The sequence below is a fragment of the Sphingobacterium puteale genome, assembly GCF_003627955.1.
Taxonomy (GTDB): domain Bacteria; phylum Bacteroidota; class Bacteroidia; order Sphingobacteriales; family Sphingobacteriaceae; genus Sphingobacterium; species Sphingobacterium puteale.
Genome location: NZ_RBWS01000007.1, coordinates 1 through 412,048 on the forward strand (window position 1 = coordinate 1; position 412,048 = coordinate 412,048).

Consider the following 412,048-nt stretch of genomic DNA (forward strand, 5'->3'; position numbering starts at 1 on the left):
TCCTACACTACTTCGACAACAGAAGTACCAATGCTTCAGCAGAGTCTTTCAATGCAAAGCTCAAAGCTTTCAGGAGTGTCTTTCGTGGCGTAAGGGACACCACATTCTTCCTATATAGAGTAATGAAATTGTATGCTTAAAAAATTGTACCCCCCAAACTTTCGGTATGATCCGGAATGATCCCATAAAATTCCCTACCATCAATTTAAACAACCATTTTATTTTTTGAACCCAACACTATTAATTTTATTGGATTCTACTAAACTTTTAAATAACTCTGATGCCACTATTTTATTATCATAAATTGATCGGGCAATATTATATTCATAACCATACTCTTCTAAAGGAGTTTTATTTAAAACGGATTTAATAAATTTAAAAGAACCATCAACTGGATGTTTTGTGTAAACTGATTTGTCCAGGTCATAGCATTCTACCTTATTAAAAATATTTAAAGCGAAATAATTTTCATTTTTTACACCTTTATAAACGAATGTCGTATTAAATATTTGCACATCGCTTTTAAAATGTTCTTCAATTAGATCTTTGAATCGTTCACTAATTAATAAACCTCCGCCTACAGTTTCCAATACATCCAATTCTATCAAATTTTCATAGGGAATTGTACTATTCTCTGCATCCTCATAGATCAAAGGTGATACTATATCTTCATTAATAAACTTTCCAATTCCAATGTAGGATCCGTTTATTGAGTTTGAAAGACTAAATTGAAGTGGGTAATTAGCCTTACTTTTAATTAAAATAAAAAAATTCATATGTCTTAGCTTTAATGGTGTTTATCCAATTGACATGCAGTAAAACCGGGTCTGTCATATCTAACATTATCACAAATTAGGGCATCATTATTCTTTTGAAAGAACAAGTCTTCTCCTCTTCCCAGTATTTTAATTTTATAGGAAGTTGCATCTTCTTCTTGCCTTTTCATTCCTGTATTCCTTCGGCTTGCACTTTGCTGAACTTGCCGTTGCTTTCTACCTTGTATGTTTCTTTTTCAAGAACAGGCTCCTCGCTCATCCAATTTGAGTTTGTTATCACAATTTTGTCTTTCTCAATTTTACTGTTTTTACTAAACGCAGATTCAGCCACTTCATCGTAAGCAATAACCAGCTTGTCAATTATCTTGTCTTGCTTATCAAAGGTTATCAATGTGGTGAACAGTTCATTTTCGCCAGCTCTGTAAGTAATCACCACTGAACTGAAACTGTCAGAGAAAGGGATTCTGTAGTTGAGCCTGAAGTTTGTAGCATCTTTACGTCTGGGATCGAAATTGATCTTTTTCAGCAAACCATAGTCGGGCATCCCAGATTTCTCAAAATTTTCGAATCTGGTACTATCAATGATAGGAAAATGTCGAACCTTGAGCCCAGTAAGCATATCGGCTGCGGCAGACTTCAACCTAACAACGGTGGTATCATTTTCAATAAAATAGTATCTTATCCGTTCTCCGGCTTGCCTCCTGACAGATGGTATAGTGTCAGGTTTAAATCCTTCTTTTATAAATATCAGGTTACCTAGCCACTCCGGGCTTCTGGCCAGCCTAAAATATCCGGTACTGTCGGTCGTTGCTACCGAACTGTTTTTCCTTTCTTCCTCAAATATGGTTACACCTTGAATCGGCTTTTCGTTTTCATCCAATACTTTTCCCTGATAAAAATTATTGGCCGAATTGCAGGAAATAAGTGTCAGTATCAGAATAGAAAATATGGGGTTCCTTAGGATCATATCAATTTGGTTATTTCCGTGATTAACATATCAAAGTCTTTGCCAAAATTTTAAGATTAAAAGTACTAACTTTAACAATTAAAAATTTTCAGGTTTGCTTGGTTACTACTAATGAGCTGTTATCTTTGTAACATAGTTAACGACTTAACTAAAATAGTTCATTTAGAATCATTTTGTATGATGTCCATCTCTTTAAATAAGAATACAAAATACTGAATATAAGATCACTGCAAAAATATTAATAATCCCAGCGGGATCACATAGGGAAAGTTAATTTACCAACTGGAACTTTACCGCCCCATCAGATAGCGTTGTCAAAAATTAGAAAACAGGTTGATCATGTTATCCGTGACTGGATTGCCGATTTTGGAATATCTGTAATTGAAGTAAGCGGCATTTTATCCAATCGAAGAGATCAGGTAATCGCTAGAATCTCAACATAGTATACGAACTGTTGCTGATCAGCGATTCAATTTTTGCGTGGCTGTTATAAAAGTTTAAGCGCAATTCTTTAAGGCTCACGACTGCAGAGTTATTCCAAAAGATCGTTTTTTTGTTTAGAAAACATCAGTCATCAATTGCCTTTACTCAACAAATTTAGCCCCTTAAAAAATGTAGGGAACTGTGTATCCATATGGTCGAGATTTGAATAGCTATCAAAAATCAGAGTTTCACGACCAATATTTTTATACAAGGTATCAGCGATCTCATCGAGCTTTAAGCCGTTTGGGTCAGCTGAGTTTTCAAGCCCCCCATAAGTGATATAAACTTTTATGGGATTCGAAAAGTTTTTTTTGTACTGCCTGGTTAGGGAGAGTAAGTAATAATCGTTATAATGAAGAGAGGGACTGGCAGCAATAAATTTATTTATTTTGCTAGCTGGAGCGCTTGATCGCTTTAAAAATGAATAGAGGGTAAAATATCCCCCAAGAGAATGTCCGTAAAGTATGACATCTGTGCTATCTACTCGATAAGATCTGGAAATCCGGCCATAAAGTTCCTTCTCAATAAAACTCAAAAAATGCTCAGCACCGCCACTTATACTCATTTCGTATTCCGCTTTTGCAATTGGATACGTGTAGTCGCGTTGCCGCAAAGAATCCATTACGGGGATATCTTTATAGCCAATTCCGACAAGTATTACCTGAGGAGATAAACCTACATTTCCATAATCCCGCAGTGCTTGAGCAAATATGTCAAAATACAGATTTGCATCCAGAAGGAATATGATGGGATATTTGTTTTCCGAAGTATGGTATTCCACGGGCAAACTAACCTTGATTTCGAAATCATCTTTGACATAAACTGAAGTTATCTTAAAGGAATCTATTGTCAATCCTGTAGCGATGGAATCAGTCTTTCGGGATTGGCAACCAATCAATACCAAAAGAAGCGAAATAATTAAGTAAGCGAAACGGGATCTCATATTATGTTTATATTGATTAGTTTAAAATACCTGATCCGTCTGTATATTATAGTATATTTAACATTACTTAACCAAATAACAATCAACAATTTAACAACTTCCATATCTTAAGTTCATTAAATAAAAAATTCAACGGAAGTTCATATAAATCAATCTCCTCATTTAGAAGCATTATTCTCCTGTCGGATCTAGATAATTGCTTTTTAAGGTACATTTTTTTAAGACATCAGCAGTGTATATTTTTTAGGGATTATTACAATAAAATCATGCCCTGCATACAGTACAAAGTAATACTTAGTCAATACGGTACTTATTATGTATTTAAGCCTGCTTTTCCCATGCTTCACCACTGATAAAAAACCCCTGATTTCATGGATACTAAATCCGCATAGGTTATCGTATTTTTGATATACCAGACAAAACATAAACAGATGCACACTTCTTTCACTCTTGTTTTCACATTAATATGTGCTTTCACTTATGCACAAACTAAGCCTATAACCAATAATTTGCCTTACCCCGATTTAATTCCTGTCTTGGTAAACGATAGTCTATATGGCTACTGTGACAGTATTCTTGACATAAAACTGTCCCCTATTTACGAAAGCGCAGAACTATTTGAAGAAGATTTTAATTTCCAGATCTTCCACGTCAACAGACCCGAAATTATCAAGTATGGATCAGCTGAATATGCATGGGTTCGGCGCAACGGCGAGCGGTACCGTATCAACAAGAAGGGCGATCCGGTTTATAAATACGATGCCGCAGACTTCAAAAATGGAGAAACAATTGTGCAGCTTTTTAAAAACTCCGCGGTACATACAATAGATAAGGTAGACGATAAAACGCTATTGCAACAAATAAAAAATGATCAGACCGGTCAGATCGCGTTCCCTGATAATCAGTCCATCGCCGATTTTAAAGAAAAAAATAAGGCATTTATCGACGATGGAATCCGACTAATTTATTATCCTAAATTCACTGAAATACCGTACACTTATTTTTCCAATGAGCAAACGCAACTCCAGGGAATAAAAAATAAGGAAACCGGAGAAATTACGATCAAAGCAAGTTATGCCTCTATTGAAGAATACTACAATAACCGCTTACGCATTCATCAATACCCCTTGTTTGTCGCCTATCGTGGGGATCTCAATAAATACATATATGTGGGACTCAACGGAACCGAATTTGTACTGTATTCAGCTCAAATAGAATAAGCACTAGATTTATAGTTTTCAAAGTTGAATCAGACACGAATTTTTTAGAAAATGCATAAAAAAAAGGCAAAAACAACAGGTTGCTATAATATCTGGCCATGTTGCTATAAAAGAATTTTTTTGCGGTTTACGGACCATTATTTTCGTAAAAAATTCACAATATGCTTAGATCATTATCCTTTTTTTTACTTTCAATTTCACTCGGCAGCAACGCCCTCGCACAAAAGCGCTATACATTATCAGGAACAATTACAGATGTGTCAACTGGTGAAACCCTGATCGGCGCTACGGTCAAACTACGCGAGCTCCCACAGTCCGGAAGCTCAAGCAATTCTTATGGCTTCTATTCCATCGCCGCGCCGGAGGGTAGATATATACTTTCCAGTTCCTATGTCGGATACAATACCCGCATCGACACAATTGAATTAAACAGGGATCAAGCTCTCAATCTTACCTTGCGGTCGCAAACCTTATTGGATGAGGTTGTGATTTCATCCGACAGACCTACCAATAAAAATGTTTCCTCGCCACAAATGGGCGTCGAAAAACTCAATATGAACCAGATCAATCAGCTTCCCGTCGTGTTGGGGGAACGCGATATTCTAAAAAGCATCACACTCATGCCTGGAATTAAAACTTCTGGTGAAGGAAATACAGGTTTTTATGTCCGTGGTGGCGGTGCTGACCAAAATTTAATTTTACTGGATGAAGCAACGGTCTATAATGCCACTCACCTACTCGGTTTTTTCTCCACATTCAATTCAGATGCCATCAAGGATGTCAGCATCTATAAGGGGGGTATGCCAGCCGAATACGGCGGCCGGTTATCTTCGGTGCTCGATGTCAAAATGAATGAGGGTAATAACAAAAAAACTACGGTTCAGGGTGGCATCGGACTAATTGCTTCCCGCATTAAGGTTGAAGGTCCGCTCGTGAAAGGCAAAGGCTCATTTATGTTATCTGCCCGTCGCACCTACATGGATCTTTTTATGAAAGCTTCTTCAGATACCACAATCAGTAAAAGTATCCTATATTTTTATGATATCAACGCAAAAGCGAACTATAGATTCAACGATAAGAATGCCATCTATCTCTCCGGATATTTCGGTAAAGATGTATTGGGACTAGAGGATATTTTCGGAACCAATTGGGGAAATGCGACCGGAACACTTCGGTTCAACCATATCTTCAACAACAAGCTGTTTTCAAATACTTCACTCGTCTATAGTAATTTTAACTATGTTGTCGAAGGCTTGGACCGTAATGATGGATTTAAAGCCACCTCAAAGATTGCTGACATCAATTTTAAGCAGGATTTCCAATATTATGCAAGCGTAGATCATAGCCTAAAATTTGGTTTACATGCAACACGTCATGATATTGCACCGGGAGATATTACGACAACGGCAAGTTCAAGTTTCAACAATAAGCATGTAGAACATCGCTTTGGTTACGAAATGGCAACATATGCCAGTGATGACTGGAAGGTAAATGACAAGTTAAATATGGCATATGGCCTCCGTTTGAGCTCGATATTACTGGTTGGCCCGGGTACATTTAGCAGTTATGACGCCACAGGTAACATCATCGCTTCTCAGCGATATAAATCAGGAGAGGTGGTACAGCATTATCTCAATTTGGAACCGCGTTTTAGCTTAAGTTATCTTCTAAATGAGCAGCAATCCATCAAGGCCTCCTACAATAGGAATACACAAAATATTCATCTCCTGACAAACTCCACTAGCTCTAGTCCGACGGATCTCTACGTCATGAGCAGCAAGAATATCAAACCTGAAATTGCTGATCAGATTTCCACAGGTTATTTCCGAAACTTCAAAGATAATGTATATGAGTTTTCTGCAGAGATCTATTACAAAAATTTACAAAACCAGATCGATTACAAAGACGCGGCACAATTACTCGTCAATCAAGACGTAGAATCCCAGCTGGTGTATGGTGTAGGCAGAGCCTATGGTGTCGAATTATTTTTGAAGAAAAAATATGGCCGTTTCAACGGTTGGGTAGGCTATACCTGGTCCAAAACCGAACGTAAATTTGATGAGATCAACGCAGGAAAATATTTTCCCGCAACGCAGGATCGTACACATGACCTTTCTCTTGTCGGGATCTATAAGCTCAATGAACAGTGGAGCTTCTCCAGTAATTTTGTCTATGGCACCGGTCGGGCTGTTACGTATCCAACAGGAAAATATAATGTCGGCGGTAATACCACCTTCTCCTATTCGGAACGCAATGCATATCGTATGCCCGCATCACATCGTTTGGATATTGCGGCTACCTTTGAAGGAAAACCGGGAAAACATTATCAATCAAGCTGGACCTTTGGAATTTACAATGTTTACGCACACAAGGACCCCTACAGAATCGCATTTAGAGATAGTAAAACAGTCGCTAATGCGACGGAAGCAGTACAAACAAGCATTTTTGGCATACCTATCCCCTCTTTTACCTGGAATTTTAAATTTTAATAAGTATTGCTACAAAGGATGAAATACTCCTATTCAGCACACAACAACACTGATAGACATAAACAGGGTAACTCCCTTATAATTTCTTAAACACAAACCGAGCATAACGAGCTCATAAAATATTTATTACAAATGAAACATACCGTTGTTATCGTCAGTATATTTTTTCTTACAGTCCTAATGTCGTCTTGTGAGAAAGTCATTGATATCCATACCAACGACGAAATAGGTCGATTGGTTATTGAAGGCTTCATCAATAACACCACATCACAGCAAGAAATAAAACTGAGCCGCAATGCTGCCTTCTCCGGCGGCAACAACTATCCCCCTGTGAGCGGTGCAACTGTCATCGTCAGGGATCAGAAACAACAGGAATATACGTTTATGGAAACTGAGTCCGGAACATATAAAGCACAGCAATTTTCAGGAATCCCCGGAGAAACATATACCATGGAAGTACGCATCGATCAGGAAAAATATCAGGCTACTTCGCGAATGCCACAAATCGTTACATTGGATTCTGTCTCGGTCGAAAATCCAAAATTCGGTGATAAGGAGAAGCGTAATATTAAAGTATTTTACAAAGATCCGGCGGATCAACTCAATCAATATAGATTTGTTGTTTTTCTAAACGACAAGCAATTGAAAGATATTTATGCCGTAAACGACGATTTCAACAATGGCAATGCAATCAGTATAACTTTGCGACCGGATGATGTGGACATTTTTCCGGGGGATCGTATCCGGGTGGAAATGCTCTGCATCGATAAAACCATATACAACTACTGGTATAGTCTAATGCAACAATCTGGTAATTCTGGTGTGACACCAAGTAATCCGCCTACAAATATCAGCCCTGTAGCACTGGGCTATTTTAGTGCGCAGACCTTTTCCGCCAGAAGTGTTCAAGTTGATTAATTTTGATGCTAATTCACAGTAAGAGTTTCGTCTTTATAGAGACATCTCTTACTGTGAAACAGTATATGGTTCTTCCCTAGCCGGCTTTTTATCTGTTGATAGTCTGCTTTTTTATACGTTCCAACAGCTCATCTTTAAAACTTGCACCTAATGGCATCTCAAAGCCTGCAATCGTCACCCAGTGATTGTCTACACTCTCTACTTTATTGAGATTGACCACAAAGGATTTATTGATCCGCACAAAATCTGTATTGGGTAGCTGGTTGAAAATGGTTTTTATATTCATCGCCACCATTAGTTTTTTATCTTTTGTGTGAATCATGACATAATCTTTCATAGCTTCAATATATTGGATTTCATTGAGCTCCAAACGAAAAAGCTTACGGTCGGCCTTGACAAAGATATGATCATTGGTTGTAGCAGGGCCTTTATCCGGCACCTTTTGTTGAAAATGGCTTGCCGCTTTATCCAATGCTTTCTTTAAGCGATCCTCAGCAATAGGTTTTAACAAATAATCCAGAGCATTTAGCTCATAGCTTTCCAAAGCATAATTGGGATATGCTGTTGTAAATATAATCTGGATATGAGGTGGAATAAATTGGGCAAAATCCCAGCCGCTTTCTTCCGGCAGATTAATATCCAAAAAAATCAAATCAAGTTGTTGTTCCTCCATCACCATTCGGGCATCCTCGGTATTACCATACATGCCCAGGCATTCCAAAAAATCATAGCCTTTCAGTAATTTTACCAGCCCCCGCCTTGCTAAAGGTTCGTCTTCAATCACAATGTATTTAATACTTAACTTGTCCATCATCTTATTATGCTCCTATTGGAATACTTAAAAACACCTTATATCTATCACCGAAATCTTCAATCTTCAAATTATATTTAGCTGGGTATAGGATTTCTAACCGCTTTTGGATATTACTCAAGCCAAGACCACCATAAGTCGCAGCCTGTATCTTTTTTTTCTTAGCGTTAACACAGCTAAAACAAATATGCTTTTCCTTAAGCGAAAAACCTATCTGAACATGTTGCCCGCCTTCCATCGCCTGATGCGCGCCATGTTTGACGACATTTTCAACAAAAGGAATAAACAAAAAAGGTGGTACCTGCAGTTGCTCCATCTGTTCGTCAATGCTAAAGTCTACTACAAATTTATCCCTACGAATGTCCTCCATAAAAAGGATATTTTTTAAAACAGCGATTTCTTTTCCAAGTTCGATCGAGTCGCCCTTTGATAGATAAAGTTGGTTTCTGAGCACATCACTAAGCTTGAGTAACACTTTGGAAGCCAACTTTGGATTCTCATCAATCAGAAAATTGATATTATTGAGCGTATTAAATAAAAAATGAGGATTAATCTGACTTTTAAGCTGCTCCAACTGAATCGTCAATGTATTGTTCTCAAACTCCTTGAATCGAATTAAGTTGACAATCCACACCTTAAACAGCTTCAAGCTACTGACCGCAGCGATAAAAACCGTCAATAAAATAACAATGATCAAATAATCTTCCCAGTCCAGATAAGACCGGTCCGGCTTTTGGATAAACCGCAGTTCCTGTCGCTCCAAATACATCAACGCTAAAAAAATAAATGTATAAGCGACCAGAAGGCTTCCAGCATAAGCCAAAAAACGACTTCTTAGCACAAAGACAGGGATTAGAATATAATGATTAATGTAAAAAAGACTCAGCAAAATCGTAATGGAAAGCAAAGTTTCGAAAAGACGCCACAGGCTGCTTGTGGGATCTGCTTCTGCTTTTTTACTCGGCAAGAAATGAATGCCCACAATTGCCAGGATCAATAAACAATGTCGAATCCAACGATATTTTTTATCGACAACAAAATCTATAAAAAGACTGTTTTCGTAACCGATGATTACCTGTGAATTTTTCATGTCAACGATCCATCAAAAGATATTTATTCCATGCAATCCGTCGTCCACCTAAACGAATATCACCTCCCATATGCTTTTTTCTATTTTATCCTATTTTCTTTTAGCCAAAGCAACATAAAATCTTTATATCAAAAACAAAGATAAAAAACTGTAAATCTATCGATTACAACGCAAAAAAAAACTTCACAACACACAAAAAGGAGCAACTGATATGACAAGGCTACAACTGCATGCAAGTTTTAAAAATAGCCATAACTCCCAACATTTCAAAATGCGTTTTTCTATGATACCTGACTTAGGTCTCGCCTCCTACACTATTCCATACCTGGGCTGCACAGATAAAAATTTTCTCTTCAGGGCTGTCGTGCAGCAGTACAGCATTTATTTTGTTAACTTTAGCCATTATGGTTGGAAATCAACCAGTCAACACAGACGACATTCAGAGAAATTAAGATGGAAAAGCTGCTATCCGAAATGAACAGATACTTCCCGCTCAGCGAGCAGACGATGGCGGCATTGAGAAAGATCTGTCAGCCTAAAAGCTTTAAGAAAAATGAGCTGATCTTACGCGCTGGCGATTATGCAAAATATTATTACTTCGTAAACACAGGGTTATTAGGCTATTATAAATTAGACACAGCAGGTAATATTATTTACAAATTATTTTTTGAAGAAAATAGCTTTTGTGCATCTACAGTAGCTATCATTGAAGAAAAACCAAGTAATTTCAATATTGTTGCCCTTGAAGATGTGCTGTTGATGCAATATTCAGCAAGAATTTTCCGTGGACTGGTGGTACAACACCATGATTTAGCACTCTTCCAAATCGCCTATCTGGAAAAAAACTGGGTAGTAAAAAAAGAGCCACTTGAAATCACTCTGAAATGGGAATCTGCTAAAGAACGTTACCTTGAGCTCTACAACAATCAATCTCTCTTTAAACGCCTCAAACAACACCATATCGCTTCATACCTTGGTGTGACCCCTACCCAGCTAAGTCGTATTCGTAAAGAATTAAAACAATAATTCCATCAACATTTGTACATGTTTTTAAACAATATCCTTGAGAATTTTGCAGTATAAATAAATTCTTAAGCAATGAAAATAGGAATCACCTTTCTCTTGTTGGCACTCTACTGCTCCGTTAGTGCCCAACACAACATCCATCGGAAAGTCTACAGTACCAAAATGCATAAAAATGTAGATGTGATCATCGTAACGCCTGATATCCAAAAAGATGTACGTTATAAAACCGTGTATATCTTACATGGTTACAGTGGCAATCCCATGAGAACAATTGAACAGGATATTCCTGATTTATCTCAAAAAGCAATTGAATTCCAAACGATTTATATTATCCCGGATGGAAATTATAACTCATGGTATGTAGATAGTCCCTTGAATGCACAGCTGCAGTACAGTACCTTTATCGGAGATGAGCTAATCCGTTATATCGATCTGCACTTTCCCACACAGGAAAATAGAAATGCAAGAGGCTTACTCGGTTGGAGCATGGGGGGATTTGGTGCTTTACATATCGGTGTTGCTTATCCTAAAGTCTTTTCCATCATCGGTAGCTCCTGTGGCGCCATTGATTTTAACCACTTTGGCAAAGGATATCAAGATTACCAAGTTGACAAGGTACTCGGCGAGTTAGAAGAGCTATCCCCAAGTTTCCGAATCTATAACAATGTGGATAAAATGATCCATAATGAGCAGCGATATATACTGGATTGCGGCACTGAAGATATCCAAATGCTGGAAATGAACCGATCCTTGCACCAACAGCTAACAGACAAAAATATAGAGCATCTGTACATAGAGTCTCCCGGGGCACACGATTCCGCTTATTGGCACAAATCGCTAGTCAATCAATTGGTCCTGTTTCAAAATTATTTTGGCCATGAAGGATTATAAATCTATTCTTTACGTCGCCGCGGGGGCCTGCAGCTACGGTTTGCTCGCTACACTCGTCAAATATGCCAATAAGCTAGGGATTCATACTAGCGTATTGACTTTTTTGCAATTCTTGATAGGATTCCTGTTTTTGCTGGGATTCAATTATTTTTCAAAATCAAAAATACAGGAACAGGCAAACCTGACCGTAAAATTAAAACTAACTGCCTGGGGAATGTCTCTCGGATTGACATCAACACTGTATTACCTTGCCATACAATATATACCTGTATCTGTGGGAATTATCCTACTCATGCAATCCATTTGGATAAGCTTAATAGTTGAAGCGCTAATCAGAAAAAAAATGCCTTCAAAAGCAAAAATAATAGGTGTTATCACCGTCTTATTGGGAACCGCTCTTTCAACCGATATCTTCTCAGAAACAAAGGCCTTGGACACAAGAGGCCTCTTACTCGGCTTTGGGGCCGGCGTCAGTTATGCCGTTGCCATTTTTTCATCCAGCAATATCGCCAATCAGCTACCAAGTCCTGTCCGAAGCCTGTTTTTGGTACTCGGTGGGCTCCTCCTGATCATTATTTTCTGGAATATACAAATTGTTCAGCAGATGACGCTGAAAGCCTTACCTTGGGGACTGATCATCGCCTTGTTTGGTACAGTTCTTCCCCCCCTATTCTTTACGCGGGGTATTCCCAGGACCGGTATCGCTTTGGGAAATATCATTTCCAGCCTGGAGATTCCCATATCTACCATCTCCGCGGTCTTATTACTGCACGAAACCGTCTCAGGGATTCAGTGGGTCGGCATAGTGCTTATCCTACTTGCTGTCACTGTTATCAATCTCCGAAAATAATGGCAAAGGATGCTCCATGTTGTTTTTCAAGATAAGCACATGGAGGATCTTTTTCAGTGCTGAAGCACGTTTTATTCGCGCCTGTCAGTACTTCTACCTATCACAGTACTGCGGGGACGTCCCTCTGGTGATCAAAACATTGACACCTGACGAAGCCGATCTTGTCTCAAAAAGTAAAAAACAGGATTTGGTCGAATGTGAACTGCAAGATACTGTAAATGATTTCTTAAATGGTGATTTCTACGGCTCACCATATCCTGTGGCCAAAAATATCCGCGTAAAGTCCGGCGGAATCAGAGACAGCTTTAGCCGCAGGTATGTAACAAGAAAATCCTTTAGAGCCGGTCAGGACAGCCATTGGCCGATTCCGCAAAATGAAATTGATATCAATCCAAATTTAAAATAGTATATTGGGATCTGTCGTTTTAATGATGGATTCTTATCAACGTATTTGTACAATATGAAAAAGACCTTATTTCTTACCATTCTTCTTTCCTCAAGTCTGGCGATAACCCTGCCCACGACCTCACTGGCCCAAAAAATAAGTAAACCGAACGTCATCTATATTTACGCCGATGATCTTGGTTTCGGTGATTTGAGCAGCTATGGCGCCAAACAGATTGAAACACCTCACTTGGATAAATTGGCGCAAAACGGCACACGCTTTACCAATGCACATAGTACCTCTGCAACCTGTACTCCCTCCCGTTTTGCGTTGATGACAGGGACCTATCCCTGGCGCCAGGATGGAACCGGGATTCTGCCCGGTGACGCCAAACTGATTGTCCCGACAGACAAAATTACACTGCCCAAAGTCTTTAAAAATGCAGGTTATGCTACAGCAATTGTCGGTAAATGGCATATGGGACTTGGTAACGAAGTCAAAAAAGATTGGAATGCAGCCATCAAACCTGGCCCTAACGATGTCGGGTTTGATTATTCTTTTATCTTTCCCGCAACAGCAGATCGAGTTCCGACCGTATTCTTAGAAAATGATCAGGTTGTTGCGACCGAAGCAAACGACCCTATCCTGGTCGATTATGAGAGAAAAATAGGCAATGATCCAACGGGAAAAGAACATCCAGAATTACTCAAAATGCAATCTTCCCCCGGTCAAGGCCACAACCAGACAATTGTCAATGGCATCGGACGAATTGGTTACATGAGCGGCGGTACGCGTGCTCGCTGGGTAGACGAAGAAGTTTCCACAACCTTTCTACATAAAGCACAGGACTTTATTGCACAACATCAGAATAAACCTTTTTTTCTTTACTTCTGTTTGACAGAGCCCCATGTACCCCGTATGCCAGCCACACAGTTTAGAGGCAAAAGCAAGCTCGGTTACCGCGGTGATGCCATTCTCCAATTGGATTGGACGGTCGGACAGATCCACCAGCAGTTACAGCTACTGGGAATGGACAAAAACACCATTATTATCTTCAGCAGCGACAATGGTCCTGTACTAGATGATGGCTATGTGGACGGTGCAGTGGCTCAACTCAATGGACATCAGCCCGCAGGACCGCTCAGAGGTGGTAAATATAGCATCTTTGAAGGCGGAACACGCGTACCGTTTATCGTCAGTGGGCAAGGGATTGCCAAAGGCAAAGTGTCCAATGCACTGATCAGTCAGATGGATCTGTTGGCAACAAGTGCACAACTTGTAGGCGTAAGATTAAAAGCCGACGAAGCAAAAGACAGCAAGGCTTTATTAAAAACCTTAACCGGTGAAAACCCCAAAGGGCGCAGCACCATGGTTCAGCATGCCCAAACCCTTGCCATTGTCAAGGACGACTGGAAATATATCGCGCCAAGTAAAGGTATCCCCTATATGAAATTGACGGATACCGAAACCGGAAATCTCCCCGAAGATCAATTGTATGACCTTAAAAATGATATTGGAGAGAAAAACAATGTTGCAGCTAAATATCCCGAAAAAGTGACCGAGTTAAAACAGTTATTGGAAGAAGAGCAAAAAAAATGAAAAGCAGATAGGTTTTGCTATTTTCCTATTACCCAAGAGCCACCTATGCTGGTATGATTACTTACTTGGATGATCAGGTAGGCCTGATCATGAAACGTATCCAATCGTTGGGTCTAGTTGATACCATTATCCTATTCTCCAGTGACAATGGCCCAGGTTTCAATGGCGGTAGCATTTTGGAAGGCCCGGAAACCGAAGAAATCTGCAAAGCACTGGATACTACGCCTTCAAAAATCTACTATGCCCGTTCTAAGGCACTACAGGCCTTATAAGAACGTTTCAAATCTAAGAATTTTGAATATCTGCTCCTGATTTCAATGTCTATTTTATATACCCTCAATAACTAAGCAGATCGCTTATCTATTGAATCCACTACCATTAAGATAAAAATACACTAAAAGAAGACAAGCACTTGTAAAACAATGATTTACTTTAAAATAAAAAAGCTTAGCATCCGGTCGGGCGACCTGCTAAGCTTTTATAAATACCTCTTTGTAAGAGGCAATCAACCTAAACCTATCACAAAGATAGTGCTTCCAATGATATAAACAAAAATTTTGTAATATTTTTTTTCAACTCCCATAAATTTGTTTTGGCATAGCTATGACAAAAGGAATAGTAAGTGTACATTATACACACAATCTTTTTACTATTTCTAATAAGCCCTTATTTATCATACCCTATTAATGCCGTTTCTATTACAGTATTTATCTTGGTCATGAATTATGTTTACAATAGATTATTCTGTCATTCATGCGTCTATTTTGTTCACAAAAACAATGTTTCCTTTGATTATTTAGTAACTTTGATTCAATCAAAATTTTATTACATGTTTACCGGAATCATAGAAACCTTAGGAAAAATCGAACATATTGAACATGAAAAAAGCAACATCCACTTTTATGTCAGCTCCTCGATCTCCAATGAACTTAAAATTGATCAGAGTGTAAGCCATAACGGTGTATGTCTAACGGTTGTCGGATTGGATGATCAGGTACACAAGGTAACAGCGATAGATGAAACCTTACAAAAAACCAATCTGGCACAGTTGAAAATCGGAGATCTGGTTAACATTGAACGATGTACTTTAGCTGGCGGAAGATTTGACGGACATATCGTCCAGGGGCACGTCGATCAGACCGCCACCTGTATCAAGAAGACAGATGAAAACGGTAGTTTTATTTTTACTTTTCAATACGATCCCAACAAGCTGAATATCACGGTAGAGAAAGGATCCATCACCGTTAATGGTATCAGTTTGACTGTGGTCGATTCCCATGATGACCGATTTTCCGTGGCGATCATTCCGTACACCCTCGAACACACCAATCTTCAACGAGTCGAAGTAGGCTCGACAGTAAATATCGAATTTGATATTATTGGAAAATACGTCACAAAAATTATGGCGATGCGCGGCTAATTCAGCCCGAGCAATACTTACATGGATTAATATCAAATAATGCATATGTCCATGTAATTGTCTGATAAGTGTCAAGATAATTGAGAAGAACAGTAAAAAATTTGCTAGCGCCCTTATTTATGAGCAGTCCAAATAGGGTTTTACTCCAGATAATGTCCCTGACGGATAAGAAGTGCACGATATTTATTAAAGACGCTGGATTTGGATACAAAGCCCATATATTTGTTTTCATCCCCAAGCACAGGTAATATCCATGTGTCGTCCTTGTTCATCTTAGCCATGACTATTTCCATATTCTCATTGATCCCAACGGTATCATTTGGCTTCTGTGCCAATTTTTCAAATGGGGTATCCCCCCCTTCTACCTCTCCTAGCAGAACCGAAAAAAGAAACTCACTATAGAGAAGCCCAATAAATTTACCTTCATGGCTCACCACGGGGAAAATATTGCGTTTGCTATGGATGATATCTGTCTGTCGGCTTTTGGGTGTTTCATCGGGTCGCAAAATGACAAAATTAGTTTCCAGAACATATTTAATCCGCATCATACTCAGTACAGAGCGGTCCTTGTCTTCGTACGAAATTAAGTCACCCGACTCAGCCAATACTTTCGTATAGATCGAATGTTTCAATACAGCGCGGTTAATCAGATAGGAAATTGAACAGACCAGCATCAAGGGTACCATCAGCGTATAGCCGCCGGTCACTTCTGCGATCAGGAAGATACCCGTTAACGGTGCATGCATAATACCGCTCAGCGCACCCGCCATACCAGCAACCACAAAATTCGGCACATTTAATTCCGCTATTCCGGTCAGATTTATACCGTAGGAAAAGGCAAATCCCAATAGCCCGCCCATCACCAGACTCGGCCCGAACACTCCCCCGTTCCCACCTCCATTCAACGTAAACAATGCAGCAAAAGATTTTCCAAATAAAGTCAGAACTGTATAGCCCAGCACCACCATGCCCATGTCTTTATAATCAGAAAACAAACTGTTTTTTACAATCGAGTTAAATTGTCCATTGAGAATCTGCTGGATTGTAATATAGCCTTCACCATAAAGAGCCGGAAAGACAAAAATCATAAGTCCCAGGGATATACCGCTTACCCAAACTTTGTTGTATGGGTTTTTTATTCTTGAAAACCATTTTCCTACCGTACTGGAGACACGGGCAAAATAGATTGTATACAAGCCAATCAATACCGCCAATAACAAATAAAATAGCAACGCTGAGATCTGCCAGTCCGAATTGAATGTACTGAATAAAGGTTCACTGTACAGAAGCCGCGATACGACCGAAGCAAGCGCCGAAGAAATCAAAAGTGGAATAAAAACTGGAATGGAGAATTCGGGAAGCAATATTTCTATCGCAAAGATCATTCCCGCCAAGGGACTGTTAAATGCGCCCGAAATTCCCGCCGCCGCCCCACAGGCCAAAAGCATGGTAACCTCCTTGTATTGCAGGCCAAAAAAGCGGGCAATATTGGAACCAATTGACGAACCGCCTAAAGCAACCGGAGCTTCCAATCCACAAGATCCTCCAAAACCTACCGTAATTGCTGAAGTGACAACCTGTGAATAGATATTGCTTGGATCCAATCGGCTACCCTTGCGGCTGATGGCATAGATAATGGGTGTAATTCCATGTTCCATCTTCTTACCCTTCAAAAATTTCCGGACAAAAAACACGCTCAGTAATATCCCAATTAATGGGAAAATCAAATAAACGGAATACTTAACCTTCCAGTCAATATCATCCTGAATTGTCGCCGCAATAAAATGCGTTAGTCTTTTTAAAACAGACGCCATCAGCCCACCAACAATACCAACTAAAAAGGCTAAGAGAATAATAAAGTTTCTGTTCGAAACTTTTCTCATCCGCCATTGATTGATCTGATCTATCTTCTTAAAAAAACGTACACTGAGATTTGCCATGTCTTCTTATTGAAAGCTCAACACTTCCTTTTTCTTTTTTGTTTTGAATTTATCGGGTACCACTGCTAATATTTCTTTTTCCAATGCCTGGATTGCATGTCGTTTAACATAATTCTGAGTCGTAACCAAAGATATTTCCCGCACAGGCTCCGGTGATTTGAAATACCGGATCTTATCCAGCTGCTCGTCCACGTAATCCGAGATTGATAGCTCAGGCAATATTGTTATACCATCATTGATATCCACCATTCTTTTGAGGGTTTCAACGCTGCCGGTATTATATTCAAAACGTCCGGAGAGATCCTGATTATGTTTATGATGACAGATATTCAGCACCTGCCCACGCATACAATGTCCTTCATTGAGCAACCAGAGCTTGTCATCAGCAATATCATCACCACTTAACACTTTTTTTGAAAACAAGGGACTATTTTCAGAGATATAAGCGACAAAATTTTCATAAAATAAAGGTGATTCCAATATGCCCGGATCATTTAACGGTGTCGAAAGTACACCACAATCCAAAAGACCAACTTTCAGTTCATGAACTATACGTTCGGTCGTATATTCCCAGATCTGCAATTGTAGCTTAGGATACTTTTCCATAAAAGTTGTCAGTACTTTGGGCAGCAGATATGGCGCAATTGTCGGAATAACCCCAACTTTTAACGTTCCCTCGATCTCGCCCTTTTTATCTTGTACAATCTCATTGATCTTCCGGCTCTCGGTCAAGACCAATCTAGCCTGGAGAATAATTTTCTCTCCAATTTCAGTAGGCACGACAGGCTGGCGGCTCCGGTCAAAGATTTTGGCTCCCAACGATTCCTCCAGTTTCTGGATCTGCATACTTAATGTCGGTTGTGTCACAAAACACTTTTCAGCTGCAGCGACAAAACTACGATAAGTATCAACAGCAATGATATATTCCAATTGGATTAAGGTCATGTTAAAATCTTTAAAGCGCAAAATTACGAATACTCCTGTAAAACGATGGCAAATACACAATTATTTAAGGCTTGACCATTGCCCGCGCTATCATATAATACAATAAATACCTTGCCAAAAAGCTGTAATTGTTCTGCAATTATGACAATAGTTGACAGAAAAGTCGAATCATCAAAAAGCTTTTCTTAATTTTGGAGATTTACAACAGTTGACATTTAAGAATCCTATGAAGTTTAAACATCATACTACAATTGCATTGGCACTATTGTTATCCGCTACAAATGTCCCACTTGGTAAAGCAAATCCAGACGAAGGGATGTATCCGTTGAGTGACCTGAATAGAGCCGGATTAAAAAAAGCCGGACTAAAGATCAATGAAAAGGACATTTACAATCCCGGTCAAGTTGGACTGGTGGACGCTTTGGTTCAGGTCAGCGGATGTACTGGATCTTTCGTTTCCAATCGCGGCTTGATCATTACCAATCATCACTGTGCGTTTTCAGCCGTTCAATTGGCCAGTACTGCCATCAACAATTATCTTAAAAATGGTTTTGTGGCACAAAATCAGGAACAGGAGATTGAAGCAAAAGGATTAAAAATAAGAATTACAGATTCGTACGAAGATGTATCGGCTAAAATATTAAATGCTGTAGCTAATATCAGTGATCCGGTCGAACGCATTAATACGATCAAAAGAAAACAAGAAGAACTTGTTAGACAGGCCGAAAAAGAAGATCCAACGATCAAAGCCGAAGTCTCCGAAATGTTCATCGGCAAGAGTTACGTACTGTTTCGCTACAAAACGATCGAAGATGTTCGTTTGGTGTATATTCCACGTCAAAATATTGGTGAGTTTGGAGGTGAAACCGACAATTGGGTATGGCCACGCCATACAGGCGACTATTCATTCCTTCGAGCCTACGTTGGTAAAGATGGAAAATCGGCGTCCTTTTCGAAAGATAATGTGCCTTACCAGCCAAAAAAACACCTGAAAGTCAATCCAAATGGCGTGAAAGAAAATGATTTCACCTTTATCTTGGGTTATCCGGGGAAAACATTCCGACACCGTCCCGCACAATATATTAAGTACCAACAAGAATATTTGCTGCCTTATGTTTCCGATCTTTACGATTTCCAGAATAAGCAGATGGAAGAAGCGGGTAAAGATAATACAGATATCGCGCTCTCTTTAGCAACGCGCATCAAACGCAACGCCAATGTACTCAAAAATTACCGCGGGAAGCTCAAAGGATTGCGCGGCATTGATCTTCTTTCAACAAAAAAACAAGAAGATGAAGCACTTGCCGCCTTTATTTTAAGCAAACCCGAACTTAAAGATAAGTATGGCAATCTGTTAAACGATATCGCTGCCTACTACAGGCTCAGTGATCAAGATGCCCTAAAAGAGCTTTGGATCAACAATATTTATAACAGTACCAGCTTACTGAAAGTTGCCCGCGATCTCAATACCTTAAAAGTAGCAATGGGTAAAGAGCGCTCTTCACATGCCGCAAAACAGTTATTCGACTATAATGTCGAACAGCTTAAAAAAAGTATTCGAGAAACTTACGAAAGCTACAACAAACAGGCTGACCAACGTATTTTTGGGAAAATGCTCGCCGACGCTGCTGCTTTCCGGGATAAAAATCAGATTATGGCAGTTCAAAAGCTTCAATTGGACACCGAATCGGCCAATAACTATGCGACGCAAATCATCAATGGTAGTAAATTAACTGATCAAAACTATATTTTAAATACAGTTTTGGCCAATGCAAGCGCCTTACAACAATTTGATGACAAGCTATTGAATTTTCAAAACGAACTGGACAGTGATATTGTCATCTTCGCTGCCGAACAGAAAAGACGTGAAGGGGTTTTGAATAAACTGATGGGTGACTATGTCGCTGTAAAGGAAATCTTTCAGGCCAAAAACTTCGTTCCGGATGCCAATTCCACCCTGCGTTTGACCTATGGGCACATCAAGGGATATGCTCCTGCAGATGCCACCTATATGAAGCCTTTCACGACCATTGAAGGAATTATTCAAAAAGGAAACCTCGGTCTGCCCGAATTTGACTATCCGCAGGAAATCAAGACTGCTTATCTCAATAAAAACTTCGGTCCATACCTCAAGAAAGACTTGGGATCGGTTCCTGTCAATATACTGTATGATATGGATACAACGGGCGGTAACTCCGGCTCCCCCATCATGAACGCAAATGGTGAGTTGATAGGTGTAAACTTTGACCGTGCTTACGATGCCACAATAAACGATTTTGCTTGGAATGAACGCTATAGCCGATCTATTGGTGTGGATATCCGTTATGTGCTCTGGGTCGCTGACAAAATTGATAATGCAAATTTTATCTTAAAGGAAATGGGTATATAACCATAACCACACACTGCGAAGGCCCCCCTGCAATAAAAAAGCATCTGAATCAAATTGTTCAGGTGCTTTTTTACAATCAGGATATACCAAATTAAGTTCAATGGCACGTTATTCTCCTGCCAGATTCAGCAGTACCCGTTTCAATCTGTTTAATCCTTCCAGTAAAATGGGTCTGGCACAGGCAATATTCAGACGGATAAAAAAATCACTGCCTTTACCGTACATGGCACCAACATTTACCTGTAAGTGAGCATCCTCCAGTAACATCTGTCCCAGCTTTCGGCTAGGGATTTTCAAAGCCGAACAGTCTATCCAGACCAAATAAGTACCCTCCAACGGAACAACTTTCAACGCCGGCAGATGCTCAGCCACAAAATTTTTCAAATAACGATAGTTATGATGGATATAGACCAGCGCTTGCTGCAACCAGTCCTCGCCATGTTGATAAGCAGCAATTAGCCCCGTGATCGCGAACGGACTTATGCTCGCAATCTCATTGACCAGAAAGGCATGCTGCACCTTCTTGTTCAGCAGCGGATCTGCTACAATGACAGTGGCAACTTGTAACCCTGCCAGATTAAAGGTTTTACTTGGCGCAATGCAGGTTATTGTATTCGCAAGAAAGTCCGAATTGATCGTTCCGAAAGGAATATGCTGATTTCCTTCAAAAACCAGGTCGCAATGGATTTCATCCGAGACAACAAGAACATCATGCTTTAGGCAGATTTCACCAAGGCGTTCAAGCTCCCCCTTGGTCCACACCCTACCCGCCGGATTGTGTGGACTGCAGAGGATAAAAAGTTTTACCTTTGGATCGCTCGCTTTAACTTCGAAGTCTTCGAAGTCTATCGTATATTGTCCATCTAGGTACCGGAGGTCATTAGAAACTACCTCACAGCCATTGCGTTCGATGGATGAAAAAAAACAGTGATACACGGGTTCCTGGATGAGCACTTTGTCTCCAGTTTCGGTCAATGCGGCAACAATTGCCGACAGGGCCGGCACAACACCCAAAACCGGAAGTATCCATTCGCGCTGCAATGGAAAACCATGTTTACGTTTAGACCAGTCTGATACCGCTTCATAAAAAGCATCCGGAACTTTCGCATAGCCATAAACGCCATGTTGGACACGTTCCGTCAGCGCCTCTATAACCTGCCTTGAAACAGAAAAATCCATATCAGCAACCCAAAGCGGGATTAAATCAACATAGTCCAGCTGGTTCCATTTTACGGAATCGGTGCCCCTACGGTCGATTATTTCATCAAAATTGTAGATCATAAGGCAATTTACTCAAAAATAAAACGTATTGCTAATAAAATCATTGGGAAAAATTGCTTACCAAAATGATTCAAATCCAGCTCAAAACACAATGGATATCCCTCGGCAAAACAATTACAGATCGGTAAAGTGAGCTATTAGCAAAAGTTACGCAAATTAGACCAACTTCAGCAGCAAACATAAATTAAGACAGTGCAAAACAAAGGGAAAGATTATATTTACATAAAATTTAAGAACGATATGGCCAGGGGCAATTTTTCATGGAAAGATAGAATCCGAAGTTTTAGTCACGCCCTCAACGGATTAAAAATTGTTGGGCAAGAAGAACATAATTTCAGGATACACCTCGTTGTAGCAATTTTAGTAATTATACTTTCCTGTCTGCTCCGAATCAGCCGTTATGAATGGCTGGCCATTATTCTTTCCATCGGTTTTGTTCTCGTTTGTGAATTGCTTAATACCACCATCGAACACCTCGCTGATTTTATCTGCCGGGAAAAAAATCCCAGCATCAAAAAAATCAAGGACATTGCCGCGGCAGCAGTTCTGCTAAGCAGTCTAATGGCCTTGCTGATCGGACTGATCATATTCACCCCAAAGCTCCTGTCAATGAACTCATTGTCCCAGCTTTTCTAAAACAAATTTCTGATCATATACCAATTTGTCCGGAGCAACAAATGACATCTTACCGCCTTTATCTTCCATTGCACCATATCCTTCAACGACGCGGTTTTTACCAAATTTGAAAGCTACCTGACGGATGGATTGCTGTCCCTCGGAGGAAAAGGTATAGTCCGCCAATAAAATGCTGTCTTTAAGAACACCATCTATATGCCCTATATTTCGATCTTTCTCTTTCCAGATATAATTGAGATCGCCATGTACCTTATCGCCATCAATAGCGATTGTTAACGAAATTGTATCTCCGTTTTTGAGGTATTGATAAGTCCCATTTTCAGCAACTACTGCTGTAGCACTTGTGATATCTGACCCCATTTGTACAGGGTCACTTTGCTTTTTTCCGGTTTGCTGACAGGCAGCGGCAAAAACCAGTAATGACAATCCAAAATTGATTATTTTCATGTGAATAATTTCTTTTAAAATATGCAGCTAAAGCTGATGAATACGCGTTGGGGAAAGTCTGTTCACACCCTGATCGATACTGCCGAACAGCTTATATCCTCTACCTTCGTTTATTGATATAAATAGCAATCAAAACAGTATATTGTTTTAAATAACTAACATTTAATATTTTGGAATTAAGAAAACAAAAATCACACCAATATTGTTTATAAGTTATAATGCGATAAAAGATTAAAAATAAACAATTTAGTAACAATAAAATTATCCCTAGCGTATTGTAAAGCTAATTTTTATTAGTAAATTGTACACTATAAAATTCAGGAATTCTTAACCAATATTAGTATGAAAGATGTAAGCTTTAAGAAATTTGATAGTGGGTGTACATCCCTCGCTAAATTATCCATTGAAACAGATTTGGCTATTATTGTTAAAGAGAACGTTTCTATTTCTTCGGAATCGAAAATAGAAAAGCTTCGACGCTGTAAAGAAGAGTTATTGAAAAGCCTTTGGTTCGTTCAGCGCCAGTGTTGATATTTAATTCATTAAATTAATAGTCCGAACATTTTTTCTTGAAAAAGAAAGCCTCCCCAACTATATTTTATATTGGAGAGGCTTTTTTATGATGGATTAAGCGTGTTGTTCAGCATTATCAGAGCGATTTCAAGTGCTTATAGTTTGATTTGATGGTATCCCAGACTTCTTCAAAGTTGCCTGACAGCATCAATTTCGCCATACTTTCGGTCATTCCCTTCATTTGGCTAAAGGAAATTTTAGGAGGCATGGCCAAGGCATTTGGACTGGTATAGATATCAATAAGCACAGGTTCATCCATTATGCGAAACGCTTCACTGAGTACACCATCGACCGCTTCTGGTTGAGTCACGGTAAATGCGCGGATTCCCATCGCCTGTGCGACCATGGCGAAATCCGGATTGACCATATTCGTTTCCTGATCCTTCAAACCGGCCACCTGCATCTCTAGCTTGACCATCCCAAGCGAACGGTTATTAAATACGATCAGTTTTATTGGCAGATTATACTGTTTTATTGTAGCCAAGTCCCCGAGCAGCATCGAAAGACCTCCATCACCGCAGAAAGCTATAATCTGTCTTTCAGGATGTGTCAATGCTGCACCAATTGCCATCGGCATGGCATTCGCCATGGATCCGTGATTAAATGATCCAAGCATCTTACGATCCCGCCGCTGATTGATATAGCGTGCTCCCCATACACAGGACATGCCTGTATCCACCAAAAAAATAGCGTCGTCGCTCGCCTTTTGGTCAATCGTATGGGCCACAAACTCCGGTTGAATAGCACATTCACTACCCGAATCATCCACATAGATCATTAAATCCTCTTTTACTTTCTCGTAAGCTGCCAATTGTTTTTCAAGAAAACCTGAATCGCTTCTTGCCTCCACAAATGGTAGGACAGCTTTCAGCGTATGCTCAATATCACCGACCAGGCCATAATCCACGATCGACCGTCGGCCGAGTTTCTCCCCTTCGATATCTATCTGAACAATCGTTTTATTAGTAGGTATAAAATCCTTATAGGGAAAATCTGTTCCCAATAACAGGATTAGATCGGAATGGTGCATACTCTGAAAGGCCGAGGCAGTTCCCAAAAGTCCTGTCATACCGATTTCATTGGGATTGTCCCGTTGAATATCCAATTTAGCCTTAAACGAATAGCCTACCGGTGCATGAATTTTCTGGGAGAGCTGAACAATCTGTTGCCGCGCATTCTTAGCACCAACACCACAGAATAAGGTCACTTTTTCTGCCTGATTGATATATTGTGCCAAACGACCAATTTCCAGATCAGAGGGTCTCACCTGTGGCTGTGTAAAAAACACTTTTGAAGAAGTATTCATATGAACGGCTTCCATTTCAGAAACATCCCCCGGTAAGCCGATGACAGCAACATCGCGTTTGGAAATCGCTTGCTGTAATGCGTTTTGAACCATACGCTGTACCTGTTCCGGACGGGTAATCATCTGATTATAACAAGAACAGTCGTCAAACAATTTAATCGGATTGGTTTCTTGGAAATAGTCTGTACCAAACTCATAGGTGGCACAGGTCGAAGCAATTACCAACATCGGAACACGTGTCTTATGCGCCTCGTAAACACCATTGATCAGGTGAACATGGCCTGGCCCACTACTTCCAGCACAGCAGGCAATCCCGTGCAGATCCGCTTCGGCGGTCGCAGCAAATGCACCGACCTCCTCATGCCTAACATGTATCCATTGCATGGTTCCATCCTCATGAACAGCCTCATTAAAAAAATTCAAACTATCTCCCGTCACGGCATAAATACGTTTGATTCCCGCATCTTTTAAAATACCAACGATCTGGTGTGCTACATTTTTCATACCCATATGATGATTTAAGATTTTGATATCACGACGATGTGTTGATTACGCTATCGCTTCTTTATAACAACAATATTGCGAAACAATGGTTTTGGGTATTCTATTATTGAAGAAAGTACATACCGATCGATCCGTAGTTTTCAGAACAGAGATGACGATTGCAGGCCACGTTTTGCAAGAAAGACGCTGCCTAAAAAAAACAGGCTGCTCCCATCGTATCGAGGAGCAGCCTGTTTATTCAACGCTATGAAAGTTTGATTACTTGATCTTATTGGATAATTCGGTTACAAATGCTTTAGCATCATTGAGGTCATCATTCCAGGCAGCATAACGTCTAGATTTTTTTAGTTTGGCAATTTTTGCATTCAGTTTTGCCAAATTCGTTTGATCGTTAGATTTTTCCAACTTTTCTTTCAGTATATTCACTTTGGTAAAATCCTGAATACCTTCCAACATACGCTCATAACGAATCGAGCTACGACCTTGCGGATAAACAATATAAGTATCCCCCGCCGGCCATGTACGGAATCGTGAATCCTGCAGCGGATTGGCTACCCAGGAATTAAAGGCCCAACGTAACGCGCCATCAAATCCCGCAGCGAGTGCGTACCACCCCATATAGGTCGATTCTGCCGGATCAGAAAATGTAAATTGATTTGGAAACTCATCTGAACAGCAAACATAGAATGTAGTGATATACCCTTTTTTACGTCTTTCAATTAAATCATTTTGATCGAAAGGATCGCCTACAGCAACACTGATATCGGTACTTTTTTGATAACGCTTATAACTTTTATGATTGTCTGCAAAAGCAATTCCAAATTCAGGTACAACACGTTCCAAAAGTTCTACTGCTGGATCCATCTGCTCCTGTGCCCGCTCATCCATCGCGATATTGGTAATTTTCAACCAACCTTTGGCGCTGACATGTTTACTAAAATCCTTTAAGAAAGGTGTCCATAGCTCCTCAAATACTGGCGTTCCGGGTTTTGCGACAACATTGACCAGTTCATTTTTTGCTTCATCAAAATAATGTACTTCATTATTCCATGGCAATAATGAATAGCAATTGATCTGTTTGTTAATTCCCAGGTCCATCATAAATTGCACCCACCTGTCAAATACCGCATAGTTATAACTCCAGGATCCGTCTTTTGCTTTCTTCCAGGTAATCATATCCGCATAGGGATCATAAGTCTGTACATTCCAGGCATCCTTATTTAACGTCGCCGTAATGACCTTCTGCCCTGCAGCAGCCAGCTGCTTCATTGTTGGCTTTAAGGCTTCAAAATGCTCATCACTCCACATCTTAACATTGTTGACACGTGCTACGGATGATGGATGTTGCCACTGATCCAAATGGAATGACCATTGTGAAGCTGGTGGTAATACCTGATCTTGAACATTAACAGTCAGATCCAAATTTTGTATCACCTTACCTTTTTGTTTAACAGCAATGACTGTCTTATATTGACCTGCCGCTGCTCCAGCAGGTACTTTTACAGTAATCCATACCGGACGGACGCGCTTTGCTTCGAGATTATAGCTTTTGAGATCATCCAACATATCTGCAGAAAGTGCGGCCTTAAAGTCCTCAGGTTTACGATAACCACATCCCTCCGCAAATTCATCTGTCATCACATAGCGAACAAATCGTGCTTGTACGGCTTCAGCCGAAATAGATTTGCCAGTAGTTGATTTTAAATCACCTGTCGAAACAACAACATCAGAGGCTGCTGAACTAGTCCACAGGAGTATCTGCGCAGATACCTGCTCCCCTTTCCAGGCATCCACCCTGTTATTGGGCTGGATAGCGATGTTGGGATTTAAAGATTTTGGAAAACGTTTATCGATCGACACAAACGATGCGTGCACACCAGGTTTAACATTTGACCAATCAGAAAGCGTATCCCTTGACGGGTCCGCCATTTCAGTAAAGGTCGTCCCCACAGCATAACGCCCCTGAGAAAAACCTTGATTATTGCCGCAAAATAATAGACATGCGAATGCAATAGTAGAATAAATAGTAGTTTTAGGCATAACAGTTGTAATTAACAAAAAAAGCAAACATTTTCTGTTTGCTTTAAAAATACTAAAATTTTATTTATCTCCACTTAACTTTGCTCAAAAATTCTAGAAAGTGCAGTATAGAGTTCTGGATGTTTTTTTTGAAATTTCGTTGGATTTTCAAAAAAGTATTCGGATGCGACAGCAAAAAACTCTCCGGGATTAGTCATGCCGTAAGTGTCAATATCGGATGTATGTTCTTTGATCTTGTTAATTTCTTCCCGTATTAAATTCATAAAAGGAATTATGGCAGCCTTATCCAATAAATAAGTCGGAACGCCGTCTACTGTACCATCTGTTTTGTCAATGAGATGCACAAATTCGTGGATCGCGGTATTCTGTCCGTCATTTGGATTTTCAAAACCATATTCCAATGCCGATTTGGATAAAATCATCTGTCCATTCATAGCACCCTCACCTACCATTCCCATAATATTCCGGTTTGCATGTCCTTCGAATTGGTAATCTGCATTAAAGTGTGATGGGTAAACCATAATATTGGTCAGGTTTGGATAAGTCCATTTCTTAAAGGCAAATATCGGAATAACGGCGCTCGCAGCAATGAGCATATAATCTTTCAGTTCCAGGGTTACTCCCACACCTTCAATCTTGACCGTATCCAAAAATGCCAGACAGCGCGTTTCAAACTCCTGTTTATCGACAACTGAAAGATGACGATAGTAGGCAACCTCCTGTTCCAGTATATTTTTCCCCTCATCACTCAAAACACGTTTAATTGCCTTATTATTTTTAGAAGTACGGTTCAACAGGTAATAGACAACATAAATCACTACTGGTATGAGCAGTATAATAAAAATCTTTTCCAACATATTATTTTATCTTTATCCAACGTGGGTCTCTGGCTTGCAAATTACGCAAAAAGCCTTTAAAATGAGATGTACCAAATAAGATTAAAATTTTCTGCTGAGGGGCATCAGCCACCAGGGAGGCCAGATTTTCTTCTCTTTGCTGCATAACAAATTCTTTGTCAAACTTATTTTTGAGCGCTGTTTTTATCGGTTTGCAGCTATAAGGTGCATTTAGTGGGGTATTGTAGTCGCAGGCATCCAGCTGTATGGTACCATAACGGTATTCAAAATCATCCAGTAATTTATTTTTAGGAATGTCAGCATTGACAGCAGTTTCATAGTTGACCAGAAAAAAAGAATAATCCGGCTGGCTGATAATACGCTGTCCCAGTTTGCGGTACAATGGAGCTCTCAATACGCGGGAAGTATCTCCGGGAGTTTCAATACATTGCTGCAGTCCGAGGCGATTACCGGTCAATTTTCTAAACTTGCGGTCATAAAGGTCGCGTTGAGCTGCGCTATCCACCTGATAAGCGATACTTTCATAAAAAACGACATATCCTGATTTTTGAAGAGAATCTACAGCAGTCTGTATCTGATCATAATATACGCGAGTCCCTAAATGCCGCATCGGAATATAAATGATACGGCGATCGCCGTTATGGAGTTCAAATTTCCGCGATGCATCCCGCAAAACGCCTGTACTCTGCACCATTAGGGAAGTATCACAGGCGGCCAGTACGATCAACACAAAAAGAAGGGAGATAATCTGTTTTAACTGCATTTTTTTATTACAATAACACGCAATTATAACAATATATTATCTCCCTTGTTTAAATAAATTTATACTGTTGTCAGCCCGATAGTGGTACCACTCGGGATAACGGCATTTTTCTTGATGACCACGATGCCATCACAAACCGTGTAAGTCTGGTGGTTAGCATCCAATAAATGAGGACCGCCATTGATGCGAACATCATTTCCAATGCGACAGTTCTTATCCAGAATCGCATTTTCGATATAGCAACGTTCTCCCACTCCTACAATAGGCATATTTTTTCTTTTGGCTTCGTCCATATCTGAAAAGTCCTCGTAATAGTCTGATCCCATCATATAGGTCCCGCGTACCACCGAACCGATACCGATACGCGAACGCACACCGATCACAGAACGGTCGATCTTATCGGCATGAATAATACATCCATCGGAAATAACGGAGTTGATCAAGGTTGTCCCCGAAATCTTAGATGGTGGCAACATGCGTGGTCGCGTAAAAACCGTATTTTTATCAAACAGGTTAAAGGCCGGAATATTATCGGTCAGCCCGATATTGGCTTCATAAAATGAGCCGATCGTTCCGATATCTGTCCAATAGCCCTCATATTGATAACTGAGCACTTTTATATTTTCAATCGCATCCGGGATAATCTCTTTTCCAAAATCCATCCCACTGTTTTCTTCCAGCAGACGTTTTAGTACACCTTTACTAAACACATATATACCCATAGATGCGAGGTACTCCCTTCCCTCCGACTTCAAATGATCGCTCACTTCTGAACTCCAGTCCGCCAGCTGTTCCCGATTGGGTTTCTCTATAAACGAGGTAATGTGGTTGTGCTCATCCGATTTAAGAATTCCAAATCCTGTTGCGTCTTTGCCGTTGACAGGAATGGTCGCAATTGTCAAATCGCCTTCATTCTGTACGTGGAAATCCACAAGTGCATCAAAATCCATCTGATAAAGCTGATCCCCTGACAAAATTAAGACGTAATCGTAATCTATGCTTGCCAGCTTCTTGAAAGATCTGCGCACGGCATCTGCTGTACCTTCAAACCATTTGTCACCATCATTAGTTTGTTCAGCCGCTAAAATGTCGACAAAACCCTTACTAAAAATACTAAAGTTGTACGTATTCTTAATATGCGAATTCAATGAGGACGAATTGAATTGTGTCAACACAAAAATCTTATTGAATCCCGAATTGAGACAATTCGAGATGGGGATATCAACCAAGCGATATTTTCCTGCAATAGGAACAGCTGGTTTAGACCGTTGATCGGTCAAAGGATATAGACGCGAGCCCCTTCCCCCGCCCAGAACGATAGCTACTACATTGTGATGTGACATATCAAATTAAATTAATTGGTTATATAGACTTATGTATTTTGCTGCGGATTTATCCCAGGAAAAATCCAAACTCATTATTTTGTGCTGGTTGTCCTCAAATTCAATCCTATTTTCATAGTATTCGACCGCCCGGATAACCGCCTTTCTGATTTCAGCCACCTCAAGCGACTCAAAACCAACGCCGTACCCATTGTTTTCCAAATCAATGACCGTATCTTTCAGACCACCCACACGGTGTACAATCGGCAAAGTACCATACTTCATGGCATAAAGCTGATTGAGCCCACAGGGTTCAACCCGTGAAGGCATCAAAAGAAAGTCTGCGCTTGCATAAAGCCAGTGCGCAAGATTTTCATCATAACCAAAGAACACATCCAAATTTTCTATCTTTTCATCCACGAGCATTTTTACCCGTGACTGAATTGCCGGATCCCCGGCACCCAATATAAATATACTCAATCTGCCCGAAAAATTTTCCGTCAAATCCAAAATTATATCCGGCAACAGATCAGCGCCTTTTTCGGTCGCAAAACGCCCTATAAACACGAGCAAAGGGAGCTTCGGATCAATTTTATATTGTTGCGCAAGTGCCTGCTTATTTTTAAGTTTACCTGCAAAGACTGAAGCAAGATCGTAATTTTCAATCAAGGTATAGTCTTTATCCGGACTCCAGATATCCCAATCAATTCCATTGACGATACCGACGGACTTGTGACGCTCGTCATAAAACAGATGCTGGAGACCATTTGCCTCCACGTAGAGTTCTTCAAGATACCCCTCCGAAACGGTCGTATAGGCGTCACAGCACTTAATCAATGCGGCAAGTGGATTGATCAGACCATCCCAATCCAAAAGCCCCCATTTCCAGCTGTCGAATCCGGGTAATAGAATTGCCTTGCTCCAATGTGTCCAGCCCTGGTATTGACCGTTGTGTACTGTCGCAACAGTCATCACTCCGGAAAGGAAATTATATTCATTGCTATACTTCATCAGAAAAGGCATCAAGCCAACATGATGATCATGGCAATGCACAATATCCGGTATTATTGCCTTCGCTTTAAACCAGTTTAATACCGCATGCTGAAAAGCTATAAACTGCTCTCCTTCATCCGGATAACAGTAGACCTCCTGACGATCCAGTTTACCCGGTATTTTTATTAAATAGAGTTCAAAACCAAGTGTGTTTTCTTTTTCTTTAAAAACAGAATAGTTCAATAATTCAGACCCTTGATAAAAAGCTCCCTCTTGAATTACATCAAAGGAATGCTCCCTAACAAATGGGCGATCATACCAAGGCATGATCACCGCCGCTTCCACGCCAAGTTTAGTTTGATACTTGGGCAGTGCACCAACGACATCCGCAAGACCACCAACCTTGGCAATTGGGTAACATTCGACACTTAAATGAAATACTTTCATCTGTACATATTTTTCCTCCATCGCGCAGATGGAACTTATCCTATTAAAATTTACTTTCACCGCCCCTCTCCGGTCATGGACACATCACCCTAAACAGGAACGCGTTCCGCAGACTTCACGGGAGCGGTTTCTTCTCGATCCTTCTTACGTTTGAGGATATAACCACCAAGCGGTGGAAGATCTACCTGAGCAGACTGCGCCCGGTTCATCCAATGCAGTTGTTCACTTGCAACATGTTGACTACAGATTCCTGAACCGAAATAATGAAGATCGTCCGAACTTAATACCACTTCCCATTCACCAGCATAAGGCAGACCTATTCGAAAATCTTCACGGACAACAGGCGTCAGGTTGATTACGATCACCGTATCATTCCAGGAGTCAAAAGCTTTACGCCAATAGACCAAAACCGAATTTTCCCGGTCGCCGGCATCTATCCATTCAAATCCAGATGAATCAAAAGCTCTTTGAAAGAGACTGGGCTGCTGCCGATACGTCGCATTTAAGTCTGCCACAAATTTTTTCATTCCCTGATGCGGCATAAATTCCAGCAGATGCCAATCGAGCGATTGATTCACGTTCCATTCAGACGTTTGGCCGAACTCGCCCCCCATAAACAGCAGTTTAGTTCCCGAAAAAGTGTACATAAACAGGTATAAAGCCCTCAAATTGGCAAATTTTTGCCACTCATCACCGGGCATTTTATAAATAAGAGGCTGTTTTCCGTAGACAACTTCATCGTGAGACAAAGGAAGCATGAAATTCTCATGAAATGCATATACTGTAGCAAAAGTGATGCGATCATGATGGTACTTTCTATTGATCGGGTCTTCCTTAAAATAATCCAGGGTATCGTGCATCCACCCCATCATCCATTTCATCCCAAAACCCAAGCCTCCGGCATAGGTCGGCCTACTCACTCCCGGCCAGGATGTAGATTCTTCAGCGATCGTCTGCACATCTGGAAAATGAGCATACACAGCCTCGTTAAATTCTTTCAGAAATTGTACAGCTTCGAGGTTTTCATTACCACCAAACTCATTCGGAATCCATTCACCCGCATTTCGGCTATAGTCTAGGTATAACATCGAAGCCACAGCATCGACACGAAGCCCATCGATGTGAAAGCGATCCAGCCAATAGAAAGCATTGCTGATCAGGAATGAACGCACTTCATTGCGTCCATAATTAAAAATATAGGACTGCCAGTCTGGATGAAAACCTTTCCGCGGGTCTTCATGCTCATAGAGACTCGTACCATCAAAACGAAAAAGTCCGTGGGCATCCCCCGGAAAATGTGAAGGCACCCAATCCAGTAGCACGCCAATACCCGCAGCATGTAATTCATCAATCAAGAACATCAGATCCTGAGCGGAGCCATACCGCGAACTTGCTGCAAAATAACCAGTAATCTGATAACCCCAGGAAGGATAATAGGGGTGCTCCATCAGCGGCATAAATTCTACATGTGTAAAATTCATTTCCTTAACATAAGTCACCAATTGCACGGCGATCTCGCGGTAATTTAATAGTGTATCCGAGCTCTCCGGATCCCTTGCCCATGACCCCAAATGCAGCTCGTAGACCGACCAAGGTTGATCCAGTCTATTCTTTACGATACGCTCCTTCATCCAGTTGCCATCATTCCATTCATACCAAGTCGAATGAACAATGGAAGCCGTCTTAGGGGCTACCTCCCACCTGAATGCAAATGGATCACCTTTTTCCAGTTCCTCTCCCGATGAAGTCTGAACACAATATTTATAGGTTTCACCATTGGCTATTCCGGGAATGAATCCTTCCCAGATGCCACTGGTATCCCAACGGACATTTAACGGATGACTCCCCTTGTCCCAAAAATTGAAGTTTCCCGTTACGGAAACGGATTTTGCATTTGGGGCCCAAACCGCAAAATAAACGCCTCTTTCACCCTCTACTTCCAGTTCATGCGAACCAAATTTTTCATACAGTTTGAAATGCCTGCCCGCCTGGAACAGTGCGACATCAAATTCCGAAAAAAGACTATGCGGTATTACTTGATTGGCCATGTTTAACCCTCGATCAATATGTTATCAAATTCACGTGCGACATTAATCCAATATCGCCCCTGTTCATCTTGTTGTACTTTTGTGTCTATTCCATCTGTTTTTACTTTTTTTACCCTAAACGGCAACCCGATCAATTGCAATTTATATTCTTCGTACCGCTCCGTAAATAATCCATCGCGGGTCTGTTTGATTGACAGGGAATCTTTTAATCCGGACACCGTAAAGCATTTCTCCAGATAAATATCCTGCTCATACGCGAAGGTATCACCATGATCGGAATACACGTAAGAACGATGCACCCCCTCCGAAAAATAGATATTCAATTGCAGTTCCTCCACTTTCTTTTCTCCGGTATACTGCATGACGGGATATTCCGGAATAACTGATCCACCACGAATAAATAGTGGCATTTCATCCAAAGGTGTTGCAATGGTATGTTCCTTGCCGCCCACATATACCGCGTTACTAAAATAATAGAACCAATCTCCCGCAGGAAGGTAGACAATCTTGCTTTTCTGGCCGGGCTGCAACACTGGCGACACCAATATTTTATCGCCAAAACAGAACTCCTCTTCCCGCTGCCAATTGGTCGGAATATGTTGCTCAACCATTGAAATAGGACGTAAGATCGGATAGCCATATTTGGTCTGTTCCCAAAAACAGGTGTAGATATACGGCAAAAGCTGATAGCGCAGCTCAATAAATTTTTTATTTATTTTTTCCCAATCTTCACCAAAGCTCCAGGGCTCGCGGTCACGGGTATCACCTGCGGAATGCACACGCATAAATGGTGAAAAAACGCCAAATTGCATCCATCGCGTAAAAAGCTCACCATCCGGTTCCCCTGTAAATCCGCCAATGTCGGTTCCACAGAAAGACATTCCTGAGGTCGACAAGCGTTGCAACTGTAAAGTCCCCAGTTTGAGATGCTCCCAGCTGGCTAAGTTATCTCCTGTCCATACCGAGGAATAACGTTGTGTGCCTGCATAAGCCGCTCGTGTAATGGTAAATGGCCTTTTATTCTTATACAGTTTCTTCAGGCCGTCGTAGGTCGCACGCACCATCTGCATGCCGTAGACATTATGTGCTTTTCGATGTGACCCGCGATGGCCATCATATTGATGTCTGACATCATCCGGAAATGTCCCTCGACCAAAAACTGCTGGTTCATTCATATCGTTCCAAAAGCCCGCAACTCCGTCCTCCACTAGTCCCTGGTATAAAGTTCCCCACCATTGACGAACTTCAGGATTCGTAAAGTCAGGAAATTGACAGCGTCCGGGCCAAACAAATCCCTCCATAAAATAATCATCGCCCCTTCGACAGAAATATCTATTCTCCTTTCCTTCTCTAAATACCCAGTAATTTTCGTCAACCTTAATTCCCGGATCAATCATAACCACCGTCTTAAAGCCCTCATTGGCAAGATCGGCAATCATTTTCTTCGGATTTGGGAAATATTGCTTATTCCAGGTAAAACAGCGGTACCCATCCATATAGTCAATGTCCAGGTATATGGCGTCACATGGGATCTGTCTTTTACGGAATTCTTCGGCCACCTTGCGTACATTCGCTTCCGGGTAATAACTCCATCGGCACTGGTGGTACCCAATAGCCCATAATGGTGGCAAATAATGTGTACCGGTTAAGGTATGATACCTTCGGATTACATCAATAATATGGGGGCCATGAATATAATAATATTGCAATTCACCACCCTCAGACCAGAAACTGGTCTTACCCTGATCTTCAGCGGCAAAGTCAAAATAGGTTTTAAAGGTATTATCAAAGAAAATGCCGTAGGCTTCCCCATCTTTCAACCCGATGTAAAAAGGGATCGTTTTGTACAAAGGATCCTGATCGTAAGCAAATGCATAAGTATCCGAATTCCAGTTTTTTAATCGCTTTCCGCGAAGGTTAAGTTTGGTTGCCTTGTCGCCTAGCCCATAAAATGCTTCGTTTTCAAAAGCTACCTTTGTACTATAGACGTAATATCCGCCGAAATCCGGATTTTCCTCCCAATGCATAGGTGCCTGATCCGCATTAAACAATTTTCCGGCCCGATCCGAGAAAGAAATCAAAAAATCTTCTTTATTGATCCGGCAGGAAATCGTGTTCGTATGCACACTATAGTGATCTTCTTCCTCTTTACACTGATGGATGCTGACGCGATGATCTTTCTTTGCCAGCGCATAGGAAAAGTCTTCTAAAAACGTTCCTTGTGGCGCCAATCGAACACGAACAATCTCATCAGTTACGATCTTAATCTCCACTTTTGCCTTACCATCGGAAAAATAGTATGATTTATCGTTTTGGTTGTGGGATACAACATTTTCGAGGTATTTCTTTTCAATTTTGGGCAGATCCAATACCGGATTGTTCACATGATGCATACTCTCCAAAGTACCATCATTTTCTTCCTCGTTTAGTGTGGTTTGATTTAGGTTGTCGTCTTCAAGCATAGCTGTATTATATTAAATGTTTCTGAAGGCTTAATTCCTCTTTAAGATAGAAAAATTATCCCGCGCCGACAACAAATCATACAAAAAAAATCCTGCCAACTCAAATGGGCAGGATTGTTTGTATGAAATGAGTCTGTCTTTACTATTTTATAAAATGGGCACGGAGCATCCAGGCCATTTTTTCATGTTTTTCCAATAAGCCGACCAAAAAATCCTCCGTACCATTATCCGCCGTACCTTCGACAACTGCAATATCAGCACGAATCGACATCGCAATAGACTCATGATCTGTTAACAACTCTTTGTAATAAGACTGGCTATCGGTCTTTTCCGATGTGGATTCTGTCAAACGTGTTAATTTCAGATATTTATCAAATGAACCCACGGCATAATGGCCCAAGGTACGAATACGTTCCGCAACTTCATCAATAACTTCGGCCAGCTCATCGTATTGGGATTCCAAAAATAAATGAGCAGCATGAAAATCAGCTCCCTCGACATTCCAATGCGCATTGCGTGTTTTCATGTAGATAATATGCTCATCAGCCAATAAGACATTGAGCAATTTCGCAACTTTTTTTAAGTCTGCATCTTTAATTCCAATTGAAGTTTTCATATCGTGTTTATTTGTTAACTATAGCTTTTAATCGCTTAGTTAAATTTACCAAAAAAAGCAGGGAAAACAAAAAAAAGCGGTGTTAAAATGTCATTTCAATCGCATAATAACCGTATTTTTGCGAGCAAACTATCATTAAAGGAAGACTGTGAGTACTTTAGACAACAACGCTTATTTTCATGCATTCAAGGAAGATATTTCGGGTATCGAACTCCCGTTGCGATTCACTTTTCCATTTTGCTATGAGCCGCATCCGCTAGCCATTATTGCTGCGCAAGAACTCCAGGCCTACCTTGAGATACAAAACGAGTGGACACATAACTTTGGTCTTGAAGAAAATAATGACGGTCATGCCATCGGCAAGATGTTCGGTATATTGGTTGTCCGCGATCAGCAGCATCGCCTCGGATATCTTGCTGCTGTATCAGGCAAGCTTGCCGGCAGCAACAAACACAGACACTTTGTCCCCCCTATATTTGACATGCTTGAAAGGGATGGCTTCTTTTTAAATGAAGAAGTACACTTAAATGCGCTTAACAGAAAAATTGAACTTCTTGAAAACAGCGAGGAACTGGCACAAACAAAAAGCAATCTCAATAGACTAAAAGACCAATGGGACACAACGCTTGACCTGCTCAAAACAAAACTCAGAAATCAGAAAAAAGAACGTAAGGAAACCCGAACTAGATTGCGCCCTATCCTGTCAGACGAAGCGTATGAAACGCTGATGGAAGATATGCGCAGCCAAAGCTTAAAGGATAAACAAGAACTTCAGCGCTATCAATATAACATGCATCTGGCCCTGGAATCGGAGAACCTTAAGCTCCAACAATTGCTTTCCGATATTTTGACAATGAAAGAGGAGCGCAAGATCCGATCAGGCAATCTGCAAAGACAACTTTTTGAACAATATAATTTTTTGAATGCTGAAGGTCAGCCAAAGAATGTGATTGCCATTTTTCAGGATTTTGACCAAAGTACCCCCCCTGCAGGCGCCGGAGAATGTGCTGCGCCGAAATTGTTGCAATATGCCTACAGCCACAACCTTACCCCCATAGCATTGGCCGAGTTTTGGTGGGGCTGTTCGCCTGCTTCCGAAATCCGCAGACATAAAAATTATTATCCGGCCTGCCGTAAAAAATGTGAACCTATTCTGGGATACATGCTTCAGGGACTTACAGTCGACCCGAATCCCATGCAACAGGAAACAACATTGCAAACGGAACTCCCCCAGATCTATGAGGATGAAGATATTATTGTCTTCAACAAGCCCGCAGAGTTTTTATCCGTTCCCGGTATATATGTGAAAGATTCCGTCTATAATCGTGTTCTCAAACGCTATCCAAATGCCGGCCCGATTATTATCCACCGTCTGGACATGTCCACGTCGGGACTTTTGGTTGTAGCCAAAAACAAGATGGCGCATCAATTCATACAGGATCAATTTATACAACATACCATAACGAAGGAGTACATTGCTTTACTCGACGGTGTTATTGAACAGGAATGTGGGCTGATTGATCTGCCCCTTCGTGTGGATTTGGATGACAGACCCCGGCAAATGGTGTGTTATACCCATGGAAAGCCAGCTCAGACCAAATGGGAAAGAATTGCTGTCGAAAATGGTAAAACACGAGTTCGATTCTACCCATTAACAGGCCGGACACATCAACTCCGTATGCACGCTGTTCACCCAGAGGGACTGAATACTCCTATCTTCGGTGATGATCTATATGGCAGAAAAGCCAATAGATTACATCTGCATGCTGCTTTTATTAAATTTATTCACCCAGGCTCCAGACAGGAAATCTCTTTTCAAATCCCATCCGATTTTTAGCAATATTGACTATATCGTTACAAAAGTCAATAAATAGTGGACTGGAAAATCATCGTGAAGTCAAAATGTGGAGGTTAAATAATTGATCTAAATCAATTATTTAATACAAACCACTAAAAAACAACTATTTAAACCTTAAAAGAAGGAACTAGGTTTCTTTTATTACATTACAATAAGATTTTAATTATTCTTAATTTTTTGTTTCCTTTGTTCACTGATTTTTTGATTTTAATACTTATAAAGTCAGAAATAAAGTAAAAACAAGAAAACAATTTTGAATTTTCAAGATTATAGCAATATAATGGAAGCTAAAATAAACGCACAGACCTTCATAAATAAACTCTTTCTCTCGATAACATTCTTGCTATCAGCATCTCTTGTATTCGCACAGACCAAAACGGTTACGGGTACGGTCAAAGATGCAAAGACAAAGACCCCCATTGCTTACGCCACCGTTGCGGTCGTTGGCGCTCCTGCTGCTGCAGGAACCTCAACATCGACCAATGCAAATGGTGAGTTTAAGCTGGTTTTCCCGACATCTTATGTCAAAATCAGAGCCAGCTATGTTGGCTATGACAATAAGGATGCTTTCGTTACCAACGATGCTATACAGACTAAGGAAATCCTGATGGATGCACAGGACAATATGCTGGAGGAAGTTGTTGTCAAAGCCAAAAAGAAAAAATACAGCAACAAAGACAATCCTGCCGTTGCCCTAATACGTAAGGTCATTGAAAATAAAGATAAAAACCGACTGTCGGGACAACAATATGCTGAATTTGATCAATACGAAAAGATGTCTTTGGGATTGAGCAATCTTTCAGAAAAATTCGTCAACAAAAAAATCTTTAAGAACTATCAGTTTCTTTTCGAAACCGATGATTCGGCTAAAACCGCCAATAAATATGTTTTGCCGGCTTTTATCGAAGAGAAAATGTCCAAAGTGTACTACCGTAAAGATCCGAGCAAAACCAAACAATATATTTTGGGGGATCAACGCGCGCAGTTTGACCCTAAATTTATAGATAATGATGGTCTGGCAGCCTATTTTAATAAACTCTACGAACAAGTTGATATTTATGACAACAACATTTCATTGGTAACCAACCAGTTTTTGAGTCCGATTGCGAATTCTGCACCTACATTTTATAAGTTTTTCATTACCGATACCATCAAAACTTCTCAGCCTTGGCTGGTCGAATTGAGCTTCGTTCCCCGCAATAAAGCAGATATGTTGTTTAAAGGGCAACTATATGTTACACTGGATGGCAATTACGCCGTTCAAGGGGCGAACATGACTGTTGCGGATGATATCAACCTAAATTTTGTACGCGACCTTCAGGTTCAGCTCAAATTCGAAAAAGACAATAAGAGCAGATTCTACCTAAAGACAAGTACATTGGGAATTGATTTTTCATTAACTGAAAAAGGAATGGGTATCCGCGGAAGCCGAACGGTCAATTACAACAACTATAAAGTCGGTGTGCAACAACCCGACAGCATTTACGATGGCCCATCAACGGTAATAGCTTACAATGTCGAGAATAAAAAAGCGACAAAGTCCTTATTTGAAACACAACGCCCTTTGGCTTTGGCACAGAATGAACTGAATATCTACCACAATATAGATACGCTACAGAAAATTCCTTCTTTCAGAACCTTCATGGATATTGCGGCCCTGCTTCTTTCGGGGTACAAACAAGCCGGTCCGGTGGAAATTGGTCCAGTAAATACATTTTACAGTTTCAACCCTGTTGAAGGCTTTCGCTTGCGTGTGGGTGGTCGTACAACCGAATCACTGAGCAAACGTTTCTATGCAGAGAGCTATGCGGCTTATGGGTTCAAGGATCAGAAATGGAAGTACTTTTTCAGTGGGACTTATGCCTTTAACAACAAGTCGGTATACTCCTTCCCTATGCACTATATCAGAGCCTCCTATAAAAAGGATACCAAAATTCCCGGACAAAAGCTCGAGTTTATTCAGGAAGACAACTTTTTATTATCCTTCAAACGCGGTGATAATGACCGTTATATCTACGAAACCAACTACGGGCTGGAATATAAAAAAGAATTCTTGAACCACCTGGCTATTGGTGCTGGATTTAATATTAACAAACAAACTCCGGCGGGTAGCCTAACCTATCAAATGTTGGGTGAAAACGGACAAAACAAATTATTCAACGAATTAAATACAACAGAATTGTCGGTCAACTTTAGATACGCTCCGCATGAAGAATTTTACCAAGGTAAAATCTATCGTACGCCGATCTTCAATCAATACCCCATATTCACATTCAATTATACAGCAGGAATTAAAGGTCTGGCAAAAGGGGAATATAATTACCATAGTTTCAACGTGGGCGCATTCAAGCGTTTTTACCTAAGTCAATTTGGTTTTGCTGATGTAACCGCGGAAGGAAACTATATCGCTGGAAAAGAGATACCATTTCCTTTCCTGACAATCCACCGTGCAAACCAGACTTATGCGTACCAGTTAAACTCGTACAACTTAATGAATTTTCTGGAATTTGTCAGTGACCACAACGCTTCCATCAATGTGCAGTATTACATGAATGGGTTCCTGTTGAATAAAATCCCATTGATCAAAAAGCTTAAGTTACGCGAGGTATTTAGTTTCAAAGGTGTCTATGGTGGTCTTCGTAAAGAAAATGATCCAGACGACCCAAATTATGGTTCTAAAGTGTTTGCATGGCAACGCAATGCTGAAGATATCCAAAGTTCATATACCTTCGGTTCTGAACCTTATATGGAGGCCAGTATCGGTTTGTCCAACATCTTTAAAATTTTGCGTGTGGACTACGTCAAACGTCTGAATTACCTTGACCATGTGGATGCTCCAGCCTGGGGGATCCGTGCACGGGTCAGATTTGACTTCTAATAGTTTCCGTAAATTTATATTATAATTTGAGGCCCTGTCAATTGAGAGAATGATAGGGCCTTTTTTCTTATTTACAACGTCTGCCATTTGATCCTTATCCCATGATATTTGCCCATCTTTCTTTGTCAGTTTATCCGATTGCGGTTCGGCTTGGCGAAAAACTTCGAAATCTTTAACCCTAGCTGACTCCAAGTTAGGGGAGTAATTCGGGGCATATTTGTATCTGATTCGGAACAGGTTCGCTCCCGCTAGCAGGTATGAGTGTGGTAATTACGTCATAAGTACCCGATAAATGCGTCAGAGACTCGGACTCAACACGGACTCATCATAGACTCAATACGGACTCACCCCGGCTTTAGGGCGAAGTAGATACGGCACTGTGCCGAAGCGTTGGCGGAGCTAATTCGATGGTAAACGAATGACTCCCTAAAAAAGTACGATATGAAGAAGCATTGCATGATCGAAAAACTAGGTTTTACGCAAAAAAAAATCCCCATTGCAAACAGCAAAGGGGATAAAATTAGAATATGACGATGGTTAGTTTTTCTTTTTGAATGCATCTACACCGCTCTGTAGAAATGCTTTGTATTCTTCAACATTGTAATTTGCCCCACTTTGAGGAACCAGCACCTGACCGTTCGGATCAACAATCACATACAATGGCTGCGAATTACTATTGAATGCGGAAGCTTGAAAATCGCTGTTTTTGTTTCCGATAGTCTTTATTTTTTTATTGCTGTATGCAGAAACTATCTGCTCATTGACCGGCAATTCAGTTTTATCATCCACAAACAACTCGGCCATGATAAACTCTTCTTTCAACAACTTGGCTACCGCAGGATCTGTCCATACGTTTGCCTCCATTTTACGGCAGTTAACACAATTCCAGCCTGTAAAATCAATCAAAACAGGTTTATTAAGCTCTTTCGCCGTTGCTAAAGCCTGATCGTAATCATAATAGGGATCAAAGCCTTTTGGTGTACCACGCTCGTGAAAAATTTCAGCATATTTTTTGACTTTTCCATCTGTATGCGCAGCAGTGCCACTGCCAACTCCAGTGGATAAATCAAAATCCTGGGTTGCCGATGGCGGCAAAAAGGCTGAAATAGACTTTAAGGGAGCGCCCCATAAACCGGGAATCATATACACCACGAAGGAAAAAACAACAATAGCGAGTATTGTTCTCGGAACAGACAGAAATTTGAGATCGCTATCGTGGGAAAATTTAATTTTACCGATCAGATAAAGCCCCATCAAACCAAATACGGCGATCCATAAAGAGAGGAATACTTCTCTGTCCAACCAGTTCCAATGGTAAGCCAAATCTACATTTGACAAAAATTTCAATGCCAAAGCCAGCTCCAAAAAACCAAGTACCACTTTTACACTGTTCAACCAGCCACCTGATTTGGGCAGCGATTTAAGCATTGATGGGAACATAGCGAATAAACCAAATGGAATAGCCAAGGCAATAGAGAATCCCAACATACCTATGGCAGGCCCCAATCGTTCACCTTTTGACGCTGCTTCCACCAGAAGCGTTCCGATAATCGGCCCGGTACAGGAAAACGACACTAACGATAAACTAAATGCCATAAAAAACAAACCTACAAGCCCACCTTTATCCGACTTGGCGTCCATTTTATTCACAAAAGAGCTTGGCAAAGTAATTTCAAATGCACCGAAGAATGAGGCCGCAAATACCACCAACAGCAAAAAGAAAATAAAATTAAAAATGCCATTGGTCGAAAGGGCATTCAGCGCATCAGAACCGAATGCAATGGTAATGATCATGCCCAAAGCGACATAGATCACAATGATGAATAATCCGTACAATAAAGCCTTGCTAATGCCACTGGCGCGGCTACCGGACTGCTTGGTGAAGAAGCTTACGGTTAAAGGAAGCATCGGAAATATACAAGGCATCAATAAAGCTGCGAAGCCTCCGACCAAGCCTGCGATAAAAATGCTCCAAAGTGACTTTTTTCCACCTTCTGCCGAACCACCTGCTTCAGCTGTAGCAGCCACCGTTGTCTTATTGGAGTCAATTTGAGCTGTAACCGTGTCAGGTGACTCTTCAAAAGATAAAGAATCCGGACTGATTGTACCATCCGTGAATTCGATACCATCCGGGCTAACCGTACTGTCCTGCTGCGCAAACATTGCAAGAGGAAAGATGAGCAGGAATAAAAGGGTTAATAGTTTAAAATTAGTTTTCATCAGAATATCATGTGTTTTTCATAATTTATTTTGCTTTGAGATTTGTTCTTGTGTAAATAAAACCCGAGGAGCAATACACTCCCCGAGTTCACTATAAACATATGAAACTAAATCTTACTATGCTCCAAATACAGGATTTGGCAGCCTACAAATCGGTTGAAAACCCAGAAAATCAACATCGCTGGATAAATAGCCCGGTTTAACAGGTTCATCTTTCACCAAATCCGTACTTAAATATTTTTTATTGTCATCACATAGTAGCGTGACGACAACTGCTCCGTCCCCCAACTCCTGTTGTAGCTTAATTGCTCCGATAACATTGGCTCCCGAGGAAATTCCAACGGCAAGCCCCAATTGCCTTGACAGCTTCTGAGCCATAATGATCGAATCGCCATCGTTGGCACAAACAACACGATCCAGTTCATCCAAATTCACAATCGCCGGAATAAATTCATCGGATATACCCTGAATACGGTGTGAACCGACTTTATGTCCTGTCGTTAATGTTGGACTTTCCGCCGGCTCCAAGGGATGTACGCGCACAGCTGGGTTCACCTTCCGCAAGCTGCGCCCTACGCCCATGACGGTTCCACCTGTTCCCACTCCTGCCACAAAGGCGTCAGCGATCAAACCCTGTTCTTCCAATTGTTTCACAATTTCATAACCGGTCGTTTTCTCATGTGCTTCAGCGTTATATTGATTTTCAAACTGTCGTGGAAGAAAAACACCACCAGCGGCAGCAAGCTCTTCGCTCAAACGAATGCTACCTAAAAAACCACCTTCTTCTTTGCTGATCAGCTGAATATCGGCCCCCATGCTTCTGATAATATCGGTACGCTCTTTACTCAACCAATTTGGCATGATGATCTTTACCTGATGTCCCAAAGCTTTACCAATTGCCGAAAAAGCAATTCCTGTATTTCCACTTGTAGCTTCAATCACAACATCCGTTGGTCTAATTTGGCAATTCATATATGCTTTGTACAAGATATATAAAGCCATTCTATCTTTGATACTACCTGTTAAATTATAATTCTCACATTTTACGAATACCCGGCCTGGCTTACCTTTGTAGGTATACTGCAATTCCAACATTGGCGTGTTACCGACCAATCTCCACAAATGCTTAAATCTTTTGTCCAATGCAGGTGATAAACATGCACTTAGTAATTCTTGTTCAGCCATTTTTATATAAATGATTATTCTGTTGCAAAATTGGGCAATAACAAGATATTATTCAATACAGAACTATAACTTCAATAAAAATTCAATAAAAATAAACCGATAACAATAAATTATTCATTATAACATTGTAATTTTGCAACAACACCGAAAATATTCATATTATGGAATTGGATGATACCGATCTAAAATTATTGCGCTTATTACAGCACGATGCTTCATTAAGTAATAAGGAACTCTCCTTCGAATTGAATAAGTCAATCGCCGCAGTGCACGAAAGGGTAAAAAAGTTAAAAAGGCTGAGTTATATCAAAAAAACAGTAGCGATCCTGGATCGGCACAAAATCGGAATTGGACTGATTTCGTTTTCACAGGTATTCCTGAAAGCGCATACATTTGAGGTTTTGAACGAATTTGAAAAAGAAGTGGCGAAGTTTCCCGAAGTTATGGAATGCTATCAGATGGCTGGATCTTATGATTTCATGTTACGCATTGCTACCAAAGACATGGATGCTTATCACATCTTTTTAAGACACCGTCTGGCGGTGCTCCCGCAGGTCAATACCGTACAGACTTATTTTGTATTATCGGAAACAAAGAGTGAAACTGCTTATCCACTATAATACGTAGGGACAGGCCAAATACTCCGCTCCAAAAAAAAGTATGAGGTATTGATTTCAATACGATCAATACCTCACCTATATCATTCCATTTAATCGAACAGTAAGGTTCCCGTTACGTTCCAGCTGCTGAAACTTGTTCCTTCCGGAGCGCCTTGTGGGATCTGAACCTGCAATTTGTAATCACCAGCTTTTAAATCGCCCAGATCGATATAAATCGGAGGTGTAACCGTTCCCGGACACCAATTGGAGCGACTTAAATCGGACGAAGATAGTCCAGTTGCAAAATTACCCGAAGCGGGATTGGATAAACGGTAAGAACCGCAGTCGTTACGCCAGGGTGTATATTTAAACAGTAAGGCATCGTTTAGAAAAATACGGTTTTCTTTGGGTACAAATTCATCGCCATTTCCCCAACCACCATGACCGGTTGTGATGTAGCGTAATTGTACATTTTTAGCGTCCTGATCCAAATGAAACGAGAGCGTCAGCCCTTTATCCTGATCAAACATGGATCCATACTCCTGCCCCCCCATTTCCATCACATTGGTCGTCGTAAATAAGGACATGGTCTTTTTTAATTCCCCTTCCGATCCAGCTTCAAAACCAGGGTGAATTGTGAGCTCAACGCTAACTTCATGACCATTCTTATCATAATTGCCAATGAAAGCGCCTACGTATACCTCCTGCTCACTCAACATCCCAGCGAGTTCGGACACATCTTGCCTGTAAAGTACCGAATCCTGCCAAACCTTATCCTTTAACTGAAGATAGTTAAACTGCTTAACACCAAATGGAGTAAAAAACCGCATCAATTCAACGATAGGTTCGAAAGTGGTAGTCCTCACCACACCTTGGTAACTTTTCCCATTACCATTTTCATACTTCGGCAAGGTCGACATGCCGTTTTTCATCCCATCCAAAAAGCTCTGTGCTTTATTGGCTGGGATAATAAAAACAGATCCGGTACGGTCATACGCATCACCTTTTGATTGCTCCACAAGTTGAACAAACACTTTATCGCTAAGTTTTATTTTCGGTATTTTGACCTTCTTGACAATGACTGTGCCATTGGCAAAACGTAGAATTGAATCAGATTTGACATCATCCGAAAAACGAATGCGCTCTTTTTGAAAGACTGGAAGCTGAATAAAACGATTTTTCCAAATAAGGTCTTTATAGGAAAGTTCATCATAGCGCTTTTCGGTTCCTTTTAACTTCAATTGATCAGGGATTGTATGGACTTTCTCCACTTTCGTAGCGAAAGTCCTTGTATTGCCGTTTCTAATTACTTCCAGCACTAAACCAAGGTCCTGCCCCAACTCAGTCGGAGCTCCTTTTACCCCTAGTTTATCCGTATACCATAGCTCAATCTTATTGGAATTGATACTGGTTTCCACTTTCTTACAGGGATACCCCAAGATGGTCTTAGTTTCCTTAGTCGGGTTGAATTTCTGTTTAGAGAGTGCCAAAGAGTCTCTTGTCAGGATAAGGGAACCATCTTTGAGTTTCGCAAGCTTAAGCAAGGTATTTCCAGACGATCGCTCCACCAGCACGTGTTCGTAAGGCGGCAACAATTGTCCCTGTATATCTTTTTCCGAACTCACATAAGTTTCATTTGCATTGGCATAGACCAGTACCCCATTCTGATTGGCGGGTGTATTACCATTAAAACTTTGATTATACTGGATGACATAGCTTGTTAGCTTCTGGGCATAGGAGGACAATGACAGACATAAAATTGAAACAAAAAGGATATTTTTCTTCATAGTACGCAATTGGATTAGACACAAAAATAAGAAAGGCTTTAGGAATTCCTAAAGCCTTTCTTATTTTATGCTAAAACGTTTATTTTATCAACCAGATATCCAAAAGATAAAAGATGGCAAAGATGACCGAAGCGTAACCATTGGTAGTCATGAAATCGCGGTTTACCCGACTTAGATCTGTCGGCGAAAACAGTGTGTGTTGATAGATCAGCAATGCACCATAAAACGCAACTCCTAAATAATAAATCCAACCGACGGGCATTAAAAAGGCAGGTATTAAAACAAATATGAAAGACAGCACATGTAAACATTCAGATACCCGCATCGCTCCTTTTGTTCCCAACCACACCGGAATGGAGTTCAACTTATTGGCCCGGTCAAAGGCCTCATCCTGCAATGCGTAGATTATATCAAAGCCACTCACCCAGGTCAATACAGCAAAGCCATACAAAACAGGGACAGTTGCAAATTGTCCCGTGATCACCATATATGCCCCAATTGGTGCTAAACCCAATCCTGCCCCGAGTACCAAATGGCACAACGGTGTAATGCGCTTGGTATAAGAATAAAAAAGCACAACAAAGAGTGCAATGGGTGACAGCATAAAGCACAGGGAATTTATAAAATAAGTCGCTGTGACAAAAAGTAAGCAATTGATAACGGTAAAAATCAATGCACTCCGGGCTGAAATCTTCCCTGCCGGAATATCACGCATTGCCGTCCGCGGATTGATGGCATCAATATCCCGATCCAAATACCGATTGAAGGCCATGGCTGCATTCCGAGCCGTTACCATACACAGCAGCATCAATAGTAATAGTTTCCAGGAAAAGGCATATTCAGTGGTATGCAGGGCTAAAAAGAAGCCTATAAGGGCAAATGGCAACGCAAATACACTGTGTGCAAATAAAACTAAAGAAAGATACTTCTTCATGAGGTGATCTTAATGGATTTTAAAACGTTCGACACCCTATCCTCGGCAATGATCAGGTTGACCAAGCGATGATGTCAACGAATTTTATTTTTTTGAAATACTTAAAACGGCATTCTTTCTTCCGGCTCAGGCCCCACAAATCGGCGATTGACTTCATCAATGGTTTCCAGAATCGGTTCATGACCTATTTTCTTCTCAGCCGAGGTCAAAAAGACCGGCGGTACCTCCTCAAACCATTGCAACAGCTCTTTTTTAAATTTTGCAATATTCGCATCAGATTTCACTGCTGATTGCTTGTCTGCTTTGGTAAAGACTAACATAAAGGGCAAACCGCATTCACCCAACCAATAACAGAAATCAAGATCGATCTTCTGTGGCTCGAGACGACTGTCTACCAAAACAAATACACATTGTAAATTGTCTCTATGCGTAAGGTATCTGCGAATGAATTTTTCCCATTCATTACGACTTGTTTTGGATGCTTTCGCGAATCCATAACCAGGTAAATCGACCAGATACCAGGTATCATCTATAATAAAATGATTGATCAACTGAGTCTTACCAGGTTTTTGAGAGGTTTTGGCAAGTCCCTTCTTATTTGTCATGGCATTGATCAAAGAAGATTTACCTACATTAGAACGGCCTATAAAGGCGTACTCAGGCAAATTTGGCGCAGGTAATTTGTCAACTCTCGTGTTGCTACACACGAATTCGGCTTTTTTTACTTCCATGGAACAAAGGTACATTAAATGAATCCGTTTGACAAGGTTTACACCCTTCTATGCAATAAAAAACTGAACGGCTAATCTGTAACATTTAACGCTGTTCAGATACTAATAGTCAAAATAAACAAGTGTATATTTGATAGCAAACGATATATGCTATATTTTTTCGCCATACTGAATTTAATTAAACCCTAAAAAGATGTTACTCGAAATCAATCATGTTACCAAGGATTACGCCAATCATCGTGCATTGGACGATGTGTCTATTCAGATTCCAAAAGGAAAGATCTTTGGCCTGCTTGGGCCAAATGGAGCCGGAAAAACATCCCTGATCCGTATCATTAACCAGATCACTGCTCCGGATTCAGGTGAAATCCGGTTCAATGGCGAATTATTGGGGGCGCAGCATATCGCCCAGATAGGTTACCTCCCGGAAGAACGAGGGCTCTACAAAAAAATGAAAATCGGTGATCAGATGCTTTATCTGGCGCAGTTGAAAGGGCTTTCTAAAAAAGAAGCTTTACATCGGATACACGACTGGTGCGAACGTCTCGATATTTCCTCATGGTTGGACAAGAAGATCGAAGACCTCAGCAAGGGAATGCAGCAAAAAGTCCAATTTGTCGCTACCGTCATCCACCAGCCGCAATTGATTATCCTCGATGAACCTTTCTCCGGCTTTGATCCGGTCAACGCCAATATCATCAAAGAACAGATTTTACGATTGAATAAGGAAGGGGCCACCATTATCTTTTCGACACACCGCATGGAAACGGTCGAGGAACTTTGCGATAATATCGCGCTCATCAACCGATCAAAGAAAATACTGGATGGCGCTGTTCATGCGATAAAAAAAGAATATCGGAATCAGACTTACAAATTGGAATATACAGCAACCGAAGATAATTTTCTTCTGTCCAACGACGCGCTCTTCGAGGTCATAACCTCAACAAAGATCGAAAAAACATACATCACTATAATTCAGCTAAATAGAAATATTCATATAAATGATGTATTAATACATTTTTTACCACAAATACAGCTAAATCAATTGATAGAAATCGTACCTTCCATAGGGGATATTTTCATCCAAAAAGTTACTCAAGTCTCACCAACAGCCAACGAACATGCATAAAATATTACTTATTATTCAACGGGAATATCTGTCCCGCGTCAAGAAAAAATCTTTTATTGTGATGACCTTTGCCGTGCCCCTATTCTTTTTTGCATTATATGCAGGCATGTTCTACCTGACTAAAAAAAGCTTCAAAGATGCGCACACTGAGGTTTTTGTAATTGATGGGCAGGGTGACTTTGCGGGGAAACTCCAAAGCAATAAAAACGTAAGCTATACGGTCAGCAAGTTAGATCTAAAGGCCCAAAAAGCACAGCTCACGCAAAGCGAAGGAAAACAATCGATCTTATACATTCCCAAGGATATTCTTAGCAGCCAAAAGGCCGAACTTATTACCAGCGGCAAAACAAGTTTTGTCACGCAAGAGATCATAGGCGGACAACTGGAAGAAATCATTCGCGAAAAAGAGTATAAAGCTAAGGGAATAGACTTGCAGATCATCCAGTCTATCAAACCCAAAGTCGCCATAGATGCCAAAGAGATCACGGCTGACGGTGAGGAGAAAAACAGCAATACTGCTATCGCCATGGGACTTGGTGTCGCCCTGGCCATCCTGGTTTATCTCTCCCTGTTTCTGTATGGCGCGCAGGTGATGCGTGGTATCATCGAAGAGAAGAGCAACCGCATCATCGAAGTCATTATTTCTTCCGTCAAGCCTTTTCAGCTTATGATGGGTAAAATTGTTGGGATTGGGATGGTCGGTCTCACTCAATTTGTGATGTGGCTGCTGCTTACAGGGGGGCTTTTTATAACGGCAACACTGTTATTTGTCAATCCGCAGGATATGCAGGAGGTCGCTGCCAGTCAGCCCGGAACTGGCAGTATGGGAACGGTATCCAAAGCAATCGGACAAAGCGGATCCGCCTCCATTCTCGCCTCCCTCCAAAGTTTTAATTTTACCGAAGTCATCATCTTTTTCTTTCTGTTTTTTATTGCCGGATACCTGCTGTATAGCGCTATTTTTGCTGCTGCTGGTTCCGCTGTAGACAATGAAACAGAAGCCAATCAGTTTTCCATGCCCATTACCATGCCCCTATTGTTAACGTATATCCTGTCATTTGGTGTCATTATCAACGATCCCAATGGGCCCATTGCCACTTGGTTGAGCTTTATTCCGTTTACTTCACCTATTGCCATGTTGGTACGGATACCTTTTGGCGTGCCGATGTGGCAGATATTAACCTCATTGGCCTTATTGATTTCAACATTCTTATTAATCACTTGGGCTGCTGCCCGAATCTATCGTGTTGGCATCCTCATCTATGGTAAAAAAGCAAGCCTTAAGGAAATCATCAAATGGTTCAATTATAAAAATTGATGAGTTTGATCACAATAACGAGTCGAAAAAATTAACAGAAAAGGCCAGATCGCATGGTGCAATCTGGCCTTTCTTATATTATATCATATACCAGATAAGATCGTCTCTTATTTTGCTACAAAAGCATGCTTTCCTGCTAAGAAAACTATCTTATAGATTGTTTAATACCTAATATTGAACTTCTGAAATACAAAATGCCATAACCATATCGGGCCAATGAGCAGGAATTGTAGAAACTGTTTTCCGCTGATTGCTTTTTTCTCTTTTCCTTTACCAACATACAACGCCGCCAGTGCGAGCAAAGCAATCGCAAGGCACACCCATATCACTGCAGGGCCACCATTTTTTTGCACATATTCCAATTGCACAATAAAGTAGCTCATTGCCCCGATCGAGAATAAAATTGCATAAGACAGGGTCGCGGATAGCTTAAGGTAAAAATAGATAACAACCGCAATGAAGAAAGAACCCCAATTCAAAAAAGTATGCCAATTGAGCTTCACTAAAAATTCAAACTGTGGGAAAGGAATCATCCAGATACAGCCCATCACGCCGAAGAATAGCAGCGGCAAAAAGATAATCTGAATCATGCGATTGGTCGGGTCTTGAAAATTAGTGTCCAACTCCTCAAAATAGGTATCTACCGGACGCTTCGGCTCTACTTCCTGAACTTTCTTCTTTTGTTTCATTCGGCAAATTTAATAAATATTGGTCTGCCGAGACGGTTACGCAACATAATAAATATCATTTTTTTGGTCTGAGGCTTGTCATTAAATGCATTCTTCTGGCTTTAGCTGGCAATCTCCTATCCAATTCCGTATTATTGCAGCATGAAGTCTTATAAACACATCCTATTTGATCTTGATGGAACCTTGACCGACCCTGCTGAGGGCATCACCAAATGCATCGCTTATGCACTCGAAGCCAAGGGAATTATTACGTCCGATCTGGATAGTCTTAAACCGCTGATCGGGCCGCCATTGAAAGATACATTCATGCACAGCTACGGATTTGAGGAACAGGAAGCTTTGGCCTGTGTGGAAAAATACCGCGAACGCTTTGCCACCAAGGGTTTGTATGAGAATATACTTTTTAATGGTATTCCCGAGCTACTGGAAGGCCTCAAATCGAAAGATTATAAGGTTTACTTGGCAACATCCAAACCCGAAATCTTTGCGCACAGGATATTGCAGCACTTTGCTATAGACCAGTATTTCGATTTCGCCGGAGGAAGTGCCCTGGACGATTCCAGGCCTACAAAAACCAGCGTCATTCAATATGTGATGGAAAATGCTCATCTAACGAACCCACATGACTGTATCATGATCGGCGACCGCAAACATGATCTTATCGGTGCCCGAGAGACAAACATGGATGCCGTTGCTGTGCTTTATGGTTATGGCAGCAAAGCGGAACTCGAACAAGAATCGCCAGCCTTTCTCCTGCACAGTGTTGCAGATCTAATTGAATTTTTTGAATAATAAAAAAACTCCAACCTATAATAGATTGGAGCTTTTTCAAGATTGATCCCTCAGGATCTATTTCGCGTAAGACACGGATCTCGTCTCACGGATAACAGTTACTTTAATCTGTCCTGGGTAAGTCATTTCCGTTTGGATACGATTGGAGATATCGGCAGCCAGTATCTCTGACTGTGCGTCAGATACCTTCTCGCTTTCCACAATAACACGCAATTCACGTCCCGCTTGGATGGCGAAGGTTTTTTCCACACCTGGATACGATAATGCCAGATCCTCCAGTTCTTTCAGACGTTTGATATAGCTTTCAACGACTTCACGGCGTGCTCCCGGGCGTGCTCCAGAAATGGCATCACATGCCTGTACAACAGGCGAAATCAACGCTGTCATTTCGATCTCATCGTGGTGCGCACCGATTGCATTACACACATCAGGATGTTCTTTGTATTTCTCAGCTAACTGCATACCTAAAATTGCGTGTGGCAATTCCGGGTTATCGTCAGGCACTTTACCAATATCGTGGAGCAATCCGGCACGTTTTGCGTGTTTGACGTTCAGGCCAAGCTCTGCAGCCATTGTTGCTGCGAAATTGGCAACCTCACGGGAGTGCTGTAAAAGGTTCTGACCATAAGAAGAACGGTAACGCATACGTCCCACCATACGGATCAGTTCAGGATGCAATCCATGAATACCCAGATCAATGGCAGTACGTTCACCAATCTCAACAATCTCATCTTCAATCTGTGTACGTGTTTTTGCTACGACCTCCTCAATACGAGCTGGGTGGATACGGCCATCCGTTACAAGACGGTGTAAAGCCAAACGGGCAATCTCACGACGTACGGGATCGAAACCAGAAAGGATAATTGCTTCCGGTGTATCATCCACGATGATCTCTACACCTGTTGCAGCTTCCAATGCACGGATATTACGGCCCTCACGACCTATAATACGACCCTTGATCTCATCATTTTCGATATTGAAAATAGACACTGTGTTTTCGATTGCGGATTCGGTAGCAGTACGTTGAATTGTTTGGATAACGACTTTTTTCGCTTCTTTCGTCGCGGTCAATTTCGCTTCGTCCACAATATCTTTGATCTGAATCATGGCTTGGGAACGGGCTTCCTCTCGCAATGAATCCACCAACTGGTTTTTAGCCTCGTCCGCCGTAACACCGGCGATACTCTCCAATTGTTTGATCTGCTGTAATTTTAAAGCCTCAACTTCTTCGGATTTCTTTTCATTGAGTTCAACCAATTTATCCAATTGCTTCTTTTTGGTGTCCACCTCCTGCTTATCGCGATTGATGCTTTCCAGCTTTTGATTAATGGATTGTTCTTTCTGTCTCAACGTATTCTCCTTCTGGTTAATGGTATTGTTACGTTGATTCACCTCCTTTTCGTGTTCGGATTTCAATTGAAGGAATTTTTCTTTCGCCTCTAATAGGCGTTTCTTCTTAATGTGTTCTCCTTCTTGCTCTGCATCTTTTAGTATGCTATTTACCTTATCTTTGGCTTCCTGTTCTTGTTTTTTGAATAACAGAACCAATAGATAACGACCTATAACTACACCAACAATCAGAGAAATTATGATATAAATTGCGACGTCCATGTATGTATAATTGTATTATATATGTTTGTTTTTATTAATTACTAAATTTTTTAGATAAAACTCTCCATTCTCCCTCTACCATCGCATAAGCTGACTTATTGACATCGGGTATTCTATTTACAGTCGCTATTAGAAATGCAGGGGAATTGAATCCAATCTGATTCAGTCCGCTTGCAAGCCGGACAATTGCCCGCTGATTTCCAAACAAAAAAAAACCGCAATTAAATTTAAACAGGTCTCATGTATTATTAAACTTCGTGATTACATAATTAGGCTTAGATTATGACCCAGATGGCTTTCGCAAAATGGCCTATATCTTTTTGCGCCTGTAATATTGAAGCGTTAAGTTTAAAATAGTGACAACCCGAATTTAATTGCGGCAAATTCGTCGTTTTAAGCTCTAAATATAAAGAACGTAAATTTATTTTTTAAAGAAATCCGTCAACAACTGGTCAAGCTCCTGTACTGAATTCTCCAGACCCACTTCGTGGTTCTGGGATTGTCGCTCCGCATTTAACATCCGCGTAGCAAACTGCAATACACACATGGATAGCAGATCCTGCTTATCTCTCACAGTATAGTTTTCCTGCAATTCCTTTATTTTTTCATTTATCAATTTCGCAGCATGTCGAATCACTTCTTCCTCCGCGCTTTCCACCCTAAGGGGATAAACACGGTCTGCGATATTTATTTTTATGGAAATCTCTCCCATTTCTTTGAGCTTTTTAACGTTGTATTAGTTTAAATTCCGATGATCGCTAAATTCCAACTACTTCAACAAACTAATACACTTGTCTATTTCTCGCACAAAATCGTTAATTTTTTGTTTTGTGTCAAGTATTTTTTCATTAATTGCTTCCTTATCCGTTTCTGAATCCAAGGTTCGCGCTACTGCCAATGCCTTGACCTTCTCTTCCAGCTGCTTGCTTTTATCGTTGCTCGCATCGAAAGCCACTTTTAAGGATTGTACCTCTAATTTAAGCAAATCATTTTCTTCTTGCAAGACTTCGCACATTTGAATTAAGTTTTTCGTTTTCTCAACGATCAGATTCATTTGTGAAGACAATGTTGCCATAGCGTAAATCGAATATTACCAATTAATGTTATATCACTGTTTAACCGCGCACTTCTGCGCTTAGTTCCTTCTCAAAATTAACAATTAATTTTTGAACTATCGCATCAATTTGTTTATCGGTCAATGTTTTTTCTTCATCTTGCAAGATAAAGCTCAGAGCATAAGACTTTTTCCCTTCCGGAATTTTATCACCTTTATACACATCAAACACATTTACTTCCTTTAAAAGCTTGCGTTCGGTCTTTTGAGCGACAAATTGAAGTTTATCAAAGCTGACATTTTCGTCAATTAATAACGATAAATCACGGCGTACCGCGGGGAATTTCGACACTTCTTTGTATTGAATGTTATTTTTACGAATGATTTTCATCAAGACATCCCAGTCAAAATCCGCGAAGAAAACTTGCCCCTCAACGTCTGCTTTTTTCAAGTTGGCATGAGCTACCGCACCGAAAGAAACCAGACATTTCTGGCCTTTCAGATAACTCAATCCGTAGGCAAAGTGATGGCTCGGCGCATCTTGTATTTGTATACCCTCAATCTTCAGACGTTTAACAATTGTATCAACTGCAGCTTTAAGGGTATAGAAATTAACGTTTCCCTTTTTACTATTCCACTGTTCGGCTTCTTCTCTACCGCTTATTGCAAAAGTCAAATGTTGCGTTTCTTTATATCCATCCCCATCCAACGCGTATGTTTTACCAAATTCGAAGAATTTCAGATCAAAATTTCTGCGTTTCTGATTATATTCAATGGCATTTAACACCGAGAACAACATGTTTTGACGCATGGTATCCAAATCCGAACTCAATGGATTGAACAATTTTACCGCGGTCTCGCTGTCATCCGCATAATCAAGCTTTGTCAACGAATTCGCTAATATTTCACGGAATCCGTTACCGATCAACAAATCAGCCAGCTGATTTAAGACGACTTCCTTATCTGGCTTTTCAACGGTATTTAAGGAAGCCTTAATTTGGGATTTTAGCTCAATATTATTGTAACCATAAATCCGTAATACCTCTTCGACCACATCTACTTCACGCGTTACATCGACACGATAAGCAGGCACCAAAACATCTAGCCCCTCGGCGGTCTCTGAAGCAACCTCTATACCTAATGCCACAATAATGGCTTTAATTTCTTCATTGGGAATGGCCTGTCCGATCAAACGCACCACATTCGCATAACTAACATGGAATGAAAATGGTTTGATTTCTACCGGATACTCATCTTTAATCGTAGAGGAAATCGTACCGCCTGCAATTTCCTGAATCAAGAGTGCAGCACGTTTTAACGCGTCAACAGTACTATTCGGATCTGTACCGCGCTCGAATCGGAATGAAGCGTCTGTTTTCAAGCCATGCCGTTTAGAAGTCTTACGGACCGAAACCGCATTGAAGTAAGCCGATTCAAGAAACACATTTGTCGTCTCCATGGAGACACCTGAATGTGCACCACCAAAAACACCCGCGATACACATTGGTTTTTCAGCATCTGCAATCACCAGATCTTCAGTAGAAAGTATCCGCTCAACAGCATCCAATGTGACAAATTTTTCATCTTCTTTTGCCGTACGGACAATTACTTTATTACCTGCAATCTTATCCGCATCAAACGCATGCAATGGTTGCCCAAGATCATGCAATATATAATTGGTGATATCAACAATGTTATTGATCGGGCGTACGCCGATTACATTTAGTTTTTCCTTCAGCCAGTCTGGCGATTCACCTACCTGAACGCCAGAAATATTGATTCCACTATATCGTGGGCATGAAATAGTATCCGCAACAACAACCGCAGTTCCCACTTCTTCACCGGGCTGAAATGCAGAAAGATCTGTTTTTTTGATATTCGTACGGAAGTAAGCAGCGATATCGCGTGCCACACCTAAGTGGGAAGCCGCATCCGCTCGATTCGGTGTAAGACCAATTTCGTAGCGGTAATCATCCTGAATATTGAAATGATCTTTTACCAATGTGCCTACCGCAACATCAGCAGGTAATTCAACGATACCAGCATGGGATGTACCCAAACCGATCTCATCCTCACCACATAACATTCCTTCGGATACCTCTCCGCGTATTTTAGATTTGGTTATCTTAAATGGTTCTCCGGTCAAAGGGTGACATGTCGTACCTACTGTTGCCACAATTACCTTCAATCCGGTACGGCAATTTGGTGCGCCACATACGATATTCAATAATTCGGAAGCGCCCACATCAACTGTGGTGACGCGTAATTTATCCGCATTGGGGTGTTGCTCACAAGTTTTAACCTCGCCGACAACCAAACCATCCAATCCTCCCGGGATACTCTGTACGACATCCAGCGCTTCTACTTCCAATCCTGTATTTGTCAAGATCAAAGATAATTCCTCCGGAGTCGAATCTATATTAACGTGTTGTTTTAACCAATTATATGAAATGTTCATCTCGAATTTGATTTGATGCACAAACTTAGATAAATTTGAGGTTATATACAACGTCAATTTGGTGATCCACCCCATGGTCCCTGCATTCCATCCGCTAAGTTTTAATCCAGAGACGGGCCAGCAGGCAGGCGGGAAAATATACGTTTATCCGACACAAAAATAGATATGCGATAAAGTCTAATACGATAAATGCACATCAAATGAAGAATGTTTAACTCGAATCATCTAGAAAATTTATTGATTATGAGCGGCTTTGAGACTCCCATCCTAATACTGGCTAGACTCATCACATTTATTGACAGGAATTAACACAACTTACATTTAATTAGAAAAGAACAGCTATTTTACTCTTTTTTCAAACGAACGACCACCTTGATTTTTTAATCAAAATTCAATCATTTCCATAAAAATAATATGTAACTTTGTGCTTTAATTTGAAGAACGTTCAAAACAAACATTTATAATGATTCATTTCTTTGAGAACCCATCGAACACCGTATATGGTGTTCAAAGCGTAAACTCTTTATCACAAGAAGACATTACTAAACTCAACTGGCTATTCGGCAACGCCAAAAAACTCGACGACCAAACCCTTAACCATTACTTTGTAGGCCCCCGCGCAGCGATGGTCACTCCTTGGAGTACCAATGCAGTAGAAATCACACAGAACATGGGTATTGAAGGAATTGTTCGTATCGAAGAATTTCAACCGGTACCAGCAGATTTCAATGATTTCGATCCAATGATTTCGCAAAAATTCAGTATGTTGACGCAAAACATTTATACAGTCAACATTAGTCCTGAAGCTATTTTGGAAATTGAAGACATTGATGCCTATAACAAATCCGAAGGATTGGCATTAAATCCGGAGGAAGTAACTTACCTCAATAACCTCGCCGTTAAATTAGGCCGTCTTTTGACAGACTCTGAAGTTTTTGCTTTTTCACAAGCCAATTCCGAACACTGTAGACATAAGATCTTCAATGGTACTTTTATCATTGACGGTGAAGAGCAACCTACTTCTCTATTTAAATTAATCAAGAAAACTTCCGAAACAAATCCCAATGAGATCGTTTCAGCCTATAAAGACAACGTAGCCTTTATTAAAGGTCCACGTGTCACTCAGTTTGCCCCTAAATCGGCCGACAAACCAGACTTTTATGAGGAAAAATCCTTTGATTCGGTCTTATCCGTAAAAGCGGAAACACACAATTTTCCAACGACTGTAGAGCCGTTTTCCGGAGCTGCTACAGGTTCCGGTGGTGAAATTCGTGACCGTATGGCCGGTGGTCAAGGTGCTATTCCTTTGGCTGGTACAGCTGTCTATATGACAGCCTACTCCCGTTTATTACAAGATCGTCCTTGGGAGAAAGCCATGCAAGAGCGCCAATGGCTTTACCAAACTCCCGTGGATATCCTAATCAAAGCTTCCAATGGAGCTTCCGACTTCGGCAATAAATTCGGGCAACCCCTAATTACAGGATCTGTACTGACCTTCGAACACGAAGAGGATGGCCGCAAACTTGGCTACGATAAGGTAATCATGCAAGCTGGCGGTGTGGGATACGGAAAATTAGATCAAGCAAAAAAACATACCCCAAAAACAGGTGATAAAATCGTCATCTTAGGTGGTGAAAATTACCGCATAGGCATGGGCGGTGCTGCTGTATCCTCTGCGGATACGGGCGCTTTCGGTTCGGGAATTGAACTGAATGCGATCCAACGCTCAAATCCGGAAATGCAAAAACGTGCAGCCAATGCCGTTAGAGGCTTGGTGGAATCAGACCATAATCCTATTGTTTCTATCCATGACCACGGCGCTGGCGGACACCTAAACTGCCTATCCGAACTGGTCGAGGAGACAGGCGGTTTAATCGACCTTGATGCGCTTCCTGTGGGTGATCCTACACTTTCAGCGAAAGAAATCATTGGTAATGAATCGCAGGAAAGAATGGGCTTGGTGATTGCTGAAGATGACATTGCAACTCTTAAACGTGTTGCTGACCGCGAGCGTGCACCAATGTACACGGTAGGTGATGTCACAGGTGACCATCGTTTTACGTTTGCATCCAAGAGCAATGGTGCAAAGCCAATGGATTATGCTTTAGAGGATTTCTTTGGTTCATCACCAAAAACTTTTATGCGTGATAAAACCATCACCCGTAACTATGCAGATCTTAGCTATGACTCTGCCAATATCCCCAATTATTTAAATCAGGTTTTGCAATTGGAGGCAGTGGCTTCTAAAGATTGGTTGACCAATAAAGTGGACCGTTGCGTCGGTGGCCGTGTTGCCAAACAGCAATGTGCAGGCCCGTTGCAGTTGCCTTTAAATAACGTTGGCGTCATGGCTCTTGACTACAAAGGAAAAGAAGGTATCGCCACTACGATAGGGCACTCTCCTGTGGCGGCATTGATTGATCCAGCAGCTGCCAGTAAAACTGCTATTGCAGAATCATTATCAAATATCGTATTTGCACCGATCATAAACGGTCTTGCAGGTATTTCACTATCAGCAAACTGGATGTGGGCAGCAAATAATGAAGGTGAAGACGCTAGACTTTACCAAGCCGTGAAAGCATGTTCGGATTTTGCCATCGCATTAGGAATCAATATTCCTACCGGAAAAGATTCATTGTCGATGAAGCAAAAATATCCAAATGGCGAAAATGTAATCGCTCCCGGCACATTGATTATATCTGCGGCTGGAAATTGTACGGATATTACCAAAGTAGTAGAACCTGTCTTAAACAAAAATGCAGGCTCCATCTATTACATCAACCTATCAAAAGACAACTTCAAATTAGGTGGTTCTTCTTTCGCGCAGGTTGTCAATAAACTGGGCACGGAAGTTCCTACAATCCAAGATGCTAACTATTTCAAAACAGCATTTGATACCGTTCAGCAATTAATCAACGATAACCAGATCGAAGCCGGTCATGATATCGGATCCGGTGGTCTGATCACAACATTGTTGGAAATGACATTTGCCGATGTTAACCTAGCTGCGAACTATGATCTTTCAGGTTTAAATGAATCTGACTCAGTGAAAGTGCTGTTCAGTGAAAATATCGGTCTTGTACTACAGGCGAAGGATGATGCTGTTTTCGAGCAAGCTGTCACAGAAGCTGGCGTTGATGCCATAAAAATCGGTCATGCGATCGCAGGAACTACAGTGACCATCAAAAACGGAGAAGAGAACTTCAGCTTTGATGTTGCCGCAACACGTGATGTTTGGTCAACCACTTCATTTCTATTGGATTCTAGACAATCGAAAAACGGAATGGCTCAACAGCGTTTCGATAACTATAAAAATCAACCGTTAACATTTACCTTTCCAAGTCAGTTCAATGGCAAAAAACCGGTGATTGACGGAAGTAAAGCTCGTCCAAAAGCGGCCATTCTTCGTGAGAAAGGTTCCAATTCGGAGCGCGAAATGGCAAATGCGATGTTCTTGGCAGGTTTTGATGTAAAGGATGTCCATATGACAGATTTGATTTCAGGCCGTGAGACATTGGAAGATATCCAATTTATCGGTGCCGTTGGCGGATTCTCCAATTCGGATGTACTGGGTTCGGCAAAAGGATGGGCCGGAGCATTCCTATACAATGAGAAAGCAAAAAAGGCATTGACCGATTTCTTTGCGCGCCCAGACACCCTTTCAGTTGGTATCTGTAATGGGTGCCAGTTATTTATGGAATTGGAAATGATCAATCCTGAACACGAGGTTCATGGTAAAATGTTGCACAACACCTCGGGCAAACACGAATCAAATTTTGTTTCGGTGAAAGTTCAGGAAAACAACTCCGTTATGCTTTCTACATTAGCTGGAAGTACATTGGGTGTTTGGATTTCACATGGTGAAGGAAAATTCAATCTACCACTTGCAGAAGAACAATACAATATTGTTGCCAAATACGGTTATGAGCAATATCCACATAATCCAAATGGTTCGGATTACAATACAGCGATGATCTGTGATAAAACTGGACGTCACTTAGCAACGATGCCTCATATCGAGCGTTCGATTTTCCAATGGCATTGGGCAAACTATCCAAAAGGACGCCAAGATGAGGTTTCTCCTTGGTTAGAAGCATTCATCAATGCACGCAATTGGATTGACAACCAAAGCAAATAACAAACGAAAAGATAAAAGCTCCTTCATAGATGAAGGAGCTTTTTTTAGATATCCCTTTTGTATCCAGGTTTGTTCATCATATTGTCAAGGGAGTATTTTCCAGATCCCATGACCATAAAAAAGATCAACAAAAAGAATACGACTATCGAAAGCCACAATTCGGAATTCAAATAACTAAAGCCGTTAGTGATGTTGACAAAAAAGACAGCTCCCACCAGGACAGGAAACAGCAATAAGGCCGCTAAACGGGTTTGAAAACCCAAAATAAGAAACAGGCCACCGACCAGATGCGTAAAGACGACATAGTGAACAGCTCCCCATATGGACAGGTGGAAACTGCTCTGCTCAATCATGTGCTCAACCACTTGCCTATCGTTTACGAAACTTACCCCCTTCGCAAAAATCATAATACCCAGGGCAATTCTTAGGTAATCAATCCATTGGGGGTGGTGGACGTTTCCCCAATGTTCAATTTTATGTATCAGGTTCATAATATACCTCCTTTTATAGATGGTTATAATAGCTATAACAGCTGAAACACAAAAAAGTTGTTCCTAGTATCATTTTAATACAAAAGCTATTGCGGTCACGCGGTCTGGAGAGGATCAGAAGGTCGTAAGACAGATCAGGTAATCACAAACTGAATCACTAGATCCCATAATGCAGTCGTTATTAGTCCCGCTACAATACTAAAACCGATCACTAAGTTCACCAATTTTGTATTGAGGTGATATTGTTCGGCAATAATACCCGAAGTGACCAACGTAGGCATAGCAGCTTCAAAAATGCTGATCCGTGCCACAGGACCTTTTACACCCAACAGCAATGCAAATGACAAGACCAACAGTGGAGCCAAAATCAATTTATAGATCATGGCTGTACTGATCTGTGCGGCTTGTTGACGCCAGCCATCAAACTTCAATTGTAAACCGATAGAGAATAGTGCCAATGGTCCTACCGTCGCCACAAGCTTTTCAAAAAAAGGCTCGGCCATACTGAAGTCAACAAATTGGGATAACGTCAACGCGAGGAGACATCCGATCAAAGGTGGAAAAGTAATCAGCTTCCATAGCATGAATTTTGCGTCGATGGACTGCCCTTCATGCAGATTTGCTTTTAGGGCATTGATAATCCCCACAGTGGACAATAAGATAAACGTTGTCTGGTCACAAATAATAGCTATCGGCAACTGTGCCTCTCCGAAATAGGCCATAATCAACGGAAACCCAATAAAAGAGGTATTGCTGTAGCCTGCTGCCAACTCCAGACTGCTTCTGGAACGTTGTTTATAGGATTTTCGCTTACAGTACCATTCCATAAATAACCAGCTTCCAGCCCACACCAAAATCGCTGAAAAAATCGGAAACAGCATCGCTGAAGACCAGACAATCTTTGGGATATACTTGAAGGAAACTGCCGGAAGTGCAAAATAAAGGATCCAAGTATTGATTCCTTTATGCGCCTCAGCATGGATCAACTTTGCTTTTCTTAATAGCATACCAGCGCCAATACAAAACGCAATCATTATAAAATTAACCATGTTTTTCCTACCATTTAAGACAACACAAAAGTGCAATAGTAGCCCTAGGAAAAACATGTATAAATACATTATTTTTATGTACATTTATAACTATCTATCAAAAGAACATGCGAAAAAAACAATTTGAACCATTATTGATCAGCGAATTTGTGGAAGATACCTTTCACCTGCCCATGCATGAGCAGAATTACTATGAATTAGTTTACATTCGTTCCGGACGTGGGAAGCAGGTCATCAATAAATTTGAATTGGATTACGAACGTGGTGATATTTTTCTTGTTAGTCCTGCGGATAGGCACTACTTCAACATACAGGAAAAAACACACTTTCTGTTTATTCTTTTTACGGACAGCTATTTTTTGCAAAATCGACGCCAGCAAAAATTATACGCATGGATTATGGAGTTAATGAATGACAGAGGGCTAAGAGAAAATAAACTCGTCCTCACCGAACACCACCGTTTGATCTTTTCTCATCTTATGGAGGCAGTCAGGTTATACAGCCTTGCAGGAGTCAGTCAGACGGCACAGTGGCTATTTGATCAACTACTTGCCATCTTTGGACTTTATAAAGAAATATCCGAGATAAAACGCTTGCCGCAAACATATTCTCTCAGGCTGGACAGCTCGATTTCGGCTTATATCCATCAGCATATTTTTACGCCTGAGCATCTTCAGGTAAAAACAATCGCACAGAAATTTAATATCGCTCCGACTTATTTTGGCATCTATTTTAAGAAAAACTTTGGCAATAGCCTAAGAGACTACATCAACATGTACCGCATCGAATTAATCGAACATAGACTTAAATCCACCGCATATACACTAAAACAGATTGCTCAGGAATTAGGATTTGTTGATGAAAGCCATTTGTCCCATTTCTATAAGCGTACAAAGGGATACAGTCCAAAAGCCTATAGACAACAACTGCAGAAGAAATAATCCGCCACATTACAAGGGCTAACAAACGCTTTTAATTATTTTTAGGAGATAGAATACTATAGAATTTCAATCCATTTTCTTCAAACTGCTTATAAAGGATAATCAGCACATCATTTTTAAAAGATGAGACGTTCGCGGCGAAATTCACCCAGCAGGAAACGCTTAAATAGATCATTTCTTCGCTGATATCTTGCACACTGATACCGCTATCCCGTTCTTTGACGAAATATGGACTCGCCGTCATTGCATCATTAATCCATTGCTTCGCCTGATCAAGGTCTGCCTTCCGATCAATATGAAGCACAAAACTTGCTTTGCTATACTCCTGAGATAAGGTCCAGTTGACAACCCTACCCGAAAGTAAATCACCGTTGGGAATAATCACATCGGCGCCGTCTGCGGTTTTCAATACACTGGCACGGATACCGATCTCTTTGACACGCCCTTTTTTGTCGGCCAGTTCGATCTGATCGCCCACCCGAAAAGGCTTATCAAAAACAAGAATGATCCCCGACACAAAATTATTAATGATATTTTGCATCCCTAAACCGATCCCAACACTCAATGCTCCAATGACAACGGTAAGTTTATCAAGGCTCATACCCAAAGCCGAGATAGCCATGAAAAAGCCGATCAGAATAATCGCCAAACGAAATAACGGAAAGAGCGTCATTTTCTGATTATAGGCCTGATTTAGCTGACCATCTTCACCACCGAGCACAATGAGACTGATATTCTTTTGAAACCAATTGGCTACAAGCAACAGCAGTACAGCAACAACGAGATTGCCTAAGGTAAAGGAGATGCTGCCGATGCTGCGCACCTTGCCAAAAAACGTCTCACTGAGTCCCAATAAGGTGTCAATAAACTGAAGATTATTTGCTAGGACAATAATTGCCAACAGGACGCAAATAATACGAAGAATCTCTGTTATAATTGCCAAGGTGCGCTGCTCATTAAAGCGCATCCAGAACCCCGACACCAAACGATCCTTTTTAAATTGGTTACGGACATCTGCTTTGATCATATCAGCAAAATACTGTAAGGTAAATGACTGCACCAAACCAACCGCACATGCAATGCTGAAGCTGCGTGAATGCTCCACATGTCCAATAACGTTCAACGTAATCGCCGTAATATTTAAAATGGCAAATACAACATAGATAAAATTGCTGATATACCCCGGACTTTCGGGATTCTTAATTCGCCGCTTGGTATAACTGACCAATCCCAAGGCAATCAGATTAAAGCCTATACAAATAATACGCAAAAACAGATCGTCACTTACAATCATATTGACAAAAACATCCAACAGATAAAAGATGATCAGAATCAATGCGATATTACGTTGCTGCCCAGTGATTTTATAACGCAAGAGAAACATGAAGATTGACATGATCACCAGCTGGGAAGCCTGTAAAATGAAGGACGGTGTAAAAAAATTGACAAAAGGCAATAAGGTCAGCAGAAAAATAATAGTTTTCCCAACAATGGCATCGATGGAAAGCTTATGTTCCGGATCGTGTTGCTTCAGAATGTAAGCCACCCGGACAATCCAGTACGCATAGGCCAGCCCCAGAACAATCAACAAAATCCGGCTCGCCCAATCCGTCCGGTTGACATATTTGTCTATGGATTTATTATTACTATAATTACTACGGATATTGTCCAGGAGTACGTCTTTCGAAATACTTTTCGTATTGGCTTTCCATATTGAGTTCTTGCCCGGTGCAACATCCGATTTCTTTGCAGCAGCTTTTGTTTCCGGAATCAGGTCTAATCTATTGAGATGCCGCTGATCCTTGATGATAAGCTCATCAATTGTACGATTGATCGATTCCAGGGAATCCATCTTTGCAGCCAGCCGAAGTTGGGCAGTATTAAGATATTGATGCGCGCGCGCGTGATTGCTGGCACTGATATCATATCGCTTGATGATACCCCGGATCTGATCTTGTGTGCTACTTAAACTGCCGGAATAATTTGCAATACTTCCTTTAATAGATCTCAGCTGTTTAATTTCTTCGGAAATTGCGTTTTTTATAGTCGCGACGGAGTCTTTTGCTGAATTGCCACTAACCGCCGCATACGAATTGGATCTTTCATTTAGCTGAGCCACAAATTCCGCCATTGATGCCGTACGAATATTGGACAGGAACGTCAGATTGATTTTTCGCAGGTCATTACGCAGCGAATCATTCCCCATTCGCGTCGAATCGGTACTGAATCTTCTATTTAAACCCGTATGTGATACCGACCCGTCGGTATTGGCCATTCCTCTTCTTACCTGCACCGAATCTTGTCCGACGGCATAGAGCTGTAATGCCAATAAACTGATAACCGTAATGAAATGCTTAACGCTGCTCAATTTCATATTCCCAAATTATTAATCTCCTTCAATAATAGCCATTTCGATCTTCCAGAAGAACTACAAAACGAGGTTTCAGGAAATAAACCTTTCCTATTATTTTCCAGCAAAAATAGTTTATACAAGTCTAAAATCGAATAGCATCCGATAATTTAAGTTCCTCCAGACGTTTGATCTTATCATCACGGTAAAAGAGATTCATTGTCTCAAAAGGGATTAGTTTCAGATCTTTATTGACAATATGTACGCATGATTTTTTGACCGCGCGGACATCGAAATCATAGGCATCCATAAAATTCATGATAATGATGCGGAAAAGATTATCGTAATCGAGTTCAGGAGCACAGACCTCAGGCAGACAGCATAACAGCTGATTCACCTTGGGTTTTACTTTATCCACCGAAATACCAGTACTAAAAATATCCAACAACTGCATCTGAACACCGGTATCCTGCTCATATACAATGGTATTACGGGATTGATTATTTAACAGTACGGCGGGATCAATATGTCGTGTCAATGGAATCTTTTCCTCACCGATCTTTAGCACATAGCCCATCGCCAGAGCGTCCGGGTTACACGGAACCGGAATGATATCATGCGGATTCAAAAAGGGATACTGATCCAGGATTTCCTGCCTGACCTCAGTCAGTGTCATTTTATGCTGTGGAGCATCCTGTGCGTTTCGTCCGGCGATCTCCACCGGCTGGAAGGTTACCCCACGGACACAACGCTGATTCAAAGCATACTCCAGTATCGCTCCGATCTCATCGTCATTGGTCCCCTTCTCCAGAACCACAACGAGCGTCGTACTCAGGTTTAATGCATTGAGCTTTTCAATCGCTTTTTTGCGCACATCAGTCAGATCCTTTCCCCTAAATTTTTCCAGCACTTCCGGACGGAAAGAATCAAATTGCAGGTAAATTTCAAATTCTGGAGCGTAGGTTGCAAGTTGTTCGGCAAATCCGGGGTCATTTGCAATTCGGATACCATTGGTATTCAGCATCAAATGTTTTATCGGTTTTGTTTTTGCGATATCCAGAATCTTAAAAAATTCGGGATGGATCGTGGGCTCTCCCCCGCTGATCTGAACAACATCCGGCTCACCTTCGCTTTCAACGATCTTGTCTAGCATACGTTCGATTTCCTCCAGCGAACGATGCCGCCCATAATGGGGTGAAGACATGGCATAGCAGGTCGGACAGGTCAGATTGCAACGATCGGTCACTTCGACGATCGAAAGGCAGCTGTGCTGCTCGTGATCAACACATAAACCACAATCGTAAGGGCAGCCATAGTGAACATCTTTGTCAAATTTCAAAGGCGTCTCAGATGCTTTATTATAGTTCCGGATATTTTTATAGTATTCCACATCAGTCGCGATCAACGTTTTGAAAAAACCGTGATCGGGGCAACTTTTGGTCATAAAGACTTTTTCATCTTCGATGATAATCTTTGCACCTACACGCGAAAGACAAGTCGGACACAAACTAATGGTGTAATCGTAATAGGTGTAATTTCTAACTGGCATATATCTATCGCTATTAATTTAGTGCTATTCCACAGGCAATCCCGCCAGCGATCATTGCTCCGATACCCCCCAATAATACTTTCAGCCAAGGGTTAACATTAAATGTAGATTCCTTATTATTGGATTTTATAATCGAACCGATAATGATGACCAAAAGTGCTATTCCAATGACTACAGCACCGCCAAACAGTAAAAACAAGCCCAACATAGCTGTGTTTTCCGAACCAAATGATCCTTCGAGTAAATACATAATTTAGACCCTCCTTTCTAGGTGCGTATTCTTCAATAAATAAATATAATAAATTATCACAATAAGACAGGTAATCTGTATGGTACTGATCCCAAAAAGAATGATTGCTCTTGGCTTAATAAAATCCAATAGAAAACGAAAGCTAAAATAACTGAGCATAAAAAGTTGAAAGAGTAAACCATTCTGGAATATAAATCTTCGCTTAAACCACTGCAATGAAACAAATAACAGCATCAGAAATGCAATTTCGTACAAGGCCACCGGATGTCTTCGATGAGCATCCCCAAGGTACATCCCCAAGGGGCAGTCTGTAGGCAAGCCGTAAGTCTGCTCGAATACCCCCGTGTAAAAACAACCTATCCTTCCGATCATAATCGCAACTATCAGGGGAAATACCATGAGATCGCCGGTGCTCTCTTTCTTGCCCATGATTTTTTTCATCAGTTCCACCCCGAGCAACCCACCCGCCAAGCCGCCTACAATGGTATTATTTAACCAGATGTAACGCAATTTGCTCACCGCATTCAACAGTTCCTCCGGACGTTCCAGCGAACCAATGATATGGGATCCGATCAAGGCGCCTAAGGCCGCCGCAATAACAATCAAAAGTGAATTGGTATGCCCTAAACTCTCCTTATCTTTCCATTTCAGCAGCTGATAATAACGCATCCCCATAAACATCCCCAATCCTTCCATAAACGGATGTAAGAGGAAGGTTTTTCCAAATAGAGCAATGGTAACCGGAAATTCAATCGCTGTAAGCATAAACAAGTATACAAAAGACAATTCAGATATCTCTCACAAAAAAACAAAAGCCGGTCCATAAAATGAACCGGCTCTTTAAATCTGTTTTCGTCTAAAATCGCTTCTTACAGTTGATCGCTGTAGACAAATCTGATTTCTTCTCTCAAATTATAATGGGAGGCCATGACCTCACCATAGGCTCCCGCTGAGCGGATAGCGATCAAATCCCCCCGTTTTGATACAGGCAAAGACACTTCCTTCCCAAAGCAGTCCGAGGATTCACAAATTGGCCCCACAACATCATAGTTTAGCGCTTCCGCCCCCGTGCCTTCACTGATATTTTCCATTTTATGGTAGGCCTGGTACAAAGCCGGACGCATCAATTCGGTCATTCCCGCGTCCAGTACCAAAAAGTTTTTCTTGACGCCATTCTTGACATATAATACACGGCTCACTAAGCTTCCACATTGAGCAACCAAAGCTCTGCCCAGTTCAAAATGAACTTCCTGATGTGGCTTGCGCTCCAAGAACCGGTCAAAAATGTCAAAATAAGACTCAAAATCCGGAATCGGATTGCCATCCGGGTCTTTATAGTCTATCCCAAGCCCCCCACCAACGTTCAGCACACGAATCTGTGTTCCGCGTTCCTCAAACCAGTTCTTCCACTCGTTGACCTTGACACACAAACTTTTGAATACCGTCATATCGGTAATCTGAGAGCCCACGTGAAAGTGTAACCCCACCAATTCGATAAAATCACATTTCTTGAGAACAGCTGCGCATTTCTCCAGATCCGCATTTGGAATACCAAATTTGTTCTCGTCGAGTCCTGTTGTAATATAATGGTGAGTATGCGCATCAACATTGGGATTTATTCGCAAAGCAACATTGGCTTTTACACCTTGTTTTGAAGCTAGTTCATTAATCACTTCAAGCTCCTGAATAGACTCCACATTGAACGCAAAGATATTTTGCTGTAGGGCATAATTGATCTCCTTATCCGATTTTCCAACCCCCGCAAAAGTAATATTTTGCGGTGCAAAACCACATTCGATAGCCTTTTTTACTTCGTTTCCGCTCACACAGTCCGCACCGAAGCCGATCTGTTGCACCGCTTTTAATAACACATCGTTAAAATTAGCTTTCAATGCATAATGAACATGAAATCCCCTTTTGTGGGAAGCAACATAAGCTGCTTCCAAGGTTTTGTTTAACACGGCCAAGTCATAGTAATAAAACGGGGTTTCTTTCTCTGCAAATTTTGCCGCAATAGCTGTATTTATCATATAAAACCTACTTTCTTAAAATAAACGATTATGCAATGAACGTAAAGCCTCGGTTTTATGATCCGAATTCAATAAAATGGATACATTAAAGTCCGAACCGCCATAGGAAATCATACGAACCGGAAGATGTTTTACAGCATCAAGTACACGTGCAGCATAACCATGGCTATTCAGACCAAAGTCACCGACCACACAAACAATGGTCTGGTCGCCATCTACTGTAACAGAACCAAAGTCTTCAACTTCCTTAATAATATCAGCTAAATTTGTTGTATCATCTATGGTCAACGAAACTGCTACTTCTGACGTAGTAATCATATCGATCGGTGTTTTATAGCGTTCGAAAATCTCGAAAACACGGCGCAAGAAACCGTAAGCAAGCAACATCCTTGAGGAATGAATATGAATGGCGGTGATACCATCTTTTGCGGCTATCGCACGGATACAACCTTTTTGTGCACCATCTTTGCTAATTAATGTGCCTTTGGCATTCGGTTCCATCGTATTTAACAGACGGACCGGCACGTTGTATTTTTGTGCAGGAAATACAGACTGTGGATGCAATATTTTTGCCCCAAAATACGCTAATTCGGCAGCCTCGTCAAAGCTAAGGTGTGCAATTGGCGTGGTACCTTTTACGACACGCGGATCATTGTTGTGCATACCGTCAATGTCTGTCCAGATCTGAACTTCGTCGGCACGGATAGCTGCTCCGATCAATGAAGCTGTATAATCCGATCCACCGCGGCGTAAGTTATCAATTTCACCAAATGAATTTCTACAGATAAATCCTTGTGTGATAAACAAAGTATTCTCCGGGTGCTGGGCCAAAATTGTACTCAATTTTTCGCCGATATATTCCACCATTGGCTCATTGTCCTCATCGATTTTCATAAAATCCAATGCCGGCAACAAGACGGATGAGATGCCGATTTCATTGAGGTAAAAATGCCATAATGCGGTAGACATCAATTCCCCTTGTGCCAAAATAATTTTCTCTTCAATTGGCGTAAACAGCTCATTTGCCAAGCTGGAAATTAGGTTAAAATGATAGTCGATGAGCTCCTTGCCATTTTTATAGCCAGCTTCAGTATTAAAAAGTTCCTTAATAAGGTCTTCGTACTTATCCTTGTGCTTCTTGATCAAATCCTTAGCCTCGTCCTTCTTACCTACGGTGTAAGCCTGGCCAATTTCCACTAAAGCATTTGTCGTTCCAGCTACCGCGGACAACACAACGATCTGACGTTCCGAAGGGTTTACAATATCCAACAACCCTTTGATACGTACTGCACTTCCTACTGAAGTACCACCAAATTTTAAAACTTTCATACTAAAGTTACAATTATTAAATTTCTGTGCGCCAATATAGGCAATTCATGAATTTATATTAAAAAAAATGCGGCACAAAATCATGAAAGTTTTGTGCCGCATATATGGTTCTATGCGGAAGAATTACTTCTTCAAGTTTTCGATCAGTAGACCGGCCAATTCTTCGCCGATTCTTTCTTGTGCTTCATTTGTCGCTGCACCAATATGTGGTGTCAACGAAATCTTTGGATGTTTTAAAATTTCCTCACGTGGAGTGGGCTCGTTGTCGAATACATCTAAACCCGCGAATGCAACTTTGCCAGCATCCAATGCCTTCACCAACTCCAGTTCATCAATAACACCCCCTCTGGAAGCGTTCACCAAGCCAACACCATCTTTCAATAATGGGAATTCCGCAGCACCGATCGCTGGTTTATCCAAAAATGGTACATGCAAGGAGATAAAGTCAGAAACTTTCAACAAGTCGGTCATTTCAACCTGTTTGATCGGAACCTCAACCTGAATACCCCCAGAAAGCTCAATGGTAAGTCCTTTTGGGCCTTCAAACAGATCTGTATAAACGACATCCATTCCCAAACCAATGGCGATCTTAGCGACCTCACGACCGATACGGCCAAAGCCTACGATACCGATTGTTTTACCGCGAAGTTCAGTTCCCGCACCGTACGCCTTTTTCAAAGCACCGAATTTGGTATTTCCTTCAACAGGCATTTTCCGGTTGGCGTCATATAAAAAACGTACGCCATTCAATAGGTGTGCAAAAACTAATTCAGCAACGGATAAAGACGATGCAGCCGGTGTATTCACAACAGCGATGCCTTTTGAACGCGCATACTCCACGTCAATATTATCCATTCCCACGCCACCACGACCGATTACTTTCAAATTTGGACAGCCGTCGATCAACTCCTGACGTACCTTAGTTGCACTACGTACAGTAATAGCGTCATAAGCAAGCAACTTTTCCGTTAATTCCTCCTGAGGTATATGGTTTGTATCTACAGTATGACCGGCATCTTCCAACATTTTCTTTCCCAGTGGATCGATACCGTCATTTGCTAATATTTTCATCCTTATAATTATTTATGTGGGCCGATTTTCATTGTATCAATGACTTTGTAAACCCTGTTTGCTTTATGAGATGAGGTAAACAAACCTTTTGAAGATCAACGATGATCTCCATGAAGCCGGTTTATTTCATCAGTATACTTTTAATCAATTTTATAATTTGTGCGTATCTTCAAATTCTTTCATCGCATCGATTAACGCATTCACGCTGCTCAATGGCAATGCGTTGTAGATCGAAGCTCTAAATCCACCTACCGAACGGTGTCCTTTAATGCCAATCAGATTACGTTCTTTCGCCAGAGTCAAAAATTCCGCTTCCAGTTCAGGCGTATCCATGACAAAAGTCACATTCATACGTGAACGATCTTCAACAGCCGCAGTTCCTTTAAATAAAGGATTGCGGTCGATTTCATCATACAGCGCACGTGCTTTAATGATATTCTCCTGCTCCAAAACAGCAACGCCACCTTTTGCTTTTAACCAGCGCAAATTCAACATCGAAACAAAGATCGAATAAACCGGAGGCGTATTATACATGGAACCGCCATCGATATGCAATTTATAATCTAACATCGAAGGCAATACACGTCCTGATTTACCCAAAATATCATCCTTAACAACAACTAAAGTCACACCGGCAGGGCCCATATTTTTTTGTGCACCGGCATAGATCAAATCGTAATCTGCGACATTGATCTCGCGGGAAAAAATATCTGAAGACATATCCACAACTACTGGCAATTCCGTAGCTGGTTTTTCAAACACCTCGGTACCATAAATTGTATTATTTGCGGTATAGTGAAAATAAGCAGCATCCGAAGGGATTGAATATCCTTTAGGAATATAAGAATAGTTCTTATCTATCGAGGAGGCTACAACATCTACTGTTCCGAATTTCTTTGCTTCTTTTAAGGCCTTTGTCGCCCATACACCTGTATCTAAATAAGCAGCTTTACCGCCTTCAGGTAAAAGGTTTAAGGGTGCCATCGCAAATTGCAGACTTGCTCCACCTTGCAAGAAAAGAATCGAATATCCTTGTGGTACGGCTAATAATTCGCGTACTAACTGAGTCGCCTCATCTATCACTGCTTCAAACTCTTTGGAACGGTGAGAGATCTCTAAAATTGATAAACCTGTGTTGTTAAAATCAATTACAGCTTCTGAGGCTTGTTGAAATACTTCCTTTGGCAGAATACATGGACCTGCTCCAAAATTATGTTTCATTGATGTTATAGTTTGTTTGATTGCCCTTTCTGAACCCTAGTAAAGCAATCTGTTGTTTTAAAAACCAAAGGTAAAATAAAATTATATATTTTTCAACTATTCTGTTTTTTTATTGATAATTTACAAAATTATGATTGATTTCAATAAAAATATCACACAACAACATACTGATTGGTTGTTAAAATAATCACAGAAGAAGGACCTTCCAGGCCATATCTAATTGATTATCTTGCAAATACTCTTTCGCTTTAAGCTGAAGATGGACATTGCGTGAGGATTGATCACCGATAAAGGCATTTAATAATTCATAGATTTCAGGCAGGGATGTAATTTCATCCACTTCTTGTGGTGTAGGCAAACGGTCTATCTGAGCCAGTTTAATTTTATCTTCCGCACTAAATACGGTGGATTCTTTTACAAAAAGGGGAAGTTGATCATGATGCATAAAAAAGCAGAAATTTTAATCAAATTTCTGCTTAATATCTTAAAAAAGAAAATTCTTATAATTTTTCAATGATCCGATCTGCGAACTCACTGGTTTTGACCAATATTGCATCATCCATTAGATTGTAAAAATCCACGGTCACCGTTTTTGCGATAATGGTTTCCCCAAGTGCCTTTACGATAGCTGCAGAAGCCTCTGTCCAGCCTAAATATTCGAGCATCATCACTCCACTGAGAATAACAGATGACGGATTCATGGTATTTGTATTTGCAAATCGTGGTGCCGTACCATGAGTAGCTTCAAAAACGGCATGCCCGGTCTTAAAGTTTATGTTCGCTCCAGGCGCTATTCCTATCCCGCCAACCATAGCTGCAAGGGCATCGGAGATATAATCGCCGTTTAAATTCAACGTAGCCACTACCGAAAAATCACGTGGATTAAGCAAGATCTGTTGCAAGAAATTATCCGCAATGATATCCTTGATCAGGATTTTGCCCGAAGCTAAAGCTTCTTTCTGTTCCTGGTTGGCAGCTGACTCACCTTTCTCTGCTTTGGTTCGCTCCCATTGCCCCCAGGTATAGGTTTTATCCGCAAATTCTGTTTCTGCAACCTCGAAACCCCAGATTTTAAAAGCCCCTTCGGTATATTTCATGATATTTCCCTTGTGGACGATGGTCACCGAAGGTAATCCATATTGAATGGCATGTTCGATCGCCGCGCGAACCAGACGTTTGGATCCTTCTTCAGAAACCAATTTGACGCCAACCCCTGTCGTACTCGAAAAGTTATAATCAATATCAAGTTCGTCATGAAGGAAATCCTGCAATTTATTGGATTCAGCACTGCCAGCCTGAAACTCTATCCCCGCATAAATGTCTTCGGTATTTTCCCGAAAAATTACCATATCCACATACTCGGGATGTCTGACCGGAGAGGGCACACCTTCAAACCATTTTGTAGGTCTTTGACAGACGTAGAGATCCAGATCCTTCCGCAAGGCTACATTCAAAGAGCGGATACCACCGCCTACAGGTGTGGTCAAAGGTCCTTTTATACCCACCAGATATTCGCGTAATACAGTTAAAGTTTCCTTCGGCAACCACTCTCCTGTTTCATGAAATGCTTTTTCCCCTGCCAAAACTTCTTTCCAGCTGATTTTCCGCCGTCCATTGTATACCTTCTCTACAGCCCGATCAAAAACACGCACTGCCGCATGCCATAGGTCAGGGCCTATGCCATCACCGATGATAAAAGGAATCGTTGGGAAATCTGGAACTTGTAATGTTCCTTCATTGGACATTGTAATTTTATTCGACATAAATCTGCATTTTTAGCGGATAGCAACTATCCTTTATTAAACATATTTCCAATCTCTTTACTAATCTTCCGGAATATCGGTGCAGCCTCAACATCCTCATATTCGTCGATATGTGCATTCTCTATTCTACTAGGAAACACCAAAACAAGGTTTTCGTTTGCGTAGATACGATCTAATTTTTTTGCAACACCATCCAGCGAATCCCGATAGGATACTTCTCCATTCCGTGCAGAAACAAAGATAAACATGGAATCATCTTCCTTAAACGCTTTTAGTCCCTGCAAATTATCCCAGTCATCGTAATGCCTGAACGTCACGGGAACAGAGTTTTTAATATCGATGAGATGCGCATTGACCGCCGCAGCAGACCGCGTATCAACGACGAAAGAAATAGGAACAGAGAGCTCCTGAGCAAGTTTGATCACCTTTTCCAACCAGTATTCAAAACCAAACTCAGCCTCACACATCGGCGGAGCAAATACAACAATGGATTTATTGGAAATAAATGGCTTTTTAAAATGACAGAGCATTACATTGGCCGACGTTCTGTTGAGAATACTTTCTGTTTTTTCGCCGACAAATTTATCCATAAAATTGGCTGCGCTTGGCCAGCCCAGCACAATACAATTTGCCGACACCTCTTTTGCTGACCGGGCCACACCGCTGGCAATATTTAAATCTATCGTTGCACTGATATTGACATTTGTCTCTGAACCCGAAGCATAACGCACCATGTTGTCCAAATTTTTACGTGCGCGGGCCATATTCAGTTGTGCCTGCTCATTATCCTTTACTACAGATACAATACTCACTGGATAGGTACACTTTTTACTCTTGATGTAAGTTGAAAAATCAAGGATCGGCTCCATATTATCCATATTAGCAATAGAGATCAGGATATTTTCATCTTTCTCTTTTACCACATCGGTATGCTCCTCATCCTGTTCGCCATCCATAACCACTTTTTTAGAAGCATTTCCCGTGACGATGGTCGCAACTATACAGGTTACCAAAATGAGCAAAATTGTTCCGTTCAGCACATTTTCATCTATAATTCCGTTTTTGTGACCGACCATTATAACCGCCAATGTAGCAGCAGCATGCGCGCTACTCAGACCGAAAATCAGGTTGCGCTGCCCACGGCTATACTTAAATATTTTCTGTGTCAGCCAAGCCGCCACATATTTCCCCGCAATAGCCACAATCGTGAGCGTACCGGCTATAATTAATGCCTGAGGTCCTTTCAAAATAACACTTACATCCACAATCATACCTACAGATATAAGAAAAAAAGGAATGAAAATAGCATTACCAATGAATTCGATTCGATTCATCAGTGCTGAAGAATGTGGTATCAATTTATTCAAAGCCAATCCCGCCACAAACGCTCCGATAATGGGTTCCAAACCCGCTATTTCTGCCAGAAAGGCAGCAAAAAATACAACGGAAAGCACAAAAATATAGTTTGCTGTCTTTTCACTGCCCAGCCGCTCAAAAAACCATTTCGCAATCCTTGGAATAATACCAAACATTATAAAGAGGAAAATCGCAAAGGAAATACCGAGTGTAACCCAAAATTCATTTCCTATATTCCCTTGTGACACACCTGTAATGACAGCCAGGATAATGAGCACCGCCGTATCAGTCAGAATCGTTCCACCAATGGTAATCGCCACCGCTTCCATCTTAGAGATCCCATAACTATTCACGATGGGATAAGACACCAAAGTATGCGTCGCAAACATACTTGATATCAACAGACTCGCCAGCACATCATAGCCCAACAGGAAATGACAAACGGGATAACCGATGCTTATGGGAACGATAAATGTAAAAAAACCAAACAGTAAGCTTTTATTTTTAGTTTTTTTGAATTCATTCATATCCAGTTCCAGCCCGGCAATAAACATGATATATAAAAGCCCTATGGTCGAAAATAGGTTAATAGCTGAATTTTTCTCCAGCCAATTTAATCCGTGGGGGCCAATAATGACACCGGAGATTATCAGTCCGATAATACCCGGTACTTTAATTGGCCGAAGGATGATTGGGGAAAGAAGAATAATAAAGAGTACCAGTGAAAAAATAAGTACAGGATTTTGTAAAGGCGCTTCAAAAGCTTGGGAAATATGCTCGAAAGTTTTATTCATATGTGCTCGTATGCTATCGGTAAAATATATCTATTATTTCCTTACTAGCCGAAAATAGCTAACAGCCCTAAAAATACGATTTTTCCTGCAAAACGAGCCCTAAAAAAAGGCCTACTTAAAAGAAATTGCTTTTATCGGACTAATCTTGGTAATTAACATCGAAGGAATAAACAGGGAAACCATACCAATGAAGACTACAGCAAGATTGACCAATACAACGTCTGACCAATAAAGCTTTACAGCCACATAAGAAATATAGTAGGTTTGCTCATCCAACTTAAAAAAATGGGTATAATCCTGCAGAAAATAAAAGCCTAAACCGATGAGATTACCGATCAGCAGACCAAGACCGATCAGGTATAATGCGCTATACATAAACACCCGCCGAATACCCGCATTATGGTAGCCCAGAGCCTTTAAAATACCGATCATGGAGGTACGCTCAAGGATAGTAATCAATAAGGCCGAAATCATATTGATAATAGCTACCACAGTCATGAGTATAAAGATAATCTTGGTATTCATATCCAGTAGATCCAACCACTGGAAAATATCCGGCACCTGATCTTTAATATTGATTGCCTGCATATCAATCGGCAGCATATCCTCTATTTTAGCTGTCGTCGGTCCCAGCTGACTGAAATCTTTAATCCGAATTTCATACCCCCCTACCTCATTGTCATCAAGATTGCTCAGTTTTCTAATGAGGTTAAGCGACCCGATCACGTACACCTTGTCCAGTTCTTCCGAGCCTGTATTAAATATTCCTTTAATGACAAACTTTCTTTTACGGATAGGCTCCTGAACAAAATACATAATAAAATCATCACCTACCTTTAGGAGAAGCCGGTCGGCCAGATATTTAGAGATTAAAATCTGATTATCCACAGTCTCGGACTTAAAGTCTATCGTATCTCCTTCGAGCAGCATATTTTTTATCGGCTGCTGATCATATAGTGAATCTATTCCTTTTAAAACAACACCTTCCACCTCATCATTCACATTGATGATGCCAGCCTTCGTCGCAAATGCGTTGATGGAATACACTTGCGGATTCGCCAATATGGTTTTATGAAGTTTGGGAGTAAGTGAAATTGGTGAATTTTCGTAGGATTTATTTAGATCGTAACGCAAGACCAGTATATCCGCAAAAAAGCCGCGTTGCTTGCTAATAATTTCCCCTTTAAATCCCCGCAAAACAGCAATAGAGATAATAATGGCAGCAATGGCTAGCGCAATTGCACCAATTGTAACCCGAACAATCAATTTGGAGAAAGTCCGTTTACCGGAAAATGCTATTCGATTTGCTAAAAAATAAGGAAAATTCAAGCTTTCAATATATTTATGTAACTTCGCAAAGTTATAAAAATTTGTTATTTACAAAACTGTAATAACAAATAATTGGCGCTTTCGCGGCGGATTGATCATCCGCCAAGTTATTGATTAATTTTAAGAATTTTATAAAAAACACCTCTACTATGCGTATCATCTTCATGGGGACCCCTGACTTTGCTGTTGCTTCACTTAAAGCACTCATTCAATCTGGCGAACAAGTCGTTGCTGTAGTGACGGTACCGGACAAGCCTGCAGGTCGCGGACAAAAAATTCATGAATCAGCTGTTAAGGTATACGCTAAACAACATAATATCCCCGTACTTCAACCCTTCAAACTTCGCGATGAGGCTTTTTTGACTGAACTAAAGAGCTATCAGGCCGACCTTCAGGTCGTAGTTGCATTCCGCATGTTACCCGAAATGGTCTGGAATATGCCGAAATACGGCACGATAAACGTCCACGCTTCTTTACTTCCACAGTACAGGGGGGCTGCACCGATCAATCATGCCATTATGAACGGTGAAAAAGAATCTGGCGTGACCACATTCCTATTGCAGCATGAAATTGACACGGGAAATATACTGTTGGCCGAAAAAGTTGCTATCCTAGAAATGGATACTGCCGGAGATCTTCACGACAAGCTGATGCATGCAGGAGCCCGAACATTGCTCCAAACAATCCAGGCGTTAAAAGCAGGAACTTTGCAACCTAAAAGCCAAGACAACATAGTTCCAACAACCTCATTGAAACATGCACCAAAAATCTTCAAAGATGATTGTAAAATCAACTGGAATCAATCTACCGACGTTGTTTACAACTTTATACGCGGACTTAGTCCTTACCCAACAGCATTCACAACCCTGAAAGACAAAGTCTTAAAAATATATCAAACGGAAAAAGAGCAAACAGCTATTGCTGTCGCTCCCGGAACAATAGAGACAGATCAAAAAAGCTATTTAAAGTTTGCAACGCAAGATGGCTATATCAGCGTATCAGAACTGCAGCTGGAAGGCAAAAAGAAAATGAATGTCGTAGACTTTTTAAAAGGCTACAGATTCTAGATTTTCTAATCACCACCGTCATAATATTGTAACAAATCACCAGGCTGGCAGTCTAGCGCTTTACATATTGCTTCAAGTGTATCTAACCGCAGGGCCTTGGCCTTTTGGTTTTTTATGATTGAAAGATTAGAAAGCGTAATCCCTACACTATCACTCAATTGGTTAAGTGACATTTTTTTCTCTTTCATTATTTTATCCAAATGAATTAAGATTGGCATATTATAATTTTTATTCCTTTAAATTTATTTAATGTCTCTAGTAAAACAAAACATATATCTTTTTGTTTTATCATAAAATTATCATTTTAAAATAAATTGAAAGAATGCAGCCCACGTAACATATCTGATATCATTAGGTAAATTACTTGAGAATAGAAAAAAAATAAAAATAGTTAGGGCTTTAAATATCAATCAGTTGAATATTAAAGCTACAATTGAGGAAGAAAAACATTATTAAATGGAATAGTTTTTGATGGTGTAAAATGAAGGTCTACCAAATTATAACTCATTATAGATGAGCGGATAGATAATCCATTTTCCATTAATAATTCAAAAATTTTTCGTATTTTCGCAAACATTTCTTAGAGAGGAGAATTAATAAAAATTAATGAGACAGCTCAAAATTACACAATCTATCACCAATCGTGAGTCCCAGTCTTTGGACAAATACTTACATGAAATTGGTAAAGTAGACTTAATTACAGCAGAAGAAGAAGTAGAATTAGCACAGCGCATCCGCGAAGGCGATCAAGTTGCCTTGGAAAAATTGACTAAAACCAACCTTCGTTTCGTAGTATCAGTAGCAAAACAATATCAAAATCAAGGATTGACCTTAGGTGATTTAATCAATGAAGGCAACCTGGGCTTAATTAAAGCAGCTAAACGTTTTGACGAAACAAAGGGTTTTAAATTTATTTCTTATGCCGTTTGGTGGATTCGCCAATCTATTCTTCAAGCAATTGCTGAACAATCACGTATCGTACGTCTGCCATTGAACCAAGTCGGTTCTCTAAGCAAAATCAGTAAGGCTTTCTCAAAACTAGAACAGGAATACGAGCGGGAGCCATCTCCTGAAGAACTGGCAGATATCCTTGAAACCACCGTTGACAAGGTTTCGGACACCTTAAGTAATTCTGGCCGTCACGTATCCATGGATGCCCCCTTTGTTCAAGGTGAAGAAAACACACTCTTGGACGTATTGGAAAACCATGATCCAGATACGGATAGCTCTTTAATTGATGAATCTCTTTCAGAAGAAATCAAGCGATCATTGGCAACTTTAACAGAAAGAGAACGTGAAATCATTGTTCTATTCTTTGGATTAGGTTCCAACCACCAACTGTCGCTTGAAGAAATCGGCGAGAAATTCAATTTGACACGGGAACGCGTACGTCAAATTAAAGACAAGGCTCTTCAACGTTTGAGACACACTTCAAGAAGCAAAATCTTAAAATCTTATTTAGGTTAAAAAAGATATTTATTGAAATTTTTGGCAATCCCAATCAGAAATGATTGGGATTTTTTTATACAATAAAAAGGGTCGTTTACTTGATGCAGTAAACGACCCTTTTTATTGTATGTGCAATGGATTCTACCCTATTTAGAGTCTGGCATCAAAATAAATTCAAAAAGTCGATCTTTTTTCAAATATTTTCCCGCGACATCCTGTACAGATTTCGGCGTGACTTTATTCAGGTTCTCTGTGCGACGTGTATATCTACTGATATCCAGATCATTTTGGTAAGAACTGGAGATATAATTCAGCCAATAGCCGTTCTCCCGCAGGTTTAATTCGTTCTGCCTTCTTTGTTCCGCCACAAATTTTTCGATATCCACCTTTTCTGGACCTTGATCCTGAATCTTTTTCACCTCGTCCAATGCCGAAGCGATCAATGCATCCGCTTTATCTACCGCCGAACCGAAACCAATTGAAAAGGCATAACGTGCTTTAGGAAGTTTATTGAAACCGGCACGGGCACCGACGCCATACACACCGCCTTCTTTCTCACGCAATCGTTCAAGTAATTTGATCGTCAACACACTCTCCAAAGCTTCCATATTAACATTTTCAGCTTCACTATAGTCATAGTCTCCATAATAAGCCAATTGCGTACTTGCCTTCTGCTCCTTGCCTTTGTGCACGACAACACGCTCCCCTTTAGCCGGCTCCAGAATATTTAAGTCTTTATAGTTCTCTCCCCTTTTGACTGCAGGTAGAGAGGCAAGATAAGTCTCAATATAGGGTTTAATCTGGTTTTCATCAAATGATCCTACAATAGTAAAAACGAAATCCGAAGCATCTGCAAATCGTTCTTTATAAATTGCCAATGCACGATTCGGATCAATCTTTGTAAGCGTTTCGACTGTCGGGTTTTGTCTCCGAACATTATTACCATAGAGCACCTCTTTTACTTTATCTGAAAAGACATTATTGGGATCGCTCAGCCTGTTCTCCAATGATCCTTTTGCTCTGGTCATAGTACTCTGAAAGATATCGCTATCCAGCCGTGGTTCCGTAAAATAACCATAAATTAACTCAAAGGCATTTTTCAGGCCTTCTTTATCTGTGCGACCAGAGATACCCTCATAGCGCTCGGAAATATACGGTGAAATCGAAACCTCCTTCCCGGCAAGATATTTCGTTAATTCGACATTACTCATTTGTCCAACACCACTTGCGTCCACCAATGAGGATGCATTTGAGGCCGAGAAATAATCCGCATCAGGGTATAACGATGTTCCCCCCGGGCTATAAGCCACAATCTGAATTTCGTCATTCTTAAAATCTGTTGGTTTTAAGATCACCTTCACGCCATTGCTCAATTGCAATTCCTTCGCTTGAACCGCGCCAATGTCTTTTGAAGACAGAATAGTACCCTTGACAGGCTCTTTGGATAGCAAAGGCAGATTAGAGACCTTATCTTCGTAAGCAGAGACCGGAGTATCTTCGACAGCCTTTACCCAGCCTAGAACAGCTTGTTCGGTAGGCAGGTTAGCTTTTTCCTTTTCGGGGCCCATAATCAATATATCACGATTTAAATCGGTATAATATTTTTTGACCAAGGCATTTACCTCTTCCAGTTTTAAGGTGGGCAATAATTGTTTCGTTAAGTTATAAGAAGCCTCATTACTCAAGGCAGGTTCGTGGTCAATAAAGTAGTTCAGATAACGGTTGACATAGCTATCGGATTTTTTCTTATCCCGCTCGATATAGGCCATTTCATTGCCCTTCTTCATATCAGCGAGCGCCCGATCAAGCTCAGTCTGTGTAAAGCCGTATTTTTGGATACGCTCAAATTCGGTCAACATCGCTTTAAACCCTGATTCCAGTTCTCCCGGTTTGGGTACCACCACTAGGGAGAATGTATTTAAGTTAGCCACGAAATCGCCGATACTACCCCCTGCTTGCATAAAAGGTGGATTGGGTTGCTGCATCAGCTCAGAAAAACGGCCAGCAATCATCTGATTGAAAATGCTTTTGAGCAATTCGTTACGGTAATCTCCAACGGTAACCACCTTTTCCTTTTCGTTCTTGATCAGGATCTGGGCTACGGTATAAGGAAGTTCTGGATCCGAGATCGTCAAAAATTGATTTTTATTCAACAGATCGACCCGAAACTCTTTACGTGGAAGAACCTTCTTCGGCATCGTCATATCCGAAAATAACGCCTTCACTTTTTCTTCGATTGCTTTAGGATCAATATCACCTACAATAATGAGCGCCTGCAGATCTGGGCGGTACCAGTCCTGGTGAAACTTACGTATTTCGCTATATGGAAAGGTCTTTAAAATTTCTTCCGTACCAATCGGTAAACGTTTTGAATAAAGAGATCCGTTGAGTACCATCGGAAAATACTGATCTTGCAGACGTTGTTGCACGCCCCTTCCCCCACGTTTCTCTTCCAAAATTACCCCACGTTCTTTATCAATTTCCTCTCCATCCAATAAAGCATCTTGTGCCCAGTCGCGCATGACCTGCAATCCATTTTTCAACAATTCTGGATCATCCGACGGTATAGGTAATTGATAGACTGTTTGATCAAAACTGGTATAGGCATTCAGATCCGAGCCAAACCGGACACCAGCTTTCTGGAGGTAATTGACAAGTTCATTTTTTGGAAAATGCTTCAGACCATTAAAGTTCATGTGTTCCAAAAAATGCGCCAACCCGAGCTGCTTTTCATTTTCTAGGATCGAACCAGCTTTCATGCCCAAATACATCGTAACGCGGCCCTTGGGCTCTGTATTTTTACGGATAAAATATGTAAATCCATTTTTTAGTTTACCGGTGACAACTTCATTGTCGAAAGGCAATTTTTGATTTAAGGCCAAACTATCCTGTGACAGAATAGCTCTGGCTTCCGCCCTCAAGCTGGTTGGCATTTTTGCTTCTACTCCATAGAAAGTCGCGGGTAGTAAAAAGACTAATGCAAGTGGTTTAATGAATTTCATACAAAAAAACTCTTTTTTTTAATTTTTTGCTATTTGTTTATATTAGGGTAAACGGGACTGGAGACCAATTGTCCCGATAGATAGTGAATACGGATAAAATATTTTTAATATCCCTTACGGGATGGAGCTTCTCATTCCTATTGCTCATGTTTTGTAAAAAATACGCTTAAAAATACAGAATATCTTTCGAAAAGAACAATAGTTAATTGTAATTTTGTTGCAAATGGATTTCAGCAACTGGCAGGTCATAAAAAAAGAATTCGAGCAATTTCTAAAGTTCGAACGGGGTTTAAGCATCAACTCAATAGACGCCTATCTGAACGATGTTTCTAAATTCCAGGTCTATTGTGAGGATAACAACCTCGTTTTAAATCAGATTGCCCGCAAAGATATTCAGCATTTTCTACAGTGGTTGCAGGAATTTAATATCTCGCCGTTCACACAATCGCGTTTGATATCCGGACTGAAAACATTTTTTAGTTTTTTGATCATCGAACATGAACTGGACAACAATCCGACAGAACTGCTGCAGGCACCACGGCTGAGCAGAAAACTGCCGAGTGTATTGAGCATTCATGAAATTGACCAATTGATTGCAGCCATAGATCTTTCCAGCATGGAGGGCGAACGCAATAAAACAATTATTGAAGTATTATATGGTTGTGGACTGCGGGTATCCGAACTCGTCAACCTCAAAATATCCAATTTGTTTCTCGATGTAGAATTTATCAAAGTGGAAGGCAAAGGCAGTAAAGAACGGCTGATTCCCATCGGTCAGCAGGCGATCAAACACTTGAGGCTCTATTTGGATTCCGTTAGACCACATATTAAAATCAAAGATGGGAATGAGGACATTGTATTTCTGAACAGAAGAGGTTCGGCTTTATCTAGGGTGATGATCTTTCTGATCATTAAGGAACTTGCTCAAAAAATTGGATTGCAAAAGACGATTAGCCCCCATACATTTAGACATAGCTTTGCCTCTCACCTCGTTGAAGGCGGTGCTGATCTAAGGGCTGTACAAGATATGTTGGGGCATGAAAGCATTACAACGACTGAAATATATACACATATCGATCGGGATTACCTCCATTCCATCATCACGCAATACCATCCCAGATCTTAATCTGTTATCGGTTGGGTAAATCAATACATAAGTTTAAAACGGTTGTTGTGCCAAATGCAATGATATTTTTTGCCACCCTAAACCCAATGGAATTTGCAGTCCGAATAAAGCACCCGAGCAAACAGTGCAGCACAACTTAAACGCAACCATGAATACATGTTACTAATAGACAAAAAGTTAGGTCAGAAAACCGGAATGGCATAAATTATAAAAGCTGGGCGGCTAAAACAAGGATGGCCATGCTGCTGAAATTCCCGGTTCAAAAGTTTAAATTTTATCGCAAAGATTATTTGTAAGATCTGGAAAATAGTATATCTTTGCGACACGTTCCCGTAGTTCAATGGATAGAATTTCAGATTCCGGTTCTGACGATGTGGGTTCGACCCCCGCCGGGAACACATCCTATTTAACAATAAAAAAGACGACCAATTGATCGTCTTTTTTATTTAACAACTATAACTCCAAGTTCTTCAAGTATCTCCAGCTAAAATTCTATTGCAGCATGCTTGTCTAGCCCCAAGTTTAGGACAAATTCTTTTGCAGCAATTTATGCTGAGATGCCGTAAATATATTCCGAAATAAAATATTGATTTCATTGTCAGTGGCTGCGCCCGAAATCCCCGTATGGGGATAGAGTTTAATGACATTAGATAGAATAATCTCCACAAAGTCTCTACTTTCCATTGCTATACGCTCATATAATGTGGTATTATCAGCTTCATTCTCAAGATTATCCCAAGATCGAACAGCAAGCTCCATGATACTATTTTCCCTAGCTGTATAGTCCTGCTGCATTTCATCCAACATCCGAAAAGCAGCTTTACTTTCCGCGCTTTCCCATCTCCCACCATTAGACTTCAATACAAATAACTTCTCGATCAAATCCAAAAACCGATGATACATCCCCATAAAGTTTACCAGTAAGGTCAACTCTGCAAACGGCATAAAAGGGTATTTGTAGAGCAGCTCCGTCCGTGTACTTTTTGAGGCATCGATAAAAAATGACTGATGCTCATCCACCCGTATATTGTCCAGCGAAAAGGAATGCGATGCTGTCGCCTCCAGGCCAAATGTATCCCAATCATAATGAATCAATACAAATTCACGCGCCACAAAGAACGATTTTACAAGTGGGTCTCCACCCTCATCCAATAGCGGCTTTCCATCCTCCTGAATATAGGCGTTCAAGGTAAAGTGTGTCAAGTGGGGAGCTCCGGTAGCATATTTCCAAAGCCCTTTCAGGCGATAAGATTTACCCTCACGTTCAGCCACACCAGCAACCTGACCACTGCCGCCAAAACATACCGTTTTTGAGTTGAAAATATCCTGTCCGACCGCTGGATCAATAAAGCCAGTAAAAAGATTCGCACCGGCACATAAAGTTACTGTCCACGCCAATCCCCCATCATGATAAGCCAGCTCCTTCAACAAAGAAAGCCCACTGACCAAATCCAGCCCCAGGCCATTCAAAGATTGTGGTACCCAGATTTTAAACCACTTGTTCCGGTATATTAGCTCAAGCTGCTCATTAGACAAACTCTTTTGCTGAATTCCTTTGCGTTGCTGGTCCTTAAGAACAGCGATATCCCCATCAATCAGTTGCATATTTCTTTTCATCACTTAATATTCTCCGCCAATTAAAATACCCACTAAAAGCCATCACAAATAAAAATAAGGTTAAAGCAGCATACAGGAATAAACCCTTGTGCATCAGCAAAGGAATCGCCATCAGATTGCTGATGTTAAGCAAAATCCAATTTTCAAGTTTACGTTTCGCCAGCAGCCACATCCCCGCCCAGGCTGTGCAGGAAACAAAGGAGTCCCATAGCGGAACATCTGAATCAGTTAAATGCACCAGACCAAAATAGAATGACAGAAAACCTGCCACACAGATAAAACCAACAATCTGCCAATCGCGGACTGTACTACGACTGATCGGCACTATATTATCACTGCTATATTTCCAGTAGATCCAGCCATAAACACTCATGACAAGATAATACAGATGCAACAATATTTCGGCGTATAATTTTGCATGGAATAAAACATATACCGAGATAATGATACCTATAATCCCAAAGAGGTAATTGACAGATTTATTCTGTCGCGAAAACCAAACCTGCAGGATACCAAAACAGACCCCCAGCCATTCGGCTATTGTGGCCTGTTGTATTTGTTTAATAAAAGCTTCGAAAATTGTCTCAGAAGTCATTCAAATGTTTATTATTTTGTGTAATTACATAATAAACTTACGAGCGGAAAAACGGATGTTTTTATTGAAATTAAAATCCCTACGCCAGCATTACCCGGATCAGGTATATAAAAGCGATTGTACAAGGCCGTACAATCGCCTTTATTGGGTATAATCTCAGCCCGGATGACATAGTCATTTCCAAGCACCCCATAAGTATATTGTTTATTGAAATTAATCTATATCTATTAATTTCAATGTTTTATGCGTACGGATACGCGTTTCACGGCAAAGCTCAGCATCATCATTTAATGACTTACCATGTGAAGGAATCATCTCGCGCAGTTTTTTGCGGTATTCATCTGATTTAGCACGCTCAGGGAAACATTTCTTTAAGAGACTGATCATGATCGCCACCGAAGTAGATGCACCTGGCGACGCGCCCAATAAGGCTGCGATAGAACCATCTGCACTCGATACCACTTCGGTACCAAACTCTAAAATCCCCCCTTTTTTCTCATCTTTTTTAATCACCTGTACACGTTGGCCAGCTTTTTCAATAACCCAATCTTCTAATTTAGCGGTTGGCATAAATTGTTTCAGCGATTCCAATTTATCTTTAGGAGATTTCATAACCTCTGTAATGAGATATTTGGTCAATGGCAAATTATCAAGTCCCGCGGATAACATCGGACGGATATTGGATAATTTGATTGAAGCCGGCAAATCAAAATAAGAACCCTGTTTCAAAAATTTGGTCGAGAAACCAGCATATGGACCGAAAAGTAAAGCTTGCTTACCATCGATGTAACGTGTATCCAAATGTGGTACAGACATCGGTGGAGCACCAACAGATGCTTTACCATAGACTTTAGCATGATGCGTATTGATAATATCTTCGTTTACGCATCTCAACCATTGTCCCCCCACAGGAAATCCACCATAACCTTTCGCTTCTGGGATACCCGATTTCTCCAACAACAACAAGGAGTGCCCGCCAGCGCCTATAAAAACAAACTTCGCTTTTAGCTCTCTCTTTTTCCCTGTTTTCAGATCCTTCACTTCGATTTCCCAACGGCCATCATCCTCACGGTCGATATCAACAACTTCATGGTTTAAGGAAATTGAAATATTTTCTTTGTTTGCCAGATTGTTAATCAAATCACGTGTCAATGAACCGAAATTCACGTCAGTACCTAAATCCATCTTGGTCGCAGCAATTTTCTCACTTGCATCCCGTCCTTCCATCATCAAAGGAATCCATGATTTCAAGAGTTCTGCATCTTCGGTATATTCCATGCCCTTAAACAAAGTCTGGGTATTCATCGTCTCCCATCTTGTCTTCAGGAATTTAACATCTTTTTCACCAAAAACCGCACTCATGTGTGGAATGCTGCGGATAAAATTCTCCGGTTGGGCAATAATTCCTTTATCAACCAAGTACGACCAAAACTGCTTCGATACTTCGAATTGCTCTGCAATTTTAACAGCTTTATCAACTTTTACAGAACCATCTTTTTGTTCCGGTGTATAATTCAATTCGCACAAGGCCGAGTGGCCTGTGCCAGCATTATTCCAAGCGTCAGAGCTCTCAGCCGCCACAACATCCAAACGCTCAAGAATTTCAATATTAACGTCTGGGCTTAATTCATTGATTAGTGTACCCAAAGTAGCACTCATAATACCGGCGCCGATTAGAACAACGTCAACTTCTTTATTTGATTTTTTGCTCATGTTTTTGTGATTGATGCAAATTTAATATAGTTTTTGGTAAACGCCCAAGTCTTTTGTCAAAAAACTGTACTTTTTAGGAACACTTATTCAAAAATACCATTGATTTATTAAAATAATCCTAAGTGTTGGCAAAATTTCACTTTTCTCATCTCCAAACACCATACACATGATATCGCCTATTCTGCCGGCCATGAATAGCCGCAAATCACATCACCACTTGGCGCGTTTTGAATCCTTATTTATCGAAAGATTTTGTGTTATAATATAGTTTTAACATTTTTGCAAAAACATCAACGAATAACATTACACTCTTATATGAAACTACTTGAAGGAAAAATTGCTTTGGTAACTGGAGCATCAAAAGGAATTGGAAGAAAAATTGCCGAAGTGTTTGCACAACACGGTGCCAATGTCGCTTTCACTTACCTTTCGTCTGTAGAAAAGGGACAAGCGCTGGAAAAAGAGCTTCAAGCCTACGGAACAAAAGTAATCGGCTATCGTTCTGATGCTTCAAAATTTGAAGAAGCAGAACAACTGGTCAACGCAATCGTTGCAGATTTCGGAAGCCTGGATATTGTAGTCAATAATGCCGGCATCACAAAGGATGGTCTGCTTATGCGTATGACAGAAGAAAACTGGGATGATGTATTGAACGTTAACTTGAAATCCGTATTTAATGTAACAAAAGCGGCCTCAAAAATAATGATGAAAAACCGTAAAGGCTCTTTCATCAATATGTCTTCCGTTGTTGGCGTTCAGGGAAATGCTGGTCAATCAAATTATGCTGCTTCCAAAGCAGGTATTATAGGATTCACAAAATCCATTGCGAAAGAATTAGGTTCTCGCAATATTCGCGCAAACGTGGTTGCTCCAGGATTTATCCGTACGGAAATGACAGATATATTAGACCCTAAAGTGATAGCAACATGGGAAGCAGGAATTCCATTGAAACGCGCCGGATCTCCAGAAGATGTTGCCAATGCATGCCTATACCTTGCATCTGATTTATCCGCATACGTAACTGGACAGGTTCTTCCTGTTGACGGTGGTATGCTGTAGCATACAGCTTTCAACATAAACGCGCCTGCTGCTGGAATTCAGCAGCAGGCGCGTTTATATTATTACGACTGCCGGCTCCGGCTTTTCTACTCAATATTTCTAAATTTTAGCTAATTTTGTCCAACAAATTTAAATGCTATGACGAATTGGACGGATTTTCTTGAAATTCAAACGGAAGACGATTTTAACCAACGTTGTTTAGATACTTATCACTTCCAGCTGCAGCATTGTCAGGTCTACCGCGACTATGTTTCGCTAATAGGCAAAGAAAAAAATCAAGTCCAGCATTATACGGACATCCCCTTCCTCCCAATCGAATTTTTTAAAACACAAAAAGTACTGGCTACCGGAATGACCCCTCAAATTGTATTTTCAAGTTCAGGAACAACGGGCATGGTCACTTCTAAGCACCTTATTGCTGATGTATCCATCTACGAGCGTACTTTTCGCCGTATATTTGAAGATTTTTACGGACCAATTACAGATATCGCTATTTTAGCCCTACTGCCGTCCTATCTGGAAAGAAGTGGTTCCTCTTTGATCTATATGATCGATGACTTGATGAGACAAAGTAAGCAAGTAGAGACCAATTATTTCCTCTACAATCATCAGGAATTATATAATACACTTGTCCAATTAAAAAATAACGGAACCAAAACCATCCTTTTCGGCGTCACCTATGCCTTGCTTGATTTTATTGAGCAATATGCTTTTGACTTTCCGGAACTCATTATTATGGAAACGGGCGGAATGAAAGGTAAACGTAAAGAAATGGTCAAACAGGAGATCCACCGGCTGCTTGAAGATGCCTTCAAGATCAGTGGGATCCACTCAGAATATGGCATGACCGAATTGCTGTCACAGGGTTACTCTTCGGGGCAGGGAATTTTCCATTTACCAAAATGGATGAAAGTGCTAATACGTGATACAAATGATCCGCTGAGTTTAATCTCCTCCGACAGCACAGGCGGCATTAATGTCATCGACCTGGCCAATCGGTATTCCTGCTCATTTATTGCAACACAGGATTTAGGAAAGGTATATCAAGATGGCTCATTTGAGATATTGGGGCGCTTTGACCAAAGCGATATTCGGGGCTGCAATTTATTAGTTCAATAAAAACACCCTAAAAGTTTTGTCCAACTTGTAGGGTGCAGTTCAATATAATGCTTCTCTTATTTATAGATAAAATTATCCAGCAACCTGTTCTTTATTATCTCAGACTTGGATCTTCAAATGTATTTCCTGCACGCATATCGCCAGAGTCATATCCTTTCTTAAACCAGGCCATACGTTGTGCTGAGGTTCCATGAGTAAAAGACTCTGGGACGGCATACCCCTGTGCGGCGGTCTGTAACTTATCGTCACCTACTGCTTCTGCTGCTTTCATTCCATCCATAATATCGTTATAATCTATTTTTATATCCGTATATTCATTGAGATAATGTGCCCACACTCCAGCATAGAAATCGGCCTGAAGTTCTGTCATAACCGATATCTTGTTATTTTCGCTCTCACTTAGTTTACTCCGGGCTTGATTCGTTTTAGGTAACAATCCCACCAGTTGCTGAATATGGTGTCCTACCTCATGCGCAATCACATAGGCCATGGCAAATTCGCCCTTCGCTCCGAACTTATCTGAAAGTTCACGGTTAAAAGTCAGGTCCAGATAGATTTTCTGATCTCCGGGGCAATAAAACGGGCCATATGAAGCCTGTCCCATTCCACAACCATCTGTTTGTGTACCACCATCGTAAAAAACCAAGGTAGCGGGCGTATAATTTTGCTGCATTTGTTCCTTAAATAATTTGGCCCAGACATCTTCTGTACTCTGAAGTACGGTCAGGGAAAACTCTGTCAGCCTCTTTTCTTCAGGATTTAGGTCGCGCGGCTGTCCGGACTGCTCCGTCTGTGTACCCATATTTTGCGCCTGCTGCAACAACTGCATGGGATCTCCCCCCATCAGAAAACCAATGACCAATACGATGATCCCACCAATACCGCCCAATGCAATCTTTCCACCACCAGACATCCCCCTACGATCCTCAAAATTGCCACTTCGTTTACCTCCTTGCCATTTCATATGCTATATTCTAATTTCAGTTAATAATCTTTTCCAATCTCGTTAGTGTACAAATTCAATACCAATATGGCGGTAAGTCCCATTTTTTTTCCAAAAAACAAGCTTTATTTCAAGTGTTAAGACTTACTACAATTTATATTCTTATTTTTGGGCTTTTATAGAAACAGATATGAAATTAGAAGAACAATTACTCGCGCGGGCTGGAGGAAAATGTGAGCTGACAGGCGCTGAAACGGATGTAGTAGCCTATATTTTACCACCAGAAACCAGTTCTACTTTGGATAACACCCTACTGATTTCAGCAACCTTGGCCAACCAGCTCAACAAAACGGAGCAATTAAATCCGGAAGATTGGAAATTCTTGCCTAACGCCATGTGGTCAGAAATACCTGCCATACAAATTGTCTGCTGGCGTATGTTAAGCCGTCTGAAAAATGAAGGCTGGGCTTCCGAAGCACTCGATATCCTCTATCTTGATGATGAAACGTTAGCGGAGGCAAAGAAAACCGGTGATCATGAAAATGATGGCTATGTTTCCTTTCATGAAGATAGCATTGGTCAAAGACTATTGGAGGGTGATACCGTTGTATTGACAAAAACACTGGATGTAAAAGGTTCTTCAATGAAAGCGACCTTAGGTACCGTGGTCAAAAATATCCGTTTAGTAGCTGATAATATTGAGCAGATTGAAGGAAAAATAGAAGGCCAGACCATCGTCATATTGACAAAATACCTACGCAAACAAAATTAAGAAAAAATAGCCTTCCACTTATAAATTTAGCCCCAAACTAGTTTCGAAAGACGATTAGTTTGGGGCTAAATAATAATAAATAGCACAAATGCTCTACTTTGGATAATTACGCATAAACTCAAAACGATAGTTTGGATGCTGTTTTAAGCTGTCAATCAAATCTGACAATAATTTTTGCCCCTTTTTTGTTTGGTACATATTATCGTGTGTCAAAAGTACCACATTATTTTTTGTATAAGACGTACCTTTCCGAAGTAAGTTTTTCATCTGCGTATACAGCTGATTGACCGTTAAATCTGGTTTACCGGTCACCCCATTAATTTTCCATTCACAGTCCCAGCCCATAACTTTATAACCATTTTGATGTAAAAGCTCGGCCGTAGAAGCACCGCTTTTCAGGTCAACCTTTTTACGGTCACCTACATACCAGATATTTCGCCCCGGAAGTCTAACAATTTTATGCTGCAAGCCCAGAGACTGTTCTGCCAATTCGAAATCTTCAAATGCCGTCTGTGGATTTGAGTAAAATGTAGTATACTTATCATGTGCATGCCAGTAACTATGATTATAGCAATCAACCAACGGATTATTTTTATAACGCTCCGTAAAACCATGCAGTTTTTTACTCATCTTGTCATGAGCGCCAATCAAAAACGCATTGATTTTAATGCCTTTGGCCGTAGCGATAGAATCTAAATATTGGCTACCATTAAGCGGGCCATCATCAAAAGTAAGGTAAATATATCGCGGTGAAACAGAATCTGTCAATAAAACTGTGGTATCTTTAGCACCAGTATAAGAAACATCCGCCTCTATTTTGGTAATGGAATCCTTACGTAGCGAATCCACTTTTGTAATAGAATCCTGCACAACAATTAGACTATCTTTCCTGTGCTGTACAGAATCGACAGTAACATTTTTCTCTTCTTTTTTGCCGCTATTTTGATTACAAGACCCTAGTCCCAACGCGGTCATTCCCAAACTCATCCATATCAGGCTTGATTTAATTACTTTTCCCATTACAAAAATTAACTTACAGGTCACATTCTATCTCAAACATGCAAAATCCGCCCTTTTAAAAGTTGTTTAGCATGTTCATGTCGCAAAATTAAGATTATTTTCACGAATCAGCGTGTTATATCTTTCGATTTATTCGCCCCACTATATTTTATTGAACATCATGTTATAAAATTATAGCATAGGCAAAGGCACACGGAGCGGAGCGAATACTATGTTTTATCAAAATAATAACATAAAAAAAGAACCTACCACAAGGTAGGCCCTTTCTTATTAAACGATTAAGATACTCAAAATGGACACTTTCTTCATCCAACTAATCTCTGTGCCTTCCTCCATGCCCATGATCGTGTCCACGTCCATGCCCTCTACCTCTATCATAATCTCTTCTACTTTCTTTCCAGGAGTGACTCCGCCTTACACTACGCTCACTTGCGAAAGAGTAACCGCTGCGCCGGTGATGACTATCACGGATAGACACCTGTCTACCACGTGAGTGACCGTATCTACTTCTATAACGGTCATGATGATGCCAAGGATTACGATCATTGATCACAACTTTATGTGCTCGATAAAAATCATAATGTCGATATCTTCTCGGCAAGCTTGCTCTTCGTATCCAGCCACCATTATCGTAATAAACATAACATCTTGCAGGCACATCATAATACATATTATATTCAGGAATATAATAATAACGGGCATAATCATAACCTACTGGTCCCCAGCTTGGCTGACTTCCGATATTTACGCTAATGCTGACCTGTGCATCTGCCTTCCCTGTCACGAAAAGTCCTGCAACAATAGCAGCGGTGTACAACAATTTTTTCATAAGTAGCTCCTCCCTTAGTTTTGTAATTTCTTCTTTACATTACGACACAAACTGTATGCAAAAGATTAAAAGATAAATGTTAATTTTTGTTAACAAAAACTTAACTTATTCAGTACAAATAGCTTAGTTTTAACTTCATCTTATTTTACAGGGAAACTTTTTGGGATACGAATTGTTCAACCAATAGTACTTTTCATACATTAACTGGAATTTGGAATGAATACTTACAACATTGGAATCATCGTCGGCAGCTTAAGGAAACAATCCTATAATAAAAAAATAGCAGCGTTTATCTGCGAACAACCGGCTAACAAGTTTAACTATCGCGTGATCGAAATTGGTGATCTTCCCTTATATAATCAAGATTTTGATGATGAAGGCAACCCACCTGAAAGTTATGTACGCTTTCGAAAAGAAATCGCTGCACTTGATGCAGTTCTTTTTATAACACCTGAATATAATCGCTCCGTCCCCGCCGTCTTAAAAAACGCTATAGATGTGGGATCCCGACCTTATGGTAAAAATAAATGGGATGGCAAACCTGGCGCTATTATCTCCTCTTCAACGGGAGCTTACGGGGCGTTCGGAGCAAATCATCACATACGGCAGTCACTGGTATTTGTTAATATTTATCCTATGCAGCAGCCGGAAGCATATCTCGGAAATATAAAAGACTGTATCGGTGAAAATGGAAAAATCGAACTCCAGAAAACAAAAGATTTTCTACTCAGCTTCAAAAGAGCTTTTGAACATTGGATCATCCGAATCGTACACACAAAAGGCCAAGATTAATCGCTTGGCCTTTTGTCTTTGTTATTTATTTGTGCAAGCTTAATTTTGCTCCTCGTTGGAATCGTAATTCCAACTTAACAGTTTGTCCTGCAATATACGTGATATCTTATTGAAATAGCGTTTTTGCTTATACCCCATAACCCATTGTACCCCCTGCACCGCATTTGTACAGAAAATTTCATCTGCCCTTTTCATGATCTCGGGGCTAATCTGCGCCTCCACTACTTCAATCCCTTCCGCCCTGGCCATATCCATCACAACTCGACGCATGACTCCTTCAATACAACCTTCAGAAAGCGCAGGCGTATAAAGTATTTTCTCATAATACACAAAGATATTGGAAGTCAGAGATTCACAAAGGTAGCCCTCCTGATTTAAAATCAACACATCATCAAAGGCCATTTTTTTCTTGTATATACCCGCCAGCACATAAATTTGTGAATTGAGTGATTTTAATCTTGACAAGTCACTATAAGGTTTTTTAAACTCACTATATAAGCCCACAATCAGACCGACTTTCTTATCCCTCAGATTGGGTTCTATACGCTGTACCTGCAAGACAAATCCCGGTTTGTTTGTCGTTGGGCTGTATAGCCCCCCACCCATTCGGAATATAATCAGTCGAATGCGAACCTGCTGTCCCAACATATTATTCTTACGAATCAGTTCCTCTGATCTTGAACGAATAAAAAATTCATCGAAAAGATTTGCATCATCAAGATGTATCAATTCCATTCCCTGCTGTAAGCGCACTACGTGAAAATTCAGAAAACGGATATCACCATCCTTATACAACATGGTTTCAAACAAACCATCACCATAGCGAAAGCCTCTATTTTCTATGCTAAATATTTCCTGTTCTTCCGGCACTACATTGCCATTAAAATTGATATAGTTTGTCGGCATCTTTGTTTATTTTCTAAATTTTAATCATTTTCTACAGCCATGGAATTTGCGGCGTAACCGCGCCACTTTTCTAAAGCTAAACGAAAATCTTCGGGATATGGTACCTCAAAATACATATTTTCTTTTGTAGTTGGATGAATAAATCCCAATACCTGTGCATGGAGCGCCTGACGTGGAAGCAGGGCGAAGCAATTGTCCACAAATTGCTTATACTTTGAAAATACAGTCCCTTTTAATATCTTATCGCCACCATACATTGCGTCATTAAACAATGGATGGCCAATAGACTGCATGTGGGTCCGGATTTGATGCGTACGGCCCGTCTCCAGCTGACATTCGATCATGGTCACGTAGCCTAATCGTTCCAGCACTTTGTAGTGCGTCACAGACCACCTCCCTTTATCTTCGCTATCGTACATGGCCATGATACGCCTATCTTTCAAATGACGACCAATATATCCCGTAATCGTTCCGTCTTCCTTCAGATCTCCCCATACCAGCGCAATGTATTTGCGGGTGATACTATGGTCAAAAAACTGTTTAGCCAAAAATGCCATCGATTTTTCATTCTTGGCAATCACCAATAATCCTGAAGTATCTTTGTCTATCCGGTGTACTAGCCCCGGACGGTCTGAATTTCCAGGCAGCTGCGGCAGCTGCTGTATATGGTAAGTCAATGCATTGACCAAAGTACCCGTATAATTATTATAGCCCGGATGCACGACCATCCCCGCTTCTTTATTGACAATTAATACATCGTCATCTTCATATTTTATGTCCAGGGGAATATCTTCTGGATAAACTTCATTGTCACGTGGTGGATCGGGCAATACCAAAGTAATGACATCATCCGGTCTGACTTTATAACTCGCCTTGATCTCTTTTCCATTGACCATGACAGAACCTGCTTCAATGGCATGCTGAATTTTACTTCTTGTCGCATTTTCCACCCTATTCATCAGATATTTATCAATACGGAGTAAAGCTTGCCCCTTATCCACTTCAATTCGTAGATGTTCAAATAACTCTTGTTCTTCTTGATCTTGCGATCCCATTTGTTCGGTCATGCTACAAAAATAAACCAAATGAAACAATTTTCGTTAACTTTGTTTTCATTTAATGTTATGTTGTCATTCAAAATCCATAGCCCCGAAACAGAAATCACGTTACCTCTATGGGAAAAAAAGCATATCAAGGTGACGCTGAAGCGGGATGACCTGATCCACCCCTTCATTTCAGGTAATAAATGGAGAAAATTGAAATACAATCTTCAGGAGGCTTTACAGCTTCAGAAAAATCATATCGTTACTTTTGGAGGTGCATGGAGCAACCATCTATTGGCGACTGCTTGCGCAGGAGCTACTTTCCGGTTCAAAACAACAGCTTTTGTCAGAGGTGATGAACAGGCTAACAACCCTGTTCTGACCATGTGTCAATTATTTGGCATGCAACTTATTTATGTGGACCGCGATTCCTATCGGGACAAGGAGCAACTCTATCGTATGTATTTCGATCAGGACCCAACAACTTTCTATATCCACGAAGGCGGTTACGGCCTCCTAGGCGCCAAAGGATGTGCCGAACTTGTCGATGAACTCCAACAGGATTACCAACATATCTTTACGGCCTGTGGTACCGGAACCACCCTTGCCGGAATTGCTAACGCAATTGATAAAAAAGATCTTTTCACACAGGTACATGGCGTACCTGTACTAAAGAATGGCGGTTTTATCAATGACGAGGTCGCCCAGCTTTACCCCCACCTTCCGCCCCCTATTTTGCATCTGGAGTATCATTTTGGCGGCTATGCCAAAACAACACCGGATCTCCTCGCATTCACCCAGCATTTTATTGCCAGCACAGGCATCATGATCGAACCCACCTATACCGGAAAATTGCTCTATGCCGTGGATGATCTGATCAGAAAGGATTATTTCACACCCGCTGATCAACTGCTGGTAGTGCACACAGGCGGACTCACAGGGCTGCTGGGGATGTACCAACGGTTTGTTTTTAATTGACCTAGATCAATAAATGTGATATTATGCCCTCAGCAGACATTCGACTGACATTTTTTTTATGATTATGTTGTAAGTTTGACCGATTTAAAAATTAAAAACTTATACACAGATGAAAATACTAGCATTTGCAGGAACAAGTAATAAAAACTCTATCAACAAAATCTTTGTAACGAGTACCTCGAAATATTATAAAGAAGCAGATGACAGCATAGAGCTCCTTGATCTCAATCATTTCGAAATGCCTATTTATTCTTATGATAAGGAAGTAGAATTGGGTATTCCACAGTTGGCTCATGATTTTGCCGCGAAGATGGATGCGGCAGATTTCCTGCTCATTTCATTGGCAGAACACAACGGATCCTACACTTCAGCCTACAAAAATATTGTAGACTGGGTTTCGCGCATCCCAAATCGCAAAACGTTCAATGGCAAACCAGTTTTCTTACTGGCAACTGCTCCCGGACCGATGGGTGGATCCACTGTATTAAATGCAGCAGTCAATAGAATCACGTGGGACGGTGCTGAAATCCTGGATTCATTCTCCCTTCCTGAATTCCATAAAAACTTTGAAGAAGGAAAAGGTATTATCAATCCAACTTTAAGAAGCCAGCTCGAAGCGAAAGTACGTAAGACTAAACGTCTCCTTGCAGAGAAATTGGCTGTCCAAGGTTAACAAAAGATTAACAAATAATCATTGTGAAAACCTCTTTTAATACGTAAATTCAAAACCTATTAAAAGAGGTTTTTGATATGGCAAAAAAAATATTATTACTGGTTGGAGATTTTGTAGAAGACTACGAAGCAATGGTTCCATTTCAAGCAATGGGATCAATAGGAATAACAGTTGATGCCATCGCCCCCGATCGAAAAAAGGGTGATGTCGTACCTACTGCTGTACATGATTTTACTGGCGACCAAACGTATAAGGAACTACGGGGACATAATTTTGCGATCAATAAGGATTTTGATCAGGTTAATCCCGAAGAATACGATGGACTCTATATCGCGGGTGGTCGTTCGGCGGAATATATCCGCCTTAATCAACGCGTATTGGAGATTACAAAACATTTCTTTGAAAAGAATAAACCTGTCGCAGCAATCTGTCATGGAATTCAGGTATTGACAGCGGCAAAAGTTTTGACAGGACGTACATTGACTGCCTATGTAGCGGTGGGACCAGATATTGAACTGGCAGGCGGAACTTGGAAAAATATTCCAGCTGACCAAGCTATTGTGGATGGAAATCTGGTGACCTCTCCTGCTTGGCCGGGACATCAGGCTATCCTCAAAGAATTTTATAAATTATTGGAGATAAACATTACTATTTAAGCGTATTTTAATGAAGAAGAATAAAAAGGTGTGGCTTTTGGTCATCCCGATTTTAGTGCTGTTGGGTTTTATTTTAAAAGATACTTTCAATCAGAAAAGTATAGAAGATCTTCCCGGCGGGTTTAAAGAAGTTGCTTTTGTCAGGAATGAACAAAATAAAGGTGGAATTATCCGCATCTATGCCGTTACAGTAGGTGATGTGTTGAATGCAGATTACACGGGCTGTCTGGAGCTACTTCCGGTCAATGATTACGGTAGTACAACAACTGTATATTTTTTCGATCGTACGGCTCCTTATCCAACAAGCCTGACAATTGATGCCCCACATTTTGACAGTAGCAAATATAAAGCGATTCAGATCTCCAAAAAATACGGGAAAAAGAAATAGTCAGGTATAAGATTGCTATTTACCCCAAAAAGTTTCGCACTTTTTGGGGTATTTTTTTTGGCAAGATGAAGAAAAAATAAATTAATAATTCTTTAACACGAAAAAGTTCGTTTATCGCATCCATAGCTCTAGTTTTGCATCTGAAATTTATGTATATTTAGCTATGGCGAAAAAATTTATTCCTAGAGATATCAGTTGGTTAAGCTTTAATGGCAGGGTATTGCAAGAAGCTGCAGATGAGTCTGTTCCTTTACCCTTAAGGATCAAATTTTTAGGTATATTTTCCAATAACCTGGATGAATTTTTCCGTGTTCGGGTTGCCGGGCTCAAACGTGCTATTGACCTCAAAGACAAAAGTGCCAATCAATCTTTTTATGAAGATCCGCAGTTGATTTTGGAAGAGCTCAATGTCCGCGTAATCAAACAGCAAAAGAAATTTGACAATACCTGGAACCGAATCCAAAAGGAGATGGCCAAGCAAAATGTCTTTATCAAAACGAGTGAAGAACTAAGTCCGGAACAACAAAAATTTGTCAGCGAGTATTATCAGGATGATGTGGAATCAAATGTCATCCCTCTGATCCTCGATGATGTCCGTCCAATGCCTTATATCCGTGATAAGAGCCTCTATCTGGGTATTGCCATGGGGAAAAGTGAATGGCAATATGAAACTAAGTTTGCTTTAATTGAAATCCCTACGAGCCAAAATGGACGCTTCGTCCAGTTGCCTGCACCAAAGGATGAAAAACATATTATCCTTCTCGAAGATGTCATCAAGTTCAATCTTCCGTTGATATTCTCCTATTTTGGCTTTGATGTTTTCCATGCACATGTGTTTAAAGTCACAAAAGATGCTGAATTTGATATCGACAACGACATCAATACAACGTTGGTCGAAAAAATAAGTAAGGGGGTCAAGAATAGGCGTAAAGGTAAACCGACACGTTTTATTTTTGATCAGGAGATGAATCCAAAACTCGTGGAGTTTCTGATCAAAAAGCTCAACCTATCAAAAAAAGACAGTATCATACCCGGACAGAAGATCCATAATTTTAAACATTTTATGGACTTTCCGAACGTATTTAAGTCTTATTATCAGCCGCAGGAACGAACTTCATTCCCACATCCCTATTTTCAAAACTATGAGCGAGTCACCGATACTGTATTAAAAAAGGATGTGCTCCTGTCTTTTCCTTACCATGAGTTTCGGCCGATCATCGATTTATTACGCGAAGCAGCAATGGATCCGGATGTAAAAACAATACAAATTACCGCCTACCGCTTGGCTTCGAATTCTAAGGTCGCCAATGCGTTGATCAATGCTGCACGAAATGGAAAGGAAGTAACGGTCATGCTTGAACTGCGCGCACGATTTGATGAAGAGAATAACCTGGACTGGAAAGAGAAGCTAGAACTTGAAGGAATTAAAGTACTTACAGGTATTCCCAATAAAAAAGTACACGCCAAATTATGTGTCATTAAAAAACGGACAGGTGCAAAAACCATTCAGTATGGTTTTGTCAGTACAGGAAATATCAATGAAAAAACAGCTAAATTATATGGAGATTATTGTCTCTTGACCAGCAATAGGGATGTCATCGCTGACATCAATAAAGTGTTCAACTATCTCAGACGGCCCAAATCCAACCCAGCTGACATAATCAAAAACTGTAAAAGTTTATTGATCTGTCCTATCGATATGCGCAGGGAACTGCTGCATTTTATCGATCTGGAAATAGCTGAAGCCAAAGCTGGCCGAAAAGCATCCATCATTATCAAAGTAAACTCACTGAGCGACAAAGACATGATTAAAAAGCTCTATGATGCAGCAAACGCCGGGGTTAAAATAGATCTGATTATTCGGGGAATTTATTGTGCGACGAACCAAAAAACATTTAAATTACCCATGAATGCGATTTCAATCGTGGATGAATATCTCGAGCATGCAAGGGTCATGTATTTTTATAATGCCGGTAAAGAGCTGATGTATATCTCCTCAGCAGATTGGATGACCCGAAATCTAGATCACCGTATTGAAGCCGCTGTAAAAATCACGAGTAAGAAGATCAAGGAAGACCTCAAGGAAATGCTTTACATACAGCTCAATGACAACGTCAAGGCTCGTATGCTGAACAATTCCTTGAGCAATCATTATGTTGAAAATAAAAAGGATCCCTGTCGCTCACAGATTGAGATCTACAAATACTTAAAAAAGAAAATAACGGATCATTAAGATAAGTCCCGACACCCCTCAGGTCTTCATTGCCTGAGGGTTTGCGCATTTACCATCCTTATTACTGGCTATAAGGGCTATGTAGCTGACATCTCGATGCTGGAATTGAGCATCTAAAGTTGTATCTTCAACCCATGAAACTCAATTTTTGTCTGTCCATTAGTCTTGTATTTTTTGCCTTCCAATTGAAAGCCCAGCAAAAAATGCCGCAAAACTTCGCCTATGTAAAAGAATTTATTCCAACAATTAGCCTGGATATGCGTTACTTTGGAAGCCATAACTTTACGGGCCGCCCTGTTCACGGCTATGAAAAACCAGTCGCCATCCTGACCAAGCGTGCCGCATTGGCCCTACAACAAGTCGAAAAATATCTGAACAAACAAGGTCTGGCATTAAAAATATTCGACGCCTATCGTCCGCAACGGGCTGTTGATCATTTCAAATCTTGGTCACTGGTTATCAACGATACCATCGCTAAGCGCGAGTTCTATCCACAGTTAGATAAAAAAAACTTATTTAAACTGGGCTTTATTGCCAGCAAGTCTGGTCATAGTAGAGGTAGTACTGTCGACTTAACTTTGATCGATCTCACTAATAAAAAAGAACTCGATATGGGAGCACCCTTTGATTTCTTTGGTGATATCTCCCACCACAACTATTCAAATCTAACAACAAAACAAAAAGAAAATCGCAAAATACTTCGTGAAGCCATGGCTAAATTTGGCTTTAAAGCCTACGATAAAGAATGGTGGCATTACACCCTAAAGGATGAACCTTATCGTAAAACGTATTTTGATTTCATTGTGAAATAATATGCCCATCATAGATCAACACCTCGACAACAAAGATTTTTTTGCTTTTCACATCAAAGGAAACAGATCCAAGCCAGTATTCAGTCCGCAGCAGCAGCTTATATTGGCGAACAAGAATCTTTATTCACTCTGTTTAATAAAAAAAGGGGAAACATCTTTTATGATTAATGATGAGCGGGTACAGGTCGGGCAGCATCACCTGCTCTTGACCAGTCCATCCTCGAAAGTTAACGGTGCATCTGTTTCCAAATCTTGGGACTGCGAAGTTTATCTGATTTTCTTCAGCATAGATTTTATCTTCAAATTGGACTTTCGAAAAGATTTTTTTGAGCTCACAAAAAAATCACTCGCCTTGGATAATAGTCATGTCTTCGCTCTTTCGATGCAGGATGCCACAAACTTGTCCAATCTGTTTAAACAGTTTATCCATTACGAGAAACAGGGGCATGATTATATTTTCAAACCAAAGATTATCAAATCTCTGGCTGAAGTGCTGTTCTGTGAAATTGCGCGCCTGGCAAGTCAAAATTTTAAAAATATACCTTTCGTACCCTCACGAAAAAGAGAAATATTGGCCAATTTCTACCTACTGCTAAAACAGTCTTTTCGTCAGGACCATACCGTGCAGTTTTATGCTTCAGAACTTGGTATCACCCCAAAACATCTCTCGGTGATCACAAAAGAACTTACAGGAAAGTCAGCGATAGAATTAATACAGAATGTACTGGTGGAAGAGGCTAAATACTTGCTCCGCCAAGGGCTTTCGATCGGAGAAATCGCGAAGCAACTGCATTTTTCAGACCAGTCCTTTTTTGGGAAATTCTTTAAGCGAAATGTAGGCATATCGCCTAAAGAATTTCGTCAAAAAGCATGATTAAACAAAATCACGGAGATCAAAAATAGTCTTAAATTGCCTATCCGCGGCAGAAATATCCTGCAACTTATCTTCTCCCCAGGTCTGTCCTTTCAACCATAGTGTCTGACAACCTACAGCCTTAGCTGGAGCCATATCTTTACTATAGGAATCACCGACGACCAAGATCTCTGCAGCAGGTAATCCCATTGCTTCTACACCGAGCGCATAAATCGCAGGGTCTGGTTTACGTACGCCCACGACGGCTGACTCAACAACCGCTTTAAAATAAGATAAAATACCAAAATCAGCCAGTACAGCCTTTAGATTGCCATAGAAATTAGAAACCATTACAATAGGATACTGCTCGCCTAGCGCAACCAATAACGGCTTTACCCGGGCAACCGTATCTTTGGCTAGAGAATAACCATCAAACGCAATTTTATCGGCCAGTTCCTTCTCCAGATCATAGCCAGCAGCAATAAGGTACTCAAACTGCACCTTCAATTTTGCTTTAAGCACCTCCAAGAAGTTAAACTCCGGTTTGATGATCGGTTGAATCGCCATCTGCCTTTCGGCATAAGCATATGCTTCTTGAAATGAACTTAGGTTGACCGGAACTTGATACTTTTCGTAGCCGGACCATATTACCGCTCCCCAGTGCCCCCCATTTGTATCCAACGTTCCACCGTAATCAAAAATAATTCCCTTAATTATAAACTTATCCATTGTTATTTCTTTTTAACTAAACTCATCCAGCCCAAACCGATAATGATCCAAACGATTTCCCTGATCCTCGTCACAATGCCCATAAAAATACCGACAGAAGCCGGTAGGCCGATGCTCATCACTGCCATTGCCAACCCACCTTCACGTGTCCCCAATTGCATCGGGAAGAAAAACACGAGATTGGCAAATAGTGAGGAACCCGAACTGATAATCATGGCATCGATAAAATCTATATTGATATCCAAGGCCAGACCGATAAAATAAATTTCAAAACACCCAATTACTCGTGCGACAAACTCCCAGAAGAGAGCCGTATAAAATCGGCCCCTCCGGTTTTGAAATAAATTTTTCACCTGTTGATCAACATCGTTCAGTGTCTCGAACTTCGCTTCCAGCAGGTTATTGATTTTTTTTCCAACCAAAGGCAAACCTGACAAAGCCCTCAATAAAGAAACCGTAATTCCCTTTTTATAGAATTTTGTAAATAACCAAGTACAGACAATAGCCATCACAAAAATCACAGCACAGGCGACATTGACCAATGTACTGGCCGGTACAAACCAGAGGATCAGAAAAACGGACACTACCCAAAATAAAATATGGGATAGAATATGCATAACTCCATATAACAGAACGGATGAACCTGCTTTTGAACCACCAACATAATTTTTAAGCTCAATAATTCGGTAAGGCTCCCCCCCTAGTGCGACAAATGGTGTAATGTAATTAATTGCATACCCCGACACAGTCAATTGCAATACTTTCCAAAAAGGAACATCGGTCTGCGGCAATTGCGGTTCCTGAATAATCGCTTTAAAAGCGATGGCGTTCATCCAGTAAAGGACAGCCCAGCTGCCCAGTACCGGCAAAAACCACCAACCGATTTTCTCCAGATTAATCCAAATCTCCTCAACTCCCATCGCACGAATCATATAAGCCAAAGTGCCTATACCGATCAGCATAAAGAGTACTTTATAGATTTTACTCCCCATAGGTTGGATCGTTTGTTAACTTATCTACGAAATAACCACTTACCCTTTCCTGTCTGTTGCACATATAGATTAAGATCGGATTTAATACAAACATGTCAAAGAAAAAGTAAATCCATGGTTGCCCGATAAACAACCAAACAAAGAGAAAGATTACCCGGGTATTGAACTGTACAATATTCGTGTATTTCATCAATGGTTTATTTTTCATTCTGAAATCAACCATCAGTTGTTTTGGTAAATCATCTTTATATCGAGATTTGACGATATGCAGCAGTTTCTGCAATTTTGGCGATAACTTTTCCTGATTTCGGGTATACCCCATGTAACCGTTCAACACAAATTTGCTGAAAAAGTTTTTCTTCCAGGAAAGCGCATCATAATCAACTTTCAAATCGCGTGTATTATCCAACTCACTACCAGCTTTACCCTTAATAAAAAATAGGTGGACATTACGATAATAGTCGGCCATTGCAGATTGTATCATATGGGATACTCCGGCAAGGATACAGAACACCCAAAGCCAATCTGTCCAGCCTTCGTTGATACTCCGCAAACAAATAGCGATATGAATGGACGCAAACCAAAAATCACCTGCAAAACCATCCAAAATACGACCAAAACGACTCTTATTATCTGTCATTCGTGCCAATTGTCCATCTGCGCTATCCAGGGAGTTCGCGAAGATCAGTAGCAACATCCCGATCACATTTATCCATAAATCGCCATAATAAAATAAAATACCCGCAGCAACACCAAAGAAAATACTTATAATAGTCACTGCATTGGGTGTAATCCCGATTTTAGCGCATACTTGTGCAATACGAAATCCAATAGGTCTATAAAACCAGATATCTATTTTCTCTTCGGTATCGTTGGATTTTAAAGATTGTTCGAATGCACTCAAATTCTCTTCTTCGACTACATTAACTTGTTCTCTCTGCATTTTGGTTCTTTTCAGTAAATTTATGGTAAACCATTTGCGCAATGGCTTCAGCGGCCTCAGCTCGACAAGGGGCAAAGCTTGGCCAATCATTCAGATCAATAATATGAAATTCTCCATTTGAATCGATTATTACATCACCGCCATAGATGTGGACATCCAATACTTCTGCTGCGCGGTTGGCTACTTGCTTTAAATCAGCCAAATCAAACGGAAAATGGACAACTTCATCATTAATTTGCTCATACAAATCATATTTATGATGATTATGCTCGTAGGGATAAAAATAGAAAAAGAAATCGGTGTCCCTCACCGCATAGAACTTTAGTAAATCCCCAGCCAAATGTTCGGATATTACAGCTTCTTTAATTCCCCGAAGGGCGTATTCGTTCAAGATATGCTGTGCTTCTTTGAGGCTGGCAGCAAAGGTAACGTCCTCTTTATGGATGGCATGGAAATCGCCGCGTTTGATCCAGACGCCTTTCCCTTTCAACTTTTCAAAAATCGACTGCATATCTGCGACGGTAGAGATGACAATACTTTTAGGGTATGGAATCCCACCTTCCAACAATTTGAGTGTCATGTTTTTTCGAAAGCAGTTTTCAATACCAAAACCTGAATTCAATACATGAACGCCATTATTTTGAAGTGATTGCAGCTTCTTAACCAAGGTTTTTGTTCTTCCCATCGTCAGGATATTTCCCTGTTTTACGGAATCAGAAGCTAAAAATTCATCCTCATTGCAAATTTCAACGGCTGCACCTTTTTCGGTTAATTTTAGCACAACTTCGTTAAATATTGCAGCATCATTCCCCACGTGATTGGGTGAAAAGCGATTTTTACGCGTCACGCCTAAAATAGAAATCATTTCGCTCATTTTATTAACTAACTTCCTCACTCAAAAACCGTTCCGCTACAATGCGATCCTTTAAGTGATCGATATCCACCACCTTCTCGAATACAAAAGCTTCAACGTTCAAATCGTTTTCTAAAAGCGCACGTTGAAAATTACGCATTCTGGAATTTCCAGCAGCGACAGAGCGGAGTGCACAGTCCATCGCAGCCTTGCGAAAGCAATAAATCCCTCCCGAAACAAATTTTGTCCCGGCCGTAGCCTTGTCCAAAAATGCTTCTACATTTAATTCATCGTCTGTATTCACATAAAGTGGGCTCTCGTCATCCACAAATGGTGTCACAGCCATAAAGGCGTCTGCATCTGACTGACGGAAAGCAGTAAGGTATTCATGAAATTCGTGGGGTTTAAAAACAGTATCTGTAGTCGTCAGACAGCAGGAAGTCCAAGCAGGATTGCTTTTGACCAACAAAGCAAAACTATGCAAAGAACTTGGGGTGTCCTCCTCGATCAGGATGATAGGTAGTTCAAATGCTGTATGTGTTAAAAACGTCTTCAATTCAGGTGATTGTCTATTGATAATAACATGCACTTGCTGTGCACCTTCTTTAGCAAAAACGCGAATCAATCGTTCAATCAATGGAACTCCATGTAAGGGTAGCAAGGGCTTAGGTAAATTGAACCCTTCTTTTCGCAATCGAGATCCTTCTCCCGCCGCAATAATAGCAAATTCCATTCCTTCTAATTGCAAAATAAAATCATTCATTAAAAAAGTAAAACCCCTGTCACCATACTAGCGTTTGCAAACGCAAAAGTTTACAGCGGGTTATTGACGGGTAATTATTTGATAGCCTCCCTATCCTATTTTTTAATAGTGCAAATCTGCAGGCCACGATATAATTATCCCGAAGAAAAAGGGGAAGAATCACCCGAAGTAATTGTTCCCCTTTTTATAAAGGTAATCTATTGAATACTATCTACCAACTCTTGGTAATAATCCAATCCCAAGTGAGTAATCAAGTCCTCGCCCATAATATGACGCAAGGTATTTTGTAATTTCATCAATTGTTTGAAGATATCATGCTCAGGAGGTAAACCCGGTGCCGTTTGTGGTGATTTCAAATAGAAAGACAACCATTCCTGGATACCTGACATACCAGCACGTTGTGCCAAATCAATAAACAATGCCAAATCCAAAGCAACTGGAGCAGCCAAAATTGAATCTCGGCACAAGAAGTTGATCTTGATTTGCATTTTGTAACCCAACCAGCCAAAGATATCGATGTTGTCCCAAGACTCTTTGTTGTCTCCGTGAGGAGGATAATAATTGATCCGTACCTTGTGGTATAAATCACCGTATAATTCGGGGTTCTTTTTCGCATCTAGAATTTCTTCCAATACGGATAATTTAGAAACTTCTTTTGTTTTGAAGTTTTCTGGATCATCCAATACCAAGCCATCGCGGTTACCCAAGATATTTGTAGAGAACCATCCTTCTACCCCAAGTGCTCTTGCCTGAAGACCCGGAGCAACAATTGTTTTCATCAATGTTTGACCTGTTTTGAAGTCTTTTCCAGCAATTGCAACGCCATGTTCATGAGCTAATTCTACAATAGCAGGAACATCACACGTTAAGTTAGGGGCACCGTTAACATAAGGAGCGCCTTCTTTTATAGCTGCATAACAATAGATCATACTCGGTGGAATACGTTGATCATCATTATCCAAAGCTTCTTCTAATTTTGCAATTGTTGAGAAGGCTTCATTTGTCTCAATATAGCGTTCAGTAGAACCACACCATACCAATACGACACGGTCTAAGCCGTTTTTTTCTTTAAATTCACGGATATCACGTTGCACAGCATCAGCCAGCTCACGACGTGTCTTTTCCGTTTTAATGTGCGTACCGTCTAAATTCTTCACAAAATTGCGATCAAAGACAGCTTTCATCGGTTGAATTGCTTCCAATTCAGCTTTTACGGCATCAAGTTGACCTTGTTCCAATACCTGTGCTTTTGAAGCTGCCTCATAGACGTTATCCTCATAAACATCCCAACCACCAAAAACTACATCTTCCAACTTTGCCAAAGGGACGAAATCCTTTATTAATGGATTTCTATTCTCCGTGCGCTTACCTAAACGGATTCTGCTCAATTGCGAAACAGATCCTATCGGTTTTGAAAAACCCTTGTTTATAGATGCCACACCAGCGATCAATGTTGTAGCCACAGCACCCAATCCCGGAATAAGAATACCCAATTTGCCATTGGCATCTTTCACTTGTTGTCCCATATTAATTCTATATACTTAATTTGTTATTTAATTGATGTTTTATGATAAAATAATTCTTAAAATTAGCTTAAAAAAACATATTTCATACCCATTGTCACTTTATTTATAAAATCGTGACAATTGCTTTTTCAAGGCCTATCCGAATACAAAAGAACGAAGATAAAATACAATTCCGACCGAAGTCGGGATCACTCATCTCATTGAAATTTAAGCCATTTGAACATACCTTGAAAAATAAAATATAATCATAACTAATTTTACTCAATATATTAACATTAAAAAACTAATCCAAATACAATTCAAAAAAAGTTATTCTTTCTAAAAAATTGGTCAATTTTTCTTTTTCCAATCCGCATAAATATGACAATAAAATTGGAAAATGATTTCGGGAGCGTTACCTTTAGACTTAAATTGATGAAACCATCGTGAGCTCAAATCAGCTAACAAAACCGAAAATATTCGCTCATGATAGCTACATTCTCATTAAGAAAACAAACCGAGTGTAAAGAATCCATGTAAAACATGATAAATCGACATTCCTAAATCATTATTTAAATGAAAACTACAATTTCGTTTCTGGCTTTAACACTTGTTACGGTAAGCCAGCTACATGCGCAGACGACCACAGATTCCGCTTATGTCAGAGATCATTATGAAAAAACCGAAGTAAAGGTTCCGATGAGAGATGGTAAGAAATTGTTTACTGTGATCTACAGCCCCAAAGACAAATCCAAAAAATACCCTGTTTTATTGAATCGAACACCCTACACGGTAGGCCCTTATGGCCAAAACGAATACAAAAAAAATTTAGGCAACTTCCCTGCAATGATGCGGGACGGTTATATCTTCGTCTATCAGGATGTGCGTGGAAAATGGATGAGTGAAGGCGATTTTGAAGACATTCGCCCCACAAACCTCAGTAAGGATAAAAAAGCGATTGATGAAAGCACGGACACTTATGACGCTTTGGAATGGTTACAGAAAAATCTGAAGAATTACAGTGGCAAAGCGGGGCTTTATGGTATCTCTTATCCGGGATTTTATTCTACGGTCGGACTGATCAAAACGCATCCGAGCCTCAAAGCTGTTTCACCACAGGCTCCGGTAACCGATTGGTTTATCGGTGATGATTTCCATCACAATGGTGTTCTATTCTTGCAGGATGCTTTCACATTTATGTCGACCTTTGGCGTTCCCCGCCCTAAACCAATTACACCAGATCAATTTAACAGTAAGATTCAGATCAATGAATTAGATAAATACAATTTTTTCCTTGAAGCCGGAACCGCCAGAGAACTCAAAGAAAAATATTTTGGTGATTCTGTCCAATTCTGGAATAACCTCTTTAAGCATCCGAATTACGATGACTTCTGGAAAACCCGTGTCGTCACCAATTATCTACAGGACGTGAAACCGGCGGTTATGGTTGTTGGCGGCTTTTTCGATGCCGAAGATGCTTACGGAACATTTAAAACCTATCAATCCATTGAAGAAAAGAGCAAAAAAAACAATTCAATTCTGGTTGCAGGCCCCTGGTATCATGGTGGCTGGGTACGCGCAACAGGAGATTACTTAGGTGACATCCAATTTGAGAAAAAAACAAGCGTCACCTACCAGGAAAAATTTGAACAACCATTTTTCAGCCATCATTTAAAACAAGAAGGCAGCTTCTCTCCAGCCGAGGCCAATATCTTTATTTCCGGAAGCAATGAATGGAAGCAATTTGAACAATGGCCACCTAAGAATGTCGAAACAAAAAAGCTTTATTTTCAACCACAGGGTAAACTTGATTTTGAGAAAGTCCAACGCACAGATTCATGGGATGAATATGTAACAGATCCCAACAAACCAGTTCCACACCAAGGCGGATTAATCCAGAACCGTACCCGCGAGTATATGGTCGATGATCAGCGTTTTGCAGCCAGTCGTCCAGATGTCATGGTCTATCAGACAGCACCATTGACGGAAGACATCACGATTGTTGGACCGATCAAGAATTTTCTAAAAGTAGCATCAACAGGTACTGATGCAGATTATGTTGTTAAACTCATCGATGTATATCCCAACGATGCGCCGAGTTTTGATGGAAAACCAATGGCGGGATACCAGATGATGGTCAGAGGAGAGATCATGGCGGGGAAATATCGAAATGGCTTCGACAAACCGCAACCATTGACACCGGGCATGGTGGAAAAAGTAGACTTCGTTATGCCTGATGTTGCCCATACCTTTAAAAAAGGACATCGTATCATGGTTCAAGTGCAAAACTCATGGTTCCCATTGGCTGAACGAAATCCACAAGTATTTATGGAGCCCTATACAGCGACCAAAGCCGATTTCCGTAAAGCGACACAACGCATTTTTCATGATGTCAACAATGCGACCTATATCGAATTTGATATCCTAAAAGATTAAGAGTAACTGATCACTGGATACCTGATAACGAAAATCAACCAGTAGCAAAACACATGCGACCCGGTATTCTTAAATATCGGGTCGCATGTGTTTTGTGAGGCACTGTTTTTACTGTTTTAAGATTCTTCGACGAATTTGTTTTCCGCTGCTTTTATCCCTGTAATCAACAGGAGGATAATGCTGCCGGCAAGACAATAAAAAGAGTAATTCCAGGAGGGGTCAACCTCGTGCAATTTTCCAAAAATTGGTGGACCAAATGCTGCTATCAGATAACCGACCGACTGTGCCATTCCCGAAATTTTAATTGCATTTGCCTTGGTTTTTGCCCTTAAACTAAAAAAGAGAATAGAAAGGCTAAAAGACATACCATTGGAAAGTCCGAGCAATACGGCCGCAACATAAATACCCTCAAGCTTAAATAGAAAAAAGATCAGTATACTGCCCAACATGCCAGCCGCAACAGCAACAGCCATTAACCGCTGATCTTTCATCCTGTGTGCAATAATAGGTCCGAAAAACATAATGGGAATCATCGCAATCTGAATCAGAAATAATAACCAGCCAGTATCTTTAGCCGCCATTCCATAGTCGACCAATACCTTAGGTAACCAAGAAATCAGGCTATAATAAACCAATGATTGAATACCCATAAATATACTGATATACCAAGCCAATCTGGATCTAAAAATATGCCCAATACCGCTCTTCGATTGTTGCTTCTGGCCTGGAGCGGCATCTTTCGGTCCAGCGAATTGATCAAAAAAGACAGCGATAATTGTGAGTATCGCCAATACGCCCCACAGCCCTAAAGAACCCTGCCATCCCAATCCTGTCCATTCCCCAATACGTAGACTAAAGCCCGATGCAAACGCCGCGGTCAAATTCATTGCTACAGCAAAAATTCCCGTCATCAGTCCGATATGATGGGGAAAATTGGTTTTAATATAACCCGGTGCCACCACATTACCCACACATATTCCTAATCCGATCATAACATTCGGAAAGCATCAAATTGATGATCCTTTTTTTCGATATCGAACAAGACGAACCATTTTTCGAAAACGTTCAGATATTTGCAGCTCCGAAAGTACTACAGGAAATGATCCGCTATGCTGAAAAGTGGTCAAAATTAACGGAAGAAAATGAAAACGAAAAAATCTTCCTGCGCGCGCTTCTCAACGAGCTTCCTGCATTCGGAGCGCGATTATTACATTTGGAAATTACGCTGCCCAACGAAAATAGACTGCAGACAGTTTTAAGTCACTTGCATGACCACTATACCCATCCCATCAAAATGGAAGATATTGCCTTGTTATCCAATCTCTCCTTACGGACCATAGAGCGCCTCTTTAAAAAAGAGACCGGAATGACACTAGTCAAGTACCAACAATTGCTTCGGATCATTAAAAGCCTTGAACTTTTAAGTATGGGCGAACTGACAATCTCTCAAATCGCATATAAAGTGGGGTATCAAAGCATACAAGCATTCACCAATAGCTTTTATACCGTTATGGGCTATCGCCCATCTGCATTTATTCAGCGTTGATCACCGGTTTCACTATCTCAGCAGTGCGTCTTGTACCATTTTAATTTCATCTTCTCTTTTTTCAAACTTCAGAGACCATGATCTGCTCCATTGCAGAACCGTCCTTACCATATCTGGTAAAGAATAATACCTGATGGATATCAACTTGTATAATAACAGTGTAATTACAGAGTATTTACAGGGGGTTTACAGGGGTATAACAGGGGTAAATCCCTTTTATAGCCTTGTTAATATGGTCTAAATATAATGTTATTTCGTTTTTAAATACGATTTTGGTTTTATCTTGATATAAAGTTGGACACAAATCATCAACAACCATTATCAAATTTATAAATAGTGATTTCAGATTAAAAAGCGGAAACGATGGTCAATTTTGCCTTAAGATCATATACCGGAATAGCGGATATAGCGAATCTCACATGATCATTATCTTTGAAATAAGTTTAGCAAACGGAGTTTGTAGTTTTTTAGCCACAAAAATAATCGCTCAGAAAAAATAATTTAAACAATACTTGCATAAGTGTGAAAAACACACTATCTTTGTATCATCATAATTTAGGTTTATAATTGGTTATTTAAGGTTTTCATTCTCCCCGTTTGAAAACCTTTTTTTTGTGCCTACGCTTCATATTAAGCGCTATTTTATCTTCCACTTCCGATGCCCCTGTTATAATATTATTCATAAAACAAGGTAGGAAATATTCCAAAATAATGTCCCTCAGCAAATCATCCCTCAAATTAAATTTTCAAAAAATTCAATAATTCTTCAACAATAACGTATTTTTAACCGTATGTTCAAAAAATAGGAAAATCCTATTGGTGGCGTACACCTAATATTACATCGAAATATAATTAAACATATATGGCAGAACATGGGGATTTACAAATCGCAATATTAATCGATGCGGATAATGTTTCTTATCGAAAGATCGAAGAAATTCTGAACGAAGTCAAACGCTACGGTATACCTACGATCAAACGGATCTATGGTGACTGGACAAATCCCTATGTTGAAAAATGGAAGGATAAGCTCCTCACCCATGCAATCACGCCTATCCAACAATACAGTTACACTCAGGGCAAAAACTCCACGGACTCGGCACTCATTATTGATGCAATGGACATCCTGCATTCCGATAGGGTTGATGGATTCTGTATTGTATCAAGTGATAGTGACTTTACTAGGCTGGCGACACGGTTAAGAGAATCCGGCAAATTGGTGATCGGTATCGGAGAGAAAAAAACGCCGAAACCTTTCATCGCTTCTTGCGACAAATTTATTTATGTTGAAATCTTTGAAAAGAATCCAAAGAAGGAACCCAACACAAAGAAAAAACAGCAAAATCAACCCAAACCTGTACCTGCAGACAATCCAACCAGTATAGCTGTGCTTGATGAAGAGACGCTGGAATTATTAAAAGACACTGTTGATGACACCGCAGATGAAAATGGCTGGGCATTTTTAGGGGAAATTGGCAGTCTTTTCAATAAAAGAAAACCAGATTTTGATGCGCGAAACTATGGTTACGATAAAATGTCCCACCTTTTTAAAGCGTACAAAGAAGATTTTGAAATCGAAGAACGCAATACGGACAAATCGCGTATAAAACATTATTATATTCGAAATATTATCAAGCGACCTCTATCAGCCGTCAACACTTCGTCAGTAACAGAAGATAAAAAAGAGGCTTCGGCTAACGATGTAAATACATCCGAGGTTTCCAAAAAGCCAACGAATCAAAACACACAGAAAAAAGGCCGACAAGATAAAAAACGTTCGGATCAATCCCCTGAAAATCGGCCAAAAGAAGTAGTACCTGCGCCCGCTCAACAAGCGAATGAGCAAAAAACAGCGGAAACGATCTTCCAGAGCGACTCTATGAATACCATGTTGTTTCCAGCAAAAGGAAATAAGATTACTGCCGATGATGCAAAAAAGGCGCAAATCCGAATTACAAAAGATTTTAAACCCTTATTTCCTACAAAATCACAGAAGCTCCGGATCGTTATCGATTCCAACGAGTATGAATGTAACTTCACTTTCCGTGGACGCGGATTCCATGTCCTTAAACTAGGAAAAGAAGCAGCAACACAACTTGGACTCGCAGAAGGAATTCAACTGGAAATAACGAAACTCAACGAGCATACCTATGCGCTCCAAAATCAACCTAGCTAGGATCACTTTTTATTGAGCAAAAAAGACATGATTGCTGATCGAAGAAAAGATAATTGTTCGGTCAGCGATCAATATAGATTCTCCTCCCCCTCTCGCTCGCTGTTAAAATTCACTGAAAACAGCTAGAATATCCTTTCTATTTCCAGTTATATTTGTAACTATCCGAGGGCTCCAATTTTGTTTGGGAGATAATCTTCGGTCTAAAAAGAATCCTTTACGAACTAGATGGTTGGTCTGATTGCCGACATGTAAATCTTCGATGATGAAAATGAGTCTATATCTTGTAATAACAATGTTTTTATCTATTCTCCTGTTGCTAGCCTGTGATCCTGTACGGACGATCCAGATTGAAGCAAAGAAAAAGGATACACATATTTTATTATACCTGAAATCAACTGGCAGCAAGCACATCGGAATTTCTTCGAAAACAAATCCCATTGAGATATCCCTCTATACGAATCCGCAATTCAGGCAGCATTTTTCAATTGGAAGATGGAATGAAACCTCGATTAAATACTTATTGATCAATCAAATTGATTCGATAATCGTTCTAAACAGACAGCAAAAACAAGCTTATACAACACCGATGTGTATTCAGCAATATTTAATATCTAAACGAAAGACGTTTTCAAAACATGTAATCCAGATAAAGTAATCTGTTTATCTTCAATAAAATTGTCCATCTTGCGCATGGGTAAGCTGGATCGCTAATAAATTTCCAACTAAACCAGCGTTTCGAAAACGGTGACCATCGAACCTCCTAACTGCTGAAAAGCTATCTTCCGCCAGCAAATTCCATTGTAAAATGGTAGTTTTCATCGATCGGAACAACTTTTCTATCAACTTTCCGGAAATCGCGGGCCTGTTCCGTCCACAAAAAAGGATAAAATGAAAATACTTGATTGCCATTCAATTTTTGCACATCATCGGCCCAATTCTTCCATTTAAATGTTTCATAAAATTGACGGATGTCCCCCCTCAGTGTCCAATAAATAAAATCAGAATAGCCACACTCTAAGCTTTCCCATTGCAAACTGTCCTGCGCAAAATAATAGACCTGTCCTATCCCTTCGCCCAAAGCGCCGGCATTAATCGCAAAATAGCCCCCCAAAACATCATCGGCAATTAGCAAAAAACCACCTTTCTCCCCTTCTTTGTCAAAACTCTTTCCTTTGTTCCACTCCATGATACCTCGGTTCAATTTAACTGAACCCGAGCCCAATATCCGTAGCCACCCACCGTCAATGAGTATTCCTCCGGTTTGATGAATAATGGCGCCCATAGGTGATTTTGTAGTAATCTGAGCTCTCAGCAGCTCCTCATCTGCACGTTTTGGATTCCTGGGCAGTACCTCATAAGGATTGCTAGCTCCCTTCATCCATTCTTCGACCAGACTCCATCCTGAATCTGTCGGATTAATCAACTCATTTAAACTCTTCATTCCTTGCACTCTATGTCCAAAAAAAACGTACCTTCCCTATTTCCCTAACGCATCGATTATAGAAAAAAATAAAGTGATGCATCTCGAATTGCCGAAATTACCATAATTCTTCCTGTCATCCAAATCACATAAGTACGTTTGTTAGAGCCAAAAAAATGATCTTACCGTTACTTAACACATAAAACATATGAACCTTCAAGCAATTTTCGTTAAATTTAAACCATGCAACATGAATTAGAAAAACTTCGATATCCCATAGGCCGCTTTGCCGTACCAGATCAGATTAACAAACAATTATTGAGCGATTGGATAAAAACAATTGCAGACTTCCCGACCCGCCTAAAATCCGAAGTCAGTGACCTACCGGATAGTGCACTGGAAAAACGATATCGCCCAGATGGCTGGACGATCAGACAAGTGGTGCATCATTGCGCGGATAGTCATATGAATAGTTTTGTCCGTTTTAAGTTAGCCCTGACAGAAGATGACCCGACCATAAAACTATACGAAGAAAACCTGTGGGCAGAACTTCCAGATGCAAAATACAATCCAATTGAAAGCTCTCTTAGATTGCTAGAAGGCTTACACCAACGTTGGGAAATCCTGCTCAAGAGTCTGAGTGACGAGCAACTTGAACGAGCCTTTATTCATCCGGTTACCAAACGCTATATTTCCCTTAAAGTAAATATAGGTCTCTATGCCTGGCATTGTAATCACCATTTGATGCATATCGTCAACGCAAAAAATAGATCGGTCTAACGATAAAGTCTTATTTTCAGGTAGCTGCCAAAAAAGTCAATGCGCCCCCTTGTGAATTGCGTATTCTTAGGCCATCAGCGACAGCGCGATAATAAATGCACCAAAGGCTCCCAAAGCAAGGCCTACGATACCTGCGATCAAAAATGTCCGCAGGTAATAGCCAGACGTTTTGGTCTTTTTCTGGATGATATGGATAATCCCCACTATCATGGAATAACCTAAACCTAAGCCGAAAAACAGCATAAAGGCTAGGTCGATCAGCATGCCTGTGAAATCTAAATTCGCAGAAGATAACATCGTACAGGTTATTTTTTCTTTTTAAACAGTTTACTGAAAAAGGATGAACTACAATTTCCTGTAGGTTCGTCCTTTGCTTCTACTCCCCCACTTTTCTCGCCCGCCCAAATCAACAATTCGGGTTCAATATCCAACTTGTGTTGTCGGGCAAAGTTCGACCAGTAGGCATGTTTTTCCTGATCCATAAAGTTGGGATCATTTTTATAATAACCCAATAAGCTTTCTGTAGCAGACTCATAGACACTATAACGATTTGCCCGCTCAAAATAATGAATGGCTTTTTTACTGTCCTTTTTAAATTTTAACCCCGCGTCATACATCAAACCATAATAAATATTGGAATAGCTATCTGCTTTATCTCTCTTCAGATAAACGAGTAGGCGGTCATAGTCATTTAAACTATAATAAATCGAAGCAATATTGCGATTATTTTCAACCAGTTTCAACTCCGCTTTTTTATAGTAATCCAATGCTTTTTCGAGATCTTCCTCTACATAGGTCCCACTAAAATAGAAATAACCTAAGTTGGATAACGCATAGCCATTCCCAAGGTCAGCCCCTTTGTTATAGGCCTCAAAAGCTTTTTTTAGATCCGATGTATAGCCTATTCCATGCTGGTATAGATAACCGATGCTATTCCAAGAAGACGCATACCCCTTTTTGGCGGACCGCTCATAGTATGCAATTCCTTTTTTCAGGTCCAGAAAACGTGTGTCTTCATTATCGGTATCCGTATAGATATTACCGAGCTCATACATACTGCTTTCATTGTCCTGATCAGCTGAAAATGTAAAGTAACGGATGGCATTTTCGATGTCTCCATTTCTCCAGCAATCCATGGCCATGTGAAACAATGTATAGCTATCATAAGCGGATTCAAAATCTACACCCCGATCCGATTTCCACTGGGTGAAAAAATGGTCAAAAACCTCAAGTTCCTTTCCTTCCAGCTTGTCCAGTGCCTGGATATAATATCCATACTGATCTTGGGGCACCTCTTCCAATCCCTCATATCCTTTATTGAACAGTTTGCCGTCGCGCAACATCATTAGATCTTGATAATGCCGTACACTACCACAGATGAAATCGAAGGATTCACTCAGTTCTTTGCTATCAGTATCGTAGTAATAATACCCGCCCACCTGATCTTGCAGGATAAAATAGTCCATCAGCGCATAGCTGATTGTGGCATAATGTGCTGACAATGGAATCAGCCAGCTTCTAGTCTCCGTGTGATAGATTCCTCTTTCCGATTCGGTTTCGATGATATAACAATTATAGGCACCATTACCAAAATCTGCACCTCCCCGTATAGATTTAATCGTCAGATCTTGCAGCAGAAAACCTTTGCTAGCGAGGTCATACAGAAAATATTTACCTTCCGAAAGATAATATAATGCACTGAGCCCGTTCAAGGCATTTAGCACAGCCACATCTTTTACCAAAAGGGAGCCGTCTGCTGCATGGACTGATTTCTTTTTTTTATTATTTAAATTGACTGCGTAAAAATCAAACAACAATTCGTTCAAAACCCCTTCTGGATACTCGCCCAATAGAACACCATGATTGGAATAATATTTACGTAGTTTGCTATTCGCTATCGGTTGATAAATAAAGCCCTCGTAGTCTATTTCAAAAGGCTCATCAGAACCTGTCTTATGCAAGCCCTTACCTTCGGCATCGATAATGTCATATTTTCCGTCCCGCTGACCCTGGTAGAATCCATAAGCAAAATCGTCCAAAACCTCATAGTTCAAGGGAATAATTGTAGCGCCCGTTTCCACGTCCACTAAGCCATGCTTGCCCGCTAAACTCACTTTTCCTACAATCCTGCCACGGCCACTCTGTACAGGCGCTGCAGCGTCGTAAATACAGGGAATAGCCTCTTCGCCCTTTCTATTTAAATAGCCAAACAAACCTTCTTTCTCAACAACGGCAAAGCCATTGTAATCAAAGTCTCCGATCTCGTCATAACGGGGTTCAACTTTCACCTCACCCTTTGCATTCCGGATTCCCCAACATCCCTTTTCTTCAAAAAACTGATTATCAAGACTATCAATCGCTTCCGTATTCCACCAGCCCAGTCCATAGTTGCTCCACTCAGCTTCTAGCATCGCTAAAAAAGAATCATAGCCTGAGCGGCTCAAAATAGGATAAAGCGCTGATAACGACTGCTTCTCTATTGCTTTTTCGTAATACAGGTTCTTCTCATGAATTTCAAATGCAAAATCCTTTGCTTGTTGGCTATGTTTAACCTCAGACATATTAAAAACATCACGCGCATTGATCTGGAAGCATTCAAATGGAAGTCCATGCAGAAAATCGAACATTTTTTCGATGGTCAACAGGACTGCGGCATTGGATATCAAGTTGTATTCCTGAATAAGCAGATCGTAGAATTTCCGTAATTTTAAAACACCCGACTCTTTTTCAGCATATACCAAGGTACCTTTCGCTTTTGGATTTGCGGCAAACAAGGGCAGCAACAGATCTGGAATGACATAGTTCCATTCACCCAAATAAGCATGGAAATACTCCTGATCTTTTTTATCTGTGTTATAAATATAAATTCGATGTGCCATATTCTTTTTTTATTCTTCAATATCAACGTCATTGTTTTTAGCAAAATCCAACCAAAAACTGTATTTAGCGGCATCTGCAAACGTTCCATTTTTATAGTAATACAAGAGACGATTGACGGCATAAGCATAGGTAGCGTTTTCGTTTGCCTGTTCGTAGTAACGCAGCGCCTTTACCATACTCTGTTTCACACCCCAGCCTTCTTCATACAAAATCCCATAATAAATTGCAGCATACTGCCCCGCTTTATCCTTTTTCAGATAACGTAAAAGATTAGCGTAATCTTTCTGTTGATAATAAATTTCAGCTATCTGTGCATCGTTGTCGATGCCTTCTTTTTCAGCCTGCTTAAAATAATGCAAGGCTTGCCCATAGTCCTGTTCAAGATGCTCTCCTTCATAATACCAGTTACCAAGATTACTCATGGCCTGCCCTTCCCCAAGTGCTGCTGCTTTTTGGTATGCTGCTAAGGCTTGGGGAATATCAGGCGGCAGGCCGAGTCCTGTAGCGTAGATAAAGCCTAAATTAGTCCAAGCTTGCGCATGGTCCTGCGCCACAGCCTTTTCGTAGAATCCAATTGCCTTGGGAATATCGAGAAAGTCTGGCTGATCTGTATCACTATGGATATTTCCAAGTAGGTATTGACAGTCGGCGCTACCTCGGGAAGCTCCGATTGTCAACAAAGGTATAGCTTCGGCTATCTTACCGGCCCAATTTAATTTCCGCGCTTTTTCATATAGCGTCTCGTTATCGAGATAAGATTCGTAGCCCGCTCCCTTCCGTTTTGTCCATGCGTGATAAAATTGTACAAAATAATTCTGGTCGGTTCCTTGCAAATTATATTTTTCGGAATACAAACGGCCAAATGCTGTTTCAGGAAATTCAGCTATATTTCTTTTTTGATCTACATAAAACAGCCTTTCTCCTTTAAATAAGAGCAAGAATTCACCTTCGCTTCGTTCCGGATGTGGATCATGTATCGGCGCACTGACATAATCGTAAAGTTCGCTACAGAAATTCACTTTTGTATCAAAATACCGCATGCCTTCGGGCTGCTGAATGCGCATAAAGTCCATATAGCAGTATTCGATTTTTAGATAAGCCGGATTCGGTTCGAGCAGCCATTGATCCAGGTAAGCTTCATATATCCCCTGCCCTTTGGCACAGGCAACAACGAAGACATCATTTCGGAAGTTTTTGATGCTATCTACCAAGACCTTATGAATGGACCGATCGACTAGGCGGAATAGGTCATGCGCGAGTGAATAAATCTGCCATTGTTTATTTTTAAGGTAAGCGATACTCCTATAATCATCCAGAACGATGATCCGATCAATCTCTTCATCCAGCACAGTACCATCGGGCTTGATAACTGAAATCTTCCGCTGCAACTTATTGGGTTTGATCCAAAAGTAAGCACTGGGAAGAGCCTGTAGGCTATCTTCCAGAAAACTGCCTAAATAGTGGCCATCCATACGAAAGTATTTCCGCTTCAGGCTACCTTTTTGCCGCTTATAAAAAAGCTTACTGTAATCGTATCCAAAAGGTTCATCCGCCGATTCAGCAATAACCTGTGTTCCATCAGCAGCAAAAAGAAAATAGTCATCGCCTTGCTTTGCGTTCAAAAAACCGCGGGCTAACCAGTCCAATTTATCATAAGCAGCGGGTAAGGAAAGTTGTTTACTTTCAATATGCAATACACCACGCTTACCGTCGATTTCAACTTCGGCATAGTTAACGCCATCAATGACCTGTGCATCAAAAGCATCAACATAGTGACAGGGAATAATTTCTTCTCCCCGCTCGTTGATATAACCAAATAGATGATCCAGTTCAACCACAGCAATCCCGGCTTCGTTAAACTCAAATATTTCATCATATTTTGCAACAGCCAGGATATTCCCAAGTCTGTCTTTCAAACCCTGTTTTCCATTTTCTTCAAAGACTTCGCCCCCCTCTTTCTGAAAAGCATGTTCTTCCCAAAGGCCCAAGCCATAGTTGATCCAATCTGTCTCGAGCATTTCCAGGAAAGTATCGTAGCCAGACAATCGCAAGATCTTCTGTAAAGGATCCAAACTTTGTTGCTCAAACGCCTGTGTATATGCTGCTCCCGTCGTCCTGATCTCATCGACCCAGTCACTCGCCTGTTCCGTAGGTTTTTCCACATTCATGGTGAAGACATCCCGTGCATCGATCTGAAAAGCATCGAACGGTAAACTTTCCAAAAACTCAAACATCTTATTGACAGGTTCCGTATATTTCCTTTTGTAATGCAATTGATAAACATCGGCAAGCAGCGTATAAAAATAGCGCAGCCTTGCAATACCATCTTCCCTATTGGCATAAAGCTGTGTACCCCTGGCATGGATACCCGAAGAAAATAGCGGGAGCATCAGGGCTGGTATTTCATAATTCCATTCGGCCAGATGTGCTTCAAATGTTTCTTTTGTTTTAGAGTTTACATTATATATATAAATACGATGCGCCATAATCTGATTGCTCGATAGTCTTAAAATAGATTGTGCTTACCGCAATATGATGAAAACGGTAAGCCCTGTACCTAAAGCAGTAAAAATACAGCTATGATTAAATATTCTGCTTAGCGGAAAATAGGGATTTTTCAAATAATTACGGAAGGTGATTCTACAGAAGCCCGGGCGATTGATCGACATCACGATGATGTTTTCAATCTTCGGAAATAATATCTAGCCTATAAAAGCCAGCTCGCTTGTCATGTGGTGCTCCATAGAAAAAATTCCGAAAGTACACCTGCTGATCGCCTTTCCAAAAGATCTCTTTTAAGGTACATAGCTCAAAGTTGTCGTTCCAGTCCAGAGGAATCTGCGCATAAGTCAGATAGCCTCCGTTTTCCTTCTTTTGCAAAAAGTAACTGGAACATTCCTGTCCGTTAAACATGCCGTTCAACCTATATTTCTTATGTTTTGAGAAATAGACATAGTCCAAATTACCGATCTCTTCGACATCCCATTTCCCCTGACGAAGATCCAGTGCCTGATCTGTCGTATGCCCTCCTTCCAACAACAAAATCTCTTCGGACGGAAAATATTTTACAAACATGCTCTCGAGCAGATCAATCGTACTTTCTGTTTTTCCGGCCTCCAGCAATCGACCATCATTAAATCGTACCAGAGCAATTAAATCTCCCTCCACCAGGGTGTCGACTTCCATGTCCTTACCCCGAGTATAACCTCCAAATTTGACACGTCCCTGCAACATCTTCTTTACAAGGTTTATGTCACTGACCGAAGCAATGGTATCTCTCCTATAATCGGACTGTTGCTGCTCCTTAAAAAAGCTGATGGAATCTATCTTATAAATTCTGATCATTTTATCTTGAAAGACAAGCGAATCCACAGCTGGCTTTTTCATTGGCGTAAGCTTTCCGGCGGAAATGTTCGTGGAAATGTCCGCCGCATTTTTCACCTGATTTCTTTGGCATGCCATACATAACGTTAAAATAATGGCAGCGCAATAAAGTGCTTTCTTCATAACTAAGTTATTCATAAGATATTTTGTCTAATATCGTATTTTAGTCACACATTACTAAAGATAACTCAATTTACGGGCCGTGACAATCAATATTCGATTTTTAAAGATTATAAAAAACGAACGTTCCGAGCTTATTCTGAGGAAAATTGAAAAAGAGCCAATTTTTGAATTAAAGATTATTGGCGAGCCATTTTTTCTGAAAAACAAGAGAATCGCCAAATTCTACACACAGGATGCGTTAATTGGTCATTTTGAAGTATATGACTGTGGAGACTTTCAAGGATAACTGTGCCTTTCAATGAATATATCCACCAAGCATCATCGGACACATATGAGCATGGTGGATAGTTAACTGCGATCAGATTTCAAAGTAAAATCCGCCTTCCTTCAGTTGCTCGTATTTTACTTTGTCGAAACTATAGATTTTTGCTGCTCTGGCATGCCTATCCTTCTGCATGTCGCTATGGTCCATTAGCAAGCCCATGCTCAGCATCTTTTTACGAAAATTGCCCCGATCTATTGAACGCTGGAGTACAGTTTCATACAAGTTGTGCAGCTCAGGTAACGTAAATTGTGTTGGCAGCAGTTCAAATCCGATCGGTTGGTAACGGATTTTACCTTTCAGCCGTTCGACCGCAACAGACAAGATCTGCTGATGATCAAATGCCAAATCAGCCACCTCTTTTAAATTAAACCATTGCACCGCATCGATGTCTAGTCCGGCCTCCAGGGTATATTCGGTCGGCTTGACCAGCGCAAAATAGGCTACACTGATGACCCGTCCCCGTGGATCGCGGTTCAGCTCTGAGAAAGTATAAAGTTGCTCAAGAAAGATATTGCTGAGCCCAGCTTCTTCGGACAATTTACGTAGCGCACATTCATCCGCAGTTTCATCCTCCTGAATAAAGCCACCAGGAAATGCCCATTTCCCTAAGTAAGGTTCTATCGCCCGTTTGGTTAATAACAGTTTAAGTTGATTTTTTTCAAAACCAAAGATCACACAATCGACTGTAACGGCGGGTCTGGGATATTCGTAGGTGTATTTTTTTTGAGCGGAAGCCATCATCTTATAAAATTATGTCAGTGGACTTTTTGATCTGTATACCATACCTTTCATGTAGTGACCCAAAGGCTTGCCGTGTAGATTCTTCGAAACCAGCAATAGGTGACATACAGTCGATCAGTAAGGTAATGCGGGAGGTAATCGCTTTGTCCTCCGCAAAATATTCCAATATCTGCGTTGCAGAAGCCAATACACAGTGACTTGATGCCTGCCCGGCAATATAAATGGCATCGTAGGCCCGAATAGCTTCAAGTACAGCATGATTGACAAATTTATTGTTATCATATTCAGCCTTGATGATGCCGTACATTTCAGTATAGGGATCCTGTCCTTTATAGACTAAGAAAGGTTTGGACTGGCGCAGAGCGCTGTGAAAATAGACCATATTGGCAAATTGACTTTCCAATTGCGCCCCCGAGCTGCCCTCCAGGCAATGATATGGCCAGATGCACAGCTCTTTTTTCCCTTCGGTTTCTAAATTTTTAAGATAAACCAATGATTGTTCAAGTGTATCCGCATGGGAAACAGTCCAGGTTCCATCCATAACATCCCGATAACGGATGACTGTAAATGGTTTAGGCTGATTTCCCTTCCTGTCCACCCACCAGTCTGCATGAAAGATCTGCAGTAGCGAATGACAGTCGAGGCTGCACATAACCTGCGTCAAAGAAGCCATATTGTTGTACATCCATTGGGTCAGCCGGTGTACATCAGCACGCGAACCAGCTACTGGTAGACTGCCAATGGATTCCATAAAATCGTTTTGTATGTCAATAGCCAAAAGCAGTGTCCGTTTTTTATCGGCAGAAGCGGGCGGGATTTGCTCCTGCCCCGCCAATGACAATATGGACGGAATATGATCCCTTTTTTCGGATGCTATATGACTTACCTCAACGATCTGTTCATATCTTGTTTTCATCTGTCAGTAATTCAATATTTATGTATTTTATGTATTCAATTTCACATTCCTTTAGGTGATAAAATTTTAAACCTAACTGATTTCTAGTTTTAGTTTTTTATCAGCCCTTAAATGTTGGAATTGCAGCAAACTTATGGGCAGACTGTTGTTGACGTCTATGGATCAGTTCATCTGTCGCTGGTTCTCCGGATGTTCCGGTCAGGATAAATGCGTCAATCTGTGCATAGCTCATTCCAAGCTCCTCTTCATCCGTCTGCCCTTCCCATAACCCTGCTGAAGGACTCTTATCTTGAATGGATTCGGGGACACCCAGATATTTTGCCAGCGTATATACTTCTTGTTTGGTAACCATGGCCAGGGGATTAAGATCATAAGCGCCATCTCCCCATTTGGTAAAATAACCCACAGTCGCTTCGGCCATATTGCCGGTACCGATCACAAAACGGCTCCCCAATTGTGCAAATTGATAGAGATAAGTCATGCGGACCCGCGGCCGGATATTGGCCAAACTCAACACACGGTTGGATTCACTGGAAGCTGCAATATAAGCTTCATTATTGATGGTCAGCGCATCGACCGCAGGTTTGATATCAAAGATATGGTAAGGGAAATTAAATTTTTCGATAAGCTCCATACCATGTGCATGGCTCTTGCTATTGTTCATGTCACTGCCATAGGGCATCATGATCAAATGGACATCCACTTTGGCCAAATGACATAGGCAAGCAACCACACTACAGTCAATACCGCCACTCATGCCAAGTACCAAACCTTGACGGTTTGCCGCATTCACCTGACCCGCAATCCATGAAGCCATTTGTTGGGCGTACTGTGCAACGTTTTCATCATTGATGAAAAACGGTTTTCTTAGGTTATTCTCCATATACTCTTATTGATTCTGTTTGTAATCTGTTTCTTATTTCCTTAAAACTAACGGCGCTGACAAACGCTCCGTCCAAAAAACACTCTTTAAGCAAGTTGCTATCATTCAATTGTTCGATGGTGGTTGGATTGAGATCGTCTATCAAGCGAAAATCATTGTTTTCAAATACAACGGCAACCATACCTTTTTGGGATTTCTTAAAATTTCCGGTATCTGTGGCCGGTCTTTTTTGAATAGCTTTAAACTGACCGTCAACAATTTCGGCCGTCCCCTTTAAAGCGAAACCAAAGGTATCTCTTGTGACATACTGATAGGTATAGGATCCTATTCCAAGTATGGTGTTGGTCGAGGCAAAACCTTTCGCCATCAAACCTTCGCAGATCTTAGTTGCCCGTTCCACGGTAATGGAATCGCCATACACAACCCCAATATGCGGATCAAGTTCTTTGAAACCTTTCGCATTGACTGTCCCACCAAAGAGTTCAAATAAACGTTCAACAATCCCTTTTTGAACTGTTTCGTGGTCAGCTTCCGGATCACCACAGATAATCTTAACAGGGTCGCCACTGTCTGGCCGAATGACAACCTTGCCTTCCCGCCCCATGATCAGATCTTTCAATTGTGGCAATACATGATCCACAACATGCCATAGGTCATAGGTATCGGACACAATAGAAATGTTTCCGCTGGGGTAAACCTCCGTAATCAAATGTCGAAAGGCTTCTACCTCCTGTTCACCGTAAGAACACATCACACTATGCTCTGTTGAAGGCGTGTACATCATGACATCACTTGTGGCACCGTAATAGGTTTTGAGGTATTCCCGAACAGAGAGTGTTGCGGAAACGCCAAAGCTTAGTAAATGTCCCCCTGCAGTGCGATAAGCCGTTTCGGGCGATCCCATACCGCGCATAGAGAAGTCTCCAGCTTGGGTGAATACTTTATTGACATCGCCTGTTTTTTCAGCAAAACCTGTCAACAATCGCTTGTATTGATCGGCAATAGTCGCTGCGGTCATTGGTGACCAGATATAGGCAGAGAGTTGTGTTTCGAGGTAACCCGGCAACCAGAAGAAATCCGGGTGGGTGTTCTCGATCGTAAACATCGGCACCCCTATCGGCACGAGACTCCCTTCCTGCAAAGCTTTCACTTTGATCGGAAGATAACCCAAACGATGTAAATCGCGTATATGTTGTGACTGATGTGTGCGCGCAAAATTGCTATTGGTCATCGCGAACACTTCACGAATGGCTTCTTCATACTGCGCGACAACAGCATCCTCAGGTTGAGCGAAAAAATATTCATCGAAAGAATTGCTGATCTCGGCAAGGGCACCCTGCAAGCCGAAGAAAACAACATGGCTTATGCCTGGGATCCGTGACATCCGGGGAGTCCAGGTTTCGTATACCCATTCTGTATGTGCTGGATATTGATCCTTGTGACACAATTTGTAACCGTCCGTCCAGAGAATCGGATTTTTGCTCATCGTTCTAAACATAGCTTTCAGTGGTTAAGTTGATATAATTTAATTTAGGATGCGTGGTGTTCATCATAGAATCTGTCGTGAAAACAAGGTCGATCGGTGAATCTTCTTCCAGTAAAGCCCCCTTGAAAACCCTTGGCTCACAGTGTGTCACTAACAGATAGATTTCACTTGCTCCCATCTCCTTTAGAATTTTTCCCGCCCAGAGAAATGTTCCACCTGCAGAACATAAATCATCGACAATAATGCATTTAGCACCTTTTACAATATTACCTGTTTTTAATTTCATCGCTTCGATACGCCCCGTCTGTGGGTTGCGTTGCTTTTCAAAGACACAGGCATCTTCGTAGCCACTATTTAAATAGCGTGCTGCTGCCCCTTTATCCGGAAATACAATGCGGTCATTGTCCGAGAATTTCAGTTTTTCCATCAGTTTCGGCAGCCAGTCCAAAGCTGGATAAATCGCTACACTATTTTCCAACAATGTGAGGGTTGTTTCAGAATGTGGCTCTATAACATAAACTTTATCAAACTGCAAACTATTGATAAATGCAGCGACATATTTTAGGGTAAACAGGTCGCCCTCAATTTTGCGGTCCATACGACTGTAGGGCATATAACGAATCCATAATTTACAACTTGCGCCTGCTTCTTCAAGTCGTTTCTTGACAAAAAACAAACGGATCAAATCGCCATCTTCCTGATAGGTAAATTCAAGCAGATTATCCGCTTTGATCCACTGATCGAAATCCTTCACTTTCGTTTCTCCATTCGGAAACCGTTCGGTGATGAGCTGATGTTTATTTAATATAATCATTTTTCTTTTTTTACAGCCACTCAAGTTGAGTACTTTTTACTCAACAAATATGCATATTATTTTCACCTTGACAAAATTTATTGAGTACTTTTTACTCAATGAATCAAAATAAAGATACAATCAGCTAAATATCAGTGAAATAACTTTTATTAAAACCATCTCATTTATTAATGACGCTTAGTAAAAAATCACAGTTTTACCTTCTGTGCATCTCAACATACGCAAACAAACTCAAAAATTCGCTTGAAAATGAGAAACACAGACCGGCCAAGAGGCCGTATAAAATTGGCTGAATACCGGGATAGTATCTTTCGCTGAAAACCGGATCTTTGTCTTTAAGACAAACAAGTCAAGCGAATCGATCGCAATCATTGACTGCCGAAGAAGATAAAATATGCGCATGAACACATCAGATTTAATCAATAAGGATATCGAAGCTATTTTACAAATTGAATATCAGGACATCACGCAGGTCGTCAAAGATTATCAGGACGTTCCGATCAGTGAGGAAGATCAGGAAGCCTTATATGCCTATAATCTGCTTTACATGAATATACATTCCTTATCGGAACAGGAATATCTTGATGCGTTTAATCAATTGGGTGAAAAATATCCCAATTATGGTCTCGCCGGGGAAAATGACCACAGAAGAACGATTGCCGAACTGGAGCGGTTAAAACAGGCGTTCAGCCAACTATGCTTACAAACCGAGCAAGGGCAGTATTTACTTCAACTCAAACTCAGGAGTATTGATCTGGATATTCAAGTATATCGAAAACTGATGCAGTTGCCGATTACTCCGGCCATTCAAGCAGAAATAGATCTACTGGAATCAGACTCCTATAAACTTATAGATGAGATCGAAGCAATTTTAATACAATATGTTGATGAATAAGATGTATTTCATTCGAGCATTGCTTCTGCGAACATCAACGTATATATGCTGTTTATTCGTTAGCCTAAGCACAGTCTTATTGCCGCAGGAGACTTGGGCGGCTTCGCCTGATCAACTCCAACGGCAGTCGCTCAGCGCCTATTCGATCAGTGACGATGGCTATTTACACTACAATCTACAGGTAAATGATAGCAGCTATCTTGCTATAGTATTGAATCTGAATACCCTATTCCCAGGCACAAACGTCGAAAATCTTAGGCTGAAACAATATGAATTAACTGACTCAGAACTTAAAATCACTAGTTATCAGGGACCTCCCATTTCTGTTAATTATCAGGTTACTGATAACGAACTCAAAATATTAAGAACCAGCAATCTCCCATCCGAACCTGGATTGGACAACCATTTATTTTCTTTGAACTTTATTAGGGAAATAGAAACCTTATTTACAGTAAATGATTTAGAGCAATTAAAGCGACTCAACTGGGGGACCGTCCCCAAAGAAAACATACTCTTGTTTTTAAGCCATTTGAATGATTTCTCAAACACAGCAGAATTTGGTTACAATGCGATCCACAATATGTTAGCCAATAAAAACTACGCTGTGGCAAAGTTCTTTTACAACTCATTTCTGACAAAGAATAAGAATTTCAATGACTTTGAATTGCTTAAAATGGCGATCGAACAGGACGACTTGGATTTTATCAAAAAAACATCCTTAAACAGTTTAAACATCTGGGGTATAGATGAGGTCAAATTCGACTACAGTTTTACACAATGCACCTTGCTCGGTAAAGCAATACAACAAAAAAACAAGGTTATCGCACGCTATCTTTTGGATCATGGTGCTTCAACAGAAAAGGCATACAAAGATGAAACAGAAGTACTTAATGCAATTCAATTCGCAGAGCAGGTGAAAGCAAGAAAGCTATCTGATCTTTTTAAATAAAACAACACTTATCACACATCAAATTATCTATCAATCTAATAACTCTAAACTTAAAAACAATTCATAGCCATAAGATAAGGATAACAACTTATGCCATGCACTACTTCTGGTCGTATAGGGATTGAATAACAGCATAGCTATTTAAGGGAATAACAAGATTGAAAAAGCAATTCATAATCAGCGCATACTAACAACAGCTAAAATAACGTTACCAAAATAAGGTCATACAGATAAATCTATAAATTATGCCAATACGTTTCGTATCTTGCTGAAATAAAAGATGATAGCAGATTATATGATCCTATTAAAAAATTTACACATATGAAAAAAATAGCTGTATTTGTCCTGTTGATCATTTGCACGCTGCTGATCGGGCGATCTTATTTCCATATTAACGCAACGAAAGCTCAAAATGGATCTTTAGACAAAAAAGTTAAAAGTAGCGCGATGCTTCCCCTGTTAAAAGATGGAGATATGATCTTTCAGTCATCCATCTCCCCTCAATGTAAAGCTGTACAACTGGCGACACACTCACCCTATTCCCACTGTGGATTAATTTTTCATGAACAGGGAAAACCTTATGTACTTGAGGCTGTTCAGCCCGTAACAGTTACCAGCTTGACAGATTGGATCGCTCGAGGAAAGAACAAACATTATGTTATCAAACGGCTTAAAGAAGCAGACAAAGTACTATCGGCGGAGGTTTTCGCTAAAATGAAAGGGATCGGTGAGGGATTTTTGGGTAAAAATTATGATGCTACATTCGAATGGTCGGACAGCAGAATTTATTGTTCGGAACTGATCTGGAAAATCTACAAACGGGGGGCTGGAATTGAAGTAGGCAAACTGGAAAAACTCAAAGATTTTGATCTCAGTAGCGCCGAGGTCAAAAGCAAGCTCAAAGAACGTTATGGCAATCATATCCCTTTGGAGGAAACAGTAATTTCGCCGGCATCGATTTTCAATAGCGATCTTTTGATAACGGTAGCGAGCAACTAAACAAGCCTTACACGATATCAGCCCCCAAGCTTGTCTAGCTTCTGCAATTTAACGGGGGCGCCACCATTCAATTTACTCTCTTCCGCAGCGTCAATAAAAGCACAAATTGCTAAGGTTTCCCGCTCATCCACTGGGCTTTGCCCAGTTTGAAAAAAAGGAAGTATACGATCCAGCAAGGGGCCATAACCCATAAATTGCCCCAGATGAACAATCTGGTCTTTCAGAAAGACCGTTCCACCAAAATCATCCTTCCCTTCCCGGATACCACGAACCGAGGCAATCCGGCCATCATCCCATTGACCAATATACATGGAAGTTCCCCTTTCTTCTACTGTTCGCACCGTGATACAGCCCGGCCCCATTAAGGCAAACAACATTTCCACCGCATGGATTCCATACCAATATAGATCCTTGTGCGACGGATCCGTCACAGCCGGACTATAAACATCAGCTCCAACGACTTTACTTTTATCAAGCTCCTGCAGACCGACAATGTAACGTAAAGAACTGGAGGAAAACACAGGACAGCCGTACTTGCGGGCAGCTTCAAATATTTGTAGCGCATCGGTATACGAATTGGCTATAGGCTTATCAATAAACAATGGTTTTCGAGCTTTGAGAACTTCAAGAGCCTGTTGTAAATGCAGGTTTCCATCATTCGTTTCCAAAAACACATAATCCACTTGTTTGAGTAGCTGAGCGATACTGGAAACAACCGTGACGCCATATTGCTGAATTTCGGCCATGATCTTGGGGATACGCTCCACGCTAAGCGCGATCGTTTTACTACCATAAGGATAAGCCGAAACAACCGAAAATTGCCCATATAAACTATCGGCACTGGCCATATTGATCGCTTTTGTGAAAGCGATGGAATGCGTACTGTCCAAACCGATAATACCAATCTTTTTCTTCTTCAGCTTTGGTAATATCAGGCTGAACCCTTCTTTAGAAAAATCGGCTTTTGTTTGAAAAGAAAGCCCCAATGGCAATAAAGAAAGTAAGAAATGTTTTCTATCCATTGGACTCATTCAATAAGGAAACAGCACTATTCACCAAAGCCGAAATCGCCGTCTCAAACGCTTTTTCATCAAGATTGAACTGTGGATTATGAAGCCCAAATTGGGTATTAACGCTGTCATTATTCGTGCCCACCAACATAAATAAAGCTGGGTACCGATAGGAGTAATAAGCAAAATCTTCTGCTGCCATCCAGATTTCCAAATCTTGCACGACTTCATTTCCCATGCTTCTTTGTAGGATATTTTTTACTTTCCCGGTCAATTTGGGATCATTATTCAATGCAGGATACCCATGGCGCACTTCCACCTCCGCTGTCGCACCCAAAGCCTCGGGCAATGTCCGTGCAATTGTCGCTACAGTCTCCAACGCCTCCTTGCGCCAGGTTTCATCCATGGTACGGAAGGTACCGGCCAACTTGACCTCCTCGGGAATGACATTCGCTGCACCATCGCCAATAAAACGGCCAAAAGTCAATACGGATGGAATACCGGGGTTTGCCTTACGGCTGACCAGCTGCTGTAACGTGTTCAGAAGCTGGGCGGCAATCATAATTGGGTCAACGGCACGATGTGGCTCGGCCGCATGGCCGCCACGTCCTTTAATGGTAAAATAAAACTCATCGCTTGAGGCCATAAAGCGTCCGGGGCGTAAACCTATTTTTCCTAAAGGTACACGTGGACTGACATGCATACCCAAAACCGCTTTAATCTTTCCACCGAAAGACTCCAAGATACCGGACTCCAAGATCTGGATCGCACCGCCGGGAATCTTTTCTTCTGCGGGCTGGAACAAGAGCACAATTTTTCCTGAAAACTCGGTTTTATATCCCTTTAAGATTGTAGCAACCCCTAATAGATTTGCCGTATGAAAATCGTGACCACAAGCGTGCATAATACCCTCATTTGTGGACTTGTATAGCACATCATTCTGTTCGTGAATAGGTAATGCATCAATATCAGCCCGCAAAACCACGACATCGTCACTTAAGGATTTTTGGCCCTCAAGCACGGCAACCACACCTGTATTGGCAACAACTTTAAACGGAATATCGAGCCGGGTCAACTTCTCTTGGATATACGCACTCGTCTCATATTCCTGAAAAGAAAGTTCAGGGTGCTGATGAATATGCCGACGGATGGCAACAATCTCTGGGAAAATAGCTTCAATTTCAGCGTCTAATTCTTTCAACATAGCATTCTTCATCGATGTATTGGTAAAAAAATATTTCAGTTACGATACTTTCATAAAAAATCGTTCAACAAGTTAAGTTAAAAATAGCGTACATAAAAATACAGCACCATCCCTGTGATAATTATCCACCAGAGGGTTGGATTCTGAAAGCCACGGTAAGAAGCTTGATCCCCTTCGGGCATCTGAAACGAATCGCGTGTCAATACCAGGTTTTTCAAACGCGCTTCCGGAACGGCCGGTGTACATAAACTGACCAGTACACAGGCGATCATGCAAGTCCAGAACACCATGCCAGTTCTGTTAAAAAATGGCATGTCAGGAAGTACATATTCCAAAAGCAACGAAAGTGGAATGGTCAATAAGCCAGCCGTTAATGCGCCTTGTGCCGTAGTCCGCTTCCAAAAGACCCCCATCAGAAACATGGTAGCTATACCCGGTGTAAATAAACCATACAGATTCATCAGGTAGAGGAATACAGGTTTGTCGGAATAACTAATCAATACGACAGCACTCATAATACCAAGTACAATAATGGCGACTCCTGAACGTTTACCAAAACGGATCGCTTGATCATCAGTAGCGTTCTTATTGATGTATTGACTGTAAATATCTACTGTGAGTATGGTTGTACAGGAATTTATAGCGCCTGAAATATGAGACATAATCGCAGAGATGAGACCGGCCATAACCAGCCCGATTAGCCCTTTAGGCAGCAGTGTTTCTACGAGCGTCGCAAATAACAGATCCGGCTGATCTAAATGTGGTAAAAATTTGGGTGCTACCAAAGCGGGAATGGTTATGATCAGCGGTACCAGAAATTTAAGGTAATCACCGAAAATAACCCCCATACGGCCATGCCATTCATTTTTTGCTGCCAATACGCGCTGAACAATAAATTGATTGGTCGCACAGTAGAATACACTGATACAAAGCAAACCGCCTAGATACATCGTCCAGGGAAAGTCGGGATCAGACGCCGGATAGAACATCTTCCAGTCTTTGGATGATTCCACGACGGACTGAAATCCGCCTGCCGCATTAATGGTAGCGAAGGTCAGGACGATACCGCCGAGCACCAGGATAACCAGTTGCACCATTTCGGTCCAGATAACGGCTTTCAGCCCACCTAAAACCGTATACAAGCCCGTCAAAATCGCCATGCCGAAAATACTATACAGAATGGGAATACCAAATAAAGCATGTAAAGAGAGTCCGCCCAGATAGAGCACCGCACCGATCTCCACAAATACGTAGGTAAATAAAATCAAGATTGCATAGAGTACCCGTGTGGCATTTCCATATCTTTTTTCAAGATATTCTGGAATTGTATAAAAACCATTGCGTATGTAGAAAGGCAGAAATATCCAAAGCAGCGCATTAAAACCGATCAATATGGCGCCCCATTCCAAGGTGATGGCGACAAACCCACGGCTATAGGCCGCTCCCATGGCACCAACAAGATGATGACTACTGATATTTGCGGCAATAATACTCCCTCCGATCATCCACCAAGGCAACTTATCACCTGCCAAAAAATAGTCCCGTTTGGACGAAGAACTTTTTTTCGAAGCATATAATCCCAAGACGACGATACCGACTATGTATACCGCAAAAATAATGACATCAATCCAATCTAGTTTCATCGGTCAGTAATGTTTGAATTCCTAATTTAGTTTGTTCAATAAGTATCTCGAGGCTACCTCGTTCGTATGGACTCTGCCATACGGCATAGATATCATTATCATAGAGCTGTGCCGGCGCGAGGTAGCCCACATAACCGTTGGCGATATTGATAAAGGCAATGGTATGGTTGGGAAATTCGGCCCGTATAATTGACTGGTAACAAGAGTATGCTTCATTGGCCTGAGCCACCAAAATTGCGTCCCCCATTTTCCAGAGCCATACCGGAATGCTTGCTTCCCGCTGATCAGCAATGGTTTTGCGGGTATTGTATTTTCGCCAAAGGCGGTCTTTTATAACCCGATCCGAACAGCTTTCGTATTCCTCAAAAATAGATTCAAGGCTCGGTAAGTTTTTGTAGGGCACTTGTACTGTATGCACAAGTTGCTTGAATTCAGTCGATAATACCTGTTTTTGAAAACTCCAACAAGCCAACGGTGCTCCCGAAATTAACGCTTTGTCAAACACCCAACACTGAGCTGCATGATCTTCCTGAGCCAATGTTGCAAGCACCGCATAGCCCAACTGTCGACCATTTGCTTCGACCAAAGCAGGATCTTTGACATACTGACGTTTGGGAGCCAGATCACCTGATGCACCTTGCAGGAACAAACAGGGAACTTTCACGACCGCTTCCACCGTATGCCGCATTTCACCAACAAAATCAGGAGAAAGCAGTTCATTTTCATGGGCAAAGCTCGTCGGATGACAGGCATAATTGCAAATCAATGCCTTCAATTTTTCGGTGTTATCGTACACACGTCCGAGCAATAAGGTATGGTCAGCTTCTTTTGCAGGATTAAACCCGATGAGGTATTCGCCGTCAAGTTCCAGATCCCGATTACAGGCCAGATCACAGACCCCATAACTCCAATGTAAACTCCCTTCGAACAATCCATCCTTTGCCTGTTGGATACAGCTGATCGCCTGCACTTTTAAGAATTCCAGATACGGCGGAATCAACTCACCTCCGGGTTGATGTATATCCGTAGAACAGATACTGGGACCAGCATGCGTATGTGAAAGTGTAAAAACCAGCTGTGATGCAGTCAGATCGAAATGATCAAGCAATGCAAAACGCAATGCCCGTTCGTCTTCCGCATTTTTCCACCAGCCCAGATCTGCTGTCAATATGATGGCAGGGGGAGAATCAACAGGCGCCATATACAGACAATGCATCAACAAGGGTTGGTGCACACCAACAGCCTGATCAGCTGTGGCAGCCCCCCAATTGCGTGAATAGATTCCTAAAGCGGGCGTAATATCACATTGGCCAAGTCCAATTTTGGCTCGTAAACTACCTGTTGTTTCTTTTCTTGGATCCTTTTGTTCCATGATCTAAGGTCTAATTAATGAGAGGCCTCCATCTAGTATGATACTTATCCCCGTCATCTGTCTGCAGTTGTCAGAACATATCCAAAGCACCTGTTTGGCTATTTCTTCCGCTTCGAGAATACCCCCCAGCGGCACCACCGCAGCTGCCTTTTTTTGAAGCGCGGCATCCTTGGACCAAACCACTTTACTCAATCCCGCATTGACATAACCGGGTGCAATTTCGTTAACACGGATTCCATCAACAGCATATTCAAGTGCCATGGCTTGACAAAGCATCCGTAAGCCAGCTTTGGAAACGCTATATGCCGGCAGATTCTGGTGCACGGCATGCCCTGCCCAACTCCCCAAAAAGACAATATTCCCCTGAACACCAGTAGCAACAAATGCTTTAGCACAGGCGTTGGCCAGAAAAAAAGCACCGTCCAGATTGACCGCCATTTCATTTTTCCATGCGGTATTGCTGAGCTCCCGAAAATTTTGAATCGTGACGCAGGCCGCATTGGCAATACAGATCGCTATTGTTCCAAGTTCCCTCTGTATACGATCAACCCAAGCCTCCACCTGATCAGCATCTGAGACATCAACCTGATCGTAAAATAAGCTGGCCTGAGATTCTTCGAGCAAAGGCCAGCGCTCTTTGGCGAGCGCTGGCACAAAACGATCCGCAATACAGACAATTGCCTCCGTCGCCAGAAAAGCCTCGGCTATTGCCCTGCCAATATCACCAAGTCCGCCACTGATCAAAACTACTTTGTTCTTATATTCTGCTCTCATATCTACTTAAAATCTACCAGTCACCAACACTGCCATCTTTGTAAAATGTACGCTGTAAAATTTCCTGCTGGAACGGGTGCTTTTTCACCTCTTCTTCATTGATTTCAATACCCAGGCCCGCACGTATATTGGGGAGGACAATACGGCCTTTTTCTTGCACCGTAAATCCTTCACTGACGACATCTTGCCGCCATTCAACATCTTTGTGAACACTTTCACAGATGATGTACGAAGGTGTTGCGAAGCCCAACTCGATAGAAGCAGCTGTGCTTACAGGTCCCTGTGGATTATGCGGCGCCATGGACACGCGATAAGCATCCGCCAAAGCAGCTATTTTACGGGCTTCGGATAATCCACCGCAATGTGTAATATCAGGTTGAATAACACTTACCGCACGTTTTTCAAGCATATCCCGAAAAGCATGCACACCGATCAGGCGCTCTCCAGAAGCGATAGGTGTCGCCACTGCCCGTTGGATCAGGGCAATATCCTCCATGGTTTCGGGCCAGCATGGCTCCTCAAAAAAGTACAGACCGTAAGGTTCCAGCGCTTTGGCAAACTGCATGCCCATGCGTGGACTAGGACGCGCATGGCAATCTACCATGATATCAATATCATCACCTACGGCATCGCGCATTGCCTTTACGCAGGCCTCCGCATATTTAATCGGGCGAAGCCCTTCCAGGGACATCGTTTCCGGAACAGCCATCGATTTAAAAGCTGTAAAACCTTCATCAACGGCCTTTAAGGCAAGATCACCAAAACGTTTGGCGTCGTCCGGTGCTGTTTCGTAAAAATCTTCCATTCGGCCACCCCCCAAATGACAATAGAGACGGATATAATCCCGTACACGACCACCCCACAATTCATGGCAGGGTACGTTATGAATTTTACCTAAAATATCCCATAGGGCGATATCGATACCACTGATTGCCGTTCCGCGGACAATTCCGTTCCCATGCCAAAAATGCTGGCGATACATCATCTGCCACAGATATTCAATGCGGCGTGGATCCTCGCCGACCAACAGCTGAGAAATATCTTTAATTGCACCAACGACACTTTGTGTATGCCACTCCAACGTCGCCTCACCCCAGCCCCAAAGTCCGGGCTGATCGGTTATAATTTTAACAAAAATCCAGTTTCGCATGCGCGCATGGCATACAAAGGTTTCGATAGCGGTTATTTTCATAGTCAGGGTTACAAAGTTTTTATTACACGTGCTGTCGCTTCTAAGGTCCGGTCAATATCATCTTCCGTATGTGCAAAGGAAATGCTTCCCTGCTTAATTGCAGCCGGGAAATTAAAGATCCCTTCTTTTATGAGATTTTTGCGGTAGCGGATATCCAGTTCGAAATCATGATTATCCAAAATATCGTGAAAATTAAGCGGCGCATGATCCATAAAGTAAGTACAGAAGGCTGAGCCTTGACGAGCGACAAAAAATGGTATGCCTAATTTAGGAAATATTTCCTGATATCCCTGTTCCAAACGTGCGCCCAAATGTTCAACATGCTTATAGACTTGGTGCTCAGGACTAGAAAGTTTCTTCAATGTTGCAATTGCTGCAGCCGTAGTCAACGGAAAAGCATTGAATGTTCCCGCAATCATGACCCGCCGGGCTTTATCTGGATCAACAAAATAATCCATGTACTTTTTCTTTCCAGCTATTACTCCCAAAGGATAACCATTCGCTACCGCCTTCCCAAAGGTGGAAAGATCTGGCTGAACACCACAAATGGATTGATAACCACCTAAAGCATGTCTAAATCCGGTCTTTACCTCATCAAAGATCAACAAGAAACCCTGCTCATCCGCGAGCTTACGAAGTCCTTCCAAGTATCCCGGTTGCGGCTTAACAATACCGATATTCTGTAAAATAGGTTCCAATAAAATACAGGCTACCGAATACTTCTGCAACACATAGCGAACACTATCCAGATCATTGTAATTGATGACATGTACCAAATCAGAGTGGTTTTTGGGAACCCCGGCACTCAGTGAGTCAAAGGGGTATTCACCGGGACTTTGATAAGATCCGATATCAGCTTTTTGGCTGATTACATTGCAGGCCACATCATTATGCCAACCATTGTATCCACCCTGCATGACGATGATATGATCGCGTCCCGTTACCGCACGGGCGATCCGAATCGCATGATAAGTAGCCTCGGATCCCGTTGTCGTGATCTGCACGCTCTCAGCATTGGGCACCGATGCACAAAACAGTTCCGCAAACTCCCCTTCCAATAAAGTGGGCCCTGCTCCCATCAGCACCTGCTGTTCCTGAAGCGTCTTCAATACCGCAGCATTGACATCCGGATCATTATGACCAAGAAAGGAAGCGGCAAATCCAGCCTGATAATCGATATAACTATTTCCGTCGATATCCTCCACGTGGCTACCATTTCCCTTAACGAAGCAGATATTGGGATCCGACTTTCTGTTCAACGATACCACACCTCCTGGTATCCATTTTGCATTCTCGCGCAATATTGCGGCTGATCTTTCGTTTTCTTGCATGCTTATTAAAAGTTTTGCTTTTATTGTTTTTATAATTGGAGCGACTGCTTCGTATCTAATCCGTGATACAGCAATCTTTTAAATATACGCTATTTTATGTATACCAAATTACAATATTTTTGTATACATTTAAAATAAATTTTAAAATAATTCAGATGAACATACTTATTGACGGCCTACACTTTCCGGAAGGCCCCGCCTTTGATCAGCAAGGCACGATATGGCTGGTAGAAAAAGAAGCCGGCAACCTAATCCGTTACCGGGACAACAAGTACGATCGCATACAGGTTGACGGGCATCCCAACGGAATTGCCATTGCGCCAGATGGAACGGTCTGGTTCTGCGACGCTTTACAAAACAGCATCCGTAGGTATAATCCTGCCGACAGCAGTTGCGACACACTCTTGAATAAACTCGACGGCAAAGCATTAAAAATGCCCAACGATTTATGTTTTGACAGCAACGGAAATCTGTTATTTACCTGTCCGGGGAGCGAATCGACAGATGGAACAGGCTATATCTGCTGCCTAAGGACCAATGGCATGGCGCATGTCGTCCATCAGAATATGTACTATCCGAACGGACTAGCCTTTGCCCCCAACAGCAGCCAATTATATATTGCCGAAACAGGCAGTAAATGGATCTGGAAAATGAACTGGAATGCCTTATCATGTCAAATGGATTCCATTGAAAAATTTGCACTTGCAGGTGGACAGATCGGACCCGATGGGCTCGCATTTGATGAGGAAGGCAATTTATTTGTTGCCATATATGGCTCAGGGCATATCCTCGCACTGGATCAAAGCGGCATAGCCACTGAAAAAATTCAAACAGCAGGACAAAACCCTACCAACTGCGCTTTAGACCCATACGGAACGATGGGACTGATTATTACAGAAGCAGAAAAGGGTCAATTACTCCAACTGAATCATACAAAAAAGGGGATATTATAATATATATCCCCTTGTCTTTCGTATATTCCAGCGAGACTTTACACAAGCTCCAAAGCTTCCTGCTCACCTCGATCGAGGTGATGCACCAACGTCTCATAAGCCTTGTTCCAATCATTCGCTTTTAATGCATCCACAATTGCACGATGCTCTTGTTCGGTATCCAGATAATCCTCCATCTGCCCCAGAATGGCACCTAATTTCATGTGAAATAAAGGAATATTGCTATTTTTATAAATAGCAATTAATCTGGAATTGCAAGTCCCTTCGATAATACGTTCATGAAAGCGCACATCAGCCTCACAGGCTCCACCATAATACCCTTTGCTCACCATATCCGAAAAGTCATTGCAGATCAATTCCAAATCATCAATCAGTTCCTTATTCTTTTTTGAAAACAAAATCTTTAAAGCACCGACTTCAAGCAATTCACGCAGCTCACGGATATCCCGCACATCCTCGACGGTCATCTTTTTCACAAAACAACCTCCTTTTTCACCGAACTCCACCAGACTCTCTCCCGCCAAACGCATAAAGGCTTCACGAACAGCTACCCTGCTTACAGCCAACTTATCAGCCCAGGCACTTTCAACCAACCGCGCCCCACCGGCGAGCTGACTTGATAAAATCTTCTTGCGGACTTCCAAATAAACTTTGTTGGCAAGCGAATCCTCTTTCATATTGTATACAATTTTCTACAAAAATAAGAATACAAAATCATTTAAAAAATTTAAACAATATATTCCTTTACTAAAACACCCCCTCGCGGGCACCATACTGTCTCCCCGGTGACAAATAGAATAGCTCTGCCTTAGATTTCCAACTGGTCGTATGATTCCCTTTGAGGATATTTATATTAAAGCTACTATTTTTCGATGGATTTTTCACATTCCAGAAACCATCTTTCAGACCCACGACAATCACTTCGTACTCCTGATCTGCAGGAACAGCGATTTCAACTGTCTTATCGATATATCGATCGGGTTTGGCGATAACAAGCACGCGGTCTGCAATCCGAATCAGGTAATAATCCTCCTTTTCCTCGTAATTCACCTGTAATTTTGCTTCGGCACTTTCCACCATTTGAAAAACCGTCGCATAGCTCACCTGCGTACTTTTAGCTTTTGGGCTAACCAAAACCCGCGCACCCCGCGCCTCAGGCCAAGGCGATTTCACCTGATACAGGTCCCCAAATACAAAAGCCGTGGAATCACCGGCATAAACGTTCACCTCCCGATCGACCACCGCAGGCTTAAACATATCGACATAGGTCGTCCCGCCCACATTCTTAAACTGACTATTCAAAACAAACCCTGCTCCATTAACGACCGGTTTATTCAGCGTATTAATCTGCCAGTAGGGCTGAAATTCGCTATTATTGGTTTTCAATTCATCCAATAACACAATAGCAGCAGGCACATCTTTTCGTTTCAGATTCAAAAACAGAAAACTCTTTGCATACGACTTTACTTTGGAGGAATAGGCCGCGGTAAGGTCTGCATTAAAGTAACTGTAAGCAGGCTGGATAGGATCCGTACCAAATGCCGAAGCCCTGATTTCCCCGGTATGGTACCAAGAATCGCCGAGCACTTCCGCTACGGTACGCGGAAAGCGCTGACTAAAGCGCGTCCCACCATCATTAGTTTTGGTCCGGAATAAAAGCGGTTCAGCAGGATCGCGAACCAATAGCATACTGTGCGCCGCGGAGCGCTTATTAAAATTAAAGTCATAAGGTGATCCATAAGAAAGATATAACCCCAGATCACCCACCTGAATACCATGATGATAAATCTGTAAGGCACCGGCATCCGCATGTTGATGATTTCCAAAATGATAACCACCACCTTTTATCTCCGCAACGACATCCTTACTTGTCTTCTCCTCACTCCATCCTGTCCGGGCAACCATAGCCCCCAAAATAGGCCCAAAATCTTTGGTCAGCGGCAGCTTTGAGCGATCGAAATCCGCTTTGAGCTTCGGATCATTTAACAACAGAAACAGCACTGGATTATCAGGCAAACCACCCTGTTTCAAAAATTCGGCCTTGATCATTGCATTTCCCGAATAAGCGTAACAAAGAAGCATTGTCTGAGGGTTCTTCCAATAAAAATCATCACTGGAATTATATTTCACATTAAACATATCGCCATCACGCAGCATTTTCCCGTCGGGTGTACGCATGTACAACCAATAATAGGGCATATTCTTGATGTTATCATCAAATACGGGATAACCCAGCATACGATAATACAACCAGGCAGCATGCATCTCCCAGCCAAAACGATAACCACCATAGTCAACCCCCTGGTTGTGCCGTGGAGACTGATATTCAAACTTACGCATCGGCACAAGCTGCTCCAGCACGCTATAAGCAACATATTTATAGGGCTCAGGATCTTCATCATATACAGCCAAACTCCAAGACAGCATATCCCGGCAGATCTGTGCTTCATTACCATGGCCGTTTATAATACTTTCCAGTCCGTAAAATGGCGGCCAGCCCACCTCCATATCCATGACCAATCGCTTAAAGTCCTTCCGCATTTGATTCTTAACAGCAGCATTCATCAGTGGATAACACCAATCGTAGACCAGTGCCCCCGTATAGATTGCCCGTCCCAATTCACGGGTAATATCACCATGTGTCACATTCCCAAATTCCAGAACTGACAAATAACGCGAAGCAAGATCCACAGCTTCTCGCCCAATCCGTTCATTCTGTGTCATGAGGTAGTAAAATGCTTTCTGCTCAATAACATGCTCCAGCCTTTCATTATAAAACATTTCCTGATGCTCATTGGTCGGAAAAGTATAAGGCGCTAAAGCCGCAACTTCCACTTTAGCCCATGCCGAACCATGCTCTTCAGACAAGAGCCGTTCTCGGACAATAGGTAAACTTTCTTTATTTACCCACAACCTTGGCCTTTCTTGCGGGGGCGTAATTTTAGGCTGATAATGCACAGCTGCTAAAGGTGCCGCAGGCGGAACATAAGGTCTGACGCGCAACCCCAGCAGCATTAAATTTGCAGGTAGCCAGATTTTCAATTTTTCCGATGCGTTCAGCAACTCAAATTTTCCAAGCTCCTGATGCCCCCCTTTCAGATTATCATACACAATACGTTTTGTCACCCGCTGTCCACCCAGTTGAAAATAGGCAACTTTTGTCATTAAACCTGTTTCATCTTCTTGTTTTAGCCGCTCCAGATCCTGAGGTCGAGCATCCGACTCCAGCACATACCAGCCCGCCTGTGGCACCTTAACCGCTACTTCAATATCTGCCAAACGATCAGGGTAACCAGCAACGGGAACGGTTTTCAATACCAGCCCCCGCTCGCTTCCTCCCTTTGATCTTTCATAAAAGGCGGTCTTTTTATTTAAGTCACCCCGACTCAAGTCAACCAGAATTTCTTTTTGCTGCGCGGACGAAACTGACGTCAACACCAACACCAAAAACAACGAAAAATATATCTTCATCAAACTTATCACCAATGATACAATACAACTATTTAGCCAAACCGGCGGAAGTATTTTACTCCCAGCCCGGATTTTGTGTCAAATTTGGATTCACATCCCTTTCTGCCTGCGGAATAGGCCACAGATAATAATGGTCCGGAAACCCCCGCTGTCTGATCTGAGTCCCGTTAAAATCTGTCATCCAAACTTTATCCACAACATCTTTTGCGATCTTCCATCGCCGGATATCCGAATACCGTTGTCCCTCACCAGCTAGCTCCACCATGCGTTCGTGACGTATTTTTTCACGCATAATTTCCTTACTCAAGCCAGCAGGCAGATCAGGCATTTTAACTCGTTTACGAACCGCATTCACCGCATCATAAACCGTTTGATCAGGCGCACCCAAAGCCTCATTCTTTGCTTCGGCATACATCAGCAGCACGTCTGCCAGGCGAATCAAAGGAAAATTTTGCGGCATATTATCCTGAAGCGTATAAACAGAACCTGTCTCCACAAATTTGCGCCATGCATAACTGCCATTTGTCCACACAGGCACATAGGCATTCGGATCGGTGTTTGCTACCGGAAACTTATACAGATAAGTCACACCACCACGCCCCACGAAAGTCGACCACGGCACAACGACAGACTGTTGTAGACGCGGATCACGTTTCTCAAAAAGCTTACGCACCGAAACCTCATCTTTCCAGTCCTCCACACTATTGGGGTTAAAAGGCTCCCCTTTTGCATTGGTATAATTCGCAAAATCAAAAGCCGTCCCATCTTCCATATCAAAAGCATTGACAAGCTGAGGCGTGGGCCTTGTCCTTTGGGACCCTGTCGTCGCACCCCGCGCATTTCCGTAATTACGATCGGTCGCTATACCATGTCCCTGCTCAGCAATATATTGCACATCAAAGATCACTTCACTATTGTTATTGCCAGCAACCCGAAACAAAGTATGGAAATCAGCAAGCAACTTGCGGTCACTTTTATCCATCAGCTCCTTAAAATCAGCAGCAGCTTTTGCATATTCCTTCGCCCAAAGATGTGCTTTGCCCCGCATGGCAAGGGCAGCCCATTTGGTCACGCGCCCCTTATTTGAGGCATCATAAGTATCCGGCAATGCCTCATAAGCTTCGGTCATGTCTTTGACTATAAACTCATACACTTCTTTCTCTGTATTTCGGGGCTCATAAGATTCATCCACATTAATAGGACTGTCATACAAAGGAACTCCACCGAAATAATCCCATAATTTAAAATAAAAATACCCCCGGAAAAACTTCGCCTCACCCATACTCCGTCTTTTTATAGCTTCACTCATTGTGATGGCAGGAATATTCTTCAGGGCCGTATTTGCACGATATACTCCTTTAAAAAATATTCCCCAGGAGGTCAGGTAAAAACCTGCATTGGCGGGAAAAACACCCGTTGTCAATCCCGTTGCAAAAGACTGATAGGATATGTCGGTAAAATCATCCATCATCCCATAAATTACGATACTATTGGTAAATTCCCTATTGGCATGGTAAAGGGTATTCACCCCCATGACAGCATCTTGCTCAGACTTCCAAAAACTCTCCTCCGAGAGACCGACCAATGAATTCCGGTCCAAAAAATCACTACAAGAACTCAGTAGTGCCAATGCAAGTGATGATGCAATTATTATTTTGTTAAATTTCTTAATCATGGCTTTTCGTCTTAAAATGTTACATTTAAACCAACTACCCATTGTTTCATTAAGGGATAAGAGACACTGGCGTTTTCTGGATTATAACCTTTAAACTTTGTGAATGTAAAGTAATTCTCCAGATTAGCGAATACGCGCAATCTATCCACTTTAAATTTCGCCGAAGCCTCTTTTGGCAGCGCATAACCCAGCTGTAGCGATTTTATTCTCAAAAACGAGGTATTCTGCAGCCAGTAGTCACTGTATACGGTATTTAAAGCACTGCCTGAAGTACGCAATCGCGGATATTCGGTAGAATGGTTTTCAGGTGTCCAGCGATTTAATATTTCCGCATTCTGCAAGAAACCTTCATTGATGTTGAAGGTATTAAAACCATCATTACCCCAATATTGCTTCACACCACCAACACCCTGGGCAACGACGTTCAGATCAAAACCTTTGTAACCCGCATTCACACTCAGTCCGTAGGTAACTTTAGGCAATCCTGAGTAATTCTTGACAACCCTATCCTCCTCGTTGAAGACTTTATCACCGTTCACATCTTTGTACAACATATCCCCCGGCTTAGGCTCCCCACCCACATACGTCCCAAAAGTATAACCATCTGCCTTCAATTGATCAATTTCACTTTGATCCTGTATAATCCGATCAAATTCAAGCATATAAAAACTATTGAAAGGCTTTCCTTCCATCGTAATATAACTTTCATTGATTGATCTATTGCCGTTGAACTTAATCACTTTATTATTCAGGAAGGACAGGTTACCATTCAGACCATAAGACCAATCTGCACCTATTTTCCCAAAATACCCAAGCTGAAGATCAACTCCTCTATTACGCATCTCGGCAATATTCTGCCAAGGCGGCGAGAAGTTACCCATAACCATCGGAATAGGAATCTTCGTCAGGATATCTGAGGTGTTACGATCAAAATATTCTGCGCTAAAATTCAACCTGTTATTTAATAAGGCAAGATCCAAACCGATATTAGCGATCGTTGTCGTTTCCCACTTAATTTTGCTGTTCGCAATTTCCTTTGGCGCCACCCCTTGCTTCAACTGACCACCGAATGGATACAGATAGGAACCGTATACGACTTGATAAGTATAATCGCCGATTCTATTATTCCCCAATCTGCCCCATGAACCACGAATTTTAATTTCATCAAATACAGCTTTCAAAGGCTGGGCAAACTCTTCCTCCGTTACACGCCAGCCCGCTGAAAAGGATGGAAAGAAACCCCATCTATTCTCCTTTGCAAATCGGGAAGAACCGTCATAGCGTGCATTTGCTTCAAATAAATATTTCCCTTTAAAATCATAATTCAAACGGCCAAAATAAGACTGGAGAGCATCATCTGTTCCGGAACCATTAATCGCTTCAAGGTTTGCCCCCGCATCCAGAATATAGATCGCATCATCCCCCAATATATCATTCTTTTTTGCATCAAATTTGTCCATACGGTTATACTGCTGATCAAAACCCAGCAATACCGCCAAATGATGATTTTCCGCAATTGTTTCACGGTACCGCAACAAGGTATTCAGCACTGTTGTATAATTACGGATGCTACCATTGAACAAACTACTTACGCTTGGCTTTTTTTGATATTCCAATCCAGTCTGTAAGTTCCACAAGGCGTAAGGCCGCACATATTCCCAATTCCGGTTATTATTGTAATTAAAACCAAAACTACTTTCCCACTCCAGATTTTCCATAAAATTCACGACACTAAAAAACTTAAGCCCAAGCTTTTGCCTTTCGTAGTCACCCCGAATATTATCTACATAAGCTCTTGGATTAGCCCCCTGAGGCAGCCCGGGGAACATCTCCCCTCCATAACGGCCGTCCTCATACCGTGGCACGACCCCCGGCGTCGTATTACGTATCGCTCCAAAAAAGCTATTCACATCCAGAGGCTGCCGGTTTGACCAGGTACCAAAAACATTTCCGCCCAACGTCAAGATATTCTTGATCTTCGTATCGGCATTGATCCGAAAATCATATTTTTTGTAACCAGAATTATCCACTACTCCTTTATTATCCAGAAAACCCAAAGACATGGCAAAGTTTCCTTTTTTTCCGCCGCCACGAACAGCCAGCGTATGCTCAGTTAACGGCGAGGTATTCAGCATTTCCTTGTACCAATCTGTATTTGGATATAACGGATTACCCGCTGCCGACTCCTTTCTCCAGGTATCAATTAACTCAGCACTATATTTTTCGCGCCCTTCCGACTCATTAACAAGCTCCATATGAGTTGCCATATCGGTTATAAAATCAATATTTTTAGCCACTTGCTGGCGCCCGAAGTACCCATTATAGGTCACTGTAAAGTCTTCTCCCTTTCCGCGCTTGGTAGTGACCAATATAACACCATTCGCAGCCCGGGAACCATATATTGCAGCCGATGACGCATCCTTCAAAACAGATATGCTTTCCACATCATTGGGATTGACATCATTCAACGCACCGGGCACCCCGTCAATGACAACCAAAGGAGACGCATCATTCATTGTCCCCTTACCACGAATCAACAGATCAAATCCTTCCGCACCGGGACTACCGGAGGTCTGCGCAATATTAAGTCCGGAAGCCTTACCTACCAATGCGGAAGCCAAATTCATATTTGGCCGGCTCACCGTTGACTCATCAAACCTAACACTGGAAACAGACCCCGTAAGGGTCTCTTTCTTCTGCTTACCATAACCGACGACAACGACTTCATCAAGGGTACTTTCATTCGTTTCAAGCACCACAGCCTGCACATCCCTTGCCGAGGCGACCTTTGTACTAAAACCGATCAGACGAAACTGAATCTGATCCGAAGAAGATCCGTTCACTTTGAACCGCCCCTCCTGATCTGTCACTGTAACAGAGGAATTTTTAAGGTTGCGCACCTCCACCCCGGCCAATGGCTGACCTTTTGCATCGAGCACTTGCCCAACGATCTGCTGTTGAAAATTTGCTGCGCCCCCGGCCGAATTAAGAACGCGTTGAACGGGAATCTTTTCCACGTGAGGAAAAGACGGAACAGTGGCAAATGCACCCATTGAAATAAAAGGCAGTCCAACCAAAAGACATTTCCTGTTTATCACATCCCGGATTTTAATCTGTTTTAGTATCATGAATACTCAGGTTAAAGTGGTTAAATAAATGATTTATAAGCTCTTCAGTTTATTGGTATTTTAAAGAAGCAGCATTTCGTTTTATAATTTTACAATGACTTCGCTTCTATATTTCATCATAGTGAATACAATAATATATAATTTTTGTATACAATTCAATATTTTTTTTACTTTTTTACAAAACAGCCGTCTTAATAAATACAGATAAACCTAATAAAATCATCTATAGAATTAACTAACAACAACACTAAATCGAATTTAGCAATGCACATCCAATAATTTTGTATACAAATTACATTATTTTTTGTATATTTATTTTTAATAAACTAATTTTGACATAACCAGATAAATCAAAAAAGTAACCATTGACCGACAATGAAACAACAAATAAACTGTGTTTGGCCATTGCTATTGATGTTCTTTCTATCTTCCTGTTCTACACGGAACGAAAAGGAGACAACGATAGTCAATAGCATCCAACTTGAAAACAGCATACTTTCTTTATCCAAGGAAGCCGTTGGCCTGCAGGTTCCATGGGATTTACAATACGACCATGTAAATCAGGCTATCTTATTTTCGGAAATCGGCGGAAGTATCCGAAGGTTGGATATACAAACAAAAAAAATCACTTTAGTTGATAGCCTAAAAGACGTCTACCATCAGCGTACGCTCGGGCTATTAGGCATGTCTTTGTATCAGCCTGAAAACGAACAGGCTTATCTCTATCTTTCCTATACCAGTAAAAGAGACAGTCTTATTTTTTCAAATTTATACCGCTACGATTACAGTGCCGATGGCAGACTGTCCAACCCAAAACTCCTGTTACAGATACCTGGCAATACCGGACATAACGGTTCGCGCGTCATTGTATCTTCTGACAAGAAAGTTTATTGGGCGACAGGCGATGCAGCAAGCGATACCTTTGCACAGGATAGCACTTCGTTAAATGGAAAGATCTTGCGGTTAAACCTGGATGGTACGGTCCCTTCGGATAATCCGATGGCAAACAGCTATGTATATGCCTGGGGTTTTCGTAATATGCAGGGACTTACCCATAACAATAAAGGTACGATCTACAGCTCCGAACATGGGGATGCCATTGAAGATGAGATTAATCTTATCCAGCCCCTTAAAAATTATGGCTGGCCGCAAATTGAAGGTATGATTGATACCGAAAAGGAGAAAGCCATAGCCAAGCTAAGCCCTCGAACTGAACCCATAAAATCGTGGACCCCAGTCGTTGCCCCATCCGGAATGGCTTATTATGGTGCCGCAACCATCCCTGAATGGCAGAACAGCTTGATTTTAGCAACGCTAAAAAACCAGTCCTTACGGATTCTGAAATTATCAGCCGATGGCAAAAAGATAACCGATGAAAAAGTCTTATTTAAAGATCAGCTTGGCCGCTTGCGTTCAGTATTGGTTTTACCCAATGGCGATATCTATTTCTGTTCGAGCAACCGTGACTGGAATCCGCAAAAAGGATTTCCGAAGCCAGATGACGATGTTATTTATCGGCTTCGCCTTTCAGACAAGGCGGTCGCTCCCATCCTTAAGCCACAAACTGCCAACGCTATCGCGCCGACCGTAAAAAACGGGCAAACATTATACGATTCCTATTGTGCTTCCTGTCACAAATCTGACGGTAAGGGACTGACAAATACATTTCCGCCATTAACACAGTCAGCCACGGTCATTGGTGAGCCCAAAACACTATTAAAGCTGCTTTTACATGGACTGAATGGTCAGTCGATCAATGGGGTCAACTATGAGGGTGCAATGCCAGCATTTTCGTTTCTCAAAGACGAGGAGGTCATCGCGGTTGCAAATTATATTCGAACTCATTTTGGGAATAATGCCTCTAAAATCAACCAACAGAACTTAACCTCATTACGCTAAATTTATGGAACAGCAACAAGCTCCCAAACGCTCCTTATTCAAGAACTGGTTATCCATCCTGGGACCGGGGGTCATTACTGCGGCACTGGTTTTCGGCCCGAGTAAAATGACCATTACATCAAAAATGGGTGCCGATTACGGTTTTTCCCTCCTTTGGGTCGTCGTTGTCGCCATCTGTTTTATGACAGTTTTCACCAATATGGCGGCACGCATCGGCATCGCCCGTGACGAATCCCTCCTCACTTTAATCCGAAATAAATTCGGGAAAACTATATCCATTGTTATTGGCATCGGCATTTTTCTCGTCGCCACCTGCTTCCAATCGGGCAACGCCACCGGGGTGTCTATTTCCATTTCGGAGGCAACAGGGACAAATCCGCAATTTTGGATTATTGTGTTCAATGTGATCGGTATTCTGCTACTCTTCTTTAAATCATTCTACGCACTACTGGAAAAATTAATGCTGGCATTGATTATTCTTATGCTCTTTGCCTTTCTTTCAACAGCAATCATGATTGAGACACCTTTAGGCGACTTTCTTAAAGGATTTGTACCGGGTATTCCCCCTGGCTCAGTCGGCCTGATCATTGCTTTTACGGCTTCCTGTTTTTCAATTGTGGGCGCTTTCTATCAGAGCTATCTCGTACAATCCCGGCGCAAATTATCCGGCGATCAGCAGACAACCCAAAGGCAGCTCATGGGAAGCCGGATCGGTATCATTATCCTTGGCATTATGAGTGCCGCCGTGATGGTATGTGCCGCGAACACACTCCATCCTCAGGGCATCAAACTGAGTTCGGCTGCTGAAATGGGTCGAGCGCTGGAGCCGCTTTTAGGAACTTATGCTTCGCACCTCTTTTTCGTCGGACTGTTTGGAGCCTCTTTTTCGTCCTTAATCGGAAACGCCGTCCTCGGCGGATCATTACTCGGTGATACCTTTGGTTATGGCAATAACCTGAACCATCCGAAAGTCAAGCTGTTCATTTCCATGGTTATGATTTTTGGTTCTGTCATTGCCCTTATCTTCGGAAACCTACCCTTGGAACTAATTGTTTTTGCGCAAAGTATCACCATTTTCCTTGTCCCTTTTATTGGTATTATCCTATTTCTTATCGCCAACGATAAGGAGATCATGGGCGATCTCCGAAACAAACCATTGACGAAATTGTGGGCCATCCTGGGACTTGTATTGCTCGTCGCCCTAGCTATCAGTAATTTTTACAATTTAATCAAATAAATCAGCTATGAACAACAACACTTTAGCAGCATTAGAGCAACAGATACTCGCGCCATCGGCGGAGCTCATTGAAGACATAAAAAAAATCCAGGGGGATATTCTATTCTTAGGAATCGGCGGAAAAATGGGACCAAGTATGGCTAAATTGGCTATCCGGGCGATTGAGGCTGCTGGCATTGAAAAAAAAGTTATTGGCGTATCGCGCTTTTCAACAAAAGAGTTACAGCAGGAATTAGAAGATATCGGTATCTCGACCATTGCCTGCGACCTATTGGATCCTAATCAGCTCAAACAGCTACCGCAGGTCCCCAATGTTATTTACCTGGCTGGGCATAAATTCGGTACAACCGGAAATGAGGACTTCACCTGGGCGATGAACACCTACCTCCCCGGAATGGTAGCCTCCCATTTCGAAAAATCCAATATTGTCGCCTTTTCATCGGGCAATGTACTTCCTTTTGTGCCCATCAATCGTGCCGGAGTTTCTGAAGAGACTACACCGGAACCTGTGGGTGAATACGCACAATCCTGCTTGGGCCGAGAGCGCATTTTCGAATATTTTGCCAAGAAAAACCATACGCCGACCCTTATCTATAGACTAAACTACGCTGTCGATTTTCGCTATGGCGTATTGGTTGAAATAGCAAAAGCTGTCAAGGAGCAATTGCCCATAGACCTGACAACCGAAAACGTGAATGTAATCTGGCAAGGGGATGCGAATGAAATTGCTTTAAGATCCTTATTGCACTGCCAGACTCCTGCCAAAATATTAAATGTCACCGGTCCCGAAATCCTATCTATACGTTGGATTGCTGAGCGATTTGGCGAACATTTCAACAGCACACCAGTATTTATAAACCAAGCCGCAGGAACTGCCTTGCTCAACAATGCCTCTGAATGCCATCGTCTATTTGGCTATCCAAAAACGACCATTCGGGAAGCTATTGCTATTACGGCACACTGGTTAATGAACGGCGGTGAGCTCTGGAACAAAGACACCCATTTTCAAGAAAGAAAAGGGAAATTCTAAAGAAAAACAATTATTCCAATGAAAAAATTAGACGCTAATTTACAACAACATCTCCAGGCCGGCACGGTCATCCCCGCCCATCCCCTGGCTCTTCATGAGGATCGTAGTATAGATGAGGAGTCTCAACGTCTTTTGACAAAATATTATATCGCGAGCGGAGCTGGAGGAATCGCCGTCGCCGTACATTCTACCCAGTTCGAAATTCGTGATCCAAAAATCAACTTATTCGAAACTGTTTTAAAATGGGCCAGCGAAGAGGTGGACAAGGCACAGCTTCAACGCCCCTTCCTTAAGATTGCAGGCATCTGCGGGCCTACTGAGCAAGCGATACAGGAAGCAAACACGGCGCTTAAATATGGTTATGATATTGGCTTATTAAGTATGGGCGGGCTCAATGGATGGACAGAAAAGGCTATACTTGATCGGGTACGCGCAATTGCCGCTGTCATTCCGGTATTTGGATTCTATCTTCAACCCTCGGTGGGCGGGCGTATTTTTTCCTATTCTTTTTGGCAGGAGTTTGTCGAAATAGAAAATGTTGTTGCCATCAAATGTGCTTCTTTTAATCGTTACCAAACACTGGATGTCATGCGTGCGCTCGCAAATTCAAATCGTAGTGATCAAATCGCCATGTATACAGGCAATGATGACAATATCGTCAATGACTTAATGACCACCTATCAATTTCCAGTGAACGGAAAGATCGTTGAGATTGATTTTAAAGGAGGATTACTGGGGCATTGGGCCGTGTGGACGCAAAAAGCAGTAACGCTTCTGGATGAAATTAAAGCCTACAAATGTAATCCTGATAATCAGACAGCAAGTCACCTTTTAAGCAAAGCCATTGCAATAACAGACAGTAATGCTGCATTTTTTGATCCGGCAAATGCTTTTCACGGTTGTATACCGGGGCTCCATGAAGTCCTTACGCGCCAAGGCTTGATGAAAGGTACCTGGTGTATCAATCCAAAGGAGCAACTATCGCCGGGGCAAAAAGAGGAAATTGACCGTGTGTACAGCGATTATCCAGAACTAAACGACGATGCATTCGTGCAAAATTTCTTAGGTCGAAGATAACAGTTACTACGTACTACTTTACAAACTAAATTATGGCAAAATTAACCAATATCTCCTGCCTTTTGCTCTGCGCAACATGTGGCGCTAGCCCACTCTTTTCAGTAGCCCAACAAGCAATGACCTATAATGGTTTGGTCAAGGATAAGCAGCTTAATGTAGGCCTAGCTGGAGCTACCATAAGAACCTCCAGCGGAAAGTACACTTCAACAGATAACGAAGGAAAATTTCAGCTCCTGACATCACCGGGGGATTCTCTGACCATCACCTCTGTGGGGTATGATAGCTACCGGGTAGCCCTGACCAGTACTCCAACGCTTATTATCCCCCTAGTCAAGTCGGCAACCCAGTTGGAAGAAACCGTTGTCATTGGCTATGGTTCGATCAAAAAAAGTTCTCTAACCGCCTCGGTATCAAAAATTGAAAATAAAAATTTGGACCAGGTTCCAAGCGCAAGGCCGGAGACCGCACTTCAGGGTAGATTACCTGGATTAAATATCTCGCAGACCCGAAGTACCCCGGGTGCCGCTCCCGTCATACGTATTCGCGGTATAGGCTCAATTTCTGCTGGAAATGATCCGCTTCTGGTCGTTGACGGATTCCCTGGGGCGAGCTGGTCCAATATCAATGCAAATGACATTGAATCCATCGAAGTACTGAAAGATGCATCAGCGGCATCAATATATGGGTCGCGTGCTTCTGGCGGGGTCATCATCATTACCACAAGAACAGGGAAAGCGGGCAAGCCCGTGGTACGTGCAAATGTCCTGGCGGGATGGTCACAACCTATCCTGCATGACGATTTTATGAACAGCCAAGAGTATTATGAAACCATTATCAAATATCAGAATCGCGAATACTTTTATGTAGGTGGTGATACCAGCCTCCCACTGTGGGGGGACTCACGACGCCCTGCAGGCTACCAGGTGAATCCGGATATACTGAATGGTAACGACGTCAACTGGCAAAATGCAGTGACCAAAAATGCGCCTTTTCAAAGTTATGATCTTTCCGTAACCGGGGGTACTGAACAGAGTAAATATTACCTCTCTGCAGTTTATAAAGACCAACAGGGAACTCTATTAAACACCTTTTTCAAGAGTTATGGCATGCGAGCTTCCGTAGACACGAAGATCAACGAACGGTTCCAGATCGGTGCAATGCTCAACCCAACCTATCAGTCAGCTCGCACCTCCCCATTGACAATGGACTCCTACAATAAATACCCACCATTTGTTGCGATCCAAAATCCGGATGGAAGCTACCCTAAAGCACGGGACTATTGGGGCTTCAACGTATCCTCACAAGCCAACCCAATGGGAATCTTGATGGGAACCAATAATCAGGGACAGACACTCAGTGCATTGGGCAATATCTATGCCGTCTACAAAATCCTCGATGGCCTGACATTGAAAACGACCCTGAATGCAAATATGTTTTACAACAATACGGACAAGTTTCAAGCTTCTTGGGCATCCAATACCGGACTTTCCTCGGGCAGTGCCGCAGATTCCCGCATCATCACGCTGCTCAATGAAAACACGTTAAATTATAACAGAACGTTTGCCCAACATCATGATGTTTCTTTAATGGCAGGCGCTTCTTACCAAAAAGCTACAAGCCGAAATATCAATTTACTGGCCGTCAACGGAACATTCAACAACAATATAATTGAAACATTAAATAATGCTTTGATCAATCCCAACGGAAGCAATACCTTAAAATCCGTCTGGGGAATGATTTCTTATTTTGGACGTGCAAATTACGCGTATAAAGAAAAATACTTACTCTCTGCCTCCATCCGTACAGACGGTTCGTCGCGGTTCGGACCCGATAACAAATGGGGGCTATTTCCCTCAGCATCCGCAGCCTGGCGGATTAGCAAAGAAAATTTTATGCTGGACCAAGAGCTGATCTCCGATTTTAAATTGCGTGCAAGTCTGGGAAATTCAGGCAATATGAACATTGGCGATTTCGCTTATTTAGGCTTGGTCACTGGGGGATTATATACAGTAAATGATCAAACACAGAACTGGTTAGCACAAAGCAGTTTCGGCAATAACAAACTAAGCTGGGAAAAAACCAATGAGTTTGACCTTGGTATTGACCTGTCGTTTTGGACAAATCGACTTTCAATCACCGCCGACTACTACCGTAAACGTACAAAAAACCTGCTCTACCAAGTCTCCATACCCAGTACAACCGGCTTCACCAGCTCACTATCCAATATTGGCGAAATCGAAAACAAAGGCTTCGAATTTGATCTGAACAGCAAAAATCTCATTGGCAAATTGAAATGGAACACAAATTTCAACTTCTCATTCAACCGTAACAAAGTGATTAATCTGGGCGGTGTCAATGAAAGGATGACGTCCATTTCCTATGGTATGAACTGGCTACTTCGCGTGGGCGAGCCGATGTTTTCCTACTACGGATATAAACATATTGGCGTTTTCCAGCGTGAGGAACAACTAAACAGTTTACCGAAACTGACAGGTGAAAAGCTTGGTAATCCCATTTATGAAGATATCAATAAAGATGGCAAAATAACAGCTGACGACCGTAGCATCCTTGGTAACTTTATGCCCAAAAGTTACTGGGGGATGACCAATGCATTTTCTTACCGCAACTTCGATCTTTCTTTCACCCTGCAGGCCGTAATCGGATCAAAAATGTACAATTTCGAGAATCAGTTTTATCAGGGTTCTGTATTGGGGAATATGAGAAAGTCGCTGGTTGCCGGCTCTTGGTGGTCGCCACAAGAACCCGGCGATGGCCATACTCCAGCCTTGTCTCTGAGCCAACTAAGTTTTAATGCCAATTCGGACCTTTACATCGAAGATGCCTCTTTTTTGGCTTTGCGTAATATCAATTTTGGGTACACTTTCCCGACAGATTTATCTTCAAAAATGGGCATAAAGAGCCTTCGGCTATTTACCTCGGTAAACAATGCTTTCTTATTGACAAAAAAAGGTTTTCACGCCTACAACCCCGAAGGTTATACGGGTGGTGAAGTCGGCGGTATCAGCAGTACGCCCGGTTATAATGTGGGCTCTGAACCCATAAGCCGTGTGTACACCTTTGGATTAAATCTCAGTTTTTAATTATTAATGTGTGCCTATCATGAAATTAAACATAACAATCCTGCTACTGGCTTCAAGTTTGCTGTTCGGCAGCTGTACGGATGAATTATTGAACACAATTCCGCCATCATCACTTACAGACATCAATTATTACAATGATGCCAACGATATGGAAAAAGCCGTCCTCGGTATTTATGCTAAAATGCAAAGCCGAAAGCCAAATGATTATCAGTTGCTGGAGCTTTCTTCCGATAATTTATATGGATCAACCAATACCGGTTTTGCGGGCATTCCTGAAATAGATGCATTGGCCATCTCTCCGAACAATCCTATCCTGACCGCTTTCTGGCAGGAAAGCTATGCGGGAATTTTTAGGGCCAATGCCGTAATTTCGAATATAGACAAACCTAAAGATTATACTGAGAGCAAAAAAAATCAGCATCTGGGCGAAGCTAAGTTTATGCGGGCTTTATTTTATTTTGATCTGGTCCGAACTTTTGGTGCTGTTCCTAAAGTACTTACAGCATTGTCGATTGACGAAGCCAGACAGTATAAAAGAAGTGCTACGGAAGCGATTTACGATCAAATCATTCAGGACCTGAACGATGCAATTGAAAAACTTCCATTAAAATCAGCTTTATCCAGAAATCGGGCAAGCAAGGAAGCAGCTCTTGCACTGCTTGGTAAAGTATATGTGGCAAAAAAAGACTGGACGAACGCCGAGACCGTGTTGCGACAATTTTTCACCAGTTATGGAGATAATTATATGCTGGTCGCTGACTATAATCAGTTGTGGTCACTGGAAAACGAGAACAATAGTGAGGTTCTTTTCAGCATTGGCTATACCGACGGTACCAACGGTCAAGACCTGTCCACAGCATTTGTTCCCAATGGCGGAATTTATAATCTGGTGTCCCGTGGTTCTGAGGTTGCTCTCCCCTCCTGGAGTCTACATAAGAAGATTCAGGCTGATGATACACGTCTTCGCAAGACGGTTGAATCAAATTATTTTTCCGCAGTATCAGGCGGACAAAATGCTATCTATTTTCCATATGCCTCCAAATTTATTGTCAAACACACGGCATTGGCAGCGGGATTGGATCTTCCCGTTCTTCGATTGGCCGATGTCATTTTATTGTATGCAGAAGCGCTGAATGAAAACGGCAAACTTGGCGATGCAATAACACAGCTCAATAAAATACGTCAAAGGGCATTCGGAAGTCAAAATCATAACTACAGCATCGATCAGCTGACACAAAAAGACCAATTTGTTACCGCACTGCTCGATGAACGACAGATCGAGCTAGCCTTTGAATGCGAACGGTGGTACGATCTGGTCCGTCAAGGAAAAATGACGGCAGTGATGAAGGTCGAAGAACGTAATTACAATCCTTCCTCGCAGATCGCTCAGAAAGTCACGTTATCCCCCAAAGATTATATGCATCTTTTCCCGATTCCACAAACAGAAATCGATCTGGTCGGAAAGACCATCCTTGAGCAGAATCCAGGCTATTAAAACGCATATATAGCAATGTTGGTCATCACCAGCATTGCTATATTATAAGTTTGCCGCACAGGCTGTTTGATTTTCACAATAATTTGTTTGAATTCTATATATTTTGTTTCCATTAATGGAATTATTTTTGTCGACAAATTATCAAGATGGAAAAAAACACTAAACCCAGACAATCTTTTATTCCGACGATACTGGCTTTTGCACTTGTTCCAATAACAGGGCTTGCTACCGACATCTATCTCCCTTCAATGCCACAAATGGCTCTGGAACTCGGTCTCAGCGAAGGTCATATCCAGTTAACGCTTTCATTGTTCCTAATCAGTTATGGTGTCGCACAATTCTTCACTGGCGCGCTTGTAGATGCGTGGGGACGATATAAAACTAATCTGATTTCATTGTTTCTATTTATCCTTAGTTTTTGGATAACCGCAACCACACATAATATCTGGGTCATTTACGGCATGCGTATTTTGCAGGGTATTCTTTCTGCATTCGTCGTCATTTCCAAACGGGCTTACTTTGTCGATGTGTACGAGGGCGAGCAGCGCAAACATTACCTCAGTATTATGACCATCGTCTGGTCAATCGGGCCTATTATTGCTCCCTTTATTGGCGGATACCTGCAAACACAGTTTGGATGGCGGTCTAATTTTATGGTTCTTGCCGTTTATAGTGCTATCCTTTTTGTGCTGGAATTGATCTTCTCTGGAGAGACGATCAAACAAAGAAAACCATTGCACATCAGCTATCTTATCGGCGAATTTAAAATGATGTTAAAGACAAATGACTTCACCTTCGGCGTATTGATGTGCGGGATATCTTATGGACTTGTTATGTTTTATAACCTTAGTGGTCCATTTTTCATCGAACACCAACTGGGTTACGGGGCAATCACGACAGGGTATACATCACTTATCATGGGATTGGCCTGGATGTGCGGAGGCTTTATTGGAAAAGCGTTGATCAAAAGAGCCCTCCTCCCCAAATTGCGAATTGCTAATTTCATTCAGATCATCTTGGTGTTAGTCATGATTGTGGTCTCTCCTTATATAGCAAATTTATATACGTTGACATTCTTCGCGTTTGCCATCCATTGCACGGCCGGATTTATATTTAATAACTATTTCAGTTATTGTCTGGGCAGATTTCCATTGTCTGCCGGGATTGCGGGCGGATTAGTCGGGGGAATTACCTACCTGGTCACATCCTCCCTAAGTTATGGCACCGTCAGCCTGGTCAACCCTTCGTCTCAGCTTGAAATCGGACTGGGCTATGCCTTATTTGCGGTACTGGGCTTGTTCACTCTTCTTTTCATTAGTAAGCTAGCTAAAACGAATAGGCTGTAATATAAACAGATAAAACTACACTGTAGATTTTAAGCCACACATTCCGATAACGAGGTTATTTTATTTTGGAATAAGTTTAAAAACAGTTATCTTTGTATCATCATAATTTAGGTTTATAATTGGTTATTGAAGGTTTTCATTCTCCCCGTTTGAAAACCTTTTTTTGTGCGATACAATTTCCTTTAATTTTCTTTCACACTAAATTTCTCGATGTAGGTACGCGGACTTTCTTTATAGAATTTCTTAAAGGTTTTACTAAAATATTTTGGATCATTGAAACCTACTTGATAGGCAACTTCACTGATACTCAGTTCACTGTTGTTTACTAATATTTGTGCTGCTTTTTTTAGTCGGACCATATTGATAAATTCGACCAGATTGAGGCCAGTTTGCTGTTTTATTTTACGGTATAAAACGGATCGGCTCACCCCTATTGCCTTCGTCAATTCCTGTACCCCGAAGTTTTCACAGCCCAAGTTTTCCTCCATCACCCCCAGTACCTGATCCAAAAAACGCGTTCTTTCGGTTGTCGCTGTTTCTTGGCCGCCTAGCAGATAATTCTGTACAAACTTTTCTTCCAAACGTTTTCTTGTCTGTATAATGTTTGTTATTTTCTGAATCAGATGCGGCATACTGAATGGCTTGGTAATATAATCGTCGGTACCAATTTCAAAAGCTTCAGTAATATAAGGGTCCGCCGTTCGGGCAGTCAATAAAATAACAGGAATGTGGTTTGTGCTATTATCATTTTTTATTTGCTGTAATAATGTTATCCCATCACAATTGGGCATCGTTACATCAGAAATAATAATGTCAGGCTGCATCGTATGAACTAATGCCAGCGCCTCATTTCCGTCATTGGCCTCTAACACCAAATATTTCTTGCGTAAATTTTCAGAAAGGAAACATCTGAGCTCCACATTATCTTCAGCCACAAGTATAATCGGTTTTTCATCTGCTATGCGTTCCGCTTCCACTTCGTTTTTTTCGGGATTATCCAGCTGTTGATCCGTGTGCTCGGCCACATCGGATTCAGCCATATTCGTTAAAAGATCCGTGGTACTTGTGGCATCCATACCCAAATTCTGCTGTGGCAGACTAATCCTGAAAACAGTGTTGTACGCCAGAGCTTCTTTCGCCATATTACTTTCGACAGTTAACAAGCCGCCATGTAAATGGATAATGGATCGTGACAATGCAAGTCCAATGCCACTGCTGGTAGCGACAATTCCGTCGGTATTTGCCTGGTAAAATTGTTCAAATACATGAGGAATATCTTTTGCCGGAATCCCTCTACCGGAATCCCATACGGAAATAAGTAGTCTGGTATCAACTCCATCATCCTGCAATTCGCTTTGTACTTTTATCCGTCCCCCCTTATCTGTAAATTTAAAGGCATTGTAGATCAGATTGACAAGTACTTTTTCAAACTGTTCAGGATCCAGCATTGTCCTGTAATCAACGGGGATATTATTTTCGAGAAAAAACTGGATGTTGTTCTTTTCTGCTATAAAATGGAAGTTTAATAAAACATTTTTAAGGTATTCGGCGACCAGGACTTTCTGATAGTTAAGTTTCATTTTTCCACCCTCCTGTTTTCGAAAATCAAGCAGCTGGTTAACCAGATTCATTAAACGGTCAGCATTCCGTGTGGCATATCCCAAATGTTCTTTTGCGTACTCCGATAGCGAATGATCCGTTTTCAACTGGTTCAAGGGACCTATAATCAACGACAAAGGTGTACGGAACTCATGTGAGATATTTGTAAAGAAATTCAGTTTAGCATCGTGCAATTCCTCTTGTTTTTCGGAAGCGAGCTTCCGAATCAAAAGGTCGCGTTTTAGTTTATTTCGACCATAAAAAAAACGAATAATTAAAAATACAACAAAGCCTAAAATCAAAAAATAACCGGTATAGGCCCACCATGTTTTCCATGGCGCAGGCAGAATCCTTATTTTTAACACCCGTGGCTTTTCATTCCAGATACCATCGTTATTAGATCCTTTTATCCAGAGTTCATAATTGCCCGGATCTAAATTCGTGTAGGTCGCTACCGGATTTGTTACGTAATTCCAATCCTGATCAAAACCTTTTAAATAATAGGCATATTGGTTTTTTTCGGGATGAACATAATTCAACACACTGAATTCTAAGCTAAATACATTCTGATTATGATCCAGCACCAATTCATCGATCATGGAAATATCCTTGGCGATTACGCCATCCACGTCAGGTCTGACAGTACGGTTAAACAGTTTGAGATCGGTAAACTGTATCGGCGGCACATAACTATTCACACTCAGACTATCGGGATTGAACAGGGTAAAGCCAGAAAAACTACCGAAAGCGAATTTTCCGTCGCGCAGTATTGTGGCTGCATTTTGAATATACTCATTCCCAGGTAAGCCATCCACTTTTGTATAACTTCTAACGCTTCCTGTCTGCGGATCGAAACAGGTAATCCCAGTGTTGGTACTCAACCATAATTTGTTTTTAAGATCGCTCAAAATACCAAAAACATTGTTTATCGGTAGACCATTCTGTTTATTGAAACGCTTAAAAGCTTTCTTTTCGGGTAGATACCGATTTAGCCCCCCCATATATGTTCCGATCCAGATCTGTCCTTTTCTATCTTCATGAATGCTGATAATATCGTTGCCGCTAATCGAAAGGGTGTCATTTTTGTGGTTGAAAAAAGAGACGAATTTATCTGTCCCTGCTATTTTGAGATTTAGCCCATTGGAAGTCCCTATCCATAAGTTACCTTTGGAATCCTCCATGAGTGCTCTAACCATATTAGATCTCAACTGTTTACCGGCAACGTTGAAGGTCTGAAAATAACCGGTTTTTTGATTTTTCCGCTGTACCTGCAAACCGCCACCAAATGTTCCGATCCAAATATCCCCCTGACGATCTTCCAACAGCGCATAGACATTATTGTTAGCTAGCCCATTTGTCGCATTTGGATCAAAACGAAAATGTTCGTATGCCTGCTGCCCCTTACGCCTCAAATTTAATCCACCATCATAAGTACCAACCCATAAATTTCCCTCCCGATCGCGACAGATAGATTTCACATTGTTATGGCTTAAGCTTCCAGCATTATTTTTATCGTGCCTTTCATTAAAAAATGAATTGGTATATCGGTTAAAATAATTCAATCCACCACCTTCTGTACCTATGACTAGTTCTCCATTCGGATTCTCCAAAAAAGCGCTGACTACATTATAGCTCAAGCTATTCCTTCGGGACTGATGCGTAAAGTTTTGAAAATTAGGTATATCCTTATCATAGATATTAATTCCGCCAAAATAGGTTCCGATCCAAATAGAACCTCTTTTATCCTGAAAAATTGGTCGAATAGAGTTGTTACTTAAACTATTGGGATTATTATCGTCAGCCTGTACAAATAATAGCTTTCCATTTCGGTACAGATAGAGACCATTGAATGTTCCAATCCAGATGCTCCCATCATCAGCCTTCTTTAGTGAACGAACATCTTGGTTTGCTAAATTTGCAGTCTGGCTGTCATGACCAATCAGGGAAGATACTTCGCCCGTATTTTCATTGATTATTTTTATGCCGTTGTATTTCGTTCCTACCCAAAAAACTCCTGGGGAAAATTCCAGTACAGCCTGAAATCGTTGATTTACTTTATTAACCAGTCCTTTCTGATTGAAATAGGTCCGTAACACTTTCAATCTATTGCCATCCTTAGAAGCTGACTGCATCAGTACGATTGCATCATCTGTACAAAACCATAATCTTTTCTTCCCGTCCTCGTATATCGTTCTAAAATTTCTGAAATGCGAGCGGCCATTGCTCCCTTCTACCGTAATCTCATTAAAAACAAGCTCTGCCTCCAAATGAGGGCCTTCTTTTATCCGGTATAATCCAACATTTGTTGCGACCCAAATTAGGTCTTTAGAATCCTGGAAAATCTGATGCACATTTACTTCTATCTTCCCACTTGTACTCTCCACGACTGGCAATGGAATACGCGTAAAATTATCTGCATCACGATTGTATAGGTTAAGGCCACCTGTTGTGCCTACCCAAAGTCGTTTTTTCCTGTCTTCAGTAATCGCCTGTATAAAATTATGTTCTAAAGAAACACTATCCTGAGGATTGCTTCTGTAAATTGTAAACTTGCGGCCATCATATTTATTCAGTCCGTCGCGGGTGCCGATCCACATAAATCCCAAGTGGTCCTGTTCAATAGCAAAAACACTACCTTGCGATAAACCTTCGTTTACATCCAGATGTAAAAAACGATAGTTCTTTTCCTGTGCATGAGAAATAGAAAAGGTAATCAGTGAACTAAAAAACCAGAATATACAAATACGCAATGGCATCATAAGGAATATAATTGAAATGGATAGGCTAAAAATAATCATTCCATTCTATAAAATACCAATAGTTATTTATTTAACCTATCATTTAGTTGTTGCTCATAAAGCGACTCAATCCGCATTTTTTTGTTTTGATTTTCCCAAAATCCCATGGGCCTATCTTTAAATCTTCCGGGGATTTTTTCGCCCCTTACTCCTATCGCAAAATTTTGTCCTGATGCCCAGGGCCGCTGTACTGTCGCTCCCCGGACTTTACAATTCCATAATACCTGTGTGACTCCGGCCCAGCCATGCCCGCTTCCCCAGTTACCCCGATCCTGAACATTGATTTCGCCATCGGTCGTAATCTGATCGTACAGGGTGCCTACTGCCCAACGATGATGTGGGCCAATATCCGCATGGGTATTCGTTGCAGTGGACAAGCTAAAAACGTTTGGCCCCAAAGTTCTTGCTCCCGTGACATAGTCATGCCTTCCTTCTGTGGTATATAATTGAGTAAACAGATTGAGCTGTCCATTGTTATTGAATGAATACCTACGTCCCCCTGTAATTTGAGATTTGGGATCCAGGCATTTCGAGTTGATGACGGATGTTTGTTTTGCGAAGGCTCCCAAGCTTACCGCCGCATAACCAAAATAGCGTGCTGTAATGTTGCGTACCCAGGCATTTTCAACTTTATCGAGCTCAACGGCTATCCAGCCATGGTTTTCGTCCGTTTCATTGGCAAATTCGGATTCAAAACGTAAATTTTCAACCCCTACTTCCTGAATACGTCCCGGAAACTTAAACGGGACGACCGATACTTTACCGAACTGAGGATCTATGGCCATAACGACCGGATTATCCAAAAACAGCGTATCTCCGCTAATAGCTGCGATAACACGTTCAAATTTCAATTTATATTCTTTGGTTGTCCATTGTTTTGTTCCTTCCCTTGCTATAATTTGGTCCATTTTAACTGCTTTAATCCACGCCGCATTGAGTTCATAAGAAAGAAGTACTGATGCCCCTTTCTGAAAATCGCGACCGTCATCCACAACGACATACTTACTTCCGACGGGGATATATATTGACTGAACCACATGTCCTTTACCCTGATCTTCGACATAGTTACCATCACCTGAAATTTTCAATAGGCTACGCTGTTGCTTTCCTGTCGCACGCAATAGCGTTTCACCTTCTGCATCCCCTTCTCCTCTCAATACGATACCACTCGATTTGATGAGTAAACTGCCGGGGATATTGTAAGTTCCTTTTTTCAGCATTATCGTCCCTCTATATCCATCTTTATCGAGGGGTTTTCTTGCTATTTCATCGATAGCCCCCTGTATCATCTGCTGATCAGTTCCATCTGCTGTAGAGCGCAATGTGATAATGCTGGCGACAGTGGGAAGCGGTCGATCCCCTTGGTGATAGCCAACCCGACTGAAATCAGGGACCATATTTCCCTTATCATCCGGAAAATAGATGAGTTTACCCTCGGGGTCTTTTCGAACCAGGCTAGACTGTGTCCGTCCTGAGCGTAAGTTTTCCTCCCGAAGCAAAGCTTCTAAAAAATAGTAATCAGCATAACTTAATGGTTTATCCACTTCGGAATTGGAGGGTTTTGATCCCGTACTATGCAGTAATATAAATCCCTTATTTTTATTTTTGGGGGACATATATCCATCAATTAGATTTGATAATATCGTACGTGCCCTGTCTAGATGCTCCTTTCCCTGATTACTGAACGTACTCAATTCCAATAATCCGGATGCGATCACTGTCGCGGCTGAGACATCCCTCGGTTCATTCGGAATATGAGGTGCATCAAAATCCCAATAAGGGATTAAATCCTTAGGCATTCGAGGATGGGCAAAAAGCCAGTGTGCGACCTTCTCGGCTTGCTCTAGGTATTTCGGATCACCTGTTTCGCGATAGCACATGGTATAACCATACAGGGCCCATGCCTCGCCCCTAGCCCAGGTAGACTCATCACTAAAACCCTGGTGTGTATTTCTGTGCTGTATTTGACCGGTGACAGGATTATAGTCAATGACATGATAAGTGCTGTAATCCGACCTAAAATGGTTTTTCATTGTTGTGTTTGCATGGCTAACAGCAATATGGTAATAAGTAGAATCCCCCGTCAGTTTTGTTGCTTCAAAAAGCAACTCCAGATTGAGCATGTTATCAATAATGACCGGAAAATCCCAACGATGGCTATTATGATCCCAAGAACGGATGCATCCGACCTTGGGGTTAAAGCGTGTTGCCAAAGTTTTAGCGGATTGGATAATGACATCCCGATAATGTGCATTGGCCGTAAGACGATAACCGTTACCAACACTACAGAAAATCTTAAAGCCCATGTCATGGGTTTTCCCATTATACTGTTCGCCCTCTATACCTCCGGTCAATTCACCCGCCAGCTCTTTCCATTTACGTTTGCCGGATTTCTCATACAAATACCATAAAACCCCGGGGTAAAATCCACTTGTCCAATCGCCACGCTTTACTGCCACTAACTCGTTGTTTTCAGATAGTGTACGTGGAGAAGCCAATGTAGAATCCGCTTTTTTTAGCACCTGTAGCTCTTCATAGAGCAATTGCGACTGCCGATCAGCAAGGGCCCAGGCTTTTTTCAATTGACTGGTGCTCTGTGCTTTCATTTCCTCAGCACCACAAAGGATATACGTTATGCACAACATCCAAATGACAAACCGTTTTCTGCGGTTAAAACGACTCGAAACATCTACGTATTTTGATAGCAGCCTATTTATATTGAAAATCATATTACATTTAGGTTTATTTAAGTAAAAGGTTAATGGTCAGATTTATCGTTGGAATAGCATTATTACACGGTGATTATAGCCAGATTAAAGGATTGCGGATAGGCAAGTTACGAATGACCTCTTCCTCCTTGGGATTATGATCCAGCCTAGCCCAAAGTTTCAAATAGGTACTGTCTTGGTAAGCATTTGCGGCAAAGACAAGAGCAGGCTGAGCAATAGGCCACTGCTCCCAGTACATTACGTCTTTTTGATAAGGCCATTTGGCTTTATCTTCGATATAAGGGATCATGAAATCGATCCCTTTTTTTATTGTACGCCCATCGGACAGCGTGTGTTGCCATAGCGGTTCATCTGCTGTTGATAGGATATGACAAATCATGGCCATTGCATCTAGGTTAAAAAGTGAATATCCAAAAGGTTTCGTGCGTTGAAGTTCCCGTGGAAAACTACCGTCTTTTTCCATCTGATTGGGCAGTAAAATTTGTTGATAGCGTTCACTGCACATCTTGAGCAAAGCTGTATCCTTTACTAAGCTGGCAAAGGAGGCCACCTGCATCACCCAACAGGTGCCATGATTATTTGCTGCATTCATTTCATCTTTACCGTATTGATGCTCCGTCAACCAGCGTAAATAGGCAGCAAACCAACGATGTATGGCCTCTTTGGTTGACTGTGGAAAGTTTGGATCATTTTCGAGCACTTTTACGCCCTGCGCCACTTCCATTAAATGAATGGTATCAATAATCCCGATACCACGCCCTGTAAATCGTCCTTGCACAGCTTGCGCATACAGCAAATTTGGACTCATCATGGTCGTCGAATCAACAAACCAGGCATTCAAGTGGAGCAGCGCCTGTTGCACGTATTTTTTATCCGGCTGCAAACGATAAGCAGAGGCTAATCCGCCTATGATTCTGCTAAAGCGGATCATGGCTTTTCGATGGGCGACAAAATTGGTAGGATTACTCATGCCGTCCCGTTGAATATAAGGTGCATGGGCATCCTTTGGATCGGGCCACCAATAGTCACCCTCCGAGTAAAAATCATGAATCCCCCCGCTGCTTCGAACCGCAGGATAGGCCGCGACGGTTATAGGCATCTGCTTCATAGCCCATTTTGACTGCTTCTTTATAATAGGACGCAAAACGGCCGCGATCTCTCTGTTAAAATATGTATTGGGTTGTTTCGCCCCTGTCAATAGTGGGAGCAGCACAATCCCAATAAATGTGTAAACTAGTCTGGAGATTGATTTTAAATTCATTTCCTTAGATTTTTATGAGCTATATCGGGATTATACGGTACTCCTTGCCCCTGACAGTTTGAAATTCAATTTCAAAGGTTTCTTTGGTTGACAAGGAAGATAACTTTTCGCGATCAAGGATATGGTATTCTAATGAACCTGGCTTGTATAGCAATTCATTTTCTACTCGGGAGCCGCTGTCGTCGTGCAGTCCAATGACTTTCACAGGAATAGCGGTGCGCAACTTGCATATACCACCTATATTGGAAACGATGCGTGCCTCTTGCAATTTATTATCCTTCCAATCCATGTACACCGTAAAGTTTCCTCGCGCTTTAATTCCCCTGATATGTCCTGCCGGCCACTCATCTGGCAAAGCTGGCAATAGATGAACTGCACCATCATGACTTTGCAAAAGCATTTCAGTCATTCCGGCGGTTGCGCCAAAATTGCCGTCGATCTGAAAAGGAGGATGTGCATCGAATAAGTTCGGATAAGCACCACCACCGCTCATCTGCGCGCGATCCAGTTTGGGATCAATAAAGTTAAGCGCGTCCTTAAGAATTTTATAAGCGTGGTTTCCATCCTGTAATCTTGCCCACCAATTTGTTTTCCATGCCATCGACCAACCTGTACTTACATCACCGCGCAAAAGCAACGATTTTTTTGCCGCAGCGGCCAATTCACTATTTGCTGTAACGCTAATCTGATTACCGGGAAAGAGTCCAAAAAGATGTGAAATATGCCTATGCTGATCTTTGGGATCATCCCAATCTTTAAACCATTCTTGCAATTGACCATACTGCCCGACCCGATAAGGATATAGCTTTGCTCTTGCCTGTTCCAATGTCGACTTAAATTCAGGATCAACCTGTAGCACATCGCACGAACGAATTACCGCGGTAAATAACTCGCGGATAATGGCCATATCCATTGTGGAAGCCAAGGTCAATTGATATTCCTTCCCTGCTATTTTAATTGTATTTTCAGGTGATGTAGAAGGGTTTGTGATCAGGTATTTATTTTCAGGATCAGCAATTAACCAGTGTAACATAAACTGGGCAGCCCCTTTCATCAGTGGATAGGCTTTATTTTGAAGAAAAGATTTATCTCCAGTAAAGCGATAATGCTCCCACAGGTGCGTACTGAACCAAGCCGCAGCCATTGGCCATGCAGACCATCTCGGCATGCCTTTAGGATCCCAGTCATACCCTCCTGGAGGAGAGGTCTTAGCCCACAAGTCCGAATTATGGTGAACTACCCAGCCTTCCTTTATGTTGTAATTTACAGCTGCAGTTTTTGCTCCATTGACGGCCAGTTCCTCCATAAAATCAAATAGCGGCTGATGGCATTCGGACAAGTTGGTATTTTCCGCCAGCCAATAATTCATTTCGGTATTGATATTCGTGGTGTAATTACTTCCCCAAGGCGGCTGTACCTGATCATTCCAGATCCCCTGTAAATTAGCAGGCCTTCCACCTTGTCTCGAACTTGCGATCAGCAGGTAACGGCCAAAATGATAATACAAAGTCAGTAAATCCAGATCCGTAGGACCTTTTGAAAATTGCATAATCCGCTGATCCGTCGGTAAACTTGCCTGTGTTGAAATTCCAGCCAGTTCAAAATCTACCCTGTTAAACAGCGACCTATAATCTTTCTGATGATCAGCAAGCAGTGTTGTAAAGTTTTTTACCGCCACCTGTTTCATTAAACGGTTAACTGTCGCCTTTACATCTTTTCCTGCCTGGCTCGGCGATTTGTCGAAACCATTAAAGCTGGTCGCTTCTGTCAATAATAATAGCACCTCGTCGGCTCCCGTAATACGAAGCTTATCTTTTTCCTGTTGTACTTTCCCTCCTTTTACCTCTACTTTGACACGCATTTCGAAAGTCATCCCCTTTCCCTCAAGGCTATCGTAAACCACCTGTTTAGGTTCGTAATCCCGGTTGGCCACAAAACTGGGGGCTTTGCCCACAAGGCTTAATACATCGTCGCCGAGTGCTGAAACGGTACTTTTCAGTTTACTGGTCATGGACAGATCCAAAGTGATCGATTTCGCTTTATTTGCTATTAAGCGAATGACCAAAGCTTTGTCGGGATAGCTGACAAAGCTTTCTCTTTGATATTGCACACCTTTATACGTATAACTTACCGTACTTACGGCCCCTTCTAAATTCAAATCTCTCCGGTAAGCTTTTACCGCTTTCTCGTCATGGTGAAAATCTAACCATAGATCGCCCATAGGTAAATAACGTGCCGAATAAGGGCCTTGCATTTTCTTCCAGAGCACAGCAGCCTCTTCATATTTACCCGCCAAAATAGCTTCACGTACCAATGGCAAAATTTGAGGTCCATTGGGGTTATTTCCAGCCTCAGGTTCGCCAGACCATAGGGTATTATCGTTAATCTGAAAACGATCCCTGCTCACCCCGCCAAAGACCATGGCTCCTGTCGTACCGTTACCCAGAGGTAGTGCCTCCTCCCAATATGCAGCGGGTTTATCGTACCACAGTTCGCGCTTCTTTTGCTTATGCTGTGCATGGCTATAAGTCGCAGTTATCACTATCCCGAGCAAAAGAAAAAAGCGCAAATTAGCGTTCAATTTTATCATCTCATTATTTTTCAATTGTCAACAAAGTACTTTTTGATTCGTCCATCCGTCCGGACACAACTGCTTTTCCTGTCGATAAGCGAAGCCGTACCAAAGCTCTTCCATTATATGCCTGTACTTTTCGCGCCCCTATGGATGTTCCCTGATCAATGATCAGCTCACCATCTCCTGTAGCATCAAAATAAATCCAGTTTTTGGCATCCAGACAAAGAATACCATCTTTATCCAATACCTTGGCCTGCACTGTTATGACATCATCTTCCCGTTCAATTTCTTCAACCTGTAATTTTGTGGGTTTTCCCCAGGCTTGAGTCTGATACACTTGTTCTATTTCATCTGTCAGTAGTTCCTTGCCATTTTTGCTAACCGCTTTTATCTGATTTTTTCCCTCACGTAATTTCACCATCCAACGCAAGCCGGCAGCAGGGAAATCTTGGCTATTTCTTTTCTTTATCCCCTGACTTTCGCCATTGACAAATAGTTCGACTTCTTTCGCGTTAGAATATACTTTAATCATCTTCGCTTCATCAGTCTGTCCCCAACGAACAGGCCAGGTATGTCCATAGATATGCAACATAGGTTTTGAAGTCCAGTATGATTGAAATACATAATAGGACTCTTTTTTTGTAAAATCACGTTCGACGACACCTTTCTGATTGACGTAGGGAACAGGATTATCAGGCCGAACAGGTGTAGAAAAGTCCTTAAAAGGCCAATATGCGGTACCGGTAAGCCATGGCATAGTTTCCTGTTCTTTGAGGTGCCAATCAATCAAATTACAGATATAACTTTCACTCCAGTCGCCGTCCTTAGAAACTCTGGCAGCGCCACCGACGAGCGATGCATCTCCCGCCCGTTCATCGGTCGTACCATCACCTTCTATTTTGGCTAATGCCCGGTCCGGATCTTCGGCATGTCGACGAGCGTGACTATCTCCGCCCCATTCTACGTGGAGAAAATGTTTGACCTTTTTCATTTCTTCTGTTGAGGCCGTTTTATAATCAGTATACATGCCACGATACCAACCGGCCCAGATTGAGGGTGAATACACATCAACAATATCTTTACAAAAGTCACAACGTCGTATGGCTGTTTTTCGACTGGGATCCAATTGGTGGGAAAGTTCATGCAGTTCGCGCATAAATGTCCTGATTTTCTCTTTGTCGAATTCAGGGAAATCGCCAGGCCAATCATTTTCATTACCTAGGCCCCAGATAATGATAGAAGGGTGATTATAGTGCTGCTCAATCATATTTGTCAACATCCGTTTTCCCTGTTGCTGATAGATTTCACCGCCCAAGCCACCACGGCACCAAGGGATTTCCTCCCAGACCAAAATTCCGAGGCTGTCACAGGCTTCGAGCACCCTGCGGCTTTGCTGATAATGCCCCAACCGAATGAAATTGACGCCCATCTCTTTCATCATCGTCATTTCTTGTAAAATCTGTGCATCTGTCATCGCCGCCCCTACAGCAGCATGATCTTCATGACGATGCGTGCCCTGAAGCAAAAGTCTTTTCCCATTTAATAAAAAGGGACCATTATTTTTAAATTCCACATGCCGGAAACCAAAAAGACTCTCTTCTTTAAATGTCTGTCCATTGCTTTTGACGATAGTTACCAAACGATACAAAGCGGGATGATCCGGGCTCCACAATTCAGGTTTTTTAACCGTTAATTTTCCAAAGTCAAGTGATCCTCCCACTGAACGAGCAAGCGGTGTTTGAGTCAATAGCAATTTACCGGAAGGGTCATAAAGCTGTGTTTCGACATCAAAACTTGAGCTGTTGGATTGTGTTAATAGGCGACCACGGATTTGCAATACGCCCTGTTTTCCATCAACATCGACTGTGGGGCTAACAAAGACTTTTTCTAAGGCCGTCTGTGGTACATATTTCAAATTCAGGTGGCGATAGATACCTCCATAAAGATTAAAATCGGAAAGATCTGAGGGAATCATTTCGAGGTCACGTGAGTTATCTACCCGAATTGAAACAGGTATCTTTCCTTTAAACCGTGTTTTATAGGCATCTGTTTTTTTAAACTGTTCGACAGCCTCAGTAATATCTACTGTCCATTCATCATAGCCGCCGACATGTTCCCCAACCTTTTGCGTATGGATATAAACCGTAGACTTTTGTCCCGCACCTTCAAAATGAAGCAATGTACGACCATTCGGATAGGGGTTTTCTATGGTTAAGGTCTTTCTATACCAACCTGGGCCTTGATAATAATTGACAGCTGGATCAACGGCATCTAAGGCATTGTAACAATGAGGCAAACTAACTGTTTGCCATAGGGGAACGGATTCCGGGTTACCTGCTCCGACCGGCCTTACAGCTTCCCAAATCCCTCCGAGATCACTCTTCAGAAAGTCCCATTCTTGATCAATGCGTCTTGATTCCTGTGCTTGGAGCTGTAACGTGCCAACCCCCAATAGCAATGTAAGTATTTTATAAAGTTTATTTTCTTTTATCATTAATGTGCTTATCTTTTCTTAATCTTTAGATTTGGGTTATTCATCCAAGGCTCCGGTTTTCATTTTTTTTGCGGTATTGGTCTTATCTCTTTCAAGCTTTCCGGCCAACTCAATTTTGATCACAGTTGCCACGGGATCAATCGCCTGTTTGGGAATTTCAATTTTGATCGTTTCAGGCTGTGATTTCACCTTAAGCATCTTACCATTCGCTAGAAAACTGGTTTTTAAAACTTTATTTTTTATTGGAAGAACGACCGTGCCATCTTGAGGCCAGTCAAATATGGTCAGATAAAGCAGGGTCTTGTTTCCCTGTTCCTTCATTGTACATCTTCCCCACTCAAATGGCTGCAGAGGACTGCTTTTGGTTGCGTAAATTGCTTCACTGTTTATTTTCATCCATTTGCCTATGGTCGCCAACCTATCTATGCTTTCCTGCGGGAAGGTGCCATTGGGTTTTGGGCCGACATTGAGCAAATAATTCCCTCCCTTTGATGCGATATCAACCAAATTACGGATCAATGTTTCTGCCGACTTCCATTTATGATCAGACGTACGAAACCCCCAGGTTCCGTTCATGGTCATACAAGTTTCCCAATGCTTTCCTTCCAATTCGCTCCAATCTGGAATTTTCTGTTCTGGCGTCTTTGTATCACCCGGAAAATTTGGTCTTTTCAAGCGATCATTGGTAATAATATTGGGTTGCAGATGCAGTTGTTCCTGTAACATGCTCGCAGCTTCGTCAGTCATATTTGTTGGTGTATCCCACCATAAGACAGAAATATCACCATAGTTACTCAAAAGCTCTTTCACCTGCGGCACAGATACGTTTTTGATATAGTCATCAAAACTCACGGTTTCTTGCTTTGGATCCCAATGGCCTTTATGCGCTAAGGTATAGGCATCTATTTTGGCTGAGTCCGGATTGGGCCAGCCTTCGCGCATGAGTTTTCGCGCTGCCGAGCCTCCGGGATTATTCCAGTCTTGCGCCTGTGAATAATAGAAGCCCAATTTGATTCCATACTTCTTACAGGCGGCGGCTAAAGGCTTCAACAGATCCTTACCATAAGGAGTCGCATCAACCATATTCCATTTGCTGGTTTTGGTTTCGAACAACGCAAAACCGTCGTGATGTTTGGCTGTAATAATGAGGTATTTCATACCGGCATCTTTCGCCATCCGCACCCATTCGTCGGGATTATATTGTATAGGATTAAAATGGCCTGCCATTGCCTGATATTCGTTAACAGGGATTTTTGACCGATTCATAATCCATTCCGCTCCACCCCGAGCTTGTTCATGACCACGATAGACACCGCCAAATTGTGCGTATACACCCCAATGGATAAACATACCAAACCGGGCTTCTTCCCACCATTTCATCCGTAGGCTATCCGGTAATTTATTTTCTTGCGCCATTGATGCGCCACTTGACATTCCGGAGACCAAAAGCACCAGGAATAGTATTTTATACATGTTGAGTTTAGTTTTCATGCCTATAATGGTTACATTTTAAAAGCCTTTTTTTATTAAACAATTTGACTCCTTCAATACGAGATTGATATGATCCTTTTTATTGACCGCTATTTCGGTTTTCTCTCTACCAACGAAAAAGAAAATCAACATATCAGTATCCTTGGCAATAATCTGATAATTGCCGGAAGCATCTGTGACAGTCCCATTCTGTGCGCCTTTAATCCGTGCTGCCCCACCCGCGAGTGGTTCGCCCGCCAATGAGGTTATTCCTGATATTTTCAACTGTGACCGTCCAAACACTTGTACCGCGACCAAACTCATCAGCGAAAACAAAAGCCTCCTTTTTCCCTACCGCTTTAGCTATCGGTGTTATCATAGTTGTCTTGGTTTATCTGGTTAGCTAACTCAATAAATGAAACCAAAGATCAAGAATAGCTCTCGCCCAAGAGGGGTATTTTTCGTTCAAATAGGTGGAAAAAATGTCTTTTTTCTTGATTTGTGGTGGAATTAAATGGATTTTGAATAAAATTAAATTTTCAATCACTGTTTCTTTGCTGACAATGGCATAAAAATGCGCTGTCTATACTCAAAAAGAAAATATCAACCTATTTATAAGTTGATATTTCCTCTCATTTAGCGTCACATTAGCCTGGTACTGCTGTTCTAATACCCTGGATTTTGAGGCAGTAAATTTGTATTACGTGCGATTTCATCCTGAGGAATAGGCATCAGTGCATGAAAATCTTTTACTTTTGGTTGGCTTTCATAGGCTCCCTGCCTAGTAAATGCATCCACTACTTGTCCCCAACGTTTGATATCATACCATCTTTTCCATTCAAAAGCCAACTCAACACGACGTTCCTCCTGCACTGCTTTTCGAAAATCTGTCTGTGACATACCCGTTGCCAGGTCGGCAGGATAATGCTGTACGCCCTGTGGCGTATACCTTGCTCTAGCCCGAACAGCATTTATATAGCTATATGCCTTTTCTGTCGGTCCGCCTTTACTTTCATTTAATGCCTCAGCTGCCATTAATAGAACTTCAGCATAGCGAAAGATCACGTGTTTGATATCAGAGTCCGAACCATCCGCTCCAGCATTAGAGCCCGGGTGCAAACACCATTTTGCGGTATGTATACGTGGCCATTTCCATTTCTGATAAGGTGTCATCACTCCCTTTACCGGTGTTTCGGTCAGAAAACTAATTTTCTTTCTGTAATCTTGGTCAGAAAAGCTATCATATACACCGGTTGATGGTACAAGAACGCTCCATCCCAACATATCAGCATCTCGTACACCGGTCATCGGCGCCGTATAATCTTGGTTGGATGCATTTTCTCCGGTAATTCCCCCCAGAAAATCAACTACCCAGACATGCTCAGTCTGAAAACCGAGATCGGCATCCCATAGGCTATTATAATCTTTGACCAGAGCATACTGGTATTTGTTTGCATCATTGATCACAGCCTCAGCCACCTTAGCGGCATCATCCCATTTTTTCAAGACCATATAGACCGAAGCCAACAACGTCTGAGCGGCACCTTTGGATGGTCTTGCTTTGTTGTTATTGGCATAGGTATCTGGCAAATTCGCTATCGCATATTCACAATCTGCGATGATATTGTCATACACCTTTGCTGTTGGAGTTTTACTGATAGCAATTACCTTGCTTGGATCACTGACAAATTCACCAATATAAGGGATATCCCCAAATAGTTGAACCAAGTGATAGTAATATAGCGCCCGAAGTAACCTCGCTTCGGCAATGAGGGCGGATTTTTTAGCCTCATTCATTGTGACGGCTGGAATACCATCTATTGCGGCATTTGCAGCGCCAATGCCCAGATAAGCGGTTTTCCATACCGCGAGTAGATCCTGATTGCTCGCGTCGTGTGTAAAACTATTCAACTGAATCCGACTAGATTGCGTACCAATATCCGCAATATCAATGTCATCACCCAGCAATTGCAGTACCATGGTCAATCGCCGTCCATAAAAATCTGCATTGGCTAGCAATCCGTAAATCCCCATCACGGAAGCTTCTGCATCCGCTTCCGTCTTAAAATATTGTTTAGGATCCAAAATACTTACCGGTTCCTCGTTGAGTTTGGTACAGGAAAACAAGCTGGTGAAACACAGCGTTGTAAGTAGGATACGATATATAGTTATCTTTTTCATTAGCATGAATTATTAACAGGTGTCTATTTCGAGCATTTAGCTGAAAATTGCCACACCCGGATTATTTATTTTTATTTAACTACCATTAATGTTACTTAGATGGTTCTTAGTCATGTCAAAACCTTAGATTTAAGCCAAGGGTATATGATTTAATGTTGGGGTAACCCATGTAATCCAATCCGACATTCCGGTTGGAGTCCTGATAGCTTACCTCAGGATCAAAACCCGTGTAATTGGTCCATGTCCATATATTTTGTGCACTGACATATATTCTTAAATATTTAAGATGAATTTTCTCGAGTGACTTTTCTGAAAAATTATAGCCAAGAGCAAGATTCTTTAAGCGGAGGTAAGAGCCATCTTCTACCCAGCGCGAGGAAACTTCGGGATTGTTGGTTGAGCTTGCCCTTGGTACGTCAGTATTGGTATTTTCTGGTGTCCAGCGTCGCAGTGCATCCTTTGTAGCATTTCCTTTTCCGGCCATCCAATCCAGTTCCATTCGTGTGATATTCAACATATCATTGCCATAACTTCCTTGCATAAAAATATTCAGATCAAAATTCTTATACTTAAAATCATTGTTAAAACCGAAGGTGAAATCAGGATTTGGATTGCCTATAATCGTACGGTCGTCAGCATTGACAACACCATTTGCACCGGCGGTCAATTGGTTATTTTTATCGCGCCCAAATAAATCCTTATAGCGAATATCTCCAGGTTTCTTATTTGGTTGTGCGCTAAAATCATCGCCCTGCTGATAAATTCCATCTGTCACCCATCCAAAAAATGCCCCGAGTACTTCACCTTCACGTAGCAGCTGTGAATCGGTTGAAAGCATGTGGCCCGGGATCGTATTATATCGAATCTCGCCGCCTGGAAGCTGCAAAATTTTGTTGCGATTGAAACTGATGTTAAAATCTGTTTTCCATCCAAAGGCACCGTTGAGATTGGTTGTCTGCAAACCAAATTCCCAACCTTTGTTTTGTACACTTCCCACATTCTGAAGTGCCGTAGTAAAACCTGAATAGAGGGGCAGTGGCACCTGATACAAGAGATTGATCGTTTTTTTGTAATAATAGTCTACTGATAGGTTGATTCGGCTCTTTAGCATACCGATATCCAATCCGGCGTCTGTCTGTTTGGTCGTTTCCCAAGTCAGATTCGGGTTGGCAACATTGGTCGGCCGCACTGCATTAACTGGACTTCCGCCCATTGTTGTCAAGGTAGGTGAAAATCTAGCCAAGGATTGGTACGAACCAATTTCAGAGTTTCCGGTTTCGCCATAACTTGTTCGCAATTTTAAATTGCTCAGCCAATCGATCGATTTCATAAATGGTTCCTGACTCAGGTTCCAGGCAAGCGCCCCAGAAGGAAAGAAAGCCCATTTATTGTTGTCACCAAACTTCGAGGAACCATCATACCTACCTGTAGCAGTAATAAAGTAACGATTTTTGTAATTGTAGTTTAAACGTCCATAAAATGAAGACATTACCCAATCTTCAAGATTCGAAGATGCATTTTGATAATTGGAACCAGCACCTAGATTCCAATAACTAAAGCTGTCTGAAATGAAATTTCGATTATTGGCCTGCCAGGTTTCATTTCTAGAACTCTGATAGGAATAACCAGCCATCGCATTCAGATTATGGTCTTCGCGAATGGTTTGCGTATAGGTCAGAAAGTTTTCATTAATCAAATTGGTGTTTTTATGTGCCGCGATCGATCCAACTCCACCGAAATTTCTGCCTTCGACAAGTTCTTTTGAGACATAATTACCTGTACGTTGATTGCTGACCTGTACACCAAAGGTGCTGCGAAAGATCAGATTTTTGAGAATCCCCAACTCCACAAATCCATTCCCCTGAAACAGATCTGTAATCACTTCGTTTTTCCTTTCCATGGCAGCAGCCACCGGATTATCATGCGGGTCACCGAACTGCTTCAAGGTGTATTTTCCTTCGTCATCGTAAACTCCCTGTGTAGGTTCAAAACGCAGGGCTGCGGAGATCACCCCCGCACCTGTCGTTCCGCTACTTCCTTCCTGTGTTCTTACACCGTTTAATTTATTGCGGTTAAACAGCAGTCTTGTTCCGATTTTGATGCGATCAGAAACCTTCATCTCTAAATTTGAAGTCCCTGAAAGTCTTCTAAAATCCGAGTTTATCACAGTTCCCTTTTGTCCAAAATGACTGACGGAAGTATAATATCTGATATTGTCACTGCCTCCCGACACGGAGACCTGATTATTCAACTGGTTTCCATTTCTAAAAATCAGGTCCTGCCAGTCGGTTCCTTCACCCAGGGCCCCTGGATCTTTAAATGGTAGATTATTATTCCCAGCATTCTTATAGGTATCGTTAATATAGGAGGCAAATTCCGACGCATTTAATAGCGAAAGGCGCTTCCCTACTTTCTGTGAAGCAAAGGAATTATTTAATTCAATAATAGGTTTACCCGAACGTCCTTTTTTCGTTGTTATCATGATCACCCCATTGGCACCTCGGGAGCCATAAATAGCTGTTGCAGAAGCGTCTTTTAACACCTCGATAGATTCGACATCTTCGGGAGCGGGTGCCGAACTACCGGGAAAACCATCAACCACATACAATGGATCACTACTCGCATTGATGGAACTACCGCCCCTAATCCGTACGCGAGGAGCTTTGCCGGGCTCTCCATTCGTGCTGGTCACTGAGACCCCAGGGGCTCTTCCCTGTAAAGCTTGTGCAGTACCTGCCAAGGGGAATGCACTAATTTGATTCGCATTAATGGAAGACACGGAACCTGTTAAATCACTTTTTCGCTGTGTTCCATAGCCCACGACGACAACCTCATCCATCAGTGACTCATTCGGCTGTAAGGTGAGCTGTACTGTCTTTTGATTTGCGGCGAGTTTAATTTCTTGTCCGGCGTAGCCGATGGAAGAAAAAGTTAAAGTTGCATGCGCAGGTACCTTAATTATAAATTCCCCTTTATCGTTGGTCTGGGTACTTCGATCGGGGATTCCTTTTACACTTATGGATACCCCCTGCAAAGGAGAATTATCCTTGTTGACAACCTTACCTCTGATTTCTGATTCTTCCTGATTAATTTGAAGATGGGTACTTCTGTCTGGGCTTTTAGTTATTCCCAGTGATAGTCCCGGTGACAAAAATATTGCCATGGAAGCATAGGGAATAAGCGCACAGGGCCCTCTTCCGAAAAGCTTTGATTTCATAATTCTACTGTTTAGTGTTTTTTGGGTTTACATTTTGATTGATGGATTCACTCCTTGAGCAATTCGTTTGAATCCAAATCTAATTTTTAAAGATTTGTTCAAGTCATAGTTGTCTTTTGTTTGGTTATTTGTTTCCAAGGTAATTAAAAAACAAGTAGACTTCACTGAATTATACTATTAAAAATGCGAAAACGATTTCGACTATTTTATCAAAAAAACAGCTTAGAATGTCTATAATGACATTCATCTGCGGCCCGGATTCTCCCATTTGCAATAAAATCTATATATTGCTTTTCAAATCAATTTAAAGTGAGGGATTCAATGATATCAAAAAAATATAGCGTTAACTATATCTTTTGGTTTTGTGCTTTTTTTATTCTTAATATGAATACTGGTTATGGCCAGACAATCATACCCACAGGCACGCCGTTTGTAAAGCAATACAAAAAAAGTCAATACAAGGCAGGCAACCAGAATTGGTCTTTGGCTATTGATCAAGAAGGACGGATCTTTAGCGCCAATACGGAAGGATTACTACGATTTGACGGACAATACTGGCGGATGTACCCACTTCCTAACCATTCAATGGTCCGCAGTGTTGCTGTTGATAAAGCCGGAAGAGTATTTACAGGCGGGCGGGGTGAATTTGGTTACTGGACGTCAGGACCCTTTGGTGAGATGACTTATCATAGCCTATCCAAATTGGTCGCGGATAAGACTTATTTTCCAAATGAAGAAATCTGGAAAATTATTGTGGAGGATAATCGTGTATTCTTCCATACCTTTTCCAAGTCCTATATCTGGGAGAATAATAAAATCAGACCACTGACGGCTAAAGGCGAGCCGTTCTTATTTCCCCATCAGCTCAACGGTCAACTTTTCTTTGAACAGTTACCTAGTGGTCTACATGAATTCAAAGCTGGGAAACTGGTACCTGTACAAGGTAAGGAGACCCTCCGGGACAAAAATGTTTTAGCGATATTACCCTATGATAAGGATAACTCAATAATAGCAACCGCGCGACATGGACTTTATCTGATGTCGTCCAACGGGATAATTAAACAATGGTCAATTTCGGCCAATACCATCCTCAGTCAATCTCAGATAAATAACGGCATTTATCTATACGATGGGCAATATGCTTTTGGCACCATTCAAAATGGTGTGATTATTATCAACAAAGCTGGAGAAGTTGTCCAACATATCAATAAAAATAATGGTTTACAGAACAATACGGTACTTAGTATTGTAAAGGATAAACAACAAAATATCTGGGTAGGGCTAGATAATGGAATTGACCGTATTGAAATCAACTCTTCTTTATCTTTCTACACCGACTTTGTAGGCAAAATAGGTACGGTGTATACTTCAATTATTTACCGGGGGAAAATTTACCTAGGGACAAATAAGGGCTTATTCGTCAGTGAATGGAAGGGTCTAAACAACTATAATTCATTAGATTTCACACAAGTCCCCAATTCAAATGGTCAAGTCTGGACATTGGCTATTTTTGGCGATGACCTCATTTGTGGTCATAACGAAGGAACTTTTAAATTGGTCAGCGGTAAACTGGAAAAGATCTCCCAAATTACGGGGGGGTGGATATTCAAACCTATTTTTGGAACGAAGAATATTCTCCAGGGGAATTATACTGGATTATCAAAATTTGTTTTTGATGGCACACAGATTCTATTTGTCCAGCAATTTTCTTCGATCAAGGAACCTGTTCGATTTTTAGCACAAAAAGACAACCATTCATTTTGGATCGGGGATTGGGGACAGGTACAGTTAATTGATTTTGATCCGAGCTTCCAAAAAGCACACATTCAGTTTACATCAATGCAAGACAGCCTTGCTGCTAAACGAAGATTTACTGGAATTTATACCCTGGAAAATAATCTCGTTTTCGCTACGGACAGTGGATTCATGCAATTTGACAACATTGTGAAGCGCTTTACTTATTCCGATGAATTAAACAATGCCTTAGGGAGTTATAAAAATTCAAATAAGATTATCCCTATCAATACCAACAGCTATTGGTTTATTCAGAAAACAAAAATCGCCAAGGTCGATTTTGATAGCAAAGGAAAACTGAAGATAGATTCCAATCTGCTCAGCCCTTTGCAAGATCGCATGATGAATAATTATGAAAATATCCTTCCTATTGAAAATCACTACTATCTGATTGGGTTGGATGATGGTTTTGCTATCTATCGGAATTCAGGTCAAGATCGTAAATATATATTGCCTCCTCCTCAGATCGCTCAATTGACCAATCTTACAACCGGAGAAACGATTATACCGAATGGAGACCTTAAGCTGGCATCATCCGAGAATAACCTCAGGGTGAGTTTCTCAAGCCCCTATTACTCCTCTTCACCATTACAATATCAGTATTACTTAGAAGGTTATTCGGATAAATGGTCGGATTGGAGTGAAACAGCTTATCAAGATTTTACAAACTTGCCGTATGGGGATTTCGAAATTAAGATACGGGCCAGAACCAACACCGGCTTGACTTCGGAGGTACGGACAATATCGTTTACAATTCAATATCCCTGGTACCTATCATGGTGGGCAAAAATCTGCTATATTTTGATGGTTACAGGATTGATTTATCTTATTTATAATTTCAATCTTCAACGAGAAAGAAAAAGACAGTTTCAAGCGAAGCGAAAATGGTTAGAAGAAAAGAAAATTGCTCTGGAAAGAGATGCCGAACAACAGGAGAAAGAATGGATTAAATTAAAGAACCAACAATTGGAAGCTCAGCTCAGCCTAAAGAACAAGGAACTGGCCAATGCAGCGCTCAATATCGTCTATAAAAATGAAATGTTGAACAATCTACATGATGAACTCAAACAGCTCAAAGATGCAGAAGGAAACAGACTCAGTTCCGACGAATTGAAAAAAATAAATAAGCTAATCGAAGACGCCCATAACGACGATCGTGACTGGCATATTTTTGAAAAAAGTTTTAATGAATCACATGAGAATTTCTTTAAAAAATTAAAGCAGGAGTTTCCGGATCTTGTTCCTAATGATTTAAAACTATGTGCTTATTTACGGCTCAATATGTCCAGTAAAGAGATTGCTTCTCTGCTCAACATCAGTACGCGAGGTGTCGAGATCAGACGCTACCGATTGCGCAAAAAATTAGGCCTACCAACTGACAAAAACTTGTCCGAATTTCTGTTGGAACGTTAAAATTTCGCTACAAAGACTACATCATTACCACACAAGCGCTTTAGTGTAAAAACAACACTAAAGCGCTCTTTTTTTTACGCGAAATAAAATATTAAACATTTCAAAACCAGAGTTTTAAAATAAATTCAAAACAATATTGAGAAAGCATAAATACAGTGTAGTAGTGATGTGAAAATGTTAAATTTTGGCGAAGTTGTACTACATCAACATATTTGCTCCAGGGAAATAACCAACTGTATTTTAAACAAACACCAAAAATTTACGATATGAGGAATCTATCCGCATTATTTTTGACATCCATGGTCGTCTCGGTTGCCTATGGACAAACTTCTATACAAGGGGTAGTCAAAGATGGCTCAAGCATGGTATCCATGCCCGGGGTCACCATTAGTATTAAAGGGAAAACAGTATCTACAAAAACCGACGCAACGGGGAAATTTCAGATCAATGCCTCTCCTACCGATTCATTGGTATTTAACTTTCTAGGTTACCGTACACAAACGGTATACATCGGAAACCAAACGCAACTCAGCGTTTTTCTAGAGAATGAAAATAAAGCATTAGAAGAGGTTGTTGTCATCGGTTACGGTACGCAAAAAAAGGCTGACCTGACGGGATCAATTAGCTCCTTAAAATCATCCGACATCACTAAACAGCCCGCGATGTCAGCCATGCAATCCATTCAGGGTAAAGCCGCGGGGCTAAATATTGTTGCCAATGAAGCACCGGGATCTTCACCAAATGTCATTATTCGTGGATTAGGAACTGCTTTAGGAGGAAGAAATCCATTATATATTGTTGACGGTATTGCGCAAACGGACATCAACAATATTAACCCTTCGGATATTGAATCCATGGATGTATTAAAAGATGCTTCTTCGGCTTCTATCTATGGTTTAAGGGCTGCAAATGGTGTCATTATTGTTACCACCAAGAAGGGTAAAACGGGCACCGTTAATATCAATTATGAAAGCTATGCAGGAATGAAGAAAATTCTTAACCGAGTTAAGATGGCCAATTCATCGCAATTCATTACCTATGCGAACGAGTTCTTGGAGTCGGTTAAAGGAGATTATTTATTGGACTCTGCTCAAACAACCAATACAGATTGGTTTGATGAAATGCTCAGAACCGGTAGCGTCTATAATAACGCAATCAACATTTCTGGAGGTACTGACAAAGTCGATTATTTTGTATCAGCCAACAACTTCACTGAAAACGGAATCCTCGATGGATCGAAATATATCCGGAATACCCTACGTAATAATAATGTATACAAGCTATTCAACAACCGTCTTAAGTTTAGTCAAAACCTTAATTTGACTTTAACTAAAGCTACCCCTAAACCCTACAGTGCCTTTACAACGGCTTACAGGCAGTCTCCTTTGGTTCCCGTGATGTATAGCAATGGCCGATATGGGACAAATAGCGTCAATACAACAACGGGGATAGTTGGTTTAGAAACCGCTCCCGGCGAAAGCTTAGGTAACCTAAACTCTGAAGGTAATCCGATATATGAAGTTCTCCGTCAAAATCAATTGACAAATACATTGCGTTTACAAGGAAGCTTTGAAGGAGAGTTTAAAATAACGGACTATTTAAAAATCAATTCACGTATCGGCGGTAATAAGTTCTATTCAAAGGACAGACAATTTGTAAATATCAAAGAAAATTATCTCAATGCTAACCCATTAAAGACAGAGACCGACTTCTATAATGAGAAAGCAAAAGGTGGGGTAGGAAACATTGCTTTTGCAGATAATAGTCTTAAGTACGAGAATCTAGAACAATTCAGGTGGTCGTGGGAGAACTTCTTGACTTTTAACAAAAGTTTTGACAAACATAATGTAGAAGCTGTATTGGGTATGTCTCGCGAAAAATATGACATCAATAGTATGAATAGCCAAATGGGATATACTGTCCCCGGACAAGAACAGTACTGGAATATTGATTTAGCCTCAGATGAATACAAGATAGTCAATCGCCAGACCTATTATACGCCAAGGGCTCTAGCTTCTTATTTTGGTCGTATCGCTTACAATTATGACAGCCGTTATTATTTTACGGGTACATTGAGGCGAGATGGTTCCAGCGTCTTTAAAAATACCGGAAAATACTGGGGAACTTTCCCTTCAATCGGTCTGGGATGGAATATCTCCAATGAAGAATTTATGAAAGATGCCTCTTGGATCAATTTGTTGAAATTAAGAGGAAACTGGGGTAAGTTAGGTAATCAGGACATCCCACTAAACGTGTCAACCATCATGAGCAGCCCTGAAGCTTCGACGTATAACTATGTTTTTGGACCTGAACAAAATCTCGTATACGGCAGTTCTTATGGAACACCTGCTGTGAATCTTTCATGGGAGGTAACTCGTGAAACAGGTGCGGGTATTGATTTTGCATTCCTCAATAACAATTTATCCGGATCTATTGATTATTATCATAAATTAAACACTAATACGATCTTAAATGTAACACCGACTTTAAATTCTCCTTCAGAACAAAATTTCTATGCGCATGGTGCTAAGGTGTTAAACCAAGGTGTCGAGGTTGTGCTAAATTGGAATAAAAATATAAGTCCGGATTTCAGCTATACTGTTGGTGTCAATTACGCTTATAACAAAAATGAGGTTACCGAAGTGGTATCAGCCTTTGACGGCGACACCGGCGGAAGTCTTAATAATGGAGAAATTACCAAGCAGCTTCGCGTAGGACAACCTATTTACGGATGGTGGATGTTTGAATCCATTGGTGTATTTCAGGATGCGAATGATATCGCTAATAATCCTTCTTTCGGACCAGCTAAGCCTGGTTACTTAAAATATAAAGATCAAAATGGCGATGGTGTAATTGATACCCGAGATAAAAAATTCTTTGGTTCATTCTTACCATCTTCGACTTACGGGATCAATATAGGTATCAATTATAAAGCAATTGACTTTAATCTGTCAGGTTACGGAGTTGCAGGTAATAAAGTCTATAACGGGCTGAAAAGTATAAGGCAAAATGCAGGTGAAAACGTTACGTTGGAAACGTTTGAAAACCGCTGGAAAGGAGCAGGTTCAACCAATGTACATCCAGGTGCTGAACATGCTTATTGGGCTTCTAGTTATTATCTAGAATCAGGCAGCTATTTCCGCATCAATAATATTACTCTCGGATACACCTTCAACAACTTATATAGTTCCAAATCCAAATTACGTCTCTACGTAACAGCTCAAAATCCATTTATGTTTACCAACTACAGTGGTTTCTCTCCTGAATTAGCTGGCGATGGTAGTCCAAAACTGACCTCTGGTATTGAGTTATCGGCCTATCCGACAACACGTAATTTCCTTTTTGGGCTTAACATGCAATTTTAATCACTTAAGTTTTGAAAACAATGAAAATTAACAAACTCTATATATCCCTTTTTCTTAGTGCTGGTATTGCACTTCAGGGTTGCAAAGACAATAATTTTTTGGATGTTCCTTCTCGTGAAAGAGTTGAGGCTGAAGATAGTGAGGTGATATATACACCCGAACAATTTATCAACGGTGTGTATGGTATGTTTACATCTTGGGACTACTCCTTCTCCTACATCGGTATAACCGATATGCTGTCCGACAATGGGGATAAAGGCTCTGCTGTAACAGATGCCGGCGGAGATAAGTTAAGTTTAGACGAATTAACATATACCTCTACAACAGGCTCCTTTAAATCGATGTGGGTACGCTGGTATAAATCAATAGGACGGGCAACACAAGCTATTGAATATACCGAAAAATATGGGCTGACTGATGAAGCATATAAAAATAGACTGGTTGCCGAAGCCCGCTTTTTGCGTGCGCTCAACTATTTTTATTTAGTACGTGGATGGGGAGATGTACCGATCCAAGATCGTGATTTAATAAAAAGGGAATCCGCATCCGAAGTCTACAGCTATATAGAAGCTGATCTACAATTCGCTATCGACAATCTGCCTGTAAAATCTGCTTATGCGGCAAAAGATCTCGGACGCGCCACCAAAGGGGCAGCACAGGGATTGTTATCGAAAGTATATCTTTATCAAAATAAGTGGCAACAGGCAGCTGATATGGCCAAAACTGTCATCAACTCAGGGGGATATAGCCTTGAAAAAGACTACGCAACAATTTGGCGCTTGGCGGGAGAAAATGGCCCCGAATCCTTATTTGAATGGCAAGCGCGGGGGACATCAATTGCCCTTGGGGTTAAACAATATAGCCAGGTACAAGCTCCGCGTGGTGGTCTGGTAAAACTCGGTTGGGGGTTTAATACGCCCAGCGAAAATCTACTCAATGCTTTTAATGCTGAGCATGACAATATCCGTCGTGATGCGACCATTATTTTCAGAAATTCGACCTTATATGATGGTCGCGTAATCGACGCTGGCGTAGAAAATGCCATGTACAATATGAAAGCATACTCATCTGCTAACGGTGGTGCTGATTATACCGATAAAAACGTACGTTATCTCCGTTTAGGTGAAATTTACCTTATCCTTGCTGAAGCTGCAAATGAGCTTGGCAATAGCAGCGAAGCGCTGAATGCCTTGAACGCTGTACGGACACGCGTAAAATTAGCCAACGTAACGACGACTGACCAGGCACAGCTCCGTCAATTGATCTGGAAAGAAAGACGTCTTGAATTGGCATTCGAACATGACCGCTGGTTTGATTTGATTCGTACAAAACAGGCAAAAACTGCGATGGCTGCGAATGGAAAGACATTTCAGGATAAAATGTTGCTTTTTCCGATTCCGGAAGATCAACGTATTCAGACTCCAGAAATGCCGCAAAACCCAGGCTGGTAATACACAAAAAAATAACTCCGTTCAAACGGCCAAAGGCCGTTTGAACATTTTTTAAGACTTTAAACAATACTATCCATGAGAAATCGAATAGCATATACTTACTTAACTGGTATTGCTTTGGCCCTTCTTCTCAGCAGTTCATGCCGAAACACTTCCTCCGTCAGTACTGAGAATGCGTCCAACGGTGATTCTATAAGCCACCCTATTATCAATGAAGATTCTTTGTTAACAAATATCCAGCAACAGACCTTTCAATATTTCTGGGAAGGTGCCGAACCAACATCGGGATTGGCACGTGAACGTATTCATATGGACGGTGTCTACCCTGAGAATGATCGTAATGTTGTGACGATCGGTGGTAGCGGTTTCGGTCTTATGAGCATGATTGTCGCCATGGAACGTGGATTTATCAGCCAAGAACAAGGGGTTCAAAAGTTGGATCACATCATGAATTATTTGGGCAAAATCGAACGATTCAAAGGCGCATGGGCACATTGGTATGATGGCGAACTGGGTACAGCCAAGCCTTTTAGTGAAAAAGACAATGGCGGAGATATTGTTGAAACTGCGTTTCTAGCACAAGGCTTACTGACGGTTCGCGAGTACCTGAAGGACAAAAGCGATGCGGCCAAAGCCGTTGCACAAAAAGCAGATAAACTCTGGAAAGAAATCGATTGGAATCACTATACAAATGGACAGAATGTGCTTTATTGGCACTGGAGCCCTAAATTTAACTTTCAGCAAAACCATCCAGTCAGAGGGTATGATGAATGTTTGATTACCTATATTTTGGCAGCTTCTTCTCCCTCCCACCCTATTGCTCCCAGTGTATACCATGAAGGATGGGCAAGATCTGGCGGGATTAAAAGCACGGCTAAAAAATATGATATTCCGCTAGCAATTAAACAGAATGCTAAAGAAGGCGAAGTAGGCCCTCTTTTTTGGGAACACTATTCTTACTTGGGATTAAGCCCAAAAGGCCTAAAAGATCAATATGCTGATTATTGGGAGGTAACCAGCAATCATGTCAAAATAAATTTAGCTTATGCCAAGCTCAACCCTAAAGGTTATAAAGGCTATGGGGCCGACAAAGGCTGGGGCTGGACAGCCAGTTATTCCATCAAAGGCTACGATGCACACCATCCGGACAACGATCCCGGCGTAATCTCGCCAACAGCAGCCTTGTCTTCCATGCCCTACACTCCGCACGAAAGTATCCAATTTGCGCAATACCTAAATAATCAATTGGGCGATAAAGTTTGGGGCAAATATGGCTACTATGATGCCTATAGCGAAACTGCCAACTGGTTTCCGCAACGTTATCTCGCGATCGATCAGGGACCTATTGTTGTCATGATCGAAAACTACAGAACAGGAAAAATCTGGGACTTATTCATGCAAGCACCGGAGATTCAGCAGGGATTGAAAAAACTTGGTTTTACGAGTCCCTATCTAAAGTAGTGGTTAATTTGGAATCATTTTTAATCTGTCACACGTTGAAAATGGTTCCACCCACGAAAATATAAAAATTATCAACAACGGGCTCGATAATCTACCTCAAGCTTATTTTATAAATAAATATTACAATCAGCAACCAAATCAGGTGTTATGCGCTCAATTAAAATATTTAGTTCATAACGTATAAAAAAATAATACAATGAAAAAAGTAGTAGGAACATTCCTTCTTGCATTTCTAGGCTGGCATGTAAGTCCCGCACAGTCAACTCAAAAAATGGATGAGTTCATTAACCAGCTTATGGCCAAGATGACAGTCGAAGAAAAGATCGGGCAGCTAAATCTTGTTACTGGCGGCGAGGCGACAACTGGAACAACGGTTTCCACAGACGTGGAAGCTAAAATTCGAAATGGCCAGATTGGAGGTATCTTTAGTATGAGTACACCATCCAAAATTCGTAAGACCCAAGAAATTGCAATCAAGCAGTCCAGACTCAATATCCCGATTATCTTTGGGATGGATGTCATACACGGCTACCGCACTGTTTTTCCTATTCCATTGGGACTTGCAGCTACATGGGATATGGGCTTAATTCAACAATCTGCCCGCATAGCGGCAGAAGAAGCGACAGCAGATGGCATTAATTGGGCATTTTCGCCGATGGTGGATATTTCCAGAGACCCGAGATGGGGACGTATTTCCGAAGGCGCAGGTGAAGATACTTACCTAAGTTCAAAAGTTGCTGAGGCTATTGTCCATGGCTTCCAAGGGGATAATTTAGCAGCACACAACACGATGATGGCCTGTGTCAAACATTTTGCACTCTACGGCGCAGCAGAAGCCGGACGGGACTATAATAGCACGGACATGAGCCTCCATCGCATGTACAATGAATATCTACCGCCTTACAAAGCAGCTATAGATGCCGGAGCCGGCAGTATAATGACCTCCTTCAACGATATTAATGGCGTACCCGCATCAGCCAACAAATGGTTGATGACCGATGTGCTACGCAAGCAGTGGGGTTTTAAGGGCTTAGTTGTAACAGATTATACGGCGGTCAATGAACTCACAGCGCACGGCCTCGGCGATTTACAACAAGTCTCAGCATTAAGCCTGAACGCAGGTATTGACATGGATATGGTGGGCGAAGGTTTTCTCACAACACTGAAAAAATCGCTTGACGAAGGCAAGGTTAAACTCGCTGATATCGACAGAGCTTGTCGTTTTGTGTTGGAAGCAAAATATAAATTAGGACTATTCGAAGATCCATACCGTTATTGTAATGATCAGCGTGCGAAAAGTGTGATAGGTTCGGCTGCCAATCATGCTAAAGCAAGAGAAATTGCCGCTAAATCATTCGTTTTGTTGAAAAATGAAAATCAGATTCTTCCGTTAAAAAAAACGGGCACAGTTGCCGTCATTGGCCCTTTAGCCAATTCAGGAGCGAATATGCCGGGTACCTGGAGCGTGAGTGCAGAATTAGAGAAAACAGCATCATTAGTAGAAGGGATGAAGGCGGTGCTGGGTAATAAAGTAAATATCCTCACACATCTTGGAACTAATCTGCTGGAAGATTCTACCTACCAAAAGCACGCGACAATGTTTGGGCGTACAATAGTAAGAGATCCTCGGAAAGAAGAAGAAATTATCGCAGATGCCGTAAAAATTGCTCAACAATCAGATGTTGTTGTTGCTGCGCTTGGAGAATCTTCAGAAATGTCCGGAGAAAGCTCAAGCCGCTCCGAGCTGGACATACCTAAAAATCAACAAAATCTTTTGAAAGCATTATTGGCGACCGGAAAGCCAGTCGTTCTTGTCTTATTTACCGGTAGACCGCTTACGCTTACTTGGGAGGATGCTCATGTACCTGCAATATTAAATGTTTGGTTTGGTGGATCGGAAACAGGAAAAGCAGTTGCTGACGTACTATTTGGTGATGTTGTTCCTTCAGGTAAAATTACAGCGACCTTTCCTAGAAATGTGGGGCAAATTCCGATTTATTATGCACATAAAAATACAGGAAGACCCTATGGCAACTCCGGGGATTTTGAAAAGTTTAAATCGAATTATTTAGATGTTAGCAATTCCCCACTCTACCCTTTCGGTTATGGATTGAGTTATACGAGCTTTGCTTATGGAGAGATTCAGCTAGATAAAAACACATTGGATAACGACGGTACCATTCAAGCACGCATTGATATTAGCAATACAGGTCATTACGACGCAGAGGAGACCGTTCAATTATATATCCAGGACCTAGTTGGTTCTGTCACCCGCCCGGTTAAAGAATTAAAAGGTTTTCAAAAGATATTTCTGAAGAAAGGCGAAGTCAGATCCGTGAAATTTGATATTCAACTTAAAGATCTCAAGTTCTTCAATAATGATCTTAATTATGTTGCTGAACCGGGGGATTTTAAAATTTACATTGGCCCCAATAGTCGAGATGTTAAGGAAGTTTCCTTCAAACTGCTTTAAGCTAAAACAGTTAAAAAAAAGCGATACCTTCAGAGGTGTCGCTTTTTTTAAAAATTTGATTCATCTTTTACTTCATATTCCCATCAAATCCCTCGAATAATGTTCGAAGTTCTTGCGCTATCTCCGGATAATCCATTATGATATTTGTTCTTTCGCTTGGATCCCATGCAATATTATGTAATTCTTCTACCGCATCATAAGGTTTTCCAGATATCTGATTGACGCCAGCTGGTATACGCCTATATTTCCAATCTCCCGACCGGACAGCTTCAACATGACCGTAGTTTACCAAAAATATCGGGCGATGTGCTGTTTTTAGATCTTCCGCTTTACCATTTAGTAAGGCATCTATCGACTGACCGTCGATATTTTTTTCTGGAAGAGGGGCCCCTGTCCATTTTGCTATCGTTGGCAACAGATCCAGATTACTTATTGCTTGTCTAAGCACCTTACCTTCCTGTGCATATCCTTTTCCGTATACGATGAATGGAACACGAACCCCACCTTCAGTAGTTTCAGCTTTCGACCCTTTAAATACACCGGCTGTGCCTACATGCCAGTTTTTGGTGGCATGGTCGTCCGACATCCGTGAAGGATAGGCAATCCAGGGACCGTTATCACTTGAGAAAATCAAAATCGTATTCTCCGCCAATCCTTTTTTCTCTACGGTCTTCCAAAGCTCGGCAAAATTATGGTCTAACTCACGCATGACTGCTCCTAACGGGCCTGCATTCTGCTGATCGGCAGACTTATTGTTTTTGTTGGCAAAAGCCAATGGAAGATGTGGGTAATTGTGCGCGTAATATAAAAAGAATGGATGATCTTTATCCTGATTTTCTATAAAATCGACTGTTTCTTTATGGTATAAGGCACTTAAATCCGAATCATCGGGCGATATGACCTCTGGCTTCCTATTTCTAAAAATTTTTATGACTGAATCTGTTTTTACATAAGGGTCACGATAATCATGGCTATATAACATACCATAAAAAAAATCGAATCCTTGCTTATTGGGATGATGATAAGCTTGTTTATCGCCAAGATGCCACTTACCGATCAGACCTGTCCGATAACCTACCTTTTTTAGCAGCTCGGCAATGGTTTCTTCTTCATCAGGTAGTCCGAGATTTGATCCCGGGCCAATTGGCGCCGGTAGATTATAACGAGAAGCATATCGTCCGGTTAGCAACGATGCCCGAGAAGGGGTACAAGAGGGGGTTGACACCATAAAGTTTGTTGCCCGCACACCTTTGCTGGCAATAGAATCCAAAAAAGGGGTTGAAATATTCGGGCTCCCATAGCAGCCGAGGTCACTATACCCTAAATCATCTGTAAGAATCAGAATTATATTGGGCCTCTTAGTTTGTGCATTAACAGATGTAGCTAAGAGAAGAAACATGGTCATTGCCATGAAAAGTTTGGTATACCGGATCATGATAGCATTATTTAATTGGAAACATTGTCGCAATATAAGAAAATACGAACAAGTGCCAGCGCCAATCGAAAACTTGTTTCTATTTTGAAGACATTGAGGGAGGCGAGCGCCCCCCCCTAATGCCAATTTGAGAAAAGATAAGGGAAATTATCTCTCACAAATATAAAAGATATTTCAATATAATCTACCAATTCAATAGACATTATTAAAAACACGGAAAAAATTAGATATCCTATGAACAAAAAAACTCCCGCCACGCTAATTATCAGCAATTTAAAAGTTTCTTAGATATTTATTTGAGGGACTGAAGATAGCGTTTAATTAGGATTATACCTTCCTCATGAAGTACAGTGGTTCCCTTTTGAGGCATGTGCATCTCACCCAATACCGACATTCGTCCAATAATTTTTGCCTGTTTAAGCCAGATTCCAGTTTCGTTAATCGGGCTTTCGAATCTAAGATCCAGCATAGTCATATAGGCTGTTCCCATAGGGTTATGGCAATGTGCGCAATTCACCTCCAGATAGGCTCTCGCCCTGTGCGCAGTAGATTGGCTAAGGTCATCGTAGCTAGGTAGCGAACTTAGTTTTCCCAATAGTTGAATATCTAGTATATCTTTACGTTTCAAATATTCCAACTGCTGGATTGTATCACGGTACCGAAAGACTACCCGATTTAAATTTCTGATCTTTGGACCTATAGGTAGTATGCGATCTCCCTGGCGATGACAGGCAATACAATCTTTGCGGGAAGGAATAATATAATTTGTCTGCCTTTTTACGCTTTTACCATCCAAAAATAAAACGGGGACCGCTGCGCTGTCGGTTAATAAGAAAGCTTCATCTTGAGTCGAATTCCATTGATAGGTCGCGGCATTCCATTGCCCATTTTCGTTGATCAGAAGACGTGTTTCCAACAATAACAATTTTGATTTCTGCGGATTGGCGCTTTGCGGGTAGAAAAAAGTTTTGGCGATAATGGTACCATTCGGAAAATTTGGTAATCCATCGTCCGATGCAACTATCTTCTTTCCTTTCGGAAGAAAAATAACACGTCTTTTGTCGGCGTAGTCCGTAAACAATGCAGAAGCTAATTCGTAAGAAGTACCTTGGTCGTTGGGAACAAGATCAGCTATTTTTCCTTTAAACAATCCATATTCGGATAATTTATCCCGAAATGTGACATTATCCTTCGCAACTTTTCCCCTGTCCTTATTGTTGAGTACAATAAAAAGTATAGGTATCAGCAAAACACCCATTAAAATTAACGCTTTTTTCATGTCTCCGATATTCCTCGTCCTTTTCGCTATTTTCCATTACGTGGACGAAGATAAGACAAAAAAACAGACTTATTAAACGGCTATTTTATCCGGTCGATCGCTGATCTATTTTCTTGTTTAAATGACAAGGGAACCACGGTTTATTTTATTGATAATATTACATTTTGTCAAAAAAATAAAGCGCATTAAGGGGGCGGCACGACAAAAAAATGGTTATATTTAAATGTCATTAACCAAAACTTCGGATCCATGGAGGACATGATTCTTTATAATCGGCTTCAATTTGCCTTTACAATCACATTCCACTATCTATTTCCCCAATTGACCATGGGATTATCATTGATGATTGTATATTTCAAATGGAAATTTCTACAGACTCACAATGAAGATTACAACAATGCTTCAAAATTCTGGATGAAGATCTTTGCGCTCAATTTTACAATGGGTGTGGTGACGGGGATTCCAATGGAGTTTCAGTTCGGAACAAATTGGGCAAAATTCTCTGAACTTACCGGTGGAATTATTGGACAGACTTTGGCAATGGAAGGAATGTTTTCATTTTTTCTAGAATCCTCTTTTTTGGGTATGTTTCTCTTTGGAGAAAAATTACTCGGTCACAAATTTCACTTTCTCGCAGGATTGATGGTATTCATTGGCTCCTGGGCCAGTGGCTTTCTGATCATTGCCACGCATTCCTGGATGCAGCACCCTGTGGGTTATGAAATTCTTGAAAACGGGAAGTTCGTACTGAACAACTTTAGTTCATTGTTTACCAACCCGTGGTTATGGCCGTCTTATCTCCATAATCAAGCGGCATCCTTAGTAACAAGTTCTTTTTTTGTTGCCTCCATCGGAGCTTTCTATCTCCTAAGCGACAGACATAGCAAATTTGGAAAGATATTCGTTAAAAGTGGCGTTGTCTTTGGCGCCATTTCATCCATTATGCTTGCATTCCCAACAGGCGATCTTGCCGCCAAAAATGTGGTTAAATACCAACCTGCTGCATTTGCAGCCATGGAAGGTATCTTTAAAACAGAGAAGGGCGGATCCGAAATTATCCTGATCGGCCAACCTGATATGGAAAACAAAAAACTTGATAATAAAATTGCTGTTCCAAATGTCTTAAGTTTCCTGACCTACCAACGCTGGGATGCTGAAATAAAAGGACTAAACGAGTTCGACGACTCATTACATCCCACGAATGTTCCCGGACTTTATTATAGCTATCATATCATGGTAGGTCTAGGTACAATATTTATCGGAATAATGGTATTGGGCAGTTTCCTGCTTTGGCGAAATAAATTGTATCAAAGCAAATGGTTGCTGTGGATTATTATGTTTATGATTCCTTTTCCTTATATCGCCAATACGGCAGGCTGGTATACATCCGAACTAGGACGACAACCTTGGTTGGTATACAATCTAATGCGTATGGTAGATGGCGTATCGCCCACGGTATCTTCTGGTAATACGTTATTTACCTTATTGGGATTTGTCGGACTTTATATTCTTTTGGGATTGTTGTTCCTTATGTTAGTATTGAAAATTATTCGAAAAGGCCCCGAGCCTCATACTCATATCGCTTTAAACTAATTGTCATGGAAATATTCTGGTTTGTTGTATTAACTTTCATGTTGGGTATCTATGTCGTCCTCGACGGTTATGATTTTGGAGCAGGAATTGTACATTTATTTTTTGCAAAGACCGAACAGGAGAAGAAGGCTGTAACAAATGCAATCGGTCCATTTTGGGATGCCAATGAAGTTTGGCTGATCGCATCTGGTGGAGTTTTATTTTTTGCTTTTCCCACACTTTATGCGTCATCTTTCAGCGGATTCTACCTCCCGCTTATGCTGGTATTATGGTTACTGATCTTTAGGGCAATAAGCCTTGAACTGAGAGGCCAAGTGCACCATAGGCTTTGGGAAGCCTTATGGGACAAAGCTTTTGGTCTGGCGAGCCTACTTCTTGCACTTTTTTTTGGAGCCGCTTTAGGCAATGTGGTCCGCGGTGTTAACCTCGGTATGGTCGAAAATGGCGTATCTACTCAGGAACCGCATTATTTCTTCTTAGCACTCTGGAATCCCACTTTTGATCCTCTGGCCGAGCATCAAGGCATTATTGACTGGTTTACAGTGATATTAGGTTTAGTGGCAGTCGTCACCCTGACTATCCATGGTGCGGGATGGGTCATATTAAAAACATCCAGTACTTTAAATAATCGGCTTAAAAATATCATATTTAAACTGAATTTCGTATTACTTGTATTGGTCATACTATCTGCTTATGTCTGGCATTATGTAAAACCAATCTCCTTAAATAATCTACAAAATCATTATTGGCTATGGATATTCCCGTTGATTGCAACGGTTGGCCTGCTGGGACAATTTTGGATCAGGACGTTCAAAAAAGATGGTACAGGTTTTATGTTCTCTTCCCTATTTATACTGGGAAGCTTTGCGACAACAGTGGCTTCTATGTTTCCGACCTTATTACCGTCAACCAATGAGGTAAACCCCTCGCTTACCATCCAAAATGCCGCAGCACATGAATATGGCCTATCCGTAGGTTTGGGATGGTTTATTTTTGCAGCAATTTTGGTCGTCGCTTATTTTATTATTCAATTTAGGGTCTTTAAAGGAAAACTGGATGATGTTGGCTATGGTGAACATTAAAACAATTATATGACATCTTAAAGACCTAATAATTTGTGCTTTAAGGCAAGTTGTACCAATTCGACCATATTTTTCACCTTAAACTTTGTCAAGAGATTACGTCGATGTGTTTCTACCGTAACAGGACTTAAAAACAGCTTCTCCGCAATCTGATTACTGGTATGACCATTGGATATCATAATTAAAATCTCTTTTTCCCTTCGTGTTAAATGTGGAAGATCTTCCATGGAAGTGACAGCTCCAGCATAAAGATCCTTTGCTTTATCACAGAGCGCTTCTTTTCCATTTAATCCAAGCTTTACACAACGAAGGAACTCTCCGTTGGACACATCTTTTAATATGTAACCATTTCCCCCATTTTGCATGAACTGAAAAATAAGATTACGATCTGCCAGATTACTCAGTGCAATAACCGGAATCATAGGAAACAACTTTTTAACCTGCAAACAGACGTCCAATCCGCTGGTATTCACAAGCTGCATATCCATAAGCACCAAATCTACTCTTGTACAATCCAAAAATTCGATCAATGATACTTCCTCCAGAAATGAATATACTTTATACCCGTTTTGGTTATTGAGAAAAGACGTTACGCCTTCCAATAATAAAGGATGGTCATCTAATATGGCAATAATTTTCATACATTAGTTTTTAACTAAACACTTACTCCTATTTCAATCTGCGTACCCGATCCAAGTTTGCTCTGCATATCAATAGATCCATTGATCCACTTGATTCTGTTGACCATATTATTTAATCCCATTCCATAATTTGCCGCGGAAGAATCAAACCCTTTTCCATTGTCTTCTATCAAAACCTGCAATATTCCCTGTGATTTACTTACCTGAACAATAATAAGATCTGCATCCGCATATTTCAATGCGTTTGAGATCGCTTCCTGGACAATCCGATAGATTGCCAACCCTTTTTGAAAGTCCAGACGTACTTCGTCCTCATAATTTTCAAATTGGATCTGAACCTTATTATTTCTCATCGAAAGACATAATTGCTCCAATGCTGCTATCAGACCAAATTGCCGTAATGACTCGGGCATCAGATTATGCGATATCCGTCGAACTTCACCCAAAATATCGTTCAGTTTGTGCGGTAATTCCTTCGTCAAATCGAATTCGCCTGCCTGCTCTCCAGCGATCTTAAACTTTAATCCTGTCAACATTCCGCCAATACTATCGTGCAGATCCTGTGCGATACGCTGCCGTTCCTGCTCTTCAGCTTTGAGCATGGACTCGGAAATTTGTAACTGCTTTTCCTTTGCCAATTTCTCTAAAGCAATCTCATGATTCATCTGGATCTGTCCATTCAGTTTCCGTTGTTTTCTATAGGAAAAGGTGACAAATAAAACAATGATTAAAAGTAAAATAGCAATACCTAAAACAAGAAAGATCTTTAATTGATTGCGATCTTTTTCTGCACGTAGGTTTAAAATCAATTTTTCTTTTTCTATACTTTTGTATTTAGTCTCCATTTCGTTCATCTTCTCCAAAAGCTGGACCTTCTGAATACTATCGGCGAGCTTACCCGCCACATTGGACATCTTTAGTGCCTCTTTGTAATCCCCCATCAATTCATTCACAGCAGCCAATTGGCTATAAACAATTTTACTGTTGGAAAGATCGCGTGTCAGCAAACCATTTTTTATGATCTCCTCCAGTGGTAATTTGGCTTCAGCATATTTTTTTTGCATCAAGTAGACATTAAACTTTCTAAACAGCATCATCTGGTAGAATTTCCAATTGTTCATTTTCTTCGACCAGCCCAAACCCATATCCAGCATACGTAACGCTTCATCTGTCAGTTGTTTTGTTGTAAAATAGAGCGCTTCATTATAATAATAATTGGGTAGCTGAGAAGAATTTGGATTTTTAGCTAAAAGGAATTTAGCTTTGTCCAATAGTAGTCTAGCCTCTTTTGATTTTACCTGATAACAATAGGTACTGACAGCATTTAGATAAGCTACCAATAGCGCAGTGCTTGCTGGTTGTTGTTCAAGCTGTTTAATCGCCAGCTGATGATATTCATCGGCTTTTGCCAATTGATTGGATGACATAAAGGTCATACCGATCATGGTATTTATTGCACCTTCCATGAGCGGGTCCTGTGCTTTGGCATAGGGCATACATTTACTATTGAGTATATCCAAAAAATCAGCAAATCCTTTTTTTGGAAATCGAATTAGGCCCAGATTATACCAGGCTTTAGCTAAGAGTTCCTGCTGAAAAGGCTGCTTAGCATTTGCCAGGATATCCACACATTTTTGAGCTTCGCCCCCCGCACGCTTACTATCTAAAAATTGGCCGTAGAAGAAGCTTTTGTAAAGTGCCGCCATGGCCTGAAGGCTTCTAAATGGTTTGGCCATTCGCTCCCCCTGCCGCATATTTTCCCAGAATTTCAATGTATCACGAAACCTGTAGTAATCTGCCAAATAGAAGTACTGTAGCGTTTTTACGCTGTCATCTGAAGTTGATTTCAATAACATTTCCGCATCGGTTCGATATTTCTCTTCATTTAAAGGCAGAAAACCTTGTGCATTCGTCGTCTGTACAGCAAAATGCATTGCACAACATACAATTAACTTTAACAAAACCCGACATTGTAATCCCATCTAATCAGATACCTTATAGAATATGAAACGATAAAAACAGTTTATTGCATTTTTTTGAGATGCGCCTCGTTAAATGTGTGATTCCCGAAAATTCGGCGGACACGAACTCTTCGGCACATGGTTCTTCAAAACTAAGCAATTTTAAAAACATATAAAGCACCTCAATGGAGATCGAGGTGCTTTATTATTACTGATGCAGCAATAATTTTTAAACTGCTTTTAGGAAAATACTATTTTCAGGAACGTCCCAACAGTGTTTCAAATACTGCTGCTCGTGTGGTTGCGATATTGATCAACAGGTCCAATTTACGTTTATAATCCGACGAGATCTCCTTAGAGCCTGTGTTTTCAAATAGTTCCCTTTTAACAATAGGTACACTAAAAGGTAAAGTCCATGCCCGTAATGATTTTGCTATTGCATCCATAGCGTTGATCCCTTGTAAAGCCTGTACACCATCCGCCCAACAAACCAGTCCTATATTTTTATCGGTGAGATATGCCGGACTGTTCTTTGCGCTTATCTCCAGCCAATCCAAACAGTTTTTCATTACCCCCGGCACACTTCCGTGATATAAAGGAGATAACCAAAAATGCACGTCTGCCTCCAGAAAGAGATTGTTCATGATCTTTACACTATTGGGTATCCTGCTGAGGCTTGTATCAAATAGTGGTATCCCACTATCCGCAAGGTTAAAAACACTATGCTCAACACCAAGCTGATTCAATCGTTCAGCGAAATAATTAGACAAGACTCCGGAAGTAGATTCTTGTCTCCGCTCCAAGGCGCCATTAAATATTAATGCTTTCATTGTTTCTTATGCTCTTTTAAAAATAACTTTTGGCATCCCGACCTCTCCGTACATCAATGTTGTAACAATCGGAATTAAGCGTGCAGCAGCTAACATATAAAGTGATTCTGGCATATTTGGCCTTGCCCTCACAACCACTTTTTGATCCTGATAATGAGACAAATCTGCCCGCTTCAAATTCTGGGTCCATAATTCCAGTTCCAATGCGCCCACACTTTTAAAATCGTAATAAGCCACATCAGTATGGAATTTATCGGCTAAAGCCATATAGATCCAGGGGGGGATGATGGCATCAACAGAACAAGTAAAAGCAACGGCTTTGCCTATAAAGGGTGTCAATTCCAATGCAGCAAGAGCCGCTTTAAACTCCTTTTCTTTGACGATTATTTCTTGGAAAAACAGTGTCTTGATGTCAAATTCTATAATTTCAAGTGTGGTTTTGAAATCAATGAGATCGAGCGCCATTATACCCGAATTTTCAACCTTATTTACAAACATATCTTTATGTAATTATCATCCCGGTTTGATGGAAATTTAAACCGATTAAATTAATTTACCGATGGTCTCTTCGTATTTTTTTTCGACTACAGACCAATCCAGGATAGACCAAAAAGCATCTAAATAATCCGCTCTTTTATTCTGATATTTCAAATAATAAGCATGTTCCCACACGTCAACACCTAAAATAGGTACTCCTCTACTCATCAATTGGGTGTCCATTAAGGGATTGTCTTGATTAGGTGTGGCAACGACGTCCAATGCACCATTGTACTTCACATAGAGCCAGGACCATCCAGAGCCAAATTGTCCAAGCCCTGCATTTTTTATCTTTATTTTCAACTCATCCAAAGAACCAAAAGTCGCTTCTATTTCTTTGGCCAGTCTTCCAGTGGGTACGATTTTTGGGACTGGAGATAAGATTTCCCAGAACAAAGAATGATTGTAATGACCGCCAGCGTTGTTCCGAATCGCAGGACCATACTGGCTTACCTGTGCCAAAAGGCCTTCTAATTCAACATTTTCCGTCGTTGTATCCAGTGCTTTATTTAGGTTATCAACATAAGCTTGATGGTGTCTCTGGTGATGGATAGTCATTGTTTCCTGATCAAAATAAGGTTCAAGCGCTCCATAAGGATAAGGTAAATCTGGTAATTGAAATTTGTTCATGATATTTTGAATTTTATTGTTTTTATAATAAGTCAAAGCTAAAGAATAGACTTTAATAAAACAACCAAAAAGTTGTTTTATTAAAGTCATAAAATTAATTATATCCTACAGATAGCTTAAAAAAAGGTCATTGTAACTACATGTAGAAAAAGTAGTATCTTTGTTCAGAAATATTAAAACAACTTTTTTATTGTCAAATGCAAAAAACACCTGCGGATAGAATATTGATGTTATTAAAAATGCGAGGTGAAGTTACCGCCGCCCAGGTTGCCACGGAGCTGTTGATCACAAAAGAAGGTGCCCGCAAACACCTCCTCAACCTTGCCAATCAGGGACTTATTGAATCCTATGCAAGAAGCGAGGGGATCGGTCGACCGTCTACCTACTATTGTCTTTCAGCCCTGGGACTATCAAAATTTCCGGATAGTCACGCTGATATTACTGTCCAGCTGCTTCAATCCATTAAACAATTGCTCGGCGAAAATGCACTGGATCTATTGATCACTGATCGTGAAACAAAAGTATACCAGCGGTATAAAAATGCATTATCTGGTATGGAGACGCTGGAGAAAAAACTTGATATGATGGCAACCAAGCGAACAGAAGAAGGATATATGGCAGAATGGAAAAAAGAGGCAGAATCCTACCTTTTCATTGAGAATCACTGCCCCATATGTGCTGCAGCAACAGAATGCCAAGGTTTTTGTCGTTCTGAACTTCACAATTTTCAACAACTAATCGGACCATCCTACACAATCAACCGGATAGAGTATATCATCGAAGATGGTACTCGTTGCACCTATCGTATTACCGAAAAAAAATAGTGTAACTTTTTCAGTTACTTCTTATATAACCAATAATATACCAATAAGTATTTTTTATATTTGCAGTCAGAAAACAGCGATATCATGTCAAAAGCAGAACAGACCCGACAATTTATCATTGAAAAAACGGCCCCTATTTTTAACAAAAAGGGCTATTTTGCGACTTCCCTTTCCGACATCACTACTGCTACAGGCTTAACAAAAGGCAGTATATACGGTAATTTTAAGGACAAAGATGACTTGGCTCTTCATGTTTATAGTTATCAAAGCAAAAAAATAGCGGATGGAGTAGATCAACACATTACCCAACAAAGGACAGCTCTAAAGAAACTCTTTGCTGTTTTTGATTTCTACAAAGAAAATTTTAAAAATATCGCTGCTTCGGGCGGGTGCCCACTAATGAATACCGCTATCGAAGCTGATGACTCCTTGCCTTTTTTGCTTCCTAAAGTCAGACGATCATTTACACTTTGGAAGCAACGATTGATTTCGATACTAGAAGAAGGAGTTAACAATGGAGAGTTTAAAGAGCATATTTCTACAGAACATTTTGCCCTTACCTTCATGGCTATGATCGAAGGCGGTATTTTACTTTCAAAAATTTCAGGACGTGGCAAAGATTTAGCTATTGTATTGGATAATATGAAAGAAATGGTAGACCGGGAGATCAAAATCTAATTTTTTTTAAACATACACATACCAATCGGTATATTGATAAATTAATTTTAATATCATAAAAATGAAAAGAGTTGTAATTACCGGAATGGGGACAATCAACCCATTAGGAGATAACATTGATACATTCTGGGATAATATTTTACTTGGTGAAAACCGTACAGCTATCATCAGCCGCTTTGACGCGTCTTTATTTCGGACACAAATCGCGAGCGAAATCAAAAACTTTCAACCGGAAAAATACCTCGAGCGAAATGAGATCAAGAGAAGTGATCTATTTACTCAATACGCCCTATATAGTGCGTCGCAAGCCTTAGAAGATTCCGGCTTAGATCCGAATACAATGGATCCATTTGATATTGGTGTTATCTGGGGTGTTGGACAGGGGGGAATGGAAACATTCGAAAATGAAGTTGAAAACTATGTGACAGGTAATTATATCCCTCGCTTCAGCCCGTTTTTCGTCCCAAGGCTTATTGTGAATATGGCTTCGGGAATGATATCGATGAAATTTGGTCTGCAGGGGATCAATTATACAACTGTATCTGCTTGTGCAACCTCCAATACGGCGTTCATGGATGCTTTCAATTACATTCGGTTAGGAAAGGCAAAAGTCTTTATCAGCGGCGGCTCAGAAGCACCTATTACCCCTGCCTCAGTAGGAGGTTTCTCTGCAATGAAAGCAATGTCGGGCAGGCATGATGATCCCAAAACAGCAAGCAGGCCATTTGATCGAGATCGAGATGGATTTGTCATGGGAGAAGGCGCCGGGGCCCTGATACTGGAAGAATATGAGCATGCCAAGAAAAGAGGGGCAAAAATCTATGCCGAGCTTGTTGGCGCATCCATGACAGCTGATGCCTATCACATGACTTCGCCTCACCCAGAAGGCATAGGTGCGGCCAAGGCAATGTCGCTTGCTCTGGAAGAAGCCCAAATAAACAGTGATCAGTTGGATTACTTAAATCTTCATGCCACCTCTACTCCTGTTGGTGATATTGCTGAACTGAAAGCAATGCAACTGGCATTTGGCAAATCCAGCAACCTTTGGGTCAGTTCGACCAAGTCAATGACCGGCCATCTGCTCGGTGCTGCCGGAGCAATTGAAGCGATTATTGCCATAAAGTCCATAAACAATAATGTAATTCCTGCGACTATAAACATCGAAAATATCGATCCTGCAATCCCTGAGGGAATCAACATTGTTGTAAACCAACCTTTGGAAAAAACGGTGCATACAGCGATGAGCAATGCCTTCGGTTTTGGCGGACACAATTCAAGTATCCTTTTTAAAAAGATTTAACATTTTTTTTAAAAAAAGACTTGACAAAGTGTAATATAGACACTACCTTTGTAGTATCATAATTTAGGTTTATAATTGGTTATTTAAGGTTTTCATTCTCCCCGTTTGAAAACCTTTTTTTATGTTCAGTGGGTAACCGGAGGTTTTCAATCGCAACGTTACGTTTTTTAGCAAACTAGATTTTTTTATTTTTAACCGAATACGACAAAACTATTTGGCCCATTTCTCCATTTACCAGATATAAATCTGTTGGGTACCTTCAATAGTATGTCACTGATGTTATTTTTCAGAACGGAGTCCGTGTCTTATCGACTATTTACCCCTTCTTCGAAGATGATTCGAGGCATCTTCGGGCCTTATTCGTACTTGGGGGCAGATAAGAGCGTTTTCTGACAGCCATGCTAGCGTCTTATCTCCGAGTATAACTCGGACTCACCACGGACTCATGTCGCTCTCACCACGGATACACCCCGACCCTGATACGGAGATGTACCGGAGGAGACACGAAACGATAGCGAAGCAGAGGTCTTGCGTCCATGCCATAATCAGAACATTCAAAATCCCGCCCCTGTCATGGATGACTAAATGAAACCTGAAACCATAGAAGCAGCCCATTGTAGATTTTCCAACTTCGGCTATTCCTTTACCCCCCCTCTGTTCGCCTTAATCCGCTTATTCTTGCAAACCCTAACCGGTGTCGAATCAATAAAAGAAATCATAAAAAAACAGCGGGATAACCGAAGTTACCCCGCTGCGTAAAAATAAACATATGAAACTATTCTTTACCATTATCTTTAGCCCACCATAGTCGCTTACCCCAATTGTAATCCACCGTTCCAGCTGCAGCTGCGTTAACATTCTCTGTATTATACAAATACTCATTATTCGGATACGGCAAACGCCACGGTTGATCGGTGTGTACTTTTTTGAATTTTTGAATTTTCGAAGGATAGTTTGTAGTTGGTATACCAGTTCTCCTATATAAGCTCCATGCTTCAAAATTTTCTTTAAACAACGCTACCCACATATCCCAATAAATACGGTTTTTAGTATTATCAAATTTACCTGTATCAGCGAGATAAGCCGCTATTTCATCTGCTGCAATATTATTATCTTGCATGGACAATGTAACCGCTGTTTCATAAGCCGTTTTTGCTGAAATACCAACATTGTATCCGGATAAAGCTGCTTCAGCTAACAAGTAATAGGTTTCACAAGCCCTATAGAAAGGTACCGCCCCAGCGGGATCATTAATATAATGATCGCCAATCCAAGAAATCGAGGTTGAAGGAGACGGATTTGTCAATGAACCATTTACAAATCCAACATACTTACCTTCATTATTTTTCCGAGCGATCGAAGCAATCCTTGGATCTTTGGTCTCAACTAAATGATCAATAAAAATATCAAACATTCCCCAATTATTGATTCGATTACCGTTGATACCTGATTCATACCAAGGTTCCATATAGGGTAAAGTACCAGGGAAAAACATCTGGCAGTTTTCTGCGTTTGTCTCAATAATAGGATATTTCTCTTTATTGCCCGCAATTTCCTCAATAGTAGATTTTGCCAATGCCGGCGCAACAGAAGAAATTCGCATTGCCATCCGTAAGCGCAGCGCATTACAGAATTTTTGCCACCTTAACATTTGCTCTTTTATATCTGCACTTCCACTATTGGTTTTTCCATAGATAACATCATAATCCCCCATTTCATCTGTACCTATACCCGCCGCCATTTCATCGGCAATTGATTTAAGGTCGGCCAATACAGCAGGGAAAATGTCTTCCTGTTTATCATATTTCGCTTTCAAGATGGATCCGTCCTCTGGACGTCCTTTAAACGCCTCTGAATAAGGAATATCGCCCCAGCCATCCAATAAATAGGACCACATATAATTATTCCATATCCTGGCAACAAGCCGAATATTTTTGTAACTCTCTGCTGTAGCCTCTGTTTTTTTCAATAAATCCTTCATTTGGGTGATATTGTAGTAACAAGCAGCCCATCGATTACCATAGGTATTATTCGAAGGAATTAATCCGCCCAAATTATCTGGATATTGAATTTTAACAATATAACCTGCAAATGTTCCATATCCGTCAACATCGCCACCGAATTGGTCTCCGGCATACCGCATGACATTTACCAACATGTTTTGGGGCGGAACATCTGACAATGCATCTGGATCGGTATTAATTTTTTCAAAATTTTTAGTACATCCCGATACTAAAAGTGCAGCTAGAACTGGTGTATATTTAAGTTTTTTAATAAAAGTATTCATAATTATAAAATTATTTTTATTACGTTTTAACCTAATAAAGAAATTAAAATGTAAAACCAAGTTTAAGACCTATACTTCTTGAATTAGGGACGGTCGCCTGTTCAAATCCTACTCCTCTTGAATCACTCGAAACACCACCTGCTTCTGGATCTAAACGCATCGTATTAGACTTATGCACCCACAACATAGCTAAGTTCGTTCCCGTAACAGAAATATTGGCACGCTTAATTCCTTTTATTTTACTATAGAGATGTTTAGGTAAGTTATATGATATATAAGCTTCTCTCAATTTCAAAAAAGAACCATCAAAAACATACATTTCAGCGATTCCACCGTTTTCGTACCAATCTTGAGCACTAGTTTCAATCGTATTTTCAACCCAGCCATCTTTTCCGTCCGACATCGCGAATCTTTCATTCGTCATTACATCTCTACCTGCCACAATTGCGCGTTCACGGATGCCATTCGCGGCTGTAATTTCAGCAATACCTGTCGTGTAACCATGGGACATTGTTTGCGACCACACATCGCCACCTTTTCGAAAGTCGAGCATAAATCCAAATCTGAAATCCTTGATGGTAAAGTCGTTGCGCATAGAGGCTAAGAAATCAGGGACAGCTTGACCAATATCCTGACCGTCCAATGGGGTAGAAACCAATCCATTATTACCTACTTTTATTGCCCCCTTCATTGGACCTTTTTCTACACGATCAAAACCAGAGCCAACTAAAGTTCCCCAAGGTTTACCCACAGATGCCATATTGGAAATACCCCAAGTCCAGCCAAGCCTGTAATCTTTTAAATCCAATTGTGGATAAAGTTCAACAACTTTATTTTTATCCCTCGAGAAGTTAACTGTTGTTGTCCAATTTAGTCCATCTTCTCTTTTTAGGATATCCCCTCTTAACTGCAATTCAACCCCTTTGCTTTTGATCTCACCGGCGTTCAGGAAGATAGAACTAAAACCAACCACATTAGATGTTGCCACCTGAAGCAATTGTTTTTTGTTAGTTTTGTTATAGTAGGTAAAATCCACATGTAAACGATCTTTGAATAAACCTAACTCAGTTCCGACTTCGTATGAAGTAATTGCTTCGGGTTCTAAGCCTTCAATCGCATAAGTCATACTCTTATACATCTGAGCTAAATTATTATAGGAATCTGTCTGTGCATAGTAATAATTTCCGTTTTGATATGGACGCGTTGCATTACCTACCTTCACAATGTTGAACCTCAATTTCCAAAAATTCAGGTAATCACTTTTTAATCCTTCAAAACTAGCCGTAGGCAACCAACTTAAACTTGCTGAAGGATAGAAAAATGATTTTTTCAGTGTTGAAGACCAATCATTCCGTGCGGTTAAATCTAAATATAACTGGTCTCGCCAACCTAAATTGGCTTGTGCATAGACAGAGTTTGATCGACCTTTAGAATGATCCATTAAAGTATAAGCATCCCCAATTTTATTACTGATCGTATAGACTCCTAGTACGTTCAACCCTCTCGCTCCCAACGTGTTTGTTTCAAACTGGTAATCCCGATAATTAGCACCCAAAATCCCTGTCAAGCTCAGGTCTCCAAATTGCTTATTGAAGTTTGCGATAAAATCTGCATTGAATTCAGAATTACTATTCTTCATTTCATCGAATTTTCCATTTTTGTTGTCGAAATTAAAATAGGTTGTCTCGAAAGTATGTGTATTATAATAATCCAATCCCACCCGACCTTCAAATCTCAAGAAATCAAAAGGTTGATAATGCAATGAAGTTTTCCCAAATATACGATTCATTTTAAGAGCATTTTGAGACTCATGCATGGTATAGAATGGATTCATATGATAGGCGGAATTCCAGTTGTAATAGGTATAATTTCCGACCTCATCACGTTGATCCCAATTATTTTTCAGATCTTGCATATCTACCTGACGACCGAACCAGATCAATCCATTCATCGGATTAGCACTATCGTAACCTTGCATTACGAGATTATTACTTTCAGTACGTGTGAAATTACTCATAATGTCATAAGAAACTTTATCGCTTAACTTATATTCATTATTTAACTGGGCTGTATATTTCTTTTGATCCGTATTGGGTACCGTTCCGCGCTGATCTCTAAAGGAAATGGAGGCCCGGGTAGAAGATTTATCTGTTTTAGAAAGTAAAGAAATATTATGATTTTGAGAAAAGCCTGTCTGAAAAAATTGCTTCACATTATTTTTATGGGAATTCCATGGAGTCGCCTGGCGTACACCGTTCACTACAGGGCTATTAAATTGTGGAATCATTAACCCAATATCCATTCTTGGCCCCCAAGATTCATCAATATTATCATTGACACCAAATTCTCCTGTTCCGTCGACATAACTAAAAGAATTTTTAACAACATAATCCTGATACGACTCTCCTCCGCCTAAGGTATTATAACTATACTCATCTCCTCTGGACCCTTGACCGTATAAATTTTGATACTTTGGTAAATTGGCAGCTCTATCAATAGAAAAATTACCATCATAGGAAATTTGTACCCCATTGGCAGCCCGTTTGCCGGATTTTGTGGTAATCATAATAACACCGGCCCCTGCTCGCATACCGTATAGAGCCGCAGCTCCACCTTTCAAGATATTAAAACTTTCAATGTCATCCGGGTTAATGTCATTCAAGCCCGACCCATAATCAACCCCTGTGTAGGTATTATCACCCGAACGTTGTGCATCATTTGTAATTGGGATACCATCTACAACAATCAATGGTTGCTGATCTTTTTGTAATGAGGAATTGCCTCGAATTGAAATACGAGCCGAAGAACCTATTGCACCACCAAATTGATTGACCTGCACTCCCGCTGCTTTACCTGCCAAAGCCCCCGTTAAACTATGCTGTCCCGCATCAGTTAACGCACTCGCTTTAATTTCTTGAGTAGCATAACCTAAAGATTTTTTTTCTCTAGTAATGCCCATGGCAGTTACAACTACCTCATCCAAATTTCTTTCATCGGACAATAGAGTAACTTCTAGCGTGGTCTGATTGGTCAGATTAACTTCCTTACGACCATAACCAATAGCCGAAACACTTAGTTGTCCTGCCTGTTTGTAGTTTATCGTAAATTCTCCATTTTGCCCGGTCTGTGTACCGGTTCCATCTCTAAGAGTGATTGTAACTCCAGGGATAGGTTTCCCGTCTTGGTCGACCACCTTCCCTTTCAAAACTGTTTGCGCATATACTGCCGAGCTTACTAAGACCGTAGCGGCTAGCATAGCAATGCTTTTTCTGTTCATAAGTTTAGTTTCAGATGTTTAGTTTATAGTGCTTTTTTATTATGAACTAAGTTATCAACCTCTCATCCTCTTTACTAACCGAATCTTGATAAGTATTACCCGATTATTAACCACAAATGTTAAATAAAATCAATAAATATCAAGACGCAACACCGAAACAGCACAAATAAAAACATACGCATGCTTAATTTCACATCATATCTTAAGAAACAACAAGAAAAACTAAAATAAAAAACGAAAATTTAAAACAAAAACAAGATCAAGCAAAAAATCATCTCATATTTGACATCCGAAGAAGAAATATTAGAAAAAAATCCACATTGAAAGGTTCTTATATTTATATAACGGAGTAAAGTGTCTGTTTATAGTTTTGAACATATTCTTTGGGGTTGCAACCTATAATCTGTTTAAATACGCGGTTAAAATTGGTAATACTATTGAATCCGCAATTGTACGCGATTAACGAAACACTGTCTAGATGATCTTCATTCAATTGACTACAAACCTCTTTAACTCGTATTCGATTTAAATATGCGACAAAAGTAACACCACAATGTTTTTTAAAATACCGACAAAATGCCTGAGGCGTAAGATTGGCGTAATCGGCAACATCTTCTAGGCTAAGGTCATGTTTATGGTTTTCTTTGATATAATTACAGATTAGATTAATTCGATTTGAGCTATGAACTGTATCAGATACCGCCTCTCCTCTTTCTGAACAAAGCGGATCCGTTTCCCTTGATATAGTCGCCAAAGATCGCAAAAGATAGAAAAAATGCATCAGTTTATCCATCTGATCTGAAGATTTCAATTGTAAAATTCTTTCTGAAATTTGCGTAAAATATTCATCTGGAATTTTAAAACCACATGAATTATTGTAAATAAAATGATTTAGCGATTCAAATTCCTCCAAAGAAAACATTAACTTGAGCTTGCCATTTGGATCAAAAAAAATAGATATAGAGCGAGATTCATTTGAAAAACCATCCTGAGAAGACGACTTAAATACATGTGGTTGATTTGCCCCCAAGAAGAAAATATCATTTTCCTTAAAAGGGTGCAACGTATCTTCAACAATCAATATTCCCTTTCCTTTTACTATCCACATAAGCTGTGCTTCTTGGTGCCTGTGAAGATGCGGATAAAAAGTTTCTAAAATATCTTCTTGTACAGTTAGGCTTTGGCCCTGCATACTGGGCACATTAAATTGGAGCGTTTTCATAGGATTTCATAAGTTTATGTTCAAAACTACTGTTTAGTTAACATAAATATAACAACTACGAAACAAGTAAAGATATCGTTCGCAACAGATGTAAAAACAAAAACAAAATATGTATATAAAGGGATAATATTTAGCATATTTACTGATTATGCAATCGGTAAGGCATAAAATCACATAAAATACCCTAATATTTTAAAAAACATGGTTAAAATACAATTAGACTTTGATAAATTGTGATAATTAATATTCAATATAAACTTCGAACTTTATTTAATACCAATATTATTTTGTTTTGATGCATAAATCACTTGTAGTAAGCAATTGTAACAGCATAAAAGTATCAAGCGTATAAACAATTTATTGACGACGCTTATTTCGCGAATCAAGAGATAAATTTTTAACGATATTAGCCAGCATATTATAATATGAATGACACCATTTAATCTCAACTAAACGCTAACACACAACAGAATAAAAATTAGTTTTGATATTTTCATCAGATAACGGCTCTATTGCCGCTCTTAATTTTCAAAAATTTATGTTTAACACAAATATCTATACTACCCGCAGGAACGAACTCACGACAAAATTTACTTCAGGTAAAGTTTTGTTGTTGGGAAACATTGAAAATCCGATCAATTTTGAACACAATACTTACCCTTTTCGTCAAGATAGCAGTTTTTTATATTATATCGGTATAAAAAGTCCTCAATTGGCCGCTGTGATCGATATTGACCAAGGAGAGACAATACTATTTGGTAACGAAATGACCATCGATGAAATTGTCTGGATGGGACAACAGCAGACTCTGGCGGAAAAAGCTACACTTTCAGGTATCCATAAGGTACTTCCTTTTGAGCAACTCTTTGACTATCTAAAAAAAGGGGAGAAAAATTTGATCCATTACCTCCCCCCCTATCAGTCACACAACAAATTATTGCTTGGAAAATTGCTTAATTGTCCGGTTGAACAGCTTCAACCATCTATCGTTTTAATTCAGACCGTAGCCGCACAACGCAGTATTAAATCAGCGGAGGAAATTGTTGAATTAGAGAAAGCTGTGGACGTCGCTGTGGATATGCACCGTCTTGCCATTCAGATGACCAGACCAGGCCGCTATGAGTATCAGATCAGCAATGCCATGCAGCATTTCGCACAAGATCAGGGCATGTCTTTTTCCTATCCTCCGATAGTTACCAAACGAGGTGAAATATTGCATAACCACATGCAATTTCATCAAGTTCACGAGGGAGACCTTTTGTTAAACGACTCGGGTGTTGAAACATCACTCGGATATGCCTCCGACCTAACGCGTACCTTTCCCGTAGGCAAACGCTTTACCTCTTTACAGGAGGAAATTTATCAGATTGTTTTACATGCTTTTAAATCTGCTGAACGCTTATTAACTGTTGGAGCTCGCTTTAAAGATATCCACTTAAAAGCCTGTGAAGCACTTGTCGAGGGCCTGATACAAGTTGGATTTATGAAAGGTAACGTGCAGGATGCAGTAGTTAACCATGCACATGCTTTATTCTTTCAATGTGGACTCGGCCACCTCATCGGTTTGGATGTACATGATATGGAAGATCTCGGCGAACAATATGTAGGTTATACCGAAGCCGAACCTAAAGACACCAAGACTTTTGGTCTTAAATCCCTGCGACTAGGCAAGCAGTTAGAAGTGGGCAACGCACTTACCGTTGAACCGGGCATCTATCTCATCCCCGAGCTCACACAACTTTGGGAGCAGCAAAATCTACACAAGGATTTTGTTAATTATGATTTTCTGAAAAAACACCTCAAATTTGGCGGTATCCGTATCGAAGATAATTATATCATGCAGGAAAATGGGGCAAGGCGTTTGGGAAAATACCTTGAACGGGAGGTAAATGAAATCTATCAGCTTAAAGACAGTGCTCCGAATTAGGGATACCGGGAGCCAAAATGGCAAACCCCTGTGCGTTGAATATTTGACTTACAAAACATCATAAACAAATGAATCGAATTAGACATTTTATTTTAGTCAATCTGTTATTAGTTCTCTACGTATCCAATCCACTCTTTGCTCAGAGACTCTGGATGGAAAATGGTGATCAATATTATGAATTTTCGGATAAAGGAATAGAAACCGTCAATCCTAAAAACGGTTCCAGAACAATCTTTTTATCTCATGAATTACTTGTTCCTCAGGGAATGAAAACAGCATTAAAAGTCGAGAATTTTTCGATATCCAAGAATAGGGAACTAATTTTAATCTATACCAATAGCAAAAAGGTTTGGCGAGAAAATACAAGAGGCGATTATTGGGTGTACAACAAGAAATCCAATCAATTGACACAAATAGGCCGTCAATTTCCATCATCCCAACTGATGTTTGCCAAATTTAATCCTCAAGCCAATAAAGTGGCTTATGTTAACAAAACAGACCATAATATTTATGTGGAGGATTTAACGAATGGAAATATAAACGCCGTAACGGAGGATGGGACAGACCGTATGATCAATGGAACTTTCGATTGGGTTTATGAGGAAGAGTTTGGTTGCAAAGATGGTTTTAGATGGTCGCCTGATGGTCTCTCTATCGCCTACTGGAAACTTGACGCAAACAGTATCCGTAATTTTCTAATGATTAATAATACGGATAGTCTCTACTCTTTTACCATTCCTGTAGAATATCCGAAAGTAGGACAGTCTCCAAGCGCTTGTTCCATATGGACTTATGAACTTGCTAGCGGAAAGAATAGCCGCATAAACATTCCCGGAGATCCTGAACAGCATTATATTCCACGTATGGAATGGTGTATGGACAGCAAACAGCTTATTTTTCAGCAACTCAATAGGAAACAAAACGAAAGTAAGATCTACACAGCTTCCATTGCTACTCATGAAGCTCAAGCAATACATCGCGAAACGAGCGATTCCTGGATTGACATCAAGGCAAGATGGAATAATAATGATCCTTCGGGCTGGGACTGGATACAGGATGGAAAAGCATTTATATGGGTATCGGAAAAAGAGGGCTGGCGAAAAATCTATCAAATTGACTTAAAAGGAAATGAAAAGCTCATTACGAAAGCGGATTATGACATTATCAATCTTGATTTTCTAGATCCTAAAGGAGAAATAATCTATTTCACTGCTTCTCCCAGCAATGCGACTCAAAAATATCTGTATAGTGTCTCTACTAAAGGTGGCTCTCCAAAAAGGCTCACACCAGCATCTTTCGAGGGAACTTGCGATTATGATATTTCGAAAGATGGCAAGATTGCTATCTTCAGCTTTAGCAACCGTGCCGAGCTCAAGCAAGATGCTATTATCGAGCTCCCTACACACCGGACAGTAGTGGATTTTGAGGTTAAACGTGAAAAGAAAGTCAGTGATGGCATAGCCGAATTTTTCAAAGTTAAGACTACTGAAGGTGTCGAACTAGATGGCTGGATGGTCAAACCGCTGGATTTCGATCCGAATAAAAAGTATCCAGTAGTCTTTATGGTATATGGTGAACCTGCTTCACAAACTGTAATCGACAACTTTAGCGCAGGTTATAACAGCTTGTATAAAGGAAATATGGCCCAGGACGGATACATTTATATTTCTTTGGATAACCGGGGCACACCTGCTCCTAAAGGTAGCCTATGGCGCAAAAGTATCTACCGTAAAATCGGTCAGCTCAATATTCGTGATCAAGCATTAGCCACACAGGAAATATTAAAATGGTCTTTTGTAGATAATTCGCGCATCGCAGTCTGGGGATGGAGCGGAGGTGGTTCGAGTACACTCAATTTGCTTGGACAATACCCACAAATCTATAAAACAGGTATTGCAATAGCCGCTGTTGCCAATCAACTACTTTATGATAATGTTTATCAAGAACGTTATATGGGACTTCCACAAGAAAATCTAGCAGATTTTGAAAATGGGTCGCCATTAAAGTATGCCAAAAATATTAAAGGAAATCTACTGTATATACACGGCACTGGAGACGATAATGTTCATTATCAGAATGCGGAAGTTCTTATAGACGAATTCATAAAAAATAATGTACAATTTCAGTTAATGTCCTATCCTAACCGTAGTCATTCCATTAGTGAAGGAGAAGGGACTCACGAACACCTAAGAACGTTATTTACGAATTATTTAAAACTACATTGCCCTCCAGGCGGAAGATAAGCGAATGAAAAGAACACTATTATATGCGCTAGGTACCTATGGTATTTTGGTCGCAGGCTACCAGCAATCCAACGCGCAACTGATGAAAGAAAAAAATGAATTCACGCGAGCGGATTCATTGCGGGGATATCTCACACCATTGCGCACTTGCTACGATATCCAATATTATCATTTGGACGTGAAAGTAGATGTAGACAATAAATTCATTTCAGGTTCAAACTTATTCCGCTTTAAGGCCACGGAAGATTTTGAACGTTTACAATTCGATCTGTTTGCCAATCTTAAAATTAATAAGGTTATCTATCAAGGGAAAGAGCTCTCATTTACAAGAGAATACAACGCTGTTTTTTTGAACTTTCCTACTAAAATCACCAAAGGTGCGCAAAGTGAATTCACAGTGTATTATGAAGGTCATCCCACAGAGGCAGCACGCGCTCCCTGGGACGGTGGCTTTGACTGGAAAAAAGACAGCAATGGTAAACCTTGGGTGGCTACAGCCTGCCAAGGTATGGGCGCTAGCGTCTGGTGGCCTAATAAAGACCATCAATACGATGAAGTCGACAGTATGATGATTTCGATCGCTGTCCCAAAAGAAGTAATGAACGTATCTAATGGGCGATTGGTAAAAGTGGAAAAAATGAAAGACGGATACAACAAATACCATTGGAAAGTTGCCAATCCGATCAACAACTACAATGTAGCCATCAATATTGGAGACTATATTCATTTTCAAGAAAAATACAAAGGTGAAAAAGGTCCTTTGGATGTCGACTACTATGTCTTGCGAGAGAATGATAAAACAGAAAAAAAGGCTCATCTTCAAAAAAATGCCAGACAGACGTTAGAAGCATTTGAGTATTGGTTTGGTCCATATCCTTTTTATGCAGATGGTTACAAACTGGTCGAAACGTATCATACGGGTATGGAACATCAAAGTGCTATTGCCTATGGCAATCATTATCAGAATGGATATCGTGGAAACGATGCTTCGGGAACAGGTTGGGGGAAAAAATGGGATTTCATTGTCGTACACGAATCGGGCCACGAATGGTTCGGCAACAACATCACCGCTGCTGATCTCGCTGATATGTGGATCCACGAAAGCTTCACCAACTATTCTGAAGCCTTGTTCATTGATTACTTTTATGGTAAAGAAGCTAGTCAAGCTTATGTCCACGGCATTCGACGTGGCATTCAAAATGACATTCCCATACAGGGACCATATCACGTAAACAAAGAAGGTTCCGGTGATATGTATCCCAAGGGCGGTGTTATGCTCAACATGATCCGTACGATGATAGCTAATGATGATAAGTGGCGCACGTTATTACGAGGCTTGAACAGCAAATTTTACCATCAACAGGTTGATTACAATGATATTGTCCGTTATTTAAGTCGGCAAACTGGTTTGGATCTATCAAAAGTATTTGAACAGTATGTTCAGCATGCATCTATCCCGACATTAGAGATCCAACAGGATGCTTCCGGCGCAGTACTGGGAAGATGGATTAGCGAAGTCAAAGGGTTTCATATGCCAATACATATTGGAATAAAGGGTAAAAACAGACAATTGGTCCATTTAGATCAGCATTTTAGAGCAATTAAAATTCCGGGATTAAATAAAGAAAATATTGATATAGACACGTTTAATTATTATGTCGGGGTTTTATCAGAGTAATGTTTCTTCAAGGATCTGACACTGTGCTCTAACAAAAGTATATAGCTATTTTTGGAGCACAGTGTTTATACGTTAATTTTCTTAACACCAATCTATATACAATAAGTCTCTTGGTCTTCTTATGAATTAATCAACTCTGAACTAATACTCTCCCTTTTTGCTTTGTCTTAGATCAGAGAGACAGAAGAAAATAAAAATTAAAAAAACTTGCAAGTGTGTATAAAATACACTATCTTTGAACTATCATAATTTAGGTTTATAATTGGTTATTTAAGGTTTTCATTCTCCCCGTTTGAAAACCTTTTTTTTTGTCCTTACCTCTTACCAGGATAAATAAAATTTAGCGCGATTAAGATTGATTGAAAATGATAAATTCTCTTCAGATCATTCTTCATTAAGCGATTATAATCTAATAGCCATCGAATTTTCGTACTTTAAGTTTCTGGATCATCATTTCCAAATTAGCGAATGGTATAGCGGTCGAAATACCAGACGCGCCTACAGCTGTTCTAAAAAATCAAGATACAGCGGAACACTCCGTTCGACCCATTCTTCCGAAGTATTTTGTTCAATACCATAATATGCAAAAAGTGGTCTATAATTCGCGTGAATATAATTAAAGGTAATTTCAAATGGACTAGTCAATTGATCCAAGTTATATTTGTACTTGCCTGTAGTGGAATACTCTTTTTCATCAACCCCAACAGACAATGCCAATGCAATTCTCTTGCCCGCTAACTTATAACCACTTGACTTTCCATAGGCCCAACCGTATGTTAACACCTCATCCAGCCACTTTTTAAAAAACGGGGGGCAATTAAACCAATAAAAAGGAAACTGAAATACAATTTTATCATACTTTTCAATCAATTGTTGTTCCTCCTTTACATCTATTTTTTCATCAGGGTACTTCTCATGCAATTGATGAATTTCATAGTTTTCTGGGTATTTTTTCAATTCTTCAATCCACCTTTTATTAACGATTGATTCATTTATATTTGGGTGAATTATCATTACTAACGTTTTCATTATATCTAGTTATTCAAAAGTTTTATATACTATTTACCACGCGCCATCTGATAACTGTAATAGTTTCATTGGCGTTGCTAGCTGGGATTAAAAATAGATAGATATTTCTTATTTTGGTACAGTGGTAACCCAATGTTCGGTACTATAAAAAATGTAGGTGATGACAAAAATCAAAGAAAGTTCCAGTAATTTCGCCAACAGGCAAATGTTAGCAAATGAGTGTCCTGAAGTATTTGCTGCTCATATTATTGGTGGTCAATGGTCTTTAGCTATCTGTTGCTATCTAATCAACGGAAGTCTTCGATACAATGAAATTAAAAAGTGTCTTCCAAATATTACCGAACGCATGTTGACGTTGCAATTGCGAAAATTAGAGAAAAGCGGAGTTGTAAAACGTACGATATATCCAGAAGTACCGCCACGAGTAACATATGAATTGACCCCAATCGGTCATGAATTATCCCCTATTATTAGCGAACTTGGAAAATGGGGAGAAAAATTAAAAGGACTCTCTCCTTAATCTTTATTGACATTTCTGAAAAAGGTAAGCGAAAATATTGAATTTCAGCTTGCCCCAAACACCTTGTTGTTAATTTATTATAGCATCAAAAAGTCTGATCCCAACCTCTTTTGATACAGCCATTATCATATTGATATTTTTATTTTAAAAAAAATTTGCATAGTGTATAAAATACACTTATATTTGTACTATCATAATTTAGGTTTATAATTGGTTATTGAAGGTTTTCATTCTCCCCGTTTGAAAACCTTTTTTGTTTGTATCTATATCCATTTTTTTAACTCCCTTCCCCTCCCATTAGTCAGGCCAGATGCCAGTTCTCATCATCACTATCCTAAGGCATAGGAACAAAATTATTTACATTGACTCTTATATTTCCATCAAGATAGATCAAAATACATTCGATTTGTCTCCTCCAATACAATAAATTGGAGCATATTTTAGGTTGAATGATAGTAAACCAGTTGGCTTCTCGATAAAAGCCCAATAAACAAAAAGCGAGGTATAAATTAAATATCCCTCGCTCTTTTATAGTTCAAAAATGATCAGATTACATTTTATAATATTGCTCCCAGCCTCTTGCGGGAGGAGGTCCGGCCAAGAGTGCATTGGCAAATTTATCGTTACTGATTTCCCTTTTTATGGGATCAAAGACCAATTTGGCATTTAAACGCTGGGCAATTACTCCCAGACAGAATACTTGACTCAGAGGTCCGGCGATCTCAAAAGCAGACCTTGTTTTTTCTTCTCCCTTACATGCTTTTAAGAAGTTAGTAAAATGATTAGAGGGAGATTTTGGAATTTCCGGAAGACGGGATTCCATTTCCTTGGCTTTCGTCTCAGGAATGATCTGTAGAATACTAGCATGAGAACCACCTTTGAACGTCAGATCCTTTCCATAAATAATTTTTCCGGGGTTTAATTTTGCTGGTTCCAATTTACCTGTACTAGGAGCTGGAATATTCGGATCCAATCCCGAAACTCCATAACCATCTGGTATCGGTGGTAAATTATTTAACCCATCATACCAATTAATGTCAACCGCAGGCATTCTTTTCCGTTTGGGAAAATGAAATTTCAGTGTCGAAGACATGGGAAAAAAATACGAATTATGTCCCTCAAGTTTAACGGCACTGACTTCGGTTGGCAGCCCAAGGTCCAAGAATTCATGCGCAGTGTCTAATATATGTGCTCCCCAATCACCAAGAGCTCCCATCCCAAAATCATACCAACAACGCCATTGCCCATTCACAAAATCTTTATTATAGTTGTGGCCTAGTGTTTGCATTTGCCATAGTTCCCAATCCAACGTTTCCGGGATTATTTCAGCGGCAGGAAATCCTTTCATATTCACATCCCATCCATGCCATCTCCGCGGCATGTTCATATGTGCGTCTATCCGAGTGACATCTTTAATTATTCCAGCTTCCTTCCAAGCCTTAAATTGAAAGTAATTTGCTTCGGAATGTCCCTGATTTCCCATTTGTGTTACAAGCTTTGAGTTCCTCCTGGCTTTATTGGTCATTAATTCAACTTCGAGGAATGTTCGCGCCATTGGCTTTTCCACATAGACATGTTTTCCAAGATCGAGGGCTAACATAGTTATCGCAAAATGGGAAAAATCAGGTGTCCCAATACTAACCGCATCGATCTGATTTCCCATTTTATCAAACATAACTCTAAAGTCTTTAAACTTTGGTGCATCAGGAAACATTGCCAGAATTTCCTGCGTTTGCTTCGCCCCCAGATCAACATCGCATAATGCAACAATATTACAAAGTCCGGTTTTATAAAGCTCCTTTATAATCTCTGCAGCCCGATTCCCTAAACCTACACAGGCTAAATTGACGCGTTCATTTGGTGTTGCCAGATTGACTTTACCCAGGACACTATTCGATAACATTACAGCACCAGCTGCAATAACAGATTGTTTAACAAAGCTTCTGCGTGATAAATAATGGTTCATAAACTCTAAGCTTAGTTTGGTGTATTAATCTTTATACTGCGAAATGAAACCCTATCCCCGTGATCTTGCAATAGGATAAATCCTTCTTTTGCCTCACCAAAGTTATCCCAGTCCTTATATTTACTGATAGCAACAAGGTCCTTGAACTCCTTCGATCCTCTTTCGTAACTCAGCATCTTAATTCCATTCAGATAGTGTTCAACTTTATTGTCGGCTGTCACCACTACTCTTCCCCTATTCCATTCGCCTATCGGTCTCCGGGAACGTGCATCCTTATTTGATGTGATGAGGTCATAAAGAGAGGCTAAAGTACGATTACCATCTCTTCCTAACTTCGCATCGGGATGCAAGTCATCGTCAAGCACTTGGTATTCAAGACCAATAGCCGATCCTTTGGACTTTTCTTTTAATGTTACAAAATACTTGACACCACTATTGGCCCCGGGGCTAAGCTTAAATTCAAAAGATAGATCAAATACGGCGTACTTATCCTTTGTTACAATATCACCGCCATTAGTAGACTCACCGCCATCAGATTTCAGAACTGTCAATTGCCCATCCTTAATCTCCCAGCCGCGATCAGGAAATTTATTCCCATGGATACTGCGCCATCCATTATTTGTTTTTCCGTCAAATAAAAGCTTAACTCCTTTTTTCTTTTCGGCGTCAATGACTTCATTTGGTTTTAAATTTACAATGTAGACCTCCTTCGGAAAAGCTTTTGACTTTAGATCGCTTGTTTTGATTTTAACATTTTTGAAATAGACCTTCTTTCCATCTAATTCTGAGGGGATACTATGTACTTGTAGCCCGATGAAGCCTGTCCTGTCAATTGTGTCCACTACATAAGAAACGGGTACATCGTTGATCCAAGTACGCAGCTCATCGCCAATTGCCTCGATTCTAATGTGGTTATATTCCTCAGCTTTATATGCCTTTTTAGCGTTTTCATTGAGATCTAGTGGATAGATCCAACCACGGCGTGCCTCATCATAGATGCCACCTGTCCAAGCCCTGGATGAGGGGTCTATCTCCACTTGTCTTCCGTACACTCTACCACGCCCATCATTAGCTTTAGGATCTAGATGACTTCGGGTCTGGATTCCTGAATTTGTTTGACTCCCTTCGAGCTTAACATCCAGTTCCAATATGAAATCACCATATTCTTTCTCGGTAATCAAAAATGAATTGGGAGTGCCTTTCGTCATTCGCCCCACGATTGCATCTCCCTCAATAGAATAAGGAGCTTTTCCGCCTACAGATTTCCAGCCATTCAGCGTTTTTCCATCAAAAAGGTCTGTCCACCCTTTTTCCGTATCCTTATTTATCTGCGCATGCGATAAAATTGAATTCCCAACCATCGCTGCCATCAAGACAGACTTAAATATTGTGTTTCTCTTCATTGTGATAGTTACTTCTTGAGCTCATATGCTCGGTTTATTTATTGAATATTGGTTTGTTACTCATATCATGTGCACCTATTTTTCCATATTGGAATACTAAAGTTATTATGTAATCTAATCCCTTTCGATCCAGGAGATCGGTGCGCTGCCTTTACCTAATGGTTATTTATCCAATTGCTTTAATAAAACAATATATTAATTAATATAGGTCAAATGAACCATGTTGTGCGATTTATTTACGAAAACGTTTGAAACATCAAAAAATCTAATGGGGTTCAAAAAACGGTTTTGCATCTAAGCAATGCACATGAACAAAAAGCAAATTTAGTTTTATGGTCTACAAAACCGAATTAACCCGTAACATAGCTTCATCCCTATGGATACCATTTAACCAATCCTGTACCAACTGGTGTTCCGATTCGTAAGGTATCAATAGCGGACGACACCCATCTAATTGGGTAACAACCTGCATATAAAGTCCTATTGTAGAGCTTTCATAATCCTCTATTTCATTACTGAGCATACCAAAGTAATTTTTTTCCTCGGCTTCTTTATTTGCAAACATCAGGCGATATTCGTCCATCGTTTCTTTACTCACCGAAACCCAGACACCGTAATCCAAAGTTTCATCGTGGTTCAAAATCGGAACCTGCAAAACAGTTCGGATAAAATAATCTATTTGGTCTTCGTGGTGAATGACGCAAAAATCATCATCTTTATCCGTAAATTTTTCTTTATCCACCGAGTTTAATATATCATAGTGAAAGGGAGCATTAAACGCTAAGGATGGCAATTCAGTATGTTCTACTCCACAATTTTGACAAATAAAATTATTCATATATCTTCATTCAAAAAAAGAATTTTCTCTTACAAACTTAATCAAACTTTTAAATCTCCATAAAAATTAATTCTATTGTTAGAAATCATCTTCTACGTTCACCCATCAGAATTTCGGCCTAATCTTCAATTACCCGATAACTCTAATCTTTTCGGTGTCCCCAATTTCGATTGGGATTAGCGCATTTTTCACCAAAATTTAAAGTAATTCGATTAAAAACCTGACCAGCCATTTTTAGCGTATGCTTCCCGGTGCAATCGGATATATCCACTGGTAGCTAATACATACCAGCCAGACATCTGTCCTACATCCTCATTCGTTACCAGACCTTCGAACGTATGTTGATATTCTTGTTTCCAAATTTCACGAGACTACTTTTATGTAAGCCAAGGTGTTGTAACTCCGGAAGAAATCTTCCCTAAACCATAATAGGTTCCTGCTTGCTCCACACTGGTATTTGCACCGATAAATGAGTTTATACGCTAATTCAAAGTCAACTACCCATGCACTGTACAATTTGAAAAAATAAAGTATAGCTAAACTCCGAAAGAAATCTATCTGAACCACAATCTTGTGTCGACTGCGTCTGATGCCCCATAAACGTAATAATACTTTATGTTTTGATCAGATCATCTGTGTAATTTTTTTTCGATTTTACCTTTTCAAAGTTATGGAGGGAGCCTGGCAATACTGAGATGTTCTTCTATTTTAAAAAATAAATTAAAAACAATCATTAAAAAATTTGGAGAAAAAGAAAATTATACACAACTTCAAAGCACAAACATATATTCCAAATCGGCTACAAAGTAGACAAAGGAAATTTTTTTATTTTAAAAAGACGATTTCATCCTTGAACATTTCAATGATAGAATTTCAGATTAGTTTTTTTGCAGAAAAACTTTACTTACATGTATAGACAGTAGCATTATAAAATATGACAACCACCCCCATTAAGGTATATACGGTAATTTCAAAAGAGATTAAAGAAGATCCAGATGTATTCACCAATCTAGAGGGTGTTTTTTCTACTTACGAAAAAGCACAGGAATATATCGACCATTTTTTTGGCAATGCGAAATACGGCTATCGTTCCATCGTAACGACACTTTTGGATCCCTTCCAAGAGGAAATCCAAAATAACGATTCTTATTACAGTATTTCTTCCCAGTTGATTGACAACAAATTAGAAATAGAGATCTGTAAAACTTCATTTGCAGTGGTTCTTTCCGAAGTTGGAAAACTGCGTATAGAAGAAGCGACTTCCGAAAGACCTTTGGAAATCAACCTGCATTGCTTTGCTAGATCTGAAGAGAAAGCTATTGAAAAATTCAAAAATTTAGTCAAGAATTATTCAAAAGAACAGAATCTATACTTTCAAATGCTACCTTACCGAATAACAGATTCGAATCAATGCTATTAGTTTGCAAATTGTTTTTTAAGCCGATTCTATATTTTAGAACCAATTTTTTTTCGAATTTCACTCAGATATTCGGGGGTAAAACCTAGAAAAGATGCAATAAGATATTGTGGTACACGTTGCACGAAATCTGGATACTTACGTAGCATATCGCGATAAAACTCTTCTTTAGGTAATGAAAAAAGATATTTAACACGCATTTGCGCAGCCGCATAAGCCCTCTGATACACAAAACGAAAATAGCGTTCCATTATAGGAAATTCTAGCATCAATTTTTCTTGGTTTTCTTGACTGATATATAAAATCTCTGATTTTTCGACAGCTTGAATGTAGAAGGAACTAACAAGCTTATGTTCATAGGCCATATTATCTGTAAGCCACCAGTTTTCAATCGCAAATTCTGTTGTTTGCTCTACTCCTTTTTCATTGACAAAAAACTTACGCAATATTCCTTTCAATACAAAGTAGTGATATCGACAGACTCTCCCCTCTTCTAGCAAGTTCTCTTTTTTAGCTATTGAAATAATATCAAAGTACTTTGATATTATTTCAAATGTATAATCATCGATTTGGATAAATTTCTCTAAATGTGTTCTAAATGTTTCCAATACATTTTAATTTATTTTTATAATCAAAATTTCACCTCCACGCGCAGGGTACTTTAAAGCTAACACCCGTCCAAACATTCTGGTCATCAGCAATACGATCAGCATCTGTACTGGATTTCCAAAAGCACCTTGAGAAAAACCAATGATAAATACCAAAAGTGGTCGCTGAGAGTAAGCAGCTTCATCTGGAGCCCAGTTTTTTTATTGCGATATAAAGTAAAGCCCCCCTAAAAATTAACTCTTCAAAGAAAACCGCTTTTATGGCCCACCATGTACTATGGAACAAATTATGAGCAGATAATGGTGTGTTATAGAGCCAAAAATTGTGTGCAGCTGTGAATTTTATAAAATGACAAACTGCACATGGAGATATGATTTTTGTAACTAATCTCACAAGTTTATTTTTGCATCAGACTTTTTTTATTTCCTCATTATTAAACCCAATAAAGTACCTCGTGTGCCTCTGTCAGCTGCGGGACATCCAAATTATGAAGCATTTTATCTAATACTACGTCAGGAAGAGGGTAGGCTCTGTTCCGATTTTGCAAACGCCATTGGCTGTACGGTTTTTCAATATAGACCAATTTAACATAGGCCTGATAGCTTATAAACAAATCGATCAACTGTTGACGCATTAATGTTGTAATGTTTGTTGCATTCCAGATAAAATCCTGTCCCCTGCGCAAATAAATCTTTGCCTGTTCTTTTGCTTGCTGCACTACCCAGCCGTTCCGTTTTCTATCTGTTGGATCTATCCGGTTTCTACGACGAATATCGTCCAGACTAATGACAGGGATATCCTCATTATGATTAGTTACATAATGGTCTTTGCCCATTCCTGGTAATCCAGCTAGCATAGTAACCTTAGATCTGAACCTATCAAAAGGAACATAATCCACATAACCGTCCGCTTGGTTGAAGTAAGTAAATTGTGCATTCAGTGTGGCAAAAGACCGTGGCGAATACCAGCAACCGATTTCTCTTGTATACAGTTCAAAAAGCTCTAATACATCAAGTAATGCGGTTTGATCCCGACAGATTCTCCCTTTGGCGTCGGCTTCAGCCAACAGTTTCAACTCGGGCATATTTACCCGCAATGATGCTTCCAAGGCGCTACGCATTGGGTCAACTTTATCCATCAGCCACAACGGCAGTCCATGATACCGGACTAACCCTACGATTTCTTCCCGAAGGGCAAAAGGTGTCTCCACATCACGGAACAAAATCTCACGTGCTGTCTGTGCCCCCTTCCGCGCATGACCAGGCGAACTGACCCTTCCCTTTCCGTCTACCGATGAGGTAGATCGTTTTTCGACATCATGCAGCAATGCCGCTGCCCAAAGTAGCTCCTGCCGTTGTCTATTAAGCTCCCTGTAGTCACTTGATTGTTGTAACTGCTCAAGTACTAGCTGTGTATGGATAGCAACATTCCCCTCTGCATGATGAACGGGATCCTGCGGAACATTCCGCATGTCCGCTACCCAGGAAAACTGTTTTTCCAATTTCAACCAGTCTTTATCTGCTGTTAGTTTCCATTCCATCTAACTAATTCTCCTTTCCCAAATAAGCTTTGTTCTTTTCCATGATTTTGTCCAATGTTCATCCGTCTGTACATGTCCTTTTCGCACATACTTAAAGACATTATGTTGAAACATGGAAACTGGATAAGCATCCGCATTCCGACAGACTAGACCTTCTGAGGTACATTCGGTCCCTTGTATTGGATCCATAGAGCCTAACACCGAAGGCTGGGAAGCTAGATTTTGAACAGTTTCTTCCAATTGTATTAGCTGTTGTATGTCTGCTACCTTTTCAGACCTCAACACCGGTACCAAAGGCAAATCAAACAAAGCTGCATAGAAGCTTACTTCCTCCCATGAAAGCCATGTATCTTTAACCCGAACGGCAAACACATAATAATAATGTTCCAATTGCGTATACTCGATTGAATGTACGGCATAAAGGTTTTCGCCAAAAAACTCCAGATTACCTAAATCATTCTTTAAGCGTCCCCAATGTTCACGCAACTGCGCGGTCCATGGAGAAGTTGTGGGTGCCGCATGCGACCGGGCAAATACCCCCCGCCTAGATAGACAGTTGTTTTCGCCATCCAATTTTTCGGTATAAAGTAATTCTGAAAAAGATTGAATATCCTTCCAGTATCCATAATTAAAACGATCGTCGCTACTTGTTCCGGGTGAAAAAGGGAAATGATAGGTTCGACCATATTTTGTTGATTCCATTTTTTTAAACTAAAGTGAATAATGTTGATTTAAGCACATAGGAATAGAAGCAATCAGGTTGGGTATTTCTCCCATCTGATTACGTATCCCTATATATTTGATACCGCATTACATGACTCTGTGTTTAAAAAGATATAACATTAATGATCTGTTGCGACAAAAATAGATAATTTTCTTAAAATAAAAAACTGTTGTACCAGCAGGCACAACAGAATAACCAAAACTTATAAATAAAAGCTCTTATATTAATGAGGTCTGATGTTATCTAGATGTTAATAGGCGCATCCCAGCCAATACGGGAGTAATCCCCCTGATTGTTTAAGAAAAGTTTTACTTGATGCCCCCTAAGCCCTTTTCCTGTCCGCAATATTTCATTAAGCTGCTCCTGTCGAATATTTTGAAGCAACATCTTCTCAATAAAGGGCTGCAGCTTCAGGTCATCTGCCACACGTTTGATCGGATATTGCACAAAGAACATATTTATTGCATAATTTTTTGATATTTTGACAAACCAGTTTTCCATGCCAGCCTTCTTTAGTTGATCGAAAATTGTCGGACAGTCCAATATTGTTCCGTTACGCAAGATAATGCATTTGGTCTCTGCTGTAGTGTAGATCGCAACAAGATCAACAAATCGCAGCTGGTGCAGGTTGATCTGTTGGACAAGCTCTCCCCTTTTAGCCAGCAGATCAGCCAAGAGATAGACGTCGATATTGTCGATGTCCATTCCATAGAATTGCTCTTTCTTCTTTAAACTATTTTCTTTTATTTTCCAGGGTTCATTTCGCGAAACGATCGGTGCAGTTTGTTCAAATTGTCCAAAAGTCTCTCTTTTTTTTATCAAAGGTCTTCCCTGTGTTACCATTTGTCCAGAAACAGCCAATTCTTTCTCTGAACTCACATTGCTTACAACATGCATAAGTGGCCTGTTATAGAAAACAGCCAAATTCTGCCTTTGGCCAATGGAATGATAGAGTAGTGACCAATTTTCACACATATACACCATCAGGCTGTAGGATACAAAAATAGTAGCATAGCGTATTCCATAGATTTGCATATGTAGCTCAAAAAGAAGCGAACGTTCAACAGAAGACTGGCTATAAACAAAGATAATCGCAACATACAATAATAAAAATGGAAAAACAGACACTAAAAGGAGCGAAAAAAAAGCGATAAAATGTAGGATAATATCAAGACCAGGAATATTCTTTGCCTGCTCCCCTATTCGTTCACGCATATAAGGTACGCTCCAATATGTTGGCAGATTAAGCACAAGTGATACCATTGTCGCCCCAATCCAAAAAACACAGATCATTATGACAACCAAAATCCAATATTTAAACTGATCTGATCGTTCCAAAAAACCTTGAAACGATATTGTTTTCAGATTAAAAACAATAGACAGCATCAGCGAGCAAAAAAAATAAACGATAGATTTCATGACGTTTCTCCGAAATAATCTTTTTAGGATAACAAAATTGAATAAATTACTCACAAAACTATACCAATATAATAAATAATATCGAAATTATAAAACAAAAGAACATACAAACGATAATATTTATTAAATAATTAATAAAACCATAACATTCTTCCGAGCCAAGATTTAGGAATAAACCGTTAATAATTGTTATTTTAGATCAGCATTCGTTGCTTGTGAAGGTTCAAACAACCAATAACCTACATTTCATTGCCGTGTTATCATATTTTTAGGTAAAAAAAAGATAATTTATAATAAAATTTTGAGATATTGTAATATAATGAATTCAAATAATGAAACAACAATTCAACAACCATGGCGTAGCCAAAGTACAATTTCGAATCTTGGCGCTGCCAGAAAGTTTATTAGCAATTGAAACAAATGCTATTCGTCGAAATTTTCTATCTTGGATGGAAGCAAATTTCGCACTGACTACAAGTCAAAAATTTCAATTGATGACCATGCCCGATGATCTACAGAACACCTTAAGTCAAGCTATTGCCAATAGCTATGAACTCGGAAAGGCCGTTCAATTTTTCAAAGAGACGACTTCTAAAGACGATCAGCCCGATTTGAAGGACATCGTGATCAATGGTGCCGAAACAATGGCGGACCTAAACAGCACTAGTAGAACAGCAGCTTTCGTGGGCCAACTGGCGATCAATATTCGCTATAAAGTAAACATGTAATTTATCCAAGATAATATTATACCACAATGGACTAGCCTTACAAGTACCTTTAACATCTATATCCCGTTTACGTTCAATCCCTTAACAGAAAATAAACGGGATATTGTATCCAAAGTTTTCCAGATAATAATTCCTGTCGATATAAAAAGGCTATGCAACATAATCAGCAAAAAATTCTAATACGCTATTTTTTCTGTCCACAGCAATTAGACGTCTCGTGTCTTGTAAGTGAACCATTGCATATGAACTACCCAATATCATATGCACTGCACTAATATTGCCCGAAGCCTTGTCCGTTTGTCAAAGGAGCCAATTATCGCAGATCCAACAGCATACCCCATCCACAATAAACTATATTAGATCTGCAATTGCAGGCGGATCCAGTTTAAGACGAAAAGTAAAATAAATGCAGTTAGCATATACACTTCTATTTTATTTACTTTGGCCGGTCCAAATTTCCAGACGCAGATACGATCGATAATAAGCAACAGCAGGATTGGAATCAATCCGAATATCCCAATGTATATCGCCATTAATTTATCGGGAGCAGAGTGTCCAGTAGCCAAAATTGTAACCGTGACGGCAACACCGATAAACCCCAATATCCCAAGGATCAAGAAAAGAGTACCTTTTGTTTTTAAGAATTTTATCATTACCTGTTGTTTATCACCAGCTATTTCTAACACATCATGCGGAGACAATTGGCTTCTCCCCCCTGTTTTCCAAATTTACACATCCCGATGTGCTAAAAAATCAAAAACAAGCCCCCGAAAGCCGGGGGCGAGTGGCTCAAAGCCGGTTCATTTTTCTAGTTCGCTAGGGAATGTTCCGAGCCTCGCAGCCAAAGATAGTAGCTAAGGTAGTTAATTTAAATCATAGTATTATGCTCAGACTTCAATTTAGGCTCAGATCCTATAGATCCTATACATATAGATCAGTTCTTGAAAAAATATCTATATTTAAAGACCGGACATATGGCAGTTCGGCTAATCTATTTTAAACAAAAGATGAAATTTAAAATTTTAATATTATTTATATTTATCCAATATCGATGCCCTGCTCAACAAAAACAAGTAGTCAACAATGAAGTAACAGCTTATAGCCTACAAACGAAAAGGGATACGATTGATTTTATTGTTGTTGACAAAGCGCCACGTGAAAAGAAACCAATATTTCTATGGTGTCAAGGTTCGTTGCCGGTCCCGCTTTATATGAATTTTGAAAATTATGGTCTATGGCTGCATGGAGGGGGCATCGCAAACTTTGACTACGAAAAAATTAAGAAACATTACCATCTCGTCGTAATATCAATGCCCGAAACCCCTTTGATTGTTGACGAGGCTAACCTGAATAACGAAAAATGGTATTATGGCGACTCACCTAATAAAAACATTCCCAGTGTCGCTTTCCAAAAGGCCAATTATTATCAAAACTATATAACTAGGGCAATCAAAGTCATCAAATTTTTGAGGAAGCAAAAATGGGTAGATAACGCTAAGCTTGTCGTTGCTGGTCATTCCCAAGGGTCAAAAATAGCGACCGGTATTGCTGTAAATTATAAACATGTAACCAAGTTAGGTCTCTTTGCTGCAAACCCGCTCGGCAGAATAGACCAAAGCATAAGGAAACTGAGAAAAGAAGCAGAGCAAGGAAAAATATCTTGGGAATTAGCAGATAAACAAATTGAGGAACAGTATGAATATTTTAAGGCTGCCAATGATCCCGAAAAAATAGCAAAGGATCCAAGCCTGTTGGCCTGGAACACATTATCAGATCCGATAATAACAGACTGGCTGTCCTTTAACAAACCTATCTACCTCGCATATGGTACAAATGACATAACAAGTGATTTTTGTGACCTGATACCATTATACTTTATAAGGCAAAAAAAGAATAACCTCACTTACAAAAGATACTTTAATCTTGAACATAATTTTTTTGAAGTTAACGGTCAAAACGAACCCGATCATACCAAACCACATTGGACAGAAGTCATGGACAATTTTCTCCAATGGACATTAGTACCTTAAAACATGATAAGTTGAACACACCACGCGAAAAATAAGAAAGTAGAGAAACCAAAAGCTATAGGCGCAATTTTCCACTTCTATTTTGAAAGGTCTGCAAATAAATAAGATCAAGATAAAAACTCCCAAAAAAAGCAACTCTTGGAGGCGCTGGTCTTCGTTAAAAGAAATCCCGACAAAGTCCATATGCCTCATTAATTAATTTGTTCAGTTTATTTTCCAGATCGGATTTATCCAAGGTTTCCGTATTATTCAGTTGTTTAACAAGGGCCACTACAGCTTGAAAGTTTGCACTGGAGAATCTAGGAAGAGGGTAGTTTTCAATATATTGAGAAAAATAACGCTTTCTTCCCGCATAAAGTTTATTGTTATACATCAGTGAATGATAATAATTCATTAATCTGGAGTTACAGACGCCCTGAATGAATAAAAGGATATCAAGATCTTTCTCGTTTGTCGCTGCCATCCAATAGCAGTTTCCGTTCACCAACTTACCACTGGAGTCAAAACAAAATCGGGGCTCTATACTAATATCCGGAAATACAACTTTGGGGAGTTTCCAGAGAGCCGGGTTTTGGGGAACCCAGATTTCATACCAGCCGCGGCCAGATTTTAGCACATAGTGCCTGTTATTTAGTACTTCAAAATTACTGAGCAAATATTCTTTTGTCCTCGGATAATCCTCCAGATTTATTCGATTACATTTGCCCTTGTTATCAAAATGAGGATATAGTATTCTTAAATCCGTTTCAGGCGTCCCCCACGCTTTAATGTTCTCCTGTGATATCAAATCATACATTAATTCTGCCTCGGGCTCAATGATATCATAAGCACCCCAATCTTTACGAATAAAGACCTTATCGGCGGTTGTCTTGACGCCTATTTTTACTTTAAAATGATCTCTTACTCTGGAAAAACAAGCCGCCTCGATTTTGCGCACAAATTCCTCTTCCCTCAAATCGAGCAAAATCCAGTTGCTTTTATTGGATGAATCAAATTTTACAGCACCGGATGTACATACATAGGAATTCTCATTATGTTTAAAATTGCCAACATAGTTATTTTTCAATGCCTCATAAATCGACATTTTTTTACCTTCTAGCCTTGTTTTTTTATTAAAGTCTTGATAAATTTTAAAGAACTGACAGCTTTCCGTGCTATCGGTACGTGTTTTTCTTCCTATAAATATAGCCGGCAATACTGCAGCATCGAATAATTTTGTATCGCCCAGATCTATGATTTCCAATATCTCATAATTCTCCCTCAGAAACTCCCGGATACTTTCCCCACTTTTTGTATTCAAATATTTGTTTGATGTAATAACACCCAAAATCCCACCCTCCTTTAAAGCAAATGTCATTGCCTTAACAAAAGGAAAGTACAAATCCACTTTCCCTTTAAGTCCATACTTTTTGGATATCCGCTGAGCATAGGCTGCGCCTAATAGCTGGGTTCTAACGTAAGGCGGATTGGCAATAATGATATCAGCACATTGATTCATATCCATGGAAATACCATTAGACGTTCCAAAACGGGTATCATCAAAGGAAATACTTTCCAGGAAGTCAGCATACTGAACCAGGTATCTCGATTCGCCAAAGTGGCTTTCAAGCCTTGTCTCTGCCTTACGCAAGTAATTATAATTGATATCAACGCCCCTCAACTCAAAGGTTATTTTTTTCGAGACCAATTCCTTTCCAATGCTAAGTAATAAGGCTCCATCCCCACAAGAAGGATCTAATACCCTGACCGAATCTTTAGTATTGTATTTTAGTATTTTTTCCGCCAAAAAATCAGCAAGCAATACAGGGGTAAATGTTGCTCCATTTTTCTTGATATTTAGATTATCTTTTATAGTATTCATAAATATGCTCAAAGTTATCAAATTACACTCTACTCGCCCCATCATCTGAGAAAATTCGTTCAGATGATTTTTGTTATCTTCGACCATTAAATACTATAAATGGACAATCACATCATTGATAAGGTCGCATCAATTCACATTGCCAATAAGAAGATCTTAAGTAGGCAGTCAAAGATCAAGACAAACTTTATTTCCCATGTGGAAAAAGAGAACATGGTAAAACTGATTTAATATGTCCAGGAGAAAAATCCGTGAGGAGTTAAATGTAGATATCATCGCGCATAGTATAGCTAAACTAAAACACGACCTCAATTGTTCTTTTATTTAATTTGTAATGTTGTGAGTAACCAGAAAATACCATTTAATTCTTTTTCAAATACAAAATCTTCTTAATCTATTATTTACAACCGTTTTATAATATCAAAAGGATGAACAACTTTCCAAGAATAGAAACTGAAAGACTTATTCTCGACAAAATAACAATGGAAGATATTCCACAGATTGTATTATATCTCCAGGATAAAGTATTTTCCGATTATACGTCGAATATCCCATACCCGTACCGGAAGGAAGATGCTGAGTTTTGGCTGAAACTATCAGCCGAAAGCTTTCAAAACCGTAAAGGAATCACCTTTGCAATTCGAGAAAAAAAAGGAAAATTGCTCGGTGCCATAGGGCTTCACGATGAAGGCTCGGATAAAGCCGAATTAGGTTACTGGATAGGCATTCCAAACTGGAATAAAGGCTATGTCACTGAAGCTGCGAAAGCTGTAATTGACTACGGGTTCAGCGAACTGAATTTCAACAAAATATTTGCGACTTATTTCCCTCATAACCCAGCTTCAGGAAAAGTTCTAGGCAAGATAGGAATGAAAAAAGAGGCGGTATTAAAACAACACTTAAAAAAAGATGGTAAATATTATGATATCCCAATGTATTCAATTTTTAAAGAAGACAGATAAGATTAACGTGCCAGAAAAACAACATTCTAATTTCCATACGCTATCAGCAATAATCATAATTTGCTTCATTCCCGCTGTAGAATAAGCTATTCAAGAGGATAAAATAGACCTATGACGCTAGTCCATTTTTTAAAGGGGACATCGACCTTTTGTTGGATTGTCGAATACACTATGAGCGAGTAATGAAATAACGAATTATCTTATTGAAAAATTCGGTAAATTTAGACTATAGACAACCATAATAAAATATAACATGAAAATATTTGCCTTTGCTGGAAGCAATTCCTCTACGTCGATCAATAAACAATTGGTCAAGTTTGTTCTGAAAAGTTTTGTTAACCATGAAATCAACCTAATTGATCTAAACGATTATAACATGCCTGTTTTTTCTGTCGATTTGGAAAAAAATGGTTTTCCGGAAGAAGCACATCATTTTTTGGATAATATCACCAAAAGCGATATTATTATCTGTTCGTTGGCGGAAAACAACCGTTCCTATAGCGCTGCTTTTAAGAATGTTTTTGACTGGGCTTCCCGAATAAATGTCAAGGTGTTTCAAGACAAACCCATGTTACTAATGACCACTTCCCCTGGTGGTTATGGCGGTGGAAATGTGATGTCCGAGGCACAAAAATTCTTTCCACAATTTGGTGCTATCATCAAAGAAACCTTTTCCCTGCCAAAATTCTATGAGAATTTTGATCCGAACAATGGTGTCATTAACCCAGAACTCTTAACGGCACTTAACCTAAAAATAGAAAATTTTAAGAAACAACTCGTGTAGCAAAATTTCTATTATATGTTAAGATTGCCCCATAGGATTTGTCTCCTTGCCTTATCTATAGCACCATTTTTTCTAAATGCACAAACCAAGGAAGCTGGTCTTCTTCTTCCTACTGTAGACACTTTACGTTATACGAGCAATTATTGTTGCATTCTATCCCCCAAAAACGGATTTAAACTATACGATACGCCAAATGGAAAAGTAATCGGAAAATTAAAGATGGAAATCAGGGAAGATGACAATCAATCACCATATTTCATTTATTTCGTAACAGCCGATGACAAAAAGAAGCTTACGACGGAAAATTTCAAATTAATCGGCAATGAAGTTTACGCTATTCCATTTTATGAAAAGCTGGACGGTTTCATTCGTGTTCTAACAAAAATGGGAAATTATTGGATTTCGGTTAAAGAGCTAGACAATATGAGCTTTTCAGCGAAGCCATGGATTAATTTTCTATTGGAAGAAAATGAAAAAGTACTTGGTTATTATGCCAAAGCCCCCGGACTTCGAATCAGAAAAGAACCCAATACCTCAAGCGATATTATTGAAGCCATTCGAGGGGATCTATTTGAAATCAAACTATCCAATCAAATAAAGGGGCAATGGTGTAAGGTCAGGGTGACAAAATATAGAGAACATCCTTGTGAAACCGACCTTGATGACAAAGACAATATTGAACGCATCATCCAAGGTTGGCTAAAAATTATCGATGATGAAGGTAATTCAAACCTCTGGTATTATGCTAAAGGATGTTGATGGCTAAACAAAGCGATTTGATGAGAAATCAAATTGATTTGCTATCACATGGAAATTCCGTCTGCATAATATTCCTCATTCCATTTCGCCAACTGGCACATGATTGGAATAAGTGCCTTCCCTTTTTGAGTCAGCGTGTATTCTACCCGAGGAGGTAACTCTTTAAATTCTTCTCTCAAAATAATGCCATCTTCCTCCAATTCTTTTAACGAGGATGTCAGCACTTTTCGAGAAATATTTTCGATCAATGCATCGAGTTGTCCAAATCGGGCTTTCCGATCTCTTAGCGTGTATATAATAATGGGCTTCCATCTTGTTCCCAAAATTCCCATGGAGCGTTGCATTGCGCATGGACAATTTTTAAAATCAGTTCTTTTCATTGTCAAAACATTTGATAGTTACACAAAGGTAACTACTTTACACTATTAATAGTTACAAAAATACACTATTTAAAATATCTTTGTAAAGAAATTCGTATATGATATAAAAAAATGAGCATACAAACACTTTTCAGTTCATTCCAATACAAAAATCTTGTATTAAAAAACCGTTTCGTCATGGCCCCCATGACACGAGCATTTTCTGTTGATGGAATCCCTGGAGATGCCGTTACAGGTTACTATGAACGACGGGCAGCCGGAGACGTTGGTTTGATTCTAACCGAGGGAACCGTCATCGAGCGGCCCGCATCAAAAAACTTAAAGGACATTCCAAATTTCCATGGCGACCAAGCATTAAAGGGCTGGAAAAACATTGTCGAGGCTGTCCACGCAAAAGGAGGTAAAATAGCTCCTCAACTATGGCATGTAGGGTATACACCGATGCAGTGGACGCCGCCGGCAGCTTTTGAAAGTCCCGACACAATGACTTTGGCCGATATAGAAAATACTATTCAAGCGTATGCTGATGCAGCAAAATCTGCGAAAGAGCTAGGTTTCGATGCTTTTGAAATACATGCTGCTCATGGTTACTTGATTGATCAATTCTTTTGGGAGGAGATGAACCACAGATCAGATGAATTCGGTGGGAAAACGATAAAAGAGCGTTCCAGATTTGCTGTCGAAGTAGTAAAAGCAATGCGAAAAGCTGTTGGACCCGATTTTGTAATTATCATCAGACTATCACAATGGAAACAGCAAGATTACGCTGCGAAATTAGCCCCTACCCCAAAGCTGATGGAAGACTGGATCTTACCATTAGTCGACGCGGGCATAGATATTTTTCATGGAAGTCAACGACGCTATTGGGAGCCAGAATTTGAGGGTAGTGATTTAAATTTCGCCGGATGGCTAAAAAAAGTCTCCGGTCAACCGACAATAACGGTGGGTTCAGTAGGACTTGATAAAGATTTTGGCGAGGTATTTACAAATTCAGAATTTAAGTCATCTCCAGCTTCACTGGATGAATTAGTACGTCGATATGAAAGAGGGGACTTTGATTTGGTTGCAGTAGGTCGTGCGATCTTACAAGATCCAAATTGGGTAAAGAAAGTTCAAGCAGAACAATTCGAAGACTTATCTGTCTTTGAGGCCAAAAGCTTAGCAACTTTGTCTTAGCCAGATCAATGATCTAAGTACGCTAGTAATTCTTATTAACGGTTATATGATAAAAATCCGTAAAAGAAGAGCCTTCACTTTTATGGATAAAACAAGATATCCATTCCTGTTTGGGTATCTTGTTTTTTTAAAATAAATCATGTGAACTTCCCCTTGCCCAATATTTTTCTGATTTTGGATATCGACACATTATTAATAAATTGTAGTCAAAATACATTTAAGCCTTTCATCATGTCCGATACCCATATTTATATACTTAGTGGATTAGGTGTTGACCGAAGAGTATTCTATAAAATAAATTTTAAGGGCCTAAATGTGACATACCTCGATTGGATCGCCCCGATTCCAACAGAATCAATTTCATGCTATGCACGACGATTATCCGCTAAAATTACGACAGAAAGCCCCGTTCTTATTGGATTATCTTTCGGAGGAATGGTTGCTATGGAAATCGCTACAATTATTGATGTAAAACAAGTTATTTTACTCGCATCTGCAAAAGAAGATAACGAACTACCTAAACTTTATAAGCTTATTGGAACACTTAGACTCCATAAATTTATTCCTACTTCAGTTCTAAAATCACATCATATTTTATCAAATTATTTCTTTGGTATAAGCTTAAAAGAAGATAAAATGATGCTTAAACAAATACTACAAGAGACCGATGCTAAATTTCTGTCTTGGGCGATCAGCCAAATCGTAAATTGGAAAAACAAGACTATCCCCAACAACTTGATCCATATCCATGGCAGCAAAGACCGCATTATCCCCATTAGAAATGTACTCCCCACTTTTATCATTCAAAGAGCTGGTCATTTTATGACAATCACTCATGCAAAAGAAATTGAAACACTCATACAGAACATATTACTAAAATATCTAAAGCACTAATAGCTATATCTAATCAGTGAAGATCTATCAGCTGAACAACTGCGATAAGGAAGTTTAATGACTAACTTTGGATAAATATTAGAAACAAAAACAGGTTAATTTTCCTCCATTTGATGGTAGCTTATATTTTCAGGTTATCTTTCAACGAATGAAAATTATCAGCACCAATTATTTTAATATCAGGGGAAAAAATTATATATCCCCTTCTATCATCCAAAATCTTTTCTTATCCTTTCATTTATGTCCAAAATTCATTTAATTTGTTTTACCAGCACATGGAAGACATATCAGACGAATCCAAATTATTCTCAGCTTTTCTAAGAAAAGATGAAAAAGCTTTTGAATTCCTATTTCATAGGTTTTATTCGCCCTTATGCCTATATGCGATCAAGTTCGATATAGAAAAAGAAAGTGCGGAGGAGCTTGTCCAGGATGTTCTTTTAAAAATTTGGTCAACAGACTTTCATTTTGATTCTTACGACAAGCTAAAGTCATTTCTTTATCTGAGCACAAAAAATGCAGCTATCAATTACCTGGACAAGCGAAAAAGACGCTTGACTAATTATGATAATTATGCCAATCAAATAAACAACATTGTTGAAGACGATAGCAGGTGGATCATTTATGCAGAAACATTACAGCTCATCAAAAATGCTTTGGAAAAACTGCCTACTCAATGTGCTGCCGTTATGAAATTGAATATTTTGGATGGGCTTGACACTAAAGAAATTGCACAAAAATTAAATATAACAAGCAGCACTGTTTACTCGCAGAAAACAAAAGGTTTGGCTTTGCTAAAACAGCTGTTAGACAATGGCGATTATCTTCTGGTACTATTATTAATAGATACTTTTAAAAAATAAAAACACTAACAATCAATCAATTATAAATAAAACAAAAAAACAAATAGCAATTCTAGCTTCGAATTCTGTTATAATCATAAATACTAACCAAAGAATTTATGGAGCTGAGCCCCTTCGAAGTAAGTGAATTGATATCTGCAAAAAAGCTTGGAATCTTATCTGATGAAGGTGAGACAAAACTGGATCATTGGCGGTCCTCCTCAGCACAGCATGAAGAATTATTTCAAAGCTTGGTTTCAAATAATACCTACGAACAAGATGTCGATTGGGCTTTTTCTTTACCAGTTCATGAGGTTATTGAAAAAGCAAAAAATAAGATCACATTTGAAAGACCTAACCGCTTTCATCTTATTATTAAAAAATATGGGGTCGCAATTGCTGCCTGTGCAATTGGCACGCTCTTTATCTTCCTTTGGTATCTTCAATTCAATCATACCTCGCTGCGTATTGTTCCGGGCAGTTTTCGCGCTTCCATTCAACTTGAAGACGGTAAATCAATACAACTACCCGTCGAAAAAAAATATTTCAATATTTCCGAAGACTTAAAAAAAATCACGTCAAATAATCCTTTAAAACAGGAAAAAAAACTAATTATAAGTACTCCAAAAGGAGGTCAATATCAGATATTGCTTCCTGATGGCAGTGCAGTTAGGTTAAACGCGGCTTCTACGTTGATATTTCCGGAGGAATTTGATCCTAAACAAAGGACGGTAAAACTTACTGGTGAGGCTTTTTTTGAAATCAGCAAAATTAAAAATAGAGATGGTACTGCTGTTCCATTTTTCGTACAATGTAATGAGCAGGAAATCCAGGTGCTGGGCACGAAATTTAATGTGAGCAGCTATAGTGAAGACAAATCCACGGTCACAACGCTAATGGAGGGATCCGTAAAAATCAATTATAATAGTACGGTCAAAAAAGAAGCTATCATTTTAAAACCAAATGAACAGGCTATATCGACACTTGGTCAAAATACTTACAAACGCGAAGTAGATAATCAATCCGATATTGCCTGGACCAAAGACCAGTTTGAGTTTGTCGCGGAGCCCTTGGAAAGCGTCATGGTTAAACTTGCACGGTGGTATGATTTCGATTTTGAATTTATAGATCAAAAACTAAAGAAAGTAAAAATTGAAGGAATTATTCCACGTTATGCCAGTGCTGAAGATTTATTTAAGTTATTATCAAAAGCCAGTAATGCCAATTTTATTGTAGAAAAATCAAAAGTTAAAATAAACTAACACTATTAATCTAATATTACTAAAGAAAGGAGAACACACCCGTAAATTTATGTCAAATCGATTAAGGAGACGCGCCAACGCCCCCTTAATTAAAGTTAAAGGATCGTAAACTACCATTATTTAAAATCAATTAACCGTAACAAATGTATCATTTTTTTACCAAAAAAGATGTTGGAGGCTTCTTTTGTCTAGTCCCAACAGATGAACAAAGTACAGGTGAAAAATCTGTATCGCGTATATTTACCAATGCGCTTATGAAAATATCTTTATCATCACTATTACTTTTAGGGATGATGGGGGTCCAGGCCAGTACCATGGCACAACGAGTCAATATCAATAAAAAAAATGTTAGTCTGCGAAAGATACTGCAAGAAATTAACATTCAGACGGGTTACCATTATCTATGGGCAGCACCAAATATTGATCCATTGACCTGTACCTCTGTCTCATTTAACAATCTCCCTTTACAAGAGGCCTTAAAAATCCTTGAAAAGAATACGCCTATCTTTTTTGAACTGGAGAAAGATATGATCATGGTGAAACCCCGTCAGCCTGAAATTGGCAGTATTCAATTAAAAGAAACGATTCTACTACTTAACCTTAAAAACCAGTCCAAAATAAGGGGAAAAGTTGTTGACGAAAATGGCAATGTACTTGTTGGGGCCAACGTCATGGTACAAGGAAGAAAAAAAGGTACCGTCACCGACGGTAATGGAGAATTCACTTTAGATAATTCTTCCATAGGAACAAATATCATCATATCTTATATAGGATATGAAAGCATTACCATCCCAGTCACAAACAATCTCGGAGTTATCACATTGGCATTAAAAACAGGGACCTTAAATGAGGCGACAGTAGAAGTCAATACGGGATATCAAAAACTCCCCAAAGATCGTGTCACTGGATCTTTCAGTTATGTTAGTGGTGAAAAACTGGAAAAAAAACTAGCTACGGATCTCAAAAGTGCTCTTGAAGGGCAGACAACGGGATTAACTATAGATAAGGCCGGCAAAATAGAAATTAGAGGCGTCTCGACCTTTAATGCACAAAAAACACCTTTGATTGTCATTGACGGTTATCCCGTCGAAACAACAATAGATGATATCAATCCAATGAATATAGCGAGCATAACCGTACTAAAAGATGGTGTGGCCGCATCAATCTATGGCTCTAGGGCAGCTAATGGGGTCATTGTTGTTACTACAAAGTCCGGACAAAACAGTGAACCTAAAATAAGCTACTCAGGCTTTGTAAATATTATTCAGAAACCACAGTTAAAGTATCTGAATAAAGCGACAACATCAGACTATATTGACGCAGAGATAGATCTTTTCAACCTTAATCCAAATGGCCCCTCAACGATGGATCCATATAATATGAGTCGGGTAACCTATCTATTGATGCAAGAGCGTGAAGGAAAGATTAGCCACCAAGATGCAATGGCCGAGATCGATGGACTTCGTAGTATCAATGCTTTAAATCAAATTCAAGATCTGTTTTTCAGAAATAAAGTAACCCATCAGCATAACATCAATATCGCCGGCGGATCGCCTAAAAGCAGTTATAATTTTTCCGTCAACTATCAACAGACCAAGGATAATCTCATTAACAATGATTCAAAACGATTAATTACCGATTTTAAAAACGAATGGCAGCTTTTCCCATTCCTAACCGCTGGAGCAGCCGCCAATTTCACGTATAATAAAGGCAATAGTACTTCATTTACATATTCTACCATTTACGGTCCGGAATTGGTAGGTGACAATTATCAGTCTTTAGCTGGTTTTTCAGGAGGATCAATGATTATGCCGTATACCAATCTATTGGATGACAATGGCAATCCAGCAGCAATATGGGGTATCAGTCAATATAAGGTAAATACCTACAAAAACACCCCCGGCATGAAGTCCTGGGATTATGTTCCTTTAGAAGACATGGGGAAAATGCCCAGTTACAGCAATAGCTATAATTTTAGGATGAGCGGATTTCTAAGAGCCAATATCGTTGAAGGACTTACAGCAGAAGTCGGAGGTAACTGGGTCAAAGGAACGGCTAATGTTAAAAATATCCAACGAGCAGACTCCTATAATGCTCGTATCGCCTATAACGATGGCACCTCCAAATCAAATCCCGCTAATCACTATATTCCTGACGGAAGCATCTTGGACGAATTCAAAAATATCAATGAAACCTGGACGCTTCGAACACAGCTCAATTATAGCAAAAACTTCTCCGATAACAAACATCTGTTACACGCCTTGGTCGGAAACGAAATCAGAAAAATCACCTCCGACAATAATAGATTGGCTACCCGAGCTGGCTATAATGAAAATGCAGGTTCATTTATCCCTGTCAACATCAAAGATTTTACTGCTGGCATTTACAACGCAGATATGCTCTTCCCTAACGGAAGTGTATCGCTGACCGATGGTTTACTAACTTATGGAGACAATCGTTTTGTATCCTGGTATGCCAATGGATCATACGAATATGACAATAGATTTATCCTAAGCGGAAGTATGCGGCTGGACCTCACCAATTTCTTTGGTACAGATAAGAAATACCGCTACAAACCAATGTGGTCGCTCGGAGGAACTTATAAATTAAGTAATGAGAAATGGTGGGATAAAGCTGTTTTCAGTAAACTTAATATCAGAGGTTCTTATGGTATCAATGGAAATATTTCCCTGAGAAATGGTCCGTTTTTGATTTTGAGCGTAGGCAACTACAGTCCTACAACGGGTGGAGTTTCCTATGGAATCTCCTCGCCTCCCAATAAGCAATTGCGTTGGGAAAAAACGAAGATTGCCAATGTAGGAATAGACTTCGGTTTATTAAACAATGCGATAGAAGGTAGCTTTGATTATTACAACAAGAACAGTTCTGATCTCTTGGCTGCAGACGCCGCGGATCCGACACTAGGTTTTAGCTCGCTAACAAAAAATGTAGGGAAAATGACCAATCACGGATTTGAGCTTGGACTCAATGTCCACGCCATCAAAAACAGTAAATTTAGCTGGGATATTTTGCCCAATATCTCCTTTAACGCAAACAAAGTAAAACACTACAATGTAAACCGTCCGTACACAGGAAGTTACACTACTGCCGGAGGAATCATGGTAGCGGGCTATCCTTCAGACGGTTTGTGGGGGTATCGTTTTGCAGGTCTTAATGAACTTGGTCAAACACAAGTTTATACCAGAGACAATCAGGTTGTATTGGCAAGCAATGCTGAAGTTACCGACTTGGTCTATCAGGGAACTTTTAGGCCGAAATGGGATCTTGCTTTAACAAATCGCTTCAGCTATCAAAATTGGGACCTATCTTTTATGTTTATAGCAAAGCTAGGGCATAAATATAGAAAGGATACGTTTAGTGGATCCAATTATCAAAACCGACACGTAGCCGAAAGATGGCGAAAACCTGGAGACGAAAAAAACACAATATATCCCGTTCTGGAAGAATGGAATATGGATATGTTCTCCTTCCCTTTTGCGGATGTGAATGTAGGTAATGCCAGTTATGCCAAATTAAGGGACATCACGCTTTCCTATAATCTCGAGAAACTAAGCAAAAGAATTGGTCTTACCAACGCAAGGATATTTGTACAGGGCAGAAACCTATTTCGTATCACAGCTAAAGGTGTGGACGTAGATCCCGAAACTACAGAATTCAATGTAAGTGGTGGTACGGGAGCAGGAACAGATCAAGGATTTACTTCACTGCCTCTACCACGCGAGATATTTATTGGTTTACGATTCGGACTCTAACTTAAAAATTAATTGAGATGAAAAAAATAATATACCTATTGCTGGGCTTAGTCTCCATAACGACCTTCTCCTGCAACAAATACCTGGATGTAAAACCCATCGGACAGTTGATTCCTTCAAAAGTTGAAGATCTGGAGAATTTATTGAATAATACAAATACCATTAGCTCATTTTATGCGGACAACAACAGAGGTTGTTTCTATGCTTTTATGGGTGACAACTTAACAATCAGTGAAAATCAGGCTATATATCTATACAAAAGTACACACCCGAATGTAGATCGTTGGGCTGCATTTAAATTTTATTACCCCTATACGAATCCGATAGATCCCCAATACACTTGGGACTGGGCCATCTATCGTGCTGCGGCCATATTCAATATCGCCGTTGATGAAGTTTCAAATCTTAAGGGAGAAAATTCAGATCTGGGCAAAATAATTGTTGCACAGGCAAAAGCTGGAAGGGCTTGGTCCTATCTGGTCGGAGGACTGGGGTATGGCCCAATGTACGATCCTGAAGGTAAAAATGATCAAAAGGTACTTCCCTACCGGACAACAGGTTCACCGAACACTCCCAATCCCGATCTCGCCAGCACAAATGAAATTATGGATCTTGCAGAAAAAGATCTGCTTGATGCATTGACCGGCGCTCCAAACACCGTTGGAAACCCAACCCGTGCAAGCAAACCAGCAGTTAATGCCTTGTTAGCACAGCTATACATGTTCAAAAGAGATTGGGCCAAAATGTCCAAATATGCAAATGATGCATGGGCGCAAGCCCTTGCGGCCAAAGGTAATACTGATAATCTTATCTATAATCTAAATAAATTCAGTTATAGACAAGATCCAAATGCATCTCCACCCGCTGGTACCGATGCCGAAGTTGGTCTTGAGCTACTAGGTGAAGATAATTTATTGAAACAGACTTACAACAGGGAACAACTATTTTATCGCCCTACTCCCTACAGTTATGCTCCCTATCCTTCGGAAGAATTTATCAATTTATTTGATAAAAACGCAGATCGGAGATACAAGCTATTTATGCTCAAAACGCTGGGCTACTCGGTGGTTGAAGGTGGTGTAAAACATGATGATGGTGTACGCCTTAAGTATTATCGGGACAACAAAATGATTGCTTCACAGGGAATGACTTATCCCGAGCTGCTATTGATAAAAGCGGAAGCAAATGCAAGGTTAAACCAATTGGGACAAGCGTTGAGCGATCTCAATATGCTGCGCAAATACCGCTATTCAGGTGCAAATACAGATCTTCAAAATGGCGGAGCTTTCAGTCAAGATCAATTACTCGAAGAAATTCTGAAAGAACGTAGACGGGAAATGCAGCTTGGCACCTATCAACGGACATTCGACATCAAGAGATTGGCACTAGATAAAGGAAAACCTTGGTCGAAAACGCAGGTCATCCATACCATAGGTAACAAATCCTACAAAGCGGATGTCATCAGTAAATTTTTCACTTTACAGATCAATAATCCGACCATACTTGCCAATCCAAGCTGGAATTTACAGCCTAATAGCGACCCGTACCTACCTGCTGGATTAAATTAATAACCTATCAAACGTACATTAAAATTTAAACTTTATTGCAATTTATCATGAAATCTAAAAATATTATAATAACAGTGCTTGTGGCATTATTTTTCTTCTCATTTAATCCCCTCTTTGCCCAGATCAATCTGAAAATAAAAGGTAAAGTGACTGGCGACACAAAAGGATTTGATAAGATATACATTTTCAAGGGTCAGTTTCAAGATTCCACAGCGATCAGTCCAAATGGCGAATATCAAATAAACATTACATCTGAAGCTCCGGATGTAATGTATTTCTATCTTCAATATGAGAGTAAGGTAAAAGGCTATATCTCTCCGTTTTCGTTATTTATTGAAAAATCAGGAACGTTACAACTTGATTTTGACATTGAGAAAGGCATCTCCTCAGGTCAAATAAATGGACCTACCCGTTCAGTTGCATATTTCGATTATTCCAGCGCCAAAAAGTCTATTCATGAAAGGATCAACAAGGAAGTCACAAGTAAATTCGGTGAAGAAGCACTTAAAGAAGGGACCACTAATTTTGATAAGGCAATGGATTATTTCGAGAAACGTGAGACACAATTAAATGACTCACTATTTGCAAAATATTTTAACCCCAATGGAGCAGATGCACCGTTTATGTTATTAGGAAGGGTCAGCAGTTTATCTCTCGCTCAATTAGAGCATAATTATTCGAAATTATCCGCACCACTCAAAGAAACCAAAGCAGGGAAGCAGTTATATGAAAAAATAACTAGCAAAAAAAGATCCAGTATAGGATCTACGGTAGCTAACTTCGTCCTCCCCGATACCACCGGAAACGATTTTTCGTTCAATAAGCTCAAAGGAAAATATGTACTGATTGACTTCTGGGCTTCTTGGTGCGGTCCATGTCGAATCTCATTTCCTAGGCTCAGATCGGTTTACCAACAGCTAAAGGGTCAGAACTTCGAAATTATCAATATCTCCATTGACGCAAAGCTTGACGACTGGAAGAAAGCGGTCAAAGAAGAAAACAATCCCTGGCCACAACTACACGACAAAACTAATTTATCGAAATCTGCTTTTTTTGTCAGCGGAATTCCTACTGCATATCTAATTGATCCAGACGGAAAAATTGTGTTTAGTAGTGTAGGATCCGACGAAAATGGCGGCGGACCGATGGAGGAAAAACTTGAATCCATATTTGATATCAAATTAACCAAATAATAGAAAAATGTCATGCCCCACTGTCCAAAATAACGGGGCATGACATTTTCACCAAAAGCTGTCCCCGCTATAGCATTTACGACTTTGCCTATCCCTCGCACCAAACCGATAAGCTCGTCTTCGAAACCTAACGGCTAACGCCTGATCAGGATGAAAAATCCGAATCACTTTCTCACAGCTCTTGCACCACGAATCCATTCTCTCTGAACTAACCGGACTATCCTCCCCTTATATAATAATCTTATAAAACAATAACAGTAAAAAAGAAGTTATAAAATAGAAGATTGGTTTTCACAATTCATTTAGTACGGTCAGATCTCAAATAAATACCAAGTATGTTCAAAAGACTTTTATTTTATTTCCTATTCGCTCATCTATTATGCTCTACAATGCAAGCCCAAGAAAAACTCGCGCTAGATCCGAAACTAGAAGTCGCGGCATCTTTTGGACCCTACCGTCCCATAGGCGTCAGCGCAACTTCAACAAACAGACTATTCGTATCATTTCCTAAGCAGAACAAAGACTATCAATATGCACTCACAGAAATCATTGATGGTAAGCGCATTCCCTATCCGAACGAAACATGGAACAAACAAGGGGATGAAGATTCCCATTTTGTAAATGTTCAGGATATCTTTGTCGACGCACAGGACAACTTATGGGTATTAGACTCTAAACCATCAACCTCCGGGTCTATTTTTGGTCCAGATGGTGCAGCTCCTACCGGACAATTCAAACTCCTTAAAATCGACACAAAAAATAATCAAATAGCACGCATCTATACATTTGATGATCTTGACAAAGCGAAATCAGGTTTGAACGATGTACGCATTGACCTCGAAAAAAATCTAGCTTATCTTTCCGATCCTGGTCAGGCCGCAATAATTGTTCTTGATCTTCAATCAGGAAATAGTAGAAAAGTACTGGAAAAAAGCTCCTTCACATTAGCTGATCCACAAGTTGTCATTTCCTATTCCGGCATAGACATGCGCTATAAAGATGGTAAACCCTTCCTCTCTCACGTTAACGGGATAGCGCTAAGTCATGACTTTAATTATTTCTATTTTAAACCAATTAATAAAAAGCACTTATACCGCATCGCTACAAAGTACCTTGCGGATGATAAACTATCCCAATCAGCCCTGCAAGGCAAAGTAGAAGACATGGGAAATGTAGGTGTCACACATGGCTTACTTGCCGATCGGAACGGTAATATTTATCTGACGACCTCAATGGATTACAGTATCAAATACCTGAGTCCAGATGGACAAATTCATTTATTGATACAGGACCCCAGATTGTTATGGCCGGATTCTTTGGGTATAGATGGTAATGGTTATCTTTACTTTTCATGTGCACAGCTATCCAGAGATCCGCAATGGAATAATGGCATAGACCGAGTTGAATTACCCTATCAGGTTTATAAAATAAAGTTACCAAAGTGATGATGTATACTAAAAAAACACATAAATGAAATCATTGATAAAACAGCTCGCTCTTGTACTGCTCAGTCTCGTCTATTCGTTATCAAATGCGCAGACAGATCGCCCTGTACTGGATATTATGCTCAATAATTATCAATACCCTTATGAAGTACATTACTTAAATTTAAAGAGTCAGGGTGAAGAAATAAAAATGGCCTATATGGATGTCAGCTCGCAACAACCTAATGGTCATACCGTGTTGCTACTCCACGGCAAAAATTTCAACGGAGCATACTGGAAAACAACCATTCAGGCGCTAAATTCGGCTGGGTATCGCGTTATAATACCTGATCAGATTGGATTTGGTAAATCTTCAAAACCCACAGCTTATCAGTTTACTTTTCAGCAGCTAGCGCAAAACACAAAATTGCTATTAGACAAGCTGGGGCTTGACAAGGTCGCCTTACTTGGTCACTCCATGGGCGGAATGCTTGCCACGAGGTTTACATTAATGTATCCCGAAACTGTGGAAAAACTTGTTTTAGAAAATCCCATTGGGCTGGAAGACTGGAAACTTGTCGCTCCCTACACTTCCATCGACCAAAATTTTCAAACGGAATTAAAAGCTGGATATGAATCTGCAAAAAAGTACCAAAGCGCATTCTATTACGACAACAAATGGAAGCCGGAATATGATGAATGGGTGTACCTACTTACAGGCTGGACAAAAGCTAAGGATTATTCCATCGTTGCCATGGTAAATGCCAAAACATCAGACATGATCTTTACCCAACCTGTTGTTTATGAATTTCAGCATATAAAAACACCTACTCTGCTCATCATCGGTACGCGAGATAGAACTGCGATCGGTAAAGCCAACGTAAAGGATCCTAAAGTAGCCGCAAAAATGGGACTGTATAAATATTTAGGAAAGGAAACACGACAAAAAATCAAAGGATCAAAACTCGTCGAACTCGACAACGTTGGACACCTGCCCCATATTGAAGCTTTCGACCGATTTTTCACACCCCTTGTTTCATTTCTGAAAAACTGATACCATTATTTCTTCCGTTTAAGTGCTCCTCAAAAGACCCCTTGTATATTATTGTTGAATAATAACAATTATTCCAGCCTCACATTACTTTCCATCCACTTATGCTGGGGAATGTCTACGTTCTACGAAGAATAAGCAGTTGTAAAAACTGCGTTTAGCTCAAAAAAAGAAATTACCCACCAAACCGATAAGCAAAATCCCTTTTATCGTTCATTTTTCATCGATAGAAAAGAAGCCAAAGCGTCCTGGTTTCGACCATCAATATATTTAGCAAAAAAAATAAATAAAATTTTACAAAACTAATATTTTTAGTATATTTGAATATCAATTTTAGACAAGGTCTTTATGGAACAGGCAAAAGAATTTGACAATAAGGAATTACATGTTGGCGATATTGTTCGCTTCCACACCCCCTATCCGGATGAGGATCCCCATACAATCTTTATTGTACTTTGGTCATATTACGATCCTGAAGGTAAATCATCTAGGGCTGAAGTCGTAAAATTTGATCCCGTTCTTAAGCATTATCCTGTGATTCAAAAATGGTTTATTCGAGACTTGGAAAGAGTCCCCGAAGTTAGCCCTGAACTCCTCCAACAGATTGCGTTATTTATGAAAAGTAAACTTGGAAACTCGATTATAAGCAAGCTGGTAATTTAAATAAAGTTGATATTCTAAATAAAGTCCGACAAAAAAGGTATAAAAACACGATGGAAAATAAATTCAGAGCAAACAGAGAATTCACATCACGATCGATATGGTCCGATTGGCGTGAGCAACTTAAAGAAAGTGAAATAAATGGTTTACTTCAACGACTTGAAGTGATGGATCGGGAGGTACTCGTTGATTGGTTACAATGGCATAACCCAAAAGGCAACTACACTGACCGTAAATGTATGGATAACGGTGTAAAACCTCTTTGCAAATCAAAGGCTGTAGAATATACCTATAGAGAGATCTTGCGCAATCATACAAAAAAGCAGTTTAATAGCATTTCCAATGGTCCAATACAACTTATGTTTAACAATTAATTGCTCAAATTATGGAATCTTTCATCAAACAGATTATCGGTTATCAATTACCAAAAATCATCGCAATGGAGTCGCAACGGAAGGATTGGCGCTATCAGCTGCTTGATTTAAAAGATAAAACACTTTTTGATCGGCTCTCACTTATGAAACGACAAGAGTTGCTCCAATGGCTTCAATGGAATGATTGCAATGGAATTTATACAGACTATGACTGTATCCGAAAAGGCATTCCTTTATTCACTAAGATGCAGGCTCTAGCCACAGTCTATCACCACATTATGCGTGACCATGAAAATTGGGATGGTTATATGGGGAAAGAATATATTCGTGGGAGTATCTTTTGAACAATCCATATATTATAATCTTTTAATATATTCTTCTAATGTTCTGAGATTGGCAATAGCAGCGCCGATGGTATTGTTAAAATAAACATAGACTTCTCTTCCTTCAGCCAACCATCCTTTGATATAACCACTATATACATATAATACGGCATCTTCATAACTTCCCTTATAATCACCTTTTGGTCCATGAAAACGTATATAAATCATATCATTACCGATATATTGTCTGTTTATTCCGCTGCCATCTTTATCGTGTAATACCAAATTCATACCATAAGAATTTAACAGTGCCATTGTCTCCATGCGATACCAGGACTGATGACGAAACTCAATGCATACTTGCCAATCCAAACTCCGTTTATCAGTTGCAATACATCTTAAAAGCTTATCTAAATTGGTCAGCGAGGAAAATTTGGTTGATGGGGGTAATTGTATCAACAAACATCCCTTCTTTTTATCCACAGCACTAATGACATCCAAAAATTTAACAACATCACTATGGTCAAACATTAAATCCTTTTGATGCGTAATTCCCTTCCAAAGCTTAAAAGTAAAACGAAAGTTATCACTCGTTTCCTGAGACCATCGTCCAATAGTTTCCCTGCGGGGTATCTTGTAAAACGTGCTGTTTACCTCCAAAGAATTGAACAACAGACTATATACAGCGAGCCTGCTCCTATCCTTGAAATCTTTAGGGTAATAGCTTTTGTTCCTGTAGGGCAACAGAATTCCGCTTGTGCCTGAAAAATATAGAGCCTTCATAACGTTATAACAATTGAAACTAGGGCAATAGTTCAACCTCCAAATAATATTTTAACATGGTGAGAAATATAAAAATGTTACACTGCAGATTTCTTTAGAAACAAGTCTCATCACACTAACGTTTTGGCCATTAGAAAAACGCTGTCCAAATTTATATTAAATGATTTAGTTTAGCTATATTAGAGATTCCAAGTCTACACTATGGGAATCAATTATTCGCTAAATATCCAAACATTGGAAGGATACTATGATCAATGGAGTCCCAAAGTATACCAATATGCGTTCAATAAAACCAGATCCTCTTATTTAGCCGAAGAGACTGTACAGCGTGTTTTTATTAAGCTTTGGAAAAACTTAAATGAAAAAAATATTGACGCTACTGTAGAATCCCAGATCTTTTGTATTGCAAGAACAACAATTTTGGATCTGATCAAAGAAGAATATAACAGAAAGAAACTTCTTCAGGCAGAAAATGAGCTCATTCAGCGCTATTCCCCACAAGATGATTACTATGCCAAACAGCTTGAAACCACATTACAACATATAATTAATCAATTGCCCGAAAAGCGAAAACAGATCTTTATGTTGAGCCGCTATTCCAATCTATCCCATAAGCAAATCGCAGATAAACTCTCCATTTCATCCAAGACGGTAGAAAACCAAATTGCTCTTGCGCTAAAAGCGATCAGAAAAGCATTATTGCTCTCCATACTGATGCTAAATCTTTTTTAATTTTCTTTTGGGGGATACCCTATTTTCAATCGTAATCAATATGTATGAAGATTACGAAAGAACTCGTCGAAAAATATCTCCGCGGAGAATCAAATACCGAAGAAGTTAAAGCGGTTCAAACTGCATTGGATAATAACCAACTAAATTTGGATGATTGGCTTCCAGTAAGCGAATGGCATAATATAGAAGAAGATATAGCTTTTGAACAGCATGACTCAATCAAACAATCCCTGATCAAAAAAATTACGATCAGGGATACAAAACAACGGATCTATACCCTACTGAAGTATGCTGCGATACTTTTACTTGTCGGAACACTAGGCTGGGAATCTTTTCAATATTGGAAGACAACAACAAATACGCCTACGATTACTTCTGTCCAAAAAAAACAAACTCCGAAATTGGAGTCCCCAAGCAACTTCTATTATATTAATTCTGGCAATTCGCCGATGCAGATAGATGTTCCTGACGGATCAAAAATTGAACTTTATCCTAATTCGGAAGTTAAATTTGCAGATAACTTTTCTTCGCTGTCTACCCGTGATATTCATTTAAAAGGAAAGGCAAAGTTTGTTGTTGCCAAAGACAAGTCAAGGCCGTTTAATGTACATACTGCTGGGTTAACAACAACCGCATTAGGTACAATATTCAGCGTCGATGAGCTAAAATCTTCACAAACAAAAGTCAGATTATTTGAAGGGCGTATCCAATTAAAGAGTCTAAAAAATAAAACAGGTTCCCCTCCTCTGCTCCTTGAATTTATACCAAATGAAGAAATAACCATCGATCATGGACAACTTCAAATTATTGCCGAAGAACGGATGAATTCTTCCAAATTCAACAGAAGAGGTTTTTATTCCGAAAAACAAAATACACTAATATTCAAAAATCTAGCCCTTAAAGATCTACTACATATTATAAGTCAAAACTATAATATCAAGCTTGAATTTGATTCCGAAGCTATCAAAGACAAATATTACAGTGGCACCTATGAAAATGAGCCGTCCGTGTTCCGAAAAATACTATCAGATATACAAGAACTCCACCACATTATTATAACCATACAGAATAAAATATAATTTACTTATTTAATCCATAAATTATGCACAATTATTTACCTTCCAAACATGGCCTACTAACCATGTTTATGCTAAGAACCAATATCCGTGCTGATGTAAACTGGGGTTTACGTCTTGGACTAATGGGCCTTTTGGCAACCAGTTATCAAATCGTTCATGCACAACAGCAGGCAGCGATCAACGGCGTCATCCGCGACGAAGCGGGTAAGCCCATATACTCCGCAACGGTCACTATCCAAAATGTGACTAACAAATTCAAAAGGGCTACGACCAGCGCTGCAGATGGAACCTTTTCTTTTGATCAGATCCCAGCTGGTCAAGGATACCAAATCACCATTTCCTCCATCGGATTTAAAACCAAGGAACTAACAGATTACAACATCTCTGAAAGAGATAAGCTAGCCATCAATGTTAGTCTGGAATCGGTATCGGAAAATCTACAAGAAGTAGTTGTCACTGCACTAGGTATTAAAAAGGAGAAAAAGGCCCTGGGCTATACGGTTGCGGAGCTAAAAGGAGATGAATTGACACAGGGTAAAGAAACAAATGTCGCCAATGCACTTTCGGGAAAGGTCGCCGGTGTGCAAGTAAGCCGTGCCGCTTCCGGTGCTGGAGGATCTTCAAAAGTCGTTATTCGTGGCAACAACTCACTTGTTGGCAATAGTCAACCGCTTTACGTAGTCGATGGTGTACCGATTGATAATCAAAACATTTCAGCACCAAACCAATCCGGTGGTACAGATTATGGCGACGGTATTGGAAATATTAACCCCGAAGATATAGAGACCATGTCCGTCCTAAAAGGGCCCAATGCCGCAGCGCTATATGGTCAAAGAGGAAGTAACGGTGTCATCCTGATTACAACAAAATCAGGAAAAGCCGGCAAAACACGTTTCAGCTATGGTACCGACTATTCCTTTGGAAACGGTTTGGTACTCCCTGATTTTCAAAATGAATATGGTCAAGGACTTAACGGCACATTTACGCACTTCCGAAAAGACGACGGAACCATCGTTTCCATGAGTGATGCCATAAAAAACGGTTACAGTGGTATCCCAAAAATGAGTGCAGGCCGGGACCGTACAACACGTGCCAGCTGGGGAGTCAAAATGGAGGGGCAAACTTATGAAGATGCCTATGGAAATGTGCTACAGCTAACACCTAAACCTGATACCTATGCCTCATTTTTCCAAACCGAAAAGCAATTTGTCAATAACTTAAGCGTAGACGGCGGTAATGAAAAAATAAATTACCGTTTTTCTTTTGCCAACACAGATGTGAAGGGATATATCCCGACCAATACTTTAAAAAGGAATAATTTTGGTTTACGCACACAGGCAAAAATTACGGACAAACTTCATATTGATGTAAAAGCAAATTACATCGCTCAGAAAGGAAACAATAGACCAACATTGGCTGATGCAGCCGATAATCCAGCCTATTTATTTATCAGTCAACCACGAAGCCTTGGGAATGATATCATGTCCCAATATAAGTGGACTGCACAGGAGATAAGCAGGCAGCTTGGTTTTTCCGGTTTAACGGAGGGTTTGGAAAAAACTTACGCAACGAATAGTTCCACGGCTAATCCTTTCTGGACAATCCATGAAAATCACAACGAAGATCGCCGCGATCGCATCATTGGATTACTCCGCCTAAGCTATGACTTCGCTCCCTGGCTCAAAGTAGCAGCAACAGGAGGAACCGATTTCTATACCGATCAGCGATTCCGATATAGACCGATCAATACCTATCAGAGCTTAAACAGAAAAGGCGATATCAGAGAAGAAGTTATCCGATCCCGCGAAGATAATTTTGATATCCTTGCCAGCTCTAATTTCACTTTATCGGATAACATTAAGCTCAGCGCTAATATGGGGGCAAGTCATCAAAGTCGATATCTGCGCATGACAGGAAACGCTGGTAATCAGTTTATCGTACCTAATCTTTTTGTCATCAATAATACCACTACGAATACCTATATATTCGATCTTATCGAGTCAAAAATCAATTCGGTATACCTCTCAGGCCAATTTAGCTATAAAGATTATTGGTTTGTCGACTTTTCGGCGCGCAATGACTGGTCTTCTACATTATCCAAAAATAACAATTCATTTTTCTACCCTTCGATAAGTTCCAGTTTTGTGCTATCTGATGCATTCCAATGGCAGTCAGATGCGCTGTCTTTCGCCAAGATCCGAGCTTCTTGGGCACAGGCCGGTAGCTCCGGAAACCCCTACCAATTAACGGGCGCGTATAGTCTGAATCAATATACACACGGTGGTGTACCGATGGCTTCATATACCGAAATTATCCCTGATCCCGACTTAAAGAATGAATTGACCACGTCTATCGAGGCTGGTGCAGATCTCAGGTTTTTAAAAAATAGACTTTCGCTATCCTTTACTTACTATCAGGCAAAAACAAAAAATCAGATTCTAGATGTACCGATAGCACCATCAAGTCTTTACGTAAAAAATCGCATCAATGCCGGAGAAATCAGTAACAGAGGGATCGAATTTGTACTGGGGGCCACTCCCTTCAAAACCGAATCAGGATTTGAATGGAATACAACGTTTAACTTTAATAGAAACCGCAACAAGGTTGAATCGCTTTATCCTGGTGTAGAAAGTTTCCTTTTAGCAACAGATAGAGGAATCAACGTTGTCGCCGAAGTAGGAAAGCCATTTGGTCAGCTTATTGGGACCCAATTTGCATGGATTAAGGATGAAAATGGAAACCGATTAATTGATCCAACGACTGGGCTCCCTTTACGTACTGCCGGAAGAGTGGAAACAGATCTTGGAAATGCGCAGCCAAATTGGATAGGGGGTTTCGGCAACACATTAAAATACAAAGGCTTCAACTTATACGCACTTGTTGATATTCGTCAAGGGGGGGTGATCTTCTCACAGTCCAATCGAGAACAAATAATTTATGGTACGAGCAAAAAAACGTTAGAAGGACGTGAGGGTACCTATGTCGCTGATGGAATGGTTGCACAACAAGATGGCGCAGGCAATTGGACAAGCACCGGAACAAAAAACAGCAAACAGGTGAATGCTCAGGATTATTGGAATATGGTAGCTAGTGACAAAGAAGTCATGGTATCTGAGGAAATGATTAATGATATGAGTTATATTGCAATGCGCGAAATCAGTCTCTCTTATTCATTCCCGAAAAATCTGATGCCACATCGCTTGATCAATTCATTGAAACTGGGCCTATATGGTAGAAACTTATTCTATTTCCAACGAAAAACAGATGGTTTTTCTCCAGAAGCTTCTGCTTTCAATGTAAACAATAGCTCCATAGGTATTGAATCTACTTCCTTACCTATGATGAGAACCTTTGGCATTAACCTTACTGTTGGTCTTTAAAACACTGAATTATGAAAACGAAAATGATAAAAAACAGATTTGTTATCGCTCTTGTCTCCGTAGCAACATTTGGTGCCTGCACGAAAGACTTTGAAAAAATAAATATGCCACCAACATCAGTGACAACAATAGATCCCGCATTGCTTATGGCTAGAATCCTTCGTGATGGTACGTTTCAGGAGTCGGGAGAACTTCCAAACAATAAGTTTGGCTCTTGGATCCAGCATTGGGCGGGTGGGCCTGTAGTACCAGTATCGCGTTATTTTGAAGGACCAGAAAACCTGATATGGTCGCAGCATTTTACCTTGCTCAGAAACATCATTCAGATAAAAAAAGAGCTCAGTGGCAAAGAAGAAAGTCCCGAAGGTAGAAGTAAACTGGCCATAACCGAACTTTATGAAGTTTATCTATACCAACGATTGACTGATCTATTTGGAGACATCCCCTATTCGGAAATTACAAAAGATAGCAAAGAGATTAATCGAACCCCTAAGTTTGACAAACAAGAGGATATCTATCCCGCGCTAGTTATAAAGGTCGATGCCGCTTTAGCACGTCTCACCGTTGGCGATCAATCTTATGGCTCCTCTGATTTTTTCTATGGCGGTAATATTGATAAATGGAAAAAATTCGGAAACTCCTTAAAACTGAAATTGGGCATGAGAATGCGTTATGCCAACCTCTCATTAGCGCAAAAAACCGTTACTGAAGCAATGACTTCTCCACTTGGGTTAATCTCAAGTAACAGCGATAATGCTGCTGTTCCTACATTCAATAACGCACAAGCCGAGAATCAAAATCCTATATTACGGCAGATGACTACCGGGAGCGCCGACTTACGGTACTTAGCCAACACATTGGTAAACAAATTGAAGGAGTATAATGATCCCCGTTTAGGTCTACTTGCAGAACCCGTTACCATAGGCGGTGTTACTACTTATCAAGGAATTGGAGTAGCACTAACCGATAATGAACTTTCTCAACTGATCAGAGCAAATTACTCTACGGCCAACAAGTCAACATGGTTTAGCTTGAGTTTTGCTCCAATACCGAGTTATGCAATGACCTACTCAGACATATGTTTTTACAAAGCCGAGGCTGCATTATTAGGTTGGGGCGCGACAAGTACAAATGCACAATCATTTTTTACAGATGGCGTCAAAGCAGCCTTTGCCCTTCCACCATACAATTTAACTTCCATTCCCTCATCCTATGAGCAAAATGTCATCAACTTAAATGGATTGACAGACGAACAAAAGATGGAGAAAATCGCTACTCAAAAATGGATAAGTTTATTTGGCAGAGATATGGAAGCATTTGCCGAATGGCGACGTACAGGTTATCCAAAATTGACACCTGGTCCAAATCCGGGATCCACCAATAGACAGATACCGCGTCGAGCTATTTACTCCAGTGAGGAGGCTGAATTAAATCAAACAAATCTCAAAGACGCTGTTTCCAGAATGCAGAACGGAGATTCCTTTTTGTCCAAAGTATGGTGGGATAAAAAACAATAGAAACAACAATAAAGGTTTGAGCCCACGAAATTATTTCGTGTCGCTCAAACCTACTTACCAAAATGCTGCTGCTCCAGATTCTATCCTCTCACATATTCTGTATAGCTATGCCCGCAACAAGGTCTTCAGGACTACTTTAGTGCAAAACACCTTTCATTGTTTTCGCAATGAATCTTTTTCAGCAATGATTTAGGTTTCTTTTGAAATTATATTTATCTTTCTTTAAGTATAAACAAATCCCACGCTCTTCAAGCTTTACAAAAATGAAAACAAGCACTTCACTATTTTTGCTAACAGTAGCATCTCTTTTTATAGGGTGCGGAGAAAACGGTAAAAAATCCACATCACCGTCTCCAGATAACTTACCAAAAAATACCCCAAGCTTTAGCTTCGAGGGGATTAAACAAGATTATACAACAAATGAAGAATTATCGTTTCAGATTACAAATACTTCTAATTTAAAAATTGATTCCATCCTTTATTATATCAATGATAACCCGATTGCTAAAGTCACAGAAAACAATAAAGTAACATATAGATTATCAGGAGAGAAATTTGGCAAGCAAATTATTAAAGCGGTTGTATTTGATGCTGGAAAATCCGAAGAAAATACAGTCAACATAGACTATCTGCCATCAGACCCACCTCGAATTTTAAAGTACCGAATAGTTAATTCCTACCCACATGATATCAAAGCTTTCACACAAGGACTGGAGTTCTTTGGAGACAACTTGATGGAAAGTACAGGCAATGGCGTTGGGTTAAGTGGAAATAAAGGTAAGTCAAGTATCCGCATCGTCAATCCCACCACCGGACAACCAATCAAAAAGATCGAATTAGCAGATTCAATATTTGGTGAGGGTGCGACCATATTAAATGGGAAATTATATCAATTGACGTACAAAAGCAATCTTGCCTATGTCTATGATATGGCAACCCTAAAGACAATAAAAACACTGCCATATTTCAAAAACATGGAAGGATGGGGACTGACCTCGGATGGCAAAAATTTGTATATGTCCGACGGTTCAGAAAATATCTATCTACTCAATCCCAATGACTTTTCTAAAATTGATTATATCCGTGTTGCCACAAATGAGAAAATCGTTAACCAAATAAACGAAATGGAGTGGGTAAAAGGAAAGATTTATGCTAATTTCTTTATGGAAGATGTCATGGGTATCATCGACCCGAAAACAGGGGCTATCGAAGGTTTAGTCGATCTTTCCAAATTACGGGAAAACGTGACACAACATGTTGATCTGGATGTATTAAACGGAATTGCGTACAATAAAAAATCAAATACCTTTTTTCTTACAGGAAAAAATTGGGACAAAATATTTGAAATACAGCTACTGGATTAACTAATCACTCGTTAGTCTATAATGTACACAATCATAAAGACAATCTATTCATTAAAGTGCTATTCCCGCTCTGGAAATAGCACTTTCTTATTTCAGGCAACAATTATTTCTTAACGATTTTCCCGTCTTCATAGAGTGTATACTCTTCGCCATCGGCCTGTTGCAACACCATTTTTCCGTCGACAAAAATATTGCTAAATGTAAAAACAGGATCGGTCATTATTTTGCTATTGTAATCCATCAATCCCCAATGCTGTGGTGATTCCATATACATGATTCTATTTTTACCCGCAACATCCAAAACCTGATATTTAAAAGGAACCACAATAGCACCGTTATAATCAATAAATCCTTGTTTGCCATCTTTCGCAACTTTGATAACTGTACTATCAATCGCCATAAGACTGGCATCCAAAAAGATAGACTCATACTGAGGCGAAACAACCTCCACGCCTTTCTCATTGATCAACCCTACACGTTGTTTGCTATCTTGTACTTCAAAAAAGCCAAAATGTGGTTTTGTCGTAGTACTGAAATAGTTAGGCTGTACAATAACCTTTCCTGTTTTATCAACTATGCCAACAGTTCCTAAATCGCCATTGGCATCCGTTCGATGGAAAGTCGCTAGACTTTCGCCATCAAATCGTATAAATTGTTCGTAAGCAGTATCTGGATTTTCCCAGATATCTTCTATCGCATTATACTTTCCCTTTAATTGACCGATAGGTAAAACAGTGTCTTCAACACCTCCTTTAGCAGCTTTGGTTGCCTCCTGTCCCCGACAGGAGCTGCCTATAAGTACAATTGTTGCCACTATGCCTACAATTTTATATGGATTGTTTATTCTCATACTATTTCAAAATTATGCTTATTTATCAACTGTTATATAACCCCTATACTTTGAACAGGTACATTTTAAAAACGGAAATCTCCAACTCAACATTATTTTCTTATCTGCTACGGCATTTCTTCAAGCTTGTTAAAACCTGTTGTTATCATCTCCTGCAATTGAGGTGTAAACAAGTTGGTTGAAAGTGGTATTTTCTTGGCTTCGCTATTTAATCTCCATTGTGCACGCTTCTCAAGCAAAAATTGCAATCGCTGTGCTGTTGTCAATCCCGGCAATGTATAATATATACTATTTTCACCTTCTTTTCCTTGCATTTGAATATATCGGCCTGTAGTTACCCTGAATTTATTTCTTTCCTCAAAACTTCGGATAAAAGAGCTATCCTGATCAGCGATATCCCACATGGGATCACGAGGGCAGCAGACAGAACCATAGCTTTCCTTCCAATATACTGTTAATAGGTTTTCGGGCACCGTAGGTTTAGCAAAATCAATCACTGGATTTTCCAATCCCCCAAGCCGAACGCTATCAACTTTTACAATGTCCTCTTCCCGTCTGATATAATAATAAAAATTTGTCGTTTCTGGTTCCACGCACCTTCCACTTTTTGAAGCCGTTTTACTGACTTCACTGTAAAACTTCCAATCAGGAACAATCAGAATAAATTTTTGTAATTCAGGATAAAATGCAGATGATTTCTTAAAAAGTTCTATTGGGATCTTTGCGCTCAAATAAAATACTTCTATTGAATCTGCATTAAACTGCAATGGCAAATCCAATAAATAATTGCCCTCTAATCGTGCTACCTGACGATCTTCAATATTCATTACTCGATCATACTTTTGAGCTAGCCAATCCGGTCGTACAGTTTCCAGTTGATCGGGAGGCCTGATAGCTTGTTTTATGGCTTTACTTTTACAGGAGATAACAAGTAGAAATAAAACCAGCATTAAATAAACTTTATCAATTATTAAGCACGTTCTCATTGGCTAAAAATAATGTTTCATTAATTATCTTATTGCGCATCAGCAACTTTTATCCCCATCTTATTTAAAAACTCAACCTGTTTCTCCAAACAAGTATCTGCCAAGACTTCTATTTTAGCTTTTTCATCAGTAATATCTCTTAACAAGGCCTGTCTGGCACCTTTTTTCTGCTCATCCACATATTTGACCAATAACGTACCATAACCATCTGTAATTCTCGTCATGTAAGCTATTGTCGTCAAATGGAAGCTCTTCGCAGCCTCACTAGGCTTTAATGCATTAACTTCACTCTTTATTCCTTTGATATAGCTGCTCAGCGCCTGTACCTCTTTAAGCTTCATTTCGTAGGATAATTCATCCGTTCTATCCGCATCATATTCTCCTTCCAGCAATTTATTGTAGCTTTCATCCAACTTTTCTTTACAACTATAAAAAAGGCGGGCAATCTTCTCATTATATCCGAAGTCCAAATTACCACCACAGGATGTCAATGCGAATGTACTGATGATTAATGTCAAAATAATAATTCTCATAGCTCAATTTTTCAACAAATAACGCATTTTCAAAACAAGCTCTGTAAGGCAGTTAATATTCGTTACCTGTTTTTTAAGATTCGCTATCATTTGGGTACAATTTTACCCAAACGATACCACCAATAATTACCCGATTAGCAAATACTGTAAAACAAGTCAAGCGCAACAGCTTGTTTCTTAAGGAAGAATTACGGAACTTAGAAAAAGAATATAGACCAAATCAGAAGACCGATGATTTTGGACGAATCAAGAAAATCGATGACGAATCAAAAAACGAAAAGAACTGAATAAAATACGATGAAACCATCATGATTTATTCAAACCGAGTGAAACGAGCTCATTTATACCGATGAGACCAACACTTATGAAGAATTTATACAGATGAAACAATTAGCTTTATTGATCATGTTCATCGGAATGTCGAGCATGGTTTTCGGACAAGAAATTAGCCGTTCAACGACCCAAACAATTACGCAATCTGGAATTGGACTTGGTTCTGTCATTGCCGTCGTCACTTCGTGGGACCGCAACAAATCTATTCTCTGGGCACTGATCCATGCTATCTTGGGGTGGTTTTATGTTATTTATTTTGCATTTACACGGAGCAATAATTAATATTTCTGCAGATCATATTTTCAATACAACCAACAGTGTTACATCCTTCTGTAAGCCAGAAAACAAAAAGCAGTCAACCAAAATCGAAAGATCATGAGCATGGTACAAAATTTCCTTCGTGTCAATTTGGAAACATTGAATAGTTTTCTCACTGATAGTCGTTCATTAAGAAAAATGGTATATAGCAAAGAAGCTATACATTTGGACAATTTAATAGATATTGATAAAGCTTGGGAAGGTATTTTCTTTTTATTGACAGGAGAATCAATCGGTACATACGATCAGGCTGCTCCACCGTTATCCTGGCTATTAGTTGGCCCCAATGACGTCGATCGCAATCAGGACATGGGCTATGGCCCAGCAACCTATACAGATATAGAACAAACTAAACAGATAGATTTAGCGTTACAGGAAATTTCTATAGATGAACTAACGCAACGTTTTGACTCGGCTACCATGCTTGAAAAAGATATATACCCAGATATCTGGGATGATGAAAATGCATTAGAATATCTGCTTCAATACTTCGAAGACCTAAAAACATTTTATCAGATGGCCGCCCTGCATCATGAAGCAGTCATCCTATTTCTCAATTAAAAAGCAATTATTTCACGTTAATAAAAATGATAAAATAACTATGCATATTTCTGAAAAGAGAAGTATCCACATTGAAGAACTAAAGGAAGTAAATAACAGCGTCGTTTCCGACCTGGTGGCTTTAACATTGGATATTGTCCAAGGAGGGGCCTCTGTAGGCTTTATGCAGGACATAAGCGAAGAAAAAGCAAGTGAATTCTGGAACAATGTCCTGGCAAAGGTCCAGCAAGAAAAAACAGTGCTACTTGTTGCAAAAGACAGCTCTTCGGACCAGATCGTTGGGACCGTGCAATTACAAATTGACCTTCCCCAAAATCAGCCGCATCGGGCGGACGTGGCAAAAATGTTGGTGCATTCCGCTTTTCGACGTCTTGGTATAGCGGAAAATCTATTGCAACATCTTGAATTAATTGCGAAAAAAAATGGAAAATCACTACTGGTACTAGATACTGTAACAGATAGCCCGGCTCATGCTTTGTACTTAAAATGTGGCTGGAAAGTCGTGGGAAACATTCCCAATTATGCACTTTTCCCTAATGGTACCCCCTGTAGTACAACCTACTTTTATAAAAATCTTGAATAGTATCGTTATTCGCAAAAAAACCTCCAATAACTGTTAACTTATTGGAGGTTCTGACGGCAAAAACAATGATATTGCTTCCGGCTATTTTCTGTACCACACCGGACCAGGCTTGCTTCCCATTTGGAAAACAAGGGTGGCTCCGGACATGATCTGCTCATGTGTGATATAACTTGTTTCAAGAGGTTTTCCATCCAAAGTAACCGACTGGATGTAAATATTGGTTTTATTTACATGATCTGCTTTAATAGTAAACTTTTTCCCATTCGCAAGTTTAAATTCGCTATGTTCAAACAATGGCGTACCGATTTCATACCTTCCACTCACTGGATCTACTGGATAAAAACCCAGCGCACTGAATACATACCAAGCAGACATCTGTCCGCAATCATCATTCCCGCTTAACCCTGACGGATTATTTAGATAGAGTTTTTCCATCACTTCAGCAGCATATTGCTGTGTTTTCCATGGTTGCCCAATTGCATTAAACAAATATATGGCGTGATGACTTGGTTCATTTCCATGTGCATATTGTCCGATCATGCCCGTACTGAAGATAGGCAGTTTACTGGTATCTGATGGATGGAAGGTAAACATGCTATCCAATTTTTGCCCAAAGCGCTCATTTCCGCCGACGAGATCGATCAATCCCGGGATATCGTGTTGAACAGACCAGAAGTATTGCCAAGCATTGCTTTCACAGATATGTGCACTGTATTCTTCCGGATCAAATGGCGTTACAAAAGCTCCATGACTGTCCCGGGGTTGCATAAATGACGTAGCAGGATTATAGACATTTTTATAATTTTTTGCTCTTGCAAAAAAGGTATTTGCCACCGCCTTGTTTCCCATTTTATCCGCCATAACCGCAATACAATGATCATCAAATGCATATTCAAGTGTGCGTGACAAAGACCAGTTCTCCGCATTGTATTTATCCAAAACATCATAAGGTACATAGCCCAGCTTTTTATACAACCCAATACCTCTGTAGCTATCTATGTTTGCTGTTGCCACACAAGCTTCCAGTGCTTTATTGACATCAAAATCACCTATTCCTTTCAGATAAGCATCCACAATAACTGGGATTGCATGATTGCCAATCATCATATCGGTTTCACTGCCATAGATATTCCATACCGGCAAGCGACCATGCTGTTCGTAAAACGCAATAAATGATTTCACCATATCATTTACCCGATTTGGATCAAGATAAGTAAATAGAGGATGTGAAGCACGGTAGGTATCCCAAAGCGAAAAAGTACTGTAATTGGTCCAACCTTCGGCCTGATGTACTTTTCTATCCGCGCCAAAATAAGCGCCATCTACATCTCCAAATATGGTAGGGGCCAGCATTGAATGGTACAATGCTGTATAGAACTTTACTCTAGTTTCTTTGTCCGCGGTCTGAATAGCAATCTTACCAAGCTCATTGTTCCAGCTATTTTCAGCTTGGTTTAAATAGTGATCAAAATCATCTGTTGGCACCTCGGCTTTCAGATTTCTGGAAGCACCGTCCATACTTACCCCTGAGAGGGCTGTACTGAGCGTTACTTGTTCACCAGTAGATGTTTTAAAATCAAAACGTGCCTTGAAAGCCGTACCAATACGTTTGGTCATTTTTGTTATGCTGTCAGCACTTGATTGTATTGCCGAGCTGTCTATATGAACTGCTTGGAAAGGCTTTGAAAATCGGGTTTCAAAATAGACACGTTGCCCTCTGGCCCAGCCTTCAGAAAATCGGTAGCCACGTACAGTGACCGAATCGACCACCTCTATATAGGAATCCGTGGTAGCGTCCCAATTCATCGCTTTTTTCAGATCCAAAAAAATAGCTGACTGGGCTTCAGGAAATGTGTAACGCTGGATACCGCATCGTGGGGTTGCCGTTAGCTCCACATCAATATTGTAATCTGTCAGCTTTACTTTATAGTATCCCGCATGTGCTTGTTCATTTTGATGTGAAAACTTGGAATAAATACCCAAAGGCGCCTCAGCCTCATGGTAAGGCAATGTAACTGGCATAAACGATATATCATATAGATCCCCAGCTCCCGTCCCACTTAAATGGGTATGACTAAAGCCTGAAATTGTGCTATCGGGATAAAAATATCCCGAAATACGATCCCAACCGGGCAATCCATTATCCGGACTCAATTGCACCATACCAAAGGGCGATTGTGCTCCAGGATAGGTGTTACCCGTAAAATCTGTTCCAATAAATGGATTAACAGCTTTTACATACGAACCTTCTGCGGAGTCCTTCTGTGACGCACAAGCCAAGATTCCCAATAAACCTGTGCATGCCAGGTATTTCATATATTTCATCGTGTAGATAGCTTCTTTAATTTGCATTGTGGTTTATCTGTCTCCGGTAACAATCAGTATATTTTTGCTACTGACCAAAACTTGATGGCTTATCTTAAAACCTCCTAGTGGCTTTCCATCGACGATAATTTTTTTGATGAATTCTCCATTGCCCTCTTTTTGGCGTCTAATGGTCACACGATCAGACTTAGGGTAATACTTTTTATCAAGCTGAATAGTTACTTTATCAAATACCGGAGTAACGATCGTATAATCTGGTCTGCCGGGACAAAAAGGGTAAATCCCTATCATATTCATTAATGCCCAAGTCGACATTGTTCCTGTATCATCATTGCCTGGTATCCCGCTCGGGCTATTCGTAAAATGCTTATCCAAAATCTGCTTAACCAATTTTTGTGTACGCCATTCTTCGCCTTTTATCTCCGAAAAAACATGTGGATAAAGCATGTCAGGTTCGTTGGTCACATCAAAATACCCCTTATCAAAGGTGGCCTGCAATCTGTTCACAAATTTCTTCTTACCGCCCATCAATTGGACTAAACCAGGAATGTCAAATGGTATCGCAAAGCTATAATTCCAGGCATTCCCTTCATGAAAACCATGGTTAGGCTCAAAATTAGCCCCCATCAATGGATTGAAAGGCGTCAAAAACGATCCATTGGGAAGAATAGGTCTAAAGGTTCCATATTCTGGAGAATAGTAATGTTTGTACCCCTGTGCTCTCTTACTAAAAGTTTGTGCATCTTTAGTTTTTCCCAACGAGTTGGCCAACTGCGCTAAATTCCAATCAGCAACATAGTACTCAATCGCATGAGAAACTGAATTATCAAAAGAATCGCGAAGAGGAACATAACCGTACTTGACATAATCGGCATTGTCCGGACGGATTCGATTCGTCGAATCCGTTGTTGTCGCCGACTTCAAAAAAGCCTCATAAGCCGTATTTATATCATAGTCCCGAATGCCTTTCATCCAGGCATCTACGATCACAGGTACTGCTGGATCACCGTCCATGGTATAGCTTTCACGGCTATAAAGTTCCCACTTAGGCATCCATCCATTTTCTTTATAAATGTCAATCATGGAACGAATCATTCCTACCTGTTTATCTGGATAGACCAGCGACATGAGCGGCTGTACATTTCTGTACGTATCCCATAAAGAGAATACGGTGTAACGATTATGATTTGCGACAAGGGTCTTTCTATTTTCCATAGCCGGATATTCGCCATTCACATCCTGTAAAATATTTGGATGAATCATGGCATGATACATAGCCGTATAAAATACCGTTTTTTGATCTTCAGTACCTCCTTCAACCTGAATTCTTGATAATTCATTATTCCACAGAGATGAAGCTTGTGTCCTGACCCGCTCAAATCCAAAACTAGGTTGCTCGGCTTCCAGATTCTTTCGGGCATTTTCAACACTCACGAAAGACACGGCCAACTGAACCTCCACACTTTCATTTTCCTGGACATCGAAGCTTAAGAACGCGCCAAGGTCATCTCCAGATAATTGGTTCGTATAGTCGGTAAAAATTTTGTATTTACCAGCATCCTTGTTCCAGTCGTTTTCCCATTTTTCGCCCGCACGCTGAAATTTCCAGTACCCTTTCTTTGTAGGCTTTTTATTCACGCGCATCACGAAGAAAATAGGATATACAGCCTGATTATTGGTATAACAGAATGAACCCAATAATTTCGAACCTTCAAGTTCCGTATCACTGACATAACGAACTGTGGCACCGGTTTCATTCGTCAGTCCCTCACCTAAATTAAGCAGAATATTAGCCTGCCCTTTAGGGAAAGTAAATTTAGATAATCCCACACGAGCAGTTGCGGATGTTTCGGTTTTGATACCGTATTTTTTTAACACATTGCTATAATAACCCGGATGGGCCTCTTCCTGTGTATAAGTACTTCCATACTGATGGTAGTCAACTTCTAGTTTTCCGGCAGTTGGCATCAGTAACAAACTTCCCATATCAGGACAACCTACACCACTTAGATTGACATGTGAAAAACCGGTGAAATAGCTATTGCTATGTTCGTAAGGTGTAGACCACCAACGTGCATCCTTATCGAAGGCATTAAGTGATGATCCCATCACATTAAAGGGAGACACATTCATTAAACCATGGGGTACCTGAGCACCGGGATTGGTCGTGCCGTAGTTACTGGTACCAATAAAAGGATTCACATAGTCTGTTGGCAGTTTTTGCGCAGACGCTTGCTCCCAAACAAATAATCCCAAAAGAAAATAACGGATAAACTTGATCATATCATCTTGATAAAGACAATCTACTTTTTTCTGATACAATAAACAGCAGATTGCACATTTTTTAGTGTGGTCACAATACTACAGATAATACCAAAGATTTACAAATATCCGCTAAACTTATATCTATCATTTTACAAATGTTAATAGGATTTAGCAAGAGTAAAAATAGACTCGAATTCATCAAGCTCCTAGTTAGCTTAAAGGATAGTAATATGATCAAAACACAGACGCTAATGCGGATTAGATTCAAGGAGAAAGATCATGCAACAAAAAAATCCTGAAGCGGGGAACTTCAGGATTTTTACTAACTAACCAATTATTAACCTAAATTATGAAAACTACATTGATAACGCCATTCCCCGAGCTTTGTTATCCAGTTCTTCTATGTTTAACCAAACTTTAACAATCGGTGCCGTTGGTTGCAGAAAGCTACAATCTGAAGATATAATCTCCCATTAAAGCCCATCTCAGTGATACATGATTAATGTGACAAGCCCCATTGCATATTCGGCTTATCCCCCATTTCCAAAACTAGTTCACCTCCTTTTAGCAATTCCGCAGCGTCAAAATAGAATGTCTGCAGCGGTTTACCGTTTAGAGTTGCGCGCTGCACATACATATTCTTTTTGCTTGCATTTTTAGCTTTAATAGTGAATTGATCTCCGCGCCCATATTGCCGTCCCAGCTTAATTCTAATTTCTTCAAAAGACGGGCTACCAATTTCGTAAATTGGTTTTGTTCGTGTCCCTCCGTCCAGCTGAAATAGTCCTATGGCATTCATGATATACCAAGCGCTCATCTGCCCTTGATCCTCATCTCCCAGGTATGCGTTAGAAATACCCTGTCCGTAATAGCGTTCACCGATAGACCGGCTCCATTTTTGTGTAAGCCATGGTTTGTTCAACCAGTTAAAAATATAAGCAAAATGCATAGACTGTTGATTCCCCTGCACAACCGGATAATCCCAGTATTGATCATTTGGTCCATTATACCGCCATTTTTCACTTTCTCCGAACCCCCATTCCAAACGCTTTAGAAACACATCCTCACCAATCATTTTAGCCAATGCTGGGATATCCTGAGGTACAAAGAATGTCAACTGCCATGCATTTCCTTCAACATAATGATGATTGGCTCCAGATTTAAATGGATCAAAGTCCTGATACCATTCACCCTTGGCATCTTTCATCCGCGCATAGCCACTTCTAACATCTATCGCATTCTTCCACCAGCTACCTCTATCATTAAAATAATTGTATTCCTTTTCCTTTCCCAAGGATTTTGCAAATTGTCCTACAGTCCAATCGTCAAAACTATACTCCAGGGAATTTGAGAAACGACCCAGGTCATAAGGCACATACTTATACTTCAGATAAACATCCAGATCCCGGTTACCAGCAAAGCCACCTTCAAATTTCAGCGGACTCGTTGTCTGCATTTTCTGTACCGCTTCAAATGCCTTTGTGACATCGTAATCGCGTATTCCCATCTGGTATGCCCCCACGATCAAAGGAATCTCATGTTCAGCAACCATCACTGGAATATATTCCATCCCAGCCGGTCCTTTTGCCAGCCAACCATTGGCATCATACATAGCTAACTGTGATCGCACCCATTTATTTGACCATTCTGGGGTAACCAAGTTCCAAAACTGATTTAAGTTCCAGAATGTATTCCAAAAAGCATCACAGCCCAAGGCCAGATCTTCCGGATGTTTCATCGTTCTGATCTCTTCATCCGAAGACCGCCATTGCCCATTGACGTCGCTAAATGTATTACGACTGGCCAAGGTTCGATACATATTTGTGTAAAACTTCTCTTTTTCCAAATAGTCATCACTTTTTATCTCCAGGCGCCCCAATAATTCATTCCAAACCTGACGTTGGTTGGCGACCACACGTTCAAAAGACCATCCAAATGGATCTGAAAGTTCTGTTTTCAGATTTTCTGCAGCATTGGCGATACTGACATAGGAAATCCCGGTCCGCAATTGTACCTCGTTATCTTTGCGGACATCAAATTCAACATACATACCGGCAAATTGAGCACTGTCAGCAACCAGATCAGACTTAGTTGTTATTTTACCGTCATGCCAAGTTCCGAAATTGATAATCGGTTTATCAAACTCCATGACGAAATAGACAATATAATCTTGTTTCGCATCGGTAGACCAGACATTTTCGGACAACTGGCTACTGTAGCCAATAACCTTATAATCAGAGACCTTTTTAAGGGAAAGATCTTTGATCTTATAATCATATTCCCCGTTTACTTTAAGATCAATCATCACACGTCCGGTATCCGATTTATGATAAGTATATTGCTGAAAACTGGATCGTGTACCCGCAGTTAGCTTTGCGTCAATATCCTGGTCAAGTAAATGAACGGAATAGTACCCCAATGGAGCCTGTTCACTTGCCTTATCTATTGCCGAACGGTAACCTGAATGCGTACTATATTGGTCTCCGACACTAGTTTTCAATTGGCCTGCTGTCGGAAATGTCCCTAGTCCAGCCATTGTCCATTCGTGTATATGGCTAAATGTTCCAATAGATTCTATTGAAGGTTCATAACCAGCCTGCCAACCAATATTCTGGTTATCCGGACTGATCTTCACCATTCCAAATGGCATCCATGGACCAGGTGCCAGCATCCATCTAGAATGCGCAGCCCCTATCATGGTGTTGACATAATCCGAAACCCCACCCAATCTTTTGGGAGATCGTTTTATAGAAGATGTTTGAATTAGTTTATCGTTGATATATATCGCATATTTACTTCGTACCTCTTTCGATACATAAGGCATTGGAATCTCAAGCCGAGATAAGCCCTTCTCATGAGTTTTATCATAGATTTTCTTTCCATCCAACAACACTTTTATACGCTCATCATCTTTCAATTTCAAGAGATCAACGAGCATATACTGTATGCGCTCGTTTCCTTTTTTCAGTTCAAAATCCGATTGCCATACCTTTTTGATTATGGAAGTGTAATCTCTTAGCAATTTCACCTGTTGAGGCCCCAATAATTTAAAGGAGTCAAACTCAACCCATCCTCCCTTTATTACAGTAAGCGTAACCTGGTTAAATCCCTCCGAAATTAGATGCTCGGGTAACGCGATCCGTATCGTAGAAGCGCTGGACTTCGAACCTGTACCTACCGGATCGACAGGCCCGTCCCCATTCTTCAGTTCGTAATTATAAGATTTACCATTGACTGCGATCTGTAGGGTTGGTTTATTTTTGGGATCGTTATTTGCTAATTTTACCTCCAGGGCCCATTTCCCATTTTCAACGTTTCCACTTAAGACACTGTATAAATTCAAAAAGTGGGTTCTCAGACCAGAAGTTCCGCCTGTTCCACCCCATTCATTAGCAGGTCCGGGCAACACATAGGGAAGATCCCGGGATAAACAAGACTGCCCGACAATAAAGTATTTATCCTCATAACCAAAATCATGTCCGAGAAATTCCTTATAATCATGCGGAGCCAAGGCGAATTCCTTACTGGAGCCATCTGGGTTCCCCAGTTGCCAAACAGTATTCTCCTGCCCCAAAACAAATCGCCCTGAGATCAACAACAAGCCCATGAGAATGATAATGGGAAAATACTTTTTCATAATTGATGGATTTTAGAATAAAAAATATGCGAGTCTTTTTGTTCAGCCAGTTACTCGTTTCTACTTATTGCTTGTATTAGAATGAAGATGAAAAAAATAAAAACCATCTATCAATAAAGCAGATCATCCTAGAAACAACATTGTATACACATAAAAAACAACTAAAAAAATACCTAGAAACAGAATAAACACCTAAAATATTAGATAAAGTATACAATATTACCATAAATAACAATAATATCAAACAAGAAAAAAACAAAATGTATATACATGAAATAATTAATTAAAAGAGATCAATCAAGGAGTTATCATACTTTTTAATGCCCACAGCATAAAATATAGCATGATCATTTAGCATCAGAAGAAGAGGATTGAAACAATTAGAGTTATTTTGTTACGATTTGGTATCGCATTAAAAATTTCCATTAAAAGCAAAGCCAACCATTGGGTATTTGAATCCAATAGAGTATATTTATATCATATTAATTGCTTTGACAAAATTAAAGATACAAAGTAAAATACAACATTTTATCATGTTGACTAATATTCTACCCATTTGTGTAGAATATTAGTCAACTATTTTACAAGAGTTTAACAAGAAAAATCAGATACTCTTTTACCCAAAGTCCCAAACAGACTTAAGGTAAGAAAAACCTGTTTTTGTTAATTACCTTAGACTGAAAGCTTATTATTGTAATTTACGCGCAAAAATAATATTAGTCTAATGGGAAATTTCGAAGCGACAATAGATCATCTTTGTGATTTACACTATGAAAATAAAAATTGAAGATTTTTTTAAGCCGATACATGTTAAAGACAACTTTAGCAAAGATGATTATGAGATCGTAAACGCATTTATTAATTTCGCAAGATCATTAAGTCGACTAACTTATCAAAGCATCTATTTGATAGATTACTCAAAAAAGAGTTTTTTATTTGTTTCTGACAATCCCATTTTTTTATGCGGAAGTTCCCCCAAGGAAGTCATGAAAGAGGGCTATCGTCATTATGTAAGTAATGTTCCAGAAAATGATCTTCATTTATTAAAGAAAATAAATGATGTTGGCTTTGATTTCTATGATAAATTAGCCGCCGAAGAGCGTTTAAAGTATTCCATCTCATACGATTTTCATCTGAAGCAACCCGGCAGCAAACCATTATTGGTAAACCACAAATTGAAACCTTTACTTTTAGACAACAACGCAAATCCATGGATTGCACTTTGCTTAGTTTCTATATCATCACATCCAAATGCCGGAAACATCAGGTTTAAATCAGATGAAGATGGAAGACAATTTGAATATGATCTGGGTAAAGATATCTGGGTGGAAACACCGCGTGTAAAATTAAAACCGCGAGAAAAGGATATCTTGATTTTTTCGGCACAAGGGCTTACAATGGATCAGATTGCAGACAGGCTCTATGTGTCTATTGACACCGTTAAATTTCATAAAAAACAGATATTTTCAAAGTTAAAGGTAAAGAGCATCACCGAAGCTACCGCTTTAGCAATCGAATTGTCTCTCTTTTAAACGGATTTTTCACAACAAACTATTTTTAGAATCCAATAGCATATCTTTTGACATCGCCATAAATTTCCGAATGTCGATATCATTTCCATTGCTAAATTGTGAAAGCGTATTTTTTTGAATGAAGGCTTCCAGCCACTGTGACCTAATGTATATCGGCAGCGTTTCAGAATAAAAGTAAATGATCGGATCTCCCAGTTGATAAGATTCAATTTCCAACTTACGTAGTGTGTTCACTACTTTTCGGTCACATTCAGCAATTATTAAACCGCTACCCAAGCTATAAGGACCATAAAAAGCATCAAAAAGCATTTTTTTTAGAATATTAATCCGATTTCCAATAATTTTGCCAGAGATAACAAAACGTCCAATGTGCCAAAAATTATCAATACCCGATATCAACAGATCTTCGGTTTTAATATCGAATAATTTTTGAATTGGCAAACAGGTTTCTTTATCCCAATAGGTAATCCGAATTGAAGCATGGATCCCATTATCTTTCCGACTGCGAAGAACATAATAAATAGATTGATCAAAAAAGACCCTATCCTCCCCGATCAAAGACTCATAGTCCATTTGATAATCTTGTTCGGAATATTCATCTAATTTATAGTGTTCCTGCGTTGTAACTAAATAAAAATGAATAAGTTCAGGCAGTTCGTCACTATTAAGTTTGGTAAAGTAATAATTTTCGGGCGTCCAGTTCATGTAGTTGAAATTCAAAAATACTTTATTATAGATTTGTTGATTAGATCCTTCCAGAGACGTTGATATTATACAAAAATAGGATAATTATTGCTATTATTAAACGCTATTTTACTCATATATAGACAGGTAATATGATTCGGGAAACACCCTAATCTCTTTATCCGTTGCGATATTAAACACAACCTGGCAAACCATTCCGGCTAATAAATATAAACCCAATGATAACTGTGGCGGTGGAGATTCCACTGCGATTTTGCCATATTCCGAAAGAAAATCCTCCAGCCACTTTGTATCAATATTTTTTTCCTGTAGCCTATCGACAATATATTTCCCTACATTTATCTCAAATGCATTGTGCTCTTTATCCAAAGACCGCAAATTACGGCTTTCGGGTGTAATAACAGTTAAAAAACCCGCCCAGCCCAAATTGTAGGGATGAACAACAGCGATATTTTTTTGTGCCATATATTCATCAAATAAAAAAGGAATATCTGAAGAGAAATCCAGGGCGTTAATAGCCACGTCACAGTTCAAATCGAGGCTATACAAATTGCTGGGATCAAGAAATTCGGGATAAGCCCTGATCTTTGCATCTGGATGAATGGCCATCAATCGGTCTTTTAAAGCAATAGCCTTATTTACCCCGATATCAGCCTCCACATAGTTCTGGCGATTAAGATTTGTCAGTTCGACAATATCGCCGTCAATGATGATCATATTTTCAAATCCCATGCGCAACAAACACTCAGCGATATAACTACCAATACCGCAGCCCCCAATAAGCACCCGAAAATCCTGAATGCGTCGCTGCTCCTCTTCTTTTATATGAATGCTATTACGTTTGTACCTCAAACTCATTTTTTATGACAATTTTGTATCCTATAAAGATAGGACTATAATTTAAAAATTATTACATCATCTTTATCAATTAATATCAAAGATTCTTTTCGATAGACATCTAACGGTAAAGAACTATATTACGCCAACGTTCACTATATTTACTGTTATAATAGAATCAAGCATAAGAGCGATATGAACGAAATCTACACAAGAAGACCTGTTTTAAACGACAAATCACTATAATGAAAAGAAATATACAGCTACTATATATTATTATTACGTTATTACTGAGTATAGATATGCTCGCTTACTACCTGGAAAAGATAAGTTTAATCGGTTATTATAGTGACGTCCTACTTTTCTGGACATGGCTAGGACTGAGTATACTTGTGATTGTCATCTTCTGGAAAAAGATACTGGCAAAGATTATGTTGTCTGGATTAATATTGGGGTTAATTTGTAGCATCCTGCCGATGATGCTACCCTTTTATACCCTGATATTGTCCATGTCTCCTTTCGGCCTGCGGATGACAAAAGATTTAGACGAAAATTATCGAGCCCAAATCGTTGGGTATAGTGTTTTATCCGCCCCTTGGTTAGAAATAATTGAAAAAAAGGGAATATTTGAAAAAAAAGTTTTTAGCTGTGCCGACAATGCATTAAATCATAACGGGACAGCGATAAGAATAGGAAACACAAAAGACATCATTTTCAATTCAGAAACGGATACAACACTTCGCATTACACTTTTTTATGGAAGCCCCAACAAAACTATTACTTTTGATAAAAGAATAGGAAAAATTATATTTTAAAGAAACTCTATGCTCAAAAAAACGGTGAATTAGCAAAAACCATCAACGATCATTAAAAGAAAAATGGACAATACTAGAATATATCGCATGTCATTTGCCAGTGTGTATCCACATTATATACAAAAGGCAGAAAAAAAAGGCCGCACAAAGGAAGAAGTTGATGAAATTATATTTTGGCTAACGGGTTATGATATGCCGGCTTTACAACAGCTCATCGCCGACAAAACAGACTTTGAACATTTTTTCAACCGGGCGCCCCGTTTCAATATCAATGCAACAAAGATTACCGGCGTTATTTGCGGCTATCGTATCGAAAATATTGAAGATCCTCTTGTCCAAAAAGTTCGTTATTTAGATAAACTGGTTGATGAACTGGCGAAGGGTAAATCAATGGAAAAAATTTTAAGAAAATAAATCAACGTCAAAATACGATCACACGGCGATTATTCGATGGCATAAACAGCACCGTCTGCAGCTCCAAAATAAAGTGTCCTCTGCTCTATCCAGATTGTGGAAAAAATACTGCCCATTTGTAAATAGTCGGTAAATAACCTATTGATATCATCTGCATATTTCCGTTGCAAATCAGCCCTTAATTTTCCTTTTCCATCCACAAATAGATGGCGATTTCTTTTACTGGATTCTGTCTGAAAAATGGGCATAGTAGTGCCTTTCGCAACATCAAACTTATAAACGATCCCATCCAATGAGCCAAAAAAGGCATTCGAACCGGCAACGGCGGCGCTGCTAAAAGTATTTAGGGTCACCGCCGGTTCAGCCAGTTTTGTACCATGTATTTTTTCCAAAGCCAAAATACTGTAGGAGTCTGACATCGTTACGATCACTTTTTCTCCTGATAAGCTGGGCACGCCCGTCCAGCTCCCCGGTTGGTGGTATATCCAATATCCCGTTCCATCGTTGACATTCAATGCATATACATTAAAATCCCTCGCGCCAAAATAGACCGAGCTATCAGCGGTAATGGCATGAAATTGAATTTCTCCTTTTGGAAAATAACGTTCACCAACGGTTTTAAACTTCCAACGCAGCTTACCGTTTTTCTCCAAACAATAAAAGTAACCATCAAAACTTCCGATCATTACCCGATCTTTGGTCAGTGTCGGTGAAGCATGGACAATGCCGCCAGTAGGAAACTTCCAGCTAAGCTCACCCGTCTTACCGTTAATGGCATAAATATGGTTATCTCCAGATCCAAAATAAACAATCCCTTCACTAATCGTCGGTGAGGAATGAAAATAATCCCAGGCATCCTTTTTTCTTTCGCCATTGGTGGCAAAAGTCCAGCGTTTTTGCCCTGTCTCGGTGCTTAAAGCATATAGCAAACCATCTGAGCATACAAAATACAAAAGGCCTGAATCAATGGCTACTGTCGAACGGATTTCCCCACCTGTTTTATATTTCCATATTATTTTACCATTTATTTTATCCAGTGCATAGAGGTTACTATCACAGGAACCCACAATCACTTTATCTTTAAAAACTACAGGGGAAGCATATAGTTGACCTTGAGTCTGAAATTTCCATTTTTCCGTTGGCTGTGAACGAATTTCAGCAGCAGCAATATAATTAAGCCGGTCCGCACTTCGCCCTAGCTGCTGCCCGGAGGCCACGCTCATGTTTGCGATAAGACCAGATAATAACGCAACAAAACAAAAGCAATATCTTCGATCAAACATCATTTATTTTTCAGGGTTAAACAGTAATTTCCAATAAGCGCGCGGTAGGCATGTATCACATTTGAGAGGTAAATATACAACTCCAAGCAAAAGCTTCCGGCATGGATAAATAGGTTAGGGATAAATAAGATACTTCTTTCTCATTTCCTTATAACGCGTTAATCCAGGCTCCCAGCTTTTTCGAATTTCTTCCTCCGAAACACCTTCTGCTATCTGTCGCCGAAAGGAATCAACACCAACCAATTTTTCTATACTGCCAATCTGCTTGGAAAATGACTGATCAAAGAATTTATCTTTTTCAGGAGAATTCCGATAGAGCTCCTGCATCCATGAAAGATTTATTTTCTTACTGTCCACCAGCTTCTGCAAATCATATTCACGCAGATCTAAGCCGTAGCATTCTTCATCCATAAAAACTGGAGTTTCACTCATTCCTTTTTTACTCACTGGTGTAAACGAAAAGCGATATATACCTTTATAAACCGGACTTCCAAAAACTGTAAAGGGATAATCCGTCCCCCTTCCATGATTGATCTTTATACCTTCAAAAAGGCAGGTGCTCGGATAGAGGAGAATACTCTGTTCGGTGTTTAAATTTGGAGAAGGATTAACCGGAAGCTTGTATAACATTTGATGATTATATCCTGCTACGGGTATGATCCTTAGCTTACATTTTTTTGTCGTTGCCATCCAGCCCTCGCCGTTAATCATCTGGGCAAACTCAGCGATTGTCATTCCGTGAGCAATCGGAACCGGAAACTGACCAATACCCGATTTATATTTCGTATCCAAGATAGGACCATCGACCAAATACGCATTTGGATTCGGACGATCTAAAATCAAAAGTTCCTTCTCATTTTCGGCACAGGCTTCCATAATGTCGCGAAGTGTGTTAATATTCGTATAAAATCTTACCCCCATATCCTGTACATCAAAGATGAACACATCAATATCTTTTAGATCATTTTTCGAAGGCTTCTTTTTATTTCCGTAGAGCGAGATCACCGGAATTTTGGTTGCTGGGTCTATTTCATCCCCGACTTTCGTTCCGTTGCTGGAATTCCCGCGAAACCCATGTTCGGGTCCAAATATTTTTACGATTTTAATTCCCCTATTGAGCAGACTGTCTACAAGGTGCCTGTTTTGGATGACTGTAGATGGATTGCCCAAAATTGCAACTCGTTTATCTTTGAGGTAGGGTATATAGCACTCAGTTTGTTCTGCTCCGGTACGGATGCGATCATTACAATAATCCAGTTGGTTTTGGGCGCGAATCGCCCTAAACGAAAAAAACAGTAAGATAAAAACAAATACAATTTTCATAATTCTTTGGGTTACAATAAAAATAGTCATTGAGACACAGACTTTTTTAGCTTTTACTAAAGATTAAAGCTAATGATAAACCACCATTTTTTCAAATCCCATTTAATCAGGCATACCCAGATACAGGATTTTGCACTTACAAATGCTCTATTGTATTTTTCATTGTTCACAAGGAGTTCTGGAATAATCTCTTGGTTGCTTTTATAGCGATATCTAGCCAATTCCGAAGATAGTCAACCCTTTCATATTGATAATCCTATTTTATCCCGCTAACTTTGGGATATTCTTCTGATATTAGTCAATATCCGTTTACAACAATTCGTAATAACGGAAGAAGATGAAAAGCTTATAGATTTTGACAGCAAAGGTAATGGACAATGGAAAAGCAGGTAAACGCAGGTGAGTTTGTAAATAGATTTATGACTGGTAGTCTGGAACACCTGAGGTACCAGCAGTCCCCAGTTAAAATATTCCAGCTCAGTGAAATTGCCCCTTATATCAAATTCCCCACCCCTCCTATTTTTTTGGGATATAACCTTTTGGTACATATAACAGAAGGCTATTTTAAACACAAGATCGGAGCTAAAGAATATGTCGTAAAAGCACCGGCGATTCTCATTAGCAATTACGGCAATATTTCGACGATCAAATCTGTTGACAAATCGGCAAAGGGACATTGCGTACTGATCAATGACAATGCCATGACTTCCATATTTAGGGAACAGGAGATTCTGAATATTTTTAATATTTCGCCTCTGCTTAACCTATCTACAGAAGATAGTACAGATCTTAACGAACTCTTCAAATTACTTTACAACGAATTACTTTCTGAGTCGCCTTATAAAGAATTGTTTGAAAGTTTGCTAAAATCCCTTTTATTAAAGATTATTAAGCTATCTTCTTCAAATCAGGCGCTCAACCGAAGACAGGAAATTGCAATGATGTTTAAACAGCTTGTGCACAAAAACTTCAAAAAACAAAAGCATATTGCTTTTTATGCGGATAAGCTCGCAGTGTCGACCAATTACCTGAATCGCTGTGTATTTTCAGTGTTCAAAAAATCCTCTAAAGAACTGATCTTAGAAGTACTTATCATGCATAGTCAATTTCTTCTGTTTGAATCAAATAAAAGCATTGCCGACATCTGTTATGAGCTAGATTTTTCTGATCCCTCTTATTTCTCCCGTTTATTCAAAAAAATCGTAGGAATTTCCCCCACTTCTTATCGAAACAAAGCAACTTAATATTTTTTGAATATGCACGATTTGTCCTATCTTTTATACAGAAGTGGACAGACCAATCACAACGATATGGTTTATTTTTGTGTAGCGATTGGGATGTAGGAGAATTCATAGCTGTCTTTTGAGGCTTTATCGTATACATCTACTATTGCAAATGTTTCATCATTTAACTAATATAGCGATGTCTAACGTTTTAGAACACACGAACAAGGCCCAAGATTTCGATTTATTTATCGGAAACTTCAAAGAAAGATTATCAAACTTATTCCATACAGAATACGACTACAACAACCTGAGTTTAACCCGCGGTTTACCGCCGCAGTTCTTAAGTGAAATTATGGCGATGAGACCATTGTCTGTTGCTATTCCCGAGCATCACGGAGGCCGTGGCCTACATGTAAAAGAATGTTTAGGAGTGCTTGCGGCGGCGTCTTATGAATCACTTTCACTGTCTTTGATCTTCGGTATCAATATCGCTTTATTCCTGGAGCCTTTTGCTAAATACGGTAATACCTTACTTCAGGAAAAAGTATTCCATCAATTTTTAGAAAATAATGCCATGGGCGGATTGATGATCACAGAGCAAGCTTACGGAAGCGATGCCCTCAATATGCGTACCTCCTACCAACAAGCAGGAGATAAATATCATATCAAGGGAGAAAAACATTGGCAAGGCTTGACAGGTGCTGCAGACTTTTGGCTGGTTACTGCCCGAAAGAAAAATGAAAATGGTGAGCTTGTACGGGATATAGATTTTTTTGTGACCGACAATTCCATCGAAGAGCAGAAAATTGAAGTACTGAAAAAGTATAATAGCCTTGGCCTATATGCCATTCCTTACGGCATCAATAAGATAGACATCAAAGTACCGGTAGATTACCGTTTAACACCGGAGAGCACTGGTATAAAACTCATGTTGGACACCTTGCATCGAAGCAGGCTTCAATTTCCGGGCATGGGTATGGGCTTCATAAAGCGCATGTTGGATGAGGCTATGAAACATTGTACCGAAAGACGTGTCAGTGGAATTCCTTTAAATGAATTGGATGCTGTGAAGTTTCAATTGTCCCGTTTACAGGCAGCTTTTACGATATGTTCGGCGATGTGTGCATACAGTAGTTCGATCAGTTCAATTCAGAATGATCTCTCAGGCCACAGTGTAGACGCCAACAGCGTCAAGGCGCTGGTAACAGATCTTATGCACGAATCTGCACAGATCTGCGTACAGTTGTCCGGCGCAAATGGCTATAGACTGGATCATGTTGCCGGACGCGGTTTAGTCGATAGCAGACCTTTCCAGATTTTTGAAGGTTCAAACGAGATGCTCTATTCGCAGGTTGCGGAGGCGATTGCTAAACTGATGCGCAAAAGCAAGGAGAACAATCTACTTTCATTCCTGAAAATAAATCCTGCAACCGAACTTGCGGCTCCGTTTTTCTCCTCCATTTTAAATTTCGACTTCCCGCTTCAACCTAAACAGCGCGAGATGGTCACCTTAGGAAAAATAATTGCCCGTGTCGTTTGCTTCCAATATGTCTTACAAATCAATAATGCTGGTTTTAATGATAAAATGACAGAAATTGCCCGTCAGCATGTTAGTATGGATCTGTACATGTTGGTCGGTCAGCTCTCCAATAACAATAATGCCGAGCCGCTCATGAACTATGACGAAAAGGCTGACTGGATGAATTTCACCTCTTTATAAAAATTGAGAGGGACTGCGAAAAGAATTTTTCTACAGTCCCTCTTTTCTATTACATCTCCGCAATATCCCATTCCCAAACGCTATGGTAGTGGCCGAGACTTTCTACATAAGCAATAAAGTGCTGGTAAAACGAGTGAATCCCTATCGTTGCGCTATCACCAATGACAACCAACTTTTTCTTAGCCCTTGTCATGGCAACATTCATCCGGCGCACATCGGATAAAAACCCAATCTGTTGTTCGGTATTGCTTCGCGTCAAACTGATATAAATAATATCTTTCTCCTGTCCCTGAAAACTATCAATGGTTTGCACTTTAATAAAAGCAGCGTACGGCTGTAATTCTTCATCTTGCTCCAACATTTCCCGTAATATGGACACTTGCTTGCGATAAGGTGCTATAATCCCAACACTAGGCCATTGTTCGATGGAAGAAGACTGTCGCCAACTTGCGATAGCTGTCTTTAAATGAGATTTCAGAAAACGGGCCTCCCCGAGATTACAGATCGCTCCATCATTTTCGGTTTCTTCAAACCCCGCCCCAGCAGTATCGATATATACGATCGGTTCCGAATCGTTTGCTATTGTCCAATGCGCCACCGAACGATCAGCCTTCAACAGACCTCCATATAGAGCTGAGGAAGGATAATTCATGATCTGTTCATTCATCCGATATTGGGTATCGAGCAACGAAACTGCTTGGGGATAAAGATTGACAAGCTTCTCAAAAAGTGTATGGCTAAGCTTATTGTCCATACCATTATTTGATTTCACTGTTGGCGAAAGCTGACAATGATCTCCGGCCAACACCAATTTATCGGCCTTTAATATCGGAATCCAACAAGCAGGCTCCAGCGCCTGACCTGCCTCATCAATAACAACCGTCTCATATGAACGACTTCGGATGACATCTTGATTCGCCCCTACCAGCGTCGCCGTTATTACCTGAGAGCGATCGAGAATATCCGTCACGATAAAATCCTGAATCTTATCGACATCTTTACGAATTCTATAAGCCTCGTCAAACAATGCTTTCCTTTGCTCCCGTTCGGCCTTGCCAAAATTACGTTTATATTTTTGAGCCATATCCGTATACGTTCGAACTTGTTTTTGCAAAGACTTTATATCCTTATTTGCGCCGTGGCGATCTATTTTGCTATCAAGCGTCAACTCCTGTAGATGTTCAGATACTTTAACGGGATTACCGATTCGTGTGACGACTATGCCCGCAGCATCCAAACGCTCGGTCAATAGATCAACCGCAGTATTGCTCGGTGCTACGACGAGTATCTGCCTGTTATTGCTCTTTAATAACGTCGCTATCGCCTTTATCAATGTTGTCGTTTTCCCCGTCCCTGGAGGGCCATGTAAAAGTGCTATGTCTGTCGTATCCAAGACCAGCTGAACAGCCTTATTCTGGCAGACATTGAGGTCCGGATGCTCAAAAAATGATTCTTTTTCTTCTTTGTATAACGCTTCTCCGCCGATAAGCTTTCTAATCAATTTACCACGTCCTGGATCAGCAGCGAGTTCCTTTGCCTGTCGCAATGCATTGGCCATTTCGCGGTATGAATGTTCGTCAAACAATAAGTCAACACCAAGTTTTCCCCTTCTGCTCCAATCCGGAAGTTCATCTATACGAAATGAAATCCGCATAATTTCCTTATTAACGGAAGATATAATACCATCTATTCTGTCCGCCTTTGGGTCATGGTTTGAAAATAGAGAAACAGGCATCCCAAAACGGAACCGATGATCAACATCGAGGTGATTTGTTTTTTTTAAACTAACGGACAGATAATCACCTCGTCCCAGTTCACTGTCGGTGATCTGAATAGGAAACCAGGTCACCCCCTGCATTCTTCTTTCATTTAAACTGCTTTGCAACAATAATGCTTCATGCTGCATCTTATCATATTGCTGTTCTTCGTTTAATAGGGAAATAAGTTCGTCGAAATAATTCATATCAGTACACTCGCTTTGATCAGAAACAAAGTAACAGTTTTTTCAAATACTTTACCGATCAGTTTTTAGATGTCATCCGCTTTTTCTCGGATAAATCAGGTTATTTTCTCTTTAACGACAGATGCCGCTCAACAACTTTTCAAGCTGAGCTACAAAAGTCATATTTATTTCCTATCATTGGCAATAGAGATTTGTTGATTAATTTTTTTAAATAAAAGTGATTAAAATGAGTGAGATATTCCTACACGATAAAGCGCAGAGCTGGACCGATCTAGGCGATGGTGTACAACGTAAAATATTAGTCTATAACGATGAATTGATGTTAATGAAAGTACGTTTTCAAAAAGGTGCGATCGGTGCCTTACACCGACACCCCCATACACAAATATCTTATGTCAGCGCCGGAAAGTTCAGGTACCACATTGATGGCACAGATGAGATCTTAGGCGTAGGTGATTCCTGCATTATCTCCCCGGATTTAATCCATGGCTGCGAATGCCTTGAAGAAGGCGAATTGATAGATTCTTTCACGCCACATCGAGAAGATTTCGTTAGATCATTGTAGCTAGAAAAAAAGGAATTTTACTGGTCCAACACAACAATATTCGTTCAGAACAATCGTTTATTTACTTATGTTCAAAAATACTATTTCGCTCTTCTCCGCCAAAGTAGCCACGCTACTTCTCGGTCTTTCTTACTGTGTATTGCCATCTTTGCGCGCACAGGAAAAACCATTATCCATTGAAAAGATCAATTCACAACTTTATCTTTATACCACTTACAATACTTTTGAAGGTAACAAATATGCCGCTAATGCGGTCTATCTAATTACCAAGAAAGGTGTTATTCTATTTGATACGCCTTGGGACTCGACACAATATCAACCGCTTTTGGACAGTATCAAACAAAGGCATCGGCTGCCTGTCATTGCCGTATATGCTACACATTGGCACGAGGACCGTGCGGGAGGATTTGCATATTATAATCGTATCGGAATTCCAACTTATGCAACAAAAATGACCAACGATCTGCTTAAGGCAAATCATAAAGCGCAGGCTACACATCTCGTTAAAATCAATAAAACCTATAGGATCGGTGGTCAGTCCTTCGTTCTGAACTTTTTTGGGGCGGGACATTCGTTGGACAATGTCGTTGTCTGGTTTCCGGACTATCAAATTCTTGATGGGGGTTGCTTCATCAAAAGTTCAGAAGCCAAAAATTTAGGCTTTATCGGTGATGGTGATGTGAAAGCCTGGAAGCCGGCATTGGCAAGATTGTTAGCGAAATATCCACAGATAAAAATGGTTATCCCGGGACATGATGCATGGAGAGATAATCAACAGATAAAACGTACCGAAGAATTGCTTAATGAGAAGCAATAAATAATAATGCTTAAAAAAATAAAAAAAGCAATTTTGTTTTTACAAAAAAGGTATTATCTTAGCGGCAGAATAAACAGAAGGGGCATTAGCTCATTTGGCTAGAGCGCTTCGCTGGCAGCGAAGAGGTGATCAGTTCGAATCTGATATGCTCCACAAACAAAAGAGGCTACTTTAAAAGTAGCCTCTTTTGTTATTTTATGTCCGATTCATTTCCCCCGGAATGATTTAAATTTGCGACAATGATTTCCTATTTGTAAGAATTGACCGATTTAGAAATTTTCCAAGCGCCGTTTTCCTTCACAAGCGTAATCAAATCAGTCTTGGAGAAACCATCAAATTCCATAGTCACTTTTGCAATGGCATAATCTGGCAATTCCTCAACGATCTGCGTTGTCGTTTTGCAATTCATTTTTATTCCTTTTTGTTTTTTCAAGAACTCAATCATCTCTGAACGGCTATGATTTAAATCCTGTTTACCGCATATTTTTTGACTAAAATCAACGGTAAATAATTTGTCTAAGTTCGCAACTTGACCTTCTGTCATTGCACCTACGTATTCATCAATAGCCAAATCAGCTGTGATTAAATTACGTTCTTCCGGTTTTATCGAAGCCATTGAGCAAGTGGAGATTGCTATCATTGCTGCTGCCACAAATGTTTTTACTAAAGTTTTCATATCTTTTCTATTTATAATGTATTAGTATATTTTCTTATTCTATAGTCGCACGCAACCTAAATTTGTTGCGCTTTTTTTTCATTTATTTTCTGATTCAAATTTAAGACAACTCATGTGTTGATTCCATTACATTTAGATTAACATTACATTAAAATCGGTAAATGCTGTGTTTTTGTAGGTGAATAAAAATTCGCCTTTGCCGACATATCGGTAAAACTCCACAGAAAGAATAATTTATTGCACAGAATATTGCAATTCTGTCCAATTCCTCTTAGATTGCGTGCTTTCATGGCACACTACGACAGACGACATACTTCTTATACTATTTTTACCCTTTTGATGGTTTCGTTGGTGATACACCAATCTAAATTATACGCACAACGACCGGTCAATGAAATAGAGATTACCAAACATGTTGCAGATACAAGTAAACAGCGCGACCTAATCGATATTGGAAAAGCAGTCCTTAAAATAAAGCCACCGCAGTCGGTCGATAGCACGGGAAAAAAGTTTTACTTTTCTTTTTTGCCGTTTTCAACAAACGTTCCGGGAGGTGGGCATGCGCTGATCACAAGTACCACAGCCGGATTCTACCTAGGTGAACGTAAGAGTACCTATATGTCGAAAGTCACTTTCACGCCCTATACAAATTTTGGAAAGCGATTTGGACTCCCCATCCGCTCCTATGTCTGGCTAAAAGATAATACCTGGGTGATTGATGGTGATATCAGACTATTAAAATACCCGCATGAAACCTGGGGAATCGGAAAAGAATATCATGGTGAACAGCAGATCAATTTGGACTATAGCTATTTTAGGTTATATCAACACGCCCTGAAAAGAATACATGGGGGACTGTTTATGGGAATTGGTTATGACCTGGATTACCGGATGAATATCAAATCTACCGGTGATATTCCGCTTGCAGACTACACCTCCTATCCCTATGGCACGGATTTAAAAGATCATACTGTTTCTTCGGGGCTGAGTCTCAACCTCATTTATGATACGCGCGCGAATTCTATTAATACCTGGTCCGGCAATTATGCCAATTTACAATTTCGCGTAAATCCGGTTTTTATGGGAAGTGATCAGAATTGGAAGTCTCTATTCGTCGAAATCAGGAGATATCATCGCTTGACCCAGGATCCGAATAAGCAAAATATGATTGCTGTGCGTAGCTTTTTCTGGACTGTTTTCAATAGTAAAGCGCCCTATCTTGATTTACCCAATTTGGGTTGGGATCCCTACAACAGTTCTGGAAGAGGTTTTCCCGTAAGTCGGTTCCGTGGTAAATCGTTGTATTATCTGGAAACAGAATATCGTCGTGACATCAGCAGAAATGGGCTGTTTGGTTTTGTTGCTTTTATGAATTTCACGACTGTGAACGGCCCCAAAAACAGCATGTTTGCAGACTGGAACATCGGTACAGGTGCAGGTGCCCGAATTAAATTCAACAAAAATTCAGGCACCAACATCGGCATAGATTATGGTGTTAGCACCAATCACCGTGGGGTAAGACTGACTTTGGGTGAAGTATTTTAATGCTTAACTCAAGTGATAACTTTGGTTTTTAAACTCCATGGAGGCGTAATATCTATACTTTTCTTTGTTTAATGGATAATCCCAACACCCCATACGATGATAGATTTCACCTCCAAATCCAGTTTTAAATCTATAAAGTCCGTATAGGGGATGTGATGGGTCAGCTTGGGGAGATACACCAAAGAAATCATATTCGGTACATCCCTTTTCCTTTGCAACCTGCATCGCACGCCATTGCAAAGCATAAGTCGCCATATAATTGCGATTTTCGGAAGCGGAGGCACCATAAAGATAGGTTCCCCGATTTGCTGCAATTACTAGAAACATTGCAGCCAAAGGTTGATTGTCCACCTCGGCAACCAATAAATAAACATCTGCTGGCGACAACGTATCATTTGCCTTGGCAGATAGTACAATCTTGAAATAGTTGATATCGTGCAAGAAAAAATTATTGCGAAGCGCAGTCTGCCGATATAACTCATACCAGATCTCCAGACTCTCTAAACCAAGAGAACGAACCTTTACGCCTTTCCTTTCAGCCAAATGAATATTGTAACGCGTCTTTGATTTCATATTGGCCAACAAGAGATTTTCCTCTTTTCTAAGGTTCATAAAAATGGTATTAGAAGGAAGAATATCCGTATTTGCCTTATGAAAATTCCAATGTTCCGTATTAAAATTAAAACGCATTTCCTGAATCCGTTTTTCCGGAACACCCAACCAATTTCCATAAAGGTCATAACAATCATCATCCTTCGCCCAATGTGATTCCCAGGACAGATCATAACGTATCATAATACAGTTTTGAGGTAGATACCCACGTAAACTCTCGGAAAGTTGCTCTAAAAAATGGCCTTGATTTTCTTCTGATGGTTCAATTTCAGGTCCATACGGTACATAAGCTATGCTATGCTCGTGATCTATCGTCTGGATTATAATCAACAGATCCCCCACGAAGTAAGTATCTTCTTCAACTCCTATATAAAGATCCGAACGTTTGGATTTAAAATTAAACGCTTTAGACGCTATCCCCTGCATCTTTTTCACAGCGGACCAATAGGCTGTCTGCTGAATAATACCTGTTTTGTAAAGGCCGCTGACCTCTTTGTCACTTATATCTGCTATCATACACACTAAATTGTTATCGGATACTTCAAAAAAACAATATTCTCTATCGATTTCAATACCCAAAAACAGCAAACTTAGCCAAAATGCCCGGTTATATAAGTATTCATTTGTCACTTTGTTGTTAATTTAATAAAACAGGTTACTATTCCAATAAAAAATAGCTTTTTCACATTATTTAACGGGATTATATTGCCAACTTCGTTGGTATTTTGGCTCAAAATTTAGGATATTTGTAGCCTAACAACTCACCACGATGATGGACAATAAAGCGATCTCTAAAATTTTTAAATTGTGCAGTCAATTAATGGAGCTTCACAACGAAAATCCATTCCGAACAAAGGCTATGGCTAGTGCATCTTTTAAATTGGATAAATTGCCCTTTCGCATTGATGACGCCTCGCTTGAAGAATTGAGCGCACAGCCGGGCATAGGAAAAAGTACCGCCGAAAAAGCGAAAGAGGTCACACAAACCGGAACGTTTAGGGAACTCCAAGACCTATTAGCGAATACGCCATCAGGAGTTGTTGAAATGTTAACCATAAAGGGCCTGGGGCCAAAAAAGGTTCAGATTATCTGGCAAGACCTTGGGATTGAAAGTGTAGGTGAACTACTGTATGCCTGCAATGAAAACCGTCTGGTTGAAGCCAAAGGATTTGGCTTAAAAACGCAGGAAGAAATAAAGAAGTCCATCGAATTCTCAATATCCAATCAGGGATGGTTCCTATACGCCAAAGTACTGTCACAAGCTGATACATTTTACGCTATTTTAAAAACACATTTCCCCGCATCTCTTCTATCCTTTACCGGAGATTTTAGAAGAAAATGCGAGGTGTTAAGCACAGTGGACCTACTCATTTCCGAAAGTATAGAAGCGGTGGAGAAATTCCTCGCTGATTATACATTGGTGGAGAAAACAGAGAATTCACTGGAAATCACCGATGAATTAGGTTTTACTTTCAAGGTTTTCAGTACGAATATCAATGATTTTTATCGGGACCTTATTCTCAGTACAGGATCGACCGCACATTTGGATCTTTTATTCAATATTCTTCCTGACTTACCTTCACTTTCCAGTGAAGAAGCTATCTATCGTAACTTAAGGCTTGATTATATTGAACCTGAATTGCGCGAGGGTCTCGACGAAATTGAACGCGCACAGAACCATACTTTACCTCAATTAATCCAATTTAAGGATCTCAAAGGGACACTGCACAACCACTCAACTTATAGTGATGGCGTTCATACCTTGGAGCAAATGGCTCTTCATTGTAAAGATGCTTTAGGTCTCGCATATCTCGGAATATGTGATCACTCCAGAACGGCAGTTTATGCAAATGGTCTTTCCATCGAAAGATTGGAAGATCAATGGAAAGAAATTGCCAGCTTAAATGAAAAACTAGCCCCTTTTAAAATCTTTAAAGGAATAGAATCCGATATCCTAAGCGACGGATCACTGGACTACCCCGATGAGGTACTAGCACAATTTGACTTTGTTGTCGCCTCTGTCCACTCCAACTTAAAGATGGACGAGGAAAAAGCAACTGCTAGATTGATTAAAGCAATTGAAAACCCATATACAACAATTTTGGGGCATCCAACAGGCCGCCTTTTATTAAGTCGATCGGGCTATCCACTCGACTTTAAAAAAATAATTGATGCCTGCGCCGCGAATAAGGTCGTCATCGAAATTAATGCAAATCCTTTAAGGCTAGATTTAGATTGGAGATGGCATCGCTATGCTGTGGAAAAGGGCGTATTGTTGTCCATTAACCCTGATGCGCATCGCACGGAAGGGCTGTTGGACATGCAATATGGTATTTTTGTCGCACAGAAAGGTGGTCTGGAAGCAAAAAATTGTCTGAATACATATTCCTTGACAGAGATTACAAACTATTTTTCGAATCGTAGATCTTAAAAAAGCTTATTATGTCGCATAAAACCAATGCAGTCCGCTTGTTGGATACGGCAAAAGTAAACTATGAATTAAGAGAGTATGAGGTAGATGATCATGACGTCAGCGCGGAGCATGTTGCCTTGTCCTTGGGTCTATTACCTGAAACACTTTATAAAACTTTAGTATTGAAAGGAAATATAGATCCTTACATTGTTGCTGTAATTCCCGGAAATGCGCAACTTGACTTAAAAAAGATCGCTAAAGCATCAGGTAATAAAAATTGTGAAATGCTCCCCATGAAGGATCTGTTAGCTGTAACTGGCTATATCCGTGGGGGCTGCTCACCTATTGGCATGAAAAAACTATTTCCAACATTTATTGAGGAAGCAGCTCAATTGGAAACAGAAATTTCTGTGAGCGCAGGAAAACGAGGCCTTCAAATGATATTAAATCCCAACGATTTAGCTACGCTGACCAAAGCGATCTGGTCCGATTTGATCAGCATTTAACACGAACATCCTCGCCCGATTTCAGCTCTTTCGCCCATACAACAAAATACGTTTAAATGGATATATCGCAGGGAATCTGGAAAAATGCTGTTTAATACGTGTCTTAAAAGCCTCAATAAAAACAGGTCGTTTATCTTCGTCCAGTCGCTCAATATAAGGGATCAATGCCGATCCGGAAATAAAGTCATAAAGTACTTCCGCTTCGGCGGCAATAATTGGGTAGATACGAAGTGAGAGGTCCAATTCCTCCAAGCCCGAATGAAACAAAATCTGCGCATAGTCATCTATACTTAGCACCGATGAAGCCCTATTCCAACCATCCAAATAGCTTCGGTAAGGTTCTTCAGCAGCTAGCTCAGATAGCAGTTTATTTAAGACATTTTCAGGCTGGTAAGGCATCTGAACGGCCAATTGCCCACCGCTACTCAATTTGGAAATGAGATGCGGAAAAAGCAGTTGGTGACCATCCAGCCATTGCAATGCAGCATTACTGAATATCAAATCCAAGGAACCCGTTGTCTCCAGAAATTTTTCGACACTACTATTTTCAAATTTTAGGTGTTCATGTTCAAGTTTACGGCTCATCGATAACATTTCTGGAGATGCATCTATCCCAAGGAATGTAGCCTGTGGAAATTTATCGCTTAAAATAGCTGTTTGCTCTCCGGTTCCACATCCAAGATCCACCGCTTTCATCGTTGCTTCCGAAGCTATTAGTTCGGATAGATCAAAAAAAGGTTTGAAACGGATGTCTTTAAACTTATTATAGATATCTGGATTCCAAGGCATAATATTTTTTATTTAAGTCCCAATGGGATAATACAATAGCTATTATTTAAATAGCTCCAAAATTTCAGCTACATCAACTTTTCCAAAATACGAAGTTAGATCTATGGCTTCCAACAGCGCTCTGATTTCTTCCAATTGATGTTTTTTTCCAATCAATAGCTGCTCCAGTTCATGAATAGATTCAGAAGCAAAAAAATCCCCAAAAATCTTAGCATGCTCAATAGAACCTTTATGTACATCTAAATGTATTTCTATAAAACCGGCGGGGATCTTGATTGCTTTTTTAAAATTATAATTCGGAGAGAAACCGAAATTCCAGTCCCAGGTTTCATATTTTTCCTTCACAAGATGTTGGATATGCTGGATATCAGTTGCAGAGAAATGAATGATCTCCGCATCAGGATTTTCACGTTGCATTTCTGCGATCAATAGTTCCTTAAATTTTACCGTTGTAAAACCCTGAGGTAAATAACCGATCAGATTTGTCACCCTCGCACGGTTGGACTTGACAGCTTTATCGACAAATTTAAGCGGGTTTACCTTCAATGCATCGCTCAATATCTGCATCTGTGAATCAATTAAAATAGTCCCATGCTGAACCATTTTACCATTTTTTGCGAGCTTAGCATTTCCACTAAACTTCTTTCCATCCACCAGCAGGTCATTCCTTCCTTCCAGTTTTGCCGGAATATTCAATTTGTTCAAAACAGAAACAATGGGTTGTGTGAAAGTCGAAAAATCCATAAAATCAAGATTTCCCAATAAGGTGTGAAAGGAAAAATTGAGATTTCCTAAATCATGATATACGGCACCACCGCCAGACATTCTCCTAACGACCTTAATCTTATGATCATTCACATAATCAAGGTTGATTTCCGCCAAAGTATTCTGAAATTTACCGATAATAATTGACGGATCATTCATGTACAATAAGAAAATGGGTTCTTTCGGATATTTCGTGAGCAGGTATTCCTCAGAAGCAATATTGAAATAAGCATCGTGGGAAGGCGAATCAATAATAAACATCGTATTTTTATATTTTCTTAAAATTAACAAGAATTTAAATGCCTTGATTCATCTCAAACTCATAATTTCCATCAATCCCGCGTTTTGTCAGCTTCTCACTACAACAATCCTAATTACCGCTAAAAGAATTAAAATGACGCCAAAAAACAACTTATTTCTCAAGATCAGGTATGCTTTTAGACAGCCCAGTCAATTATTGATCTTTGCCCCCTTATTATAAAACCAATTACATATAATCGCCTTATTAAACGCCCGATGAACTTCTAGCAGACCCTATTTTTTCTTCAAGATTTTTGATAATCAATGCGGAAAAATCTTCTTTTACAATCTCTTCTGTTTGGCATAAAGCTCCCGGACTAAAAACATTTATCTCCATAATACGATCGCCCACAATATCCAAACCGACAAAATACATTCCATCCTGTATCAATTTGTCTTTGATTTTATCAACCATAAGTAGCAGCTCCGGCGAGATTATCGCGGCTTGGGTTTTTGCCCCTTGGTGCACATTGCTCCGGATCTCATTCCCCTGTTGCACACGATGAACAGCAGCATATTTTCCATTGATAGAGACGGGTTCACCGTTCAACAGAAAAAAACGGATATCACCGGCAGCTGCTTCGGGCAGATACTCCTGTCCAATCACATAGCCATCCCTGGCAATAGCCTCTACTGTTTGTTTTAGATTCTGTTGATTATCTTTATTGATCAAAAACACATTTTTTCCACCAGACCCCTTTAAAGGTTTTAAAATAATCAGTTTATTTTGCTGCTCAAAAAACTCGACAACATCAGCATAATTTCTGGTTACAATTGTTTTGGGTCGGATAGACTCGTCAAAACCCTCGAGATACAATTTGTTACTTGCCCGGCCCAAACTATCGGGATCGTTAATGACCTGTACACCTTTTTCTTTTAATAAGGAAGCGAACTGCAGCGCAGATGAAGCTGCCCAGGGTCGATTCACCATATCCAAAACAGGATCGAATCTAAGCCAGATCACATCCATCTTCTCCAATTCCATTTTTGTCTTTGCTGTAGCTCTCAACACCTCCATCAACTGTTTTGCAGAGCTAATCTGCTGTGTAGGAAGCACCTCCCGTACATGGGCGGCAATAAGGGCAGATTCATAATAAAAATCGGCCAGTCCGATGTAATAAATCGCATGCCCTAGCTGATGTGCTTTCAATGCGAGCAGGGTTGTTGTGAAACGCTCGGTTTCTTTATGGGTCTGATTAATAACAAATGCTATCTTCATATATTGTCGCTGATTATTGTATCATCTGAAATATTCCTTTACTTTTCTTGAGATTGGTTAATGCATCTTTATAGGGTGATGTCAAGTATTTGGGTGTCAAAACCGGAGCATTTAGAATCCCCTTAAGCATTAATTCTTCGACTATCGGGATATAATCTTCCCTGATCTTGCCCATAGTCAGCAAGGTGAGATCCCGACCGCTTTTTATATAATTTATCAATTCGATCAAACCACTGAGATACAACGCATCTTTTGTGAGCCCTCCGCTTCTAAAAACACGCATGGTCATCTGAAAAGCCGTCTCTGGCAGAAACTGATATTTATCCACCAACAGCGCGAATGTATCTAAAAAAGTGTTTCCCTGCTGCATGTGATATACCGCTACCACCCTACCGGCTAATATGCGTAATCGATTATTCGTCAAGCCGCCAACCAAATATTCGGCGAGTACGGCCAATCCCTCCTGAAGCTTCTCATATCCCGGAACTCCCAATCTAAAAAGACTGAAGGGCTGTTGTTTACCATTATAGTAGGTGACGATATGAGTCCCAACTTCGTGTTGGATCAATGCCTGTACCCGATGTCGGGGCAGACTATATTGTTTACTGATATTTAAGACCCCTTGATTCACCATCACCCCATAGATATCATCCCGAAGCCGTACAGTCGTACCAAAATTAGGATCCTGGCTTTTTAAATAATCCAGTTCTTCCTGTGCTAGTTTCGCAAACTCTTCTGCATAGACGATATCCTCTTCCTTTGTCCGATGCTCCCTGTCAGTCGCTGTAATTGTTAATATGGCTTGCGCTTTCTCCAACAGCTTTTCGTTTACGGTACCAAACACTTGCATGCTGCCCAGTAAAAAGCCCTCTTTCCCCCTTTCGCTCAGCATGCTCATCATCTGATCGAGCTCTTTGCGCTTATCCCGAAACAAGTAAGCTATGGAAGGGTCATAAAGATCTTCAATATGCAGATTATAGAGGTTACGTTTAATAATATCGGGATCAATGGGCATGGGTCTATAATGAAAAACAGGGACTCTACGATAGTTTCCATTTTTGAACTGCAGCCAGGCGTCATAGGAATTTGTCGGCGTCACCAACAATAGAAAATCAAACCGCTGGCTTTCGCGGGCCAATTTTTGATCGATTTCCCAAGCCAAGGGAAGCATCTTTTTGGGATGACTAATTTTAAATGATGTTGGTTTTGACAGGGTATGTATGCGAATAAATTCAAAAAATGTTTTGGATAAACTTCGGGATATAGCCTCACGAAAATGGCGAAGATCAATGGGAAGTATCTGTTGGTTGGCCCCCAGCAGATACTTCGGTTTGATTTCTAATCCCATATACAAGATATTACTATTTAGTTTATCCAATTGTATACTCGCCGGAGAGAGACTCTGTGTCGCATTGGTTTTCGTGTCGGTCACAATTTCGACTTTTGCAATAGATTCCTCCGTTTCCAATTGCTTTCCAAGATATTGTGCAATGGATTGTACGTTTTTCCGGGCAATATGGATCTGAATATCTTCTTCCTGCCCCGGGCTTGCGGTCCAAGCTTCTATAATTAGACATGCACCAAATTCTTCGACGAACTGGTTAAGTATCGGTGCGATCCAGTCCGATACATTCATTTCCGGATCCTTAACTCTAAAATACGCGGGTTCGGATTTTACCAGTTCCGCCAGCATCGGATCCGGACTAAAAAACTGTCGATACAAAAATAAATAAGGCACAACCTGATTGAATACCATTTTATTTTTTGGTGGTATCTGCGTATGAAAAACCTCCTTATTTTTGATTTTTTTTAGGATACCCGCTAACTGTTTTGCATTATCTTTCATAGGCAAAATAGGATTCGAGGGTGTCAGTGGTTTGCATTAAAAGTTGCTTATATTCCTGTAACTTTTGAGGGTAAACCTCTCCTGTCCATTCATTCATAAAATCCTTGCGAAACTCAATAGAAAACACACAACCCTTATCGCCAAATTGCTCATTTAAATAAGATGACAAAAAGCCGCCCTTAAATTTAACATTCTCACGCACGTCGTAGACCTGCCCATCTTTACCCGTACGAAGCACATCCATCAATGCGCTGGTCAATTCCTGCCATTTGCTGTGATTGTTTGCTGTTCCAATATTAATCTGTGGATTGTTTACTTTGTCGATCATAGCCGTCGGCCCATCCCGGAGCGCGTTATAACTATGAATATCATAAACAACAAAATAACCATAGCGGTCAATCGTCTTTTGAATCTGCTGCGTTATCTTCCGGTACAACATGTCATATGATATGTAAAGTTGATCTTTTATTTGTTGCGGCAACGCTGACCGCCAGACCTGAATTCCCCAGGACTGTTCGGGAGTCAGATAAATCGCGCCATCCTTACTCCGATTTAAATCCAGTTGGAACCTCGATGTGCCACAAACCAGGCGGTTAAAGGGCAATTCTGCCAAAATTGCTGTATACGGATCCTCCTCACGTAAACGATCTTCGGGAGCAATATGCAAATACGGTTCTAAATCCGCATCGATATGATGACCATCGTGGATAGCAAAAGCCCAAAAAGGGCTTCTATAATTTTCGAATTGATAAAGATAGGATAAGGACATGTACTTTATATTAAACAGTTTTAATGATTATTTGCTCACTCTGCTTAAGTAAACATTTACAAGCGATAAAAGGTTTGAAAAATAAAATACGACAGCCTTGGTACAATGGGGCACAGGCCTGTTGGACATAGAAAGCGTTAAAAATCGTTAAACCGACCGGGGAATTTATGCCCTGGCATTCTTATTGAAAGTTGTTTACTAGTTTCATAAATTTAGGTTAATAATTAGTTAGTTTATAAAAAACCTGTTAGTCCCCGCTAACAGGTTTTTTATTTTCTAATACGAAAAGAATGTAAATACTAGAATATTTTACCGAAAATCAATATAGAAATACTAAAAAATGTTAAAAAATGTAAAAAAGTAAAAATAGTTGAAACATTTTATGTTCGGATCACGTTATACCTGTACTTTTCATAAATTTAGGTTAATAATTGGTTAGGAAAACTCCTGTTGCTCCCCGCTTCAGGAGTTTCTGTTTATCAAGATCTTATACAATAAAAAGCAGTAATAACTCTCAATAACCCGACAAACCTTAATCCAGTGTAACCGATCGCGATTCAACCAAGAATTAACTTTTAGAGAATCCACGGTTCGGGTGTTTATCCAAAATGGAAGCGAAATTATAAGTTAACAAAAAAATGACAATTTATTCATCTTAGGTAAATAAGTTTTGGCACAGGTATTGCACTGTTTTAAGCATTCATAAATTTAGGTTAATAATTGGTTAGTTAAAACACTTGAAGTTCCCCGCTTCAAGTGTTTTTCGTTTAACGACTCCTGTAAAAGAATCAGACCAATTGTTTCAATGCGATTTCATACGCTCTCGAAGAGATCTGTGTACGGTCTGCCGAAGAATCTCTTATTTTTTTCAAAGCTTCAAAAATCACCTTTGAAACGTCAGAGAAGATCGCATCATCACTCATTTCTATATTTCGCTGCATTAAATAAGCAAATACCCTCGCCATACCACAATTAGCGATAAAATCAGGGATCACCGCAACATGCTGATCAGCAAACTCCATCACTGGACCATAGAATATTTCCTGATCAGCAAAAGGGACATTTGCGCCAGAAGCAATGACTTCAAGTCCATTTTCAAGGAGCTGCTGGATCTGATCTTTTGAAACCAAACGTGATGCTGCTGCTGGAACAAAGATATCGGTCTTCAATCCCCATATTTCTTTCTGAATCTGTTCAAATGACATCAAATCCGGTGAATTAAGCTCGTTTCCCTTGCGATCCAGGAATAATTGCGTAATCTCCGCTTCGCTGAAGCCTTCCCGATTGATTAAACCACCAGCCCGATCTATAATTCCGACAATTTTCACGCCTAGCTTAGCGAGGTAGAAAGCTGCGGCAGCGGCAACATTTCCCCAGCCTTGGATGACTGCACGTTTTCCTATACAGTCACTTCCAAAAAGTTGATAATAATGGCGGATAGATTCAGAAACTCCATAGCCTGTTATCATGTCTGCAACCTTATATTTACGTTTTAAATCCGGACTGTAGGTATTATCTTCCAACACTTTGGACACTCCATAGCGCAACTGTCCTATTTGGTGGATACGGTTGCTCTCATTTACCTTAAAATGTCCATTCAAGATACCTTCCTGCGGATGCCATAGGCCATATTCTTCAGTCAATGGAATGACATCATGGATTTCATCGATATTAAGATCCCCGCCTGTACCATAGTAATTTTTTAATAACGGCGTCACCACTTTAAACCAACGGTCTAAAACCTCATTTTTGCGGGGATCATGTGGGTCAAAGTCGATACCGGATTTGGCACCACCGATAGCAGGGCCTGAAACCGTGAACTTTACTTCCATTGTTTTGGCAAGGGACTCCACTTCATGCCGATCCAGGCCTGCACGCATCCGTGTGCCTCCGCCCGCTGCACCGCCCCGCAACGAATTGATAACAATCCATCCTTTGGCATCAGTTTCACTATCTTTCCACTCAAATACGATTTCCGGACTCCGGTGCTCAAATGCACGCAATAATTCTTTCATACCCAACATATCCTTATAGATTACCTCTGCGTTCCTGTTCACGTTCGATTGCTTCAAAAAGTGCCTTAAAATTGCCGGCGCCAAAACTCTGTGCGCCTTTTCGCTGAATAATCTCATAGAATAAAGTTGGCCTGTCCTCTACAGGTTTGGTAAAAATCTGAAGGAGATACCCCTCTTCGTCACGATCCACCAAAATACCCAGTTCTTGGATAATCCGGATTTCCTCATCTATTGCTCCAACCCTTTCTGGTAGCATGTCATAATATGCTTCTGGAGGAGCTCCTAGAAATTCAACCCCTCTGGATTTAAGTTCCCGCACCGTACGTACAATATCCTTCGTTGCCAATGCCGCATGCTGCACACCTTCACCCTCATAAAATTCAAGATATTCCTCAATTTGAGATTTCTTTTTTCCCTCGGCAGGTTCATTAATCGGAAATTTTACATAGCCATTGCCATTACTCATCACCTTACTCATCAGTGCCGAATATTCGGTATTAATCTGCTTATCATCAAAGGACAGAATGTTGACAAAACCCATCACATCCTGATACCATTGAACTGTTTCATTCATTTTGTTCCAGCCTACATTACCTACGCAATGATCGACATAGAGCAAACCGGTCTCTGCTGGGTTATAGTCGCTTTCCCATTTTTCATATCCGGGCATAAATAAACCATTGTAGTTCTTTCGCTCCACAAAAAGGTGCACCGTTTCTCCATAAGTGTATATCCCTGCCGTCCAGACCTCCCCTTGTTCATCTTTGAGCAATTGCGGTTCCTGATAGACTTTTGCTCCCCTTTTGGTCGTTTCCTCAAATGACTTGCGGGCATCATCAACCCATAAAGCCAATATTTTGACGCCATCGCCATGCTTTTTGACATGCTCAGCGATGGGGTGGTCTGATTTAAGGGCTGTGGTCAGCACCAGCCGTATTTTATCTTGCTTTAAGACATAAGATGCGCGGTCTCTAATACCGGTCTCTGGCCCTGCATAAGCCTCCGACTGAAAACCAAAGGCAGTTTTGTAATAATGTGCGGCCTGCTTCGCATTCCCCACATAAAATTCAATGTAATCGGTTCCATTAATAGGTAGAAAATCTTGCGCTTGGGCAATCTTCTCTGCAAATGTATTTGCCATAATTTATATAAAGGTTATTCGTATTTAACTTAACTCATCCAGGATTTAAAGTAATCGGGATCTTCAATTTTTAACGCCTCTTCGGTCAACATCAGGGGACGGAAAGGGTCGATCATGACCGCTAGTTCCTCGGTTTTAACTTGTCCAATACTTTTTTCGACCGTACCGGGATGTGGTCCATGCGGAATACCGCCCGGGTGTAATGTAATCTGTCCTTTTTCAACCGATTTCCGGCTCATAAAATCACCATCCACATAATATAGCACTTCATCCGAGTCTACATTGCTGTGGTTATAAGGTGCGGGTACAGATTGCGGATGATAGTCATACAGACGTGGACAAAAACTACACAACACAAAGGTATCAGTTTCAAAAGTCTGATGAACAGGTGGTGGCTGATGCAATTTTCCGGTAATTGGCATAAAATCATGAATGGAAAATGCCCAAGGGAAATGATAGCCATCCCAACCAATAAAATCAAAAGGGTGACTTCCATATATGTAAGGATAAATCAATCCCTGTTTCTTGATTCTCACCTCAAAATCACCAAGCTGGTCAAAAGTTTCCAGATCCTGTGGTACACGGATATCCCGCTCAAAAAAGGGAGCATGCTCCATCAGCTGGCCAAATTCATTGCGATACCGCTTTGGCGTACGTACTGGCGAAAACGATTCAACAATAAATAATCGGTTGCCTGTCTGATCAAATTCCATCTGGTAAATTGTACCCCTAGGGACGACCAGATAATCTCCATACTGAAAAGGAATACTTCCGTAGCCCGTCTTGAGTTTCCCTGTTCCCTGGTGCACGAAAATAATTTCATCGGCCTGGCTATTTTTATAAAAATAATCCGTCATGGACTGACGAGGAGCGGCCAGTGAAATGTGTAGGTCCTGGTTGACCAGAACAGGTGTACGGCTTTCTAGGTAATCATCTTTGGCCTGAACCTGAAATCCTTTTAAACTGGTATGTTTAAGATGTTTTTCACGGGCAATCTTTGGAGTGACATCATAGGGTTCACGGATCTGTTTGACCAACGTAGGCGGGTGGCAATGATACACGAGCGAATAAAGACTGGAAAAGCCATGAGTAGAAACCAATTCTTCAGCATAGAGCGTATGATCGGGCTTTCTAAAAACAGTATGTCGCTGTGCTGGAATTTGCCCTTGTTTAACATAAAATGGCATAATTCTACGATTTAAAACGGTTATAAAAAATAAATGAATATCAACGTTGCCAATAGCATCGATTGGCAAAAAATTCGAGGGGATTAGTATTGGGCAAAAACGATATCAGCTATAATTGCTCTATTAAAAGCAATATAGGGCATGGATGACGCAAAGCGATGTATTCCACGATTGATCATTTTTACTAGTTTATAATGTTATAATAAAGGTAAGAATATTTTTCTGTTTTCAAGTGAAGAAATATTTTTTTCAAAACTTATACGATATATTTGTGTCGCATTCAAAGATTGAATAACCAATAGAATATTCCGATATGAGAATTGTTACGTGCACGAAAAATGGCCAACATGAATTAGGTATTATAATCAATGACCGGGTATACACCTGCTCGGAGATAGCCCCTTCCCTTCCGACCGATATGGCTGATTTTTTGATCCGTGGAGATGAAGCCATAAATGATTTAGAGTATTATCATATTGCGTTGACGGAAGGTCGGATATCGAGACCTTACCAGTTATTACAAGATAGTCAGCTTGTTGCACCGATACCGCACCCGACATCAGTGCGTGATGCCTATGCTTTTCGGCAGCACGTAGCGACCTCAAGAAGAAACCGCGGACTGGATATGATTCCGGAATTCGATGAATTTCCTGTTTTTTACTTTTCCAATCATCAGGCCATACAAGGCCCTGGCCCGGTACAATGTATGCCACTCCATCTTGAGCAACTGGATTTTGAACTTGAAGTGGCCATCGTAATCAATAAAACAGGTATAAATATCCCTGCCTCAGAGGCTGATAAATATATTGCCGGATACATGATCATGAATGATTTTAGCGCGCGAAAACTCCAGATGGACGAGATGAAATTAAGTCTTGGGCCTGCCAAAGGAAAGGATTTTGCTACGGCAATTGGTCCATGGCTAGTCACCAAGGACGAATTGGAACCTTATAAAATTAATTCTTCAGGAGATCATATCGGTGACAGATACAATCTCGACATGTCATGCCGCGTGAATGGTCAACAGGTTTCTTCCGGTAATTTTGCTACGATGCACTGGACATTTGCCGAAATTATCGAACGCGTCTCCTATGGTGTGCGTCTCTTTCCGGGAGATGTGATCGGTTCCGGAACAGTTGGAACAGGATGTTTTTTAGAACTCAACGGCACTGGACGCATGGAGAATCCTGCTCATCAGGATCAATGGTTGCAGGTAGGCGACCAGATCGAGCTGGAAGTAACAGGTCTGGGCAAGCTTTCCAATTCCGTTGTATTATACCACCAATAATCTATACAAAAAATGAATTCTTCTTCTTTCGATACAGTTACTTTTGAGTCCTCGGCTGATAAAACCATCATTGATAATTTAATCAAATATGCCATTGCGCCTCGTCCCATCTGTTTTGCGAGTACAATCGATGCAGCGGGCAATGTCAACCTGAGTCCTTTCAGCTACTTCAATCTGATGTCACACCAACCACCAATATGCGTGTTCTCACCCTTGCGTCGCATGCGTGATGGCAGTACCAAGCATACACTGGACAATATTCAGGAAGTCAATGAGGTCGTCATCAATATCGTCAACTATGCGATGGTACAGCAACAGTCACTGGCCAGTACTGAGTACAACAAGGAGGTAAATGAATTTGACAAATCTGGATTTACACCGATCCCATCATTACACGTTCGTCCACCGCGGGTAGCGGAATCTCCGGTTCAACTGGAATGTCGTGTGAGAGAAGTGATCGCCCTGAGCGACGAACCCGGCGCAGGAAATCTCGTTATTGCAGAGGTACTCTATATGCATGTGCACAAAGAACTCTTGCACAAAAACAATACGATAAAACAAGAGGAACTAGATCTGGTCGCCCGTCTCGGCGGCGATTGGTACTGCCGTGTAACCAATGAAAACCTCTTTATTGTTCCTAAACCACTCCGCAATCTGGGTATTGGCGTAGATCAGCTGCCCGAAAGTATTCGCCTTTCCAAAGTACTTACCGGAAACCATCTCGGGTTACTGGCCAATGTAGAATCTTTGCCAGTTTTAGAGCAGGCCTCCCAGGAGGATAAATATTTAAACTACCTCCGGCTGAACTTTAAGCAAGACTCACCACGATTGACACAAAAAGTACATGAATACGCGGCGCAATTGTTGGATACGGAGCAATTAGACAAAGCATGGCAGGTACTATTGAGCCTATAAAAACTTCGATGCACAATACTACAAATAGGCAAACATATAAAAATATCGGGAACACAATACCTATTACACATCTACAGAAATCCGGAAGCATAGACCGACAGCTATGCTTCCTTTTGACCAAGGTCAGCTAGAACCTGATCGGTTATGGTGATTCCCTGATAAAAGGCTTCCTCAAAGATAGATATACCACTTAAATCAGAATGTGCAAAATAGACTTTATCAGCAATAGGTTTTGTCAGTTCGGTACGCGCTTCGTCTGATAGAAAACCACTGACAGGGCTGACCATGCCATGTCCGTGTCGAAAAATTTCAATACTGATGACTTCATTTTCTATTCCATAATGTGCCTTCTCCAGATCTTCCATAATAAACTCTTTCCATTGCTGGTCTGTCCACTGATATAGCTGCTTCCGGTTTCCGTTGAGGTCCCCATCTCCCAGGCTATGATAGTAGGTAATCACAAAAGGGCTTTGCAGCTGATTTAGGCTTTGGTGCTGATCATAGACATAGCCCAATCCTTTTCCGTCATAAATAATATTTTCCCAGGAAAGTGTCGCACCATCTGTAAAAGGGAAACGATGCAAGACAATAGTCGCTACGATCCAGGGTGCATAATGAAATTTTTTCGTCAATGCCGTACGGTTTGGCAATAGATACTGATTGACAAACTGTGGGCAGCAATTGATCACCTTCTGGGCTCTGATAGTCTTTGACAATTTCGCTTTATCGTCGAAGACCGACACTTCCACAGCATCTTGCCCAACATGTATCTGATAAGCCAGATGTTGATTCAATACCCTGCCATCCGCATATTTTTTTAAATGGCTGACCAATCGCCCATTCCCTTCCTGCCAGGTGAGCACCAGATCCTGGTAGGCAGACCAATCGTGCTTTCGGCTCGCAAAGTAATGTATAGCAGCAAAAGCAGAAGTGGCTGCGATACCGGTACCATAATCGTCACGACAACAGTAGTTCACATAACTAAAAACAGGTTCCGTCTTATACCCCTCTGATTCCATCCATGAACGCATCGTCAGTACATCCAATCTTTTGAGATAAGCCGACTGCGAAGCATTACGCATCGGGATATCAAAAACGTACTTTCCATCGCTATCTTTCAATTGCTTAAACTGACCCATCTGTGTCATAAAACGATCTATTTCAGCCGCCTCCTGCTGGGACAATCCATAGCTGGGAACAATGCCTTCCTGCCAGATATTATGAATAAAAAGTCGTTCCTGCGGGGCAAAGGACAATTGTTCAGCATCAAATAATGGAACACCTTCATTCGTCCAGCCGACGATAATTTTCGATTCTTCCAAAAACCGCAGCAACTCCTTATTGGAAGCATTCGGAATAGGAAGATAATGTGCTCCTAACGGATAACGACTATGAGCATTCTCGCCATGACGCGCATTGCCCCCTACTTCAGACTCCATATCCAAAAGCAGAAAATTGCTCATTCCCTTTTGTTGCAAACGATAAGCAGCCGATAGTCCGGTTACACCAGCACCGAGAATCAGAATAGGTATTTCAACCACTGCTGTAGGTTTGGGAAAATCTTGAAATCGCAGACGGTGGCCCAAAATATGATCTGTCCCCGTCAGGCGCAAAAAAATACGGTTCACCTTTTTCTTACAGGCCCGAGCAAACTGCAGGCCGATTGTCCCCAAGAATGCAAGCTTGAGAAAATCACGCCGCGAGGGATTAAATCTTACTCCATTCTTCATCAAAATACCGCACTAAAATCTGATTGTCCAAACGGTTTATTTCTACATGATCCGCACGCATGTCGGCTGGAAACTCAGTCAGTTCTCTAAAATGATAATTGTAATACCGCAGCTTATCCACCCGTCGGGCAATATGCTTAAACTGTTGTGTCATATTCGCTGAAAATAGACAAAACCCCCATTCGCCGAAGGATGGTACATAGGTGTGATAGGCGACAGTATTTGGAAAAACCGTGCTGATTGTCTCATGGATACACCAGTAAGATTTGGGTGCAAAATAAGGCGAAGTTGTCTGTACGGACACCATCGTATGGGGTGTCATAAGCGGTAGTAGACTTTGATAAAAACTTGTCGTATATAATTTTCCAAGACTATAATTTGAAGGATCCGGAAAATCTATAATCATGACATCGAATTTTTCCTTTGCAGACTTTGCCCAGATAAATGCATCCTGATTGATCACCTTTACTCTTGGGTCGTTTAGCGAGCCTTTGTTGTGACCGACCAGTAGTTCATTTGTTTGAAACAATTTGGTCATCCCCTCGTCCAGATCCACCAATGTAACCTTTTTTACACCTGGATATTTCAGGACCTCCCGGACAGCGAGCCCGTCTCCACCACCAAATACCAAGACATGCGATACATCTTTGGCCATAGACATCGCCGGATGCACTAAAACCTCGTGATACCGATATTCATCCTTGGTGTTGAACTGCAAATTATTGTTTAGAAACAAATGATATTCTCCCTTGCTCTCCGTCAGAACAATACGTTGATAGGGTGTAGAATGTTTATAGACAATATTATTCCCATATAATTGACTTTCGGAATATTTAAGCAAATCATCGGAATAAAAAAACACAGCCGAAAGCAATGCCAGACAAACTAGTGACTTGGCTTTAATCCAGTTGGGATTTTTAAGTCTTTTAGCGAGATAGAATGATAGAAAGACGCCTACCAAAATATTAATGATCCCAAAAAACAGTGATGTTCCCATCACGCCCAACCGGGGAATCAGCAGGATAGGAAACAGCACAGAAGCGATTAATGCGCCGATATAATCAAAGGCAAATACATTGGAAACCAAATCTCTAAACTGAACCCTATCTTTTAGAATATTCATCAATAAGGGTATCTCCATACCACAGAGACAGCCTGTCAGAAAAACAAAGAAATAGAGTACAAATTGAAAGTGCTCGACCTGCTGAAACAGTAAAAATAAAACGACGGAACTGCAACCGCCAATGACCCCGATCAACAGTTCAATATCAATAAACCGGTCAAAAAGGTTTTTGGTGATGTATTTCGCTAAAAAAGATCCCACCCCCATCGAGAACAGGTAGGTACCGATTATAAATGAAAACTGCTTGACTGAATCTCCCAATAAATAGCTCGCCAATGCACCCGCAACCAGCTCGTAGATGAGCCCGCAAGTAGCAATGACAAATACCGCAAATAAGAGAAAAATGGGCAGATTGCTCTTTTTACCCATGTATTGCCGCAGCTATTATAATCGATATGCCTAATATAAAAGCCGCAAAAACAATCGCCAAAGCCATATTCTTGTTCTTTACGATCTCTTGCCAAGATTGTTCCGGTGTCAACCGCTCGATAAGCCAATAGGCCAGTAGCAATACAGCAATTCCAATAAGCGAATAAATCAATGATGCTGCAATTCCTTTATAAAACAATTCGTAATTCATTTTTATATTAATTTTTATTTATGACCTGAACCATATCCACTATAACTACCACCGCTACCGTAAAAGGATCGACGATAATGCGATCTTGATCCTGTATAGGTATGGTCTTCCAAGGTGCTTGTCCGCATTGTAGTCCTGCAATCTCTGGAGGAATTTACAAATAGGTTAACAGCAACAAAAAAGGCGAAAAAAGCAACTAATGCTATCCCCAGCCGATCAAATTTTAAGATATCAAAATAACCCAAGCCTTCTGCCCTAGCCACAAAGTTTTTATTTTTAATCGACAGAATTTGATATCTAAAAATTCCCAAAAGAACAACAACTCCAACTAGACAAAGAATAAAAAAAGTATAACCGGTACCGCCGTATGTTAATTTATAATCCTCCGTGAGTTCAAAATTAACAGCCATATCGGCGGTACCATTGGCTGCAGAGGTCGCAAAAACAAGGTGGTAAATCCCCGGTTGGATACGACAAAAATCGACGGTCAATCCACTCGCATAATTAACGTCATTATTCTCGTGTACGGCAGTACCTGCCTCTATAATTTCATTTGTCTTTTCATTGACCAGTTTGACCAACAGCTGAATGGGGTGGCTTTTAGATTCCGATATCCCATTCAGGACCAGTTTCTTGGGTTTATCACCTTTTAATTCAAAAGATGCGCCGACAAATTCCGAGTTTGTCTTTTTTCCGGAGAATTTTTCATCAAATTTATACTCATCCTTACTGATCTGTCCCCAATTTAAAAACCAGAATAGAGCAGCCAAAAGCAAAATAGCAAAGACACCAATATTTCTCAGCTTACCCCCCACAACTTCCTTTTGGGCAGTGTAGTTATTATAACTATCAAAAATCTTATAATAAACCTCGTCATCCAGATAAATTCCCTGATAGTACTGTACGTCATTATCAATAAATTCCTGAGAAATAAACCGATCCTCATTAACGGTCTGAATGTAAGTATTGGTCGTCGAGGTTGATTGCAGGTCTTCAAATACAAAACCCTCGGCATAGACGACAGTTTGCTCTTCCGTATACTCCAGGTCATAGTGTCTATTATTAAATTTACAGGTGTTGCCTTTCGGCAAAAGCATCACCTTTTCCCGTTCTACGGTATGTAAAGCACTAGCATAATCTACACCATCGCTGAAGTAGATATCTTCTTTGTTCGCATTTAATCCCACAAACTCATTCCCATATTCGCCATTTTTTGAATAGCGCTGTATCTTAGTGATAATCCAGTAGCTATTTTTCTTGAAGCGAACAAGTTCTCCCAAAGTAGCCCATTGCATGACCAAGGGAGCTGAAAATTCCTTTACATAGGTTAAGGTTTCAAGTGTCGACCCTTTAAAATAACTGTGGCAGTTGGCACAAACGAAGCCCGAAAAATCAGTTACCTCAATTTTGAACTGGTGTAAATGTCCACATTTTTTGCAAATTACATCCATAAGCTACCGATTAACCACAGTTTCATTCATAACTATTGCATTAAAATAAGTTTTAAAGAGCTTACCCAAATACAAAACTTTTTCACTGTTATCTTTCAGATAATTACAGAGATAGACATCTAATGTCAATTGTCCATACTCAGGCCAGGTATGGATACAGATATGCGATTCCATTAAACAAATTGCAGCGGTAAATCCACCGCCCTCAAAAGAATGGGTGGAAATACCTACAATTTGCAAATTATGGATACTCATCTGCTTTTTGGTAAATTCCAAAAAAGCATCCATGGTTGTCAACAACGATATCTCCTCTACCTGCAATGTCATCAACAGGTGTTTTCCGGGAGTATACTTTTCGTTCATCAGAAATAACTGGATAAATTAAACATTTCAAATATAGAAAGTTTTACCAAATTTTTCTATTACCAAGGTCAATCATTTCACTCAATGGTTATTTAAGGGTTCTTCTTTCGCCACCCGTATACCATCATCTATCAGTTTTTTCAGGCTAGGCCGAATTGTAATAATAGCTTTAAGCTTACCTTGGGCACTTTCAGCTAAGTCGTAGGCATGATTCGCCCAGGCGATCTCATAAAGTTCTACCAGCGCGAGCCAGTTATCTGTAATTTCAGCAGACAACTGATCAAAGATATCCGTCCAACGCTCCGTATCAAATGATCCCGACCGAAGCGCTCCGATCAGCGCATGCAAGGAAAGCAATTTTGAATCTTCATTCTGTGTATACAATACCGCCGATGGCTCTGCGATCTCTTCGCCAACGGTCTCATAAGCATCTTTATCAGCTGCACCTGCAAAGACTGAAATAATCTCCGTACCAACAGCCATGTCGTAAGTCCCCCATTCCGGTTTAAAATAAATTTCCATCCGGTCATTTCGATAGACTTCGCAATCTTCAAACGAAATCAACACAGCTTTGCCCCCTTGACGCACAACCTTCAAAACAATACCCTCAACCACGATCCCTGAAGAATAACGCAAAGAACATCGCTTTCCTTGATTAATGCCATAAGCGCTCAATTCTTCTTCTGAGAAGTCGGCCAGGTCTTTGTTGCTGTCTACCAAGTAACCAACCGGAGAACCAAATCCCTCCCGATGATAACTGATACCGTGTCCTTCTAATTGCTTCCCAGTGCACGCCAATGCCGTGGGCCCTGTTGTCTGTATATAGGAAATAGACTGGTCTGCATTTGCCGCTTTAAAAACACCTGACACCTGCAATCCAGAACTATAAACTGCAGTACATACAGCCTGACAGTCAATCGCTTTTTCCAAACTCTGCTTACCTCCAAGCCGGAAAGCCATGGTATCGGCAAACTGATTCAGGACATCCATTAAATGTTCGAAATCTGGTGTAACAAACAATTGCGGCTGTGGCTTAGTAATGTCATAGGTATATGCGATAGTATTTAAATCATAAGGTAGCTTTGGTACCGATTTTTGCATACAACTGGCACTTTCGCCGATGGAAGACAGTAAGCCTGCACCATAAATCTTAGGATCATCAAGACTACCGATCAGACCATACTCCACAGTCCACCAATGCAACCTACTCAACAAAGCCATTTCCGAAGGTTCGCCCATATTGTCCTGTACAGTCTTCAATTTATTTTCAGCTTCCGCCAATTCGGTTTCAGTTGTACCCGCTTGCTCTTTTAAAATTGATAAATGGCGAATAGCCTCATACAATTCAAAATCCTTCCGGGACGACAATGCTTTTGTCCCGATTTCACCAAAGTACTGCAAATAAACGGCATAATCGGGCTCACCTATGATCGGTGCATGGCCAGATGATTCATGAATGATATCCGGTGCGGGCGTATATTCAATATGTTCTAATTGTCGGATATCTGCAGCTATAACCAATACCCGATGTGCCTGAAATTCCATAAAAGCTGCAGGTGGTATAAATCCATCAACCGTTACAGCTCCCCAACCGATTAATTTCAAACTATCGTTCATTTGTTGCAGATCCGGTATATGCGCAATGGAGAGCCCCGCTTTCTTCAATCCCGGTATGTATGGGTAATAAGCAACATCTTTTAAAAAGGAATAATTCTGACGCATGACATAGCGCCACAAGGCTTGGTCCAAAGCGGTATAACGTTCGTATTGCTGGGCGACTACATAGCGCTTTAAGTGTTTGGGCAGCTGCTCCAAAACAATATTATTATATGTTTCCATTTATAATCGGTATCAAAATAAAGTGCGAGACTTTGTATGAAGGTAGGAAATATTTATGGTTCCCAAAAGACCAACCTTACATTCCCTCACTTTTTTACAAAATATATTAAAGGTATGACTCATAAAACCTTCCTAAACAAATCTAAAAAAACTTCTTTTTCCTAATTTAATTCTAAAACCAGTTTCCAAGTCAACGGGCATATCAGGATCCAGACATTTGTTCGAATCAATCTGTACTGCCCCCTCAGCAATTAGTCTGCGCAGAGCGGACTTGCTCAGATCTTTCTTTAAAAAGTGACAAAGGTCGACGAGTTTTGCAACAGAACCCAATTGCGCATGAACATGTTGCAACGATACCTCTTCAAAACTTTTATTATCGAATGATTTTTGCTGGAACTGTTTAGCAAAAAAATCCAATGCATTTGCAGCTGCCCGCGGATCATGATATTGAGCCACAAGATTATATGCAATAAGCTTTTTGACTTCCATCGGGTTTTCGCCTATTTCCATCCGTGATTTTAGTTCCTTCTTTTCCGCCGGGGTAAAGTCTGTCGTTAGGTCAATATAATCTGGGATTAAGCCATCGGGAATAGACATCGCTTTGCCAAACATTTCATTCGGTTCATCCAACAGCCCAATGGTATTGTGCAGCGATTTGCTCATTTTCTCTTTGCCGTCCAATCCTCTGAGCAGCGGCATACATAAGACAAGCTGAGGATCGAGATTAAAAGATTCCTGAAGCTGGCGCCCCATTGTACAATTAAACAATTGATCTGTTCCCCCCATTTCAATATCGCTTTTGATATGTACGGAATCAAACCCCTGCAATATTGGATAGATAAGTTCATGCATGGCGATCGGCTGATTGTCTGTAAAGCGCTTATGAAAATCATGCCGCTGCATAAGCTGCGCGACCGTCACTTTTGAAACAAGCTGAATAACCTCCGCAAAATCCAATTGATCCAACCAATCACCATTAAAGACAACTTTTGTCTTCGACATATCGATAATTTTGGCTAACTGTGCGATATAAGTAGCGGCATTGTCAGCTATTTTTTCCTGACTCAAGGGTTGGCGCGCTTTATTTTTGCCTGTTGGATCCCCTATACGCGCGGTAAAACTCCCAACCAAAACGACGATTTGATGGCCCAGTTCCTGAAATTGCTTAAGCTTTTTCAACACCACAGCATGCCCCAAATGAAGGTCTGGAGCCGTAGGATCAAACCCCAGTTTAATAATCAGCGGACGCCGAGTTTCTTTGGATCGTTGCAACTTGGACCTCAGCCCATCCTTTGGCAACATAATTTCAATGTTTTCTTCTAAATCTGTTAACATAATGCTATAAAAACAAAAAAGCCCGAACGTTATGTTCGGGCTTAGCTATATAAATAATTAAATTTTCTAAATTTTAATAGGCATAAGGTTCCCGAACTACTATCGGGAGATAATAATTAAAGAAAAATGGAAGACGTAATATGTTGTTCATTTTCTTCATTGCCAAGGCAAATGTAATGTTATAATTTCAATATTCAAAAAAGCCACGATAATTTAGTAATACCATCCCCTCTTATTCAATACCACATAATATCTGACTCCAATCAGCTCTTATCAGCCGCCCAATTACACCCTATCCTCTCCTATTAAAAACTCAACTACACGTTATTCTCATCTCCTTTTTTCGATCCACTGCCATTGCTTTTCTCCAGTAATTTACCCTCGGCATTATATACATATCTCTCAACTCGGCCATTTCGTTTTTTCTCAACAATTTTCTTCAATAATAATTGGTTCTTAAAATATTCCCTATAGCTCGAACCATTGGATTTGTACAGACGCTCGACAAGATTATTATGCTGATATAAGTCGGTATAATTGACGTTATCTTTTTTATAGGTATGTTTAAGCAGTTGGCCGTTCCTATTGAAAGACTTCGATTCGACGACCTGACCGACACAATCCAACTTCGCTTTATAAAGTAACTTGTTATCCAGGCCATACTCCGATTTACTGTGGTCAAACTCATTTTCAATGGTATAGTAGCTGTCAAAAAAAGTCTTTAATACTTTCTTCTTCCCGATATTAGGTTGATAAATCACGATCTTTTCCTGACTGATTTTACCGTTTCGGAAATCACGCTGTACACTTGAAGTATCCGTAATTGTATACTGAAAATCCAATGTCGCATCAGTCTGCACATCCATTTGCTGCATTACACCATGCCTGACCTGAACCACAGCACGCTTTCCCTCCTTTTCAATCTTAAAATTTCCATCCACTAAACCATCTTTGTTGACCGCAATAAAGGCATTAGAGGGGCCCATAAATTGATTTTGCTGCACAATATATTTTCCCTGCTTCAATTTAGTGACTTGTCCTTTTTCAACGATGTTAATAGTGTCTTTTGGAGATTCTGATAAATGTAACTGATACCTGTCTTTATCCAATCGGACATACTCCTGAGCTACGGCTATTTGTCCCAACAAAGCAATACATGGGAACAAGAAAAATTTCAATTTCGACATATTGTAATAAATTTGTTGCAAAACATATATTACAATTATTACACCAAAAAACCACAAGTCCACATGAAACTAGATTCAAACAGGGAATATAAAGCACTAACACGACAGCATAAAGACAAAAAAAGGAGAAATATCCTTAGATAGATCTCCTCATGTTTTATTCAGGGACTGATTGTATTAGACAGACTCAAGGTATTGCGCATAGCAATACCCTTCTTCATTATCGTTGGTGCGCACTAACCACCATTGCTCATTAGCTTTGCTGATCAATGTGATAATTTCACCCTTCGCTGCTTTTCCTACAATAGGCTGGTCAGTTCCGGGGCCTTTTCGAATATTTAAGTTGCTATTCTCGGTGATTACCTTTACCTGGCTTCCGGGCACTTCTGTAGCCACATCAACATTTAAGACAACATCACCGGTCTGGAAGTTGGGATCTATATTTCCATAAATTTCCCACAATTTATTTTTCACATCAGCGGTCGGTGCAGTACCCCTAATCTGAAGCACACCATCCATTTCAGCGTAATTCAGATCATTAACTCCTGAAGATTGCGCAGTATCCAAAAGAACTTTATATTTTTCTTGTAATGACATAATTTTTGCTATTTTATTTTTTTACAACAATACCACTCAAATCCACTTTTTTTGGATTTAGATTATCCAAACCTTGTTTCAACGTAACAATCTTTGCCTGTTCCAACGTTCCTGTTACCGAAATAATTCCATCTTTAACACTCGCCTGAACGGATGGAAAATCTTTCATAAACGTATTTACAGCTGCACCAAGTGTAGCATCATTATTTGATACTGTAATGGGTGCCGGTGTTGTTGCAACAGGAGCACTCACAACAATATCATTTTGAATAGATTTGACATCCTTATCTCCCGCCGTTTTTGCGATCGATTCAATTTGTTGCTTTTCTTCCTCTGACGCTACAGTCCCGCTAAGGATTACTTTTCCTTTTTCCACCTCAACATCAATAGTCTTACGTCCCGTAAGTGCATTTTCGATCTTTTCCTCTAATTTATCATCCGATAACCCCGATTTACATGCAGAAAAAGAAAGTACTGCAGATGTTGCCAAAAGGCAAAATGTTAATTTGTTAAATTTCATATGCTCAAGATTAATTTATAATTTCCAACAATATCCTTAACAAACTGCTCGATCAATTGTTTGTCAGATAATTTTTAAACAGCAAATCCCTTGTTGGATCCTAATTATATCATTAATTTTAAAAAGCAAAGATGTAATAGTTTTTACATACGATATAAGGATTCAATCGAATAAATAGGAATTATGGGATTTTTGAACAATATTTTTGGTAAGAAAGAAAATAAAAAAGATGGTATACAGGAGTTCTGGATTTGGTTTACAAAAAACGAGCAGGCTTTTTTCCAAACAGTAAAAAATAGTGATAATATTGATCAGAATTTTTTCAGCAAACTTTCTCCAAGAATTGACGCCCTCCGAAAAGAGCTCTATTTTTTAACAGGAATGTATAACGATAATACAGCTGAACTTGTCATTACTCCTGATGGCGTTGTAAAAAATATCGCATTTGTTGAGGCCTTAATAGATGCAGCGCCTCCCCTTCCAAACTGGAAATTCACGGCTTTAAAACCGGCAATCGAAGATATGGAGAAATTCAAAATAAAAATGTATGGATTTTCCTTTGATATTAACACCATGTATTTTTACCCCATCGAACATAGATACCGTCCCGATGATGTCGATATTATTATTGTCCATCCCGATTATACGGAGGAAAACAAAGCTAACATCGCTCATGGCGTTGAAATCTTCTTGGATAATTATATCGGCGAGCTAAATTCAATCATCACCATTGACAACTTAAATGTCACGTCAAGCCAACAAGCAACTGGAGAGCTCATCCCGCTGATCAAATTAAAAGACTATTTAATATGGCGGGAAAAAGAATTTATTGAAAAATATACAGATATAAGACACGAAACCGAAAATGATTCCTACGCTGCTTTTGAGGGTGTCTTGGAAAATGACCGGCCTATTTTAGCCATAATAAACACGACACTATTGGACTGGGACGGAAAGGCCTCACATCCTTGGATCGCAACATTACGGATCAATTATGACGGAACTGCCACAAACGGCATGCCTGACCAGAAAACATACGACTTAATGGATAAATTTGAGGATGAACTCATGGTTAGTCTTCCACATGATATTGGCTACCTTAATATTGGCCGGGAAACAGCGGACAATTTAAGGGAAGTTTATCTCGCTTGCACGGAATTTAGAAAATCCTCCCAAACGATAGATCAGCTAATAACACAATATCAAAATCAGCTCCAGATAGACTATACAATCTATAAAGATAAATATTGGAAATCATTTGAGCGATTTAACAGAACAGTGGAATAACGATATAAACTGCCAAAAATGGATAAACATCCCTTTATGAACAGGTTGCTTCCATATGTTTGATCCAGGGCTGTACGATGGTGAATGTAAAATTCTACGAAAGATTGCAAGCCGTTATTGACCTTTCTCCAAAAGAGATCATCTTGACTATTTATTATTGATCTTTTTTCAATTTCAATGTTCCGGTCAGATGCAATAAAGCTTGATAAGGACTTTCCGATGTGATCAGTGATTTTAACCAGGCAATAAATCCCAGCACAAATAAATCTTGATTTTCGACATCTTGGGCCATGCTGTCAATGGCGGCGATAAAAGCTTTATTTTTCACCATCGCCGGGTTTTTAAGATACTTTTCAACCAGTCTTAAAAAATGAACAACGCGACCCTCCCGCACGGTTTCGAGGTATTTTTTGTACCGACGTCTAAAGCTTTTCACGCGTGAAATTGCTAGATCAATATCCCCAAATTGAATATGGATCAATATCTCCAGCAAGCTCTTTCGGATCGTCCAGAGCATACCCATTTTCTTCTCATACCAAGCATCCGTTCGAATCATTTTCCTTAATTCCGTCAATGCTAGTTTATCTTGAAATTGCGTCAAAAACATAACCAGACATAATTGTAAGTCGGCCAGATCAGCCTCATTTGACTTCAATGTTGATTGTTGGATCCCAAGTCTTAAAATAGCAAGGGCCTGTGACCCTTCGCCCATATAATGGTAGTTTAAGGCCTTTAGTAAATAATAACGCAAATGAAATTGAGCACGAAGCACTGTCCCCGGACGACAGCCTGCAATCAACTGTTCTAAATACGCTAGACTTTCATCAAATAGCTTATTCCGTAAGTTGAAATTAGCGAGGTAATAAAGGATATGCAGGTAGTAAAACGAGTGATGCACTGAATTTGCCTTTTGCCTTGTTATAAATTCATCACTTGTTTTCAAAAATGACCGAACCAAGGCATAATTCTGATGTATCGTAGCATATTCATTGGCGATAAACAATAGCTGATAAAGCGACTTAAAAGACAATAATTCGTGTAATGAAATATCATATTTACCGATTGTATCAAGCACCAATTTATTCAGATCTACAATCTTCCCCTTTAAATGAATGTCCTGCAATTCGACCCTGAGAAATGCATAAGCAATTTGAAATTTTGCTTCCTGCTGCATTTTATGCTGGTTTACCCTAAAACGATCCACCAATAGTTCTAATTCAGGATGAGATTCCAGATAGGCATATTGCAACCTAACTTGTAGGATTTCATTGAGCAGACTAAACTGCTCCAGAAGTAAAGCCTTTTGTTCGGCCCGTTGAAGGCATTTAAACCCAGGTTTTATCAAATCATTCTCCAACAAAAAACGTCCAACAATAAGCAGTCTCAGGGCTTCATGCGCCTCACTGTTATCTCGTTCAAAGGTTTTATTTGAAATAAACAATAGTAGACTATCATGTAATCTTTTCCTTAATGCATGATAAGCGTCTTTATTTTTTGAAGATCCATAGAGTTTTTTTAATCTATTTATATCATCAGTTTCTAAAATTTCTAGCAATCTGATATTCTTGACATCATTCCGCTTATTTTTCTTTTTCAGGAAGCTTTTAAAGTCCTTAATATCATCATTATCTAATACACTAATAAGCTCTACAATTGAATCCATATCGTCAAATTTAGCAGAAAATCAAATTTAATAAATAAAAATATATCATCAGTATTTTCAACAAATTGATTTTATATCCTATTGAATACTCCTGATATTTGAATCAACAAATAACAAAAACAACAATAAAAAATAAAAATTATGGAACCGCTAAAAAACATGATTGAAGAAAAAATTTCGAAAAAGGATTCAAACACAAGAAATCCGTTCAAACCGACAGGAGCGTTCATTGGCGCATCGTGGACCGCTTTGCTGGTTGGAACTATTGGTTACTGCATCGGGCTATGGAATGCCTCAATGGCATTAAATGAAAAGGGATATTATTTTACCATCCTATTGTTTGCCTTATTTGCAGTTATCTCTGTTCAGAAAAGTGTTAGAGATAAAGCCGAAGGACTTGCCGTAACTGAACTTTATTACGGCTTAAGTTGGTTTGCAACCATTGCCGCCGTAGTCTTACTTGTGGTGGGATTATGGAACGCTGATTTGCTGCTAAGCGAAAAAGGGTTTTACGCCATGTCTTTTTCATTAAGTATATTCTCGGCGATTGCCGTTCAGAAAAACACACGGGATGCCAAGCTTTTTGACGATAATGAAATAAAACTTTAGCGGTTGCCTGTCCTGCGGCCGCTGCTTGACATGCCGCAGGATTTATTGTAGATCACTAAAGAAAGCAGAAAAGGTCATATCAAAAAAGCGATTTTTTAATAAAAAAGCAATGAGATATGGCCTTTTTCTTTGCTTATTCTCTGCTTATTTATTGGAGATCCTTTGGTTATTATAGACCGTTTCTTCGCACTTTCTAGGGACCTGGCTGGCCTCTGCTTTACTTCTAATTCGCAATTTCTTTGCTATTTCTCTGATATTTGGTTGTCGTTTCCTTGCTGTATTGACCATAAAAAAGTAATGAAAGAGTAAGTAAACGGCAATGAATGCTCTATGTTGCTCCAAGCTTGGTCGTAAAAATGACCAACCAAAAGGCCTCATAATGGAAAAAAACGCACTATTTTGAAAACAGATTTAAAGATTGATAAGGTTACGCTATTTAGGCTAAAGGGAAAAAAAATGAAAATGTGCTTCCAACGCCATACTCGCTTTCCACGTTCATACTCCCGCCCATACTTTCAATAAATTCTTTGCTAATACTCAACCCTAAACCTGTACCTTCTTTGTTTGTCCCTGGAATACGGAAATATCGTTCAAAAATTTTAGCAAGGTATTGTGGCGCGATTCCTTGCCCTGTATCCTGTACACTTATAAACACTCCCGACTCGCGCTTGCTGACTAGAATAGAAACTGAAGCCCGTTCATTGGAATACCGGATTGCATTAGACAGCAAATTTGTCAATACCCAGGCCGCTTTTTCACTATCTGCCATGATTAGCGGCAAATCTTCCGCTACTTGAACATCAACATGAATTCCTAGCTGCTCAGCCATCGACTTATTGGCCAATACAGCATATTCTACTATTGGTGCTACAGGAACTGGAATCAGCTTCATCTGAATTGCACCACTTTCTACCTGAGCCGTATTCAACAGCTCACCAGTGATACGTAACAAACGGTCTGTGTCGTCGGCAATGCTAACAAGCAATTCTTTCTGTTCGTCATTCAACGCACCGATCTGCTCATTTTCTAACAACTGGACTCCCATTCGTATTGAAGCAATCGGTGTTTTCAGCTCATGAGAAACTGTTCCGATAAAATTTGTTTTGGCGACATCACGTTCCTTGAATGTGGTTATATTCTTTAATAAGATAAACTGCCCTACAAATTTAAAATCGCTTTCTCCCGTTGGAATGATGTTAATAGGGATAATCTCTTCCTCAAAATAACTCTCCCTGCCATTGACAAACACCTTAATCGGGTCAGCATTCGTTTTCGCTCGGTGCCCGTGGGACAGCTTACCCGTTAAACAATCCACTAAATTGTTAGACAAAGCAATTTCCTGCAATTTTCTTCCCTCAAAATCAATCAGTTTCACCCCGGTAATCAGGCAGGCTTGTTGATTCGCAAAAAGTACTTTCCCCTCTTCGTCAACCCCGATAACCGCATCATGCATATTAGCTATTAATGCTTCAATCCGTTTTTTGTGAGCCAATATTTTTCCCAACTTACTTTCGGAATATTCTTCAAGCTTTTGAGCCATGGTGTTAAAGGACTGGGATACGAGACCAAATTCATCGTTTCGCTCAAAATGCAAGCGGCGGCGATAATTTCCATTGGCGATCTGCTGTATGCTCTCGGTTAATTGGGCAATTGGATTTGCGATTGTCGCAGGAAGATTAATAAGCAGCACAAAAGCAATCATAAAACAAATCGCTCCTGCCACCGATATGGCTAGAATTGCTTTTTCTGCCGTCTCATCTGCTATTTTACTTTTGTGCTCAATAGCCTCCATATTCAGATACATCAATTGAGATATATCTTTCCTTAAATCAGCAATTAAAACAAGGTTTGATGGCTGCCGTTGGAGTGCTGAAAAATGTAAACTCACACGTGCGGTAGCTTCCTTTTCGCCATTTTCGGTCATATTTTGCTGTTGCAATTTTAAGTTCTGCGCAAAAAGTTCCAAGCCGCTCAAGTCGGCATGAAGTTGCTCCAGGGCAAGCAGCATATTCCTTGAATAATGCAGTGTATTGTAGTTTGCAACTAAAATATTATTGGTATCCTGTTTTAAACGATTGATTTTCCAACCACTTAAAACGGCCAAAAACAGGATCATGAAAAATAAAAAGCCTACACCGAAAGTCAGCTTTGCCTTAAGTTTCATTATATTTTATATTCCTCAATTTTTCGATACAAGGTGGCTACACCGATCTCCAGCAAGCGTGCTGCCTCTGCTTTATTTCCATTTGTGTGCTGCAATACACGCTGAATGTGCTGACGTTCTACTGTTGTCATGGAAAAACTGGGGGATAACACATCGTTGGCTTTCGAACTATTCAATCCGAAAGGAAGACTACCGACATCAAGCTGTCCATCTTCGCTTAATATAACACTGCGCTCAATCACATTTTTTAGTTCACGGATATTTCCCCGCCATACATTTCGTTCGAGAGCAGCGACAAATTCGGCTGTCATTTGTAAAGGTTTGATATTTGATTTTAGTGCGAAAATATCGGCATAATATTGGGCTAATAACCGAATATCCTGAACACGTTCACGCAAAGGCGGTAGCTGTATCGTAAAGACCGATAATCTATAAAATAAATCGCTTCTAAAATGCTCGGCATCAATTTCAGCTTCAAGATCCCTATTGGTTGCTGCAATAATACGGACATCCACTTTTGTTGGTCTGGAATCACCTACTTTTAAAAATTCTCCTGTCTCTAGTACACGTAGAATTTTGGCCTGAAGTTCGATCGCCATCTCCCCGATCTCATCCAAAAAAATCGTCCCCAAATGCGCTTCTTCAAAGAGACCTCGCTGGTCTTTTGTTGCCCCAGTAAATGCGCCTGATTTATGTCCAAACAATTCATTTTCCAACAGATCCTTTGTGAAAGCCGCACAATTGATTGCGACAAAACTACGTTCCTTTCGCGGACTAGCTTGATGGATCGCTTGTGCGAACACCTCTTTACCTGTCCCAGTTTCCCCGGTTAAAAGCACAGTCGTATTGGTAACAGAAACTTTTTGGGCCAAAGCGATTGCAGACTTTATGGCAGCAGAGCTTCCTATAATTTTATCAAATGAGAGTCTAGCACCCAACTGCTTTTCCAACTGTCTTACCCTTCGGGCGAGCGCAACCTTCTCACAGGCCTTATAGAGCAAAGGAATAATCCTGTTGTTGTCATCACCTTTGGTAATATATTCAAATGCACCATTTTTTATTGCCTTAACTCCATCTGGAATATTACCATAGGCAGTCAATAGTATAATTTCAACAATAGGATAACGTTCCTTGATCAGTTTTGCGGTTTCCACCCCATTGCCATCGGGCAACTTAACATCACACAATACAACATCGATATCGAAAACATCAAGCTTTTTCAAGCCAGATTTAATATCAGCGGCCTCGATTACCTCGAACCCCTCCAAAGTGATAATCTTAGCGAGCAGTTTACGAAGTTTCTCCTCGTCATCTATAAGAAGTATTTTATTTACCATGTTTTTTTTCAAAATTACGATTTGTTCCACGCAAACAGCAATAATATACACTCAAAATTCAACCTATTACGCCATATTTTTGTAGCCAGGTATTAAGGAATTTGACTATAGATCAAAAACAAACTTTTGAGATCAAAAATAAAGCTGTATATTTGCAGTACCACAACTAAATAAAACTGTATGTAAGATTAAAATTCTTTAGAACGTCATCAATACCAGCGATAAATGGCTTATCGAAATGGTCAGTTTTAACATTTAAAGAATTTTAATATGATTTCATTACAACAGGTATCCTATATACATCCTAATAGAGATTTATTATTTGAAAACATAAATCTATCAATCGATTCTCAAGAGAAAATAGCATTAATTGGCAACAACGGTGTTGGTAAATCCACATTACTGCGTATGATGGCCGGAGATCTATCTCCCAGTACAGGAATCATACACAGTGATACCCGCCCCTTGTACATTCCGCAAGTTACCGGAGAGTATGACGAGTTTACTGTCGCGCAGACTTTGGGCATTGACAAAAAGCTGGAAGCATTATATGCTATCCTAAATGGCGATGCTTCGGAACAAAATTTCAATGATCTTCAAGAGGACTGGACGCTGGAAGAACGCTGTCAGGAGGCTTTCAGGTATTGGAATCTACCAGAAATTCATCTGAAAAAGAAAATGTCCGATCTCAGCGGCGGACAAAAAACTAAAATACTGTTGGCCGGTATCCAGATTCACGCTTGTGAACTTATTCTTTTGGACGAACCCAGCAATCATTTGGACTTTGACAGCAAAAAACTACTTTATCGCTGGATAGAATCTTCAAAGCAAACCATCGTTGTCGTCAGCCATGATCGAATGCTCCTCAACCTCTTGGAAGATACTTTAGAAATGACCGTGAAGGGCATCAAACGGTATGGTGGAAACTACACATTTTATGAGTCGCAAAAAGAAATAGAACGCAATGCTTTACAACAGGACATTCAGCATCAGGAAAAAGCAGTCAAAATTGCAAAAGAAAAAGAAAGAGAAACCATTGAAAGGCAAAACAGATTAAACAACCGCGGTCAAAAAAAACAGGAGAAAGCAGGCGTTGCCCGTATTATGATGAACACATTGAGGAACAATGCGGAAAAAAGCACGGCTAAAATCAAAAGTGTTCACCAAGACAAAATTGGTGACATCCAATCCAGTCTCCAAGAGCTTAGGAGTACAAAAGCTGCATTGGATGAAATCAAAATTGATTTGGGAAACAGTATTTTCCCACTCGGAAAAAGCATTATCAAAGCCACAGATATCAATTTTCAATACAATTCAACTGCGTTATGGAAGGAAAATATTGACTTACAGCTGTTCAGTGGAGACCGCGTTATTTTAAAGGGCAACAATGGTTCCGGCAAAACGACATTAGTTAGATTGCTCTTAGGCCGACTGACTCCTACGCAAGGTCAAATTGAACGACATACCTTTACCGCCATCTACCTCGACCAAGAGTATTCACTTATCGATCCGCAGCTGAGCGTTTATGAACAAGCTCAAAATTACAATACGGAATCCTTACCGGAACACGAAATCAAAATTAGACTCAACCGTTTTCTATTCGGGAAAGATGACTGGGACAAATCTTGTAAATTTCTAAGTGGCGGCGAGAAAATGCGTCTGATCCTGTGCTGCCTAACAATTAAACAGCAGGCCCCGGATCTGATCGTATTGGATGAACCTACCAATAATTTAGATATCCAAAATATTCGTGTACTTACACATGCAATCCAAGGTTACAAGGGTACACTGCTTGTTATTTCACATGATGAAATATTTCAGCAAGAGATTGGAATAGATAGCACAATCAACTTAAAAAATTAAGTCAAATCAAGCGGTAACCGATATTTCTTATGCAAGTAATGTCGGTACCATTTTACTCTGGGCACCCACATCATGCTCGTTTCATTCAAATAATCAACTCGACATTTGTAACAATCTTCTATTCTTTATTTGGAAACTTGCTAAAACGATAAATTAAATTTAAAAAAAATAAAATTTTATCAATATATTCACGATGATTTTAAACATGAAACAATAACCATCAATTAATTGAACCGTCCCATAGATAACTAAATCGCTCAAGAAATGTATCTCATCGGGTATTCAATTAATTACTCAATTTAATTATGTCAAATTATCAAATTAAAGAAAATCCCGAATTGTTTGACGCGATCGTAGTCGGCTCCGGTGCCGGAGGAGGTATGGCCGGATATATCCTGGCGCATGCGGGTCTCAAAGTATTGATGCTGGAGGCCGGTCCCTTTTATGATCCAGCAAAAGATTCGTTACAGTTACGTTGGCCATGGGAGTCCCCACGTAGAGGAGCCGGTACCACACGGCCTTTTGGCGATTTCGACGCTGCCTTTGGCGGTTGGCAACTTGAGGGCGAGCCTTACAGTAAAGTAAATGGAACCGAGTTTGAATGGTTCAGAGCAAGAATGCTAGGCGGCCGAACAAATCACTGGGGACGTATATCTTTGCGGATGGGACCTGACGATTTTAAACCGAAAGATGGGGTCACGGATGAATGGCCGATCACTTATGATGAAGTGAAACCATTTTATGATCGCGTAGATCGTATGATCGGTATTTATGGAACAGCGGAGGGCATACATAACGAACCTGACGGTATTTTTATGAAACCTCCAAAACCTCGACTCAACGAATTATATATTGCAAAAGGCGCCAAGAAAGCCGGTGTACCTGTCATTCCGGGGCGCGGTGCGGTACTGACCGAAGTCTCCAAAGACATTAAAGACAGAGGTACTTGTTTCTATTGCGGGCAATGCGGTCGCGCATGTAAAGTATATGGAGATTTTTCATCATCATCTTGCCTAGTGATTCCGGCAATGAAAACCGGGAATCTAAAAGTCATCGATAATGCAATGGTTAGGGAAGTATTGACCAACGATGAGGGCTTGGCTACTGGAGTTTCCTATGTTGACACAAAAGATTTACAAGAATATACCGTAAAAGGAAAAACGGTTATTCTGGGCGCGAGTGCCTGCGAAAGCGCCCGGATCATGCTAAATTCAAAATCGAAATCGCACCCGGGCGGTGTGGGCAATAGCAGTGGCTTAGTCGGCCGATATCTTCATGATTCGACAGGAGCCAGCCTGTCTGGATATTTACCCCAACTTCTCGATCGTAAGAGATATAACGAAGACGGGGTGGGCAGTGTCCATATCTATTCACCATGGTGGGAAGACAACGCAAAACTGAACTTCCCAAGAGGTTATCATATCGAATATGGCGGTGGTTTGCATATGCCATCCTATGGCTTTTTAAACTGGGTACCAAACGTAAATGATGCCGGAAAAGGTGCCAATGGAAAAACAAAAGCGAAAGGCGGATATGGCACAGCACTGAAAGAAGATTTCCGCAGCTACTATGGTGCAAATGTTGGCATGGCAGGTCGCGGTACAGCATTGGCAAGAAAAGATAATTACTGTGAAATTGATCCTAACCAAGTTGATAAATTTGGCATCCCGGTACTCCGCTTTAATTACAAATGGGCAAATGAAGAAATAGCGCAGGCCAAACACATGCAAGAAACATTTCAATCCATTATGCATGAAATGGGTGCTGTCATTACGTCAAAAATTCCGGGTGCAGATACCTTATACGGTTTGGAAGCCCCAGGAAAAATTATTCACGAAGGGGGCACAACCCGAATGGGCAACGATCCTAAAACGTCAGTATTAAACAAATGGGGACAAGCCCATGACTGTAAAAATCTCTATGTAGTGGACGCCGGTCCATTTGTACAACAAGGTGATAAAAATCTCACATGGACAATTCTGGCTCTATCAATGCGCACGGCAGAGTACATATTACAGGAAAAGAAAAAATTAAATGGTTAAAGCATGAATAGAAGAGAATCTCTAAAAGCATTAGGCTTTATTGCAGCTGGATCTGGTCTTTTAACCGCAGCTTGTAATTCCAAAGACGCTAAAAACGCAACACCGGCAAATAATACGGATAAATTACCCGGTGTTCAGGATTTTGAATATGAAAGGACAGCGCAGTTAAAAGCAGAAAAGTTTTTTGATGAACATGAAATGGCAACAATTACTGTTTTAGCCGATATCATTATTCCAAAGGATAGCACATCAGGAAGCGCTTCGGAGGCAGGAGTTCCCGATTTTATCGAGTTTATCGTCAAAGATTTACCCGACAATAAAATCCCGATGCGCGGCGGTCTACGTTGGCTGGATCTTCAGTCTAAAAGACGGTATGGTAATGTATTTATAAAATGTGCCAGCAAAGATCAACTTGCACTCGTTGATGAAATTGCTTATCCTGAACTGGCAAAACCAGAAATGCAACAGGGCGCCGCGTTCTTTTCATTGATGCGCAACCTCACTTCTTCCGGATTTTATACCAGTGAAATGGGCATCAAAGATATAGGATATGCAGGCAATAAACCGGGGGTCTGGAACGGCGTTCCAGACGATGTACTGAAAGAACATGGTTTTGATCCAAGTAAATTTTTCGGATAAATAAAAAATCCTTTCCGATCTTTGGAAAGGATTTTTTATTTAAACAGTATCCCCTATGCTTCACGGAGTAATATGGGATTAACTTATTGTTCCGGTGTTACCTCAGTTGGCTCCGGAGCTTTATCAATCAATTCCATAAATTGATCCAGCTTCGGTGTAATAATAATCTGTGTCCTACGGTTGCGTTGTTTTCCAAGAGCGGTTGAATTATCTGCAATAGGATTATACTCTCCTCTACCGCCTGCTGTCAATCGCTTGGGATCCACTCCGTACTTAGTCTGTAAGGCCTGAACAACAGAAGAAGCTCTTAATGTACTTAAATCCCAGTTGTTCCGGATATTTGGTTTTGAAATGGGATCGGTATCTGTGTTACCCTCGATCAAGACTTCGTAATCTCTGTAATCCTGAATAATCTTCGCTATTTTGCTAAGCGTCATGTCAGCACGATCACTGATTTCATAACTACCAGACTTGTACAGCATATTATCTGCAAGTGATATATATACTACACCTTTTAAAACCTGAACATCAACCTCCTGTAGCTCCTCACGGCTCAGTGATCGAGTCAGGTTATTTGTCAACACCAAATTCAACGAGTCAGATTTGTTTTTTGTTTCAACAAGATGTTTGATATACTTATTGGAAGCATTGATTTCATCAACAAGTTTGGAAATATTGACATTTCCCTGTGAGTTTTGATTGATACTCTTATCCAGAGAATTTTGTAACGCAGCATAAGCCGCCTTAAGATCAGCATTATTTTGCCGTTCTGAAGCCAATTGATCTTCCAAACTCTTAATCCGTGACCGACTTTCGGCCAATTGAAGTTGGCTATCCTGATATTGTGTCTGCAAGGTTTTATACTCTGTCTGCAAACCAACATATGTTTTTTTACTGACACCACATGCCGTAAAAAGTAAACTTGCGGTCAGTATGGACATCGGAAAAACTATATTCTTCATAGCATTCTAATTTTGTAGATGTTGAATTAATTCGTCGAACTAAGATAAAGCAATATTGCAGCCAAAAAAATAGCATCCTATTGAATTAACATCCTTTAACGTCTATTGTCCAAGTTCCTTTAAATCAACGGTAGTGAATATCTGCTCCCCTTTCAGATAGGAATTGGCTCCTTTCAGGTAATTGTAAATGATTGATTTTGCTTCTTCATTTGGCAACTTATGGAGATTTTTGATAAGGAAGTTCTTATCTTCAATAATATTACCTTTATATCCCAAAAATGAAGGCGCGTGGACCTGTACACTCCATCGAATAAACCTGGCTTCAATATGAGTGGGATTATCTTTAATCAATTCTTCCAAACGCTTCTTACCCTCTTTAAACTGACCCACTTTTTTAAAGGGGTTACCCATGTGTTTAGCCATTAATATCTCATAAGCCGCCCGGTAAACTTTTTCTGTCGTGGATTTAGCACCTTCATCGAGTATCTCAAAATTCCGCTCACATAAATCCTCGTCCTTAACAGCCTCAGCATAATCTTTCCGGATCTTATCAATATTCAACTGCTGCCCCAGCCCCATCTTTGCCATTGTAAACAGAAATACGGTCAATACTATTCTTGTCATCATATTTATAAATCAGGCTATTTCAAAAAATCATTTTCCGACTTAAATTACTAAAAAAATCGAATTCAGATATTAATTTTCAATTATCATACCACAAAGCCCATAGTTTCATGTCATGAAATGACTACAATAGGCTTTTTCTCCACCAAAATTCTTTCTTAACGGATATTTTTAATGCATTTTTACAACATGAAATTAGCGTTAACAACAAGCCCGGTCTGGTTAAAAGTAAGTCTATCCGTTATTTCCGGCACCTTATTGGGATGTTTATTAGGTGAAATGATTTTCAACCTCTTAATATCGTAATTTGCGTTTGGATAGGAAAAAAAATAGCACACACACCACTTCCAAAGAAATCTTGCTTCCACCTTTGCCCAAAATAAAATTATTTTTAGTATATTGCTTATACCAATATAAATTTAAAGTGAGCTATGGAGACAAAAGCGGAGTATCAGATTTGGGACACTATAGTCAATAGTGCAAAAACTAAATTCGATTATAAGCATATTCGTGCTATGTTCAAAAAGGAGGATGACGAAATAACCGATAAATTTCTATTCCATATTATTGCAGGATTTGCCTGTGGAGAAAATCATCAAACAATCTCAACCAACTTGTTCAACGAGTTGCAAAGTATAAATTTCGAATGCAATGAGCAGCAGATCGACAAGTTTATTTCAGACAAACATGTTAAATTTAGTCCTGAGATCTATGCTACATATCTCGCGTTTTCGATGCTGGAGGATGGTGAAGATATCGATAATATCACCGAAGTCATTAACAATCTGCTACAAATAGACAAATAATATTTTTAAAGCTATCGTTTAATTTTGGACAAAAACTTATATTCGTAAACAAATTACGACTTAAGTTATGCGCCATTTTTTAACGATATTTTTAATATTTTATTTTTGTCCAAATATTCTCGGTCAAAATTTCGATTTTGGCAGAATCTCAATTTCGGATTTTTCGTCTACGCCACTCGACAGTAATGCCAATGCTATTGTCTTAAAGGAATTTGGACAAAGCGCAGTCTTCGTCGACGACTATGACCACCGGGTAAAATTAATGCATGAGTACCATGTGCTTATTCGTATAAATAACAAAGAGGGATTTAAAAAAGCCAATTTCGAAATACCATCCTACAAAAGAGGCAGTTATATACGTGACCATCTGGACGAATTAAAGGCTGTTACCTACAATTTGGAAAATGGGCAGATCAATCGGACAGAACTTGAGAATAAAAAGGTTTTTAAAGAAAATTACTCGACTTACCTTGATCTGAATAAATTTACGCTTCCCAATATTAAAGAAGGATCCATCATAGAAGTTTCTTATCGAACACTCGAACAGGATCTATTTAATTTTAAGACATGGGTATTCCAGGATGATATCCCAAAATTACACAGCCAATATATCGCTATTATACCAGCATCTTTTACTTATAATGTCGTATTGCGTGGTCCATATAAACTGGATGACCAAAAAAAAGGAGAAGTTTTGAAAGAATATCTCTTTTTGGATGGAATAAGAATGGATTGTTCAAAGCTCACCTATACGATGTCCAATATTCCAGCTTTTATTGAAGAAGACTTTATGACTTCCCCCAAAAATTTTAAATCTGCCATATATTATGAACTCGAATCTATATTCTATCCCAGTACCGGTGTTAAAAAAACCTTTAGTAAGACATGGAAAGATGTTGACACAGAGTTAATGAATGAGAAAACCTTTGGTGGACAATTAAAGAAAGCCGATCTCTTCAAAACTACGTTGTCAACACTTTTATCTCCAAATGATTCAAAATTGGTAAAGGCCAACAAAATCTACGACTATATCAAGAAACAGATAAAATGGAATAACTATCTCGGAAAATATGCTGAAAGCGGAATCGAAAAAGCTTTGGAAAAAAGAACCGGCAATATTGGTGATATCAATTTAGCGCTGGTCGCTGCCTTACAAGCTGCGGATTTAGACGCTTATCCAATTATTCTATCGACTAGACGAAATGGCACCCCCAATTCGCTATTCCCTGTATTATCAGATTTTGACTATGTTATCGCCTGCGTTGACATCGACGGGACAAAATATAAACTGGATGCATCGAACACTTATCTTCCCTTTGGTTCATTGCCACTACAATGTCTCAATGAACGCGGCAGAATCATATACTCCAAAAAGAGTTCAGACTGGTTTCCATTAGCTTCCGAAGAGATATCCGAACAATACTATACCTTGATAGGCGTACTAAACGACCAAGGCCAGATTAAAGGAACACTTACCATAAGCAGTCAAGGCAATAAAGCGCTTTTGAAAAGACAACATATCGCCAAATTCAACTCCCTCGAAGAATATTGGGAGAAACTGGATGAAGAGATGCCCAACGTCAGTCTCACGAATGCTAAAATCGAACATCTCAACGAGGTTGATCAGGTATTAAACGAGACATTTGATATTACACTAGAAGTCAATAAGCAAGAAGGAAGTACGATCTTATCGCTTGCTCCTAACGTCATCGATCGCATATCCTATAATCCTTTCAAAATTCAGGACCGTACTTATCCGGTAGATATGGGATTTAAGTCTAAGCTTCAATATACTATCCAACTGGAAATCCCGGAACAATATGACGTAACTGATAAACCACAAAACGTATCTTTGGCCCTTCCTGAAGCCGCTGCGCGATATAAATATATGACACAGCGAAATGAAAATAAACTGGAAGTTCTGGGAAGTCTGAGTTTTAACAAGCCCATATTCACGGTAGATGAGTATTTTTCCTTAAAAGAGCTTTATTCACGTGTTATACAACAGCAAAAATTAGATATTAGATTAACCACAAAAAAATGAAAACGCTAATTGCCAATTTAGTCTATTTCCTCCTTCCAATTGCCGCTATTGGACAAGATAACTATGATATCGCCAACATTCCAAGTGCATTAAAAAGCCGGGCCGTAGCCACAATTAGAAATGACAAAACCGTGGTGGACGTAAAGTCCCCGGAGCAAGTTATTGAAACGGTCACGCGCGCCATTACCGTTTATAATAAAAATGGGGATTACTATGCTGCCCTGCCAATACATTATAACAAATCAAATGAGATCAAGAACATCAAAGGAGCGATTTATAATGAGATGGGGATATTACAGAAAAAAATAGCAAGTAAGGATTTTAAAGATCTTAGTGCTGTCGACAACAGTACGATGTTTGCGGATTCAAGGATGAAGCTCTATGTTCCTGATTACCACAGTTACCCTTATACAATTGAATACCAATACGAAGTAAAACATAAACAAAACTTGATTATTCCTTCATGGACTCCTGAAGTTTCGAACAATGTTTCCATTGAAAAAAGCAGTTATCAATTTATAACGCCAATTGGAACTGAATTCCGCATCGAATCAAAAAACTATAAAGGTGCTATTAAAGAGGAGAAAACCGACAAAACAGTCAGCAAAATCTGGAGTGCAGAACAAATTCCCGCTAAAAAAGAGGAGTCTTATAGTCCCAATCCCAATCTGAAAAGAACAAGTGTGTTGATCGTTCCTAAAAACTTTGTCTACTATGGAAAAGAAGGCAGCTTTAGCGACTGGAAAGAATACGGAGACTGGTTTACAACAAAATTATTGAGCAAAAAGGAAGATCTTACCGAAGCCTCAAAACAGAAATTCATATCACTTACAAAGAATGCTTCATCGGATCGGGAAAAAGCAAAAATTCTATATGATTATCTGCAAAAAAACACGAGATACATCAGCATTCAGATCGGAATAGGTGGACTTGAACCTTTTCCTGCGTCTGAGGTTGACCGTTTAGGATATGGTGACTGCAAAGCCCTGGTGAACTATATGAGAAGTATGTTATCGGCGGTAGATATACCTTCTTACTATTGTATGGTTGAGGCGGGTAAACGCAAAGAGAATTTCCACAAAACATTTGCAAACGTACAGGATGGCAATCATGCAATCCTGTGCGTCCCTTTCAAAAATGATACGACATGGCTGGAATGTACCAGTCAGAACCTTCCTTTTGGATTCCTCAGCAATTTTACGGATGACAGGGACGTCATTGCCTGTACGGAGAATGGCGGGGTGATTATGCATACGCCAAAATATAGTAATTCAACCAATCTCCAGCTTCGCAATGCCGACCTGATACTCACTGATGACGGCAGTATAAAAGGTGCTTTAAACACGAAGTTTTATGGCACGCAATATGAAAATCATATGGAGATACTTTTAGCGAACAACAATGAGAAAACCAAATTATTGGCTGAATATTATAACATCGACAATATCAATTTCGACCAAGTAAAATACGCCGAGCACAAACAGGATAAACCATTTATTGAAGAAAACCTAACGATTTTCATTAAAAATTATGCTGTGAAAAATGGTAATAAAATGCTGATCCAGCCCAATATCTTCAATACACAATCCAGCATTTCCGAGAATAAAAATCGTACAGAGGATATTTTTATAGAACGTGGGTTTATTGACATTGACAGCATTAGTATCACCCTCCCGGACAACATCGTAAAAAATATAACACCTGAACAGAAGATCATCGAAAAACCATTTGGTAAATATGAATTTAAATCGGAAATAAAAGGAAATAAACTATTAACCTATCGAAAATTGGAGCTCTTCGAAGGGAATTATCCAGCAAGTAACTACGAAGATTTCTTCCAGTTTCATAGAGAAGTAAGCAGTTCGGATAAAGGTCGTTATAATCTAGGCATATTGTAAAAGTATCCTAAAATATTTACTGGAATATGAAAGTAGTCAAACAATCAAATAAAGCAATTATTGTATATTAGCCAAATGACAGAATACGCGGCAATTTTTGACATGGATGGGGTTATAAGTCACACAAATCCCTTTCATGCAGAAGCTTTCAGAGCTTTTTTTAAAAATCATAATGTACAGCAGGCTACTGAAGAAGAATTTGAACAGCATATGTATGGCAAACACAACAGCTATATCATGCAGCATTTTTTTAAAAGACCAATATCTCCTGAAGAATTGCGTACGCTTGAATTTGAAAAAGAACAGCTCTTTAGAGTGATCTACAAAGAACATGTGGCTCCTATTAAAGGTTTAATAGAATTTTTAAGAGAGTTAAAAGACAGAGGATTTAAACTTGCAGTAGCAACATCTGCACCGAAGGAAAATATGGATCTGATCTTGGATGAGTTAAAGATCCGGGATCTTTTCTCATCCACATTAAGCAGCGAAGATGTGAAACTTCATAAACCACATCCCGAAGTTTACTTGAAATCAGCTGAAAATCTTGGTATGCCGGTTGAAAAATGTATTGTATTTGAAGATTCCTTTTCAGGTATTACAGCGGCTAAGAATGCAGGGATGAAGGTTGTTGCTGTGTTATCAACGCATAAACAAGAAGAGCTTCCTGTAAGCGATACTTATGTCAGAAACTATACTGAAATTTCAGTAGCAAATGTGAAAGCATTACTCCAATAGAAAAATCTTGATTAGACAGCTTATTAAATCATGTTAAGATTATTTGAGCAATACAGCTACTTAACCATGATTTTTAAAGTAAGTTACATCGCTAAATTAATATAAAATCAGGGCTGTCAGAAGCCCTGATTTTATATTAATCTCTTTTGAGACCAAATTTCTCAATTTTACTATAGAGATGGCTACGCTGTATATCGAGGTCATCCGCAGTCTTGGACACATTCCAATTATTCTTTTCCAATTTATATTTTATAAATTCTTTTTCGGCATGATCCTTATAATCCTGGAACGAATCAAACGAATCCATATCCAATCCATAATTTACTGTCCCTTTTTCATAGGCTACTCCACCTACTGGCTCACGTGTAGGATTAGCGAATGCTACAACATCTTTATCAGTAATTGATTTATCACTCAAAATAATTAGACGCTCGATCATATTACGCAATTCACGAATATTTCCTGTCCAGGGGAGATGGCTCAATTCTTTCATTGCAGCATTCGTTATTTCCTTCACAGGAATACCGTACTCCATACATATTTCTTCACAAAAGTTGGTGGAAAGCAAAGGAATATCATCAACGCGATCAATTAATGACGGCACATGGATTAAAATTACCGAAAGACGGTGATACAAGTCCATTCTAAAATTACCTTCTTCAATTTCTTTTAGCAAATCTTTGTTGGTTGCAGCTACAACTCGTACGTTAACATCAATTTCCTTATCTCCCCCCACTCTGGTAATTTTATGTTCCTGTAAAGCCCGCAATACCTTAGCTTGGGCAGAGAGGCTCATATCCCCTATCTCGTCTAAAAACAATGTTCCACCACTGGCCTGTTCGAACTTACCTATCCGTTGCTTAATCGCCGAAGTAAAGGAACCTTTTTCATGCCCGAACAATTCGGATTCAATCAGTTCCGAAGGAATCGCAGCACAGTTTACCTCAATCAATGGTGCCTGTGAACGATTTGATTTTTCATGAAGCCAACGGGCTACAAGCTCCTTACCCGAGCCATTTGCCCCTGTAATCAATACTCTTGCCTCCGTTGGAGCAACACGATCTATTGTTTCTTTGATCCGTTTAATTGCTCCGGATTCACCCAATATATCTTTTGTCTTTGAACTGCTGACTTTACGTTTTAATACCTTGGTTTCGGTGACAAGTGAACTTTTATCCAATGCATTTCGAACTGTAATAAGCAATCGGTTTAGATCCAATGGTTTTTCAAGAAAATCAAAAGCACCCTTTTTTGCCGCCTCAACTGCTGTTTCAATCGTTCCATGACCGGAAATCATAATAAAAGGGATGTCTGGGCTGGTCTGATGGGCTTCGGACAGCACTTCCATTCCGTCCATATTATTCATTTTGATGTCACACAGCACCAAGTTGATCTTTTCTTTTTTTAAAATATCTAATCCATCCCGACCATTGTCAACGTCTAAAATCGTATAATCTTCATATTCCAAGATATCACGCAGAGAACTTCTGATGGCGCGCTCATCGTCAATGATTAAAATTGTACTCATAAATTCAGCATTATGCTATTTTCAATTACAGAAATCAATATAAGGTTTTTTTAGCAATTAGCGAAAAAGAAGCAAACCTTGTAAGCCGGGTTCTGTAGACCACCGAAGTGGAATTTCTATCATTTATCTAGATTTGCCATCGCTGACAAACTCAATCAACCTACCCATTACGAATTCCAATAAATTGAAAGAAGACGAGCAGCCTTCAGATTTCGTAACCTATTTGGTCTTTCAACACACGAGGTTTACCGTAATATATGTTACCATATAAGACCGTAAGCTCTTACCTTACGTTTTCACCCTTACTCCGAAAAGCGGTATATTTTCTGTGGCACTTTCTGTCTGCTATTTTGATAGCATCCTTCCCGTTAGGAAGCGTGTCGCTCTATGTTGCCCGGACTTTCCTCTCCTCCCGAAAGAGCAGCGATAGAACCAGTTTGCTTCTGCGCAAAAGTAGCTATTTTACTTGGATAAACAGCGAATTTCCTTAAAAATTCAATATGCGCCTTTAACGCGTTGAAGACAGTTAAAATTTACGCAGTCCCTTTGCGTAGATAATATAAAGTTTGTATTTTCATCTAAACTTCCATCAGTAAACATATGGCATTAAATAAACTCGCACTTATCCGTTACAAAACAATAGACAACTGTCTGCGTCTAAGACACCGTAAATGGACTTTAGAAGACTTAATGGAAAAGGTTTCTGATGCACTTTATGAATTTGAAGGAATCAAAAACGGTATAAGCAAACGAACTATTCAGGGCGATATACAGTTGATGAGAAGCAATAAATTGGGATATAATGCCCCAATTATTGTCACACATCGCAAATTTTACACTTACGAAGACCCAAAATACAGTATCAGCAACTCTCCTATTTCTGTTGGAGATATGCAAAAGATGAAGGAAGCTGTAGAGGTTTTAAAACATGTAAGCGGTTTTTCAAGCTTCGACGAAATGAGTGATATAGTCGCGCGCCTTGAGGATAGTATACACACTAAAAAAGACAATCAACCCGCCATTATCCAAATGGAGAGTAACAATCTTTTGAAAGGACTATCATTTATTAGTCCTCTCCATCAGGCCATTCGTGAAAAAACACCACTTCTCATCAATTACCAGTCTTTCAAAGCAACGCAACGGCAGGACCTGGTTTTCTCACCCTATCTCTTAAAAGAGTACCGCAACCGATGGTTTCTGATTGGTCATCATAAAAAAAGCGAGGGTTTGATGACACTTGCGTTGGACCGAATTAATACGATTGAGGAAATGGGCAAAAATTCATACATCGCCTATACAGGAATAGATTTTGAACGATACTTTTCCGATACCATAGGAGTTACTAAAACACAAAAAGATCGTGGCCAACGTGTGATACTAGAGATCAACGCCAAAAATGCGCCTTATGTAGAAACCAAACCTATACACTCCTCTCAGCAGATTTTAGACAAAAAGGAGGACGGATCAGTCTTAATCCGTATAGATGTTGTCCTGAATTTTGAATTGGAGCGGGAAATTTTAGGATTTGGCGAAGCGATCAAAGTATTGACTCCGCGCAATTTACAAAACCGGATAAGACAACGTCTAACTGCGGCAGCTCAATTATATCTAGATCGGTCGGAAAAGCCAACTGATAACGCACAGAGTCAGCACACTTCTAATCGTCTTTCCTAAAAATCTGGATTTAGCGGTATTGAGCGATGATCGCTCCTTAGTTCAACTTCAAGACATTTTCCCGGTAAGCCAGCTATTTATCTTGGACGCTAAATAGCTTTCGCAATCACATAACCACTTGCCCAGGCCCATTGAAAATTATAGCCACCAAGCCAGCCTGTAACATCAACAGTCTCACCTCCAAAATAAAGACCGGGTATTTTCTTGGATTCTAATGTCTTGCCGCGCAATTCCTCGGTGGAAACGCCACCACGCATCACCTCGGCCTTATCATATCCCTTATCACCTGCAGGTTTGACCTTAAAACGATGAACCGTATCGACAATCAACTTAGCGTCAGCTTTGCTCAGGGATGCTATTTTGATATCCAATGCAAGGAATTTGCCGAGCGCATCCACCAACTTCCGACTAAAATAGTCATTCAGCAGTTGTGAAACAAGCCTCTTTCCACCGACTTGGCGCTCTTGTTTGATAAGATTATCTAAATTAAAATTAGGCAGCAGATCAAGAATAATTTCTTGCCCCGGCCGCCAATAACTTGATATCTGAAGAATTGCCGGACCACTTAATCCCCAGTGCGTAAACAGAATATTCTCTTCAAAAGACATTCCGGCAGCAGATACTTTGGAGAACACTGAGTTCCCGGACAACGAGCTATACCAAGCTGCATCTTTTCCCGTGATTGTCAAAGGCACCAATGCAGGAGCCGTAGCGGCAAGCTCCAAGCCAAACTGTTTTGCAACACGTAATCCAAAATCAGATGCGCCCAGCTTCTGAACCGGAAGCCCCCCTGAAGCAATCACCAGCTTTTTAGCTTTATACTGATGCTCTCCTTTCGGACTTTCTACATGAACCGTAAATCCGTCAGCATTCTTTTCCACCGATTTCACGAGCGTACTGAGCGCTATATCCTGTTCAGTTTCATAAAGAATTTTCGAAAATACCGCAACGATATCTCTCGCTTTATTCGTTGCTGGAAACAATTGCCCTAAAGTCTTTTCTTGCCCTTTAATACCATATGCTTCAAAAAAATCAATGGTATCTTCGACGGTCCATTGCTTAAATATGCCGTGCAAAAAATCCGGGTTTTCAGAGATAAAATTGGCAATTGTAGCTCCGGTATTTGTGTAATTACATCTTCCGCCGCCTGAAATCAGGATCTTGGCTCCCACTTTATCATTGCGTTCCAACAGCAATGTTTTCTTTCCCAACAGTCCAGCTTGTGCAGCACACATTAAACCACAGGCACCACCGCCAATGATAATCGCATCGTATGTATTCACAGTCTTATATTAATAAGCAATCAATTGATCTTCCGTTGAAATGACCCGTCTTTCCGATTGACTCCGGTAACCAAGTTCGATGATACGAATCACATCCCGAGCCTGCTCCGGCGAAGCTATTAAGGTGGCTTGACCTAAAATAGTATTCGCAACATTTTGATAAAAATCAGGATAAGAACCTTTTTCTGACACAATAATTTCTTCCACATCTTTACCTTCTTCAATAATGTTCAGTTTACCATAGATACTGGGCTGTTCTTCTCCCCAATTGGGGTCTTCATCAGGAAACTTACCGTCCCGCAATAATGCTTCTTGGGGATCAACACCAATTTTTACAAAATTTCCGTTCATACCAAAGAGGCGATATCGTGGAGTGGGTTCTTTCGCAAGCATTGATCCTTTGAGCGAAACTCTCAAATTATCGTAGTACAAAATACAGTCAAAATTATCAATGGTCTTTGCGTGATCCCGTTGTATCGCAAGGTCTGCAAATACGGCATTCGGCTTCCCAAATAATTGCAAAGCCTGGTCGATAAGATGCGGACCTAAATCGTAAAATATACCTGATCCGGGCAGATTCTCTTCACGCCATGCATTGGGTCTCAAATAATTCCGAAAACGGTCAAATCTTGATTCCAGATTTACGATCCGTCCCAATCGGCCACCTTTTATAATTTTCTCTACCGTTCGATAATCCGAAGTAAATCTCAGATTATGGTAGGGAGCAAGCACCAAATTCTTTTCTCTGGCGAGCGCCATCAACTCATCTGCCTGTTCTACGGTATTTGTAAACGGTTTTTCAACAACGACATGTTTCCCAGCCTCCAAAGCACGTTTTGCCATTGGATAATGCATATCGTTAGATGTAGCAACCACGACCAGTTCAATGGTTTCATCGGCAAAAATTTCATCAGCGGACAGTGCAATTTCCACTTGCGGAAAGCGCTCTTTCAATAGCGCCTGTTGCTCAGCCTTGCGCGCGGTAACCTTTACAAGTTCCAGTGCCGCGACAGAACGCATAACAGGAGCATGAAAAACCTGCCCTGAAATACCAAAGCCTATAAGGCCAACACGAATCTTCCTCATATCGTTACATTCTTTCCGGCACACATATACCCAACAAGCCCATTCCTTTGGCGATAACTTTCGCTGCTGCCGCTGATAGATGTAATCTAAAATTCTTTACATCGTTGGCTTCGGCCTTTAATATACTCTCTTCGTGATAAAATTTATTATATAACTTGGCGACCTCGTAAACGTAATTGGCCAATTGCGCTGGACTAAATTCCTGTGCGGATGCCTCAATGGTTTCGGGGAAGGCACCCAACTGCTGAATCAAATCACGCTCATAAGATGAAATAGATGGAAGTACTGATACCGGACTATTTGCATCAAATTCAGCCTTACTCAAAACAGACTTGATGCGCGCATGTGTATATTGGATAAAAGGCCCGGTATGCCCCTGAAAATCTACCGATTCGTTTGGATCAAACAATAGACGTTTCTTTGGGTCTACTTTTAACAAGAAGTATTTCAACGCCCCCATCCCAATGGTGTTATAAAGTGTAGCCTTGGCATCTTCAGCCAGACCTTCGGTTTTCCCAAGTTCTTCCGTACGTTCCTGTGCTGTTTTAAGCATTTCGGCCATTAAGTCGTCGGCATCCACAACCGTTCCCTCACGCGACTTCATTTTACCGGAAGGTAAATCAACCATGCCATAAGATAAATGGAACAAACCGTCGGCCCATGATTTCCCCAGTTTTTTGAGGATCAAAAACAAGACCTTGAAATGGTAATCCTGCTCATTACCGACAACGTAAATGGATTCACTCATTTTGAACTCATCATATTTAAGCTGAGCAGTACCCAAATCCTGTGTAATATAGACTGAAGTACCATCTCCACGGAGAACCAATTTTTGGTCTAATCCTTCCTCTGTCAGATCTATCCAGACCGAATTGTCTTCTTTCTTAAAGAAAACGCCTTTGTCCAGCCCCTCCTGAATAATATCTTTCCCCAAAAGATAGGTGTCGGATTCGTAATAATATTTATCAAAGTCTACACCCAGCTGTTTATAAGTTTTTTCAAAACCGGCATAGACCCAACTATTCATGGTTTTCCAAAGCCTGATTACCTCTTCGTCTCCTGCCTCCCATTTTTGAAGCATAGCCTGAGCCTCTTTCATCAAGGGCGCATTCTTTTTCGCCTCATCTTCTGATTGCCCCTCGGCTTTCAGTGCTTCAATTTCTTTCTTATACTCCTTATCGAAGATGACATAATATTTCCCAACAAGGTGATCGCCCTTCATTCCTGTAGATTCAGGCGTCTCTCCCGCACCGAATTTCTGCCAGGCCAACATGGATTTACAAATATGTATACCGCGATCATTCACTAAATTTGCTTTAATGACTTCGTAACCGTAAGCTTTCAGAATTTCAGCAACAGAATACCCTAATAAATTATTTCGTATATGCCCCAAATGCAATGGCTTATTTGTATTTGGTGAAGAATATTCGACCATCAATTTCTTTCCGTTCGCAGGAAAGGTTCCAAAATCTTTGGCCACAATCGTTTCGTTCAACAAGGAAACCCAGTAGTCATCAGAAAGCACGATATTCAAAAAGCCTTTTATTACGTTGAAGCCTGAGATTTCAGGAATATGCTGCTGTAAATAGGCGCCGATTACTGCTCCAGTCTGTTCCGGAGAAGATTTTGAGAAGCGCGTTACGGGAAAAGTTACGATCGTAATCTGCCCTTCAAACTCCTTTCGAGTCGCTTGTAAAGCTATCTGATGTTCTAAAATATCTGCATTGTAAATCGCTTTAACAGCCTGTACTGTGACTTCAACAAGTCGCCTTTGAATAGAATTTGCCATTTAATGATTTTGTAAATTTTACAACTTCCTGATAGTGAACTGGAAATAAATAACATTCCTTATTTAGGTATTCACCATTAAAGTATATCTTTGCAAAAATAATAAAAAATGCAGAGCTATCAGGAATTTCTTGACTTAAGTGTTGGTTTTCCGCAGGACGGATTCGAAATCATCGACGACGAATTGTATTTCCACGATTTGAATTTAATGGAAATGATAGAAACGTACGGTACGCCGTTACGTTTTACCTATTTGCCTATCGTCAGCAAAAAAATTCAACAAGCGAAAATCCTTTTTCAGACCGCCATTCTGAAACACAACTATCGCGGATCTTACAAATACTGTTATTGTACTAAATCTTCCCATTTCAAGCATATTGTAGAAGAAGCTTTGAAAAATGATATCCACCTTGAAACTTCATCTGCGTTTGACATGCCGATGATCGATTCATTGGAAAGACAAGGTACCGTAACAAAAGACATTACAGTCATCTGTAATGGATTTAAAACCTATCAGTACAAACAGTATATTGTTGATATGATCCATGATGGTTATACAAACATTATTCCTGTCTTGGACAATAAGGAAGAATTCAATCTCTATGATGATGAGATTGAATTAGACGAACCATGTGCTTTGGGAATCCGGGTCGCTTCAGAGGAGCAGCCAGATTCTCAATTTTACACCTCCAGATTGGGCATTCGCCAAGAAGATGTCATCGATTTTTACAATAATAAGATTGTTGACAATCCAAATTTTAAGGTGAAGCTACTTCATTTTTTTATTAATTCGGGGATATCAGACACACCGTATTACTGGAATGAGTTGGAGAAATACGTCACTCTCTATTGTAAATTCAAAAAAGTAAATCCTGATTTAGACACTTTGGATATTGGTGGCGGCATGCCTTTTAAGGATTCATTGGTGCATGATTTCGATTATGAATATATGGTCAATGAAATTGTCAACAGGATCAAACAGATCTGCGCGCACCATGAAGTCATGGAACCGGATATCATTACTGAATTTGGCAAATATACAGTCGCTGAAGCGTCAGGAATTCTTTATAAAGTTTTGGGCCGTAAGCAACAAAATGATCGCGAACGTTGGTTTATGATTGACGGGTCTTTCATTACCAACTTACCGGACGTTTGGGCTTTAAACCAAAAATACATTTTATTACCAATCAACAATTGGGATTCGGAATATGAACGCGTGAACTTAGGTGGGATCACCTGTGATGGCCAGGATTATTATAATCAGGAAGCACACATGAACTCTGTATTTATGCCTAAAACACGTAAAGTACAATACCTAGGATTCTTCCACACCGGAGCCTATCAAGATGTATTGAGTGGATACGGTGGAATTCATCATTGTCTGCTTCCTTCACCTAAACATGTATTGGTACGAAGAAATAGAGATGAAACTTTCAATTACGAAGTCTTTGGGGAGGAACAAAATTCCAAACAGGTCATGAAGCTATTAGGCTATCAATAAGATATTCCGTTTGAAAAAAATGATGCTATAAATTTTAACGTATCTTTTTAGTAAGGAGATATGCAAATCAACGATAGTGGGAAAGGTCTCGATCTTAGGGTTGAGACTTTTTCTTTTAAGTAGCTCCCTACTTTTTCCGATCTTTTGCAATCTAATAACCTCCCCTATCAATCTACGAAACCGACAGCATGTAATCTCATAACAAGTCGATACTTAATAAGGACTTTATCCGGACTTAATGGGGACCTTATTCGGTCCTCGTCCGGATAAAACCGTATAAAGTACGTTTTAACTCGGTATAGTACCATGATCAAACCAGTATCAATAATTAAGTTCTTCTCTTAATGCATCTGATCTAATACACCGCTATGCAGCAAATCTAATACAGTACCATTCTTATACACCTTTGCCACATAACAAAGCAGCCCCATTATCCAGGAGCTTGCTTGTGGTGGATTTTTCGATATTTTTTAACGGATTTTCTTTTAAGAAATGTAGCAGTAGTTCGTTTTTATTTCGCTACCCAAGTATTAAAAAATTTCAATACTTTTTCTTCGTCATAGCTTTTGTCTTTTTCCATACTACCACTTTCCTGTATATGAAGTGTCTTTCCGTTTATATCCAATACGATAAAAAATGGATACCCTAACTTTCCACCCTCAGGTGCATACTTCTGGAAAACCGCCTCATTCTTGTTTTCTTTCGAATAATTTAGGTGATAATAGAGAAAACGACTTTTTAATAATTTGTCTATGCTGGCCGTTTTATGGATATAATCATTAAATCGCAGACACCATACACACCAATTCCCACCGGCCTGTATAATGACATTCTTCTTTTCCTTTTTGGCCAATTTCAATAAGCTATCAATATCTTTCTGTGCATCAGCCTCAGGATGATATGGCCTGGAAAATTCTGACTGAATCTTCGGGGCTTCCTGCGCAAAGGCAATTGAATGTGGCAATTGAATACCCATAACGACCCCCATTCCTAAAAACAACAATTTAATTCTTCTCATTATTCAACAAATTATTGATGATTTAAAATTACAAAATCATTTTTCCAAACCAAAACATAAGCCTATTATAATGGTTAAACATTATATCGCTCTTTTTTTTAAAAAAAGACAAGGGACATCCATAGGGCCATCGTGACAATGTTACCTTAATTATTTTAAAAATTTCCACAAAAAAAACGGCAGTAACGAACTATTTAAAACAATAAAAACATATATATCAAAACAAAACAAAAGAAAATAAAACATAAAATATTCTAAAATAATTTTAACAAATTCCTTTAGAATCTCGCAAATATACTATAACTTAGCACTAATCGACTAAAGCGATTCATACTAAGAGATATAAACTCAGACCAAAAACGAAACAAAATGAAACTAAAAGAATTCAAAAGGTCAAGATTAATAGAAAGAATAAAAGACACAAGTGAGTGGGATGTTATCGTGATAGGAGGTGGAGCTAGTGGCTTAGGTGTTGCACTGGACGCACTTAGTAGAGGATTCAAAACGATATTATTGGAACAAGTCGATTTTGCCAAAGGCACATCCAGCAAAGCAACAAAGCTTGTTCATGGCGGTGTACGTTACCTCGCCCAAGGAGATATCTCCCTGGTCAGAGAAGCACTTCATGAAAGGGGCTTACTACAGCAAAACGCACCTCATCTGGTTAAAAATCAATCTTTTATAATCCCAAACTACAGTTGGTTTGACGGCCCTTTCTACACCATTGGCATGAAAATATACGATTTCCTAGCGGGTAAACTAAGCCTAGGAAAATCCATACATATTAACAAGGAGGAAACACAACGAAGAATCAGCACAGTGCGGGCAAAGGGGCTCTATGGCGGCGTTGTCTATCAGGATGGTCAATTTGACGACTCAAGACTCGCGGTCAATGTTGCACAAACCTGCATTCAAATGGGTGGTGTAGCACTGAACTATATACGCGTAACCAATCTTACCAAAAATAATGCTGGCCAAGTAAATGGTGTTATTGCACAAGATACTGACACAGGAGAAGTTTTCACGATCCAAGGCAAAGCTGTCATCAATGCTACGGGAATTTTTGTCGATGATGTTCTAAAAATGGATAAACCCGAAGCAAAACAAATGGTGAGACCAAGTCAAGGTGTACATCTTGTTTTTGATAAATCCTTCCTCCCCGGTGACGATGCGATCATGATCCCTAAAACTGACGATGGCCGGGTGCTCTTTCTTGTTCCATGGCACAATCGGGTTATTGCAGGAACCACAGATACACCTATTGACGAACATAGTCTTGAACCTGTAGCGCTGGAACAAGAAATCGACTTCATCTTAACAACTGCCGGACGCTATCTCACCAAACAACCCACCCGTCAAGATGCACTTGCTGTATTTGCCGGTCTTCGGCCCCTCGCAGCTCCAACCGCGAATTCCAACAAAACCAAAGAAATTTCCCGAAGCCACAAAGTTATTGTCAGCGATTCAAAATTACTGACGCTAACTGGAGGAAAATGGACGACCTTTCGGAGAATGGGACAAGATACAGTCGATAAAGCAATTAAAATTGGCTGTTTACCCAAGAAGGAAAGCAACTCTGCGACACAAAAGATTTATAGCGCCATCCCTACAACCGACAGAAGCAACCACATGTATATTTATGGTGCTGACCAGGAAGCGATACATGCGCTCGCCCAAGAAAATCCCGTCTGGGGTGAAAAAATAGTGGATCATCTAGAATTTAAAAAAGCTGAAGTGGTGTGGGCTGTCCGCAATGAATTGGCACAAACAGTAGAAGACGTACTTTCACGTCGTGTGCGCATTCTATTTCTCGATGCCAAGGCAGCGATTGCCGCAGCTCCTGAAGTCGCTAAAATAATCGCTCAAGAATTAGGTAAAGACGAGAACTGGCAAAAAAATCAAATAGAAAATTTCGAGAAAGTTGCAAAAAATTATATCTTAAGCTAATACAAAAATAACCAGCAGTAATCAATTATGGAACAACAATACATATTGGCCATGGATCAGGGAACAACGAGCTCCAGAGCCATCATTTTTGATAAAGAAAGAAATATCGTTTCAATTGCTCAAAAAGAATTTACACAAATATTCCCAAAACCGGGATGGGTAGAACATGACCCACATGAAATCTGGTCGACGCAAGCCGGTGTCACTGCCGAAGCAACAACAAAGGCCGGACTGAATGGCAAAAACATCGCCGCCATCGGAATAACCAATCAACGGGAAACTATTGTTGTATGGGAAAAGGAAAGCGGCAAACCGGTCTACAATGCCATTGTATGGCAAGATAAACGTACTGCGGATTATTGTGATGAACTCCGTCAATCGGGCAAACATGAAATGATCCAGAAAAAAACGGGACTTATCCTAGATCCCTATTTTTCGGCAACGAAAATAAAATGGATTCTTGACCATGTCGATGGCGCAAGAGAAAAAGCCCAGAATGGTGAGCTGATCTGCGGCACAATTGATACTTGGCTGGTATGGAATCTTACACGTGGAGATGTTCACATTACCGATGTGACCAATGCTTCACGTACACTTCTATTCAATATCCATACCATGAACTGGGATGCCGAACTTCTTGAATTATTTGATATCCCCGCCTCCATGCTGCCTCAGGTGAAGGAAAGTAGCGAAATATATGGTGAGTCCAGAACAACAATCTTTGCACATAAAGTCAAAATCGCCGGAATTGCCGGAGATCAGCAAGCAGCACTTTTTGGTCAACAATGCATTGAAAAAGGCATGGTAAAAAACACCTATGGCACGGGATGCTTCATGTTAATGAATATTGGCAATAAACCAATTATGTCCAAAAACAACCTACTGACAACCGTAGCCTGGAAGATTAACGGAAAAACCGAATACGCCTTAGAAGGAAGTATATTTATAGGCGGCGCACTGGTTCAATGGCTACGGGATAATCTTAATATTATTTACAAATCCGCAGATATTGAACAGTTGGCACTCTCCGAAAAAGATAACGGTGGTGTAACCTTTATTCCCACTTTCGCGGGGCTGGGCGCCCCCTACTGGAACGCCAGGGCGCAAGGCACGATATTCGGACTAACACGGGCAACGACAAACGGGCATATTGCCAGAGCTTCGCTGGAAGCTATCTCACTCCAAACCAGTGATGTTTTAAAGGCCATGGAAGCTGACAGTGGAATACCGATCAAGGAACTTCGTGTGGATGGCGGAGCAACGGCAAATAATCTTCTGATGCAGATTCAGGCCAACGTACTGAACAGCAATGTCATTAGACCTAAAATCACCGAAACAACAGCTCTGGGAGCAGCTTATCTGGCAGGATTGGCGGTCGGCTTTTGGAAGGATGAACAAGAACTTTCAAAATTCTGGGCGCAAGACCGTCTTTTTGAACCCGAAAAAGAACAAGAAGAACAAACCCAGCAGATTATTAAGCAATGGACCAAAGGTGTGAAAGCATTGCAATTCTGGACAGAAAACTAACCAATACTTATGAACCATTATTTAGCAGAATTTATCGGTACCACACTCCTTCTACTTCTTGGTAATGGTGTTGTTGCGAATGTGATCTTAAAAGGAACAAAAGGAGAAAACAGCGGCTGGATCGTCATCACTACCGGATGGGCTTTAGCCGTATATATCGGAGTCGTATTCGCAGGCCCTTACACAGGTGCTCACTTAAACCCGGCAGTAACAATCGCCATGGCACTTCATAAAGCGCTTCCCTGGACAGAAGTGCCTGGCTATATTCTTGCCCAAATTGCGGGCGGTTTTTGTGGAGCATTGCTAACTTACATTATACACAAAGATCATTTTGATGCCACAGCCGACCCTACCACAAAACTAGGTGTTTTCGCTACGATCCCAAACATCCGAAATACCACGACGAATCTAGCGAGCGAAATCATCGGGACTTTCGTCTTAATTTTTGTCATCTTTTTTATCACCGGACAAGATGTGAGCATCAATGGAAAGACTGAACCTATTGGAATGGGATCTTTAGGTGCCATACCCGTTGCTTTTTTAGTTTGGGCTATTGGATTATCATTAGGCGGAACAACAGGCTACGCAATTAATCCTGCGAGGGATTTGGGCCCCCGTCTATTTCACGCAATCTGGCCAATTAAAGAAAAAAGAGACTCGGATTGGTCGTATGCATGGATTCCTATTATAGGACCTATCACCGGAGCGGTGTTAGCGTTTGTTGTTTATATTTTAATAAAATAAATAGAGTATAAAATAACAAAGGGATTCAATATTGAATCCCTTTGTTATTTTATACTCGTTTGGGTTTTCGGCGACCATATTCACGGTCCCGCTCAAAAGTATTCATGTGTCGTTCCTTTTTTACTGGATACACATCTTCAATAACAATCAATATCCCCTTCTCTTCTACTGTACCGAACTCATCATTTCGGGCAGTCCCAAAAGACTTCATCGTCGGAGATAAGTTCATGTAAGTATTGATTAAGGGTGGAATATTTTCACCTAATGCCCTGACATGACTATTTAATATTTTATACCCTTCCTTATAATCTAATCCGTCAAAAACACCCACAAAACGATCATAGTCATTTTTAATTTCAAGGTCAGGAAGCGGAACAACCAATTTATCGTGATCTGGAAAATAATAATCCATAAAGTAAAGCAGCATATCTCTCGCATCCTTATTATAATGCGGATACATCGTTACTTTTCCAAAAAGGTATTTAATTTCAGGGTTCAGCATAACCAAAGCGCCCAAACCGTCCCATAAATTGTCTAGCGAAAAAATCCCTTTTCTATTATCAATTGCCGGCTGATACCTAGGTTGCACGAACGATCGGCCCAGTTCAATTGTATACGGTAAATAATCTTTTGTAAACTGATCAGAAAACTGAAAATAATGAGCTGTAGATAAATTGGGAATACCATTTGACTTTCCTGCTTCGGCACATTTAATTACGCGATATCCCGCAACAACTTCTTCATCTTCAGGATTCCAAGCGATCAATTGATCATAACAGTCTTCGCATGTATCGTTTTCATCAATATCAATGGAAAGCCCTGTACCTCCTCCTGCGCCACGGAACGTCAACTCTCGTAACCGACCGATCTCACGCATCACATTTGGTGAGTTATGATAGTTGATTAAGTATATTTCGTTATTTCCATTGTTGGTATAGCGTAAGAAAACCTCCTTATTCAATTCGGCTTTCAATAATTCTCTATCAACTGGAGGTATAATTTCTTGCATAAATTCTATTTTTCTTGAGCTAATCCATAAACCCTTCTTTTCACTTCTTCAGCCCAAGTCTTTTCGTTTTTTGATTGATCAAACGCTGTATAAGGGATTCTCTTTCCTACTATAATGTTAACGGTATGCCCGCGCTGGGCAAACATTTCATCAGGTAAATATAACATTTCAATGTTTACCTTAAGACCTATTTTTTGTCTAAGTCTTGCAAAATTATAAAAAAACTTAGAGTTTTTGCCGTCAATCAGTACCGGAATGACATCTTTTTTATATTTTTTTGCTTTACTAATAAAACTTTTTTTCCATTCCAGGTCTTCAATACGCCCATCTTTCTGCTTTCTAGAAACTAGCCCGGCGGGAAACACAAGTAAGGCATCATCCGCACCGTAAGCTTCCTCAATTGCTGAAATGGCTTGTTTACCCTGACTCCCTAATTTATTCACCCCCACAAATAAAGGCCTCAAATTACCTATATTTAACAAGATATCATTGACCAAAAATTTCACGTCCCGGCGATGCTTTCCGATCGCATGCATAAACGCAATACCATCCAATCCACCCAGGGGATGGTTAGATGCAAAAATTACCGAATCAGACACCGGAATATTTTCTGCGCCATATAAGTTCACTTTTACCCCCAGATCATTGATTAACGCATCGACAAAGTCCAGTCCTTGCAAATCGGCAAAGCGAGTCATGATATCATTGATTTCATCCTCATGGATCGTTTTCTTCAGATAGTTCAGCAGGAAAGATGGAATCCATTTTGCTAGTCCAGCATTTTTTTTGTGAATAACTTTGCGTATATCAATAAATTTTTTATTCTCACTCGTAATCATCAATCTTATTTTTCTGACTAAAAATACCTACTTGCCCTATTTAAGCATATATCAAATTGCTGACAAAAATACTAACAGAATGCTAATAAAAGTACAATTTTAAACATTAAAATTGCACTTATTTGCAATAATGTGATTACTTACTTTTATTTTATCCGTTAAACTCAAAAAAGCCACCGTTTCCTGAAGGAATCTGATCTGTAAAAATTTCCCTTTCACATCATTTTTTTTTATTAAGTTTGGGTATGTTAATAGGACAATTTCTTTCAAACGCGGATTTCAGCATTCAAAAGGCTGATTCAATACAGCAGGCATTAGAAAAACTTCAGGACATGCTTTGTAAAGAATTGGTTGTTTTAAATGGAGATGAATATATTGGATTCGTCAACGAGTCGATTTTATTGGATGCCGACAATGAAGAAGCTCCTATTTCCGCCATTAAAATTAATACGGCGCCGATACAGCTTAAATTTAACCAACATCCTTATGATGGCCTGGTCATGATGACTGTATATAATAGTTCCTTGGTTCCTATTTTGGATCAGGATAACAAATATGTCGGTGTTTCTACACAATTAGATATTTTAAAAGCAATTTCATTGATCCAATCTCAAAATGAATCCGGAGCTATTATTGTACTATCAATTGGATTACATGACTTTTCATTATCTCAAATTGCACACCTGGTAGAGAGTGACAACTGTAGAATCCTCAATTGCGCTACAAAAATAAATCTCGAAAGCGACTCGATTGAAGTGACGTTAAAAGTAGATAAATCTAATATCAATGCATTGCTTAATTCATTCTTAAGACATAATTATATAATTATGGAGACACACAATACCGTTGCCGCATTCGATGACACAGCCGAACGGTATCAGCAGCTTATGAATTACATCAACATTTAATTATTTAAGATTAGTTTTTTTCTCATCTTTGCCCCATAAATTCAAAAAATATGAGAATTGCGATATATGGACGAGAGTTTCAACCCTCCGTTATAGCACATGTGAAGCACTTATTTAAATACCTCGTTATTAAAAACGTTGATATTTGGGTTTATGCCCCCTTTTATAAGTTCTTGACAACGCAGTTTGAATGTGATTTTAAATTCCCTACTTATCATACATACGAGGAAATTAAAAACAGTGCAGATCTTATGCTCAGTTTAGGCGGCGATGGAACGATGCTGTCCGCCGTATCACTCATTAGAGACGCTGGAATTCCCATTGCGGGAATTAATTTTGGACGTTTGGGCTTTTTGGCCTCCATTAATAAAAATGATTTCGAACATGCAATAGATGATATATTAAACAATCGTTACGATATCCAAAAACGTGTTCTTCTTTCCGTAGAGTCTGAACAGATCAATTTGTTTCAGGGCAATCATTATGCGCTTAATGATATTACGGTATTTCGTTATGATAGCTCTGCCATGATCACGGTCAACGCACGAATTAACGGTGAACTGCTCAATTCCTATTGGGCGGATGGCTTGATTATCGCCACCCCTACTGGTTCCACAGCCTATTCACTGAGCTGTGGAGGTCCGATCATTATGCCTGAAAGTGGAAATTTTGTCATTACACCGATTTCACCACATAACCTTAATGTCAGACCGATCGTTATTTCAAATCAATTCACGCTAGAACTTGAAATCGAGAGCCGAAGCAATCAATACATACTCAGCTGTGACTCAAAAAACGAGTCTATTGACACGTCGGTCAAACTGACGATCAAACAAGCCCCATTTACGATTAATCTAATTCGTCTTCCACACGAAAGCTTTTTTAGCACATTAAGAGAAAAGCTGCTCTGGGGTATCGATGTCAGAAACTATTAATCTTTATCATATTGTACTTCTGAATTTCCAATTAAAAATCGATATTTGGAACAAATAAGCACAGATAAGGTACATAAAACATCGATAATGAGGATTCAACAATAATGATCAAACGAATTCATTCTGCGAGGTCAAAATTCGTTTAAAGATAATACACAGACAACCAGGATCTGGTTTTTAACACGCAAATAAGCTATGATTAAGCTAAAAGTGTTAATTTATTGAAAATAGCAACAATGAGCTTTTTAGATCAAATTGATAAAATTAAATTACCCCAGCATATTGCCATTATCATGGATGGTAATGGCCGTTGGGCAAAACAAAAAGGCAAACTCCGCGTATTCGGACACCAAAATGGTGTGAAAGCAGTGAGAGAGGCCTTAGAAGGATGTGTTCAGGCCAACATTAAATTTTTAACACTCTACGCATTCTCCGCGGAAAACTGGAATCGGCCAAAATTAGAAGTGATCGCACTGATGGAACTTTTGGTCTCCTCTTTAAAAAAAGAAATCAAGACATTTCAGGAAAATGGTGTTAGATTAAATGCCATTGGAGATATCAGCAAGCTCCCAACAAACGCACAAAAAAAACTACAGGAAACAATTGACGCCACCAAAGACAATACACATTGTACTTTAACGCTCGCTCTGAGCTATAGTTCACGTCAGGAAATTGTGGAAGCCACCCGAAATTTGGTTAAAAAAGTAAATGCAGGTGAAATAGCCATTGAAGATATCAACGACGATATCTTTTCTGCTAATCTCTATACCCGAAATCTTCCGGATCCGGATTTATTGATCCGAACCAGTGGAGAACTTCGCATTAGCAATTTTCTTCTTTGGCAAATTGCCTATTCCGAACTATGCTTTATAGAGAAGATGTGGCCAGAGTTTACGAAAGAAGATTTATTTAAATCAATTGTAGAATATCAACAAAGAGAAAGAAGGTTTGGAAAAACAAGTGAGCAGTTATAAATGATTTTATTAAATTTGTCAACTGATTTGAAAAAAAACAAGCTGGTTAAATTTTCTTAATTAACAAAAATTAACAACTGATTGGTGTACTTTAGCGCCAATAATTCAAGATAAATGAAGCGTATACTACCCGTAATACTATTTTTTGGTCTCTCATCAATGCAACTTGTCTACGGACAGGAAAAAGGTGCGTTCAACTTAAATGACCCCGAAAAAATCAGTTATCTCAACCCTAAAAACTATGTAATTAGTGCTGTTGATGTAACCGGAACACAATTTTTGGATAAAAACGTATTAATTACCATATCTAAATTGTCGGTAGGTCAATATTTGGAAGTGCCAAGTGAAGCGACTGCAAAAGTAGTAAAAGATATGATGGCTCAAGGCCTCTTCGATGATGTCGAATTATGGGCAGACAAAATTGAAGGCGAAAACATATTTTTGACCATCCGCGTAGTAGAACGCCCTCGTTTGACCCGTATTGATATTAATGGACTGAGCAAAAGCCAAACTGAAGAAGTCCGTAAACGTTTAAATAGCAATACAGGCAAAATCGTCAATGAAAATTTGATGAACACCACACGGGCAACAATCCAACGCTTTTTAAAAGAAAAAGCATACTTATATCCGGAGATTAAACTAAGAACAGTTAAGGATTCGGCACAGGCCAACAATGAAATCCTGATTGCGGATGTGGATAAAAAACACAAGGTGAGGGTTAAAAAAATGACCTTTACGGGCAACGAGCATTTTTCACAGAAAGAACTGCGAAAAATGGCCAAACCAATCAAACAGAAAATGTGGTACCGCATTTTTGGCCCTGGTAAATTCAAGGAAGAGAAGTATAAGGAAGGTAAAGAGAATCTGATCAAAAAACTGGCGGCCAAAGGGTATCGTGATGCCGAAATCTTAAAGGATACGGTCATTCGGGATGGAGAAAAAAATGTATTGGTAAATTTTGACATTTACGAAGGACCTAAATATTACGTTGGTAATATTGTATGGACAGGAAATGCAAAATATTCCGACACCTTATTAAATAAGATTTTAGGGATAAAACGCGGTGATGTATTCTCTGAAGAAAAACTGAATACCAAATTGCTGGGCGGTGGTCGAAATTCCGATGATATTTCATCGATCTATATGAATGATGGATATTTGACTTTCTCCGTAGATCCTGAACAGACACGTGTTTATAATGATACCATTGATTTGAATTTACGCGTCTATGAAGGTGCTCAATATACCATTAACAACGTTATTGTAAAAGGTAACGATGTAACGAATGACCGTGTGGTTTTACGTTCCATTTATACGAAACCGGGGCAAAAATTCTCAAAAGAGCAAATTATGCGAAGTGTCCGTGAAATTGCCCAATTAGGAAATTTTGATGAACAAAAAACAAATCCGGTTCCGACCAATTTGAACTATGCAGAAGGAACGGTTGATATTGTTTACAATGTGACAGAGAAACCCTCTGATCAAGTAGAGCTTTCGGGAGGTTATGGAGCTGGACAGATCATCGGTACACTGGGATTAACCTTTAATAACTTCTCCACAAGTAATTTCTTTGATAAAAGTTCATGGAAGCCTCTTCCTCGTGGTGACGGGCAAAAATTAAGTGTACGTGGTCAGACTTCTGGTAAACGTTACCAATCATACAGCTTCTCATTCTCAGAACCTTGGTTAGGTGGAAAAAAACCTATTTATTTTGGTTTGAGTGCTTATACCTCTAGTTCATCTTATGGTGGATTCAATTATTATACTGGTGAGCAAATTGTCAAAGATTCGGAGTTGAACCGGATTTGGATGACAGGTATCACGGCAACTTTAGGTAAGCGTTTACAATGGCCAGATAACTGGTTCCAAGCCAATACTTCATTGTCGTTCCAACGTTACAAACTTCAAAATTATGGTAATTATTTTTTGTTTGACAATGGTACGGCATACAATATTAACTTGACACAGGAATTTAGCCGCAACTCGATAGATGCACCGATTTACCCTACTTCGGGTTCGAACATCAAATTCTCCGTGCAACTAACGCCTCCTTATTCATTGTTCAATAATATTGACTATAAAAACGGTACTCCTCAAGATCGTTACCGTTGGACTGAATACCACAAATGGAAATTCGACTCACAATGGTATGCAAAAATTGTAGGAAAGTTAGTTTTCAAAGCTCAGGCGCAGTTTGGTTTCTTAGGTAAGTATTCTAACAAAACAGAAATTTCCACTTTCGAACGATTCAAGCTGGGTGGTGATGGTATGCAGGGATTTGATTACCTTCAGGGTTCAGAAATTATCGCTATGCGTGGTTATGCAAACGGTGTGATTATTCCAGAAGGTACTCAAAATGTAAACGTAGCAAGAAACTCGGGTAGCCCGATCTATACGAAATATCAAATGGAATTGCGTCATCCTGTGATGTTAAATGATCAAGCAACGGTATACGTACTGGCATTTGCCGAAGCGGGTAACACCTGGAACAAATTCACTGAATACAATCCATTTAAAGTACGTCGTTCGGCGGGCGTAGGTGCCCGTATCTTCCTACCTATCTTTGGTATGCTGGGAATTGACTACGGTCACGCATTCGATCCGATCCCAGGATTACCGAGCAGTACCTGGAAACAAAACTTTACATTTAGCATTATGCAAAATATGGGTGGATTCTAATAGAGGGTGATTCCCCCCTTTTAGGTCAATCTGAATTAAAGAAGCTATCGTACAAACTACGGTAGCTTTTTTTTATCAAATTAATTTTCAAATTTGATGCGAGATATATTTAAATCTTCCTATATTGAAGCAAACTTATTTTCAGCAACAAAGGTTAGACATACTGCCCTTTATACAAAGGCATCGTGAGAATCGGCCAACAAGTTAAATAGTGTTAAACCCGAGAAATATCTGTTAGATTGCATCTTTTTTGTTATTTTTGAGCCGTAAATTTACTTAAGGCAATTTGTCAGATTAAACTTTTGAGTTTATATGTTGTCATAAAGTAAATTAATGTTAAATAATAAATTTATAGTCTATAAAACTTACAGGAAATATGAAAAAAATATTGTTAGTTATAGCTTTTGTAGTCGTGAGTGCTACAGCGACATTTGCTCAACAGCTTGCGTATGTAGATTCAGAATATATCCTAAAACATGTCCCCGAATATACCGCCGCACAAAAACAATTGGATGATCTTTCTAAGCAATGGCAGGAAGAGGTGGATCAAAAATATGCTGAAATAGAAAAATTATATCAGGCTTATCAAAAAGATCAAGTTTTATTAAACGAAGATATGCGTCGCCGTCGTGAGGACGAAATCGTTACCAGAGAAAAAGAAGTTAAAGATTATCAAAAACAAAAATTCGGATTCGAGGGTGAACTTTTTAAAAGACGCATGCAACTGGTAAAGCCTATTCAGGACCGTGTCTCAAAAGCAATTCAAGAAGTAGCTTCCGCACATAATTTCGATTTCATTATGGATAAAGGAAAAGAGTCTACATTCCTATATGCGAACCAAAAATTGAACAAAAGTAATGAAGTCATTACAAAATTAGGTTATAAACCTAATCCTAGTCTTGCAAACTAAGCTGGAGTTTATTATCATTGTGGACACAAGTAATACAAATAGTAATTAATTAGAAAACTAAAAAGATTGCCATAGAGATGGCTTATTAGATTAAAATGAAAAGCATGAAAAATTTATTAAAAGGTGCGGTTGCTATAGTGGCAGTATTTTTCTCAACTCAATTCGCAAATGCTCAGCAAAAACTTGGTCATATCAATTTCGCTGAAATCATTCAATCCACTTCAGATTATAAAACAGCTGAAGGCCAATTGAAAACATTGAGCGATGGTAAAACAAAAGAAATTCAAGATATGGTTACCATTTATCAAACCAAACAAAAAGAGGCCAATGATAAATTACGTAACAGAAGTGAAGCGAATAAAGAGACAGTTGATCCTGAAATCAATAAATTAGGACAAGAGTTACAAGATATTCAATCCCGTATTCAAACTGCACAACAAGCTGCGCAAGAGGAGTTGGGTAAAAAAGAAGATGAGTTAATTACTCCAATTCAAAGAAAAGTGGCTGAGGCGGTAAACGCAGTATCCAAAGAAAAAGGTATGGCTTATGTATTTGATATCTCAAGCACAAATATTCCTTATTTCCAAGGTGGCGAAGATTTGACTGCTGCCGTTAAAACAAAATTGGGTATTTCTGCTACAGCAGCACCTGCAGCACCAGCGAAAAAATAATAACATATTTTACAGCAAAAAAAAGGGATTATTCATCTGAATAATCCCTTTTTTTTATTCCCTCATTTCTTACCTACTCTCTGAAATCAGCAGCTAATAACGCTTCAGAAATAGCTGCCAAAATCAACTCATAAAAAAGAATAAAAATCTGGCATACGATTTTCTTGCATTTACCAGGTAAAATTTAGATATTGTAAAAAAATACATATCTACCCTAATGAAAACATCATGAGCTCAAATTTGTTTATTAACGAACAAAGAGGGCAGCTTATGGAAGCTTCATTGCTAAAAATGGTTTTAATCGCATGAAATTATCATGGGCTTAAATCAGCTCAGAGGCTTATATAACTCAGTCTATGATAGCTTCTGTGCTATTAAACCGACGAAGGCAGCATGAATGCCTTTGAAAACAAATTGGTAATGAATAAACAAATTATTCTAATGAAAAAGAAAGTAACTGAGGATCATCCAAAGAAAGAAAGAAAAGTAACATCTGGTCCCATCCGGGACAAAGAACGTACCAAAGCACGGATGATTGCTGCGGTAGGAAAAGTCATCCAAAAGAAAGGTTACCATGCCTTGAACGGGCCGAATATCGCGCTTGAATGTGGTTTAAATAAAGCACTTATCTGGAACTATTTTGGTGGTCTCGACCAATTGGTTGAAGCTTACTTAACACAAAAGGACTTTTGGCAAATCGGAGATAAAGGAATTTTGGAACAGATGGTATCAAATCCACAGGATATTGATGTTGACTTAGTAAATGAATTACTGAAATCCCAGTTGAATACATTTTTAAAAGATAAAACCAAACAAAAAATCATCCATTGGGGGCTGGGTGAAAAAACAAAAGCACTAAAAAATATAGCTGATCGCCGTGAAGCTCTTGGAGAAGAATTATTTAAATACTTTGATCCAAAATTTGAAAATTCTGAAAATGATGTAAGAGCGACATTAGCTTTATTGATTAGTGGAATTTACTACCTAAGCTTACAGGCCAAATCGACGGGCAGCACCTTCTGTGGTATAGATATCAATACAGAAGAAGGAAAAACACGTATCGAAAAAACGATTGGAAGAATTCTCAAACAGACATTTTCCGACGTAGAATAACTCGATGAATAAAATAACCTCAGCTTCCAGGAAATCGCGATAATTTCTTGGAAGTTTCTTTTCCCATTTCCTCTATCTCTTCCTTAAAAATTTTCAGAAAATGATGTGAACAATCTGGTTTTCTGATTTATTTTTACTATGTTAGCATAACAAAATAATATGGTATATTTGTTATGTAACCAATATTCGAGCATATGATAGGTCAACTAATATTTGCAGTTTGTTTTCTGGGCGCGCTATTTTTTTTTAGTAAAAATGCACGGCGGATCTATAGTAATATCAAATTAGGTCGCGAGTTAGATCGTTCTGATAGGCCTTCTGAGCGTTGGAGAACAATGCTTTTGGTTGCCTTTGGGCAAAAAAAGATGTTTAAGCGCATTATTCCTGCCATTCTGCACTTATTTGTCTATTTAGGCTTTGTCATCATCAATATTGAAATGTTGGAGATCATTATTGATGGTTTATTCGGAACTCATCGGGTATTTTCGTTTTTGGGAAGTTTTTATAATTTCTTGATCGGCTCATTTGAATGGCTGGCACTTGGGGTATGGGTATCCTGCTTAGTCTTCCTGATTCGAAGAAATGTCATTCGAGTAAATCGCCTAAACGGTAAAGAGCTTAATAATTGGCCCAAAACCGACGCTAATATGATCTTGGTCACAGAAATTCTGCTGATGTCGGCTTTTCTGCTGATGAATGCAACCGATCTTAAATTACAGCTTTATGGATTCGAACACTTTAAGTCTGTTGGTTCGTTTCCGGTAAGCCACTATCTCTTGCCCTATTTGCCAACCTCAACTGCGACTTTATATATCATCGAAAGATCTTGTTGGTGGTTTCATATATTAGGTGTATTGGCTTTTTTAAACTATCTCCCCTATTCAAAACACTTGCATATCATACTCGCTTTTCCCAACACCTATTTTTCAAATCTGTATGCCAAAGGAAAATTATCCAATATGGCTGCTGTGACAAATGAAGTAAAAGCAATGCTTGATCCAAGCTTTACGCCCCCCTCTTCGGATGGGATAGCTCGTTTTGGAGCTAAAGATGTTCAGGATTTAACATGGAAAAGCCTTTTGGATGCCTATACTTGCACCGAATGTGGCCGTTGCACATCCTCCTGTCCTGCCAATATCACAGGAAAACTTCTGTCACCCCGAAAAATAATGATGGACACAAGAGATAGGCTAACTGAAGTAGGTAATAACATTAAGGTAAACGGCAGTTTCGTGGAGGATGGCAAGTCTCTTATCGATACCTATATCAGTCGGGAAGAATTATGGGCTTGCACAAGCTGCAATGCCTGTGTAGAGCAATGTCCTGTCAATATTAACCCATTGGACATTATTGTAGAACTTCGTCGGTTTGCGGTTATGGAGGAATCTCAGGCGCCCGCAAGTATTAATAATATGTTTGGAAACATTGAGAATAATGGTGCTCCATGGAAGTATGCACAAATGGATCGCGCAAATTGGACTCAACAACAATAGTTTAATGATGGAAAATGAATTGAAAGTTCCAACAGTCGCTGAACTGTTAGCTAAGGGAAAAACTCCCGATATATTATTTTGGGTGGGTTGTGCCGGTAGCTTTGATGAACGCGCGCAAAAAATAACACGTGATATCTGTAGAATTCTCCAACACGTTGGTATTAACTATGCTATTCTTGGAACGGAGGAAAGTTGTACGGGTGATCCTGCTAAGAGAAGTGGAAATGAGTTTTTATTTCAGATGCAAGCCATGATGAATATAGAGGTTCTGAATGGATACGAAATCAAAAAAATCGTAACCGCTTGTCCCCACTGTTTTAACACGCTTAAAAATGAATATCCTGCTTTGGGTGGTCATTATGAAGTCATTCATCATACGCAATTGATCCAGAGTCTCATTGACGAGGGCAAGTTGAAACCAGCTGACAATAACATCTTTAAGGGAAAAAAAATAACCTATCATGATCCTTGCTACCTAGGGCGCGCAAACGAAGTCTATGAAGCACCTCGAAAAGTTCTTGAAAGTCTAGATGCACAACTTGTTGAATTAAAACGCTGCAAAAGCAACGGTCTATGCTGCGGCGCCGGCGGGGGCCAAATGTTTAAAGAACCCGAACCAGGCAAAAAAGATATCAACATTGAGCGCATTGAAGAGGTAATAGGAATACAGCCACAGGTTGTTGCTGCAGCATGTCCTTTCTGTATGACGATGTTAAAGGACGGTGTAAAAATAAAAGAGAAGGAGTCCGAAATAGAAGTACTCGATATTGCAGAAATAACAGCCCGGGCAAATAAACTTTAACTATTTCAGTTTAGAAATCATGATATAAAATAAGAAGGCTCGATCCGAAGATCAAGCCTTTTTTGTTAAAAGGATATTCCCCTTTAACGTTGCTAAAAGCTAGCTGTCATAGGCACCCCGCCGGTTAAAATATGGGTACCTATGATCGAGCTAACGATGGGTAAATTTCTCCTATTCCCCATCAATCAAACCAAGTTGATAGCCATTTCAAAGATAGAGCGCATTACCCAACTATCTATTGACCATTTTCTAGAAAAAATTGATCAAATCGTAAATTTCAAAAAAATCAATGGTTTCCTCAGGGACGACAGCAAAATCCAAAAATTGTAGTCTCTATATTCTGATTTAATAAAATCTGGTGTAGGAAAATCAATAAATGGCTGTCAGCGCGTCAATGGAGCAGCCGACACATCCATCTATCTTTTGCCCAACGGAATAAAATTACCGCATTGGCCTTATGGCGCTCAACATAAATAACCCCTCCTGTGTGGCCGCTTTTGAATCAATACGTCAATGAATCCTTTTGTCGGTATCCAAACGGACAAAACCTACCTTATCCGATAGATATAAATCTCTTTCTGCTCGACCGTATCAACTTATATGGGATATCTTTCATGACCATCCTGAAAAAAACGGTTGCGCCAAAATTTCCATCAAAAATTTAATAATGTTTCCAATGGGCCTTAATACCCGAATATTTCAACATAACATTTAAGAGAATCGTCCAGGCTATCAGACGTGTAAAAACAAAATCAAATTTATCTGCTTCAAATGTAAATCCCGGGCAACAATAACAGGATAATCTATAGACAAATTGAATGCATTGGAAACTTGCTTTACTTCATGGATCATATTTGGAGAGAGTAACAGTCACATGAAACGCTGTGCATCAAGACAAAAAGGAGCAGTAATTAATAGAAGTATAACAAGGTTTTTGAATTATAACCTAATTAGATAAAGACTTTTTGTTATAAAACCTCGAAACAATATTAAAATGCAATAAGAATGGTCTTCACAAAGAATAAGAGCCATATGAAGACCATATTAGAAAGCAAAAACCGTTAAAACAACAACGTTTTTTTAAATCTCATTTTTTTCGATCCATTTCGTTACTGCCTGTGGGGCATAGTTTTCCATCTGATCTAAAAGTTCTTCAATTGTCTGGCCGACCAAGAGCATCTCGCGGTTCTCCGGTCTTAAAAGCCCTTCATGAACCATATGGTCCATAAACTTGATTAGGTGGTCATAAAACCCGTTAATATTCAATAATCCCACAGGTTTTCCATGTAGCCCCAATTGCGCCCAGGTCGTCATTTCAAAAAGCTCCTCCAGTGTTCCAAATCCACCGGGCAGTGCAATTACTCCTTCAGCATATTCATTCATGATTCTTTTACGATCATGCATACTGTCTACTATGATTAACTTCGTTACGCCTCGATGTTCCCGCTCTTTTGAGTTTAAAAAATGGGGAATAACGCCAATGACTGAACCACCTTTTTCCAGAACGGCATTTGCAACCACGCCCATTAATCCAGCGCGTCCACCGCCATATACCAATTGAACATTCCGTTGCGCAAAAGTGTAACCTACGTATTTAGCCTGATCTTCATATATGGTAGAATTGCCCAAACTGGAAGCGCAAAATACAACAATGCTTTTGATTTTATTCATACACAAGTATAAAAAATAAGCAGCCTAAATCCATTTTTTTAGCAATTTAAATATTCCATTTTTATAAGGCGGATAAATCCATTTCGAAAGATCATATTTAGATTGACGCATTACAGCACGCTCATGTGAAAATGCCTTGAAGCCAAAAAAACCATGGCAGCTTCCTTGGCCACTACCGTTTATGCCTCCGAACGGTAAATGGGGATTAGAGACATGGATGAGCACATCATTGACACAGACACCTCCGGAAGCTATCTGTTGGATGATAAGCTGGGTATGGTGCTTGCTTTCGCTAAAAATATACAATGCCAATGGTTTTTCGTCTTGATTTACGATAGAAATTGCGTCTTCCAATTTGTCATAAGTTATAATAGGAAGGATGGGGCCGAATATTTCTTCGCTCATGATCGCATTATCCAAAGAAACGCCTGTCAACAAGGTCGGATTTAAAGTTAAATCTTCCGACAGCAAGCCTCCTTCAACCAGCGTTGCCCCACCTTCAACAGATCTTGCGATCAAAGTACTGAGGCGATCAGCATGCTTCTGATTGATAATCTTAGCATAACGCGTTGGGTCTATTTCACCACTCCCTGTAAAAAACATTTTTTTTACAGCATTTAAGTAATGTTTTACAAATTCATCCCGCAATCCATTTGGAAGAAGAACATAGTCTGGAGCAATACAAGTTTGCCCTGCATTGATCAATTTTCCCCAGGCTACTTTATTTGCCGCCTTTTCAAGATGAGCTGTTTCATCCAGTATAACCGGTGATTTCCCGCCGAGCTCCAAGGTTACGGAACTTAAATGATCAGAAGCAGCTCTCATAATCTGTTTGCCCACCACTGAACTACCGGTAAAAAAAATATGATCAAAAGGAAGTTTCAGAAGAGTCTCCGCTGTAGACTTTTCACCTTCGATACAAACGATTTCTTTGCAATCAAATGCTTCGGAAATCATCATCCGAATTACGGATGAAGTATATGGACTATGTTCAGACGGCTTCAAAACAATACAGTTACCTGCAGCAATAGCTGACACCAAAGGGCTCATGGTAAGCTGAAAGGGATAATTCCAGGGAGATATAATCAGAACAGTCCCTTTCGGTTGATATACAATCGAACTTTTTGCCAGTAGGTTCGTCAATGACCTTCCCACGCGTTTTGGCCGCATCCATGTTCGCAAATGACGAATAGCAAATTTGATTTCACCATAAATAAATAATACCTCGCTTATTGCAGCTTCATTTTTTGATTTGCGTAAATCTTTTGCCAGTGCTTCATAAATTAAATCTTCTTTGCTTTCAATTACACGACGTAATTTGCGTAACTTTTCTATCCGTTCATTGACATCACTAAGTCGCAATTCAACTTTAAAAATTTGCTGTTTCTGAAATATGGAATCTATTTGATCGATCATGTTATTCGAAGTTACTTTTTCTTTGGCATATTATCTATCCATTGTCGAATCAAATCCACCTTCCTTATGGATTATACTTCGGGCCAATTCAGGCATTGCTGTCCCGGGTTCTGTACTATTCATTCGATATAATAAGATAGAATGCGCTGAATCTCCGGGTATAATATCATAGTTTAGCCCACCTGCTCCCCCTCCTACTGATACAGGGGCCTTATCCACACCCAGACGTGCAGGAGTATCCTCTTCGTAGTTGAGAAATAATCCTGTGTTAAACGCATCCCCGCCTTTTGTATGACAATGGGCGCAATTGACATCTAAATAAGCCCGGGAACGATCTTCAAGACTAAATTTAGTCTTATCTGCCCATATCGGCAATTGCGCGACATACTTTAAGTCGGGCATATTTTTCAACAATCCCCTGGCAGTCCAGTGAGCCAATTGATTGACAGAATCGCCTGAATGGACAAAATTCAGATTACGGGCGTTAGGACCTATTGGCATTAATTGCGATGAACTATTATGACAACGCTTACAGTCATTGGTATTTGGCACCATATAATTTGTCCTATGCCTATTCCCCTTGTTATCCACCAAAGTGATCGCCAACTTCGCCCCACGAATATGCTTAATGGCATCTGTTTGCTCCACATTCCAAAGGTAGTTCATGACTTTCCAGTTATGATCCGCGGGGTCTTTGACCAATAAACGTGTTTCAATAATAATCTTCTGCCCCTGAACATTAATATAGGAGAAATTTTTAACGATTATTGTTGAATCCGAAAAATCTAAAGGTCCTTGTGACGTGTACGCAATTGATTTTCCAGAAGAAACAAAAATAAAACGATCTTTAACAGTATAATCTGAAAACAAAGGTGTACTTAATTCATATGGGAGAATACCTTCTTTCGGCAATAGATCACTCAACTTTCCCTTGAAAAATCCATAATCAGAAAGCTTCTCTTTAAACACGAATGAACTACTGACCTGTTCCGATTTATTGTTCCCCTGTCGGCAGCTTTAAATTTACCATTTCATAAGTATTTTTAGATTTACTATCGTAAAAAACGTAGTTTTTAAATGCCTACTTCCGGTTATTTATTTTCTTGCCTTATGAAAAGATTAAAAAAACAAAAATGAATTATAATTGTAAAGAGAAAGTGACATTCAACAATTTAAAAAAATATCAACATGTACAAGATTATGAATATGATAGCGATTGCAGGCTTTAGCGCAGTACTCCTTTCATCAACCCCAGCTTCAAAGCAAACAGCAAATCATCGCTATGCGATTGAAGCAATTGAACAAAGTCAGCTCACAAAAGACCAAGAGGGCACAGATTCCCTATTGCAATACTTTAATGAGACAACGAACGAACTTGAAAAACAAGTTGCCGGACTCAGTCAGGCTCAGTTACAATTTAAATCTGCTCCGGAAAAATGGTCAATCAGCCAATGCCTGGAACACATTGTACTATCTGAACGAATGATATTTGACATGGCAAAAGCAGCATTGACAAAGGCGCCACAACCCGAAAGAAAGAGCGAAGTGCAAATGACCGACGACAATCTAAAAACGACAATTACTGATCGAAGCCATAAATTTCAGGCTCCGAAAGAACTTCAGCCGACCGGTATCTACAAAGATTCCAAAACGGCTTTGGCTGATTTTCGTGCTGCGCGACAACCAGTAATCGATTACATTACGAAAGCAGATGTGAAAGACCTTCGCAATCATATCAACGATTACCCAACAGGCGTCGTCGACGGTTACCAAGGTTTGATGTTTATTGCCGCACATTGTGCCCGGCACACCAAACAGATTGCAGAGATAAAAGCGGATCCTAACTTTCCAAAACAATAAGATTATGAAGAAAATGAATTATCAGATCATCATCGACGCGACGATTGATCATGTGTTTGAGACAATGCTCAATAAAGAAACCTATAAAAAGTGGACGGCTGCCTTCAATCCAACTTCTGATTTTGAAGGTAGCTGGGAAAAGGGTTCCAAGATTTATTTCACAGGCATTAATAAAGATGGTGAAAAAGAAGGCATGGTTGCGGAGATAGCCGAAAATATTCCAAATAAATACATCTCCATTCGTCATTACGGTATATTAGACAAAGGCAAAGAGATCACCGAAGGACCGGCTGTCGAAGATTGGGCCGGCTCATTGGAGAATTATAGTTTTACCGAGCTTGATGGTAAAACATTATTAAAAGTTGATGTAGACACCAATGAAGAGTATATTGAATATTTTGATGAATCGTGGCCAAAAGCTTTACAAATACTTAAAGAAATCAGTGAAAAATAATAATCGACAGGATAGATCTCCATAAAAAGATGCTATCGTTGGAATAGAAAAAAGGCCAAATCTTATTTAAAGATTTGGCCTTTTTTAAGTGCCCAGGAGCAGATTCGAACTGCCACGCCCATACGAGCGCCACCCCCTCAAGATGGTGCGTCTACCAATTTCGCCACCTGGGCTCATATTCGCCTTTGGTATCACAAAAATAAATATTTTTCCTTCTTTTGCAAGGCGAAAAATGCTTTTTCATGCTTTATTTCACTAAATTCCTATTGATCAAGGTTCTAATTACACCATCAACCAAACCAACACGGGGTACAATGATCTGCTTTAGCCTTCCATGCTTCATAATCGTCAGAAAAATCTCACTTGCAGGAATGATGACGTCAGCTCTATCTTCATTGAGTCCCAATAAAATAATACGTTCTTTTAAAGAAAATGATGCCAAATGTTCATAAACAGCTTTTAATTTGGCGTATGATAATGGCTTATCAACTTTTTCATCAGACAATCGCGCTAATTTATTGATGTTGCCTCCTGTTCCGATCCCAATGACTTGTTTATACATATGCGTATTGCTTCGAACCCACTCTTTAAGCTCGTCCCAGGTTTCTGTTTTATCCTGATTATCCAAGATACGTATCGTACCTAAATTAAAGGACCTGGAATTTACCAGAACACCATTCGCAAATAAAGATAATTCAGTACTACCGCCACCTACATCAATATAAAGATACACCTTATCTTTTTCCATCTTATTATCCCAATGGCTATTGTAGATAATCTCAGCTTCCTTAGCCCCCTCTATAATATCTATATTGATCCCGTTTTTCTTAATTTCCGCAACAATATCGGCACCATTTTTGGCATCACGCATCGCAGAGGTTGCACAAGCCATATAGTCTTCCACATGATAAACATCCATCAGTTCACGAAATGCTTTCATTGTTTTTATCAAGCTCTCTGCCTTTCTAGGAGAAATTTCCTGTTGAATAAATGCATCATCGCCCAGACGTAAAGGAACACGTAAAAGCGTATTTTTTTTAAAATTGTATTGATCCTTTTGGCCAATGATATCAGCGATCAAAAGACGGACCGCATTGGAGCCTATGTCTATAGCAGCGTATCTCACGTTATATTGTTTCTTATATATTATTTGATTAAATCATGCTAAAATAAACACAGTTATTAACAACTGCATTATAGCAATGTTAAGTTATTATTAATTTAACAACTCAACAAATCATTTCTTTTCTGATTCTCCTGTATTATTAATGGGAAACCGTATCTATTCCCTTCCCGAAAAATCCCGCCAAAACTGATTACAGCGTTATAGACCTATCATTTATCTACAAGGAAGGAATGACAAGGAAACGATCGCATAAAAAAAGGAATATTCACCGGAGTAAATATTCCTTTTTCTTATTATATAGTCTCTACTTAATGATGACCGTGCCCTTCCACTTTACCACCAGCTAATTTATAGATTTCTTCCACTTTCTTCAAAGATTCTTCCGAAATATGAATAACCTCTTTATTGGTGTTATGTTCTTCGTGGGACAATCTGCTATTGATCTCACCTTGTTTTTCCATTACCAATGCTAAAAACGCTTTATCATTGAATGCCGCAGTGCTGTCTGATCCGATTGACGTCGGAGTCTGAAACGCTGGTACACCACGCTGCGTATCGCCTACATGCAGCTCCTTTGACAAACCGTCCAATTCAGGCAATACAGTCGCATAAGCTTCTTTAATTTTAGCCGCTACATTCTTCACTTCTGCTGAAGTAGATTGTTTTGCCGCTACGTCTGCAAGATTCACTAGATAGTTTCCGTTCTCACCAACGAATTTAATCATTGCAAAAGCATCGCCATCTGCTAAAGATGCATTGGCATATTGACGCTGTCTATTTGCAGCTGTTTCACCACAAGACGCAAATAAAGTACTTGCACAAGCAGCTGCAATAAATAACTTATTAATCTTCATATCAATTTTGTTAATTATACAAAAGTAGATAAAATATACATTCTTCGAAACCTAATCAGCGAAAAGAAGCAAAAATTAAGCAACATTTCTTCCCGCATTAATCACACCGAAGATTGTGCGTGCGATCAGCTTTGAATAATCCTCCCTTTGTGCCTCATCCAGCTTATCTGAATTGAGTGCACGAATCGCATAATGCTGAATAACCAATAGCGGCAAAACAATGCCTTCCCGGGCCAAAATTGACTCACGGTCTACCGGGTAATTCTCCATCAATTTGGACGTACCGCTAAGTTTTAATAGATATTCTTTGGTAATCTGATATTCTGCATACAGATTTTTCCAAAATTCACCATATACTTTATCTTCCTTCATATATGCCGTGATATCAAAATTCGATTTGGTCATGGACATCATACAGTTGTCAATCAAGGTTTGGAAGAAGCCGGAAGAAACATACAGCTGTTGCACGTCTTTCCATAGATTATTTTTCTCGGCCCATTGCAACGCAGTCCCTACCCCATAAAATCCCGGGATGTTTTGTTTCAGCTGGCTCCACGAGGTTACAAAACTGATCGCCCGTAAATCCTCAAGACGCAGCTCACGTCCCGAATTCCTTTTTACTGGACGACTTGAGATATTGATTGACGACAGTGCTTTCAAAGGAGACATCGTTTCCAAATAAGGCAGGAATAACTTATTGGTACGAAGATCCATAAATTTATGATGGCTCAATTCGGCCAGTTTATCAATAATCTCCTGTTGATGCTTGGTCAGGGTATCGCCTACACGTTGTTTCAAGTCAGAAATAATACCGGCGTGTAGGAGCTGCTCGATATTGAATCGCGCTGTATCCAACGAGCCATACTGGCTACTTATCGTCTGACCTTGGATCGTTAATTGAATATGATCATTGGCAATTTCCTTGCCCATAGAAGCATAAAACCGTTGTGTTTTACCGCCACCACGCGCCGGAGGTCCACCACGGCCGTCAAAAAAGACAAGATCAACATCATACTCACGCGATATTGCCGTCAACTCTATTTTTGCTCTATAGATTGACCAATTCGCCATGAGATATCCCCCGTCTTTTGTACTATCCGAATAGCCTAGCATAATGGTCTGCTTGTTTCCTCTTAGCTTCAAATGTGCTTTATATTCTTTATTGCTGTATAAAGTCTTCATCACATCCGCTGCTCTGGTCAGATCATCCACTGTTTCAAATAGAGGAACGAAATCAATTGTTAATGCTTCTTTCTTCCAGCCCGACCACAAAAACAACTGACGCAATCCAAGGATATCACTTGCTTGCTGGCAATTACTAATAATAAAACGTTGTGCGGCGCGCTCAGACCCCGAACGTTGGATCTCCTTGAGCAATTTGATCACACCTGAAGTGTCTTTCGTCAATGGATCTGCATCCTCTGGGACAGTAAGATCCAGTTCTTTAAACTTCAACACTTTTTGTTTATCGACCTCACTCAGTTCCAGGTAATTTAATGGAACCCCAGTAGCCTCCTGATTCTGTTGAATCAGATATGCTGTTGCTTCACGAAGGATACGGCTATCCTGTCTGATATCTAAGGTTGTGAAAAAACAACCGAATGTCATTACTTTACGAAGCAAGTCATCAACAATCTCAACAAAAAGACCATTGTGATATTCTTCCAGGACGTTTTTAATAGCTTTTAAATTCGTAATAATGTTATCCGTTTCATCTTTTGGATTTTCAACAGGATTAAAGCTATTGTCGTAAAACAAAGTCTGCAAGTTCTCCATATACTCTTCGACTCCTCTGAATGTAATACGGCGTCGTACAATACGGAAATCGCGGTAATAACATCTAAACAAAATAGTGCGCAATAAAGCTGCCACCTTTTTGGTACTCTCAACGCTGACATTCGGATTTCCGTCACGGTCTCCTCCTGGCCAAAAGCCCAATTCGATGAGCTGTTTTACTTCCTCAGTATCGACATCCAATTCATCGTCAATAAAAGACTGGATTTCTGAAGCGACTTTATAAAACACATTTTCCAGGAACCAGGCTAAACTGGCAGCTTCATCTACTGGCGTTGGCTTATTTTTATTGATGAATGGCGTTTTGCCGAGTTGTTGCAGTAACAAATGTATACTATGGATATCGTTGGTCTTTATTGCATCAATCAAATCATTGATAATCCCCAATACAGGCCCCGGATAAAATTGGGTAGGGTGTGCCGTCAGTACCAGACGAACTGAAAAATCTTTTAATTTGGAAACGATTTTTCGTCGCATGTCACCATTGCCTTCCGCATTTTTGATCAATGCCCCCAAGACATTTTCATCGTCGCCGCGCCCCACCATTTGAAATGATGAATCCTCTATCGCGTCAAACAATACCACCTGGCGTTCTATATACTGGACAAAACGAAACAATAAATCAATACGCTGTTCTTCCGAAGAAAACTCTTCATGCTGATCAAAAAAACTCTTTATGATCTCATCTGGAGTTAAATGTTGATCAACCCCCTTCTCACATTGCTTTGCAAAAAATGGCAATAAAGTACCTGTATCCTTAACACGTTGGAATGGCAATGTTAAAAACAAACTTTTAAAAAGCTCAAAGCGTGTCAATACCTCGTCCTGAAAGACGGCTTCATTTTTACTTTGCTTCATATTTAAATCTTTGAAAAATGGTCAAGAGAGTTTAGGCGACTCTTGAGTTTCTGTAATATATCTGAAATTACCCTACGCACCAAATATAGCAATATTATATTTAAACAAATAAAAAAATATAAATTAATCAAAAAAAACATCAAAATATTATAAAGATATTAATGAAAATTCGTAATTTTTCGTTTTTAGTATATTATCGCAACAAGCAGGGAACCCTCAGGCTAATATAGCCTTATCTCGTATATTTGTGCTATACATTATGAAACAGACACAAGAAATAAAAAGTTTTTTCTATAGTCAATATTTTGCGGATGGACTGCGAATTACCATCGGATGCATTGTACCTGTCCTCATTTTTGCCACCATAGGCCAGTTTACCAATGGAACCATTGTATCCCTGGGCGCCCTTTTGGTTGGGCTATCCGATACTCCCGGAGCGCCAAGCCATAGACGAAAAGGTATGTTTGCCGGGGCCATACTGACCACCCTAACATTTATCCTGACCAATATTGTCAATCAAAATGTATATCTTCTTGCCGTTTTCATCGGAATCGCCTGCTTTATCTTTGCGATGTTTGCCGTATTCAACGGCCGGGCCGCGAATGTGGGTTTGATGTGTATATTAATGATGCTGATCCACGTGCAGATACACTATCCCCTCGATCAGGCAATTAATTACCTCGGATTCTACACCCTTGGCGGACTTTGGTATATAGCAATCAGCCTCTCTATCACCCAGGTACGCCCCTATAGGCTGGCTGAGCAGGAACTTGCAGAAACCATTCGTTATGTAGCTGATTATATTCGGCTGAAAGCAAATTTTTACGATGCCAAAATCGACAATGATAAAAACTACCTAAAACTGATTGACAAACAGGTTGAAGTAAATCAACATCAGGAAAACGTCAGAGACCTGCTGTTTCAGAGCAAAAGATCCATTAAAGACACCACAAAAGTAGGGCGGTATCTCACCTTAATTTTTAACGATATTGTAGATCTATTTGAGCAGAGTATGGCTGCGCACTATGATTACAATACCATTAGCGAACGTTTCGGCCCCACGGGTATCTTGGATGACTTCAAGAACGTTATTCTAAAATACACGAATGAACTCGACAATTTGGCCTACCAGCTCAACACGAATATTCAGCCCAAACCCCTCTATGATTTCGATGCGGACCTCACACGTCTCCACGTTAAAATTGACCAGCTCGATAAAGAAAATCAATACAGCACCTTTGCACTGCGTAAAGTACTGATCAATTTACGTGACTTGGTCCGTCGTATAAAAAATATCTACGGCTATTCCCACCTGCAACCTGACGACGTCAAAAAGAAAGAAATTGATGACGCCAAACGTTTCGTCCAAAGTTCAGCCATCGACCTGAAAAAATTCCGTGAAAATCTGACCTTAAAATCGACAATTTTTAGACATGCCTGCCGCATGGCAATCGTGATGTCGGTCACCTACTACGTTTTTGAGACAACCAATATCACCAACAATGTCTACTGGATCCTGCTGACGATCATGGTGATCCTAAAACCGGGTTTTGGCCTTACGAAAGAGCGTAATATACAACGCCTTATCGGAACGACCGTCGGTGGGTTGATCGGAGCCGTCATCCTATTGACGATACATGATCCAACCATACTATTTGTGCTGCTGGTATTTTTCTTCCTGACCGCATACAGCTTATTTAGAGTCAATTATGTGGTCGCAGTGCTATTTATGACCCCCTATGTGCTGATCATGCTCAGTTTCGTCAGTTCCAACACCCTTGAGGTCACCAAAGAACGTATTTTAGACACCTTTATTGGAGGGATGATCGCCTTCCTATCCAGTTATATTATCTTTCCAAATTGGGAGAGCATGCAAGTGAAAGAATCCATGCGCAAACTTTTGATCGCCAATTACAATTACATCTTTCAGGCGTTAAAGGAAATTGCAGGCCAGGCCCCATCGATTACAGATTACAAGTTAGCAAGAAAAGCCGTTTATGTCGAAACCGCAAATATGGGATCCACTTTTCAACGTATGCTGACTGAACCCAAAAAAAGGCAAAAATACAGCAAAGAGGTCAATAAGTTTGTCATATTCAACCATATTCTGGCCTCGTTTTCTGTTACACTGATGAACCATCTGGATGAAATGGACAATAACTACCTAAACAAAGACCATGTTCGGACCATTCGAAAAATATTAAATAGCTTGGACCAATCTATTCAATTGCTTTATTCATCAGATTCCAGTACCGTATTTTCGCCCTTGGAAATCGAAATCTCAAACCATCGCTTCGACAATAGCGACATCAATTCTGCTGACGGAAAACTATTGGAAGAGCAATTGGAGTTCCTGTACAAGATTGCCCAGGACCTAAACAAGATTGTTCAGGATCTCCATGATAAAAGTGCAGCCGAACAAGCAGCGGAATTATCTAAACTGGCAGGCTAATTTATCCCAGAAATTCACGAAATTTACATTATGAGTGAACATATAACAGCGTCTTATGACATTATTATCGTTGGAGGAGGCCCCATCGGTCTCGCCTGTGCCCTGGAAGCAAAACAGGCCAACCTCAACTATCTTATTCTAGAAAAAGGATGTTTAGTCAATTCGCTCTATAACTATCCGCAAAATATGACCTTTTTTTCTTCTTCTGAGCGACTGGAGATTGGGGACATTCCCTTTGTGACCACCAATCCAAAACCCCGAAGAACCGAAGCCCTGGAATATTACAGACGTATCCAGCAAAAATTTGAACTGGATACCCACCTGTTTGAGGAAGTATTGAATATTACAAAGAAAGATTCTACTTATTTTAACGTCAAAACCAATAAATGCAATTACACGACAAAAAAAGTCATTATTGCTACGGGTTTCTATGACATCCCTATGCTACTCAACATCCCCGGAGAAGAACTTAGCAAAGTACGGCATTATTACAATGATCCGCATTACTACAGCGGTCAGAAAGTAATTGTTGTAGGAGCAAGCAATTCATCCATAGACGCTGCCCTGGAAACATTTCGAAAAGGTGCTCAGGTAACATTGGTCATCCGCGGCAATGAAATCAGCCCAAGAGTCAAGTATTGGGTAAAGCCTGATATTGAAAATAGAATTGCCGCTGGAGAAATCGATGTACTTTACAATAGTCAATTAACAACTGTTACGGAGACAAGCGCCTCCATTCAAACACCAACAGGCATTGTTGAGATTGAAAATGATTTTGTACTTGCACTGACCGGATATCGGCCAAACTTTGACTTTCTATGCAAGATAGGAGTTGACATACCAAAACAGGCCCCCTGTATCCCCTGTCATAATGAGCAGACAATGGAAACAAACATAAAAGGCCTATACTTAGCAGGGGTTGTCTGCGGTGGATTAAATACCCATCTTTGGTTTATTGAGAATTCACGTATCCACGCCAAGCAGATCATCGAACATATACAAACAACGGCGATTTAACGCTGTTGATACCGCAAACCATTTAAGAAGATTTTCATCATTTTCTTCTGTAAACTGAGGATATGATCAAATTCTTCTTTCGTGGGGAAGAGCATATTTTTCATGTCTTTCAAGATCCCCATACGCATACCAAACAATGAATACAATAAAATACGGGCTGTCTCGTTGAGATCATCTACCTGAATCTCCCTGGCGTCTATTCCAATCTTCAGAATTTTTTCAATAATTTCAACTTCCCGTAGATAAGATTCTTTGAATACTTGTTCCAATTCATCAGGAAGTTCTTTGACCATCTTCATGGTGTATTCAAACAAATTGTAATATTGATTGATTGCCTTGACACGCATATCAATGGAGTACATCATGATTTCTTCAAAGTTTCCCCCTTTATCGATAACTGTTTCCATTTCCTCAATCATCTTATCTATAACATACTCAAAAACAGCGGAATATAAACTATTCTTGTCGGGAAAATAATAATAAAGCAGTGCCTTTGAAAAATTAAGATCCTTAGCAATCTCCGACATTGTCGTTTTAGCCATTCCAAAGTGTGCAAAGCGCCTTGTTGCAGCTTCTAGAATTTTGATCCTTTTTACATCTGCGTTACCCATTAAACTTATATTTTTTATCGTTAAATAAACGGTTTATACTATCTTTACCGATTATCATGCTAAAGATAGCGGATTTTTTTGAATTTTTGAAAACTAAAGTCAATATGGAATTAAACATTCAATCGAATATCTCTTTGAAACCTTTCAATACATTTGGAATAGAAGAAAAGACAAATTTCTTGATCGAAGTGAATGATAACGAGACATTGACCGAAATTTTTAAACGAGGAATTTTCAGCAAAAACTTTTTTGTTCTTGGCGCGGGAAGCAATGTTTTATTCACCAAACCGTTTGATGGCTATATTATCCGAATGGCCAGTAAAGGTATACAGTCAAAAATTGAATCGGATCATGTATATGTCACCGCAAAAGCCGGGGAGATTTGGAATGACTTTGTTTGGCATTGCATCAGGAAAAATTATGCAGGAATAGAGAACATGGCTCTTATTCCCGGAACTGTAGGTGCGTCACCCGTACAAAATATCGGTGCTTATGGGACCGAATTAATGTATGTTTTTCATTCCTGCGAAGCTTTTGACACCAGACTGGGCACATTTAAAACATTCAAAAAGGAAGACTGTAATTTTTCCTACCGCGACAGTATTTTTAAAACGGAGCACAAGGGCCGTTTTATTATTACGGAGGTAACCTATAAATTAAGCCTTACACCTAAAATAAATACAAGCTACGGTGCCATTGAAGCTGAACTCGTAAAAGAAAATATAACACAACCATCCATCACTGATATCGCAACCATAGTATCAAAAATTCGTGTGGAGAAACTACCGGACCCAAGTACAGTTGGCAATGCCGGAAGCTTTTTTAAAAACCCTGTGATCTCTGCGGATAACTTTGAAAGGTTATTGACACTTTATCCAGCAATCCCACATTATCCGATGCCTGATCAACAAACAAAATTGGCCGCCGGATGGTTAATAGAACAATGTGGCTGGAAGGGAAAACAATATGGACAAGCCGGTGTCTGGAAAAATCAGGCGCTTGTACTAATAAATAGACAAAATGCTAGCGGTCAGGAAATTTACAATCTTTCTGTCCAAATTATTAGAGACGTACAAGACAAATTTGGCATTACGCTCGAGCGCGAAGTTAATTTATTGTAAAGAATCAAAAAAAATATTTGTATCTCTTAGAAACTTAAAAGAACAATAATATAGTCCCTATTTCATCTCAACATCAACTAAAGCCCATCTTATTTACTTAGGGTTAATATACGCACACGATTGCATGCCTTAAAATAATCTTAAAATTACATTAAGAAATTCATTTTTTAAGGAGTTTGGCGCATTATTTGCCTCATACTTAACGAACCGCATTTATAAACTTACTGTTTCCTAAAAAGAACAGTTATAATTCATTAAGCTATGACAAAGAATGAATTTGACAGCATGGTTATTGAGCAATCGGACTCATTAAAACTCTACGCCAGAAATTTTACCAGCGACTATGAAGATGCAAATGATCTTGTACAGGACACCATCCTCAAAGCTGTAACCTATTTCAAAAATTTTAAAGAGGGCACTAACCTAAAAGGATGGCTCTATACCATCATGAAAAATACGTTTATAAATAACTATAGACGGATTGTAAAAACCAACTCCTTTATTACAAAAGATGAAGATATCTCCAATTCAAATCTATTAATATCTGCTTCAAGCAACCAAGGAGAAAGTAAGTTTGTCATGGAGGATATTCATGAAGCCCTGTCTAATCTTTCAGAAGAATACTACATCCCTTTTTCCCTTTATTTCGAAGGATTTAAATACCATGAGATATCTGAACATTTAAACATTCCTATCGGAACTGTAAAGACAAGAATACATGTGGCACGAAAATTAATGAAACGGTCACTATCAGCTTATAAAGTCGCCTAGTTTTTTCTATCTTCGCCTTCTTACAGATTGTGATGGAAAAAGAAGGATTACCCGAATATAGTAGGAGCCAACTCGCATTGCGAAATGGACAAGATAGGCCACAAATATGGGTGGCTTATAATAGTTATATCTATGATGTGAGTGATAGTAGGCTTTGGAAAAATGGCTTGCATTATGAACATTGGGCAGGCCAAGATCTAACTGAGGAGCTCATAGATGCTCCTCATTCAGACACCGTATTTTTAAAATTCGAGGTAATTGGAATCTTGAAGGGCTAATTAGCACTTATAGACTAAACTGTGACAGCGCAACAAAAGCATTCAGACGCTTCTGTATGTCTCCATCGGTGAGCTCAACGAGACGATCTGTCCCAAACTTCTCTACACAAAAGGAAGCCAATACAGATCCAAAAATCAAGGCGTTTTTCATGTTGTTAAAGTTGATGCTCTTCACTTTGGCAAGATAGCCGATGAAACCACCTGCAAAAGTATCTCCTGCTCCAGTAGGATCAAACACATCGGCTAAAGGTAGTGCTGGTGCAGAAAAAATCTGATTCTCACCAAAAAGCAATGCGCCATGTTCCCCCTTTTTTATGATCAAATATTTTGGTCCCATTGCCAAAATAACTTTTGCGGCTTTGACCAGGGAATATTCACCTGATAGTTGTCTAGCCTCAGCGTCATTGATCGTCAAGACATCAACCTTTTGGAGAACTTTCTTTAAATCGTCCAAGGCAACATTCATCCAATAATTCATCGTGTCCAGCACCACGAGTTTTGGTTTCTTGGTTAGACGGGCCAACGTCGTTAACTGTACCTGAGGTGTTAGATTCCCGAGCAGAAGATACTCACAGTCCTGATAACTGTCAGGAATAATCGGATCGAAATCTGCCAGTACATTTAAGTCAGTCGCCAACGTGTCTCGGCTATTCATGTCATTGTGATATCTTCCGGACCAAGAAAACGTTTGTCCCCCCGGAACAATCTGAACACCTGATATATCGATACCACGATCTTTTATAAGTGCTAGATTGTGGCTTCCAAAGTCTTCTCCAACAACACTGACCAATTTGATCTGATCACATAAATAGGATGCCGCTATACTCGCAAAGGTACCGGCACCACCTAGAATTTTGTCAGTTTTACCGAACGGTGTTTCAATTGTATCAAAAGCCACCGTACCAATAATTACTAAACTCATAGTTTTTTAATAAGCATGGTAAACAAAAAAACCGGCATAAAGCCGGTTTCAATATTGCTCCTGAAGCTGGGCTCGAACCAGCGACCCTCTGATTAACAGTCAGATGCTCTAACCTGCTGAGCTATTCAGGAATTTTTATTTTTCCGAGAAACTCCTTTCTCATTGAATGCACAAAAATAGTACATTTTTATATTATTCGCAAATAATTTTATCATTTGCTTATTGCTCCTGAAGCTGGGCTCGAACCAGCGACCCTCTGATTAACAGTCAGATGCTCTAACCGGCTGAGCTATTCAGGAATGAAAAACTAAATACTTTAAAAACTCCGGTTATGTAAGTTTCTAATCGCTCCTGAAGCTGGGCTCGAACCAGCGACCCTCTGATTAACAGTCAGATGCTCTAACCTGCTGAGCTATTCAGGAGTATTTTTTCAATTTTTCCGGAGACTCTATCGCGTTTCCGTGATGCAAGTATCGGAAGATTATTAGAATACTACAAATTTTTTGAACACATTTTTTACAACTTCCTAAAATCCAACTAGAATAATTTATTTTTCTTTTGTCGAATCAGTAGCAAAAACCTCCTTCAAGCAATTCAAACAGCATAATCCACGTTTTACCACCACATAAAAGGACACCTTTAGCGATTGCTCCCAACGAATCAAATCAAACAGACCTTAGAGCAACACCCCTTTGAGAATAAGTGTCGCCACCGTGAAATAAATGAGAAGACCTGTAACATCAACCAGCGTAGACACAAATGGTGCCGATGAGCTCGCCGGATCCGCTCCCAATCTTTTCATCACAAAGGGTAACATAGACCCCATAAGCGACCCCCACAGAACAACACCGATTAAGGATAATGAAATCACAAAGGCAATCAATACCCAGTATTCACCATAGGTATGCGCAAAAGACTGCCATGCCATAATCCTTAAAAAACCCAATGCACCCAAAATAAGCCCAAGCAGCAGACCGGACAATATCTCCCTGCGCATCACACGCCACCAATCCGAAAGAGTCACCTCACCCAATGCCATCGCCTGGATGATCAATGTCGAAGCCTGTGAACCACTATTGCCGCCACTAGAAATAATGACCGGCATCAAAGCGAATAACATGATGGCACTTGCCATCTGCTCTTCGAAATGCTCAATAACCGTCGCGGTCAACAACTGCCCCAGAAACAAAACAATCAACCAGCCCGCCCGCTTTTTCACGAGGTTTTTAATGGAAACATCCAAATAAGGTTCATCCAAAGCCTCTGTACCTCCAATACGCTGCATATCCTCCGTATACTCCTCATTGGCCACCCATAAGATATCGTCCACGGTAACGATCCCAAGCATTACCCCTTGCCCGTCCACAACCGGAAGCGCAACCCTATTGTTCATCCGGAAAATATTAATGGCCTCCTCCTGCGGATCATAAGCATTCAGGGAAATCAAGCGGTAATCAATGAGGTCCCCTACAATTGTTTCGGGCTCCGCCATTAAAACATCCTTAATACGAATATCATCGATCAGTTTGCCATTTGAATCTATAACATAAAGCACATCTATGGTCTCAGAATCTTTCCCATATCGACGGATATGCCCTAATATTCTTTCGATACTCCAGTGCGCTTTTACCGTAATATAATCTGGCGTCATCAACCGTCCGACACTATCTTCAGGATACCCCAATAATGCCAGCGCCTCAACCCTGTCTTTAGGGGGCAATAGTAATATTAAATGCTTAATATCATCCTTCATTTCGGAGAAAAAAGAGGTCCGATCATCAGGAGGCAATTCATTAATTAATGCACTTATTTTAGCCTTGGAAAGTCTTTTAAAAATTCGATTTTGAGTGGGAAAATCCAGGATACGAAAAACGTTTACCGCACGATTTAAATTTAAGGATTCGATAAAGAGTGGACCATGTTCAGGCAGTTCATCAATCAGCTCCTCTACTTCAGAGATATTCAATTCATTTAGAAATTCCTCCAGCCCAACAAAGTCTTCATTTGCTATCAATTGTTCTATTTGACCTACCTGCATTTCCAGTTCTTCCATATCTTCCTTTCGATTTTAAAATCCTACATCGGTATAAAATTATATGTTACAAAAATCGCTTTTTTAAAGTAAATTCTGAATAAAAAAATAAATAATAAAAAGATATCGAAACTGCAGTTAAATTCCTCTTTCAGTAATGCGCCGAACAATCGAAGCTCTCCAAAATAAAGACATTTTGTCACTATTAAATGTAGCAAAAAAAACAACCTAAGATTCTATCAAAAAAAATAAAAGGATCTCCTCTCAATAAAATCTTCGCCTGTGCTTTTATCTTTATAAACCGATCACAAAATTCAAAGGGCCCACAAGTCGAACGCTACAAGAACCGCAGCTTCGTCAGAACTCATCTGCAAATTCTTATCTGCAAAAAATATCCAAATATTTTTTGACACGCGCTATCTTATGGATGATTATTTAAGTATATTCGTCACATACTTCTTTCGGTTGAAAAACGAATTTCCGCGACGAAAGCAGCTAACTAAAAATCAACAAAAAACACCAAATAAACAGCAAAAAAACAAAAACAAAATAAAAGCATAACTATATATAAATCAACATATTTACTAAATTAATAGAAACACAAGATTTACATAAAATCAAAATATTCAGCTAAAAAAAATAGCAAACCACAAAATAGCCACATAAATGAAATATAAAAATATAATTATCAGTTTTTTAATATTATTCACCTTAACAATATCTTCAAAAAATACCTTCGCACAGTTTTTTGAAGATAGCCAGGCGCCGTTAAGTCAGAAATGGTTCAAAATTGAGACACCTAATTTTAAACTCATTTTCCCCGAAGAGATGAAAGACAAAGCCCCTACCCTAGCAAATCTTGTGCACAACTCCTTGCGCACAACAAGTAGGAATTACAAAATAACACCTCGAAAAATTCCTTTCATTATACACAACACGAACCTACAGGCAAATGGTTTTGTGCAATTATCTCCTCGAAAATCCGAACTCTACAGCACCGCCGGTGCTGAACCCGACAATCAAACTTGGCTCCCCAATCTGATCCTCCACGAGTCTAGACATGTTAGTCAATTTGACAAATTGACAGGAAAATTAGGGGCTCCTTTTTTCGAACAATTAGCCTTAGCTTATTATGGACTAACAGTTCCTTCATGGTTTTTTGAGGGCGATGCCACGCTCACTGAAACCATTTATTCGCGTGGAGGAAGAGGTCGGTTACCCTCTTTTGAAATGCCGATCAAAGCCAACTTCCAATCTAAACAGAACTATAGTTTTGACAAATACTTGCTCGGATCCTTTAAGGATATTGTTCCCAGTTACTACACAATTGGCTACCTCATGACGTCAACCCTGAAGTCGGAACTATCACCAAACTACGAAGCAGATTTATTTTCAGAGCTCAACAAACGTCCACTCTATCCTTATAATATCAACCGCGTACTGAAGAAAAAAACAGGTGGAAATAGCCGCCATTTATTTAATAAAACGATTACAAAATTAGACTCAATTTGGGAGCAAAAAACAGCATATTATCATTCACAAAAATATACTGAAATCAACGGTCAAAACAACCGCTATTATAACAGCAATCTATTACCAAAATCAAATGGAAATTTGATTTATTTCATCAAGCAAAATCCTGAAAAAACAAATGCAATATATACGTATGACAACGATAAAAAATCGGAATCACAACTTGTAAAAACGGGTATACAGTTGACCCCACATTTTGACATCAATAAAGAATATATTGTATGGGATGAACTCCGAAAAGATCCACGTTATAACAAGAGAACATATAGTGTCATCAACTTAATGAACCGGAAAACAGGGAAAATCAAAACCCTGACCAAGCAGTCTAGATATTACTCCCCTATATTTAGCCCTGTAGACGAATCCATTGCTTGCATCGAAGTAGATTTATCCAACACAAGTTATCTTACGCTTATAAGCCTTAAAAATGGCTCTGTAATCAAGCGGATAAAAACAGCGGATTCAGAGCAGCTTCAACATCCCGCTTTTAACCCGACAGGAGACAAAGTAATTGCGATCCGCTTATCAGAAATTGGAACGGCGCTCTGCGAAATAGATCTCAAAAGTGATAAAATTACAAACATCACCTCCTGGGGCGATCAACAATACGAAAGACCACAATACCTTACAGGTATGGATATTCTTGTAAAAGCCAACTTTAATGGTATTGATAACATCTACAAAATAGATCGCAGATCGGAAGCGAAACATCTCCTGACTAAAGCCCCATTTGGCGCCTTTAATCCTTTTTACAACAAGGAAACAAAGCAATTACTTTTTAACAATTATCAATATAATGGCTATAAAATCAGCGAAGCCAGCATAGATACCGCATTCACTATAAAACCAGAAACCGATTATTTTTCCCACTACTATGCTGATGCTGTAAAGAAAGACAGTATGTTCAATATTGCTGCCACGGCGCCAGATTCTAATCAACATTACACCATTACACCATACAAAGGACTTGGACGAACATTTAACTTCCATAGCCTTTCTTTAAGCAGCAGTAACTTTGAAAGTTTCGATAATTTCAAACCTGGCATTTTTTGGTTATCAAACAACATTTTAAACACCACCCAAATTGCACTTGGTTATGAATATGATACAGATATCAGAAAAGGAATTTATTCAGCCGAACTAACATATAATAAGTATTTTCCAAAATTCTCGCTGCGTTATGAAAACAGAGGTCAGATCGCAGCAGCAAACATCCCCAATAAACCGGACAGTAGTGTAAGGTTCGACTGGAGAGAACATTACGTCTCTTCACAGATTTCCATTCCATTGTCTTTTTATAGACTTGATTACACTTATTCAATGGGATTCAATTTTGCCACTGCCTACCTAAAACGTTATAACCTAAGTCGCAATGACCTCAAAAACTTTAATTACGAAACTGCATTTCCGTTAACTTACCAACTTTATTTCAACCGAAACGCCCGAATGGCAACGATGGATCAATATCCAAGATGGGGACAGAATTTTAGCATAACCTACAGACACACTCCTTTTGAAAACAAGGCCAAAGGTGAAATTCTATCTGCACGAACAGTATTCTATCTCCCCGGTTTCATGAATAACCATGGATTTCAGATCCGATTAAGCGCACAGGCGGGAACAGGTATCTATGAATACATCAACGACATTCCCTTGGTCAGCGGATTTAGTTATTATAAATATGAGAAAGTGAAAAACACCTTGCTGATCAACTATAGATTTCCTATTGCCTATCCTGATTTTGGGGTAGGGTCACTAGCCTATATAAAACGTATAAAAGGTGGTGTATTCGCGGATTATCAGAATATCCATAAACATAAGGAAGCGGCGCCAAAGAGCTTTGGAGCATACCTTTCCTTTGATTTCAATGCTTTTAGATATCCGCTGCCCGACTTCGAGTTTGTCGTGAAAGGCACTTATATCAATGATAATACGGCAACACAGCGCATCGTACCAACCGTAAGTTTAAATTACACCTATTAAGAATGAACGGCCCAATTAAAATTAGCCGCTAAAGCATAGTGATCCGACAAAGGCAAGCCCCTGATATTAGTAAATAGGTTGTGTTCTATATTATAATCCCGGGCGGTCAAACTCAGATGGCTATTGCTACGATAGAGAATCTTGTCTATTGATTCGCTCTGATTACCGATTGACAGCATATGAGGCGGTTTAAATGCATGCTTCGCTTCCGGCACAAGTCCTCCGTTCTGTAGTTCAACCCAACTATCCACTAATGTGGTTGACTCCATAAAATCGTGCAGGTTATCATCACCGAAACTATAATGTGCATTAAAGTCCCCCATAACAATCAACGCGTTTTCACTAGAATTCTCGCCTATATAATCACGTAACTGATTAAGATTATCCCTTCTCGCACTCGAAGCCCGTCTATTATTCTGGGCATTCGCATGTACATTATAGACATCTAGCCATACACCCGCAACGATCTCCACCTTGACCAGGGTAAAACCTTTCGGTGTCAAAAAATCAGCTCCAGTACGTTTTTTCCAAGGAACTCGCACAACATCCGACATGGGGAAATGGGACAAGGTGTTAAGACCGTCTCCAAAAGGCACACGCCCCTTAGGTTTGGTACGATAAGGGTGTTGATTCCCGCCCAAATAAAGACTATTGTTATAATTGAAATCCTCTTGCACGTTCACAATATCAAAAGGATTAATCTTTTTGCCTATTTCAGCAATACTTCTGCTTCTACCTGTAATCGCAGAAGAAATAAACCCCGGCAATCCCGCCACATTATAAGTCAACACCGAAAAAAAACCCGAACTATCTTTATCTTTTTTGTGATTAGCATCCATCAATAAAACCTATATAATCATGTCATGATAAATTTAAGAAATACAGTAAATACTCGCCACTGCCATACAGATATTTAACAGATAATTGATTTAAATCTGACATTAGCGGGAAAATATCGCTCATTATAAACCAAAGCAGCCTTTTTCAAACCATTGGCGCCTAATACTAAAGCATGCTCCTCAACCGAAACAAGTTTCAATATATGTATAAGAAACATTTTGCAATAAAAAAGGGATAACACACTATTATCCCTTTTCCATACGATTTTTTCTATGCGATTAATCTTCCAGTGCTTTTACGCCGGGAAGAACCTTTCCTTCCATATATTCCAGCAATGCGCCGCCACCCGTACTCACGTAACTGACATCTTCGGTCATACCAAATTTACTTACAGCAGCAGCTGAGTCTCCACCGCCTATTAAAGAAAATGCGCCATTTTTTGTTGCTTCCACAACAGCATCAGCCACAGCTTTTGTACCCTTTGCAAAAGTATCAAATTCAAAAACCCCCATAGGTCCATTCCAAAGAACTGTTTTTGAATCTTTGATAATAGCCGCAAAATTCTCAGCAGACTCTTGTCCGATATCCAAGCCCTGAAGATCCGCAGGAATTTGATCATTTGGCCCGTCATATACATTGGCATCATTAGAAAACGCATCAGCAATTTGAGCATCTGTAGGAATAACAAGATTCACTCCTTTTTCTTTTGCTTTCTTTACCAATTCATTTGCGAGGTCAAGTTTATCCATCTCAACCAATGACTTACCGATTTCACCACCTCTTGCTTTAATAAAAGTATATGCCATACCGCCACCGATCAGTAAGTTATCTACCTTATCCAATAAAGCCTCAATCAGCTGGATTTTATCAGAAACTTTCGCACCCCCCATAATCGCTGTAAATGGTCTGACCGGATTATTTAATACCTTCTCCGCATTACCTACTTCAGCAGCCATCAAATAACCGCTATATTTAGCTGAAGGGAAAAACTGTGCGATAATCGCAGTTGAAGCATGTGCTCTATGCGCAGTTCCAAAAGCATCATTCACATATACATCACCTAACTTTGAAAGTTTTTCAGCAAATCCTACATCACCTTTTTCTTCTTCTTTATAAAAACGTAGGTTTTCAAGTAATAAAACTTGACCAGCTTGCAATGCCGCAGCTTTTTCTACAGCTTCATTTCCAATGCAATCATTGGCAAATTGAACCTCTGTACCTAACACCTTAGAAAGGTGAGCAACAATATGTTTTAATGAATACTTATCAGTAGGACCATCTTTTGGTCTTCCTAAATGGGACATTAATACCACACTTCCACCGTCATTCAAAATTTTCTTTATTGTCGGAGCAGCTCCCTGAATACGATTATCATCCGTAATATTGAAATTCTCATCCAAAGGAACGTTGAAATCTACGCGAACCAAGGCTTTTTTACCTGCAAAATTTAAATCGTCTACTGTTTTCATCATATAACTTTAATGTTTTAGGATCTGTCGTTTGCCAAACGAACAGCTAAATATAGAAAAAAGGCATTTATTTTCATCAAATAAATGCCTTTTTATCGGATTAAATTATCATTAATGAATTTCTACCGTGTAAGGTAACCTTGCCTGAACACCGCTATGCGTAGTTGCCTGCCGCATCACATCGAAATAACGATAGTATTCGCCCATTTGTTCTTTCGCTACCCAAGCCTGCACTTTTTCCTTTGAATTGTTCAATATCGAAGTGAATGGATCTTCCTTTTCAGGATATTGTGAAACCTTATACTTGCTTAGATTTGCTTTTTTAGCCGCCGCCTGAACAGCGGCATCCAGATTACCCAGGCGATCCACCAATTTAATACCCAGCCCCTGCGTACCTGTCCATACACGGCCCTGACCGATGCTGTCAACATTGGCCAATGGCATCTTTCTACCCTCTGACACAACTTTTGTAAAAGTAGCATACACTTTGTCGACCTCACGTTGGATAATATCCCTTTCTTCAGCGCTCAATGGGCGATCAAAAGTAGTCATCAAATCCGCAAATTTCCCTGTCTTTACACCATCATAGTGAACGCCAATTTTATTGTTCATCAGATTCTGAAAGTTCGGTATTACACCAAATACACCAATTGATCCGGTTATGGTCGTTGGCTCAGCAAATATGGAGTCAGCTGCCGCAGCAATATAATAGCCCCCTGAAGCCGCTACATCTCCCATAGAAACAATTACTGGTTTAACTTTTTTAGTCAAAATCACCTCCCTCCAGATAATATCTGAAGCAAGTGCCGACCCACCAGGTGAATTCACACGCAACACAACAGCCTTTACAGCATCATCTTCTCGCAGCTTGCGTAATTCTCTTGAAAATTTATCCCCTCCAATCTCACCCGGACGGGTACCTTCACCATCCACAATCTCACCAACAGCGTAAAGAACCGCCACCTCAGAACCACTGGCATCCTCCTTCACCTTTTTATTGTAATCGAGCAATGAAACAAAAGATATCTCATCCTTCTCGCCTATCTTCAATCGCTTTCTTAAATCAGAGAGCAGTTCGTCTTTATAGATCTTGGCATCAGCAAGCTTATAACGCACCGCATCATCAGCATTCCTAACCAGATAATCATTGGCTATACCACGCAATGAATCCGCCGGAATATTCCGACTTGCCGCAATTTCATTGATAAAAGTATCATATATACTTCCAAGATACGATGTTACCTGCAAACGGTTTGGGTCACTCATTTTATTTAAGAAAAAGGGTTCCACTGCGCTCTTAAATGTACCTACTTTCACAATCTGCATCTCTACCCCCACTTTATCCAATAGATCCTTGTAAAACATGGTCGAACTCGCAAGCCCCCTAAAATCAATGGTTCCTTGTGGATTAACGTACACCTTATCTGCAATACTGGCTACATAATATGCTTTTTGATTATACCCAGCATTGTAAGCAACAACAAATTTTCCTGTTTTCTTAAAGGCCAGTAGTTCATCCCGCACCTCTTTCAAACTCGCAAAACCAGTTCCGATACTTCCCGCATCGATATAAATTCCCTTAATATTCCCGTCCGTTGCAGCATATCTGATTCTACCCAGGATATCATCCAAACCAATACTCTTTGTAGAATATCCCGGAAGATTTAAGCTTCCAAAAGGATTATTGTCGTTCCGCTCATTGATGTCATAGTCAAAGGATAGAAATAACACCGAATTGTTTTTGACAACGACCTCCTGCTCCGAAGAGGCTGAGCTGATAAGCGCCCCAATAATACCCATAAAAACAATAAACAGGATCACAAAAGATATTACAATCCCCGTAATCGTAGCCAATACATACTTAAAAAATGATCTCATATTTAATAATTAATCCCGATTTATACAGTTCCGATAATGGAATGATTTATTTTACACTAAAGGTAATGCAATATTTTTTATTCCCCCAGTATTTTATTTTATAAAGCCTTATTTTAGCAACATGAATAAGATTTTTATATTGTTGGGGACCAACTTGGGAGATCGTCTGCGGCAACTCTTACGGGCAAAACAAGCGATTGAAAAACAAGTTGGTGAAATTTTGATGGCATCTTCCATTTATGAAACCGCCGCTTGGGGTGTTGAAGACCAGCCCGCGTTCCTAAATCAGGTCATCTTAATAAAATCAGGTTTATCTCCAATTGATTGTTTGAATCACACACAGCAGATTGAATTGGATTTAGGAAGAGTACGTCTGAAGAAATGGGGCCAAAGAGCGATTGACATTGATTTACTTTATTTCAACGATGAAATTATCAACTACCCAAATCTAATTATACCACATCCGTTTATTCCAGAACGACGTTTCACCTTAGCACCCTTAGCAGAAATAGCACCGGACTACATTCACCCCGTTTACAAAAAAAATAACGTATATTTATTGCATAACTGCAAGGACGAATTACCCGTAAAGAAAATTAGCAACGATGAACCATATCGACATTGACCTGATCAACAAAAACATGTTTGACAATTCAGATTTGATCAAACAATTTGTATCAATGTATCTTATTCAAACCCCCGTAGATTTAGACAACTTACGAAATGCACTAACTGAAGGTGACCATCAAAAAATTGCCGATGCCGCTCACCACATCAAACCGACGATGGACTATATCGGGGCATTCCATTTAAAAGCCAAATTGGAAGAACTGGAAATGAATGCCAAAAATCAGGAATCCTTAGAGGGACTCCGAGCGACTTTTCACGTCCTGGATATCGAAATGAAAGAACTATTATTTGAACTTGAACAATATGAGAAAACGATCTAAGCCAGATCGTTTTTTTTATTGAAATGAAATGCCGACAGTATAAAATACAAAACTAGAATAACTGGTAAAGCCATAAACTGCCCGACTACAAATAAGATCAAAGTTAAAAATAGAAATATAAAGCGAAATTTGTTTGTTTTCCAATCCATCGAACTGAATTTCATCGAAAACAGCCGAATCTCACTGATCAACAGATAACTGGTCAACAGCACACTTCCAATCAAAAATATTGGATTTATAATGAGTTCGGGATACTTAACGGCAATATAGGGTAATGAAAGCACATAAAAGGTATTCATTGGCGTATTAAGTCCAATAAAATCGGAAGTTTGTCGTTCATCCAAATTAAACTTGGCCAAACGCAAAGCCGAAAATACGGTTATAATAAACCCTAGATACGGTAGCAAGGAAGTATCAGGAAGCGCTTTCTGCAGTAATGTAAACATGATCGTACCCGGTAAAAATCCAAAACTGACCATATCAGCCAACGAATCCAGTTCTTTCCCAATAGGTGATTTTACATGGAGTAGTCTGGCTACCATACCATCGAAAAAATCAAATATTCCAGAGGCTAGAACACAGATTGTTACTGCTTTAAGATTCCCCTCCAAGGCCATCAGTACAGCAATACAACCACTAAAAAGATTCAGGCAGGTTAGCAAATTTGGAATATGTTTTTTCATCTAAGTGATTTATTTTTTATAAAAAAAGCCATCATTCGGTTAGAAATGATGGCTAAAATATTAAAATTTGACGGGATTACCCATTCATACTGATCAAAAATTCCTCATTTGATTTAGTACCACGCATTTGTCCCTGTAAGAATTCCATTGCTTCTGTAGAATTCATATCCGACAAGTGATTACGAAGCACCCAAATGCGTTGCAATGTTTCTTTATCTGTCAATAGATCATCACGACGCGTACTAGACGCTGTAATATCAATTGCAGGGAAGATACGTTTGTTTGCCAATTTACGATCCAATTGCAGTTCCATATTACCAGTTCCTTTAAATTCTTCAAAGATAACCTCATCCATTTTGGAACCTGTATCTGTCAAAGCTGTCGCAAGGATTGTCAATGAGCCGCCGTTTTCGATATTTCTAGCCGCACCAAAGAAACGTTTTGGTTTATGTAACGCATTTGCATCCACACCACCGGACAGGATTTTACCTGAAGCCGGAGCAACCGTATTGTAAGCACGTGCTAGACGAGTGATGGAATCCAACAGGATAACCACATCGTGACCACACTCTACCATACGCTTCGCTTTTTCCAATACGATATTAGCAATCTTTACGTGACGATCAGCGGGTTCATCAAAAGTAGATGAAACAACCTCTGCACGCACGCTTCTTGCCATATCCGTAACCTCTTCAGGACGCTCATCAATCAATAAGATGATAAGGTATACTTCAGGATGATTCTTGGCGATTGCGTTAGCAACCTCCTTCAACAAATTTGTTTTACCTGTTTTTGGCTGTGCAACGATCAATCCACGCTGACCTTTTCCGATAGGTGTAAACAAATCCATGATACGTGTGGAGTAATTACCCATACCCATATCTAAATTTAAGCGCTCATCCGGAAATAAAGGAGTCAAATAGTCAAAAGGTACACGGTCGCGTACTTCTGCAGGATTCTGTCCGTTGATAGCTTCTACTCTAACCAAAGGAAAATATTTCTCACCTTCTTTTGGTGGACGGATACAGCCACGAACGGTATCCCCTGTTTTCAAACCAAATAATTTGATCTGAGACTGTGATACATAAATATCATCAGGAGAAGTCAAGTAGTTATAGTCCGAAGAACGCAAGAAACCATAGCCATCAGGCATAATTTCCAAAACACCCTCATTAACGATAACATTGTCGAAATCTGTACTGGAAGAAGTATTATTTTCAGCTTTAGGAGTTTGAAGAGTTTTTTCAGGTTGGGAACCTTTATCTGTTGTCGGAGTCGTATCTACCGCAGGACTGCTTTCTTCACTTTCGACAGCCTCACGTTTTCTTACAGTTACAGGCTCTGCGGTTTTCACCGTTCTCACACGTTTACGTGTACGTTCAGCCTGTTCCTGATTGTCTTCCCCCACTTTAGCAACATTTTCTGTAGAAGCCGGAGCTGCTTCTTCTTCCCCACCGGTATTGCTAATTCTTTCTATTAATTCTTGCTTACGCAATTTATCAGCATCCGCGATACCGATCAACTTAGCAATCTCGCGCAATTCCGATACGAGTTTAGCGTTTAATTCGTTAATATCCATTAATGTGTTGTGTATGATTTTTGGATTTTCTTTTGAGCTTTATTCTGATTACACACTTAAGCTTGTTTCCTTGTTTAAGTGAATGAAGAACTTAATGATTTCTTTTAAACCCGAAGTGGGTTAAATCTTGAGAACCTAGACAAAGAAAAAAACAAATTTTGTTATTTCAAAATATTTCAAAAAAAATATTTACTATTGTAGCTAGTAAAACGATTTAACAACATTTTTAGATTGAATTTTATATTTTTTTTCATAAGTTCGTACCTTTCAAAATTTAAGTTTTTAGATCCCTTATATGGAACAGCAACAAACTAAAACCAATTACCCCGCACTCTACACATTGATTATTGTGTTTTTCTTTTGGGGGTTTATTGCGGCGGGAAATAGCGTATTTATCCCATTCTGCAAGAATTATTTTCACCTGGATCAATTTCAATCGCAACTTATAGACTTTGCCTTTTATACGGCATACTACATCGGTGCATTGCTCCTGTTCATTTTTAGTTCAATTGGCGGCAACGACCTTGTTGGAAAATGGGGTTACAAAAAAAGTATCGTTTATGGCCTGTTGTTTTCAGCACTTGGTGCTGCAGCGATGATTGTAGCGGTCGAGGTAAATCTATATATTGGCATGTTGCTGGGCCTATTTGTGGTCGCACTGGGATTCTCTTTGCAGCAAACTGCTGCCAATCCCTTCGCCGTTTTATTGGGCGATCCAAAGACAGGGGCTTCCCGAGTCAACCTTGGCGGTGGTATCAACTCCTTTGGAACAACGATAGGACCCCTCGTGATCGGATTTTCGCTTTTCGGTACATTTGAACCTATTTCCGATTCTGAGATTGCCAATCTACCTTTAAATAAAGTAGTATACCTCTACGTCGGTGTGGGTTTGTTGTTTATCCTCGCTGCGGCATTGTTCAACTTTAGCAAAAAAGTACCGGCTGGAATCAGCAATGAACCCATGGAAAAGGCCAATAAGGCTTTACGTACCTTGATTATCATGACAGTTCTACTATTCGGTATGTTCACTCCAGTATTCCTAAGTTACAAGAGTGACCTTGCATTGCATATCGAACAGCTCCATCAACAAGCAACAAGCCTCACTGATCAGTTACAAATCGATCAATTAAAAGCACATATTAAAGAAGTTGCCAAACCACTTGAAACACAACGTATGCTATGGTTAGCAGGTGCTTTAATCGTTGTCATCGGCGGTTTGCTTTTCTCCAACAGAAGCGCAAAAAAGAATCCGGAAGGATGGGGAGCAATGAAATATCCCCAATTGGCCTTGGGAATGCTTGCTTTATTTATCTATGTAGGTATCGAAGTAGCGATCGGTAGTAACCTAGGTGAATTGTTGACTTTAAAAGAATTTGGTCACCTACAATCTTCGCAGATTACTCCTTATGTATCCATGTATTGGGGAAGTATGATGATTGGCCGGTGGGCAGGTGCAATTACCGCATTCAACTTGAGCAAATCCACTAAAAACAGTTTACTGATTATCGTCCCCTTAGTTGCATTCTCCATCATTGTTGGTGTCAATACACTTGCAGGCTTCGAAATGTCACACCTTTATTATTATGTAATCTGCATTATTCTGCAAATCGTGGCTTTCTACCTAAGTAAAGAAAAACCTGCGCGTACATTGATTATTTTTGGTTTATTTGGAATCATTGCCATGTTAATCGGGCTTTTCTCTTCCGGTACAATTGCTATTTATGCATTCTTATCAGGAGGTCTTGCTTGTTCAATTATGTGGTCATCCATCTTCAGTTTATCAATCGTTGGTCTTGGAAAATATACCGCTCAGGGTTCAGCATTCTTGGTTATGATGATTCTTGGTGGTGGTGTCCTTCCTCCTATTCAAGGAAAATTGGCCGATCTCATTGGAATACACAACTCCTATATTCTACCATTAATCGGATTCTGTTATATTGTTTTCTTTGCTGTATTTGTCAAAGGAATTTTAACCAAACAAGGAATCAATATTGATGAAATCGAGGCTGAAGGAGGTCACTAACAGCATCAACTAATTGTAAATAGTACACTATTTAAACAATTTTATTACACTATTCAAAAACTGGCTTAACAACACCGTTAAGCCAGTTTTTTTATATAATGAGCAAATTATTAAAATTTATTTTTTTAAAAATACATGGATAAGTTATGATATTTAAAATTAAAAAATGTATTTTCGGGGAATTGATTAATGAATTGATTACTCATTTTATAACGATAAACACAATTAAAACTACTCAATAATGATAATCATTGCTGACGGGGGATCAACAAAAACAAACTGGTGTTTGTTAGATGATTCAAATAAAAAGATCTACTTCAATACCGAGGGTTATAACCCTTATTTTGTTGACAGTGAATACATTGTAAACTCCCTAAAAAAAGGATTACCGCAGGATTTACCTTTTGAAAAAATCGCGGAAGTAAATTATTATGGTGCCGGTGTCCATAATAAAGAAAAAGCTCAAATTGTAGTTGATGCTTTAAAACAAGTATTTACTACAGCGAAAGTGGAAGTAGGGCACGATCTACTTGCTGCTGCAAGAGCATTATTAGGGTCTCAAGCCGGATTTGCTGCAATTTTGGGTACAGGAACAAATTCTTGTCTCTATGATGGTAAGGAAATTACATTAAATATTGACTCCGGAGCTTACATTTTAGGTGATGAGGGATCGGGTAGCTATATTGGTAAAAAGTTACTTGCAGACTATGTTCGTAATTTAATGCCCAAAGATGTCAAAGAAGTTTTTTGGAACACCTACAAAATGACAAAAGACGAAATCATGGATGCGGTTTATACCAAACCAATGCCTAACCGTTTCTGTGCAAGTTTCAGCAAATTCGTCTATGACAACAATGTGAACATTGAGTATACACGTAATATCGTAGATGAAGCATTTGAAGCCTTCTTTAGAAATTTAGTCAGCAAATACCCTAATTATCAAAGCTATACCTTCAATTGCATTGGCTCAGTAGGTTACAATTTCAGAAACGTACTGGCTGAAAAGGCAGAACAATATGGTATGAAAGTAGGCAAAATCCTGCGTTCTCCAATTGATGATCTTGTCCAGTTCCACATTGATAGAGCAGCTGCAGTTGCCAAATAACAAGATAAATAATCTTTAACATATTATAGGGTGTCTGATCTGTATCAGACACCTTTTTTATTCAATAAAAAAGCTAATATTAAATTCTAATAAACTTACTCATACTGTGTTACAGCATATTTTAATGATTTAATAACAGGAATTTCATCAGTGCAAAATAAATTTACCTTTTTTTTGTAAAAAGAATATTTATAGTTTATTCCGATGAAAAGAAGCCTTGATATACTTGTACTCTCAGACATACACTTAGGTACATACGGAAGTAGAGCCAAAGAGCTTTTACTTTACCTGGAATCTGTCGCACCCAAGATATTGATCCTCAATGGCGATATTGTCGATATCTGGCAATTTAAGAAAAGTTACTTTCCGCAAGATCATTTAAAGGTTATCAAGAAGATCATTGACTTGAGCTCGACGGGTACTGAAGTCCATTACATAACCGGCAACCATGACGAAATGCTCCGAAAATTTACGGACCTTAAACTTGGTAATATCAAACTGAGCAACAAACTTCTTCTTTCACTCAATAATCAAAAAGTATGGATCTTTCACGGGGATGTTTTCGATGCATCCATCCATCACTCGAAATGGCTGGCAAAACTTGGCGGCTGGGGTTATGATAAGCTGATACAGCTGAACAATGTCATTAACTATTGCTTGGATAAAATGGGAAAAGAGAAATATTCGCTTTCAAAAAAGATAAAAAACTCTGTTAAAAAAGCCGTCAAATACATCTCGGACTTTGAGCATACGGCAACGGAACTGGCGATTGAAAAAAATTATGATTTCGTGATCTGCGGTCATATTCATCAACCCCAGATAAAGGAAGTTATCACCAGAAAAGGAACCTGCACCTATATGAATTCTGGTGATTGGATCGAAAATCTCAGTAGCTTAGAATATAAAAATGGTGAATGGAAGCTATTCTATTTTGAAGAGAATAAGGAACAGATCCTTAAAAACAAAATCATTGACACTCCCCTTTTCAGCTTAGAGGATCTCAAGAAAATCGTCATCTCATCCTAGACGGAAAATGGATAACCGCATAGCTGGATAAAATTATTTAGATAAAAAAGCCGAACTAGTTCGGCTTTTTTATCTTTTACAAGGTTATTGTTTCCCCTATTTTTGGAAGAGACAGTGAAATATCTTCGTTTTGAAATTTGTCCAAAGCCTTTTGTTTATCAATCTGAATTGGCGGAAATGAATCATAATGAATCCCTACCACACGTGAACAGTTAATAAATTCCGCTGCTTTGATCGCGTCATCTACATCCATGGTATAATATCCACCAATTGGTAGAAATGCCCAATCTAATTTCAGATCTGCCAACAGCTTCATTTCCATGGTCAACGCCGTATCGCCGGCGAAATAAATCTTTTTCCCCTGTACATTAAAGACAAATCCAACCGGAAATCCGCCATATTGGCCATCTGGCGTACTATTCGTATGCGCAGCATAAACCATTTTGACAGTGCCAAAAGGCAGCTGTATCGTCCCGCCAAGATTGAACTCAATCACTTTATCGTCAGGCACGCCCTGTCTTCTTACCCATGCCGCTGTTTCTACAATAGCCAATACTGTAGCATCGCTATTCTTTTGGATGGTTGCCATATCTGCGACATGATCTTGATGTCCGTGGCTTAAAAAAATGTAATCGGGCTTAATCGCGTTTACATCAATTGCTTTCGCCAGTGGATTATACGTTACGAAGGGGTCCAATAAAACCTTCGCTCCATCAAAATCAAACTCAACACAAGATTGACCGTAATAAGTTGCTTTCATGATCATATTGCTATTGATTAAATAAACCGCCTAAGCCGCCTAACATATCTTTACTCGCTGCCTGCATTTCAGCCTGACTGATATTCTCTGCTTGGACTAATGCCTTGTTTAAAGCAACAACCAATAATTCCTCCAATTCTTCTTTATCCGCATTGGACAAAAAAACAGGGTCTATCGTAATCTCCTTAATCTCTTTATTGGCTGTTGCAACTACCCGGATCAAACCACCTTCAGCCTCACCGGATACCGAAATAGTATCTAGTCTTTTCTTGATTTCTTCTGCCTTTTGTTGTGCCTGAAATAATTTGTCAAACATATCTATCACATTTATTTGATGCCAATTTACAAAAATCCTCCAATACCTACTATTGCTAATTTACTTTCGCTAATGCTCGCCTTTTTGTATTTTTGCAGCATGCAAAGCAATCAGGAAAAATTAGTTGCCCATTTTTTGGAACAGCTGAATCTAAATAACAGCACTTTCTCACCGGAAACATACGCTAAGTTAGCAGCAAAGCAATCGGGAATCGTTAGCATCGAAGACGTCATTGCTTATATCAATACACTTGGCGAAGAATTAAACAGCGAAGAAAATATCAATGAGCTCATTGAAAAAATAGAAGACGAAACCAGCATCTTGATTCACAAGCTCAAATTTATAACGGCCAGTGACAGGCCCAAAGTATTGGTTTTAGATCAAATTGAACCATTGGAAATCAATGACTCGGCCTACCTTCAGGAGTCTATCAAAATAGCGGGCGGAATTCCGACGACAACTGCCCATGAGGCAGATAAAATTATCCTCATTGACAGCGGTGAAACTGTATTTACCCATATTCCGCTATTATTAAATGATCCGTCAATTGCACAATCAAAGGCCATTGAACTCGATCAGCTTTTTATTATGACAAAACCCGGTTTTGCCCAGACCCCAGGATACGAATACCTTACTGAGCTGGAATCTCTGGCGGAAATCTTACAGCCAAAATATTTCGTTTACGGCCACGAAGGCAAAGACTGGTTACAATTTCAATTGAAATAGCAGCAAACAAGTAGTTCATATCCATCAAAAAAAAGCATCTTTAAATTGATTAAAGATGCTTTTTTTGATGGAATTATGCACTAGCTGTACCTTCTTCGCAATACCTCATATAATTTTTCAACGGTATGGGGTTTATCTGCCCACCTATTTTTGATCGCATAATTGGTTTGCAAAAATGCATCAGCTTCTGCATAGCTGCTAAATCTGTTTAATAACTCTACTGCTTCGCTATAAGCCAAACTATAGCCATTAAATAGGTCCTTAATAAATAAAAGCTTATCGTTCAAACTTATTCCGGTTTTGATGTCGGTCAGTTTATCGGAACTTCCGGATTGATTGACTTGATATACCCGGTTCTGTACTCCGGCTTGCTTTTGCTGCGAGATAATCTCATTTAGGGTGAGCGGTCTGGAAGGAGTCTCCTGCACTACCGTATTGACTTCTTCCTGGATAAGGCTCTCCTGAACTTCTTTGATGATAACCTGTTTTGGTTCTTCTATAACCTCGGTAACCACCACCGGTTCTTCATCAATGAGGTCTATCTTGGGTTCATTTATGGTATACTGATTTTCCTCAACCGGTTCTACAGCAGCTTCGGGTGTTGTAGGTGGAGCCTGATCAACGGTTGGCGAATTAGCTTCATCTGCAATCTTCGTCGAATATGAAACTGCTGGCAGATCCACTGTTTCTTCTACTTCCGCCTGCGCTTCTACAGCAGCTTCATTTGAGTTTTTAGATGTGCCGCTATCCACATTATGCTGTGCGATGTTTTCAGTTTCAACAATGGGCTGGTTAGAAGTCCGTATCGAAGATGGCGGTGTAAAATAATCATTGAATGTTATTTTTTTGCTCTCCAAAACCGATTCTTTTAAGGTATTTTGAACTTGCCCGCCTTGTAATACAGCATCTGTCTTAAGTAAAGTGACGTAAGCTGCCACAGATTGTGCTTTCGCTTCCAAACGCACCAAATCACTTAATTCGGCAGTACCGTCTTTTTCCGACAAATCCAAATACTGTGCATTCAAATCTTGTAATAAATCTCCTATCTGATTAAAAATTTCTTCTTTAGTACCCATAATTCTATTTGAAATCGCCTGTTAATCGTTTATAATACCTTTACATTCCTTACCTTAAAAAGTGGAAAACTCAATCCTTTGATTTATAAATATTTGAATTCGCAATCACTTTTTTGCTACTCAAATTTAATATTTAATTCTGATATTAGCATTGTCAAAAACAGAATATAATAGGAGGCCCATGGACAAATAATACCTTATTTGCTGGCCATCCGAAAAAAATAATTTAATCAAATGCTTTTTTCCGAACATAATCTGACATTGAGACCAGCTCGATATGGAAGTATTGAGGTTATCTGTGGATCAATGTTTTCTGGCAAAACCGAAGAATTGATACGCAGGCTAAAACGGGCACAATATGCGCGGCTAAACGTTGAAATTTTCAAGCCTGCGGTCGATAAACGATATGATGAAAAATTGGTCGTTTCCCACGACAGCAATAGTATCCCCTCTACTCCGGTTGAAAATTCTTCGGCAATCCTGCTATTGAGTTCGGCTACCCAAGTTGTTGGCATAGATGAAGCACAATTTTTTGATGACGGATTGACAGAAGTATGTGTCAAATTGGCAAACAGTGGAATTCGTGTAATTATTGCCGGATTGGATATGGATTATAAAGGTCAACCCTTCGGTCCAATACCAAGTTTGATGGCAGTTGCTGAACATGTCACCAAAGTTCACGCAGTATGCATGCAATGCGGCGCTCCAGCGAATTATTCTTATCGGCTCACAGATGACACACAAACCGTTCTACTCGGTGAAAAGGAAGTCTATGAACCACGCTGTAGGCAATGTTATTATCATCTGGATCAACAAGGTCACTCGCATAATCAAGGCTAGGGATACACCCCCCAATAGCCATCTCATTCTTCTACCGGGTATCTATCGATCCCTCCGATCAAAAAACAGCAGCTTGCCATTTGCATTTACTTGATCTATTTATAACATTTCTGTTAGAAATAACTGCCAGATAGACCCAGAATCAATTTGGCATAGGATTTGAAATACACTTTACAAATAAGAAGCTAAACGCTTTCAAAAGCGACAAAATACTTTTCATAATTTAGGTTTATAATTGGTTAGTTTGCACCTCCTTGCCCATCAAGGAGGTGTTTTTTTGTTATAAAAAAACGCTGCTCTTTTCAAAGAACAGCGTTTCTATTGGTAAGCTCAATCTCATTAGGGTTGCACGCGATAGTTGATCACTTTTCGACCAATATTACCCGTCTGGTCCATCCCTTCGACAATCACTTTATAATTGCCGTTTCCATCCGCATTGTAGAATTGAACGGTGGCCTCTCCTGTCTCGGTTACCGTTACCTTTGGATTCCAATAAATGGTGGTCCGCAGGTCATTTGCCGATTTTCGCTCTGGCGTATCATATTTCGGCGTGTAGAACTTACGTTCTTTAACATAGCCTAGCGGGAACATGTCTATAACATTCGATTTTGGCAGGAGTTTCTCAATTTCACTCAAAGCCATCCGAGGTTTCTTGGCCTCCACTTTCTTAGTATAAATAGAGACAACACCATTGTTTTGATACATTCTCGATACCGTACCCAATTCGTCACGCAAAAAGATTTCTATTCCCTCGATATCTGCGACATTTATACTGTTCAATCCAGGTTCGTCTATGGCCATACCATTTAGGAAAAACTGAACAGGTGTACGTCCACCAGCATTGTAATCACGCGAAACATAATATTTCAATGTTTGGGGATCATAAGTAATTCCCGTTAAAACAGTCTGCAGACACATAGTCAATACATTACATCCTGTTAAGCGTTCTGGCTCGATACGATGTTCAGGCATAGACAAACCCGAAATAGATGGAAAATCCTTATTGGTGATGACCTTTTTCTGAACTCCCGTCACCTCTACTTCATCCAACAGAATAGATTTTCGATACTCTTTTCTGCTATTATCCAGATAAGGCGCTATTGCTTGGTCGATATTGGGAACAAAATAGCTTTTATAACCATTATTCTTATCTATTTCGGGATAATAACTCTGATCCATATTGATCACCAGACTCCGATAATTATCATTTGACCGCGCATTTACGGTCACTTTAGATGAATCAGGAAAAACAAGGTCTTTGAATGTAAATCGGCCATTTTGATCGGTGTAAACATCCTTTTTGATATTCCGTGAAGGTACAGACAACAACAGGCCCCCATTTGGATATGGACGACCGGTATTCATGCGCAGAATTCCCGATAACTCGATCCCCTGTTCAGGAAGAAAACTAACCGGAGGTAACTTTTCAGCGATTAATGCAGGATAATCAAAACGGCGATACCCCTGTGTCATTAATAAGGCATCCAAGGCCTTTTCGCGGTTTGGATTTTTTTCGTCAAAATAAGCATTCGGGTTTTCGACATTCCCTTTCAGATCCGAAGTCAACAGAAAATTACTCACAATGGAGAGGTCAGCCTGGTCATTATAAGGGACCTTAGACTCATCAATTACTGAAACGGAATAACTGCCTGGATATTTCTGTCCATTATTATCAACGGAAAGTTTTAAATTAACCAGATCTTTCGCCTTATAACTTTGTTTGTCGCTGGCGACCTGAATGTTGAGTAATTTCTCACTCTGTACAAATGCCAGACGCTCGCTTACAGGTTTGCCGTCAGGAGTCATTAAAGTGACCTGAACGATACCGTTAGGTAATCTTTCTTTTGGAATATTGACCAGCGCAGATGAAGATTTTAGATTAACCTGAGCCCCAAAACAGAGATGACCATTCGACTGAACCAATACATAATAAGATTGAGCAGGATTTTTTGAAAAATTATCCTCGCTAGTCACAACAGCAAATTCGGCATTTGTTTCATCCTGCTTGACAAATACAACATTTGTCTTATCATTAGCAACAGCCGGAAGCTTATATTTACGTTCCTGTCCATTGTCAAATTTGATGACTGCCTGGTAGTTTTCTCCAGCTAAAGGCAACAAGGAGAAATACCCCATTCCCGATCCAAAATCTTCGAATTCTGCAACAGATTTTCCTTTTGAATCGAGAATTGAACCTTTTACTTTCAGACTCTTGCCATCAGATCCCACAGCTTTAAAAGCCACCTTTTTGGCAAGTCCGGCAATTAAGTCTCCACCCTCAGGAAAAAATTGCACATCCGCATCCCAGAGGGCATTTTTCAGCAGAAAAGAACTGGACAGCGGCTTTTCATTTTTATTTTCCTGGATACTCACTTTTAATTGGCCTTTCTCCAGATTAGCCTTCTCTTTTACCGATAGATTGATCGTCACCTTCCCCATCGCATCCGTTTCACCTTTGCCTTTATCGACAGTTTCCCATCCCGACACAAATTCCCAATTGATCTTTGAATTAATCATCGGCTTGCCTGTTCGGTCCCTGAACTGTATGACAGCCTGGCTTTTATTTCCACCGAGATTATTCTGAAATTCAATATTTGTGGCCAATTTCTTATTGATCACATCACCTATTGGAACAATTTTATTGAAGAAGTAAGCAGCGTCAAAATTTGACATCCATTTGGTATAAGCTCTGAAACGATAGTTATCCTGCACCATGAACTGTGGATCAAGCACCATCTGTCCATTTCCGACACCTTTGTCCATCGGAATCCTAAAGGTCTGAATAAGCGAATCACGACTATTCAAAACTTCCACATAGGCAATTTTACTCGGCTCGTATTCTGGAAGATTCCGTGATAAATAAGTAGAAAACCATAATGTATCTCCCACGGCATAATAGGGCTTATCGAAATGCAGGTGTACTTTCTCTGTCGGGTAACCCTGGAAATATTTTTGAACGCGTTCTACGATCGTATTAATAGGTAATGTAGGTACAGTCTGAGCATACGTTGACCCAACTCCTAAAATCCCTATCGATAAAGTCAATAGTTTTATGTGCTTCATTGAAAGTCTTAGAATTAAAAAAAGAATAGCTAAATATATTCAATTTTACCCAAAGGCCAGCCCTATTACGGCATTTTTAACATTTATTATATCATTATACCTGCATTCAGGCAAACTGCTAAAGTAAAGGCGCCAATAAACGGCAGATGGAATCGACCCCCCGTTTCCAGCGGCTTCTTTGCATCCATTTACGAATTGTAATTAAGTCCGAAGCCTCAATATCCGCAAGAAATTGATTGTTCAGACGTTCACATAACGCTTTGTCAGAGACAATTCCCGATATCTCAAAATTGATGTAAAAGCTTCTAATATCCAGGTTCGTAGTACCCACATAGGCTAGTTTACCATCGATACAGATCGTTTTGGCATGTAGAAATCCTTTGGTGTAAAGGTATACATTTACTCCCCTTTCAAGCAGTGGTTTAATAAAGGAAAAAGACGCATGCTGTACAAAAAAGGAATCGGATTTTGCCGGCAACATCAGATCAACGCGAACCCCTGAAGAAACCGCCAGCATCAAGGCAGTTGTCAATTCATCACTCGGAATAAAATAGGGTGTACACAACTGCACATATTCCTTTGCTTCATTGATCCCGGCAATAATTGCCTCCATATTGAATGGAGCCGGGGAACCGGGATCGCTCGCTGTAAAGCCAACACCACTCGCGTCTTCATCAGCGATCGGAAATCTATTTAAATAGCCTTTACCTAATTCAAATGATTCCGCATCCGTTTGATTCCAGCTATTCCAAAATTGAATCTGCAAGGTATTTACGGCTGCACCGATAATCATCATCGCAGTATCACGCCAATAAATATCATTTTTTCCATTATTGATATAGCGGTCTGAAATATTGATTCCACCGATAAAACCAACCTTTCCATCGATGACCGCAATCTTTCGGTGATTTCGATAATTACTATTGGCTAATGAAGTGAATGTAACAGGAAGAAAAGCCTCAAAAAGGAAATCCGGCTTATGTCGATGTAAATATTTAATTACATCAGGAGCACCAAAACTGTCCAGGATCAAACGCACTGTCACTCCTGCTTTTGCTTTCTCTTCTAGAATTTGTAATATTTCGCGTCCGACCTCATCCATTTCCCAAATATAGTACTCCATATGAATGGAATGTTTTGCGTCTTTCAATTGCTGAATCAATACCGGAAATTTTTCCTCGCCATTAATAAACAATGTCACGTCGTTATTTAGGGAAAATGTGGATATTTTCTGGTTTTTTAGGTACCTATAGACCATAGCCAAACTACCTATGCGTTCGTTCAGGGTATCAATATGTTCCTCCATAATTTCCGATTCCTTACGCCAGGCATCAAGTAATTTTTTTGACTGCTCGCGGTACATCCGCTTCATTTTTTTAACTTTCTTAAATTTTTGGCCAAAGAAATAATAACTGAGCAGACCGATTACAGGCAGAAAAACAATCACCATAATCCAAGCGATCGTTTTGGCAGGGTTTCGGTTTTCAATCAAGATGGTGCCGATTACACCAATATATAAGATAAGTAAGGGAATCCAGTAATATTGTAAAGCAATTTGTAAAATATGATGAAGTACCTCCATATGATGCGCTAAGTTTAGTATCAAATATAATACTTAGCGCCGACAAATTGTTTCCCCTTAAGCACAGTTTATTGTACCTTCAATATGGATAAGAGGACTTAAATAAGGGATATTTAAGTTCGCCCCTCTAAGTATAAACCAGATTCCGAGTAGGAAATATAAAAAAGGCACCCATTTTGAAAAGCCAATTTTGAAAGCTCTGGAGAAGTTCCCTAAAAAGGAAAACAAAAACAACAGTGGAATTGTCCCCAATCCAAAACACAACATAAATAGAAAACTCTGTTGCGGACTGTCGGCATTCATTGCGGACATTAAAGCCATATATACCATACCACAAGGTAATAATCCGTTTAAAATTCCCGCAACAAAACTTCCCCCCGGTCTATACAACCATTTCGACAGAAGTCTGACAAAGGGCTGCACGGAACGAGTCTGCAAGCGGGCGAGGGTACGATTGTTTTTCCCTACGAGCTGAAAGACAGCAATCAGCACCAGTATTATCCCTGTGATCCAGCTCAATGCACGTTGCCAGCCCTGAATTTGTGCAAATGTACCAATGGTTCCCAGAAGAAATCCCAGGCTACCATAAGTCAAAACCCGGCCTAATTGATACAGTACTTTATTTAGAAAAATACACCAATTCAGCTCTCGCCGACCCTCAATCGCAAAAATTAGAGGACCACACATGACAGCACAGTGTATGCTTCCAAATAAGCCCATAAAGAATGCAAAATAGGTATAGTTCATACTCCCGTTTTAAAATAAAATATGCTCCTCAAATAAAAAATCCTTGCCTTCGCTTTTCCAGTCCACATATAATTTCCACATCCCTTTGTCGAATGTGGAAATAGGCAATACCAGCAGATTATCCGTTGTCTGGAATGGCAGCTCCCTATCTAGCTTACTATCCGATGGTTTACGAAACAATAGCTTTCCTTTGTTCACTTTCGATACAAAATGTATGTAAAGTGTGTCTTTTCTGAGCGCAACCGTCGGCATCTCTTTCATGCTCAACACATTCTGTTTTTTTTCATAAGCTTGATCGTAGTTCAAGCCTTGTTCATAATAATCGTCTTCTTCTAAGCTGTCCGTATCTTGAGTGACCATGTAAAATCCAGCCGCAACGATGCACAACATAAATACCGCTAAGATTAAAAAAATTTTTGTACCCCAATTCATTGTTCTATTTTTTAATTCATCCCGGGAGGAGCAATAAAAGTTGTTTTTAAGCTTTCAACTTTTTTATCTCCTGAATAGATAGATAATTTGATATTACTTTTATATGTTTCGACGTCCTTGTTTGCGATAATCAGAAAGAAGCTTAAAGTCGCGTGTCCATCTTTACCAAGCTTTTGGATGGGATTAACCAATTGAATTTTGAGTTTCGGATCCTCGCATACTAATCGAAAAGGCATCTCCTTGCCTGATTTATTAATTAATTCCAGGGCGTAAAGATTACTGATTGTCTTATCGTCCCGAAGCTGGTAGGTACTTCCTTTTGCCCGCAACAACCGGCCATCAACAAGGGAGCGATTGAACAGCAAAAAACCAAATACCGACATCAGCGCCACCAAGACAATGGAGTATGCCACCGCCCGGATATTGCTTTTCTTCTTGAGCGTACCTTCAATCTCCCCCATTGGGTAAAAACCGATCAGCTTTTTGGGTTTCCCGATTTTTTCCATGACAGCATCACAGGCATCGATACATGCTGTACAGCTCACGCATTCCAATTGTAGGCCTTTACGGATATCAATTCCTGTTGGACAAACGTGCACACAGAGTTTGCAGTCCACGCAGTCCCCCTGTGAAGTAGAAGTACTTTTTTGTTGCTTTCCTCTGGGTTCACCACGTCTATGATCGTAGGCTACTGTAATACTTTGATCATCCAGGAGGACGCCTTGCAATCTTCCATAGGGACAAATTGCAATGCAGACAATTTCTCTGATGTAGGCAAATACAGCATAAAATACCAGTGTGAATACGATGATGGAGATTAAGCCGGCAATATGCTGATCCAATGGGTCGCTGATAATTTTAATCAATGCATCCGAACCGATGATATAAGCTAAAAAGATGTTTGATATAAAAAACGAGATAATCAGAAATATGCCATGCTTTAATAGCTTCTTCATCTGTTTCTGATCGGTATCAGGACCTTCATCGCATTTTTTTTGTTGTTGCCAATCCCCTTCAATCCAATATTCAATTCTCCTGAAGATGAGTTCAAGAAAAATTGTCTGTGGACATGTCCATCCACACCAGACACGTCCAAAGACCACTGTAAATAGCACTACGCAGACCATAATGATCAACATCCCAAAAACAAATATATAGAGGTCCTGGGGGTAAAAAAGGTTTCCTAGAATCGAAAATTTCCGTTCAATAATATTAAACATTAAGAACGGTTCGCCATTTACCTTGATGAAAGGAGCTACAAATAAGAACAGTAGCAGTGTATAACCAACCCACTGTCTCTTTCTATAAAGTGCTCCCTGCGGTTTTTTGGCATAGATCCACTGTCTCTTTTTTGACTTAGATCCACCATTATTGGCATTATTAACTACTACTGTACTCATTTCAATCTTGATTTACTATTCAGCTTTTTTTTCTTTCCCGGCACCATCATTCGCTTTTGCTGTATCCTCAGCATTTCCGTAGGTTACCTCTTCTCCTTGTGGTTCTTTTGGATTGGCAGGATGTGTATCTCTCAGCGTAACAATATAACTTGCCACCTGTGCAATTTGCGCAGGGCTTAAAGTTTGCTCCCAAGGCACCATTCCTTTATCCGGAACACCATACTTAATAGTTTTAAAGAGATCTTTAATCTCACCGCCATGCAACCAAAATTTATCCGTCAAGTTGGGGCCAATACCGCCCTCCCCGTTTCCACCATGACAGGCGACACAGTTTGCAGCGAATATTGCTTTCCCTTCAACCGCCATGTCTGGCTCAAATTCAACAGTATTTTCATCAACATTGCTGGCAGAAGCAGCTAGATACGCTTGTCTTTCCTTTTCTGCGACAACCATTTCATGTGCATACTCCTGGTCCTGGTTCATACCGATCCCAGAAACCTGATAGATGAATAAGTAGACCACCCCAAAGAAGATCGTCCCATAGAATAAAAAATTAAACCAGATTGGAATGGGATTGTCCAGTTCGCGGATACCATCGTATTCGTGATCGATGACTATGTCCTTTTCTTCAGAGATAGGTCTTATTCCCATGATCTTGTTCCAAGATCGTTTCAACCATCCCTTATTGGCTAATTTCTTGAGTTCTTCTTCTTTGACCAATTCAGGCATCGTAATCTTAATGATGGATTTCATTGCGCGGTTGACCATCAATGCCGAGGCCAGAAGGGCCAACATCACTACTATCAATACGATAATTAAGATATCTGTGTATAAATTATCCGTACCAAAACCCCAGGAAGGCTGAATGGCTTCTACGGTGGCAGGCGCAGTATCTAATAATAAACTCATATACTATATACTTTCAGGTGAATGATTCGTTTCCTTTTCAGTTTCCTCCTCCAAAGGCAGCTCCTTCATATAGTTTACATAGTCCTTTTTCATGCGAAACAACATGATTGCGACCGAAATAAAAAAAATCAGGAATATCCAAAGTGATACAATAAGGTAAAGCTCACTTCCGTTCAAATTTGTGATTTGTTTAAACATAGTCTTATTGATTTACGTTAACATCCTCAGCCGCTTTCGGAGCTGCTTTTATATCCGTTCCCAATCGTTGTAAATAAGCGATTACTGCTATAATTTCGCGATCGGCCAATACATTGACTTGATTCTGTTTCAGATCGTCCGCAATTTTTTGCGCCTGTTTATGCAGATCTTGTTCCGCATTTGCTATCGCCGCATCCGTATAGGGAATTCCTAGTTTGCGGAGAGCCTCCATTTTATCTTTCAAAATAGAGTTATCCAACTGCTGGTCTATTAGCCAAGGATAAGAAGGCATAATACTTCCCGGAGAAGTTATGGTTGGATCCAAAAGATGATCAAAATGCCATTTATTTGGATATTTGGAACCAATACGATGCAAATCTGGCCCGGTACGTTTCGATCCCCATAAGAATGGTGTATCGTATACATATTCGCCAGCTTTGCTATATTCACCATAACGGGCAGTCTCCGATCTAAACGGACGGATTGTTTGTGTATGACAATTGACACAGCCCTCTCTGACATAAAGGTCACGTCCTTGCAGTTCCAGTGCTGTATAAGGCTTCACACTTGCAATTGTCGGTACGTTTTTGGAAATGGTAAATGTAGGAACCATCTCAACCATACCACCGATCAGAATCGCGATAAGCGCCAATACCATGAACAATATAGGTTTACGCTCAAGACGACGGTGCTGGGACTGCTCATTGACCTGAACCGGTAATAGAGCTGGTGCTTCGGCGGGCTCATTGGCCAGCAACTTCCCTTGCTTCATGGTCTTAATCAGGTTGAACGTCATCAGGAAGACACCTGATAAATAAAGCGCCCCACCTAAAGCTCTCATCATATGCATTGGTAGAATTTCCAATGTTGTTGCTAAGAAGTTTGGATATTTCAAAACCCCTTCTGGTGTAAACTCTTTCCACATTAGCCCTTGTACAACTGCTGCCCAATACATCGGAATAGCGTAAAATAGAATTCCAAGTGTACCGATCCAAAAGTGCGTGGAGGCTAATTTCTTCGAGTAAAGTTCTGTTTTATAAATACGTGGGATTAGCCAATAAAGGATACCGAATGTCATAAAACCATTCCAGCCCAATGCACCAACGTGTACGTGCGCAACGATCCAATCGGTAAAGTGTGCAATCGCATTTACCTGCTTCAAAGACAGCATCGGTCCTTCAAACGTTGCCATACCGTAACAGGTCAGTGCGACGACCATAAATTTCAACATAGGTTCAGTCCGTACTTTATCCCAGGCACCGCGCAGTGTCAACAGACCGTTTATCATACCGCCCCAACTTGGTGCAATCAGCATAATCGAAAATACTACGCCAAGGGACTGAACCCAACTTGGTAATGCTGTATATAACAAATGGTGAGGTCCGGCCCAGATATAAATAAAGATCAATGACCAAAAGTGCAGAATACTTAATTTATAGGAATAAACCGGGCGATTAGCCATTTTCGGCAAAAAGTAATACATCATTCCCAAGTAAGGCGTAGTCAGGAAAAATGCTACAGCATTATGACCATACCACCACTGCACAAGTGCATCTTGTACACCTTTGTAAACATAGTAGCTTTTCCATCCTGCTACCGGCAGTTGAATGGAGTTAACGATATGTAATACCGCTACCGTAACAAATGTGGCAATATAGAACCAAACTGCGACGTACATATGACGTTCACGCCTTTTGATAATTGTACCAAACATATTGATGCCAAACACCACCCAAATAAGAGTGATTGCGATATCAATTGGCCACTCCATTTCGGCATACTCATGACTTGAAGTAAGTCCTAGCGGAAGAGTGATGGCCGAGGCGACAATAATTAACTGCCAACCCCAAAAATGGAGCTTACTTAAAGCATCACTGAACATTCTTGCTTTAAGTACCCGCTGCAAGGAGTAATAGACTCCCATAAAAATACCATTACCTACGAAAGCGAATATCACGGCGTTGGTATGCACCGGGCGTACGCGGCCAAACGTGGTATACTGCAACCCGAAGTTCATTTGAGGCCAAACAAGCTGCGTCGCCACAAGCAATCCTATGGTCATACCAACTATCCCCCAAATAATGGTAGCGATTCCGAAATTTCTGACAATTCTATTGTCGTAATTAAATTGCTCTAACTGCATTACTTAAATTGTTGATTCTGAATCAAAAGTAAGCAGCATTTTATGACAATCTAATGATAGAGAATGCGTACAAAAGTGATGTACGTCACTTTACTTTATTGGGTCAAATATCGAATATCCGTTACGTAATACTTGATTTTAAACCATTTAAACAACAACAACGAATAGCACAGTAGTTCACGCTATCCATTCTGAGATCAAAAGTGACGGTTATCACATTCATAGAAGAAGTAGGTATATTTTCTACTGATTAAGGCAGCATTCAATAAGGTTATTTTCATCGTCCGAATGGGAACATCCAATGGCTATCAATGCTAGACCCAGTATATAAATGCATTGTATTTCTGGGTAGCACTATCGGCAGCAGGAGGTCACTGGTATTTGCTTAAATCTGTTGCTCTATTCCTATTCAGGAAAGATTCACATTATAGAGGTTCTTTCAATTTAAGATCACTATGGTAAGAGCAGCAATAACATTGGCCTAGCCATTGTTCTCTGGAATCTTATGGGAAGTATGTAAACGAAAGAAGCCCTTGACTGTTTCCAGCAAGGGCTTCCGTGTAAAAAAAGGCACCGACCTACTCTCCCACCTGTTACGGCAATACCATCGGCTCT

The 412,048-nt window shown here is 40.1% G+C and carries 321 protein-coding genes, 6 tRNA genes, 1 other RNA gene and 1 pseudogene; 143 read left to right on the plus strand and 186 right to left on the minus strand.

Translation table 11 applies throughout. The features are described from left to right. A partial coding sequence (locus D7322_RS09255) for a transposase (RefSeq protein WP_147430353.1) occupies positions 1 to 140 on the plus strand: 140 nt, incomplete at its 5' end. A 78-nt stretch (positions 141 to 218) separates the two neighbouring features. Here D7322_RS09255 and D7322_RS09260 read toward each other — a convergent pair. From D7322_RS09260 to D7322_RS09270, 3 genes are all read right to left on the minus strand, one after another. After that, positions 219 to 776, minus strand: a complete 558-nt coding sequence (locus D7322_RS09260) for an imm11 family protein (RefSeq protein WP_121123517.1) — start codon at positions 774 to 776, stop codon at positions 219 to 221. A 166-nt stretch (positions 777 to 942) separates the two neighbouring features. After that, complete coding sequence (locus tag D7322_RS09265; RefSeq protein WP_121123519.1) at positions 943 to 1,743, minus strand: carboxypeptidase-like regulatory domain-containing protein; 801 nt, start codon at positions 1,741 to 1,743, stop codon at positions 943 to 945. A gap of 574 nt (positions 1,744 to 2,317) precedes the next feature. Further along, positions 2,318 to 3,169 carry an alpha/beta hydrolase gene (locus D7322_RS09270; protein WP_121123521.1) on the minus strand — a complete coding sequence of 284 codons (852 nt, stop codon included), beginning with the start codon at positions 3,167 to 3,169 and terminating at the stop codon, positions 2,318 to 2,320. Positions 3,170 to 3,600: 431 nt separating this feature from the next. Between D7322_RS09270 and D7322_RS09275 the strand changes: the two genes are divergently transcribed. From D7322_RS09275 to D7322_RS09285, 3 genes are all read left to right on the plus strand, one after another. Then, positions 3,601 to 4,389: a hypothetical protein gene (locus D7322_RS09275; RefSeq protein ID WP_121123523.1), complete on the plus strand. Its 789-nt coding sequence runs from the start codon at positions 3,601 to 3,603 to the stop codon at positions 4,387 to 4,389. 161 nt (positions 4,390 to 4,550) lie between these two features. Next, on the plus strand, positions 4,551 to 6,878 hold the full coding sequence (locus D7322_RS09280; RefSeq protein WP_121123525.1) for a TonB-dependent receptor: 2,328 nt from the start codon (positions 4,551 to 4,553) through the stop codon (positions 6,876 to 6,878). 132 nt (positions 6,879 to 7,010) lie between these two features. Next, positions 7,011 to 7,796 (plus strand): DUF4249 domain-containing protein, encoded by a 786-nt coding sequence (locus D7322_RS09285; protein WP_121123527.1) that lies wholly within the window; start codon positions 7,011 to 7,013, stop codon positions 7,794 to 7,796. An 88-nt stretch (positions 7,797 to 7,884) separates the two neighbouring features. Here the strand turns inward: D7322_RS09285 and D7322_RS09290 are convergent, their stop codons facing one another. Continuing rightward, the gene (locus tag D7322_RS09290) at positions 7,885 to 8,610 is read right to left on the minus strand and encodes a LytR/AlgR family response regulator transcription factor (protein ID WP_121123529.1); all 726 of its coding nucleotides are present in this window, start codon (positions 8,608 to 8,610) and stop codon (positions 7,885 to 7,887) included. A 4-nt stretch (positions 8,611 to 8,614) separates the two neighbouring features. After that, positions 8,615 to 9,697, minus strand: a complete 1,083-nt coding sequence (locus D7322_RS09295) for a sensor histidine kinase (protein WP_121123532.1) — start codon at positions 9,695 to 9,697, stop codon at positions 8,615 to 8,617. 453 nt (positions 9,698 to 10,150) lie between these two features. Between D7322_RS09295 and D7322_RS09300 the strand changes: the two genes are divergently transcribed. The 7 genes from D7322_RS09300 (at position 10,151) to D7322_RS09330 (ending at position 15,868) form a co-directional block, all read left to right on the plus strand. Next, on the plus strand, positions 10,151 to 10,723 hold the full coding sequence (locus D7322_RS09300) for a Crp/Fnr family transcriptional regulator (RefSeq protein ID WP_121124073.1): 573 nt from the start codon (positions 10,151 to 10,153) through the stop codon (positions 10,721 to 10,723). A gap of 72 nt (positions 10,724 to 10,795) precedes the next feature. Next, entirely contained in the window at positions 10,796 to 11,614 is an 819-nt protein-coding gene (locus D7322_RS09305; RefSeq protein ID WP_121123534.1) for an alpha/beta hydrolase, read from the plus strand. Further along, positions 11,601 to 12,464 (plus strand): EamA family transporter, encoded by an 864-nt coding sequence (locus tag D7322_RS09310; RefSeq protein ID WP_121123536.1) that lies wholly within the window; start codon positions 11,601 to 11,603, stop codon positions 12,462 to 12,464. The genes D7322_RS09305 and D7322_RS09310 overlap by 14 nt, the downstream gene beginning before the upstream one ends. A gap of 16 nt (positions 12,465 to 12,480) precedes the next feature. After that, entirely contained in the window at positions 12,481 to 12,870 is a 390-nt protein-coding gene (locus D7322_RS09315) for a hypothetical protein (protein ID WP_121123538.1), read from the plus strand. 54 nt (positions 12,871 to 12,924) lie between these two features. After that, entirely contained in the window at positions 12,925 to 14,448 is a 1,524-nt protein-coding gene (locus tag D7322_RS09320; RefSeq protein WP_121123540.1) for a sulfatase-like hydrolase/transferase, read from the plus strand. Between the two features lie 14 nt (positions 14,449 to 14,462). Next, positions 14,463 to 14,720 carry a sulfatase-like hydrolase/transferase gene (locus D7322_RS09325; protein ID WP_245971299.1) on the plus strand — a complete coding sequence of 86 codons (258 nt, stop codon included), beginning with the start codon at positions 14,463 to 14,465 and terminating at the stop codon, positions 14,718 to 14,720. 557 nt (positions 14,721 to 15,277) lie between these two features. Beyond that, entirely contained in the window at positions 15,278 to 15,868 is a 591-nt protein-coding gene (locus tag D7322_RS09330) for a riboflavin synthase (RefSeq protein WP_121123544.1), read from the plus strand. Positions 15,869 to 16,008: 140 nt separating this feature from the next. Here the strand turns inward: D7322_RS09330 and D7322_RS09335 are convergent, their stop codons facing one another. Together D7322_RS09335 and D7322_RS09340 are read right to left on the minus strand one after the other, a co-directional pair. Beyond that, complete coding sequence (locus tag D7322_RS09335; RefSeq protein WP_121123546.1) at positions 16,009 to 17,808, minus strand: chloride channel protein; 1,800 nt, start codon at positions 17,806 to 17,808, stop codon at positions 16,009 to 16,011. 6 nt (positions 17,809 to 17,814) lie between these two features. Further along, positions 17,815 to 18,753, minus strand: coding sequence for a hydrogen peroxide-inducible genes activator (locus D7322_RS09340; RefSeq protein WP_104381078.1), 939 nt, complete (start codon positions 18,751 to 18,753; stop codon positions 17,815 to 17,817). Between the two features lie 226 nt (positions 18,754 to 18,979). Here D7322_RS09340 and D7322_RS09345 point away from each other — a divergent pair, with 226 nt between their 5' ends. Then, complete coding sequence (locus D7322_RS09345) at positions 18,980 to 21,142, plus strand: S46 family peptidase (protein ID WP_121124075.1); 2,163 nt, start codon at positions 18,980 to 18,982, stop codon at positions 21,140 to 21,142. 108 nt (positions 21,143 to 21,250) lie between these two features. Here the strand turns inward: D7322_RS09345 and D7322_RS09350 are convergent, their stop codons facing one another. Continuing rightward, positions 21,251 to 22,423, minus strand: a complete 1,173-nt coding sequence (locus D7322_RS09350; RefSeq protein WP_121123548.1) for a MalY/PatB family protein — start codon at positions 22,421 to 22,423, stop codon at positions 21,251 to 21,253. Positions 22,424 to 22,615: 192 nt separating this feature from the next. Here D7322_RS09350 and D7322_RS09355 point away from each other — a divergent pair, with 192 nt between their 5' ends. Then, positions 22,616 to 23,059 carry a diacylglycerol kinase family protein gene (locus D7322_RS09355; RefSeq protein WP_245971300.1) on the plus strand — a complete coding sequence of 148 codons (444 nt, stop codon included), beginning with the start codon at positions 22,616 to 22,618 and terminating at the stop codon, positions 23,057 to 23,059. Here the strand turns inward: D7322_RS09355 and D7322_RS09360 are convergent. The 10 genes from D7322_RS09360 to D7322_RS09405 form a co-directional block, all read right to left on the minus strand. Beyond that, entirely contained in the window at positions 23,039 to 23,506 is a 468-nt protein-coding gene (locus D7322_RS09360; RefSeq protein WP_121123550.1) for a hypothetical protein, read from the minus strand. The two genes, D7322_RS09355 and D7322_RS09360, sit on opposite strands and share 21 nt — an antisense overlap. A gap of 649 nt (positions 23,507 to 24,155) precedes the next feature. Continuing rightward, entirely contained in the window at positions 24,156 to 25,889 is a 1,734-nt protein-coding gene (locus tag D7322_RS09365) for a thiamine pyrophosphate-dependent enzyme (RefSeq protein ID WP_245971301.1), read from the minus strand. A gap of 258 nt (positions 25,890 to 26,147) precedes the next feature. Continuing rightward, positions 26,148 to 27,929, minus strand: coding sequence for a DUF4091 domain-containing protein (locus tag D7322_RS09370; protein ID WP_121123554.1), 1,782 nt, complete (start codon positions 27,927 to 27,929; stop codon positions 26,148 to 26,150). A gap of 74 nt (positions 27,930 to 28,003) precedes the next feature. Next, positions 28,004 to 28,786 carry a M90 family metallopeptidase gene (locus tag D7322_RS09375; RefSeq protein WP_121123556.1) on the minus strand — a complete coding sequence of 261 codons (783 nt, stop codon included), beginning with the start codon at positions 28,784 to 28,786 and terminating at the stop codon, positions 28,004 to 28,006. A gap of 1 nt (position 28,787) precedes the next feature. Continuing rightward, entirely contained in the window at positions 28,788 to 29,549 is a 762-nt protein-coding gene (locus D7322_RS09380) for a hypothetical protein (RefSeq protein WP_121123558.1), read from the minus strand. A 59-nt stretch (positions 29,550 to 29,608) separates the two neighbouring features. Beyond that, on the minus strand, positions 29,609 to 30,892 hold the full coding sequence (locus tag D7322_RS09385) for a glucose-1-phosphate adenylyltransferase (RefSeq protein WP_121123560.1): 1,284 nt from the start codon (positions 30,890 to 30,892) through the stop codon (positions 29,609 to 29,611). 6 nt (positions 30,893 to 30,898) lie between these two features. Next, complete coding sequence (locus D7322_RS09390; protein ID WP_121124079.1) at positions 30,899 to 32,311, minus strand: glycogen synthase; 1,413 nt, start codon at positions 32,309 to 32,311, stop codon at positions 30,899 to 30,901. A gap of 89 nt (positions 32,312 to 32,400) precedes the next feature. Then, positions 32,401 to 34,359, minus strand: coding sequence for a 1,4-alpha-glucan branching protein GlgB (gene glgB / locus D7322_RS09395; RefSeq protein ID WP_121123562.1), 1,959 nt, complete (start codon positions 34,357 to 34,359; stop codon positions 32,401 to 32,403). 2 nt (positions 34,360 to 34,361) lie between these two features. Beyond that, on the minus strand, positions 34,362 to 36,821 hold the full coding sequence (locus D7322_RS09400) for a glycoside hydrolase family 31 protein (protein ID WP_121123564.1): 2,460 nt from the start codon (positions 36,819 to 36,821) through the stop codon (positions 34,362 to 34,364). A 142-nt stretch (positions 36,822 to 36,963) separates the two neighbouring features. Next, on the minus strand, positions 36,964 to 37,437 hold the full coding sequence (locus D7322_RS09405) for a Dps family protein (protein ID WP_121123566.1): 474 nt from the start codon (positions 37,435 to 37,437) through the stop codon (positions 36,964 to 36,966). A gap of 148 nt (positions 37,438 to 37,585) precedes the next feature. On the opposite strand from D7322_RS09405, the gene D7322_RS09410 reads away from it, so the two are divergent. Then, positions 37,586 to 39,274, plus strand: coding sequence for an RluA family pseudouridine synthase (locus D7322_RS09410; RefSeq protein ID WP_121123568.1), 1,689 nt, complete (start codon positions 37,586 to 37,588; stop codon positions 39,272 to 39,274). Between the two features lie 301 nt (positions 39,275 to 39,575). After that, positions 39,576 to 42,173, plus strand: a complete 2,598-nt coding sequence (locus D7322_RS09415; RefSeq protein WP_121123570.1) for a DUF5686 family protein — start codon at positions 39,576 to 39,578, stop codon at positions 42,171 to 42,173. Between the two features lie 537 nt (positions 42,174 to 42,710). Here D7322_RS09415 and D7322_RS09420 read toward each other — a convergent pair. Together D7322_RS09420 and D7322_RS09425 are read right to left on the minus strand one after the other, a co-directional pair. After that, the gene (locus tag D7322_RS09420) at positions 42,711 to 44,393 is read right to left on the minus strand and encodes a protein-disulfide reductase DsbD family protein (protein WP_121123572.1); all 1,683 of its coding nucleotides are present in this window, start codon (positions 44,391 to 44,393) and stop codon (positions 42,711 to 42,713) included. Positions 44,394 to 44,510: 117 nt separating this feature from the next. Continuing rightward, entirely contained in the window at positions 44,511 to 45,578 is a 1,068-nt protein-coding gene (locus D7322_RS09425; RefSeq protein ID WP_121123574.1) for a PLP-dependent cysteine synthase family protein, read from the minus strand. A 158-nt stretch (positions 45,579 to 45,736) separates the two neighbouring features. Here D7322_RS09425 and D7322_RS09430 point away from each other — a divergent pair, with 158 nt between their 5' ends. Then, positions 45,737 to 46,198, plus strand: coding sequence for an Lrp/AsnC family transcriptional regulator (locus tag D7322_RS09430; RefSeq protein ID WP_121123576.1), 462 nt, complete (start codon positions 45,737 to 45,739; stop codon positions 46,196 to 46,198). An 89-nt stretch (positions 46,199 to 46,287) separates the two neighbouring features. On the opposite strand, the gene D7322_RS09435 is transcribed toward D7322_RS09430, so the two are convergent. From D7322_RS09435 to yihA, 3 genes are all read right to left on the minus strand, one after another. After that, the gene (locus tag D7322_RS09435) at positions 46,288 to 47,964 is read right to left on the minus strand and encodes a PNGase F N-terminal domain-containing protein (protein WP_121123578.1); all 1,677 of its coding nucleotides are present in this window, start codon (positions 47,962 to 47,964) and stop codon (positions 46,288 to 46,290) included. 79 nt (positions 47,965 to 48,043) lie between these two features. Next, the gene (locus tag D7322_RS09440) at positions 48,044 to 48,898 is read right to left on the minus strand and encodes a UbiA-like polyprenyltransferase (RefSeq protein WP_121123580.1); all 855 of its coding nucleotides are present in this window, start codon (positions 48,896 to 48,898) and stop codon (positions 48,044 to 48,046) included. 101 nt (positions 48,899 to 48,999) lie between these two features. Beyond that, a complete protein-coding gene (gene yihA / locus D7322_RS09445; protein WP_121123582.1) occupies positions 49,000 to 49,629 on the minus strand; it encodes a ribosome biogenesis GTP-binding protein YihA/YsxC in 630 nt (209 codons plus the stop codon). Between the two features lie 193 nt (positions 49,630 to 49,822). On the opposite strand from yihA, the gene D7322_RS09450 reads away from it, so the two are divergent. Further along, on the plus strand, positions 49,823 to 50,758 hold the full coding sequence (locus tag D7322_RS09450; protein WP_121123583.1) for an ABC transporter ATP-binding protein: 936 nt from the start codon (positions 49,823 to 49,825) through the stop codon (positions 50,756 to 50,758). Continuing rightward, positions 50,751 to 52,076, plus strand: a complete 1,326-nt coding sequence (locus tag D7322_RS09455) for an ABC transporter permease (protein ID WP_121123585.1) — start codon at positions 50,751 to 50,753, stop codon at positions 52,074 to 52,076. The genes D7322_RS09450 and D7322_RS09455 overlap by 8 nt, the downstream gene beginning before the upstream one ends. Positions 52,077 to 52,237: 161 nt before the next feature. On the opposite strand, the gene D7322_RS09460 is transcribed toward D7322_RS09455, so the two are convergent. Continuing rightward, positions 52,238 to 52,765 carry a DUF962 domain-containing protein gene (locus D7322_RS09460; RefSeq protein ID WP_121123587.1) on the minus strand — a complete coding sequence of 176 codons (528 nt, stop codon included), beginning with the start codon at positions 52,763 to 52,765 and terminating at the stop codon, positions 52,238 to 52,240. A 141-nt stretch (positions 52,766 to 52,906) separates the two neighbouring features. Here D7322_RS09460 and D7322_RS09465 point away from each other — a divergent pair, with 141 nt between their 5' ends. Next, positions 52,907 to 53,557 (plus strand): HAD-IA family hydrolase, encoded by a 651-nt coding sequence (locus D7322_RS09465; RefSeq protein ID WP_121123589.1) that lies wholly within the window; start codon positions 52,907 to 52,909, stop codon positions 53,555 to 53,557. 57 nt (positions 53,558 to 53,614) lie between these two features. Here the strand turns inward: D7322_RS09465 and rny are convergent, their stop codons facing one another. The 4 genes from rny to pheT all read right to left on the minus strand — a co-directional run bounded on the left by rny (position 53,615) and on the right by pheT (position 58,680). Next, entirely contained in the window at positions 53,615 to 55,168 is a 1,554-nt protein-coding gene (gene rny, locus D7322_RS09470) for a ribonuclease Y (RefSeq protein ID WP_104381053.1), read from the minus strand. Between the two features lie 421 nt (positions 55,169 to 55,589). After that, on the minus strand, positions 55,590 to 55,880 hold the full coding sequence (locus tag D7322_RS09475) for a cell division protein ZapA (RefSeq protein ID WP_121123591.1): 291 nt from the start codon (positions 55,878 to 55,880) through the stop codon (positions 55,590 to 55,592). A gap of 57 nt (positions 55,881 to 55,937) precedes the next feature. Next, positions 55,938 to 56,243 carry a hypothetical protein gene (locus D7322_RS09480; RefSeq protein WP_077432703.1) on the minus strand — a complete coding sequence of 102 codons (306 nt, stop codon included), beginning with the start codon at positions 56,241 to 56,243 and terminating at the stop codon, positions 55,938 to 55,940. A gap of 40 nt (positions 56,244 to 56,283) precedes the next feature. After that, on the minus strand, positions 56,284 to 58,680 hold the full coding sequence (pheT, locus tag D7322_RS09485; RefSeq protein WP_121124081.1) for a phenylalanine--tRNA ligase subunit beta: 2,397 nt from the start codon (positions 58,678 to 58,680) through the stop codon (positions 56,284 to 56,286). Positions 58,681 to 59,143: 463 nt separating this feature from the next. On the opposite strand from pheT, the gene purL reads away from it, so the two are divergent. Then, positions 59,144 to 62,818 (plus strand): phosphoribosylformylglycinamidine synthase, encoded by a 3,675-nt coding sequence (purL, locus tag D7322_RS09490; protein WP_121123593.1) that lies wholly within the window; start codon positions 59,144 to 59,146, stop codon positions 62,816 to 62,818. A 44-nt stretch (positions 62,819 to 62,862) separates the two neighbouring features. On the opposite strand, the gene D7322_RS09495 is transcribed toward purL, so the two are convergent. Together D7322_RS09495 and D7322_RS09500 are read right to left on the minus strand one after the other, a co-directional pair. Further along, a complete protein-coding gene (locus D7322_RS09495; protein WP_121123595.1) occupies positions 62,863 to 63,309 on the minus strand; it encodes a DoxX family protein in 447 nt (148 codons plus the stop codon). Positions 63,310 to 63,443: 134 nt separating this feature from the next. Beyond that, on the minus strand, positions 63,444 to 64,358 hold the full coding sequence (locus D7322_RS09500; RefSeq protein ID WP_121123597.1) for an AEC family transporter: 915 nt from the start codon (positions 64,356 to 64,358) through the stop codon (positions 63,444 to 63,446). A 107-nt stretch (positions 64,359 to 64,465) separates the two neighbouring features. On the opposite strand from D7322_RS09500, the gene D7322_RS09505 reads away from it, so the two are divergent. Next, on the plus strand, positions 64,466 to 65,299 hold the full coding sequence (locus tag D7322_RS09505; protein ID WP_121123599.1) for an AraC family transcriptional regulator: 834 nt from the start codon (positions 64,466 to 64,468) through the stop codon (positions 65,297 to 65,299). Positions 65,300 to 65,330: 31 nt separating this feature from the next. Here D7322_RS09505 and D7322_RS09510 read toward each other — a convergent pair whose 3' ends face one another. The 12 genes from D7322_RS09510 to D7322_RS09565 all read right to left on the minus strand — a co-directional run bounded on the left by D7322_RS09510 (position 65,331) and on the right by D7322_RS09565 (position 80,341). After that, a complete protein-coding gene (locus D7322_RS09510; RefSeq protein WP_121123601.1) occupies positions 65,331 to 67,673 on the minus strand; it encodes a mechanosensitive ion channel family protein in 2,343 nt (780 codons plus the stop codon). Positions 67,674 to 67,794: 121 nt separating this feature from the next. Next, complete coding sequence (locus D7322_RS09515) at positions 67,795 to 69,198, minus strand: radical SAM protein (protein WP_121123603.1); 1,404 nt, start codon at positions 69,196 to 69,198, stop codon at positions 67,795 to 67,797. A gap of 13 nt (positions 69,199 to 69,211) precedes the next feature. Further along, the gene (locus D7322_RS09520) at positions 69,212 to 69,448 is read right to left on the minus strand and encodes a hypothetical protein (protein WP_121123605.1); all 237 of its coding nucleotides are present in this window, start codon (positions 69,446 to 69,448) and stop codon (positions 69,212 to 69,214) included. Between the two features lie 3 nt (positions 69,449 to 69,451). After that, on the minus strand, positions 69,452 to 70,213 hold the full coding sequence (locus D7322_RS09525) for a prolipoprotein diacylglyceryl transferase (RefSeq protein WP_220700053.1): 762 nt from the start codon (positions 70,211 to 70,213) through the stop codon (positions 69,452 to 69,454). A 104-nt stretch (positions 70,214 to 70,317) separates the two neighbouring features. Then, positions 70,318 to 71,478, minus strand: coding sequence for a diaminopimelate decarboxylase (lysA, locus tag D7322_RS09530; RefSeq protein ID WP_121123607.1), 1,161 nt, complete (start codon positions 71,476 to 71,478; stop codon positions 70,318 to 70,320). 15 nt (positions 71,479 to 71,493) lie between these two features. After that, a complete protein-coding gene (locus D7322_RS09535) occupies positions 71,494 to 72,807 on the minus strand; it encodes an aspartate kinase (RefSeq protein ID WP_121123609.1) in 1,314 nt (437 codons plus the stop codon). A 123-nt stretch (positions 72,808 to 72,930) separates the two neighbouring features. After that, complete coding sequence (locus D7322_RS09540; RefSeq protein WP_121123611.1) at positions 72,931 to 73,878, minus strand: D-2-hydroxyacid dehydrogenase; 948 nt, start codon at positions 73,876 to 73,878, stop codon at positions 72,931 to 72,933. A 150-nt stretch (positions 73,879 to 74,028) separates the two neighbouring features. Then, positions 74,029 to 75,099 carry a 3-phosphoserine/phosphohydroxythreonine transaminase gene (serC, locus tag D7322_RS09545; RefSeq protein WP_121123613.1) on the minus strand — a complete coding sequence of 357 codons (1,071 nt, stop codon included), beginning with the start codon at positions 75,097 to 75,099 and terminating at the stop codon, positions 74,029 to 74,031. 187 nt (positions 75,100 to 75,286) lie between these two features. Beyond that, positions 75,287 to 75,544, minus strand: a complete 258-nt coding sequence (locus D7322_RS09550; RefSeq protein ID WP_121123614.1) for a hypothetical protein — start codon at positions 75,542 to 75,544, stop codon at positions 75,287 to 75,289. A gap of 55 nt (positions 75,545 to 75,599) precedes the next feature. After that, positions 75,600 to 76,862, minus strand: a complete 1,263-nt coding sequence (gene icd / locus D7322_RS09555; RefSeq protein ID WP_121123616.1) for an NADP-dependent isocitrate dehydrogenase — start codon at positions 76,860 to 76,862, stop codon at positions 75,600 to 75,602. 26 nt (positions 76,863 to 76,888) lie between these two features. Continuing rightward, the gene (locus tag D7322_RS09560) at positions 76,889 to 79,012 is read right to left on the minus strand and encodes a cation:proton antiporter (protein ID WP_121123618.1); all 2,124 of its coding nucleotides are present in this window, start codon (positions 79,010 to 79,012) and stop codon (positions 76,889 to 76,891) included. 111 nt (positions 79,013 to 79,123) lie between these two features. After that, entirely contained in the window at positions 79,124 to 80,341 is a 1,218-nt protein-coding gene (locus D7322_RS09565) for an ABC transporter permease (protein WP_121123620.1), read from the minus strand. Between the two features lie 149 nt (positions 80,342 to 80,490). On the opposite strand from D7322_RS09565, the gene fmt reads away from it, so the two are divergent. Further along, positions 80,491 to 81,408 (plus strand): methionyl-tRNA formyltransferase, encoded by a 918-nt coding sequence (gene fmt, locus D7322_RS09570; RefSeq protein WP_121123622.1) that lies wholly within the window; start codon positions 80,491 to 80,493, stop codon positions 81,406 to 81,408. Positions 81,409 to 81,413: 5 nt separating this feature from the next. Here the strand turns inward: fmt and D7322_RS09575 are convergent, their stop codons facing one another. Next, complete coding sequence (locus D7322_RS09575; RefSeq protein ID WP_121123624.1) at positions 81,414 to 81,626, minus strand: helix-turn-helix domain-containing protein; 213 nt, start codon at positions 81,624 to 81,626, stop codon at positions 81,414 to 81,416. A gap of 388 nt (positions 81,627 to 82,014) precedes the next feature. On the opposite strand from D7322_RS09575, the gene D7322_RS09580 reads away from it, so the two are divergent. Then, positions 82,015 to 82,875: a sigma-70 family RNA polymerase sigma factor gene (locus D7322_RS09580; protein WP_028068906.1), complete on the plus strand. Its 861-nt coding sequence runs from the start codon at positions 82,015 to 82,017 to the stop codon at positions 82,873 to 82,875. A 128-nt stretch (positions 82,876 to 83,003) separates the two neighbouring features. Here D7322_RS09580 and D7322_RS09585 read toward each other — a convergent pair whose 3' ends face one another. After that, positions 83,004 to 85,859 (minus strand): M16 family metallopeptidase, encoded by a 2,856-nt coding sequence (locus D7322_RS09585; protein ID WP_121123626.1) that lies wholly within the window; start codon positions 85,857 to 85,859, stop codon positions 83,004 to 83,006. Positions 85,860 to 86,082: 223 nt separating this feature from the next. Here D7322_RS09585 and xerD point away from each other — a divergent pair, with 223 nt between their 5' ends. Together xerD and D7322_RS09595 are read left to right on the plus strand one after the other, a co-directional pair. Beyond that, complete coding sequence (xerD, locus tag D7322_RS09590) at positions 86,083 to 86,985, plus strand: site-specific tyrosine recombinase XerD (RefSeq protein ID WP_121123628.1); 903 nt, start codon at positions 86,083 to 86,085, stop codon at positions 86,983 to 86,985. 326 nt (positions 86,986 to 87,311) lie between these two features. Continuing rightward, a tRNA-Arg gene (locus D7322_RS09595) sits at positions 87,312 to 87,383 on the plus strand. Between the two features lie 124 nt (positions 87,384 to 87,507). Here the strand turns inward: D7322_RS09595 and D7322_RS09600 are convergent. The 3 genes from D7322_RS09600 to D7322_RS09610 all read right to left on the minus strand — a co-directional run bounded on the left by D7322_RS09600 (position 87,508) and on the right by D7322_RS09610 (position 90,910). Then, entirely contained in the window at positions 87,508 to 88,602 is a 1,095-nt protein-coding gene (locus D7322_RS09600) for an acyl-CoA dehydrogenase family protein (RefSeq protein WP_121123630.1), read from the minus strand. After that, positions 88,577 to 89,197 (minus strand): nicotinamide riboside transporter PnuC, encoded by a 621-nt coding sequence (gene pnuC / locus D7322_RS09605; protein WP_121123632.1) that lies wholly within the window; start codon positions 89,195 to 89,197, stop codon positions 88,577 to 88,579. Before pnuC ends, D7322_RS09600 begins: the two co-directional genes overlap by 26 nt. Before the next feature lie 213 nt (positions 89,198 to 89,410). Next, a complete protein-coding gene (locus D7322_RS09610; protein WP_121123634.1) occupies positions 89,411 to 90,910 on the minus strand; it encodes a malate:quinone oxidoreductase in 1,500 nt (499 codons plus the stop codon). Between the two features lie 315 nt (positions 90,911 to 91,225). Between D7322_RS09610 and fabG the strand changes: the two genes are divergently transcribed. Then, the gene (gene fabG, locus D7322_RS09615) at positions 91,226 to 91,969 is read left to right on the plus strand and encodes a 3-oxoacyl-[acyl-carrier-protein] reductase (protein WP_121123636.1); all 744 of its coding nucleotides are present in this window, start codon (positions 91,226 to 91,228) and stop codon (positions 91,967 to 91,969) included. 138 nt (positions 91,970 to 92,107) lie between these two features. Further along, on the plus strand, positions 92,108 to 93,088 hold the full coding sequence (locus D7322_RS09620) for a LuxE/PaaK family acyltransferase (protein ID WP_121123638.1): 981 nt from the start codon (positions 92,108 to 92,110) through the stop codon (positions 93,086 to 93,088). Positions 93,089 to 93,182: 94 nt separating this feature from the next. Here D7322_RS09620 and ypfJ read toward each other — a convergent pair whose 3' ends face one another. Beyond that, positions 93,183 to 94,052 (minus strand): KPN_02809 family neutral zinc metallopeptidase, encoded by an 870-nt coding sequence (gene ypfJ / locus D7322_RS09625; RefSeq protein WP_121123640.1) that lies wholly within the window; start codon positions 94,050 to 94,052, stop codon positions 93,183 to 93,185. Positions 94,053 to 94,221: 169 nt separating this feature from the next. Between ypfJ and D7322_RS09630 the strand changes: the two genes are divergently transcribed. Then, the gene (locus D7322_RS09630) at positions 94,222 to 94,803 is read left to right on the plus strand and encodes a PhnA domain-containing protein (protein WP_121123642.1); all 582 of its coding nucleotides are present in this window, start codon (positions 94,222 to 94,224) and stop codon (positions 94,801 to 94,803) included. 93 nt (positions 94,804 to 94,896) lie between these two features. Here the strand turns inward: D7322_RS09630 and D7322_RS09635 are convergent, their stop codons facing one another. Next, the gene (locus tag D7322_RS09635; protein ID WP_121123644.1) at positions 94,897 to 95,823 is read right to left on the minus strand and encodes a polysaccharide deacetylase family protein; all 927 of its coding nucleotides are present in this window, start codon (positions 95,821 to 95,823) and stop codon (positions 94,897 to 94,899) included. A gap of 313 nt (positions 95,824 to 96,136) precedes the next feature. Next, complete coding sequence (locus D7322_RS09640; RefSeq protein ID WP_121123646.1) at positions 96,137 to 96,652, minus strand: hypothetical protein; 516 nt, start codon at positions 96,650 to 96,652, stop codon at positions 96,137 to 96,139. A gap of 216 nt (positions 96,653 to 96,868) precedes the next feature. Here D7322_RS09640 and D7322_RS09645 point away from each other — a divergent pair, with 216 nt between their 5' ends. Beyond that, a complete protein-coding gene (locus tag D7322_RS09645; RefSeq protein ID WP_121123649.1) occupies positions 96,869 to 97,444 on the plus strand; it encodes an NADPH-dependent FMN reductase in 576 nt (191 codons plus the stop codon). Between the two features lie 39 nt (positions 97,445 to 97,483). Here D7322_RS09645 and D7322_RS09650 read toward each other — a convergent pair whose 3' ends face one another. Continuing rightward, on the minus strand, positions 97,484 to 98,350 hold the full coding sequence (locus D7322_RS09650) for an aminotransferase class IV (protein WP_121123651.1): 867 nt from the start codon (positions 98,348 to 98,350) through the stop codon (positions 97,484 to 97,486). Between the two features lie 20 nt (positions 98,351 to 98,370). Then, a complete protein-coding gene (locus D7322_RS09655) occupies positions 98,371 to 99,417 on the minus strand; it encodes an RluA family pseudouridine synthase (RefSeq protein WP_121123653.1) in 1,047 nt (348 codons plus the stop codon). 18 nt (positions 99,418 to 99,435) lie between these two features. On the opposite strand from D7322_RS09655, the gene D7322_RS09660 reads away from it, so the two are divergent. The 7 genes from D7322_RS09660 (at position 99,436) to D7322_RS09690 (ending at position 106,007) form a co-directional block, all read left to right on the plus strand. Beyond that, on the plus strand, positions 99,436 to 100,371 hold the full coding sequence (locus D7322_RS09660; RefSeq protein ID WP_245971302.1) for a 1-aminocyclopropane-1-carboxylate deaminase/D-cysteine desulfhydrase: 936 nt from the start codon (positions 99,436 to 99,438) through the stop codon (positions 100,369 to 100,371). A 109-nt stretch (positions 100,372 to 100,480) separates the two neighbouring features. Then, positions 100,481 to 101,044 (plus strand): NADPH-dependent FMN reductase, encoded by a 564-nt coding sequence (locus tag D7322_RS09665; RefSeq protein WP_121123655.1) that lies wholly within the window; start codon positions 100,481 to 100,483, stop codon positions 101,042 to 101,044. A 77-nt stretch (positions 101,045 to 101,121) separates the two neighbouring features. Beyond that, positions 101,122 to 101,700 carry a DJ-1/PfpI family protein gene (locus D7322_RS09670; protein WP_121123657.1) on the plus strand — a complete coding sequence of 193 codons (579 nt, stop codon included), beginning with the start codon at positions 101,122 to 101,124 and terminating at the stop codon, positions 101,698 to 101,700. A gap of 10 nt (positions 101,701 to 101,710) precedes the next feature. Further along, positions 101,711 to 102,088 (plus strand): hypothetical protein, encoded by a 378-nt coding sequence (locus tag D7322_RS09675; protein WP_121123659.1) that lies wholly within the window; start codon positions 101,711 to 101,713, stop codon positions 102,086 to 102,088. 163 nt (positions 102,089 to 102,251) lie between these two features. After that, positions 102,252 to 104,321: a polyphosphate kinase 1 gene (gene ppk1, locus D7322_RS09680; protein ID WP_121123661.1), complete on the plus strand. Its 2,070-nt coding sequence runs from the start codon at positions 102,252 to 102,254 to the stop codon at positions 104,319 to 104,321. A 134-nt stretch (positions 104,322 to 104,455) separates the two neighbouring features. After that, entirely contained in the window at positions 104,456 to 105,133 is a 678-nt protein-coding gene (locus tag D7322_RS09685; RefSeq protein WP_220700054.1) for a M15 family metallopeptidase, read from the plus strand. 1 nt (position 105,134) lies between these two features. Further along, complete coding sequence (locus tag D7322_RS09690; RefSeq protein ID WP_121123664.1) at positions 105,135 to 106,007, plus strand: helix-turn-helix domain-containing protein; 873 nt, start codon at positions 105,135 to 105,137, stop codon at positions 106,005 to 106,007. On the opposite strand, the gene D7322_RS09695 is transcribed toward D7322_RS09690, so the two are convergent. The 6 genes from D7322_RS09695 to D7322_RS09720 all read right to left on the minus strand — a co-directional run bounded on the left by D7322_RS09695 (position 106,008) and on the right by D7322_RS09720 (position 111,792). Then, complete coding sequence (locus D7322_RS09695) at positions 106,008 to 106,715, minus strand: HAD family hydrolase (RefSeq protein ID WP_121123666.1); 708 nt, start codon at positions 106,713 to 106,715, stop codon at positions 106,008 to 106,010. Between the two features lie 2 nt (positions 106,716 to 106,717). Continuing rightward, on the minus strand, positions 106,718 to 107,707 hold the full coding sequence (locus D7322_RS09700; RefSeq protein WP_121123668.1) for a lysylphosphatidylglycerol synthase transmembrane domain-containing protein: 990 nt from the start codon (positions 107,705 to 107,707) through the stop codon (positions 106,718 to 106,720). Further along, positions 107,697 to 108,650 (minus strand): CDP-alcohol phosphatidyltransferase family protein, encoded by a 954-nt coding sequence (locus tag D7322_RS09705; protein ID WP_121123670.1) that lies wholly within the window; start codon positions 108,648 to 108,650, stop codon positions 107,697 to 107,699. The genes D7322_RS09700 and D7322_RS09705 overlap by 11 nt, the downstream gene beginning before the upstream one ends. After that, entirely contained in the window at positions 108,631 to 109,515 is an 885-nt protein-coding gene (locus tag D7322_RS09710) for an ATP-grasp domain-containing protein (RefSeq protein ID WP_245971303.1), read from the minus strand. Before D7322_RS09710 ends, D7322_RS09705 begins: the two co-directional genes overlap by 20 nt. A gap of 13 nt (positions 109,516 to 109,528) precedes the next feature. Then, positions 109,529 to 110,266: a nucleotidyltransferase family protein gene (locus D7322_RS09715; protein WP_245971304.1), complete on the minus strand. Its 738-nt coding sequence runs from the start codon at positions 110,264 to 110,266 to the stop codon at positions 109,529 to 109,531. A 197-nt stretch (positions 110,267 to 110,463) separates the two neighbouring features. Next, positions 110,464 to 111,792 carry an inositol-3-phosphate synthase gene (locus D7322_RS09720; RefSeq protein ID WP_108633174.1) on the minus strand — a complete coding sequence of 443 codons (1,329 nt, stop codon included), beginning with the start codon at positions 111,790 to 111,792 and terminating at the stop codon, positions 110,464 to 110,466. Between the two features lie 555 nt (positions 111,793 to 112,347). Here D7322_RS09720 and D7322_RS09725 point away from each other — a divergent pair. After that, the gene (locus tag D7322_RS09725; protein ID WP_121123674.1) at positions 112,348 to 114,207 is read left to right on the plus strand and encodes a CocE/NonD family hydrolase; all 1,860 of its coding nucleotides are present in this window, start codon (positions 112,348 to 112,350) and stop codon (positions 114,205 to 114,207) included. A gap of 116 nt (positions 114,208 to 114,323) precedes the next feature. Here D7322_RS09725 and D7322_RS09730 read toward each other — a convergent pair whose 3' ends face one another. Further along, positions 114,324 to 115,199 carry an MFS transporter gene (locus D7322_RS09730; RefSeq protein WP_121123676.1) on the minus strand — a complete coding sequence of 292 codons (876 nt, stop codon included), beginning with the start codon at positions 115,197 to 115,199 and terminating at the stop codon, positions 114,324 to 114,326. A 23-nt stretch (positions 115,200 to 115,222) separates the two neighbouring features. On the opposite strand from D7322_RS09730, the gene D7322_RS09735 reads away from it, so the two are divergent. After that, entirely contained in the window at positions 115,223 to 115,753 is a 531-nt protein-coding gene (locus D7322_RS09735; protein ID WP_121123678.1) for a helix-turn-helix domain-containing protein, read from the plus strand. Between the two features lie 862 nt (positions 115,754 to 116,615). Beyond that, the gene (locus tag D7322_RS09740) at positions 116,616 to 117,929 is read left to right on the plus strand and encodes an NYN domain-containing protein (protein WP_121123680.1); all 1,314 of its coding nucleotides are present in this window, start codon (positions 116,616 to 116,618) and stop codon (positions 117,927 to 117,929) included. A gap of 775 nt (positions 117,930 to 118,704) precedes the next feature. Here the strand turns inward: D7322_RS09740 and D7322_RS09750 are convergent. After that, positions 118,705 to 119,370, minus strand: coding sequence for a DUF2625 domain-containing protein (locus tag D7322_RS09750; protein ID WP_121123684.1), 666 nt, complete (start codon positions 119,368 to 119,370; stop codon positions 118,705 to 118,707). Between the two features lie 222 nt (positions 119,371 to 119,592). Between D7322_RS09750 and D7322_RS09755 the strand changes: the two genes are divergently transcribed. Then, the gene (locus D7322_RS09755) at positions 119,593 to 120,129 is read left to right on the plus strand and encodes a YfiT family bacillithiol transferase (protein WP_121123686.1); all 537 of its coding nucleotides are present in this window, start codon (positions 119,593 to 119,595) and stop codon (positions 120,127 to 120,129) included. Between the two features lie 66 nt (positions 120,130 to 120,195). On the opposite strand, the gene D7322_RS09760 is transcribed toward D7322_RS09755, so the two are convergent. From D7322_RS09760 to D7322_RS09805, 9 genes are all read right to left on the minus strand, one after another. Beyond that, a complete protein-coding gene (locus D7322_RS09760) occupies positions 120,196 to 120,426 on the minus strand; it encodes a hypothetical protein (RefSeq protein ID WP_121123688.1) in 231 nt (76 codons plus the stop codon). 8 nt (positions 120,427 to 120,434) lie between these two features. Continuing rightward, a complete protein-coding gene (locus D7322_RS09765) occupies positions 120,435 to 123,008 on the minus strand; it encodes an SEL1-like repeat protein (protein ID WP_121123691.1) in 2,574 nt (857 codons plus the stop codon). A gap of 9 nt (positions 123,009 to 123,017) precedes the next feature. Beyond that, a complete protein-coding gene (locus tag D7322_RS09770; RefSeq protein WP_121123693.1) occupies positions 123,018 to 125,495 on the minus strand; it encodes an SEL1-like repeat protein in 2,478 nt (825 codons plus the stop codon). A 196-nt stretch (positions 125,496 to 125,691) separates the two neighbouring features. Next, positions 125,692 to 126,471 (minus strand): hypothetical protein, encoded by a 780-nt coding sequence (locus tag D7322_RS09775; protein ID WP_121123695.1) that lies wholly within the window; start codon positions 126,469 to 126,471, stop codon positions 125,692 to 125,694. Positions 126,472 to 126,874: 403 nt separating this feature from the next. Next, positions 126,875 to 127,582: an NUDIX hydrolase gene (locus D7322_RS09785; protein WP_245971305.1), complete on the minus strand. Its 708-nt coding sequence runs from the start codon at positions 127,580 to 127,582 to the stop codon at positions 126,875 to 126,877. A 1-nt stretch (position 127,583) separates the two neighbouring features. Beyond that, entirely contained in the window at positions 127,584 to 128,498 is a 915-nt protein-coding gene (locus D7322_RS09790; protein ID WP_121123699.1) for a cysteine hydrolase family protein, read from the minus strand. Between the two features lie 100 nt (positions 128,499 to 128,598). After that, positions 128,599 to 129,381 carry an NAD(+) synthase gene (nadE, locus tag D7322_RS09795; RefSeq protein WP_121123701.1) on the minus strand — a complete coding sequence of 261 codons (783 nt, stop codon included), beginning with the start codon at positions 129,379 to 129,381 and terminating at the stop codon, positions 128,599 to 128,601. Next, positions 129,371 to 130,879 (minus strand): nicotinate phosphoribosyltransferase, encoded by a 1,509-nt coding sequence (locus D7322_RS09800; RefSeq protein WP_121123703.1) that lies wholly within the window; start codon positions 130,877 to 130,879, stop codon positions 129,371 to 129,373. The genes nadE and D7322_RS09800 overlap by 11 nt, the downstream gene beginning before the upstream one ends. Further along, positions 130,872 to 131,681, minus strand: coding sequence for a phosphoribosyltransferase family protein (locus D7322_RS09805; RefSeq protein WP_121124093.1), 810 nt, complete (start codon positions 131,679 to 131,681; stop codon positions 130,872 to 130,874). Before D7322_RS09805 ends, D7322_RS09800 begins: the two co-directional genes overlap by 8 nt. Before the next feature lie 400 nt (positions 131,682 to 132,081). Here D7322_RS09805 and D7322_RS09810 point away from each other — a divergent pair, with 400 nt between their 5' ends. The 3 genes from D7322_RS09810 to D7322_RS09820 all read left to right on the plus strand — a co-directional run bounded on the left by D7322_RS09810 (position 132,082) and on the right by D7322_RS09820 (position 134,524). Next, a complete protein-coding gene (locus tag D7322_RS09810) occupies positions 132,082 to 132,576 on the plus strand; it encodes a hypothetical protein (protein ID WP_121123710.1) in 495 nt (164 codons plus the stop codon). Continuing rightward, a complete protein-coding gene (locus tag D7322_RS09815) occupies positions 132,569 to 133,525 on the plus strand; it encodes a hypothetical protein (protein ID WP_147430356.1) in 957 nt (318 codons plus the stop codon). Before D7322_RS09810 ends, D7322_RS09815 begins: the two co-directional genes overlap by 8 nt. 321 nt (positions 133,526 to 133,846) lie before the next feature. Beyond that, on the plus strand, positions 133,847 to 134,524 hold the full coding sequence (locus D7322_RS09820) for a YiiX family permuted papain-like enzyme (RefSeq protein WP_121123714.1): 678 nt from the start codon (positions 133,847 to 133,849) through the stop codon (positions 134,522 to 134,524). A 17-nt stretch (positions 134,525 to 134,541) separates the two neighbouring features. Here the strand turns inward: D7322_RS09820 and D7322_RS09825 are convergent, their stop codons facing one another. From D7322_RS09825 to D7322_RS09855, 7 genes are all read right to left on the minus strand, one after another. Continuing rightward, a complete protein-coding gene (locus tag D7322_RS09825) occupies positions 134,542 to 135,546 on the minus strand; it encodes a Gfo/Idh/MocA family protein (protein WP_245971306.1) in 1,005 nt (334 codons plus the stop codon). Continuing rightward, entirely contained in the window at positions 135,539 to 136,750 is a 1,212-nt protein-coding gene (locus D7322_RS09830; RefSeq protein ID WP_245971307.1) for a M20 metallopeptidase family protein, read from the minus strand. Before D7322_RS09830 ends, D7322_RS09825 begins: the two co-directional genes overlap by 8 nt. Before the next feature lie 65 nt (positions 136,751 to 136,815). Beyond that, entirely contained in the window at positions 136,816 to 138,381 is a 1,566-nt protein-coding gene (locus D7322_RS09835; protein ID WP_121123718.1) for an SLC5 family protein, read from the minus strand. Beyond that, positions 138,362 to 139,753, minus strand: coding sequence for a hypothetical protein (locus D7322_RS09840; protein WP_121123720.1), 1,392 nt, complete (start codon positions 139,751 to 139,753; stop codon positions 138,362 to 138,364). Before D7322_RS09840 ends, D7322_RS09835 begins: the two co-directional genes overlap by 20 nt. Before the next feature lie 3 nt (positions 139,754 to 139,756). Further along, a complete protein-coding gene (locus D7322_RS09845) occupies positions 139,757 to 140,527 on the minus strand; it encodes an SDR family NAD(P)-dependent oxidoreductase (protein WP_121123722.1) in 771 nt (256 codons plus the stop codon). 13 nt (positions 140,528 to 140,540) lie between these two features. Continuing rightward, entirely contained in the window at positions 140,541 to 141,719 is a 1,179-nt protein-coding gene (gene dgoD, locus D7322_RS09850) for a galactonate dehydratase (RefSeq protein ID WP_121123724.1), read from the minus strand. 8 nt (positions 141,720 to 141,727) lie between these two features. Beyond that, on the minus strand, positions 141,728 to 143,050 hold the full coding sequence (locus tag D7322_RS09855; RefSeq protein ID WP_121123726.1) for an aspartate aminotransferase family protein: 1,323 nt from the start codon (positions 143,048 to 143,050) through the stop codon (positions 141,728 to 141,730). Positions 143,051 to 143,205: 155 nt separating this feature from the next. Here D7322_RS09855 and D7322_RS09860 point away from each other — a divergent pair, with 155 nt between their 5' ends. After that, the gene (locus tag D7322_RS09860; protein WP_147430358.1) at positions 143,206 to 144,003 is read left to right on the plus strand and encodes an SMP-30/gluconolactonase/LRE family protein; all 798 of its coding nucleotides are present in this window, start codon (positions 143,206 to 143,208) and stop codon (positions 144,001 to 144,003) included. Between the two features lie 38 nt (positions 144,004 to 144,041). On the opposite strand, the gene D7322_RS09865 is transcribed toward D7322_RS09860, so the two are convergent. The 4 genes from D7322_RS09865 to D7322_RS09880 all read right to left on the minus strand — a co-directional run bounded on the left by D7322_RS09865 (position 144,042) and on the right by D7322_RS09880 (position 152,277). Then, on the minus strand, positions 144,042 to 144,680 hold the full coding sequence (locus D7322_RS09865; protein WP_121123730.1) for a GntR family transcriptional regulator: 639 nt from the start codon (positions 144,678 to 144,680) through the stop codon (positions 144,042 to 144,044). A gap of 70 nt (positions 144,681 to 144,750) precedes the next feature. Next, positions 144,751 to 147,474 (minus strand): hypothetical protein, encoded by a 2,724-nt coding sequence (locus D7322_RS09870; protein WP_121123732.1) that lies wholly within the window; start codon positions 147,472 to 147,474, stop codon positions 144,751 to 144,753. 55 nt (positions 147,475 to 147,529) lie between these two features. Further along, positions 147,530 to 149,149: a RagB/SusD family nutrient uptake outer membrane protein gene (locus D7322_RS09875; protein WP_183078658.1), complete on the minus strand. Its 1,620-nt coding sequence runs from the start codon at positions 149,147 to 149,149 to the stop codon at positions 147,530 to 147,532. Positions 149,150 to 149,160: 11 nt separating this feature from the next. Continuing rightward, entirely contained in the window at positions 149,161 to 152,277 is a 3,117-nt protein-coding gene (locus D7322_RS09880) for a SusC/RagA family TonB-linked outer membrane protein (RefSeq protein ID WP_121123736.1), read from the minus strand. Between the two features lie 375 nt (positions 152,278 to 152,652). Between D7322_RS09880 and D7322_RS09885 the strand changes: the two genes are divergently transcribed. The 7 genes from D7322_RS09885 (at position 152,653) to D7322_RS09915 (ending at position 163,462) form a co-directional block, all read left to right on the plus strand. Then, positions 152,653 to 154,176 carry a PQQ-dependent sugar dehydrogenase gene (locus D7322_RS09885; protein WP_245971308.1) on the plus strand — a complete coding sequence of 508 codons (1,524 nt, stop codon included), beginning with the start codon at positions 152,653 to 152,655 and terminating at the stop codon, positions 154,174 to 154,176. Between the two features lie 4 nt (positions 154,177 to 154,180). After that, positions 154,181 to 155,413, plus strand: a complete 1,233-nt coding sequence (locus D7322_RS09890; RefSeq protein WP_121123741.1) for an Nramp family divalent metal transporter — start codon at positions 154,181 to 154,183, stop codon at positions 155,411 to 155,413. A 7-nt stretch (positions 155,414 to 155,420) separates the two neighbouring features. Continuing rightward, the gene (locus tag D7322_RS09895) at positions 155,421 to 156,443 is read left to right on the plus strand and encodes an NAD-dependent epimerase/dehydratase family protein (protein WP_121123743.1); all 1,023 of its coding nucleotides are present in this window, start codon (positions 155,421 to 155,423) and stop codon (positions 156,441 to 156,443) included. An 18-nt stretch (positions 156,444 to 156,461) separates the two neighbouring features. Further along, the gene (locus tag D7322_RS09900) at positions 156,462 to 157,520 is read left to right on the plus strand and encodes a dihydrodipicolinate synthase family protein (RefSeq protein WP_121123744.1); all 1,059 of its coding nucleotides are present in this window, start codon (positions 156,462 to 156,464) and stop codon (positions 157,518 to 157,520) included. 32 nt (positions 157,521 to 157,552) lie between these two features. Beyond that, positions 157,553 to 160,621, plus strand: a complete 3,069-nt coding sequence (locus D7322_RS09905; RefSeq protein ID WP_121123746.1) for a SusC/RagA family TonB-linked outer membrane protein — start codon at positions 157,553 to 157,555, stop codon at positions 160,619 to 160,621. Between the two features lie 19 nt (positions 160,622 to 160,640). Beyond that, the gene (locus tag D7322_RS09910) at positions 160,641 to 162,116 is read left to right on the plus strand and encodes a RagB/SusD family nutrient uptake outer membrane protein (protein WP_121123749.1); all 1,476 of its coding nucleotides are present in this window, start codon (positions 160,641 to 160,643) and stop codon (positions 162,114 to 162,116) included. 146 nt (positions 162,117 to 162,262) lie between these two features. Continuing rightward, complete coding sequence (locus tag D7322_RS09915) at positions 162,263 to 163,462, plus strand: MFS transporter (protein ID WP_121123751.1); 1,200 nt, start codon at positions 162,263 to 162,265, stop codon at positions 163,460 to 163,462. A 182-nt stretch (positions 163,463 to 163,644) separates the two neighbouring features. Here D7322_RS09915 and D7322_RS09920 read toward each other — a convergent pair whose 3' ends face one another. The 9 genes from D7322_RS09920 to D7322_RS09960 form a co-directional block, all read right to left on the minus strand. Further along, positions 163,645 to 167,859, minus strand: a complete 4,215-nt coding sequence (locus D7322_RS09920; protein WP_121123753.1) for a hybrid sensor histidine kinase/response regulator transcription factor — start codon at positions 167,857 to 167,859, stop codon at positions 163,645 to 163,647. Positions 167,860 to 167,882: 23 nt separating this feature from the next. After that, positions 167,883 to 170,504: a glycoside hydrolase family 88 protein gene (locus D7322_RS29175; protein WP_121124096.1), complete on the minus strand. Its 2,622-nt coding sequence runs from the start codon at positions 170,502 to 170,504 to the stop codon at positions 167,883 to 167,885. 157 nt (positions 170,505 to 170,661) lie between these two features. Beyond that, on the minus strand, positions 170,662 to 171,849 hold the full coding sequence (locus tag D7322_RS09930) for an alginate lyase family protein (RefSeq protein WP_121123755.1): 1,188 nt from the start codon (positions 171,847 to 171,849) through the stop codon (positions 170,662 to 170,664). Between the two features lie 19 nt (positions 171,850 to 171,868). Next, positions 171,869 to 174,439: a glycoside hydrolase family 95 protein gene (locus tag D7322_RS09935; RefSeq protein WP_121124098.1), complete on the minus strand. Its 2,571-nt coding sequence runs from the start codon at positions 174,437 to 174,439 to the stop codon at positions 171,869 to 171,871. Between the two features lie 4 nt (positions 174,440 to 174,443). Further along, on the minus strand, positions 174,444 to 176,918 hold the full coding sequence (locus D7322_RS09940; RefSeq protein ID WP_121123757.1) for a glycoside hydrolase family 2 TIM barrel-domain containing protein: 2,475 nt from the start codon (positions 176,916 to 176,918) through the stop codon (positions 174,444 to 174,446). A gap of 36 nt (positions 176,919 to 176,954) precedes the next feature. Next, positions 176,955 to 178,409, minus strand: coding sequence for an alpha-L-fucosidase (locus D7322_RS09945; RefSeq protein ID WP_317125725.1), 1,455 nt, complete (start codon positions 178,407 to 178,409; stop codon positions 176,955 to 176,957). An 18-nt stretch (positions 178,410 to 178,427) separates the two neighbouring features. Continuing rightward, entirely contained in the window at positions 178,428 to 178,712 is a 285-nt protein-coding gene (locus tag D7322_RS09950) for a carboxypeptidase-like regulatory domain-containing protein (protein WP_121123761.1), read from the minus strand. A gap of 342 nt (positions 178,713 to 179,054) precedes the next feature. Beyond that, positions 179,055 to 180,569: a RagB/SusD family nutrient uptake outer membrane protein gene (locus tag D7322_RS09955; protein ID WP_121123763.1), complete on the minus strand. Its 1,515-nt coding sequence runs from the start codon at positions 180,567 to 180,569 to the stop codon at positions 179,055 to 179,057. A gap of 115 nt (positions 180,570 to 180,684) precedes the next feature. Next, the gene (locus D7322_RS09960) at positions 180,685 to 183,786 is read right to left on the minus strand and encodes a SusC/RagA family TonB-linked outer membrane protein (RefSeq protein WP_121123765.1); all 3,102 of its coding nucleotides are present in this window, start codon (positions 183,784 to 183,786) and stop codon (positions 180,685 to 180,687) included. A gap of 384 nt (positions 183,787 to 184,170) precedes the next feature. On the opposite strand from D7322_RS09960, the gene D7322_RS09965 reads away from it, so the two are divergent. From D7322_RS09965 to bglX, 5 genes are all read left to right on the plus strand, one after another. Then, positions 184,171 to 186,993 carry a helix-turn-helix and ligand-binding sensor domain-containing protein gene (locus tag D7322_RS09965; protein ID WP_183078659.1) on the plus strand — a complete coding sequence of 941 codons (2,823 nt, stop codon included), beginning with the start codon at positions 184,171 to 184,173 and terminating at the stop codon, positions 186,991 to 186,993. A gap of 266 nt (positions 186,994 to 187,259) precedes the next feature. Beyond that, on the plus strand, positions 187,260 to 190,358 hold the full coding sequence (locus D7322_RS09970) for a SusC/RagA family TonB-linked outer membrane protein (protein WP_121123769.1): 3,099 nt from the start codon (positions 187,260 to 187,262) through the stop codon (positions 190,356 to 190,358). Between the two features lie 20 nt (positions 190,359 to 190,378). Beyond that, positions 190,379 to 191,809 carry a RagB/SusD family nutrient uptake outer membrane protein gene (locus D7322_RS09975; RefSeq protein WP_121123771.1) on the plus strand — a complete coding sequence of 477 codons (1,431 nt, stop codon included), beginning with the start codon at positions 190,379 to 190,381 and terminating at the stop codon, positions 191,807 to 191,809. A gap of 75 nt (positions 191,810 to 191,884) precedes the next feature. Continuing rightward, the gene (locus D7322_RS09980) at positions 191,885 to 193,270 is read left to right on the plus strand and encodes a glucoamylase family protein (RefSeq protein WP_121123773.1); all 1,386 of its coding nucleotides are present in this window, start codon (positions 191,885 to 191,887) and stop codon (positions 193,268 to 193,270) included. Positions 193,271 to 193,466: 196 nt separating this feature from the next. After that, positions 193,467 to 195,743: a beta-glucosidase BglX gene (bglX, locus tag D7322_RS09985; protein ID WP_121123775.1), complete on the plus strand. Its 2,277-nt coding sequence runs from the start codon at positions 193,467 to 193,469 to the stop codon at positions 195,741 to 195,743. A 67-nt stretch (positions 195,744 to 195,810) separates the two neighbouring features. On the opposite strand, the gene D7322_RS09990 is transcribed toward bglX, so the two are convergent. Both D7322_RS09990 and D7322_RS09995 read right to left on the minus strand, forming a co-directional pair. Then, the gene (locus D7322_RS09990) at positions 195,811 to 197,178 is read right to left on the minus strand and encodes a sulfatase-like hydrolase/transferase (protein WP_121123777.1); all 1,368 of its coding nucleotides are present in this window, start codon (positions 197,176 to 197,178) and stop codon (positions 195,811 to 195,813) included. Between the two features lie 292 nt (positions 197,179 to 197,470). Further along, positions 197,471 to 198,457, minus strand: coding sequence for a hypothetical protein (locus tag D7322_RS09995; RefSeq protein WP_147430360.1), 987 nt, complete (start codon positions 198,455 to 198,457; stop codon positions 197,471 to 197,473). A 249-nt stretch (positions 198,458 to 198,706) separates the two neighbouring features. Between D7322_RS09995 and D7322_RS10000 the strand changes: the two genes are divergently transcribed. Both D7322_RS10000 and cydB read left to right on the plus strand, forming a co-directional pair. Further along, a complete protein-coding gene (locus D7322_RS10000) occupies positions 198,707 to 200,050 on the plus strand; it encodes a cytochrome ubiquinol oxidase subunit I (protein ID WP_121123781.1) in 1,344 nt (447 codons plus the stop codon). 5 nt (positions 200,051 to 200,055) lie between these two features. Continuing rightward, positions 200,056 to 201,132: a cytochrome d ubiquinol oxidase subunit II gene (gene cydB / locus D7322_RS10005; RefSeq protein ID WP_121123783.1), complete on the plus strand. Its 1,077-nt coding sequence runs from the start codon at positions 200,056 to 200,058 to the stop codon at positions 201,130 to 201,132. Positions 201,133 to 201,149: 17 nt separating this feature from the next. Here cydB and D7322_RS10010 read toward each other — a convergent pair whose 3' ends face one another. From D7322_RS10010 to D7322_RS10030, 5 genes are all read right to left on the minus strand, one after another. Then, entirely contained in the window at positions 201,150 to 201,773 is a 624-nt protein-coding gene (locus tag D7322_RS10010; RefSeq protein ID WP_121123785.1) for a response regulator transcription factor, read from the minus strand. A gap of 14 nt (positions 201,774 to 201,787) precedes the next feature. Next, positions 201,788 to 203,707 (minus strand): sensor histidine kinase, encoded by a 1,920-nt coding sequence (locus tag D7322_RS10015; protein ID WP_183078660.1) that lies wholly within the window; start codon positions 203,705 to 203,707, stop codon positions 201,788 to 201,790. 284 nt (positions 203,708 to 203,991) lie between these two features. Next, the gene (locus D7322_RS10020; RefSeq protein WP_121123788.1) at positions 203,992 to 204,564 is read right to left on the minus strand and encodes an NADPH-dependent FMN reductase; all 573 of its coding nucleotides are present in this window, start codon (positions 204,562 to 204,564) and stop codon (positions 203,992 to 203,994) included. Between the two features lie 6 nt (positions 204,565 to 204,570). Beyond that, positions 204,571 to 205,062 (minus strand): DUF2480 family protein, encoded by a 492-nt coding sequence (locus D7322_RS10025; protein WP_121123790.1) that lies wholly within the window; start codon positions 205,060 to 205,062, stop codon positions 204,571 to 204,573. 45 nt (positions 205,063 to 205,107) lie between these two features. Then, positions 205,108 to 205,731: a superoxide dismutase gene (locus tag D7322_RS10030; RefSeq protein ID WP_121124100.1), complete on the minus strand. Its 624-nt coding sequence runs from the start codon at positions 205,729 to 205,731 to the stop codon at positions 205,108 to 205,110. A 197-nt stretch (positions 205,732 to 205,928) separates the two neighbouring features. Here D7322_RS10030 and D7322_RS10035 point away from each other — a divergent pair, with 197 nt between their 5' ends. From D7322_RS10035 to fabF, 3 genes are all read left to right on the plus strand, one after another. Then, on the plus strand, positions 205,929 to 206,555 hold the full coding sequence (locus tag D7322_RS10035) for a helix-turn-helix transcriptional regulator (RefSeq protein ID WP_121123792.1): 627 nt from the start codon (positions 205,929 to 205,931) through the stop codon (positions 206,553 to 206,555). Between the two features lie 84 nt (positions 206,556 to 206,639). Beyond that, on the plus strand, positions 206,640 to 207,233 hold the full coding sequence (locus D7322_RS10040) for a TetR/AcrR family transcriptional regulator (protein ID WP_121123794.1): 594 nt from the start codon (positions 206,640 to 206,642) through the stop codon (positions 207,231 to 207,233). A 61-nt stretch (positions 207,234 to 207,294) separates the two neighbouring features. After that, positions 207,295 to 208,533 carry a beta-ketoacyl-ACP synthase II gene (gene fabF / locus D7322_RS10045; RefSeq protein ID WP_121123796.1) on the plus strand — a complete coding sequence of 413 codons (1,239 nt, stop codon included), beginning with the start codon at positions 207,295 to 207,297 and terminating at the stop codon, positions 208,531 to 208,533. A 543-nt stretch (positions 208,534 to 209,076) separates the two neighbouring features. Here the strand turns inward: fabF and D7322_RS29345 are convergent. The 4 genes and pseudogenes from D7322_RS29345 to D7322_RS10065 all read right to left on the minus strand — a co-directional run. Continuing rightward, positions 209,077 to 209,249 (minus strand): annotated as a pseudogene (locus D7322_RS29345) (transposase); the annotation flags it as partial. Between the two features lie 59 nt (positions 209,250 to 209,308). Further along, on the minus strand, positions 209,309 to 210,820 hold the full coding sequence (locus D7322_RS10055; protein ID WP_121123798.1) for a SusD/RagB family nutrient-binding outer membrane lipoprotein: 1,512 nt from the start codon (positions 210,818 to 210,820) through the stop codon (positions 209,309 to 209,311). 43 nt (positions 210,821 to 210,863) lie between these two features. After that, positions 210,864 to 214,097 (minus strand): SusC/RagA family TonB-linked outer membrane protein, encoded by a 3,234-nt coding sequence (locus D7322_RS10060; RefSeq protein ID WP_121123800.1) that lies wholly within the window; start codon positions 214,095 to 214,097, stop codon positions 210,864 to 210,866. A 337-nt stretch (positions 214,098 to 214,434) separates the two neighbouring features. Then, entirely contained in the window at positions 214,435 to 215,319 is an 885-nt protein-coding gene (locus tag D7322_RS10065; RefSeq protein WP_121123803.1) for an AraC family transcriptional regulator, read from the minus strand. A gap of 538 nt (positions 215,320 to 215,857) precedes the next feature. On the opposite strand from D7322_RS10065, the gene D7322_RS10070 reads away from it, so the two are divergent. The 3 genes from D7322_RS10070 (at position 215,858) to D7322_RS10080 (ending at position 221,167) form a co-directional block, all read left to right on the plus strand. Next, positions 215,858 to 217,246: an aminopeptidase P family protein gene (locus D7322_RS10070; protein WP_121123805.1), complete on the plus strand. Its 1,389-nt coding sequence runs from the start codon at positions 215,858 to 215,860 to the stop codon at positions 217,244 to 217,246. 68 nt (positions 217,247 to 217,314) lie between these two features. Next, positions 217,315 to 219,489 (plus strand): S9 family peptidase, encoded by a 2,175-nt coding sequence (locus D7322_RS10075; protein ID WP_121123807.1) that lies wholly within the window; start codon positions 217,315 to 217,317, stop codon positions 219,487 to 219,489. Between the two features lie 4 nt (positions 219,490 to 219,493). After that, positions 219,494 to 221,167: a M1 family metallopeptidase gene (locus tag D7322_RS10080; protein ID WP_220700056.1), complete on the plus strand. Its 1,674-nt coding sequence runs from the start codon at positions 219,494 to 219,496 to the stop codon at positions 221,165 to 221,167. Positions 221,168 to 221,665: 498 nt separating this feature from the next. On the opposite strand, the gene D7322_RS10085 is transcribed toward D7322_RS10080, so the two are convergent. Beyond that, positions 221,666 to 222,196: an NAD(P)H-dependent oxidoreductase gene (locus D7322_RS10085; RefSeq protein WP_121123809.1), complete on the minus strand. Its 531-nt coding sequence runs from the start codon at positions 222,194 to 222,196 to the stop codon at positions 221,666 to 221,668. Between the two features lie 160 nt (positions 222,197 to 222,356). On the opposite strand from D7322_RS10085, the gene D7322_RS10090 reads away from it, so the two are divergent. Beyond that, positions 222,357 to 222,716: a winged helix-turn-helix transcriptional regulator gene (locus tag D7322_RS10090; protein WP_121123811.1), complete on the plus strand. Its 360-nt coding sequence runs from the start codon at positions 222,357 to 222,359 to the stop codon at positions 222,714 to 222,716. Between the two features lie 550 nt (positions 222,717 to 223,266). Here the strand turns inward: D7322_RS10090 and D7322_RS10095 are convergent. The 4 genes from D7322_RS10095 to D7322_RS28925 form a co-directional block, all read right to left on the minus strand. Then, the gene (locus tag D7322_RS10095; protein WP_121123813.1) at positions 223,267 to 224,682 is read right to left on the minus strand and encodes a Gfo/Idh/MocA family oxidoreductase; all 1,416 of its coding nucleotides are present in this window, start codon (positions 224,680 to 224,682) and stop codon (positions 223,267 to 223,269) included. Between the two features lie 11 nt (positions 224,683 to 224,693). Further along, on the minus strand, positions 224,694 to 226,085 hold the full coding sequence (locus D7322_RS10100; protein ID WP_121123815.1) for a 3-keto-disaccharide hydrolase: 1,392 nt from the start codon (positions 226,083 to 226,085) through the stop codon (positions 224,694 to 224,696). A gap of 337 nt (positions 226,086 to 226,422) precedes the next feature. After that, positions 226,423 to 226,923 carry a DUF2199 domain-containing protein gene (locus tag D7322_RS10105; protein ID WP_121123817.1) on the minus strand — a complete coding sequence of 167 codons (501 nt, stop codon included), beginning with the start codon at positions 226,921 to 226,923 and terminating at the stop codon, positions 226,423 to 226,425. A 212-nt stretch (positions 226,924 to 227,135) separates the two neighbouring features. Next, a complete protein-coding gene (locus D7322_RS28925; protein WP_317125726.1) occupies positions 227,136 to 227,285 on the minus strand; it encodes a glycoside hydrolase domain-containing protein in 150 nt (49 codons plus the stop codon). A gap of 572 nt (positions 227,286 to 227,857) precedes the next feature. Between D7322_RS28925 and D7322_RS10115 the strand changes: the two genes are divergently transcribed. Further along, on the plus strand, positions 227,858 to 228,343 hold the full coding sequence (locus D7322_RS10115) for a hypothetical protein (protein ID WP_121123819.1): 486 nt from the start codon (positions 227,858 to 227,860) through the stop codon (positions 228,341 to 228,343). Positions 228,344 to 228,369: 26 nt separating this feature from the next. On the opposite strand, the gene D7322_RS10120 is transcribed toward D7322_RS10115, so the two are convergent. From D7322_RS10120 to D7322_RS10135, 4 genes are all read right to left on the minus strand, one after another. Beyond that, the gene (locus tag D7322_RS10120) at positions 228,370 to 228,948 is read right to left on the minus strand and encodes a Crp/Fnr family transcriptional regulator (RefSeq protein WP_121123821.1); all 579 of its coding nucleotides are present in this window, start codon (positions 228,946 to 228,948) and stop codon (positions 228,370 to 228,372) included. Positions 228,949 to 229,382: 434 nt separating this feature from the next. Next, positions 229,383 to 230,489, minus strand: coding sequence for an AAA family ATPase (locus D7322_RS10125; protein ID WP_121123823.1), 1,107 nt, complete (start codon positions 230,487 to 230,489; stop codon positions 229,383 to 229,385). Further along, entirely contained in the window at positions 230,490 to 231,191 is a 702-nt protein-coding gene (locus tag D7322_RS10130) for an RNA ligase family protein (RefSeq protein ID WP_121123825.1), read from the minus strand. It abuts the gene before it with no gap. A gap of 265 nt (positions 231,192 to 231,456) precedes the next feature. Next, positions 231,457 to 232,428, minus strand: coding sequence for a hypothetical protein (locus D7322_RS10135; protein ID WP_147430362.1), 972 nt, complete (start codon positions 232,426 to 232,428; stop codon positions 231,457 to 231,459). Between the two features lie 536 nt (positions 232,429 to 232,964). Here D7322_RS10135 and D7322_RS10140 point away from each other — a divergent pair. Further along, entirely contained in the window at positions 232,965 to 233,360 is a 396-nt protein-coding gene (locus D7322_RS10140) for a hypothetical protein (protein ID WP_121123828.1), read from the plus strand. A gap of 356 nt (positions 233,361 to 233,716) precedes the next feature. Here the strand turns inward: D7322_RS10140 and D7322_RS10145 are convergent, their stop codons facing one another. Further along, positions 233,717 to 234,013, minus strand: a complete 297-nt coding sequence (locus D7322_RS10145; RefSeq protein ID WP_147430363.1) for a hypothetical protein — start codon at positions 234,011 to 234,013, stop codon at positions 233,717 to 233,719. 354 nt (positions 234,014 to 234,367) lie between these two features. On the opposite strand from D7322_RS10145, the gene D7322_RS10150 reads away from it, so the two are divergent. Then, positions 234,368 to 235,390 (plus strand): alpha/beta hydrolase, encoded by a 1,023-nt coding sequence (locus tag D7322_RS10150; protein ID WP_147430365.1) that lies wholly within the window; start codon positions 234,368 to 234,370, stop codon positions 235,388 to 235,390. Between the two features lie 157 nt (positions 235,391 to 235,547). Here the strand turns inward: D7322_RS10150 and D7322_RS10155 are convergent, their stop codons facing one another. Continuing rightward, positions 235,548 to 237,251 carry an Eco57I restriction-modification methylase domain-containing protein gene (locus D7322_RS10155; protein ID WP_183078661.1) on the minus strand — a complete coding sequence of 568 codons (1,704 nt, stop codon included), beginning with the start codon at positions 237,249 to 237,251 and terminating at the stop codon, positions 235,548 to 235,550. A 99-nt stretch (positions 237,252 to 237,350) separates the two neighbouring features. On the opposite strand from D7322_RS10155, the gene D7322_RS29090 reads away from it, so the two are divergent. From D7322_RS29090 to D7322_RS10170, 4 genes are all read left to right on the plus strand, one after another. Continuing rightward, on the plus strand, positions 237,351 to 237,482 hold the full coding sequence (locus tag D7322_RS29090; RefSeq protein ID WP_262707634.1) for a hypothetical protein: 132 nt from the start codon (positions 237,351 to 237,353) through the stop codon (positions 237,480 to 237,482). A 197-nt stretch (positions 237,483 to 237,679) separates the two neighbouring features. Beyond that, positions 237,680 to 238,213 carry a GNAT family N-acetyltransferase gene (locus D7322_RS10160; protein ID WP_121123837.1) on the plus strand — a complete coding sequence of 178 codons (534 nt, stop codon included), beginning with the start codon at positions 237,680 to 237,682 and terminating at the stop codon, positions 238,211 to 238,213. 253 nt (positions 238,214 to 238,466) lie between these two features. After that, complete coding sequence (locus D7322_RS10165; RefSeq protein WP_121123839.1) at positions 238,467 to 238,997, plus strand: NADPH-dependent FMN reductase; 531 nt, start codon at positions 238,467 to 238,469, stop codon at positions 238,995 to 238,997. Between the two features lie 15 nt (positions 238,998 to 239,012). Further along, complete coding sequence (locus D7322_RS10170) at positions 239,013 to 239,756, plus strand: hypothetical protein (RefSeq protein ID WP_121123841.1); 744 nt, start codon at positions 239,013 to 239,015, stop codon at positions 239,754 to 239,756. A gap of 44 nt (positions 239,757 to 239,800) precedes the next feature. On the opposite strand, the gene D7322_RS10175 is transcribed toward D7322_RS10170, so the two are convergent. Next, a complete protein-coding gene (locus tag D7322_RS10175; protein WP_183078662.1) occupies positions 239,801 to 240,136 on the minus strand; it encodes a winged helix-turn-helix transcriptional regulator in 336 nt (111 codons plus the stop codon). Positions 240,137 to 240,247: 111 nt separating this feature from the next. Between D7322_RS10175 and D7322_RS10180 the strand changes: the two genes are divergently transcribed. The 12 genes from D7322_RS10180 to D7322_RS10235 all read left to right on the plus strand — a co-directional run bounded on the left by D7322_RS10180 (position 240,248) and on the right by D7322_RS10235 (position 254,697). Beyond that, the gene (locus D7322_RS10180; RefSeq protein WP_121123843.1) at positions 240,248 to 241,312 is read left to right on the plus strand and encodes an NADH:flavin oxidoreductase; all 1,065 of its coding nucleotides are present in this window, start codon (positions 240,248 to 240,250) and stop codon (positions 241,310 to 241,312) included. A gap of 231 nt (positions 241,313 to 241,543) precedes the next feature. Beyond that, positions 241,544 to 242,206: an alpha/beta hydrolase gene (locus D7322_RS10185; RefSeq protein WP_121123845.1), complete on the plus strand. Its 663-nt coding sequence runs from the start codon at positions 241,544 to 241,546 to the stop codon at positions 242,204 to 242,206. Positions 242,207 to 242,481: 275 nt separating this feature from the next. Next, positions 242,482 to 243,069 (plus strand): RNA polymerase sigma factor, encoded by a 588-nt coding sequence (locus tag D7322_RS10190; RefSeq protein ID WP_121123847.1) that lies wholly within the window; start codon positions 242,482 to 242,484, stop codon positions 243,067 to 243,069. Between the two features lie 98 nt (positions 243,070 to 243,167). After that, entirely contained in the window at positions 243,168 to 244,310 is a 1,143-nt protein-coding gene (locus tag D7322_RS10195) for a FecR family protein (protein WP_121123849.1), read from the plus strand. Positions 244,311 to 244,564: 254 nt separating this feature from the next. Beyond that, positions 244,565 to 248,083: a SusC/RagA family TonB-linked outer membrane protein gene (locus D7322_RS10200; RefSeq protein WP_183078663.1), complete on the plus strand. Its 3,519-nt coding sequence runs from the start codon at positions 244,565 to 244,567 to the stop codon at positions 248,081 to 248,083. A 17-nt stretch (positions 248,084 to 248,100) separates the two neighbouring features. Further along, positions 248,101 to 249,651 carry a RagB/SusD family nutrient uptake outer membrane protein gene (locus D7322_RS10205; protein ID WP_121123853.1) on the plus strand — a complete coding sequence of 517 codons (1,551 nt, stop codon included), beginning with the start codon at positions 248,101 to 248,103 and terminating at the stop codon, positions 249,649 to 249,651. Positions 249,652 to 249,698: 47 nt separating this feature from the next. After that, positions 249,699 to 250,844: a TlpA family protein disulfide reductase gene (locus tag D7322_RS10210; protein ID WP_121123855.1), complete on the plus strand. Its 1,146-nt coding sequence runs from the start codon at positions 249,699 to 249,701 to the stop codon at positions 250,842 to 250,844. Positions 250,845 to 251,233: 389 nt separating this feature from the next. Beyond that, positions 251,234 to 252,289, plus strand: a complete 1,056-nt coding sequence (locus tag D7322_RS10215; protein ID WP_121123857.1) for an L-dopachrome tautomerase-related protein — start codon at positions 251,234 to 251,236, stop codon at positions 252,287 to 252,289. A 25-nt stretch (positions 252,290 to 252,314) separates the two neighbouring features. Then, the gene (locus D7322_RS10220) at positions 252,315 to 253,322 is read left to right on the plus strand and encodes an alpha/beta fold hydrolase (RefSeq protein WP_121123858.1); all 1,008 of its coding nucleotides are present in this window, start codon (positions 252,315 to 252,317) and stop codon (positions 253,320 to 253,322) included. Between the two features lie 345 nt (positions 253,323 to 253,667). After that, the gene (locus tag D7322_RS10225) at positions 253,668 to 253,982 is read left to right on the plus strand and encodes a hypothetical protein (protein WP_121123860.1); all 315 of its coding nucleotides are present in this window, start codon (positions 253,668 to 253,670) and stop codon (positions 253,980 to 253,982) included. A 50-nt stretch (positions 253,983 to 254,032) separates the two neighbouring features. After that, positions 254,033 to 254,353 carry a hypothetical protein gene (locus tag D7322_RS10230; RefSeq protein WP_121123862.1) on the plus strand — a complete coding sequence of 107 codons (321 nt, stop codon included), beginning with the start codon at positions 254,033 to 254,035 and terminating at the stop codon, positions 254,351 to 254,353. Between the two features lie 11 nt (positions 254,354 to 254,364). Further along, complete coding sequence (locus D7322_RS10235) at positions 254,365 to 254,697, plus strand: hypothetical protein (protein WP_121123864.1); 333 nt, start codon at positions 254,365 to 254,367, stop codon at positions 254,695 to 254,697. Between the two features lie 12 nt (positions 254,698 to 254,709). Here the strand turns inward: D7322_RS10235 and D7322_RS10240 are convergent, their stop codons facing one another. Continuing rightward, entirely contained in the window at positions 254,710 to 255,459 is a 750-nt protein-coding gene (locus tag D7322_RS10240; RefSeq protein WP_121123866.1) for a DUF72 domain-containing protein, read from the minus strand. A 201-nt stretch (positions 255,460 to 255,660) separates the two neighbouring features. On the opposite strand from D7322_RS10240, the gene D7322_RS10245 reads away from it, so the two are divergent. The 5 genes from D7322_RS10245 (at position 255,661) to D7322_RS10265 (ending at position 263,531) form a co-directional block, all read left to right on the plus strand. Then, on the plus strand, positions 255,661 to 256,191 hold the full coding sequence (locus D7322_RS10245; RefSeq protein ID WP_121123868.1) for a sigma-70 family RNA polymerase sigma factor: 531 nt from the start codon (positions 255,661 to 255,663) through the stop codon (positions 256,189 to 256,191). Positions 256,192 to 256,235: 44 nt separating this feature from the next. Continuing rightward, positions 256,236 to 257,270 carry a FecR family protein gene (locus D7322_RS10250; protein ID WP_121123870.1) on the plus strand — a complete coding sequence of 345 codons (1,035 nt, stop codon included), beginning with the start codon at positions 256,236 to 256,238 and terminating at the stop codon, positions 257,268 to 257,270. A 23-nt stretch (positions 257,271 to 257,293) separates the two neighbouring features. Next, positions 257,294 to 260,650 carry a SusC/RagA family TonB-linked outer membrane protein gene (locus D7322_RS10255; RefSeq protein ID WP_245971309.1) on the plus strand — a complete coding sequence of 1,119 codons (3,357 nt, stop codon included), beginning with the start codon at positions 257,294 to 257,296 and terminating at the stop codon, positions 260,648 to 260,650. Between the two features lie 11 nt (positions 260,651 to 260,661). Continuing rightward, a complete protein-coding gene (locus tag D7322_RS10260; RefSeq protein WP_121123874.1) occupies positions 260,662 to 262,167 on the plus strand; it encodes a SusD/RagB family nutrient-binding outer membrane lipoprotein in 1,506 nt (501 codons plus the stop codon). A gap of 263 nt (positions 262,168 to 262,430) precedes the next feature. After that, entirely contained in the window at positions 262,431 to 263,531 is a 1,101-nt protein-coding gene (locus tag D7322_RS10265) for a glutaminyl-peptide cyclotransferase (protein ID WP_121123876.1), read from the plus strand. 103 nt (positions 263,532 to 263,634) lie between these two features. Here the strand turns inward: D7322_RS10265 and D7322_RS10270 are convergent, their stop codons facing one another. From D7322_RS10270 to D7322_RS10280, 3 genes are all read right to left on the minus strand, one after another. Then, positions 263,635 to 264,381, minus strand: coding sequence for a WG repeat-containing protein (locus D7322_RS10270; RefSeq protein WP_121123878.1), 747 nt, complete (start codon positions 264,379 to 264,381; stop codon positions 263,635 to 263,637). 107 nt (positions 264,382 to 264,488) lie between these two features. Beyond that, a complete protein-coding gene (locus tag D7322_RS10275; RefSeq protein WP_245971310.1) occupies positions 264,489 to 265,331 on the minus strand; it encodes a hypothetical protein in 843 nt (280 codons plus the stop codon). Between the two features lie 65 nt (positions 265,332 to 265,396). Next, complete coding sequence (locus tag D7322_RS10280; RefSeq protein WP_121123880.1) at positions 265,397 to 265,900, minus strand: hypothetical protein; 504 nt, start codon at positions 265,898 to 265,900, stop codon at positions 265,397 to 265,399. 381 nt (positions 265,901 to 266,281) lie between these two features. Between D7322_RS10280 and D7322_RS10285 the strand changes: the two genes are divergently transcribed. From D7322_RS10285 to D7322_RS10295, 3 genes are all read left to right on the plus strand, one after another. Continuing rightward, positions 266,282 to 266,515, plus strand: coding sequence for a hypothetical protein (locus D7322_RS10285; protein WP_121123882.1), 234 nt, complete (start codon positions 266,282 to 266,284; stop codon positions 266,513 to 266,515). A gap of 93 nt (positions 266,516 to 266,608) precedes the next feature. Continuing rightward, the gene (locus tag D7322_RS10290) at positions 266,609 to 267,112 is read left to right on the plus strand and encodes a YfbM family protein (RefSeq protein WP_121123884.1); all 504 of its coding nucleotides are present in this window, start codon (positions 266,609 to 266,611) and stop codon (positions 267,110 to 267,112) included. Positions 267,113 to 267,152: 40 nt separating this feature from the next. Then, on the plus strand, positions 267,153 to 267,695 hold the full coding sequence (locus D7322_RS10295; protein WP_121124108.1) for a GNAT family N-acetyltransferase: 543 nt from the start codon (positions 267,153 to 267,155) through the stop codon (positions 267,693 to 267,695). 81 nt (positions 267,696 to 267,776) lie between these two features. Here the strand turns inward: D7322_RS10295 and D7322_RS10300 are convergent, their stop codons facing one another. The 3 genes from D7322_RS10300 to D7322_RS10310 form a co-directional block, all read right to left on the minus strand. Then, positions 267,777 to 270,047 (minus strand): GH92 family glycosyl hydrolase, encoded by a 2,271-nt coding sequence (locus D7322_RS10300; protein ID WP_220700057.1) that lies wholly within the window; start codon positions 270,045 to 270,047, stop codon positions 267,777 to 267,779. Between the two features lie 6 nt (positions 270,048 to 270,053). Then, positions 270,054 to 272,303: a GH92 family glycosyl hydrolase gene (locus D7322_RS10305; RefSeq protein ID WP_121123886.1), complete on the minus strand. Its 2,250-nt coding sequence runs from the start codon at positions 272,301 to 272,303 to the stop codon at positions 270,054 to 270,056. A gap of 481 nt (positions 272,304 to 272,784) precedes the next feature. Further along, the gene (locus D7322_RS10310; protein WP_121123888.1) at positions 272,785 to 275,922 is read right to left on the minus strand and encodes a GH92 family glycosyl hydrolase; all 3,138 of its coding nucleotides are present in this window, start codon (positions 275,920 to 275,922) and stop codon (positions 272,785 to 272,787) included. Positions 275,923 to 276,692: 770 nt separating this feature from the next. Between D7322_RS10310 and D7322_RS10315 the strand changes: the two genes are divergently transcribed. Then, positions 276,693 to 277,454 (plus strand): response regulator transcription factor, encoded by a 762-nt coding sequence (locus tag D7322_RS10315; protein ID WP_121123890.1) that lies wholly within the window; start codon positions 276,693 to 276,695, stop codon positions 277,452 to 277,454. Between the two features lie 9 nt (positions 277,455 to 277,463). On the opposite strand, the gene D7322_RS10320 is transcribed toward D7322_RS10315, so the two are convergent. Continuing rightward, positions 277,464 to 278,174, minus strand: coding sequence for a hypothetical protein (locus D7322_RS10320; RefSeq protein ID WP_147430367.1), 711 nt, complete (start codon positions 278,172 to 278,174; stop codon positions 277,464 to 277,466). Positions 278,175 to 278,267: 93 nt separating this feature from the next. Then, a complete protein-coding gene (locus D7322_RS10325; protein ID WP_121123894.1) occupies positions 278,268 to 279,017 on the minus strand; it encodes a HesA/MoeB/ThiF family protein in 750 nt (249 codons plus the stop codon). A 224-nt stretch (positions 279,018 to 279,241) separates the two neighbouring features. On the opposite strand from D7322_RS10325, the gene D7322_RS10330 reads away from it, so the two are divergent. Beyond that, complete coding sequence (locus D7322_RS10330; protein ID WP_121123896.1) at positions 279,242 to 279,811, plus strand: hypothetical protein; 570 nt, start codon at positions 279,242 to 279,244, stop codon at positions 279,809 to 279,811. Positions 279,812 to 279,874: 63 nt separating this feature from the next. Beyond that, positions 279,875 to 280,225 (plus strand): DUF2200 domain-containing protein, encoded by a 351-nt coding sequence (locus D7322_RS10335; protein ID WP_121123898.1) that lies wholly within the window; start codon positions 279,875 to 279,877, stop codon positions 280,223 to 280,225. A 29-nt stretch (positions 280,226 to 280,254) separates the two neighbouring features. On the opposite strand, the gene D7322_RS10340 is transcribed toward D7322_RS10335, so the two are convergent. After that, positions 280,255 to 281,448, minus strand: coding sequence for an outer membrane protein assembly factor BamB family protein (locus D7322_RS10340; protein ID WP_183078664.1), 1,194 nt, complete (start codon positions 281,446 to 281,448; stop codon positions 280,255 to 280,257). A 174-nt stretch (positions 281,449 to 281,622) separates the two neighbouring features. After that, positions 281,623 to 282,831 (minus strand): exo-beta-N-acetylmuramidase NamZ family protein, encoded by a 1,209-nt coding sequence (locus D7322_RS10345; RefSeq protein WP_121123902.1) that lies wholly within the window; start codon positions 282,829 to 282,831, stop codon positions 281,623 to 281,625. Between the two features lie 377 nt (positions 282,832 to 283,208). Here D7322_RS10345 and D7322_RS10350 point away from each other — a divergent pair, with 377 nt between their 5' ends. After that, positions 283,209 to 284,075, plus strand: a complete 867-nt coding sequence (locus D7322_RS10350; protein ID WP_121123904.1) for a helix-turn-helix domain-containing protein — start codon at positions 283,209 to 283,211, stop codon at positions 284,073 to 284,075. A 178-nt stretch (positions 284,076 to 284,253) separates the two neighbouring features. Continuing rightward, complete coding sequence (locus tag D7322_RS10355) at positions 284,254 to 285,777, plus strand: acyl-CoA dehydrogenase family protein (RefSeq protein WP_121123906.1); 1,524 nt, start codon at positions 284,254 to 284,256, stop codon at positions 285,775 to 285,777. 49 nt (positions 285,778 to 285,826) lie between these two features. On the opposite strand, the gene D7322_RS10360 is transcribed toward D7322_RS10355, so the two are convergent. Beyond that, entirely contained in the window at positions 285,827 to 287,740 is a 1,914-nt protein-coding gene (locus D7322_RS10360; protein ID WP_121123908.1) for an AAA domain-containing protein, read from the minus strand. A gap of 226 nt (positions 287,741 to 287,966) precedes the next feature. Here D7322_RS10360 and D7322_RS10365 point away from each other — a divergent pair, with 226 nt between their 5' ends. From D7322_RS10365 to D7322_RS10375, 3 genes are all read left to right on the plus strand, one after another. Next, the gene (locus D7322_RS10365) at positions 287,967 to 288,305 is read left to right on the plus strand and encodes a cupin domain-containing protein (RefSeq protein WP_183078665.1); all 339 of its coding nucleotides are present in this window, start codon (positions 287,967 to 287,969) and stop codon (positions 288,303 to 288,305) included. Positions 288,306 to 288,372: 67 nt separating this feature from the next. Further along, complete coding sequence (bla, locus tag D7322_RS10370; RefSeq protein ID WP_121123912.1) at positions 288,373 to 289,122, plus strand: BlaB/IND/MUS family subclass B1 metallo-beta-lactamase; 750 nt, start codon at positions 288,373 to 288,375, stop codon at positions 289,120 to 289,122. 79 nt (positions 289,123 to 289,201) lie between these two features. After that, positions 289,202 to 289,275 (plus strand) — tRNA-Ala (locus D7322_RS10375). Positions 289,276 to 289,369: 94 nt separating this feature from the next. On the opposite strand, the gene D7322_RS10380 is transcribed toward D7322_RS10375, so the two are convergent. Next, positions 289,370 to 289,798 carry a nuclear transport factor 2 family protein gene (locus tag D7322_RS10380; RefSeq protein WP_121123914.1) on the minus strand — a complete coding sequence of 143 codons (429 nt, stop codon included), beginning with the start codon at positions 289,796 to 289,798 and terminating at the stop codon, positions 289,370 to 289,372. A 288-nt stretch (positions 289,799 to 290,086) separates the two neighbouring features. Between D7322_RS10380 and D7322_RS10385 the strand changes: the two genes are divergently transcribed. Then, positions 290,087 to 291,343 carry a BamA/TamA family outer membrane protein gene (locus tag D7322_RS10385; protein WP_245971311.1) on the plus strand — a complete coding sequence of 419 codons (1,257 nt, stop codon included), beginning with the start codon at positions 290,087 to 290,089 and terminating at the stop codon, positions 291,341 to 291,343. 3 nt (positions 291,344 to 291,346) lie between these two features. Here the strand turns inward: D7322_RS10385 and D7322_RS10390 are convergent, their stop codons facing one another. Next, positions 291,347 to 292,471: a lipid II:glycine glycyltransferase FemX gene (locus D7322_RS10390; RefSeq protein WP_121124114.1), complete on the minus strand. Its 1,125-nt coding sequence runs from the start codon at positions 292,469 to 292,471 to the stop codon at positions 291,347 to 291,349. A 256-nt stretch (positions 292,472 to 292,727) separates the two neighbouring features. On the opposite strand from D7322_RS10390, the gene D7322_RS10395 reads away from it, so the two are divergent. Further along, positions 292,728 to 294,386 (plus strand): DNA polymerase/3'-5' exonuclease PolX, encoded by a 1,659-nt coding sequence (locus D7322_RS10395; RefSeq protein WP_121124116.1) that lies wholly within the window; start codon positions 292,728 to 292,730, stop codon positions 294,384 to 294,386. An 11-nt stretch (positions 294,387 to 294,397) separates the two neighbouring features. Continuing rightward, positions 294,398 to 294,874, plus strand: a complete 477-nt coding sequence (ybaK, locus tag D7322_RS10400; protein WP_121123917.1) for a Cys-tRNA(Pro) deacylase — start codon at positions 294,398 to 294,400, stop codon at positions 294,872 to 294,874. Positions 294,875 to 294,895: 21 nt separating this feature from the next. Here the strand turns inward: ybaK and D7322_RS10405 are convergent, their stop codons facing one another. The 8 genes from D7322_RS10405 to D7322_RS10440 all read right to left on the minus strand — a co-directional run bounded on the left by D7322_RS10405 (position 294,896) and on the right by D7322_RS10440 (position 304,905). Continuing rightward, the gene (locus D7322_RS10405; RefSeq protein WP_121123919.1) at positions 294,896 to 295,663 is read right to left on the minus strand and encodes a methyltransferase domain-containing protein; all 768 of its coding nucleotides are present in this window, start codon (positions 295,661 to 295,663) and stop codon (positions 294,896 to 294,898) included. Positions 295,664 to 295,705: 42 nt separating this feature from the next. Continuing rightward, entirely contained in the window at positions 295,706 to 296,689 is a 984-nt protein-coding gene (locus D7322_RS10410; protein ID WP_121123921.1) for a lipoate--protein ligase, read from the minus strand. 244 nt (positions 296,690 to 296,933) lie between these two features. Further along, positions 296,934 to 297,947 carry an ATP-grasp domain-containing protein gene (locus tag D7322_RS10415; protein ID WP_121123923.1) on the minus strand — a complete coding sequence of 338 codons (1,014 nt, stop codon included), beginning with the start codon at positions 297,945 to 297,947 and terminating at the stop codon, positions 296,934 to 296,936. Positions 297,948 to 297,960: 13 nt separating this feature from the next. Next, the gene (locus D7322_RS10420) at positions 297,961 to 299,793 is read right to left on the minus strand and encodes a flavohemoglobin expression-modulating QEGLA motif protein (RefSeq protein WP_121123925.1); all 1,833 of its coding nucleotides are present in this window, start codon (positions 299,791 to 299,793) and stop codon (positions 297,961 to 297,963) included. After that, entirely contained in the window at positions 299,783 to 300,562 is a 780-nt protein-coding gene (locus tag D7322_RS10425) for an N-formylglutamate amidohydrolase (RefSeq protein WP_121123927.1), read from the minus strand. The genes D7322_RS10420 and D7322_RS10425 overlap by 11 nt, the downstream gene beginning before the upstream one ends. Before the next feature lie 788 nt (positions 300,563 to 301,350). Continuing rightward, entirely contained in the window at positions 301,351 to 302,619 is a 1,269-nt protein-coding gene (locus tag D7322_RS10430; protein ID WP_245971312.1) for a Glu/Leu/Phe/Val dehydrogenase dimerization domain-containing protein, read from the minus strand. Continuing rightward, positions 302,591 to 303,718: a 4-hydroxyphenylpyruvate dioxygenase gene (gene hppD / locus D7322_RS10435; protein WP_120260669.1), complete on the minus strand. Its 1,128-nt coding sequence runs from the start codon at positions 303,716 to 303,718 to the stop codon at positions 302,591 to 302,593. Before hppD ends, D7322_RS10430 begins: the two co-directional genes overlap by 29 nt. 29 nt (positions 303,719 to 303,747) lie before the next feature. Beyond that, on the minus strand, positions 303,748 to 304,905 hold the full coding sequence (locus D7322_RS10440; protein WP_121123929.1) for a homogentisate 1,2-dioxygenase: 1,158 nt from the start codon (positions 304,903 to 304,905) through the stop codon (positions 303,748 to 303,750). Between the two features lie 313 nt (positions 304,906 to 305,218). Between D7322_RS10440 and D7322_RS10445 the strand changes: the two genes are divergently transcribed. Both D7322_RS10445 and D7322_RS10450 read left to right on the plus strand, forming a co-directional pair. Then, complete coding sequence (locus D7322_RS10445) at positions 305,219 to 306,193, plus strand: fumarylacetoacetate hydrolase family protein (RefSeq protein WP_121123931.1); 975 nt, start codon at positions 305,219 to 305,221, stop codon at positions 306,191 to 306,193. Positions 306,194 to 306,205: 12 nt separating this feature from the next. Then, positions 306,206 to 307,108 (plus strand): flavin reductase family protein, encoded by a 903-nt coding sequence (locus D7322_RS10450; RefSeq protein WP_121123933.1) that lies wholly within the window; start codon positions 306,206 to 306,208, stop codon positions 307,106 to 307,108. 101 nt (positions 307,109 to 307,209) lie between these two features. On the opposite strand, the gene D7322_RS10455 is transcribed toward D7322_RS10450, so the two are convergent. The 10 genes from D7322_RS10455 to D7322_RS10500 all read right to left on the minus strand — a co-directional run bounded on the left by D7322_RS10455 (position 307,210) and on the right by D7322_RS10500 (position 317,833). Next, positions 307,210 to 308,838, minus strand: a complete 1,629-nt coding sequence (locus tag D7322_RS10455) for an FAD-dependent oxidoreductase (RefSeq protein ID WP_121123935.1) — start codon at positions 308,836 to 308,838, stop codon at positions 307,210 to 307,212. Then, positions 308,816 to 310,330, minus strand: coding sequence for a polyamine aminopropyltransferase (locus D7322_RS10460; protein ID WP_121123937.1), 1,515 nt, complete (start codon positions 310,328 to 310,330; stop codon positions 308,816 to 308,818). The genes D7322_RS10455 and D7322_RS10460 overlap by 23 nt, the downstream gene beginning before the upstream one ends. Further along, the gene (locus D7322_RS10465) at positions 310,323 to 310,541 is read right to left on the minus strand and encodes a DUF350 domain-containing protein (protein ID WP_120260664.1); all 219 of its coding nucleotides are present in this window, start codon (positions 310,539 to 310,541) and stop codon (positions 310,323 to 310,325) included. The genes D7322_RS10460 and D7322_RS10465 overlap by 8 nt, the downstream gene beginning before the upstream one ends. Before the next feature lie 14 nt (positions 310,542 to 310,555). Further along, the gene (locus D7322_RS10470; protein WP_121123939.1) at positions 310,556 to 311,992 is read right to left on the minus strand and encodes a hypothetical protein; all 1,437 of its coding nucleotides are present in this window, start codon (positions 311,990 to 311,992) and stop codon (positions 310,556 to 310,558) included. A gap of 3 nt (positions 311,993 to 311,995) precedes the next feature. Next, entirely contained in the window at positions 311,996 to 312,355 is a 360-nt protein-coding gene (locus D7322_RS10475) for an S-adenosylmethionine decarboxylase family protein (protein WP_220700058.1), read from the minus strand. Positions 312,356 to 312,436: 81 nt separating this feature from the next. Further along, complete coding sequence (locus tag D7322_RS10480) at positions 312,437 to 314,194, minus strand: aromatic amino acid hydroxylase (RefSeq protein WP_121123941.1); 1,758 nt, start codon at positions 314,192 to 314,194, stop codon at positions 312,437 to 312,439. 132 nt (positions 314,195 to 314,326) lie between these two features. Beyond that, complete coding sequence (gene tyrS / locus D7322_RS10485; protein ID WP_121123943.1) at positions 314,327 to 315,529, minus strand: tyrosine--tRNA ligase; 1,203 nt, start codon at positions 315,527 to 315,529, stop codon at positions 314,327 to 314,329. Positions 315,530 to 315,846: 317 nt separating this feature from the next. Then, positions 315,847 to 316,716, minus strand: coding sequence for a hypothetical protein (locus tag D7322_RS10490; protein WP_121123945.1), 870 nt, complete (start codon positions 316,714 to 316,716; stop codon positions 315,847 to 315,849). 177 nt (positions 316,717 to 316,893) lie between these two features. Further along, positions 316,894 to 317,313: an SH3 domain-containing protein gene (locus tag D7322_RS10495; RefSeq protein ID WP_120260658.1), complete on the minus strand. Its 420-nt coding sequence runs from the start codon at positions 317,311 to 317,313 to the stop codon at positions 316,894 to 316,896. A gap of 13 nt (positions 317,314 to 317,326) precedes the next feature. Further along, positions 317,327 to 317,833, minus strand: coding sequence for a BON domain-containing protein (locus D7322_RS10500; RefSeq protein WP_121123948.1), 507 nt, complete (start codon positions 317,831 to 317,833; stop codon positions 317,327 to 317,329). A 183-nt stretch (positions 317,834 to 318,016) separates the two neighbouring features. On the opposite strand from D7322_RS10500, the gene D7322_RS10505 reads away from it, so the two are divergent. Further along, entirely contained in the window at positions 318,017 to 319,120 is a 1,104-nt protein-coding gene (locus tag D7322_RS10505; RefSeq protein WP_121123950.1) for a DUF695 domain-containing protein, read from the plus strand. 154 nt (positions 319,121 to 319,274) lie between these two features. On the opposite strand, the gene D7322_RS10510 is transcribed toward D7322_RS10505, so the two are convergent. Next, positions 319,275 to 320,783, minus strand: a complete 1,509-nt coding sequence (locus D7322_RS10510; RefSeq protein ID WP_121123952.1) for a hypothetical protein — start codon at positions 320,781 to 320,783, stop codon at positions 319,275 to 319,277. Between the two features lie 159 nt (positions 320,784 to 320,942). Here D7322_RS10510 and yiaA point away from each other — a divergent pair, with 159 nt between their 5' ends. Further along, on the plus strand, positions 320,943 to 321,392 hold the full coding sequence (gene yiaA, locus D7322_RS10515) for an inner membrane protein YiaA (RefSeq protein ID WP_245971313.1): 450 nt from the start codon (positions 320,943 to 320,945) through the stop codon (positions 321,390 to 321,392). 436 nt (positions 321,393 to 321,828) lie between these two features. On the opposite strand, the gene D7322_RS10520 is transcribed toward yiaA, so the two are convergent. Together D7322_RS10520 and D7322_RS10525 are read right to left on the minus strand one after the other, a co-directional pair. Continuing rightward, positions 321,829 to 323,556, minus strand: a complete 1,728-nt coding sequence (locus tag D7322_RS10520; protein ID WP_121123956.1) for a sensor histidine kinase — start codon at positions 323,554 to 323,556, stop codon at positions 321,829 to 321,831. Further along, complete coding sequence (locus D7322_RS10525; RefSeq protein ID WP_121123958.1) at positions 323,556 to 324,893, minus strand: sigma-54-dependent transcriptional regulator; 1,338 nt, start codon at positions 324,891 to 324,893, stop codon at positions 323,556 to 323,558. The genes D7322_RS10520 and D7322_RS10525 overlap by 1 nt, the downstream gene beginning before the upstream one ends. Before the next feature lie 270 nt (positions 324,894 to 325,163). Between D7322_RS10525 and D7322_RS10530 the strand changes: the two genes are divergently transcribed. The 3 genes from D7322_RS10530 (at position 325,164) to D7322_RS10540 (ending at position 329,437) form a co-directional block, all read left to right on the plus strand. Continuing rightward, a complete protein-coding gene (locus D7322_RS10530) occupies positions 325,164 to 326,756 on the plus strand; it encodes an ABC-F family ATP-binding cassette domain-containing protein (RefSeq protein WP_121123960.1) in 1,593 nt (530 codons plus the stop codon). 305 nt (positions 326,757 to 327,061) lie between these two features. Then, entirely contained in the window at positions 327,062 to 328,798 is a 1,737-nt protein-coding gene (locus D7322_RS10535) for a GMC family oxidoreductase (RefSeq protein WP_121123962.1), read from the plus strand. Between the two features lie 3 nt (positions 328,799 to 328,801). Next, entirely contained in the window at positions 328,802 to 329,437 is a 636-nt protein-coding gene (locus tag D7322_RS10540) for a gluconate 2-dehydrogenase subunit 3 family protein (RefSeq protein WP_121123964.1), read from the plus strand. 83 nt (positions 329,438 to 329,520) lie between these two features. On the opposite strand, the gene D7322_RS10545 is transcribed toward D7322_RS10540, so the two are convergent. Next, positions 329,521 to 330,399 carry an OmpA/MotB family protein gene (locus D7322_RS10545; protein WP_121123966.1) on the minus strand — a complete coding sequence of 293 codons (879 nt, stop codon included), beginning with the start codon at positions 330,397 to 330,399 and terminating at the stop codon, positions 329,521 to 329,523. A gap of 102 nt (positions 330,400 to 330,501) precedes the next feature. After that, entirely contained in the window at positions 330,502 to 331,026 is a 525-nt protein-coding gene (locus D7322_RS10550; RefSeq protein ID WP_121123967.1) for a hypothetical protein, read from the minus strand. Positions 331,027 to 331,454: 428 nt separating this feature from the next. On the opposite strand from D7322_RS10550, the gene D7322_RS10555 reads away from it, so the two are divergent. From D7322_RS10555 to D7322_RS10570, 4 genes are all read left to right on the plus strand, one after another. Beyond that, entirely contained in the window at positions 331,455 to 331,829 is a 375-nt protein-coding gene (locus D7322_RS10555) for a hypothetical protein (RefSeq protein ID WP_108633030.1), read from the plus strand. Positions 331,830 to 331,896: 67 nt separating this feature from the next. Then, complete coding sequence (locus D7322_RS10560) at positions 331,897 to 333,873, plus strand: DUF3857 domain-containing protein (protein WP_121123969.1); 1,977 nt, start codon at positions 331,897 to 331,899, stop codon at positions 333,871 to 333,873. Then, on the plus strand, positions 333,870 to 335,771 hold the full coding sequence (locus tag D7322_RS10565; RefSeq protein ID WP_121123971.1) for a DUF3857 domain-containing protein: 1,902 nt from the start codon (positions 333,870 to 333,872) through the stop codon (positions 335,769 to 335,771). Before D7322_RS10560 ends, D7322_RS10565 begins: the two co-directional genes overlap by 4 nt. Before the next feature lie 75 nt (positions 335,772 to 335,846). After that, positions 335,847 to 336,506: an HAD family hydrolase gene (locus D7322_RS10570; RefSeq protein WP_121123973.1), complete on the plus strand. Its 660-nt coding sequence runs from the start codon at positions 335,847 to 335,849 to the stop codon at positions 336,504 to 336,506. A gap of 136 nt (positions 336,507 to 336,642) precedes the next feature. Here the strand turns inward: D7322_RS10570 and D7322_RS10575 are convergent, their stop codons facing one another. Further along, positions 336,643 to 338,034, minus strand: coding sequence for a sigma-54-dependent transcriptional regulator (locus D7322_RS10575; RefSeq protein ID WP_121123975.1), 1,392 nt, complete (start codon positions 338,032 to 338,034; stop codon positions 336,643 to 336,645). Positions 338,035 to 338,099: 65 nt separating this feature from the next. Further along, an RNA gene (rnpB, locus tag D7322_RS10580) (RNase P RNA component class A) lies at positions 338,100 to 338,477 on the minus strand. A gap of 157 nt (positions 338,478 to 338,634) precedes the next feature. On the opposite strand from rnpB, the gene D7322_RS10585 reads away from it, so the two are divergent. Then, complete coding sequence (locus D7322_RS10585; RefSeq protein ID WP_121123977.1) at positions 338,635 to 339,708, plus strand: helix-turn-helix transcriptional regulator; 1,074 nt, start codon at positions 338,635 to 338,637, stop codon at positions 339,706 to 339,708. An 89-nt stretch (positions 339,709 to 339,797) separates the two neighbouring features. On the opposite strand, the gene D7322_RS10590 is transcribed toward D7322_RS10585, so the two are convergent. From D7322_RS10590 to argS, 3 genes are read right to left on the minus strand one after another with little or no spacing between them, the layout of a single operon-like run. Then, the gene (locus tag D7322_RS10590) at positions 339,798 to 340,991 is read right to left on the minus strand and encodes a BaiN/RdsA family NAD(P)/FAD-dependent oxidoreductase (RefSeq protein ID WP_262707635.1); all 1,194 of its coding nucleotides are present in this window, start codon (positions 340,989 to 340,991) and stop codon (positions 339,798 to 339,800) included. Between the two features lie 9 nt (positions 340,992 to 341,000). Continuing rightward, positions 341,001 to 342,077, minus strand: coding sequence for an oxidoreductase (locus D7322_RS10595; protein ID WP_121123979.1), 1,077 nt, complete (start codon positions 342,075 to 342,077; stop codon positions 341,001 to 341,003). A gap of 4 nt (positions 342,078 to 342,081) precedes the next feature. After that, positions 342,082 to 343,866 carry an arginine--tRNA ligase gene (argS, locus tag D7322_RS10600; protein ID WP_121123981.1) on the minus strand — a complete coding sequence of 595 codons (1,785 nt, stop codon included), beginning with the start codon at positions 343,864 to 343,866 and terminating at the stop codon, positions 342,082 to 342,084. A gap of 108 nt (positions 343,867 to 343,974) precedes the next feature. Here argS and D7322_RS10605 point away from each other — a divergent pair, with 108 nt between their 5' ends. After that, positions 343,975 to 345,366: a type III PLP-dependent enzyme domain-containing protein gene (locus tag D7322_RS10605; protein ID WP_121123983.1), complete on the plus strand. Its 1,392-nt coding sequence runs from the start codon at positions 343,975 to 343,977 to the stop codon at positions 345,364 to 345,366. A gap of 511 nt (positions 345,367 to 345,877) precedes the next feature. On the opposite strand, the gene D7322_RS10610 is transcribed toward D7322_RS10605, so the two are convergent. Then, the gene (locus tag D7322_RS10610) at positions 345,878 to 346,384 is read right to left on the minus strand and encodes a thioredoxin family protein (protein WP_121123985.1); all 507 of its coding nucleotides are present in this window, start codon (positions 346,382 to 346,384) and stop codon (positions 345,878 to 345,880) included. 369 nt (positions 346,385 to 346,753) lie between these two features. On the opposite strand from D7322_RS10610, the gene D7322_RS10615 reads away from it, so the two are divergent. From D7322_RS10615 to D7322_RS10625, 3 genes are read left to right on the plus strand one after another with little or no spacing between them, the layout of a single operon-like run. Further along, a complete protein-coding gene (locus D7322_RS10615; protein WP_121123987.1) occupies positions 346,754 to 348,331 on the plus strand; it encodes a glycerol-3-phosphate dehydrogenase/oxidase in 1,578 nt (525 codons plus the stop codon). A 27-nt stretch (positions 348,332 to 348,358) separates the two neighbouring features. Next, a complete protein-coding gene (glpK, locus tag D7322_RS10620; protein ID WP_121123989.1) occupies positions 348,359 to 349,858 on the plus strand; it encodes a glycerol kinase GlpK in 1,500 nt (499 codons plus the stop codon). Between the two features lie 9 nt (positions 349,859 to 349,867). Continuing rightward, positions 349,868 to 350,602, plus strand: a complete 735-nt coding sequence (locus D7322_RS10625; RefSeq protein ID WP_121123991.1) for an MIP/aquaporin family protein — start codon at positions 349,868 to 349,870, stop codon at positions 350,600 to 350,602. Between the two features lie 49 nt (positions 350,603 to 350,651). Here the strand turns inward: D7322_RS10625 and D7322_RS10630 are convergent, their stop codons facing one another. Further along, entirely contained in the window at positions 350,652 to 351,611 is a 960-nt protein-coding gene (locus tag D7322_RS10630) for a GNAT family N-acetyltransferase (RefSeq protein WP_121123993.1), read from the minus strand. A gap of 5 nt (positions 351,612 to 351,616) precedes the next feature. Beyond that, on the minus strand, positions 351,617 to 352,450 hold the full coding sequence (locus D7322_RS10635; protein ID WP_121123995.1) for a 1-acyl-sn-glycerol-3-phosphate acyltransferase: 834 nt from the start codon (positions 352,448 to 352,450) through the stop codon (positions 351,617 to 351,619). 245 nt (positions 352,451 to 352,695) lie between these two features. Between D7322_RS10635 and D7322_RS10640 the strand changes: the two genes are divergently transcribed. From D7322_RS10640 to D7322_RS10680, 9 genes are all read left to right on the plus strand, one after another. Further along, positions 352,696 to 353,358, plus strand: a complete 663-nt coding sequence (locus D7322_RS10640; RefSeq protein WP_121123996.1) for a CBS domain-containing protein — start codon at positions 352,696 to 352,698, stop codon at positions 353,356 to 353,358. A 50-nt stretch (positions 353,359 to 353,408) separates the two neighbouring features. Next, a complete protein-coding gene (locus D7322_RS10645; RefSeq protein ID WP_121123998.1) occupies positions 353,409 to 354,293 on the plus strand; it encodes an NAD kinase in 885 nt (294 codons plus the stop codon). A gap of 236 nt (positions 354,294 to 354,529) precedes the next feature. Continuing rightward, positions 354,530 to 355,267: an isoprenyl transferase gene (locus D7322_RS10650; RefSeq protein WP_121124000.1), complete on the plus strand. Its 738-nt coding sequence runs from the start codon at positions 354,530 to 354,532 to the stop codon at positions 355,265 to 355,267. A gap of 114 nt (positions 355,268 to 355,381) precedes the next feature. Continuing rightward, entirely contained in the window at positions 355,382 to 357,946 is a 2,565-nt protein-coding gene (bamA, locus tag D7322_RS10655) for an outer membrane protein assembly factor BamA (RefSeq protein WP_108633011.1), read from the plus strand. Between the two features lie 376 nt (positions 357,947 to 358,322). Beyond that, positions 358,323 to 358,856, plus strand: coding sequence for an OmpH family outer membrane protein (locus tag D7322_RS10660; protein WP_121124002.1), 534 nt, complete (start codon positions 358,323 to 358,325; stop codon positions 358,854 to 358,856). A gap of 104 nt (positions 358,857 to 358,960) precedes the next feature. Continuing rightward, positions 358,961 to 359,527 (plus strand): OmpH family outer membrane protein, encoded by a 567-nt coding sequence (locus tag D7322_RS10665; protein ID WP_121124124.1) that lies wholly within the window; start codon positions 358,961 to 358,963, stop codon positions 359,525 to 359,527. 441 nt (positions 359,528 to 359,968) lie between these two features. Then, complete coding sequence (locus D7322_RS10670; protein WP_183078666.1) at positions 359,969 to 360,640, plus strand: TetR/AcrR family transcriptional regulator; 672 nt, start codon at positions 359,969 to 359,971, stop codon at positions 360,638 to 360,640. A gap of 194 nt (positions 360,641 to 360,834) precedes the next feature. Further along, entirely contained in the window at positions 360,835 to 362,133 is a 1,299-nt protein-coding gene (locus D7322_RS10675) for a (Fe-S)-binding protein (RefSeq protein ID WP_121124004.1), read from the plus strand. A 7-nt stretch (positions 362,134 to 362,140) separates the two neighbouring features. Further along, positions 362,141 to 362,935, plus strand: a complete 795-nt coding sequence (locus tag D7322_RS10680; RefSeq protein WP_121124128.1) for a (Fe-S)-binding protein — start codon at positions 362,141 to 362,143, stop codon at positions 362,933 to 362,935. A 1,080-nt stretch (positions 362,936 to 364,015) separates the two neighbouring features. Here D7322_RS10680 and D7322_RS10690 read toward each other — a convergent pair. From D7322_RS10690 to D7322_RS10700, 3 genes are read right to left on the minus strand one after another with little or no spacing between them, the layout of a single operon-like run. After that, positions 364,016 to 364,606, minus strand: a complete 591-nt coding sequence (locus D7322_RS10690) for an LOG family protein (RefSeq protein WP_121124008.1) — start codon at positions 364,604 to 364,606, stop codon at positions 364,016 to 364,018. Between the two features lie 24 nt (positions 364,607 to 364,630). Then, positions 364,631 to 366,022, minus strand: coding sequence for an aldehyde dehydrogenase family protein (locus D7322_RS10695; RefSeq protein ID WP_121124009.1), 1,392 nt, complete (start codon positions 366,020 to 366,022; stop codon positions 364,631 to 364,633). Between the two features lie 30 nt (positions 366,023 to 366,052). Then, a complete protein-coding gene (locus D7322_RS10700) occupies positions 366,053 to 366,991 on the minus strand; it encodes an SO2930 family diheme c-type cytochrome (protein ID WP_121124011.1) in 939 nt (312 codons plus the stop codon). A gap of 219 nt (positions 366,992 to 367,210) precedes the next feature. On the opposite strand from D7322_RS10700, the gene D7322_RS10705 reads away from it, so the two are divergent. Further along, a complete protein-coding gene (locus tag D7322_RS10705) occupies positions 367,211 to 367,882 on the plus strand; it encodes a DinB family protein (RefSeq protein ID WP_121124013.1) in 672 nt (223 codons plus the stop codon). Positions 367,883 to 367,886: 4 nt separating this feature from the next. Next, positions 367,887 to 368,336 carry an SRPBCC family protein gene (locus tag D7322_RS10710; RefSeq protein WP_121124015.1) on the plus strand — a complete coding sequence of 150 codons (450 nt, stop codon included), beginning with the start codon at positions 367,887 to 367,889 and terminating at the stop codon, positions 368,334 to 368,336. Between the two features lie 89 nt (positions 368,337 to 368,425). Here D7322_RS10710 and D7322_RS10715 read toward each other — a convergent pair. The 4 genes from D7322_RS10715 to D7322_RS10730 all read right to left on the minus strand — a co-directional run bounded on the left by D7322_RS10715 (position 368,426) and on the right by D7322_RS10730 (position 372,968). Next, positions 368,426 to 368,509 (minus strand) — tRNA-Leu (locus tag D7322_RS10715). Positions 368,510 to 368,583: 74 nt separating this feature from the next. Further along, positions 368,584 to 369,462 (minus strand): Ppx/GppA phosphatase family protein, encoded by an 879-nt coding sequence (locus tag D7322_RS10720; RefSeq protein WP_121124017.1) that lies wholly within the window; start codon positions 369,460 to 369,462, stop codon positions 368,584 to 368,586. Between the two features lie 308 nt (positions 369,463 to 369,770). Next, positions 369,771 to 370,316 carry a hypothetical protein gene (locus D7322_RS10725; protein WP_121124019.1) on the minus strand — a complete coding sequence of 182 codons (546 nt, stop codon included), beginning with the start codon at positions 370,314 to 370,316 and terminating at the stop codon, positions 369,771 to 369,773. Between the two features lie 75 nt (positions 370,317 to 370,391). Then, on the minus strand, positions 370,392 to 372,968 hold the full coding sequence (locus D7322_RS10730; protein ID WP_121124021.1) for a phosphoenolpyruvate carboxylase: 2,577 nt from the start codon (positions 372,966 to 372,968) through the stop codon (positions 370,392 to 370,394). A 259-nt stretch (positions 372,969 to 373,227) separates the two neighbouring features. Between D7322_RS10730 and D7322_RS10735 the strand changes: the two genes are divergently transcribed. After that, on the plus strand, positions 373,228 to 375,420 hold the full coding sequence (locus D7322_RS10735; protein WP_245971314.1) for an FUSC family protein: 2,193 nt from the start codon (positions 373,228 to 373,230) through the stop codon (positions 375,418 to 375,420). A gap of 30 nt (positions 375,421 to 375,450) precedes the next feature. Then, complete coding sequence (locus tag D7322_RS10740; RefSeq protein WP_121124023.1) at positions 375,451 to 376,437, plus strand: YpdA family putative bacillithiol disulfide reductase; 987 nt, start codon at positions 375,451 to 375,453, stop codon at positions 376,435 to 376,437. Here D7322_RS10740 and D7322_RS10745 read toward each other — a convergent pair. Next, a complete protein-coding gene (locus D7322_RS10745; RefSeq protein ID WP_121124025.1) occupies positions 376,434 to 377,048 on the minus strand; it encodes a TetR/AcrR family transcriptional regulator in 615 nt (204 codons plus the stop codon). The genes D7322_RS10740 and D7322_RS10745 overlap by 4 nt on opposite strands. A gap of 104 nt (positions 377,049 to 377,152) precedes the next feature. Between D7322_RS10745 and murB the strand changes: the two genes are divergently transcribed. The 3 genes from murB (at position 377,153) to D7322_RS10760 (ending at position 379,218) form a co-directional block, all read left to right on the plus strand. Next, on the plus strand, positions 377,153 to 378,169 hold the full coding sequence (gene murB / locus D7322_RS10750; protein ID WP_121124132.1) for a UDP-N-acetylmuramate dehydrogenase: 1,017 nt from the start codon (positions 377,153 to 377,155) through the stop codon (positions 378,167 to 378,169). Positions 378,170 to 378,430: 261 nt separating this feature from the next. Further along, positions 378,431 to 378,940: an RNA polymerase sigma factor gene (locus tag D7322_RS10755; protein ID WP_121124027.1), complete on the plus strand. Its 510-nt coding sequence runs from the start codon at positions 378,431 to 378,433 to the stop codon at positions 378,938 to 378,940. 32 nt (positions 378,941 to 378,972) lie between these two features. Further along, the gene (locus D7322_RS10760) at positions 378,973 to 379,218 is read left to right on the plus strand and encodes a cytochrome b5 domain-containing protein (RefSeq protein ID WP_121124029.1); all 246 of its coding nucleotides are present in this window, start codon (positions 378,973 to 378,975) and stop codon (positions 379,216 to 379,218) included. 7 nt (positions 379,219 to 379,225) lie between these two features. On the opposite strand, the gene D7322_RS10765 is transcribed toward D7322_RS10760, so the two are convergent. The 5 genes from D7322_RS10765 to mgtE form a co-directional block, all read right to left on the minus strand. After that, the gene (locus tag D7322_RS10765) at positions 379,226 to 380,140 is read right to left on the minus strand and encodes a PfkB family carbohydrate kinase (protein ID WP_121124031.1); all 915 of its coding nucleotides are present in this window, start codon (positions 380,138 to 380,140) and stop codon (positions 379,226 to 379,228) included. Positions 380,141 to 380,197: 57 nt separating this feature from the next. Continuing rightward, positions 380,198 to 380,271, minus strand: a tRNA-Asn gene (locus tag D7322_RS10770). 94 nt (positions 380,272 to 380,365) lie between these two features. Continuing rightward, positions 380,366 to 380,439: transfer RNA gene (locus D7322_RS10775), tRNA-Asn, on the minus strand. Positions 380,440 to 380,488: 49 nt separating this feature from the next. Then, positions 380,489 to 380,562: transfer RNA gene (locus D7322_RS10780), tRNA-Asn, on the minus strand. 254 nt (positions 380,563 to 380,816) lie between these two features. After that, positions 380,817 to 382,193, minus strand: coding sequence for a magnesium transporter (gene mgtE, locus D7322_RS10785; protein WP_121124033.1), 1,377 nt, complete (start codon positions 382,191 to 382,193; stop codon positions 380,817 to 380,819). Between the two features lie 645 nt (positions 382,194 to 382,838). On the opposite strand from mgtE, the gene D7322_RS10790 reads away from it, so the two are divergent. Beyond that, entirely contained in the window at positions 382,839 to 385,688 is a 2,850-nt protein-coding gene (locus D7322_RS10790) for a hypothetical protein (protein WP_121124035.1), read from the plus strand. On the opposite strand, the gene D7322_RS10795 is transcribed toward D7322_RS10790, so the two are convergent. The 3 genes from D7322_RS10795 to sppA all read right to left on the minus strand — a co-directional run bounded on the left by D7322_RS10795 (position 385,685) and on the right by sppA (position 389,875). Continuing rightward, on the minus strand, positions 385,685 to 386,527 hold the full coding sequence (locus tag D7322_RS10795) for an endonuclease/exonuclease/phosphatase family protein (protein ID WP_121124036.1): 843 nt from the start codon (positions 386,525 to 386,527) through the stop codon (positions 385,685 to 385,687). The genes D7322_RS10790 and D7322_RS10795 overlap by 4 nt on opposite strands. Positions 386,528 to 386,806: 279 nt before the next feature. Continuing rightward, complete coding sequence (locus tag D7322_RS10800; protein ID WP_121124038.1) at positions 386,807 to 387,997, minus strand: phosphoglycerate kinase; 1,191 nt, start codon at positions 387,995 to 387,997, stop codon at positions 386,807 to 386,809. A 111-nt stretch (positions 387,998 to 388,108) separates the two neighbouring features. Then, a complete protein-coding gene (gene sppA, locus D7322_RS10805) occupies positions 388,109 to 389,875 on the minus strand; it encodes a signal peptide peptidase SppA (protein ID WP_121124040.1) in 1,767 nt (588 codons plus the stop codon). Positions 389,876 to 389,996: 121 nt separating this feature from the next. Here sppA and folK point away from each other — a divergent pair, with 121 nt between their 5' ends. Both folK and D7322_RS10815 read left to right on the plus strand, forming a co-directional pair. After that, positions 389,997 to 390,500 carry a 2-amino-4-hydroxy-6-hydroxymethyldihydropteridine diphosphokinase gene (gene folK, locus D7322_RS10810; RefSeq protein ID WP_121124042.1) on the plus strand — a complete coding sequence of 168 codons (504 nt, stop codon included), beginning with the start codon at positions 389,997 to 389,999 and terminating at the stop codon, positions 390,498 to 390,500. Further along, positions 390,481 to 390,825 (plus strand): Hpt domain-containing protein, encoded by a 345-nt coding sequence (locus D7322_RS10815; protein ID WP_121124044.1) that lies wholly within the window; start codon positions 390,481 to 390,483, stop codon positions 390,823 to 390,825. Before folK ends, D7322_RS10815 begins: the two co-directional genes overlap by 20 nt. Here D7322_RS10815 and pssA read toward each other — a convergent pair. After that, entirely contained in the window at positions 390,822 to 391,508 is a 687-nt protein-coding gene (gene pssA, locus D7322_RS10820) for a CDP-diacylglycerol--serine O-phosphatidyltransferase (protein WP_121124046.1), read from the minus strand. The two genes, D7322_RS10815 and pssA, sit on opposite strands and share 4 nt — an antisense overlap. 76 nt (positions 391,509 to 391,584) lie before the next feature. Beyond that, positions 391,585 to 393,087, minus strand: a complete 1,503-nt coding sequence (rho, locus tag D7322_RS10825) for a transcription termination factor Rho (protein ID WP_121124048.1) — start codon at positions 393,085 to 393,087, stop codon at positions 391,585 to 391,587. Positions 393,088 to 393,382: 295 nt separating this feature from the next. Here rho and D7322_RS10830 point away from each other — a divergent pair, with 295 nt between their 5' ends. From D7322_RS10830 to D7322_RS10840, 3 genes are all read left to right on the plus strand, one after another. After that, positions 393,383 to 395,110 carry an MFS transporter gene (locus D7322_RS10830; protein WP_121124049.1) on the plus strand — a complete coding sequence of 576 codons (1,728 nt, stop codon included), beginning with the start codon at positions 393,383 to 393,385 and terminating at the stop codon, positions 395,108 to 395,110. A 241-nt stretch (positions 395,111 to 395,351) separates the two neighbouring features. Continuing rightward, positions 395,352 to 396,215, plus strand: coding sequence for an N-acetylglucosamine kinase (locus D7322_RS10835; protein ID WP_104380805.1), 864 nt, complete (start codon positions 395,352 to 395,354; stop codon positions 396,213 to 396,215). 204 nt (positions 396,216 to 396,419) lie between these two features. Next, complete coding sequence (locus tag D7322_RS10840) at positions 396,420 to 397,241, plus strand: UDP-2,3-diacylglucosamine diphosphatase (protein ID WP_121124051.1); 822 nt, start codon at positions 396,420 to 396,422, stop codon at positions 397,239 to 397,241. 76 nt (positions 397,242 to 397,317) lie between these two features. Here the strand turns inward: D7322_RS10840 and D7322_RS10845 are convergent, their stop codons facing one another. Both D7322_RS10845 and D7322_RS10850 read right to left on the minus strand, forming a co-directional pair. Next, the gene (locus tag D7322_RS10845) at positions 397,318 to 398,001 is read right to left on the minus strand and encodes a metal-dependent hydrolase (protein WP_121124134.1); all 684 of its coding nucleotides are present in this window, start codon (positions 397,999 to 398,001) and stop codon (positions 397,318 to 397,320) included. 10 nt (positions 398,002 to 398,011) lie between these two features. Beyond that, positions 398,012 to 398,317: a YbaB/EbfC family nucleoid-associated protein gene (locus D7322_RS10850; RefSeq protein ID WP_121124053.1), complete on the minus strand. Its 306-nt coding sequence runs from the start codon at positions 398,315 to 398,317 to the stop codon at positions 398,012 to 398,014. Between the two features lie 99 nt (positions 398,318 to 398,416). Between D7322_RS10850 and D7322_RS10855 the strand changes: the two genes are divergently transcribed. Then, positions 398,417 to 399,043, plus strand: a complete 627-nt coding sequence (locus D7322_RS10855) for a substrate-binding domain-containing protein (RefSeq protein WP_121124055.1) — start codon at positions 398,417 to 398,419, stop codon at positions 399,041 to 399,043. 80 nt (positions 399,044 to 399,123) lie between these two features. On the opposite strand, the gene D7322_RS10860 is transcribed toward D7322_RS10855, so the two are convergent. Continuing rightward, positions 399,124 to 400,119 (minus strand): hypothetical protein, encoded by a 996-nt coding sequence (locus D7322_RS10860; protein WP_121124057.1) that lies wholly within the window; start codon positions 400,117 to 400,119, stop codon positions 399,124 to 399,126. A 234-nt stretch (positions 400,120 to 400,353) separates the two neighbouring features. Here D7322_RS10860 and D7322_RS10865 point away from each other — a divergent pair, with 234 nt between their 5' ends. Then, positions 400,354 to 400,959, plus strand: coding sequence for a thymidine kinase (locus tag D7322_RS10865; protein WP_121124059.1), 606 nt, complete (start codon positions 400,354 to 400,356; stop codon positions 400,957 to 400,959). A 339-nt stretch (positions 400,960 to 401,298) separates the two neighbouring features. On the opposite strand, the gene D7322_RS10870 is transcribed toward D7322_RS10865, so the two are convergent. From D7322_RS10870 to ccoN, 8 genes are all read right to left on the minus strand, one after another. After that, positions 401,299 to 404,022, minus strand: a complete 2,724-nt coding sequence (locus tag D7322_RS10870; RefSeq protein WP_245971315.1) for a carboxypeptidase regulatory-like domain-containing protein — start codon at positions 404,020 to 404,022, stop codon at positions 401,299 to 401,301. Positions 404,023 to 404,140: 118 nt separating this feature from the next. Further along, entirely contained in the window at positions 404,141 to 405,604 is a 1,464-nt protein-coding gene (gene cls / locus D7322_RS10875) for a cardiolipin synthase (RefSeq protein ID WP_121124061.1), read from the minus strand. Positions 405,605 to 405,661: 57 nt separating this feature from the next. Continuing rightward, positions 405,662 to 406,351 (minus strand): sulfite exporter TauE/SafE family protein, encoded by a 690-nt coding sequence (locus tag D7322_RS10880; protein WP_121124063.1) that lies wholly within the window; start codon positions 406,349 to 406,351, stop codon positions 405,662 to 405,664. 9 nt (positions 406,352 to 406,360) lie between these two features. Continuing rightward, entirely contained in the window at positions 406,361 to 406,783 is a 423-nt protein-coding gene (locus D7322_RS10885) for a FixH family protein (RefSeq protein WP_121124065.1), read from the minus strand. A gap of 11 nt (positions 406,784 to 406,794) precedes the next feature. Continuing rightward, positions 406,795 to 408,183 (minus strand): cytochrome c oxidase accessory protein CcoG, encoded by a 1,389-nt coding sequence (gene ccoG, locus D7322_RS10890; protein ID WP_121124067.1) that lies wholly within the window; start codon positions 408,181 to 408,183, stop codon positions 406,795 to 406,797. Between the two features lie 15 nt (positions 408,184 to 408,198). Continuing rightward, positions 408,199 to 409,092, minus strand: a complete 894-nt coding sequence (locus tag D7322_RS10895) for a cbb3-type cytochrome c oxidase N-terminal domain-containing protein (protein WP_121124069.1) — start codon at positions 409,090 to 409,092, stop codon at positions 408,199 to 408,201. A 3-nt stretch (positions 409,093 to 409,095) separates the two neighbouring features. Then, complete coding sequence (locus tag D7322_RS10900) at positions 409,096 to 409,290, minus strand: hypothetical protein (RefSeq protein ID WP_108632970.1); 195 nt, start codon at positions 409,288 to 409,290, stop codon at positions 409,096 to 409,098. A 4-nt stretch (positions 409,291 to 409,294) separates the two neighbouring features. After that, entirely contained in the window at positions 409,295 to 411,433 is a 2,139-nt protein-coding gene (gene ccoN / locus D7322_RS10905) for a cytochrome-c oxidase, cbb3-type subunit I (RefSeq protein WP_121124071.1), read from the minus strand. Positions 411,434 to 412,048: the final 615 nt, after the last annotated feature.

Bases quoted from the DNA above. Each gene is read 5' to 3' on its own strand.
- D7322_RS09260 (WP_121123517.1), bottom strand. From the start codon at position 776: ATGAATTTTTTTATTTTAATTAAAAGTAAGGCTAATTACCCACTTCAA.
- D7322_RS09265 (WP_121123519.1), bottom strand. From the start codon at position 1,743: ATGATCCTAAGGAACCCCATATTTTCTATTCTGATACTGACACTTATT.
- D7322_RS09270 (WP_121123521.1), bottom strand. From the start codon at position 3,169: ATGAGATCCCGTTTCGCTTACTTAATTATTTCGCTTCTTTTGGTATTG.
- D7322_RS09275 (WP_121123523.1), top strand. From the start codon at position 3,601: ATGCACACTTCTTTCACTCTTGTTTTCACATTAATATGTGCTTTCACT.
- D7322_RS09280 (WP_121123525.1), top strand. From the start codon at position 4,551: ATGCTTAGATCATTATCCTTTTTTTTACTTTCAATTTCACTCGGCAGC.
- D7322_RS09285 (WP_121123527.1), top strand. From the start codon at position 7,011: ATGAAACATACCGTTGTTATCGTCAGTATATTTTTTCTTACAGTCCTA.
- D7322_RS09290 (WP_121123529.1), bottom strand. From the start codon at position 8,610: ATGATGGACAAGTTAAGTATTAAATACATTGTGATTGAAGACGAACCT.
- D7322_RS09295 (WP_121123532.1), bottom strand. From the start codon at position 9,697: ATGAAAAATTCACAGGTAATCATCGGTTACGAAAACAGTCTTTTTATA.
- D7322_RS09300 (WP_121124073.1), top strand. From the start codon at position 10,151: ATGGAAAAGCTGCTATCCGAAATGAACAGATACTTCCCGCTCAGCGAG.
- D7322_RS09305 (WP_121123534.1), top strand. From the start codon at position 10,796: ATGAAAATAGGAATCACCTTTCTCTTGTTGGCACTCTACTGCTCCGTT.
- D7322_RS09310 (WP_121123536.1), top strand. From the start codon at position 11,601: ATGAAGGATTATAAATCTATTCTTTACGTCGCCGCGGGGGCCTGCAGC.
- D7322_RS09315 (WP_121123538.1), top strand. From the start codon at position 12,481: ATGTTGTTTTTCAAGATAAGCACATGGAGGATCTTTTTCAGTGCTGAA.
- D7322_RS09320 (WP_121123540.1), top strand. From the start codon at position 12,925: ATGAAAAAGACCTTATTTCTTACCATTCTTCTTTCCTCAAGTCTGGCG.
- D7322_RS09330 (WP_121123544.1), top strand. From the start codon at position 15,278: ATGTTTACCGGAATCATAGAAACCTTAGGAAAAATCGAACATATTGAA.
- D7322_RS09335 (WP_121123546.1), bottom strand. From the start codon at position 17,808: ATGGCAAATCTCAGTGTACGTTTTTTTAAGAAGATAGATCAGATCAAT.
- D7322_RS09340 (WP_104381078.1), bottom strand. From the start codon at position 18,753: ATGACCTTAATCCAATTGGAATATATCATTGCTGTTGATACTTATCGT.
- D7322_RS09345 (WP_121124075.1), top strand. From the start codon at position 18,980: ATGAAGTTTAAACATCATACTACAATTGCATTGGCACTATTGTTATCC.
- D7322_RS09350 (WP_121123548.1), bottom strand. From the start codon at position 22,423: ATGATCTACAATTTTGATGAAATAATCGACCGTAGGGGCACCGATTCC.
- D7322_RS09360 (WP_121123550.1), bottom strand. From the start codon at position 23,506: ATGAAAATAATCAATTTTGGATTGTCATTACTGGTTTTTGCCGCTGCC.
- D7322_RS09365 (WP_245971301.1), bottom strand. From the start codon at position 25,889: ATGAAAAATGTAGCACACCAGATCGTTGGTATTTTAAAAGATGCGGGA.
- D7322_RS09370 (WP_121123554.1), bottom strand. From the start codon at position 27,929: ATGCCTAAAACTACTATTTATTCTACTATTGCATTCGCATGTCTATTA.
- D7322_RS09375 (WP_121123556.1), bottom strand. From the start codon at position 28,786: ATGTTGGAAAAGATTTTTATTATACTGCTCATACCAGTAGTGATTTAT.
- D7322_RS09380 (WP_121123558.1), bottom strand. From the start codon at position 29,549: ATGCAGTTAAAACAGATTATCTCCCTTCTTTTTGTGTTGATCGTACTG.
- D7322_RS09385 (WP_121123560.1), bottom strand. From the start codon at position 30,892: ATGTCACATCACAATGTAGTAGCTATCGTTCTGGGCGGGGGAAGGGGC.
- D7322_RS09390 (WP_121124079.1), bottom strand. From the start codon at position 32,311: ATGAAAGTATTTCATTTAAGTGTCGAATGTTACCCAATTGCCAAGGTT.
- glgB (WP_121123562.1), bottom strand. From the start codon at position 34,359: ATGGCCAATCAAGTAATACCGCATAGTCTTTTTTCGGAATTTGATGTC.
- D7322_RS09400 (WP_121123564.1), bottom strand. From the start codon at position 36,821: ATGCTTGAAGACGACAACCTAAATCAAACCACACTAAACGAGGAAGAA.
- D7322_RS09405 (WP_121123566.1), bottom strand. From the start codon at position 37,437: ATGAAAACTTCAATTGGAATTAAAGATGCAGACTTAAAAAAAGTTGCG.
- D7322_RS09415 (WP_121123570.1), top strand. From the start codon at position 39,576: ATGGAAGCTAAAATAAACGCACAGACCTTCATAAATAAACTCTTTCTC.
- D7322_RS09420 (WP_121123572.1), bottom strand. From the start codon at position 44,393: ATGAAAACTAATTTTAAACTATTAACCCTTTTATTCCTGCTCATCTTT.
- D7322_RS09425 (WP_121123574.1), bottom strand. From the start codon at position 45,578: ATGGCTGAACAAGAATTACTAAGTGCATGTTTATCACCTGCATTGGAC.
- D7322_RS09435 (WP_121123578.1), bottom strand. From the start codon at position 47,964: ATGAAGAAAAATATCCTTTTTGTTTCAATTTTATGTCTGTCATTGTCC.
- D7322_RS09440 (WP_121123580.1), bottom strand. From the start codon at position 48,898: ATGAAGAAGTATCTTTCTTTAGTTTTATTTGCACACAGTGTATTTGCG.
- yihA (WP_121123582.1), bottom strand. From the start codon at position 49,629: ATGGAAGTAAAAAAAGCCGAATTCGTGTGTAGCAACACGAGAGTTGAC.
- D7322_RS09450 (WP_121123583.1), top strand. From the start codon at position 49,823: ATGTTACTCGAAATCAATCATGTTACCAAGGATTACGCCAATCATCGT.
- D7322_RS09455 (WP_121123585.1), top strand. From the start codon at position 50,751: ATGCATAAAATATTACTTATTATTCAACGGGAATATCTGTCCCGCGTC.
- D7322_RS09460 (WP_121123587.1), bottom strand. From the start codon at position 52,765: ATGAAACAAAAGAAGAAAGTTCAGGAAGTAGAGCCGAAGCGTCCGGTA.
- D7322_RS09465 (WP_121123589.1), top strand. From the start codon at position 52,907: ATGAAGTCTTATAAACACATCCTATTTGATCTTGATGGAACCTTGACC.
- rny (WP_104381053.1), bottom strand. From the start codon at position 55,168: ATGGACGTCGCAATTTATATCATAATTTCTCTGATTGTTGGTGTAGTT.
- D7322_RS09475 (WP_121123591.1), bottom strand. From the start codon at position 55,880: ATGGGAGAGATTTCCATAAAAATAAATATCGCAGACCGTGTTTATCCC.
- D7322_RS09480 (WP_077432703.1), bottom strand. From the start codon at position 56,243: ATGGCAACATTGTCTTCACAAATGAATCTGATCGTTGAGAAAACGAAA.
- pheT (WP_121124081.1), bottom strand. From the start codon at position 58,680: ATGAACATTTCATATAATTGGTTAAAACAACACGTTAATATAGATTCG.
- purL (WP_121123593.1), top strand. From the start codon at position 59,144: ATGATTCATTTCTTTGAGAACCCATCGAACACCGTATATGGTGTTCAA.
- D7322_RS09495 (WP_121123595.1), bottom strand. From the start codon at position 63,309: ATGAACCTGATACATAAAATTGAACATTGGGGAAACGTCCACCACCCC.
- D7322_RS09500 (WP_121123597.1), bottom strand. From the start codon at position 64,358: ATGGTTAATTTTATAATGATTGCGTTTTGTATTGGCGCTGGTATGCTA.
- D7322_RS09505 (WP_121123599.1), top strand. From the start codon at position 64,466: ATGCGAAAAAAACAATTTGAACCATTATTGATCAGCGAATTTGTGGAA.
- D7322_RS09510 (WP_121123601.1), bottom strand. From the start codon at position 67,673: ATGAAATTGAGCAGCGTTAAGCATTTCATTACGGTTATCAGTTTATTG.
- D7322_RS09515 (WP_121123603.1), bottom strand. From the start codon at position 69,198: ATGCCAGTTAGAAATTACACCTATTACGATTACACCATTAGTTTGTGT.
- D7322_RS09520 (WP_121123605.1), bottom strand. From the start codon at position 69,448: ATGTATTTACTCGAAGGATCATTTGGTTCGGAAAACACAGCTATGTTG.
- D7322_RS09525 (WP_220700053.1), bottom strand. From the start codon at position 70,213: ATGCTTACAGCGATTGAATTTCCGGTTACCATTGCTCTATTTGGAAAA.
- lysA (WP_121123607.1), bottom strand. From the start codon at position 71,478: ATGATAAATACAGCTATTGCGGCAAAATTTGCAGAGAAAGAAACCCCG.
- D7322_RS09535 (WP_121123609.1), bottom strand. From the start codon at position 72,807: ATGAAAGTTTTAAAATTTGGTGGTACTTCAGTAGGAAGTGCAGTACGT.
- D7322_RS09540 (WP_121123611.1), bottom strand. From the start codon at position 73,878: ATGAAAATATTAGCAAATGACGGTATCGATCCACTGGGAAAGAAAATG.
- serC (WP_121123613.1), bottom strand. From the start codon at position 75,099: ATGAAACATAATTTTGGAGCAGGTCCATGTATTCTGCCAAAGGAAGTA.
- D7322_RS09550 (WP_121123614.1), bottom strand. From the start codon at position 75,544: ATGCATCATGATCAACTTCCCCTTTTTGTAAAAGAATCCACCGTATTT.
- icd (WP_121123616.1), bottom strand. From the start codon at position 76,862: ATGTCGAATAAAATTACAATGTCCAATGAAGGAACATTACAAGTTCCA.
- D7322_RS09560 (WP_121123618.1), bottom strand. From the start codon at position 79,012: ATGAATAAAACTTTCGAGCATATTTCCCAAGCTTTTGAAGCGCCTTTA.
- fmt (WP_121123622.1), top strand. From the start codon at position 80,491: ATGCGTATCATCTTCATGGGGACCCCTGACTTTGCTGTTGCTTCACTT.
- D7322_RS09575 (WP_121123624.1), bottom strand. From the start codon at position 81,626: ATGCCAATCTTAATTCATTTGGATAAAATAATGAAAGAGAAAAAAATG.
- D7322_RS09580 (WP_028068906.1), top strand. From the start codon at position 82,015: ATGAGACAGCTCAAAATTACACAATCTATCACCAATCGTGAGTCCCAG.
- D7322_RS09585 (WP_121123626.1), bottom strand. From the start codon at position 85,859: ATGAAATTCATTAAACCACTTGCATTAGTCTTTTTACTACCCGCGACT.
- xerD (WP_121123628.1), top strand. From the start codon at position 86,083: ATGGATTTCAGCAACTGGCAGGTCATAAAAAAAGAATTCGAGCAATTT.
- D7322_RS09600 (WP_121123630.1), bottom strand. From the start codon at position 88,602: ATGAAAAGAAATATGCAACTGATTGATGGGGATATCGCTGTTCTTAAG.
- pnuC (WP_121123632.1), bottom strand. From the start codon at position 89,197: ATGACTTCTGAGACAATTTTCGAAGCTTTTATTAAACAAATACAACAG.
- D7322_RS09610 (WP_121123634.1), bottom strand. From the start codon at position 90,910: ATGAGCAAAAAATCAAATAAAGAAGTTGACGTTGTTCTAATCGGCGCC.
- fabG (WP_121123636.1), top strand. From the start codon at position 91,226: ATGAAACTACTTGAAGGAAAAATTGCTTTGGTAACTGGAGCATCAAAA.
- D7322_RS09620 (WP_121123638.1), top strand. From the start codon at position 92,108: ATGACGAATTGGACGGATTTTCTTGAAATTCAAACGGAAGACGATTTT.
- ypfJ (WP_121123640.1), bottom strand. From the start codon at position 94,052: ATGAAATGGCAAGGAGGTAAACGAAGTGGCAATTTTGAGGATCGTAGG.
- D7322_RS09630 (WP_121123642.1), top strand. From the start codon at position 94,222: ATGAAATTAGAAGAACAATTACTCGCGCGGGCTGGAGGAAAATGTGAG.
- D7322_RS09635 (WP_121123644.1), bottom strand. From the start codon at position 95,823: ATGGGAAAAGTAATTAAATCAAGCCTGATATGGATGAGTTTGGGAATG.
- D7322_RS09640 (WP_121123646.1), bottom strand. From the start codon at position 96,652: ATGAAAAAATTGTTGTACACCGCTGCTATTGTTGCAGGACTTTTCGTG.
- D7322_RS09645 (WP_121123649.1), top strand. From the start codon at position 96,869: ATGAATACTTACAACATTGGAATCATCGTCGGCAGCTTAAGGAAACAA.
- D7322_RS09650 (WP_121123651.1), bottom strand. From the start codon at position 98,350: ATGCCGACAAACTATATCAATTTTAATGGCAATGTAGTGCCGGAAGAA.
- D7322_RS09655 (WP_121123653.1), bottom strand. From the start codon at position 99,417: ATGACCGAACAAATGGGATCGCAAGATCAAGAAGAACAAGAGTTATTT.
- D7322_RS09660 (WP_245971302.1), top strand. From the start codon at position 99,436: ATGAAACAATTTTCGTTAACTTTGTTTTCATTTAATGTTATGTTGTCA.
- D7322_RS09665 (WP_121123655.1), top strand. From the start codon at position 100,481: ATGAAAATACTAGCATTTGCAGGAACAAGTAATAAAAACTCTATCAAC.
- D7322_RS09670 (WP_121123657.1), top strand. From the start codon at position 101,122: ATGGCAAAAAAAATATTATTACTGGTTGGAGATTTTGTAGAAGACTAC.
- D7322_RS09675 (WP_121123659.1), top strand. From the start codon at position 101,711: ATGAAGAAGAATAAAAAGGTGTGGCTTTTGGTCATCCCGATTTTAGTG.
- ppk1 (WP_121123661.1), top strand. From the start codon at position 102,252: ATGGCGAAAAAATTTATTCCTAGAGATATCAGTTGGTTAAGCTTTAAT.
- D7322_RS09685 (WP_220700054.1), top strand. From the start codon at position 104,456: ATGAAACTCAATTTTTGTCTGTCCATTAGTCTTGTATTTTTTGCCTTC.
- D7322_RS09690 (WP_121123664.1), top strand. From the start codon at position 105,135: ATGCCCATCATAGATCAACACCTCGACAACAAAGATTTTTTTGCTTTT.
- D7322_RS09695 (WP_121123666.1), bottom strand. From the start codon at position 106,715: ATGGATAAGTTTATAATTAAGGGAATTATTTTTGATTACGGTGGAACG.
- D7322_RS09700 (WP_121123668.1), bottom strand. From the start codon at position 107,707: ATGGGGAGTAAAATCTATAAAGTACTCTTTATGCTGATCGGTATAGGC.
- D7322_RS09705 (WP_121123670.1), bottom strand. From the start codon at position 108,650: ATGCAGAGAGAACAAGTTAATGTAGTCGAAGAAGAGAATTTGAGTGCA.
- D7322_RS09710 (WP_245971303.1), bottom strand. From the start codon at position 109,515: ATGATTTCTATTTTAGGCGTGACGCGTAAAAATCGCTTTTCACCCAAT.
- D7322_RS09715 (WP_245971304.1), bottom strand. From the start codon at position 110,266: ATGAATGATTTTATTTTGCAATTAGAAGGAATGGAATTTGCTATTATT.
- D7322_RS09720 (WP_108633174.1), bottom strand. From the start codon at position 111,792: ATGGGACAACAAGTGAAAGATGCCAATGGCAAATTGGGTATTCTTATT.
- D7322_RS09725 (WP_121123674.1), top strand. From the start codon at position 112,348: ATGAAAACTACAATTTCGTTTCTGGCTTTAACACTTGTTACGGTAAGC.
- D7322_RS09730 (WP_121123676.1), bottom strand. From the start codon at position 115,199: ATGATCGGATTAGGAATATGTGTGGGTAATGTGGTGGCACCGGGTTAT.
- D7322_RS09735 (WP_121123678.1), top strand. From the start codon at position 115,223: ATGATCCTTTTTTTCGATATCGAACAAGACGAACCATTTTTCGAAAAC.
- D7322_RS09740 (WP_121123680.1), top strand. From the start codon at position 116,616: ATGGCAGAACATGGGGATTTACAAATCGCAATATTAATCGATGCGGAT.
- D7322_RS09750 (WP_121123684.1), bottom strand. From the start codon at position 119,370: ATGAAGAGTTTAAATGAGTTGATTAATCCGACAGATTCAGGATGGAGT.
- D7322_RS09755 (WP_121123686.1), top strand. From the start codon at position 119,593: ATGCAACATGAATTAGAAAAACTTCGATATCCCATAGGCCGCTTTGCC.
- D7322_RS09760 (WP_121123688.1), bottom strand. From the start codon at position 120,426: ATGTTATCTTCTGCGAATTTAGATTTCACAGGCATGCTGATCGACCTA.
- D7322_RS09765 (WP_121123691.1), bottom strand. From the start codon at position 123,008: ATGGCACATCGAATTTATATTTATAACACAGATAAAAAAGATCAGGAG.
- D7322_RS09770 (WP_121123693.1), bottom strand. From the start codon at position 125,495: ATGGCGCATCGTATTTATATATATAATGTAAACTCTAAAACAAAAGAA.
- D7322_RS09775 (WP_121123695.1), bottom strand. From the start codon at position 126,471: ATGGCATGCCAAAGAAATCAGGTGAAAAATGCGGCGGACATTTCCACG.
- D7322_RS09785 (WP_245971305.1), bottom strand. From the start codon at position 127,582: ATGATGGCTTCCGCTCAAAAAAAATACACCTACGAATATCCCAGACCC.
- D7322_RS09790 (WP_121123699.1), bottom strand. From the start codon at position 128,498: ATGAAAACAAGATATGAACAGATCGTTGAGGTAAGTCATATAGCATCC.
- nadE (WP_121123701.1), bottom strand. From the start codon at position 129,381: ATGGAGAATAACCTAAGAAAACCGTTTTTCATCAATGATGAAAACGTT.
- D7322_RS09800 (WP_121123703.1), bottom strand. From the start codon at position 130,879: ATGTTTAGAACGATGAGCAAAAATCCGATTCTCTGGACGGACGGTTAC.
- D7322_RS09805 (WP_121124093.1), bottom strand. From the start codon at position 131,681: ATGATTATATTAAATAAACATCAGCTCATCACCGAACGGTTTCCGAAT.
- D7322_RS09810 (WP_121123710.1), top strand. From the start codon at position 132,082: ATGAACACATCAGATTTAATCAATAAGGATATCGAAGCTATTTTACAA.
- D7322_RS09815 (WP_147430356.1), top strand. From the start codon at position 132,569: ATGAATAAGATGTATTTCATTCGAGCATTGCTTCTGCGAACATCAACG.
- D7322_RS09820 (WP_121123714.1), top strand. From the start codon at position 133,847: ATGAAAAAAATAGCTGTATTTGTCCTGTTGATCATTTGCACGCTGCTG.
- D7322_RS09825 (WP_245971306.1), bottom strand. From the start codon at position 135,546: ATGGATAGAAAACATTTCTTACTTTCTTTATTGCCATTGGGGCTTTCT.
- D7322_RS09830 (WP_245971307.1), bottom strand. From the start codon at position 136,750: ATGAAGAATGCTATGTTGAAAGAATTAGACGCTGAAATTGAAGCTATT.
- D7322_RS09835 (WP_121123718.1), bottom strand. From the start codon at position 138,381: ATGAAACTAGATTGGATTGATGTCATTATTTTTGCGGTATACATAGTC.
- D7322_RS09840 (WP_121123720.1), bottom strand. From the start codon at position 139,753: ATGGAACAAAAGGATCCAAGAAAAGAAACAACAGGTAGTTTACGAGCC.
- D7322_RS09845 (WP_121123722.1), bottom strand. From the start codon at position 140,527: ATGAGAGCAGAATATAAGAACAAAGTAGTTTTGATCAGTGGCGGACTT.
- dgoD (WP_121123724.1), bottom strand. From the start codon at position 141,719: ATGAAAATAACCGCTATCGAAACCTTTGTATGCCATGCGCGCATGCGA.
- D7322_RS09855 (WP_121123726.1), bottom strand. From the start codon at position 143,050: ATGCAAGAAAACGAAAGATCAGCCGCAATATTGCGCGAGAATGCAAAA.
- D7322_RS09860 (WP_147430358.1), top strand. From the start codon at position 143,206: ATGAACATACTTATTGACGGCCTACACTTTCCGGAAGGCCCCGCCTTT.
- D7322_RS09865 (WP_121123730.1), bottom strand. From the start codon at position 144,680: ATGAAAGAGGATTCGCTTGCCAACAAAGTTTATTTGGAAGTCCGCAAG.
- D7322_RS09870 (WP_121123732.1), bottom strand. From the start codon at position 147,474: ATGAAGATATATTTTTCGTTGTTTTTGGTGTTGGTGTTGACGTCAGTT.
- D7322_RS09875 (WP_183078658.1), bottom strand. From the start codon at position 149,149: ATGATTAAGAAATTTAACAAAATAATAATTGCATCATCACTTGCATTG.
- D7322_RS09880 (WP_121123736.1), bottom strand. From the start codon at position 152,277: ATGATACTAAAACAGATTAAAATCCGGGATGTGATAAACAGGAAATGT.
- D7322_RS09885 (WP_245971308.1), top strand. From the start codon at position 152,653: ATGAAACAACAAATAAACTGTGTTTGGCCATTGCTATTGATGTTCTTT.
- D7322_RS09890 (WP_121123741.1), top strand. From the start codon at position 154,181: ATGGAACAGCAACAAGCTCCCAAACGCTCCTTATTCAAGAACTGGTTA.
- D7322_RS09895 (WP_121123743.1), top strand. From the start codon at position 155,421: ATGAACAACAACACTTTAGCAGCATTAGAGCAACAGATACTCGCGCCA.
- D7322_RS09900 (WP_121123744.1), top strand. From the start codon at position 156,462: ATGAAAAAATTAGACGCTAATTTACAACAACATCTCCAGGCCGGCACG.
- D7322_RS09905 (WP_121123746.1), top strand. From the start codon at position 157,553: ATGGCAAAATTAACCAATATCTCCTGCCTTTTGCTCTGCGCAACATGT.
- D7322_RS09910 (WP_121123749.1), top strand. From the start codon at position 160,641: ATGAAATTAAACATAACAATCCTGCTACTGGCTTCAAGTTTGCTGTTC.
- D7322_RS09915 (WP_121123751.1), top strand. From the start codon at position 162,263: ATGGAAAAAAACACTAAACCCAGACAATCTTTTATTCCGACGATACTG.
- D7322_RS09920 (WP_121123753.1), bottom strand. From the start codon at position 167,859: ATGATTATTTTTAGCCTATCCATTTCAATTATATTCCTTATGATGCCA.
- D7322_RS29175 (WP_121124096.1), bottom strand. From the start codon at position 170,504: ATGTTGTGCATAACGTATATCCTTTGTGGTGCTGAGGAAATGAAAGCA.
- D7322_RS09930 (WP_121123755.1), bottom strand. From the start codon at position 171,849: ATGAATTTAAAATCAATCTCCAGACTAGTTTACACATTTATTGGGATT.
- D7322_RS09935 (WP_121124098.1), bottom strand. From the start codon at position 174,439: ATGATAAAATTGAACGCTAATTTGCGCTTTTTTCTTTTGCTCGGGATA.
- D7322_RS09940 (WP_121123757.1), bottom strand. From the start codon at position 176,918: ATGATAAAAGAAAATAAACTTTATAAAATACTTACATTGCTATTGGGG.
- D7322_RS09945 (WP_317125725.1), bottom strand. From the start codon at position 178,409: ATGAAAACTAAACTCAACATGTATAAAATACTATTCCTGGTGCTTTTG.
- D7322_RS09950 (WP_121123761.1), bottom strand. From the start codon at position 178,712: ATGAGTTTGGTCGCGGTACAAGTGTTTGGACGGTCACAGTTGAAAATA.
- D7322_RS09955 (WP_121123763.1), bottom strand. From the start codon at position 180,569: ATGAAAAAGATAACTATATATCGTATCCTACTTACAACGCTGTGTTTC.
- D7322_RS09960 (WP_121123765.1), bottom strand. From the start codon at position 183,786: ATGAAATCAAAGCTTTTCGGAAGAGGGCCCTGTGCGCTTATTCCCTAT.
- D7322_RS09965 (WP_183078659.1), top strand. From the start codon at position 184,171: ATGAATACTGGTTATGGCCAGACAATCATACCCACAGGCACGCCGTTT.
- D7322_RS09970 (WP_121123769.1), top strand. From the start codon at position 187,260: ATGAGGAATCTATCCGCATTATTTTTGACATCCATGGTCGTCTCGGTT.
- D7322_RS09975 (WP_121123771.1), top strand. From the start codon at position 190,379: ATGAAAATTAACAAACTCTATATATCCCTTTTTCTTAGTGCTGGTATT.
- D7322_RS09980 (WP_121123773.1), top strand. From the start codon at position 191,885: ATGAGAAATCGAATAGCATATACTTACTTAACTGGTATTGCTTTGGCC.
- bglX (WP_121123775.1), top strand. From the start codon at position 193,467: ATGAAAAAAGTAGTAGGAACATTCCTTCTTGCATTTCTAGGCTGGCAT.
- D7322_RS09990 (WP_121123777.1), bottom strand. From the start codon at position 197,178: ATGATCCGGTATACCAAACTTTTCATGGCAATGACCATGTTTCTTCTC.
- D7322_RS09995 (WP_147430360.1), bottom strand. From the start codon at position 198,457: ATGAAAAAAGCGTTAATTTTAATGGGTGTTTTGCTGATACCTATACTT.
- D7322_RS10000 (WP_121123781.1), top strand. From the start codon at position 198,707: ATGGAGGACATGATTCTTTATAATCGGCTTCAATTTGCCTTTACAATC.
- cydB (WP_121123783.1), top strand. From the start codon at position 200,056: ATGGAAATATTCTGGTTTGTTGTATTAACTTTCATGTTGGGTATCTAT.
- D7322_RS10010 (WP_121123785.1), bottom strand. From the start codon at position 201,773: ATGAAAATTATTGCCATATTAGATGACCATCCTTTATTATTGGAAGGC.
- D7322_RS10015 (WP_183078660.1), bottom strand. From the start codon at position 203,707: ATGCATTTTGCTGTACAGACGACGAATGCACAAGGTTTTCTGCCTTTA.
- D7322_RS10020 (WP_121123788.1), bottom strand. From the start codon at position 204,564: ATGAAAGCATTAATATTTAATGGCGCCTTGGAGCGGAGACAAGAATCT.
- D7322_RS10025 (WP_121123790.1), bottom strand. From the start codon at position 205,062: ATGTTTGTAAATAAGGTTGAAAATTCGGGTATAATGGCGCTCGATCTC.
- D7322_RS10030 (WP_121124100.1), bottom strand. From the start codon at position 205,731: ATGAACAAATTTCAATTACCAGATTTACCTTATCCTTATGGAGCGCTT.
- D7322_RS10035 (WP_121123792.1), top strand. From the start codon at position 205,929: ATGCAAAAAACACCTGCGGATAGAATATTGATGTTATTAAAAATGCGA.
- D7322_RS10040 (WP_121123794.1), top strand. From the start codon at position 206,640: ATGTCAAAAGCAGAACAGACCCGACAATTTATCATTGAAAAAACGGCC.
- fabF (WP_121123796.1), top strand. From the start codon at position 207,295: ATGAAAAGAGTTGTAATTACCGGAATGGGGACAATCAACCCATTAGGA.
- D7322_RS10055 (WP_121123798.1), bottom strand. From the start codon at position 210,820: ATGAATACTTTTATTAAAAAACTTAAATATACACCAGTTCTAGCTGCA.
- D7322_RS10060 (WP_121123800.1), bottom strand. From the start codon at position 214,097: ATGAACAGAAAAAGCATTGCTATGCTAGCCGCTACGGTCTTAGTAAGC.
- D7322_RS10065 (WP_121123803.1), bottom strand. From the start codon at position 215,319: ATGAAAACGCTCCAATTTAATGTGCCCAGTATGCAGGGCCAAAGCCTA.
- D7322_RS10070 (WP_121123805.1), top strand. From the start codon at position 215,858: ATGTTTAACACAAATATCTATACTACCCGCAGGAACGAACTCACGACA.
- D7322_RS10075 (WP_121123807.1), top strand. From the start codon at position 217,315: ATGAATCGAATTAGACATTTTATTTTAGTCAATCTGTTATTAGTTCTC.
- D7322_RS10080 (WP_220700056.1), top strand. From the start codon at position 219,494: ATGAAAAGAACACTATTATATGCGCTAGGTACCTATGGTATTTTGGTC.
- D7322_RS10085 (WP_121123809.1), bottom strand. From the start codon at position 222,196: ATGAAAACGTTAGTAATGATAATTCACCCAAATATAAATGAATCAATC.
- D7322_RS10090 (WP_121123811.1), top strand. From the start codon at position 222,357: ATGACAAAAATCAAAGAAAGTTCCAGTAATTTCGCCAACAGGCAAATG.
- D7322_RS10095 (WP_121123813.1), bottom strand. From the start codon at position 224,682: ATGAACCATTATTTATCACGCAGAAGCTTTGTTAAACAATCTGTTATT.
- D7322_RS10100 (WP_121123815.1), bottom strand. From the start codon at position 226,085: ATGAAGAGAAACACAATATTTAAGTCTGTCTTGATGGCAGCGATGGTT.
- D7322_RS10105 (WP_121123817.1), bottom strand. From the start codon at position 226,923: ATGAATAATTTTATTTGTCAAAATTGTGGAGTAGAACATACTGAATTG.
- D7322_RS10115 (WP_121123819.1), top strand. From the start codon at position 227,858: ATGACAACCACCCCCATTAAGGTATATACGGTAATTTCAAAAGAGATT.
- D7322_RS10125 (WP_121123823.1), bottom strand. From the start codon at position 230,489: ATGGAATGGAAACTAACAGCAGATAAAGACTGGTTGAAATTGGAAAAA.
- D7322_RS10130 (WP_121123825.1), bottom strand. From the start codon at position 231,191: ATGGAATCAACAAAATATGGTCGAACCTATCATTTCCCTTTTTCACCC.
- D7322_RS10135 (WP_147430362.1), bottom strand. From the start codon at position 232,428: ATGCGTGAACGAATAGGGGAGCAGGCAAAGAATATTCCTGGTCTTGAT.
- D7322_RS10140 (WP_121123828.1), top strand. From the start codon at position 232,965: ATGAAACAACAATTCAACAACCATGGCGTAGCCAAAGTACAATTTCGA.
- D7322_RS10145 (WP_147430363.1), bottom strand. From the start codon at position 234,013: ATGATAAAATTCTTAAAAACAAAAGGTACTCTTTTCTTGATCCTTGGG.
- D7322_RS10150 (WP_147430365.1), top strand. From the start codon at position 234,368: ATGAAATTTAAAATTTTAATATTATTTATATTTATCCAATATCGATGC.
- D7322_RS10155 (WP_183078661.1), bottom strand. From the start codon at position 237,251: ATGAATACTATAAAAGATAATCTAAATATCAAGAAAAATGGAGCAACA.
- D7322_RS29090 (WP_262707634.1), top strand. From the start codon at position 237,351: ATGGACAATCACATCATTGATAAGGTCGCATCAATTCACATTGCCAAT.
- D7322_RS10160 (WP_121123837.1), top strand. From the start codon at position 237,680: ATGAACAACTTTCCAAGAATAGAAACTGAAAGACTTATTCTCGACAAA.
- D7322_RS10165 (WP_121123839.1), top strand. From the start codon at position 238,467: ATGAAAATATTTGCCTTTGCTGGAAGCAATTCCTCTACGTCGATCAAT.
- D7322_RS10170 (WP_121123841.1), top strand. From the start codon at position 239,013: ATGTTAAGATTGCCCCATAGGATTTGTCTCCTTGCCTTATCTATAGCA.
- D7322_RS10175 (WP_183078662.1), bottom strand. From the start codon at position 240,136: ATGAAAAGAACTGATTTTAAAAATTGTCCATGCGCAATGCAACGCTCC.
- D7322_RS10180 (WP_121123843.1), top strand. From the start codon at position 240,248: ATGAGCATACAAACACTTTTCAGTTCATTCCAATACAAAAATCTTGTA.
- D7322_RS10185 (WP_121123845.1), top strand. From the start codon at position 241,544: ATGTCCGATACCCATATTTATATACTTAGTGGATTAGGTGTTGACCGA.
- D7322_RS10190 (WP_121123847.1), top strand. From the start codon at position 242,482: ATGGAAGACATATCAGACGAATCCAAATTATTCTCAGCTTTTCTAAGA.
- D7322_RS10195 (WP_121123849.1), top strand. From the start codon at position 243,168: ATGGAGCTGAGCCCCTTCGAAGTAAGTGAATTGATATCTGCAAAAAAG.
- D7322_RS10200 (WP_183078663.1), top strand. From the start codon at position 244,565: ATGAAAATATCTTTATCATCACTATTACTTTTAGGGATGATGGGGGTC.
- D7322_RS10205 (WP_121123853.1), top strand. From the start codon at position 248,101: ATGAAAAAAATAATATACCTATTGCTGGGCTTAGTCTCCATAACGACC.
- D7322_RS10210 (WP_121123855.1), top strand. From the start codon at position 249,699: ATGAAATCTAAAAATATTATAATAACAGTGCTTGTGGCATTATTTTTC.
- D7322_RS10215 (WP_121123857.1), top strand. From the start codon at position 251,234: ATGCAAGCCCAAGAAAAACTCGCGCTAGATCCGAAACTAGAAGTCGCG.
- D7322_RS10220 (WP_121123858.1), top strand. From the start codon at position 252,315: ATGAAATCATTGATAAAACAGCTCGCTCTTGTACTGCTCAGTCTCGTC.
- D7322_RS10225 (WP_121123860.1), top strand. From the start codon at position 253,668: ATGGAACAGGCAAAAGAATTTGACAATAAGGAATTACATGTTGGCGAT.
- D7322_RS10230 (WP_121123862.1), top strand. From the start codon at position 254,033: ATGGAAAATAAATTCAGAGCAAACAGAGAATTCACATCACGATCGATA.
- D7322_RS10235 (WP_121123864.1), top strand. From the start codon at position 254,365: ATGGAATCTTTCATCAAACAGATTATCGGTTATCAATTACCAAAAATC.
- D7322_RS10240 (WP_121123866.1), bottom strand. From the start codon at position 255,459: ATGAAGGCTCTATATTTTTCAGGCACAAGCGGAATTCTGTTGCCCTAC.
- D7322_RS10245 (WP_121123868.1), top strand. From the start codon at position 255,661: ATGGGAATCAATTATTCGCTAAATATCCAAACATTGGAAGGATACTAT.
- D7322_RS10250 (WP_121123870.1), top strand. From the start codon at position 256,236: ATGAAGATTACGAAAGAACTCGTCGAAAAATATCTCCGCGGAGAATCA.
- D7322_RS10255 (WP_245971309.1), top strand. From the start codon at position 257,294: ATGCACAATTATTTACCTTCCAAACATGGCCTACTAACCATGTTTATG.
- D7322_RS10260 (WP_121123874.1), top strand. From the start codon at position 260,662: ATGAAAACGAAAATGATAAAAAACAGATTTGTTATCGCTCTTGTCTCC.
- D7322_RS10265 (WP_121123876.1), top strand. From the start codon at position 262,431: ATGAAAACAAGCACTTCACTATTTTTGCTAACAGTAGCATCTCTTTTT.
- D7322_RS10270 (WP_121123878.1), bottom strand. From the start codon at position 264,381: ATGAGAATAAACAATCCATATAAAATTGTAGGCATAGTGGCAACAATT.
- D7322_RS10275 (WP_245971310.1), bottom strand. From the start codon at position 265,331: ATGCTGGTTTTATTTCTACTTGTTATCTCCTGTAAAAGTAAAGCCATA.
- D7322_RS10280 (WP_121123880.1), bottom strand. From the start codon at position 265,900: ATGAGAATTATTATTTTGACATTAATCATCAGTACATTCGCATTGACA.
- D7322_RS10285 (WP_121123882.1), top strand. From the start codon at position 266,282: ATGAAACAATTAGCTTTATTGATCATGTTCATCGGAATGTCGAGCATG.
- D7322_RS10290 (WP_121123884.1), top strand. From the start codon at position 266,609: ATGAGCATGGTACAAAATTTCCTTCGTGTCAATTTGGAAACATTGAAT.
- D7322_RS10295 (WP_121124108.1), top strand. From the start codon at position 267,153: ATGCATATTTCTGAAAAGAGAAGTATCCACATTGAAGAACTAAAGGAA.
- D7322_RS10300 (WP_220700057.1), bottom strand. From the start codon at position 270,047: ATGCAAATTAAAGAAGCTATCTACACGATGAAATATATGAAATACCTG.
- D7322_RS10305 (WP_121123886.1), bottom strand. From the start codon at position 272,303: ATGATCAAGTTTATCCGTTATTTTCTTTTGGGATTATTTGTTTGGGAG.
- D7322_RS10310 (WP_121123888.1), bottom strand. From the start codon at position 275,922: ATGAAAAAGTATTTTCCCATTATCATTCTCATGGGCTTGTTGTTGATC.
- D7322_RS10315 (WP_121123890.1), top strand. From the start codon at position 276,693: ATGAAAATAAAAATTGAAGATTTTTTTAAGCCGATACATGTTAAAGAC.
- D7322_RS10325 (WP_121123894.1), bottom strand. From the start codon at position 279,017: ATGAGTTTGAGGTACAAACGTAATAGCATTCATATAAAAGAAGAGGAG.
- D7322_RS10330 (WP_121123896.1), top strand. From the start codon at position 279,242: ATGAAAAGAAATATACAGCTACTATATATTATTATTACGTTATTACTG.
- D7322_RS10335 (WP_121123898.1), top strand. From the start codon at position 279,875: ATGGACAATACTAGAATATATCGCATGTCATTTGCCAGTGTGTATCCA.
- D7322_RS10340 (WP_183078664.1), bottom strand. From the start codon at position 281,448: ATGAGCGTGGCCTCCGGGCAGCAGCTAGGGCGAAGTGCGGACCGGCTT.
- D7322_RS10345 (WP_121123902.1), bottom strand. From the start codon at position 282,831: ATGAAAATTGTATTTGTTTTTATCTTACTGTTTTTTTCGTTTAGGGCG.
- D7322_RS10350 (WP_121123904.1), top strand. From the start codon at position 283,209: ATGGAAAAGCAGGTAAACGCAGGTGAGTTTGTAAATAGATTTATGACT.
- D7322_RS10355 (WP_121123906.1), top strand. From the start codon at position 284,254: ATGTCTAACGTTTTAGAACACACGAACAAGGCCCAAGATTTCGATTTA.
- D7322_RS10360 (WP_121123908.1), bottom strand. From the start codon at position 287,740: ATGAATTATTTCGACGAACTTATTTCCCTATTAAACGAAGAACAGCAA.
- D7322_RS10365 (WP_183078665.1), top strand. From the start codon at position 287,967: ATGAGTGAGATATTCCTACACGATAAAGCGCAGAGCTGGACCGATCTA.
- bla (WP_121123912.1), top strand. From the start codon at position 288,373: ATGTTCAAAAATACTATTTCGCTCTTCTCCGCCAAAGTAGCCACGCTA.
- D7322_RS10380 (WP_121123914.1), bottom strand. From the start codon at position 289,798: ATGAAAACTTTAGTAAAAACATTTGTGGCAGCAGCAATGATAGCAATC.
- D7322_RS10385 (WP_245971311.1), top strand. From the start codon at position 290,087: ATGGCACACTACGACAGACGACATACTTCTTATACTATTTTTACCCTT.
- D7322_RS10390 (WP_121124114.1), bottom strand. From the start codon at position 292,471: ATGATAGCAGATATAAGTGACAAAGAGGTCAGCGGCCTTTACAAAACA.
- D7322_RS10395 (WP_121124116.1), top strand. From the start codon at position 292,728: ATGGACAATAAAGCGATCTCTAAAATTTTTAAATTGTGCAGTCAATTA.
- ybaK (WP_121123917.1), top strand. From the start codon at position 294,398: ATGTCGCATAAAACCAATGCAGTCCGCTTGTTGGATACGGCAAAAGTA.
- D7322_RS10405 (WP_121123919.1), bottom strand. From the start codon at position 295,663: ATGCCTTGGAATCCAGATATCTATAATAAGTTTAAAGACATCCGTTTC.
- D7322_RS10410 (WP_121123921.1), bottom strand. From the start codon at position 296,689: ATGTTTATTATTGATTCGCCTTCCCACGATGCTTATTTCAATATTGCT.
- D7322_RS10415 (WP_121123923.1), bottom strand. From the start codon at position 297,947: ATGAAGATAGCATTTGTTATTAATCAGACCCATAAAGAAACCGAGCGT.
- D7322_RS10420 (WP_121123925.1), bottom strand. From the start codon at position 299,793: ATGAAAGATAATGCAAAACAGTTAGCGGGTATCCTAAAAAAAATCAAA.
- D7322_RS10425 (WP_121123927.1), bottom strand. From the start codon at position 300,562: ATGTCCTTATCCTATCTTTATCAATTCGAAAATTATAGAAGCCCTTTT.
- hppD (WP_120260669.1), bottom strand. From the start codon at position 303,718: ATGGCAAATACATTTGCAGAGAAGATTGCCCAAGCGCAAGATTTTCTA.
- D7322_RS10440 (WP_121123929.1), bottom strand. From the start codon at position 304,905: ATGCCATTTTATGTTAAACAAGGGCAAATTCCAGCACAGCGACATACT.
- D7322_RS10445 (WP_121123931.1), top strand. From the start codon at position 305,219: ATGAGAATTGTTACGTGCACGAAAAATGGCCAACATGAATTAGGTATT.
- D7322_RS10450 (WP_121123933.1), top strand. From the start codon at position 306,206: ATGAATTCTTCTTCTTTCGATACAGTTACTTTTGAGTCCTCGGCTGAT.
- D7322_RS10455 (WP_121123935.1), bottom strand. From the start codon at position 308,838: ATGAAGAATGGAGTAAGATTTAATCCCTCGCGGCGTGATTTTCTCAAG.
- D7322_RS10460 (WP_121123937.1), bottom strand. From the start codon at position 310,330: ATGGGTAAAAAGAGCAATCTGCCCATTTTTCTCTTATTTGCGGTATTT.
- D7322_RS10465 (WP_120260664.1), bottom strand. From the start codon at position 310,541: ATGAATTACGAATTGTTTTATAAAGGAATTGCAGCATCATTGATTTAT.
- D7322_RS10470 (WP_121123939.1), bottom strand. From the start codon at position 311,992: ATGGATGTAATTTGCAAAAAATGTGGACATTTACACCAGTTCAAAATT.
- D7322_RS10475 (WP_220700058.1), bottom strand. From the start codon at position 312,355: ATGAACGAAAAGTATACTCCCGGAAAACACCTGTTGATGACATTGCAG.
- D7322_RS10480 (WP_121123941.1), bottom strand. From the start codon at position 314,194: ATGGAAACATATAATAATATTGTTTTGGAGCAGCTGCCCAAACACTTA.
- tyrS (WP_121123943.1), bottom strand. From the start codon at position 315,529: ATGTTAACAGATTTAGAAGAAAACATTGAAATTATGTTGCCAAAGGAT.
- D7322_RS10490 (WP_121123945.1), bottom strand. From the start codon at position 316,716: ATGTCGAAATTGAAATTTTTCTTGTTCCCATGTATTGCTTTGTTGGGA.
- D7322_RS10495 (WP_120260658.1), bottom strand. From the start codon at position 317,313: ATGTCATTACAAGAAAAATATAAAGTTCTTTTGGATACTGCGCAATCT.
- D7322_RS10500 (WP_121123948.1), bottom strand. From the start codon at position 317,833: ATGAAATTTAACAAATTAACATTTTGCCTTTTGGCAACATCTGCAGTA.
- D7322_RS10505 (WP_121123950.1), top strand. From the start codon at position 318,017: ATGGGATTTTTGAACAATATTTTTGGTAAGAAAGAAAATAAAAAAGAT.
- D7322_RS10510 (WP_121123952.1), bottom strand. From the start codon at position 320,783: ATGGATTCAATTGTAGAGCTTATTAGTGTATTAGATAATGATGATATT.
- yiaA (WP_245971313.1), top strand. From the start codon at position 320,943: ATGATTGAAGAAAAAATTTCGAAAAAGGATTCAAACACAAGAAATCCG.
- D7322_RS10520 (WP_121123956.1), bottom strand. From the start codon at position 323,556: ATGAAACTTAAGGCAAAGCTGACTTTCGGTGTAGGCTTTTTATTTTTC.
- D7322_RS10525 (WP_121123958.1), bottom strand. From the start codon at position 324,893: ATGGTAAATAAAATACTTCTTATAGATGACGAGGAGAAACTTCGTAAA.
- D7322_RS10530 (WP_121123960.1), top strand. From the start codon at position 325,164: ATGATTTCATTACAACAGGTATCCTATATACATCCTAATAGAGATTTA.
- D7322_RS10535 (WP_121123962.1), top strand. From the start codon at position 327,062: ATGTCAAATTATCAAATTAAAGAAAATCCCGAATTGTTTGACGCGATC.
- D7322_RS10540 (WP_121123964.1), top strand. From the start codon at position 328,802: ATGAATAGAAGAGAATCTCTAAAAGCATTAGGCTTTATTGCAGCTGGA.
- D7322_RS10545 (WP_121123966.1), bottom strand. From the start codon at position 330,399: ATGAAGAATATAGTTTTTCCGATGTCCATACTGACCGCAAGTTTACTT.
- D7322_RS10550 (WP_121123967.1), bottom strand. From the start codon at position 331,026: ATGATGACAAGAATAGTATTGACCGTATTTCTGTTTACAATGGCAAAG.
- D7322_RS10555 (WP_108633030.1), top strand. From the start codon at position 331,455: ATGGAGACAAAAGCGGAGTATCAGATTTGGGACACTATAGTCAATAGT.
- D7322_RS10560 (WP_121123969.1), top strand. From the start codon at position 331,897: ATGCGCCATTTTTTAACGATATTTTTAATATTTTATTTTTGTCCAAAT.
- D7322_RS10565 (WP_121123971.1), top strand. From the start codon at position 333,870: ATGAAAACGCTAATTGCCAATTTAGTCTATTTCCTCCTTCCAATTGCC.
- D7322_RS10570 (WP_121123973.1), top strand. From the start codon at position 335,847: ATGACAGAATACGCGGCAATTTTTGACATGGATGGGGTTATAAGTCAC.
- D7322_RS10575 (WP_121123975.1), bottom strand. From the start codon at position 338,034: ATGAGTACAATTTTAATCATTGACGATGAGCGCGCCATCAGAAGTTCT.
- D7322_RS10585 (WP_121123977.1), top strand. From the start codon at position 338,635: ATGGCATTAAATAAACTCGCACTTATCCGTTACAAAACAATAGACAAC.
- D7322_RS10595 (WP_121123979.1), bottom strand. From the start codon at position 342,077: ATGAGGAAGATTCGTGTTGGCCTTATAGGCTTTGGTATTTCAGGGCAG.
- argS (WP_121123981.1), bottom strand. From the start codon at position 343,866: ATGGCAAATTCTATTCAAAGGCGACTTGTTGAAGTCACAGTACAGGCT.
- D7322_RS10605 (WP_121123983.1), top strand. From the start codon at position 343,975: ATGCAGAGCTATCAGGAATTTCTTGACTTAAGTGTTGGTTTTCCGCAG.
- D7322_RS10610 (WP_121123985.1), bottom strand. From the start codon at position 346,384: ATGAGAAGAATTAAATTGTTGTTTTTAGGAATGGGGGTCGTTATGGGT.
- D7322_RS10615 (WP_121123987.1), top strand. From the start codon at position 346,754: ATGAAACTAAAAGAATTCAAAAGGTCAAGATTAATAGAAAGAATAAAA.
- glpK (WP_121123989.1), top strand. From the start codon at position 348,359: ATGGAACAACAATACATATTGGCCATGGATCAGGGAACAACGAGCTCC.
- D7322_RS10625 (WP_121123991.1), top strand. From the start codon at position 349,868: ATGAACCATTATTTAGCAGAATTTATCGGTACCACACTCCTTCTACTT.
- D7322_RS10630 (WP_121123993.1), bottom strand. From the start codon at position 351,611: ATGCAAGAAATTATACCTCCAGTTGATAGAGAATTATTGAAAGCCGAA.
- D7322_RS10635 (WP_121123995.1), bottom strand. From the start codon at position 352,450: ATGATTACGAGTGAGAATAAAAAATTTATTGATATACGCAAAGTTATT.
- D7322_RS10640 (WP_121123996.1), top strand. From the start codon at position 352,696: ATGTTAATAGGACAATTTCTTTCAAACGCGGATTTCAGCATTCAAAAG.
- D7322_RS10645 (WP_121123998.1), top strand. From the start codon at position 353,409: ATGAGAATTGCGATATATGGACGAGAGTTTCAACCCTCCGTTATAGCA.
- D7322_RS10650 (WP_121124000.1), top strand. From the start codon at position 354,530: ATGAGCTTTTTAGATCAAATTGATAAAATTAAATTACCCCAGCATATT.
- bamA (WP_108633011.1), top strand. From the start codon at position 355,382: ATGAAGCGTATACTACCCGTAATACTATTTTTTGGTCTCTCATCAATG.
- D7322_RS10660 (WP_121124002.1), top strand. From the start codon at position 358,323: ATGAAAAAAATATTGTTAGTTATAGCTTTTGTAGTCGTGAGTGCTACA.
- D7322_RS10665 (WP_121124124.1), top strand. From the start codon at position 358,961: ATGAAAAATTTATTAAAAGGTGCGGTTGCTATAGTGGCAGTATTTTTC.
- D7322_RS10670 (WP_183078666.1), top strand. From the start codon at position 359,969: ATGAAAAAGAAAGTAACTGAGGATCATCCAAAGAAAGAAAGAAAAGTA.
- D7322_RS10675 (WP_121124004.1), top strand. From the start codon at position 360,835: ATGATAGGTCAACTAATATTTGCAGTTTGTTTTCTGGGCGCGCTATTT.
- D7322_RS10680 (WP_121124128.1), top strand. From the start codon at position 362,141: ATGGAAAATGAATTGAAAGTTCCAACAGTCGCTGAACTGTTAGCTAAG.
- D7322_RS10690 (WP_121124008.1), bottom strand. From the start codon at position 364,606: ATGAATAAAATCAAAAGCATTGTTGTATTTTGCGCTTCCAGTTTGGGC.
- D7322_RS10695 (WP_121124009.1), bottom strand. From the start codon at position 366,022: ATGATCGATCAAATAGATTCCATATTTCAGAAACAGCAAATTTTTAAA.
- D7322_RS10705 (WP_121124013.1), top strand. From the start codon at position 367,211: ATGTACAAGATTATGAATATGATAGCGATTGCAGGCTTTAGCGCAGTA.
- D7322_RS10710 (WP_121124015.1), top strand. From the start codon at position 367,887: ATGAAGAAAATGAATTATCAGATCATCATCGACGCGACGATTGATCAT.
- D7322_RS10725 (WP_121124019.1), bottom strand. From the start codon at position 370,316: ATGAAGATTAATAAGTTATTTATTGCAGCTGCTTGTGCAAGTACTTTA.
- D7322_RS10730 (WP_121124021.1), bottom strand. From the start codon at position 372,968: ATGAAGCAAAGTAAAAATGAAGCCGTCTTTCAGGACGAGGTATTGACA.
- D7322_RS10735 (WP_245971314.1), top strand. From the start codon at position 373,228: ATGAAACAGACACAAGAAATAAAAAGTTTTTTCTATAGTCAATATTTT.
- D7322_RS10740 (WP_121124023.1), top strand. From the start codon at position 375,451: ATGAGTGAACATATAACAGCGTCTTATGACATTATTATCGTTGGAGGA.
- D7322_RS10745 (WP_121124025.1), bottom strand. From the start codon at position 377,048: ATGGGTAACGCAGATGTAAAAAGGATCAAAATTCTAGAAGCTGCAACA.
- murB (WP_121124132.1), top strand. From the start codon at position 377,153: ATGGAATTAAACATTCAATCGAATATCTCTTTGAAACCTTTCAATACA.
- D7322_RS10755 (WP_121124027.1), top strand. From the start codon at position 378,431: ATGACAAAGAATGAATTTGACAGCATGGTTATTGAGCAATCGGACTCA.
- D7322_RS10760 (WP_121124029.1), top strand. From the start codon at position 378,973: ATGGAAAAAGAAGGATTACCCGAATATAGTAGGAGCCAACTCGCATTG.
- D7322_RS10765 (WP_121124031.1), bottom strand. From the start codon at position 380,140: ATGAGTTTAGTAATTATTGGTACGGTGGCTTTTGATACAATTGAAACA.
- mgtE (WP_121124033.1), bottom strand. From the start codon at position 382,193: ATGGAAGAACTGGAAATGCAGGTAGGTCAAATAGAACAATTGATAGCA.
- D7322_RS10790 (WP_121124035.1), top strand. From the start codon at position 382,839: ATGAAATATAAAAATATAATTATCAGTTTTTTAATATTATTCACCTTA.
- D7322_RS10795 (WP_121124036.1), bottom strand. From the start codon at position 386,527: ATGGATGCTAATCACAAAAAAGATAAAGATAGTTCGGGTTTTTTTTCG.
- D7322_RS10800 (WP_121124038.1), bottom strand. From the start codon at position 387,997: ATGAAAACAGTAGACGATTTAAATTTTGCAGGTAAAAAAGCCTTGGTT.
- sppA (WP_121124040.1), bottom strand. From the start codon at position 389,875: ATGAGATCATTTTTTAAGTATGTATTGGCTACGATTACGGGGATTGTA.
- folK (WP_121124042.1), top strand. From the start codon at position 389,997: ATGAATAAGATTTTTATATTGTTGGGGACCAACTTGGGAGATCGTCTG.
- D7322_RS10815 (WP_121124044.1), top strand. From the start codon at position 390,481: ATGAACCATATCGACATTGACCTGATCAACAAAAACATGTTTGACAAT.
- pssA (WP_121124046.1), bottom strand. From the start codon at position 391,508: ATGAAAAAACATATTCCAAATTTGCTAACCTGCCTGAATCTTTTTAGT.
- rho (WP_121124048.1), bottom strand. From the start codon at position 393,087: ATGGATATTAACGAATTAAACGCTAAACTCGTATCGGAATTGCGCGAG.
- D7322_RS10830 (WP_121124049.1), top strand. From the start codon at position 393,383: ATGGAACAGCAACAAACTAAAACCAATTACCCCGCACTCTACACATTG.
- D7322_RS10835 (WP_104380805.1), top strand. From the start codon at position 395,352: ATGATAATCATTGCTGACGGGGGATCAACAAAAACAAACTGGTGTTTG.
- D7322_RS10840 (WP_121124051.1), top strand. From the start codon at position 396,420: ATGAAAAGAAGCCTTGATATACTTGTACTCTCAGACATACACTTAGGT.
- D7322_RS10845 (WP_121124134.1), bottom strand. From the start codon at position 398,001: ATGAAAGCAACTTATTACGGTCAATCTTGTGTTGAGTTTGATTTTGAT.
- D7322_RS10850 (WP_121124053.1), bottom strand. From the start codon at position 398,317: ATGTTTGACAAATTATTTCAGGCACAACAAAAGGCAGAAGAAATCAAG.
- D7322_RS10855 (WP_121124055.1), top strand. From the start codon at position 398,417: ATGCAAAGCAATCAGGAAAAATTAGTTGCCCATTTTTTGGAACAGCTG.
- D7322_RS10860 (WP_121124057.1), bottom strand. From the start codon at position 400,119: ATGGGTACTAAAGAAGAAATTTTTAATCAGATAGGAGATTTATTACAA.
- D7322_RS10865 (WP_121124059.1), top strand. From the start codon at position 400,354: ATGCTTTTTTCCGAACATAATCTGACATTGAGACCAGCTCGATATGGA.
- D7322_RS10870 (WP_245971315.1), bottom strand. From the start codon at position 404,022: ATGAAGCACATAAAACTATTGACTTTATCGATAGGGATTTTAGGAGTT.
- cls (WP_121124061.1), bottom strand. From the start codon at position 405,604: ATGGAGGTACTTCATCATATTTTACAAATTGCTTTACAATATTACTGG.
- D7322_RS10880 (WP_121124063.1), bottom strand. From the start codon at position 406,351: ATGAACTATACCTATTTTGCATTCTTTATGGGCTTATTTGGAAGCATA.
- D7322_RS10885 (WP_121124065.1), bottom strand. From the start codon at position 406,783: ATGAATTGGGGTACAAAAATTTTTTTAATCTTAGCGGTATTTATGTTG.
- ccoG (WP_121124067.1), bottom strand. From the start codon at position 408,183: ATGAGTACAGTAGTAGTTAATAATGCCAATAATGGTGGATCTAAGTCA.
- D7322_RS10895 (WP_121124069.1), bottom strand. From the start codon at position 409,092: ATGAGTTTATTATTAGATACTGCGCCTGCCACCGTAGAAGCCATTCAG.
- D7322_RS10900 (WP_108632970.1), bottom strand. From the start codon at position 409,290: ATGTTTAAACAAATCACAAATTTGAACGGAAGTGAGCTTTACCTTATT.
- ccoN (WP_121124071.1), bottom strand. From the start codon at position 411,433: ATGCAGTTAGAGCAATTTAATTACGACAATAGAATTGTCAGAAATTTC.